This is a genomic window from Psychrobacter sp. NPDC077938, from assembly GCF_044542635.1.
GTDB lineage: Bacteria > Pseudomonadota > Gammaproteobacteria > Pseudomonadales > Moraxellaceae > Psychrobacter.
Genome location: NZ_JBITUW010000003.1, coordinates 87,742 through 482,193, shown reverse-complemented (window position 1 = coordinate 482,193; position 394,452 = coordinate 87,742). Strand labels below are relative to the sequence as shown.

General features: G+C 42.9%; 296 protein-coding genes, 4 tRNA genes, 1 other RNA gene, 1 pseudogene and 2 riboswitches. Of the genes and pseudogenes, 163 read left to right on the top strand and 139 right to left on the bottom strand.

What is annotated here, in order from left to right; translation table 11 throughout:
* Window positions 1-24: 24 nt before the first annotated feature.
* The gene (locus ACIGBM_RS07965) at window positions 25-8,814 is read left to right on the top strand and encodes a Calx-beta domain-containing protein (protein WP_397477352.1); all 8,790 of its coding nucleotides are present in this window, start codon (window positions 25-27) and stop codon (window positions 8,812-8,814) included.
* Between the two features lie 150 nt (window positions 8,815-8,964).
* On the opposite strand, the gene ACIGBM_RS07960 is transcribed toward ACIGBM_RS07965, so the two are convergent.
* From ACIGBM_RS07960 to ACIGBM_RS07915, 10 genes are all read right to left on the bottom strand, one after another.
* Window positions 8,965-9,591 carry a c-type cytochrome gene (locus tag ACIGBM_RS07960; protein WP_397477365.1) on the bottom strand — a complete coding sequence of 209 codons (627 nt, stop codon included), beginning with the start codon at window positions 9,589-9,591 and terminating at the stop codon, window positions 8,965-8,967.
* A 166-nt stretch (window positions 9,592-9,757) separates the two neighbouring features.
* The gene (locus ACIGBM_RS07955; protein WP_397477351.1) at window positions 9,758-11,359 is read right to left on the bottom strand and encodes a flavin monoamine oxidase family protein; all 1,602 of its coding nucleotides are present in this window, start codon (window positions 11,357-11,359) and stop codon (window positions 9,758-9,760) included.
* Between the two features lie 94 nt (window positions 11,360-11,453).
* Entirely contained in the window at window positions 11,454-12,887 is a 1,434-nt protein-coding gene (locus ACIGBM_RS07950) for a c-type cytochrome (protein ID WP_397477350.1), read from the bottom strand.
* A gap of 73 nt (window positions 12,888-12,960) precedes the next feature.
* Window positions 12,961-13,575 carry a YceI family protein gene (locus ACIGBM_RS07945; RefSeq protein ID WP_397477349.1) on the bottom strand — a complete coding sequence of 205 codons (615 nt, stop codon included), beginning with the start codon at window positions 13,573-13,575 and terminating at the stop codon, window positions 12,961-12,963.
* Between the two features lie 212 nt (window positions 13,576-13,787).
* Window positions 13,788-14,612, bottom strand: coding sequence for a PAP2 family lipid A phosphatase (locus ACIGBM_RS07940; protein WP_397477348.1), 825 nt, complete (start codon window positions 14,610-14,612; stop codon window positions 13,788-13,790).
* A gap of 118 nt (window positions 14,613-14,730) precedes the next feature.
* On the bottom strand, window positions 14,731-15,204 hold the full coding sequence (locus tag ACIGBM_RS07935) for a diacylglycerol kinase (protein ID WP_397477347.1): 474 nt from the start codon (window positions 15,202-15,204) through the stop codon (window positions 14,731-14,733).
* Between the two features lie 148 nt (window positions 15,205-15,352).
* The gene (locus tag ACIGBM_RS07930) at window positions 15,353-16,693 is read right to left on the bottom strand and encodes a sensor histidine kinase (RefSeq protein ID WP_397477346.1); all 1,341 of its coding nucleotides are present in this window, start codon (window positions 16,691-16,693) and stop codon (window positions 15,353-15,355) included.
* A 127-nt stretch (window positions 16,694-16,820) separates the two neighbouring features.
* The gene (locus ACIGBM_RS07925) at window positions 16,821-17,516 is read right to left on the bottom strand and encodes a response regulator transcription factor (RefSeq protein ID WP_397477345.1); all 696 of its coding nucleotides are present in this window, start codon (window positions 17,514-17,516) and stop codon (window positions 16,821-16,823) included.
* A 49-nt stretch (window positions 17,517-17,565) separates the two neighbouring features.
* Window positions 17,566-19,278, bottom strand: coding sequence for a phosphoethanolamine transferase (locus tag ACIGBM_RS07920; protein ID WP_397477344.1), 1,713 nt, complete (start codon window positions 19,276-19,278; stop codon window positions 17,566-17,568).
* 141 nt (window positions 19,279-19,419) lie between these two features.
* Complete coding sequence (locus tag ACIGBM_RS07915) at window positions 19,420-20,109, bottom strand: Crp/Fnr family transcriptional regulator (RefSeq protein ID WP_397477343.1); 690 nt, start codon at window positions 20,107-20,109, stop codon at window positions 19,420-19,422.
* A gap of 85 nt (window positions 20,110-20,194) precedes the next feature.
* On the opposite strand from ACIGBM_RS07915, the gene ACIGBM_RS07910 reads away from it, so the two are divergent.
* Window positions 20,195-20,986 carry a class II aldolase/adducin family protein gene (locus tag ACIGBM_RS07910; RefSeq protein ID WP_397477342.1) on the top strand — a complete coding sequence of 264 codons (792 nt, stop codon included), beginning with the start codon at window positions 20,195-20,197 and terminating at the stop codon, window positions 20,984-20,986.
* A gap of 7 nt (window positions 20,987-20,993) precedes the next feature.
* Window positions 20,994-21,866 carry an alpha/beta fold hydrolase gene (locus ACIGBM_RS07905; RefSeq protein WP_397477341.1) on the top strand — a complete coding sequence of 291 codons (873 nt, stop codon included), beginning with the start codon at window positions 20,994-20,996 and terminating at the stop codon, window positions 21,864-21,866.
* 482 nt (window positions 21,867-22,348) lie between these two features.
* On the opposite strand, the gene ACIGBM_RS07900 is transcribed toward ACIGBM_RS07905, so the two are convergent.
* Both ACIGBM_RS07900 and truC read right to left on the bottom strand, forming a co-directional pair.
* Window positions 22,349-22,720, bottom strand: coding sequence for a hypothetical protein (locus ACIGBM_RS07900; protein WP_198325452.1), 372 nt, complete (start codon window positions 22,718-22,720; stop codon window positions 22,349-22,351).
* A gap of 248 nt (window positions 22,721-22,968) precedes the next feature.
* The gene (truC, locus tag ACIGBM_RS07895) at window positions 22,969-23,742 is read right to left on the bottom strand and encodes a tRNA pseudouridine(65) synthase TruC (protein ID WP_397477340.1); all 774 of its coding nucleotides are present in this window, start codon (window positions 23,740-23,742) and stop codon (window positions 22,969-22,971) included.
* Between the two features lie 308 nt (window positions 23,743-24,050).
* Between truC and ACIGBM_RS07890 the strand changes: the two genes are divergently transcribed.
* Window positions 24,051-24,989 carry a pirin family protein gene (locus ACIGBM_RS07890; protein ID WP_397477339.1) on the top strand — a complete coding sequence of 313 codons (939 nt, stop codon included), beginning with the start codon at window positions 24,051-24,053 and terminating at the stop codon, window positions 24,987-24,989.
* Window positions 24,990-25,218: 229 nt separating this feature from the next.
* On the opposite strand, the gene ACIGBM_RS07885 is transcribed toward ACIGBM_RS07890, so the two are convergent.
* Together ACIGBM_RS07885 and ACIGBM_RS07880 are read right to left on the bottom strand one after the other, a co-directional pair.
* Window positions 25,219-25,497 carry a peptidylprolyl isomerase gene (locus ACIGBM_RS07885; protein ID WP_102078430.1) on the bottom strand — a complete coding sequence of 93 codons (279 nt, stop codon included), beginning with the start codon at window positions 25,495-25,497 and terminating at the stop codon, window positions 25,219-25,221.
* 272 nt (window positions 25,498-25,769) lie between these two features.
* Window positions 25,770-26,405: a TetR family transcriptional regulator C-terminal domain-containing protein gene (locus ACIGBM_RS07880; RefSeq protein ID WP_397477338.1), complete on the bottom strand. Its 636-nt coding sequence runs from the start codon at window positions 26,403-26,405 to the stop codon at window positions 25,770-25,772.
* A gap of 487 nt (window positions 26,406-26,892) precedes the next feature.
* On the opposite strand from ACIGBM_RS07880, the gene rutA reads away from it, so the two are divergent.
* From rutA to ACIGBM_RS07835, 9 genes and pseudogenes are all read left to right on the top strand, one after another.
* Entirely contained in the window at window positions 26,893-27,996 is a 1,104-nt protein-coding gene (gene rutA / locus ACIGBM_RS07875) for a pyrimidine utilization protein A (RefSeq protein WP_057761066.1), read from the top strand.
* A 14-nt stretch (window positions 27,997-28,010) separates the two neighbouring features.
* Window positions 28,011-28,730, top strand: coding sequence for a pyrimidine utilization protein B (gene rutB / locus ACIGBM_RS07870; protein ID WP_397477337.1), 720 nt, complete (start codon window positions 28,011-28,013; stop codon window positions 28,728-28,730).
* Between the two features lie 75 nt (window positions 28,731-28,805).
* Window positions 28,806-29,189: a pyrimidine utilization protein C gene (gene rutC / locus ACIGBM_RS07865; protein WP_397477336.1), complete on the top strand. Its 384-nt coding sequence runs from the start codon at window positions 28,806-28,808 to the stop codon at window positions 29,187-29,189.
* Between the two features lie 132 nt (window positions 29,190-29,321).
* Window positions 29,322-29,903, top strand: coding sequence for an NADH-dependent FMN reductase RutF (rutF, locus tag ACIGBM_RS07860; RefSeq protein WP_191114002.1), 582 nt, complete (start codon window positions 29,322-29,324; stop codon window positions 29,901-29,903).
* A gap of 35 nt (window positions 29,904-29,938) precedes the next feature.
* Entirely contained in the window at window positions 29,939-31,297 is a 1,359-nt protein-coding gene (locus ACIGBM_RS07855; RefSeq protein ID WP_397477335.1) for a solute carrier family 23 protein, read from the top strand.
* Between the two features lie 40 nt (window positions 31,298-31,337).
* Entirely contained in the window at window positions 31,338-32,837 is a 1,500-nt protein-coding gene (locus ACIGBM_RS07850; RefSeq protein ID WP_397477334.1) for a CoA-acylating methylmalonate-semialdehyde dehydrogenase, read from the top strand.
* Window positions 32,838-32,946: 109 nt separating this feature from the next.
* A pseudogene (ribB, locus tag ACIGBM_RS07845) lies at window positions 32,947-33,540 on the top strand (3,4-dihydroxy-2-butanone-4-phosphate synthase); the annotation flags it as partial.
* A 200-nt stretch (window positions 33,541-33,740) separates the two neighbouring features.
* Window positions 33,741-34,517 (top strand): pyrimidine utilization protein D, encoded by a 777-nt coding sequence (gene rutD, locus ACIGBM_RS07840; RefSeq protein ID WP_397477333.1) that lies wholly within the window; start codon window positions 33,741-33,743, stop codon window positions 34,515-34,517.
* An 18-nt stretch (window positions 34,518-34,535) separates the two neighbouring features.
* A complete protein-coding gene (locus tag ACIGBM_RS07835; protein ID WP_341609708.1) occupies window positions 34,536-35,132 on the top strand; it encodes a malonic semialdehyde reductase in 597 nt (198 codons plus the stop codon).
* 322 nt (window positions 35,133-35,454) lie between these two features.
* Here ACIGBM_RS07835 and ACIGBM_RS07830 read toward each other — a convergent pair whose 3' ends face one another.
* Complete coding sequence (locus ACIGBM_RS07830; protein ID WP_057761040.1) at window positions 35,455-35,886, bottom strand: Lrp/AsnC family transcriptional regulator; 432 nt, start codon at window positions 35,884-35,886, stop codon at window positions 35,455-35,457.
* Window positions 35,887-36,054: 168 nt separating this feature from the next.
* Here ACIGBM_RS07830 and ACIGBM_RS07825 point away from each other — a divergent pair, with 168 nt between their 5' ends.
* From ACIGBM_RS07825 to map, 5 genes are all read left to right on the top strand, one after another.
* Complete coding sequence (locus ACIGBM_RS07825; RefSeq protein ID WP_397477332.1) at window positions 36,055-37,149, top strand: ornithine cyclodeaminase; 1,095 nt, start codon at window positions 36,055-36,057, stop codon at window positions 37,147-37,149.
* A 30-nt stretch (window positions 37,150-37,179) separates the two neighbouring features.
* Window positions 37,180-38,196 (top strand): arginase, encoded by a 1,017-nt coding sequence (locus ACIGBM_RS07820; protein ID WP_397477331.1) that lies wholly within the window; start codon window positions 37,180-37,182, stop codon window positions 38,194-38,196.
* A 96-nt stretch (window positions 38,197-38,292) separates the two neighbouring features.
* Entirely contained in the window at window positions 38,293-39,696 is a 1,404-nt protein-coding gene (locus ACIGBM_RS07815; RefSeq protein ID WP_397477330.1) for a YjiH family protein, read from the top strand.
* A gap of 213 nt (window positions 39,697-39,909) precedes the next feature.
* A complete protein-coding gene (locus tag ACIGBM_RS07810; protein ID WP_057761037.1) occupies window positions 39,910-40,116 on the top strand; it encodes a ParD-like family protein in 207 nt (68 codons plus the stop codon).
* The gene (map, locus tag ACIGBM_RS07805) at window positions 40,109-40,882 is read left to right on the top strand and encodes a type I methionyl aminopeptidase (protein WP_397477329.1); all 774 of its coding nucleotides are present in this window, start codon (window positions 40,109-40,111) and stop codon (window positions 40,880-40,882) included. The genes ACIGBM_RS07810 and map overlap by 8 nt, the downstream gene beginning before the upstream one ends.
* 187 nt (window positions 40,883-41,069) lie before the next feature.
* Here map and ACIGBM_RS07800 read toward each other — a convergent pair whose 3' ends face one another.
* Window positions 41,070-42,728, bottom strand: a complete 1,659-nt coding sequence (locus tag ACIGBM_RS07800; protein WP_397477328.1) for an isovaleryl-CoA dehydrogenase — start codon at window positions 42,726-42,728, stop codon at window positions 41,070-41,072.
* A gap of 107 nt (window positions 42,729-42,835) precedes the next feature.
* Between ACIGBM_RS07800 and ACIGBM_RS07795 the strand changes: the two genes are divergently transcribed.
* Window positions 42,836-43,639: a PaaX family transcriptional regulator gene (locus tag ACIGBM_RS07795; RefSeq protein WP_397477327.1), complete on the top strand. Its 804-nt coding sequence runs from the start codon at window positions 42,836-42,838 to the stop codon at window positions 43,637-43,639.
* 127 nt (window positions 43,640-43,766) lie between these two features.
* Here ACIGBM_RS07795 and cadR read toward each other — a convergent pair whose 3' ends face one another.
* Window positions 43,767-44,195 (bottom strand): Cd(II)/Pb(II)-responsive transcriptional regulator, encoded by a 429-nt coding sequence (gene cadR / locus ACIGBM_RS07790; RefSeq protein ID WP_397477326.1) that lies wholly within the window; start codon window positions 44,193-44,195, stop codon window positions 43,767-43,769.
* Window positions 44,196-44,383: 188 nt separating this feature from the next.
* Between cadR and ACIGBM_RS07785 the strand changes: the two genes are divergently transcribed.
* Both ACIGBM_RS07785 and ACIGBM_RS07780 read left to right on the top strand, forming a co-directional pair.
* Window positions 44,384-46,576 (top strand): heavy metal translocating P-type ATPase, encoded by a 2,193-nt coding sequence (locus ACIGBM_RS07785; protein WP_397477325.1) that lies wholly within the window; start codon window positions 44,384-44,386, stop codon window positions 46,574-46,576.
* 224 nt (window positions 46,577-46,800) lie between these two features.
* Window positions 46,801-47,025, top strand: a complete 225-nt coding sequence (locus tag ACIGBM_RS07780; RefSeq protein WP_397477324.1) for a hypothetical protein — start codon at window positions 46,801-46,803, stop codon at window positions 47,023-47,025.
* A gap of 125 nt (window positions 47,026-47,150) precedes the next feature.
* Here the strand turns inward: ACIGBM_RS07780 and ACIGBM_RS07775 are convergent, their stop codons facing one another.
* Window positions 47,151-48,026 (bottom strand): LysR family transcriptional regulator, encoded by an 876-nt coding sequence (locus ACIGBM_RS07775; RefSeq protein ID WP_397477323.1) that lies wholly within the window; start codon window positions 48,024-48,026, stop codon window positions 47,151-47,153.
* A 257-nt stretch (window positions 48,027-48,283) separates the two neighbouring features.
* On the opposite strand from ACIGBM_RS07775, the gene ACIGBM_RS07770 reads away from it, so the two are divergent.
* The 8 genes from ACIGBM_RS07770 (at window position 48,284) to ACIGBM_RS07735 (ending at window position 56,413) form a co-directional block, all read left to right on the top strand.
* Entirely contained in the window at window positions 48,284-49,162 is an 879-nt protein-coding gene (locus ACIGBM_RS07770) for an ABC transporter ATP-binding protein (protein WP_397477322.1), read from the top strand.
* A 56-nt stretch (window positions 49,163-49,218) separates the two neighbouring features.
* Window positions 49,219-50,901, top strand: coding sequence for an iron ABC transporter permease (locus tag ACIGBM_RS07765; protein ID WP_397477321.1), 1,683 nt, complete (start codon window positions 49,219-49,221; stop codon window positions 50,899-50,901).
* Window positions 50,902-50,978: 77 nt separating this feature from the next.
* Window positions 50,979-51,965 carry an ABC transporter substrate-binding protein gene (locus ACIGBM_RS07760; RefSeq protein WP_397477320.1) on the top strand — a complete coding sequence of 329 codons (987 nt, stop codon included), beginning with the start codon at window positions 50,979-50,981 and terminating at the stop codon, window positions 51,963-51,965.
* A 102-nt stretch (window positions 51,966-52,067) separates the two neighbouring features.
* Entirely contained in the window at window positions 52,068-53,210 is a 1,143-nt protein-coding gene (locus ACIGBM_RS07755; RefSeq protein ID WP_397477319.1) for a TIGR03364 family FAD-dependent oxidoreductase, read from the top strand.
* Complete coding sequence (locus ACIGBM_RS07750) at window positions 53,210-53,983, top strand: phosphonatase-like hydrolase (protein WP_397477318.1); 774 nt, start codon at window positions 53,210-53,212, stop codon at window positions 53,981-53,983. The genes ACIGBM_RS07755 and ACIGBM_RS07750 overlap by 1 nt, the downstream gene beginning before the upstream one ends.
* Window positions 53,984-54,340: 357 nt before the next feature.
* Window positions 54,341-54,763: a GNAT family N-acetyltransferase gene (locus ACIGBM_RS07745; protein WP_397477317.1), complete on the top strand. Its 423-nt coding sequence runs from the start codon at window positions 54,341-54,343 to the stop codon at window positions 54,761-54,763.
* Between the two features lie 230 nt (window positions 54,764-54,993).
* Window positions 54,994-55,194, top strand: a complete 201-nt coding sequence (locus ACIGBM_RS07740) for a hypothetical protein (RefSeq protein ID WP_201567315.1) — start codon at window positions 54,994-54,996, stop codon at window positions 55,192-55,194.
* Window positions 55,195-55,942: 748 nt separating this feature from the next.
* Entirely contained in the window at window positions 55,943-56,413 is a 471-nt protein-coding gene (locus tag ACIGBM_RS07735) for a hypothetical protein (protein ID WP_397477316.1), read from the top strand.
* 161 nt (window positions 56,414-56,574) lie between these two features.
* On the opposite strand, the gene ACIGBM_RS07730 is transcribed toward ACIGBM_RS07735, so the two are convergent.
* On the bottom strand, window positions 56,575-57,561 hold the full coding sequence (locus ACIGBM_RS07730; protein ID WP_397477315.1) for a hypothetical protein: 987 nt from the start codon (window positions 57,559-57,561) through the stop codon (window positions 56,575-56,577).
* A gap of 438 nt (window positions 57,562-57,999) precedes the next feature.
* On the opposite strand from ACIGBM_RS07730, the gene ACIGBM_RS07725 reads away from it, so the two are divergent.
* Window positions 58,000-58,617 carry a trimeric intracellular cation channel family protein gene (locus tag ACIGBM_RS07725; RefSeq protein WP_201546011.1) on the top strand — a complete coding sequence of 206 codons (618 nt, stop codon included), beginning with the start codon at window positions 58,000-58,002 and terminating at the stop codon, window positions 58,615-58,617.
* Between the two features lie 181 nt (window positions 58,618-58,798).
* Here the strand turns inward: ACIGBM_RS07725 and ACIGBM_RS07720 are convergent, their stop codons facing one another.
* Window positions 58,799-59,776: a zinc-dependent alcohol dehydrogenase family protein gene (locus ACIGBM_RS07720; protein WP_397477314.1), complete on the bottom strand. Its 978-nt coding sequence runs from the start codon at window positions 59,774-59,776 to the stop codon at window positions 58,799-58,801.
* Between the two features lie 168 nt (window positions 59,777-59,944).
* Between ACIGBM_RS07720 and ACIGBM_RS07715 the strand changes: the two genes are divergently transcribed.
* A complete protein-coding gene (locus ACIGBM_RS07715) occupies window positions 59,945-60,838 on the top strand; it encodes a LysR substrate-binding domain-containing protein (protein ID WP_397477313.1) in 894 nt (297 codons plus the stop codon).
* A 48-nt stretch (window positions 60,839-60,886) separates the two neighbouring features.
* Here the strand turns inward: ACIGBM_RS07715 and ACIGBM_RS07710 are convergent, their stop codons facing one another.
* Window positions 60,887-62,278, bottom strand: a complete 1,392-nt coding sequence (locus ACIGBM_RS07710; protein ID WP_397477364.1) for a GntP family permease — start codon at window positions 62,276-62,278, stop codon at window positions 60,887-60,889.
* Between the two features lie 839 nt (window positions 62,279-63,117).
* Here ACIGBM_RS07710 and ACIGBM_RS07705 point away from each other — a divergent pair.
* On the top strand, window positions 63,118-63,345 hold the full coding sequence (locus tag ACIGBM_RS07705; protein ID WP_397477363.1) for a helix-turn-helix domain-containing protein: 228 nt from the start codon (window positions 63,118-63,120) through the stop codon (window positions 63,343-63,345).
* Between the two features lie 228 nt (window positions 63,346-63,573).
* On the opposite strand, the gene ACIGBM_RS07700 is transcribed toward ACIGBM_RS07705, so the two are convergent.
* A tRNA-Val gene (locus tag ACIGBM_RS07700) sits at window positions 63,574-63,650 on the bottom strand.
* Between the two features lie 311 nt (window positions 63,651-63,961).
* Between ACIGBM_RS07700 and ACIGBM_RS07695 the strand changes: the two genes are divergently transcribed.
* Window positions 63,962-64,939 carry a glutathione S-transferase family protein gene (locus ACIGBM_RS07695; protein WP_397477312.1) on the top strand — a complete coding sequence of 326 codons (978 nt, stop codon included), beginning with the start codon at window positions 63,962-63,964 and terminating at the stop codon, window positions 64,937-64,939.
* 88 nt (window positions 64,940-65,027) lie between these two features.
* Here the strand turns inward: ACIGBM_RS07695 and hemB are convergent, their stop codons facing one another.
* The 5 genes from hemB to ACIGBM_RS07670 all read right to left on the bottom strand — a co-directional run bounded on the left by hemB (window position 65,028) and on the right by ACIGBM_RS07670 (window position 74,631).
* Entirely contained in the window at window positions 65,028-66,035 is a 1,008-nt protein-coding gene (hemB, locus tag ACIGBM_RS07690) for a porphobilinogen synthase (protein ID WP_397477311.1), read from the bottom strand.
* A gap of 268 nt (window positions 66,036-66,303) precedes the next feature.
* The gene (locus ACIGBM_RS07685) at window positions 66,304-68,118 is read right to left on the bottom strand and encodes an efflux transporter outer membrane subunit (RefSeq protein WP_397477310.1); all 1,815 of its coding nucleotides are present in this window, start codon (window positions 68,116-68,118) and stop codon (window positions 66,304-66,306) included.
* On the bottom strand, window positions 68,115-71,345 hold the full coding sequence (locus ACIGBM_RS07680) for an efflux RND transporter permease subunit (RefSeq protein WP_397477309.1): 3,231 nt from the start codon (window positions 71,343-71,345) through the stop codon (window positions 68,115-68,117). The genes ACIGBM_RS07685 and ACIGBM_RS07680 overlap by 4 nt, the downstream gene beginning before the upstream one ends.
* Before the next feature lie 34 nt (window positions 71,346-71,379).
* Entirely contained in the window at window positions 71,380-72,780 is a 1,401-nt protein-coding gene (locus tag ACIGBM_RS07675; protein WP_397477308.1) for an efflux RND transporter periplasmic adaptor subunit, read from the bottom strand.
* An 825-nt stretch (window positions 72,781-73,605) separates the two neighbouring features.
* Window positions 73,606-74,631: a polyprenyl synthetase family protein gene (locus ACIGBM_RS07670; RefSeq protein WP_397477307.1), complete on the bottom strand. Its 1,026-nt coding sequence runs from the start codon at window positions 74,629-74,631 to the stop codon at window positions 73,606-73,608.
* Between the two features lie 569 nt (window positions 74,632-75,200).
* On the opposite strand from ACIGBM_RS07670, the gene rplU reads away from it, so the two are divergent.
* From rplU to lolA, 3 genes are all read left to right on the top strand, one after another.
* Window positions 75,201-75,512: a 50S ribosomal protein L21 gene (rplU, locus tag ACIGBM_RS07665; RefSeq protein WP_057761012.1), complete on the top strand. Its 312-nt coding sequence runs from the start codon at window positions 75,201-75,203 to the stop codon at window positions 75,510-75,512.
* A gap of 91 nt (window positions 75,513-75,603) precedes the next feature.
* The gene (gene rpmA / locus ACIGBM_RS07660; RefSeq protein ID WP_021813611.1) at window positions 75,604-75,861 is read left to right on the top strand and encodes a 50S ribosomal protein L27; all 258 of its coding nucleotides are present in this window, start codon (window positions 75,604-75,606) and stop codon (window positions 75,859-75,861) included.
* 411 nt (window positions 75,862-76,272) lie between these two features.
* The gene (gene lolA, locus ACIGBM_RS07655) at window positions 76,273-76,959 is read left to right on the top strand and encodes an outer membrane lipoprotein chaperone LolA (protein ID WP_057761010.1); all 687 of its coding nucleotides are present in this window, start codon (window positions 76,273-76,275) and stop codon (window positions 76,957-76,959) included.
* 120 nt (window positions 76,960-77,079) lie between these two features.
* Here the strand turns inward: lolA and scpB are convergent, their stop codons facing one another.
* The 8 genes from scpB to mrdA all read right to left on the bottom strand — a co-directional run bounded on the left by scpB (window position 77,080) and on the right by mrdA (window position 85,175).
* Window positions 77,080-77,640 carry an SMC-Scp complex subunit ScpB gene (scpB, locus tag ACIGBM_RS07650; protein ID WP_397477306.1) on the bottom strand — a complete coding sequence of 187 codons (561 nt, stop codon included), beginning with the start codon at window positions 77,638-77,640 and terminating at the stop codon, window positions 77,080-77,082.
* Window positions 77,641-77,764: 124 nt separating this feature from the next.
* On the bottom strand, window positions 77,765-78,586 hold the full coding sequence (locus ACIGBM_RS07645; RefSeq protein ID WP_397477362.1) for a segregation and condensation protein A: 822 nt from the start codon (window positions 78,584-78,586) through the stop codon (window positions 77,765-77,767).
* 180 nt (window positions 78,587-78,766) lie between these two features.
* A complete protein-coding gene (trpS, locus tag ACIGBM_RS07640) occupies window positions 78,767-79,852 on the bottom strand; it encodes a tryptophan--tRNA ligase (protein WP_296211446.1) in 1,086 nt (361 codons plus the stop codon).
* 108 nt (window positions 79,853-79,960) lie between these two features.
* Window positions 79,961-81,049 (bottom strand): lipid A biosynthesis acyltransferase, encoded by a 1,089-nt coding sequence (locus ACIGBM_RS07635; RefSeq protein WP_397477361.1) that lies wholly within the window; start codon window positions 81,047-81,049, stop codon window positions 79,961-79,963.
* Window positions 81,050-81,382: 333 nt separating this feature from the next.
* Window positions 81,383-81,769, bottom strand: coding sequence for a 30S ribosomal protein S9 (gene rpsI, locus ACIGBM_RS07630; protein ID WP_021813618.1), 387 nt, complete (start codon window positions 81,767-81,769; stop codon window positions 81,383-81,385).
* Window positions 81,770-81,779: 10 nt separating this feature from the next.
* A complete protein-coding gene (rplM, locus tag ACIGBM_RS07625) occupies window positions 81,780-82,208 on the bottom strand; it encodes a 50S ribosomal protein L13 (protein ID WP_057761004.1) in 429 nt (142 codons plus the stop codon).
* A gap of 210 nt (window positions 82,209-82,418) precedes the next feature.
* Window positions 82,419-83,105 carry a 16S rRNA (guanine(966)-N(2))-methyltransferase RsmD gene (rsmD, locus tag ACIGBM_RS07620; RefSeq protein WP_397477305.1) on the bottom strand — a complete coding sequence of 229 codons (687 nt, stop codon included), beginning with the start codon at window positions 83,103-83,105 and terminating at the stop codon, window positions 82,419-82,421.
* An 84-nt stretch (window positions 83,106-83,189) separates the two neighbouring features.
* A complete protein-coding gene (gene mrdA, locus ACIGBM_RS07615) occupies window positions 83,190-85,175 on the bottom strand; it encodes a penicillin-binding protein 2 (RefSeq protein WP_191113959.1) in 1,986 nt (661 codons plus the stop codon).
* A 493-nt stretch (window positions 85,176-85,668) separates the two neighbouring features.
* Here mrdA and ACIGBM_RS07610 point away from each other — a divergent pair, with 493 nt between their 5' ends.
* The 6 genes from ACIGBM_RS07610 to adk all read left to right on the top strand — a co-directional run bounded on the left by ACIGBM_RS07610 (window position 85,669) and on the right by adk (window position 92,813).
* Window positions 85,669-87,003, top strand: a complete 1,335-nt coding sequence (locus ACIGBM_RS07610; protein WP_397477304.1) for a hypothetical protein — start codon at window positions 85,669-85,671, stop codon at window positions 87,001-87,003.
* Window positions 87,004-87,283: 280 nt separating this feature from the next.
* A complete protein-coding gene (locus tag ACIGBM_RS07605) occupies window positions 87,284-89,314 on the top strand; it encodes a heme lyase CcmF/NrfE family subunit (protein ID WP_397477303.1) in 2,031 nt (676 codons plus the stop codon).
* Between the two features lies 1 nt (window position 89,315).
* Entirely contained in the window at window positions 89,316-89,993 is a 678-nt protein-coding gene (locus tag ACIGBM_RS07600) for a DsbE family thiol:disulfide interchange protein (RefSeq protein WP_397477302.1), read from the top strand.
* Window positions 89,990-90,547: a cytochrome c-type biogenesis protein gene (locus tag ACIGBM_RS07595; protein ID WP_397477301.1), complete on the top strand. Its 558-nt coding sequence runs from the start codon at window positions 89,990-89,992 to the stop codon at window positions 90,545-90,547. The genes ACIGBM_RS07600 and ACIGBM_RS07595 overlap by 4 nt, the downstream gene beginning before the upstream one ends.
* Window positions 90,544-91,824 carry a c-type cytochrome biogenesis protein CcmI gene (gene ccmI, locus ACIGBM_RS07590; RefSeq protein WP_397477300.1) on the top strand — a complete coding sequence of 427 codons (1,281 nt, stop codon included), beginning with the start codon at window positions 90,544-90,546 and terminating at the stop codon, window positions 91,822-91,824. Before ACIGBM_RS07595 ends, ccmI begins: the two co-directional genes overlap by 4 nt.
* Window positions 91,825-92,159: 335 nt before the next feature.
* The gene (gene adk / locus ACIGBM_RS07585; RefSeq protein WP_180952604.1) at window positions 92,160-92,813 is read left to right on the top strand and encodes an adenylate kinase; all 654 of its coding nucleotides are present in this window, start codon (window positions 92,160-92,162) and stop codon (window positions 92,811-92,813) included.
* 192 nt (window positions 92,814-93,005) lie between these two features.
* On the opposite strand, the gene secB is transcribed toward adk, so the two are convergent.
* From secB to rsgA, 4 genes are all read right to left on the bottom strand, one after another.
* Window positions 93,006-93,458: a protein-export chaperone SecB gene (secB, locus tag ACIGBM_RS07580; protein WP_057760989.1), complete on the bottom strand. Its 453-nt coding sequence runs from the start codon at window positions 93,456-93,458 to the stop codon at window positions 93,006-93,008.
* Between the two features lie 192 nt (window positions 93,459-93,650).
* On the bottom strand, window positions 93,651-93,914 hold the full coding sequence (gene grxC, locus ACIGBM_RS07575; RefSeq protein ID WP_021813631.1) for a glutaredoxin 3: 264 nt from the start codon (window positions 93,912-93,914) through the stop codon (window positions 93,651-93,653).
* Window positions 93,915-94,273: 359 nt separating this feature from the next.
* Window positions 94,274-94,729, bottom strand: coding sequence for a rhodanese-like domain-containing protein (locus ACIGBM_RS07570; RefSeq protein ID WP_201567342.1), 456 nt, complete (start codon window positions 94,727-94,729; stop codon window positions 94,274-94,276).
* Window positions 94,730-94,950: 221 nt separating this feature from the next.
* Window positions 94,951-96,054 (bottom strand): ribosome small subunit-dependent GTPase A, encoded by a 1,104-nt coding sequence (gene rsgA / locus ACIGBM_RS07565; RefSeq protein WP_057760985.1) that lies wholly within the window; start codon window positions 96,052-96,054, stop codon window positions 94,951-94,953.
* Window positions 96,055-96,284: 230 nt separating this feature from the next.
* Here rsgA and orn point away from each other — a divergent pair, with 230 nt between their 5' ends.
* A complete protein-coding gene (gene orn / locus ACIGBM_RS07560) occupies window positions 96,285-96,872 on the top strand; it encodes an oligoribonuclease (protein WP_057760984.1) in 588 nt (195 codons plus the stop codon).
* A 118-nt stretch (window positions 96,873-96,990) separates the two neighbouring features.
* Here the strand turns inward: orn and ACIGBM_RS07555 are convergent, their stop codons facing one another.
* Together ACIGBM_RS07555 and ACIGBM_RS07550 are read right to left on the bottom strand one after the other, a co-directional pair.
* Complete coding sequence (locus ACIGBM_RS07555) at window positions 96,991-97,875, bottom strand: UDP-2,3-diacylglucosamine diphosphatase (protein WP_397477299.1); 885 nt, start codon at window positions 97,873-97,875, stop codon at window positions 96,991-96,993.
* 123 nt (window positions 97,876-97,998) lie between these two features.
* Entirely contained in the window at window positions 97,999-98,514 is a 516-nt protein-coding gene (locus ACIGBM_RS07550) for a peptidylprolyl isomerase (protein WP_057760980.1), read from the bottom strand.
* Between the two features lie 293 nt (window positions 98,515-98,807).
* Here ACIGBM_RS07550 and ACIGBM_RS07545 point away from each other — a divergent pair, with 293 nt between their 5' ends.
* The 5 genes from ACIGBM_RS07545 (at window position 98,808) to ACIGBM_RS07525 (ending at window position 104,499) form a co-directional block, all read left to right on the top strand.
* Entirely contained in the window at window positions 98,808-100,547 is a 1,740-nt protein-coding gene (locus ACIGBM_RS07545; RefSeq protein WP_397477298.1) for a glutamine--tRNA ligase/YqeY domain fusion protein, read from the top strand.
* Window positions 100,548-100,723: 176 nt separating this feature from the next.
* Window positions 100,724-101,467 carry a phospholipase D family protein gene (locus tag ACIGBM_RS07540; RefSeq protein WP_397477297.1) on the top strand — a complete coding sequence of 248 codons (744 nt, stop codon included), beginning with the start codon at window positions 100,724-100,726 and terminating at the stop codon, window positions 101,465-101,467.
* A 246-nt stretch (window positions 101,468-101,713) separates the two neighbouring features.
* Window positions 101,714-102,352: a peroxiredoxin gene (locus tag ACIGBM_RS07535; RefSeq protein WP_057760978.1), complete on the top strand. Its 639-nt coding sequence runs from the start codon at window positions 101,714-101,716 to the stop codon at window positions 102,350-102,352.
* A 219-nt stretch (window positions 102,353-102,571) separates the two neighbouring features.
* Window positions 102,572-103,234, top strand: a complete 663-nt coding sequence (locus ACIGBM_RS07530) for a glutathione S-transferase family protein (protein WP_101206376.1) — start codon at window positions 102,572-102,574, stop codon at window positions 103,232-103,234.
* A gap of 314 nt (window positions 103,235-103,548) precedes the next feature.
* Entirely contained in the window at window positions 103,549-104,499 is a 951-nt protein-coding gene (locus ACIGBM_RS07525) for an META domain-containing protein (protein ID WP_397477296.1), read from the top strand.
* Between the two features lie 145 nt (window positions 104,500-104,644).
* On the opposite strand, the gene ruvC is transcribed toward ACIGBM_RS07525, so the two are convergent.
* Window positions 104,645-105,229: a crossover junction endodeoxyribonuclease RuvC gene (ruvC, locus tag ACIGBM_RS07520; RefSeq protein ID WP_057760973.1), complete on the bottom strand. Its 585-nt coding sequence runs from the start codon at window positions 105,227-105,229 to the stop codon at window positions 104,645-104,647.
* A gap of 259 nt (window positions 105,230-105,488) precedes the next feature.
* On the opposite strand from ruvC, the gene ACIGBM_RS07515 reads away from it, so the two are divergent.
* A complete protein-coding gene (locus ACIGBM_RS07515) occupies window positions 105,489-106,121 on the top strand; it encodes an FxsA family protein (RefSeq protein WP_057760971.1) in 633 nt (210 codons plus the stop codon).
* A 106-nt stretch (window positions 106,122-106,227) separates the two neighbouring features.
* On the opposite strand, the gene ssrS is transcribed toward ACIGBM_RS07515, so the two are convergent.
* Window positions 106,228-106,423: non-coding RNA, 6S RNA (gene ssrS / locus ACIGBM_RS07510), on the bottom strand.
* A gap of 247 nt (window positions 106,424-106,670) precedes the next feature.
* Here ssrS and gpmI point away from each other — a divergent pair.
* Both gpmI and ACIGBM_RS07500 read left to right on the top strand, forming a co-directional pair.
* On the top strand, window positions 106,671-108,329 hold the full coding sequence (gene gpmI / locus ACIGBM_RS07505; RefSeq protein WP_397477295.1) for a 2,3-bisphosphoglycerate-independent phosphoglycerate mutase: 1,659 nt from the start codon (window positions 106,671-106,673) through the stop codon (window positions 108,327-108,329).
* 234 nt (window positions 108,330-108,563) lie between these two features.
* The gene (locus tag ACIGBM_RS07500; RefSeq protein ID WP_397477294.1) at window positions 108,564-110,033 is read left to right on the top strand and encodes a S41 family peptidase; all 1,470 of its coding nucleotides are present in this window, start codon (window positions 108,564-108,566) and stop codon (window positions 110,031-110,033) included.
* 81 nt (window positions 110,034-110,114) lie between these two features.
* On the opposite strand, the gene ACIGBM_RS07495 is transcribed toward ACIGBM_RS07500, so the two are convergent.
* From ACIGBM_RS07495 to ACIGBM_RS07485, 3 genes are all read right to left on the bottom strand, one after another.
* Window positions 110,115-111,830, bottom strand: a complete 1,716-nt coding sequence (locus ACIGBM_RS07495; RefSeq protein ID WP_397477293.1) for a sigma 54-interacting transcriptional regulator — start codon at window positions 111,828-111,830, stop codon at window positions 110,115-110,117.
* 78 nt (window positions 111,831-111,908) lie between these two features.
* Window positions 111,909-113,666, bottom strand: a complete 1,758-nt coding sequence (locus ACIGBM_RS07490) for an ATP-binding protein (protein ID WP_341609673.1) — start codon at window positions 113,664-113,666, stop codon at window positions 111,909-111,911.
* Between the two features lie 33 nt (window positions 113,667-113,699).
* A complete protein-coding gene (locus tag ACIGBM_RS07485; protein ID WP_101206382.1) occupies window positions 113,700-114,335 on the bottom strand; it encodes a response regulator in 636 nt (211 codons plus the stop codon).
* Between the two features lie 393 nt (window positions 114,336-114,728).
* Between ACIGBM_RS07485 and ACIGBM_RS07480 the strand changes: the two genes are divergently transcribed.
* Window positions 114,729-115,811: a serine hydrolase gene (locus ACIGBM_RS07480; protein ID WP_057760963.1), complete on the top strand. Its 1,083-nt coding sequence runs from the start codon at window positions 114,729-114,731 to the stop codon at window positions 115,809-115,811.
* A gap of 87 nt (window positions 115,812-115,898) precedes the next feature.
* Window positions 115,899-116,567 carry a thiamine phosphate synthase gene (locus ACIGBM_RS07475; RefSeq protein ID WP_397477292.1) on the top strand — a complete coding sequence of 223 codons (669 nt, stop codon included), beginning with the start codon at window positions 115,899-115,901 and terminating at the stop codon, window positions 116,565-116,567.
* Window positions 116,568-116,632: 65 nt separating this feature from the next.
* Here the strand turns inward: ACIGBM_RS07475 and ACIGBM_RS07470 are convergent, their stop codons facing one another.
* Complete coding sequence (locus tag ACIGBM_RS07470; RefSeq protein ID WP_341609671.1) at window positions 116,633-116,962, bottom strand: TraR/DksA C4-type zinc finger protein; 330 nt, start codon at window positions 116,960-116,962, stop codon at window positions 116,633-116,635.
* A gap of 505 nt (window positions 116,963-117,467) precedes the next feature.
* Between ACIGBM_RS07470 and ACIGBM_RS07465 the strand changes: the two genes are divergently transcribed.
* The 5 genes from ACIGBM_RS07465 to ruvB all read left to right on the top strand — a co-directional run bounded on the left by ACIGBM_RS07465 (window position 117,468) and on the right by ruvB (window position 122,635).
* Entirely contained in the window at window positions 117,468-118,682 is a 1,215-nt protein-coding gene (locus ACIGBM_RS07465) for a phosphoglycerate kinase (RefSeq protein ID WP_397477291.1), read from the top strand.
* Window positions 118,683-118,939: 257 nt separating this feature from the next.
* Window positions 118,940-119,326: a hypothetical protein gene (locus ACIGBM_RS07460; RefSeq protein ID WP_201567361.1), complete on the top strand. Its 387-nt coding sequence runs from the start codon at window positions 118,940-118,942 to the stop codon at window positions 119,324-119,326.
* 413 nt (window positions 119,327-119,739) lie between these two features.
* A complete protein-coding gene (fba, locus tag ACIGBM_RS07455) occupies window positions 119,740-120,777 on the top strand; it encodes a class II fructose-bisphosphate aldolase (RefSeq protein WP_397477290.1) in 1,038 nt (345 codons plus the stop codon).
* A gap of 78 nt (window positions 120,778-120,855) precedes the next feature.
* Window positions 120,856-121,476 (top strand): Holliday junction branch migration protein RuvA, encoded by a 621-nt coding sequence (ruvA, locus tag ACIGBM_RS07450; RefSeq protein WP_102090462.1) that lies wholly within the window; start codon window positions 120,856-120,858, stop codon window positions 121,474-121,476.
* 175 nt (window positions 121,477-121,651) lie between these two features.
* Complete coding sequence (gene ruvB, locus ACIGBM_RS07445) at window positions 121,652-122,635, top strand: Holliday junction branch migration DNA helicase RuvB (protein ID WP_057760949.1); 984 nt, start codon at window positions 121,652-121,654, stop codon at window positions 122,633-122,635.
* A 118-nt stretch (window positions 122,636-122,753) separates the two neighbouring features.
* Here ruvB and ACIGBM_RS07440 read toward each other — a convergent pair whose 3' ends face one another.
* From ACIGBM_RS07440 to ACIGBM_RS07425, 4 genes are all read right to left on the bottom strand, one after another.
* A complete protein-coding gene (locus tag ACIGBM_RS07440; protein WP_397477289.1) occupies window positions 122,754-124,415 on the bottom strand; it encodes an ABC1 kinase family protein in 1,662 nt (553 codons plus the stop codon).
* A 102-nt stretch (window positions 124,416-124,517) separates the two neighbouring features.
* Window positions 124,518-125,222: an SCP2 domain-containing protein gene (locus ACIGBM_RS07435; protein WP_397477288.1), complete on the bottom strand. Its 705-nt coding sequence runs from the start codon at window positions 125,220-125,222 to the stop codon at window positions 124,518-124,520.
* A 118-nt stretch (window positions 125,223-125,340) separates the two neighbouring features.
* The gene (gene ubiE / locus ACIGBM_RS07430) at window positions 125,341-126,444 is read right to left on the bottom strand and encodes a bifunctional demethylmenaquinone methyltransferase/2-methoxy-6-polyprenyl-1,4-benzoquinol methylase UbiE (protein WP_397477287.1); all 1,104 of its coding nucleotides are present in this window, start codon (window positions 126,442-126,444) and stop codon (window positions 125,341-125,343) included.
* Between the two features lie 87 nt (window positions 126,445-126,531).
* Complete coding sequence (locus tag ACIGBM_RS07425; RefSeq protein ID WP_201567368.1) at window positions 126,532-127,245, bottom strand: FFLEELY motif protein; 714 nt, start codon at window positions 127,243-127,245, stop codon at window positions 126,532-126,534.
* Window positions 127,246-127,579: 334 nt separating this feature from the next.
* Between ACIGBM_RS07425 and ACIGBM_RS07420 the strand changes: the two genes are divergently transcribed.
* Both ACIGBM_RS07420 and ACIGBM_RS07415 read left to right on the top strand, forming a co-directional pair.
* Window positions 127,580-129,283 carry an ATPase gene (locus tag ACIGBM_RS07420; RefSeq protein WP_397477286.1) on the top strand — a complete coding sequence of 568 codons (1,704 nt, stop codon included), beginning with the start codon at window positions 127,580-127,582 and terminating at the stop codon, window positions 129,281-129,283.
* Window positions 129,284-129,855: 572 nt separating this feature from the next.
* Window positions 129,856-131,463: an inorganic phosphate transporter gene (locus ACIGBM_RS07415; RefSeq protein ID WP_102090468.1), complete on the top strand. Its 1,608-nt coding sequence runs from the start codon at window positions 129,856-129,858 to the stop codon at window positions 131,461-131,463.
* Between the two features lie 116 nt (window positions 131,464-131,579).
* Here the strand turns inward: ACIGBM_RS07415 and ACIGBM_RS07410 are convergent, their stop codons facing one another.
* The gene (locus ACIGBM_RS07410; RefSeq protein ID WP_397477285.1) at window positions 131,580-133,232 is read right to left on the bottom strand and encodes an aminotransferase class I/II-fold pyridoxal phosphate-dependent enzyme; all 1,653 of its coding nucleotides are present in this window, start codon (window positions 133,230-133,232) and stop codon (window positions 131,580-131,582) included.
* A gap of 443 nt (window positions 133,233-133,675) precedes the next feature.
* Here ACIGBM_RS07410 and msrB point away from each other — a divergent pair, with 443 nt between their 5' ends.
* The 4 genes from msrB to ACIGBM_RS07390 all read left to right on the top strand — a co-directional run bounded on the left by msrB (window position 133,676) and on the right by ACIGBM_RS07390 (window position 135,138).
* On the top strand, window positions 133,676-134,101 hold the full coding sequence (gene msrB, locus ACIGBM_RS07405; RefSeq protein WP_057760931.1) for a peptide-methionine (R)-S-oxide reductase MsrB: 426 nt from the start codon (window positions 133,676-133,678) through the stop codon (window positions 134,099-134,101).
* Between the two features lie 137 nt (window positions 134,102-134,238).
* Window positions 134,239-134,724, top strand: a complete 486-nt coding sequence (locus tag ACIGBM_RS07400) for a glutathione peroxidase (protein ID WP_238050728.1) — start codon at window positions 134,239-134,241, stop codon at window positions 134,722-134,724.
* A 224-nt stretch (window positions 134,725-134,948) separates the two neighbouring features.
* Window positions 134,949-135,024, top strand: a tRNA-Val gene (locus ACIGBM_RS07395).
* A 37-nt stretch (window positions 135,025-135,061) separates the two neighbouring features.
* Window positions 135,062-135,138 (top strand) — tRNA-Asp (locus tag ACIGBM_RS07390).
* A gap of 384 nt (window positions 135,139-135,522) precedes the next feature.
* Here ACIGBM_RS07390 and ACIGBM_RS07385 read toward each other — a convergent pair.
* Entirely contained in the window at window positions 135,523-136,872 is a 1,350-nt protein-coding gene (locus ACIGBM_RS07385; RefSeq protein WP_397477284.1) for a rhodanese-like domain-containing protein, read from the bottom strand.
* Between the two features lie 356 nt (window positions 136,873-137,228).
* Between ACIGBM_RS07385 and ACIGBM_RS07380 the strand changes: the two genes are divergently transcribed.
* The 4 genes from ACIGBM_RS07380 to ACIGBM_RS07365 all read left to right on the top strand — a co-directional run bounded on the left by ACIGBM_RS07380 (window position 137,229) and on the right by ACIGBM_RS07365 (window position 140,204).
* Window positions 137,229-137,591 (top strand): helix-turn-helix transcriptional regulator, encoded by a 363-nt coding sequence (locus tag ACIGBM_RS07380; RefSeq protein ID WP_201579761.1) that lies wholly within the window; start codon window positions 137,229-137,231, stop codon window positions 137,589-137,591.
* 44 nt (window positions 137,592-137,635) lie between these two features.
* Window positions 137,636-138,043, top strand: a complete 408-nt coding sequence (gene arsC, locus ACIGBM_RS07375; RefSeq protein WP_397477283.1) for an arsenate reductase (glutaredoxin) — start codon at window positions 137,636-137,638, stop codon at window positions 138,041-138,043.
* Window positions 138,030-138,803 carry an arsenical resistance protein ArsH gene (arsH, locus tag ACIGBM_RS07370; RefSeq protein WP_397477282.1) on the top strand — a complete coding sequence of 258 codons (774 nt, stop codon included), beginning with the start codon at window positions 138,030-138,032 and terminating at the stop codon, window positions 138,801-138,803. Before arsC ends, arsH begins: the two co-directional genes overlap by 14 nt.
* A gap of 84 nt (window positions 138,804-138,887) precedes the next feature.
* A complete protein-coding gene (locus tag ACIGBM_RS07365; protein ID WP_397477281.1) occupies window positions 138,888-140,204 on the top strand; it encodes an arsenic transporter in 1,317 nt (438 codons plus the stop codon).
* 563 nt (window positions 140,205-140,767) lie between these two features.
* Here the strand turns inward: ACIGBM_RS07365 and ACIGBM_RS07360 are convergent.
* Both ACIGBM_RS07360 and ACIGBM_RS07355 read right to left on the bottom strand, forming a co-directional pair.
* A tRNA-Asn gene (locus tag ACIGBM_RS07360) sits at window positions 140,768-140,843 on the bottom strand.
* Between the two features lie 256 nt (window positions 140,844-141,099).
* Window positions 141,100-142,302, bottom strand: a complete 1,203-nt coding sequence (locus tag ACIGBM_RS07355) for a pyridoxal phosphate-dependent aminotransferase (protein WP_397477280.1) — start codon at window positions 142,300-142,302, stop codon at window positions 141,100-141,102.
* Window positions 142,303-142,853: 551 nt separating this feature from the next.
* Here ACIGBM_RS07355 and ACIGBM_RS07350 point away from each other — a divergent pair.
* The 4 genes from ACIGBM_RS07350 (at window position 142,854) to ACIGBM_RS07335 (ending at window position 148,022) form a co-directional block, all read left to right on the top strand.
* Window positions 142,854-143,591, top strand: a complete 738-nt coding sequence (locus ACIGBM_RS07350) for an SDR family NAD(P)-dependent oxidoreductase (RefSeq protein WP_397477279.1) — start codon at window positions 142,854-142,856, stop codon at window positions 143,589-143,591.
* A 62-nt stretch (window positions 143,592-143,653) separates the two neighbouring features.
* Complete coding sequence (locus tag ACIGBM_RS07345; protein ID WP_397477278.1) at window positions 143,654-145,390, top strand: NAD(P)/FAD-dependent oxidoreductase; 1,737 nt, start codon at window positions 143,654-143,656, stop codon at window positions 145,388-145,390.
* Window positions 145,391-145,474: 84 nt separating this feature from the next.
* Window positions 145,475-146,452: a DUF1365 domain-containing protein gene (locus ACIGBM_RS07340; RefSeq protein ID WP_397477277.1), complete on the top strand. Its 978-nt coding sequence runs from the start codon at window positions 145,475-145,477 to the stop codon at window positions 146,450-146,452.
* Window positions 146,453-146,567: 115 nt separating this feature from the next.
* Complete coding sequence (locus ACIGBM_RS07335; protein WP_397477276.1) at window positions 146,568-148,022, top strand: class I SAM-dependent methyltransferase; 1,455 nt, start codon at window positions 146,568-146,570, stop codon at window positions 148,020-148,022.
* 86 nt (window positions 148,023-148,108) lie between these two features.
* On the opposite strand, the gene ACIGBM_RS07330 is transcribed toward ACIGBM_RS07335, so the two are convergent.
* Window positions 148,109-149,281, bottom strand: coding sequence for an MFS transporter (locus ACIGBM_RS07330; RefSeq protein ID WP_397477275.1), 1,173 nt, complete (start codon window positions 149,279-149,281; stop codon window positions 148,109-148,111).
* A 108-nt stretch (window positions 149,282-149,389) separates the two neighbouring features.
* Between ACIGBM_RS07330 and ACIGBM_RS07325 the strand changes: the two genes are divergently transcribed.
* The 4 genes from ACIGBM_RS07325 to ACIGBM_RS07310 all read left to right on the top strand — a co-directional run bounded on the left by ACIGBM_RS07325 (window position 149,390) and on the right by ACIGBM_RS07310 (window position 152,730).
* A complete protein-coding gene (locus tag ACIGBM_RS07325; protein ID WP_165597855.1) occupies window positions 149,390-150,292 on the top strand; it encodes a LysR family transcriptional regulator in 903 nt (300 codons plus the stop codon).
* A 39-nt stretch (window positions 150,293-150,331) separates the two neighbouring features.
* Window positions 150,332-150,742 (top strand): DUF2177 family protein, encoded by a 411-nt coding sequence (locus ACIGBM_RS07320; RefSeq protein ID WP_379544770.1) that lies wholly within the window; start codon window positions 150,332-150,334, stop codon window positions 150,740-150,742.
* 151 nt (window positions 150,743-150,893) lie between these two features.
* Window positions 150,894-151,454, top strand: a complete 561-nt coding sequence (locus tag ACIGBM_RS07315; RefSeq protein ID WP_379544768.1) for an acyl-CoA thioesterase — start codon at window positions 150,894-150,896, stop codon at window positions 151,452-151,454.
* Window positions 151,455-151,641: 187 nt separating this feature from the next.
* Window positions 151,642-152,730: a cation diffusion facilitator family transporter gene (locus ACIGBM_RS07310; protein WP_397477274.1), complete on the top strand. Its 1,089-nt coding sequence runs from the start codon at window positions 151,642-151,644 to the stop codon at window positions 152,728-152,730.
* 158 nt (window positions 152,731-152,888) lie between these two features.
* Here the strand turns inward: ACIGBM_RS07310 and dps are convergent, their stop codons facing one another.
* Window positions 152,889-153,371, bottom strand: coding sequence for a DNA starvation/stationary phase protection protein Dps (dps, locus tag ACIGBM_RS07305; RefSeq protein WP_394123779.1), 483 nt, complete (start codon window positions 153,369-153,371; stop codon window positions 152,889-152,891).
* A 482-nt stretch (window positions 153,372-153,853) separates the two neighbouring features.
* Here dps and uvrB point away from each other — a divergent pair, with 482 nt between their 5' ends.
* The 3 genes from uvrB (at window position 153,854) to ACIGBM_RS07290 (ending at window position 158,008) form a co-directional block, all read left to right on the top strand.
* Window positions 153,854-155,965: an excinuclease ABC subunit UvrB gene (uvrB, locus tag ACIGBM_RS07300; RefSeq protein ID WP_101206411.1), complete on the top strand. Its 2,112-nt coding sequence runs from the start codon at window positions 153,854-153,856 to the stop codon at window positions 155,963-155,965.
* Between the two features lie 312 nt (window positions 155,966-156,277).
* On the top strand, window positions 156,278-157,330 hold the full coding sequence (locus ACIGBM_RS07295) for a pyridoxal phosphate-dependent aminotransferase (protein WP_397477273.1): 1,053 nt from the start codon (window positions 156,278-156,280) through the stop codon (window positions 157,328-157,330).
* Between the two features lie 300 nt (window positions 157,331-157,630).
* Window positions 157,631-158,008 carry a hypothetical protein gene (locus ACIGBM_RS07290; RefSeq protein ID WP_101206413.1) on the top strand — a complete coding sequence of 126 codons (378 nt, stop codon included), beginning with the start codon at window positions 157,631-157,633 and terminating at the stop codon, window positions 158,006-158,008.
* Window positions 158,009-158,106: 98 nt separating this feature from the next.
* Here ACIGBM_RS07290 and ACIGBM_RS07285 read toward each other — a convergent pair whose 3' ends face one another.
* A complete protein-coding gene (locus ACIGBM_RS07285; RefSeq protein ID WP_201567403.1) occupies window positions 158,107-158,496 on the bottom strand; it encodes a hypothetical protein in 390 nt (129 codons plus the stop codon).
* A 184-nt stretch (window positions 158,497-158,680) separates the two neighbouring features.
* Window positions 158,681-159,196 (bottom strand): hypothetical protein, encoded by a 516-nt coding sequence (locus ACIGBM_RS07280; protein ID WP_057760892.1) that lies wholly within the window; start codon window positions 159,194-159,196, stop codon window positions 158,681-158,683.
* Window positions 159,197-159,513: 317 nt separating this feature from the next.
* Between ACIGBM_RS07280 and recJ the strand changes: the two genes are divergently transcribed.
* Window positions 159,514-161,352, top strand: a complete 1,839-nt coding sequence (gene recJ / locus ACIGBM_RS07275; protein ID WP_397477272.1) for a single-stranded-DNA-specific exonuclease RecJ — start codon at window positions 159,514-159,516, stop codon at window positions 161,350-161,352.
* A gap of 82 nt (window positions 161,353-161,434) precedes the next feature.
* Here recJ and ACIGBM_RS07270 read toward each other — a convergent pair whose 3' ends face one another.
* From ACIGBM_RS07270 to ACIGBM_RS07245, 6 genes are all read right to left on the bottom strand, one after another.
* Window positions 161,435-162,100, bottom strand: a complete 666-nt coding sequence (locus ACIGBM_RS07270) for a trimeric intracellular cation channel family protein (protein ID WP_057760888.1) — start codon at window positions 162,098-162,100, stop codon at window positions 161,435-161,437.
* A gap of 71 nt (window positions 162,101-162,171) precedes the next feature.
* The gene (locus ACIGBM_RS07265; protein WP_290175471.1) at window positions 162,172-162,807 is read right to left on the bottom strand and encodes a trimeric intracellular cation channel family protein; all 636 of its coding nucleotides are present in this window, start codon (window positions 162,805-162,807) and stop codon (window positions 162,172-162,174) included.
* A gap of 100 nt (window positions 162,808-162,907) precedes the next feature.
* Window positions 162,908-164,065: a multidrug resistance efflux transporter family protein gene (locus ACIGBM_RS07260; RefSeq protein WP_397477271.1), complete on the bottom strand. Its 1,158-nt coding sequence runs from the start codon at window positions 164,063-164,065 to the stop codon at window positions 162,908-162,910.
* A 61-nt stretch (window positions 164,066-164,126) separates the two neighbouring features.
* Window positions 164,127-164,858, bottom strand: coding sequence for a 7-carboxy-7-deazaguanine synthase QueE (gene queE, locus ACIGBM_RS07255; protein WP_397477270.1), 732 nt, complete (start codon window positions 164,856-164,858; stop codon window positions 164,127-164,129).
* A 225-nt stretch (window positions 164,859-165,083) separates the two neighbouring features.
* The gene (dapD, locus tag ACIGBM_RS07250) at window positions 165,084-165,905 is read right to left on the bottom strand and encodes a 2,3,4,5-tetrahydropyridine-2,6-dicarboxylate N-succinyltransferase (RefSeq protein WP_057760881.1); all 822 of its coding nucleotides are present in this window, start codon (window positions 165,903-165,905) and stop codon (window positions 165,084-165,086) included.
* Between the two features lie 224 nt (window positions 165,906-166,129).
* Window positions 166,130-167,086 carry an alpha/beta fold hydrolase gene (locus ACIGBM_RS07245; RefSeq protein ID WP_394123772.1) on the bottom strand — a complete coding sequence of 319 codons (957 nt, stop codon included), beginning with the start codon at window positions 167,084-167,086 and terminating at the stop codon, window positions 166,130-166,132.
* Window positions 167,087-167,437: 351 nt separating this feature from the next.
* Here ACIGBM_RS07245 and ACIGBM_RS07240 point away from each other — a divergent pair, with 351 nt between their 5' ends.
* The 6 genes from ACIGBM_RS07240 to ACIGBM_RS07215 all read left to right on the top strand — a co-directional run bounded on the left by ACIGBM_RS07240 (window position 167,438) and on the right by ACIGBM_RS07215 (window position 173,597).
* Window positions 167,438-168,637, top strand: a complete 1,200-nt coding sequence (locus ACIGBM_RS07240) for an FAD-dependent oxidoreductase (protein WP_397477269.1) — start codon at window positions 167,438-167,440, stop codon at window positions 168,635-168,637.
* Window positions 168,638-168,868: 231 nt separating this feature from the next.
* Window positions 168,869-169,861, top strand: coding sequence for an arsenosugar biosynthesis radical SAM (seleno)protein ArsS (gene arsS, locus ACIGBM_RS07235; RefSeq protein WP_296211548.1), 993 nt, complete (start codon window positions 168,869-168,871; stop codon window positions 169,859-169,861).
* A 92-nt stretch (window positions 169,862-169,953) separates the two neighbouring features.
* The gene (locus ACIGBM_RS07230) at window positions 169,954-170,775 is read left to right on the top strand and encodes a DUF547 domain-containing protein (RefSeq protein ID WP_397477268.1); all 822 of its coding nucleotides are present in this window, start codon (window positions 169,954-169,956) and stop codon (window positions 170,773-170,775) included.
* 45 nt (window positions 170,776-170,820) lie between these two features.
* Window positions 170,821-171,528, top strand: coding sequence for a TIGR04283 family arsenosugar biosynthesis glycosyltransferase (locus ACIGBM_RS07225; RefSeq protein ID WP_397477267.1), 708 nt, complete (start codon window positions 170,821-170,823; stop codon window positions 171,526-171,528).
* 82 nt (window positions 171,529-171,610) lie between these two features.
* Window positions 171,611-172,273: a TIGR04282 family arsenosugar biosynthesis glycosyltransferase gene (locus ACIGBM_RS07220; RefSeq protein ID WP_397477266.1), complete on the top strand. Its 663-nt coding sequence runs from the start codon at window positions 171,611-171,613 to the stop codon at window positions 172,271-172,273.
* A 280-nt stretch (window positions 172,274-172,553) separates the two neighbouring features.
* On the top strand, window positions 172,554-173,597 hold the full coding sequence (locus tag ACIGBM_RS07215; RefSeq protein ID WP_394123766.1) for a methyltransferase domain-containing protein: 1,044 nt from the start codon (window positions 172,554-172,556) through the stop codon (window positions 173,595-173,597).
* A 158-nt stretch (window positions 173,598-173,755) separates the two neighbouring features.
* On the opposite strand, the gene mtnP is transcribed toward ACIGBM_RS07215, so the two are convergent.
* Window positions 173,756-174,649: an S-methyl-5'-thioadenosine phosphorylase gene (gene mtnP / locus ACIGBM_RS07210; protein WP_394123765.1), complete on the bottom strand. Its 894-nt coding sequence runs from the start codon at window positions 174,647-174,649 to the stop codon at window positions 173,756-173,758.
* A 466-nt stretch (window positions 174,650-175,115) separates the two neighbouring features.
* Between mtnP and ACIGBM_RS07205 the strand changes: the two genes are divergently transcribed.
* From ACIGBM_RS07205 to ACIGBM_RS07195, 3 genes are read left to right on the top strand one after another with little or no spacing between them, the layout of a single operon-like run.
* Window positions 175,116-176,135, top strand: a complete 1,020-nt coding sequence (locus tag ACIGBM_RS07205; protein WP_397477265.1) for a TAXI family TRAP transporter solute-binding subunit — start codon at window positions 175,116-175,118, stop codon at window positions 176,133-176,135.
* Window positions 176,113-176,676, top strand: a complete 564-nt coding sequence (locus ACIGBM_RS07200; protein ID WP_397477264.1) for a DUF1850 domain-containing protein — start codon at window positions 176,113-176,115, stop codon at window positions 176,674-176,676. The genes ACIGBM_RS07205 and ACIGBM_RS07200 overlap by 23 nt, the downstream gene beginning before the upstream one ends.
* A gap of 10 nt (window positions 176,677-176,686) precedes the next feature.
* Window positions 176,687-178,690: a TRAP transporter permease gene (locus ACIGBM_RS07195; protein ID WP_238050775.1), complete on the top strand. Its 2,004-nt coding sequence runs from the start codon at window positions 176,687-176,689 to the stop codon at window positions 178,688-178,690.
* A 144-nt stretch (window positions 178,691-178,834) separates the two neighbouring features.
* Here ACIGBM_RS07195 and lipA read toward each other — a convergent pair whose 3' ends face one another.
* Window positions 178,835-179,878: a lipoyl synthase gene (lipA, locus tag ACIGBM_RS07190; RefSeq protein WP_057760861.1), complete on the bottom strand. Its 1,044-nt coding sequence runs from the start codon at window positions 179,876-179,878 to the stop codon at window positions 178,835-178,837.
* Window positions 179,879-180,026: 148 nt separating this feature from the next.
* Window positions 180,027-180,437 (bottom strand): carboxymuconolactone decarboxylase family protein, encoded by a 411-nt coding sequence (locus ACIGBM_RS07185; RefSeq protein WP_397477263.1) that lies wholly within the window; start codon window positions 180,435-180,437, stop codon window positions 180,027-180,029.
* Between the two features lie 420 nt (window positions 180,438-180,857).
* Between ACIGBM_RS07185 and acnB the strand changes: the two genes are divergently transcribed.
* The 3 genes from acnB to ACIGBM_RS07170 all read left to right on the top strand — a co-directional run bounded on the left by acnB (window position 180,858) and on the right by ACIGBM_RS07170 (window position 184,773).
* Window positions 180,858-183,461, top strand: coding sequence for a bifunctional aconitate hydratase 2/2-methylisocitrate dehydratase (gene acnB, locus ACIGBM_RS07180; protein ID WP_057760857.1), 2,604 nt, complete (start codon window positions 180,858-180,860; stop codon window positions 183,459-183,461).
* A 219-nt stretch (window positions 183,462-183,680) separates the two neighbouring features.
* The gene (locus ACIGBM_RS07175) at window positions 183,681-184,124 is read left to right on the top strand and encodes a DUF805 domain-containing protein (RefSeq protein ID WP_397477262.1); all 444 of its coding nucleotides are present in this window, start codon (window positions 183,681-183,683) and stop codon (window positions 184,122-184,124) included.
* 208 nt (window positions 184,125-184,332) lie between these two features.
* Window positions 184,333-184,773, top strand: coding sequence for a PACE efflux transporter (locus tag ACIGBM_RS07170; protein WP_160020982.1), 441 nt, complete (start codon window positions 184,333-184,335; stop codon window positions 184,771-184,773).
* A 70-nt stretch (window positions 184,774-184,843) separates the two neighbouring features.
* Here the strand turns inward: ACIGBM_RS07170 and ACIGBM_RS07165 are convergent, their stop codons facing one another.
* Entirely contained in the window at window positions 184,844-185,641 is a 798-nt protein-coding gene (locus tag ACIGBM_RS07165; protein ID WP_102092885.1) for an enoyl-CoA hydratase/isomerase family protein, read from the bottom strand.
* A 339-nt stretch (window positions 185,642-185,980) separates the two neighbouring features.
* On the opposite strand from ACIGBM_RS07165, the gene ACIGBM_RS07160 reads away from it, so the two are divergent.
* A complete protein-coding gene (locus tag ACIGBM_RS07160) occupies window positions 185,981-186,793 on the top strand; it encodes an alpha/beta fold hydrolase (protein WP_397477261.1) in 813 nt (270 codons plus the stop codon).
* A gap of 154 nt (window positions 186,794-186,947) precedes the next feature.
* Here the strand turns inward: ACIGBM_RS07160 and ACIGBM_RS07155 are convergent, their stop codons facing one another.
* The 5 genes from ACIGBM_RS07155 to ACIGBM_RS07135 form a co-directional block, all read right to left on the bottom strand.
* Window positions 186,948-188,012 (bottom strand): HpcH/HpaI aldolase/citrate lyase family protein, encoded by a 1,065-nt coding sequence (locus ACIGBM_RS07155; protein ID WP_224737724.1) that lies wholly within the window; start codon window positions 188,010-188,012, stop codon window positions 186,948-186,950.
* Window positions 188,013-188,077: 65 nt separating this feature from the next.
* Window positions 188,078-189,259, bottom strand: coding sequence for a cysteine protease StiP domain-containing protein (locus ACIGBM_RS07150; protein WP_397477260.1), 1,182 nt, complete (start codon window positions 189,257-189,259; stop codon window positions 188,078-188,080).
* Between the two features lie 65 nt (window positions 189,260-189,324).
* A complete protein-coding gene (locus ACIGBM_RS07145) occupies window positions 189,325-190,155 on the bottom strand; it encodes an HAD hydrolase family protein (protein WP_397477259.1) in 831 nt (276 codons plus the stop codon).
* A gap of 42 nt (window positions 190,156-190,197) precedes the next feature.
* Window positions 190,198-191,514 (bottom strand): phosphoribosyltransferase domain-containing protein, encoded by a 1,317-nt coding sequence (locus ACIGBM_RS07140; RefSeq protein ID WP_397477258.1) that lies wholly within the window; start codon window positions 191,512-191,514, stop codon window positions 190,198-190,200.
* A gap of 43 nt (window positions 191,515-191,557) precedes the next feature.
* The gene (locus ACIGBM_RS07135) at window positions 191,558-192,784 is read right to left on the bottom strand and encodes a serine protease (protein ID WP_397477257.1); all 1,227 of its coding nucleotides are present in this window, start codon (window positions 192,782-192,784) and stop codon (window positions 191,558-191,560) included.
* Window positions 192,785-193,513: 729 nt separating this feature from the next.
* Between ACIGBM_RS07135 and ACIGBM_RS07130 the strand changes: the two genes are divergently transcribed.
* Window positions 193,514-194,221, top strand: coding sequence for a hypothetical protein (locus ACIGBM_RS07130; RefSeq protein ID WP_394123756.1), 708 nt, complete (start codon window positions 193,514-193,516; stop codon window positions 194,219-194,221).
* 124 nt (window positions 194,222-194,345) lie between these two features.
* Window positions 194,346-195,086, top strand: coding sequence for an MHYT domain-containing protein (locus ACIGBM_RS07125; RefSeq protein WP_379544726.1), 741 nt, complete (start codon window positions 194,346-194,348; stop codon window positions 195,084-195,086).
* 128 nt (window positions 195,087-195,214) lie between these two features.
* On the opposite strand, the gene ACIGBM_RS07120 is transcribed toward ACIGBM_RS07125, so the two are convergent.
* On the bottom strand, window positions 195,215-196,366 hold the full coding sequence (locus ACIGBM_RS07120) for an ATP-grasp domain-containing protein (RefSeq protein ID WP_397477256.1): 1,152 nt from the start codon (window positions 196,364-196,366) through the stop codon (window positions 195,215-195,217).
* A gap of 288 nt (window positions 196,367-196,654) precedes the next feature.
* On the opposite strand from ACIGBM_RS07120, the gene ACIGBM_RS07115 reads away from it, so the two are divergent.
* The gene (locus tag ACIGBM_RS07115; protein WP_397477255.1) at window positions 196,655-197,929 is read left to right on the top strand and encodes a TerD family protein; all 1,275 of its coding nucleotides are present in this window, start codon (window positions 196,655-196,657) and stop codon (window positions 197,927-197,929) included.
* A 117-nt stretch (window positions 197,930-198,046) separates the two neighbouring features.
* On the opposite strand, the gene ACIGBM_RS07110 is transcribed toward ACIGBM_RS07115, so the two are convergent.
* The 12 genes from ACIGBM_RS07110 to queC all read right to left on the bottom strand — a co-directional run bounded on the left by ACIGBM_RS07110 (window position 198,047) and on the right by queC (window position 211,595).
* Complete coding sequence (locus ACIGBM_RS07110) at window positions 198,047-198,655, bottom strand: TerD family protein (protein WP_397477254.1); 609 nt, start codon at window positions 198,653-198,655, stop codon at window positions 198,047-198,049.
* Window positions 198,656-198,731: 76 nt separating this feature from the next.
* Complete coding sequence (locus ACIGBM_RS07105; RefSeq protein ID WP_057760834.1) at window positions 198,732-199,484, bottom strand: TIGR00266 family protein; 753 nt, start codon at window positions 199,482-199,484, stop codon at window positions 198,732-198,734.
* Window positions 199,485-199,680: 196 nt separating this feature from the next.
* Window positions 199,681-200,256 carry a TerD family protein gene (locus ACIGBM_RS07100; protein WP_057760832.1) on the bottom strand — a complete coding sequence of 192 codons (576 nt, stop codon included), beginning with the start codon at window positions 200,254-200,256 and terminating at the stop codon, window positions 199,681-199,683.
* Window positions 200,257-200,710: 454 nt separating this feature from the next.
* The gene (locus tag ACIGBM_RS07095; protein ID WP_397477253.1) at window positions 200,711-201,631 is read right to left on the bottom strand and encodes a glutaminase; all 921 of its coding nucleotides are present in this window, start codon (window positions 201,629-201,631) and stop codon (window positions 200,711-200,713) included.
* 262 nt (window positions 201,632-201,893) lie between these two features.
* Window positions 201,894-202,961, bottom strand: a complete 1,068-nt coding sequence (locus ACIGBM_RS07090) for a DUF475 domain-containing protein (protein ID WP_057760827.1) — start codon at window positions 202,959-202,961, stop codon at window positions 201,894-201,896.
* Between the two features lie 227 nt (window positions 202,962-203,188).
* Window positions 203,189-203,764, bottom strand: coding sequence for a TerD family protein (locus ACIGBM_RS07085; RefSeq protein ID WP_057760825.1), 576 nt, complete (start codon window positions 203,762-203,764; stop codon window positions 203,189-203,191).
* Between the two features lie 279 nt (window positions 203,765-204,043).
* Window positions 204,044-206,350 carry a bifunctional 23S rRNA (guanine(2069)-N(7))-methyltransferase RlmK/23S rRNA (guanine(2445)-N(2))-methyltransferase RlmL gene (gene rlmKL, locus ACIGBM_RS07080; RefSeq protein ID WP_397477252.1) on the bottom strand — a complete coding sequence of 769 codons (2,307 nt, stop codon included), beginning with the start codon at window positions 206,348-206,350 and terminating at the stop codon, window positions 204,044-204,046.
* Between the two features lie 150 nt (window positions 206,351-206,500).
* The gene (locus tag ACIGBM_RS07075; protein ID WP_397477251.1) at window positions 206,501-207,685 is read right to left on the bottom strand and encodes a mechanosensitive ion channel family protein; all 1,185 of its coding nucleotides are present in this window, start codon (window positions 207,683-207,685) and stop codon (window positions 206,501-206,503) included.
* Window positions 207,686-207,845: 160 nt separating this feature from the next.
* The gene (locus tag ACIGBM_RS07070; protein WP_397477250.1) at window positions 207,846-209,336 is read right to left on the bottom strand and encodes a dihydrolipoyl dehydrogenase; all 1,491 of its coding nucleotides are present in this window, start codon (window positions 209,334-209,336) and stop codon (window positions 207,846-207,848) included.
* A gap of 135 nt (window positions 209,337-209,471) precedes the next feature.
* Entirely contained in the window at window positions 209,472-209,969 is a 498-nt protein-coding gene (locus ACIGBM_RS07065) for a peroxiredoxin (RefSeq protein ID WP_160020998.1), read from the bottom strand.
* Between the two features lie 175 nt (window positions 209,970-210,144).
* A complete protein-coding gene (locus ACIGBM_RS07060) occupies window positions 210,145-210,474 on the bottom strand; it encodes a hypothetical protein (RefSeq protein WP_057760815.1) in 330 nt (109 codons plus the stop codon).
* A gap of 344 nt (window positions 210,475-210,818) precedes the next feature.
* Window positions 210,819-211,595 carry a 7-cyano-7-deazaguanine synthase QueC gene (queC, locus tag ACIGBM_RS07055; protein ID WP_394123749.1) on the bottom strand — a complete coding sequence of 259 codons (777 nt, stop codon included), beginning with the start codon at window positions 211,593-211,595 and terminating at the stop codon, window positions 210,819-210,821.
* A gap of 350 nt (window positions 211,596-211,945) precedes the next feature.
* Here queC and ttcA point away from each other — a divergent pair, with 350 nt between their 5' ends.
* The gene (gene ttcA / locus ACIGBM_RS07050; RefSeq protein WP_397477360.1) at window positions 211,946-213,052 is read left to right on the top strand and encodes a tRNA 2-thiocytidine(32) synthetase TtcA; all 1,107 of its coding nucleotides are present in this window, start codon (window positions 211,946-211,948) and stop codon (window positions 213,050-213,052) included.
* Window positions 213,053-213,178: 126 nt separating this feature from the next.
* Here the strand turns inward: ttcA and ACIGBM_RS07045 are convergent, their stop codons facing one another.
* From ACIGBM_RS07045 to ccoN, 6 genes are all read right to left on the bottom strand, one after another.
* Window positions 213,179-213,760, bottom strand: coding sequence for a FixH family protein (locus ACIGBM_RS07045; RefSeq protein ID WP_397477249.1), 582 nt, complete (start codon window positions 213,758-213,760; stop codon window positions 213,179-213,181).
* Window positions 213,761-213,974: 214 nt separating this feature from the next.
* Window positions 213,975-215,384, bottom strand: a complete 1,410-nt coding sequence (gene ccoG, locus ACIGBM_RS07040) for a cytochrome c oxidase accessory protein CcoG (protein ID WP_397477248.1) — start codon at window positions 215,382-215,384, stop codon at window positions 213,975-213,977.
* 517 nt (window positions 215,385-215,901) lie between these two features.
* Window positions 215,902-217,047 (bottom strand): c-type cytochrome, encoded by a 1,146-nt coding sequence (locus tag ACIGBM_RS07035; RefSeq protein ID WP_397477359.1) that lies wholly within the window; start codon window positions 217,045-217,047, stop codon window positions 215,902-215,904.
* A complete protein-coding gene (locus tag ACIGBM_RS07030) occupies window positions 217,047-217,226 on the bottom strand; it encodes a CcoQ/FixQ family Cbb3-type cytochrome c oxidase assembly chaperone (RefSeq protein WP_057760804.1) in 180 nt (59 codons plus the stop codon). The genes ACIGBM_RS07035 and ACIGBM_RS07030 overlap by 1 nt, the downstream gene beginning before the upstream one ends.
* Entirely contained in the window at window positions 217,226-217,864 is a 639-nt protein-coding gene (ccoO, locus tag ACIGBM_RS07025) for a cytochrome-c oxidase, cbb3-type subunit II (RefSeq protein WP_057760802.1), read from the bottom strand. Before ccoO ends, ACIGBM_RS07030 begins: the two co-directional genes overlap by 1 nt.
* Window positions 217,865-217,873: 9 nt before the next feature.
* Window positions 217,874-219,355, bottom strand: a complete 1,482-nt coding sequence (gene ccoN, locus ACIGBM_RS07020; RefSeq protein ID WP_201567458.1) for a cytochrome-c oxidase, cbb3-type subunit I — start codon at window positions 219,353-219,355, stop codon at window positions 217,874-217,876.
* Between the two features lie 865 nt (window positions 219,356-220,220).
* Here ccoN and ACIGBM_RS07015 point away from each other — a divergent pair.
* The gene (locus ACIGBM_RS07015; RefSeq protein WP_057760797.1) at window positions 220,221-220,610 is read left to right on the top strand and encodes an SCP2 sterol-binding domain-containing protein; all 390 of its coding nucleotides are present in this window, start codon (window positions 220,221-220,223) and stop codon (window positions 220,608-220,610) included.
* Window positions 220,611-220,756: 146 nt separating this feature from the next.
* On the opposite strand, the gene ACIGBM_RS07010 is transcribed toward ACIGBM_RS07015, so the two are convergent.
* Entirely contained in the window at window positions 220,757-221,731 is a 975-nt protein-coding gene (locus tag ACIGBM_RS07010) for a hypothetical protein (protein ID WP_397477247.1), read from the bottom strand.
* Between the two features lie 444 nt (window positions 221,732-222,175).
* On the opposite strand from ACIGBM_RS07010, the gene ACIGBM_RS07005 reads away from it, so the two are divergent.
* The 3 genes from ACIGBM_RS07005 to ACIGBM_RS06995 all read left to right on the top strand — a co-directional run bounded on the left by ACIGBM_RS07005 (window position 222,176) and on the right by ACIGBM_RS06995 (window position 224,633).
* On the top strand, window positions 222,176-223,411 hold the full coding sequence (locus tag ACIGBM_RS07005) for a lipoprotein-releasing ABC transporter permease subunit (protein ID WP_102092330.1): 1,236 nt from the start codon (window positions 222,176-222,178) through the stop codon (window positions 223,409-223,411).
* 57 nt (window positions 223,412-223,468) lie between these two features.
* Window positions 223,469-224,149, top strand: a complete 681-nt coding sequence (lolD, locus tag ACIGBM_RS07000) for a lipoprotein-releasing ABC transporter ATP-binding protein LolD (protein WP_057760792.1) — start codon at window positions 223,469-223,471, stop codon at window positions 224,147-224,149.
* 178 nt (window positions 224,150-224,327) lie between these two features.
* The gene (locus ACIGBM_RS06995; protein ID WP_057760791.1) at window positions 224,328-224,633 is read left to right on the top strand and encodes a hypothetical protein; all 306 of its coding nucleotides are present in this window, start codon (window positions 224,328-224,330) and stop codon (window positions 224,631-224,633) included.
* Window positions 224,634-224,696: 63 nt separating this feature from the next.
* Here the strand turns inward: ACIGBM_RS06995 and ACIGBM_RS06990 are convergent, their stop codons facing one another.
* Window positions 224,697-225,272 (bottom strand): DUF2062 domain-containing protein, encoded by a 576-nt coding sequence (locus ACIGBM_RS06990; RefSeq protein WP_224737720.1) that lies wholly within the window; start codon window positions 225,270-225,272, stop codon window positions 224,697-224,699.
* 245 nt (window positions 225,273-225,517) lie between these two features.
* Here ACIGBM_RS06990 and ACIGBM_RS06985 point away from each other — a divergent pair, with 245 nt between their 5' ends.
* The 4 genes from ACIGBM_RS06985 to ACIGBM_RS06970 all read left to right on the top strand — a co-directional run bounded on the left by ACIGBM_RS06985 (window position 225,518) and on the right by ACIGBM_RS06970 (window position 231,789).
* Window positions 225,518-228,424 carry a ComEC/Rec2 family competence protein gene (locus tag ACIGBM_RS06985; RefSeq protein ID WP_397477246.1) on the top strand — a complete coding sequence of 969 codons (2,907 nt, stop codon included), beginning with the start codon at window positions 225,518-225,520 and terminating at the stop codon, window positions 228,422-228,424.
* 284 nt (window positions 228,425-228,708) lie between these two features.
* Window positions 228,709-229,761 (top strand): signal peptide peptidase SppA, encoded by a 1,053-nt coding sequence (gene sppA, locus ACIGBM_RS06980; RefSeq protein ID WP_290175450.1) that lies wholly within the window; start codon window positions 228,709-228,711, stop codon window positions 229,759-229,761.
* A 280-nt stretch (window positions 229,762-230,041) separates the two neighbouring features.
* On the top strand, window positions 230,042-230,932 hold the full coding sequence (locus ACIGBM_RS06975) for an alpha/beta fold hydrolase (RefSeq protein ID WP_397477245.1): 891 nt from the start codon (window positions 230,042-230,044) through the stop codon (window positions 230,930-230,932).
* A 68-nt stretch (window positions 230,933-231,000) separates the two neighbouring features.
* Complete coding sequence (locus tag ACIGBM_RS06970) at window positions 231,001-231,789, top strand: lysostaphin resistance A-like protein (RefSeq protein WP_397477244.1); 789 nt, start codon at window positions 231,001-231,003, stop codon at window positions 231,787-231,789.
* Between the two features lie 68 nt (window positions 231,790-231,857).
* On the opposite strand, the gene dusA is transcribed toward ACIGBM_RS06970, so the two are convergent.
* From dusA to ACIGBM_RS06955, 3 genes are all read right to left on the bottom strand, one after another.
* Window positions 231,858-232,841, bottom strand: a complete 984-nt coding sequence (dusA, locus tag ACIGBM_RS06965; RefSeq protein WP_397477243.1) for a tRNA dihydrouridine(20/20a) synthase DusA — start codon at window positions 232,839-232,841, stop codon at window positions 231,858-231,860.
* 131 nt (window positions 232,842-232,972) lie between these two features.
* Window positions 232,973-234,277, bottom strand: a complete 1,305-nt coding sequence (locus ACIGBM_RS06960) for an MFS transporter (protein WP_397477242.1) — start codon at window positions 234,275-234,277, stop codon at window positions 232,973-232,975.
* Between the two features lie 230 nt (window positions 234,278-234,507).
* A complete protein-coding gene (locus ACIGBM_RS06955; RefSeq protein WP_397477241.1) occupies window positions 234,508-236,142 on the bottom strand; it encodes a phospholipase D family protein in 1,635 nt (544 codons plus the stop codon).
* Window positions 236,143-236,588: 446 nt separating this feature from the next.
* Here ACIGBM_RS06955 and ACIGBM_RS06950 point away from each other — a divergent pair, with 446 nt between their 5' ends.
* The 4 genes from ACIGBM_RS06950 (at window position 236,589) to ACIGBM_RS06935 (ending at window position 240,460) form a co-directional block, all read left to right on the top strand.
* The gene (locus ACIGBM_RS06950; RefSeq protein WP_397477240.1) at window positions 236,589-237,863 is read left to right on the top strand and encodes an O-succinylhomoserine sulfhydrylase; all 1,275 of its coding nucleotides are present in this window, start codon (window positions 236,589-236,591) and stop codon (window positions 237,861-237,863) included.
* Between the two features lie 80 nt (window positions 237,864-237,943).
* Window positions 237,944-238,273, top strand: coding sequence for a YbaB/EbfC family nucleoid-associated protein (locus ACIGBM_RS06945; RefSeq protein WP_045445429.1), 330 nt, complete (start codon window positions 237,944-237,946; stop codon window positions 238,271-238,273).
* Between the two features lie 117 nt (window positions 238,274-238,390).
* Window positions 238,391-238,984, top strand: a complete 594-nt coding sequence (gene recR, locus ACIGBM_RS06940) for a recombination mediator RecR (RefSeq protein ID WP_057760773.1) — start codon at window positions 238,391-238,393, stop codon at window positions 238,982-238,984.
* Window positions 238,985-239,119: 135 nt separating this feature from the next.
* Complete coding sequence (locus ACIGBM_RS06935; RefSeq protein ID WP_397477239.1) at window positions 239,120-240,460, top strand: ribonuclease D; 1,341 nt, start codon at window positions 239,120-239,122, stop codon at window positions 240,458-240,460.
* A gap of 65 nt (window positions 240,461-240,525) precedes the next feature.
* Here ACIGBM_RS06935 and ACIGBM_RS06930 read toward each other — a convergent pair whose 3' ends face one another.
* The 5 genes from ACIGBM_RS06930 to gcvT all read right to left on the bottom strand — a co-directional run bounded on the left by ACIGBM_RS06930 (window position 240,526) and on the right by gcvT (window position 247,178).
* Window positions 240,526-241,215 carry an esterase/lipase family protein gene (locus ACIGBM_RS06930; protein WP_397477238.1) on the bottom strand — a complete coding sequence of 230 codons (690 nt, stop codon included), beginning with the start codon at window positions 241,213-241,215 and terminating at the stop codon, window positions 240,526-240,528.
* Window positions 241,216-241,424: 209 nt separating this feature from the next.
* The gene (gcvP, locus tag ACIGBM_RS06925; protein WP_341609571.1) at window positions 241,425-244,322 is read right to left on the bottom strand and encodes an aminomethyl-transferring glycine dehydrogenase; all 2,898 of its coding nucleotides are present in this window, start codon (window positions 244,320-244,322) and stop codon (window positions 241,425-241,427) included.
* A 64-nt stretch (window positions 244,323-244,386) separates the two neighbouring features.
* Window positions 244,387-245,145 (bottom strand): nitroreductase family protein, encoded by a 759-nt coding sequence (locus tag ACIGBM_RS06920; RefSeq protein WP_156410707.1) that lies wholly within the window; start codon window positions 245,143-245,145, stop codon window positions 244,387-244,389.
* A gap of 353 nt (window positions 245,146-245,498) precedes the next feature.
* Complete coding sequence (gene gcvH / locus ACIGBM_RS06915) at window positions 245,499-245,879, bottom strand: glycine cleavage system protein GcvH (RefSeq protein ID WP_057760766.1); 381 nt, start codon at window positions 245,877-245,879, stop codon at window positions 245,499-245,501.
* Between the two features lie 117 nt (window positions 245,880-245,996).
* Window positions 245,997-247,178 (bottom strand): glycine cleavage system aminomethyltransferase GcvT, encoded by a 1,182-nt coding sequence (gene gcvT / locus ACIGBM_RS06910; protein WP_397477237.1) that lies wholly within the window; start codon window positions 247,176-247,178, stop codon window positions 245,997-245,999.
* A gap of 168 nt (window positions 247,179-247,346) precedes the next feature.
* Window positions 247,347-247,495, bottom strand: a riboswitch (glycine riboswitch).
* A gap of 69 nt (window positions 247,496-247,564) precedes the next feature.
* Window positions 247,565-247,704, bottom strand: a riboswitch (glycine riboswitch).
* A 249-nt stretch (window positions 247,705-247,953) separates the two neighbouring features.
* Here gcvT and ACIGBM_RS06905 point away from each other — a divergent pair.
* The 5 genes from ACIGBM_RS06905 (at window position 247,954) to ACIGBM_RS06885 (ending at window position 253,169) form a co-directional block, all read left to right on the top strand.
* Window positions 247,954-248,274, top strand: a complete 321-nt coding sequence (locus tag ACIGBM_RS06905) for a YcgL domain-containing protein (RefSeq protein ID WP_057760762.1) — start codon at window positions 247,954-247,956, stop codon at window positions 248,272-248,274.
* 261 nt (window positions 248,275-248,535) lie between these two features.
* Window positions 248,536-249,132: a hypothetical protein gene (locus ACIGBM_RS06900; protein WP_201579572.1), complete on the top strand. Its 597-nt coding sequence runs from the start codon at window positions 248,536-248,538 to the stop codon at window positions 249,130-249,132.
* Window positions 249,133-249,431: 299 nt separating this feature from the next.
* On the top strand, window positions 249,432-250,295 hold the full coding sequence (locus ACIGBM_RS06895; protein ID WP_101205695.1) for a MoxR family ATPase: 864 nt from the start codon (window positions 249,432-249,434) through the stop codon (window positions 250,293-250,295).
* 128 nt (window positions 250,296-250,423) lie between these two features.
* Window positions 250,424-251,647 (top strand): VWA domain-containing protein, encoded by a 1,224-nt coding sequence (locus ACIGBM_RS06890; protein WP_397477236.1) that lies wholly within the window; start codon window positions 250,424-250,426, stop codon window positions 251,645-251,647.
* 304 nt (window positions 251,648-251,951) lie between these two features.
* Complete coding sequence (locus tag ACIGBM_RS06885) at window positions 251,952-253,169, top strand: globin domain-containing protein (protein ID WP_397477235.1); 1,218 nt, start codon at window positions 251,952-251,954, stop codon at window positions 253,167-253,169.
* A 215-nt stretch (window positions 253,170-253,384) separates the two neighbouring features.
* Here ACIGBM_RS06885 and ACIGBM_RS06880 read toward each other — a convergent pair whose 3' ends face one another.
* The 3 genes from ACIGBM_RS06880 to ACIGBM_RS06870 form a co-directional block, all read right to left on the bottom strand.
* Window positions 253,385-254,197, bottom strand: a complete 813-nt coding sequence (locus ACIGBM_RS06880; protein WP_397477234.1) for a phosphodiester glycosidase family protein — start codon at window positions 254,195-254,197, stop codon at window positions 253,385-253,387.
* Window positions 254,198-254,302: 105 nt separating this feature from the next.
* The gene (locus ACIGBM_RS06875; protein WP_397477233.1) at window positions 254,303-256,117 is read right to left on the bottom strand and encodes an FMN-binding glutamate synthase family protein; all 1,815 of its coding nucleotides are present in this window, start codon (window positions 256,115-256,117) and stop codon (window positions 254,303-254,305) included.
* A gap of 163 nt (window positions 256,118-256,280) precedes the next feature.
* The gene (locus ACIGBM_RS06870; RefSeq protein ID WP_397477232.1) at window positions 256,281-257,108 is read right to left on the bottom strand and encodes an IclR family transcriptional regulator; all 828 of its coding nucleotides are present in this window, start codon (window positions 257,106-257,108) and stop codon (window positions 256,281-256,283) included.
* 176 nt (window positions 257,109-257,284) lie between these two features.
* Between ACIGBM_RS06870 and ACIGBM_RS06865 the strand changes: the two genes are divergently transcribed.
* The 3 genes from ACIGBM_RS06865 to ACIGBM_RS06855 all read left to right on the top strand — a co-directional run bounded on the left by ACIGBM_RS06865 (window position 257,285) and on the right by ACIGBM_RS06855 (window position 261,091).
* The gene (locus tag ACIGBM_RS06865; RefSeq protein ID WP_191113865.1) at window positions 257,285-258,469 is read left to right on the top strand and encodes an acyl-CoA dehydrogenase; all 1,185 of its coding nucleotides are present in this window, start codon (window positions 257,285-257,287) and stop codon (window positions 258,467-258,469) included.
* 204 nt (window positions 258,470-258,673) lie between these two features.
* Window positions 258,674-259,882 (top strand): CaiB/BaiF CoA transferase family protein, encoded by a 1,209-nt coding sequence (locus ACIGBM_RS06860; protein WP_397477358.1) that lies wholly within the window; start codon window positions 258,674-258,676, stop codon window positions 259,880-259,882.
* Window positions 259,883-260,029: 147 nt separating this feature from the next.
* Window positions 260,030-261,091 (top strand): histone deacetylase family protein, encoded by a 1,062-nt coding sequence (locus tag ACIGBM_RS06855; RefSeq protein ID WP_397477231.1) that lies wholly within the window; start codon window positions 260,030-260,032, stop codon window positions 261,089-261,091.
* Between the two features lie 140 nt (window positions 261,092-261,231).
* On the opposite strand, the gene ACIGBM_RS06850 is transcribed toward ACIGBM_RS06855, so the two are convergent.
* Window positions 261,232-261,993: an IclR family transcriptional regulator gene (locus tag ACIGBM_RS06850; RefSeq protein ID WP_397477230.1), complete on the bottom strand. Its 762-nt coding sequence runs from the start codon at window positions 261,991-261,993 to the stop codon at window positions 261,232-261,234.
* 220 nt (window positions 261,994-262,213) lie between these two features.
* Here ACIGBM_RS06850 and ACIGBM_RS06845 point away from each other — a divergent pair, with 220 nt between their 5' ends.
* The 4 genes from ACIGBM_RS06845 (at window position 262,214) to ACIGBM_RS06830 (ending at window position 266,905) form a co-directional block, all read left to right on the top strand.
* On the top strand, window positions 262,214-263,677 hold the full coding sequence (locus ACIGBM_RS06845; protein ID WP_397477229.1) for an NAD-dependent succinate-semialdehyde dehydrogenase: 1,464 nt from the start codon (window positions 262,214-262,216) through the stop codon (window positions 263,675-263,677).
* A gap of 201 nt (window positions 263,678-263,878) precedes the next feature.
* Window positions 263,879-265,138 (top strand): 4-aminobutyrate--2-oxoglutarate transaminase, encoded by a 1,260-nt coding sequence (gene gabT, locus ACIGBM_RS06840; protein ID WP_397477228.1) that lies wholly within the window; start codon window positions 263,879-263,881, stop codon window positions 265,136-265,138.
* 87 nt (window positions 265,139-265,225) lie between these two features.
* Window positions 265,226-265,402 (top strand): hypothetical protein, encoded by a 177-nt coding sequence (locus tag ACIGBM_RS06835; RefSeq protein WP_397477227.1) that lies wholly within the window; start codon window positions 265,226-265,228, stop codon window positions 265,400-265,402.
* 60 nt (window positions 265,403-265,462) lie between these two features.
* Window positions 265,463-266,905: an APC family permease gene (locus ACIGBM_RS06830; protein WP_101205684.1), complete on the top strand. Its 1,443-nt coding sequence runs from the start codon at window positions 265,463-265,465 to the stop codon at window positions 266,903-266,905.
* Between the two features lie 79 nt (window positions 266,906-266,984).
* Here the strand turns inward: ACIGBM_RS06830 and ACIGBM_RS06825 are convergent, their stop codons facing one another.
* From ACIGBM_RS06825 to ACIGBM_RS06800, 6 genes are all read right to left on the bottom strand, one after another.
* Window positions 266,985-268,358: an NAD-dependent succinate-semialdehyde dehydrogenase gene (locus tag ACIGBM_RS06825; protein WP_397477226.1), complete on the bottom strand. Its 1,374-nt coding sequence runs from the start codon at window positions 268,356-268,358 to the stop codon at window positions 266,985-266,987.
* Window positions 268,359-268,455: 97 nt separating this feature from the next.
* Entirely contained in the window at window positions 268,456-269,571 is a 1,116-nt protein-coding gene (gene aguA, locus ACIGBM_RS06820) for an agmatine deiminase (RefSeq protein WP_397477225.1), read from the bottom strand.
* A gap of 68 nt (window positions 269,572-269,639) precedes the next feature.
* Window positions 269,640-270,512 carry an N-carbamoylputrescine amidase gene (aguB, locus tag ACIGBM_RS06815; protein WP_397477357.1) on the bottom strand — a complete coding sequence of 291 codons (873 nt, stop codon included), beginning with the start codon at window positions 270,510-270,512 and terminating at the stop codon, window positions 269,640-269,642.
* A 132-nt stretch (window positions 270,513-270,644) separates the two neighbouring features.
* Window positions 270,645-272,138 (bottom strand): Na+/H+ antiporter NhaC family protein, encoded by a 1,494-nt coding sequence (locus ACIGBM_RS06810; RefSeq protein ID WP_101205679.1) that lies wholly within the window; start codon window positions 272,136-272,138, stop codon window positions 270,645-270,647.
* Between the two features lie 198 nt (window positions 272,139-272,336).
* Window positions 272,337-273,713, bottom strand: a complete 1,377-nt coding sequence (locus ACIGBM_RS06805) for an NAD(P)/FAD-dependent oxidoreductase (RefSeq protein ID WP_397477224.1) — start codon at window positions 273,711-273,713, stop codon at window positions 272,337-272,339.
* A gap of 1 nt (window position 273,714) precedes the next feature.
* Window positions 273,715-275,058, bottom strand: coding sequence for a glutamine synthetase family protein (locus ACIGBM_RS06800; protein ID WP_238052363.1), 1,344 nt, complete (start codon window positions 275,056-275,058; stop codon window positions 273,715-273,717).
* A 466-nt stretch (window positions 275,059-275,524) separates the two neighbouring features.
* Here ACIGBM_RS06800 and ACIGBM_RS06795 point away from each other — a divergent pair, with 466 nt between their 5' ends.
* Window positions 275,525-276,265, top strand: coding sequence for a gamma-glutamyl-gamma-aminobutyrate hydrolase family protein (locus ACIGBM_RS06795; RefSeq protein WP_397477223.1), 741 nt, complete (start codon window positions 275,525-275,527; stop codon window positions 276,263-276,265).
* Complete coding sequence (locus ACIGBM_RS06790) at window positions 276,240-276,974, top strand: cupin domain-containing protein (RefSeq protein WP_290177656.1); 735 nt, start codon at window positions 276,240-276,242, stop codon at window positions 276,972-276,974. The genes ACIGBM_RS06795 and ACIGBM_RS06790 overlap by 26 nt, the downstream gene beginning before the upstream one ends.
* A gap of 122 nt (window positions 276,975-277,096) precedes the next feature.
* On the opposite strand, the gene ACIGBM_RS06785 is transcribed toward ACIGBM_RS06790, so the two are convergent.
* The 8 genes from ACIGBM_RS06785 to carA form a co-directional block, all read right to left on the bottom strand.
* Window positions 277,097-278,437 carry a glycosyltransferase family 4 protein gene (locus ACIGBM_RS06785; RefSeq protein WP_397477222.1) on the bottom strand — a complete coding sequence of 447 codons (1,341 nt, stop codon included), beginning with the start codon at window positions 278,435-278,437 and terminating at the stop codon, window positions 277,097-277,099.
* Between the two features lie 150 nt (window positions 278,438-278,587).
* Window positions 278,588-279,460 carry a TIGR03915 family putative DNA repair protein gene (locus ACIGBM_RS06780; RefSeq protein ID WP_397477221.1) on the bottom strand — a complete coding sequence of 291 codons (873 nt, stop codon included), beginning with the start codon at window positions 279,458-279,460 and terminating at the stop codon, window positions 278,588-278,590.
* A gap of 75 nt (window positions 279,461-279,535) precedes the next feature.
* Window positions 279,536-280,804 carry a putative DNA modification/repair radical SAM protein gene (locus tag ACIGBM_RS06775; protein ID WP_397477220.1) on the bottom strand — a complete coding sequence of 423 codons (1,269 nt, stop codon included), beginning with the start codon at window positions 280,802-280,804 and terminating at the stop codon, window positions 279,536-279,538.
* 141 nt (window positions 280,805-280,945) lie between these two features.
* Window positions 280,946-281,410, bottom strand: a complete 465-nt coding sequence (locus ACIGBM_RS06770) for a hypothetical protein (protein WP_397477219.1) — start codon at window positions 281,408-281,410, stop codon at window positions 280,946-280,948.
* 322 nt (window positions 281,411-281,732) lie between these two features.
* On the bottom strand, window positions 281,733-282,626 hold the full coding sequence (locus ACIGBM_RS06765) for a hypothetical protein (RefSeq protein WP_397477218.1): 894 nt from the start codon (window positions 282,624-282,626) through the stop codon (window positions 281,733-281,735).
* A 471-nt stretch (window positions 282,627-283,097) separates the two neighbouring features.
* Window positions 283,098-283,574: a transcription elongation factor GreA gene (gene greA / locus ACIGBM_RS06760; protein WP_057760725.1), complete on the bottom strand. Its 477-nt coding sequence runs from the start codon at window positions 283,572-283,574 to the stop codon at window positions 283,098-283,100.
* 330 nt (window positions 283,575-283,904) lie between these two features.
* Window positions 283,905-287,168 carry a carbamoyl-phosphate synthase large subunit gene (carB, locus tag ACIGBM_RS06755; protein ID WP_102091162.1) on the bottom strand — a complete coding sequence of 1,088 codons (3,264 nt, stop codon included), beginning with the start codon at window positions 287,166-287,168 and terminating at the stop codon, window positions 283,905-283,907.
* Between the two features lie 153 nt (window positions 287,169-287,321).
* A complete protein-coding gene (gene carA, locus ACIGBM_RS06750) occupies window positions 287,322-288,563 on the bottom strand; it encodes a glutamine-hydrolyzing carbamoyl-phosphate synthase small subunit (RefSeq protein ID WP_397477217.1) in 1,242 nt (413 codons plus the stop codon).
* 503 nt (window positions 288,564-289,066) lie between these two features.
* Here carA and ACIGBM_RS06745 point away from each other — a divergent pair.
* The 4 genes from ACIGBM_RS06745 (at window position 289,067) to ACIGBM_RS06730 (ending at window position 292,028) form a co-directional block, all read left to right on the top strand.
* Complete coding sequence (locus ACIGBM_RS06745) at window positions 289,067-289,603, top strand: gamma carbonic anhydrase family protein (protein WP_397477216.1); 537 nt, start codon at window positions 289,067-289,069, stop codon at window positions 289,601-289,603.
* A 157-nt stretch (window positions 289,604-289,760) separates the two neighbouring features.
* On the top strand, window positions 289,761-290,462 hold the full coding sequence (locus ACIGBM_RS06740; RefSeq protein ID WP_397477215.1) for an HAD family hydrolase: 702 nt from the start codon (window positions 289,761-289,763) through the stop codon (window positions 290,460-290,462).
* Window positions 290,463-290,586: 124 nt separating this feature from the next.
* Window positions 290,587-291,682 (top strand): peptide chain release factor 2 gene (gene prfB, locus ACIGBM_RS06735; RefSeq protein ID WP_397477214.1). Its coding sequence is split into 2 segments (ribosomal slippage): window positions 290,587-290,658 and window positions 290,660-291,682, totalling 1,095 coding nucleotides; the frame shifts between segments, so codons are not numbered across the junction.
* A 61-nt stretch (window positions 291,683-291,743) separates the two neighbouring features.
* Window positions 291,744-292,028 (top strand): pyrimidine/purine nucleoside phosphorylase, encoded by a 285-nt coding sequence (locus tag ACIGBM_RS06730; protein ID WP_397477213.1) that lies wholly within the window; start codon window positions 291,744-291,746, stop codon window positions 292,026-292,028.
* Between the two features lie 83 nt (window positions 292,029-292,111).
* Here the strand turns inward: ACIGBM_RS06730 and ACIGBM_RS06725 are convergent, their stop codons facing one another.
* On the bottom strand, window positions 292,112-292,564 hold the full coding sequence (locus tag ACIGBM_RS06725; protein ID WP_397477212.1) for a GNAT family N-acetyltransferase: 453 nt from the start codon (window positions 292,562-292,564) through the stop codon (window positions 292,112-292,114).
* A 180-nt stretch (window positions 292,565-292,744) separates the two neighbouring features.
* On the opposite strand from ACIGBM_RS06725, the gene ACIGBM_RS06720 reads away from it, so the two are divergent.
* The 9 genes from ACIGBM_RS06720 (at window position 292,745) to ACIGBM_RS06680 (ending at window position 307,481) form a co-directional block, all read left to right on the top strand.
* Window positions 292,745-293,875, top strand: a complete 1,131-nt coding sequence (locus tag ACIGBM_RS06720) for a DNA topoisomerase IB (RefSeq protein WP_397477211.1) — start codon at window positions 292,745-292,747, stop codon at window positions 293,873-293,875.
* A 324-nt stretch (window positions 293,876-294,199) separates the two neighbouring features.
* On the top strand, window positions 294,200-295,918 hold the full coding sequence (locus ACIGBM_RS06715) for an AMP-binding protein (protein ID WP_397477210.1): 1,719 nt from the start codon (window positions 294,200-294,202) through the stop codon (window positions 295,916-295,918).
* Between the two features lie 72 nt (window positions 295,919-295,990).
* A complete protein-coding gene (locus ACIGBM_RS06710; RefSeq protein ID WP_397477209.1) occupies window positions 295,991-296,782 on the top strand; it encodes an SDR family NAD(P)-dependent oxidoreductase in 792 nt (263 codons plus the stop codon).
* Between the two features lie 111 nt (window positions 296,783-296,893).
* Complete coding sequence (locus tag ACIGBM_RS06705; protein ID WP_397477208.1) at window positions 296,894-297,475, top strand: murein L,D-transpeptidase family protein; 582 nt, start codon at window positions 296,894-296,896, stop codon at window positions 297,473-297,475.
* Window positions 297,476-297,785: 310 nt separating this feature from the next.
* Complete coding sequence (gene clpB, locus ACIGBM_RS06700; protein ID WP_397477207.1) at window positions 297,786-300,383, top strand: ATP-dependent chaperone ClpB; 2,598 nt, start codon at window positions 297,786-297,788, stop codon at window positions 300,381-300,383.
* 207 nt (window positions 300,384-300,590) lie between these two features.
* Entirely contained in the window at window positions 300,591-301,868 is a 1,278-nt protein-coding gene (locus ACIGBM_RS06695; RefSeq protein ID WP_397477206.1) for a PQQ-dependent sugar dehydrogenase, read from the top strand.
* A gap of 178 nt (window positions 301,869-302,046) precedes the next feature.
* The gene (locus ACIGBM_RS06690; protein WP_191113839.1) at window positions 302,047-303,690 is read left to right on the top strand and encodes a BCCT family transporter; all 1,644 of its coding nucleotides are present in this window, start codon (window positions 302,047-302,049) and stop codon (window positions 303,688-303,690) included.
* A 243-nt stretch (window positions 303,691-303,933) separates the two neighbouring features.
* Window positions 303,934-305,586: a BCCT family transporter gene (locus ACIGBM_RS06685; RefSeq protein ID WP_397477205.1), complete on the top strand. Its 1,653-nt coding sequence runs from the start codon at window positions 303,934-303,936 to the stop codon at window positions 305,584-305,586.
* Between the two features lie 242 nt (window positions 305,587-305,828).
* Complete coding sequence (locus ACIGBM_RS06680) at window positions 305,829-307,481, top strand: BCCT family transporter (protein ID WP_057760694.1); 1,653 nt, start codon at window positions 305,829-305,831, stop codon at window positions 307,479-307,481.
* Between the two features lie 128 nt (window positions 307,482-307,609).
* Here ACIGBM_RS06680 and ACIGBM_RS06675 read toward each other — a convergent pair whose 3' ends face one another.
* From ACIGBM_RS06675 to dnaQ, 8 genes are all read right to left on the bottom strand, one after another.
* The gene (locus ACIGBM_RS06675; protein ID WP_397477204.1) at window positions 307,610-307,858 is read right to left on the bottom strand and encodes a hypothetical protein; all 249 of its coding nucleotides are present in this window, start codon (window positions 307,856-307,858) and stop codon (window positions 307,610-307,612) included.
* A gap of 341 nt (window positions 307,859-308,199) precedes the next feature.
* Window positions 308,200-308,556 (bottom strand): DUF3144 domain-containing protein, encoded by a 357-nt coding sequence (locus tag ACIGBM_RS06670; RefSeq protein ID WP_102078350.1) that lies wholly within the window; start codon window positions 308,554-308,556, stop codon window positions 308,200-308,202.
* Window positions 308,557-308,632: 76 nt separating this feature from the next.
* The gene (metK, locus tag ACIGBM_RS06665) at window positions 308,633-309,799 is read right to left on the bottom strand and encodes a methionine adenosyltransferase (protein WP_057760687.1); all 1,167 of its coding nucleotides are present in this window, start codon (window positions 309,797-309,799) and stop codon (window positions 308,633-308,635) included.
* 489 nt (window positions 309,800-310,288) lie between these two features.
* Window positions 310,289-310,984, bottom strand: a complete 696-nt coding sequence (gene nth, locus ACIGBM_RS06660) for an endonuclease III (RefSeq protein ID WP_397477203.1) — start codon at window positions 310,982-310,984, stop codon at window positions 310,289-310,291.
* Window positions 310,985-311,104: 120 nt separating this feature from the next.
* Window positions 311,105-311,950 (bottom strand): RnfABCDGE type electron transport complex subunit B, encoded by an 846-nt coding sequence (locus ACIGBM_RS06655; RefSeq protein ID WP_397477202.1) that lies wholly within the window; start codon window positions 311,948-311,950, stop codon window positions 311,105-311,107.
* A gap of 257 nt (window positions 311,951-312,207) precedes the next feature.
* Window positions 312,208-313,152 carry an NAD(+) diphosphatase gene (gene nudC, locus ACIGBM_RS06650; protein WP_397477201.1) on the bottom strand — a complete coding sequence of 315 codons (945 nt, stop codon included), beginning with the start codon at window positions 313,150-313,152 and terminating at the stop codon, window positions 312,208-312,210.
* Window positions 313,153-313,419: 267 nt separating this feature from the next.
* Window positions 313,420-315,102: a hypothetical protein gene (locus ACIGBM_RS06645; protein WP_397477200.1), complete on the bottom strand. Its 1,683-nt coding sequence runs from the start codon at window positions 315,100-315,102 to the stop codon at window positions 313,420-313,422.
* A 147-nt stretch (window positions 315,103-315,249) separates the two neighbouring features.
* Window positions 315,250-316,884 (bottom strand): DNA polymerase III subunit epsilon, encoded by a 1,635-nt coding sequence (dnaQ, locus tag ACIGBM_RS06640; RefSeq protein ID WP_397477199.1) that lies wholly within the window; start codon window positions 316,882-316,884, stop codon window positions 315,250-315,252.
* Window positions 316,885-317,233: 349 nt separating this feature from the next.
* Between dnaQ and ACIGBM_RS06635 the strand changes: the two genes are divergently transcribed.
* Together ACIGBM_RS06635 and ACIGBM_RS06630 are read left to right on the top strand one after the other, a co-directional pair.
* A complete protein-coding gene (locus tag ACIGBM_RS06635; RefSeq protein WP_397477198.1) occupies window positions 317,234-317,779 on the top strand; it encodes a hypothetical protein in 546 nt (181 codons plus the stop codon).
* Window positions 317,780-317,895: 116 nt separating this feature from the next.
* Entirely contained in the window at window positions 317,896-318,201 is a 306-nt protein-coding gene (locus ACIGBM_RS06630) for a hypothetical protein (RefSeq protein ID WP_102078823.1), read from the top strand.
* 109 nt (window positions 318,202-318,310) lie between these two features.
* Here ACIGBM_RS06630 and ACIGBM_RS06625 read toward each other — a convergent pair whose 3' ends face one another.
* The gene (locus ACIGBM_RS06625; protein WP_165597862.1) at window positions 318,311-318,790 is read right to left on the bottom strand and encodes a YkvA family protein; all 480 of its coding nucleotides are present in this window, start codon (window positions 318,788-318,790) and stop codon (window positions 318,311-318,313) included.
* Between the two features lie 203 nt (window positions 318,791-318,993).
* Here ACIGBM_RS06625 and ACIGBM_RS06620 point away from each other — a divergent pair, with 203 nt between their 5' ends.
* On the top strand, window positions 318,994-320,271 hold the full coding sequence (locus ACIGBM_RS06620; RefSeq protein WP_397477197.1) for an LD-carboxypeptidase: 1,278 nt from the start codon (window positions 318,994-318,996) through the stop codon (window positions 320,269-320,271).
* 19 nt (window positions 320,272-320,290) lie between these two features.
* On the opposite strand, the gene ACIGBM_RS06615 is transcribed toward ACIGBM_RS06620, so the two are convergent.
* On the bottom strand, window positions 320,291-321,313 hold the full coding sequence (locus ACIGBM_RS06615) for a GlxA family transcriptional regulator (protein ID WP_397477196.1): 1,023 nt from the start codon (window positions 321,311-321,313) through the stop codon (window positions 320,291-320,293).
* A gap of 183 nt (window positions 321,314-321,496) precedes the next feature.
* Between ACIGBM_RS06615 and ACIGBM_RS06610 the strand changes: the two genes are divergently transcribed.
* The 6 genes from ACIGBM_RS06610 to arfB all read left to right on the top strand — a co-directional run bounded on the left by ACIGBM_RS06610 (window position 321,497) and on the right by arfB (window position 327,886).
* Entirely contained in the window at window positions 321,497-323,302 is a 1,806-nt protein-coding gene (locus ACIGBM_RS06610) for an acyl-CoA dehydrogenase (protein ID WP_397477195.1), read from the top strand.
* Between the two features lie 22 nt (window positions 323,303-323,324).
* Window positions 323,325-324,332 carry an NADP-dependent oxidoreductase gene (locus ACIGBM_RS06605; protein WP_397477194.1) on the top strand — a complete coding sequence of 336 codons (1,008 nt, stop codon included), beginning with the start codon at window positions 323,325-323,327 and terminating at the stop codon, window positions 324,330-324,332.
* Window positions 324,333-324,335: 3 nt separating this feature from the next.
* Window positions 324,336-325,118: an SDR family NAD(P)-dependent oxidoreductase gene (locus ACIGBM_RS06600; RefSeq protein ID WP_397477193.1), complete on the top strand. Its 783-nt coding sequence runs from the start codon at window positions 324,336-324,338 to the stop codon at window positions 325,116-325,118.
* A 171-nt stretch (window positions 325,119-325,289) separates the two neighbouring features.
* Window positions 325,290-326,054: an SDR family oxidoreductase gene (locus ACIGBM_RS06595; protein ID WP_397477192.1), complete on the top strand. Its 765-nt coding sequence runs from the start codon at window positions 325,290-325,292 to the stop codon at window positions 326,052-326,054.
* Between the two features lie 218 nt (window positions 326,055-326,272).
* Window positions 326,273-327,115, top strand: a complete 843-nt coding sequence (locus ACIGBM_RS06590; protein ID WP_397477191.1) for an HpcH/HpaI aldolase/citrate lyase family protein — start codon at window positions 326,273-326,275, stop codon at window positions 327,113-327,115.
* A 357-nt stretch (window positions 327,116-327,472) separates the two neighbouring features.
* Complete coding sequence (arfB, locus tag ACIGBM_RS06585) at window positions 327,473-327,886, top strand: alternative ribosome rescue aminoacyl-tRNA hydrolase ArfB (RefSeq protein ID WP_397477190.1); 414 nt, start codon at window positions 327,473-327,475, stop codon at window positions 327,884-327,886.
* Window positions 327,887-328,038: 152 nt separating this feature from the next.
* On the opposite strand, the gene ACIGBM_RS06580 is transcribed toward arfB, so the two are convergent.
* From ACIGBM_RS06580 to ACIGBM_RS06570, 3 genes are all read right to left on the bottom strand, one after another.
* Complete coding sequence (locus ACIGBM_RS06580) at window positions 328,039-329,892, bottom strand: autotransporter domain-containing protein (protein WP_397477189.1); 1,854 nt, start codon at window positions 329,890-329,892, stop codon at window positions 328,039-328,041.
* Between the two features lie 413 nt (window positions 329,893-330,305).
* Window positions 330,306-331,583, bottom strand: coding sequence for an MFS transporter (locus tag ACIGBM_RS06575; RefSeq protein WP_397477188.1), 1,278 nt, complete (start codon window positions 331,581-331,583; stop codon window positions 330,306-330,308).
* A 347-nt stretch (window positions 331,584-331,930) separates the two neighbouring features.
* Window positions 331,931-333,130 (bottom strand): sugar transporter, encoded by a 1,200-nt coding sequence (locus tag ACIGBM_RS06570; protein WP_397477187.1) that lies wholly within the window; start codon window positions 333,128-333,130, stop codon window positions 331,931-331,933.
* Window positions 333,131-333,869: 739 nt separating this feature from the next.
* On the opposite strand from ACIGBM_RS06570, the gene ACIGBM_RS06565 reads away from it, so the two are divergent.
* The 5 genes from ACIGBM_RS06565 to ACIGBM_RS06545 all read left to right on the top strand — a co-directional run bounded on the left by ACIGBM_RS06565 (window position 333,870) and on the right by ACIGBM_RS06545 (window position 338,260).
* Entirely contained in the window at window positions 333,870-334,784 is a 915-nt protein-coding gene (locus tag ACIGBM_RS06565; protein ID WP_397477186.1) for a hypothetical protein, read from the top strand.
* Window positions 334,785-334,841: 57 nt separating this feature from the next.
* Window positions 334,842-335,426, top strand: a complete 585-nt coding sequence (locus ACIGBM_RS06560; protein WP_397477185.1) for an alpha/beta hydrolase — start codon at window positions 334,842-334,844, stop codon at window positions 335,424-335,426.
* Between the two features lie 97 nt (window positions 335,427-335,523).
* On the top strand, window positions 335,524-336,156 hold the full coding sequence (locus ACIGBM_RS06555; RefSeq protein WP_397477184.1) for a TetR/AcrR family transcriptional regulator: 633 nt from the start codon (window positions 335,524-335,526) through the stop codon (window positions 336,154-336,156).
* Between the two features lie 81 nt (window positions 336,157-336,237).
* Entirely contained in the window at window positions 336,238-337,221 is a 984-nt protein-coding gene (locus ACIGBM_RS06550; protein WP_397477183.1) for an MDR family oxidoreductase, read from the top strand.
* Between the two features lie 403 nt (window positions 337,222-337,624).
* Window positions 337,625-338,260: a hypothetical protein gene (locus tag ACIGBM_RS06545; protein ID WP_397477182.1), complete on the top strand. Its 636-nt coding sequence runs from the start codon at window positions 337,625-337,627 to the stop codon at window positions 338,258-338,260.
* 171 nt (window positions 338,261-338,431) lie between these two features.
* Here the strand turns inward: ACIGBM_RS06545 and ACIGBM_RS06540 are convergent, their stop codons facing one another.
* On the bottom strand, window positions 338,432-339,070 hold the full coding sequence (locus ACIGBM_RS06540; protein WP_397477181.1) for a TetR/AcrR family transcriptional regulator: 639 nt from the start codon (window positions 339,068-339,070) through the stop codon (window positions 338,432-338,434).
* A gap of 378 nt (window positions 339,071-339,448) precedes the next feature.
* On the opposite strand from ACIGBM_RS06540, the gene ACIGBM_RS06535 reads away from it, so the two are divergent.
* The 7 genes from ACIGBM_RS06535 to ACIGBM_RS06505 all read left to right on the top strand — a co-directional run bounded on the left by ACIGBM_RS06535 (window position 339,449) and on the right by ACIGBM_RS06505 (window position 348,116).
* Entirely contained in the window at window positions 339,449-340,600 is a 1,152-nt protein-coding gene (locus ACIGBM_RS06535; RefSeq protein WP_397477180.1) for an acyl-CoA dehydrogenase family protein, read from the top strand.
* 61 nt (window positions 340,601-340,661) lie between these two features.
* Entirely contained in the window at window positions 340,662-341,870 is a 1,209-nt protein-coding gene (locus ACIGBM_RS06530; RefSeq protein WP_397477179.1) for an acetyl-CoA C-acetyltransferase, read from the top strand.
* Window positions 341,871-341,942: 72 nt separating this feature from the next.
* Complete coding sequence (locus ACIGBM_RS06525; RefSeq protein WP_397477178.1) at window positions 341,943-344,132, top strand: 3-hydroxyacyl-CoA dehydrogenase NAD-binding domain-containing protein; 2,190 nt, start codon at window positions 341,943-341,945, stop codon at window positions 344,130-344,132.
* Entirely contained in the window at window positions 344,125-345,318 is a 1,194-nt protein-coding gene (locus ACIGBM_RS06520) for a CaiB/BaiF CoA transferase family protein (protein ID WP_397477177.1), read from the top strand. Before ACIGBM_RS06525 ends, ACIGBM_RS06520 begins: the two co-directional genes overlap by 8 nt.
* Window positions 345,319-345,534: 216 nt before the next feature.
* Window positions 345,535-346,239: a hypothetical protein gene (locus ACIGBM_RS06515; RefSeq protein WP_397477176.1), complete on the top strand. Its 705-nt coding sequence runs from the start codon at window positions 345,535-345,537 to the stop codon at window positions 346,237-346,239.
* 347 nt (window positions 346,240-346,586) lie between these two features.
* Window positions 346,587-347,591, top strand: coding sequence for a 23S rRNA pseudouridine(2604) synthase RluF (gene rluF, locus ACIGBM_RS06510; protein ID WP_397477175.1), 1,005 nt, complete (start codon window positions 346,587-346,589; stop codon window positions 347,589-347,591).
* A gap of 81 nt (window positions 347,592-347,672) precedes the next feature.
* Window positions 347,673-348,116 carry an SRPBCC family protein gene (locus ACIGBM_RS06505; RefSeq protein ID WP_191113811.1) on the top strand — a complete coding sequence of 148 codons (444 nt, stop codon included), beginning with the start codon at window positions 347,673-347,675 and terminating at the stop codon, window positions 348,114-348,116.
* Window positions 348,117-348,185: 69 nt separating this feature from the next.
* Here the strand turns inward: ACIGBM_RS06505 and ACIGBM_RS06500 are convergent, their stop codons facing one another.
* The 3 genes from ACIGBM_RS06500 to pqqA form a co-directional block, all read right to left on the bottom strand.
* Window positions 348,186-348,503, bottom strand: a complete 318-nt coding sequence (locus ACIGBM_RS06500) for a DUF1244 domain-containing protein (RefSeq protein ID WP_397477174.1) — start codon at window positions 348,501-348,503, stop codon at window positions 348,186-348,188.
* Window positions 348,504-348,871: 368 nt separating this feature from the next.
* The gene (locus tag ACIGBM_RS06495) at window positions 348,872-349,102 is read right to left on the bottom strand and encodes a hypothetical protein (RefSeq protein WP_397477356.1); all 231 of its coding nucleotides are present in this window, start codon (window positions 349,100-349,102) and stop codon (window positions 348,872-348,874) included.
* Window positions 349,103-349,323: 221 nt separating this feature from the next.
* Window positions 349,324-349,398 carry a pyrroloquinoline quinone precursor peptide PqqA gene (gene pqqA, locus ACIGBM_RS06490; protein WP_082894360.1) on the bottom strand — a complete coding sequence of 25 codons (75 nt, stop codon included), beginning with the start codon at window positions 349,396-349,398 and terminating at the stop codon, window positions 349,324-349,326.
* 453 nt (window positions 349,399-349,851) lie between these two features.
* Here pqqA and ACIGBM_RS06485 point away from each other — a divergent pair, with 453 nt between their 5' ends.
* The 6 genes from ACIGBM_RS06485 to ACIGBM_RS06460 all read left to right on the top strand — a co-directional run.
* On the top strand, window positions 349,852-350,280 hold the full coding sequence (locus ACIGBM_RS06485; RefSeq protein WP_191113809.1) for a DUF2231 domain-containing protein: 429 nt from the start codon (window positions 349,852-349,854) through the stop codon (window positions 350,278-350,280).
* Complete coding sequence (locus ACIGBM_RS06480) at window positions 350,277-351,572, top strand: PQQ-dependent sugar dehydrogenase (RefSeq protein WP_397477173.1); 1,296 nt, start codon at window positions 350,277-350,279, stop codon at window positions 351,570-351,572. The genes ACIGBM_RS06485 and ACIGBM_RS06480 overlap by 4 nt, the downstream gene beginning before the upstream one ends.
* A gap of 684 nt (window positions 351,573-352,256) precedes the next feature.
* Window positions 352,257-352,775 (top strand): hypothetical protein, encoded by a 519-nt coding sequence (locus ACIGBM_RS06475; RefSeq protein WP_397477172.1) that lies wholly within the window; start codon window positions 352,257-352,259, stop codon window positions 352,773-352,775.
* A 1-nt stretch (window position 352,776) separates the two neighbouring features.
* Window positions 352,777-354,999, top strand: a complete 2,223-nt coding sequence (locus ACIGBM_RS06470; protein WP_397477171.1) for a hypothetical protein — start codon at window positions 352,777-352,779, stop codon at window positions 354,997-354,999.
* Window positions 355,000-355,205: 206 nt separating this feature from the next.
* Window positions 355,206-358,136, top strand: a complete 2,931-nt coding sequence (locus tag ACIGBM_RS06465) for a site-specific integrase (RefSeq protein WP_397477170.1) — start codon at window positions 355,206-355,208, stop codon at window positions 358,134-358,136.
* A 695-nt stretch (window positions 358,137-358,831) separates the two neighbouring features.
* Window positions 358,832-394,452 (top strand): tandem-95 repeat protein (locus ACIGBM_RS06460; RefSeq protein WP_397477169.1); only part of this gene is annotated, 35,621 nt, incomplete at its 3' end.

Below are 394,452 nucleotides of genomic sequence, written 5' to 3'. Positions count from 1 at the left end.
GAAGCGGCGGACATTGACAGCATCTTGCTGACCAATGCTGATGGCAGCACCCAAACCATTAGTGTGGCGGATGCGATTGCAGGGGTCACCGTGTCCATTCCAGCAGGCACCTTGCTTGCTGACATGCCAAGCTTTAGCATCACCCCAACGCAAGATGCGATATACGAGATATCAGAAACCATTGGCATGAGCCTATCGAGCCCAGTCAATGCCGCTCTTGGCACCGCCACGGCGAGCGCTGAGATCTTAGATGAAGACGGTGGCGCCATTGACGCCCCCGTGGTCAGCATTGCGGCAACCGACGCGCAAGCGATTGAAGGGGTAGACAACACCCTCATCTTTAGCGTGACTCAGACCAACCTTAGCAACCTTGATACTACTGTTAACGTCACCTTAGGGGCGGCCAACACCGTCGAAGCTGCTGACATTGCTAGCATCAGCTATACCAATGCCACAGGGGTGGTGGTCAGCTTAACCACCGCCACTCAGATTCAAGACTTCTTAGCCAACGGCGCGAGCGTCACCATCCCAGCTGGAGAAACGGCTGCGCCAGTGATTACTGTGACCATCGCCGACGATGTGGTGTATGAGCAATCAGAAGATCTTGTGCTTGAGATTGGCATACCGACAAGCAGCCCAACGGCCGCCACGGTTGGCACAGGCAGTACCACCGGCGTCATCCTAGATGAAGACCAACGCGTCAACACCAACAACCCGAATAACCCAGATGATGTTACTGATGAAGTCGATGGTGACAAACCCGTGGTTGGTATTACTGCCACTGATGCTCAAGCGGTTGAGGGGGTAGACAATACCTTAGTCTTTACTGTGGCTCAGAATAACCTCAGTAATTTTGATACCACCGTCAAGGTTAGTTTAGGCAGTAGTACACTAGTCGCTGCTGACATTGCCAGCATCAGCTATACCGATGCCACTGGTGCAGTGATCACGCTGAACAATACTGCCGATATTCAAAACTTTCTCACGAATGGCGATAGTGTCAAGATACCAGCAGGTAGCACGAGCGCCCCTGCTATTACAGTCACTGTGATTAATGACAATATTTATGAGCAATCAGAAAACATCGTACTTACGATCAGCAATGCGTCCAATGCCACTTTTGGCAGTAATGCCAGTGCCACAGGCACCGTGTTTGATGAAGATAACGGGAACCCCAATGACGGCAGCACCACTGATGGTGATAAGCCAGTGGTCAGCATCACAGGTACAGAAAACCTAAGTGAAACAGCCGCCAATGGGTCGGCAAATACGGCTACTTATACGGTCAGTTTAAGTAATCCAAGCGCCCTTGATACTAGTGTGGTCGTCAGTATTGCTGCAGGCTCTGCAACTGGTAATGGCACAGATTACATCGCTCCTGTTACCCAAGAGGTCACTATTCCAGCTGGCCAAACATCAGTCAACATTACAGTGCCATTAATTGATGACACAAATTTTGAAGGCCCTGAGAACTTTACTGTCAGCATTTCGAGTATTGCACCAGTATCGACAGGTAACGTAACTATTGATCCTGTAAACAATACTGTAAACACTACGATCTATGATGATGGTACGACTGATGGTACGACTCCAGGCGGGGTGAACGACAACATCGTGCCAGTAGCAGTAGCAGACACATTAAGCTTAATCGAAAATGTGAGCGTTGGTTCAAATTCTGGTAACGTATTAACCAATGATAATTTGGGCAACACACCGACTCAAAGCTTCACTTGGGGTACAGAGTTTGCAAGCTACGGTAGTATCACTAAAAACCCAGACGGTACTTACAACTACGCGCTCAGCAACGGCAATACGGACGTACAAGCACTGGCAATAGGTGAGACGTTGACGGAGACGTTTACCTATAGCTTTAGAGACCAAGATGGTGAGTTAGCAAACTCAACGCTGACTATCACCATTACCGGTACCAATGACCAACCAAAAATCACCAATGGTGCCAGTACAAACGGTGTCATAGACAGTAGACAAATAACAGAGCAAACAGATACCTCTGTTATTACGCAAACAGGTACCATCAACTTTACTGACGTTGATACGAGCAATGAGTTAACACTCATTTATCTAACAAATCAAAACATCTTTACCTTTGGTTCGAATACTGCATTGACGTCATTAACAACAGACCAACAAGCGGCACTAGAAAATATATTTAGCGTAAATCAACCATCAACGTCTACTAATGAGGCGAGTTGGAATATTAATGCTTCCTCTACTGCGCTTGACTTTATCCCGCCTGGCGAGACGGTAACGATTCGCTATGCTGTACAGGTCAATGATAATGAAGGGATCACGACTGCCGCTAATGGCAATCAACTCAGTGCCAGTGCAATTCGTTATATCCAAGTTACGATCACAGGTACAAACGACGGCATTGCTCTAGTTAATGATAGTGAGACAATGCTCGAAGACGGCACCCTAACTGGCAATATCTTTACCAATGATAATGATGATCCTGATATTGGAGAGATGCTGACGATAGAGAGTTATGAGGTTAATGGCACGGTAGTACCTGTAACGGCAGGTACAAATACCGCAATGCCTGTGACTATAGATGGAAATATAGTGGGGCAGATAACTATGAATAGTGACGGCAGCTACGTCTTTACGCCAACTGCCAATTATAGTGGCACTGTCCCTACCATTACGGCTAATGTGTCAAACGGCTTGCCAGTCGGTAATCCTAACCGATCATCGGCTTCTGAGACGCTTGATATTACTGTGACGCCAGTCTCAGATGCGCCTACTTTATCAGCCGTATCAGTGACAACGAACGAAGATACCGCTGTGTTATTAGGGCTAAAAGCACCTATCATTAACGATGCCAATGATCTCACGGCAAATACAGATGACAGCCCTGAGCGTATTGGCTTGATTACCCTAACTAGCATACCTAGAGGTGTGACGTTAGATTATGGTGGTAGCAGTATTACGACAACCACTGCCAATCAGACGATTACGATTTTATTGAGTGATGGCCCTACTGTTGTTAATCCACTAGGGCAAGATGCGTCGACTATCACTATGACAAGGGCTGAATTTGAAGCGATCGAACTAACACCACCTGAAGATAGTGCCACCAATATCACTATTGGCATGGCAGTGACAGAGTATGAGGTCGATAGCACAGGTGCTATCGTTTCAGGGGTGGCAGGCGCTGCGGGTAGCACAACGATAAAGGTTGACGTGCAAGCAGTGACCGACAGCAGTAGCAATAATGCTGCTGGCGATGATGTCAGTACCTTTGGCTATACTACAGTGGCAGGTGATACAGGAGTTGTGTCTGGTAGTACTTATACCGTGAGTGCCCAAGAAGGCGACTCTATTGTCTTGCCAATTACCACTGCATTTGGTGATTTGGTAGGTAGTGGCAATAATCGTGAGACTTACGGGTTTGTTATTAGTGGCTTACAGCCAGATGCGGTCATATCATTTACTCCTGCGGGCAGTAACACCGTCACTGAGTACACTGCTAACAGTAGCGGTGAAGTATTGATCGGTGTAAATGCCATTTCACCTACATCGACTACACTGGCTGTGAGTAGCGGCTCAGAACCTAAGATCAGTATTAAATCAGCCATATATAATTCACTCGATATGAAGAATATCGAGGTATCTCTATACACCCAAGACCATGATACTGACTCGACCCCAAGAAACAAAACGGTTGAACTGATCAGTACGGTGACAGTAGATATGACTGTGACGCCTGTCGCGGGACAAGTGACTGCGAACGATGTTGCAACTATTGAAGACACGGCTATCACGCTAGATGAATTCAACTTCCAAGTGCTAGATAATCAGTCGAGTGGTAGCCTTACTCAAGAAGTCATCACTGCGATTCGGTTTGCCTTGCCAGTAGGTTGGACTTATAGCGACGGTACCACTACGAAAGTAGGTGATGGCACTCCTACGTCTATTATTACTATTACAGACACTTCCAACTTAAGTGGTTTATCGCTCACGCCACTTGCGCAATCTTCAACAGATACTGACATTGTTTTTGAAGTAACTAGTGTAGATTTGGATGATGACGGAGGTTTAGGTGCTGTTTCGATTAGTACAACAACAGAATTGACCCAGACGGTCACGATTACACCAGTCGCTGAAAAGGTTGGTGACGGTGTTATTTCAGATACTGATGGCGATGGCACTCTTGATTTAACCATCAATCCAGACCATGCATACACGAATGCTGCACAAGAAGAAATTGCCTTTAGCCTTGGTGTTGATGGTGCATTTAGATTACTCACTGGTTGGGCCAACCAAGATGATACGGTCGACTTTGGACAAGAAAGCCATACGAATAATCCTCAGGATTCTGAGCAGACTTATGCTCACCTAACGTTTGGTTATAAAAATGCTAGCGGCTTTGAGGCAGTTGAAGGCGCGGTCTTCACTTATAGTGACGGTACTAGCACTATTACTTTAACTGATAGTGGTACTGGTGTTGATATTCCAGCTGCCTATCTTAATAGTGTGACTGTTATCTCGCCAGAAGATTATAGTGACTTCAACCTTGCTAGTGGTACCGAGACCGCGGTCAAAGTAGAAGCCAAAACTATAGATTATGATGAAGATACAGGCATGGATGTCGAGGCCATCAGTGGTGAAAGCTATTTGACATTTAAAGTAGCAGGTGTGGCTGATAATGTCTCACTAGGCGTTGACCCATCTTACGGTAATGAAGATCAAGCACTCGCGGGTGGCAATATGCGTGACGGGTCATCGACTGCTGTAGTTAATCCGACGAATGGTATTGCGCTGCAAATTCGCCCAAGCTCGCGTGATGATGATGGCTCTGAGATTTATAACGTAACCATCACAGATATTCCAGTAGGCGCGCAGCTATATGTTGTTAATGCATCAGGTGTTTCAACGTTGGTACCTACTAACACAGTTACTGACACCGCTACTGGTAAAGTCACCGAGACAGCCATTATTAATAACTATACCAATGACGTGACTAGCCTTTATTTTGTTCCTGCTGAAAACTACAGTGGTACAGTCAATCTGAAAGTGTCTGCAGTGAGTGAAGAAAGTGATGGTGATATCAGTGCATCTAGCGCCATACTCAATTTACCTGTTGCCGTTATTGGCAAGGCAGATCTTATATTGAATGATACGCTAGCCACTGAAACCGCTACAGTAACAGCTACTGATGGTCAAGAAACCACTAAGGATTACACCTACGTAGGTGCTGAAGATGCTGGTAATATTGCGTTATCAGAGTTCTTCTCTGATTCGGCCAATATTGCTGCTTACGACAGCAATGTACCCACTGCCGAACAAGTCACTTATAAAGTGACCGGTTTGCCAACAGGGTTTGATATTACAGGTGCCGTATTTTTAGGTGGTAGCGGCCTCACACGCAGTTGGTCTGTATCTTTAGATGCACTAAAAAATGGTACAGCGGAACTGGTAACGCCTAGCAACTTCGCTGGTGAAGTCGATTTTACTATCACTGGTACAACCACTGAAACCGTCTCTGGTAATAGTGCCACGCATAATACTCAAAATGTGTCGGTGCTAATAACACCAGATGCGACTGACAGTGTAGTGGCTAACCCACAAGTGCTAGCGACAGAGGATGTTTGGACGACTGTCAATTTCCTTTCTGTTTACACTAGTACAGACACGACAGCACTGGTAAATATTGCGACTGGTTATGAGGCATTAGAAACCATAATTCTAAAAGCTGATGACTTAATCAGCAGGGAAGTCGCATTGCGTGTTGATAATATTGAAGTTACGCTAGTGGCAGGTGAGACATATATCTATACACCAGATCAGCGCATTGAGATTATGTACGATGATGACAAGCGTCATAGTGATGATGATGTCAGCATACCCTTTGATTACACGTATACCGACACGGCTACATTAACAGATGGTTCAACCATCACCACAACATCACCAGTCATTACTGGCAAATCAGTAGATGTTACTTTCCAAGCTGTCACTGACCAACCGACTCTAACATTGACGGCTATAACATTGCCAGGGGACACGGCTCCTAATAGCACTATCGACAATAGTGGCTCAAATGATACAGCCTCGGTCACAGTTTCATTAACCTCACCCGATCAAGATGGCTCAGAAAGCTTTACCCGTCTAGAAATCAGCAACGTGCCGGCCGGTATTCGAGTAGAAGGCGGTATATTGGCTGGTAATACTTGGTATGTCGATGTACCAGATACGGCGATAACAGGTGCGGCACCAGCACCAGAGTATGAGTTGGTATTCATCAGAGATACCAACATAGTCAACATACGTCCAGATATCTATGACATTACGGTGGTTGGTTTTAACCAAGATATTAACGGGCAGGGTATTGACGGTAATGAAGCACGTGATAGCCAAATCTTTAAACTTACGCTAGCAAGAAACGGTACTGGTGGTATAGACCCTGTAGATCCAGACTTGATCAATACGCTGACAGTCACCTCGGTACCTCAGCCAGAAGATGCCGCTATTGTATTGTCTACTTTAATCAATGCGACGCTAAACTCTGAAGCTGAAAGTACAGTGAGTGCTTATAGTTTCACATTGACCGACTTACCAGACGACACGGTATTGACCAGTAGCAATCCAGACGTGCAGGTGCAGAAGATTGCAGGCCAATGGATTATCAGTGTAGAGGCGAGCGCTAACTTAACGCCTAATGAAGCACTAGCAGCAATAACACTGACGCCGCCTACTGATTTTAGCACCAATGAAGTCGGTCAAGAGCTTGTCTTCGATGTTGGGTTTACAGCCTTGAATGATGAAGGCTTAGACGATAATCTCAAAATTGATGATGTTAAAGTTGAAATCAAACCTGTCACCGATGCTTTTGATAACGATGGTCAGACTTCAATCGTGTCAACCGATGAAGACGCGCCGATCGCGATTAATATCAATTTAACCAATACTGCGGATGGCGATTATGTGTCGCTAGTTGATGGTAAGTTGTATATTAAGATCGATGAAACAGGATTAACGACAGGATTAGGCACTGCTGGCGTATTAACATATAACGGTATAACGTTGACACCAGATAATAACGGTGAGTATATAGTTGATCTAAACAATGGTGCAGGAGACTTAGTTAATCCTCCTGATAGCGTTATCGTTCAATATACCCCTGCTGAGAATGCTGATGGTAGTGCTACCATTACTGTAAATGCTGATCACAAAGAAGTGACCAATGTTTCCGGAACGGATGATGGTAATATCATCACGTATCAGCACAGCTATGATGTTAGCGTTGCTGCGCAGCCAGATGCGCTTAGTATCGCTGGGGTCGGTAATAATGATGGAGATAATGACCCTTTAACAGTGACTGCTACAGGTAATGAAGATACCCTAATAGCCATACCTTATGAGATTAGTTTAAGTGATATTCAAGGTGACAGCGATGGCAGTGGAGGTGTTGTGGAGGATAGCGCCGCTGCTATCAGCCTAGATAACGTACCTAATGGTTACTTGGTGTATTATGCCAATGCGTCAGGAAATCTAGTTTTAGCCAGTAATAATGGTGTGTCACCAACTAACGCTGATAATAATTCATGGTCAATCGATGCGAGTAAACTGCAAGCTGGCACGGATAATATCTTTATTTCGGCGCCAGAAAATGAAAGCGGTGTCGTTACGGGTATTGAAATGAGTGTGATTAGTGATAGTGGCCTAGTGAGTACTCCGCTTAGCGTTACGCTTGATGTGACGCCAGTTGCTGATGCTATCGAGTTCAGTCCTAGCTCTGTGATTGGCTCTCAAGGCAAGTGGACATCACTTAACTTAAACGCGGCTATGGTCGATATTGATGGTAGTGAAACGGTCAATGTGATACTGACGGGCACCAACCTATATGGTGATGTGCTCGATGTAAAAACTAAAAGTGGCACTGCTATAAACAATGTTACGTTTGATGCGGCTACTAGCACTTATACCATTATAGGCGTCACACCATCGCAACTGAACGATTTGCTTGTCAAATCAGCCGCACCGTATACGGGTACGTTACAGATTAGCTTGCAAACGGTTGAATCGGCAAACGGTAATAATCTGACCATAGCTGCAAAAGACCTTCCTGTTAATATTGCCCCAACGTTGATTTTCAACGGCACGACTGAAGATGATGTTTTAATTTCAGTCAATCAAACAGCCGCTGTTAAATACTCTGGTGGTGATGGGAATGATACCTTTATCGGTGGCAGCGGCAAAGATACCCTCAATGGCGATGCGGGAGATGATGTTTTAACTGGCAATGCCAGTAACGATACCATTAACGGTGGTACGGGCGATGACATACTTAGCGGTGGATCAGGCAATGATATACTTAGTGGTGGAGCCGATGACGACACGATAGATGGTGGTGCTGGTGCCGATACGTTAAATGGTGGAACGGGTAATGACACGATAATATTTGATGCTGCTGACTTAGTTATCAATGGTGGTGACGGTATTGATACGTTACTCATTAATGAAGAAAATACCACAATTAACTTTGGCACTTTCGATTCATCTAAGTTTGAAAGTATTGAGGTTATCGATATGACGGGTAATGGTGCTCAGTCACTTACCAATCTGTCGACCAGTAATGTGCTTGATATCATCAATGATACGGTCATGACCGATAAGGACCTAATTATCAATGGTGACAGTGATGATAGCGTGAGTCTTACTGCGACAGGTTGGGCAAATAGCGGTACTACCACTCAAGACGGTATCAACTATAATGTGTATAGCTTCTCTGATACCAATGGTAACCATGATCTGTTGATTCAGACTGATGTGAATACTACTATCCTATAGGTTTATTCACCTAGTACAGATTTTGATTTTTCATAAAACGCCACTGGATTCAATCCAGTGGCGTTTTTTTGCATTCACATTATGGCTTTTTCTAGATGTATTTTGGTATGTAAAGTTATATTGACTCTATTAATAGCGATTCTTGTAAACTCACTCACTAGGATCTGACCCTGGTGGAAAATCATGGCGTAGCTGTGCGACATTGGCAGGAGTCACTATATCTGTGAAGCTATTTAGATCGCTATGCACGTATTGTGTGACGGCTGCTATTTGCTCATCGCTCATCATGCGGTGGAATGATGGCATGCCGCGTAGACCATTAATAACGACACTAATAATATAGTATTTCGATTGCATCTTGCTGTTGTCAGCTAGTGGCGGATAATAGCCTGCGCCGTATGCACCCTCACCTTTTTGCATATGACAACCTGCACAAGAGTCATCGTAGAGCTTTTTGCCATTGGTGGTAAAGAACCCCGTCTTGCCTTGTGTGCTGCCTTCAAATTTAGTGAGCCACTGCTGCATGCTGGCATCTTCACTCATCTTTGGTATTGAGCGTATATCGACTATATTGGTAGTAGGTTCAGCCAATTCTGCTTTGGACATATATACGCCGCCCCATGCGCCCTGATTGCGACTGGCCTGATGGTCGAAATTGTTGTCAAACACCATGGGAGCTGTTTGCTGGCTAGCAATAGTAGCTGCGTTTTTGGTTCTATTCTGACTACAGCCTGACAACGTTATTAACGCTATCGACCCACCAACCATGAGCGTCATTATTGCTTTGCTCGATCTGAGCGAGCTAGATGATTTCATTGGGTTTGCTGTCACTACGTTCATAATTGTTCCTAATGTGCTTAGTCTCATTGTTATCCTCCTTGCTTCAACGCCAGACTGATTATCCAACAGCTTATCATCTAAAATTTCGTTATTTAAATACGTGCTACCCAAGCTTTTTGGCCTTTTGATGTAAGCGTTTGGCGGCATCCATACCAGATAGTATCGCGCCTTCTTGCCAAGCAGGAATATGTGAGCAGTGCTCACCTGCCAGTACGATACGGTGATCAATCTCGCAAAGCGTATCGTAGTACTGCTCACGACTAGATTCACTCCAGATACCGTAGCAGCCAAGCGACCAAGGGATACGATGCCATGCGACGGACGTGCCAGCGCGAAATTCCTTAGTATATTGCGGATGAATCCGTTTGCCATAGGCGAGCGCGGCATTGATACGTTCTTTGGGTGTCAACGAGTTAAATTTGTACGAGGCTTCCCCAAATCCATATGCGCCAAGCAGTACGCCTGCGCCTGTGGTAAACAGGTCTTGTGACGGGTAAGAGATTTGCGAGATGGGCATATCGGTATAAGTGATGCCGCCATATATCCATTCATCTTCTTCCCAAAACCGTCGTTTGAACTCCAAGCCCACTTTGTAAGAGCTATCATAAGGAACGGCTGCCATCGCTTGTTTCATTGGTGCGGAGACATTGATATCAATCTGCGTCAAGATGGATAAGGGGATGGTGCAAATACACCAATCTGCGCGCACTGTCTTGGTAGCACCGTCAGGGCTATTGCTATCGACATAGTCAACGGTGACACCAGTTTCGTCTTGATTGATTTTAGTGACTTTGGCGTTGAAGGTAATCATCTCGCGACACTCGCGCGTGAAAGCATCACCGATTTTTCCCATGCCGCCGACGGGTTGAAACATCGCTGGTTGATGGACATGAACGGTATAGTTGGTATAAATATCTGACCACATGCCTGAGTCTAATAATTTGTCCATCGGTATGGGGGTTGATGGCTTGGCATCTGGCATCAGACCACCACCGGGGTATACGCTATAGCCACGATGCTTACCAGTCTCATGGCTTTTGACATAGCGATAGTTAGTATCAAGGACGCCCCAGCCTTTTAAGCCTTCGAGTAATTTTTCTTTGTCCTCTTTATTCACCGTGCTATCGAGACTGCCTTTATTGACGGCTTTGGACAATAACTCTGACACATAACCGCGAATATCGCTTTGTACTTCGCCCAAGCGCTGCGGCGCACCATCGAAGTGATTGGTACGATGCAGATAAGCGCGATCATTGGTCTGTATAAAGGGCTGCAATGCCACGCCAAATTTTTTGCAATAATGAAAGACCGCGTAATGATGTATTGGCAATCGCCATGGCCCACCATTGAAGTAATTGCCTTTTTCGAAGTCGCAAGTGACCTCAGCACCGCCAAGCTCAGTATATTTGTCACCACTATTAAGTGTCCAACTACGGCCGCCGCCACGATTTTGGTACTCTAGCACGGTGACTTTATAACCCGCTTTACGTAGCTCATAGGCGGCAGTCAGGCCACCCAATCCTGCGCCCAAAACCACGATACTTGCGCCAGCTGGTGCGCCCTTAAGATTCATTTCTTCTTTAAAGCTCGACTCAGATGCAAACCCCAACGTGGTCATCGCTTGATACATTGCAGTCGCGCCTGCAGTCTTGCCTATCATGGAGAGCAGTTGCCGACGCGTAGGGGATTGGAGCAGATCATTCATAGGATTATCCTTACCGTGCTGGTCTTTGCCATATGATAAAAGGCGAAGATTAGGGCACATTTCTTATAGTTGGTTTTAATGCCAATTCTTAGGGCTAGTTTTTCTCTTTTATAACACGCGTGACATCCGCTGCGCTGACATCGCTGTTTGGTAAACCACCAAATTTAACTCGTACGTAGTTAGTAATATTAGCAATCTGCGCAGGACTTAAATCTTCTGAAAAACTGGGCATTTTGGGCGCTGTGTTAAAGGCACCTTTTGCGCCAAATGCAATGACGCCAATGAGTGCATCAGGTTCTACGCGGCGAATGCTACTGAGGCCAACGATGGAGGCATAGCGGGCATCGGGCTGTGCGTAACCATCGACCCCATGACAACTGGCGCAATGTGTCAGATATAAGTCTTTTGGCGAATGGCTGTCCAAGTTATTATTGCTGCCGCTATTGTTGGCACTGCTGACAGTATTCATTTTAGCCTGCGCCAGATAGTCTTTTTGCTCAAGTAAGTTATAAGTAATGGAGTTGCTGACTGGCTGCGGCAGGCGAGACACATTGACAGGTATCAAGTAGTCATCGGTCTTAATGGCTGGAACGACTTTTAAATAGTCAGCCATCGCTATCAGGTCTTCGTCGGTTAGATAACGCGTACTATGCGCCACGGCTTCTGCCATCGGGCCGCCCGCATAAGCGCGCTTATCAAGCGTTCCTGTACGCAGATAAGTCACGATGTCCATTTCGCTCCAACGGCCAATCCCTGTGTCGTTGTCAGGGGTGATATTTGGTGCAAACCATTTGCCGAGCGGTGCACCGGATAAGTAGCGGTCTTTATCAAGGCCTTGGGTTAAGTTGCGCGGGGTGTGACAGGTACCGCAGTGCTCTAAGTTATTGACCAAATATTCACCGCGCTGCTGAGTTTTCGTCAGCCCTGAGCGGTTTTCGGTAGAGGGCACATTGATGACATTCCATGCCAGCATCAAGCTACGAATATTTAACGGGAAAGGCAAATGAGTGGTTTTTTCAGGTGGTTTGTCTACGATAGGAACGGTCTGAAAGTACGCGAACAAGGCGCTGATATCCTCATCTGTCATGCCATGATAAGACGGGTAAGGCATCGCAGGATAAAGCTGATGATTGGGTGCACGACCTTTTCGCAAAGCCTTTTTAAAATCCGCTTCGGTATAGTTGCCGATGCCATAGCGTGTTGATGGTGTAATATTGGTCGAGTAAATATTGCCAATGGGCGTCTCAATCGGTATACCGCCACTATAGTCCTCACGATGGCAAGCCATACAGTCAGAGGTACGCGCCACGTAAGCGCCGCGATTGGCAAGTGCACTATTAGCAGGGCTGACATTTGGTAGGGTTATTCTACTGGGCAAAGTGTCTATTGGCAGGCTGACCGTGCCTGCTATCACGACGGTAGACACTAAGCTGAATCCCAATGTCAGTGTTATTATCGAAGAAAATGACAATGCTGGCACGACGGCAGAAAGTGGCTTCACAATGTCCTTATAATACCGATGAATCATGTCTAATTCCTTTTTAAGCTTTCTGCAAATCACTACCCGTATCTATTAAGACAGTGGTGAAACATTAAAAACACTATAGTCTGGCGGCTTCGACCTTGATACTTAAGTCAAGGTTTTTGGTCAGTCCAAACCAAGCGAATTTATTGATATTCCATTTTGTACGATTAATCGTAGCAGTGAACTCACCTCCGCAAACATCCTTTCTGATGCTCGTGTTTAGATAACAATCAAACTTAGTCGCGGTTAGGCTAATTGGGTGTGTCTCGCCATGCAGGGTCAGTTGTCCATCTACCCGAGTAACCTGCGGGCTTTTTTTATCTTGATTAAAATGCCATTTTGTCGATTCAAAATATGCTGAAGGAAATCTCTGCACATCAAAAAATTCAGGCCCCGTTAGACTATTATTAAAAGAAGGGTTGCCCGTATTTAAGGAGTTTATCGGTATGATCAATGAGATGTCGCCTGATCTTCGGTTTGGATCGTATTGCAATTGACCTTTGATATTATAAAAGCCACCAGTCGTGGATGAACTTTTAAAGCGTTCGATAGCAAATCGAATATGAGTGCTGGCAGGATTAATAGCGTAACTGGCGGCTTGACTGCTATTTGCAGCGCCTACGAATAATAATGGAATGGTCAGAAAAGAATAGATATGCGATGATTTTGGCCTAGTAAACAACAAGCGCATAGCTACATTCCTTTACCGACTATTGATATAGAGGAGCTTATTCACAAGCGCTATCCGTGCGTTTGCTTAACAATAAGCCAGTGACTGTTTATTGTTTATTGTTTATTGTTTATACAGGGTTTTTTAAATACTTAGTAGTGCTATTTTAGTAAAGAGTTAACGAACGACTCTGTCATGCCCGAACGTTAATCCCAAGTACTTAGATGCTAACTTTAAGTGTTAGAGTGCTCAATGTTAGACAAGCTCAGACCAGTATGTCCTTTATCATCGTTGGTGCTGTATGCTTTATTTTTAATCGATTGTTTAAAAAATAAAGCTGCGAGCGCACAGGCTATGGTTAATGACAGCAGCATTGAGACCAATGTATGACTAAAGAAGTGATCGCCAAACAGCATTTTATACAGTCCCATTGTCCAGCCCAAAACGGTTACTGATATGACTATCTGATAGCGGTATTTTCTTAGTGTCGGTAAAAAAGCCAGTCCATATAAAGAAAATCCTGCGCTGGCATGAGCTGCTGGAAAGCATCTGGCAGGCGTTGCTGCTACGATGTTTTGCCAAAGATTGAGGTAGGGCAAATCCCCATTAAAAATAACCAAGTCATTTGGGCAACTAACATGGGTGACGCCTTTGAGCGTGGCAATAGTAGCAGGTACAATCGCCAATATAATCAGTAGGTAGCCAATCTCACGCATAGGTAAAGGAAGCATAAATTTATCAAGCTTATTATGACTGGGCTTACTGAGATTTAGCTTATTACGGTTTAAGGTAGTAGCATTAAGCCTTGATTGTCTATATTTGATGATTAAAACCGCTATGAGGTAGACAGCCAATAGAATCAATAATACTTTGGGTAAATCGTAAAAGATAAATGCATAAGGCTGCGCGCCTTTTTCAAGTAGCCAGTGACCATTGTTATAAAAAAGCTCACTGATGCGTACATCTAATTGGCTATGCTCAAAAACCAATGTAGCAATGATGGTCACGCATAGTAATTTTAGCCAGTCCCAAGTCATTGCGTTGTTTTCTAAAGTCATAAATACACCTGATAACGTATATGAGATGTTGATAGATTTCAGCGTGAACCTTGATGTCTTATCTGAAATTGATCTAGCCATTCGTAGTACTCAAGTATGAGTTGGTGCTCGCCATGCTTTAATAAAGTAGAGCAGACAATGCCATTACCCATAAAACCATTAACAAACATAAAGACAAAAACTGTGCTGCAGAGCCGACATCTTTTGCGATTTTTGCGAGCGGGTGTTTGGCGGTTGAAGTATGGTCAACGCAGGCTTCGATACCTGTGTTGATTAGCTCAACAATCAAAGATAAAAAAGAAGCGACGACCAGCATCATTTTTATACCAAGCGCAAAAGGCATAACGATGACAGCAGCTAGCAGTATAAGATTGAGCCACAAAACTTGTCTAAAAGCCGCTTCCAATTTATATGCGGCTTTAAAGCCATCTATAGAGTAACTAGTGGCTTTTATAATGCGAAGGATTCCCGTTTTACCTTTGGCATGACCTGCAAAGCTATCAGCTGCGAGTGCATTATCATGCGTCGTCTGATTGATAGAAATATGCTCGGCTGATGGGTCTAAAAGGTTGGTATGAGTAATTTGCTTCATAGGGCACTCTTAATGGTCTATTAAAATTAAGATAGCCTGAGTATAAGAGGACAGAGATTAAGAAAGCGTTAAGAGATCAAAAACAAGTGAGATAAATGACGATAATCGCCACATATAAAGAAACGTGGTGGTTATTTATAATAAAGGGTTATTTATAATAAATACTAAAGGTGCTACCACCTGAGCGATTGGCTTGATGAGTGAGCTGCCAGCCCATATGCGACATGATACGCTGGACGATACTGAGTCCTAGACCTGAGCCTTCAACCTTATGTTTTGTATCATGCTCTGACAACAGAATTGTTTGCTCGTCTTTATACTGAGACTCTAATCGCTCAAACCGTTCATAGAGTAGAGGCATCATCGCCTCAGGAATACCTAAGCCAGTATCAGTCACCGTAATTTTTTCGTCATCGATAGTAATGGCTACTTCGCCATCATCGGTATATTGAAACGCATTTTTTATGAGATTGCCTAGTGCCATTTTTAGGAGTTCGGGGCGTACGTAAGCGCTGTATTCCTGCTCGGCAATTATCTGACAAGTAACAGATTTATACCGCAGTAAGTATTTTAGGCGCTGCATTTCTGCTAAAGCGATATTGTTGATAGAGGTTTGCGGTGCGTCTAACTTTTCAGGCGCGCGCGATAGTAGAAGCAGGGCAGTGATAATCTCAGAAGTTTCCTTGGCAGTAGTGCTAATGCGATTGGTAAACTCATTTAAGTGGCTGTCAGGGTCTAGTTGCGAGGCCAATACTTCAGAAGCCCCCATGATAATAGTCAGTGGCGTGCGTAACTCGTGGCTGACATCACCAGTAAACAGTTGCTCGCGCTTGAGGTATTGCTCTAACTTGTGGTTTTTCTCATCGATGGCCCGTGCCAAGACACCAACCTCAGATGGCAAGTGTGTCAAATCGCTTAAGTTGTGATGGTCAGTCTCGACGGCTCGTTTCAAATCTAATAAAGGCTTGATGATTTGTTTGGAAGACAACTGAGAGAAGATAGCGGCGATAAGTAAGCTTAAAATCACGGCTACTTTTAGCGTATCTGCAAATATGTCTTCTAGGTGCTCAAATATCGCCAAGACTGGATAATTTCCCATCACCATTTCGGTGTTTTCTAGGTAAGTCAAAATATAAGCTTGACCGTCTTGGGTGTAGGCGAAAAGATGTAGGTTGGCATGACCTGCTCCAGAGGCTTTATTAACAGTGACAGAGGTCTCTTGCACCGTGTTATTGGCTATCGCTTGTAAACTAGCAGGTGCTTTGTCATAGCGATAAATCTTGATACCTGGGTCAGCGACATAAATAGGCTGCTCACCATGCTTTTCTTGGCTAAGCTCTAGCTGCTGCAATAGGCGAGCCTTGACCAAATCTTGCTCTATTCGGCTCTCTGCGTATAAGAAAATACTGACAAAAGCCGCGCACAGTAATAACGCGAATATGAAGTAAGACAGTCTGAACTTATTGGCTATTGAGTCTATATTGAGCATGGTATGGGACAACCTAATAGAAGAAGGCGATATATAACAGGGCTATATATAATAGAGCGAGAAATACGGTACGGTCAGTCGATTAGTAAATTGGATAATTTTTATTCAATCCATACTGTAATGATAACTACGCGCTCGCTGATTTATTAGGGTCAACAATTTGGTAGCCCACGCCAGGTACTGTGACTATCATGGATGTGTCAAATGGCTTATCAACCTGTGCGCGCACGCTATGCATATGGGTGCGCAGTGCATCACTACTGGGTATGTCTAGCCCCCACACTTTTTCTTCAATCTCAGTTTTACTGACGACTCTAGGCGCTGCACTCATTAGGATGTGCAATATTTTAAAGCCAGTGGGAGTAAGCTTCAGTGATTGTCCCTCACGCATAATAGTATGCTCACTATTGTTTAAGGACAACGCTCCGACGGCAATACTGTGGGCAAAATGATCGTCTTCATGGCGACGTATGAGCGCTTTGATACGACATTCCAACTCAACCAACGAAAACGGCTTGACCAAATAATCATCAGCGCCGCTATCAAAACCAGCGACTTTATCCAAGATTGTATCGCGAGCCGTGAGCATTAGCACGGGCGTTTTATCATGCAACTCTTCTCTGAGCTTTTTGCACAGCTGCGTGCCATCCATACCTGGTAGCATTACATCTAGCAGGATTACATCATAGCGATTGTTTGAGGCAAGTGTTAGCCCGCTATAGCCGTTATGCGCGTTGTCCAATTCAAACCCTTTTGGCTCAAAGAAAGCATAAATATTGGCCACGATATCGGGGTTGTCTTCAATAACGAGTATCTTGTACATGGTGTTAACCTAGAGAATAGTGGTGACCTAAAACAATATAGAAACGGATTTAGTTATTTACTTTAAAAAAGGTTGGCGCACCTTTAACTTCATCGGTCGTAATACCAAAAAAGTTAAGCAACGTCGGGGTAATAAAATCATGCGACACTGGCTGATTGATCATACTAGAAAGACTCTCAGTATCGATACTATTGCTATTGGGCGACCAAACTATCGTAGGCACGTGTTTTTGGGTATCTGGTGCGAACTTATAGGGCAAGCCGTGAAGATAGATATTATTTTCACCCAAACTCTCCCCATGATCACTAATATATACCATTACCACATCATAATCTTGCTCATAAGGCTTTAGCTTATCAATCACATTGTTCAAAAAGTAATCGGTATAGCGAATCGCATTATCATAGCCATTTATCACAGACTGAGCATCACATTTAGACAGCTCATTGGTCATACAGACAGGGTTATAAGTTTCAAATGCTTTGGGATAGCGCTGATAATAGGCGGGGCCATGATTGCCCATTTGATGCAGCAGAATAAGCGTGTCTTTCGGCATCTCTTTCTGTGAGCTGCCTGACTTTACAAGTGCATCAAACCCATCAAGCATACCGATATCTCGGCATTCGACATCACAGTTGGGGTTTGTGTCAGCTATTTTGTAGTCTTCAAAAGTAACGCGATCAGCCACGCCTTTTGAGCTAGAGTTATTGTCGCGCCAAATGACATTGACCCCTTGCTTGCTGAGCGTATCTAGTACGTTTTCATTATACTTAGCGGTATCGATATCGTAGTCTGTTCGATTTGCATAGCTGAACATGCAAGGTACGGAGTAGGCCGTAGAGGTTCCGCAGGAGACGGCATCTTTAAAGCTATAAAGGTCTGACTGCTTTGAGAGCAGCGGTGTGGTGTTGCGTGTATAACCGTTCAAGCCGAAGTGATCTGCGCGAGCCGTTTCCCCAACAACAAACACCATTAGTTTTGGTTTGCCGCTGCCACTCACACTATTAGCAGGTGCCACGCGTTTCGCATCTGTCGCATGCAGCGTCAAAGTATCAGGACGGCGTAGCTCATCGACATAGTTTTCACCAAGTTTGATCGTAGAGTAAATAGGCGTGATTGGGTTGGCATAAGAACGGACTTGTTTATGCTGACGGAAGAAACTGGCGTATTGATCACCAAATGGCAAAATACAAACGACGATTAGCGCTATCGACAGTATCAAGGTGACTGTTTTTTGTAGAATACTGCGTTGCCAAGTAAAGCGTTTTAAACGAATTTTGCTAATGATAAATGCTGGCAACACGCCCAGTAGCAGCACACGAATGACCATGCTGGGGGCAAACAATCCCATCGCCTCTGCTTGATCGGTCTCCAGACTGTTAATCAACATGTTGGTATCAAATATTGTCCCATAAGCATCGGTAAAATACCCACAGATGGCAGCGATAATCAGTAACGTAGCTAGTACGGGTTTGGCAATGGGGCGATAGCACAGCAGCTGTAATACTAGCCACATCAGTCCAAATAACAAACCTGTGATGGAGAGTATAAAGCCCATATTTGTGCTAAATGGATAGACAGCCAGCACCTGCTCAAAGAACCCAATATTTGCAGTCGCTACCAAATATAAAGCCACGATAATAATAAGATAACTGAGACTTATCTCACGATCATAGAGCGTACTAAGGTAGCTGGTTTTTGCGTTGGCATTGGACGCGTTGATTTTTAGCACATTGGTCTTGATGACTTGAGGTATGGACATACAGATACTTCTCAACAGATGGGAGGAAACGTCATTCCTTACCATAGCAAGTGGTCTGTTAAGAAGATGTTAAGGCGGTTGATGCTAACTCTAATAAGTTAGATGATGAGGTGTTTTCTGAGATAATTTTATACATTCAAATTAGGAAGAGTTCATCATGGCCATTAACTGGGGCTTGTCCTTTATAGTGATAAAACCATAGTGCATATCGATAAGGTACTGCTTTTGCCATGATTGAATGATTTTATTGATGGTTTGTCTGGTAGTGCCAAGCATAAAGCCCAGCTCTTCTTGCGATAAGCGTAGCTCTATTTTGATGTCGTCTCCTATTTGCTTACCATAAGTGTCGATCAGTCCAATCAGCATGCTAGCCAGTCGCGCCGAGGTATTAAGTGAGGTAGCATCATCAATCCAGTCAAATGCTCGGCGGATTCGCTCGCAGGTTATAAGCGCGAGGTGCTTGTATAAAATCGGATGCAACTGCGCTGTCTGAATGACTAGATTTCTTGGGATTGAGATGAGCGTTACTTTATTAATCGTCCACGCATCATGGGTGCGAGGATTGTCATCTATGATAGATATCTCACCAAACCACTCACCACTAGATAGATGTGCCAGAGTCATAGCATGGCCACTAGCGCTCACATTACAGACTCTAATAGTACCCGACACGACAAAGTGTAGCGCCGCATCATCGTTGTCACCGATGGCATGAATCATTTGACCTTTTTGGTATACCTTTAACACCGCATCGCCTGCCAATAGCGGCTGCACAATGGCTGGCAATTGACTAAACCATGGGTCGTTATTTAAATAATCATTGATATTCATAAGTGTAATGTTTTTGACAGATTTGGTTTTATGAAATGGTGTAAAGTAATCATTCAGGATATCTAACACAGTAAAGGAATACACCATGCAAACAACTATGCAAACTGCGACATCAACCGATTCAATCTCGAGTGTACACCATAATATGAGCGAACAAGAGTGGCAGATGCGCGTAAATCTTGCCGCCTGTTATCGAATGATTGCTTCTTATGGCTGGGACGATTTGGTATTCACTCATATCTCTGCGCGCGTACCAGGTACTGAGGATGAGTTTTTAATCAATCCGTATGGCATGTTATTTGAAGAGATTACCGCTTCTAGTCTGGTTAAGGTCAACAAATCAGGCGAGAAAGTAGCACCATCAGAGTTCGACGTGAATCCAGCTGGATTTATCATTCACAGTGCTGTGCATGAAGCTCGTGATGATGCGCACTGCGTCATTCATCTGCACACAAATGATGGCGTTGCTGTCTCAGCGCAAGAAAAAGGCTTACTGCCTATCTCGCAACAATCATTATTTCCACTCTCTAACTTGGCATACCACGACTACGAAGGTGTCGCATTAAACCCTGAAGAAAAGGTTCGTTTGGTTGCTGATTTAGGCGATGCTCACTTCATGATTTTGCGTAACCATGGTCTGCTCACTTGTGCCGATACGGTTGCCAACGCGTTTTTGTACATGTATATCATGCAAAGAGCTTGTGAGATTCAGATAAAAGCGCAGAGTGGGGGCGGTGCATTGACGCCGATACCAGCACAAATCTTGGCAGGTATCCAAGCTGCGTCAGAGCAAGTGACTCGGGGCTCGAATGGCGATATCGCATGGCCTGCATTGTTGAGGAAATTGCGCCGCACTGACCCATCATTTGAGGAGTAAGTCGCTAATGATAACTCTTGATGAGTGGCAACGGCAGGGGCAGTATGAATCCATTCAGGGGCATCAAATCTTTACTCGATATGCAGGGGATAAAAGTGCACCTGTATTGCTATTGATTCATGGTTATCCTAGTGCCAGTTGGGACTGGGAGGGCATGTGGGATGCGCTAACCGAGCATTATTATGTCATCACCCTCGATATGCTGGGGTTTGGGTTATCAGATAAACCCAAAAACGCGCGCTATCTAATCAGTGAGCAGGCGGGTATTTATCAAGCGGTTTTGCAAAAACTGGGCGTCAGTGATTATCATATATTAGCGCATGACTATGGTGATACAGTGGCTCAGGAGTTGCTAGCCAGACAAGTCGAAGGGAGTGCTGAGCGACACATTGCTAGCGTATGCTTTTTAAACGGTGGTCTGTTCCCTGAGACGCACAAACCTATATTGGTACAGAAACTACTGCTATCGCCATTGGGCCCTTTGGTATCGAAGCTGATTAATAAGCAGAAATTTGCGGGCAGTCTACAGCGGATATTTGGCCCCGACACGCGGCCCACAGTAGAGGTGATAGATACGCTATGGCAGCTGTTAAATCATAATGATGGGTTGGGTGTGATGCATAAGCTGATTAACTATATGCCCCAACGTCAGCAGTACCGCGAGCGATGGGTAGGTGCGATTATCGACAGTACTGTACCGGTTAAATTGATCGCAGGTGCTAAAGATCCTATCTCAGGTCAGCATATGATTGATCGTTATCGTCAGCTGATACCCAATGCTGATATAACCAATATGCCTATGTTAGGTCATTATCCGCAAGTAGAAGATGCCGCGGCAATTACAGCGGCCTATTTACAATTTAGACGCAGTATTCTATAAATATAGTTCAATCCAACAAACGCAGAGCATCACATGGTGCTCTGCGTTTGTTATTCTCTTATCATCCTTTAACTCTCAAAAAATGCATCATTCTAAATGAGACTAATATCCGTAAGCGTAGTCACAAAGCTGTGCAAAAGGTTTTTGATAAAATGATCACTAACAAATGGCTAATTATCATTAAATGGCCTATATACATGGTGCTACAAGATACTGATGACTTGATAAAAAGGTATTTTGAAAAGTTTGAGGTTTTGGAGCGTAGTCTAAGAGACTATCTTTTAAGTTTATTATGAGAATATAAAGTAATCGAGTAAAGTCTAACAGATATAACTATTCTTAAAAGCTGTTATAAGTGGTTCCATTATAGCGGTCTGTTTTAGATGGTCTGTTTTAGATGGTCTGTTAATAGGCTTTAAGAGTGAAATAACTGGTTTCGTTGGGGTATACCTTTTGAGAGAAAATAATTTATTTGTAAAAATTTATACTTGATACCCATTTATTATAGCTCGATCATTTAATAGGCTATAGACTTTTTCAAATAGCTCATCAGCTTTCTCATGACCATCATGATAGTCATGCCAAAAATTTCCATGGAACTCGATTGGTTGTAATCGATAATAGCCCTTAAAACCACTATTCAATTCATACCACTCCCAGTTTTGAGGTATTTGAGAGTCAATCACATCAAAGAGCGCTAAGCTGAAAACACAAGGTGTTCCATCATCATTTCTTCGGATAGTAATTAAAGGTTGTTTTTCATCTGGTCTTATACTAATAGAAATAACGATATAGTTCTTTCCCAGCGTTAAAGAGCTATTATTATCATCCAACTTTGTGTATTTAACGATCATGGTGTGATAGTTCCTTTAATTTTATAGTGATTAAAGTATTCTCGAATACTAGCAGCTCGATGCCTGTATAGCGCACCGATCATAGATAGAGTATGTATGGTAAGTACACCATAAAGTACACTGTGGCTATCTCAGTAATTCAAAACCTCGATATCATTAGCCTACAGTCAAAGATTCAAGCCCTCACTAGGGAACCGAACCTTTAGCAGCCGTATTTTGGCTTTTTTCACTGACTATTTTAGATAAGTTTAGGCTTTAGCGCTGTCTACCCAAGAGAACTCTTCTAAGATACTCATCCATTGATCGTCTAATCCTGCTGTTAGTACTAGTGGCTCACCAGTGACGGGGTGGCTGAGCGCCAAAGTCTGTGCATGTAGCAACATACGCGTGCAATCATAGTGAGTACGAAAAAACCGTGTATGACGTATATCGCCGTGACTGGTATCACCCACGATATGATGGAATACATGTCTCATATGCCGACGCAGCTGATGTTTGCGTCCAGTTTCAGGCGTTAAGCGAACCAGACTATAGCGGCTAGTGGCATGCTTTTTTGATACTGCAAATGGCAGCTCAATTTGTGCCAAACTTTGCCAGTGGGTGACCGCTTCTTGAGCAGGTTTATCTAAGTTGGCAAATTTATCGGCAATGGCATCAGGTTTAAAGCTTAACGCATAATCAACAGTACCTTGCTCAGACATAAAGCCGCGCACCACTGCCAAATATTGCTTGGTCACTTTGCGTTCAGTAAACGCTTCGGTAAGGCTGCGTGCCACGGCTGAGCTCTTGGCAAATAACAACACACCTGATGTAGGTTTGTCTAACCTATGTACTGGAAACACATGGCAGCCTACCGCATCACGAGTAAGCTGCATGGCAAAGCGTGTCTCACCTTTGTCCAGCCAACTGCGATGCACCAACAGACCAGCTTCTTTATTAATCGCTACTATATACTCATCTTCATAGATAATTTCTATTTGATCAGCAGTATTGCCTTCGATATCCATGTTTTCATTGCTCATATTTTAGATGCGTCAATTATATATTCTTTTTATTGTACCTGTAGTGGCATAATAAATTTAGATAGTGATGCAGAGAAAATACGCGGTATACAAAGGAACGATGATAAAAATTAACCATATCGGCTAAAAAATACCCGCAACGGCGTTTATATCTTTACCGTTAGCAGAAGCGTTAATATAAATAGTAAAACGCTAAATGATAAGACGTCAGCTGCCGATGTATTGAGCATGGAAGTACCAACAACCATTTAATACTTTTCTACGCTCATTATTTGTAATATATGGAGTATCAAGAAAGGAGTAGGTTTATGAGTATTCAAACGTTTGAGCCAAAGCTGGCTGATGTCGGCGGTATTCCAATCGCACGTTTATTACCCAATAAAGGCAAAAAACCGATCGGTGCGTGGTGCTTTTTAGATCATGCAGGTCCTGCTGATTTTGGTGAAGATGATGCAGGGATGCAAGTGGGTCGCCATCCGCATACTAATTTGCAGACTTTCAGCTGGATGCTAAATGGTGAAGTGCTGCATAAAGACAGTTTAGGTAATGAACAGGTTATTACCAAAAACCAAGTCAATGTCATGACCGCAGGTACAGGTCTGCACCAAGGTATCAGTCATACAGAGCAAAGTGTCTTTCCAGATACGGGCGGTTCAGAAAATGCTGCCCGTGGTATCAGTATGGTGCAGCTATGGATTGCGCTTCCCACCGATCAGAAAATCGAACGCAGTTTTCATCATTATCCTGAGCTACCGACATGGAGCGAGGGCAACGTACAGATGATACTGACGACAGGTAGTTATACCAATACATCAGGTAAGACCTTTGAAGCACCTACCATTCAGTATTCAAAACTGGTTGGTATAGATGTGTATTTCAAGCAAGATGGCGAAGCGACATTGAATTTAGAGCCAAGCTTTGAGTACGGTATCTTGGTTTCAGAAGGAGAGGTAGAGTCCGAAGGCAAGGTTTGTCGGCAAGATCAGTTATTCCGTTTTCATGATAGCGATGTTGCTAATAACAAAAGTATCAAACTGGCTGCCAAAAAAGGCACACGTATCATGTTTATCGGTGGCGAACCGCTGAATAACCAAGTACTAATGTGGTGGAACTTCGTTGCTGATAACAAAGCTGAGATTGAGCAATCTATTATTGATTGGAATAATGGTCATGAGCGTTTCGGTAATGTTGACTCTGATATGAAGCGCTTGCCTGCACCTGAACTACCGAAAGGTTTTAAAGGCTGATTACAATTTGTCTCGCCACCTCACTATTTAACCTTAACTCGTAGAAAGCTGCTTAGGTAAAATACTGCTTAAATAAAATAAGGGTAGTTTGACGTAAGGATTAGAAAGGGATAGGTCGACCAAAAATCAAATTCTGATTCACACATAATTATCACGATGATAAATCATATATGAATCAGGACAATATTTGAGATATAGCTCAGTTGGCTTACAATCAAAGCGCCAATGCTTAAGTTCTATAAAGGACTTTTACGACATGCCAGCCAAATTTGGTCTTTACTAAATGCGGGGTAAATAGTTCGCCGGTAAAGCAAACCTTATCGAATGGCCCTACCATATCACCTTTGCCAAACTCACCTAAGCTGCCACCTTTTTTACCTGATGGGCAGGTTGAGTATCGCTTGGCCAGTACATCAAACTTAGCACCTTTTTTAAGCTTGGCAATAATGTCCTCAGCTTGTTCTTTATGTTTTACTAAAATGTGCAATGCGCTAGCGGTACGAGCCATAATGTAACCCTTTCATAAAATATCAATTATCGGGACATTATATCACTACTTACCTTAGTTGCTAACCTCACTTGTAGGTGCTGAGTTCTCCCAAGTCATCCTTATACAATCGTGACTATAGGGGTTGGAGAAAAGAAGTTTTAGCCATGCAGTGTTTTATTTAAACTACAGTCTTTATTTAAACTACAGCCCTTAAATGACGGACATAAAAAAAGCCTCAATCTTTAGATTGGGGCTTTTCGAATTGGGGAACTTACTTTACTCATATCAAATCACGGAATCAAACTATCTACCAGAAGTTGAATGCTAGTGTTTAATGCCTCATTAGCGAACTTTTTATTTCTCAAGCTATGGTTACACACCGCTTCAGTTTGAATAGAAAAGTCAGAATAGTGCTGAGTCACCGCCCAAATATGAAAAATCAAATGGATAGCAGACACGGACTTAATTTTGTTATCTGCAATCCAGCCATCAATCACTGCCACCTTTTCACGAACCAAAGATTTCAAAGGGCCTTTTAATACGGCCATCAAATGAGGTGCCCCTTGTATAATCTCTAACGCATATAGTCTCGATGCTGCAGGCGATTTTTTTGAGATTTTATATTTTTCTTCAATATAGGTCTTAAGGGCAACCCTTGGATCTTGGTTGGCGTTAATCTCACTCAAAGGCGATAGCCACTTACTCAGCACCTTTTCTAAAACAGCAACATACAGAACTTCTTTACTTTGAAAGTAATAAAATATATTCGATTTAGATATGTCAGCTTCTTCGGCAATTTGCTCCATGCGCGCGCCATTCAATCCCTCTTGGGAAAATACGATCAATGCAGCATTGATGATATGTTCTTTCTTTTTTAATATCTTTGCACTCGTCTCTGTCTCTTCTTTTAGTGCGTATTCTTTCACTATATTTTCCCTCATCGTAAAGCCATATGAACCTAATTTTAAATGATAGTTGATTCAATTTAAAAAAGGGTCGAAGTAACCAAAGGCAGATGATACTGGTTGATCAAAACGGGTATGCCAACTACTCCAACAGCGAGCAATACCATAACGGTTTACAGGTTTACCGACTAAAGCAACCTGCTGTTGACCAGTCTTTTCTGCTGCTTATTCCACCTTATCTTCATCCAAACCACTATCAAAATGTACTTATAAACAATTTATACATTTGTGCACTATTTTATAACACTTTGCACCAATTTATAACAGCCCGCACTATTTCTCTGCATTTTTTTAGACCATATGGTTCAATAATTTTTGTATGAAAAACATATAAGTCATTGATAAATAAATATTAATTAATTTGGCATAAATTATGCTACATAAAAAACATGAAATAATCTTTATTTCTTTTATCGCTCTTTTCTTCCTCAAACGTATAGGTGAAATCATGGAAATAGGTATTTTTTGTCCGATTGGTAATAACGGCTGGTTAATTTCAAAAAACGCGCCGCAATACAAGCCAACATTTGAGCTAAATAAACAGATTGTGCAACGTGCTGAGCACTATGGTTTTGATTTTGCGCTCTCGATGATCAAGCTGCGCGGCTTTGGCGGGGAGACGGAGTTTTGGGATTACAACCTCGAGAGCTTTACCTTGATGGCGGGATTGGCCGCAGTCACGTCCAAGATAAAAATCTATGCCACATCGGCAACGTTGGTCATGCCACCTGCGATCGTAGCGAGAATGGCATCAACGCTTGATAGCATCTCAAACGGGCGTTTTGGATTGAATGTCGTGACTGGCTGGCAAGAAGCAGAATATGGACAGATGGGAATGTGGCCAGGCGATGATTATTTTGGCAAGCGCTATGACTACCTATCTGAATATGTACAAATTTTAAGAGATCTTTGGGCAACAGGCCAATCTGATTTGAAGGGTGAGTTCTTTCAGATGAATGATTGTCAGGTGAAGCCTATTCCAAAAGCGGATATGAAGATTATCTGTGCGGGCCAATCAGATACAGGCTTGGCGTTCTCTGCAAAATACGCTGATTACAACTTTGTCTTCGGTAAAGGTCTGAACACGCCAACTGCCTATGCCGGTATCAATGATCGCTTAAAGGTACACACGGATAAGACGGGTCGTAACGTTCCGACCTATGTCCTCTTTATGGTCATTGCAGATGAGACCGATGAAAAAGCCCAAGCAAAGTGGCAATCATACAATGATGGTGCGGATTTCGAAGCCATTGATTGGTTGCAGTCGCAAGGCGGTAAGGACAAAACATCAGGCAAAGATACCAACGTTCGCCATATGGCCTCAAGCGTTTCACCAGTCAATATCAATATGGGTACGCTTGTCGGCTCTTTTGAAAATGTCGCCAGTATGTTAGACGAAGTCGCTGAAGTACAAGGTACGGATGGCGTTCTACTGACCTTTGATGATTTCGTGCAAGGCGTGGAAGATTTTGGTAGCAGAATTCAACCGCTGATGCAGAGCCGCATCAATGTTGATACACCAGTTGCCAGCCAAGCTGTCAGCGAAGCCTAATAAAAGGAGCAAATATGAATTCGGTTAATACAATTTGTGCAGACTTTACCAAGGAATCCTCTCCTGTTTTAGAGTCGTTGCCTGAACCTATCAAGTTAGATCCATCCCAGACGGCATTGATCGTCGTGGACATGCAAAACGCGTATGCCAGCCAAGGTGGTTATCTAGATTTGGCTGGGTTTGATGTCACAGCGACCAAACCTGTCATCGATAAAATCAAGCAAGCCGTGGCTATTGCCCATCAATCTGGCATACAAGTCATCTACTTTAGAAATGGCTGGGACAACAAATATGTGGAGGCTGGTGGTAGTGGATCGCCTAATTATCACAAATCAAATGCCCTAAAAACCATGCGTAAGAATCCTGAAATTGAGGGAACGCTATTAGCAAAAGGCGGCTGGGATTACGAGTTGGTCGACGAGCTTAGCCCTGCGCCTCAAGACATCGTTATAGATAAACCTCGATATAGCGGCTTTGCTAACACTAACTTCGATAGTGTATTGCGATCACGGGGCATACGTAATCTATTGCTCACAGGTATCGCGACCAACGTCTGTGTTGAATCTACGCTTCGAGATGGGTTCTTCCTTGAGTATTTTGGCGTGTTATTAGATGACGCTTGTTATCAGGCAGGACCAGTAGAGGCTCATGAGGCCACACTTTATAACGTAAAAACCTTTTTTGGTTGGGTATCTGATGTTGCCAGCATGCAGCAGTGTTTTTCAGATAGCTAACGTTTTACTTAGCCAGTTTTTAGCAACCTAAACCACGATTTTCATACTTAATCCAACCGCAATAGGAATGTAGATATGTCTAAACAAGTGATTATCCCTGAAGGTACCAGCAAACCGTTAGCCCCTTATGTACCCGCTACCAAGGCCGACAACATCGTTTATGTCTCGGGCACCTTGCCCTTTGATGAAAACAACGATGTCGTACATGTGGGTGATGCCGCTGCTCAAACTCGCCATGTGTTAACAACGATTCAAAACGTTATTCAAACTGCTGGTGGCGATATGGATGATGTGACCTTTAATTCAATCTTTGTAAAAGATTGGGCAGATTATGACACGGTCAATCAAGTCTATGCAGAATTTTTTCCCAATGAAAAGCCAGCAAGATTTTGTATCCAATGCGGATTGGTTAAACCAGATGCTTTGGTCGAAATCGCGTCCATAGCGCACATTGGATAAAAACCTGTTTAAAAATAACTGCAGTTAGTGAATTTAAAGTTACCTGACATCGAACCCCCTAGCATTGGACTGTAGTAGGGCGCTTTAGTTGACTACACATGTGGCGGAATATTGTTTAAAAGGAAATGACAGATGAATACAGTAATTAAAGAAAGCCAAGTAACGCAATCCTCATTAATGAAACATAAGTCTAAAGAATCATTCACCTCTACGGCAGGAAACTTAACCGACATGCAGCAGTCTTTTAGAGATGCGATGAGCAAGTTGGCTGCTGCCGTGAACATTATTACCACTGAGGGTCCAGCAGGGCGAGCAGGATTTACAGCCTCAGCGGTGTGCAGTGTCACTGACGAACCGCCAACCCTATTAGTGTGTCTAAACCGAAGCGCTTCTGTGTACAAGTTTTTTAAAGAAAATATGGTGCTATGCGTCAACACACTTGGTCTTGAACATAAAGATTTAAGCGGTGTGTTCGGTGGTAAAAAGGCGCTGGAAGAAAGATTTGAGCAAGGCAACTGGTCCACGCTGTCAACCGGATCGCCTGTATTAGAGGACGCCAGCATCTCTTTTGATTGCAAAATCAAACTCATCAGCTCGGTGGGGACCCACGATATTCTTATTTGTGAAGTATTGGATATCAAACACAAGCCTGATTGTGAAAGTCTCATCTATTTCAATCGAGACTACCATCAATTGAGTAAGTGCAAAAACTAAGTATCACACCTCTACTTTTTTTAAGGATATTCAAAATGGATAAATGGTTTGTGAAATGGCGTCCCTACACCGGGAACCTAGAAACGACACCGGTAGGTATCAATGAATACTTACCAATGGGTAAAAGTGTGGTATTAGGCGCACAGCACTCATTTGCAATGTTCGGTGCGACAATCTTAGCTCCCTTACTGATGGGCTTTGATCCTAGCTTAACCATGCTGATTACTGGTATAGGTACGATACTTTTCTTTCTGATTACTGGTGGTCACGTACCAAGTTATTTGGGTTCTAGCTTCGCATTTATCGGTGCGGTCGCAGCAGTAACAGGGTATAGCGGCACTGGTATCAATCCAAATATTGGTATTGCGCTGGGAGGTACCGTTGTCTGCGGGGTTTTATACGCATTGATGGGTCTGCTGGTGATGAAAACAGGGACAGAGTGGATTGAGAACTTGATGCCACCTGTGGTCACTGGGTCCATTGTCATGATTATTGGGTTGAACTTAGCGCCTGTCACCATACAAAGCGTCATCGGCAGTAGCTTTGACTCTTGGATGGCATTGGTCACCGTATTATGTATTTGTTCAGTCGCCGTATTTACCAAAGGCATGGTCAGACGCCTGTTACTGTTAATCGGGCTAGTCGCCGCATATTTTATTTATTTCCTATTAACGAATGTCTTGGGCATGGGCACGCCTATTGATTTTAGTCCAATTGCAAATGCTGCTTGGTTCGGTATTCCAACCCTTTATTCTCCTGTCTTTGAGACCAGTGCCATATTAGTCATTGCACCCGTCTTTATCATCTTGATCGCTGAAAACCTTGGGCATTTCAAAGCAGTAGAAGCCATGACTGGCAAAAGTATCTCACCTTATATGGGTAGAGCATTCTTCGCTGACGGCCTTTGTACCACGCTTTCAGCCTCGGTAGGCGGTACTGGTATGACGACTTATGCAGAAAACATCGGCGTGATGGCCGCGACCAAAATTTACTCTACCGTCGTTTTTGTCATAGCAGGTGTCTTTGCAATCTTATTGGGTTTATCCCCTAAGTTTGGCACGTTGGTCAGTACTATTCCTGTACCTATTTTGACTGGTGCCTCAATCGTTGTCTTCGGTTTAATTACCATCGCTGGTGCACGCATTTGGATGAATGCAAAAATTGATTTCAGTAAGAATGGCAATATGTTGGTAGCCGCCGTCCCAGTAATCTTAGGTACTGGCAACTATTCACTAAACATTGCAGGCTTTGATTTAGGCGGTATCGGTACTGCTACTTTTTTAGCCATTCTTATGAACCTCGTTTTCAATTTTAAAAACAAACAAAAAGAGGTGAGCGTGACCACTGAGAGAGAAATCGCTACATCAGAGCCGCTCTTAAAACTCAATCCATAAATTTAAATCCCTACTTGATATTACCTTAAGGAATCGTGTCATGAATACAGAACCACGCAGCGTACAACAATTGATCAATGGCGAATTTACCGAGTCAACTACCACAGAATGGATTGATATCACCAATCCAGCCACGCAAGAAGTTATCGCTAAGGTACCACAGTCAACACCTGCGGAAATCGAACAAGCCATAAAAACGGCATCTGAGGCCTTTCAGAGTTGGCGTATCACACCAATCAGCAAAAGAGCGCGTGTGTTTCTAAAGTATCAACAATTGATACGTGAAAATATGGATGAGCTGGCAGCGCTACTGACTGAAGAACAAGGTAAGACACTGGCAGATGCTAGAGGTGATGTATTTAGAGGTCTTGAGGTCGTAGAACACGCATCAGGTATCGGCAACTTGCAACAAGGGGGCTACATTGAAAATGTCGCCAGTAGTGTTGATATGTATACCGTTCAGCAGCCAATAGGTGTCTGTGCAGGTATCACCCCCTTTAATTTCCCTGCCATGATTCCTCTATGGATGTTTCCAATGGCCATCGCTACAGGCAACACATTCATCCTAAAACCTTCTGAGCAAAACCCAATCGTTACCATGAGATTGGTCGAGTTGGCGCTTGAAGCAGGTATACCAAAAGGGGTATTGAATGTGGTTCATGGTGGTAAAGACACGGTGGATGCACTGTGCGATCACCCTGACATAAAAGCGATATCTTTTGTAGGTTCAACAGCAGTGGGCAAGCATGTGTATGACCGTGCAGGTCAGGCTGGAAAACGTGTGCAATGTATGATGGGTGCGAAAAACCATGCCGTTATCATGCCTGATGCCAATAAAGAACAAAGTCTGAATCAGTTAGCAGGCGCAGCATTTGGTGCAGCAGGTCAGCGATGCATGGCACTGTCTGTCGTGGTATTGGTTGGAGAGTCTAAACAGTGGGTTGATGAAATTGTAGAAAAATCAGCACAGCTAGTAGTGTCTGCTGGCAAGGATGACAAAGACTTAGGTCCGCTAATATCTAAGCAAGCCAAAGCCCGTGTCGAGCGCTTAATCCAAGCGGGAATTGATGAAGGGGCGCATCTAAGACTAGATGGTCGTGGTTGTCAGGTAGCAGGTTATGAAGAGGGTAACTTTGTTGGTCCGACCATTTTAGACAATGTAACCACTGATATGAGCTGCTATACCGAAGAAATTTTTGGCCCTGTCCTATGCATTATGTATGCCGACACGCTTGAGGAAGCCATTAAGATTATCAATACCAATCCAAATGGTAATGGCACTGCAATTTTCACCCAGTCTGGCGCCCATGCACACAAGTTCCAACAAGATATCGATGTTGGACAAGTCGGTATCAATTTACCAATTCCAGTACCGCTACCGATGTTTTCGTTTACAGGGTCTAGAGCCAGTAAGCTCGGTGATTTGGGTCCTTATGGTAAGCAAGCGGTGCAGTTTTATACGCAGACCAAAACCGTGATATCACGCTGGTTTGATGAAGATGCTAGTGAAGGCGTAAATACCACTATCTCTATGAAGTAGCTGCACGGCCATATCAAACGTAGGACGTTATGTAGAGCGCGTGATTAATTGACAACAGGCTCTACATAACAACATACAAAAGCAAATATAAATGCAAATGGTGGATTTTATGAATATCAATACAATACCAGAAATCATTGAAGATATTAAAGCAGGCAAGATGGTCATAATCATGGATGATGAGGATAGAGAAAACGAAGGTGACCTCATTATGGCAGCCACTTCAGCCAAACCTGATGATATCAATTTTATGATTACCCATGCCAGAGGTTTAGTTTGTTTGACCTTGACCTCCGAGCGTTGCAAAAAATTAAAACTACCTCTCATGTGCAAAGACAACCAAGCACCTTACAGTACTAATTTCACCGTTTCCATTGATGCAGCAAAAGGCGTAAGTACCGGAATATCAACGGCAGACAGAGCTCAGACTATCAGAACTGCCGTGTCTCAAGACGTCACCTTTGATGACGTCGTAACCCCAGGTCATATTTTTCCATTAGTGGCTAAAGAAGGCGGTGTTTTAGAGCGGGCTGGGCATACCGAAGCAGGTTGCGATTTAACGAAGCTGGCTGGCTTGGAGCCTGCTGCAGTTATTGTAGAGATTATCAATCAAGATGGTGAAATGGCTCGTAGAAATGATCTGATGAAATTTGCTGATACTCATAACCTAAAGGTCGGCACCATAGACGCGTTAATTAAATATATTGAATCTCAAGAGGCTGTTGAAAGTAAGGGTGAAAGAGAAGTCGAAAATTTCGAAGAAACCGTAGCGTATGAATATGATGAAAGCGATGAGCGTACCGTTGAATTGATTTAGTAAATTCAATTTAACTTAACTTGATTTTATAAGCTATTAGATACTTTTACCGCAATTTGAATTTTACTGAAATTGGATGAAACCCTATGTTAGTTAAAAAATATCCTTGTAAGAACGACACGTCAGAAACGGTCGTATTTAGTTCAGGTTTAGGCGGGCATGCTGATTTTTGGTTACCTCAAATTGAGTGTTTTACCGAGCATTACAATGTGATTTGCTATGAACAAGAGGGGGTATCACCTGATAGTGACTTCTTACCTGATAACTATTCCATGCAAGATTTAGCGGATCAATTAATCGAAATTTTAAAACAAGAAGGGCTGTCTAATTGTCATTTTGTCGGTCACGCACTTGGCGGATTTATCGGTATGGAAGTCGCTTATAAAGCGCCAGAATTGTTAGATAAATTGGTCATCTTAAATGGTTGGGAAAGCCTCGATCCTCACACTATTAAATGTTTTCGTATGCGAACCAGTTTGCTACAAGATACAGGGGTAGAGGCATTTGTACGTGCGCAAGCGATATTTTTATACCCTCCGATATGGATCTCAGACAACATAGATATACTCACACAAAAAGAAGATAAAGCAATTGCTAACTTTGCTCCCGTTAAAAACGTCTTAACGAGACTAAAAGCCTTGCAGGCTTATCAACCCTTAATAAATGCTAAGCATATCAAAAACAAAACGTTGGTTTTAAGCAATCTTGATGATGTGTTGGTGCCATGGCAACGTGGTCTGGCTTTAGCCGATAATATGCAAAATGCTCAATTTGAGTTAATGCTGACGGGTGGACATGGCAGTACAATCACAGAGACCTGCTCAACCAATAGCAAAATCCTTCAATTCTTATCCAAAAATTAATATAAATTAGGACGTACTATGACTGATTCCCTATCGTTATCCTCAGAAGGTCTAGATCAGCTGTTTGGCAAGGCCAGATCCTTTAACGCTTGGCAAAAAAAAGACGTGCCAGATGCACTACTTGAAGAGATCTATCACTTAGTTAAAATGGCGCCTACCTCGGCCAATTGTTCACCGGCGCGGTTTGTATTTCTCAAATCTGATGACGCTAAAGCGGAATTAGAGCCAGCATTGTCATCAGGTAATATCGAAAAAACAATGACAGCACCTGTCACAGTGATTGTTGCTTATGATGAAGAGTTTTATGAGCAACTTCCCAAATTATTCCCACATACGGATGCCCGATCATGGTTTAACTCTAGCCCTGAACTCATAACAGAAACGGCGTTTAGAAACAGTTCTATGCAAGCAGCTTATCTGATTTTGGCTTGTAGAGCCTTGGGTTTAGACACGGGCCCAATGTCTGGATTCAATAATGAACTGGTAGATAAAACCTTTCTTAAAGATAGCAAATGGACTTCAAATCTACTGATTAATATAGGTTATGGTCAAGAAGATCAATTGTACAGCCGTCTGCCAAGATTAGATTTTGATGAGGCTTGTCAGATTTTATAAAAACAAGCGATTCATCCATGTGAAAGGGTAGCTGCTTTCGACTGGGTTATTAAGTGAACCATAATGATGCCTAATAACTATTTTTGATTACAGCGCTCTGAAACTTAGGGTCTTCCACTACAGCTCTTTTATTGCAGGCATAAAAACAGCCCCAACCTTGAGATTGGGGCTTTCTACATTTGGGAAGTATAAGCAGACTCAGTGCTGATGGTAAATGTGACTATTTTAATGAATCAACAACATTGATATCACTAGATCACAGTCCAAATAGGGCGTTGCATTCTTAGACTGTACTGAACATATTTCTTTGGATAAGGTCACACTACAAACTCGAAAGCAAAACACTTGTTTCACTATTCAAAATACCATCAATTTCTCTGACTTGACGCAGCACTTCATCAAATTCCCTCAAGCTTGTGGTATGTATCTCTCCTACCAAGTCCCATGCACCATTGGTTGTATGTAGCTTAATCAATTGAGGGATACCCCGTAGTTTCCTAATCACTTGTGAAGTAGATTTTCCTGTTACTTCAATCATCATCATCGCTTTAACTGTTTCTTTATCTAGTGCCTCATGCACTCGAATCGTAAATCCTAAAATAGCACCGTTGTGAATCAGTCTATCCAATCTGTTTTGGACAGTGGCACGAGAGACTTTGAGTTTTTTAGCAAGGTTGGAGATGGTTGCTCGACCATCTTGTCGAAGTTCAGATATCAGTTCGCTATCTAAAGAGTCATAAGTGTAATACGCCATAAAAATGCTTCCTTCATTAGATTTTGACATTATGCTAAGTAGCACCTAACAATGTGTCAAAAAAATGTCCATATTTGGTAAATTATTAACATTTTAACTGACAATTATAATTGGTAGCATATTAATTGTCGGTTAAACAAATAATATTCAAGGAATGGAGTAAAACTAATGTCTAAATTTATCGTATCACAGAAGCAGGGTGTGCCATTTGTTAGCGTACAGGCGATGGCTGAAATCATTAGTAATTATGGTATAGAACAGACCATAAAAGAATTGGTAGATGCTTTAGAACAAGATTTTTCTCGTTGGGATAGTTTTGAAAAATCCAGTCGTTTTGCTTCTCATTCCAAAGACGGTGTCATAGAGTTGATGCCTGTCAGCGATGGTGAAATGTTTGCGTGCAAATATGTCAATGGCCATCCGATCAACACCAAGCGCGATTTGCAGACGGTAGCCGCTTTTGGCTTATTGTCTGATGTCGATACAGGCTATCCGATTTTATTAACAGAAATGTGTATTTTAACGGCCTTACGCACGGCAGCGACTTCAGCACTGGTTGCCAAACATTGTGCGCCTAAAAACGCCCAGACTTTAGCGCTCATCGGTAATGGTGCTCAGGGTGAGTTCCAAGCAATGGGTATGAAGGCAGTCGTAGGTATCTCAAAAGTGCGTTTATATGATGTCGACCCAGCCGCATCTGAAAAAGTAGCGCATAACCTTGCCGATTCAGGTCTAGAGATTACTATTTGCAAAACGGTAGAAGAGGCGGTTGAAGGTGCAGATATCATCACTACCTGTACCGCAGATAAGAAAAACGCCATCATTCTTCGTGATGATATGGTCAAAAAAGGCGTTTATATCAACGCCATTGGCGGTGACTGTCCTGGTAAAACCGAGCTAGATGCCAACATTTTGTTAAGAGCCGATCATGTCATTGTAGAGTTTGAACCACAAACCCGTATTGAAGGCGATATTCAACAGCTCTCTCAAGATTTCCCTGTGACAGAGTTTCACCGCATCGTCAACGGTGAAAAAGAAGTACGCACCAACGAAAATAACTTGGTTGTATTTGATGGTGTTGGTTTTGCCTCAGAAGACTTTACGGCTTTGGTATTTTTGCGTGATTTGATTAAAAAACAGGATGCATATGAGCTGCTTGACTTGATTCCTCAGCAACAAGACCCTAAAAACCTCTATTCTGTCGTAAAAGCTCATAGCAAAGATCGTAGCCTGGAGACGGATGAAGCGATGGCCGCATCATAAGTAATTTGAATATAGAAAAATAGGAGTTCAATGCTAGATGTGGACTCAAATGATGAAAAAATTGTTTTATTTAATAGAGACAAAATAATGAATGATTTAATGAAAAACGTGCGAATAGTAGAAGTTTATTCAGACGTCGCAGGGCATAAAAAAGGCGCGTCACTAGGAATCGATGCATTGCGCGCGTCATCAAAAGAGATGAATGCAGACTACTATGAAAAATTGCAACTTGATAGTATAAAAAATGAATACATACATGAAGAAGAGTCGCCATTTAAGCATGCAAAATACGCTGATGTAATTGAACCTGTTATTTCTAAATTGGCTCATAAAATCAAAGATATAAGAAATGAGAATCAATTTCCGATTGTTATTGCAGGTGATCATTCTAGCTGTGCAGGCACCATGCACGGTCTAAAAATGGCACATCCTGATGCTGAAATCGGCGTGGTTTATATAGACGCACACGCCGATTTTCACTCACCATATACTAGCGGATCAGGAAATATGCATGGCATGCCTTTGGCGATGGCTTGTGCCATTGATAATTTGGAATGTCAGCGTAACGAGCTTTCTGAAAAAGAAAAAGAGTATTGGGAAAAGTTGAAGTTTATGGCATCGAACGAGCCATCAATTAAGCCAGAAAATGTGGTGTTTTGTGCGGTTAGAGATTATCAAGAAGAAGAGATGGATCTAATCAGAAGACATAAAATCCCTTTATACAGCGTGGCTGAGATAACCCAAAAAGGCATCAGTTCTACCGTAGAGGAAATCTTCAAAAAACTAGAATATTGCGACCATATTTATGTCTCGTTTGATGTTGATAGTGTCGACCCTTTATATGTGCCAGGCACCGGTACACCTGCAATGAATGGCCTGTCATACGAGCAAGCGATGCAACTTAACATAGAGTTAATTAAGAACAAGAAAGTATGCTGCTGGGAAATGGCAGAGATAAATCCTTTGTATAACAACTCAAAAGATGACTCGACCAGAATATTTAAGATCTTAGAAAAAGTGACCCACACACTTTTGAGCAATTACTAGGATTAAATATTCAAAATGAGTAACAGAATCTAACCTAAAGGGGTTTGTTAAAACCTTCTTTAGGTTGGTTAAAAAGGGACTGCGAGTAAAAATAATATGGACATTATTAAAGCCAGCGCTGCAAGTCGAGATGTTAGCGGTATCAATATCAGACAATTTTTGAAGTTCTTTATCCCATCTATCATAGGTTTGATGCTTTTCGTATTTCCAATTCCTTATGTTGACGGTAAGTTTGTCACCTATGCAGAAGGATTTACCATTCCTATATCTGTATTGAAGGATTATATACAGGGTTATATCGGTGATCTTTTGCCGTTATTGGTTGTCACCTCAATCATGATTACCTTGTGTTGCACCTTATATACTAAAATCATGAAACCTGCATTTATTCTGAAGAATGCGTTTCTAAATAATTTATTAAACGTTACAACGCCTTGGCTGATTATTAGGATGCTTGGTGCGTTCTTTGTTGTCGTGACCTATTTTAAATTTGGGTTTGAGGCAATATATTCAGACAATATTGGCGGTTTAATATTATATGAGTTAATGCCAATACTTTTTATCGTCTTTTTCTTGGCTGGATTGCTGCTACCGTTATTGCTTGATTTTGGCTTATTAGAATTTTTTGGGGTTCTACTAAGCAAAGTGATGAGACCTTTGTTTGGCTTACCAGGTAGGTCATCTGTAGATTGTTTAACGTCATGGTTGGGCGATGGCACTATCGGTGTGTTATTAACCGATAAACAATTGGAAGGTGGGTTCTATACCAAAAAAGAAGCGGCAATTATCGCTACAAGCTTTTCAGCAGTGTCGATTACATTCTGTTTGGTTGTCATCTCTCAGGTTAAGCTTGAGAGCTACTTTATCAATATGATTGGGGTCGTTGCTTTATGCGGGATTGTTTGTGCGCTAATAGTCCCAAGATTATTACCTTTATCTAGAATTGAAGATACTTATACTATCGAAAACAGTGATAGAGATCATGAAACCATTCCCGAAGGGAAAACGTTATTCACCCACAGTCTACATAAAGCCGTTCAAAAAGCAGATAAGAGTCCAAGTTTTCTTACTTTCTTAAAAGATGGTCTAAAAAATATTTTGGATATGTGGATTGGAATATTGCCTGTCGTTATGGCAATCGGCACGATGGGTTTAATCGTTGCAGAAGAAACACCTATATTTGATTATTTAGGTATGCCTTTTATTCCATTCTTAGAGTTATTGAACATACCTTTTGCCGCAGAAATGTCAAAAACGATCATGGTAGGTTTTGCCGATATGTTCTTGCCGGCTATTATCGGTTCTTCAATAGAGTCAGAGTTAACGCGATTTGTCATCGCTTGCTTGTCAGTGTCTCAATTGATCTATATGTCAGAAGTCGGCGGATTGATTTTAGGGACAAAAATTCCAGTAAGCTTTTTTCAATTATTAGTCATTTTTCTCTTGAGAACCATTATCTCATTACCAATCATTGCGGTATGTGCTCATATGATTTTTTAAATAGAACTCACTAAAAGTCGGCTACACCACATCTGAACAATAAAATCAGCAAAAAACCACCTTAATAGGTGGTTTTTTGCTATCAGTATCAAGCATAGTTGAATTCACATAATTTCGATATAAGGAAACCGAGTTCAAGCGATATATTATTTCTTGCAACCATACAAAAATAGATATACGATTCATATACGTTTCGTATATTAAGGTGTTTTTATGGGAATTGTGAAAATTGATGATGAACTGCATGAAGATATTCGTAAAGCAAGTGCCGTCATGGTGCGCTCCATCAACGCTCAAGCTGAATATTGGATGAAGATAGGCATGCTCGCTGAAGCCAACCCAAATATGTCTTACAACCAGATTATCAATGAGCAAATGAGACAAGCTGATGTCAATGTAAGGAACCTTATAGATGGATAAGGTCATACTTAAAAATGCAGCGGAATTGGAAATCATGCGCGAGTCTGGGCGACTTCTAGCCTCTGTCTTTGATTATCTCGATGAGCAAATTACAGTCGGTACTTCTACGATGGACATCAATAACCTTGCTGAGCACTATATTGTCAATCAGTTAGGTGCACGTCCAGCCAGTAAAGGTCAGTATGGTTATCAGTATGCATTAAACACTTCAGTGAATAACGTGGTCTGTCATGGCATTCCTTCAGATCAGCAAATACTTAAATCAGGTGATATTGTGAATGTGGATATTACCCTAGAACAAGGTGGTTTTATCGCTGATTCTAGCAAAATGTATTTGATAGGTGAGGTGGCACCACTTGCAAAACGCTTGGTTGATCAGACCTATGAAGCCATGTGGGAAGGAATACGAGTGGTGAAACCTGGAGCAACGCTAGGTGATGTTGGTCATGCCATCCAAAGTTACGCTGAGCAGCAGGGCTATTCTGTAGTGCGAGAGTATTGCGGCCACGGTATTGGACGCGAAATGCATGAGGGACCGCAAGTGCTACATTACGGACATCAAGGAAAAGGTCTAGTCCTAAAAGAAGGTATGACATTTACCATTGAACCGATGGTCAATCAAGGTAAAGCCAAAGTTAAGGTCAAAAAAGATGGCTGGACCGTAATCACCAATGATAAAAAGCTATCTGCGCAATGGGAGCATACAATTGCGGTTACTTCTGACGGCTATGAAGTTCTTACTCTGCGAAACGATGAAATACTTTAAGCGATTTAACATTTGAACGGCTATTTGGTAAGGCGTTTCTATAATTCAGAAGCGCCTTTTTTTAGGATTTTATGTGACCGTTATTTAGCCAGTTATGTCTGAGAAGAAAGTGACTGATATCAAATGCAAAAGCCTCTGCTACGACACCAATCAGTAGCAGGCGACTATTTAACACATATAAAGATACTTATAGAGCTGCTTTGGTCGCGCCAGCCGCCCGTTCAATTAATAAATCCACGGGAGCATCAGGACTTAGTGTACCAAAGGCTAGCCCATGCTCATTCCCAATCCTAGAACGACAGAACGCCTGAGCGATCTCCGTATGTTCAGTCTGTAGTAGTATCGAAGCCTGTAGCATCAGTGCTAGGCGCTCAATCACATAGCGACTACGGAACTCTAAGGTTTGCGTATCCTCAAATCGCTCTATCAGCAGGTGTAATTCTGCATCATAATCAGCATTTTTTCCTGCTGCCTGCTGCAGTTCCTTAAATAAAGCTCGCTGAGTTTCTGGTTCTTTTTTTAAGGCACGCAGCACATCTAGACACTGCACGTTGCCACTGCCTTCCCAGATTGAGTTTAGCGGCGCTTGCCTGTACAGACGCGGCATAATAGTCTCTTCGACATAGCCATTACCGCCCAAACACTCTTGTGCCTCATTGATAAGAACGGGAGCGCGTTTGCATATCCAGTATTTCCCAATTGCTGTCGCGATACGAGCGAGAGCCGCTTCATGAGGGTCTGTTTTTATCCTATCAACAGCGCGTGCAATACGCATTGTTAGGGCCAAAGCCGCTTCTGACTCTAAGGCTAAGTCTGCCAGCACATTACGCATAATAGGTTGGTTGACTAATAATTTACCAAATGCTTCGCGTTGACTGGTGTGATGAATCGCTTGAACGATCGCTTGACGCATTTGAGCTGAGGAGCCAATCATACAATCAAGTCGGGTTAGGGCGACCATCTCAATAATGGTAGGAATACCGCGACCTTCAGTGCCTACTAGCTCACCGAATGCGCCTTGAAACTCCACCTCTGAGGAGGCGTTTGCCCAATCTCCTAATTTGTCTTTTAAGCGTTGAACTTGTACGGCATTGCGTGTCCCATCAGGCCGAAAGCGTGGTACTAAAAAACAACTAGGTCCACTGTCAGATTGGGCCAAGACGAGATGAGCATCACACATTGGCGCTGAGAAAAACCATTTATGCCCAATGATTTCATAAGAGCCATCTTCTTGTCGTATGGCCCTAGTTGTATTGCGACGTAAGTCGGATCCACCTTGTTTTTCTGTCATGCCCATGCCCATCGTACAGCCTAGCTTTTCTTCCATGGGCAAGCTGCGCGGATCATAGTGTTCAGATAATAGCTTGGGCAGCCATTTTTCAGCCAGCACTGGCGAATGACGTAGGGCAAGGATAGCGGCATAGCTCATAGACATGGGACAACCAAAGCCAGCCTCAGGCTGTGAGCCCAGATACATAACTGCCGCCCGAGCCACGTGAGCACTATCACGCTCTTCATTGCGCCAAGCAAAATTGCTCATGCCGTATTCCATTCCTGCACGCATCAGATCATGGTAAGCCGGATGAAACTCTACTTCATCTATACGCCGACCATAGCTATCAAAGTTGCGCAATTTAGGCTTGTTTTCATTAGCTAAGAATCCGCTGCTGATCAGCTCTCCACCAGTCAGTGCGCCAAACTCTTTTAAGTGACTTGCTGCCCAAGCAGCACCCTCTCGTGCGACCGCTTCTTTGAGCGCTGTATCTGTTTCCCATGCATTATAATTGGCTAAGGCAAAAGGTTGATTCTGCACCTCATGGGTCTTAAATTGATTTACAATTGACATGATGATTGTCTTCCCTGATTTTGAATGTCATTTACTAAGTTACAGTAGTTCAGTAACTTACACGATCAGTATTACATATAAAAAATAATTTCGTCAATAGGTGTAATATGAACAAACCAACGCCTCGTTTATTGCTTTTACGCTTACTTATGGTGGCAGAGGCAAATACCCTTAGTGCTTCCGAAGCGGTGCTGGCAGGCTCTATCTTTGGTATGACAGAAAATAGTATACGTGTGACGTTGGCTCGTTTGATCCAAGCGGATCTTGCTGAGTCGATTGGTCCTGCCACCTACAAACTCGGACCGAAAGCTCAAAAATTGGGCGCCGATGTGGCCTTATGGCAAACAGCAGATAAAAGAACGATAAAATCCGATGGTTCATGGATAGCGGTAGCGACCGGTGGATTACCTCGCAGTGATCGTAAAGCGCTACGTGCTCGTGATCGCGCTTTGTCATTATTGGGGTTTCGTGAACTTGATAAGGGGCTTTATCTGCGTCCCAATAATTTATTAGGCGGTATTGATGTCGTCCGTCAGCGTCTATTGGACTTGGGATTAGAAGAGGAAGCCGCGGTTTTTAAAGCCAATGATTTTGATGAGGTTAGGCAGAAAAAAGCACGAGCACTTTGGTCAGACATGCATCTTGAAAAGCATTACAAAGAGAAGTCGCAGCAGCTCACCGACTGGTTACATGGTTTGGACGACTTACCGTCCCATGTGGCGCTGCGAGAAATATTCATGCTTGGAGATGCAGGTATCCGCAGTGTTGTTTTTGACCCTCTGCTTCCTGCTCCCTTAGTAGATGAGGAAGCAAGGCAAAAGTATTTTGAGACGGTACGGCATATTAATGATGAGGGTAGGCGTTTATGGTTCGCATTTTTTGAAGAGGCTAAATCGTTAGAATCCGTTTAACCAAGTCATTAGAATATGCTTAAAGAGAATCAAGTGAAATGGTGGCATAGTAATTATCAGACAGCAGAGGCGCTATCTATAGCGATGAACAAGCATTAATTATTTGCACCTATTCAGATAATATTTACTATGAGCCATATGGCGAATTTTCATGACAAGAATGATCAGCAAGCGCATTTAATATGCCACATGACTTCGCTGGTGCGCTACCAACGCATTTCTGCCGCAAAACACTTAAGTGTTTTTTTAACTGCTTTAGCTCTTCTATACGTGTTTCTACAGCACGGATATGTTCATCCAATAAGGTATCGACATCAGCGCAATCTCTGCTAGGCTTTTCCCAGTACTTAAGTAAAGTCCGTACTTCATCCAATGTCATATCGAGTGTACGACAGTGCAGAACGAACTGTAGACGCTCGATATGACTTTCGCGATATAAGCGATAATTCCCTTCACTACGCGCAGGCTCTGGTAATAACTTTTCTTTTTCATAATAGCGAATGGTCTCTACTGTAGCGCCTGTACGCTTAGCAAGCTCTCCGATCTTTATTAGCATAGTTACCTCACAGTTCTCTTGAAGTTATTTCAAAGTCATTTCAAAATTGAAAACATTAAAGTAACTATAAGGTTTAACCCTAAGGAAATCAAGTTTATACAATTGCATATAAACGGCCTTGACTCTGAAGCCACTAGAGGGTTCACAATAGCGTTATCAAATGAGTTCTTATAATGAGGCAGTTTATTATGCAATATCGTATTGAAGGTATGGACTGTGCCAGTTGCGTCAGAAAAATCGAAACTGCATTAGCACGTATGCCCGGTGTTTCTGACATACAGCTTAATTTTGCGACTGAAAAGTTAGAGCTATCGCTTGCCCCTGATTCAGATACTCAGTGCAGCGATATTGAAAAGACCATCAAGCGTCTGGGTTTTGGTATATCTGCCACTACTGATCAAGCAATCGCAGCAGACAGCATTAGTGATAATCTATTAGATACACAGCAACAGCGTTGGTGGCAAACCAGAAAAGGTAAGCAAGTGGTTGGTCTCGGCGTCTTGATGAGCGTCGCCTACGCGTTGGCACTAGTTTTTCCTGATTATGGCATGTGGGCATTTGCTATTGCCGTCATTGTGGGTGTTTTCCCCTTTGCCCGAAAGTCTATGTCCCTAGCAATGACAGGCACCCCGTTTTCGATTGAAATGTTGATGTCTATCGCGGCAATTGGAGCTCTTATCATTGGTGAAGCTGAAGAGGCAGCGGCGGTTGTCTTTTTGTTCTCCGTCGGTGAATTGTTAGAAGGTGTGGCGGCTGATCGTGCCCGTGCTGGCATCAGAGCATTGGCATCATTGGTTCCAAAGACTGCGATTTTACTTGATGCACAAGGCGGACAATGTGACGTTTCGGCAGCTTCGTTGCAGGTCGATGATCTGGTATTGGTACGTCCTGGCGATAAAGTATCTGCTGATGGTGTCATTGTTCAAGGTAGCTCTAGTCTTGATGACTCACCTGTTACTGGCGAATCAATTCCCGTTGCCAAGGCGATAGGTGATACGGTATTTGCAGGATCAATCAATATGGAAGGAGCGCTGCAAGTCCGCGTACAAAAGACCGCGGCCGACAACACCATTGCGCGCATTATTACTCTAGTAGAGCAAGCGCAAGCCTCTAAAGCCCCTACTGCCCGCTTTATTGAAAAATTCAGTCGTTATTATACCCCAGCGGTGATGGCGATTGCCGCACTGGTTATTATTGTTCCACCGCTAACGATGGGAGGTGAATGGTCGACTTGGCTATATCGTGGTTTTGCACTATTGCTAATCGCCTGTCCTTGCGCGCTTGTACTATCTACTCCAGCTGCCATCGCGTCAGGGTTAGCTGTCGGTACACGCCACGGCTTACTTATCAAAGGGGGCAGCGCTTTAGAAACCATGGGTCACGTAAATGTCGTGGCTTTTGATAAGACAGGTACGTTGACTGAAGGTAAGCCACAGGTGACCGATGTGATAGCCTTTACACAGAAGCAATCAGTACAAGAGTATCCAGAATCTGAAGGTCAAAATGAAATACTAGCGCTGTTTGCCAGTGTCGAGTCTGCTTCTAGTCATCCACTGGCAAAAGCGATCATTGATCATGCCAAAGCCGCTAATATCTCTATACCGATAGCTTCAAATGCCTATGCTACTGCGGGAAAAGCAGTACATGCAACGGTAACTGGGCGTCCTCTAGCCATTGGATCACCAGTCTATGCAACTGAGAAAAGCTTGCTATCAATTGACCAAAAGGCAGACATTGAAGCACTACAAAACGAGGGTAAGACGGTCTCAGTTTTGTTCGATGAGCAGAGCTGCGAAGTGCTTGGGTTGGTTGCGCTACGAGACGAATTGCGAGAGGATGCTCAGGCAGGAGTGGCACAGCTCAAAGCGATGGGTGTGCGCTCTGTGATGCTTACAGGTGACAACCGTCTGACCGCTCAGGCACTTGCTAGTCATTTAGAGATAGAATGGGAAGCTGAACTCTTACCTGAAGACAAACTACGTTTGCTCAATGAGATGAAAGATAATAGCAAGATAGCGATGATTGGTGATGGTATTAACGATGCGCCAGCATTAGCAACAGCAGACGTAGGTATTGCTATGGGTGGCGGTACGGATGTCGCCATCGAGACAGCCGATATCGCGTTATTAAAAAGTCGCGTCACGGACGTCGCTCATCTCATTGCCTTATCGCGCGCAACCATGTCCAACATTCATCAAAATGTGATTTTTGCTCTAGGACTAAAGGCTGTGTTTCTAATCACTACTTTACTAGGTATTACCGGACTATGGATTGCTGTGATAGCGGACACTGGTGCAACGGTACTAGTGACTCTCAATGCTTTACGCTTGCTAAGGTTCAAAGGAGCTCAACCACTAACAACTTTGTCCAAAGCAAAGTAAGTATGAAGTTCTTGTTAAAATGGCGGTTTGATTCTCTATTCTAATGACTAAGAGTGGCATCATTAAGATTTTGGTTTAAAAGGTTTTGAGAACTGTAAGATTAAAAAACCAACTATTGATAATATAATAGCAATCTCATAGCGACCATACGCCACCGATAATACTGCAATAATTTTCGAATAAAAATAAATTATTATTGCTAACTCTCATCTAACGGAGCTTTTATGACGTCTAAATTATTTATTAGTGGCTCAATTATGCTAGCCCTCGCTACGCTTTCTGGACTGATGGAAAGCTTGTTTTACGGTGGCATTGGTTCTGATGGCGTGCTTCAAGAAAGCTTGTTTTTACCTCTGACTTTTATTTTTTTAGCCTTAGCAATAATCCTTTATTGCTTATCACTAATCATACAGGTAAAAACAAGAGTGATAGGTACTCAAATGAAATAAACACTTACTCCACAACCACATTCACTGTTCCCAAGAGAGCAATTATAATAAATGTATTTGATGCAAAAAACCTAATTCGCAAGATGCGTGTATATTAAAACACTAAAATACTCTTTTGACACAGTCTAACCAGAGGTATCTAAAGAGTTCATCAAAGCAGTCACCACTAAATTGTTTACATTTTTGAGTGAAAAGACCACCTCATCATAGTCTGAAGGTAGCTCTGCAATGGGTACCTTCACAAAACCACCTTTTCTGATCGCGCTTTCGCTCCATGCAAATCCCACACCTAAGTTTTGGTAAACCGCATCGTAAACACTTTCTTGGGTGTTTACGATATACGTAGGGGTTATCTCTAAATTAATTTTTGCTAGTGCCTCATTTATAAGTTTTTGAGTGGTGGAGCCGTGCGTGCGGAATATAATGGTTTCGGTCGCTAATTCAGTTAAGCTTATAGATTCTCTTGATGCAAAAGGATGGTTCGGTGAGCACAAAGCAACAAGCCTTTGGGTCGCACATTTCTTAAATTGAAACTTATCACCTTTGGGAACATTTGCAAGAATACCAACATCTACCTGACCGTTAACCACTCTACTAAACGTTTCATGGAAATTACCAAAATAGATTTCAGTCTGTAGCTTGGGATAGCGCTTACTAAACTGTTTAATAATTTCAGTGCCCGGCAGCGGGCTGCATAGACCTACCTTCAATATAGCTGATTCAAAAACTTTACTTCTTTGAATCAGCTGATCTAGTTCGTCTTCAACTGCTTGCACTTTACTCGCTAATGTTCCAAGCTCTAAGCAGTAATCTGTTGGCACAAAGTGCCTGCCACGCTGCATAAATAGCTTAAACCCAAGATTGTTTTCAAGCGTAGATAATGCTTGGCTAATGGCAGATTGAGACACACCCAAACGTTTAGCCGCCTGCGTGTAATTACCTTCCTCAAGCACAGAGTTTAAGATGTTTAGCTGATTATAGGTGTAAGGTTTCTTCGTCATATGACCCCCGTCTTTCATATAGGCTTCAGTTGCAGAGATTGTCAGGCTTATCTCCGGGAAGTACGAGAAGTTATACACGATAAATAAGACTGAATGATTAAATGTATAAGCTAACCTTATATTTGACGCCAAACTGTCATATTCATCTTCTATATTAGTTACGTGTAAACGATTAAAGCATTGAACAATTTACCTAAATGTATTTGCTTGAGCTATCACTCACTGCTAATACCAAAATATAAGTTTGGGCTTGAATTATGTTAGAACTAAGAAATGTGACTAAGAAGTATGATGGCAAAGTTATTTTTGAGGATATCTCCCTAAAAGTGAATAAGGGTGAGATTGTTTCAATATTGGGCCCATCTGGCTGTGGGAAAACCACGTTGCTACATATTATTTTAGGTCTAACCGATATTAGTTCTGGTCGACTTGCCTATGATAAGGAAGACATCACACGTGTGCCTATGAAGTACAGAGGTTTCAATATTGTATTCCAAGACTATGCGTTGTTTCCTAACTTGAATGTAAAGCAGAATATTGAATATGGGCTACGTAACAGACCTAACGTCAGCACACAAGCGGAGGTTGATGAGCTAATTGACCTTTTGGAGATTAAGCCGCATTTGAACAAGCGAATCAGCCAGCTCTCTGGTGGGCAGAAGCAGCGTGTTGCATTAGCACGTACTTTAGTGATGAAGCCTAAAATTTTATTATTAGATGAGCCTTTATCTGCTTTAGATGGAGTTATTAAAGAGACGATTAAGGCACGTATTCGCGAGATTGCAGAGCGTTATGAGTTAACTACTTTGATTGTGACACATGATCCTGAAGAAGCAATGACACTCTCTGATCGCATTTTGTTGTTATCAGACGGCAAAGTAGCTCAATATGCTAAACCATCAGAAATCATCAAAAACCCTGCCAATGATTTTGTTAAGAGCTTTATCTTAAATCAGCTAAATATCAAACGCCGTAATATCTTGAGCCTATTTGAAGCGGACAATGCGCCAGCTGATCCATTAGAAAAATACACTCAAATGAGACCTGCACTAAACAGTAGCTCAGTCACTGAAGATATCAATTCCATAATCCAGCGCACAGCTACTAAATCAATTAAAGACACCTCCAAAGGTTAATCGCACTAGGCCAACGCTGGTCTCTCAAAACTTACTTATTTCGCGCGTAGGTCATTATGAAACTTAATAACTCACCGCTAATGAAAGCTTCGTGGCTTTTCATTGTTGTGCTATTTCTCGTCTTTATGTTTGTGCCTTTGGGTAAAATGTTGGTGCTGTCATTTAATGTGGCTGATGGATTAGGTCTAAGCCATTACGTCGATATCATCAGCAGTAATGACTTCAGACAAGTGATGTTAAATAGTTTTTTTGTCGCCATTGTTAGTGCGATGAGTGCCACCTTTTTGGCATTTATCCTTGCCTATACGGTGCACTGGACTAACTTGCCAAAGGGTTTTAAACAAACCATTAAGCTTGCATCACTGTTCCCTATGCTATTGCCAACAGTGACTTATGGATTTGCCATTATTTACACCTTTGGTAAGCAAGGTCTACTCACTAAGATAATTGGATTTCAGTTGTTTGAAGACATATATGGTTTCTATGGTATGTGGCTTGGCTACACCATCTATACCTTGCCAATAGCCTTTTTACTGCTTAACAATACCTTTCAGTATTTGGATAAGAAGTTCGTAATCGTATCAGAACTGATGGGCGATTCACGCTTACGCCAGATAGATATGACGGTCATTCGTCCCTTAATTGGTACTTTTGCAGCCGCTATCATTCAATGCTTCTTTTTGGCCTTTACTGACTTTGGTATTCCAGCCTCTATTGGTGGTCAGTACAAGGTTATCGCCACTGAGCTTTATACCCAAATACTGGGTGCATCTCCCTCGTTTGAAAAGGGCTCTGTGGTTGCTTTGTTTATGCTAATACCCTCTGTTTTGAGCATTCTACTGCTTTGGTATGTGGCTCGATTTAATGTCAGGTATGACTCAGTAGAGCATTTTGACTTGCCCACTTCTAAAGTCAAAGACAGGATTCTGGGTGTGTTGTCCAGCGGCATTTTAATTTCACTGCTATTTGTATTTGCTGTGATCTTCATCATTCCATGGATTAAGACATGGCCTTACGAGATGGCGTTTAGTACAGACGCATTTACTAAGGTGATCGAGTCCTCGAACCTAATGCGAGTTTATAAAAACTCACTTATTGTCGCGACCTTAACGGCTGTTTTTGGCACCATTATTACCTATGTTTCCGCATTAGTATACGAGCGCTCAGGGTTATTCAAAATAGGAAAGCTGACGATCGAAAGCTCAGCTTTAGTGACCAATACAGTGCCAGGTATGGTTATTGGTATTGCTTATCTGATGGTTTTCTCAGGCTCATCTATATCTAACACCATCTTTATTATTGTGATTAGTAATATCATTCATTACTTCTCAACACCTTATCTCATGAGTAAAAACGCACTATCAAAAATGAACTTAGGTTGGGAGACCACAGCTTCTTTACTTGGAGACTCATGGCTACAGTCTTTACGCCGAATTGTTGTACCCAACTCAATATTTACACTTATCGAAGTGGCATCGTACTTCTTTATCAGTGCGATGGTCAGCATCAGTGCTGTGATATTCATTTCAGGTGCAAAGACGATGGTGCTTACTACAAAAATTGTTGAACTACAGCACTTTGCCCGCTTTGATGAGATCTTTATCTTGTCGCTGATGGTGCTACTCACAAATATCACGGCATTAATATTCTTCGCAGTGGCGCGATATCTTTATACCAGAAGCATCAACGGCACAACAAAAATAAAAGTGAAAAAAACCACAGTGACGACGGTCGCTTAGATATTTCAACACAGTTTAGGCATTGATGCTACGAAAACCAATTGAACCGTTAACCACTCAAATAATTAGGAACAACAATGAACTTATTCAAAACGATAGTAATGGGATTAACTTGTGGAGTTTTAGTAGCAGGTTGTGGGTCGCAAAGCTCGGACGATACAGCTGGCGAGGAGGTGATTATTTATAGTAATGCTGATGAAGAGGCAGTCGAGGTTATTCAAGAGGTGCTTGATGAGGCAGACTTTGAAGGTCAATACATATTTCAATCATTCGGAACAGGTGAGCTTGGGGGGCGACTATTGGCAGAAGGAAAAAATATTGAAGCTGATATGGTGACAATGAGCTCGTTTTATATCGAAAGTGCTCAAGCAAAGCACCCAATGTTTAAAGCGTTAGCATTTACAGCAAACCCACAGATTGCGACGCCTAATTACTATGCACCGATTCTCAGCTTTACGGGTGCTATCTTACTCAATACCAAAGAGATGGAAGCCAATAATCTTCCAGTACCTACCAGTGCCAAAGACTTAGCGAATCCTATTTATAAAAATCAAATTTCTATGGTTGATCCAAATGGTTCATCAACTGGTTGGTTGTTTGTACAAGACATTGCTGCTGAATATGGCACCGATACTGAAGGTCAACAAATCATGAATGCTATTCGTGAAAATGCAGGACCTAATTTAGAGCTATCTGGCTCTGGTCCTCTTAAAAAGGTAATGGCAGGTGAGGTGCCTATCGGTTTCGGTCTACGTCATCAGGCAGTCGCTAATAAAGCAAAAGGTTTACCAATTGATTTCGTTGATCCTAGTGAAGGTAATTACACATTGACTGAATCGGTTGCTGTTATTGATAAAGGAAAGAAAACCAATCCTAAAGCAATGAAAATGGCTGAGTTAATTGTCACTAAAGCTCGCCCACGTTTATTAGAAATTTATCCAAATATTGTGTATGACGGTGAGACAGTAGCTGCTGAAAATCAGATTGATAACTCTAAGACCTATCCAGAGCCATTAACTGCCGAGCTGTTAGATAAGCACCGTGCTTTTTTCCACGGTGAGTAATTTTAGTTGAATCAAAATAATGACCATTCAGGCTTAGCTATATTAGTTCATAGGTTAAGCAAGTAGAGGGCTAATTAATAAAGATATATGGGAAGAGCAGGTATGACAATGAGCAAAATACTTTCTGATAAAACATACGATGTCGTTGTCGTAGGTGGGGGTATCGTTGGGCTGGCAAGCGCCTACGCCGCCGTTAAAAAGGGGCTGAGTGTTGCGGTTGTAGAACGCCAATCTCAGAACAAAGATGCTTCTGTTCGTAATTTTGGATTTGTGACCGTTAGTGGTCAGCGTCGAGGTGAGCATTGGCAACGCGCCATGCACTCTCGTAATGTTTGGGCCGAGATTGCGCCAAAAGCAGGTATTCAGATAGAGCATATCGGTCTGCATATGTTAATGCAGCGACCTGAAGCGGTAGATGTTGCACAAGCTTTTTTAAAGACAGAAATGGGTGAGGGGTGCCGACTACTGACACAGTCTGAAATTAATGAAGCCGCGCCTTATCTGAACAAGGGAGAAGGGGTGTTATATAGCCCGCATGAGCTTAGAGTAGAATCTAATACTGCAATCGCTAAGCTGACTCATTGGTTACAAGAGACGCAGAGTGTGGATTTTTACAACCATACTACGGTGACTTCAGTGGAATTACCAAAAGTGCATACCAGTCGTGGGGTCCTTAACGCTGAGCACTGTGTGGTCTGCCCCGGAGCGGACTTTACTGGCTTATATCCAGACGTGTTCGCTAAGACCAAAGCTAAAATGTGCACGCTAAATATGATGCGAGTCATGCCCAAAAAAGCATTTAGATTAAATGCCGCTGTCATGTCAGATTTAAGCTTTGCCCGTTATGATGGATTTGCTCAGTTACCTGAAGCTACGGTACTAAAAAGCTTACTTGACGATATTCAAAGTGCAGAGCGTCAAGCAGGTGTCCACCTAATTGTGGTTCAGTCTGAAGATGGATCACTAATCATCGGCGATAGTCATGATTATAGTGATAGAGAGCTGCCGTTTAGAGACACCCGAATTGATGATCTAATCATTAATGAATTTAAGCAGGTGATGGATATTGGTGAGATGGATATTACTCAGCACTGGTTGGGTGTATATCCAAGTGCAGATGATGTGGTATTTAAGGCATCACCTGAAAAAGGTGTGGTGGTCGGTGCAGTCATCAGTGGTACAGGGGCATCAACAGGTTTCGCATTTGGCGAAGAGTTAATTGAATTGGTATTGGAATCAAAGTAATGAATACAGCAAATAATAATATAATAAGCAGCAGCTCACATAGTGATAGTTTAAACAGTATTCAAAACAAATTTTTTGATATTAAGCTCTGTGTATTTGATATGGCTGGCACAACAGTAGATGAAAGTAACCTGGTCTATAAGACCGTATGTAATGCTATCAATGAAGTATTGAAGAGCACTGGCAAATCAGATAAGCAAGTGAGTCTTGAGTTATGTTTAGAATATGGTGCAGGTAAAGAGAAACGCAATGCCATCCGTGATATTTTGAATATGATAGATTTATCTAATGCTGATATTGAATCATTAACGGATACGGCGTTTGCAGCCTTTAAAGTCAATCTTGCAACTGCTTATAGCAAGCACACCTTGTCTGAGTTTGAAGGCATCTCAGAGTTGTTCGAGCAGTTGAAGGCGAGCGGTCGTCATGTCGTATTGAATACAGGATATGATGCTAAGACTGCTAATAGAATTTTGACTATCTTAGGTTGGTCTGTGGGGAATCAAGTAGATGCATTAATAACAGCCGATGATGTAGATAATGGCCGTCCAGGTCCTGATATGATTACACTTGCGATGAAACAGTTTAATATTGATAACTCACAGCAGGTGTTAAAAGCAGGGGATAGTGGTATCGATATTGAAGAAGGTAGGAATGCAGGATGTGGGCTAGTTTTAGGTGTGCTATCTGGTGCACAAAATGAGCAGCAGCTGTTAAGATACTCACCTGATGCAGTTTTAGACAAGCTGATTGAATTAAAAGAGCTTATTTAGCTTAAAGCTAGGTCTAAGCTTCAAAATATACAACAAAATAGTAAAGCCATAAAAGTAATGACTTTTATGGCTTTTTTAATTTGGATAAAATATCTCAGATTCTGTGTAATTGACGTTTAAGTTAAAGGCTTACTGATACAGTCATCAAACATAAAGCGATCTAAAACAGACGTCCAGTCACGGATCGACGCTTGCTAGGCTGCTAAGTACATGACCTTAGATACAGCCTGACATCCATTATACGATTCGATGAATAAGCTTGAGTCTTTGATAATCTCAAAACTATTTAGAGACCTCAGACGAGATATTTTTTGCTACGCTGTGGTATTACCCTAATATTTAACTATGGAGTACCCCATGTTTTTTATACGGAAAGCAGACCAGAACGATGCAGCAGATATTGCTCATATACACTTTGAAAGTTGGAATGCTACGTATTCGAACCTTTTACCCGAAACGTATAGAAACAAAGAAAATAACTTATCTCAAAAAATGGAGATGTGGGGAAAAATATTACCTAGCTCTGGTGTGAACACATGGGTAGCATATGATACTGAGAATACCACTGTAGGGTTTATTTCTTACTTTAAGAAAGATCATGAGTGTGAAATAACCACTCTATATCTTTTACCTCAATATCAGAATTTAGGTATAGGTACTAAGTTAATTAATGCAGCTTTAATTGATGCTTTTCAGCGTAATATCTGCTCTAGTCTATCGTTATGGGTTTTACAAACCAATCTATCTGCGATTAGTTTCTATAAAAAATTTGGTTTTTAGTCTGAGAGCCAATGTCATGAAGAGCTATACGAGGGCACCAAAATAACAGATGTCAGAATGATAAAATTACTCTAATATCTGTTATTTTAAGCATACCTTTTCCTATACTGTCTCAAACTATCTTGGGACGGTTTAGTGATAGAGTACCCCGGCTCTGGCACTGAAACCAAATACATTAAGTAAAGTTTATAGCTACCTATTATTAATAAAAATCATAAAAAGAGCTTGATATGCCAACCTTTATAGTTATAGACAATGGAATTATTAACCTATCGGAAATTAAAAAGATAACTGCGGATAAAAAGCGACTTACAATCACATTTCATTTAGGATTTTGGAATGGTAATGCGTTTAAAAGATGTACTGATAGCCAGCATTTTGAAGAAGTTTTTGAAAGTATAGTAACTAAGTTAGAAGCTGAACAGATTTGAGTCCGCTACTTAGAACGCCCAGTTTTAAGTAGCAAGCCTTTCATCATATTAGTAATCTATAACAGTTTTGTTATGGCTTACTAATATAATTCAGTTAACCAAATATGCTATAGGTTATGACAGCAATAAGCAAAAGAGACGAAATATCATCACCCAGTATTATTAATTTATGCCAAGTTTTACCCTTGTTGTTATTATGAGTAATAGAACTACTGTTGTAATGACTTATGAAATCATCATCACTTATAGAGTACCTTTTTTTCGATAAAGATAGTTTTTGATCTAGATCTATAGGTATGAGAACTTGTTTCAAAGCTCCTAAAAATAACCCTAGCCACATTAATATATTCTGTATATCTCTATCTATAAGGGAGTGTATAAAAAAACCAAAACTTAGGATTAAAGCCACAATAAAAAACTTGCGGTAACTTCCCGTTGGGTAATCTAGGACAAATTTCCGCATCAAAAATCCTAATAAATGAACGTATGTTTATTTAAAAGATTGAATATTAATGTTGGTGATAACCATTGTCAACAAAGATATTTATAGCATACTGAAGATACGGTTCCCTAGTGAGGACTTGAAAATTGGGCTGTAGGCTAATGATATCGGTACATTTAGTTATTTAGGCAGTTGCAGTGTACTTCGTTGTGTACATACAGTGAGCTTTTGGATCATTATTTTTATTTACCATAAGCGCTGTTATGCTAAACGGTTTTGACTAAATTACTCTGAGACGAAGATCATATGAAACAAGAAGAAATTAGAGAAAAAATGATCATTCTTATTGATAAGTTATTATCAAATACTTTAAGTGAGCAAGAATATGACAAAGTTTTGAATGAAATCAGTCGAATTTCTCCATATCAATATTGGAGTGATTTAATTTTCTGGACTAACGACTACGTTGATGAGATTGATGGAAGTCTTAAGTTAAAGCACGACAAGTTTTTTGATGAGGTATTTAACGGTTTTAAATTAAATGAAGAACAGAAAAAACAGAAAACCAAAGGACTGTTGGCACATTTAATAACAAATGATTTTTCAGGTTTGCCGATACAGTCTAGCATCGCTGTAAGCTCTGAAATTGATAGACTATCTCCTGATAAGAATTGGTGGGCAATCCTATATTCGAATACAGGTGTTTTGAATCCAGAGTTTTTGGATAGAGAAGGTGATTTTAATTATGAACTGTTTGTTGAAAAGCTATTTGATTAGCATGAGTTTATGATTTGAAAGCATAGTTTCCATGTAGGGTATCGAATCAGCGAAAGCACCCAATTGTTAGCCAGAGGTATACCTATAAAAGACTACCTCCAGGTTAAAACTACAAGAAATCTTGATCTGCTCGAATGTAGTGAGACTTCATAGTAAAGTACTTAGAATTCGCTGACTTCATTAACTACAAATTGACGAGAAGCTTCCCCATCCTTCATATCATACTGGATTTGGCGGATTTTACCTTGGGGGTTAGCATTGCTATCGTCTTCTAAATAGAGTGGAAAATGTCTAACCAACACATTCTCAACCAAGGCAAATTCATCATGACCCATATAACCTTGTTTGAGTGCATCAGTCAGCTCTGGATAAGAGACTTGACTCCACGACAGCCCTTTATTGCTCGAATAAGCAATCACATCACCATATGAACCGCTACCCACACTTTGAGTGAATACTAGAATTTCAGGATATCCATCGCCATTTATATCACCCACATCGGCACTAACAACAGGATCGCTAATTGGTCGCTCGATAATGTCTTCGCCCATTGGCTGAATCTGCAAGATATAGCCACCATTACCGTCAGAGGTACTGGTCACTTGAGTAGAAAAATCACCATAGTTGAGTGAGGTAGCGTATTGCGAGTTATCCACTTGTCGAGTATCCAGCGTATCGCTTAACTTTTGATATACGCCACCAAGCGTTGCACCGCCGCTACAATAAAAAGCTGTTTTTTGTAGATAGGCTTCTTCACCTTCAATGGATAAGCTATTGTCATTAAAGCGCAAATAAACGGGGTTATTATCTACCCAAAACTGATACCGTCCATCATGAGCTTTATGAAGTACGGTGTCTAATGTACAAGTAGGTTTCTTTTTGTCTATGCGAGAACGAATAGACACACTAATAGCATCTTGACCAGCATCACGTACGCTGATCGCAAACCAGTCATAACCCTCGTTACGCTTTGTATAGCCATCTGTGACGTAATCGCCCGTTATATTGTTAGTATACTTATCGGTTGAGGTTGTCGTCGGTAGGTCGTTATGTAAAACCGTTGTTGTCTCAAGGCCCTGTGTATTAGTGTTCTGGCACGCAGTCAGACTTAATAACAGCATGCTGGGCAGTAACGTTTTTCTCATCATAATTTTTATTCCTTCAGAAGATCGTTATATGGGCCATTCATAATAAATTCATTACAGCCCACATCATTTAGCAATTTAAAAAACTATTATCCATTCTTGGCGTGGAATATTGGTTTTTACTCATTTTTCTTAATGGGATTCAAGTCAGGGCACTAGGCTAGTGGAGTTCAAAGCCTGTGACCATGTGTATTCAGTAATTTTTTTACTTGTTTATGAAAATTTGATGCTTATGCATAAGCCGCGATTTATGCTTGGGAAAAGCAGTACTTTTGCATATAAAGTAACAATAATGTTGCACTATTTTTGCTTTCTCGTTGCTAGAGTAAATCAGTGCTCGATGCTTTCAAAATGATTCAAATTATCATTCGTAATACACTAACTTTATCTTTACAATCCCCCTTTATTTACATTATCGGATAGATTTAAGGTGAGTATTCCATGCTTTTGAGTATAGTTTACATTATTGGTATTACAGCAGAGGCAATGACGGGGGCACTAAGCGCGGGACGACAGAATATGGATTGGTTTGGGGTTATGCTTATCGCGAGTGTAACAGCGATAGGCGGTGGTAGTGTAAGAGATATCCTACTTGGTAACTACCCTTTAACTTGGGTAGAACATCCTAAATATTTATTAATCGTTTGTGTGGCTGGTCTTATAACGACTTGGTTGGCTAAATGGGTTGTTAAATTTAATGGCGTTTTCATACGTTTGGATGCTTTAGGACTAGCGGCCTTTAGTATCATTGGTTGTCAAGTAGGGCTTAACATGGGACTCCATTACGGTGTTTGTATAGTTGCGGCCATTGCAACAGGTGTATTTGGTGGATTGCTTCGTGATTTAATATGTCGCCAAACCCCATTGGTTTTACATCATGAGTTATACGCTTCAGTTTCTTTAATCATTGCTTGTTTATATTTAATACTTCAGTATTTTGCTGTTAGTAGTAATATCAGTGTCATTATTAGTTTAATTGCTGGTTACTTAATCCGTATGGTAGCGGTTAGAGCAAAGTGGCGATTACCCATATTTCATTTGTTAGAAACTTCCAAATAAAATAGTAACCCTATCGTTATAAGAATTTCTACGAGCGAGCTGTGTTATTTTAGAGAGTCGTTACTACCTGTGAACATCTCATTTTTAACACAGCTATTTGACGCAGCTATTTAATATAGTCTGGCTGCAATTTATCTCATTTTTATCGTCATGTTCAAAATGAGGACACGCCCTAATACTACTATAGAGTGAGCGTAATTTTACCCACTGCTTTACCTGATTCAAGGTGATCATGCGCCCGCGCTACCTCCCAAATAGAGTAGTTACTATCATCTATGATAGGCGTGATTTTGCCACTATCAACCAGCTCTGCAATCATTGTCAGGATACGACCGTGCGATTCATGGTTGATGCCATGAAATAATGGAATAAGCACCAAAACACCATGAAATGATAAGGCTTTGAGAGCAACTTGCAATGGATCTGCAATCGGTAAAATAGTGGCGACATGGCCATTGAATCTAACGGCTTGAAACGATTTTTGAATATTATCACCAGCCACCGTATCGAAAACTTTGTCAAAACCCACGCCGTCAGTATACGTCGCCACATAGTCATCAACCTCCGCTGTTGTATAATCCACTAGATGATCCGCGCCTAGTGATTGAGCTAATGCACTATTAGCAGGAGAATAGGTAGCGGTGACTGTCGCGCCAAGTACTTTTGCTAGCTGAACGGCAATATGACCAACGCCCCCTGTTGCACCATGAATCAAGACATTATCGCCTTCTTTGACATTCATTTTTTGTACGAGTGCCTCATAAGAAGTGAGTGCGACCAACGGCAGGGCTGCGGCTTGCTTCATGCTGAGTGTTTTAGGCTTTTTAGCCATTAAACGCACATCGACCAACATGAATTCAGCAAGTGCACCATCAATACCGTAGAGGCCACCAGCCATACCATAAACTTCGTCACCAACACTAAATTCAGTGACGTCGGCACCTATCTCGCTCACAATACCAGCTACATCACCGTGTAGTATCTCTGGCAAATTCTCCGACCAAGGCAGCTCGACTGAGCGCAGCATGGTATCAATAGGATTCACACTAGTGGCTTTCACTTCCACAACCATGTGACCTAGTGTTGCCGTTGGTTTTGGTTTTTCTGCCAATTGAAAAACTGCAGTTGTACCGATTTCTTTAATGATCACCGCTTTCATGTTATTACCCTTTACTGGTGTAAATGTCTTATTGTTTGTTTCAGGAGAATCAGTTTAGACGTTGCTAATCCAGCAAGCCATTACCCAGCAAACAAATTACTTTTGCTTTTTGAGCAAGCCATGGTTACAGTTAAATGGAATACCTATCAACTTAATAAAGGAGTGGCAATGAGCTCAATAAATCGATTGGCATACTTCAATAGTGTTGTCGAAACTGGTAGCATTTCAGAAGCCAGCCGCATCTTTGATGTACAGCCGTCTTCCATTTCACGGCAGTTAGCAATGCTTGAAAAGGAGCTGGGGGTACGTCTACTCAATAAAACGACCAGAAACACCAGTTTGACTGAAGCGGGGCACAAATATTACGAATACTCTCAGCGAATTGTGTCAGAGTTTGATAATGCCAAAAGAGCCGTTAATGATTTACAAATAACGCCACAGGGTAAGCTGAAAATCAGCATGACAGTCGGTTTTGGTGAAAGTATGGTATTACCATTGATACCGAAATTTATGTCGTTATATCCAGATATTGATATAAAAATTGAGTTAACAGAGCGGGTTGTAGATCTTATAGAAGAAAATATTGACGTGGCTATTCGAAGTGGACGCTTATCTGATTCGACCATGATTGCCCGACGCTTGGTATTTAATGATTTTCTACTGTGTGCAAGCCCCCAATATTTAAAAAATAATGGCACGCCTCGTAGGATTGATGATCTAGCTAATCACCAATGTATCCGATATGGTTATAACGGTTGGAAAGAGTGGTTTTTGATTGCAGAGGATAGTGAAAAGTTGATGATTAATAGTCAGGTTTCAGTGAACTCCGTGAATGGTCAGAAGCAGCTGGTATTACATCATACAGGTCTGACGCTAATACCACTGTGGGCTGTTAAAGATGAATTGGCGAAAGGGTCATTGGTTCAAGTCATGCCAGATCATATTTTTAGTCCCTATGAAGAACTTAGTGCTACTTACGCTATTTATTTAAAGCGAGATATGGTCTCACCAAAAACGCGCGTTTTTTTAGATTTTCTGGTAGAGCACATGATAGCGATTTGAGTTTGGGTCTACAGCTTGGTCGCACAGATTTTTATAGTCGATGACTACCTAAAAAGACCCAAATACGGTACCGAGTATGATGACTAGAGTGAGAGCAATTAAAGGAATGACCACAGCAGTAGCAAATATATCTTTATAGGACTCTCTATGAGTCAAACCACAAATGGTTAGCATTGTTATTATTGCCCCGTTATGTGGTAATGAGTCCAAGCCACCTGAAGCCAAAGAAGCTATACGATGCATCAGTTCGGGGTCAATGTTATATTGTTCTGCCAATTGCATATAGCTTGCGCCCATAATTTCTAACGCTATACCCAAACCACCTGAAGCTGATCCTGTAATACCTGCTAAAACGTTAATCATGATTGCTTCTGATATGAGAGGGTTTCCAGGTGAAATTCCCATGAGAGACTGTTTGATAATCGCGAAACCTGCCAGAGTTGCAATCACGGAACCATAACCTACTTCTGAAGCTGTGTTAAAAATAGGAAGTAAAGATCCGGTAGCGCCTTTGTTTAAACTTTCTGCCACACTATCTATTCTTTTGAAACTCGAAGCAATCACAAATATACAAGCTAAAAACAACGATAAAATAATGGCCCATATACCAATAACTGAGCTCAAGGCTACGCTACCAAACTTTTCGTCAGCTAAGTAACTGTTGTTCCATAACGGTATTATGATTTTTGAAAAAGCATAGTTGCCTATTATCACAATGAGAATAGGCGATAATGCGAGCCAAAAATTGGGTATGTCAATACCTGAGTGATGCTCTTTTTCATTTAACGTATGATTTCCATAACCTTCATTATTTGCACTTGCAATACGCGTTTGGCGATTCATCCACAACATACCTCCGCCTAGCATGACTATCGAGGCAATAATGCCTAAACCAGGAGCTGCAAATGCATCAGTCTCAAAATAAGGCATCGGTATAACATTATGAATGGCAGGTGAACCTGGCAATGCCGTCATGGTCAAGGTTAGAGCGCCAATACAGATGGCTCCAGGTATCAGTCTTTTAGGTATGTTCGTCTGCTTAAATAAGGCGGCAGCAATGGGATATATTGCGAAAGTAACGACAAAGGCTGATACACCTCCATAAGTCAAGATTGAACAGGCTAATACTACGGCTAACAAAGCATGTTTGTCTCCCAGTTTATCCACGATGTTGCGTGCGATGCTATAGGCGTAACCAGAATCTTCCATTAACTTGCCAAAGATAGCACCTAAGATAAATAGTGGGAAATATTTCACAGCAAAGCTTCCAAGACCCTGCATAAATACTTCAGTATAAATCCCCATGGTTTGACTGCTATCACCACTTAAAACAACAGCTAAGATTGCGAGTAAGGGCGCTAAGACTAATACGCTGACACCTCTATAGGCAAAATATATTAAGAGTGATAAAGACAGAAAAATAGCAAAAATGCTCATAATTTTAATTTCCTTCCATGGAAAAATACGCTGTAAAATTATACTTTGTGAATAAGATAATGCTTCTGATAAACAGAATTTAGTCTGGTTATTATGTGATAAAAATTTCTAGGATCTTCTTCGTAGTTGCTATTTAGACGGGAACATGTCGTAGTGAGTAACGAATGGATGAAAATATCTTATGCCATAGCGTAAAGGATCACTGATATCTAACCATTTCGTAGATAGAGCATTAGGGTTAATGCCCAGCCGATATATATGACTCGAATTCTTCTCGATATTAAACGTACTCATAGCATAAAACACACACCACTAGGGCTTTATAGCGCAAGTTGATACTATTTTATTGTTACCTGAAAAGGTTTGGCTTATAAGATTGAACTGACGGAATGGTTGTTCATAATCGCTATCCTTAGCATGAATGAAATGTGACTAATACAACTGCTATAACAATGTGATATGCAAACACTGAAAGGTTAGCCACTATTTACATACAGTTATAAATAAAATGATACATTATGTATCGAGTTAAAATCTAACAGAGATGTAAACAAATATCAACTATTTAACCTTAACAGTCATTAGATAGTCTCAGTGGTTTACTCTGAAAAATAAGACAGTATTATACTGAAACGATCGTAGAGACAAATTTGATAAACTGATGATGCGGTGATGAGTGTGCTATGACTAAGAACAAGCAAAGCGATAGCTTGGTATTTCCAGTGCCGCTACTTTGATAAATTCTAATAATTAAAAGCCCATCATTTTAAGATATCGACTATATACCCTGCTATCATTACACCACTATAACAACCAGCAATTTTCCAGCGCGTTAAGGAATAATCAATGCCCGACAGTCCTGCTATTTGTTAGCTGAAAGAAGGCTAAAAGTAGCGGATGCCGTACGAGCAACAGGGGTAAGCAAGACGACATTGCACAAAATATATAACGATCAATCATCTAGAATTGATTTCGACACTATAGATAAGCTTTGTGAATATTTAGAAGTAGAGGTAGGAGATATTTTTCAATATGTAAAAGAGGATAAAGAGAAAAGTACTGAGAAATAGGTTCTAGCTTAGAATTTGAAGTAGAGGTCAAAAAGAGGGTTTTAATTTTAATGGTTTTTGAGGGTTGGTCACGTTTTGGTCACCATTTGGTCACCGTCACTTTTTAAATGATTTAAATCTGCTTGCATCATCATGACTATGATTCGATGTAAGCAAGTATTTTCCGCTACAGCCCATATTCCACAGACAAAAAAAAGCCCCAATCTTAAGATTGGGGCTTTTCGAATCTGGTAGGCGTAATCGGATTCGAACCAACGACCTCTACCATGTCAAGGTAGCGCTCTAACCAACTGAGCTATACGCCTATTTAGGTTGAGCATTTTAGCAAGTTTCCCAGACTTTGCAAGTCTTTTTTAGCATAAACCTCTTTTATTATCATAATATCTGCTATTCAGGCTTATATTAGTTATCTGGATATATTTTTATGTATATTTACTAAACATTAAATTTAAAAGGTTTAGTTTTTATTGTTAATAAATGGGGCAATGCTAATGATTAAACCTTTATAACTGGTATGATATCTCTCTAAACAACGTAATCGTCATGATAATGATGGCTTTAAGTCAGTCATGCTGACTAAGCGTTAAACAAATATTAAAAACAGTTGGAGAATAACATGGGTCTCTTGGTAGACGGGCAGTGGCAAGACAAGTGGTATGAGACAAAAGAGAGTGGCGGCCGCTTTCAGCGTGAAGATGCTGGTTTTAGAAACTGGGTAACGGTAGATGGTAGCGCAGGGCCTACAGGTATTGAGGGCTTTAAAGCCGAATCTGACCGCTATCATTTATACGTGTCGCTAGCCTGTCCTTGGGCACACCGTACCCTTATCTATCGCAAGCTTAAAGGCTTAGAAGACATCATTCCGCTATCTGTAGTACATCCGTATATGGGTGAATATGGTTGGACGTTTGCAGAAGGTGCAGGCGTCGTTGCTGACCCAGTTATCAATGCAGACTATGCCTATGAGCTGTATACCAAGGCCAAGCCAGACTATACAGGCCGTGTCACCGTACCTATCTTGTGGGATAAAAAAACAAACACAATCGTGAGTAATGAATCATCTGAAATCATTCGCATGTTTAACTCTGCCTTTGATGAGGTTGGTGCGCTAGCAGGTAATTTTGTGCCAGCAGAGTTATTACGAGAAATCGATGATATCAATACCTTTGTCTATTCAACTATCAACAATGGCGTGTATAAGACAGGGTTCTCTACCACACAAGAGGCTTACGAAGAGGCCGTGATTGAGCTATTTGCGGCATTAGATACACTTGAAACGCGCTTAGCACATCAGCGTTATCTAACAGGTAGCACCATAACTGAGGCCGATTGGCGACTATTTACGACGTTGGTTCGTTTTGATGCTGTCTACGTTGGGCATTTTAAATGCAATCTGCATCGTATCGTTGACTATCCAAACCTTTGGGGCTATCTGCGTGATTTATATCAGGTACCTGGCATTAAAGAGACAGTAAATATGAATCATATCAAGCAGCATTATTACACCAGTCATGCCAATATCAATCCCACGCGTATTGTCCCTGCTGGCCCAGTGCTTGATTTTACTGAGCCCCATGACCGTGCACGTCTATAGTTTTATTTATCAAAAAATATTCAAAAAAAGCCCCAGCTACTAATAGGTAGCTGGGGCTTTTACAATATAAAAGGTAGTACAGCTACTATTAGGCATTGTTTAGCTGGCGGGCCGCTTCTAGAGCAAAGTAGGTCAAGATGCCATCAGCGCCAGCACGGCGGAAGCCAATCAGCGACTCTAAGATCACTGCATCACTTAACCAGCCGTTCTGAATGGCTGCCATATGCATGGCATATTCACCTGAGACTTGATACGCAAAGGTGGGTACGCCAAAGGTGTCTTTGACTTCACGAATCAAATCAAGATAAGGCTGACCTGGTTTGATCATGACCATATCCGCGCCTTCATTGATATCCATAGCCACTTCATGTAGCGCCTCAGCACGATTGCCAAAGTCCATCTGATACTGTTTCTTATGGCCACCTTTTAGGTTGCTAGCACTACCAACGGCATCGCGGAATGGGCCGTAGTAAGCAGATGCATATTTGGCTGAGTAAGCCATGATAGCTGTATTCACAAAACCTTCTACTTCAAACGCGTCACGCATGGCCTTGATACGGCCGTCCATCATGTCACTAGGAGAGATGATATCTGCACCGGCGCGCGCATGTACCAGCGCTTGCTTGACCAGTACTTCGATAGTTGCATCATTGATGACGTAACCGCTGTCATCAAGTAGACCATCTTGACCATGTGAGGTATAAGGGTCTAGCGCTACATCAGTCATGACGACCATTTCTGGCACAGCGTCTTTGACCGCTTTTATCGTACGTGCAGTCAGGGCGTTTTCGTCATAAGCGGCGCTGCCGTCTGGTGTTTTCAAAGCGTTATCGATCACAGGGAAAAGGTCGATGGTCGTGACACCCTCTGCTAATAACTCTTTGGCATAGTTGATTAGTAAATCAATCGATAAGCGTTCAACACCCGGCATACTAGCGATGGTTTCGCGCTGGTTTTCGCCTTCTAATACAAAGACAGGGGCAATAAAGTGTTTAGGGTGCAGCTCTACTTCACGAATCATTGAACGTACATTGTCGTTGTAGCGCAGACGACGTAAGCGAGTGGCAGGGTATTGACGGTTAAAGGTATAGCTCATAATAATTCCTTACGATTGTTTTAATAGTTATCATGTTACATAGTTAAAATAATATCGCTATAAGCAATATTTTATAGAATCAGCTTATCAAAATCTTTGCTTTATAAGTGGCTATAAATAAAGAGAGCTTGTATAAAGTGAGCCTACTATAACCAAAAGACGTCAATAAAAGCAAAAAGCCCCACCACGTTAAGTCGGTAGGGCTGATAGTACTTATCGACTGTCAATATGATGATAGAGCTGCGTCATCAGATTAAGGCTGGGTCATTTAAGGCTCAACAATCTGGGTCACAGGAACTTGCTCAACACTATTGTTATTGAAGCGAGTCTCTTCAGTGACCACGCCGACAGCGGCATCCTTCTTACCATCGTCATTCACATCGACGATAGCAGTCGGTTTGAAAGTAGTCGTTTCTACCGCTTGCGACTGCTTAATGGCGACAGCTTCTTGCGGCGTAGTCACACGCGCTGAACCAGCTGCTTTGATAGCATTTGTCGCTTTGGTTTTTGCACTAGTAGCAGTTCCAGTGACAATCTGTGCCAAGTTAGTGTGCTGCGGTACAGGAATGACGGTTGGTACATCAAGGTTCGCACCGCCACCAAGCGCTTGGTACAGCTCAATCTGGCTAACGATTTTCTGTAGCTCTAAATCTAGGATACCTTGCTGAGTAGAGAACAGTGAACGCTGCGCATCAAGTACGTCCAGATAGTTCGAGATACCTGCTTTAAAGCGCGCATCCGCTATCTGATATGTCTGCTCAAAATTATCTTGCAGACGATACTGCGCCTCTAACTGCTCACCAAGTGTTGCACGCGTGGCAAGTACATCTGACACTTCGCGGAATGCCGTTTGAATAGAGCTCTCATAACTAGCAAGCGTTTGCTCACGTTCGATTTGAGCCACATCATAGTTGGCATCTAAACGGCCTGCATCAAAGATAGGGACGCTAATGCTAGGTCCAAACGACCAGCCAACGGCACCATTTTTGAACAAGTCATTTAAGCTGCCGCTACTGACGCCCACACTACTGGTCAAGCTAATAGATGGGAAGTAAGAGGCACGGGCAACTTCGATATTCGCACCAGCCGCTTTTAGGTTGTATTCTGCCTGTAATACATCAGGGCGATAGCGCAGTAATTCACTTGGTAGACCGGCATTGAATATCTGCTGGCTAGTGATATTGCTGACGGCAGGTGTTGGGATAAGTTCGTTTGGAATAGCGCCACCAACCAAGTATTGCAATGCATTGCGTGATTGAAGAACGCTGGTCTGGGCACGTAATACAGCAAGCTTGGCATTCTCTAATGAGGCAGAAGACTGTAGTGAAGGTAGCTTAGGATCAATACCTGCTTCAAAACGTTTATCCGCGATAAATAACGAACGCTCACGACTCTCAACTGTAGCTTCAGCCAGTTTCAATTGCGCTAGGCTATAACTTAGGTTGGCGTAGCTTTGCGCAATATTACTAATCAAGCTGATTTGGGTCGCATCTTTGGCTGCTGTAGTCGCCAAGAAATTCTGCAATGCTTGATCTTTTAAGCTTGAGATTTTACCCCAAAAGTCGAGCTCATAATTGGCAAGACCCAAGTTGACACTGTAGCTACTACTCGCATTTCGATCAGTACGATTCTGTGCTGAGCGAGTATAACCAGCACTGCCGTTGATAGCGGGCAAGTCATTAATATCGGTAATCTGATATTGGGCCCGTGCTTTTTCAATGGCTAGGCGCGCACTCTCAAAGTCTTTGTTGTTTTCAAGACCGAGAGCAATCAGACCTTTTAGGCGCTCATCGCTATAAAAATTCTGCCAGCGTTGACTGGCAATGCTTGCTTGGTCAGCACTACTGACAGTCTCTTTATCAAATGCACCGTAAGATTGCTGCATAGGAATATTTGGCTCTGCTAGCACAGGACGCATATCCGCTTTTGGAATGGTGTTACAAGCGGCCATGCTGATTGCCAATGCAGTCAGCCCTAACAGACGGCCACTGTTTTTGCGCAAACGAGATAGTGCTGGCTGCGCATCAATAGCTGTAATAGCTACCGATGACGAGTTAGTGATAGATGTTTTTTGAGCACTCATTGTGTATTGTCTCCAAGACTTGCAGGCTGATAACTCTCAGAAGGTGTTGGGTTATGCGAGTTAGGCGTACCATTGCCACCATCTTTATCATTGGGTGTGTTGTTCTCATATTTATGCGGGAACGCACTACGCACCCAGATATAGAACATTGGGATAAAGAAGATACCTAAGAGGGTTGCTGTGATTACCCCACCAACAACACTAGTACCAATAGCATTTTGACTGCCTGAACCTGGCCCATTCGCCAAGAATAATGGCACAACACCCAGACCAAAGGCAAGTGAGGTCATGATAATCGGACGCAAACGCTGGCGTGCTGCGGTCATGACGGCCTCTCTGAGACTGTAACCTTCCTCTTGGTGTTCTTTCGCAAATTCAATAATCAAAATGGCGTTTTTGGCGGATAGACCAACGACAGTCAGTAGACCAACTTGCAAGTAGATATCATTGGCAAAACCACGTAGCCAGGTAAATATCACTGCACCCAATACCCCAAGTGGAATCACTAGTAGCACAGAGAAAGGAATCGACCAGCTCTCATACAAAGCTGCCAAACATAAGAAGACAACTAGGATTGAAAGCGCATAGAGCATTGGCGCTTGGGCACCTGATTTTTGCTCTTCCAATGACATGCCTGTCCACTCATAACTGATACCTTCAGGTAACTTGTCTATCATCGCTTCCATTGAGCTCATTGCTTCACCAGTACTTAGACCGGGTGCGGCGCTACCTTGGATGTTCATGGACGGTAGGCTGTTGTAACGAGTAAGACGCGGTGAGCCTGACTGCCACTCACTACTAGAGAAGGCATCGAACGAAATCATATCGTTCATGTCATTTCGTACATACCATTTGCCAATATCATCAGGGTTGGTACGGCTGCTGGCTTCACCTTGTACATAGACACGTTTGATACGGCCACGATCGATGAAGTCGTTAACGTAGCTTGAGCCCCACGCTGTTGAGATAACACTGTTGATATTGCTTAGTGACAGGCCATAAGCCGCCGCTTGTTCTTGATTGATATTTATTTTAAGTTGTGGCGAGTCTTCTTGACCGTTAGGACGTACGCCAGCCACTTGATCGTTCTGTGCAGCCATACCTAAGAGCATATTTCGAGCTTCAAGTAGCCCGTCATGTCCGAGGTTGCCACTGTCCTGAATCATTAAGTCAAAACCACTGGCGTTACCAAGCTCGGTAATCGCTGGTGGTACGATGGCAAATACTTGTGCTTCGTTTAGCTGAGTAAAGAAATACCCCATCGCTCGACCAGCGACAGCTTGAGCGGTGTTTTCATCGCCCGAGCGTTCTTCCCAGTCTGATAAGCGCACAAACGCCAGACCCATATTCTGACCTTGACCTGCAAAACTAAAGCCTGCAATGGTAAAGACCGAAGCGATATTATCGGTTTCTTGGGTATCGTAATAGTTTCTGACTTTATCCAATACGTCTTGTGTCTCATCTAACGTAGAGCCAGCCGGAAGCTGAACCAAGGTAAACATAATGCCTTGATCTTCTTCTGGTAAAAACGAGCCTGGAATACGTAAGAATACGACCGCCATGATACCGATGATGGCTGCATAGCCAATCATGTATAACCATTTAAAACGAATGCTTTTGCCGACAAAGTTTTCGTACGAACGGCTAAGTTTAAAGAAGCCGCGGTTGAACCAACCAAAGAAGCCTTTTTGCTTTTCGGTACTACCTTTTTCATGACTTTTGCCACGTTTTAGCAAGGTCACACATAGGGCAGGGGTGAACACAAGCGCGACCATGGCAGAGAGCACCATGCTGGTAATCAGTGTGATAGAGAACTGACGATAAATCACACCTGTTGAGCCACCAAAGAAGGCCATCGGTACGAATACTGCGGACAAAATAAGCGCAATACCAATAACGATTTTACTGATTTCGCCCATCGACTGGGTAGTTGCATCTTTGATAGAGATGTGAGGATCTTCTTCTAGTATTCGCTCGACGTTCTCTACGACGACGATCGCATCATCGACTAGTAGACCGATGGACAATACCATGGCAAACATGGTCAACACGTTGATACTAAAGCCTGCAACGTATAGCACTGCAAAGGTACCTAGTAGAACGACAGGTACTGCAAGCGTCGGAATAATGGTTGCGCGCCAGTTCTGCAAGAAAATGAACATGACGATAAATACTAAGACAATGGCTTCGATAAGCGTATGCACGACTTGCTCGATAGAAAGCTTCACGAATGGCGTTGTGTCATAAGGAACAACTGATGCTAGACCTGTTGGGAAGTTTTGCTCCAGCTCTGCCATACGCGTAGCAACAGCTTCGCGAGTTTCAAGCGCGTTAGCACCGCCCGCAAGTGAAATACCTAGACCGGCAGCTTCTTGTCCATTATATAAAGACAAAATACTATAGTTTTCACTACCGATTTCAACATCTGCTACATCACCCAAACGTACTTGTGCACCAGAAGTATCCGTTTTCAGCAGAATGTTTTTGAACTCTTCAGGCGTTTGTAGATAGCTTTGAACAGTAACAGTGGCGTTGATAACCTGTTTGTCTGTGTCGGCAGGTGCTTGCCCCAATTGACCAGCAGATACCTGAGCATTCTGTGCTCGTATCGCATTGACGACATCTGAAGGTATCATGTTGTAGCTACGTAGGCGTGATGGGTCTAACCAAACGCGCATCGCATAAGTAGAACCAAAGACCTGAACGTCACCCACACCTTCGACACGACTGATCGAATCGAGGACATTAGAGTTAATATAATCGGCAATATCAGCCCGATCCATATTGCCGTCTTCAGAGATAAACGCCTGTACCATCATAAAACTGCTAGATGATTTGTTGACGTTGACACCTTGACGCTGCACTGATTCAGGTAGCGAGCTCATCGCGGCTTGTAGTTTGTTCTGTACCTGTACCTGCGCAGTATCAGAGTCGGTACCGTTTTCAAAGGTTAGCGTCACAGACGCACTACCATTCGACGAGCTTGACGATGACATATACATCAGACCGTCTAGGCCTTTCATACGCTGCTCAATGATCTGTACTACTGAGTTTTCTACGGTTTGCGCATTGGCACCAGGATAGCTTGCACTGACTGAAATCGTTGGTGGTGCGATACGTGGATATTGTTCAATCGGTAGATTAAGAACGGATATCACCCCGATGAGCATGACCAAAACAGCCAGCACCCATGCAAAAATAGGGCGATTAATAAAAAAACGTGACATAGTATATCCCTAAGTCTTCCTGTCTTGAATGGAATTAGTTGGCAGCGGCTTCTGTTGGTTTTTTGGTAGAAGTCTCATCGCCAGCTGGCTTTTTATCCATCGTTTTTGCGGCTTGCTGCGGCGTTTTGGTATTAGGCGCACTTTGTGCAGCTGGTGCTGGATTTGCGCTTTCTAATGGTTTGGCGACCACTTCTTGATCAGGCTTGACCTTAGCACCGCCAATCACAACCACTTTGTCACCTGCTTTCAAGCCTTCAGTGACGACCCATTGTCCATCGTAAGTACCATTAATGGTGACCGGACGTACTTGAATTTTATTATTTTCGTCAACGATATAGACTTGCGTCTCACTCTTCGGCGTACGGGTGACCGCACTTTGTGGGACAAGAGCTGCGTTGGTAATAACGCTCTGTGTCAAACGTGCCGTGACATACATACCTGGTAGCAGGATGTTATTGCTGTTTGGGAAAATAGCACGCAAGGTGACAGCGCCTGTTGACTCATCAACTTTGGCTTCAGACAGTGCAAGCTTACCGCGTACTGGGTAAACAGAACCATCTTCTAGTACCAATTCAACTGAGTTCATACCTGGCTGAGCAGTACCATCTGCGATCTGCTGACGAAGCTTTAGCAATTCAGAAGAAGACTGGCTGATATCAACGTAGATAGGGTCTAAGCGTGAAATAGTTACCAATGGATCTGCTTGACCAGCACTGACCAGAGTACCAGCAGTGACGCTAGAGCGATCAGTACGACCGGTAAGCGGTGCGCGTACGATTGTACGGTTTAGATCTAAGGTACTGGCTTCTAAACCTGCTTTTGCGGTCTGAATGCCTGCTTTTGCACTCTCAATACCTGCTTGAGTTTGACCGACAGCGGCGGCGGCACTTTGTACAGCTGCTTGTGCCGTACGTACGGCTGTTTGTGCTTGATCGTACTGCTGCTTTGAGATGGCATCAATACTGACCAGACCTTGCAGACGTTGTAAGTCATTTTGCGCTTGTGCTAATGACGCTTGACGACTGACTAGCTCAGCTTTTGCATTGGCATTGTTTGCCACAGCAGTTTGATAGTTAGCCTGTGATTGCTGTACGGCAGCTTGGCCACTCGTTACAGATGAGGCATAGTTATCGGTGTTGATGCGATACAGTGGCTGACCTTTTTTGACGTTGCTTCCTTCACGGAATAGTACTTCGTCAATCACACCGTTGACCTGTGGGCGGACGTCAGCAGTTTGATAAGCTGCAGTACGACCAGAAAAAGTTTGTACTTGAGGGACGGTATCGAGAGTGACTGTCTGAACGTTGACAACCGCGGGCGGCATTTGCTGCTGTGCGGCTTGCGCACCAGCGGCGTCCTCGTTGTTGTCACAGCCAACCAGTACAGCTCCAGATAGTACAGATGCTATTACAAGCGCAAGATAAGAGTGCTTCATCAATGTCCTCGGCAATATATAAATAGTGACAGTATAAAAATCGATCAATAAGTTTGGCGTACTGAATATAAGGGTCTTGCTAATGCTAAATAACTTGCTAATGCTAAATGAAAAGAATAAATAGCCTAAGCTAGCATTATTTATTCCAGTTTCAGATTGTTCCATTAGAGAAATATGACTAATAGAAAGTCTGACATCGATATGGATTAAGTATCGAAAGAATTATTTAGCATTAACTGTTTAAGCAAACCACAGAATGGATTAATAAATTTAATGAGTCATTATAAACTATTGGGGTAACCCCACAGTCAAGTAGTTTGCGATACAAGCTGGACCGAAAAGCGGTAATATTACAGTTTACGAATTAATAGATTACCGTCATAGTAAGCGTCGTCTCTATTAACAGCTAATAGAACCATGCACAACCTAGTATCAAAATATATTGTAAACTTTTGTTATAAATCTAAAACCCTATAGTAACTAAGGTTTTTAAACGATAGAAAATCGACTTTGTCAACAAAATGACAATTTTAGCAACCCCTAATTACAGTCATAAAAAATAACTATCGCTATGTCCCTAACAAGTGGCATCAAACTTTAACCGACTGTCAAAAAGCCTTATACAATTATAGTACTGCAAGGATGTATGAAACTTAAAGAAAGGTAACGATTTGGCTGACATGCTAGTTTTTAAGAGGGTAGTTTTTAATTTATGGGCTTTTATTTATCAATTGCTAAAGAAATTCGCTAAAAAGCTTTGCTAAAAAATTCTGTCAAAAAAAGAGTCGTCTTAATTAGTGAATAATATAGACGACTCAGCGTTAATTATAGTAATCGGGCGCTAGCGAGTTCAGTCAATTGATATAAGCCTGTACGATAACGGTTGTCAGGTAGCGTACTCAGTGCATCTTGTGCCAGTTTGGTTTCTTCCAACGCGCGCTGCTTACAATAAGCCAATGAGCCAGAACTACGTACCAACTCAATCAGTTGCTCAGCGTTTGGTGTCTTACCTGTCTGAACGGCGATACGTAACTGCTCATAACCTTCAATGTCGCTGTCTTTGAGTAGCTCGAGTGCTTTGATGGTTGGTAGGGTAGGTTTGCCTTCGGCAAGGTCGTCGCCTAGGTTTTTGCCCATCACTTCACTGTCGCCACTGTAGTCGAGCACATCATCGATAATTTGAAACGCATTACCAAAATGCTGTCCAAAATCGCCCAATGCCGTCATATATTCTGTCTTGTCTTGCAAGATAGCAGCGCCTTGGGTCGCCATCATGAAAAGGCGTGATGTTTTGCCATCGATAATGCGTAAGTAATCTTCCTCTGTCGCAGCAGGGTTGTGCTGATGCTGTAGCTGTAACACTTCGCCTTCAGCAATGTCACAAGTCCCATCAGAGAATACTTGCAACAACGGCAAGCTTTGAAAGCCAACCAAAAGGTTGAACGCACGAGCAATCAGATAGTCACCGACCAATACGGCAGTGGCATTGTCCCACGTCGCATTTGCTGTCGGCTTTCCTCGGCGTTGCCCTGACTCATCGATGACATCGTCATGAACTAGGGTCGCGGTATGTAGCATTTCCGTGATAGCAGCTAGATGCATGGCCTTTTCTGAAGGATTGTCATCAAACATACGTGCGCAGAGCAAGGTAATCAGCGGGCGCATACGTTTGCCACCAGCATTGATCACGTGTTGCGAGACACTCATAACGAGTTGTACTTTTGAGTTCAAACTGCCAAACACTTGCTTGTCCATTACCTCAAAGTCATTGGCTACAATACTTTGAATATCAGCATAGCTAGGCGTCGATTGAGAGGCAGGCACGGTATTATTTAAAGAGGTACTAGTCATAATAAATAGTCATATTAATAAGAGTAAAGAGAGTTGGTATAACCTTGACTTTATCTATCTATAGGTAAGGTATTATTTCGCTTATGATAGCATAGCTATCTGCTTAAATTGTTGGTTAAAGTATATAGCACAAGTAGGTCAAGCGTATGATATATAGGGCTTACTATGCCTATTGAATAGAATAAAAACTGTAAGAAATATCTTATGTTTTACAGATATATCTTCTAGCGCATTTTAAGCTTATTGGTCACATAAATGATTCATAAAAGGCTGTAAGTAACTGATTGCATAAGTTATAATGGCCGCTGTTGGGCTTAATCTATCACTTATCATTACTATTTCTCATGTTTATATTCGTATGGTCGTTTATCGACTTTCTTTGATGAGCAGCCGTTATAGCCAAATGAGAGATGGTCATTAGTGTAACCACCTTGCAAAAACAAGAGGCGCGGCTTGCTTTTATGAGCAAAAAGCCGTAAAATCTTGCCTTTAATTTTTCCCTGTCGTGTTCGTCGTAAAAGCGTTGGTATAACATCAGCCACGGCACACGGGTTAAACGGAGTCATACAATGTACGCAGTAATCAAAACTGGTGGTAAACAGCACCGTGTAGTCGTCGATGAATTGCTTAAAGTTGAACTACTAAAAGCAGAAAAAGGCGAAACAATCAAATTTGAAGACGTGTTGATGGTTGTTGACGGCGATAACGTCAAAATCGGTCAGCCTGTTGTTGACGGCGCTAGCGTAGAAGTTGAAGTTGTTGAGCATGGTCGCGGCGAAAAAATCCGTATCATCAAGCACAACCGTCGTAAGCATTATCACAAAGAACAAGGTCACCGCCAATGGTACACCTTGTTAAAAATCAAAGCGATTAATGCCTAATTATCCATTTAGCAATTATTGCTAAATAGCGCACTAAATGCTTAAGAGTTATCGCATCAGCGATAAGTCAAATTAACAAGGAGATTTTCTCATGGCACATAAAAAAGCTGCCGGTTCGAGCCGTAACGGTCGTGATTCAAACCCAAAAATGCTAGGCGTAAAAATCTTTGGTGGCCAAGCTATCACAGCTGGTAACATCATCGTTCGCCAACGTGGTACAGAATTCCACGCAGGCGAAGGCGTTGGCATGGGTCGTGACCATACTTTATTTGCACTGAATGACGGTGTTGTAAAGTTTGCGACCAAAGGTAAATTTAACCGTCGTTATGTTACGGTTGAAAACGCATAATTATCTATTTAGGTCGTTTTATTCTTTGGATAGAATGATCAGATAATTAAAAAAGCCCTTACTGCCTTATGGTAGTAGGGGCTTTTTACGTTTGTAGGGTGATATAAATCAATAATAATTCTTTTGAGCGATATTTTTAAGGCCACTATTGGCATAATTACTATGGCTAACAATTATAAATGCAAACTTTTACCGTGTAACTGCATTGGTTACAAGCGTGTATGGCAGCCGTAGTAAAGATTGCAAATCATGACTAGGCGCGTAATAAAAAAACTGGCACACTGTTGCCATTGCTGATGGTTACCAGTTTTAGCTTGGTAAAATCAGTATTTATAGAAAACAAAAATTTCAATAGAACATTTTATTTTTAGCAACAACTTTAAAGCGATTATGCTTTTTTAGAGAGGATTTATGATGAACTTATCTACGAAAAAATCAACCAAACAAAAAATGATGAGTGGCGCTTTAGCAGGTGTATTAATGACATCGCTAGGTATCGCAGCGCCAATGATGGCATTGACTCAAACGGCTACAGCAGCTCCTGCTGACAACCTAACAGCTGCTAAACGTCTGAACAAATTGCTGACTAATACCAAGAGTATGACGGCTAATTTCAGTCAAACGACTAAAGGCGCGAGTAGTGGTACGTTTAAAGGCTCTATGAGTGTCCAACGTCCAAATAACTTCCGCTGGGAAACCAAGTCACCATCAGAGCAACTGATCGTTGCCAATGGTAATTCTATGTGGGTTTATGACAAGGATTTAGAGCAAGCGACTAAGCAAAACGTCGACAGCCAAGTAGGTAATACACCAGCTTTGCTACTATCAGGTGATCCAAGCAAAATTGATCAAAACTTCAAAATCACTCAGCCATATGACAACAAAAACTACTATGTACTCTATCCTAAGTCAGACAGCGCAAGTTTTAAAAGTCTTTCAATAAGCTTTAGTGGTGGCAAACCTGTTATGATGGTATTGAATGATACTTTGGGTCAAACAACCTCTATTAAATTTAGCGGTATCAAGATGAACCCAAGTATTGGTAGCAGTCAGTTTAAATTTACACCACCAAAGGGTGTTGACGTTATCAATCAGTAATTAATCGATATATTGTTAGGTTTGGATGTCAATTCAAAATCAGCAACGTAATAAAAAGGACAGACCCTATGCGGTCTGTCCTTTTTTATGTGAGTAACTATAGTTTGTTCAGCAGAAATTTTAAGACATGGCTCGTATGGTTTCCATATCTGGCATAGGCGGTAGTTCATCTAGATGGCTTAATCCAAACGCATCTAAAAATTGCGCAGTAGTATGCAGCAATGCAGGACGACCTAGAGTATCTTTAAAACCTTTCTCCACAATCCATCCTTTATCAAACAACTGACGCAGTATATTGCTCGATAATGTCACTCCGCGCACATGCTCGATATCACTGCGTGTCACAGGTTGCTTATATGCAATGACACTTAGGGTTTCAAGTAAAGCTTGGCTAAGGCGTTCCTGACGTTGGGGAAAAGTACGCTGAATTAGACTGCTATAGTCATCAGATATCTGTAAGCGATAACCGCTGGCTGTCTCATGTAGCCTAAGCACACCTGTACCTAAGCGTTGTTGCAGCACCTCTAGGGTTTGATTTAATTCTTTAGTAGATAATGACAAATGTTTCTTTAACGCGTGAGCGGTCAGCGGTGCTTCTGATGCATGCAACAGTACTTCAATACATTTACTCAACTCTTCCAAAGAATCATGCTGTGCCTCAACCGATGGAGATGTAGTCATAGTTATTGGTTCTTGGGTCTCGTCATGTTGCTTTGGGTCTTCAATATCTACCATCTAAAGTATGCTCTTATTTCAATATTGTGATTTTAATAGAGAGTAGTCTAAGAGACAGTCTTAGAGCCTACTAGGCTAACCACTGTAATGTGAGATTTGTGGATTCATTATTCATATTATTCTGATCAGAATTATTGGAAACAGAGTTGACGATACCGCTATCTGTCTCAATATTGACCACACCAACTAACTGCCGCTTTATAAGCTCAAGTACGGCGACGAAACTTACGACCACGCCTATTTTACCTTGTGCCTTATCCAGTAGCTCATAAAAGGAGCGCGCCCCATCTGTACTTAATTGTCTGCTAATACTGGCAATACGATCGGCAAGGGGTACTGCATCAACTTTGATCGTATGCATTTGATAGTCAGGCTGTAACTGCATTTTAAATAAGCTATCAATCAGCAAGTTAGGTGAGTAGCTTGGCAGTTCCGCATTCATAACGTCTTGACCAGGCATACTAACCATGGCCAAAAACACATCGCGCTCTAGACGTACTAGATTGTCTAGGCGCTGACTGACCACTTTGATTTGCGCGTACTCTTCGAGGCGTTCGATAAGTTCTGCTTTTGGATCACGCTCGTCGGTTGGAGTATCAGGGACAGGCAATAGCAGTTCGGTTTTGATAGCGATGAGCGTTGATGCCATTAACAGATAATCACCTGCTAATTCAAAGTGCTCGGTATCCAATTCACCGATATAAGCTAAGTACTGTTCAGTGATAGGCAGAATAGGCATTTGGGTCAAATCGACGTTGTTCTTTTTGACCAAATACAATAGAAAATCCAATGGACCAGCAAACTGCTCTAACCAAATAGCAAAGGCTTGCGGCGGTACATATAGATCTTCTGGCAAATGCTGTACAGGCGTCTGATAGATACGTAGCGACATATCATGGTTGACTGATTTATCATGATCGCTCTGATTGTCTGTAAGTTCGGAGGTTGAATCAGCCATAGCAGATAAGGCGGCATTAGACAAAGCCGCCTGTCTGGTGTTTGGTTCAGTTTGCACGTTTAGCACCCGCTTTGATCATAAATTGCGTCAGTGAAACGACTATTCCAGCAACGATTATTTAAGCTTAGCAAGCGGACGGATGCCGATAGCACGGCGAGCTTTGTCTAGTTGCTTACGACTATGACGACGGGCTTTATTCGCACCCATCTGCAAGATTTCTTCCAGCTCTTTTGGATTGGCCATCAGCTCTTCGTAACGTGCACGGAATGGCGCGATTTCATCATTAATCTTGTCAAACAGGGCTTGCTTAGCGTCGCCCCAACCAATACCAGCGGCATAACGCGCACGCATAGCAGCAATCTCTTCAGTGGTAGCAAATGCTTTATAAATCTCAAAGATAGCTGAATCATCAGGATCTTTTGGCTCATCAGGTAGCTGTGAGTTAGTCACAATTTTCATGATGGCTTTATGCATCTGTTTTTCAGGACTAACCTGTGGATTTGGCTCACCGAATAGGGGGATAGTATTGCTATAGCTCTTACTCATCTTGCGGCCATCAAGCCCAGTAAGCAGCGGTATATCGTTATCAACGACTGCTGACGGTAGCGTGAAAAGCGACTTATAACGATGATTAAAAGTACCTGCGATATCACGCGCCATCTCGATATGCTGCACTTGGTCACGCCCAACAGGTACATGGGTCGCATTAAACATCAAGATATCAGCCGCCATTAGTACTGGATAACCAAACAGCCCCATGGTGACACCTTGATCAGGATCGACATCGGCTTTTTCTGTATTGATATCAACGGCTGCTTTATAGGCATGGGCGCGGTTCATCAAACCTTTGGCACATGAGCAGTTCAAAATCCAAGCAAGTTCTGGAATTTCAGGCACGTCTGACTGACGGTAGAACGTCACACGCTCAGGGTCTAGACCACAAGCAATCCACGTAGCGGCAATGGCTCTCGTCGATTCATGAATGATAGCAGGGTCATAACAACCAATGATGCCATGGTAGTCTGCCAAAAAGAAAAACGCTTCATGATCACTGTTTTGAATAGACTCAATAGCTGGACGAATCGCACCAACATAGTTACCTAAATGCGGAATACCAGTCGGTTTGATACCAGTCAGGATGCGCTTGGCTTCAGTTGAAGTATCAGAAGTTTGATTGTCAGGAGTACTGTTATTGCTCATGGAAAATCCGTTATTTTGTTTATTAAATTATTATCAGTGCATAGCTAAAATGCAAAATATTAGCCGCAAAGTATAGCAAACTTCACCAGTATTTTTGGGAATAAAGGCTTACTTATAGATATCGGTACGACCGTTTGGCCCATGTTTGAAGCGGCGATGAAACCACATCCACTGAGTGGGATCAATACGAATGAGTCCTTCTAAAACTTCATTAACCCGAGTAGCATCAGCGACTTCATCTTTACTTGGATAATTGTCTAATTCTGGCGTAATTGTTAAATGATAATGGGGACGTTTACCACGCGGCAAGTTGTCAGGTGTCTGCCGATAAGTATGCAGTGCCATAACAGCTGGTGGCTTTTCTTTGCTACCCAGTTTTGCCATGCGACGCGATGCAGTAATCGTCGCAGCAGGTACACCGAAGAATGGCGCCATGACACCTTGCTTGAGACCATAGTCTTGGTCAGGAGAATACCAAATGACGTGTCCTGCTTTGATAGAGGTAACTAAGCTTCGCATATCACGACTAGAGATTTGCTTACCAAATATATTGGTACGACCATTATAAATAAACCAGTCTAATAAAGGATTGTTTTGCGTACGATACATACAGTCTACAGGGAAAAACTGCGCACATAATAGGCCACCCAAATCTAGCATCGTATAATGTGCACCGAGCAGGATAACTGGCCGCTGCTCATTTTGCGCATTAACAATATGCTGTAAACCAGAAATGGATACAGTTCTAGTAAATATATTTGGCCTGAACCAAGCGCATAACGTTTCAAACACACCAATGCCTTGATTGACAAATACTTGCTTGGCCATTAATTCACGTTCAGCTTCGGGCTTTTCTGGAAATGCCAACTTCAGGTTAATTAACGTATCGAGTCTACGTGAACCAGCAGCTTTATAAATCAACATACCAAGCTTACGACCTAGCCAAAACTGCCAACGTAACGGCAGATATATCATCGGTAGCATTATTAAGAATAATAACCAAATGCCCCAATTCTTAGGTGATAAAAACTGCCACTGAAATGGCTTGTTATCTGCTTGCGCTGTACGCTTATGATTTTGGGTAATTGTCGGTGTGCCAGCCAGTATCGCAGGCGACTTAGCCGACTGTTTCATGCTAGGCGGCACGCTGCTATTGGCAGATGGCTTGCTAGGGTCGAATTGTTCTGGCGCTTTCATAATATCCTTCTGCGGCACGGTTTGAGGCATCATGGCTAATAATAAAAAGTTACTGATATGATGGGGTAGCGTTTAATGCTTTGCAAGTTAGAATTTCTACAGACGCTCTACTTTGTAGTGTCGAAACAAGGTGCTCATTTTGATTATCACCGTAAAACAAAGCTAGCTTAATGAAGACAATCAGATAGTTAACGCGCTATCAGTAGACATAAAAAAAACCTTATAAGCTGTGACCAGCTTATAAGGTTTTGCAAAACCAGACTCTTATTTAACTTTGCTACTGAAGCTCTGAGAAAAAGACAACAGCAGCAAAAATATAAGAGAGAGTTTTGATTAACGTTTTGAGAACTGTGGACGTTTACGTGCTTTACGTAGACCCAGTTTCTTACGTTCAACTTGACGTGAATCACGAGTAACAAAACCAGCTGCTTTTAGGGCAGGCTTCAAAGTTTCGTCAGCTTCGATTAATGCGCGTGTGATGCCGTGGCGGATTGCGCCAGCTTGACCACTAATACCACCGCCTGCAACAGTTACATATAAGTCATATGCGTTAGCAGAGTCTAGTAGTTCTAATGGCTGACGTACAACCATGCGTGAAGTTTCACGGCTGAAGTATTCGTCAAGTGGCTTACCGTTAACAACGATACTACCAGTACCTTTTGATAAAAATACACGAGCAGTAGACGTCTTGCGGCGACCAGTTCCGTAATTGCGTTCCATAAGTATATCCTTAGATGTCTAGTTCTTTAGGTTGCTGTGCAGTATGTGGATGATCAGTACCCGCATAAAGTTTCAGCTTCTTAATCATCGCATAGCCAAGAGGGCCCTTTGGAAGCATACCCTTAACTGCTTTGTGTAGAACATCTTCAGGCTTATGTGCAAGCAACTTATTGAAGTTGGTTTCTTTAATACCACCTGGGTAGCCACTGTGACGATAGTACTTTTTGTCTTGTGCTTTTTTACCCGTTACCGTGATTTTGTCAGCATTGATGACAACAATAAAGTCACCAGTATCAACGTGCGGAGTAAAAGAAGGCTTGTGCTTGCCACGTAAGCGAGTTGCGATTTGAGTGGCTAAGCGACCAAGGGTTTTGCCGTCAGCATCTACGACATACCAGTCATGGGTCACTTCAGCTGGTTTTGCACTAAGTGTTTTCATGATAAAACCTTAAAATTAGAATTCGTTGAGAGTTTAGCTGGGAACGGGGCTCTCAAAAAACAGACTGCACATTATAAGCAGTAGCGCCTACGCTTGCAAGCTGCATTGGGGTTTATTTTCGCCTTATATACATTAAACTGCAGCGTCGGCCAGTTTTTAGCGGTTCTAAACATTTGTAAAATACGTTAACGGCTTTCATTAACCCGACAATTATGACGATGATAGACGATAAAGTCCAGCGACAACTTGTCCGACTTTGGTTTGTTTCAAGCATTCAAAAGCGATTGGTTGCTGAGTAACGCTTGATTGGAGGTCTAAATTCTCATTTAGCGACGCTTCCAATTGCTTAAGCTGTGCTGACAAATCTTTATCAGCTTCTAAATAAATCAGTGTTTCAGTATTGATTAAAGCGTTGGTAATAAGCGCAGTCAAAATAGGCTGCCATAAATCCTGAGCATAAGGCGGATCGATAAATACAATGTCAAAAGGGCGCGCAGTCAGCTGCTCTTGACGCAATACTTGCTCAGCAGTGCCAGTGATGATTTGATAAGCAGCAGCCTCAAGGCGTAATTGCTCAGCGCTCTGACGTAGCATGTTACTTTGTGCTGGATTGATTTCGATAAATGTTGTGTGGGCCGCACCGCGAGATAGTGCTTCAAATCCTAGTACGCCACTGCCAGCGCAGCTATCGAGTACATGGGCATCATGAATGTCAGCGAGTAGCCAGTTAAATAAAGTCTCCCGTAAGCGATCTGGGGTCGGGCGCAGGCCATCTGCATCGATAAAACTTACAATACGGCGTTTAAACTGACCACCAATGATGCGCACATCACCCGCTGCGGCACTTTTCGCTTTACGGTTATTCTTTGGTGCGCGTCCATTTGAGGCTTTTTTCATTATCGTGTCTCGCTTACCAATTCTTTGCTAGGTTTTACTTTACTAGGTTTTGCTTTTTATACTATTAACTACTCAAACGTCTAGTTACTCAGATGTCGCTGCTGCCGCTTCGGCTTCCGCGGCTTCTTTCTCTTCCAATGCTTTTGCTTCTTTATCACGAATGGCATCACGCATCGCTTTTTCAAAAGCCTTTTGGCGTTTAATAACTTTTAGTTCATCAGCAGAAGGTGGCAGCACAGGATCTGTTTTACGTTGTAATACCCAGTAATCAAATAGAGCACGGCCGATAGGTGCGGCAACAGCACTACCACCGCCGCCATTTTCGACCAATACTGCGAGGGCAATCTGCGGGTCTTCTACTGGCGCAAAACCATTAAACCAAGCGTGATCCCAGTGGCGCTTATCGATTGCCGACTTATCGTAGCGTTTGCCCTGCGCAATAGATTTCACCTGTGCAGTACCTGTTTTACCAGCGATACGATAGCGCGGGGTATAGATACCGCGTCCTGTACCGTTTTCTACCACGCTTTCCATCGCATCATGCATACGCAACCAGTCAGACGGCTTACCGTTATAGTCAATTTTACCATCTGGCTTAGTGATGATTTTGACGTCCGCGGCACCGTCACTGCTTTTTAATAGATGCGGGGTGATATGCTGACCTTTACTGGCTGTCATGGCTGTAGCGTTGGCAATCTGTAGCGGCGTTGCCAAGAAATATCCTTGTCCAATACTGACCGAGATCGTTTCGCCCGGTAGCCAGTCTTTATCGTAAGTGTCTTTTTTCCATTTTGGCGATGGCATGATGCCTGATTTTTCGTTAGGTAAATCAATACCAGTATCCTCACCAAAACCAAAGCGTACCATCCAATCGTGCAGACGCTGAATACCCATTTCATAAGCCAACTTATAATAATAAGTATCGACCGACATTGCGATGGATTTTTTCAGATCTACCGTGCCATGACCGCCACGTTTCCAGTCGCGGAATCGATGCGTGTCTCCAGGTAAGCTAAAATAACCAGGGTCATAGATAGTGCTGTTCCAATCGCGTAGACCATAATGAATACCGCCTAGACCCTCGAATGGCTTAATAGTAGAGCCAGGTGGGTACGTACCTTGTAGTGCACGGTTATACAGTGGCTGATCCAAATCTTCACGCAGATCGTCGTAGTCTTTGAAAGAAATACCCGATATAAAAGGATTAGGGTCGTAGCTTGGATTACTAACAAACGCTAAGACGTCTCCGTTTTTTGGATCTATCGCGACGATTGCACCGCGGCGTCCATCAAGTTGCTGCTGGGCGATGGTTTGCAAACCATAATCCAAGCTCAACGTAATATCGTTACCCGCTATCGGCGGCTTGGTATCCAGCTGGCGTAAGATATTACCATGTGCGTCTGTTTCTACCGATTGATAACCCGGTTGCCCGAGCAAAATATCTTCGTAGTAATCTTCGATACCGATTTTACCAATCAAGTCAGTACCAGCGTAACGGTCTTTATCAATACGCTTTGACTCTTTGTCATTGATACGTCCGACATAGCCGATGACATGGGCAAACAGCTCATCATAAGGATAAGAGCGCGTAAGTTTGCTTTGGATAGAGACCCCACGGAAGAATGGCTTACGTTCACTAAACTGAGCCAACTGTGCTTCTGTTAAATCAATCTTAATCGTCACAGGATCGTTTTTATTTTTACTTAGACGCGCCAAGATGTCAGTGATATCTGTATCGGTTAAATCAAAAATCGGCGCAAGCAGATGCAACGTACGTTCAGGATTTTCAACCTCATCAGGACTGAGCATCGCTGTAAATACTGGCTGGTTGTCTGCCAGTATTACCCCGTTACGATCATAGATATACCCACGACTAGGCGGCGCAGATATCAGTTTAATACGGTTGTTATCGGCTTGCGTTGTGTACTGATCATGAGCGTAGACTTGCAAATACCCATAACGTGTTATCAAACCGCCCAAACCAATCAATATTATAATCCCAAAGATGATAATACGATTGGTAAAGGTACTATTGACCTGTTCGGTATTGGGAGTTATCGGTTTATTCATAGAAGATCAGAGCCCAAACGGTCAGTGAGTCAATAAAAGAAAAATAAGAGGGCAGGTTGGTTAACCAAAGTGCGGTGAGTCTAAAAGATAATGCAAATGGTTTCAATCACATAGAAGGGTATGGTGTGAAATCGTTATGCAGTCATTTATACGCAGGTAGTCTTTGTTATTGCACTACAAATTATAACAGAACAAATGAGCAGGCGCAGTACTCAGTCATATATTTTGTCTTGATTATCTACTGACCAAGAACTGGCTTATATTTAGGTTTTTGTTGGTTAACAGACGATATCAACCATGTCATCTTTAGTCACAACTTGCCGCTGGTCTACATGTGCTAATAAATGGCAAGTATGCTAAAATCAGGCGATTTATTTTATAGTAGTTATTATGGGCGGAGCGTCTTTTGAAACGTTCTCATTTTGCTAAAGTCTCGTTATCAGTAGCGATAATATTAGCAACGACAATCAACCTGTCAAGGACTAGATAAGTCATGGACGTAAATTCATTATGGCAGACGATAGCTGAACACCCAGAGTTTTTTGCCATGCTGACCATCCCACCAGTGACGGCATTCGTCACTTGGGTACATGTGTGGATGGCGCTCAAGATGCTGTTCTATCCGGTCAAGTTTTGGGGTATTCGTATTCCTAACTTCCCATTTTTTGGGCTGCCAGGTATTGGTTGGCAAGGTATCGTGCCGCGCAAAGCGGGCAAGATATCAGGGGTTATCGTTGACCAGACGCTCTCAAAACTCGGTTCGCTTGATGAGTTTTTTAAGGCGATGGAGCCTGAGCAAATGGCGATGTTTGTCACTGATACGGTGGACAAAAACCTTGAGCCATTGATTGATGAGATTATGCTGGATCACTCGCCAGCATTGTGGGGCAATCTGCCTTACGCCCTAAAGCGCCGTGTCTATGCGCAAGCCCACAAAGAGCTACCCAGTATTATGCAGTCGCTGGTGACAGATTTGACTTATCATGTCGAAGACTTGGTCGATATGCGCAAAATGATTGTCAATACCATGGAAAACGATCGTCGCTTGATGGTCAATATGTTTCTAAAGGTTGGGCAAAAAGAGATCGATTTTATCTGGCACATCAGTGCATTGATTGGTCTGGTATTTGGTATTATCCAGATGTTTATATTTTTGGTGGTGCCGCAGCATTGGACCGTACCGTTCTTTGCCGCGATTTGGGGTTTTCTCACCAATTGGATTGCCATTTGGATGGTGTTTAATCCAGTAGAGCCGCACTTTATCCCTTATTTGAAGCTGTTTACGGTGCAGAGTCGCTTTCCATTTATCAAACCTGTCATACCGCATATCGCAAAGTATCGTTTGCAAGGCGGCTTTATGAAGCGCCAAGAGGAAGTTTCTGAGGTTTTTGCTGAGATTGTGGTGAAGGATTTGGTCACTTTAGAAAACATCATGAATGAGATGATGTATGGTGATCGCTCAGCACAAACGCGTGATTTGATGAAATCGCATCTATATACGGTGCTAGAGTCACCAGTGATTAGCACGACATTACGTGTGGGATTGGGTCGCCGTGATTATGGACAACTCAAAAATACCATTATCGATAAGTCTATTGTCGCAACGATGGTACCACTACGAGATCCTGAGCTAAACGAAAGCCGAGCCAGTAAGATATTTGGTCTGTTTCGCGATAGAATACGTGCGCTCACGCCAAATGAGTTTCAGAACCTGTTGCGTCCAGCTTTCCGTGAGGATGAGATGACGTTGATTGTTTTGGGCGGTTTGACTGGTTTTCTAGCAGGTTGGTTGCATTTAGTGTTAGTATTTTTCCCCTCGATGCAATAATGCATCAATAAGTATTTTTAATTAGTCATGAACGGCTATATTGAATAAGCTTTGAATAACTAAAAAATGTAAAATTAACGACAGATAAGCAATTTGTATCAATCATTCATATTGGTACGTCACAATGATAGTAGCGGGTTTTATGTGCTTCTACAGCAATTGAAACCTCAGTTTTTAACCGTAAACTATGACCGCATAAAGGACTATTAGCGTTTGCCAGTGGCTAGCAATGCCATCGGTGAACCCTTAATTGTATCCAAGGTAAACAAGGTTAGACCGTATGTTAATCACAGAATTGGGTTATTTTGCCTTGCTGGCCGCTTTTATATTGGCGATTTTGCAGGTGGTACTACCAACCATTGGCGTCATGCGTGACCACGTCGCTTGGCAGCGTTTGGCGCCAAGTCTAGCATGGGCGCAATTTGCGGCAATGATTACCTCATTTGCAGCGCTGATGGCAGGCTTTTATTACAACGATTTTAGTCTCGTCTATGTCACTCAGCATTCCAATACATTGCTGCCTTGGTATTACAAGCTGTCGGCGACATGGGGCGGGCATGAAGGCTCACTGCTGCTTTGGATGACCATCATGGCCACTTGGTGTGCGCTGGTCTCTTACTTTAGTCGTGGGTTGCCGTTGTCTATGCGTGCGCGAGTGCTGGTGATATTGGCAGGCGTGCAGATGATGATGCTGGCGATGCTTATCTTTACCTCATCGCCATTTGATCGCACATTACCCAATCTACCTGTTGATGGCGCGGATCTAAACCCTGTATTACAAGATTTTGGTCTGATCATTCACCCGCCGATGCTTTATATGGGCTATGTGGGCATGGTTGTGCCATTTGCGTTTTGTATGGCAGCACTGTGGGAAGGGCGTTTGGATGCGGTATGGACACGTTGGTCGCGTCCATGGGCATTGGCTGCTTGGGGTTTCTTAACAGTCGGTATCGCGCTTGGCTCATGGTGGGCTTATTATGAGCTTGGCTGGGGCGGTTGGTGGTTCTGGGATCCAGTAGAGAACGCCTCATTGATGCCATGGTTGGCAGGGACGGCGCTACTACATTCACTTGCTGTCACCGAAAAACGCGGTGTATTTAAAGCATGGACGATTATGCTCGCAATCTTTGCTTTTGCGCTTAGCTTGCTTGGTACGTTCTTAGTACGTTCAGGTGTCATCACCTCAGTGCATTCGTTTGCCGCTGATCCGACGCGTGGTCTAGTGATTCTAGTCATCCTCGGTATCATCGTCGGCGGTGGTCTATTGATGTTTGCTATACGTGGCTGGCGTTTGACGGTCGAGAGTCAGTATCGACTTATCTCACGTGAATCATTTTTGGTAATTAATAACGTTATTATTCTAATTTCAACCTTAGTGGTACTACTTGGTACGCTATATCCTATTATTGCTGATGCCTTTAACTTAGGTCAGGTATCTGTTGGCCCTCCATACTTCAACGCCCTGTTTGTGCCGTTGACATGGCTGCTACTGGTGGCGATGGGTATGGGCTCTAATATCCGCTGGAAACAAGACAGCCGCCCGTTATTGGGTGCTGGTATGGTTATCGCGGTGAGCAGTTTGGTATTGGCCGCCATTATTACCTATTTCACCAGTCCATCAGCGATGCTAAATATCGGTGTCACATTGGCTGTGAGCTTTTGGGTGTTGTTATGGATGGTTGTCGATTTCAAAGACAAAACAAAAAATGCACCAAGTCGCTTAAACGGTTTACGCCAGTTGCGTTTGAGTTATTGGGGTCAGCAGACCGCTCATATTGGTGTCATCATTGCAGTTATCGGTGTGGCATTTACCAGTACGTTGAGCATCGAGCGTGATGTGGCATTAGGGCCCAACGACAGTGTCAATGTGCAAGGCTATGACTTTACGGTAAAAGGTTTTAGTGAAGTAAAAGGCAGTAACTTTGACGCCACCCAAGCAGAAGTAACAGTCAGTAAAGACGGTCAAGAAGTGACCACGTTATATCCTGAAAAGCGTAACTACATTATCAGTATGATGCCGATGACAGAAGCTGCGATTGATGCCAATTTGATGCGCGATGTCTACGTAGCACTTGGTGAGCCGATTGCTGAAGATAGCAATGAATGGGCTTTCCGTATCTATGTCAAACCGCTTATCCGCTGGATATGGTTGGGTGCACTTATCATGGCGTTCGGTGCATTGCTCAGTATGCTAGACAATCGTTACCGTATCAAAAAAACCAAAACACCTGCGCAAATCGCGGCCAAAAAATCAGGCTTTGCGACGGTTGCAGATTTGGATACGTCAGCTACAAAGATAGGGGAGCGTTAATATGACTACCTCAAACAATGAACCTGATAAAAAAGCTCAGCAAGAATCTGTCAACGAGATCAAAACACCAAGCAGCAATAAAGTAAAAACTAAGAAAAAACTTAAAATTGGGTTTTTGATTCCGTTGGTTATCTTTATTGGTTTGGTCGCTATGCTCTATATGCGTTTGGGCAAACCGACTGATATCGTGACCAATACGGCGCTTGAGCGTCCAGTACCTGCCTTTGAGCTGCCATTGTTATCAGATACCAGTCGTATTATGACCAATGACAACCTGCCAGATAAGCCATTCCTCATGAATATCTGGGGCTCTTGGTGTCCAACTTGTATTATTGAGCATCCTTTTTTGATGAAGTTAGAAGAGCGCGGTGTTAACTTGGTGGGCGTAAACTACAAAGATGATATTGGGGATGCGTTAGGGTACCTGAATCGCGGTGGCGACCCGTTCTCTATGTCTATTCAGGACTTATCAGGACAGTTCGCTCTAGATTTGGGTCTGACTGGTGCGCCTGAGACTTTCATCGTCGATGGGGATGGGATTATTCGTCAGCATATCATCGGTGAGATCAATGAGAGCAATTGGCAAAGTCGTATTACGCCTTGCTTAATGGTACTCAATGACGCTAGTAACAATGGTGTCAGTCCAGATCCGAGCCAAGTTGCGGAGGCGTGCAAATGATAGCCTACCAAATAAGAAATGTGACCATAAAATTAGCAAGCTTGTTTATCGCTTGTCTATTGAGCATAGCAAGCTTTGCTGCCATTGATGTCTACGATTTTGACTCTGTGCAACAAGAAGCACAATACCGTGGTCTCATCGAAGAGCTGCGTTGTCCAAAATGTCAAAACCAAAACTTGGCAGGGTCTGATGCACCAATTGCGCAAGACTTAAAGCAAAAAACCTATGATTTGATAAAAGATGGGCGTAGTGATGGCGAGATTCGAGCCTATATGCAAGAGCGTTATGGCGACTTTATCAGTTATAAGCCACCAGTACGCCCTTCAACATGGATTTTATGGTTTTTCCCACCATTATTATTGATTGTTTTATTGGTCGGTTGGTTTTGGCAAAGTAAACGCCGTCAGCTTGTCGCCAGCGGCGAGAGTGGTGTAGCAGTAGACAACCATGTCAAAGCGTTGTCTGCCGCTGAAAAAGCAGAACTTGATCGCTTATTGTCACGAGCCAATAACGATGACAAAGACGACACTACAAGCCTTGGGGGCAAAAAATGACCATATTTTCTACTGTTGGCTTATTTATTGCGCTAAGTTTACTTGTCGCTTTGTTGTTGGGCATTATCACCATTAAGCCGTGGTTAAGAGCACCGCGTTCGCATAGTAAGCCTGTGGACAATCAACTGCTGGATATCAACGTTGCTGTGTTTCGTGAGCGACTAGCAGAGCTGAAAACAGATAAAGACAGTGGTATCATTGATGACCATCACTATCAAAACCAAAAGCTTGAGCTTGAACGTCAGCTTTTGGACGCTCAGCGTGAAGTGTCACCGATGATCACGCCAGGTATCAAAAGCCGATTGATTATTATGGTTTGGGTGCCTGTATTGACCGCCATGGCATATCTGATGGTCGGTGATCGCACACCTGTCTTTGAGCTGTGGGCTGCTGAGGACAAAGTCGGTCAAGTGGCGGACGATCTATTAACAGGTAGAATCGATCAGCCACCTGCTTGGGCAATTGAGGATGGTAATCAGCTGATCAGTGCTATGCAGACTAACGTCTATCGTCATGCCAGTGACTACAATCGCTGGATGCGCCTATCAGAGCTATTCTTGTCATTAGAGGCGACTGATTCGGCGTTAGAGGCTTTGTCGCGCGCTTATCGTCTATCACCTGATAACGAAGAAATTGCGACCACTTATGCGCAGATCAGTTTCTTTGCTAATAAAGGTCAGTTAGATGCCAATAGCCGCCGAGTGTTAGAAAACATATTAGCCACAAACCCAGAGCATGAAGGCGCACAAATGCTTATGGCGATGGGTGAGGCTCGTGCTAGTAATTTTGATCAAGCGCAAGGCTGGATTAAACGTCTGCGTGACAGTATCGCGGCCAAACCAGGCGATCATACGCAAGCGCTATCAAGTCTAGATGAGCTTAGTGCTAATGTAATCATGCAGCAGCAGCAGGCTTCTGAAGGCGTCGAGGTGACAGTCAAAATAAATGCTAGTCTGTTACCATTGGTAAAAGCTGACGATACGCTATTCGTAGCGATACGTGACGTAAAAGGTGGTCCACCATTTGCGGCTAAGCGTCTACCAATTAGCAATATCAAACAAGGCGAAGCAGTTATTAGCCTAAGTGATCTTGATGCTATGATGCCTGAGCGTACCCTAGGATCGGCTCGTTCTGATAAAGTGCAGTTAGCGGTCATCGCTCGTATCAGTCATAGTGGCAATGCTACCGCAGAGTCAGGCGACCTCTCGGGCAATCCCGTGGTTATCAGCGCAGAACAAAATCAGGTCAACGTGGAAATCAATCAACAAGTGCCATAGTCATAGTAGTCATATAAATACCGGACGCTAATGGTATTTATCATATAGACGCTGTTGCTCAGTACGGACGCGAGCAGCAGTGTTATGATTACTCTAATTTGAAAGAGATATGAAGTGAACCCAAATATATAAATGGGCATTCCAAACGCAGTCAATGCTGCTACTTTTTATCTTGAATTGACCATGTATGAACAGATAAGTCATGCCAACTTATCACATCAATAATGAAAATACTTGAGCTTTGCAGGGCCACAAGGTAAGGTAGCTTTGCAAACAACTAATCCCAGAGTTTTATTAATCCCAAAATCCTATCTATTAAGGAGAGTCGTGTAATGATGCGTATTATTTTACTAGGACCACCAGGCGCCGGTAAAGGTACCCAAGCCCAGTTTATTTCTAAAGAATATGATATTCCACAGATCTCAACTGGCGACATGCTACGTGCAGCAATTAAAGAAGGTAGCGAGCTTGGCAAAAAAGCCAAAGATATCATGAATGCTGGTGGTTTGGTTTCTGATGACCTTATTATCAACCTAGTGAAAGAGCGTATCGCTAAGCCTGATTGTGTGAATGGTTGTATCCTAGATGGCTTCCCGCGCACTATTCCTCAAGCGCAAGCACTTGCAGACGCTGATGTTGCTATCGACCATGTTATCGAAATCAGTGTACCTGATGATGAAATCGTGAGCCGTTTGTCTGGCCGTCGTCAGCATCCAGGTTCAGGCCGCGTTTATCATGTCGATCACAATCCACCAAAGGTTGAAGGCATCGATGACGTCACTGGTGAAGCGCTTATCCAGCGTGAAGATGATCAAGAAGCGACTATTCGTGACCGTCTATCTACTTATCATGAGCAAACGTCAGCATTGGTTGGTTTTTACCAAGACAAAGCTAAAGAAGGCGATGATGCGCCTAACTATGACAAGTTTGATGGTACGCAAGGTATTGATGACGTTAAGCAGCAAATCCTATCTGCACTAAAAGGTTAATTATCGATGTTAGCTAATTGATTTAGCCAGTCGATGTAGTCGTTGAAGACCCTGTCTAATAGCAGGGTTTTTTTATAGCTGATGATTTTATGCCTCATAAAACATACCCACAAAAAAACCGCTTACTCATTATAAGTAAACGGCCTTTTATCAAATATACGACTGGTAGAGCTCATATATTTTAATTAATGCTTATGCGTTACCTTGAGCATCAACTTGTGCTTGCTGTTGGCTCTGTGCATATGCTTGATCAAAGTTCACAGGTGCTAGTAGCAATTGTGGGAAGCTACCACGCGTCACGATGTCGCTGATGACTTCACGAGCATATGGGAACAACACGTTAGGGCAGTATGCGCCCAAAATTTGACCGATTTGATCTTCCGGAATATCTTTTAGTAAGAAGATACCTGCTTGATGCACTTCAGCGATAAATGCTGCTTCTTCCGCATTTTTGGCAGTAACGCTCACAGTTAGGATGATTTGATAATGATCGTCATCTAGTTTTTCAGCGTTGCTAGACAAATTGATATCAAGCTCTGGGTTCCATTCTTTGGTGAATACGCTAGCGCCTGGGACTTCAAGTGACATGTCTTTTACGTAGATGCGTTCTAGTGCCAATTGTGGTTGTGCTTGTTCTTCAGCCATGGTAAATCCTCTAAAATTAAATCAAATGATTGGGCAAATCGTCATTTTAATAAACGTTCATTGTAATATAAATCGAGACTATTTTTTGGTATTGTCTCGATATTTTTTATTGTTACTTCTTACTGCTCTATTAAAACCAGCCACTGCCTATCTTTACATAAATAAAGACAGACAGTAAAGAAAGGTAGCAGATTAACCTGCCAATAGCTCGTCAAGCTTGCCTTGTTGGTTCATTTGGTTAAGCTCATCAAAACCACCGACAAAGGTTTCACCAACAAAGATTTGCGGCACAGTGCGGTAGTTATTGGTTTTTTTCATCAACGCTTGACGCTCTTCGCTGCTCATATCGTGCATGCCGATTTCTTCATAATCAACGCCTTTGGTTTTTAGTAGTTGTTTGGCGTTTGAGCAGTATGGGCAGATAGGGGTAGTGTAAACTTTTACAGATACAGTCATGGTAAATCCTTATTTATAAATTTATGGGATAACAAACGTATTATAGAGAGCATGATAAATTATCATAGTCTAAGCGTTGGTATAGTCTGTTATCAATGAGTAAAGCAAAAATGCATTCGGTGATGCTCATTACTAAAGTGGGGATGGGCATAACAAATTCAAGCCGTTTTGGCTCAAAACGTATTTTAGTGCTATAAAACATGATAAATAGAACATAAAAAATAAACCACAAAAAAAGACACCTGATAAAAAGGTGTCTTCTTTATAGCGTTGGTAGCGCTGATAACGTCAGTCAGGTCACACAAACATCAGCTAAGAGATGCGTATAAACGCTTCACTTAAGTGCTTATACACATCTATTACTTGCTTAGACTTGGTTTTGTTTTACCTTTAGCCTTTGCTTTGGCGTCTTTTACACCAACCAACGGCATGCCAGCGCCTTGCCAGCCGCCAATACCGCCATCTAAGCGATAGACACTATCTTTACCAATCATCTGAATCGCAGCGCCTGCTTGGACGCCCATGTCGCAGATGATAATCACTGGCTGCTCAATCGCGCGAATCTCTTCTAAGCGGTCTTTGAGGTCAGTGAATGGTATGTTACGGCTGCCTTGAATATAGCCTGATTCAAACTTCTTCTTAGCGCGAATATCGATAAGCTGCGCGTTTTGAGAATTGACCATCATGCCAAGCGTGTTAGGCGATATTTTTCTACCGCTACGTTTGTTTTCAATCGTAAAAAACAGTATAGCAAGTACGGCTAATATACCAAATAAAAACGGGTGGTTGCCCACAAATTCCAGCGCACGATCCAAACCATACCTCCAAAAAAATAAGTGTTCTATTAAGCTGAGAAGACAGCCCAATGATATCGAACAAGGCGCTATTATACCGATAAGGCCATCTATAGTAAACGGGCGATGACACGCGCAGTAATTAGGCCGTTATTGCACCTATCTATGGATCTTCTCAGCCTAATAAAAATATCTACTCACAAGACCGCGTTTAATTAAAGCGGTCACTAACAAGCCAAATATTAATAAGGCTTCGTATCTGCCTCTTCTCGTAGCGTGACGAGGTTTTCAACGCGGCGCTGCAATACTTCACCATCAGCTACGGCTTGCCATAGTGCACAGCCTTTGCTGTTGTGAGTATGGCGACAGTCACGGAATTGGCAACCGCCGGCCAATGGTGCTAGCTCAACGAAGCCCGAAATAATATCATCAGGGGTGAGGTGCCAAATGCCATATTCACGAATCCCTGGTGTATCGACGATACCGCCTTGGGTGAGGTCTTCTGGGTTAAATGGGAGGAGTCGGCTGGTCGTCGTGGTGTGCTGCCCGAGCTTAGAGTTTTGTGAGATGATATTGACGCTCTGACCAGAGTCAGGCAGTAGGGCATTGATTAAACTGCTTTTGCCGACGCCAGATTGACCCGCGAAGATGACCAGCTTTTTATCTATATAGCGTTTTAGTTCATCAAGGCCTTCTTGCTCATCACTCTCGGCGATATTTTCAGGGCAATCGACCGAAGTCAGAACGCTCTCATAACCAAGCGCGGCATACTGCGCCAATAACTCATTGGTATCCACGCCGTTCTCTTCTGCCAATAAGTCGGCTTTGTTGAGTACCAATAGTGGTTTGACACCTGCATGATGGCATACCACAAGATAGCGATCGATCAGCGTTGGCGCAGCGGCAGGCAATGGCGCAAAAACAATCGCCAAAATATCGACGTTGGCGGCAACAGGTTTGAGCTTATGATAGCGGTCAGGACGAGAAACCAGCGATGTACGCGGTTTGACCGCTTCGATACGACCAAAGCCAGTATTAGAGTCAGCATTCCAGCGTACTTGATCGCCAGCAGCTAGCATCGGTAGATTGGTACGCACATGACAGCGCCAGATATCATTCAATTCAAGCGTTTGCCAAAACGGCTCAGGATCATCAGGTGCAATCTCTGGCTGCTCAGGTATGACAGCTGGCAGGCTAGTGACTTGTACTTCTAGTTGCTTACCGTAATGCGCCATGACCACGCCATCCATCAAACTGTCATCAATACTATCTTGATTGGACAGTTGCTGCTTGTCGATGCGACGAATCTGTTGTTTAGTCAGTTTGCGTTGCCGGATTAATGCCATGGGTTTTTGACCTATTATAAAAATATTGCTAAGTGTAGCGTGAAAATTTGCTAACATACAGCCTAAAGCGTCTGCGGCAGACAGTGGTTTTGTAATATTTTAGCTGCTTTCTAGATTTTTTGAATCAATCAGTGCATTGCAATGCTGCCTGAATATGAGTATTCAACCGTAATACGTTTTTTGAATTATCTTTAAAACTGTCCCAAAATTTAATGACCATAGGATATTGTATGACTACCGGTGACCATCCCAATAAGATTAAAATCAAAAATCAAGGCAAAAAAGGGCTGGTGTGGATTGATTTAGAAATGACCGGACTTGATACCTTAAACGATGAGATTATCGAGATTGCTACTGTCGTTACTGACGAAGATTTGAATGTACTTGCTGAAGGGCCTGTGTTTGCTATCAAGGTATCAGATCAAGTCTTAAATAAAATGGATGACTGGAATACCAAGCAGCATGGTCAATCAGGATTGGTCGATCGTGTACGTCGTAGTACGGTGACATTGGCAGAAGCCGAAGCGGAGACCATCAAGTTCCTGAATAAATGGGTTGATAGTGGTAAGTCGCCAATGTGTGGTAACTCTATTTGCCAAGATCGTCGATTTATGGCGCGCCAAATGCCAGAACTTGAGCGGTTCTTTCATTATCGCAATCTTGACGTATCATCAATTAAAGAGCTTTGTTTCCGCTGGCGTCCTGATATCTTAAAGAACTTCGAAAAAGGGGGCAGTCATTTAGCCTTAGACGATATTCGTGACTCTATCCGTGAGCTAAAGCACTATCGTCAACATTTCTTTAAGCTAATACCTTAAAAAACTGGCAAGAGATAAGCTATTTAAAAGTGTAGTAAAAGAATTGTAGTAAAAATAAAAAGGGTCTGTTGATATTTCAACAGACCCTTTTGTTTTCTAGATAGGTTCAACGATCAAGTCAAACAAGCATTGTAAACTCAAACAATCCAAACTCAGCAGCATTACTGCTTAAATCGTTACTACTAAAATCGTCATTTGAATGCTGGTCATCTGTCACTGCGCCAATCACGGCGCTAACTTTCGGCTGGCGAGTGTCTTTATCTAATAATCGCCAGTCGCCAAGCACGTAGCGCTTTTTATTAGCAGTCGCCTGATGAATGTCTGGACGATGAGTATGTCCGTGTAATAATGCATCGCTAGTAGTAATGGCTTGACGTACGGCTTTATCATTCACATCCATGATATGCGCAGCTTTGTTCGCATTGTTCTGCTGGCTTCGTTGACGCATGTTGTCTGCGATGGCTAAGCGTTTTTCTAATGACTTATTGAGCAGATACCACTGAGTTAAACGATTGCGCATAATTTTGCGAAAGAACTGATATTTTTTATCATCAGTACAGAGTGCGTCACCGTGCTCTAAGCGATAATTCTGCTGACCAATAGGCAAAGTATACGGCTCGTTGATTAGCTCACCGCCGAACAGATTACAAAACGGCTGACCCAATAAAAAATCACGGTTACCGTGCATGACCAATATCTCACAGCCATTGATACGTAGCTGTTTTAGCTTTGCAATCAATGGGGTGAGCCAATGCGCTATCTGCTCGTCTTCTGACCTTTTCTCTTTTAATAGGGACAAGTAGGTATCATCACCTAGCCACACCTCAAACCAATCACCCAATATAAAGAGGCGTTTGAGCGCTGGTAGGGCAAGACAGTCATCTAATAGCGCCAAAAAAGCCTGCACTAAGGCAGGCTCCTGAGGCGATAAATGCAAATCGCTAATCAATACTTGCCGCACTTGATGAGGGCGGGTCGTGATTAAGTGATTAAAACTTTGCATTTATCTTGGTCCTCGTGACTTATCTTATGGCGAGCATGATTTAATAAACTCTACTAGAAAATGCTCGCTCATTCACAGCTATCGCTAAGTAACTATTACTGAGTAGCTGCTATTGAATGACTATTACTGAGTAATGATGGTTGCTGAGTTGATAACAACTGGCTCTTTTGGCACATCAGCATGCATACCGAAACGACCAGTTGGTACGCTGCGCATTTTTTCGATAACGTCCATACCGCTTGTTACTTTACCAAATACGGTGTAACCCCAACCTTGCATGTTTTTGCCAGAGTGGTTTAGGAAGTCGTTGTCTTTTACGTTGATGAAGAACTGGCTAGTTGCTGAATGCGGATCTTGGGTACGCGCCATTGCGATAGTACCTTTGTCATTTTTTAGACCATTGTCCGCTTCGTTTTCGATAGGCGCATTGGTTGGTTTTTCATTCATCTCAGCGTCCATTCCGCCGCCTTGAATCATGAAACCATCAATGATGCGATGGAAAATTGTACCGTCATACTGACCAGATTTTACGTAGTTTAAAAAGTTTTCTACGGTTTTTGGTGCTTTTTCTTCGTTGAGTTCGATAACGATCGCACCCATATTAGTTTCAAGTTCTACTACTGGTGGCATGTCTACCATGAGATATTCCTTTTTGATTGCAGCGCCTTAAATAGCACTATTGTGAGTGGTGGTTAAAAAGTTACGGGTAGTCTAACGGCTTTTTTATCCCGTGTCATGTATCAGGCTGTTAATGCGTTTGCGAAACCTGATAGAATAACGCAACTTTACCCATTTTTGATAAATTTTGATAATGCGGTCGCACTATCTAAGTTTTAATATTCTCGCTTTATTTTAACACTTTAGTTTAAACGTTTCGTGATGCGTGATGGCACGCACCATGAACTGACAATTTGCGTTAGGAGCAATGCCCGATGAGTGATCACTCAAGCAACAATGCACAAAAAGACGAAGCAAAAAACGATTTTATTCGTAATATCATTCGTGACGATGTCAATGCGCAAAAATATCAGCAAATTGTAACGCGCTTTCCGCCTGAGCCAAATGGCTACCTGCATTTAGGCCACGTAAAATCTATCTGCTTAAACTTTGGTGTGGCTAAAGAATTCGGCGGTGTGTGCAATCTGCGTTTTGATGACACCAACCCAACCGCTGAAAAGCAAGATTACATCGACAATATTAAGAACGATGTACAGTGGTTAGGTTTTGAGTGGGCAGGCGAGGCGCATCATGCCTCAGGTTATTTTGATCAGTTGCATGCATGGGCAATCCAATTGATTGAGCAAGGCGACGCTTATGTTGATTTGCAAACCCCTGAGCAAATCAAAGAAAACCGTGGTTCATTCAATGAAGCGGGAACACCTTCACCATATCGTGATGCCAGTGTTGAAGAAAACCTAGCGCTTTTTAATGATATGAAAGACGGTAAATACGCTGAAGGAAAGGCTATTTTGCGTGCCAAGATTGATATGGCTAGCCCAAATATGAACCTGCGTGATCCTGTTATCTATCGCGTGATGCATCAAGCGCATCATCAGACTGGTGATAAATGGTGCATCTATCCAATGTATGACTTTGCTCATCCACTCTCGGATGCGTTAGAAGGGATTACCCATTCATTATGTACGCTTGAGTTTGAAGATCACCGTCCGTTCTATGATTGGGTTATTGCAAAAATCGGCTTTGACGTGCCGCCGCATCAGTACGAGTTTAGCCGCTTAAACGTTGATCATACATTGACCAGTAAGCGTAAGCTGAAGCAACTGGTAGATGAAGGTATCGTCAGTGGTTGGGATGATCCCCGTATGCCGACCGTTGCTGGCATGCGTCGCCGTGGTTATACGCCAGAGGGCTTACGCGATTTTTGTGAGCGTGTGGGTGTGACCAAAGCGGATAGTGTGGTTGATTTCCGTTTGCTAGAGTTTAGCGTTCGTCAATCGTTAGAGACGACTACTGGTCGCGGTATGGCGGTACTAAAGCCATTGAAAGTGACGATCACTAACTTTAGCGAAGCGGTCAGCAGCTGGGAGACGCAAAAAGCCGATAGCGTTAATGCACGTTTTGACGATGCGACTCAGACGCTTTGGTTGACTCAGCCGAACCATCCTAACGTGGATATGGGTGAGCGTGAGATTCCATTTACCGAGACGCTATACATTGATCAAGGTGATTATGAAATTGAACCGCCAGCAGGCTACAAGCGTCTCTCTCCAGAAAAGCCAGAGATTCGTCTGCGTAACACCTATGTGTTAGCCGTCACTGAGCATATCACTGATGAAAATGGTAATGTCGTTGAGCTAAAAGCGACGATTGATCCTGCTACTTTGGGCAATAACCCTGAAGGGCGTAAGGTCAAAGGCGTGATTCATTGGGTATCAGCCAGTCAAGGTGTGCCAGCGACAGTACGTATGTATGAGCAGTTATTCAGTGCTGAGGACCCAAGTGGCGTCGCTGATGTTCATCAAGCGCTAAACCCGAACTCGCTCACTGAGCTAAATGCAGTGGTTGAGCCATCTTTGGTCAATGCAGATGCTGGCACGCGCTTCCAGTTTGAGCGTGAAGGTTACTTCATCTCTGACAGCGAAGATCACAGCACTGATAAGCCAGTATTTAACCAAATCGTTAGCTTACGTGATAGCTATAAGCCAGCTTAATTTATGTTGGCTTAGTATTTAAAAGTATCCTTATCCAAATGAATATTTTGAAATAATACTGAACAATAGTAGTTTGCAAGTTAGCCTATTTCTAGTACGCTAGGGATGGGCTTTTTTATGTGCAGTTATTATGTGCAGTTACAAAGTTGAGCATAGTAAGATTTGAGGAAATAAGAATGGCAAAGTTTCTAAACAGCAGTGGTACAACGTATCATTTAGAAGAGTTGATTAAAAACGCTTCTGACAGGTTGATTATTATTAGCCCATATTTGAAGCTTAATGAACGTATCAAAGAATTATTGGAAGACCGCAACCGCCTCAAGATCGACATTCGCATTGTTTATGGTAAGAATGACTTACATCCTGAAGAAATAAACTGGCTCAAAAACCTGACCTTTATTCGTACTAGCTTTTGCAAAAACTTACATGCGAAATGCTACCTGAATGAAAATGAATGCATTATTACCAGTTTAAATCTTTATGAGTTTAGCCAAGTTAATAACAATGAGATGGGTGTACTGATTTATCGTAATGATGATGCCAAACTTTATGCCGATACCTATGAGGAAGCGCAGCGCATCATTCGTATCAGTGATGAAGTGAGAATGTCTCTTGAAAAAGTGACCGAAACTGAAAGTAAGTCTGAGCCTAGTACCAAAACAACAAACTCTACTACCAACGTAAACGGTAACTCTACGACAGAAATCACACCTAATTACTCTAAACTGACCACCGCCAAGCTTGCTAAAGAGTTGGGCTTTAAAACGCAAGAGTTGAATGAAAAGCTACTTGCAGCGGGTTATCTAGAAGCGCAAGATGGTGAGCTAGTATTGACTGATGCTGGACGTGCAGCTGGTGGTACCAGTAAAAAGGGTAAGTTTGGCGAGTTTTGCTTATGGGATGCAGGTATGGTGGTTTGATTATTTATCAAAGATGCTTGTCCATAAAATTCATTAAAAAATTTGTCCATCATCTTAGAGATAAATGGAATAACCGCATTACAATCCGTCACAAGACATTCATAACCAGTTTGTTAAGATAAAGTCAGTTTTTACGGATGTGCTTTATGTTATATTTGATAGCTGAGCACGTCGATGATGATAATAATAGAACGCGAGGCCGACGTGTCGATATAAGCGTTCATTCACATAGCTAAGGAATCAAGCATGGCACATTTACGTTTAGGTGATACCGCACCAAATTTTGACGCTACAACCACAGAAGGTGACATCAATTTTCACGAGTGGGCAGGTGATCATTGGGTTGTTTTCTTCTCGCATCCAGCAGATTTTACACCAGTATGTACCACTGAGCTTGGTCGCGCCGCTGCATTAAATGGCGAGTTCCAAAAGCGCAATGTAAAGCCGATTTGTATTTCTGTTGATAGTCTAGAAGATCACAAAGCGTGGGCGAGCGATATCGGTGAGACTCAAGGCACAGATATGAACTTCCCAATCATCGCTGATCCTAATAAAGAAGTCGCTGAGCTATATGACATGATGCATCCTAATGCCGACAGCACTCATACGGTACGTAGCGTCTTTATCATTGATCCAAGCAAAAAAGTTCGTCTAACGCTGACATATCCTGCTAGCTGTGGCCGTAACTTTGATGAAATTATCCGCGTAATCGACGCACTACAGTTGTCGGATGAGTATAATATTGCGACACCTGTAGACTGGAAAGATGGTGATGACGTAATCATTCCGCCAAGCGTGAAAAACGAAGATATCGCTGCAAAATATCCAAAAGGTCACAAAGAGATTAAGCCGTATCTACGTACCACACCTGCACCAAACAAATAATTAGACTGATGTATAAATGTGATTAAATAAAGCCCCATGACTCAAGGTTATGGGGCTTTTATTATTTCTACTTTATGATTAATAACACTTTGCCATGATGGCCAGATTAGGCTATAACTGTGGTATAGCGTATCAATATTTGTGTTTATTAGTACAACAACCATAATAAAGCGTATCAGCGTCAAATCGCTGTCCAACCATTCTTACAAGGAGTTTGCTATGAAAAAACTATATATTACCCGTACAGCGCCCAATCCGCGTAAAGCGCTTATCTTATTGGCTTCAAAAGGTATCGATGTCGATGACATGGATGATGTCGATGTGATCGATATTGATTTTGCGGCAAATGAGCAAATGTCAGAAGCTTTTACACAAATGAATCCAATGCAGACCGTACCTGTTTTGACCTTAGATGATGGTACAGTACTGAATGATTCTCAGGCAGTTTGTGAGTATCTGGATCGTGTTTATGGTGAGCGTTCGGTCATGGGTAATGATGTGGTACAGCGTGCGCAAGTTTGTTCTATGCGCCGTGTTGCAGAGTTTGAAGTGATGTATAACTTGATGCTCGCGTTTCAGCACAGCCATCCATCTAAGGCGCAACGTGTTGAGCAAGTGCCAGAGTTCGTCGCACCATCAATTGCTCGTGCGGTTAAAGCCATGGCATATTTTGAGACGATATTAGAAGGTCGTGAATATCTAGTAGGTGAACAATTAAGTTTTGCGGATATCGTGCTATATCTTAGCTTAGATTTTGGTAAAGTATTAAAAATTAATCCTAATGAGCAAGGCGAAAACCTAGCTCGTTTTTATCAAAAGATGAATGAACGCTTCAGTATTAAGAATATGGCTAAAGCCAAACCTGCAAGTGTGAATGACTAAAAGGTTCTAGAAAAATAGTTTAAATCATAAAATTTATCTATTAACCTATTTGGTAAATTGATCGCTATAAAGCAAAACAGCTAACCTCAATCGTTAGCTGTTTTTTTATGAAACATAATAAAAATCAACATTTCGTTACATAGGTTAATAGTGCCAAGGTTATAGTGGTTAATCTAGCTTAATTATATCAATTATGTTTTTAAATTGTTCACTAAAGAAGAATACTTTTAAATTATGACTTCTTTTGAATAGGTTTTTTAAAATATAGATGGTACGCGAGATAAGTTGTACAAGCTTACTAAGAGGTATGTAATATGGTAGGTAGCCGAAATAAGCCAACGTTAAAATTACTGCTATTACCCAGTATGATGGCAGTTAGTCTGATGCTAAGTGCGTGTCAAAAAGAAGCGGCGTCTAGCGAAAATGATACATCGCAGGGTGCTGAAGCTGGCGAGATGACAGACTCAGCCGTAAGTGAAAGTCTAGTATCTAGTATGAGCCCTACATCAGACGAATCTGAACCTGTTGAATTAACCGCTCAAGACAAGCTGACGACCACCTTATCTCATCATCGCTGGACGTTAGTAAATGCAGTCGACGCCAATGAACAACCTATGGCTGAATTTGCGAATATCAACAGTCAGGTAACGCTTGCATTCAACCAATATCAAGGGCAAGACACGCTAAGCTATAGCGTAGGCTGTAATACGATTAGTGCTGGCTATCAGTTAAAAGGGCATACCTTAACTACTGAAGAGGGTATGAGTACAAAGATGTCTTGTGGCGAGCTAGATATGGCAGAAAACACCTTGAATACGTTGATGCAGGGCAGTAGTGAGTTCAAAATTGATCAAGGCGATAATCCAGTATTAACACAGTTTACCGACGATGATGTAACTCTGGTTTGGAATGGTAGGCTTACTGCACAAGCGAAATATAACAGTAAGGGTGAAACAGTATTTTGGGCAGTAAACTCCGAAACAGTACCTTGCGAAGCAGGTAACTCTGAGCAGTGTCTACAAGTTAAGCCTATTACTTATAATGATCAGGGCATTAAAACTCACGAAGGACAATGGCGAGTATTCGTTGGTGAAATCGATGGCTATCAGCATGATAGCAAACACGAAGAGGTGTTACGCTTACAACGCTATCCGCTAAACATCGATGAATTATCAGAGACCAGTGAACCAACTAAAGATGATACTGCTGATGAAAAGTATGCTTATATATTAGATGCTGTGATTGAAAGTTCAGTTGTAGAGTAGATTACTGTATTTTGAGCTTTGAAATGCTCATAGTTATAAAAAAACACGCGCCTAGTAACGCGTGTTTTTTATGGGATGTCTACTTTGTTGTTTATCTATTTTGACGATTGTTTGCTCTAACGCCTAGCTATTTTGACGCTGATCTTTAACGCAAGTTACCTAAATCTTCTTCTGTTAAACGCCAACGTCCTTTCTTCTTAGAAGCACCGCGACCACGCATGGCGCTATTCAATATCAGTTTGTTCATTGAATGGCTTGAGTGAGCATGACAGATGGCGCAGGCAAGTCCATCTGCAGCATCTTGTTGCGGTACGACTTCTAACGCTAATATTCGGCACACCATCTCCTGTACTTGCTCTTTGGCCGCCGCTCCATAGCCACAGACGGCTTGTTTGATCTGCCGAGCCGTATATTCTGACACTTCTAAATCTAAAGCCACCATCGCTGCAATCGCTGCACCTCGTGCTTGCCCAAGCTTAAGTGCAGAATCAGGGTTTTCTGCCATAAATACTTGCTCAATCGCTGTATAGATAGGCTCGTCTGCGTATTTTAAATGATGCTGTGTGATACGGGTTAGTCCATTAAAGATACGCTTGAGGCGTTCAGGCATCTCTTTGGTATCTGTACGAATCGTCCCTGCATCGATATAAGTCAGCTTGTCACCTGTCTGCTGTACTATTCCGTAACCGGTCATGCGTGACCCTGGATCAATGCCTATAATAATTGCCATAATATTCCGTCTTGCTTACCTGTCATTTTATATTCAATCCTATATAACTCGGATACGATGTCAGACTCGCTTAGCCTACTATTCGTAGTACTGTCGCTCACTTTACTTGTATCCAAATTATATCGTACCGACTATATGGCTTAAAAATTAGCCTTAAGTTTGATAGTATAGCAACCAATCCCCATATACATCATATGTTAGCCATTTTAATTTTCATGGCGCTCAATTTATTGGTTTTTATTTTATAGGACGACACTTTATGGGTCAGATAGTTGGTATAGCCATCGTTTGGTTTATTATCGAGATGCTACTGTGGTATTTGCTTGCTCAATTTATGAGCGGCTGGTGGGTGTTTATGTGGTTTATTATCGCTGCAGTTATCGGTATCTCTTTGATGCGCAAAGGTATGGCTGCTCTTAATCCAATGGCACAGCAAATGAAAGCTGGTGGCATGATGAACCCTGCGATGCGTCCGCCAGAGACCACGATGATTAAGAGTATCGCGATGGCAGCTGCTGGTATTTTACTGCTTATTCCTGGGGTACTTAGTGATTTGATGGCGCTGTTAGTGGTATTGCCACCTGTGCAGAAAAAGCTAAAAGACTTGGCCAATAATTACGTCATGAATAACCAGCAAAAAATGATGGAAATGATGGCGAAGCAGATGGGTGGTCAAATGGGCGGCGGTCAAAATCCATTTGGAGGTGCTGGTGGTATGGGCGGTCAAAACCCGTTCGGTGGTGCAGGTGGTATGAATGGCCAGAATCCGTTTGGTCAACAGCAGCAAAACCCATTTGGTGATGTGTTTAAACAGCATACTACGGTTGATGGTACTGCCAAAAACATCCCTAAAGATGTAAAAAAGATTACTAAATCTGCTAATGACGAATAACTATTTAGTTAAATCATAAGCATAAAAAAAGCCCCTCTCATCAATGACGAAAGGGGCTTTTTAGTGGTAGTGAATAAATTATAAGAAATATACTTACTAACCGAATGAAACAACCGAAGTGCCGCTGTAAGATGGTGACCCATGAACCGTGAAGTTCAGGGCGGATGCGTCATCATCTCTGCAGGTTTCCTGATACACCGCAAGCGGTGCAGGCATACACAATGAGACAATAGGTACCACATCCTGGTAAAGCATTATCGGCTCAGGGAATAAACATCTACTAGCCAACACTTCAGAATAGTTTTATCTTAACCAATGAAAAGAGTGATTGCAAGTCTGAATTACAGATTGATACGTAGCTTGGTTAGTTGGCCGCATTTATATTATCTTGTATAGAAAAATCATCGCAAGATAACCCTATAAAATTATTCATAAACTCACGAAAAATGCTCAGTTTTTCAGCTATTTCAAGATGTGTGTTAATATAGAGGGCTTTATATTCCCTTACACAGCATTATAGGCGTTCATTCACTCGAGGAGCGGTAATATATGACCAGTACCCAACAAGCATCAGACTCTATTGATAATAATAAAACACAGCTTAGCAATAACCAAGACGGTGCACAGAATAAAAAAATACCGCATGTCTTGATGATATTGGACGGCTTTGGTCATCGTGAAGAAGATAAAGATAACGCCATCGCTGCAGCCAATATGCCAAATTTAGATAAGATTTATCAGCGATATCCTCATGGGCTTATTTCTGCTTCAGGGGAAGATGTTGGTTTGCCAGATGGTCAGTTTGGTAATTCAGAAGTCGGTCACATGAATTTAGGGGCAGGGCGTGTTCTTTATCAGGACTCAACTCGTATCTCAAGTGAGCTTGCCAATCGTGAATTCTATAAAAACGAAGCATTGGTCAATGCGGTAAAAGCGGCTAATGAGCGTGGCGGTAACGTCCATATTATGGGCTTGCTCTCTGATGGCGGCGTCCATTCACATCAAGACCATATCGAAGGTATGTGTCATTCAGCATTGGTCCATGGTGCCAAGAATGTCTTTATTCATTGTTTCTTAGATGGCCGTGATACCCCGCCTAAATCTGCTGATAAGTACATCAATCGTCTGCGCGACTATATCAATAAGTTGAATGCTCATTACGAAGGTGGCCGCGTACAGATTGCAAGTATCATCGGTCGCTACTATGCAATGGATCGCGACAATCGTTGGGATAGAGTGCAAAAAGCTTATGAGTTGATTACTGAAGGTAAAGCTGATCGTCTATCGACACGGGCAGATGGCGCTGTTCAAGCTGCTTATAAAGCGCGTGAGACCGATGAGTTTGTCAGTCCAACGACCGTGATTGGACGTGATGAAGTGCCATATACTGTCAATGATAACGACGCACTTATTTTTATGAATTTCCGTGCTGACCGTGCTCGTGAGCTTGCCCAAGCATTTGTTCTGCCAGATCATGAGTTTTCTGGATTTGCACGTCAAAAGCAGCCAAAACTGGCGGCATTTGTGATGCTAACTAAGTATTCAGATGTCCTAGCTGACAATCCAAAAACCAGCATTGCTTACTACCCAACATCTTTGGCCAATACATTGGGAGAGTACTTGCAGGATCAAGGAAAAACTCAACTACGTATTGCTGAAACTGAAAAATATGCGCATGTGACGTTTTTCTTTAGTGGCGGCCGCGAAGAAGAGTATCAGGGTGAGACCCGCATTTTAGTGCCATCTCCAGACGTTGCAACTTATGATTTACAGCCTGAGATGAGCGCGCCTGAAGTCACTGATAAATTAGTAGAAGCGATTGAGTCTGGTAAGTATGATGTATTGGTGGTCAATTATGCCAATGGTGATATGGTTGGACACACAGGTATATTTGATGCAGCGGTAAAAGCGGTAGAGGCTTTGGATGTATGCGTTGGCCGTATCGAGTCAGCAGTGCGAGCAGCTGGTGGTGATATGCTTATCACAGCCGATCATGGTAACTGTGAGCAGATGCAAGACTATGAAAGCGGACAAGTACATACACAGCATACGACAGAGCATGTGCCATTGATTTATGTGGGCGAGCAAAAGCTGAAAGTGCGCCGCGGCGGCAAACTTAGTGATGTGGCGCCGACTATTTTATCATTGATGAATGTTGACGCCCCTGCTGAGATGACAGGTGAGAGCTTATTGGTTCCAGCAGTCTAAGCCAGTCGAGCTAAACCACAGTACTTGAATGACTGTGGTTTATACTGACTTGACAGCTGTACCAGAAGATATCAAAAAGGAAAGGATAAGCTATTATCCTTTCCTTTTTTTGTGATACATTTTACTTAATTTACTTGCAATACTATGCTAGTTCGAAATATGCGTTTGGTGCTATCTTATAAGTCGCTATATAACGATAAATTCGTATTCTCTATTATTCAAATGAGTTCTTTTATGCAGCCTATTTCTTTTGCACGTTCTTTTTTATCCAAAGGGTTAAGTAAATCAGTAGGGAAAGCATCAGTCGCGTCCACGGTTTTGCAGCCTGCAATTTTAATAGGTGTGCTTGGTTGTGCGATTAGCGTAAATGCACAAGCAGCAGTGGGAGCTTCTACAAATAATGATAATCCTACAAATGGCCTACAGCTCATCAGTCTAAATGCAGATGAGATAGCTGATGAAAACGACGCTGATAATTTATCGAATATTGCTGATATGTTAGATGTCGCCGATGAGCCAGATGATTCGATAGATAGTGTGCCAGATGAAAGCGCGCTAACGGATGATGCCGATGATATTGATACGGAGATTCCAGCAGAAGTTGCACAAGTATCGCTAAATGCTATCTCTCCTGAGACGCTAAAGACGTTTGTGGCTGTGGTGGATTTAGTACGTCGTCAATACGTTGATGCGGTCAATGATGAAGAGTTATTTAGCAATGCGATGAGCGGTATGCTGACCAAGCTTGACAGCCATGCTGAGTTTTTGGACGCAGAAGCTTATGAGAATCTACGTGCTTTTACTGAAGGTGACGTTGGTGATATTGGTATTAAAGTTAATTACCAGCCAGAGGCGGGGTATTGGGTCGTGACAGAGGTTATCGATGATTCACCTGCAGACAAAAAAGGCATCGCAGTTGGTGATTATTTGCATCAGGTTGATGAGTTTAAGCTAGACGAAGGGCGACAGGTCAATGATGTTGAGCAACTCTTAACGGGTATTGCCGGTACGCAGGTAGATATTATTACTTCCAAAGCTGGCCGCCGTAAGCACACAACGACGTTGCAGCGTAATAATAGTCATCCGCAGATTATCGAGACCAAACTGGTTGATGGTATTGCCATTGTTAAATTACCGGCGTTTCAAAACAACAGCCGTGAAAAATTACTAGAAGGTTTAATTAACCTAAACGCTCCTATATCAGGCATTTTACTAGATATGCGTGATAATCCAGGTGGCGTACTGACATCGGCAGTGAGTGTTGCCAGTTTATTTATGGATGATACCGATGTGGTGCAGGTGCAAGCACGTCAAAATAAATCACGGGTACTATCGACCCAAGGTGATGCGATACTTAAACCTTTGCCATTAGTAGTATTGCAAAACCGCTATTCAGCATCAGCGGCAGAGGTGCTTGCCAGTAGTTTACAAGCACAAAAACGCGCTACTATTATCGGTGAAGTTAGCTATGGTAAGGGCTCAGTACAATCGGTCATACCGTTAAACGATGAGCAAGCCGTCAAATTAACGGTGGCCAACTATATGACGGCAGCAGGCAAACAAATAGACGAGATCGGTGTAGAACCTGATGTGACTTTATCAGGCAGCGAGAACACGTGGGAACAGCAAGCATTAGAATTAGTAAAGGCGCGCGCACTTGATTCTGGCATTCGCTTTGTTAGAAAAAATGCTACGAAAGAATAGATTTTCGTAGCAATTAATTAACCGCGCATTACCTAACTTCTCTCACGGTTAAAAATATTTGAAGATGCCGCTTAAAAGAAGCTAGTCAGACGCATCTTCAGAAATTTCGAGCTTTTTCATACGGTAGCGTAAAGAACGAAAGGTGGTTCCTAATAATTCAGCTGCTTGGGTTTTGTTCCAGCCAGTTTGTTTGAGTGCTGTGATAATCAGCTGCTTTTCTTGTTCCTGCAAATAATGCTCTAACCCTTGAGGCGGTAGTTGACCGTCGAACAATTCTTGTAAACCTGATATGTCTTGAGCGGTTTTTTGTTGTACGTTGGAGTCAAGAAGCGACTCCTTATCATAAGTACTTGCTACATTGGTTGACGAACTGTCATTACTAGCTGACGAATGCTGTACCATTGAGGGGTAGTGGTTGGTGTTAGTACGATAGGGATGTAAATTGGTCTGTCTTTGCTCAACCTGCGTCGTTGTATTGTTACTAGATTGAATGACTTGCTCGCCGTTCTTTGTTGATTGGCCTGTAGATTGAACGTCTATATGATTTTCTACGTTACGGTCAGGTAGCTCAGAGCTATCGATAGCTGAGCTATGATTTTGCTCTTGTATATTTGCAAGCTCAGGTTCAATGTCAGGAAGACCTAAATGACTAACGTCAATGTAGGAGGTTTCAGCTAACGTAACTGCACGTTCCAACAAGTTGCGCAGTTCACGGACATTACCCGCAAAATCGTGGCATTGTAAGCGTTCGCAGGCTTCCATCGTCAATGAGGGCGGTGACTCTAATTGCCAGTCATCAGCAATCATAGCCAAAAAGTGGTCTGCCAATACAGGGATGTCATCACGGCGTGCATTAAGCGTTGGAAGCTTTAGCTCAATGACATTGATGCGATAATACAAATCTTGTCGAAATGCACCATCTTGTACCAATTGGTTCAGGTCTTTGTGAGTGGCAGACAAAATGCGGATGTCTACTGGAACTTCTTTTGTATCACCAATTGCCCTTACTGTTTTTTCTTGAATGGCACGTAACAATTTAACCTGCATGGCTAAAGGTAAATCTGCTACTTCATCTAAAAACAATGTGCCGCCATTAGCTTGCTGAAACAATCCTTGTTTATCAGCGACAGCCCCTGTAAAGCTGCCTTTTTTATGACCAAAAAACTCCGACTCCATTAACTCCGATGGTATCGCACCGCAGTTCACTGGTACAAAGCTGCCGTCACGCCGTGGACTTAAATCATGGATCAATCTGGCGACCACTTCTTTACCTGTGCCAGAAGCGCCCGATAAAAACACAGGTGCCTGTGAGCGTGCTAGCTTTAAAATAGTGTTTTTAAGGGGATGCATGACAGCAGAATTACCAATCAATCTACTATCTAACATTTTTTGTTCAGGAGAGCATTCCGGTGCGGCCTGTACTTCGTTATCTTGATGAATAACTTTTAGGGCATTCTCTACCAGTTGGCGTAAACGTGGTAGTTCTAGCGGTTTATTGACAAAATCAAAGGCACCAAGTTTTAATGCTTCAATAGCTAAATCCATGCTGCCATGAGCCGTAATCACCGCTATTGGAATATTAGAGCTATTGCTAATTTCTTTTACCAGCTCAAGTCCCGAGCCATCTGGCAGTTTTAAATCCGTCAGACAAAAATCGTAGTCATTGTCTTGCCAAAATGTTCTTGCTTGCGACAATGTATAAGCCACATCACTTTTGATACCCATTTTAGTCAGGGTAATTTGCATCAATCGACATAAATCTACTTCATCATCGACGACTAGCGCGGTTGTTGTCATACATCATCTCATCGTATTTTATGGCTATAAAATCAATAGCTGGGTCTAAATGGGTGTAATAGCTTTTAAAGGGCAAATTTAGGTAAGATTTTCTTCGATAGTTTGAAATTTATTATCAGATTTAATAGAAGGTACAATTAACCGAAAACATGTTTTCTCATGTTCAGGAATGTAGAGTAAACGCGCTTGATTGGCTTCACAAAATGCTTGTGATAAATAGAGCCCCAGTCCTGTACCAGCTTTATCTGTTGTAAAAAACGGATCAAACAAAAGTTCTAAATTTCCAGCACTAACACCATTACCATTATCTAATATATCGATTATAACATCGTTGTCTGCGCAGTAAATGTCGATTTCCACATAAGCGTGGGGATGAGCATAGCTGCTATAACGCAAGCCATTGTTGATTAGGTTGATTAATATCTGCTCTAACTGATGAGTATCAAATGATATGATGGGTTTGGTTTTGATTCGTAGAAAAATGTCGTGTCCTTGAAAGTAATTCTCCAAAAACGATGGCATCCATTCAGCCAATTCGAGCACCTGCTGGGTAGCCGTCTGCTGACGAGACAGCTTTAAAATATCCTCAATGATACGGTTTACACGTTTTGTCTGTGAAAATATCATCTCATAAAGCTCATGGTTGCCGGTTATGGCAGTATTCGATTCACTTGTTGATGCACTGTCATCTTCCATTTGTTCTGCAACATCCTCCATTAATAGCTGACTGGCTTGCGATATCGCTGCTAATGGGTTTCTGATTTCATGGGCAATACTGGCAGTTAATTGCCCTAAAGAAGCCAGTTTCAACTGTTGAGCACTGGCTTGCTCACGGCGTAAGTCTTCTAATATGACAAGTTTGCTATCGTCTTTTAGTGGAATAATCTGTACGCGTAATTTGCCAAATATTGAGGCATTTGCCACAGCTGGCACATCGTAGGTAAAAGCGCGTGACTGCCCAGATGCTACCGACAAACAGGCATTAAACAACTGTGAATGCTGTTCATTGAGTTGCTGCTCAAAATTAGAGAGAAGTGCTTTGCTATGAGTCTCTTTCACATCTTCAAGGGTATTCTGTGCTGTGACAGGCGTGACAAGTGATAGACTCAGCAACTGATGTGCGGCAAGATTTGCTAAGACAACATGTTGCTTATCGATAACGATAACACCATTCACCATCTGCGTGATAACCTCTTGATTAATCACGTTGAGTCGCTCAACTTCCTTAGCATGGTTTGCCGCGACCTTTTCAAGCTGTACCAATCGCTGAGAGATAGACCAACTCAAACCGCCCACTGCTAAGAAGCTCGCTGACATCAGTAGCGCATCGCCTAGATTAGCTAAACTCATGCTATTAGCAATAGCGTAAAAAAATTGCTGATAAATAACGAGAATGATGGCAAGTAAAGTAATAACCAATGCTTGCGAGCCATGTAGTAGCATAAAGCTGGCCGCGACGACCACCATGTATAGCATGGTTAACTGCAAATCAGGGTTACCTGTCGTGTAGAGCAGCAGACTTAATATAATAACGTCTAAGGCCAGTCCGAATGCCAGTTGGCGGCGCATATGTTTTCTAACAACATAAAATAGCCCAAGCAATATCAAGCTTAACAGGACGTAGAAGCTTAGAGTCGTTTGTTGCAAAAAACTCGGTAAAGACGCGCTATCACCAGTACGAGCAGAGATGTATAGCATGAGCATAGAAAACAGGCTGACGACGAAACGATAACTGCTATAGATTAGCCCTAATTTACGTAATTGCGGCAAAGGAAGCGTATCGTCATGATGAACATAACGAGTAATGGCAGAGCTAAGATTGGTAGCAGGGTTCATAAACTGGCCGTAATAAAATAAACGCTAAATGGTTTATGGTTGAATCAGACCATGACGAATGGCCAAATGAGTTAATTTAACATCACTATCAACCCCAACTTTTTCATAAATACGGTAGCGATACGTATTAATGGTCTTGACACTAACAAACAATTGATCAGCTATTTGCTGAGGGCTTTGACAATTAACAACCATCATGGCTACCTGTTTTTCTCTGTCACTTAATAAGTCGAAAGGTGAGTTGGCATTATCAGATAATAGAACATCTGCTAACTGTTCAGCGACATCTTGACTGAAGTAGCGACCTCCCTGATAAATCTTTTTGACCGCACGTATCATTTCATCAAGCGGCGTGCCTTTGGTAATGTAACCATTAACACCTGCTTTAATCAGCATTGAAGGATAGGGCTGTGCAGACATACTACTGACCGCCAAAATCTTGATACCCATGTCGAGTTGTATCAGACGTTTGGTTGCTTCAAGCCCGCCAATATTCGGCATATTGACGTCTAGCAAAATCACATCAGGATGTAATTGTTTGGCCTGTTTGATAGCCATGTCACCGCTGTCTGCTTCACCTACTACTTCAATATCGGGGCTGTCTGACAACATACGGCTAATACCCATCCGTACCAAATCATGATCATCTACCACTAATACTTTAATCATAACCATACTCTTTATTGATTGTCAGAATAAACGCTTTATTAGATTCTAATACTATAAAAAACAAATATATTTCAACCATTATTGTTATCTTTGTATATTCAAAATACCGCTGATTAATATAACAAAATACGAGTAATCATAACATTCGAAGTTAAATTATATTGCTGCAGTGTGAATTGATGTTTCTATAATATAAATTGGTTGTAGCAAAGTTTGAATGAAGCCAAAAAAAACTACTAAATCAGTTTGATAGATTAAACTTAAATGTAAACCATGATACACTAAAAATACAAAAGCTCTATGTGAGTACTTACAAACACATCTATAAACGCTACGTACGTTTTTGGCGTCAGACAATATGTAACTGGCGTAATAGCGACAGCAGGAGGCATAATGAAGCAACTACCATTAACCAAACAGCAATTGATCGCTGCTATGATTTCATTGAGTTTGGGCAGTGTTGCACAAGCCGCACTTACAATTAATGGTAGCACTGACACTGCCTCTAGTGCACGCCTGAGTTGGGGCGGCGCTGATAGCTTGTCTGAAGCCCGCAACATTATGTACAAGTCTAATGGCTCTGCTATTAAGAAAGTCGATAATGGCTACGGCACTACCAACATCACGAATACTAATAGTTTTGCTAGTAGTAATAACACCAATAGTGCTCGCTATAACACTACCTACCGCGGGGCGTTTGGTAGTAGCGATATGATTCCGATTAGCACGGATTCACGTAGCGTTGCGGTGATCGATGCTGAAACTGGCGAATCTATCTACGAAAAAGATGCTGATATCGCGCGCCCCATGGCCAGTATTACTAAGGTTATGACGGCTATGGTCGTGTTGGATGCCGGTCTTGATATGCGTGAAGAAATCACGCTTGATCCAGAAGATTTCGTTGGTCCTAAGCGTGCAAGCTCGCGTTTGAAATCAGGTGATCGTTTAAACCGTGCTGAGATGCTATTAATGGCGTTGATGAAGTCTGAAAATCCAGCAGCGAAGAGTTTAGCGCGTAATTACCCAGGTGGCTATGATGCCTTTATGCGTGCGATGAATCGTAAAGCGCAAGACTTGGGCATGAATACGGCATTTTTTGGTGATCCAACTGGACTTGATAAGCGTAACGTAGCTTCTTCAAAAGATTTGGTCAAGATGGTACGTGCTGCTGGTAACTATGATGTGATTCGTCGTTTTTCTACTACTAAGAGCTATGACTTTTTTGTCTCAAACTACTCAAGTGGTAACCGTACCTATAAAGCCAGTAATACCAGCACGTTGGTCCGTGACGGCAGCTATCCAATCGGTATCTCTAAGACAGGATTTATCAATGAAGCCGGACGTTGTGTTGTAATGGAAACTCGGGTCAATAACCGTCCTGCGATTATCGTTATCTTAGGGGCAAACAGCTCAGCAACACGTTGGGGCGATGCTAAAAATATCTTAAATAGTTTGGCTACACGCCGTACAGTATAAGCTATCAGTTCTAAATGTATAAAAAAGCTGTTATATCATATAACAGCTTTTTTATTGTGTTGAATTTAAGAATTAAGGATACACGCTATGGGTCATTCACCATTCTCTTCTCCTACACCTAAGCTATATCTATTGACCAACGACGATGAGTTTGAGCTGTTATATCAAAAGCTACAGGCAGCCTTATCGACAGGATTGATTGCGCTATTACAAATTCGTCGTAAGCAAGTTCTTAGTCTACCTGATGGGGCTTTAAAGCTTTTTGATGAGGCGCAAAGAATCGTTGAGTTAGCTAAAACATATAGCGTGCCAGTTGTTATTAATGATGACGTGAAGTTGGCCGAAAAGCTTGGGGTTGGCGTACACCTTGGTCAAACAGACGGCAGTATCGGTGATGCTCTACAGTCTCTATCACCGCATCAAATCATCGGTCGCACCTGCCATGGTGATGTAGCGCTGATTAAAGAAGCAAAAAATGACGGCGCAAGTTATGCTGCGATGGGTGCTGTATTTACTTCTACAACTAAGCCAAATGCTAATATTATTTCACGTCAGCAGCTTGTGGAAGGGTGTCAACAAGGCATACCAATCTGTGTGATAGGGGGGTTAACCGCAGAGAATGTCTCAGAGTTAGTAGATTTGCCCATTGCGCTTGTGGCAGTAGTTGGGGATATTATGGACTTGCCAGTAGCAGACATAGCGCAGCGTTGTCATGAATGGCAGCAGGCATTTTCTAGATGGAAAATACCTACTTGAAGCACGCTTCTTAGAGAGGTTTTAAAGTAGCAATACTCTTACAATAGAGTATTAATATGACAGCGCTACTCAGCGTGTTCCATACATAAGGTGGCATAGGGTAGCGCTTCTAAGCGCTGCTCTTCGATCTGTTCACCGCAGACTTCGCACTCGCCATAAGTACCATTTTCAATTCGACTCAATGCATTTTCGACATAGATTAAGCTTTGACGTGCCTCGCTCATCAAATTTTTGCGCATGTCGTTTTGACGATAGGATATGGCCTGATCTTCCCAATGTTCATTGAGATCATCTTGCGGATTCTGAATATGATCTTCTATCTTATCAATTCGAGATTCGTACTCATCTTTTAATTTTAATAGGTTTTGTTTAGCAGTGTCTAAGTTGATGCTCATTATTTTCTCCTAATGGATTATTTTTATTGTCAATGTTTCTATCATAAAGAGCTTGACTGCTGAGTACCACCACGAAATGTTACGGTTTATTGACTATGCTTGAAGCTAGCAACTGCAATTGTTACCGCTGAATAGTAGTCTGAGAATTTAGACTAAATATTTTAAACGTGCTGAAATTTGTGTCAGGTTGCTTGTGAGACTGTGGTAGAAACCTGGTAGAATACACCGCCGCTGAATTCTGCTTATTTGATCGACTCATCAGAGTGAGTCTGATAAGTGTAAGAGCCAAGCGTTAAAAAACATTAAAAAGCAATAAAGCTGATAGTGACTATATAGCTTGGCTATAAGATAGCGTGTTTATAAGACAGGCGAGCGAGAGTGCTACGAATAGTAGTTCGAGCGAACTTAGCACTGAATCTGATTTATATGGAGCTGACTATAATAGTCATATCAGTAACGACGGTAATCGCAAATTAACAGATAGATTGATGCATAGGAGCAGGTGATGAATTTTTTGCGTATGAGTGAGTTGAACTTAACGGATAAAGTGGTTTTGATTCGAGAAGATTTAAATGTGCCTATTAAAGACGGTAAGGTCACGAGCGATGCGCGCTTGCAAGCCAGCCTTCCTACCATCAAAATGGCGCTCGAAAAAGGCGCTGCGGTAATTGTTTGCTCACATTTAGGCCGCCCAACAGAAGGCAATCCTAAAACTGTATACTCATTGGCACCAGTTGCTGACTATTTGACGGACAAATTAAGCTCGCAACTATCGACACCTGTACGTCTTAATAGTGATTATCTTACCCAAGGTGCCAATGTAAAATCTGGCGAAGTGGTTCTATTAGAAAATGTACGCTTCAATGACGGTGAAAAGAAAAACGATGCCACGCTAGCGAAAAAGTACGCTGATTTGTGCGATGTGTTTGTAATGGATGCTTTTGGTACAGCGCACCGTGCACAGGCATCAACAGAGGGTGTTACGCAAGCGATGCGTCAAGCAGATAAAACTGTGTGTGCAGGGCCATTGTTAGCTGCTGAGCTTGATGCTTTGAGCCTAGCACTTGAAACACCAGCACAGCCAATGCTTGCTATCGTTGGTGGGTCAAAAGTGTCTACCAAGTTAGAAGTGCTACACAGCTTGGCTGAAGTTTGCACGCAAATTATCGTTGGTGGTGGTATTGCCAATACTTTCTTAGCAGCACAAGGTCACGGTGTTGGCGCCTCATTGTACGAAGCAGATTTGCTTGATACTGCACGTGACATTATGACCAAGACTGAAATTTTGCTACCTGAGTACGTCGTAGTCGCTGATAAAAATGACATCGATTTCGCTGACTTTACTGGCTCATTGCAAAAAGCCACTGCAACGATCAAATCAGTTGATGCGATCGGTGACAATGACATGATATTGGACATCGCACCAGAAAGCGCAAAACAGCTTGCCAATGCCATTATCAATGCAAAAACCATCTTGTGGAATGGTCCAGTGGGTGTATTTGAGGTCGATGCTTTCGGGCAAGGCACACAGATATTAGCTACTGCTGTAAGAGACAGCGATGGTTTCTCTATTGCGGGCGGCGGTGATACGTTAGCGGCTATCGATAAATATCAAGTTGCTGATGGTGTGAGCTATATGTCAACAGGTGGCGGTGCGTTTTTAGAGTTTGTTGAAGGTAAAGTACTTCCGGCAGTCGCTGCTCTGCAAATAGATGCCTAACTAATTAACGATACTCTGTAGCTTAGTAACATTAGACGTACAACTAACTTTAAATAACTAAGGTAGTCTGTAAAAATAATATTTTGGCTGTTGATTTACTTGTTTTTATTAGCATCAGTAGATGCAATAGCCATCGATTATTATTAAGCAGTAATTATTTATTTATATACTGAAAATTATTATTGCATGTCTGATTCGCACTCTATAAAATAGCGCGACCATGTATTTTGACATGCATTATTTACGAGAGGTTTATTATGTTAAAACGTCATTTATTACTTGCTAGCGTACTTGCTGGTACCTTCGCAATCACTGCATGTAGCCAACAAACAGAAGAAAACACTGAAGCTGCTGTTGAATCTGCTGGCGATGATGCTGCTGCAAACGCTGATGCTGCTGCCGCTGAAACAGACGCTGCTGCTGCTGAAGCTGAAGCTGCTGCTCAAGACGCTGGTACTGAAGTTGCCGAAGGCGCTGACACTGCTGGTGCAGCTGCGACAGACGCTCTAGAAAACACTGGCGATGCTATTGCTGAAAGCACTAACACAGCGGTTGAAAATACTGCTGAAGCTGTTGCTGATGGCGCTAACGCTGTTGCTGATGGCGCAAATGATGTTGCAGTTGATGCAGAGCAACAGTACTAAGCTACGCGATAACTAAGCACTATAATGACTGATTTGCTGGTATGCTATTGATTAATAGATACTCATCGGTAAATAATTTCTAAAAAGAGTCATTGCTTTATAAGCCTCAAAATACTAGAAAAGCCTTGGTGATTGCCAAGGCTTTTTGCGTTATATGTCATTGTGGCAGTTTATAAAGTGACAGTTTATAAAAGTTAAATTGATATTAAGAGACGGTATAGACTGACAAATAGTCGGTCAACCGCTACGAAGACAGAACAATTTTTGCTATAATCACCGCGTGGTAATCATATCCAATATCATTCAGACTTTCACTAGCCTATATACGGTCAGTATGGTCGAATATACAGTGAAATGATTGCTATTAAGCTGTTTTTTAAAATACTATTCAAAATCCAATCAGAGAGCGTCTTATGGCCCTAATATCCTTACGTCAACTTCTAGATCATGCCGCTGAACACAGCTATGGTGTTCCTGCCTTTAACGTCAATAACTTAGAGCAAATGCGTGCAATCATGATGGCTGCGGATGCTTGTGATTCACCTGTTATTGTCCAAGCCAGTGCAGGCGCACGTAACTATGCAGGGTCAGCATTTTTGCGTCATTTGATTATCGCTGCGATCGAAGAATGGCCACATATTCCAGTGGTAATGCATCAAGATCACGGTATGTCACCAGCTATTTGCCAACGCTCAATCCAATTAGGTTTCTCATCAGTGATGATGGACGGCTCACTTGGTGAAGATGGCAAAACGCCAATGGATTATGACTACAATGCTAGCGTCACGCGCGAAGTTGTTAAGATGGCTCATGCTTGCGGCGTCTCTGTAGAGGGCGAAATCGGTTGCCTAGGTAGTCTTGAAACTGGTATGGCTGGCGAAGAAGATGGCTCTGGCGCTGAAGGTGTGCTAGATCATGAGCAACTATTGACCAGTGCTGATGAAGCTGAGCAGTTTGTAAAAGATACCAATGTCGATGCGTTAGCGATTGCTATCGGTACTAGCCATGGTGCCTATAAGTTCACACGTCCACCGACAGGCGATATCTTATCTATTGAGCGTGTAAAAGAGATTCATGCCCGTATTCCTAATACCCACCTTGTCATGCACGGTTCTTCATCAGTGCCACAAGAATGGCTAAAAGTTATTAATGAAAATGGCGGTGATATCGGCGAAACTTATGGCGTGCCAGTTGAACAAATTGTTGAAGCGATCAAACATGGTGTGCGTAAAGTAAATATCGATACGGATTTACGTCTGGCATCAACTGGTGCTATCCGCGAATTCCTTGCGAAAAATCCAAGTGAATTTGATCCACGCAAGTACTTCAAAGCGTCTATGGTAGCGATGTCAGATATCTGTACCAATCGTTTTGAAGCGTTCGGCTCTGCAGGTCAAGCACATAAAATTCGTCCAATCAGTCTTGAAGGTATGGTAAATTTTTACCAATAAGACTGTGTTGTAGAACGTAGTTGTTAATCATGAAGTAGCAGCTGATTTTATAATATTTTACATAAGAGGTCGTAAATAATGATTGGATTGATTACCGGACAGGTGCAGTACTTGATGGCACCGACTGCTTGTATCATGACGACCTCTGGTGTGGGTTATGATATCGAACTGCCATTGCCTTCATTTTGCCAGTTACAGCTTAACGAACAAGCCAGCATTTGGACACATTTCCATGTTCGCGAAGATGCACAGTTGCTCTACGGCTTCATCGATCGAAAAGAACGCGATGTCTTTCGCCAATTAATTAAAATTAACGGGGTTGGTGCAAAAATGGCCTTGGCTATGCTGTCTGCAATGTCAGCAGCTGAGTTAAAAATGCATGTTGAGCAAGAGTCGGAGATGGCATTAACTCGTATCCCAGGTATCGGTAAAAAGACAGCGCAACGTTTATTGATTGAGCTAAAAGACAAGTTAAAGAATATCGACGTTGATAGTGGCTCGTTTGAATTGACACCTCAGGAAACTACGATTTCTCACGAAGGCAGTATCATCGCTGAAGTGGAAGGCGCGTTGATTAGCTTGGGCTACAAAGAAAAAGAAGCTCAGCTGGCGATTAAAGCTGCTAAGAGTAAAGGAGATACTTTTGCTGATACTCAAGGTCTGTTAAAAGCTACTTTACAGCAACTATCTGGCTTTTAATTCATATTAACTAGCCGTCTATCGATGACAACCACATAATGTATTAAATTAATAAGCGACATTAAATGTCGCTTATTTTCGTTTTAGTACTCGCTTAATGAGGTTTTGCATGACTTATGCGCAGCGTTTGGTTATGCTATTTGTTAACTAATTTTTTAATATAATGATAAATTCTATGACGCAAGATCGTTTAATTAATCCGCTAGAAGGTGCAAGTGACGCTCCTGATGCCAATATCCGACCAGCATTATTGGCCGAGTATATTGGTCAGCCGGTGGTACGTGAGCAGATGGAGGTGTTCATCGGTGCTGCTCGTGGCCGTGACGAAGCGCTAGATCACACACTTATATTTGGTCCACCGGGTCTGGGCAAGACGACCCTCGCCAATATTATCGCTCGTGAAATGGGTGGTAATTTGCGTTCTACTTCAGGGCCTGTACTTGAACGCCCAGGAGATTTGGCGGCCATGCTGACCAATCTAGAAGCGGGTGACGTACTGTTTATTGATGAAATTCACCGTCTGAGCTCGGTTATTGAAGAGATACTTTATCCAGCGATGGAGGATTTCCAATTAGATATTATGATTGGTGAAGGGCCTGCTGCGCGTTCTATCAAGCTTGATTTGCCACCGTTTACCTTGGTAGCAGCAACGACTAGGGCAGGGCTACTGACGTCACCATTGCGTGACCGTTTTGGTATTGTACAGCGCCTTGAATTTTATAATATCGCTGATCTAACGACGATTGTCAGTCGCGCAGCACGTCTAATGCGTGTACCAATGAGTGAAGATGGCGCTGTAGAGATTGCGCGCCGTGCACGTGGTACACCAAGGATTGCTAACCGCCTATTACGCCGTGTGCGTGACTATGCCGAGGTAAGAGGCGACGGTAGTATTAATGGCGCGATTGCAGGTAGCGCGCTAGATATGTTGGCAGTGGATAGACGCGGTCTTGATCATTTAGACAGACGCTATATCGAAATATTGCACGAGCGCTTCGATGGTGGTCCTGCTGGTGTTGAAGCAGTGGCAGCAGCGATGGCTGAAGACCGTGGTACTCTTGAGGACGTGATTGAGCCATATCTGATTCAACAAGGTTATGTGCTGCGTACTGCTCGAGGCCGCGTACTAACACAGATGGCAATAGATCAAATGCTATAGTAATCAGTATTCAACAAAAAAATGCGTCTACTTTTAATGGGAAGTAGGCGCATTTTTTGTTTAAGTCTAAAATTGTGAAAAATTTTCTGAAATGATTGATTAAAAATAAATCTGATTTCTAAGCTAAAATTCGCCAAACAACTACCAAGACAGCCAGTATATAAAATATAGGTGATAGCCAGCCGATAACTTGCGTAGCGATAGCGATAAAAATAGCAAACCCTGCCAGTGCCAACCAGTCACGACGACGGTCGTTTAGCATATCAGCGCGAATCTGCTGTATTTCACGTAATTGACTGTCCTGACGAGAGCCCTGTGAGGCAAGGCTTTGTAGTCCTTGATCTAATAGTTTAGGAATATCGGTAGTAGACAAGAGCATTTCAGGCAGTTGTTGGCGCAGTTGCTGTAGATTACGCATAGGATCTAACTGCTCTTTAATCCAACTGCTTAGAATTGGCTTGGCAAGTGACCAAATGTCCAGATCAGGATATAAATCACGACCGAGTCCTTCCACATGGACCAAGGTTTTTAGCAGAAGCATCAGCTGCGGTGGGATACTCATATGGTGTCTACGCGCAATGTCCAAAATCTGCATCAGTACGCCAGCAAAGTCGATATCATCGATTGACTTCTGTAGCATAGGACCGACGGTACGTTTCATATCACGCATCAGGGCGTGCTTATCAGCATTTGGCGGTATCCAACCTGCACGGCTCACAATATCAACCACAGCGGTAAAGTTATTGTTCATTACGGCAAGTAACATCCGCGCCACGATGAGCTGATCGTCTTTTGATAAAGTGCCCATGATGGCGCAATCAAGCCCGATATAACGTGGCTCATGACCTAAATCAACTGCTGCCATACCTGCATGTAAGGTTTGCACAGGTGGTGTCTCTACAAACACATTGCCTGGATGCATATCAGCATGAAAGAAATTATCACGGAAGACTTGGGTAAAAAATATCGTTAGGCCTTTTTCTGCAAGCGCTGCACGGTCATAACCTAATTGATCAAATATCTCAACTTGTGAGATAGGGACGCCTTGGATACGCTCCATGACCATCACGTTTTTTGCAGCGTCATAGACTTCAGGCACATACATCAGTGCTGAACCCAAGAAGTTGTTGCGCATTTGAGTAGTATTGTCAGCCTCAAGCGTCAAATCAAGCTCGTTGAGCATGACTTGCCGATAGTCTTCGACAATATCAATAATATGAATGGCACGTGCCGCTTCAATACGAGCAGATGCCCAACTTGCCAATTCCCGCAGTAGTTCAAAGTCAGAAACAATCACAGTGCGAATATCAGGGCGAACCACTTTTACCACGACTTCACGCCCATCATGTAAGGCAGCCGTATGTACTTGGGCGATAGAAGCGGCCGCTAACGGTTTGATATCGAATCGTGCGAACAAGGTTTCGATAGATTGGCCAAGACCATGCTTAGGATGCTGAATTTGAGCGACAGCGATATCAGCGTCAAAAGGCTTAACTTTGTCCTGCAACTGAATCAACTGAGCGATAATCTCAGGCGGCATCAAGTCGCGACGCGTTGAGAGTAACTGGCCCAGTTTCAAAAACAGCGTACCCATGTCCTCAAGCGCATACTTAATCGCATTTGGTTGGTGCTTCTTGCCCCATGCTGCTGGATGCATGCGAATTAATCGCGCCAAAGGTTGCAGCTGCGGTGCTTCTTCGATAGAAAAATGGGTATCAAGGCGATACATTGCGGCGATACGCCAAAGCTCAAGTAGACGAGCGCGGTGCGATAATAGCATGAGGTTAGGTACTCTAAACAAAGAAAAAAATGGGGTAGGCGCTGTGCTTAATCATAAATAGTGCCATCGGTAATAGCGTTCATTTATGATTGATGCAATCGGCTATTGATGAAACGAGTTATTAAGAAACTGCGCTTGCTCTTCTTTGATAGCAGCAAGTTTGGCTTCTTCCCGTTCGACGTCAGCACGTAATTTTAACAGTTGCTGTTTTAGATCATTTACTTCAGCCACCTCGATAGGATCAGGTGTGCTATTGCCAGCCACTTCATTGGCCCAATCACTAACGTCATCAAAAGCACGTTTGGCACTATGACGCCAGCTACCTTTCAGCTGAGAGATAAGAAGATGTAATTGGCTAGCCATTGGTTTACCAATAAATGGTTCAAGCTGTCCAGCCACGTCAGGATCAAATCCTGCAACCAGTTGCTTGAGCTGCATTAGCACTTTGTAATCGCCAGCGATTGGCAGGTTACCTTCCGCACCGCGCATTAGATTGAGTAGTTGAGCGGCATTATCTACAGTGATAGTACAGTCTGGACGACTATGACCAAAACGTGCGCGCTCCATGCTGGCTTTTTGGCGCTCATTCATTTGGCCACTTGGCTCAAATATGCTCTCTGTCGTGACTGGCTCAAATCGCAAACGCTCATGAGTGAACAGGATGTCTAAATGAATCTTAGGCATTCCCATATTAAGACGTAACACCTTACCTGCAAGCGGCGCTAAACCTGCTTTGGTAATCTCATCACTAGCAATGGCAATGTTAATTAGCTTTTCGGCACCAGCTAATAGAAGGACAGTCAGCATAAGGCTCTCGCATCGTTAAGTGAGCGCCTTCGCATTAGCTGCATCAGCGCATCGTGTGTTCGTGTTAGGTTCAATATGGTCTGTTAAACGTAATAGTCTTGCCAATCGTACTTTATCGTTACGCTTTAAAGCCGCGATGGACAGCCACGATACCAGCAGTCAGGTTATGATAATCACAGTTCTCAAACCCAGCTTGTTGCATCATCTGCTTAAGTGTCTGTTGATCAGGATGCATACGAATTGACTCAGCCAAGTACTGATAACTTTCAGCATCATTAGCAATCAGTTTACCCATCACTGGCAATGCAGTAAATGAATACAAATCATAGGCTTTAGATAGTGGCTCAAATACTGGCTTTGAGAATTCCAAAATCAATAGACGACCACCTGGCTTTAGGACGCGATACATAGACTTTAGCGCGGCATCTTTGTCTGTGACGTTACGCAAACCAAAGCTAATGGTCACCAAATCAAAGCTTTCGTCATCAAATGGTGCTAATGTCTCAGCGTTTGCTAATACAAAGTCAACGTTATTACAACCAGCATTGATTAGGCGCTCACGGCCCACTTCTAACATCGCAGCATTGATATCAGATAGTACCACGTGGCCATTTCTACCGACTTCACGGCTAAATACTTTGGCCAGATCACCCGTGCCACCCGCGATATCAAGGACATGCTGACCAGCACGCACGCCCGATAGACTAATCGCATAGCGCTTCCATAGACGATGAATACCGAATGACATCAAGTCATTCATGATGTCGTATTTTTTGGCAACAGAAGTGAATACGTCAGCCACACGTGCTTGTTTTTCTGCTTTATTGACGGTCTTATAACCAAAATGCGTCTGCTCGTTGCCGTCTGTTTCAGGCGTGTGCGGATTATTGATATCATCACGCTGATTGAATAGCGTTTGTTTTATGGTTTGCTCTGAAGGGTTTGTGCGAGTCGTTTGATCGTTGTTTGGCATAGTAGTTTGTTGGCCTTGCGGCGTTCCAGTTGGTAGATCTTGAACTTTAGTAAAGTCGCTATTGTCGTCATTAGCAACGCTATTATTCTTGCTCGGCACGACATTGGTTGTTTGGTTGCGTAATATCTGCGCGCTAATCTGTTGATTATGAGCAATACTGTCTTTTACCAATTTGTCTTGCAAATGACCATTGGTCGTTGTGGCTTGATTAGAAGGAGCGCTGCTATCTTTTGAAATATCAGTCATCATGTTGTCCTAGAATTTATTTTTATGATTGTCTTTATCGGAAGAAATCGTTAAATAGTAAGCGTCAATTGGCTATTTAGTATATTGAGCTTATGATACACCAAACGCTACTGGCTTACTGCCATTATCCGTATCATGCACCTGATCAATAATGGACAGTTCACGCTTGCAGAACGGCTCGATAAAATCACTAACACTGCTCAAAGGTTTCATGGCCTTAAAGCCTGTATCAATAAAATCATAAAGCGGCTGGTAACCATGACGATAGGCTGTGCTTTTTGCTAGTGCAAAGGCTTTTTTGAGCATAAACGAATTTAGATGTTTGTCCGTGCGATAGCAGACGTCTTTTAGATTGGCAATCTGAACTCGGCGCTCGTCTTCTTCATCGACAGTACGATAGGCGGCTAGCATGTTTTCTTCATTCACTGGCAAATCTTGAGCGAGCAACCACTGGGCTAAATGCAGATCTAGCTCAATGGCAAAAATCGCTGCTTGGATACCCATGCTACCAGCCTCTAGAGCTGACTCTTTGGCAAGACGTTCTAGCTTTTTTGCTTTTGGCAGAATACGTGCTAACTGCTCTGCCAATAACTTGAATTCTTCGCCGCCATATAGTTGGGTGAGGAAGTAATCTGCCATTAGCTGGTTTTTGGGTTGTTCAAATAGCTCACGATGCGTCTGCTGGAGACGAGCTTGTTGCCATGATTGTACTTCTTTGAGCTTAGCATTTAATTCATCATCTTGGTGATGAGGCATCGCCCAAAATCGTGTCAAATGCTGTTGTAAATCAGCTAAAGCGGTCATGGCAGTAGATCCTGTAGAAGTAAAGGGTAATCAAATTTGAGTATGGTTGTTTTAAGTTATGGTTGTTTTAAGTATTGTGGTTCAGAGTTATAAGGTTTTCAACAACTGTTCTATCCTATACCCAAAATTGTGTTCACCTTAAAAGAAAATAATTAAGAATACAAATACCAATCTGTTACACAGCAATATTATTTACTCGATTGGCGCAGTGCTATGATTAAATGAGATAAAAATAAGCAATGAGGTAGAAATATGGAAAGTTGTCCTATTAATAGCTATTCCATAAGTCACTCAATGGTAAAACAGTCCAATAACAATAATAGCGAGTGTAATCATGTCTCAAAAAAATGATACTACTGAACCAAAAGCACCACAAGCGGTAAGTACACAATTTAGTGAGCAAGTTGTGGAGCAGCGTCTAAAGCCCAATCCTTTAAGTCAGTTTTCACTGGATGAGGATTCGCTTAGATTGGCATTGGTGACGGCTCAGTATGCTTTAAAAGCCACTCGCCAGCAAACGCCGCCGACCATCAATAAACCAACAGGTCTGTTAGTACTAGTTAATGGGATGGAGCAGGCGGGTAAAGGTACCGCCGTTAAGCAGTTAAGGCAATGGGTGGATCCAAGGCTGCTTAAAGTTGAGGCTACCATTGGTCATTCGCCATTGAACTATCAACCCATTTGGCAAGCGCATACTAGCGCAATGCCGCGCCATGGTGATGTCATGGTGTATTTCGGCAACTGGTATGCTGATCTATTATATAACGTCATGCGACTAGCGACATCAGATAGTGAGAACCTTGAAGCATTATCAAATGATAAAGGTCAGACAGATAAAAATTCGCTTCCTATCGCTCAGTGGCAAGACTATCTACAGCAGCAGTTAGACACGCTAAAGGCATTTGAAAACGACCTCATTGCCAATCAAACCAAATTATTAAAATGTTGGTTCCATGTTGATATTGAAACGTTACACAGTCGCTTAAAGGATGATGAAGCAGATCCGCAGTTTTTGTATCAAATTGACTGGAATAATAAGCAAGTCATTGAGAAGTTTAATGAGGTGGCTGCGACCTTGCTGCGTCAACAGGATGATTGGGTCATCATTGATGGTGACGATAAATTAGAGGCCGCTGATAACTTTTGTCACTTGGTGCTACACGCTATGCAAACCGCGCTGGCAAGTAGTCAGGTAGATAGCAATGATAATGACAACGACAATGACAAGGAAACGTCAGAAAACCGTTCCCAGTCCGAGACACTAAAACTTAACTCAAATACTAAACAAAAACAGTTTGAGCCTGTGTCGATACCTAAGCAGCTGACGTCTATTAAAGATAAAAAAATCAGTAAGTCCGACTATCGTGAGGCGTTGGCGGAGAAGCAAGCGCGGCTTGCTGAGTTGCTACGTGCCCGTCAAGGTCGGCATGTGGTGTTTGCCTTTGAAGGGATGGACGCTGCTGGCAAGGGCGGCGCAATCAAAAGGTTGGTTGCCCCGCTAGATCCTCGCGAGTATCAAATCTATAATATTGGCGCACCGATGTTATATGAGACTCAGCATCCTTACTTGTGGCGATTCTGGACGAGATTGCCTGATGAGCAAACGAATCGTATTAGCCGTATCGCTATTTTCGATCGTACTTGGTATGGGCGTGTGCTGGTTGAGCGCATCGAAGGATTTGCATCTCCTAATGAATGGCAACGAGCATATGATGAAATCAATCGTTTCGAGGCAGATTTGGCAGCAGCAGGAACGTTGGTTATCAAATATTGGTTAGCGATTGACAAAAAAGAGCAGCTTAAACGGTTTGAAGATCGTCAAGAAACACCGCATAAGCAATTTAAACTGACAGATGATGACTGGCGTAACCGTGATAAATGGTCAGACTACGTGCAATCTGCAGCAGATATGCTGGCACGTACAGATACAACGACGGCGCCATGGTGTGTTGTTGCGACCAACGAAAAGCGTCAGGCGCGTTTAGATGTGTTAGATCATGCTATTGAGCAGTTGTCGGCAATCACCAAAAGCAAGTAGTTGTTAAAGATGCCCGAAGTTTAAGGACTGTCATAGATTTATATAGTTGTATTTTCCACGTATTTCCTAAGTAGGATGGCTCGAAACATATTCGAGCCATCCTGTCTTTTACAGAGTGTGGTCTTGTCCGTATATACTCGCAGTTACAAATCTCGCAATATCATCATGCATTATGTGCTCATATTTAATATAATAGATCGCAAAACAGCTTCTGCTAAATAATAATTTTAATTTAGCAAACAACGTATTTTGGTTATTTAGTATAGATAACTTAATAATTACGACAAAAATTGTTACAATAGCTGTTAGTAGTACCACAAATATCGCTAAGAAATATATAAGCCGCAAGATGCTGTAATCAGACGATTTGGCAATATCACTTGCGGCTTTGTGACATGTTGAGAGATGTGTTTTTCCTTGCCGTTATAATAATCGGTTTAAGACTTTCTAACCGCATGTTGTATATTTTATATATGCTACTTCATTAGATGCTGCGACAAGCACTGTGAGTAGCAGCGCAATATTATCAACCTCATATAATTTTAATCAGCTTACGCAGGACGTACTAACGTATGGGTATTAGCAGCAGTTCTACAGAGTCAGTCAAGCCAGTTGGCTCTATGAGAATAAATCTATTTTTTGCCATTTTACTGATTGCGATGACTTCCTACTTTTTGTGGTGGGGTTTAGATTACACCATGCGTCAGCAAACGACGCTATTCATCGTGGCGACTGCTTTTGGTGTCTTTATGGCATTCAATATCGGTGGTAACGATGTCGCCAACTCCTTTGGTACTTCGGTGGGTGCAGGGACGTTGACTATCCCGCAAGCATTGGGTATTGCCGCTATATTTGAAGTATCGGGGGCAGTCCTTGCAGGCGGGGAGGTGACTGATACGATTCGAAGCGGCATTGTCGATCTAGATGGTCTATCAGTGACGCCCAATCAGTTCATTTATGTCATGCTCTCCGCATTGGTTGCAGCAGCATTTTGGCTGTTATTTGCAACCAAAAAAGGTCTGCCTGTTTCGACCACTCACTCCATTATTGGCGGTGTGATTGGTAGCTCCATCGTTTTAGGTATCACGTTAGGTGGTACGGACATGGCGCTATCAACGGTAGACTGGGGAACGGTTGGAACTATCGCTATTTCTTGGGTGCTGTCACCGCTACTAGGTGGCGTGTTGTCTTATCTTTTATATGGACAAATCAAGAAAAACATCATTGAATATAATGATAAAACCGAAGCCTATATTGCGACGCTAAAAGGCAATAAAAAAGTCTTAAAGCAAAACCATAAAGAGTTTTTGGATGGTTTGACAGAGTCTGAGCAATTGGCCTATACGTCAGCGATGCTACGTGATCAGGAAATCTATAAAGATGACGATTGTGTCGTTGAAGACCTAGAAACTGATTACTACAAAAAGCTTTATGATATTGAGAATGAGCGCAGTAGCCTTGATACTCTAAAAGCACTTAAGCAATGGGTACCTATCATTGCTGCCGCAGGTGGTGCGGTGATGACTTCTCTAGTCGTCTTTAAAGGTCTAAAAAATGTTAATAGCGGCCTGACCACACTGCAGGGCTTCTTGATTATGGGTATGATAGCGGCGCTAGTATGGTTAGCGACCTATATCTATACCAAGAGTATTCGCGGTAAGCACAAAGAAGATTTGACCAAAGCGACGTTCATTATGTTTAGCTGGATGCAGGTCTTTACCGCGTCAGCTTTTGCCTTTAGTCATGGTTCAAACGATATCGCCAATGCGGTTGGTCCTTTTGCCGCCATTATGGATGTGATTCGTACTAATAGTATCGCTACTGAAGCTGCCGTGCCACCTGCTGTCATGCTGACTTTTGGTGTGGCACTAATCGTTGGTCTTTGGTTCATTGGTAAAGAAGTAATTCAAACCGTTGGTACCAATCTAGCGAAAATGCATCCAGCTTCAGGCTTCTCAGCTGAGTTAGCTGCTGCTGCTGTTGTAATGGGCGCATCGACTATGGGTCTGCCTGTATCAAGTACTCACACGCTAGTAGGTGCGGTACTGGGTATCGGTATCGTCAACAGAGATACTAACTGGAAGCTTATGAAGCCGATTGGTTTGGCTTGGATTGTGACGCTACCTGCAGCGGCTACTATGTCTGCCATCAGTTATCTTGTATTGAGCAACATTTTTTAATGCGCTGTTTTCATCAGTGAATTATCATAATTGAGTTTTAATAACTAAGTTCAACGCAATAAAAAACGCTTATCAGCATCATGCCGATAAGCGTTTTTTTAATGATATATGACGATTTACTCGGTACCAAATTGCTTACGTTTTTTGGCAAAAAATCTGTCCAATCTATCCATCGCATTTTCTAGGTCAAGTAAATTAGGTAAGAACACCAGACGGAAATGGTCGGGTCTATCCCAGTTAAACCCAGTACCTTGAACCATCAATACGTTTTCTTCAACGAGCAAGTCCATCATAAAATCCATATCATCGGTGATAGGGTAAACCTCTGGATCCATTTTTGGGAAACAGTAAAATGCGCCTTGAGGCATGGTACAAGAAATACCTTTGATAGCATTAAGACGTGAGACTGCCATTTCACGTTGCTTATATAGGCGACCCTTTTCAGAGGTTAGGTCTTGCATGCTCTGATGCCCACCCATCGCGGTTTGAATAGCATATTGTCCTTGCACGTTAGAGCAAAGGCGCATAGATGCGAGCATATCTAAGCCTTCAATAAAGTCAGCTGCGTGCTGTTTGCGGCCTGATACCATCATCCAACCTGAGCGAAATCCTGCAATACGATGCGATTTCGACAAACCATTGTAAGAGAGTACTAGCACGTCGTCAGTTAAGGTGCTCATCGGCGTATGTACATTATCATCATAGAGAATACGATCGTAAATCTCATCGGCCATGATGATCAAATCATGCTCTTTAGCGACTTCAATAATTTGCTTTAATAACTCATCACTATAAAGTGAACCTGTCGGGTTATTTGGGTTAATAACCACGATACCTTTCGTTTTGCTCGTAATTTTAGACTTGATGTCTTCAATATCAGGGTGCCAGTTATCTTCTTCATTGCAGCGATAGTGCACAGCAGTACCGCCAGCGAGGTTGGCCGCGGCAGTCCAAAGCGGGTAGTCTGGCATCGGAATCAGGACTTCATCGCCATCATTCATCAACGCCTGCATGGTCATGACAATAAGCTCAGAAACCCCATTGCCCAAATATACATCACGTACGTCAACTGCCGATAACAACCCTTTAGACTGGTAATATTGCAAAATGGCTTTACGTGCTGAGAAAATCCCCTGCGAGTCTGAATAGCCAGTTGCCTCAGATAGATTCATAGCGACATCACGCAAAATCTCATGCGGGGCTTCTAAACCAAAAGGCGCGGGGTTGCCTACGTTTAGTTTTAATATGCGTTTGCCTTCTGCTTCCATCTTATTGGCAGTCTGCAATAGAGGACCACGAATGTCATAGCAAACGTTTTGTAATTTATCAGATTTTTTTATGGTGTTCATAGCATGACCGTTTTTCGGATTGGTTGTCGAATTGGTTTTTGAGTCTTTACCAGCAGTAGAAGTTGTCGTCGATTGAGCGACAGTCGCTTTAATATCTGACCGGGTGTGGGAAATCGTATCTATCTCTTGATATTCACTGCGCTCTATAGATGATGTCGATTCGTCTGCATCAATAGCCTCATTGTTGAGGTCGCCGCGCAACAGGTATCCTTCACTACAGCCCAAAATACGTGCAAGTGTAGGCAGCTTGGATGAGACAATACCGTTGGTACCGCGCTCCCAGTTTGAGATAGCGCCACGACTCACTTTTGCACCAGCGGCTGTCATGGCTTGAGCTAGCTGCTCAGCAGTAAATCCTTTGTCACGGCGCAACTGTACCAGTCGTTCCGCTTGCGTACTTTTGCTACTGTCGTTAGACATTGTTGTTTGAGCCTTTATTAATCAGTAATTATTCAGAGTAGAAATATATTAAACATTTTAGTTAAATACTAATGCAAGATATTATTGCATTGATAGTTAATTTGCAAATGATTTTACAATCAGTTTATTAGTATTTGCAAGTATATCTTGCAATTGATATTTAGCTTATATTCATATGGCTCTAAATCTCTTATATAGACTATAAAATGTATAGATATTAAAGTTACATCTTTACCCATCATTATCTAAAATTAGTTTGCTATATTTAACTCAGTTAATCTTTTCTATCATGCTGTCTATCTCACAATACAAAGAGTACTTTTCTTATATATACCTTGAATAGTGTGTCGATAACCAACAGATAGAGCACGTCGTTTTCATAATGATATGGCGATAAAATAGTTACCGAGATTAGATAATAAATACTCGAATAAGGATAAATTATGCAAGACAACCAACTAAGCAAAGAAGAGATCAGCCAGTTGACTGAAGCTGACTGGAAAGAGCGTTTAACCGCTGATGAGTATCATATTATGCGTGAGAAGGGCACTGAGCGTCCATTTACAGGTGTATATAATGATGCGACCGATGATGGCGTTTACCGTTGTAAAGGCTGCGGTGCAAGCTTATTTGACTCAAGCAATAAATTTGATGCGAGCTGTGGTTGGCCAAGCTTTGATCAAGGTATCGATAACAGCGCGATTGAAGAACACGTCGATAACTCGCTAGGCATGACTCGTACCGAAGTCACTTGTAGCAACTGTGGCGCCCATTTGGGCCATGTATTCCCTGATGGTCCTACTGAGACAACAGGCATGCGCTATTGCATCAACTCAGTATCTATCGATTTAGATAAGTCTGAGAAGTAAGTAGCTTAGGTAGTATTAGAAACGTGAAAGGGAAGTGCACGGTGCTTCCTTTTCAATAGTTTTATTATGTGTATGATAGAAAAAGAAGTAGTGCATAAATACCCAAAACAATAAAACTCTCAATTTAAGGATAAATGATGAGTACAATTTATGATTTTACGGCTGAGCGCATGGATGGTAGCTCGCAAGCGTTTTCAGATTATCAAGATAAAGTATTATTAATCGTCAATACTGCAAGCAAATGTGGATTTACACCACAGTTTGAAGGCTTAGAGTCGCTATATCAACAGTATAAAGATCAAGGACTGGTGGTCGTCGGTTTTCCTTGTAATCAATTTGGTAGCCAAGACCCAGGTAGCAATGACGAAATTGGTGCGTTTTGCCAAAAGAACTATGGTGTCAGCTTTCCTATGATGGCAAAGACTGATGTTAATGGCGCAGATGCTCATCCTATTTATGAATGGCTCAAAGAACAAAAGGGTGGTGTGCTGACAGATGGTATCAAGTGGAATTTCACCAAGTTTCTAGTCGATAGTAAAGGTCAGGTGATTGACCGTTATGCACCAACGACCAAGCCAGAAGCCATCAAAAATGACATAGAGCAAGCATTAGCCAATAAATAAGCATTAAACCTAAAAAACATTGGTTTTGTATGAAAATATAAAATCAATAAAAACAAATGCTTGCTAGATATTCTAATAAAAATCGAAAAAATATCTAAAAAAGTGGTAAATACTATTTGACACCCAACAGTAAATCTATATAATACACTCCCACAGCAACGGAGCTTAGTGACAAACTTAAGAGCTCAGTTGATGTTGAATAAATTGCATAGCAATTGTTCGAAGGGTGATTAGCTCAGTTGGTAGAGCGTCTGCCTTACACGCAGAATGTCGGCGGTTCGAATCCGTCATCACCCACCACTTCTTAGCAAGTGGCTAAACAAGCTAAGAGACCTAAGCAGCGGTAGTTCAGTTGGTTAGAATACCGGCCTGTCACGCCGGGGGTCGCGGGTTCGAGTCCCGTCCGCTGCGCCATATTTAAAACGAATTTAAACCTTTGGGTTTAAGCAAGTTTCGCCTCAAGCATTAGATTGTTTGAGGTTTTTTTGTGTCTGTTTTTTATGTATCTATGTTTTATGAGTGATAAGTCAGATAAGGAAATACAGTAAGAGTCAAAATCTAGAATTAGAATCTAGATCTATGACTTATATCTATTTGAACCATATCACTTAGAGGTCAGCTAAAACGACGACCCTTCTTTTACTCAGTATAAGACTGATATAAAAGAAGGGTCGTCGTATTTATTTTAGGTATAGCATGTCTTAGTTACAGCACTTTAAAATGCCTTTACTTAAAACTCATTGCTTAAAACTTGAGCCGCGTTTTAGCTCATTGTAGATTTTAGTTAAGGGTAAAGAGTTACTCATGCGTTGCTTGCCATGCGCCCATCGACCCTAGATAGATATCAATGTTCTCAAAACCTCGACTAGCGAGCCATCCTGCTGCTATTGTTGCACGAGCACCACTAGCACACATCAAGGTATAGTGGTGACTTTGGTCAAGTTCATGCCAACGCTTGTTTAGGTGACCAACATAGATATGCTGTGAGCCTTCAATCGCATTGGTATTCCTCTCATCAATATCGCGTACATCGAGCAATGTCCAGTTCTGAGCACTATTAAGGCGACTCTCTACCTCGGTTGTATCGATCATAGGGGTTTGCTGCATCTGCTCACCTTTAGCAGCGGCAGGGACGACACCCACATAGCCACCTATAACATTATCAAAAGCAATACGTACCAGATGCTCCATCGCAGTCGCAAGTTCTTCTTCATCAGAGGCAATCAGTGCCAAGCTTTGTCCTTCCTCGATAAACCATCCAGCAAACGCAGGTAGCATGTTGACAGGTAAGCTCATAGAACCGGGCAGGTGTCCTGACGCATACGCCATTGGTTCACGAATATCGATGAGATGATCAGCATCGCAGTCATGCAGCTGTTTGAGCGAAAGGTTACGCGGACGCATAACGACTGGAGGCGCTTCACCACCTTCCATATTAAGGCGCTCCATCAATCTGAAGTAGGGTGGTTGATAATGGTTTTCGCTCGTCTTGAAATCAATAAATGCCTCACGATCAGTAATCTGTAAACGTGGGTTGTTGATCCTTTCGTGACCGACTGTAGAAAACTCTCGCTCCGCCATGCCTGAACCACAGACGGAGCCTGCACCATGAGCTGGATAAATAATCGCCTGATCACCGAGCGCTAGAATGTCTTGTAACGAATCATAAAGTAGACCTGCAACTTCTCTACGACGCTCAGGATAGAAGTCAGTACGACCGACATCACCTACAAAGAGCGCATCCCCAGTAAAAACTCCAACCGCCTTATCTGGGTACGCCGTGTCAAACAGCGCATAAGTAAGGTGATCATCGGTATGACCAGGCGTTTCTAGGACGCGAATTTCCAATTGGCCAATTGGAAAACAATCACCATTACGTGCGGTCTCAGCGTAGACAACAGGTTGTTCTGGATTAGGGCCATGTAAAACTGTTGCTCCCGTCATTGCGGCCAAGATAGGTGCGCCAGAAACCAAATCCTCATTACGATGTGTCTCAAAAATATGAGTAATCTCAAGCCCTGCTGCGCGCGCTTTTTCTACATATATTGCGCAGTCACGACGTGGGTCAATTACCGCTGCTTGACCACCAGAGCCTACCAAATAGGATAAGTGCGAAAGTCCAGGTGTCTTAATTTTCTCTAGTAGCATGGTCATTTCCTTATTGTTGTTTTAATCATAAGAGTTATTTTAATCAGGTTTATTGGCAGTACAGAGCGAGAGCTACCAGCCAAATTTAGTTTTACTGTTGCATAAACTCGTATTAAATCTAGCATGAACTTATAAGTGTCATCAATATACAATAACATATATTAAACTTGTTATTTACATAAGGTCAAATGTAGAGGGTTTTAGGTTGAGAAGGTTAAGTGATCGTTATTTTCACTATTTAATTAATCGCTTTTACTTTTTGATATATATAGTTTAATCACACAGATATATCTCTTCTAGAATAAAAATATCTCTAAAACGTTGAATTATTTTAATATGTCTGTATTATTGGACATATGGAAATAACTAATGCTATCGCAAGCTTTGCTGCGCTCTCTCAAGATACTCGTCTAAAGGCTTTTAAGCTGCTAGTCAGCCACGAGCCTGAAGGCCTACCTGCGGGCGAAATAGCCCGTCAGCTCTCTGTTCCTCATAACACAATGTCAGCTCACCTATCGGTGCTGGCACGGGCAGGGTGGGTAGTTTCACAGCGTCATAGCCGACAGATTATCTATCGTGCTTCGCTATCACATATGGATAACGTCATTCAGTTCCTGTTGCAAGATTGCTGTGCGGGACATCCAGAACTGTGTGCGTCACTCATGGATAGCCTGAGTGGCTGCAGAGTAAATGAGTCTGCTGAGCAAGGTAACGATTAAACCAATTATCAATTCAATAAATACATAAAATAGGCGTAAACACTATGAAGCCATTAATCTTTCATAATCCTAAATGCGGTACATCTCGTAACACACTTGCCATTATTAAAGCGTCAGGTGAAGAGCCAGAAGTGGTGGAATACCTGAAAAATACACCAACGCGCGACCGTTTAGTGGAGCTGTTGGCACAAATGCAGATTTCGCCTAGAGAGCTGTTAAGAAGTAAAGAAACTATCAATGATGAGCTTGGTCTGGATAATCCTGAGTTGTCTGACGACCAAATTATCGATGCCATGATTGCGCATCCTATTTTAATCAATCGTCCTATCGTAGTGACGGATAAAGGCGCTGCTCTATGCCGTCCTTCTGAACGTGTGTTTGAATTGCTAGCCAATCCAGTAAGTAGCTTTACAAAAGAAGACGGCGAGGTTGTTACTCATGACAAATACTGAGGTTGACCAAGTATTAGAAGCCGAATCTACTGTTTCGCCAGAATCTGGCCTCGACGATTTGCCCAATATTGATATAGATAATCTTCAGCCTATCGATATTGAGTCTTTGGTTGCGCCAAATGACTCAGGTCATCCGCCAAAAATACTAGTGCTATACGGTTCTGTCCGTGCGCGCTCGTTTTCTAGATTGGCCGCTGAAGAGTCTAGCCGGTTGCTACGTTGGTATGGTTGTGAAGTAAAAATGTTTGATCCATCTGGCTTACCATTGCCTGACGATGTAGACTCAGACCATCCCAAAGTACAAGAATTGCGAGAGCTGGCACAGTGGTCAGAAGGCATGCTGTGGGTGAGTCCAGAGCGTCACGGCAGTATCACCAGTATCATGAAAGCGCAAATCGACTGGATACCGCTTTCACTAGGTGGCGTGCGTCCAACTCAAGGTAAGACACTAGCGCTGATGCAAGTCAGCGGCGGTAGTCAGAGCTTTAATACGGTTAATCAGATGCGTATTCTCGGGCGCTGGATGCGGATGATCACTATCCCCAATCAATCTTCGATACCCAAAGCGTTCTTAGAGTTCAACGACGACAATCGCATGGATATGTCTCCGTTATATCTGCGTCTTGTCGATGTCTGTGAAGAGCTAGTGAAGTTCACTTGGCTCACACGCGGACGTTCAGATTATCTGACTGATCGTTATTCAGAACGCGTTGAGAGTGCTGAAGAACTATCGAGCCGCGTCAATCAAAAATCGATCTAACTACTTAATCGATCTAACCCCCTAATCAATCTAATTCCCTATATTAAATCGGCTGAATAAAATCAGCTTAAGTAAGGTTGTACAATGCTTGCATTTGCTATTTTTGTGGTCACTTTAGTCTTAGTTATTTGGCAACCTAAAGAATTGGGCATCGGCTGGAGCGCCATGGGTGGTGCTTTAGTCGCGTTAGCGCTTGGCGTCGTACAGTTATCAGATGTGGGTATCGTCTGGGATATTGTCTGGGATGCGACCTTTACTTTTGTGGCGCTGATCATCATCTCGCTTATTTTAGATCGAGCAGGGTTTTTTGGCTGGGCTGCATTACATGTGGCACGCCTTGGCAATGGGCAAGGGCGCTTATTATTTCCGATGATTGTCGTGCTCGGCGCTTTTATTTCTGCATTTTTTGCCAATGATGGTGCAGCGCTACTACTGACTCCGATTGTCATCGCTATCTTGCTACGTCTGAAATTTTCGCCACCATCAGCGTTAGCGTTTATAATAGCGACTGGTTTTATTGCTGATACGGCAAGCCTGCCATTGGTTACCTCAAATCTAGTCAATATCGTCAGTGCCAATTATTTCGATATTGGCTTTGGTCGTTATGCCGCGGTGATGGTACCAGTCAACATAGTGTCTGTCTTAGCGACGCTACTGGTGTTGTGGGTTGTCTATGCGCGTCATATTCCAAAAACCTACTCGACTAGCGAGCTAAGCGCTCCAGAATCTGCCATTACCGATCCATTGGTATTCCGAGCTGCTTTTCCACTATTAGGCTTACTACTGGTCGCCTACTTTGCAACAGAGCCGTTGGGGCTACCTATTTCACTGGTCACTGGTATCGCTGCTGTTGCACTGATGGCAATCGCTGGTCGTATATGGCAAGGCGGTCGCGGTGCGGTGGTCTCTGTGAGCGATGTAGTACGTAAAGCGCCTTGGCAAATCGTACTATTTTCAATCGGTATGTACTTGGTGGTATATGGTTTGGGTAATGCAGGACTTACTGCCTATGGGGCGCAAGTACTCAACTGGTTGGGACAACAAGGCGCAGTGATTGCTACCGTTGGAACTGGGTTCTTGTCCGCTATAGTCGCCTCTGTGATGAATAATATGCCAGCAACCCTAGTCGGCGCGCTTGCGATTGATCAAGCACAAGTGCCTGCTGCAACACGAGAGCTAATGATTTATGCCAATGTCATCGGTAACGATTTGGGCCCTAAGTTTACGCCGATTGGTAGTCTGGCTACTTTACTATGGCTACATGTATTGGCAGAGAAGGATTACAAAATCAGCTGGGGGCAGTACATAAAGATTGGTCTACTGATCACGCCGCCTGTGTTGTTAGTGACATTGTTAGCGTTGGTATTCTGGTTGCCAATGCTAACAATGTTGCCAAGCTAAGCTAGCCAATAGAGAACTTGCTACAGTAATGTTTTATCGTGACCATGATATTTACTTTTGAATATCATGGTCATAATCAAGTATGAGACAAAGTAGTGATTAGCGCTTATCAAATTGGCAAAATAGATAAACAATATGAGGGTCTGTTGAACATTCAAATATTAGGACTGCTGATCGCGAAAATCGCATCAAACTAGGCGTAAACCGACGATAATGTCGAGACCTTAACTAGGCTTGCAACAACGTTTGAGGTGATTTTAGCATCAGCCTTGAGAACGGATCGAGTAAAGCACTGCTTTGCCCGTTTGCAAGACGAGAGCTGTGCTCGAGTGGAGGACAGGGCTATTCTTTACCAATATATGGCGAAATTGTCTAACCTAGAACGACTAGGCGTCAAAAATTTCACTGCGTATTGCCTAAAAAATAGTCACTGCCAGTACCACATTTGAATGTTCAACAGACCCTAAATGATACGCATAAAAAAACCCTCATCAAATTGATGAGGGTTTTGGCAAATGCCATAATTGAATCAAAGTTGACTCAAGAAATTTACTACTAAAATGTGGCTCTCCAACCTGGGCTCGAACCAGGGACACACGGATTAACAGTCCGTTGCTCTACCAACTGAGCTATTGGAGAATAGGCTGTAAGTGTTTAATCGCTTACAACGAGCCTTAGAAGTCTCTAACGAGTTCTTGCTAAGTGGGGCGTATTCTAGCAAAGTTAAAAAATACGTCAAGCCTTTTTTTGCATAATTAATAAAAATTGTCATTTTAATGATGAGATAGCGTGTTTTTATTTGTTATGCCTAAGACTCTCGCAAAAAAAGATGCCCTATATAGTGTATAGGGCGTCTTTTTTATGAACAAGGATAAGACTCGTTGCTCTTTATGATTTATTCAGCAACGTCTAAGTCAGACACTGCTTTTTCGATACGCGATAGGGCGTCTTTCAATGTTGCCTCATCAGTAGCGTACGAGATACGCATATAGCCGCCAAGACCGAATGCATCGCCAGGTACGACTGCCACGCCAACTTTGTCCAATAACCATGCTGAGAATTCAGTACATGACGACAGGCCAGCCGCTTTGATGAGCGGTACGATATTTGGATACACATAGAATGCGCCATCAGGACGCAAGCAAGTAATGCCTTTAATAGCATTTAAACCATCTACGACTAGGTCACAGCGCTTCTCAAAAGCAGCTACCATCGGCTCTAGTACGCTCTGATCACCACTGATAGCAACTTCCGCTGCCACTTGGCTGATTGACGTCGGGCATGAGGTAGATTGTGACTGTACCTTTTTCATCGCGCCGATTAGCTTAGCAGGGCCACCTGCATAGCCGATACGCCAGCCTGTCATCGCATACGCTTTAGACACACCGTTCAAGATAATGGCACGATCTTTTAGCTCAGGTGCCGCGTTTAAGATATTGTAGAACTTATCACCTGTCCAGCGGATGTGCTCGTACATATCGTCTGAAGCTACATAGACTTGTGGATGCTTTTTCAATACTTCAGCGATGGCCTTTAGCTCATCTAATGTGTAAATCATACCTGTTGGGTTAGATGGGCTGTTTAATACTAACAATTTAGTCTTGTCAGTGATGGCTTCTTCTAACTGCTCAGGGGTGATTTTGAAGTCTTGCTCAGCTGGGCATTTGACGATGACTGGCACGCCTTCTGCGATGATAACCATGTCAGGATAGCTGACCCAGTATGGTGCTGGGATGATAACTTCGTCGCCAGGATTGATAAACGCTTGGGCAAGGTTAAAGAACGACTGTTTACCACCGACCGATACTAGGATTTCGTTTGGCTCATAGCTGATGTCGTTGTCGCGCTTGAATTTCTCGATGATGGCTGTTTTTAGCTCTGGCGTACCATCGACAGCCGTATATTTAGTAAAGCCATCATTGATTGCATCGATTGCTGCTTTTTTGATGTGTTCAGGGGTATCAAAATCAGGTTCACCAGCGCCCAAACCGATAATATCTTTACCAGCTGCTTTTAGCTCTTTGGCTTTATTGGTAATCGCTAGCGTAGGTGATGGTTGGATGTTGTTAACGCGGTCAGACAGTTGCAACTCGCTCATGAGAGATCCTTTTTTATATGAGGGTGGGGTTGGTGAAAATCTGATATTAATTATATAACGTTTTCATTGCTATCAGGACAAGATGTCATGCAGTTTGAAAAAAGATAATGTCATCTTACCGTAATACGGCGGTCATTCGATTATAGATAATGGTGATGATGCTTCGGCAAACGACGCGATTGCTAATTTTTGCATTGTAGCATGCTGATATTGAGCTGTCTTATGACCCTAGTAACAGAATATTGTGTTATCGCTTGTAATAGCAGTATCCTTGTGAAGGTAGTAAACAACACGCTGAGATTAAGCTTGAGCCCAGACGATTGCGAAGACACAACAATAAACCTGTAGCCGACCACTATAATTATTTAGATTTGTTAAATAAAATGGCTTATAGCTTAATTAAATGCGACCAATGATAGCTGCGAAGAATAACAATAATAGCTAGCTGTTATCAAAAATCTAAATTTTCATTAAGCAATCAGTTTAAGAGCATTAATTCCATATTATGAAAATACTTAAAAAGATAAGAATACTCAAAAAGGATATTTACGATGACAGATTCTCCTGAAAAATTACATATTCTCATTACTGGGGCGACGTCAGGCATTGGTAAGCAGTTGGCAAAAGACTATCTGCTAGCAGATCATCATGTATATGCAGTTGGCCGTGACGACGAAGCGTTAGCTGAACTTCAGGCGTTAGGCGCAGAAACGATTGATTTAGACCTCATGGATCGAGAAAAGGTCATCGAAGCTTTTGAAAAAATCGACAATGTTGATTTAGCAATTTGTGGTGCTGGCATGTGCGAGTACTTAGATATGCCGAACTTTGATAGCAGTGTCTTTATGAAAGTCATGTCGGTCAATATGGGTACGTTGTCCCATGCGATCGAAGGAGTGCTGCCAAAGCTAATCGCTTCAAAAGGTCGCTTGGTCGGTATCGGTTCAGCGTCTGCTTATGTGCCTTTTGCGCGCGCTGAAGCCTATGGTAGCTCAAAAGCTGCTATCCATTATCTAATTAAGACTCTACAGATTAGCCTTGCTCCGCATGATGTGTCAGTTAGCTTAGTTGTACCTGGTTTTGTTGAGACACCGATGACCAAACAGAATGACTTTCCGATGCCATTTATCCAGACGCCAGCGCAGGCAAGTCAAGCCATACGTGACGGTATCGAAAGCGGGCATGAGGTGATTGAATTCCCAAAGAAATTAACTATGCCATTAAAAGCCTTAGGTACGTTGCCTGATTTGGTTTGGCAGCAAGTTAGTGAAAAACTTAATAAAAAATAATCTACTATCAGTAGAACTCTCAGCCATCATATCGACAGAAAAATACAGAAGGGAATGCTTTTATGCCGTTTACTCGTTTCAAGCGTGCAAGTAACCAAAAAAATGCTACCGATACTGCAACAGATTCTGACTATCAGACTACCCAAAAACGTATTGCTATCATCGGCTCAGGTGTATCAGGACTGACATGCGCCCATTATTTAGGTACGCAACATGATGTGACGGTATTTGAAGCCAATGATTATATCGGCGGGCATGTAAACACGATTGACGTGGCACTACAAGACGGTAAAAAAGCAAAGAGTAGCAATGTAGAGAGTAGTGCGATAGATACAGGATTTATTGTTTTCAATGAGCGCACATACCCGAACTTCTTTCGTTTGCTTCATGAGTTGCAGGTGCCGTTTCAGGCAACGGACATGAGCTTTTCTGTCAAAAATACTGCACGTCATTTTGAATACAATGGTCATACGCTAAACACTTTACTGTCACAACGTAAAAATGTACTCAATCCAAAATTCTGGCAGTTTATCAAAGATATTTTGCAGTTTAATAAGCATATCAAACAGCTACGCCAAGATTATGATAGCGCGCGTGCTCAAGGACAAGAGGTTAGTAGCTTTGCAGAACAAACGCTTGGCGGTTATTTGACGCAAAAGAAATACGGTCAGCTATTTACCGATAACTATTTACTACCAATGGTCTCGGCTATTTGGTCAACCAGCCTAGATGAAGTACAAGAATTTCCTTTGGTGTTTTTTGCACAGTTCTTTGACAACCACGGGTTGCTTGATGTGGTCAATCGTCCGCAGTGGTTTACGATAAAAGGCGGCTCAAAGCAGTACGTCAATAAACTGATTCCACGCTTTATCAAAGCGGGTGGCAAGATACGGGTCAATAGTCCAGTACAGTCTGTAGTTCGTGATGGTGAGCAAGTGATTTTGACGGTGAAGAATGCTTTGACAGTGCAGGATAAAGGTAACGCTGACAATCGTAGCGAAAATCTTGTATTCGATGAAGTGATCTTTGCTTGTCATGCAGATACTGCGCTAAAGATTCTAAAGGATGCGAGCACCGATGAATCTGAAGTATTAGGTCATTTTCGCTTTACCAAAAATACGGCTGTACTGCACACCGATACCAGTGTTTTACCTAAGAAACCACTGGCATGGGCAAGCTGGAATTACTTAATAGATGAAACAGTTTCAGGCAGTGTTAAGGATGAGCAAGCGGCTGGAAACGCACAGATACCTGCAAAGCCAGTGCTAACTTATCATATGAATATCTTGCAACGCTTGACCAAAAAACACAATTATTTGGTCACATTAAATCCAGCTGTAGACAACAAAAGCGTCGATGATAAGCAGATAATTAAGAGCATTGATTACAGTCATCCAGTATTCGATCTTGCGATGATTGAGGCGCAGACTAAATGGTCGAGTATCTCGGGTAACGGTTCGCACACGCATTTCTGCGGAGCTTATTGGTTTAATGGCTTTCATGAGGACGGCGTGCGAAGTGGATTACGCGTCTGTCAGGCGCTTGGTCTTGATATTGATATAAAAGACGAGGTTGATCCAGCTCATTTACCTAACGCTGATAGCGCGCATACTCCGTTTCGTTATAAAGATTTGCCTATAAAAGCGGATACCAAACTACGTAGGTTGAATAAGCGCGAAGTAACCATAGCGACGACCAATCAGGAGCTGGTCGAGTATGCTAATCATTTGCAGAGTTCAACTGCTGATACGAGCCAATATAAGAAACGTGGCTTATTCGGACGCCGTAAAACCAAATAGTATGACGATTAATGCCGTTATGTATTCTAAGTACTTTAAAAGATTCGCCATACGAAAAGCACACCGTTACCCAAGAGACTATTTATGACCATGTCCGCCCAAGATACCACTGCATTGCCGCATCAGCTGTTTGAGGGCACGACATGGCACAGTCGGCTGCTACCTAGTGTGAATAAATTCGTTTACCCTTATCGCTATTGGGGCGTCAATATTAGCGCACTGGCGAAAGGGAAGGAACTTCCTGAAATTAGTACGGCAGCATTTGATGATAGTAAGTTTTTAGAAAAACTCCCATTACGTAAAGTATTACCGAAAAAGCTACTAGTAAAAGGTCTGCTTCTATTTTCAACAAAGAAAAAGGCGCTACAACGATTCTGTCCTAATGATTATCTACAGCATACTGACCTACAGAGTAATAATAGCCTAAGCAATGACAAAAGTCTTGATAACCATATACAGTCTATTCAAGCACTAGAAAAACGCCTAATTCAAGCATTTGAAAAATATGCAGGGAGCGCGCCTGAAGGCGATATGTTGGGATTACTTGTCTGCCGTAATGTGGGCATGTACTTTAGCCCAGTTAACTTTTACTTGGGGTTTGATGCACAGCAGACGCCAACTCATCTGCTGGCTGAAGTGTCTAATACGCCATGGGACAAGCGCCATTACTATGGGTTTTTGTTAGAAGGAGAGGATACTGAGTTCTGTCATGACAAGGACTTTCACGTATCACCTTTTAACCCTATCGATCAGCTGTACCGCTGGCAGGTTACGGTAAAACGTATAAAGACAGACGAGCAACTTAATACTGGCCTACAAGTGCGTATCGCTATCAACATTAGCGATGAGCGCGGTGAAGTGCTAAAAACTGGTATAAAGATATCAGGGGTGCTAATGACAGAAGATGCTGTTCGTCATAGCTTGCGAAAAAACCCATTGATGAATATAACGTCCTTAACCCGTATTTATTGGCACGCGTTTAAGCTCTATGCGATTAAAAAGGTGCCATATATCAACTACGATGAAAAATTGGCCGACAGTCAACAGAAAGATAATGGTTAAAAAGACTTCTTATAGTTCCAGCAATTTTTAAATATCAACAATCCAAAAATCTCATCAATGTAATACTAAAAATGAACCACTAAAAATAAAGCATTTAAACAAGGATAAATACACGATGCCAGCACGACCGACCGATCGAGCACCAGTCACAAAACTAGAAAAATTAACCGCTCGTTTGAGCAAAGTGGTTAATGAAAGCGCGGTACTACAGCCAGTCAGCAATAGTGTGAATCACTTAGCTAGAAAGCTTATCTTTCGTGCGTTACAGCACGTTCAGTTTGGTAGCCTCACGCTGATTGAAACATTTGACGAGCAGGAACCTAAGACAAGTAGCTTTGGCAAAGTAGCTACTAATGAAGCTGGTAGCTCGGCGGTTGGTCGCCATTCGTTACATGTGACGCTACAGATTCATGATAGTGCTGTTTATCGCCAGCTATTACTTGGCGGCTCTATCGCGCTAGCAGACAGTTATATCGATGGTGAGTGGGATACGGATGATCTAACAGGTTTGATTCGTTTGGCGGCTCGTAACTTAGCCGTACTCAATAAACTAGAAAATCGTTTTGCAGGTATTAGTAAAGCATTTGAAAAAGCGAAGCATCAGCTACGTAGCAATGACAAATCTGGCTCCAAATCCAATATCCTAGCGCATTATGATTTGGGAAATGACATGTATGAGCGGTTTTTGGACGATACGATGATGTATTCATCGGCAGTATATCCTACGCCTGACGTGACGCTCAGCAATGCTCAGCAGCACAAACTGTCGCTCATATGCCAACGTTTACAGCTCAGCGCTGATGATAATGTGATCGAAATTGGTACAGGGTGGGGCGGTTTTGCTATCTTTGCGGCCAAGCATTACGGCTGCCATGTGACCACCACGACTATCTCTGATGCCCAGTATGATGAAGCGAAGCGACGAGTCGAGGCAGCAGGTCTGTCTGACAAAATCACATTGCTCAAACAAGATTACCGCGAGCTGACAGGTCAATATGACAAATTAGTCAGTATTGAGATGATTGAAGCGGTGGGGCATGAGTACTTGCCGACTTTCTTTGCTAAATGTAATAGCTTACTTAAGCCGACAGGTCTTATGGTATTGCAGGCCATCACTTTTAATGACCAAAATTATCAAGACTATATCGACTCGGTTGATTTTATCCAAACGCATATTTTTCCAGGTGGTTGTCTGCTCTCAAACCAAGAACTGACGACACAATTTACTGAACAGACCGATATGGTCGTCAAGCAATTGCATGATTATGGCTTTGATTATGCGTACACGCTGCGTGACTGGCGTGCTGCGTTTATGGCGCAGCGTGCAGAGATTCAAGCGCTTGGCTATGACGATGCTTTTATCCGCCTATGGGAGTTTTACTTTTGCTATTGCGAAGGTGGGTTTTTGGAGCGCACGATCGGTGTGGTACAAGTTACTGCGGTGAAGCCTAACAATATCGACACGCTGCATTTTTCTGATTTGCCATCTGCCGTCTTAAATCATAAAACAGTTTTGAACGATGAAACAGCTTTTAGTGAAGAAGATAGGACAGACACCGCGTCAGTATAAGTCTGATGATGTAGATATGGTTTGTTCATAATCTTCATAAGGTTTCATACTGTATTTGCAGTTTGAGACCTATGTATTTAAAAGTTCTACGATGCTTGTAGGGCACGCTTATCACGCAGACCTGAATAGCGTGTGACCGCTAATGCCATTAAAGAGATAACAGCGCCGATCCAAGCTGTGTCTTGCAATGACATATTTTCAACTACGCTACCACCGATGATTGAGCCTAGTGCAATACCGATATTGAATGCAGCAATGTTCAATCCAGAAGCGACATCGACAGCGTTCGGCGTATATTTTTCAGCTTGCTTGACTACGTAGATTTGTAGGCCTGGTACATTACCAAAGGCGAAAGCACCCCATACCAAAATAGTCAGCACAGCAGCAATCTTGGATTGCATAGTAAAGGTGAGCAGTAAAAGAATGACACTTAGGGCGCTAAATATAATGCTAAGCGCACTAATAGGGCCGCGTTTATCTGCAAGTTTTCCGCCCCAAATATTACCGACAGCAACGGATACGCCATATACGAGCATGATAAGACCAATGGCTGATGGCGCAAATTTAGTCTGCTGCTCTAAGATAGGTGCTAGGTAGGTAAATGCCGTAAACGTACCGCCATAGCCGAGAATAGTCATGAGATAAACCAGCAGTAGTTGTGGTTTTACAATGACTTGTAATTGCTCTTTGAACGTTGCAGGGATAGATTTTTTTAAGTTTTTTGGTACCAATATGGCGCTACCAATTAAAGCGATTAAACCCAGTACTGAGACGACTAGAAACGTAGCGCGCCAACCGAAATGCTGTCCAATCCATGTGCCAAGGGGTACGCCAGTGACGAGCGCCACGGTAAGTCCGGTAAACATAATGGCAATCGCGCTGGCTTCTTTTTCTTTACTGACAAGGCTAGTAGCAATCATGGAACCAATAGAGAAAAACACACCATGTGCCAGACCGGTCAAGATACGGGCAAGTATTAAGGTTTCATAACTGGGTGCTTGCCAAGCCAGCAAGTTACCCATGACAAACAGACCCATTAGGCTCATCAGTACTATTTTACGATTCCAGCGGCCAGTGAGTGCGGTAAGTATAGGGGCACCGATGGCAACACCGACAGCATATAGACTGACGAGTAACCCTGCTGAAGGTAAGCTCACGCCCAGATCAGCGGCAATAGTTGGTACCAATCCAACGATGACAAATTCGGTTGTCCCAATTGCAAATGCGCTTAGAGTAAGCGCCCATAAAGCGAGTGGCATAACGACATCCTAATAATTAAATGATGCGCATAGTTTGACCGATTTATAGTTTGCAAAAAACAGCACAAATGACAAAATACCTTTGTCAATTTTGTAAAGGTAATCGTGATGATGGGACATGCTAAAACAGAAGACATAGAGATATTTTTGACGGTAGTGGACACGGGCAGCTTTACTGGCGCTGCCAACTTATTGAATCAGCAGGTTGCCAAAGTATCTCGTGCGGTGTCCAGACTCGAAGATACGCTGCAATGCACGCTGCTAAATAGAACGACACGGCGCTTGGAGCTGACGGAGGAAGGGCATGTCTTTATAAGATATGCGCGTGAGAGTTTAAATACGTTATATACCGGTGAAGAAGCGATTAAGCTGTTAAAACAAGCGCCGAGTGGGCATTTACGGATTGACGCCGCGAGCCCGTTTGTCTTTCATCAACTGACGCCTTTGGTTGGTGATTTTGTGGCGCAATATCCACACATTACTCTCGACCTTACCTCGCATGACAATATTATTGACTTGCTTGAGCACAAGACGGATTTGGCTATCAGAATTGGCGATTTAAAAGACTCAAATTTGCATGCGCGTCTATTGGGTAAAAGTAAGCTGCGGCTAGTAGCCAGTCCTGAATACTTACACCAGCATAATGAAGTGACTCATATTGATAATTTGAATGTTGATGATTTAAGCACTCATAAATTAATTGGCTTTAACGATGCGTCAAAACTAAATAGTTGGCCACTAAAAACTCCAGTTAAACTGAATTTTCATATGACTGGCAGTAGTGGCGAGACCTTACGTCAGCTATGTTTGAATCATCAGGGTATCGCTTTACTGTCACATTTTATGATTGGTGAAGATTTGGAGTCTGGACGATTGGTTGAGGTGTTGCCTGAGGCGATAGTCAGACCAAACAACCGTGAAGCCATACAAGCGGTATATTACAAAAACAGTGCCGTATCTTCGCGTATTCTGGCATTTTTAGACTTTATCCAACCACGACTGACATTATAACTTTCATACGTTTTTATTCATTTTATAAGAGGTAATATCATGGGTTACGTTTTTATTTATCTCGCTGCTGTGGTTATCTTTTTGGGTGTCGATGCTGTTTGGCTGACGACCATGAAAGGGGCTTTTTATGAGTCACGTATCGGGCATCTATTGGCTGATGAGCCAAACATGATGGCAGCTGGCGTGTTCTATATGTTTTATATATTGGCGCTTTGTATTTTGGTTCTATATCCACAAATCAAAGCAGGCGCATCCGTTGGTCATATCTTCTTACTCGGCGGGCTGATTGGCTTGATGGCTTATGGAACATACGACTTTACCAATTTAGCATTATATAAAGGGTTTACCTTAGATACTGCGTTAGTAGACTTTGCTTGGGGTGGGATTTTGACGGGTTCAGTTAGCGCCATCGTCGCTTGGCTCGCTTATCGCTTCCATTGGTTAAGCTAGCGATTATATCTTGGCCTATATAACGCTGTCTGAATAGTCCCAATTTACACAATTTAGACTGTCTAATGACAGAGGTCTGTTTGTGCTATATGGCGACCTGCTGTATAAATGGTAGACATAATAAATAAGTGTTAACCCATTAAGGAATATTATGCCGCAATACAATACCAGCTCCACTGCTAAAAAAGCCCCGTTAAACCACGAGCTATACATGTCAGTACTTATGACGCCTGATATGGCGAATTTCATTGGCAATGTGCATGGTGGGGATTTGCTCAAGATGCTTGATCAGGTCGCTTATGCTTGTGCCAGTCGCTATAGTGGTAACTATGTGGTGACACTGTCTGTCGATCAGGTAATGTTCCGTGAGCCGATATATGTGGGCGAGTTGGTTACTTTTGCAGCCAGTGTCAATTATGTTGGTAATACCTCAATGGAAGTAGGTATCCGCGTCGAAGCAGAAGATGTGCGTGGTCGTACTGTTCGTCATACTAACAGCTGTTACTTTACGATGGTGGCTATCGATGACAATGGTAAACCGACATCCGCACCACCACTCGATATCAAAAACAAGATGCAGCAATGTCGAGCTGATGCAGCAAAAGAACGAAAAAAGCTGCGTATGGAAAGCTCGCATCGTCCTAGTTGCGACTTCGAAGAAATTAATAAGCAGTTTGGCGAGAACGAAGAGTATAACGAGATAGAAAAATAGTCCGAGTTATTTAAAGCTATCTAAAATTGTATAAAGTTATCTATTTTTATTGAATTAATAATTCATACAACGACTCACTAAAAAGACACTGATATTGTAGAGCGCTTATTTTAAGCTGATATATATTTCAAGCCATTTATCTACGGCAAAAATTCTACTATCAATAGCTTATTTCAGTGAGTCTAGCATGAGTCTAAAGCCATCTATTGCTAATCCCCAGCGCCATCTACCAGCCTCTCCTAAAGCGCAAACACCTCGCGCGCGTGGGGCAGGTACTCCTAAAATTCTAAATGACCCTGAACTAAAACATACCCTTAATCAAAGCCCTGAAACTAATGATAAGCATTCAGGCTCACTGATCACTGTGTTGATTGCGGTCGGGGCCAATCTCGTTATTGCGATTGCAAAAACAGTTGCCGCCTTTATGACAGGCTCAGCCTCTATGATTGCGGAAGCAGCTCATTCATGGGCGGATGCGGGCAATGGTACTTTGCTCATCGTCGCAGAAAAAAAATCCATCAAACCTGCTGATAAAAGCCATCCGTTAGGCTACGGCAAAGAGTCTTATGTTTGGTCGATGATTGCTGCTTTTGGTGTGTTTACGGCAGGTTCGATTGTCTCTATCTATACGGGTATCAAAGAATGGAACGCTACTGAGTCTGAGACTAACTATACGATTGGCTTTATCGTATTGGCAGTGGCGTTTGTGCTCGAAGGGATCTCGTTGGTTCAGGCATACAGACAAAGTAAAAAACATGGTGAAGCACTCGATATCAGTGCACTTGGCTATGTTGTAGATACTTCTAACCCAACGTTGCGCGGTGTGTTCTTTGAAGATTTAGCAGCAGTCATCGGTTTGGTGATTGCCGCTGCTGCTATGGGGATGCACGCTTATACGGGTGAACCATATTGGGATGCGTTAGGGTCTATCATTGTTGGTCTACTACTAGGTGTCGTCGCCATATTCTTGATCAGTCGTAATCGAGATTTCTTAGTCGGGCATAGAGTCACTGACCGTATGCACGAATACGTTTTGAGCGAACTGCTAAATCATCCAGATATCGATAGTGTGTCCTATCTACACCTAGAATGGGTCGGCCCAAAAAAGATATTTATGGTGGCGGCAGTAGATATCGCAGGGAATCAAAAAGAAGAACATATCGCTCAGAAGTTTGAAGAGATTGAAAATTTATTCAGAGGTAACCCAGTCTTTCAAGAGGCTATCTTGACGCTGTCAGAACCTAACGCTGAACTGCTAAGTTTAGAAAGTATTTAATCTGGGGGTTTGATGGATTGAATGTGTAATATGTGGGTTTTATCGAATGCTTTTAAGTATTCTTTTTAAATTAACAAAACGCCAAACACAAAAAAGCCGTCAATCATGACGGCTTTTTTATAACTCTAGTACTTAATAACTAGTCAAATTAAATGCTATTAGTTCTTTGGAGCGTTTGCGCCGATGAACCATGCATCTTTATCGATGATACGGCTAGCTTCTGTAAATAAGTCAGCGGTGTCTTCATCACCTGCGTCGCCAGCAGTAGCAATCGCTTCGCGCAATGTCTCTGCGACTTTTTTATAACGGCTAGTTAGCTCACGAACATGCTGATCTACTTCAGTGATGTCGGTTGGATAATCATCTAGGATAGACTCTTTGACTACGCGACTTGCCAAACCGTTTGGTTGGCCGCCTAGGATCACTATACGCTCTGCGATAGTATCTGATACTTCAAGGATACGATCTGATGTCTCATCTAGTAATTGATGCACACCGATAAAGCCAGTGCCTTGTAGATTCCAATGGCACTGTTTGCCATCTAAGGTTAAGTCGATAACATTTGCTAGGTTAGCGTTTAGCAAATCAATCATTTTTTTCGCAGTTTCGTCTGAAATACCACTTGCGTAACGTTCTCTCATATTTTACTCCGTCATTTATTTAAAATTATTATATTGAATGAAAGTTCAATGTATTTTTATTGGTCTTCTATTCGATGACAATCAAGTTAAAGCTAATGATACGAATTGCTATAAAGCTATTTATTCACTAGTACTGATCACTAGTACTTGAAAGTCATCAACTTGTTAATTCAAGAACGATAATAGCAGCTTAACTCAGTGTTGGAACCCTTGAGTGTTATGCTTTGTTAGGTGGTCGTGTAACGAGTTTGTTAACCATGAAAAGCTTTGTAAATTTATCAAATACTGTGTGCGTTTTTTATAACGATGTGAGTTTTATCCGCTAATATTAAGCCTTAACTTTTAATAAATAGTACATTTATATACTCATATTTTGGGCAACGAGAGAGCGTTTCGACTATAGGATAAGACTCCTTATTCTCCTTTAAAAACCGCTGCTCAGACCCCATATTGTTATAAACCTTAAGAAGAAGAAAGCCATTATGAGAATGCCTGAACCGCGCTCATCGCGTCAGTTAAATCAATTGGCCACTCAGCTCCAAGGCGAAGCTGAAATTAGTGGTGTTAATGCGTCAGGGACGCAAATATCAAGTCGTGCCTTTGAGATGGTTACTGACTTTGAGCCAGCAGGCGACCAGCCGCAAGCCATCAAAAAGCTAGTTAACGGTATCAATTCGGACATGGACGAGCAGTTGCTATTGGGTGTGACTGGTTCTGGTAAGACCTATACCATGGCAAAAGTTATTGCTGAAACTCAACGTCCGACCATTATTATGGCGCATAATAAAACGCTAGCCGCTCAGCTATATGGCGAGTTCAAATCGTTTTTTCCTAATAATGCTGTTGAATATTTCGTCAGCTATTATGATTACTATCAGCCAGAAGCGTATGTCGCAGCTAGTGATACCTTTATCGAAAAAGACAGCGCCATCAATGATCATATTGATCAGATGCGCCTGTCAGCCACGCGTGCCTTGTTAGAGCGTCGTGATGCGATTATCGTCGCTTCGGTATCATGCATTTATGGTTTGGGTGATCCAGAAAGTTATCTAAAAATGCTACTGCATGTCGTCGTAGGCGATAACATCGACCGTACGGCAACCATCAAGCGTTTGGTGGAGATGCAGTACACACGTAACGAGCTAGATTTTGGCCGTGGTACGTATCGCTTGCGTGGAGAGCTGTTAGATATCTATCCTGCTGAGTCTGAGCAGCTAGCCGTACGTGTGCATTTATTCGACAACGAAGTCGAAAAGATTACGTGGTTTGATCCTTTAACGGGTAAGACGGTGCGCAGCGTGCCACGTATTACCATTTATCCAAAGTCGCACTATGTGACGCCGCGTAATAAACTAGAAGCCGCCAGCCATACGATTCGTGCTGAGTTAGAGCCGCGTTTGGAATACTTCCGTGACAACAACAAACTGATTGAAGCACAGCGTCTCAAAGAGCGTACTCAATATGACTTGGAGATGATTCAGCAGCTTGGTTACTGTAACGGTATCGAAAACTACTCGCAGCATCTCTCTGGTCGTCCATCAGGGGAAGCGCCGCCGACTTTGTTTGATTATATTCCAGAAGATGCCTTACTGTTCCTTGATGAGTCGCATGTGACGGTTTCGCAGATTGGCGCGATGTATAAAGGCGATAGATCGCGTAAAGAAAACTTGGTCAATTATGGTTTTAGATTACCCAGTGCGATGAATAATCGCCCGATGAAGTTTGAAGAGTGGGAGCGCATCAAGCCCAAAACCATTTATGTCAGTGCTACGCCAGCATTGTATGAGCTTGAGCACAGCGAGCAAGTTGTTGAGCAGGTTGTTCGTCCGACAGGTCTGATTGACCCTGAGATTGAGATACGTCCAGTATTGACGCAAGTTGATGATGTGTTATCAGAGATTACCAAACGCCGCGAAAAGGATGAGCGTGTGTTGATTACCACGTTGACTAAGCGTATGTCGGAAGATCTGACCAGTTACCTTAAAGAGTACGATGTAAAGGTCGCTTATCTACATTCGGACATCGATACTGTTGAGCGTATGCAGATTATCCATGAGCTCCGTACTGGCGTGCATGATGTGTTGGTCGGTATCAACTTATTACGTGAAGGCTTGGATATGCCTGAGGTATCACTGGTAGCGATATTCGATGCTGATAAAGAGGGCTTCTTACGTTCTGAGCGTTCACTTATTCAGACCATTGGTCGTGCAGCACGTCACTTGAATGGTAAAGCCATTCTCTATGCTGATCGCATTACGCCAAGTATGCAAAAGGCGATAGATGAGACGGATCGCCGCCGTGATAAGCAGATTGCCTTTAACCTTGAACATAACATCACGCCAAAAGGTGCTCGTCGTAGTATCACGGACAAGATTGATACGGGCGAAAGCTTGGATGCCAATGACAATCAAGCTATCCCAGTTAAGAGTAACCTGCCAGATGTCGACATCAATATCTTGCGTAGCCCTGATCTGCTTGCCAAAGAAATCAAACGTTTAGAGAAGCAAATGCAGCAAATGTCGCGTGATTTAAAGTTTGAAGAAGCAGCAAAAACGCGTGACAAAGTGCTTGAGTTAAAAGCACATTTAATCTGATAGATTGGGTTAAATATTGAGGTTAAAAAAGAGGCTAAACAATAGCGAAGGTGAGGTGCTTGTTGAGTACCTCACTTTTTTATGGTTTATTCAATATCGGAACGTACAGAACGCTTGTAATACACCGCATTGCCACTTACCATATCCGCATAAATCTCACCATCCATATAATATTTCAAAAATTTAAGTCACATGCTAACAAGCCGAGCACGTGTAATGCTCTATTCGGGCTAGGCTTGTCGTTCTCATAGATCAAATTATCAACACAGACTAAATTTTTGGAATGGACACAATCTAGGCGTATTATTCACTGTGCTTACCAACAACTTAATAGAATTAAACTCGAACGAAAACTCACTCGGCATGTCAGATTCGGCCAAAAAAGCCGTTATCAACTCTCTAGACATCGGTTTTCGTTATCCTGATGACCAACGTGCGGCGCTGATTACCAAAGTCGCTGAGATAAACGGTGTGACAGAGAGTCAAATCTCACTGGGCAGTGGCTCTAGTGAAAACATTCGTACTGTCGTCCAAATGCTACAAAATCAAGCTTTGGTAGAAGGCAAAAAGTTCCAAGTTATCGTGCCGCATCCAACCTTTGCCTATGCTGAATTATATGCGACATCCATCGATGTGCCTGTGGTAAAAGTACTACTGATGACTGAAAACTACGCCTTTGACTTGCAAAGCATGCAAAAAGTGGCTGATGGCTTTGATGGTATTAGCTTGTTTTATCTGTGCAATCCAAACAACCCAACGTCGACTATTACTGACACAGTAAAGCTCAAAGAATGGGTAGGAAATGCACCAAGTAACCATTACTTTTTACTCGATGAAGCTTATTCAGAGTATGTGACTGATCCAAGTTTTGAGAGTGGTGTCGCATGGATACGAGAGGAGTACTCAGAAAATATCGTTGTGGTGCGTACTTTCTCAAAACTATGTGCACTCGCTGGCATGCGTGTCGGCTATGCAGTTGCTAGCCCGCAAACGATTGCTAGATTAGAAGCATTTATCTCGATTGATAATACCAATTTGTCAGGTGCTGTAGCTGCGTTAGCGACGCTTGATGATGAAGATTTTCTAGCATTGAGCTTACGTACGGCCAATCAATCGCGTCAACTGGTTGAGCAAACATTAGATGAGCTTGGCTTACGCTATTTGCCATCACAGGCCAGTTTTATATTTCATGAGATAAAAGGTGATGTGCAAACCTATATCGATAGAATGCGCGAACATGGTATTGCGGTCGGGCGTGAGTTTGCGCCTATCACTGGCTTTAACCGATTAACACTTGGCAGACCTGATGAGATGGCAGTATTTGTAGGGGTGCTTAAATCGTTTCGTGAGAAGGGCTGGGTTTAATTAAGTCAGTTAATGCAGTTCGATAATATAAAAGAGAAGTTACTGATTAGCAGCTTCCTTTTTTGTTGTGTTTATTTTTCTGGTTCTGTTTTATTGGGTCTATATCACAGCCAAAATGAATCGCACATTTTTACCAACATCAAACGCAGTTTTACATATCGCACCTTAAATAATCTAACACTATCTTATAGGATAACTGAGTAAAGCATGACCCGTTAATCACACAGATGAATACTGGATAACAATCACAGTGCTCGGCATGCTCACGTATCTTATAATTATAAAGTTAGGGATGTACCTATGTTCGATATCAAATCATTTTTTAAACGAGAAGTAGAAAAAAAGCTTATCAATGTAGATGACTATATTTTTATGCCAGAACGCGTAGAGATGGAAATTGAAGGTGGACTATTAAATTGTGTGTTGAATAGTGATGGTCGCGTAGATATTTTTTATAGTAAAGACGGTGTCACTGAAGTAGGTTCAGCGTCTCGCAAGCATCCATTTACAGCATTTGAAAAAGAGCTATATCATGGTATTTATGATGATGTGATTAATGATTTAATTAAGGAAGTAGATAAAATTATTGATAGTACTTCGAAGTATTTCCGTCGTAGCCAGTCGTTACCTTTTACGGCTTCTATAACGTCCCAAGCATCTGACACAAATAAATTTTAGGCTAATTAATTGAACCAATCTATTAGCAATAAAAAGGGTGCGTTATGTATAACGCACCCTTTTTATTATTTTTTACTCTAATGAATAACTTAATTGTCCTATTGAACAAAGCTTGTATAGCAGCTCTGTAGAGATTTGGCGACGACTTGTGCGACTAACTGAGTACGGTACTGAGAGTCAATCGCGGCATTGCCCAGCTCAACAATCGTCACTTGCTGCGGTGCTTGCTCACTGACACAGCCACAAACATTGGTTTTAACAGATTCTTGCTGTGCTTCTGTCATGGCGACGCTTGCAACACGCCACGCGTTTTGTTTTTCAATTTGGCTACGGCATTGGTTATCAATCGCAGCTCTAAAAACATTCATGCCGATCTCATTTGCTGTACCGATTGCTGTACCTGTACCGTTGTTTGTAGCACCTGTTGTGGTACATCCCGCCAAGGCAAAAGTCGCTAGCATCATCGTTGAAGCCAAGATTTTTTTCATAAGTTAGTCCTTTAAGGTGTCTGTCATAAATAAAGCTGTATATTATCAGTAAAACCTAGCAATGACATCATTAACCACAAGCGCATTTTATTTTAGAACTCTATAACCTATTTGTATAAACCACAAAAAAGCCAGCTAAGTAATCACTTAACTGGCTTGATATAGGCTAAGCTATTTGGCTTATTTATACGTTTTTGCCGTGTTCTTTTTGCTGAATATCTTTTGCCAATTTATAGCATTCATTGATATGGTCATTGGCAATTTTCTTAAAAATCGTATAACCCATCGTTGCAGCAACTAGTTGACCACCAAGTGGAATAAACTTGGTCACTTGTTTGGCAGCGATACGACCACCGAAACCTTGAATGGTTTTTTTGACGATACCACGTGTTGCCATGAGACCAGCGAAATCTACAGTACGATCTTTTACTGCGCTCCAATGCACTTCGCGTGATTCCAAGTTAATGGCTGATTGACGGTCTTCAATGAGACCAAAACGCTCACTAATCTCTGGAATCAACTGCGTCAACATCCCCGCATCAACTGCCACATCAAAAAATGGTACTGGCACAACTGCTACACCAGCAGAAACTCTAGCGCGTCTTTTTACCATTCCCTGACATTCTTTTTTAACTTTATCAAGGTCTAGGTTAGGGTCGATAGTATTTGGAAGTTTTTCAGCAAGTGGCGTGGTTTTCATAAAGTGTCCTTATAAATAATTAAAATATAAATGATAAAAAGTTCAATAGATAACAAATCCTTCAGTTGCTTACTATTTTATGGATTTATGCGTGGCTTACAATCATTGCTTTGTAGCAAAATGAATGAAATTACTCACACTGTGCACCTTTTTTGTAAGTGGTTAAATGAAGGTGATTTACATGAGCTATAAAAATGATAGTCTCAATTACTGCTAGTTTACAGGCATTATTCATCAGGTTGCACAATGCCTAATGATATACAGAGGTAGTATAAATTGTCATTGTGAGCCTCTACTAAAGCCAGTAGAATACCCTCATGCTAAATTTAACCCCCCGTTATACCAGCACTCGCATCGACGAGTTGCCCGCCGCGCTGCAACTATTTGCCGCTCAATCATTCACGCTTGCCCGTCTGTATGCAGGGCGAGGTATCACTGCGCCTGATGAGCTGGAGACTAGCCTATCAGGTCTATTGCCTGCTGAGGCATTGCACGGTGTCACAGAAGCCGTGCGCTTATTAGATGTGGCCATTGATGAGCGTCAGCGTATCTTGATCGTTGGTGACTTTGACTGTGATGGTGCCACCAGTACAGCCTTAATGATGCGCGCGCTCACAAAGATGGGTGCGGTCGTTGATTTCCTAGTACCAGATCGTTTTAAGTACGGTTATGGCCTGACGCCAGAGATTGTCGAGTTAGGTATTGAGACTTTTCAGCCAAATATGATAGTGACGGTTGATAATGGCATCTCAAGTCATGAAGGGGTGGCACGCGCCCAAGCTGATGGTATCACGGTGATTATCACTGACCATCATCTCACCACCAAAGAGACGCCACCTGCCGAAGCGGTAGTCAATCCCAATCAGCTAGGTTGTGACTTTGCTAGTAAAGCACTGGTCGGAGTTGGAGTCGCGTTTTATGTGCTCGGACGATTAGCAAAGCTGCGCCGCGAAGCTGGCAAGTCTACGGTACAGGTTAGCCAATATTTGGATTTGGTCGCACTTGGGACGATTGCAGATGTTGGGGTACTGGATAAAAACAACCGCATCTTGGTACATCACGGATTATCAGCTATTCGTCAAGGCCGCTGCTGTATGGGGATATTGGCATTGCTTGAGCAAGCGGGCCGTGATCCTAAGCAGCTTCATGCTCAGGATTTCGGTTTTGTATTAGGCCCACGTATCAATGCTGCTGGGCGTATGGATAATATGCGCATCGGTATCGAGTGCTTATTGACTGAAGACTGGAGTACCGCGCAACGTTTGGCACAAGAGCTTGAACAGTTGAACCGTACGCGTCGTCATGTAGAGGGCGAGATGCGTGCGCAAGCTGATAGTATCGTACAAGCACTGGCTCGTGAAGATAATAGCGACGATAGTGTGAGTGGTGAAGGCGATGATAATGCCAGTAACGATGACACAATTACTCAAGCTGTTTCTACTGCTAAAGCAAACAATACAGGTGCGCGTAGTATTATTCTATACCAAGATGACTGGCATCAAGGAGTCATTGGCATTGTCGCTGGTCGCTTAAAAGAAAGCCATTATTTACCCAGTATCGTTTTTGCGCCAGCAGACACTGAACAAACAGATGAAAATAGCGCCATTAAAGGCTCTGCACGTTCTATCGCTGGCGTACATATTCGTGATGCGATTGAGCAAGTTGCTGAGCGTTATCCAGACTTAATCAGTCATTTCGGCGGGCATGCGATGGCCGCAGGTTTAACCCTCAAGCGCCGCAACTTTGAGGCATTTGTCACAGCTTTTAATGAAGTAATGGCTCAGATGGATGATGAGGTATTTGCAGAGCAAAAATTCACCGATGGACCTTTGCAAGCGAGTGACTTTAGCTTATGGTTTGCCGAGCATTTAGCCGATGCCAGTATCTGGGGTCATGGATTTGCGCCACCGATATTTGACGGTGTATTTGAAGTATTGAGCTTCAAGATTTTAAAAGATAAACATCTTAAGTTATCGCTGCGCTATCCAGATGTTCAATATCCGATAGAGGCAATTTGCTTTAACTTCGATAATGAAGCGTGGGATTACCGTGCTAAGCAAGTCCATTTACTATTTCAGCTAGACATCAATGAATGGAATGGCAAGCAAAGCTTACAGCTGATGGTTAAAGATTTGGCTGTGGTAGAGCAAGGTTAAAGCGACAATGTCAAACCGATAATACTAGACGCGCTCAAATATGGGTGCGTTGGTATTTTTGAAATGAAGACACGCCCTAGTATCAGTATTTCCACTCTAGTGTGGGGAACTGCCAATCGTAACGAATAGCCAGCATACGCAAAGTAAAAATCGTACTCATCGTAGAGATGTCAGCTACCCAATCTGTCACACCTAAGTTCTTTAGAGCAAAGTACAGCACACCACCTGTCAACGCTGCGGTGATGTAAATCTCTTGCTGTAGTACCAATGGAATCTCATTGCAAATCATATCGCGAATGATGCCACCAACCACGATGGTAATCACACCTAATAATAGCGCTACAGGCACATTGGCACCCATACTATCAGCGACTTTGATCCCGATCAGCGTAAATGCTGACAGACCAATGGTGTCAGATAGTTTGAGGAACTTATCCACTCGTCTTGAATTTGGATGAAAAAATATCTGCATCGCTAGTGATGAAATCGTAATAAGGGTCAGGTAGCTCATATCTACCATCCAAAATAACGGATGGCGATCGAGAATGACATCACGTACTGTGCCGCCACCGATAGCAGTGACGATAGACACGAGCAGACAGCCGAAGACGTCGAAGTTTTTGTGCTTGGCAAGTATCGTTCCTGAGACACTACAGGCGATGATGCCAATCATATCAAAGAAATATATCAAAGAGCGCGGGTCAAAAGTAGTGATCAGTACGGTAGGGTCCAATACGATAGCCAACATGGGCAGTTCTCACTATTTTCAATTATTGTCAGTCAAACAAAGGCTATCTACGCAGAGTCTTGCTCAATCAATCAGTCCACGAGTCGAATAGAAGGCAGATGCCAGTCGAATCTGAGCGCGAGCATACGAACTGCAAAGATGACAAACAGCATAATAAATTCGTTGAGACTGGCACCGACTCCGAAATACTGTAAGCATAAATAGGTCACAGACCCTGCGATACTGGCAGTAATATAAATCTCACGCTGTAGTACCAGCGGAATCTCATTACAGATGATATCACGTAGCAAACCACCGATAATGGCAGTCCAGACACCCATCATGATAGCAATCAGGGGAGACATATCTAGGGTTAAGGCCACCTTAAAACCAATGACACTGAAGGCAGCCAGTCCAATGGCATCAAAGAGCTTTAACGCATTATCAATCTTATGATAAAGGTGAAAGAAAATTTGTAAAATAAGAGAGGTCACCGTGATAACGATCACGTAATTAAGGTCAGTCATCCAAAATAAAGGATGGCGGTCGAGAGCCATATCACGTAAAGTACCACCGCCGATAGCATTGACCATCGCTACCAAGATACACCCAGCAATATCGAAGCCTTTATGCTGCGCAAGCAAAGTCCCTGCAATCGCGCAGGCAACAATGCCAACCATATCCAATAAATATAATAGAATATCAGGAAAAATCAAAGCATTACCCATGGTTATAGTGCCAAATCGAGATCATCAAAGTGATAGGTGTTTTTTAGGTGGCTATTCAATGCATAAATTTGACGAAAGAGGTGTAGTGTTACAGTGCCATTTAGCCATCTTTTGCAAATAATATCAGTCCTACAATAATCAGCCCTATACCGACCAGTCCCATCGTCGAAGGTATGGCGTTATCTAATAATAATATACCCCCAATCAAAGCAAAGATAACCTCACTGGCTTGGGTTGAGTCAACGCCTGCAACCTCGCTTGAAGTAACAGCTTGCTCGCGCGCATACAAAAATATAGTGGTCGCTGCCACGCCTGCCAATAGAGCAACGAGCAACGTATTGATTATTTGTGAGGGGTGGGGCTGGTCAGGGCGCACTATAATGCCCAAAAACAGCCAAAATGGCAAACACCCAAGAGTCATTAGCCACACTTTGTTAAAGGCATTTTGCAGTAGCGTGGTTTCGATAGAAGGAATACGAGCAATTAGATTTTGTAGGGATGAGGTTGCCGCAGTGTTGTTACTTTGAAGTACGCTATCGAGGTCGGTAGCATCATATGTCGTAGCTGGCAAATCATAAGCTTCGGATATGAGCGGTTCACTCTGCTCGTTAATATCAATACCAATACTGATGCTAGCTCGTTGAGCGTTCAACTCTGCTGCCTTCTGTAATTCAGTATTGCGCGCGCGGGCATTATGAGAAGCCTGCCAAACCAGCTGGTTACCAATTGGGTAACTAAAAGCAGCGATAAGCGCAGGTAGCGCACCGTAGAGTAGCATTTCAGACATGGGGACGGTGTCGGTTATAGCAGCAGCATGCAGACCTTCGCTGATATTGACGAGCGCCACACCGATAAAGACAATGACAGCGTATACGATGAATTTTTTATCAAAACGTTGACCAAATGCCAATAGCACAAGCAAACTGGCGACGACGGTAAACATAAAGGTAGCCGCTACCACCCATCCTGCAACATGATCTGCGGCATAGCAAATACCAGTATAAAACAGTCCAAATCCGATACTGCCAGTAATGCACCAAAAGCCCCAATGCTGAAGAAAAATTTTCATTAATGCTTTAACACGACCAAAGCCATGTTGTATCGTAATAATGGCGGTGATAATCAATAGCATAAAGACATAGCGTAGACTCGCTGACCAAAACCAATGTCCACCTGCGCTACTCATAAGCTCATTTAAAATAAATGTTGAGCTAAAAAACGCACCTGCTAACAAGCCCAATAAAATGAGTTTGATCATACCGCTACCTTATCCATGGCACTCAACGTATTCACACTTTTTGTTTGTTACTTGCTGATAGTTACTTGCCTTTGGCATCTGCCCAAATGATTTTATGTAATTGCAGCTGAAAGCGAACTGGCAAGGCATCAGCCAACATCCATTCTGCTAGCTCGCGCGCCAATACAGGTACTTCAGGGCTGAGCTGTTCATCGACATCATCTGCGACATTAAACATCGGAGAGAACCATATCGTGCCGACCAGTTCGTTTAGCTTATACTCGGTCAATTTAGCTTTTGCCCAGTCGTAATCTGTACGATTCATAATGACAAACTTGATCTGGTCGTGCTGAGTGAGATAGTCGAGATTTGACCATAGGTTTTTATCGACTTCGCCTGAGCTTGGCGTTTTGAGATCCATTACCTTACTGACTGCTGCTGGCACGTTTTCTACCGTCAGCGCGCCTGCGGTTTCAAGGGATATCTCATAACCATCGCTCAGCAAACGTTTCATCAATTCAATGGCATTTGGCTGTGCTAATGGTTCACCGCCTGTCAGACAGATGCGCTTGCACGGATAACCTTTGATGGTTTCTATGATGGTTTCTAATGATTGACGTTCGCCGCCAGTAAAAGCATATTCGGTATCACAATAGACGCAGCGCAGCGGACAGCCTGTTAGACGCACAAATATCGTCGGCAAGCCTGAAGTGATCGCCTCACCTTGTAAGGAATAAAAAATCTCAGTCAGACGCAACCCTGCTTCAGGGTCAGTGACAGGGATAGCGGCGGTGCGTAAGGATGATTCACTCATAATATTTCAAATACAGTTAAAGGTCGATAAGGCGATGAAGCGCTTATCAATCATAATAAAAAGGCAGGGGATGGTACGAATTATTTTGTGTTTGTATAAAGACAAAATAAAAGAGGATTATAACGTAACGCGTTATATTAAGCTGCAAAAAAGATGCTGGAGTCATCCTCCAGCATCTTCATATAAAACAATATTATTCAATAAACAACGGTACTTGCCAAATATTTAGGCTAGGCGTAATAGCTCATTTACTGATGTTTTTGCACGAGTTTGCGCGTCAACTTTTTTCACGATGATAGCAGCGTACAGGCTGTGCGTGCCATCTTCTGACGGTAAGCTACCTGGTACGACAACAGAACCTGCTGGTACACGGCCACGATGAATCTCGCCAGTCTCGCGATCATAGATGCGCGTTGATTGACCGATGTAGACACCCATAGAGATGACAGCGCCTTCTTCAACGATAACACCTTCAACGATTTCAGAGCGTGCACCGATGAAGCAGTTGTCTTCAATGATAGTAGGGTTTGCTTGCAATGGCTCTAATACACCGCCGATGCCAACGCCGCCTGACAGATGCACGTTTTTACCGATTTGAGCACATGAACCAACAGTCGCCCATGTATCAACCATTGCACCTTGATCGACATATGCACCGATGTTGACGTATGACGGCATCAATACTGCGCCTGCTGCGATGAATGAACCTCTACGAGCAACAGCTGGTGGTACAACGCGTACGCCTGCTTCTTTAAACTGTGCTTCGGTCCAGTTAGCAAATTTAGTCGGTACTTTGTCATAGAACTGTACGTGTTCGCCAGCGGCTTGGACGTAGTTATCGTTTAAACGGAAAGACAATAGTACGGCTTTTTTGGCCCACTGATTGACAACCCATTCACCATCTTTCTTTTCTGCTACGCGCAGGCTACCGTTATCTAGTTGCTCAAGTACTTGATTGATAGCATCGCGCACGTCTTGTGGCATATTAGCTGGGCTGTATTCATTGCGATTTTCAAATGCTTGTTCGATGGTTTGTTGTAATGACATAAAGGTTCCTAAAATGAATGAAAGGGAGGGTGATCTTAATGTTATGGTTAAAGACTTATATGACCCGGCCTAAAGAAAATTCAAGGTATGGCTTGGTCCAAAAACTTGCTTGCCGTATTGTCGCTAATTTGACCGCTTTTAGCAAACACGTTGAGGGTCTTATTATGACAGTATTGAATGAGTCGTTTTCAGGTACTCCCTCAAAACAACTCATTTATCATGATTTAATCGTCTGTCGTGTTGGTCTCTATCCACTCTAAAATATCTTGATACACAGTCTGTTTATCCTTTTCGTGCAGCACTTCATGGCGCATATTAGGATACAGCTGAATATCGACATGACTGAAATGACGCTTATCCAGACGCGTGACAACCCTACGTATACCGCGACCCATTTCACCAATCGGATCATCTTCACCGCTGATAAATAGCATTGGGAAGTTTTTGGCAATAGTGGTAGCCCAATTTTTATTCAGTCCAGTATCCATGAGCGTAAACAATGTCATAAAGCCATTATTGGTAAAGTCAAAACCAGTCTTAGGATCGGCTTCATAGGCTTCAATGTTTGCGGTATTTTCACTGAGCCACGCAAACTGTGAGGACGAATTACGATCAGATAGTTGGCTGTTAAGGACTTTGTTCATCACCTTGGCAAAAACTGTATTCGGTTGTCTTGGGGCGACTCTGGCGAGTAGCTTGTTAATAGGTAATAGAACCTTGGCCAGTGGGTTAGCGTCTGCGGAACCCATTAGGATGGCGCCTGTAAAATTATGCGCATGATGTTTCAGTACATTGCGCACGATAAACGACCCCATTGAGTGACCCATCACAAAATGCGGGACGTCTGGATGACGGTCTTTTAGGCTATCGGCCATCACAATCACGTCTTTCAAAAGCGACTGTACCGGATGCTCCTCACCAAAAAACCCAAGATCGGCTTCAGTCTTGATAGTCTGTCCATGACCCAAATGATCATAAGTGGCCACAGCGATACCATTATCTGCTAAAAACTGTGCAAAATCGTTATAGCGACCGCTGTGCTCTGCCATGCCATGCACAATCAGTAAAGTCGCGCTAATCTCGACGTCTTTGCTACTTGGTTCAAAAAAGTCATGATGCAAGTAGTGAATATTGTCAGAAGACAAAATGTGATCGTTACTGGTATCGATGTTGGTACTCATGTAATGTTCCTTGATTACTTATAATTTTCATTAACGGTTTTGACGATGTTTCTCAAATAATGGGTCAAGCAGCGCAATTTATCATGCGGCTCTTATAATGTTCTATTGTACTGGGCGTTGGTAAATAATTTCACCTTATTTTATTGTTTTTATCGCTATTTTTAAAATAAGAGCAAGCCCTAGCGCAGTAAGTGCTTTTGACGCTACATAAGCCATTTACGCTCTTACTGTTCGCCTGCAACAGATTTGTCTTATTTATATGATACTTTTAAATGAGTTTTTAAAGTCATTTATATCAATCAACATTCCATCAAACACTAACAGCAACCAATCGGCTTGATAGAATCATCTATGACAAAATTTTCACCGAAAAAGACACTACTATTGGCAGGGGCAGGTCATGCTCACATTGGCATGTTACGCCGATTTAGCGCAGCGCGTTTAAAGAATACCGATACGACCGATGCAGACATTCACTTAATTAGTGAGCAACCGCAAACGATATATTCTGGCATGTTACCGGGTTGGATGGCAGGGCATTATCAGCTGCATGATATCAGTATCGATATCAAATCGCTTTGTGTACGAGCAGGCGTGCGCTTTATTCAGCAATCGCTTGTAAAAGTAAACGCAGCGTCAAACAAGGTGGTTACGACTAGCGATGAACAAACGGATTTTGACTACGACGTCTTGTCTCTAAATACGGGCGCAGATACAGACATGCGTTGGCTATACAATCACGAGGATCACAGAAGCGACAGTGACGATACAGATGTTGATGTTGGCGCTGTTAATGCCCATGCTGATACTGACGTGATTGCCATACGACCGTTATCAACATTTATCACCCAATGGCAGCGGATTTTGAAGGATGCCCAGTCATCTGAAAAGTACCAATTGGCTATTATTGGGGCAGGCGCTGCGGCCATAGAGTTGGTCATGGCCGCTCAAGTTGCACTACGGAACATCAATCGTCACCATCAAGTGATATTGATATGCGGTGAAAATCTCTTGTCAGGGTTTAATTCGGGCTTTCGACAGCGGGTTATCAAGCAGCTAGATCGACATGGCATTACGATAATTCGAGAACGAGCGACCGATTATCGTGATGGAGAATTATTGACCACGCATAAATCATTGCCCATCAATGCGGTCATCGCTGCGACTGGCGTCATAGGGTCGGCATGGACGGCTTCTACGGATTTGAAAACCGAAGGCGATGGGTTTGTCGCGGTAAACAATAAGCAGCAAAGTGTCTCTCATTCCAATGTCTTTGCCGTTGGCGATGCGGCGACACGAGTCGATAAGTACGTGGCGCACTCAGGGGTTCACTCCGTACATGGCGGTGCTGTCGAAGCCGATAACTTATTGGCCTATTTGAAAGATAGTGTAATGAAGAGCTATCAGCCAAAGTCACGCACGCTATATCTGCTGTCTTGCGGTGATAAATACGCCATTGGTAGTTGGGGTAATGTAAACCTACAAGGTCGCTGGGTATGGCATCTCAAGAAGTATATCGATAAGCGTTTTATCGAGGCTAATAAGAACTAACGAAGGTTAATGCTCATTTGGAATAAACCATAAAATCCATATGATTAGTTGTCAATGTTTATTGATAATCAGGTATGATTGATTAGAAAAAACGTAAAATGAGAAAGTGGGTTTTACGTTGCAAGTTTAAAAAATAAACAGTAAAAGCAATGCGCTACCTTTGTTTTCTAATCTTTAATATCACGTTGCTATCCTTTTTTAGTTGTACTGCTAACAGGATTTTAGACCACCATGAAATCAACTATCGAGTTACTTGAGCATACTGATTTTCCAGCGATAAAACGACGTCAATTGACGATATTGCAAGTCAATATGGGCTATTTATGCAATATGTCTTGCGTACATTGTCATGTGGCTGCCAGCCCTTATCGTACCGAGATGATGTCGCGTGAATTGGTCGAGTTGATACCAGAAGTATTGCAAGCACAAAATATCGATACGCTTGATTTGACGGGCGGTGCGCCTGAGATGCACGAGGATTTTAAGTATTTGGTCAAGGCCGCTCGGGCATTAGGCGTCAAAGTGATAGACCGCTGTAACCTGACCATTCTTATGGAAGAGGGTTATGAGGATATGGCGCAGTTTTTAGCAGAAAACCAAGTGGAAGTGGTGGCTTCTTTGCCTTGTTATTCCCTAGAAAATGTAGATAAACAGCGCGGTAAAGGTGCGTTTGATGACAGTATATTAGGATTGCAGAAGCTCAATCAGTTGGGGTACGGCAAGCCTGATTCAAATTTAACATTAAACTTGGTCTACAACCCACAAGGTGCGACGCTGCCGCCCAATCAACAGCAGCTTGAAGCAGATTACAAGCGTGAGTTAAAAGCGCACTTTAATATTGAGTTTAATCATTTATTTGCCCTAACAAATATGCCGATTCAGCGTTTTGGGGCGGTGCTATTGGCAAAAAACCAGTTCCACCCGTATATGGATTTGCTCAAAGCTAATTATATGGCTGCTAATTTAGCCGAGGTCATGTGCCGTTCGACCATTAGTGTCAATTGGTTGGGTGAGCTATTTGATTGTGATTTCAATCAGCAGTTAGAGATACCTGTCCCCAACAAGTCACGGCAATACCTAAGTGATTTGTTAACGCAAAACCCGTCTGGTGATGATATTGCCATTGCTGACCACTGCTATGGTTGTACAGCAGGACAGGGCAGTAGCTGTGGCGGCGCGTTAGAAGAAGAGGCAGTAGAGCCAGCGCTAGTAGACACGCCTTAGTAGTTCTAATATAAGTACGTTCAATATAAGTACTTTTGGCATAGATAAAAAAACATAAATAAAAAACAATCAGTGTAAACGGAGTAAGCCTTATGTCAGTATTTAACTTTTCAGCGAAGACATTTTTCGCACAACCAGTGATTGCCACGACTATTTTATTAGCAAGTGTGGCCGCTCATGCTGACTTCAACCATCAGAGCTGGGATAGCTTATTAAATAAGCATGTAACTATGACCAACGGTGGCAAAGCTTCAGTGGTCAACTATGCTGGCATGAAAGCAGATCAAAGTAAGCTGACAAGCTATCTGGAAGCGACAGGCAAGGTATCTCAATCAGAGTTCAATCGTTGGAGTAAAAACGAGCAGTTGGCATTTTTAATCAACGTTTATAACGCTGGTACGGTTGATTTGGTATTGACGAAATATCCAAACGTTAAATCTATCAAAGATATCGGCGGACTGTTTGGGTCACCATGGAAGCAAGAGTTTGTTTCGCTACTCGGTAAGACGCGCTCACTTGATGATATCGAGCACAACCTCATTCGTGGCTCTAAACGCTACAACGATCCTCGCATTCACTTTGCGGTCAATTGTGCCAGTATCGGTTGCCCTGCATTGCAAGATGATGCCTTTACCGGTAAGCGTTTAGACAGTCAGTTAGAGCAGGCAACGTCTAAGTTTTTAGCAGACAGTAGCCGCAACAGTCTCAAAGGCGATACGCTAAGAGTGTCACCAATTTTTAAATGGTATAAAGAAGATTTTGCAACCAACTGGCGTGGTACAAAAGATTTGGCAGGGTTTCTAGGTCGTTATAGCTCGTCACTAGGATTGAGTAAAGCTCAGACAGCGGATCTCAAACAAGGCAAGATAAAAATCAGTTATACCGACTACAACTGGAATTTGAATAAAAAATAAGCCAGTTTTTAATCTTACTAGTTGATTAACGTGACGGTATATTCATTGAACCTATCAATTATTGTTCCATTATTAAATGAAGCGAACAACTTGCCTAAGCTTATTGCTCATATTGTCCGTCTCGATCCAGCACCGCAGCAAGTGATATTGGTCGATGGTGGTTCAGTGGATGATTCGGTTGCTATCGCCAACAATGTGCTCGAAAGTATAGAGGCTACTCAATCAATCACTGATTGGCATATTATCGAATCTACGGTAGGGCGTGCACAGCAAATGAATGCGGGCGCTATGTTAGCAACAGGTGATGTGTTGCTATTTTTACATGCCGATACCGAGCTGCCAATTGATGCGACAGGTAACATTCGACAAGCAATAGCTCAGTATGACTGGGGACGATTCGATGTGCGCTTAGACAGCTGTGAGCCATTGTTAAAAATCGTCGGGTTCATGATAAATCAGCGCTCACGCTTAATGAGTATCGCCACTGGCGATCAAGCAATTTTTATCAAAAAATCCATATTCGAGCAGATTGGTGGCTATCCTGATCAGCCATTGATGGAAGATATCGAACTGTGTAAGCGGCTCAAGCGAATTGCTCGACCAGCTTGTCTAAAAAGTAAAGTCACGACTTCAGCGCGGCGTTGGCAGCAGCATGGCACGTGGCGGACGATTTTTTTGATGTGGCATTTGCGCTTTGATTATTGGCGCAGAGTATCGCCTGACGTTTTAAATCAACGCTACTATAAGCAGTGAGATTGTTTATTTTATAAACATGGTAGGTAAGAGCGAAAACAAACTCGTACTGATGCATTTGACCAATTGAGAGACAGTTATAGTGACAGATGATTCATCTGCAAGACAGCAAGATACCTGTATCCTTCTTTTTGCAAAATATCCAGCGCGCAATAAGGCAAAAACCCGCTTACAGCCAGCACTGGGTATAGATGGCGCTGCACGTATGGCAAGGCAACTATTACTGCATAGTATTGATCAGGCCGTTGATACGGAGTTTTCCGTTGAGTTATGTGTGAGTCCAGCACCAACAGATCCATGCTGGCAGGCGCTTGATTTGCCCAACTCGTTGCGCTGGTCTGCTCAGGCCGATGGTGATTTGGGTTTGCGTATGTTGATAGCCAGTCAGCAAGCATTGCAACGTTTTAAAAAGGTTGTGTTAATTGGTACGGACTGTCCTAGTCTTACGTCAGGATGTATTCAGACAGCGGTACAGCAGCTAAATCAACAGGATGTGGTCATGATTCCAGCGACTGATGGTGGTTATGTACTGTTAGGATTTAGAGAGGTTGATGCAAGCTTGTTTTCGGACATTGTTTGGAGTACGGCTAGTGTGGCCACTGTGACCAAGCAGCATGTGGCGGATTTGGGTTGGACATTGGCATTGTTAACACCGTTACATGACATTGATGAGCCTGAAGATCTAGTACATTTGCCGTCAGGCTGGTTAGATTCTCACGTCAATATTAAGGTCGATAATAGCTGATAACGCTTCATTGAAAAATGGATTAATAAACTCACCAACGTAGTTGTATATTCTAAGATGATTTACTAGGGCGTGTCCTCAATTCAATCGATAGTTATCTAAATGGGTTAAAAATGGCTAAATCTTGCCAAACGGCGTCAAATAGCTGACTAATATCTCGATATTATCTGCGCTATTTTTCTTGTTTGACTGCAATTTATCTCATTTTTATCACCATTTTTAAAATGAGGACACGCCCTAATACTTTTAACTGGATGGTACATTCAATAAGGATATTGTTATGCATGACGTCGTACAAAATTACTATGGCAAAGAGTTACAGAGTACCGATGATTTAAAGACTTCGGCTTGTTGTGATATCAGCAATATGCCTGAGTGGCTCAAGCCCTTACTCGCAAATATTCACGATGAGGTATTGAATCGTTATTACGGCTGTGGTCTGGTATGTCCAGCACTGCTTGAGGGCTGCCGAATTTTAGACTTGGGCAGTGGTTCAGGCCGAGATGTTTACGCATTGGCGCAACTGGTTGGTGAGAGTGGGCACGTAGTCGGTGTTGATATGACCGATGAGCAGCTAGCCGTTGCCAAACAGCATCAAGCCTATCATGTCGATAAGTTTGGCTATGATAATGTGACATTTTTACATGGCTATATCGAGAAACTAGATGAACTAGACCTTGAGGCTAATAGCTTTGATATTATCGTCTCAAACTGCGTTATCAATTTATCACCAGATAAAGCTGCAGTTATGGCCAGTGTGCAGCGTTTGCTGAAACCTGGTGGGGAGTTTTATTTTTCTGACGTCTATGCTGATCGCCGTATCCCGAAACACTTAATTGATGACCCAGTCTTATATGGCGAATGTTTGAGCGGTGCATTGTATTGGAAGGATTTTAACCGTTTGTCACGAGATGCAGGTTTCTTAGACATACGTCTGGTTGAAGATCGCCCACTTGAGATTACAGATCCTGCTTTAGCAGCCAAAATTGGTGATATTCAGTTTTTCTCTGCGACTTACCGCTTATTTAAAATCGACTCGCTTGAGGATGCTTGCGAAGATCACGGACAAGCGGTGATATATAAAGGAACTATCGAGCAGTCACCGCATCGGTTTGATTTAGATAAACATCATGCTATCGAAGCTGGTCGGGTATTTCCAGTATGTGGCAATACGTTTCGCATGCTGCAAGAATCGCGCTTTGCGCCGCACTTTGAGTTTATCGGGGATGACAGTCGTCACTACGGTATTTTTGCGGGCTGCGGTGAGCTAATGCCGTTTAATCAACCTATGATGCTGGCAACTGGCTTGGGCGGTTGTTGCTAATACCAAAGTGATGTATTTAGCATAAATTCAAATATACATGCTAAATTATGAAAAAGGCCATTATTTTAGATGATGGCCTTTTTTTGACTTGATTGAAGTCAGATTAAGACTAAACCGATTGAAAGTATTTAGTTCAAAATGGAAAAGACGCATCAAGATTACGCTAACAAGGCGGCCAGTCTAATCTTGGTATGCTCGTCCATCGCATCTATAGGTGTGACCAATGCTTGTGCAAGAGCATTGTGAGCAATTGAGTCAGGTAGTTCGGCAGAAATTAAAGCAACAGCTTCCTGTATCACTTTTTGAGCATTATTCGCATTTTTCATGAGGTTTTCTATCGCATAGTCGGCACTGACGGCTTCTTCCGTCGGATGCCAGCAGTCGAAGTCTGTCACCAGAGCTAACGTGGCATAAGAAATACTGGCTTCACGTGCCAATTTGGCTTCTGGCATATTGGTCATGCCAATAATATCTGCCTGCATCTGACGATACCACTCTGACTCTGCCCGAGTTGAGAACTGAGGGCCTTCGATACAGATATAAGTTGCTTTAGAATGACTGCTACCTTCTGCAATATTTGCTTGGTCATAAGCGCGCGTCAAGATGTCTGCTAGGGCAGGGCATAGTGGGTCTGCCATCGACACATGGGCGACGGCACCTTCGCCAAAGAAAGTACTCACTCGCTGCTTAGTCATATCAATCATTTGATCTGGAATGACCATATCTAGTGGCTTAAGATGCGCTTGCAATGAGCCAACAGCTGATACGGATACGATATAGCGTACCCCAAGCGTTTTTAGTGCATAAATATTGGCACGATAGGGCACTTCAGACGGGGTCAGTCTGTGGCCCTGACCATGCCGTGTTAGAAATGCGACTGTCACTCCCTCAAGCTCACCTAAGACAATATCATCAGATGGACTGCCATAAGGCGTCTGTATCGTCACACTGCGTTTGTTGGTCAGCGATGACATTTGGTAGAGACCGCTGCCACCGATGATAGCAATATCAGCAGATAACGTTGCCAGTACTTCCGTGTGGGGTATTGTCATAAGGACTATCCGAATGGGTTAATAAAAGAGAGACACAGACTAGTGCCATGTAACATCCTGAACCAAAAATAGCTCAGATAAAATATAGCAGAACTTTTGCCCTTATAGTTATAAATCGAGAGTCCTCATTAATTTGCTGTATCTAAAGATTCCTAAGAAATAATACATCATGGCGATATTTGTCAGATATCGATAAAGGTTTACAATAGCGACAATTTTTGTTTTAATATTTATTAAATGGAACTTTGTTTCGCATAGCAAAACATACGTATATATTAGCTCAATTAATGAATGGCCTATATTTTCTCTAATAGCTTTAAATATAAGGTATTGAAAGAAAAAGAGAAAGTAAGCTAAGGTTTATTTATTGGCAGAATTACTATATTATTACTCGTCTGTAACGTATTTATGTATAAATACGGATATTCTTAAACGTACAAAACCGATTACTTCAAGGATGAATTCAATGCTTAATTCTTTAAAATCCCCATTACTTTTGTCAGCTATGTTGAGTGCTGCGTTAGGTCTAACCGCATGCTCATCTCCAAGCTCAGAGGGCAGTGATACTGCATCTGCAGATAGCGCGGCAACAGATACTGCAGCAGATAAGCTTGATACTAAGTTTTTGACCATCGCTACTGGCGGTGCGTCTGGCCCTTACAACATCATTGGTACTTCATTGTCTGAAGTCTATGTCAAAACTTTTGGCGTAAACTCAAAAACTCAAACCACTGGCGCATCAGTTGAAAACGTCAATCTATTGACCCAAGGCAAGGTCGACATGGTCTTGGCACTAAGTGACGTAGTGACGGATGCTGTCGAAGGTAAAAACAACTTTGAGCAGCCAATCACTAACATTCAACAGATTGCTGTTTTGTACCCTAATGTCGTACAAATCGTGACTTCGAAAAAATCTGGTATCAAAAACATTGGAGATTTACGAGGCAAGCGCATTGCGGTAGGCGATCAAGGTTCTGGCACAGAAGTGAATGCTCGTACTTTACTTGAAGGGTTTGGTATCACGTATGATGATGTCACCGTTGATTATCTAGGCTTTGCTGAAGCTGCTGATGGTATGAAAGCAGGTAAGATCGAAGCGGCATTCTTTAGTAGTGGCCTACCAAACTCATCTTTGATGGAGTTAGAGCAAGGTTTAGATTTACAGATTGTCACTATCAACCAGGACAAGCTAAAAGAAATCATCGCGACCAAGCCTTACTTCAAAACCTTTGAGATTCCTGCTGGCACTTATGGCAACGAAACAGCCGTACCAACTGCAGCAATCATGAATGCACTATTGGTTAGCTCTGACCTATCTGAAGCGGATGGTTATAAACTAACCAAAGCATTGTTTGATAATTTAGATGGTCTAAAAACAGCTCACCAAGCGGCCAATGATATCAGTCTAGAAACCGCTCGTGATGGCATGGTAGCCCCAATCCATCCTGGAGCTAAAAAGTACTATGACGAACAATCAGCCAAGTAATTCATTATGGTTATCAACTGGCGCGGCATTTATTGCAGCGCTGGTTTTTTTTACGCTATGGTTAGGCTCTACGCTTCAGTCTGTCGTTGAAGTGCGAGTCGCAGGCGTAGACGGTGCTGATGATAAGGTTTGTTATTTCACTGAGCCTGATTTTCAGCTACGTTGGATACATTCTGTAGAAAAACAGTGGTGGGAAGAGCAGTATCAACGTATAGACGGCAGCAGTACAGCAGGTGCGGAGCTATTACTGACCACGACCTATTTTGAAGCGTTCGGTGCAGGGACACCCTCCACCGAAATGCTCGCTCCTATACAAAAGCCTGGCTATCTGGGTTATCAAATCAACGAAAAACTGCCTCGCCTTAATTGGGTCGTATCTAGACTAACCAAAGGTGAAATGGATTATGGTGGTCATCGTGTCTTGATTCACCAGTGGGTGCCAGACTATTCTGAAGTGGTGATCATGCCTAAGACGTATGATTTAATTGATAGATTTAAAAAGGACTTTTGTCATGAACTCCCAAGTGACGGATCAAGGTAGTGTGACTACCATGCCAGATGCTCAAGTTGATAACGATGCTGAGGCGGATGCGGTCAACCGAGCAGTATTGGAAAAATATGACCGAGAGTCAATCACGCGTCATATCACTCAAGGACCAGTAAAATATTTTATCGCTGGCATTTGTATACTCTATTCACTGTTTCATTTATATATCACTTTTAATCCAATGCCAGCACTGTTGCAGCGCTCTGTGCACGTGGGCGTTGGTTTTGCATTGATATTCCTAATTTTTCCAGCCAGTAAAAAAAGCAGTCGCAAACGAGTGGCATGGTATGACTGGATTTGGTTTGCCCTGTCTCTATCCGGTATGGGCTATCTCATCTATGAATATCAAGATATCGTGACCTCGCGTGGCGGTATGGCCAATCAGGTCGATGTGATATTTTCTTTGATTACGGTAGTCTGCGTGTTAGAAGGCAGTCGCCGTATTACTGGTTGGATTTTGCCAATCTTGGCCGGCATATTTTTGGCCTATCCATTTGTTAGTCATTTAGACTTTATGCCTGACAGGCTTTTGACTCGCCCTTATGATATGGGTGATATTTTTGGTCAATTATTCTTAAAAACAGAAGGTCTATACTCTGTCGCGATTGGGGCATCGGTAACGTTCATTTTCTTATTCATTCTGTTTGGTGCGTTCTTAGCACGTTCGGGAATGGGGCAGTTGTTCAATGATTTAGCATTGGCCATCGCTGGTCATAAGAAGGGCGGACCTGCAAAAGTAGCAGTCATCTCTAGTGGTTTTATGGGTAGTATCAATGGCTCAGCTTTATCAAATGTGGTTAGTACGGGTGCCTTTACCATTCCGTTGATGAAAAAAGTCGGCTATCACAAAGATTTCGCAGGTGCAGTTGAGGCCAGTGCTTCGGTTGGTGGGCAGATCTTGCCTCCGATTATGGGTGCCAGTGCCTTTATTATGGCTGAGACAACAGGCTTGCCGTATAGTACGATTGCCTTAGCAGCATTATTGCCAGCGATATTGTACTATTTAGGCGTCATTGCGCAGGTGCATTTCCGTGCTGGACGTCGCGATCTAAAAGGTATTGCCAAAGAAAATTTACCAGCGGTCAAAGAAGTGCTAAAAGCCCGCGGTCACATGTTATTGCCGATTGTCTTCTTGATTTTCTTATTAATCAGAAACGTACCTGTAGGATATGCAGCAGCTTATACCATTGGTTTCACTGTTGTGATCAGTATGTTGCGTGCTGAGACTCGTATGAGCTTCTCTGATATTTTGGGTGCACTAGAAGATGGCGCGCGTCAGTCGCTCGCGGTCATGGCTGCTTGTGCGGTCGTTGGTATTATCATTGGGGTGGTGAGTCTGACCAGTTTTGGTACGGTGATGACATCATCTATCGTTACATTAGGCGCAGGATCACTATTCTTTACGCTTATCTTAACGATGTTGGCATCAATGGTTTTAGGCATGGGATTACCATCTATTCCTGCCTATATCATTACGGCGACCATGGCTGCACCAGCATTAGCCGGTTTCGATATTCCAATCTTGTCAGCGCACATGTTTGTTTTCTATTTTGGTATCTTTGCCAATATTACACCGCCTGTGTGTCTTGCAGCCTTTGCGGGTGCAGGTATATCCGGTGGAGATCCGATGAAAACAGGGTTCTTGTCCCTCAAGCTTGCTCTCGCAGGATTCATCGTGCCATTTATGTTTATCTATAATCCAACGATGTTGATGATAGATCCAACCGGTTTAGCAGTTACGGCAAAAGATTTCCCGCTGCCACCTATTGTAGATATCATTACAGTGGTAGTGACTTCGGTAACGGGTGTCATTGCGCTGAGCTCAGCACTTGAAGGCTACTTCAGAGGCGGTATGAATACGGTAACTCGTGTCATCTTAGCTATTGGTGCTTTACTATTGATTTATCCTGAGATTACGACTGGTATTGCAGGTGGTATTATTGTCCTTGGTATTGCTGCATTCAATATAAAAACAGCTGGAAAGCCAACGCCAACTTTAACCGTGTAAAGCGTTAGGTTTAATCATTCTTAAATCTAACAAAGCTCAAAAAAAGGGTGAATAACAAATTTGTTATTCACCCTTTTTAATATTCTTAAGAAATGTTTTAGCGACTGCTGTTCGCAACTACTTTCACATCACTTTATTGCTAAATTAGCAGCCAAGTTTACCTTCAGCTTCTAATGCTTTTTTGCTACGGATAGGTGCTGGGCAGTCTTCGCCGTAGTACTGACGATCTGCAAAGTAGCTTGAGCGTACCATTGGACCTGCCCAAATGCTAAAGAAGCCAATCTTTTTGCCGTAGTCCATATAGCGTTGGAACTCGTCTGGATGGACATAACGATCGACAGGCGCGTGGTTTTTACTAGGCTGTAGATACTGACCGATAGTAATCATATCTACATCATGAGCTTTTAAGTCATCGAGTAGGGCATAGATCTCTTCTTCGGTCTCACCAAGGCCAACCATAAAGCCGCACTTGGTGGCGATATCAGGACGACGCTCTTTATAAATCTTAAGCAAATCTAGTGAATGCTGATAGTCAGAACCTGGACGGAAGGCTTTGTATAGACGTGGCACGGTTTCGATGTTGTGGTTAAACACATCTGGTGCAGTCTCTGTCAATAAATCCAACGCAATATCCATACGACCACGGAAATCGGGCACTAATATTTCAATCAAGCAATTTGGGCTAAGCGCTCTTGACTCGTTTAGCACCTCTACAAAATGTCCCGCACCGCCGTCTTTCAGATCATCGCGATCGACAGAGGTGATTACGGCATACTTAAGCTGTAAACCTTGAATGGTCTCAGCAGTATGACGCGGCTCATCCTTGTCTAGCTCATTAGGACGACCATGACCTACATCACAGAACGGGCAGCGACGCGTACAGATATCACCCATGATCATAAAGGTGGCTGTACCATCAGCGAAGCACTGTGGCAGGTTAGGGCAGGCCGCTTCTTCACAAACGGTATAAAGCTTTTGCTCACGTAAGGTTGCTTTGATACGAGCAACTTCAGCAGGCGAGGACATTTTTACCCGAATCCAATCAGGCTTTTTCTTTGCCTCGACAGTCGGGATCACTTTAATTGGGATACGGGCAACTTTGTCATAGCCACGCAGCTTTTCGCCTTGGATGGCTTTTTTTGGTTTGGCCTTAGCAGCAGGTACATGTGTTTGTACGGCAGTTGTCATAATGGAGTTATCTCTTAACCCTTTATATTATAAGGGTTTATGGAATTATCAGAATGTTTTATGAGTGCAGATATTATAGCAGAAATTTGGTCGTCAATTTTTAAACAATATTGTTAAGATTACTATGATTGCTCGGACGACCATAGTTTTAAATATCTATATCAATTTCTAACTCATTCAGTATATCTATGGCGGCGCGAAACGCTTCTTGAGTAGCAGGTGCACCGCAGTACGGCAAGCTATGCATGAGCACTTCTCTAATCTCGGCGACACTAGCCCCGTTGTTAATGGCACCGCGTATATGACCTTTCAACTCGTTTGGGCTTTTTTGGGCAATTAAAAAGGCAATAGTGATTAATGAGCGATACTTACGCGGTAATACTGAGTCGTCTTGCCAAGTGCTGCCCCAAGCGTGTTCAATAATCCAGTCTTGCAACGGTTGGGTAAATCCTGTGGCAGCATCAAGCGAGCGTTTTACATGCTGCTCACCCATGACCTCAGTGCGTACCTTGAGACCATTGTCATAGTTAGGATTGTTGTCCGTACTGCTATCAGTCATATCGTCGTCCTTAATGTTTTTACCAAAATGTCTTTACCAAATCGACTGTTAATCAATCGGCTGCTAATATATCGATATTGCTACATTTTTTTAAGCGAGACTTTATCGAAGTTGTTTCTTACAAAAGCGTATATCAGTCATATGGTGTCTGCTCAGTCATAAAGCAAGTACTTATTGATAAGCGTAATCAGGCAAATGCCAGTTATAATGAGCGCTACAATCATATTATTGATGGCACTATTTTTATAATAAATGTTCAATATGGCCTTACTATGCGCCTTTTCAGGGCTGAGCCATTAACATTTAAAGCGTTTTAAGCTATGATTGCACGGATAATTATTTCATATAGTATATAGACGCAGGCAGTCATGCTGACTACCCACGTAATGTGCTACACCCCAACTGACGAGGACGACTATTGTGTTAGAAGCTTATCGTAAACATGTCGAAGAACGTGCTGAGCTAGGAACTGTACCCCTACCACTAAATGAAAAACAAGTAGTAGAGTTGGTTGAATTATTAAAGAACCCGCCTGCAGGCGAAGATGCGTTCTTGATGAACCTATTAGAAAACCGTATCCCTGCTGGTGTTGACCAAGCAGCATACGTTAAAGCGGCATTTTTGGCTGCTATCTTAAAGGGTGAAACATCATCACCACTTATCAGCAAGCAAAAAGCCGTTGAAATTCTAGGCACTATGCAAGGTGGCTACAACGTTCAGCCACTAGTTGCTGCACTAGATGATAGCGAAGTTGCACAAGACGCTGCTGAAGCATTAAAGAAAACTTTGCTAGTATTTGACGCGTTCAATGACGTGACTGAAAAAGCTGAAGCTGGCAACACTATTGCTAAAGAAGTGATTCAGTCTTGGGCTGACGCAGAATGGTTCTTGAACCGTGCTGAAGTACCAAAGAAAACCACTTACACGACGTTCAAAGTAACTGGCGAGACCAATACGGATGACTTGTCACCTGCGCAAGACGCATGGAGCCGTCCTGATATCCCATTGCATTCACTAGCCATGCACAAAAACTCTCGCGACGGCATCAATGCTGACGAAGAGGGCGTTGTTGGCCCAATGAAGCAAATCGAAGCACTGAAAGAAAAAGGCCATCCGCTAGCCTATGTTGGTGATGTGGTTGGTACTGGTTCTAGCCGTAAGTCTGCAACCAACTCAGTACTTTGGTTGATGGGTGAAGATATCCCTAATGTGCCAAACAAACGTGGTGGCGGTTTAGTACTTGGTAACAATATCGCTCCTATCTTCTTCAACACGATGGAAGATTCTGGCGCATTGCCAATCGAAAAAGTGGCAGTTGATAACCTAAACATGGGCGATGTATTTGACATCTATCCGTACGAAGGCAAAATCACTAAGCATGACTCTGATGAAGTACTATCAACGTTCTCACTAAATTCACCAACATTGCTTGATGAAGTTCGTGCTGGCGGCCGTATTCCATTAATCGTTGGTCGTGGTTTGACTAACCGTGCTCGTGAATACATGGGCCTTGGTCATTCAGACATCTTTGCTAAGCCAGAAGAGCCAGCTGATACTGGTAAAGGCTTTACGCTTGCACAGAAAATGGTTGGTAAGGCTTGTGGCCTGACAGGCGTACGTCCAGGTATGTACTGTGAGCCTAAGATGACGACTGTCGGCTCTCAGGATACCACTGGTCCAATGACACGTGATGAGCTAAAAGACTTGGCATGTTTGGGTTTCCAAGCAGACCTAGTGATGCAGTCATTCTGTCATACTGCTGCTTATCCAAAGCCAGTTGACGTTGAGACTCAGCACACACTACCTGACTTTATCATGAACCGTGGCGGCGTAAGCTTACGTCCAGGTGATGGTATCATTCACTCATGGTTGAACCGTATGCTACTTCCAGATACCGTTGGTACTGGTGGTGACTCGCACACTCGTTTCCCAATGGGTATCTCGTTCCCAGCGGGTTCTGGCCTAGTTGCTTTCGCAGCTGCAACTGGTGTAATGCCACTTGATATGCCTGAATCTGTTCGTGTTCGTTTTGTTGGTGAGCGTCAAGCTGGTATCACTCTACGTGACCTAGTACATGCTATCCCTTATCAAGCGATCAAAGAAGGTTACTTGACGGTTGATAAGAAAGGTAAAATCAACGAGTTCAACGGCCGTATTCTTGAAATCGAAGGCCTAGAAGATTTGACCGCTGAGCAAGCATTTGAATTATCTGATGCCTCAGCTGAGCGTAGTGCTGCTGGTTGTACCATCACTTTGTCTGAAGCGTCAGTGACTGAGTACCTAAACTCAAACATCACGCTGCTTAAGTGGATGATTTCAGAAGGCTATGGCGATGCACGTACGATCAGCCGCCGTGTTGAGCAAATGCAAGAGTGGTTGGCTAACCCAAGCCTCATGCGTGCTGACGATGATGCTGAATACGCGATCGACATCACTATCGATATGAGCGAAATCAAAGAGCCGATCCTTTGCTGCCCGAACGATCCAGATGATGCAAAAACGCTAGCAGACGTGGCTGGTGATACGATTGATGAAGTATTCATTGGTTCATGTATGACTAACATCGGTCACTTCCGTGCCGCTGGTAAATTGCTACAAGACGTACCAGCAGGTAGCTTGAAGACTCGTCTATGGATTGCACCACCTACTAAGATGGATGCACGCCAGTTGATGGAAGAGGGTTACTACAACATCTATGCACAAGCTGGCGCTCGTACTGAAATGCCAGGTTGTTCACTATGTATGGGTAACCAAGCACGTATCGCACCGAAATCTACTGCCGTATCGACCTCAACTCGTAACTTCCCGAACCGTCTAGGTCAAGGCGCTAACGTATACCTCGCTTCTGCAGAGCTTGCAGCAGTCGCAGCGGTACTTGGTAAATTGCCGACTAACGATGAGTATCAGCAGTATGCTGGTATGCTAAACAGTATGGGTGATGAAGTCTATCAATACATGAACTTCGACCGTATGGAAGACTATACTGAAGAAGCAGATAAGATTAACGTTGCTCAGTTGACCTAATCTTGAGTATACAAGCTTTTAAAATTAGAAGCTTTATACTAAAAACTTTATACGTAAGACAAAAAACCCCCGTATCGTCATGATGCGGGGGTTTTTATTGATGACTCTAAGAAAACTAGTATTCATTTACAAACTTTTATTGAGTATCTATAATCAAAGCTAATTGTTGATAATTTTCACTGAAGATTTCTACTTTTTACGACTGAGATAAAAAGCCCTATGGAAAATAATATTAAGCGTGATAAAGCGACTCCGCCGCCACTGCCCAGATCTACGATGGCTAACAATCATAGCTCTGAAGCAAATTACGGCATCATTGACTGGTTTAAAAAGGGCATGAGAAATTACACGAATTTTTCTGGTCGTGCTCGCCGTAAGGAGTATTGGTATTTTTTTCTAGTACAAATGGGAGTGATGATCGTTGCAATGCTGATAGACGCAATAATATTTAGCTCAGAGACAGGTTTATTTTACATAGTAGCGGCACTTGGTTTATTTCTGCCTGGTCTTGCCGTGACTATCCGTCGCTTACATGATACTAGCCGCTCAGGATGGTGGTTTTTGATAGGGATAGTGCCACTGATAGGCTCTATTATATTGCTAGTATTTCTAGCGAGTGATACCAAGCCTGAAACCAATAAATGGGGTCTACCGGCAAAATAGTCCGGTTAAAACAGGCGATAATCGTTAATAAAACTGCTGACACCTGTTTACAAATATCCTCACTGATTTTTGAGTTTGGTTTCTGTATAATATAGGGGCAGGCGGAAACCGTGGCTCTGCACTTCCTTTATCTTTTCTAACTCGGGACGGACCGATACTTTGATATGCACCTTGCTGTTTAAATACAGGTGCTTTGGAGTCTTGGTTGATGACCTTATCACCGCTCAAACGTCGCTTAATTTATGTGACCGCTTTCGAAATTATCGCGATTATCTTATCTACTCTTATATTGATGAAACTCAGTCACAGTGATGCATCAGAATCCTTACCAATCGCCGTAATGATGTCGGTAGCAGCCGTCGTTTGGAACTTCATATATAATACCGCTTTTGAAGCGTGGGAACGCCGCAGACGTATTGTACGTCGCACGTTATGGATACGCAGTGTTCATGCTTTTGGTTTTGAAGGTGGGCTGGTGTTGATCTGCTTGCCACTTTATATGATTTGGTATGATGTTGGTCTAGTAAAAGCCTTTATGATGGAAGTGGCGCTACTGCTGTTTTTCTTAGTTTATACGTTTACGTTTACTCTGATTTTTGACAAGATATTTACTTTACCTCATCATTCTAAACCCGCGACCGCTTCTTAATTAAAGGTATTGACAAAAAAAGGGCTACCATATTGGCAGCCCTTTTTTGATAGCATCGTTGTTTATCTTGTTACTTACCTTGATATACAGGCTTACGCTTTTCGATAAAGGCGCTAACCCCTTCGATAAAGTCATCGGTTTTTGCCATCACTGTCTGCTGCTCTACTTCCGTATCTAACGCCGCGCTCAAACCAGCGAAGGCGTGTACGTTGAAGCTCTCTTTCATAGCGGCCAACGCTTTGCCTGGTAATTGGCTCAATCGTAGCGCCAATGCTTGTACGGTGGCTTCTAGCTCGTCAATACTTACCACGTTGTTTACCAGATTTAAGCGCGCCATATCTTCGGCTTTCAGTTTATCACCTAGCATTACAAGTTCAGTGGCTTTTGCTGCACCAACCAATTGGTTTAATAAGTAAATACCACCTGCATCTGGAACTAGGCCAATATTAACGAACGCTTGTACAAACTTCGCATTGTCTGCGGCAATGCGGAAGTCACAAGTCAGCGCCAAGTTCATGCCAGCACCAGCCACGGCACCTTCTAATTTGGCAATAATCGGCTTATGAATATGACGTAGCTTTAAGCTGACTTCGCCTGCACCTTCTACCATGCCTCTTAATTTGTTTGAAACAATATCCTTGTCTAATCCTTCAGACAACATCTCTTTAATATCGCCGCCGCTTGAGAAGTTACCACCAGCCCCTTGCAAAATAATTACACGTACTTGATCATCTGCAGCCGCTTTATCTAGCGCTATCAAGACTTGGTTTTTTAAAGGTGTGCCAAAAGCGTTTAAGCTTTTTGGATCGTTAAAGGTAATGGTAGCAATGTGCTCTGCAACTTGATAATCGACGAGAGACTGTGACATTTGAGATTTCCTTATTTTAAATGACTGTTTTAATATTCTGTATCAATGACAATACTTTGAGATAAAGGTAAAAATGGTTCAATGCTGATTACTATAGCAGCTTGCTATGATTATAAAAGCGTGTTTTGTGGGCGCTTAAGACACATCTACATACTGGTAAACTTTACTATTCTATCGTAAAAGCTGATGGTAGCTAATGAGACAAAACGACTGGCTCGTAAAAAGGCTATGACCTAAGGGGTTAATGGATTATGCTAATATGCTAGGTTGAGCGTAAAAGAGTCGTAAAAGACACAAGGGTACGCTCGAACTTTTCATTGATCAAACAAGGATGTGGTTATGCCGACTATCACTGTAAATAACGCTGATATTTATTACGAAGACAGCGCACCGAACGACACACAAAAGCCTGTTATTGTATTTGCTCACGGTCTACTGTGGAGCTCACAGATGTATGACAAGCAAGTGGAGCATTTTCAAACAGACTATCGTTGTATTGCTTTTGATTTTCGCGGGCAAGGTCAGTCGCAGGTTACTAAGTCTGGCTATGATATGGAGACGTTGACTGAAGATACGCTGGGCTTACTTGCAGCGCTTGGTATAGATAAATGTCACTTTGTTGGGCTATCTATGGGCGGGTTCGTGGCTCAACGTATCGCGCTTAAACGCCCTGAGTTGCTATTGTCATTAACGCTGTTAGAAACCTCTGCTGACCCTGAAGATCCAAAAAACATCCCTCAGTATCGCAAGCTGGTCAAAGCCATTCGTTGGTTAGGTATGAAGCGTGTGAGTAATAAGGTGATGCCAATTATGTTTGGTAGTACGTTTTTGGCAGACAAGCTGCGCAAATCTGACCGTAAGCAGTGGCTAACGATGCTACAAAGCAATCGCAAGGGCGGCGTAGTCAAAGCAACAATGGGCGTTATTGAGCGTACAGGTACTTATGAGCAGTTGGGTGAAATTACAACGCCAACACTGATTGTGGTTGGGGATGAAGATGCCGCCACGCCTTATGCCAAATCTGAACGCATGCATTTTGCTATCGCTGGGTCTAAGCTTGCTATTATCGAAGGTGCGGGTCATACATCGACAGTAGAAGAGCCTGATCAAGTGAACCGAGTACTTCGTCAGTTTTTGGAAAGTTGTGCTTAATGTAGATACTGTTCGAGAGCTTTAAAGCCTTATATCTATACAGAACCCTAAGCAAATATCTATATAAAAAAGCCGCTACCTATTATTTGATGGCGGCTTTTTGTATGGTGTAAGTTGTTAAATAGCAGACAGTTATCTGTATTAGCGATGACAGCTACATTCGTGAGCTGTATTGGCTATGTCCGTCATCAATGGTTCCAAAGGCTTCTGCACGATTGACAATCTCAGTCGCCCAAGCACGGTGCGTCGCAGGCTCTAGCATCGTATTATTGTACTTAAATACCGCTTTGGCCTCAGAGTGAAGGATCGCTTGTGCTTCATCCAATGTACTCAATGGCACGCAATAAGCTTGCTGTACTAGGGCGATTTGGCTTGGATGAATGACAGTTTTGCCCACCATCCCTAAGCTGACATCTCGGTTTAGCTCTTGCATGAACAGTGTTGGCTGATCTAAATACTCAAATACTGGCGCGGTAAGATAAAAACCATGCGGTACAAAACAGCCAAGCATTTGATAAGCCAACGTACCGATAGGCGAGTCGTAGACAATACTGTTTTTTGGGCGACGTAAGCGCAATGCTGCGAACAAGTCATTGCCACCGATACGCAATGCAAAAACTGGCTGGCTAAATGCTTCTTTAAAAGCGATGGCAAGCTCCTGATTGTGATGCGGATTGAATAGCGCTGCGGTTTCGAGCGTCGGCATAAGTAGTTGATCTACTTTTAGGTTCTGACAAGCCATGCGCCAGTTAGATAGGCTATACATATCGACTTTTGGCATGACGAAACCATCGATAAGATCGATATGGGTATAATCAGCCAGTTGCTGTAGCATCATCGGGCTACGTGGACGTATAAAGACCAGTGGACGTGTCGGGTGCTGGGCATGAATCGTCGCTGATTTAGATGGCGCATTGATGCTATTCACATGCTCTGCCCACGTATCCAGCAGTGTGCGCAAACGCTCAAGCGCCAACTCTACATCCTGCTGACTGACCGCATCCTCTAGACAGATAATAATACTATTAATCGTCGGTAATTTATCCCGCTTGATGACTTGCCAAATATCTTGGCGAGTCGCAGGCATGTACAAGCTAGCACCGAGCTGATATGGATGGTGCGTGTGTGGTTTGACCATCGCATGACGCTCAGTGATCAGATGCGCATAAGATTGGGTATCATTGTAAAGGTCTGACTCGGTTTTTAGCATATCTGACATAATTGGCATCATAAGTAGAGGATATAAGAGAACGAAAAAGAAAGTATTTAATACTGGTAAATGTATTAAGTGTTTTGGGAGCGCTGCTTGATAAGCGTGATGGCTTGATAAGGCAGTATTTTATCACCTAATACACTGATAGTGATGTTTCGTTGCGCACATAAATGGCGTAGCAGTACGGTATCAGGGTGCTCAGCGGTGGCGAGCAATATACGCTCTGGATCACGGCGTAATATGGCACGTGTTGCCTCAGCAATAGTCGGCTTAATACGGTTACGATTGACAATATAATAATCTGCTGCCAACGTCTCTATCAGCGCAGCCGTCTGGTAGCGTGGCTGCTGGTAAGTCGGTAGACGCGCTGGAGTAGTAGCCAATGATCGTCTCGTTGCATCTATATGCTCGATAAATGCCAAGCTGTGATCTACCTCAATTAAATCATCATAAAAAACACTGCGATGTAGGCCTGATGACGGCTCTGTATACAGGCTACGTGAAATTAATCCTGATACGGTGCTATTTAACAAACCCGACGGGATTAACCAATCTTCTTCACTTGCCGTCAGCCAAGCAACGCCAGCAGGATCGGCAAGGGTCAGTAGCGGAATGACATTAGCGCCTTGATGAAAAATGTTGGCAAAATTAACATGAGTAGAATCGCTAAACGTCTCTAGACTACGAGCCAACTCTTGATAAATAGCACCTTTACCTGTCCAGCCATCGACGAATACAATCGGACTGTTTGGATAAGCTTCCAGTAGCATTTGCAGGGCCACTGGGTCAAGACCACGATCCCGAATGATACTGATGCCATAATGTACACTTGGCAAGCGATAGCTACTGTCTGTATCCGATAGCGCACGCTGCAATAATACCCCGATCGGTAGACCAGCTCGCACCAAACTGACCAAAACCAGTGGATACTCATCACTCACATTCTGCTGAAAAACATGATGTAGCGTATGAGACAAATGAGCGATATCAGTCGCTGTCCTTGTTGACCCTTGCTCTAATGCCTGTATGTATAGCTGCTCATGCATTGCAGTAGGTGCTTGCTCTAAAGTCAGCATGTCAGAGTAATGGCGCTGTCCGCTTTGGATAAGCGCTTCTTTTTGACTGACGGGCACATCAGCAACCGCGTCCTTATTCACCATATCGAGTAGGACAGTGACATCGCTTGCAAGATAGCTGCCTGAGCCATAGTTTTGCAGAGTAGCTCTTTTTATCTGTATATTAGGTAAAGTCATAGTATGAATAATAGCACTCGTGATGATAACAGTGGATTTGTGTGGCTGTTGTTTAAACTAATGGTTTAGCCTGACGATTTAGACTGGTATTGCTCATGCAATTGGCCATGATTGGGCATACCGTACCAGTCCAATAACTGTAAGAAAGGCAGGTCAGCTAGGCTATCACCAAAGCCAAAACTGGGACGCTGATGGTCTAAATGATGCTCTAATAAAAACTGTACCGCGTGACGCTTATGAACCGCATGAGGCAATATCGCTAAGTTATTAGCATTCACATGTACATAGAAATCTTGATCAAAATCACGTATCAGAGTGGGCAGTTTCTCAGCTAAATCTACGAGCGCTTGATGGTCTTTCTGTGCATGTTTGATAGCCAGATAAATGGTTAGCTCTTCATCCGTAGAACCATTGTTAAAGCTATCGATATGCGGTGTAAATACTAGATGACTTTGCTCGCTTTGACTATGACTGGCAAACAATTGACTTAACTGGTTAAGCTTATCTTGCAATGGCGCAAGCTTACTATACATATGCTGCTGCCAACTGCTCAGCAGCGCTCCGTCAGACATTAAAATAATCGCTCCATGGGCCAATACTTGCCAACTATTAAAGGGTAGTTTAACGCGTTTTATTTCACTACGATCCCGCGCCGTCACTACAATTAATTCAGTACTAGCAAGTAGCCAGTTAAAAAAAGTTGCTTGGCGCTGACTCATAAAACTCAGTGGCTCGTCTTGTTTATTGACCGTCGCACAAACCAAAGTTTCAGGTTCAGTGGTGGGTAAATCCCAAGCGTCAATTTTACGTTGGGTTTGGAATAACGTGTCATCCAAATCCATCAAGGCATAAGGCTTGATGATATCTGGGTTGGCTTTAAAAAATGAGGTAGTCATGGCGTCGTCCGTAAATAATAGGTTTGAAAGTTAGAGAGCAGTTTAATGACTAGGGCTCACCACCAGTACATTATCCAAACCTCGCCACATAGCATCCACACTGTCAGCTGATGTTTCTATACACAACACTATCAAATCCCAATCACTAGGCTCAACGTTATAAGCAAAATTGGTCATACCAAGCCCATAATTATCGCTGAAGCTCAGCATTGTGGTAATCGCTCCACCAAGCGCAATTGGTGAGCGGGTTAATGCGCTAAAATTAACCATGGACGCTGTATCGTCGTTGAGCTTGTCGGACTCTGTTTCAAGCCATTCAGCCAATAAAAATGGCAACCAAACAAACTCATTGCTACCCAATACTAAGATTCTTTTTGGTAGCTGAGTAACATCAAAATTTTCTTGGCTATTGAAGCGCGTAAATGCAGTCTGAAAACTTGAAAGATAGTTAGCAAAACCCTCTGTACTGTCTAGCGTTGGAAAACGCCCCCAGTTGCCCGTATCACCGAGCGCCTGACTACCAGCGGCAGTAGTATCAACCGATGGCATCGTGATGGGTTCAGGATTGGGGGCATCTTTCCATTGCCATGCACCAGACAGTAAATGATGACGATGAAACTCAATACTAGCCAGACGATCCGCCATACGTGCAGGCTTAGAATCTGACTGTGGATTAGGTGTTTCTTGATCTAATGACCAGTCGACCAATGTTGTTAGATGCACTTGCTCTAACTGGCTCAGTCCTGCTTCACGCAGCGCAGTGACGACATTAACACAGGTATTGCCCGTTGAGGCTTCATCATCGACCATAATCAGTGTTTTACTAGCCAGTAGCTGCGCTTGAGTAACGCTATCTTTGCTTTGATAAATCAAATGCTGGCTGGCATGACTGTGGTCTTCACAAAACGTCGTTAGCAAGGAGTCGGTACCATTTGGATCACTACTTTCATCGTGCTGTGCATGACGCGTAGAGTTCAATAGCAGAGCTTGAGGATAGCGCGTTTGTAGCGCTTGATGGACACCAGCAGATAGACCAACAGCGGTCTCTGCCATACCGATGACTAGCACTGGCTCAGGCAAGTGATTAGGCACTAAATCAGCCAAGTCAGTAAATGCCTCTCGCATGATGCTTGGCGCAACGGGAATATGACGACCTAGCACTTTTGAGACAAACAAAAACGCCCGTTTTGGATTAATACGCTGTGCAAATCCTAGCAAATCTTCTAATTGATAACGGTCGCGTTGTTCTACGCCATTTTTATTGGTGGCTGATTTATTAGTGGCTGAGTTGGTTTGATAAGTCAGATCTAGCGTACCACGGGGTAGGGTGATGGTCGTACTGTGTTGCTCATTTAACATTCATATTCCTTGGTGCTTTTATTTGTATGTCATCGTAGATTTCTTAACCCTGACAGCCAACCAGCCATAAGGCACTGCGACTTTGCTTGCTTAGCTGAGGTGTTGTAAGAGGCGTAGCACTGGTCAAATCAGTCGTGTGCTCCAAACTGATGCCAGCGCTCGCCAGTAGGGCAGATAATAACTGAAATTTCACCGCATAGTTCATGTTTTGTGCATGTTCATGAACCAGACTGGATGTGACCATACCGACGACCTCTCCAGTCGGCAATAATAAAGGACTACCACTAGAACCGGGCTGAATGGGTGCGGTGAATTGTATATGACGGATATCGTTATTTAAGCCTGTCAATCCTGAGATACAGCCTTGGGTGACTTGCAGTTGGCTACTCAGTCCTGACAACGGAAACCCCAGTGTGGTAATGGTCTCACCCAATATATCAACACATTGCTGCGCCAATGGGAGGTAGCTAGGTAAAGGATCGCTAACTCTAATAATAGCTGAATCGCTTCCGATATCGCTAAGTACAACTTGTGCCTCGCGATCAGGCTGACCTTGCTGACGTACGCCAACCATCGCTGCTGACTCAATCACATGATAGCAGGTCAGCAGATGATAGGGATCAATAGCAAACGCTGTTCCTGTCCAAGTCTCGCCTGCTTGTACTTGACGAGGAGGGCGAGCTTCGTTGTTTGGTTGAGTACGCTGCTGCTGTTGAGCTTCTTGAATAAGCCTATGTGTGCTAGGTGGACGAACATCCAGACTAACCTGTACATGATGCTCAAGGCTTGCTAAGCCTTGGGTTGATGCCTCGCCAAGCGCTCGACATTTAAACTGTTCATTACGCTGATATATTTCTAATATAATCGCCGCTTTGACATGTCGATCGTTTGTTGTGAAGTTATAGCGAATATCTCCATTATTGAGCGTGAGACTTACGTCGTTCAACTCTACCGCTGGCAAGTTTAGGCTTGGATCATGATAAACATAAGCAATCAGTTGTAAGAAACTAACATTATTTTTATCAAATAACTGGGGTAAATCTAACTGCCATGTACTTGGATTATCCTTGTTATCGAGCTGAGCCCAGTCTTTAGACTCATGTAAATAAGCAGGACTACAAACTGCTTTACGATTGGCATCTAATGGCAACCACAATAGTCCAAGCTGCTGTCCAAACTCTAATGGTTTAGTAGTAGAAAATGCGATCGAACATTTGGTGTTTTCGATAACCGTATTGGCTCCTAGCACTAATTCGACTTGCTTCGACATCACATTTCCTTAGTTTATTTGCGCGATTATAATTATTTTTATTGTTTAATGATTTTATCTTTGCGACTAAAGTCTGGCCACATAAAGGGTTTTGACTTTATTTTGAACCTATCATTCTACCAAGAGAAAACAGTAATAGATGTTTTAATAAATAGTTAAGGTTAATTGCATAGTAGAAATATCAAAATAGATAGATACAAATAGTTGTCAAGATTTTTTAAATAATACATTATTTTTATAGAACAACGATATGGTTCTATAGTCTAGCCATTTGTCGGCTAATGTAACCATTTATCGGACAATACCTTATAGTGTATTGCTACAAAACAAAATTCCAGTAATAATACAATCAAAATCTATTGCTATTTAGTAACTTCACTGTGAGTAAGTGTTATCATAAGAATTTAAGAATAGTAGTTTATTTAAACATATTTATCTCAATCTTGTTTTCAAGCTCATTACTGCTTTAAGATTAATGAATTTCTAGTTGTTAAAACGTTTATATGCTTAATAGCTATAAAATTGAAGTTTCATCTACTGAATATATTTCATTTCTTATAATATAAAAGATATACAAAAACTATTGTGTGGTTGATGTCTGAATATTTTTTATATTGTGAGAAAGTCAGTTGGCCGGATCTTTAAAACGTTATTCATATTTGTTAATTACTTTATGTAGAGAGCTTGATAGAAGAAAGCGTAGCAGTATTTTAAGAAAAGGAGTGCTCTATGAAATTCTCTTGTGCATTAGAAACGTCTTCTGAACGTATTCGTTTGGTCAATGTTATTTCGCCGCTTATCAAAGCAGGTTATCAGCTAGTCTCCCAAAGACAGGAGGCTTCAGAGAATGGTGGTAATATCATTCACGTGATCGCAAGAAGTCTGGGGTCTAAAACGCAGGAAGATTTAATCGATGACTTATCTTCGATCGAAGGATGTACGCTTTTTAATCTAGAAATAGATGACGAGGGTGGCTCGTCAGCTGCCCCTGCAAAAAAGACATTGGATGAGAAGAGCGTTCTATCAGCCATAGGTGCGTACTACCCTAAAATAGCAGATATTGTCGGTCAGTATGAAGATAGTTTGCCTAGTGATCAACGCACGACTGCATTGCACGAGTTGGGCCGTAAGGTTGGCGGCGGTATTTACCAACGTGATTATTCACTTGGTAGTCCGTTAAAGATGCCTACTACGATTACTCGCGAACTTGTGCCAGCACTAAAGGGACTTTCTAAAGTTAAAGCAAAGAACAATGTAATTTATTTAATCAAATGTCCGTTTTGTAAATCGTCAGACCATAATCACTCAGGATGCCATTTTATTGTAGGTTATATAGAAGGCTTTTTAGCAAGCAATCCTGCTGTCGATATGGTTCAGGTTAAAGAAACCAATTGTGGTGCGGGCAGTACCAACATTTGCGAATTTACCATTGGGTAAAAATATTATGCATAGATAATCTAATGTCTGTGTAAAACAAATACTAATGAGCGAATGACGCACTGTGTTGTGATTGAAGTAACGTTATTTGGCTCAGTTTTTATGATAGATAAAAGGCAAAAAAATGATTGAAGTTGAATATAACTTACTTTTGGTGTTGGTCTCATACGCCATTGCAGTGTTTGGTTCTTATGTCGGCCTAAACTTAGCTATTCGAGTTCCTTCTGCCAAGCCAGGAACAGATTTATATTTTTGGGTTGCGCTATCTTCGATTGCAATCGGGGGTGCGATTTGGTCTATGCACTATATCGGTATGATGGCAGTTGATATGAAAATGCCTGTTACCTATGATCTAGGGTTAACGATTGTCTCAATGCTACTTGCGATTTGTTTCGTTGCTGTTGGTGTCCTTATCGTAGGTCGCGGTGATTCAAGCATTGGTAAACTGATCGGCGGTGGCGTGCTTACTGGACTTGGTGTGGCAGCTATGCATTATACAGGTATGGCCTCTATGCAAATGGACGCTACCATGTCATACAATATACCGTTATTAATGGTATCAATTGTGATTGCTATTGCAGCCGCTATCGCTGCACTATGGTTGGCATTTAATTTGCGTGGTTCATTACAGCGTTTTGGTAGTGCATTTATCATGGGTCTTGCTGTTTGTGGTATGCATTACACTGGTATAGCCGCGATGGAAATGACAATGACTGATCATGTGATGCCGATGGACTATACACATGCAGGTGCAATTTCTTCATCTATTATGATTTTCATCGGTTCAGCCGTTGTATTGAGCTTGTTATGGTTCATTGCTTCTAAAAACGCACCTAAGCAAACAACACTAGCGTTTGGTGAATAATTCAAAGCGTTCGTTTTCAATACACCTTAGAAACGAAGCCAAAAAAAGGTTTTTAGATTAATATCTAAAAACCTTTTTTCGTGTTTGTTCAAATCATTTACTAATCATATGCATGCTTAGCGGGCTATTTATTCATCATCCTTTTTAATTTTAACACTCATCATAATAGAACGTACTTGGCATGGTTCAATATGCTGAATATTGGTCTCTAAGTTAGGTTTCTCTGACAAGCCTAACCAATAAGAAAATCCAACTTGCGTCAAGTCGATCCCACTATGAGAGGTGTACCCAATACCACCTGATGGGCGGCTATTAATCTCAAGAACACGGTGCTGACCGCTATCGTCAGCTTTGGTCTGTACACTGACGATACCGTCACAGCCAAAAGCCTTAATTAGTGGGATTACGACATCCATGACAGACTGCTCATAACCAACGTGTTGTATTTTTCCGGTTTTATGACGAGTGACAGCAGCTAGGACTTCACCATATTCACAGACCACATCGATAGAATACTCTTGTCCAGATAGGTAAGGCATGAGTAGCATTGGAATAGGTCGCTCGTGTACCATTTGGCTATTGGTATAGGCATTCACAAATTGGGCTGTATTTATTTTTTTCTCTTCAGTGAAATACAAGTGCTCAAAGCTATCGTATTGCTCGTCATATGCTTTACCCGTGTCTAGTCGCCAAAACCCTTGGGCGAAAATACCGACGACAGGTTTCACACATAGAGTTTGGTCGCCATGCTCAGCTAATAAAGCCTCAAGCTCAGTAGTATTATCAAATCGCCATGCGTCTGCCACTGGAATGTTATGAGTGTGACAATGCTGCATAAAAGCAAATTTATCATCGATTGATTCTAGTGCCGCCACGCTGGTTGCGCCCGTCAATAAGCGAATACCAACAGCGTCAAATTTCTCACGATGCACTTCATAATCGATACCATTGCGTCCAGTCAGTAGTACTTTTACGTTATGCTTTTGAGCTTGTTCTAATACGAACTGCCAGCGTGGTATAGCAGTTTCGCCAGTCATGTGGTTATCAGTATCTACGATCGAGTCAGATGGCTCGCGATAAATCATATCGGCGAATTCGAAAATCTCAGGTCTATCATGACGGTGTGAGGCAATAACTTGAAAAGGGTTGTTTGAAGGACTGCTTGATCTGCTCTTTAGATTTTTTAAGCTATCTAACATATCACGCTGGCTAGATTGGCCTTCAGCTAACCACGCTGCTACTGGTATTGAAGGGTTACTATTGTCAGCAAGATTATTCATAATTCTCTCAGCGTTATCATTAGGTGTAGGGGAATGGGCAAGTCAATATTGCTACTGCAAATCTAGTAGTAATATTAGCAAAGGTATACGGTTTAATAGGAAGTATTATATACAAATGATATGCGTTATAAACGCCTCTGATAAAATAGTCATAGGGATTTGTAAGGATAACTTTATCGCTTATATCGCGATTGTCTGGTTCAAAAAATTCATAATATCCATGCTACTATATGATGACAGTCAGCATGACAATGACAACAGCATAATAAATAATCTAAAGGATGTATGATGAGTCAAAACCAACCTCAAAAACTAATTGCAGGTGCTAATGCGCCACTACCAACTGACAATATTAGCATTCGCATTTTAAGCCAAAACGCCATTGATTGTGCTGCTTACCGCCTGACTACTGATGGTAAAGTACGCGGTGATGGTGACATGATATTTTATGGTCAGACACGTAGTGATGATGGTAGCGTTAGCTTTCGCGGTCATGACAGTGATGGGTTTTTTGATGTTAATTTGCCTGCACAGCCTGCAAGTATTGAGAAAATTGCCCTAGCGTTCTCTAGTGCGCAAACACTATCGCAAGTTGGCGATGTGGACATTCAAGTATTACAGGGCAGTCAAGTGCTGATGACCTGTCAGCTGAGTAGCGCAGGCCGTAACGAAAAAGCCATTATATTGGCTGAATGCTATCGCAGACAAGGACACTGGAAATTTCGTTTTATCGCCCAAGGATTTGAGGGAGGGTTAAAACCTTTATCTGAGCATTTCGGTGTGGAAATCGCTGATGAGGCACCTGCCCAAAATCATAATCCTGCACCAAACCAACCTCAACCTATCAATACGCAGCGCCCAATCAATACGCAAAAAGCAGGCAACACGTCTCAAGCTAACAACCCGCCACCGATTCCTGCTAACCCTTCGATTAACCTAAGTAAAATAACATTAACAAAAAACCAATCTAGCATTAATCTTAAAAAACGTGATGACTTTGGCAAAATATCAGTCAATTTAGACTGGAACCAACGCCCTCAAAGTGATAAAGCAGCGCCCAAGAAAGGCATACTGGGAGATCTGTTTAAGCAGCATCAATCAAGCGGTATCGATTTAGATGTGGGTGCTATGATTCATCTAAAAAATGGTGAAAAAACCCTTATTCAAGCATTGGGCAATCGCTTTGGTAGCTTGCAATCAGCGCCTTATGTTTGCCTACGTGCGGATGATAGAACGGGGCAGGTAAGTGGCGGTGAATGGCTGGATATCAATGGTCAGCAATGGTCGCAGATTGAAGAGGTATTCATCTTTGCATTTATCTACGAAGGCGCACCTAACTGGGAAAAAACCGATGGGGTCGTGACTATCCATGTGCCAGAGCAATCACCGATTGAGACACGTTTGACCGAAGGTGCTGGTAACTTACCGATGTGTGCCATTGCCCGTTTGGTCAATCAGCAAGGCAGTATCAATGTTGAGCGTATCAACCAATATTTCAAAGGTCATCAAGAAATGGACAAAGCGTTTAACTGGGGCTTTAGCTGGAAGCGTGGACGTAAATAGTATTCTTAATTATAAGTAATAAACATAAAAGAGCGGCCCATCTATTGATGGGCCGCTCTTTTTTGAAATAGACTATTTAACTAGATTGGTAATAATCCAGTTAAAGTCTAAAGTCAATTACGCATGCGGTGTGATAGCAGGCATTAAGTCGTGGAAGGTGCGGCCAGAAGCTGTCTCGCCAATCGCATGCATTTTCCATTCATTGTTATGACGATAAACCTTTGCCATTACCATCGCTGTATGTCCACCTTGTGCAGACAAATTATAACGTGCTACTTCGCTATTGTTATTGGCATTAACGATACGGCAGAACGCATTTTCTACTGTCTCAAATGTTTGACCAGTAAAGCTATTAACCGTGAATACCAATGAGACCACATTGGCAGGTACTCTTGAGAGATCGACATTGATAACTTCATCATCACCATCGCCGTCGCCAGTACGGTTATCGCCAGTATGCACGATACTGCCGTCTTTCGATTTTAGCTGACTGAACCAAATGGCATCGACCGCTTGCTTGTTAGTATCGAACATGATGCATGAAGCATCTAAATCGATAGAGTCGCCGCCAGAACCGCCGCCGAATAATTTTCCTAAGAAGCCACCTTTTTTATCTTGTGGCCCTTGAGCGACATCCCAGCCTAGACCCAATTTAACTTGAGTCAGCTCGCCGCCAGCTTCTTTGCTTAGGGAGATTTTTTGACCTTTTTGAAGACTAACTGCCATGTGAGTATCCTTATAATAATTGTGAGTAAAACCGTTTAAAAATAATGCTAAAGAGTATTATAAATTGCGAAAGGTGCTATAAGATATTGTCTAAAAATCCGCCACCGCCGCCACGTCCGCCTGAGCTACTACCTAGGACGCTTTGTATCCAACCTTGATAACTGTCGCGATTGCGCGAGCAAATAATGACTTTGCCACTTCCTGAGAAGTTCAGAACCATACCCTCGCCACTGGTGACGGAATTGATGATATTGCTCATGATGCCTTTTTTCTTACTGGTAGAAACGGACAGTTTGTATTCAAGATTTGAGTCCCAGCAGACCACATGACCGTTATCAATGATGACATCTTTGTCTGGTGTGACATCAATCTCGAACAACGAGCCAAAACCAGATACCACGACTTGGCCTTGGCCTTGGGTCTGCATCACCATAAAGCCGCCTGTATCACCGAATACTGCACCGCCTAAGTTGCGCTGAATATTGGCTCTGATATCGACGCCAGTTTGGGCCGCGACAAATGCACCATCACTCAATGTATACTGCTGTTTGCCAACTTCTATGATTTGCATATCACCATCGAGCGTGGGCGCAAGCAGACAGTCGCCTTCACCATTAACCGCCTCAATCTGCTGTTGAAACAACGATTCATCGTTTGCAAAGCGGCGCATCAGTGACTGCATCAGCCCACCTTGTAGCTTACCTTTCAGCTCAAGATTGGACTCCATCATCACCATCGCGTTGGCTTCACAATAAATTGAATCGCCTTTTTTGAGATTACAATGCAAAAAAGGTTCAATAGTACCGATTAAACTGAATGTTGCGGCCATGGCTTGCAAATCCTTATTCTAATATCTTTGTTAAATGCTCTTAATATGTACGTATGCTTTATAGCTTTTAATGATAAGCCAATTAAATTTAAAGCCATCAAATGCGTTAAAGGGGCACACTTGATGGCTCATTGGATCATAACCAGACGTCTGATTATGATAATTGGCTTGCTAAAGGTTTACGTTGGTTTTAACGTTAAACATTTACGCCATAAGAGGCTGCTAATGGTCCAAGACCACCGCTGAAGCCTTGACCGACCGCACGGAATTTCCAATCACCGCTGTGACGATACAATTCACCGAAAATCATCGCTGTTTCAGTGCTGCCGTCTTCTGATAAGTCGTAACGAGCGATTTCAGATTCGCCATTGTCGTTTACAACGCGGATATAAGCATCACCAACTTGACCGAAGTTTTGGTTACGTGCTTGGCCTTCATAGATGATGGCACAGATAGCTACTTTGTTGACGTCAGCTGGGATGCTAGCAAGATTGATTTTGATTTTCTCATCATCGCCATCGCCTTCGCCAGTACGGTTATCACCAGTATGCTCAACAGCGCCGTTGTCTGATTTTAGGTTATTGAAAAAGATAAAATCTTGGTCGTTACGGACTTTGCCTGCTTCGTTAATCAAGAAACCGATTGCATCTAAGTCAAACTCTTGGCCGTCAGTGGCACGTGGATCCCAGCCTAGACCGACTGTAATGTTAGTTAAACCTGGCGCTTCTTTTGATAAGTTTACGTTGCCGCCTTTTGTTAAGCTAATAGCCATACAAATATCCTTTGGATTAATAGTTAAGTGGATTGAGTGATAAAAAATAAACTAAAAGTTGTGCAGTGACTGATATCTCAGAGCAAATAATAAAAACTTACCTGTACGCTATGCCCTGCATATCATTACGTTTTACTATACTAAGCGTTTGCTCACTAAGCAAGGCGTATTTTGTGCGCTTACTATATGCTTACTAAGGGACATAATACTTCTGTATCTTTGATAATTTCTAATCAACTTAGCAATAGTCGTTAAGATATTGTTATGAAAAGTAATGTTTCATACAAAAGGGATTTAGCACAAAGGTAGCTTAGATAAAACACTCGCTTTAAAAAGCACCGACTGACTATATGGGCTTAGAACAAACTAACTCATGGCTTAGGTATGCTTCGCAGCTAGTATGAGAGCATGGCATTATATAAAAAGCCTATTTAGATAAATATACATGTATCTCTTATTCTGCAAAAACCGACCAGCCAGTTTTTTGTACGAAGCGCTCTAGTGCTTTTAGTCCAAGCTTAGAGTTACCTACATGATCGAGCCCTGGTGACCAGACAGCGATAGAACCTTTACCAGGTGCTATCGTCAAAATACCGCCACCAACACCACTTTTGCCTGGTAAGCCCACACGGTAAGCAAATTCGCCAGAACCATCATAATGACCACACATCATCATCAATGAGTTAATACGGCGTGCTCGTTTTTCATTGATTACACGTACACCTGAGTGCTTATCAACTCCGTTAGACACTAAATAAAGACCGGCACTGGCCAACTGTTGGCAGTTCATTGCAATTGAGCACTGATGAAAATACGTACCTAATACATTATCCACATCGTGTCTTAAACGACCAAAGGATTTCATAAAGTGCGCCAGAGAGGCATTTCGGTCCTTGTGCGCCATCTCAGAAGCCGCTACTTTATGATCAAAGCGAATTGACTCATCATCTGCAATGAGGTGAACAAACTGCAGGATTTCACCCAGTGTCTCTTTCGGTTCATGTCCCATCATGATAGCGTCGACAACTGCGATTGCCCCAGCATTAATAAAAGGGTTGCGCGGTCGGCCAGACTCGTGCTCGAGCATCACAATTGAATTAAAGGGATCGCCAGATGGTTCACGCCCGACATGTGTCCAAAGTGTATCGCCTAGCTTGCCAAGACCAATGGTTAAGGTAAATATTTTAGAGATACTTTGGATGGAAAACAGAGTGCTTGCATCACCTGCTGCATACATATGCCCATCAGGAGTCGCTACGGCTATACCGAACTGATTAGGATCAATATGAGCCAATTGCGGGATATAATCTGCGACTTTGCCGCGGTCAGCTTCTCTTGCCATCTCTGCGGCAATATCATCAAGAATTTTTTGCATATCGTTTATAGGGTCTTATTTCGACAAGTTATTTAAGGACGAGGATTTTAACTGAAGATAGGGTAATAGTAACAGGGCAAACGTAATTTTAACCATTGATTGTCTCAATTATGGGTTATTCCGATATTTTGGGGCTTCTACAAGACCTGACAGTATGGCGAAATAATGTGAAAAAAAACAGGCCATACCTGATGATATGACCTGCTTAGATGTATAACTAGATACAGACTACACTGAATACAGACTACATTGAAAACATGCCCTAGTTCAGGCTTGCTTTCTCAGCTTTACGATGCTGAAGTGACGCTAGCAGCGCCCAACCAATAAAGGCAATACCAATCAGACCAGTGATAATCTCTGGTACATGGAACTTCACTGACAATAGCATAATCAGTGCCAATGCGCCGATTGCATAATGTGCGCCATGCTCAAGATAGATGAACTCGTCAAGCGTGCCTTTGTCTACCAAGAAGATAGTCATAGAACGTACAAACATCGCACCAATCGCAAGACCTAACATGATAACAATCACGTCATTGGTAATTGCAAATGCGCCAATCACGCCATCGAAACTGAATGAGGCATCTAGGACTTCTAAGTATAAGAAACCAATGATACCGCCCTTCATAATGGCACTGGTCGCCGCAGCACCCGAACCATTTTCTTCGTTTTCTAAGTCTTCTTCAAGGTCACCCTCAAGCATACCTGATACAACCTGTACGCCAAGATAAACCAAGATACCCCAAACACCTGCGATTAGGACAGCGCTTGACTGCTCTGCATTAGCCCACGATACCGCAATCATCAAGACGATAAGCGCTACAAATACGCTCATGGCATCGACTTTACCTAGCTTGGCTAAACGGCTCTCAAGCCAGTCAAACCAATGTACTTCTTTGTCATCAAAAATAAAGTTCAAGAATACCAATAGTAAGAAAATACCACCAAATGCTGAGATTTCTGCATGGTGTGCCATTAGTCTTGCTGAGTACTCTTCAGGGCTATATAAAGCCAAGTTGATAACTTCCATCATACCAAGGTCAGCAGTAACCGCGACGATGACAATAGGGAAGACCAATCGCATACCGAATACGGCGATTAGGATACCAACGGTTAAAAATATCTTTTTCCAAAATTCGTCCCAGCCCTTAAGGACTGAAGCATTGACCACCGCATTATCAAAAGATAATGAAATCTCCATGACGGCCAAGATAGCGGTAATAGAAAGAGTGGCTATCATGCCACCCATACCGCCATGTGAATATCCCCACCATGCTGCTATTGCCAAAGCAATTGCGGTAAAGATAAAGTCTAAATAAAAATGTCTCATGACACATCCTGTATGGTTGCGTAAAGCTAAGGTCTACCTAGTATAGGCATGAACCGCAAAAAAGCGGTTATTACTAACCACTTTTTATGCATAATTTTAAACGAAACGTAAAGCATTACTAGTCATTTGGTCATTAAAAATTGTGACTATTTGCAACGATGGCGGTTTGCTATTTTGGACGTGATGACAGTGACTAATAACTGACTAAATACCAGTGAATAATGGTTTTAGATATCGACACCGTATTGCTGACACATCGCTTGCAAGCCGCCTGAATAGCCTTGACCAACAGCACGGAATTTCCATTCACCGTTGTGACGATATACTTCGCCAAACACCATCGCTGTCTCAACAGAGTAGTCTTCTGCTAGATCAAAACGTACCACTTCAGTGCCAGTCTCTTCGTTAACGACACGGATAAAGGCGTTGGCGACCTGACCAAAGTTCTGGCTACGCGCTGCAGCGTCATGAATAGTCACTGTCACGACTACTTTATCTACATCAGCAGGTACTTGAGTGAGGTTGACTTTGATAACTTCGTCATCACCGTCGCCTTCGCCAGTACGGTTGTCACCAGTATGCTCGACAGCGCCATTGTCAGACTTCAGCTGATTATAAAAGATAAAGTCGTGATCGCCGCGCACTTTACCTGCGCCATTTAGCAAAAACACGCTAGCATCAAGATCAAACTCAGCACCAGAAGTGGCGCGCTCATCCCAACCAAGACCGATAAGTAGCTTGGTTAAATTTGGGTCGGTTTTCGTTAGCGATAAATTACCGCCTTTATTAAGTGATAAAGCCATGGTGTTATCCTTTTTATTAGACGTTAGTGGTTTTATAAGGTCATCGAAAAAAGGCGATGCTTACGCAATAACTGCGCAAATCCATCGCCTAGTAACGCTCTATCATAGCAACAAAAAATGGCCCAATCAAAGTTGATTGGGCCATTGTTATATTTCATATACATTCGGCAAAAAACAGAAGTTTCAGGTACTTATATTGCCCTTATAAATCTATAGTTTTATTTATCAAAATCCTGTTTACGGACTTTAGATTCTAAACTGTAAATCGAAAACTTCGAGTTACAGACTTTGACGATGACGAATCTCAAAGCTTTGATGAATCGGCTTTTTAATATTGAAATCAAAGCCAATGGTTTTTTGCGTGATATCAATGATGTCATAACGCTGAGTCAACTGCTCATCTAACTCAAAACGCGTAAAGTTGTTAGAGAAGTACAAGACGCCATCAGAGGTGAGGCGGTTCATGGCACGATTAATCAGTGCAGCATGGTCACGTTGCACATCAAAAGTACCTTGGAATTTCTTAGAGTTTGAGAAAGTCGGTGGATCAATAAAGATAACATCGAACTGCTCGGTATTGTCTTTAATCCACTCAAAGATATCGGCAGCAACGAACTGGTATTTATTGCGGCTAACGTCCAAACCGTTCAAGACAAAGTTTTGTTTGCCCCAATCTAGATAGTTCTGTGACAAATCAACGCTAGTGACTTTTTTCGCACCAGCAAGCGCTGCATGCACACTTGCGGTACAAGTATAAGCGAACAAGTTAAGTACGGCTTTACCGCGGCTGTTGTCCTTGATACGAGCACGCATATTACGGTGATCGATAAACAGACCAGTATCTAAGTAATCTGTAAAGTTGACATACAGATAGGCACCATCTTCGCGCGCAACATGAAACTTGCCACGTTTTTCTGTGGTGTTCTGCTTACTGTACTGATCGTTACCAGACTGACGGGCACGCGTTTTGATAAAGATCTGTTCACGGTTAATATCAAAGACTTCACGGATACCCATTAATGCCAAGTTAAAGCGTTTCTTTGCAGTCTCAGGTGGGATGGTCTTTGGTGGTGCATATTCTTGCACATGCGCATAATCACCGTACAAGTCGATCGCGACTTTGAAATCAGGTAAATCAGCATCGTAAACACGAACGTTGCTTACATTGTCTTTTTTGGCCAGTTTCTTGAGCTTAGCAAGGTTTTTTTGTAGACGGTTAATGAAGTCTTGACCCTCTTCTACTTCAATCTCGCGTTTCTCAAAACGACTAACAAGATTGCCCGTTTGCCCAGCGATAAGCGTTCCGTAGCGGAAATAGACGGTGATAGCACCATTATGACAGCGTAAGGTTTTTGGTTCTTTAATCGGTAGAATATCTACTTGTTCAACATGAGAGGCCAATATGCCAAGCATCGGGTCAATGCCACTACCGGCAAAGCTGTCTTGCAATATCAGCCCAATCGCTTGATACAACGGCTTAATCATTTCTTCATCGCCTAAACGCTCACCATACGGTGGGTTGGTAATGACCAAAGGATTGCTCAATCGACCATCATTGACTAATGGCTTGAGCACGTTGCTGAGTTGGTCAAGCGCACGATGTTCGATATCGAGTAATGGTAAAAGGTCTTGTAAACCTGCGGCAATTAAGTTTTTTTCTGTGGCAAGAATCGCACCACTATCAGCATCAAAGCCCAACATAAGCGGCAATGTATCAGGCTGCTCATTGGCGATCTCTAATGCTTCGCGGAAACGTGTTTGAGCATCATCGATCATCTCTTGCCATAGCGTCTCGTCATGATGCTGCCACTGGTAAAAGCCAAATTGATTGGCAGCTTTGTCGATACCCACGGCATAGTCGCAATGCATCAATAACGCTTCGATAAGGAACGTTCCAGAGCCGCACATTGGGTCAATTAACGCATTATAGAAAGGTGCGTTGCCAGCTTCGTTTTTCTTGTGCCAACCAGCACTATAGAGTAGGGCGGCTGCCAAGTTTTCTTTTAGTGGTGCTTCTGTCATGGCCACACGGTAACCACGGCGATGCAAACTGGTACCGGATAAATCTAAATACAACTCAGCTTGCTTGTCATTAATGGTGGCAAAAACAGAGAAGTCTGGATTTTTGCTATCGACGTTAGGACGGCTGTCGTAAACTTCGTTAAAGGTATCGGCAATCGCATCTTTGATACGTAGCATCGCAAACTGCTGACTGACAGCGACACGCTTATCGACAGACAGACGAATAGCAAAGGTTTGCTCTAGGCTAAACTGCTCAGTCCAATTGACGGATTTTGCCAAGCCGTATAGCTGCTCCGCAACGTCGTATTCTGCATTGATATTTTTACGTTTAATCAGCATCAATACCCGCGAGGCCACGCGTGACCATAGGCAGATGGTATATAGCTCACGTAAACCACCCGTTACGGCTAGACGGCCGGTACTTTTGATTTCGCTGTCAATGCCAAAACTGGTTAGCTCAGTCTGCAGTGGTGCCTCAAGCCCATCGGCACAGGTAATAATAAGATCAAGCGACAACTCTGGTGAAGCTGCTGTTAGAGATGCGGGCGCGGTTTGTTCGGTCATACGGGTACCTGTGGGCTAAATTGACAAAAAAGCAAATAATAAGATAATCGGTGTAACCGGCAATTTTACCATAATTCACAGTAGGATGGTTCAAAGTAGCCGTGTTTAAGATTTTAAGATGTGATAGCTAAATACGTGACAATAAATTCTCTACTCACCCTTTGTCAGTGATAATTCCTCTGGGACGATTTGAGTAGTGGTTGCAAAGGGCTTGGTTGCAATAGGGTAGTCAACATCCTTTGGCATCAGCAATCGCATATGCGGATAGGGCGTAGAGATATTAGCCGCATCAAATGCAATTTTAATCTCTTCTTGTAGCACTTCTTTGATTTTGGGTATGCGGGCAACGGCTGCTGGTTTGACCCAAAAGCGTACGATAAAGAACACCCCATACTCGCCAATTTCTGCCACGGTCGCTGAAGTTTCAGGACGATTAAGCACCGCATCGGTATCGCTGAGTACTTGCAAAATTTCCTTGCGAGCTGTTTCTATATCATCTTCAAACGCGATACGTACGCGAATATCAAAACGTATAAAGTTCTTGGAAGTCAGGTTGATGACTTCTGATGAGGCAACGTTAGAGTTTGGGATAATGACAGTGATGTTGTCTCGAGTGAGGATGTGAGTAGTGCGCAACGCGATAAGTACCACACGCCCTTCATTGTCATTGATATGAATCCAATCACCGACTTGAAAAGACTGCTCAAGCAGAATAGTGATCCCAGCGATAAAATTGGCAAGGGTAGACTGAGCGGCGAAACCTACTGCCAAACCAACAATACCTAAACCCGCCACTAACGATACGATGTCAAAGCCAAATTGAGCCATGACGCTGGCAAGCCCGAGTACCAATAGTAGTACAGATAAAATATTTTTGAGTAGCTGCTCTATGGAAGCATTGAGACCATAGTGCTGTAGGACTCTGTGAATGATTTGTCCTGATGATGCCCAAAGTACGTAATAGATACCTGCCCAAGTGCTTGCCTTTGCGGTGGCTTTGATGGTTTCTGGTTCAAAGTTTATCTGACTCATAATCGCTATCAGACTGGCGACAATCCAGACATAGCGCAAAACTGAACGGACAATCTTGGTGCGGCGCTCATTTAATCGAATTTTGGCACGGCTTTGTCTAAGGATATAATTGGCCAACCAATAAAAAAATCCCAATACCGCAAGCAGTATTAGGATTTTGATGCCAGTGCTCGCCAGTTCTACTGCCTGAGAGGACCAATTAAGTGACTCTTCATCGATAGAGCCGCCGAGAGCAAGATATAGGCTAGTATGTAAGTCGCGAACGATCTCTTGAAAAAAGTCGGTAACACTAGCGATTGGCATTTTTTCGTCCATGCAGGATGTGTTTGTACAAAAAATTATAAATGAATATATATTTATAAATTACCTCAAGTCGTCAAAGCAATCAAATAAAGTAATGGTTAAGACTAGCTACTATTAATTTAAAGGCATTGCTGACTTGAGGACTTAGTCAAAGGGCCTGTTAAGAGTTATCCTTTTGGGTATCTAGAGATTGGAAAGGTATCTCCATTTTGTACTGCACATCACGTAACGCCGTACGTAGTCCCTCTAGTATCGTCGGATGATAAAAAGGGGTGTCGAGCATATCTTTAATACTCAAATCATTGGTAATCGCTGTAGCAAGTATATGACCGATATATTCAGCATCAGGACCGACCATACTAGCGCCTAAAATTCTGTCTGTCTTTTTACAGCCATAGATATGTAGTAAGCCGCAGTTGACACCCATTACACGGCTACGTCCTTGATTATCAAAGCTCACACTACCGATAACAAATTCTAGTTCTGAATCTTTTTGAATTTCTGGTAGCGACATACCAACATTGACGATTTGCGGTGAGCAAAATACGATAGAGAAAGGAGTCGCAGGTGGGCGAATATAGGCCGCTTCTGTGTTCTCGCAGACCATACTGCCTGCACTATAGCCCTCATCGCTAGCCACATGCAGTAACGGAATATTAGCATTGGCATCTCCAACGATATAGACGTTTAAGTCGCCAATTTGGCCTGTTTTTTTACTCAAGTTTTTTGGACGGTTCTTATCGTCTAGCTCGACACCTAAGTTTTCGACACCTAGCTGCTTAATATTGTTGCGACGACCAGTAGCAACTAATACGTACTCGCCTTGCCATTGCTGAGACTCACCAGCGCTGTCTTCATATTTGATAAACGCACTTGTATTACCTCCATCTGCTGTTGTACCTACATTGGTAATTTCGCTGCCTAAATGCATGGTTAGTTCATGACTTAAGCAATCCATGGCTTTATTATTAATATCATCGTCTTTTAGACCAGCCACTTGTTTGGCACGGTTTAGCAGCGTGACTTCCACACCTAAGCGTGTAAATGCTTGCGCAAGTTCTAGACCAATAGCACCAGCACCGACGACAGCCATAGTCTTCGGCAAATCTTCAAGCTCAAAGACACTATCAGAAGTGAGCATGGTATCACCAAGCTTGTCCGCCCATCCATCAGGAATAAACGGCGAGCTACCGGTGGCGACAATAATTTGATCAGCAGCAATCAGCTCATCATTGACCTCGATTAGCCCTTGTTCATTGATAAGAGCACGACCGTCGATTTTCTTATGATCAGGCCAGCTGTCTACTTGTTTTTTAATATAGCTGGCAAAATGACTGCGTTCGTCACGTACACGTTCCATGACTCGTTTGCCATCGATTTGCGCGGTCGAATGGATACCAAATTCAGCAGAATGGTTGGCATCATGTGCGCGATCCGCCGCTGCAATTAACAGCTTACTAGGCATACAGCCGACCGCAATACAGGTTGTGGTCCAAAATCCTTCATTAATAATAACTACGTCATCTTTGATTTTACTCGCTTGGCGAAAAGCATTTTGACCTGCGGTACCCGCGCCAATAATAGCGACAGATACTTTGCGCGTAACTTCTTTCGACGTATCGTCGGTGGTCGTACCAGATTGTTTATTCATATTATTCTCTAATAGGGGCAAGGTTATATTCAGTAATAGACTGAATTATTAGCTTATATTTTTTATTTGGTTTTTATGATCAATACTGATTTAACTATAACGTCAATAATACTGACTTAATTACAGAACCAATAATTACGGCGCCAATATAGTCAGTAAGCGGCTGGTGTAGTCTTTGGCACGTAGGTTACGCTGGGCATGAGTCAGTTCACTGTTTTTATTGAATACAAATGCCGAACGTACAAGGCCTAGCGTAACTTTGCCGTACATATTTTTTTCTTTGATAACATCAAAATACTGGCATAGCTTTTCATCAGCGTCACTGATGAGTGGAATCTGTAAGTCATATTTGTCGATAAACTTTTCATGAGATTCAACACTATCACGAGAGACGCCGATGATATCATAGCCCAATTCATCGAAGTCATGAAGGTGCGAGGTAAACTCTGTTGCCTGTGTGGTGCAGCCTGGTGTGTTGTCTTTGGGATAAAAATAAAGGATAAGGCCTTTATCGGTATTGGCGACCATTTCTTTTAAATTGATTTCATCATGGATAAAGTTACCAGCAAGCTTGCGTACTATGGTTACTGGAAAATCAGGTAGGTGAATGGTTTCTGTTGTTGGCTTAGCCATTATAAAATCCTTATTAGTTTTAGTTATGTGTATCGGCTTAATGATGGTTCTATTTATAGTGTTCTTATTATAGGCAGATTAGTAGAAATAAATAATCAGTTTTACACTTTGCCCATTCATTGGCAACAAAAAAGACTGGCAATAGCCAGTCTTTTGTATATCAAACGATTAGAGGTTACGCAGGTTTTTGCGGCTTCTTCAAATCTAAACCAACGGTGCACTGTTGCAAATCTTTTTGCATCGCTTTCACATATGGCAGATTAGAAGGGTCTTTCTTATCTTGTGCGTAGCTTTCGATTTCCCACATTTGACCGATAGTCATGTTGCTGCGCACACCAATAGTACAGTTACATAGTTTAGTTGCGTTGCTTTTGTCAGCGACTTTGTATTTGACTGCGCCATTGACACATGAATTGATATTATCTTGCTTAATGTCAGCAGCGTTGGCTTGTGGCATGGCAAACAGGGCCGCTAAGGCTAGGGGTAGTACTGGCAACAACTTCATAAATTTCCTCTTACGGGTAGCGTCAATTTTTTATCTTTTGCTCAATGCAAAGTCAACTCATCAATATATGAGTGACCGATATCGTCAGTTACATCTTTCGATAAATATAATCGTTCATACGATAGCAAGTATGTCGATTAGAATACAAGAACGACGTGCTGTGTTAATGCAAGCGAATGTTGCGCGAATGTTGATGGGTATCATCATTTCACGCAGCGTTTAGCGTTAATACATAGTTAGCTTTATATGATTTGGGTACAAGATAGGCGAGTAAACGTAATACAAGTAGTAGACTAAGCGCGCCTGATACCGTACCCAACTTATATAGGACTGACTAAAATTAATTAAGACTGATAATGAGTAGGGTCGGTTACGCCAGCTTGGGCAAAGCCTTGACGACGTAATGCGCAACTATCACAAACACCGCAAGCAAGACCATTGGCATCTGCACGATAACAAGAAATTGTCTGTCCGTAATCAACACCTAATGACAGACCAAGCTCAATAGTTTGGGCTTTTGATAATTGCTGCAATGGCGTTTGAATCGATAAGCGATGACCAGTAACACCCGCTTTTGTCGCGAGATTGGCCATATGTTCAAAGGCAGCTATATACTCTGGGCGACAGTCAGGGTAGCCCGAGTAATCAACTGAGCTGACACCGATGACGATATGGTTGGCATCAGCGACTTCGGCGACTGCTAACGCGTATGATAAGAAGATAGTGTTGCGCGCAGGCACATAGGTATTTGGGATAGCATCGTTATCGATTTCATCGCGCTTTTTGCTAGGGAATTTGTCCGAATCACCGTCTGGCACGATCATACTGTGATCTGTTAGCGATGAACCACCCAGTTGTGCGATATCAATATCAATGATTCTATGATTGACGCCTGCTGTCTCAGCGATAGTTTTTGCGGCGACAAGTTCACTATTATGACGTTGACCATAGTTAAAGCTGACAGCTGTCACTGATGCATAGCGTGCTTTTGCCCAATATAAGCAAGTCACCGAATCGAGACCGCCTGATAAAAGGACAACCGCATTTTGGCTTTTGGTAAGAGCAGCTAAGTCAGCATCTAATGCTTGATCGGAGGTGTTTTGCAAAGTAACGTTAGTCATAGTGATATCTATTATTGGTTTACGAAAACGGCTATTTTAGCAAAAATACGCCTACTACAGAACCACGAAGCGACCAATCACCCGTCACTAAGCTGCCAAAGCAAATTTAAACAGCATCGTAATAAAATAAAGTCGGTATTACTGTCATCTTTTCAATCTGTTAGCAATATTTGTTATAATCGCAGCTTTTAAAGCATCCGTCACGCGACCTCAGTGACAATGCTTTAAAAGCCTTATTGCAAATCGCTTTATAGTAAAATCACCCTTATAAAGATATTGAGTAACTTATGACCGCAGCAACCTTATTTACGCCAAATATTCCTTCTCAAGCTAATGATGTATCTGATGCAATGAGCTTTGATAGTCAGGCTTTGGAGACCGATACTGATAGTAGAGAGTACGATGACGTCTCTGAAGATGGCAATGATGAGGGCATGATTGACGCGCAGTTTGCAGATGCGCAAGCACCTACTGAATCAGCGTACTTTCGTAAACTACAAAAGAAGCTGCGTCGCCAAGTCTCTTGGGCAATCCGCGATTTTAATATGATCGAAGATGGCGATGTGGTGATGGTCTGTGTTTCGGGTGGTAAAGACAGCTATACCTTACTCGATATTTTATTGCTGCTAAAACGCATTGCACCGATTCATTTTGATATCGTCGCGGTCAATCTCGACCAAAAGCAGCCAGGCTATCCAGAAGATATTTTACCTGCGTATCTAAACGAGCAGGGCATCGCCCACTATATTTTAGAAAAAGATACTTATAGTATTGTCAAAAGCGTAGTGCCAGAAGGCAAGACTTACTGCTCTGCGTGCTCTCGTCTGCGCCGCGGTTCACTATATGGCTTTGCCAAACAAATTGGCGCGACTAAGATTGCCCTTGGCCATCATCGTGACGATATGCTGGCGACCTTCTTTTTGAATTTATTCCATGGTGGTGCGCTCAAATCCATGCCGCCCAAGCTACTGAGTGATGACAAGCAAAATATGCTGATTCGCCCATTGGCTTATGTCGAAGAGAAAGACATCATTGAATATGCCACATTAAAGGAATTTCCAATCATTCCTTGTAATCTATGTGGCAGCCAGACCAATCTACAACGCGCCATCATCAACGATATGCTCCGTGAATGGGATGACGCTCACCCGCAGCGTCTGGCTTCTATCTTTAAGGCAATGCAAAACGTAGCGCCATCACAGTTAGCTGATCGTGAATTGTTTGATTTTGAAACACTCAGTCTTGATCGTGATAATGATGAGCGTTTATTTGAAGGCGACAATATTCAAGCTGGGCAGACGGATAGTTTGGCTGAGATTGGTTTACCTGTATCGCCAAGGACGCAAACGTTCAATCCTAAGTTTGCTAGTGACAAGCCTTATTCGACAGAGACGGATAAAGCCGCGCAAAACGAGCGTAAAGCACAGAAAATTCCAACGATTAATCCTGTGATTTAGTAATTGAAAAATTAGTACGATATTAAATAGTACCTATTAATTAGTAGAATACTAAATAGCTCAAAAAAAACCAGCCGATCTCTGACGAATGGCTGGTTTTTTTATGTCTAGATGCTACTAACAATATTAACTTTTAGCGAAAACTGGTAGTGGGTCAAAACTGACCTTTGAACGAGGCAGTTTCGCGACATCTTGCATACGCCAATCATCTTTACCATTGTTGCTAACCTGTAAGTAGTACTTGGCTTTCACAGGATCGATATCGACTTGGGCGCTGTATTTATTGCCCTCAACATGCTTAAGGACAACATCGCGGTCTTTTTTGATATCCGTTGCATGAGAAATAGAAAGTTCCAACGTATCAGGATAGGTAAGTGGTGTGCCGTTTAGCAGCTTGCCTGACTGGACGCTTTGCTCGGGATAGTTGAGATAAAACACAATATCACCATTTTCTGCAAACTGCATTTGTCCATGCAAGTCTAAGTCATACGTGAGCTTATCACGAGACACATCGTGATAGAGCGTTTTGCCATCCATATACCAGTCGTCACGTACCACGCTATCACGGATCTGATAAGAGTAATAAACAAACCAAATACAAGCGATCACGACCGCAGCAGGCATGCCAATCACAAAGATAACGACCATGTAATTTTTATACCATGGCTGCTTATCTTGATGTTTAAAGTTCGGTGCTGGAGTAGACATAAAATACCTATGCATCAGATACGCATTCAATAGATAGCTGTTCATTAGACATCTACAAATAGTATCAACGGATAATTTGGCGGCTAAGCGCTACCAGTTTAATGGTAAAACATTTATTCGATAGTCTTTAGCTAGAATAGTTATTTAACTACTTGCACTAACTACAGACGACCGAATGACATACATGAAATTAAATAATGGGTATATTAATTGTTTACTGACCTTGGGTCGTAAAGATATTTTGCTTACTTACCTTGTACTTGCCGTTTTCGCTGCTCACATTTAGCGTGACAGGCGTTTGGCCAAACTCTATCACATCAGGATCGCCATAAATACTGACTGGCATATCAAAGCTTTCGCCAGCTTCTAATGGTACATCATTAAAGCGTAGCTCTAAGCTCAGCCCTTTTTGCGGTGCAAGCGTTATCGTATAGGTATGAGCATCCTGTGTCTTATTGGTTAGCTTGACGATATAGCTGTTTTCGATCATGCCTTGATTGTTGATAGACGATAACTGATTGCGGTCACGGCGGATATCAATTTCCAAGGGCACGCGATCGGTTAACGCATATATAACGCCGCCACATAGTACGGCTAATAATGTCAAATAAGCAAATAGTCGTGGGCGCAGTACGCGGCTGGGCTCTTTTTCTGCTAGCTGACGTTCGGTCGTATAACGAATCAGGCCACGCGGATAGCCGACCTTGTCCATCACTTCGTTACAGGCATCGATACAAGCTGCACACTGGATACAGGCAACTTGTAAACCATCACGAATATCGATACCAGTAGGGCAGACCTGTACACACATCGTACATTCAATGCAATCGCCTAAATGCTCTGGGTTTGTACCTTTTTTACGGGCACCGCGCGGCTCACCACGCTCATAATCATAGGATACGATCAATGTGTCTTTATCAAACATCACACTCTGAAAGCGGCCATAAGGACAAATCTGTACACACATCTGCTCACGCATGTAGCCTGCATTGGCATAAGTAGCAAAGGTAAAGATAAACATTGAGACCCATACCCACGTTGGCCAGTCAGGGAATGGAATTACTCCTATTGACTGCCAGCTGTGATATAGAGAATCTGTCCCCGCCACATAACTGACAAAGGTCGCTGCGGTAATCACAGAAAGCAAAAACCAAATTGAATAAACAACCGAACGCTTGAATACTTTGGTCGCGCTCATCGGTGCTTTATCAAACTTGATACGCTTATTACGATCGCCAATCACCCACTTTTCAACATACTGGTATAGATGCGTCCATATCGTTTGAGGACAAGCATAACCACACCAAACGCGCCCTGCATATACCGTCACCATAAACAGCGTAAACGCGGCAATAATGGCAAATGCAGCAATAAAATAGAAATCTTGCGTCAAAAATGTCATGCCAAAAATATAGTAATGCTGTGATGGCACATCAAACCATATCGCTTGTCTATCATTATAGCGCAGCCATGGCAAAAGTAAAAAAGCCGCCAAAAGGGCATACATCGTGATGACACGAATATTTTGATAAAAACCTGTGACAAACCTCGGATGCACACGATGCTTGGTTGCATCAAGATCGACTTGTTGTACAGGAATTTTATTGGGTTGTTGTGCTGACATAAACGTGCCTCTTTAAAAAAAGAATCAGTCTGCTGGCATGATGAACAAACACCTCTAGCGTCGAGGTATATGAGTGTATGATGTTATCAATGTCAGTAAATAGCGGATAAAAAATTCGATAAAAAACTTTCTAATCTGCTTACCAAATGATCGATTGTAAATGTAGTCGGTTCAACATAATTTTGATACAAGCAAAGGTACTACAAGTAGTAGGCTAAACAAGCCTGTATCTGATTTATATGAAATTGACTATCGTGTTATGTGATTGAGTCAGAGCGATATAAAGTCATGACCAATAGACTATTTTAAAAAATAGCTATTCTAACATTCTCCCTGCTAATAATGGGGTGATAATCATAAAAAGCAACGAATATATGAGAACGTTTTCTAGTATTTATAGCCGTTCATCATTGTCATTTCTACATGAAAATCACTACCGCTATACGCAAAAGGGAGAACTGCAATAACAGTTCTCCCTTCATTAAATCTCGTCCATATTCAGTACAATAACAACGTATTAGTTAGCAGTTGCTTCTTCAGTTGCTACAGGCTGAGTAACAGCAGTAACTGGTGCTGCTTCAGGTGATTTGCCTGTTTTATCTGATAGTGAGTAGATATAAGCAGCAAGTAGCATGATACGCTCATTACCTAGCTTAGTTTCCCACTGAGGCATAACGCCAGCACGGCCATAACGTAATGTATTACGTACAGTCTCACGCTCACCGCCATATAACCAGATATTGTCAGTCAAGTTCGGTGCACCTGCTGAAATCATACCTTTACCGCTTTCAGAGTGACAAAGTGCACACTGTTGCTTAAAGATCGCTTCGCCTTGATTAACCAAAGTTTGATCAAGTTCACCGTTACTCTTACTACCGTTGTTTGGAGATAGTGACAATACATATTCAGAAGCTGCACGTACACCGTCTTCGCCGATCTGATCACGCCAAGCAGGCATACCGCCGATACGACCATTGTGTAGCGTGGTCAGAATGTTGCTAGCTTCGCCGCCATATAACCAATCATTATCTGTTAAGTTAGGGTAGCCTGTCGCACCTTTGGCGTTAGAGCCGTGACATACAGAACAGTTCTGTAAGAACAAGCGGCTACCAACTTTTAAAGCATTTGGATTTTCAGACAGTTTTTCGACATAAGGAGCAAGTTCTGCAACTTTTTCGTCAATTTTAGTCTGTAGATCTGCTGGTGGGTTTTCGCTACGACGCATGGTCGCTTGTAACTCGTTTAGCGTACCAAGTGTCGCAGTCGCACCTGCAGCATCTGCTTTTACCAAAATGCTTTTTTCAAAGTTATCGGTAAATACTTTGTTGTTACTTTCAAGCTCACTGAACAACTCGTTTTTAGAGGTCCACGGTACAGTCTCACCGTCAACTTCTACGGTGGCGATACCTTTCCAATGTGCTGGGAACATAGCTGGAAAGAATACCCAGTACGCCACACCCCAAACGATTGAACCAAAAAATATCACCAACCACCATTTAGGAAGTGCTTTGTCGTATTCTCGGATACCATCGTATTCATGACCAGTGGTACCGTCTTCCTCAACGTCTGGTTTGTATTTTAGTACAAACAGCAGAACGCCAAGAATAAAAAGCCAGCAACCGAAACTGATTAGCGTGATCCAAGAACTCCAAAAAAATGTCATCATTTATCCTTATTGCGCTGCTCTTCAGACAGAGATTTTATATCCTCGTCATCAAGCGCAAGTTGTGCATCTTCTTCGAAGCGTTTTTTGTTTTTTGGCGAATACGCCCACCATGCAACGCCTACGAAGGCAATAAAGGCAGAAACGGTCGCAATTGTTTGTAATTCACCAATACCCATTAGCGCTGTCCTTCCATTGCGGTACCTAACTGCTGTAGATAGGCGACCAAAGCGTCAAGCTCAGTAGCGCCAAGCACTGCATCTGGAGCGCCTTCAATGTCTTCTTCAGTATAAGGAACACCGAAGCGATCGCGGAATAGACGCATTTTAGCTTGAATGTTTTCGCCATCTACTTCGTTAGTAGCCAACCAAGGGAAACCTGGCATAACTGACTCAGGCACTAGCGAACGTGGATTGATCAAATGTTGCTTTTGCCAATCTTCAGAATAACGGCCACCAACACGTGCTAAATCTGGTCCAGTACGTTTCGATCCCCATAAGAATGGATGATCCCACGTCGACTCAGCGGCACGTGAATATGGTCCATAACGTTCAACTTCTGCACGTAGTGGGCGAACCATTTGAGTATGACAAACGTGACATCCTTCACGGATATAAATATCACGACCTTCAAATTCAAGCGCTGTCCAAGGCTCCATAGCGGGAAGGGGAGCGTTCACCCCACCTTCTTCAGGACCCTTGTTGTCATAGATCAATGGCACGATTTCAACTAGCGTTGCAAAACTAATAGCAATCACGATACCAATGACTAACAAGCCTGTATTTTTTTCAATAATTTCATGCGGTGTACCAGCCATGATCGCTCCTTATACGTTAGCTGTCGAAGGTTTTTCGACACTAGGTTCATGATCCGTTGGATCAGCGACATCTACAGGCTTACCTTCTGGCATTTTGAGTGTTTTATAGCAGTTATAAGCCATTACAAACATACCCGATACATATAAGAAGCCACCAAATGCACGGCCAATATATGGGAAATGCGAGAATTCAACAGTATCAACGAAGCTATATACCAAAGTACCGTCTGGGTTAGTAGCAAGCCACATCATGCCTTGGCCAATACCTGAGATCCACATAGACACGATATAGAAGATCGTTCCTGCAGTCGCTAGCCAGAAATGCGTGGTGATTAAGCTGATAGAGTACATCTTCGGTTTGTTATAAATACGTGGTAGCAGTACGTATAGCGAACCAATAGTAATCATACCAACCCAGCCAAGTGCGCCTGAGTGTACGTGACCAACTGTCCAGTCAGTGTTATGCGATAGCGCATTCACTGTTTTGATAGACATCATTGGGCCTTCGAACGTCGACATCGCGTAGAACGACAATGCAACAATCATAAAGCGAATGATCGGATCGGTACGCAGCTTATCCCAACTACCTGATAGCGTTAGTACACCGTTAATCATACCACCCCAAGATGGTGCGAATAGGATGATTGAGAAGACCATAGCAAGAGACTGCGTCCAATCAGGAAGCGCTGAATAATGCAAATGGTGACCACCAGCCCACATATATGAAGCAATCAATGCCCAAAAGTGAACGATAGACAAACGATAAGAATAGATAGGACGGCCAATCTGTACAGGAACGAAATAATACATCATTCCAAGGAAGGCTGCCGTTAAGTAAAAACCTACCGCGTTATGCCCGTACCACCACTGCACCATCGCATCAGTTGCACCGCCAAATAGCGAGTAAGATTTGAACGCACTAACAGGAATCGCCATGCTGTTTACGATGTGTAGTAGTGCAATCGTAATGATGAAGGCGGCAAAGAACCAGTTAGCCACATAAATATGTGAGGTTTTACGTTTGATGAGTGTACCGAAAAATACGATGGCATAAGAAATCCATACCAAGGCAATTAAGATATCGATAGGCCACTCAAGCTCAGCGTATTCTTTACTTGAAGTCAAACCTAGTGGAAGCGTGATGACGGCAGCAACAATGACTGCCTGCCAACCCCAAAAGGTGAACCAAGCCAAGTACGGCGCAAATAAGCGCGTTTTACAGGTACGCTGAACGATGTAGTAAGACGTTGCGAACAGGGCAGAACCACCGAACGCAAAAATCACCGCATTGGTATGCAGTGGTCTTAAATGACTAAAGGTCAGCCATGGAATGTCAAAGTTGAGTGCTGGCCATGCTAACTGTGAAGCAATGAACACACCAAGACTCATGCCGACGATGCCCCAAACGACAGCCATGATCGTAAAAAATCTTACGACAGTAATTTCATACTCACGGTCAACTGGGGCGACTGCTGTGTTTTGTAAACTCATTGGATGATTCCTTTACAGCCCGAATTATCAACAGAATTAACCAACAATCTATGCTGTCTGCACTATAAATACTCTCAAATTCATATTTATACTGGTGCCAACACATGTTGTTTTTTGACTTACTTAGCGCAATGACATCATTAAATATCGATTCAGGCCCTTGCTGTCTATCAGTTAATACTAATAAATAGAAATAGGCACTTCATGCACCTTACTCAAGGTCAATCGATAATAGGATTGTTAATAGATCATCAAGGTAAATAAGAAGACGCGCCGTTTTGAGCATCAAACATCTCATAAGGCTAAATATGTATCTTAATTATTACGAAAAAATCTGTACTAATGAAGATAGATACCCATATCTATAGGGCTATTAAAACGCATTGACCATAGATGTATGCTAGCGGCGGCTGACAAAAAACACGATTATGTAATGTTTGGTTAAAACTCCCGACTCTGTTTAAGGGTATTGTAACGCAATCCTAATTAAATATCATCAGAACTATGCGCCAAAATACAAACTCTTTGGTATAAATGTTAGCGAGCAACTTATTATTGCTGTGCTACTCCTCTATTTTATACACAATTTTGTCACTATTCTAGATGCTCATTTTGATTGAATAGGGGAAGCGCTCGCTAGATATAAGCGTAGGCTTGGAAAGAAGTTTTGTAACAATAACATTGCTGAGCCGATAAATAGGTTTTACTTCTTATCAAGTCGCCCTTTATAATGAGGCTGAACGTCATTAATGGCTATGTATTGCATAGGTCTATTGATAGCAATCATTTTAATAATTCTAATAGTTAGGCCAATATTGCCTCAAGGGTATTGGTCTGACAGAATATCAATTAAGGATAATATAATATGGCAGTTTTTTTGACAGATGAATGGTTTGAGCAAGTAGAAAAAATGGGCAACGAAGCAGGTGAGTTAAACTTACCGCCAGTACTTGCCAATATGGTCGTCAACCTAAAAGTGGCTGAAGCTGATAAAACTATCGAAGCCAATTTTGCAAATGGTTTGCTGCATCGCGGCTTAAACGATAATGCAACGACGACGCTGCTATTAGATCGCGATATCCTACAGTCTATCATCACTGATTTTGATACCAATCAAATCATGGGTGCATTTATGAGCGGTAAAATCCGCGTCGAAGGCGATATGTCACAGCTAATGGCAGTACAGACTGCACGTCCAAGTGCAGAGCAAAAAGAGCTATATACTCGCATCAAATCAATGACTACGATGGCTTAATCGTCTATTTATACGATTTTTACGCCATGTTTTTGCGTTGTAAGTCAGTAAGACATAAAAAAGCCCCTAATTCATATTAGGGGCTTTTTTATTGGGTAATCAAATAATTAATAGCATAAAAAGCCGTAGAAAGCTTCTCAAACAGACTAGCTAGCTTTTGATTGCTGCGTCGCATTTGATTGGTTTTCTTTGTATATTGCTGCTTGTAGCCATACGTTTGCTTGGACGTAGTCATGTACTTTGATGCTATTAGTTTCAGCAGTATTGAGCGCACCGATACGCACTACAAAAGGATCTGCATCTTGCTCACGTAGCGTCACCACATCAAACAATATGATAGATTTACCATTAAATACGGTTTCTTGCTTGCCAAGTACTTGACCCTGACACCAAGCTTCATCTTCTTGTCCTAGCGTATCGCCAAACAAGTAAGCACACATATGGCCTAAGTTGATCTCGACAGGTGCCATTTGTTCTTTGGTTTCAGGCTTCCATTCACTGATTTGCTCTTGCAGGTCATCAGGGATTTTTCCGTCATTTGCAGCCACGATGTCGTTAAAGGCACGGTGATAACGGATAGACTCTTGGTCTTCGACCATGATGACTTCGTTTTGCTCGCTTAGCTTAATTTCGTGCGCCCAAGCACTAAAGTTCACATAGTAAGAGGTGTCGCGTTGATATAAATGGCGGTTGGTAGTATAGAGCTGATCAAACGCATAAATAATGCTGCCATCAGCAGTACGTAAGCGCAACACTGCATCGTGCGAGTTGTCATTGGCGATGACACGCTCAATTTTGCAGTTCAATCCGTAAGGACTATCGACACAAGGATAGGCGTTGATAAAGCATTCTGGCTTACCATCTTTCATCGCGAGCACTTGATTAATATGACATGGCTGATCTTCTGATAGAAGCAGGCAACTGTCTTTTGCACTGACGTTATTGTTCAGGCCTTTAGGCATCGCGGCGACTTCGATCATTTTTTGTAGCCATTCAGGCACATCATGACTCATATCATCGGTCAGAATACGCCAGTGATCGGCGTGACCTGCAGACTGCTCATCGGTCAATATGATCTTGGTAGGAGATTGAATGTTTTTGTATTGATAATTTATGGTCATGAAAATACTCAAAATTAAGTCAGCGTGAGGTTTGTATCTAATACTATATTTGCTTGTGTACCATCCAACCTTTTAAATGATTGGTTTATGATGGTCAGCGATATTATCAGTAAATAGCGAGTAAACCTCAATGAGGGGTTAATGACAATTGTCTTTAGCATATAATATATAGGTATTGGTACAGCTAATAGCAAGCCCCCTATAAAAAATAATAACAAAACCCAGTTTTTTGGTAAAAAATACTCTCAGTTGTTGCTAATGACTGGCACATATCAGCTAGTTTGTGTCAAACTAGCTCCCTTTTGACAGCTGTTATTGGCTCGTCTGACACCCTGTTTTTGTGTTTGATTTATATGTGAGTAGTAGCAACTGTATGATGCATTTACTACTGCTCGTTATGCAACCTATATAAAGTCGCACGTAGATAAGATAAAGAGTTTGAATATGTTTCGTCCTTTAGCGTTATTTATCGGCTTACGATATACCCGAGCAGAACGTAGTAATGGCTTTATCTCCTTTATATCACTCATCTCGATGATTGGTCTGACGCTTGGGGTTGCCGTATTGATTACGGTGCTATCAGTGATGAACGGCTTTGACCGTGAACTGAAAACCCGTATTCTGGGAATGGTACCGCAGGCTACTGTGGTCTCATCAGAAATTATTGGCGACTGGGAACAGCTAGCTGATCAGATCAAGGAAGACCCAGAAGTGGCAGCTGTGGCACCATTCATTCAACTGCAAGGGATGCTGACATCAAATGGTCAGGTCGCAGGTATCATGGTGACAGGCGTCGAGCCTGAATACGAAAAAAACGTCTCCATCATCAATGAGCACATGATTGAAGGTAGTATTGATACCCTGAAAAGTGGTGACTTCAGTATTGTGTTGGGCGAGGAGATGGTGCAGTCTTTGGGTCTGCAAATAGGGGATAAAGTGACGCTAGTATTGCCAGAAGCGTCACCATCACCAGCAGGCGTGATACCGCGGTTTAAGCGTTTTACTCTGACAGGTATCTTTACGATCAGCCCAGAAGTAGACAGTCTCATGGCGTTTATCCCGATGGGAGATGCGGCAAAATTACTGCGTTTGCCAGAAGGCGCGCAGGGCGTACGCATGAAGCTTAACGATATCTTTACTGCGCCGATAGCTGCGGAAAAAGCGGCTGCTATCGCACCTGAAAAGCTATATCCAAATGACTGGACACAGACGCATGGCAATCTGTTTGGGGCAATTCAAATGGAAAAAGCCATGGTCGGCCTATTGCTATTTTTGATTATCTTAGTTGCCGCTTTTAATATTGTCTCAAGTCTGGTCATGCTAGTGACCGATAAAAAAGCAGATATCGCAATCTTAAAAACCTTTGGTGCGTCTCCTCGCTTGATTACGCAAGTCTTTATGGTTCAAGGTGTGGTCATCGGTGTCATCGGTACTATCGCTGGTACGATACTGGGTGTGATATTTGCGCTTACGGTCAGCGATATTTTAGGCTTTATTAACCAAGCCTTCGGCCTGAACCTATTTGATGCGTATTTTGTCAATTACTTGCCATCGCAGCTGCGTTTGTTAGATGTGGTATTAATCACAGGTGCATCGTTTGTATTGAGCTTTTTGGCAACGATTTATCCAGCGCGCCGAGCGGCTAAGATTCAGCCTGCTCAAACGCTACGCTATGAGTAATCGCAAACGCCTAAACATCGAAATAAATACCGAAATAAATAAAATAAAGGAAGCGCTATGTCTGCCATTTTAGAGGCGACCAATATCAATAAGATATATGATGAAGGCGCGGTCAGTACACAAGTATTGACTGGTCTTGATCTGACTGTTCATGCGGGTGAGCGCATCGCTATCGTTGGAACCAGTGGTTCAGGTAAAAGTACGTTGCTACATTTGCTTGGTGGTCTAGATACGCCAACCAGTGGTGAGGTTTGGTTGCATGGTCAGCTATTAAATAGCATGAATGAAACTGAGCGTGGAGCTATGCGTAACAAGCATTTGGGTTTTATTTATCAGTTTCACCACCTGTTGGCAGAGTTTACAGCAATCGAAAACGTAGCTATGCCATTGCTCATGCGTCCAGAAGTATCAACGACTGATGCTCGTAAGCAGGCGGTTGAGATTTTGGAAAATGTCGGTCTTGAGCATCGTTTGATGCATAGACCAGGTGAGCTATCAGGTGGCGAGCGCCAACGTGTAGCGATTGCACGCGCGCTAGTGACTAAGCCATCGCTTATTTTGGCAGATGAGCCAACAGGTAACTTGGATTATGACAATGCGCAGAGCGTATTTGGCCTGTTGTCAGAATTACAAAGCACCATGCAAACGGCGCTACTTATGGTAACGCATGATCGCAATTTAGCTGCTCTTGCTGACCGTCAGTTGTTGCTACGCAATGGGCATTGGGAACAGTATTAATAATTTTTTATATTAGGTCGAAAAACTGACCGAAACGCCATCTATTGGCGTTTGTTATGGATGTGGTGGCTGCCATATTGAAGAGTTATTGTTGTATTATTAAGAAAGTATATCATAGAAACTAGCGATTAAGCGGTTGTGAGCCAGCCGCCTTATCTATTTTATAAGGATGCGTAAAATGCGTGAAGATGATAATCCAATTGCGGCTTTTGGCAGTGCTGAAGAGGGTGATGAGCCGTTAAAGCCTTACATCGATCCAACTTTGTTTGAAACGCTTGATAGACAGGCGCAAACGGAGCTACTAACACCTGTATTTGATGCCATTACTTTAGCTGGGGTTGATTACGACCTAAAAGTTCAAGACAGCGCGACAGGTAAGCGTTATACGCTCTGCAAAAATGATGAAGTCATTGAGATCGTACCGATGGATAGCAATTTCACTGACAAAGTTTTGAATGCTATAGAGAACAGTAAAGAAGAATGAGCTTTGCTAGCTTAGTTTAGCTAGGGCGTAAGCGTTATAGCCGTGTAATAAAGATAAATTGCCTTATGACTTGTCAGATTCGTCAGAAGGTTTTTGCTGACGTTTCTGCCAGCTCGCCACGGTCTTATAACGCCAAATGGCCTTAAATGCCAAACCGCAAATAAGACTGGTGACCACAGCTAAAATCGTTAGACCGATACAAAATGCAGCAAGCGATACGGTACCGCGATAAGTAATGAACGGATTGGCACCGTTTGATAATGCCCATAAGCTAAAATCCGCAATCATTCTACCGATGAATCGCAAGCTAATCACAGGTGCATCAATGATCTTTGCACCGATATAATATCCAGCATAAAATATTGGCAAGCTAGTGACTGGATTGGTAATCCATGTCAAACCAAGCGCCATAGGGACATTGGCACGAAAAATAAGCGAGCCAATAAGTGCCAGTAACATCTGTCCTGGCAGCGGAAAAAATGCACTTAGTACACCGATATAGACGGCCTTATTTAGGCTGTGTCGATTGAAATGCCATAACCTTGGATCAGCTAAGTGCGGTGCAAACAGCTTTAAAGTGCGACTTTCTAAGATTTTCTCTGGTGTAGGAAGTAGGTCTTTTAGACGTTTTTGGGGCACAGGATCGCCTTTAATCATTAACTACAGTCTACTCAATGGTATTGAGAAGCTGGTATAAAGTAATATATGGTGAGTAGGATAAAGGTTAGAACACACAGAATGGTGGTGTCAGATAGTTACCACCTAATACGTTGCCTCAGTATAGGGTAATATAAATATAAATGCTATTGCATCACGTGCCATTTGCTATAGTAAGTCACCATATTTGGCCGAATAATATTTAAGTCATCAAGCAAGGAGTGCTGGTGTACTGGTTGATTGGTAGCCTCATAATTATAGTTATGATGGGCGTATTGGCAGTCGCAGATAATGTGATATTGCCAACTGACTTGTCTTTGCTAGATATGATTGATCCATCCAATCTGTCTTTGGCGCTGACTATATTTGCCACGATTCTGCTGGCATCTGCTCAATTCAACATACCCTCGATAGACAGCCACAGCGCTGATAACAACACCTCTAACAACGCATCTCGTCATACTAAACTTCCTTTCCGAATTATTAGATACTTAGTCTTAGCTTTGTTAGCGACTGTGTTAGTGATAGGCAGCGCACTACAAGCTTTGGTTACTCATCAACAAGCAGAAACCACTGAAATAATTGCTCCTATACGAGTACAAGCATTCGTGCGTATCGAAGGGCTGAGCGACAGTGTTTATGATGCCGCGACAGACAGCGGGTATCGCCAAGTAGCGGTGATAACGAACATCACTCCGTTAGTCGCTAAGCTAACGCCCCAAGAGTTAGCAACTAAAACATCCGACTACTTAGATGCAAATAAAAATAGCCTAAGCACTAATTCCAATGAAGTTCATATCAGAGTCAGCGAACACCGAATCTTACTTAACGCCTATCCAAAAAAGTCTGCAAATGATAGCCAGTTTGCAGCCTTAAACGATTTGCAGCCCGGTGATGAGATATTCATGAGCCTAGCACTGGCGCCGTTGGCTACTTCTGAACAAGCAGTCAATAACCCTACTGGCTTTGACAGTTATCGCTGGTTACGAGGTCGGCATATTGATGGCGTTGCAAATATTTTGGCCGTTAGCCCTACATTGGTAAATAGTAGCGAAATTAGCAATGAAATCAGCGCTGAAAAATATTCGAAGCAGTCGCTAGACTCTGATTCATATTTTCAGCGCTTTCGTACTCGTATTGATCAAGGGCGTTGGCGATTACGACAGCATTTCTATCAAGACTGGTCAGCACAAACGACAGCAGAGCAACAAGTAAAAGCCGTGACATTAAGTCTGCTCACGGGTGATCGTAGCTTGATTAATCGTGATACTAAGGACTTATATCAACTGGCAGGTATCTCACATCTGCTCGCTATTTCAGGCACGCACGTACTGTTTTTAGCTATTGTATTGGCAGGCATAGTTGTACTGCTGTTTGATCGTAATTATTCAGCGATTTATCGTCGCATTCCGCGCTGGCAAGTGCGCTGGTGGGTAATGATTGGCGCCGCTTTTATTTATGCGCTATTTACGGGTTTTGACGTGCCTGCTGCTCGTACGGCTTGGATGTTATTAGCGATTGGATTTGTCAGATTAACATTGCTCCCTATCAGTACGATGCGTGTGCTATTGGCATTGGCTATATTGATGGCTTGGCGTGACCCTTACGTATTATGGCAGGCGGGATACTGGCTATCTTTTATTGCAGTGGCGTTATTACTCAAGTATGACGATAAATCGTATGAGCATCAGACTACTGCTACAACGAGTTTATACGATGATAAGCCGTGTGCTCATATCAATAGCGCGCTATCTAGCCGTGTTTGGCAAATGGTTAAGCGTGTATTTAAATTACAGTTTTGGCTGTTTCTTACTTTATTACCCGTTACGTTGCTTTTATTCGGTAAGGTGTCGTTATGGGGTCTTTTTATCAACTTATTTGCCATTGGGCTATTCGGTTGGGTGATTGTACCGCTCAATTTATTAGCCGGACTGTGTTACCTACTGGTGCCGAGTATTGCTGATATTCTTTGGGTAATTATTAGTACGATAGTTGGTCATCTACATGATTTAATGAGTTGGCTGACGTCATTGCCAGCGCTATCGGATGCGTGGCTCTATACACCAGTTAATATCGCGATACTATCGATGGCTTTGCTAAGTGCATTGCCTTGGCTGTTGCCACGAGGGTTACTTAGCCGTTGGTTGACGTTGCCACCATTAACGTTGCTGATGATGACGGTGTATGCTAATCAGCAGTCATTCGTCACGATGCCGACCCTATATATTTTGCCGACAGGTGATTCGTATATAACGGCGGCATTGCTACAATATCCTACCGTCAATGAAAACAGTACCAATTGGTTGTTCTTAGCTGATCATAGACCAACCTCTACACGAACGATGCCAAGTAGCCTGACAGCAGACAATTTATCTGAAAATTTAAAGCAGCAACTGGGTAGTTTATCTGTCGATAAGTTAGAGAGTATTGTCGTACAGAGTAGCAGTGACGCCCTGACTGATACGTTAATTCCTGACGATAAGAATACTGCTAATACCAAAAATTCTGAACTACTACCGATGACCGTTGCGCAATTAAATAGTCGTTTATCCATTAGCCAATATTGGCAAGCAGGGCGCTCTGATCGTTGGTCTGAATTTCAGCAAGCCTATAAAATAATTAGGCAATCTGAAAATACGCCTACTATCAGTGCCCAACGTTGTGAGCAAGGTAAAACATGGCGGTCGGCCAACGATGAGTTGTCAGTACAGGCCATCACTGGTTGGACCAAGATAGGTGACACTAGCGTTTGGGATTGTACGATTGCTCTTGATACTAACTTGCCTATACGAGTTCTGAGATACAATGCGGCAGATCCACTCAATTCGTTACCTGCCAATTCGCCTGTTAGCCCTCAAGCGCAAATAATCACCAATCAGTTAACTGGCAAACAGTCAGAGTCTTTCCAGTCGCGTTTGATTTTAAATGCTGATACTCATCAACGCGTTTGGCAAATGTGGTCATTACTATGTTCAGCTGAATCGAATAATGATGACATGCTATTCGAAAATACACGTTGGCTTGGTCATAGTGCTTCGCAGATTACAGGCGATGTCATAGGCCGTCAGGGAATCGATGAAGTTATAACCTATGATAATAACCCTTTAGAAGCGGCATTATCGCTAAACAACTAAATCGCTAAGCAATATTGATAGCATTCCCAATGTCAAGACTACTAATCTTCAAAAGTAAGGCTTATATTATCAGCGTTACAATATAGTGATATTTCACAGTTATACTATTGAACCATTATCAAAATACCACCATACTTAGCAGCCTATTAATACAGGTCACTGACTATTAACACAGGTCACAGATACTGTGAGACAGTATCAGTCAGGTATACACTACCGCTTTAACTGTATTTCTCGACAACCTCATTTTATTGTTTTAGATTGTTTCTAACTTAGGAAGTTATATGCCCAACTGGCCACCAGACCCTAACAAACGTCCTGATAACTCGGCAAATCAGCCAACGCAACCGCAGCAACCAAGCCCGCCAAGTGGACAAGAATGGAAGGTGCTGGAAAACACGTTATTAGCGAGTGTGGTTGAGCAGCGCCGCGCTCGTCGCTGGAGTATCTTTTTTAAACTACTGACCTTTGGTTATATCTTATTGATATTTTTGACCCTTGGTCGTGGTTGCAGCAGTGCGCCAACAGGTATGGACGCAGTCGATACTAGCGACCCACATTTGGCAGTGGTTGAGCTGCAAGGCGTCATCAGTAATGACGATGTGGCCAATGCGTATGATGTTAACGAAGCCTTGAGAGACGCTTTTGCAAACAGTAACTCAAAAGCAGTGGCCTTAGATATCAATTCACCTGGCGGTTCACCGGTACAGTCTGACGAGATTTGGCAGACCATGATGGACTTACGCCAAGAGTACCCAGACAAAAAGCTTTACGCGGTGATTGGTGATATCGGTGCTTCAGGTGCTTATTATATTGCATCTGCCGCAGATGAGATTTATGTTAATCCATCAAGTTTGGTCGGCTCTATCGGTGTCATTATGCCAAGCTATAACGTCAAAGGTTTGATGGATAAAGTTGGCGTAGAAGATCGTACGATTACCGCTGGTGAGTATAAAGATATCTTAAGCTTATCTCGTCCGTTGACTGATTATGAAGAAAATCATGTCGAAAAAGTACTGGCAAACACGCATAAGCATTTCATCAACGCTGTCAAAGAAGGACGCGGCGACCGTCTGAAGAATCCTGAGCAAAACAAACTGTTCTCAGGGCTATTCTGGACAGGTGAGCAGTCTATTGAGCTAGGCTTAGCAGACAAAACAGGTAGTATCACAAGTCTAAGTAAGCAACTAGATCTAGATACGATCATCAGCTATAGCCCAACTGATCCGTTCCAAATGTTTATGGACCGTTTTGCAGTGAAGTTAGGTGCAGGTATTGGCTCTAGCGTTAGTCTTGATGTATTGCCACAAGAAAGCAACACTGGGCAGATGCGTTAAGCGTTTTATGTTTTAGATATAATGTGTATGATTGTTAAGGCTGAGCATATAATTGTGCTCAGCCTTAATTGTATGTAATACCAAATAAAAAACCTTGGCCCAAGTGATAGCCTGATTAAATTAGCTATACAACTATAACCATCAAACACAGTCGTCAAACTTGCCATATAAACATGGTTAGTTTTGAAGGGATTAGTTTTGATGCTGTTGGTTTTAATAAGGGTACAAGGTTCAATTATTAAAATAATATATAACATAAACGATCCCACGAGAGTCTGTCATGAGTGATGAAATAAATTTACAGTCCTTTGCTAAACTGCCTGTCTCTAAAATAACCAATAAACCTGTGCTGCATTTTGCTCATGCTAATGGAATGCCAAGCGCGGTATATGAGCCGTTTTTTGAAGGTTTATCAGAATTTTTTACGATTGAATATATTGCGATGTTGGGTGATACGCCCGATTATCCAGTGGATGACCATTGGCGTAGTCTGACGCAGCAAATCATTGATAGCGTAACAAGTGCTTGCGAAAAGCATGGCGTAGCGCAGGTGGTAGGAGTAGGGCATTCGCTTGGGGCTATGTGTACGTTGCAGGCCACGTATCGTCAGCCTGAATTGTTTGCACAAGCAGTGCTTATGGACCCGCCTTGGATTTATGGCAAAGTCAGCTTGTTGTGGCATTTGGCAAAGACAGCAGACAGATTACCGCTCATGAATAACCGTCTGATGGACAAACTGTCACCAGCTGGCGTGTCTAAGCATCGCCGTGATGTGTGGGATAGCCGGGATGAAGCATATGAGAAAATGCGACATAAAGGGTTTTTTAAGAATTTTGATGAGCGTAGCTTTCAAGGATATATCGATCACGGCTTACATGAGCGAGCGGATGGCAAAGTGACGTTGGCTATCCCTAAAGCCAGCGAAGTCGCTGTGTTCCGTACCAATCCATCTTGGTATTGGCTGGCACCGAATCGTGGCCCCAAAGTGCCTGTGACTTTAATCATTGGTCAAGACAGTATTTTTTTGAAACGTCGCTTTCCGCAGCAGATAAAATCGCGCTTGGGCATCCCTTATGAAACTCATGAAGGAGGGCATATGTTCCCACTTGAGCATCCAGAGTCTGTCTCAACGCTAGTGTTAGGATTGATCAAGCAGCAATTGTCCAAATAAACGCAACATATCATCAATCATGTTTGTAATAGATATGAGCTGCCAGAGTATTTTTAAGTGATATTTTTATGCCAAAAAACCTAATTGCGCTATCTAGTACAACTGTCTCACCTAAGTCTCTGCCGCTATTTTCGCGCGTGGGTACATTCGTGCTAACAGTAGGAATGGTGCTTGCGTTTTTTATCAGTCAGTTGGTAGGTGTTTATATCGCTGGCAAGTTGGTATTACCTAACGATGAAAAGACATCGATAGGGCGTATATTCTATTTTGGTAGTAATGACGGAACGGTTGTAAGCCTGTCTATACTTATCGGCTGTATATTGCTAGTGGCCATTAGCGTGCTTATCATTCGTTTAAAAGGTGGCAGTCTGCGTCAATACCTAGCCTTAAAGCCGTTCTCACCGTCGGTGGGTATAGGAATGTTGGGGCTACTACTGATATTTATGATTGCCAGTCAGGCGCTGACGTATGTACTCGATATGACGCCGTTGGTGTTTGTTGATCCACTCTATCAGTCTGTCATTTCGGTTTGGCTGTTGGTCTTTGCCATGGTGGTCGTCGCACCAATTTATGAAGAAGTTATTTTTCGTGGTATATTGTGGTCAGCCATCGCAGAACAGTTCACAGCACCATCATATTCAGCGAATCATGGGGCGATTGTCGCCAGCATTGTGACAAGTTTGATATTTGCTGTGATCCACGTACAGTATGGTATCTATGAAATCAGTACCATCGTAGTGTTGGCATTGATATTTTGCTATGCACGGATTAAGTCAGGCTCGCTATTACTGACAATCGTACTACACATTGCTAATAATGGTGCAGCGATGTGGCAGTATATTGCGCAAGCGTCGTAGATAAAATGCTGACCACAACGATGGCTGGCATGTAAATTCTATCGAGCCAGTCAGATATCAAAATTTGGCTATGCATCAGGATTTAATAGTAGCACTTCATCGGCAGCTCGCTTGATATCATCAATCGTAAGCTGAGGTTTGCCGCTCAAGGCTTGACGCCATTTACGCGCGCCCATCAAACCTTGGAAAAGTCCTAAATAATGCCGTGTCATCGTTGGCAGCGCTTCGCCTTTTGCAATTTGTTCTTTGAGATATGGATATAGCTGCTCTAAAATCTCCGAGCGCTTAGGTATTGTCTCAGGAGTTGCCTCATCCCATAAGCTATTGGCCTCTGCTAATAGATACGGATTGTGATAAAACGCCCGACCAATCATCACGCCATCGATATGCTGTAAATGCGTTTTAATGTCCTCAATTGTATCGATACCGCCATTGATTTCGATATCTAGCTCAGGAAAGTCCTGTTTTAGACGGTACACATCATCGTAACGCAGCGGTGGTATCTCGCGGTTTTGCTTAGGGCTGAGCCCTTGCAACCATGCTGTACGCGCATGTACGATAAATCGAGTACAACCTGCCGCTGCAACTGTCTGTACAAAGTCCACCATAAACTCATAACTATCAAAGTCATCGATGCCAATACGATGTTTGACCGTCACAGGAATATCGACTGCGGCTTGCATATGCTTGACCAAATCAGCGACGGTCTGAGGTTCTGCCATCAAACAGGCACCTATCTTATTGTGCTGTACGCGATCTGAGGGACAACCGACGTTGATATTGACTTCATCATAGCCATACTGCTGAGCAAACTCTGCGCATTGCGTCATCTCACGGATGTCTGCACCGCCCAGCTGTAATACAAGAGGATGCTCAAGCGTATCAAAGCGCAAATGCCGTGCTCGATTGCCATGAATCAATGCACCAGTACTGATCATCTCGGTATAAAGATAAGTATGCCGATTAAACAGTCGTGCAAAATAACGATAATCTGTCGTAGTCCAGTCGATCATTGGCGCAACTGAGAGGCGTTTGTTGGTCATATCAACCATGGTGATTAAGCCTTAATATTTGTGTCTTAAATAAATGGAGAAGGTGCAATGGATGAGATATACCATTGCACCTTATTTTCAAGATTTTCTAGAGCTTCAAGCGTTATGCGAAGCGGCGATTGACTGTTTACTTATACAATAACGTGGTCAATCTTTTTCAATTCGGGCAAATTATAAAAATAAAGCCCCATGATAATACCGATAAAGCCAATAAAGGCAATGTACAGTGCTGGTGAAAAGCTGACTAGAGTCGTGGCGTATCCAAGACCAAAAGGTATCAGTACACCCACGATACCCTGTGTGACATTGTTGCAAAAAGCAACGCCGGTGAGACGTACATTGGTCGGAAACAGCTCTATAAGGATAGCAGGGACCATACCAATCACGCCAGCACAGAAGCCCAAAATCGCATACATGATTAATATATAATCACCGCCCGCCTGTAAATGGTAAAAGAACGCCAACATTTGAGCAATCAGTAAAATTGAACCGATTGCCAACACTTTACCAAAATTCTCGTGATTAGAAATCATCCCGTAGAATATACAGCCAAAAATTATAAATATGATGCCCAAGCTATGGGAGAACCCGAACAAATCACTGTCTAACGAAAAGTTTATCTCTATCAAGTCCGGTAATAGCAAAACGATAACAGTAGAAATGCTAGAGATTACTAGTGTCAGTACCATACCGATAAAAATGGAATGTTTGCAGTGTTTGAAGAGTAACGTCAGCGGCTTGCCTGCATTTTTGCCTGTCTTCGGTTTTACGAGTGCTAAAAAGAAAGGCGTCTCTCCAACCAATCGCCACACCAATAACGGCAAAGCACTTAGTACAGCGGCCACTAAAAATGGCAAGCGCCATCCGTACTCGGTTAACTCGGCTGTAGTCATAAAGCTAGAGAGCCACATGAAAAATGCATTTGAGAATAAAACGCCCACAAAGAAGCTGGCAGTCACGTAGCTACAAGCTACTGATAAATACTGTCTGGGCACATGCTCTGCCACAAATACCCAAGATAAGGGAACATAAAGTCCGTATGCCATACCCTGTATAATTCTTAATAAAATAAATAAAGCAGGCGCAAAGATGCCCCACTGTGCATAAGTGGGCAAAAATGCCATCGCTAGGAGACTACATGCGGTGACTATGATACTTAGCAATAAAACGGGCTTTCTACCTTTTATATCACCATAACGACCGATGAGAACACCTCCGATTGGACGTGCTAAATAACCGATAACAAAAAGCCCCATTCCTTGCAGTTTAGCAACTCTAGGGTCAGCATTAGCAGGAAAAATCGCCGCTGAAACAATATCTGAGATATACAAGTAAATCAAAAAATCAAAAAATATCACAGCGCTGATGAAGCTAATGAACATCACTATGTTTTTGTCTTTAGTAGACATTAGGGCGTATTGAGAACGAGACGGCATAATAGATCACATATCCACAGAGTAAAGTGGTCATTAAGACGATCATCGTTTGGATAACCGGCCATGGTAAAAACGGCAAATCAAGATATATAAAAGATGATTTGCCGAAACAATAAGTTGGGTGTTTAAAATAAAAGTTTTTGAATAGTACTTTGTTTACTTGATACAACTGAGTCGCAGAACTAAATGTTCTAATGGTTTAGAGCTGTCGAAATTAATAAGCTATATATTTACAACAGCCAGTCAATGGGCAACCAAGACATAATGGTTAGCCAAACATGGTCACCCATGTCCACTCGTGGCTCTGAGTCATAGACTACTTTTTTGCCTTTCTCCATGGTGTGCCATTGCAGATTGCCATTTTCTAGCAGCTTGACCTCATACGCTTGATTTAACAGATCGTCGCTCAAAGCACCATGCAGCTGCCTTGCTAGCTCGTCATCATTAATAATCACGCCCATTTCGGTATTGATATTGGCAGAGCGTGGGTCAACGTTGTATGAACCGATAAAGACTTGATAATCATCTACTGCAAACGTTTTTGCGTGCAAACTGGTCGAAGATTGGCTACGTGCTCGCCACAGTTTATTGTCACGTTTTTCTTCAGCAGCGGTCGATTTAAGCTCATATATTTTGACGCCTGAACGAAGCAGGCGAGGTCGCCACTGGCTATAACCAGAATGCACGGCAGTCACATCGGTCGCATCAAATGAGTTGGTTAATATCTTAATATCGACACCAGCTTCAGCCAGTTTAACCAACGTATCGACGCCATCTTTGGTCGGTACAAAATAAGAAGAAATAATCGTCAATTTCTTGGTTGGGCTACCAAGCAAGTTACGCAACTGATGAACCAAGTTGGTATCGGCAGGAACTGTTTTACTTAGTTTGCCGACATCATCACTCAAGAATTGCATATCGGTCCAACGGAAAGGCACACGCTTGTTGATCAAGTCACTATCAATCGTAGAGTCTTTGATCGCAGCTTTATAAACCGTCAAGCTGCTGCCTTCGTTGTTTTCTTCATCCAGACCGAGCTTATCTAAGGCCTTTAAAAAATCAGGCGTAACGTCATCATCAAATTTTGCTAAGGTCTCGATATCAAATGATAAAGGCGATGACCAATAGTCATAAAAGCTGTTATCAATATCTGCAACGACTTTACCAATCAGTAAGACATCCAAATCTGCAAATTGGCTGCTTTGGTCATTGCTAAGGTATTCGTTGCCGATGTTACGCCCGCCGATGATAGTAATTTGCTTATCAAAGGTCATGCTCTTATTGTGCATGCGGCGATTGATACGCGGCAAACCAGTTACATAGTTCAACGTTGGAAACTTACGATGCATCAAAGGGTTGATGATACGCACCGCAATATTGGGGTGACTAGCAAAGCGTAACAAATGCTGGTCGAACTTGGCACTATTATTAAAATCATCTAACAATAAGCGCACAATCACACCGCGCTCAGCTGCGTCCCATAAGTCTTTTAACAGAAGCTGACCAGCCTGATCGTTATGCCAAATATAATACTGCGCATCAATATTGCGCGTGGCCATATCTGTCAAGATGCTACGTGCCGCAAAAGCATTGGCTCCGGTCACGATTGGATGATAGCCAGACAAGTCAGGATGAATATCGTTTTGCGCACTAATAGCCGAGACCAAATCCGTGCTGCTAGTTTTAATCGTCTCACCTTGCGTCGTTTGCTCGTCTGAATATAGCGCCTCTACACGCGCTGATAGTGCTTGGCTTTCCGGTAAATGTGGCTGCTTCGGCAAACTCTGGCAAGCACTAAGCCCTAAAGTCAGTCCTAGGGTTAGACTCAACGATAAGCTGCTTGGTTCTATACTGAACATCGACATAACGAATTTACCTTAATGAGCCTAAATGTACTGATAAATAATGATTCTGAGTGCTTAAATCACTCTTTTTAGATGTATTACCAGACTGTTGTTGTATTACGCGTGGCAAAATCTAAATCGTCGCTAAGCTTAGCAGCTGTTGCGATATCTGCCTATTATAAATACGTTATTTTTGTTAGATTTAGCGCACGAAATCATTGTTTTTTAAGTAGTGTTTAACTATATATGTGGCAGATTTTAAGTAGTAGAATTGATACATCTTTGGTATTCGAAAATAATATTTAATGGCCATTTGAAACCAGCTGTGCGGAATAAGTCGACATGATATGATAACGCTGATGAATTCGGTCGATAATCAGAAGAATAAGCAGTCATTTTATTTCAATTAAAAGACCAACCAATAAAATACTAATCAATAAAATACCAACCAAAGTAACGGAACGTTTATGAGTCAGTCGCAAAACCATGATGAGAGCAGTTTGAACAAGTTAGATTCAAACTGGCGCAACGATGCCTTAGATTTAGGGCTTGATTATGGCATGCAGACCATCGCAGTGCGGGCAGGTCAACACCGTACAGACGAAGGCGAGCATTCAGAGCCTATTTTTACCACCAGCTCTTACGTTTATCGTTCAGCCGCTGATGCTGCTGCTCATTTTGACGGTACAAAAACAGGCAATGTCTACTCTCGTCATACCAATCCAAGCGTACGTACTTTTGAGCGTCGTTTAGCCGCACTAGAGAATGGTGAACGCGCGGTTGCAACTGCCTCTGGTATGGGCGCTATTTTGACCATGTGCTTGGCATACCTAAAAGCGGGCGACCATTTGCTAGCGGCCAACCAGTTATTCGGCTCATCTATCGGTCTGTTTAATAATTATATGGCCAAGTTTGGTGTTGAAGTCAGCTACGTTGATTGCTTCGACAATGAAGCATGGGCCAATGCCGTTCAACCAAATACCAAGGTGATTTATTGCGAAAGCCCAAGTAATCCATTGGCGCAGATTTGTGATATCGGTTATCTGAGTCAGCTATGTAAGGCCAATGACATATTACTCGTCGTTGACAACTGCTTTGCGACACCAGCATTGCAGCGCCCATTAGATTTGGGTGCGGATGTGGTGATTCACTCTGCGACCAAATATTTGGATGGTCAGGGTCGCGTATTAGGCGGTGCGTTGGTCGGCAGTGATGAGCTGATGCAAGAAGCATTTACCGTGGTGCGCTCTGGCGGTATCAGCATGAGTCCGTTCAATGCTTGGGTATTTACCAAGGGGCTTGAGACGCTCAAATTGCGTATGCAAGCGCATTGCCAAAATGCCAATCAAGTAGCAGAATTTTTAGTCAATCATCCTAATGTCAGTACCGTACACTTTTCAGGCTTGAGTGACCATTCTGCGCACGAGCTTGCTACACGTCAGCATCATATGAAAAATGGTTACGGTGCTATCATGGGCTTCGAAGTCAAGGCATCTGATAGCCGTGATACAAAGGAAGCGGCGTGGCATGTGATTGATTCAACCCAAATGGTCTCTATCACCAATAACTTGGGCGATGCCAAAACTACGATTACTCATCCTGCAACCACCACGCATTTCCGTCTAACTGCCGAGGCACGTGCCGAAGCTGGCGTTAAAGACGGTCTGATTCGTCTATCGGTAGGTCTGGAAGATGTAGAAGATATTATTAAAGACTTGGCACGTGGTTTAGACAGTTTGTAAAGATAGCGGTATAATGCCGTCAGTATTTTATTTTAAACTTTAAAGTATCCCATTTATTATTATAAGACAAAGAGGCAACTATGAACATTCAAGCATTGATGCAACAAGCACAAACGATGCAAAAGAAAGTAGAAGCAAACGTTGAAAACGCTAAAAAAGAACTTGCTAACAAAGAAGTACAAGCAGAAGCGGGCAGTGGCCTAGTTAAAGTAACGATGACTGGTCGTCATGTGGTTAAGCGTTTGACTATTGATCCAAGTCTGTTAGAAGATGAGCCAGATATGATTGAAGATCTTATCGCTGCTGCTATCAATGATGCGGTTCGTCAAGCAGATGCACTGTATGAAGAAACGATGGCTGGCGCGACTTCAGGTATGGGTCTGCCACCAGGTATGCAAGGCATGTTTTAAGCATTAAATACTTCATACTGAAGACAAAAATGGGGTTGTTATCGATACGATACGACCCCATTTTTATAGCTACGATTTATAAATTCAGTTAGATAAAGTCAACTAAAGGAAGCTACTTTGCTTACAGCCAAATTTGATCAGCTGGTCAAACAGCTGCGTATATTGCCAGGCGTCGGTCAAAAAAGTGCCCAACGAATGGCGCTACATCTGCTCAGTAAAAAACGCCCACAAGGTATGGCACTCGCCCAAGCACTAGATGAAGCCATGCGTGATATTGTTGAATGTCAGCGTTGCCATAGCTTTAGTGATGAGGCTGTATGTCCGCTATGCCAAGACGTTAGACGTGATGACAGTCTGCTATGCGTGGTCGAGACAGCAGCAGATGTGATGGCGATTGAGCAGACAGCTGGTTACCGTGGTCGTTATTTCGTGTTGGGCGGGCATCTATCGCCAATTGATGGTGTCAGCGCCGATGACTTAAATATTGATCAGCTCGTATGGCGAGTGAAGCAAGAGCCTGTCGAAGAGCTAATACTTGCAACAGGTACGACTGTCGAAGGTCAGACTACGGCGCACTTTATCAGTGAGGCAGTCAGTCGTCATGTCAATAAAGTGACGCGCTTAGCTCAAGGTGTACCGATGGGCGGCGAGCTTGAGTATTTGGATAGTATGACGCTTGGTCAAGCCATGCAAAATCGTTCTTTTTTATAATGTTTTGATTGCTTCAAAGTCTTACCCAATTCATTTCTTGGAATTGCTATAATTACTTTATTATTGTTTATCTTTTAATTTTATTAAGGCGCGGTTTAGCGTTTTATTTTCTCCTATTAATGCAGGTATCTGCCCGTGTCTAACAACGTTTCAAACGCCTCAGCTCAATCAAATGCTTCTGATATCAATGATGGCTCATTACAAGAAGCCGCTAATACTGAGCCAATGTCAGCAGCCACGTCATCTGAGTCAGTGTCTAATACTCCAGATGCTGAGGTGCTAGATATTGATGCACTATTGGATATTGCTGATGACGTTGCTATTACATGGGTACGTAAGCAAAGCGATTTAGATGAGGTTATTGATGCCTTAGCGACTTGCGGACGCGTGGCCTTAGATACTGAGTTTATCAAGCGTGACACTTATTACCCGCGCTTGGCACTGGTGCAATTAAATACTGGCAATCATGTTTATCTACTGGATGCACCCCAGTTGCAACTGGCTGAGCTGTGGGAGGCGCTACGCAAAGTAGATGTGGCTATCTGGCATGCCTGCGGCGAAGATTTGGGCATTTTTTATCTGTTGTCTGGCTGCCCACCGTTGACCAATATCTTTGATACGCAAATTGCGTTGTCTTATCTAACGGGCCAATTGCAAATGGGGTATCAGCAGGCATTGGCTGATCAGCTAGATATGCATATTGATAAAGAACATAGTCAGTCTGATTGGCTCCAGCGTCCGTTGACAGATGAACAAGAGCAATATGCTATCGATGATGTGCGTTATTTGCCAGCGCTATATCTCAGTATCGAGCATGCGCTTAAGGCGCAAGGTTTATACGATTATGTTTGGGCTGACTGTCAGCTTTATGCCAGTGATTTGCATGACACGCAGCACGTCGAAGATGAAGCGATGTATCTAACGATGGCAGATTATCGCTATAACTCGCAGCAAATGGCGATACTCAAAGGAGTGGCTACATGGCGAGAAGAGCTGGCACGTGCGACCAATCAACCGCGTACCTTTGTGATAAAAAAACAAGCAGTTCGTGAAATTGTCACTGAAAAACCAAACAGTATGCGCGAGCTGGCACATAAAACGACCATGCACCGTAGTATGCTGCGACTATATGGCGAAGAGCTGCTGAAAGTAATCAGAGATGCCAAGAGTCTACCCCCTACAGAGCATCCAGACTGTCTGGTGCCACCATATCGCTCAAAAAACAAAGTATTATCAAAAGCAGTACAGCAAGCGATTGATGAGCATGCGCGAGAGATCGGTATACCTGCCAGCGTATTGATGCGTAAAAAATGGCTAGGGCAGTTGTATGAAGTGGTTGCTCTTGATAAAGATGTGAGCGAACTGCCGCAAGGGCTAAAAGGTTGGCGTAACGACTGGGTCATCAAAACTTTAATTCCAGTCATCAAAAAGCATAAAACCGAACTGCAGCAAGGCATGGGTATTCGTGTTCAATAACTAAGCATTCAATAAGGCAATACCCGATAAGATAGAGAGCTTACATTAAAGCGTTTATGTCATTCTTAGCGTTTAAATCGTCCATGCTCTAAAAAGTATCGAGTCTGCTCGGCGACCTCTGGATTCACTAGCATGCCAGTGTGCGACACTGGCATGGTTATATGATCAGCTGCACCCTCTATTTTTGTTTCTTCTATATAGACTGTCCCGTCATGTGCAAGCTGCTCGTTAAGGGGTGGCTTGTCAGATTTGCGCAGTTTGCGATTATGATATTGCAAAAAAAGCTGACCTAGACCATAAGGACGGTTGCCAGCGATGATACCTAACGTCACGTGTTTAGGTAATGGTGCGACTGTACCGTCGAGGGCGTCGACATACGAGCGACCTACGACAGCAGGAGTCAATCGCCAAATATAATCTGCACAAACACTACCTATATGCGGTGTTCCTAGCGTCACGCAACGTCCAATTTTCCATTTTGGATACTGAGTAACAAAATCACGAATGATCAAACCACCCAAACTATGCCCGACCAAATCTATAGGATGATCTGGGTAATGGTTTGTTTCTAGCCAGCTATTTAGGCGAGCGCTATTGGTTTTGATACCATCACGCATACTACGGTAACCATACTGATGGGTATCAAATCCTGCTATTTGCAGGCGTTTGGCTAATGGTCGCATGATCCATGGGATTTGATGTAGCCCGTGAATTAGAATAACGCGAGTTTTTTGTTTAGGCGCTTTATGTTGCATAGCAGTGTCCAAATGATTGCGTAAGAAATTTAATATAAATAGCTTATTGTTGATATAAGCTTTTATTACACTGAGTTCTTATCGTTTATTTTATTGATAATATTACCTGCTAATATAATAGATAAAAAGTCAGCAAAATAAAAACCTCCAAGTCAGCTGCTGACTTGGAGGTTTTTTGACAATAAATGAGCTGTTATCAAAAATGATAATTACATATAGTTTTCGATACTTGGGCAAGAGCACATTAGGTTCTTATCACCATACGCATCATCGACACGCGCGACACTTGGCCAGAACTTGTTTGCACGGATGTATGGTAGTGGGAATGCAGCAGTCTCACGGCTGTAAGGATGCGTCCACTCTTCACTAGTAATCATAGCTGCGGTATGCGGTGCATTGACTAATGGGTTGTCTTCTAGCGTCCAGTTATCTTCACCAGCTTTGGCTTTCATGGCTTCAGCTTTGATAGATTTTAGCGCACTGATAAAGCGATCCAACTCTTCTTTTGACTCAGACTCTGTTGGCTCAATCATAAGCGTGCCAGCGACTGGGAAGCTCATCGTTGGTGAATGGAAACCATAATCCATCAGGCGCTTAGCGATATCGCTTTCCGTGATGCCAGTTTCTTCTTTTAACGGACGAATATCGATGATACATTCGTGAGCTACGCGGCCGTTTTTGCCAGCATATAGGACAGGGTAGTGACCTTTTAATTCAGCTGCCACATAGTTGGCGTTTAGTAATGCCAACTCCGTTGCTTTTAATAAGCCATCACGGCCCATCATAGCAATATACATCCATGAGATAGGTAAGATGCTCGCTGAACCATAAGGTGCTGCTGATACTGCTGAGCAGTCCTTTTGTGCATTATGTACAGGGCTCAAGGTATGGTTGGCCATAAACGTTGCCAAATGCGCTTTCATACCGATAGGGCCCATGCCTGGACCGCCGCCGCCATGCGGAATACAGAAGGTTTTGTGCAGGTTCATGTGCAATACATCAGCACCAACGTCTGCAGGTTGCATCATGCCTACCTGAGCATTCATGTTCGCGCCATCCATATAGACCTGCCCACCATGCTTGTGAGTCAAATCACAGATATGACGGATGCCTTCTTCGAATACACCATGCGTCGATGGATAAGTGATCATTAGCGCACCTAGGCGATCGCTATATTCTTCACATTTGGCCGTTAGGTCATCGATATCAACGTTGCCGTTTTCATCAGTTTTGACCACGACCACTTGCATACCCATCATCATAGCGGTAGCAGGGTTGGTACCGTGCGCTGACATCGGAATCAGGCAAACATCGCGATTGGTTTCGCCCAATGACTCATGATAACGGCGAATCGCTAACAGACCAGCATATTCACCAGAGGCGCCAGAGTTTGGCTGCATAGAGACATCATCAAAACCAGTAATGGCTTTTAATTGATCTTGCAAGCTATCGATCATCGCGATATAGCCGGTGACTTGGTCGCGCGGTGCAAAGGGATGCACATTGGCAAACTCAGGCCAAGTAATCGGTAGCATCTCACTGGTGGCGTTTAGCTTCATGGTACAGCTACCCAGTGAAATCATGCTGCGGTTCATCGCTAGATCTTTGTCTTCAAGCGACTTTAGGTAGCGTAGCATTTCATGCTCGGTGTGATGCGAGTTAAATACTGGATGAGTCAAGATCTCATCCGTACGCAGGTGTGCGCTGTCAAGTGAGACGCGAGCTGTTTCAGGTAGATCGTGTGACTTGTTGACGAATAGCTGAGTCAAGGTGTTGAAATCTTGCTGATCGCTGGTTTCACTAAAGGCAACGCTCAATTTGGTGTCGCTTAGACGCCATAAGTTATAGCCAACGTTGTCTGCATTTTTAAAGATTTGAGTAGCAAGCTTCTCTGAACCACAATCAACCACGACTGTATCGAAGAATTGATCATGTACCACGCTCAAGCTGCTGTCGTTAGATTCTGTGATAGCATCAGCAAACGCAGTGGCAAACGCATGAATACGAGTGGCAATACGTTTTACGCCGCCTGGACCATGATATACCGCGTACATACCAGCGAGGTTGGCCAGCAATACTTGCGACGTACAGATGTTTGAGTTGGCTTTTTCACGGCGGATATGCTGCTCACGCGTTTGTAGAGCCATACGCAGAGCTGTATTGCCTTGTGCGTCTTTTGATACGCCGATGATACGACCAGGTGCTGAGCGTTTGGCTTTGTCAGAGAACGCAAAGTAAGCGGCATGTGGGCCACCAAAGCCCATTGGAATACCGAAACGCTGCGTGCTACCTAGCGCTACGTCAGCACCCATGTCAGCTGGTGATTTCAATAGTACCAAGCTCATGATGTCGCTGACGACACTGACGTACGTTTTGTTTTCTTTTACTGCACTGATGACATCTGTTAAGTCTTTAACGTCGCCTTCAGCACCAACATACTGGAATAGCGCACCGAAATAGTCGCCTGATTTAGCCGTTTCAAAATCACCAACAACGACTTCCCAACCGAAGTATTTCGCACGAGTATTAATAACATCTAGCGTTTGTGGATAGACGCGCTCATCGACGAAATACTGCGTTGATTTACTTTTGCTCACACGCTTTGACATCGCCATCGCTTCTGCCGCTGCTGTTGCTTCATCAAGCAATGACGCACCAGCCAGCTCAAGACCAGTCAAATCGATACATACTTGTTGGAAGTTCAGCAATGCTTCTAAACGACCTTGAGCGATTTCCGCTTGGTAAGGCGTATAAGCGGTATACCAACCTGGATTTTCAAGTACGTTGCGCTGAATGACCGCCGGCATACGAACAGGAGAATAGCCTTGACCGATATAGCTTTTGTTAACAGTGATGTCATCTGCCATCGTGCGTAGTTTGGCAAGTGCAGCGTGCTCACTCATCGCCACTGGCAAATCCAATTCTTTGTGCAAACGTACTGGCTCAGGCACAGTGTCATTGATAAAGCTTTGCATATCTTTATAACCAACAGCGCTGAGTAGGTCAGCTTGCTTGGTCTCATTTGAACCTAAGTGGCGATAGACAAATTCAGCTTCGTTGAACAATCCTTGAAAGGTATCAAACGATGGGTTTTGAGAGATAGTCATGACAATCCTTGGTTAAGGGAGTAATAAACAAAATAGCAATTAAGGGAATAATATGAGCGGTACGTTATACGTAATGCACAAACTGTTTTTGATCAAAACGGAACTGGGTGTTGTAAACGCCATTGTCAGCACGTTCACCTGCGCCAATCATCATAATGATATGCTGATCGTCGCCTAGGCCTAGTAATCGCTTCATAGCAGGCTCATCAAAGCCGCCCATGGCACAGCTATCAAACCCATGAGCACGTAGTGCTAGCATGAGGTTTTCGGCGGCAAGTGCGGTGTTATTGGTTGCCCAGTTTTTGGTGTCTTCAAACGTATAGTAAGGCGATTTAATTGGGCCTTTTACGCGTCTGACCACTTGCGTAGCACCCCATTTCGCAGCCGAAACCACGTTGGCTGGGCCGCGCAAAAAGTCCATCGTGACGACTTTGTTGTAGTAGTCTTTCACTTTCTTAGGTACTGGCTGATCAGGGTATTCGCGCAATACTTGCTTAGCGTGATCGTGCCAAACGTCAGTACGAGCAACGATGGCAATCAAACGAGCTGATGTTTTTGCGGCGTTTTGATTCATGCAGTTTTTGACGGCGCGTTTGCGATTGTCAGCATCATCGATAACATAAAATTCCCACGGCTGTAGGTTGCTAGAGTTTGGCGCTAGCATGGCCAAACGCAGACAGTCTGCCAATACATCGTCAGGGATAGGTGTGTCAGTAAAACGACGCACGGAACGGCGTGACTCTACGATATCGCGAAAGGCTTGTAGCTGCGGCGTATGATCTGGCGTGGCAATGGGGTCTTTATTATCGGTGTTGGCATTCATATTAGGATCCATGCTGAAAATTGGGTTATCAGTTTGCGTCGTTATTGATAGCACGTATTCATTGGGATTCGAATAGGTGATCAATACGAGTCAATGAGATAACGCTTGGTAGCAATAACATCGGACGATAATGATTGTTGGAGATCTACATATAAAGCTGCTTTCAAATAACAAGCATGGTCAATGAGCCAATACTTTTAATGAGAAAGGTTGTTCAAACAGTTTAAATAGAGAGTATAGATACCAGCTGTTGCCAGTATCTATGATGTTTAGTCAAGGCTAGTGCTTCGTACGAGCTAATATCTTACAAGTACTAATGTCTTGTGAGAGCATGCTTAGCTTACGTGCTTAGCTTATAAGTCGCTTTCGTACTCGTCAGCAGTCATTAGTGCTTCGTAATCAGCGATGTTGTCAGGCTTCATTCTGAAGAACCAACCTTCGCCGTATGGGTCAGAGTTGATGATTTCAGGATCATCTTCTAGTGCTTCGTTGATAGCGATCACTTCACCTGAAATAGGGGCATAAACGTCAGAAGCGGCTTTTACTGATTCAACAACTGAGATTTCGTCATCAACAGCGATGATATCGCCCACATCTGGTAGCTCAACGAATACCACATCACCCAATAGATCTTGAGCATGGTCAGTGATACCAACAGTGATCGTACCGTCGTCTTCTAGGCGTAGCCACTCGTGACTCGCAATATATTTTAGCTCTGCTGGGATGTTGCTCATGGTCTCTCTCCTAAGTGATAGAGGTTAATTAACAAAAATAATGGAGGCTAGGCGTGTCGTCATTTTTATACTCGTGTGCAAAATGACAACGCGCTCTAATGATAGAATTTATAAGACCTAAGAGTCAAACTGTTGCTTGCCGTTACGGACAAAAGGTAGCTTCAATACGCGTACATCGACGAACTTACCTTTGCCGCGTAGATCGACTTGTACACTGTCATCTTCTGATAAGCTGGCAGGCACACGGGCAATCGCGATTGAATTTTTTAGGCTAGGGGAGAATGTGCCGCTGGTGATAATGCCAGTTTGCTCATTATCAGTGCCTTGATTGATAGTCACTGTCATGCCTTCACGCAATACGCCACGCGTGGTCAATAGCAGACCCACTTGCTTCATAGCGGTGTTGTCTTCTTTTGACTGCTTACGTTTGCTGACCAATGCTTCACGGCCGACAAAGGCGCGGTCGTCTTTGAGCGCTAGCGTCCAGCCCATGTTGCATTCATAAGGGCTAACATTCTCATCCATGTCATGACCATAAAGGTTCATGCCTGCTTCCATACGCAAAGTATCACGCGCGCCAAGACCAGCAGGTTTGATACCATTTGCTTTTAGCTGCTCAAAGAAAGCAGGGGCATCATCAGCATGCATAATGACCTCGACGCCATCTTCACCAGTATAACCAGTACGAGCCACAAACCAATCAGTGCCTTCGATATCGGTCAAGTCAGCACCAACGAAAGGTTTTAGTGCTGCTAAGGTATCTGCCCAACTTGGTTTGGCTTGAGCCAGTTTTGCAATAGCATTTGGACCTTGGACGGCGAGCATAGCAAGCTCAGGACGCTCGGTAATCACAATATCGAAACCTTCAGCGACTTTATTAAACTGTGCTAAGTCTTTATCACGAGTGGCTGCGTTAGAGACGATACGGTACTCAGTTTCTTCTGCATTCATCAGGTAGACGATCAAATCATCGATGACGCCGCCTTGCTCATTGAGCATACCAGAGTACAGCGCTTTACCAGCGGTAGTGAGTTTGTTGACATCGTTTGCGAGCAGCTTTTGTAGCCAAGCTTTGGTGTCAGCGCCTTTGATATCAGTCACAACCATATGTGAGACATCAAACATACCTGCATCTGTGCGTACTGCTTCGTGCTCTTCGATTTGTGAACCGTAATGAATGGGTAATTCCCAACCAGAAAAATCGACCAGTTTGCCCTCACTATCAATATGAGACTGGTAAAAAGGGGTGCGCTGAGGAGCTTGGTTGCTGTTAGAGTCTTGAGAATGGGTATCAGTCATAACAAATCCTTATGTGTACATCAGTCGTACTCGGCAGAGTAAGGAGTGATGCGCAACGTAAAAGTAGCGAGAAGCAATATTGCAAGGCGCAAATATCACATCAAAGGGTGACACAGAAAGCAAAGATGAAGACGTAAGCCAAACAGACGCTATACGTCAGTTTAAGCTAAAGCCCTATCTGTCCTGTGACCTGAGATTTTCAACACGAATCATCATTCTTGGGCAGTTATATGAGCCCTATCATCGATGATAGCGTATTTTCTCCCCTTCGGTGGGTAAGACGTCGTCCGTGCTTACCACTCTCCAGATTTGTTATGCCTTATGTTTGATAAAAAAGTAGTGCGCTATGAGCGTCATACTACTAAACACTATCAAACAACAGTGACATGCGTTTTTCAGTCCTTTTACCTGAGCGATTGGCAGGGTGGATGCGCCTTCGGTGGTTATCTAACAATTGCGATAGTTGTATAACCAATAGGGTTTAATACAAAAACGATGCTGATAAACTCTCTCCTGAAAAACGCTTTTATTATGAAAGGTTCAAAGCGCTTTTACAAGTCATCAAAGCCATTAAAATAAATAAATTTGGCAAAAATAATGTTTTGATAGGGAAGTCTGTCAAATAGGTTATGTTTTACAATGATATTTTTATCTCTCATATCAGCGTTTTATCTGTGTGTTTTGACAAAAATTACGATAGCAAAACGCAAAGCGACTACTGGTATTTGCCTGAAATATGCTAACCTACGCCCATAGTTTCTGATAGGTGGTTTTTATGCATTGCGATATTTATAAATTTCCCAAACACGACGACATGTATATCTACATTGCGCGTCCTGATTATCCTGATGATACTGATGAAATCAAAGACTGGCTTGGTGTATTACCAAAAGATTTCCGTGCAGGTTTAGGCCGTAGTAAGTTCGTCATGCATTTGGACTTATCAACTAAAGATAAGCTCGCTCGTGTCGATAAAGAAGAAGTACTGGCAAAATTACAGTCTCAAGGCTACTTTGTGCAGTTGCCGCCGCAAGACGTGATGCGCCGCCAAGCAGAGCTGCGTGCTCGTGAATCGCAGGACAGCATCTACAATTAATAAATTTGTCAGCAAGTAAGTGTGGTAGGACATATCAGTACGCTACCTTGAAAACAGCGTTGATAAAAACCTACGACACATTTGCTCACATGCATTTGAGTAGAGAGTCGTGATAAACTGACACCCTACGCAATGCATATATAAGCCTACATAATGCACAAGTTTGTTATGTAGTTGGCCTCATTCTGGTTCTACAGAACGCACATATACCGCTAGACACAGATTGTGTCACCAGCGATAAACGCAGGTAAATAAACACGCATGGACTGGTTAAAAAATATCTTACATAGCTTACCGCTAGAGTCTATCAGTGACATTCTCGGTGAGATTGCCATTTGGTGGGGCCAAATGGTAAAGGATGTCCCGCCCGCTGATTTGCCGATGTATGCTTATCTGGGCGGTGCTGTTTTGGTACTAGTGCTATGGATACTCGTTGCTCGTGTACTGCCAAAACCATTGGGCGGTATGAGCTGGATGGTTCTGTTTGCAGTATTATTAGCACCAGGTACTGCACTTGGCGATCCTAGCGAGCTTGCACCAGCCAGCATTAGCGTCGTCTATGCTGTGATGATGAAAGATTACGCAGGCGCGGTTGCCAATATGCTGCCGATATTAGTGATACTGGTCGCAGGGTTGTTTGTTGGTTTTGTATGGCAGCTGATACGCAGCGCATTTGCATCAAGTTTGGACAAAGCCCGTAGCCGCAGCGCAGAAGATACGCAGGCAACGTTACAAATGACCACAGGCAGTTATTTGCCAGAAGGCGCTACCGTAACTGAACAGCCTGACACTAACGTGAGCTTAAAAAAAGACAGTACGTTGGCTAAAAAAACAGATAGCGATACGTCTGATAAGTGATAAAAATAAGCTAGGCATTAAGATAGTACTATTGTTTTAGAATTTATTTGATACCCGAATAAAAAGACACCGCTGCGTGTCTTTTTTTGTGCCAGATTGTTTACTAGGCATATAAATAATTGCTCACTATACACTGAACATAACAATTGTTAATAAATGCGAACGCATGAGTATTTTGGCAATGCATCAGGCTGTGCTAATCTAATTTATTCTTTACTAATTTATTCGTTATTAGTCATTCATGTTTTAGACCTATCTATTTATAACAACTTATCTATAACAACAATCGAGATCTGATTATGACCACAGCTGACAATACTAAGAAAAACTTTACTGGTACCAGTAGTTATATTGCTACCGATGATTTGCAACTGGCCGTAAATGCCGCTATGACCTTACAAAAGCCATTGCTGATCAAAGGCGAGCCTGGCACAGGTAAGACATTGCTTGCTGAAGAAGTTGCTGAGAGTTTGGGCATGCCACTGATTACTTGGCACGTCAAATCGACGACTAAGGCTGAGCAAGGACTGTACGAATACGATGCAGTATCACGCCTGCGGGATTCACAGTTGGGTGATGATAAGGTCTATGACATTGCCAACTATATTAAGCCAGGTAAGCTGTGGGATGCTTTTACCAGTACAGAGCGTAGCGTACTACTGATTGATGAGATTGATAAAGCCGATATTGAGTTCCCAAATGACTTGCTACATGAGCTTGATAAAATGTCTTTTTATGTTTATGAGACTGGCGAAACTATTACAGCGGCGCAGCGTCCAGTAGTTATTATTACCTCAAACAATGAAAAAGAGCTACCAGATGCGTTTTTACGTCGTTGCTTTTTCCATTATATCGACTTCCCAGAAGAAGAAACCATGCGCCAAATTATCGAAGTGCATTTTCCAGATATTCAAGAAAAACTGGTCAATGATGCATTGGATATCTTCTATAAACTGCGTGGTATTCAAGGTCTTAAAAAGCCGCCATCAACGTCTGAATTGGTCGATTGGTTAACCTTGTTACTTGCTGATGATATGGCTCAGGATGAGCTAGAAGAAAATTTGCGCGGCGAAAAGTCTATCCCGCCACTATACGGTGCGTTGCTCAAAAATGAAGCAGATGTGAGTCTATTACAGCGTTTTGCCAATATGATGCGTCGCTAATGTTTGCAGCTTGCGTTGACTTTAATATCTTGTGTCCGACATCGGATGTCTACTATGAAGGTCAATGCAAACGCTCAATCTGTAACTGTACCAATTAATGATATCAGCCAATAAGTGATACGACTCTTATGTTTATCAAACTATTCTATACTTTGCGTACTTATGGCGTGCCAGTCAGTACGCGCGAGCTGCTCGATCTCAATGCCGCGTTAGATAAAGGGCTGATGATGCAATCGCATCCTGAAGATCCAGCACTGACTACTTTTGCTAGCCGCGAAGATATGTATCGGCTGATTCGACTGTGCATGGTCAAAGATGAGCGCCATTTTGATAAGTTCGATCGGGCCATGGCGGATTATTTTGAAGGTGTTGATAGTCTCGATATGGATGAGCTATTAGCCAAGCTGACGGACGTGCCCAAAGAGTGGCTAGATCTAAAGCTCGATCCAAAGAATCTAACGGAAGAGCAAAGACGCCTACTAAAAAAGTACGGCTCGCTTGAAGAGCTGATGAAGGTGTTAGAAGAACGGTTAAAAGAGCAAAAAGAACGTCATCAAGGTGGCAGTAAATGGGTAGGAACGGGCGGCACTTCGCCATTTGGCGCTTATGGCGACCATCCAGAAGGGGTGCGCGTCGGCGGTGAATCTCGCAAGCGGAGCGCCGCAAAAGTCTGGGAGCAACGCAAATATCGCAATCTCGATGACGATAATCAGCTGGGTACACGCCAAATTCAGATGGCGCTACGCAATCTGCGTCAGTTTGCGCGCACAGGTAGCGCTGATGAGCTTGATATTCATGAGACGATTAAGCGTACGGCAAAAAAAGGTGTGCTCGATATACATATGCAAGCGGAACGCCGTAACCGCGTCAAAGTGCTGATGTTGTTTGATGTGGGTGGCAGTATGGATATCCATGTCGAAGCGCTCGAAAAACTATTTTCTGCGGCAAAAAATGAATTTAAAACCTTAGAGTTCTTTTATTTTCATAACTGTTTGTATGACTATGTGTGGAAGGACAACAATCGTCGCCATAGTGCACCGATGCCAACGTTTGAGCTGCTCAATAAATATGGCCGTGAGTATCGTGTTATCTTCGTCGGTGATGCATCGATGTCACCTTATGAGTTGATGACAGTCGGTGGTAGCGTAGAGTATATGAATAATGAAGCGGGCATCGTTTGGTTAAAGCGTGTACTGGAGCATTTTGATAAAGTAACTTGGCTCAATCCTGAAAACCCGTCATATTGGCAATATACGCAGACCATCGTTGAGATCAAAAAGCTGTTTGAAAATAAAATGTATCCGATGACGCTACATGGTGTTGAAGAAATGACTCAATATATGGCACGATAATTTTAATATTCAGCCTAATTGATAAAGCCTATTAGCAAAGCTTGAATGCTTATAACAACAGCCGTTATGACAACATAGCGGCTGTTTTTTCGTCGATGCGAATAAGCTCGATATTGATTATATATTGGTATGCCTAGTAAAGTGTGTTAACATTCATTTAAAATGAATGTTATAAGTATTTCTGAATTGATCTGCTAAAAATTTTGATGACCACTGTAAAAAGGTCTGCTCATTATTGCCAGTTTAGACGGATTATTTTTAACATCTCAGTTTATCAATGTAGTTAATGACTAAGAGAAACAACATGGCCTCACCAAATACGTTAGAAATCGTCACCGCAACTGTTCCTGTACTTGAAGAGCATGGCGTTGCGATTACCACTGTGTTTTATAAAAATATGTTTAACGAGCATCCTGAACTGTTAGATATTTTTAATGAGACCAATCAAAAATTGGGAAGACAGCAAACGGCGCTAGCAATGACAGTATTGGCCGCTGCCAAGCACTTGGACAAGTTGGCTATGTTATTGCCACAGGTTACCCAGATTAGCCATAAGCATAGAGCCTTACAGATATTGCCTGAGCATTATCCTATCGTCGGCAAACATCTAATTGGGGCGATAAAAGAAGTATTGGGTGAGGCGGCTACCGATGACATTATTGACGCTTGGACAGAAGCTTATGATGAGATCGCTTCGGTATTTATTCAGATTGAACATGGTATGTATGAAGAAGCAATGTGGCAGGGGTTTGCACCGTTTAAGGTAATTAAAAAGGAAGCAGTCGCTACAGATATCGCAGCCTTTACCGTGGTACCAGTCGATAAGAGTGAGAACAATGAAGGCAGTGATTTAGCAAACGCTCAAGATATTGATTTGAGCAAGTTGACCTTGACCGCTGGTCAATATATTACGGTGAAAACAGATCCAAAAGACAGCGACCATATAGCCTTGCGCCATTATTCTTTATACTCTGCTAGTACCGATGCAGGGATTCAGTTTGCGGTTCGACGTGACAACCGTAATGAACATCATGGGTTGGTTTCTAACTATATGCATGACCGACTAGAAGTAGGTGATACGGTTCTATTATCAGCGCCAGCTGGTGACTTTGCGCTCAATCAAGATTTGGTACAGCAAAATGATATTCCGTTAGTATTGATGAGTGCAGGAGTCGGGGTGACGCCTGTACTGTCTATGCTAGAGGCGCAAGTATTAGCCAATCCTAAACGACCTATTATTTGGGTTTATGCATGTCAAAATATCGCCCATCATGCTTTTTCTGATCAGGTAGAGGCATTGCTTGCTAAGGCTGAGAACGTAGAAAAGCATATATTTTACTTTGAGTCTGGGAAGATATTAGATGAGAAATGGCTTGCTACTTTGCCTAAGCCTGCCGATATCTATGTGTGCGGCTCGATGCCGTTTATGGAGAGCATGATTGACGGGTTAGTAGCATTAGATCATGGTGTCGATAGTGTCCACTACGAACCGTTTGGTCCTAAGATGAGCTTGGGTGGCTAGTTTTTAACATATAGTCGGTGAACTACTAAACCGCTACGGCGTTATCCTTCTTAGATGTACTGTTTGTACAATCTGCAGTCGGCTGCCTTGTACTCATTTTAGAGTTCTTTGACTATAATATTCAAAATAAACGTTTATAAAAAAGCACTTAGCATGAAATAATCACGCTAAGTGCTTTTTTAATCTTAGTTGAAAAAAAAGAGTATTAGGGCGCATTACTCTTTATTTTTAACCAATCCAATCATCACGCCCATCTCTTTTTTATCCTGCTTGTCGATACTAGGCGCATACAACGCTGAGGCAATACCACCGTCTAAAAACAGCGCGTTTGAACAACCCAGCTCATCCTTAAATAGTTCTGCAAACTGATAAAAGGTCACAGGTTCATCGCTATTAACGAGCTGTATACTGCCATCACGGCAAACGGCTGCACCATTGCGCAGTTTGATTGAGCTGCTATCAGGGTTGAACTGTGGGTGTATCTCGTCATTGATGACCAGCATAGGACCCGATTGCGTCGCATACCAAGGCTGCACACCACCATTGTTTAGCTGCTCATTTAACGCATTACTTTCGGTGATTTGCACGTTGCCAGCTTTGTCCCACCACATAACCCCATTAGGTAGTAGATGAAAATTACCGCCACCTTCTTTTGTATTTAGCGATTTGAGTTCTTTGCCTTCGATGACGGTATAGCCAATCGGCGCATAGTTTTCATTGTACATGCCTGCATTCATCGCAAAGTTGAGACTCTCATTGTTCGGTAATGTGGCCAATAACGTATCAAAGGTTAGCAGAGGCTTATTGTTATCAGAGGATTGCCAAAACAGTTGTAATGAATAACGCTCGCTCGCTAACGCGGTAGCATCCACACGGCAAACACTATAAGTAAAAGGCGTGTCTTCAGTCTGACATGACCAGCTATCGGTGTCGCTGCTAGCTGCGTCAGGATTTGTCTGCTGGCAGGCACTAAGGCCTAGCGCAAGCACTATCGTTGATAGGGATAAGGTAAAAATAGAACTTGGCATCAATCACGCATCTTTTCATGTACAAATTATTTAAGTTTGGTTGCTATCTACTGCTTAATTACACCTTCATTACTACTTTTCAAGTACAACGATTTAGGCGCTGATTCAGTCGCTAGTAGGCGGGAAGTCACGGATTGTGTTATTCACATTACCAATTAATCGTCCACCATCGGTGAGATTGGTCAAATGCTCAGAATTATACCCAGCGCTTTGTTCGGTTGGCGCGCCAGTTTCTTTGCCCTTATCGCGTGAGTCTTTGTTATAAGCAATGAGCGCATCGTTGTTGGCTAAAAAGCTATCAGGGTTTGCCATGACCCACATCTGGTTGAATACGTCGGCACGGGCACTATGATCGAGCAACGCGCCTTTATCAGCAAAGTAGAAGAATTTGGATAGCAGCTTAATCTGCCCATCGTCTAAGCGGCGTGCGATATGGTACGGCTGTAATTGGCTAGGATACTGTAAGCCGACCGCGCCTACGATACTGGCAAGCGATTTTAGCGTGTTTTTGTGGAAACTTGCAACACGCTCAGCCTTACTAGGGACGTCGAGCGCCTTTTGACGATAAGGGTCTTGGGTTGCCACACCCGTCGGGCAAGTGTTGGTATGACAAGAGCGCGACTGAATGCAGCCAACCGCAAACATAAAGCCACGTGCTGAGTTACACCAATCGGCACCTAGCGCAATCATGCGCGCAATATCAAAGCCTGATACGATTTTTCCACTGACGCCAAGCTTAATTTTGTCACGGATGCCTGCACCAACTAAGGTATTATGTACGAGCAAAAACCCTTCAACCATTGGCATGCCGACATTGTCCATAAACTCGACGGGCGCTGCACCTGTGCCGCCTTCTGCACCATCGATAACGATAAAATCAGGATAATTGTCCGTCTCGATCATGGCTTTGACAATCGCCATAAACTGCCAAGGCTGACCCACACACAGCTTAAAGCCAACAGGCTTACCGCCCGATAAATCACGTAGCTGCTGCCAAAAAGCGACAAGCTCGCGCGGTGTACTAAATGCAGTGTGCGAGGAGGGCGAGATGCAGTCTTGACCCGTAGGCACTTGACGAGTATCTGCAATCTCTTGGGTGATTTTGCTCGATGGTAACACGCCACCTTTACCAGGTTTGGCACCTTGTGACAGCTTAATCTCGATCATTTTAACTTGCGGATCGACGGCTTTTTCGGCAAAAGACTGTGGATCAAAGTTACCTTCAGAATCACGGCAACCAAAATAACCCGTGCCCAACTCCCAAATCAAATCGCCACCAAACTTACGATGATGAGGACTGATAGCACCTTCGCCCGTATCATGAGTAAACCCGCCTATTTTTGCACCCTGATTGAGTGCCATGATAGCGTTCGCTGATAAACTACCAAAGCTCATCGCTGAGATGTTAAATACCGACATATCGTGTGGCTGCTGGCAATGCTCGCCGCCCACTGTGATACGAAAGTCTTTGTTTTCTAGTGGTGCACTGATAGCGGATTGCAAAAACCACTCTTTACCATGAGTATATAAATTATCTAGCGTACCAAAGGCGTTGGTATCACTGACGTTCTTAGCACGTTGATAGACTAGTGCACGCTGCTGGCGTGAAAACGGTACTTGTTCTTTATCGTCCTCAAGCAAGTACTGGCGTATCTCAGGACGGAAATCTTCCAACACATAGCGAATATGTCCAGCGACAGGGTAGTTGCTCAATATCGCGTGCTTGGACTGAATCAAATCATAAATACCAAGTGCCACAGCCAAACCACCGATCACAATCAGCCACCAACTTACCAATAATAGACCCGCTAATAGAATCAAAATTGCTGCGCCAAACGTACTATAGCGAAGTAGTAATCCGATAAAATACGGCGAGCTAGTTTTGGGTTCAGGGTTTAGATTGGTACGAGATTCAGGCATAGCGAGGCTCAATAGTAATGATTGATATAAATAAGATGCTTACATTTGTCGCGTACATCATACACGCATGACGTCATTACGTCGGTATCAATGGGTAACAGGGTTGCAGACGATGTATTAATGAATCCAGCCTAAACCTTGATTTTATTCGTTTTAATATGCTCTATGTACCACTACCAATCCGCTCCGCCAATGCCTGCAACTTAGGCACTATCATTGCCGCATAGTCGTCCGCTTTCCAGTTGGCACTTGGCACACTGGCATTTAGCGAATAAGTATATTGTCCTGTTGCGACATCATATACCCCAACCGCGACTGCCAGTATGTCAGTAGAAAACTCCCCATCAGACATGGTATAGCCGTATTTTTCATAATGCTCTGCCGCGCTGGCTAGGGCGGTTTGCACATCGTTATATTCTTCAACAGATAAATTTTCTTGTAGATTACTAATGATGACCGCTTGTCTCGCTTGTGTACTTGCCGCATAAAAAGCACGTCCAATAGCAGTGCGTGCGACAGGTACAGCGGAGCCAACTTGTAAGTTGACTGATAGGCGAGCAGGACTACGGCAGCAGGCGTGATAGCGCATCTCTCCTTCGACTTCGGTCGCTAAATTCACTGATACTTCATTCTCACTGGCGAACTGCCGTAATAGTGGCTCAGCTGCTGCCACCATATCGTGGCGACTCCACGCGGTCGCACTGAGACGTACAGCACTACTGCCCAATTGATAATGGCCATAATCATTCGTTCGTAAAAATCCAAGCGTGGTCAAAGTATGGATAAGACGGGTAATGGTTGCTTTTGGTAGTTCGGTCATTTGACATAGCTGTTGATGGGTGAGCCGCTCATGGTGCTCAAAAGCTGCCAGTATAATCAGTCCTCTTCCCAGTGCCGTCACAAACTGTCGGTCATTCTCTTCCTTATTTTGACTCATCGTTGCATGCATGCGTTCGAGTAGCGGAGTAGCTGTTGATAAGGGTTTCGTCATTTTATACTCATCTTTTTTTGATAAAGGTTTACAGCGCGGCGAAAGTTTGGTTAAATGGTTTTAAATTATGAAACTAAGTTTCGCACAGCGGAATTATTAAGTCAATAACCTATTATCTAAACCTATCTATTAATCACAATTCGTCAGTCAGGATGACTGATACCAAGGAGATTCACATGGCAACATCTACTAGCCCACGTTTTGATTGGGAAGATCCTTTCTTATTACGTGACCAGCTCACTGAAGAAGAGCGCATGGTCACCGATAGCGCCCGTCAGTTTTTTCAAAAAGAGCTGATGCCTGGCATTATTGAGGCCAATCGTAACGAGAATTTTGACCGTAATATCATGCGTCAAATGGGTGAAATGGGTCTGCTTGGTGTCACGATTGAAGGTTATGGCTGTGCTGGCTTATCGAGTGTTGCTTACGGTCTGATTGCCAAGGAAGTGGAAGCCGTTGATTCGGGCTACCGTTCAGCGATGAGCGTGCAGTCAAGCTTGGTTATGCATCCTATTTGGGCGTATGGCACAGAAGAGCAAAGAGAGCGTTATTTGCCTAAGCTTGCTTCGGGTGAGTATGTGGGTTGCTTTGGTTTGACTGAACCAGACTCAGGATCTGACCCTTCATCGATGTCGACGCGTGCACGCGCTGTAGATGGCGGTTATGAGTTGACGGGTAATAAAATGTGGATCACCAACAGTCCTATCGCTGACGTGTTTGTCGTGTGGGCAAAAGATGATGCTGGCGAGATTCGAGGTTTTGTTTTAGACAAAGGTATGAAAGGCTTATCAGCACCGAAAATCGAAGGCAAGTTCTCACTACGTGCGTCAGTCACGGGTGAGATTGTTATGGACAAAGTATTCGTTCCTGAGGCCAATGCTTTCCCAGATATCCGTGGTCTAAAAGGGCCATTTGGCTGCTTAAATAAAGCTCGTTATGGTATCGCTTGGGGCTCGATGGGTGCGGCTGAATTCTGCTGGAAAGCCGCCCGTCAATACACGCTTGATCGTAAGCAGTTTGGTCGTCCGCTAGCGGCAACGCAGCTGGTGCAGTTGAAGCTGGCTAATATGCAGACTGAAATCACGTTAGGTCTACAAGCGGCGCTACGCGTGGGTCGTTTGATGGATGAAGACAATGCAGCGCCTGAAATGATCTCACTCATTAAACGTAATAACTGCGGTAAGGCACTGGATATCGCACGTATCGCTCGTGATATGCATGGCGGTAACGGTATCTCTGATGAGTTCCACATCATCCGTCACGTGATGAACTTAGAGGCTGTTAACACCTATGAAGGGACACATGATATTCATGCGCTTATCCTAGGCCGTGCACAGACAGGCATTCAAGCGTTCTTTTAAGCGCTTTTAGCTAATAGTTTTTGGTACAACTGTATTTTATGACGTACGTTACTGCTTGGCTTTTTATCAAAAGAGCATTAACAGTAGCGTACGTTTTTCAGTTGTTCTTCATGATTCAGCGGTTAAATAGCTAAATCATAAAGCACAATTTTATGATTAAAAGTCAAAAAATACGCGACAGAGTAAGGGAATCTCATGACAGATATGATTGATATGGCTAATATGCCAAAGGGCGCATTGCATGGTATCAAGGTGCTTGATTTATCGAGAGTGCTGGCTGGCCCTTCTTGTACGCAAGTGTTAGCTGATCTTGGTGCCGAAGTCATCAAGGTTGAGCGTCCGCATATCGGTGATGAAACGCGTCATTGGGCACCGCCAACATTCAGCGACGATACTTCCGCTTATTACGCTACTATTAACCGCAATAAAAAATCGCTGACAGTTGATATCACTACGCCGACAGGGCAAACCATTATTAAGCAGCTAATCGCTGACAGTGATATCTTGGTTGAGAACTTTAAAGTTGGTGGTCTGAAAAAATACGGCTTAGATTATGACAGTCTAAAGCAAGACAATCCGCGGCTGATTTATGCGTCATTGACAGGGTTTGGGCAAACTGGTCCCGATGCCAAACGCCCCGGCTATGATTATATTATCCAAGGATTATCAGGACTGATGAGTATCACGGGTCCAAGCGATGGCGAGCCGCATAAAGTTGGCGTGGCAGTGGTTGATTTGTTTGCAGGGTTGCAGCTGACCATTGGTATTCAGGCGGCACTACTGGCGCGTCAAAATACGGGTGTTGGTCAACATGTCGATGTAGCGTTGCTCGACAGTGCGCTCGCCATGCTGGCTAATGTCGGTATGAATCATTTGGCATCCGATAAGATACCGCCAAGATTGGGCAACCAGCATCCCAATATCGTGCCGTATCAAGTATTTGCGGGCGAGGGCGAGCAGCATTTTATTTTAGCCTGTGGTAACGACAGTCAGTTTGCCAAACTGTGTGAGGTGCTCGCAGTTGATTGGCATATCGATGAGCGCTTTGCGACCAATCCACAACGCGTTGCCAATCGCGAATTGCTGTGTGGTGAGCTGACTAAGCATTTTGCCAAGCAATCACGCACTTATTGGCTAGAAGTGCTAGATCAGGCAGGTATTCCATGCGGCGCGATTCATAATGTCGCTGAAGCCTTGGCCATGCCGCAAGCGGAAGCAAGAGAGATGATCGTTAATTTTACCGAGCAAGGCAGTCCAGTCAGAGCACTTGGCAATCCTATCAAGTTATCCGCATCGCCAGTCACGTATCGTACCCCGCCACCGCAGTTGAGTGAGCATACTGATAGCACGCTTTCTGAATTGGGCTATGATAGTGAGATGATCGCTAAGCTAAAAGCCGATGGAATTGTTTAGAGTAGCGTCGGCAGCCGTATATTTACAATGAGAAATGATAAAAATAACAGCTAGAAAATGGAACTTCTTAAATAAAGCAACGTTAAGTAAAGCAGTATCACAACAAATAATGCAAAACCAAGTAGTGTCAAACAAGGAATGTTGAGCATGAAAATATACAGCCATGAAAATTTAAGCCTGCATAGACCGCTGCCATATTTTTCTTATGGAAAGATGCATGAGCCGTTAGAAATACCAGAACGTATAGTCGAGTTTTCGAAAGCGCCAGCGGCTTTAGGCTTAGAAGTGACTACTGCCACCGATATCGGCATCGCACCAATATTAGCGGTCCATGACTTCGGTTATGTTGAGTTTCTTAAGCATGGCTATGATGAATGGATGGCAGTAGGGGAAGACTTGGGTGCGCAGGTGCAAACAGGAATTTTTGTACCGTATGATAATCCTGGTATTGGCATCATGGCAAAAGCAGCTAAGTATCAAGCAGATGATAGTGCGCCCATCAGCGAGCATTCTTGGACCTCTATCTATTGGTCGGTACAGACCGCACTCAATGCAGCCGAAGCACTGCTAAATGATACGGCAACAGACGCTGAGCGTGCTGACAGTCATATACAGCTTTGCTTTTCACGGCCGCCTGGTCATCATGCTCGCAAAAGCGCCGCGGGCGGATTTTGCTATCTTAATAATGCTGCCATCATCGCCGAACATTTACGCCAGAAATACAAAAAAATTGCCATTATCGATACGGACATGCACCACGGACAAGGTATCCAAGAAATATTTTACGACCGTAAAGACGTGCTCTATACCTCGGTACATGGTGATCCTGTTAACTTTTATCCAGCAGTGACAGGACACGCGTTTGAAAAAGGTGTAGGCGAGGGCGAAGGCTACAATATCAATTTCCCAATGCCACATGGTACTGATGAAGCAGGGTTCTTTGACTATGTTGATAAATCTATTGAGACGGTGACGTTATTTGATCCTGACGTTATCGTTCATGTATTGGGGTTTGATGTTTATGAAAACGACCCAGAAGCAAGATGTGCTGTTAGTACCGAAGGCTTTAAGATATTGGCACAAAAAATGAAAGCGCTAAACAAGCCATTGATCGTCTTAGTCGAGGGTGGCTATTATATTCAAAAGCTCAATGATAATCTGCAAGCATTTTTATCTGGGCTTATCGCTGAAGACAGCAATAATAGTTGAAGTTATAAGCAACTAAAGTAATATAAGTGATCCAGCTAGTTGAATGCTCAGTAGTATCAGTCAAATTAAAAACAATCAAATAGGTCACAGAGTTTACCGTCACACTCTGCGACCTATTCTCTACAAACTTCTATCATTTATCAATTCGTAGTAAAGCCTAAATGCTGCTCAATTTGCTCGGCCAATTCAATCAATACCGCACTGACCTCAGCCCGTTTAGACTCATACTCTCCTTGCAAAAAACTCACTGCCATACCAGCGACCGCATTGCCTGACGCATTACGAATATAAGTCCCTAAGCAGTACATCCCATCGCGCAATTGTCCATCATCGAGCGATACTCGGCTTTCTTGTATCGCCGCAAGCTCAGTTGCCAAATCGGCAAAATTCTTTACCCCATGCTGGGTCATCGGCATCGGAAACGTATCTTTATACAATGATTTGATGCTGTCCATCGACAACGTCGATAGCATGGCTTTACCTGTCGCAGAAAAGACGGCAGGTACGCGAACGCCTGCTCGAAAAGTAAAGCCAAGCGGTGCAGGCGACTCATGACAAGCCAAAAATACCACTTCGCCCAAATCAAGCTTTGACAAGGTAACCGTGTGCTGAAGAAGTACCGGATACTGCACAATCAAATCTTTAAACAACTGCACTACGCCTTGCTGCTGTTCGTACTTACCTGCCCAATACATCAAATATGAACCCAAATAAAAACGGCTTTCAGGGTCTTTGTAAATGACGTGCTTGGTCAATAGACTCTGCAAAATATTGTGAGTGGAGCTACGCGGTAGCCCAAGCTCTTTTGCGATATGAGCCGCTGTCAGAGGCTGTGAGCTATCAGTAATCAAGTCCAAAATCTGAAACGTTTTGTCTAGCGCAGGCACGGCAGTCGAGCTCATAAATAACCTATAAAGTGAAATAAAAGAAAGAAGTACAAGATAATTTTTAAAATAATGAGATTAAGGGTTGCAAATCGCGTCATATCGTTCTTATAATGACGTCTCGTATATAGAATATGTGTTCAGTATATTGAACAAATAATGAATTATCAATAATTATTTACGACTTACCATTGTATCCATTCTTATAAATACATCCTATATGACAAGGAGCGTCAACATGTCACACGCGCTGCAGTTATCAAATCCAGATTTACTCAAACAATCTTGCTTTATCAAAGACGGCTGGCATGCTGCTAGTGATGAAGCTGTGCTTGATGTCAACAATCCTTTTAGTGGCGAGCTCATTGGTACTGTACCAAGTCTGACCACAGAAGATGTCAACGAAGCCGTTGCTTACGCTCATGACGTCCAAGCAGACTGGGCAGCAAAAACAGCCAAAGAACGTGCAGAGTTATTGCAAAAGTGGGCTGATCTGATCGATGCCAATAAAGAAGATTTGGCCATCATTATGACCGCTGAACAAGGTAAGCCACTAACTGAGTCACGTGGTGAAGTGGGTTATGCCAACAGCTTTATCCGTTGGTTTGCCGAAGAGGGCAAACGCGTCTATGGTGATGTGATTCCTGCTAATAGCACACAGCTACGTCATGTCGTTCTCAAGCAGCCGGTTGGTGTTTGTGCCGCTATCACGCCTTGGAACTTCCCAGCTGCGATGATCACGCGCAAAGTTGCTCCTGCACTAGCAGCAGGCTGTACGATTATTGTCAAACCTGCTACTGAGACACCATACTCCGCATTGGCACTTGGCGTATTGGCAGAGCAAGCAGGTATTCCAGCTGGCGTTATTCAAGTCGTCACTGGTAAGTCTTCTGTCATCGGCGACATCCTAACGGGTGATGCACGCATTCATAAACTGTCATTCACAGGCTCTACAGAAGTAGGCCGTACGCTGATGGCACAATGCGCGCCGACTATTAAGAAGCTATCGTTAGAGTTAGGTGGCAATGCGCCATTTATCGTCTTTGATGATGCCGATCTAGAGAAAGCCGCTGCTGGTTTAATCGCTTCTAAATATCGTAATGCTGGTCAGACCTGTGTCTGCGCCAACCGAGTATACGTTCAAGACAGCATTAAAGATAAATTCTTAGATGTCTTTGTCAAAAAAGTCGCTGAATTAAAAGTAGGCAACGGCTTAGAAGAAGGCGTAGATATCGGTCCTCTTATCAACAAAAAAGCGTTAGATAAAGTTCAAGCCTTGCTAAAAGACGCGCTAGATAAAGGCGCAAAACTGGTCACTGGTGGTAGTGTCAATGATGCTTCAGAACTGACTTATAACCCAACGGTTATCACAGATATTAGTAGTGATATGGACATCGCTTCTGAAGAGATCTTTGGACCGATTGCGACCATATTTACCTTCAAAGACGAAGCAGAAGTGATTCGTGCTGCCAACGATACCATTTATGGCTTGGCCGCTTACTTCTATAGTAGCGACTATGCACGTTCATGGCGCGTTACCGAAGGGTTAGAGTACGGCATCATCGGTCACAACACGGGTTTAATTTCTACAGAAGTTGCCCCATTTGGCGGCGTGAAGCAGTCTGGGTTTGGCCGTGAAGGCTCAAAATACGGTATCGAAGACTATATCACGACCAAATACTGGTGCTCTGATATCACCTAATAGCCATAACCTAATGAGTTGGCTTAATGGTTAGCACAGTAACAATTAGCAACGCATCAACTAGCAAAAGTTTTTAGATATCTATGATGTTTTGGGTCAAACAAGCACCATTTGATATCTACTGAGTACAAAGACAAACATCAAATAAACCGCCAATCTCTAGATGGCACTTATGTTACGAACAAAGAAAAGGACATTCCCATGACTACCAATCAATCATTGCTTGAGCGCCGCAAAGCTGTTTTACCAACAGGACTTGGGGTTGCCTTTCCTATCTTTGCAGAAAAAGCAAAGAACTCAGAAATCTGGGATATCGAAGGCAAGCGTTATATCGACTTTGTCGGTGGTATCTCAGTATTGAACACGGGTCATAGCCATCCAAAAATCACCCAACGTGTGCATGAGCAGCTAGACAAGTTTACGCACACTGCGGCGCAAATGATTAACTACGAATGCTATGTGGATTTGGCTGAAAAGCTATGCGAAAAAGCGCCCATCAGCGGCGATACTAAAGCGTTCTTTTTGACCACTGGCGCAGAAGCCGTTGAAAACTGCATCAAGATTGCTCGTGCTAAAACCCGTCGTCCAGGCGTGATTTCTTTTGTTGGTGGCTGGCATGGTCGTACCATGATGTGTATGAGCCTGACAGGCAAAGTACTACCATACAAAAAGAACTTTGGCCCGATGCCAGGACCTGTGTTCCATGCGTTGTTCCCTGCAGAAGAGTTGAACGTAACAGAGGCGCAAGCACTACACAGCCTTGACATGATTTTCCAAGCAGATATCGATCCTAGTGAAGTGGCAGCAATGATCATCGAGCCAGTCCAAGGCGAGGGTGGTTTCCATCAGGTGACGCCTTCATTTGCCAAAGCATTGCGCGAGATTTGTGATGAGCATGGCATCGTGCTTATTTTTGACGAAGTACAGTGTGGTTTCGCCAGAACCGGTACCTTGTTTGCAGGTGAGCAGCTAGGTGTTGAGCCGGATTTGATGACAACTGCCAAGAGCTTGGCTGGCGGCTATCCTATATCAGCAGTAGTTGGTCGTGCTGACATCATGGATGCGCCGCAAGTAGGCGGCTTAGGTGGTACTTATTCTGGCAACCCACTGGCTTGTGTTGCGGCACTTGCTGTTATGGAAGTTATCGAAGAAGAAAGCTTACTTGAGCGTAGTGTGGTGATTGGTGATACCATCGCCGCGTTCTTAAAAGGCTTGAACCTAAGCAGTATCGGTCATATCCGTCATAAGGGCGCTATGCTAGCGTTTGAATTGATTGATAGCGAAGGCAAGCCTGATGCCGCAGCAGCTGCCAATCTAAAAGCAAAATCATTTGAGCAAGGCTTGTTACTAGCGTCTTGTGGTATGTATGGCAATGCCATTCGTGTGATGGTGCCATTGACGGTTGAAGATGAAGTGCTACAAGAAGGCCTTGATATCATCAAAGGTATTCTAACGGCATAAGCAATACTGAGTGTCATTTACTTTAGCGATGGAGCGCTTTTAACCAAGTACAGCTAATTCAAGTACCGATATTGGTTAAAAGATTGTATGAAAGATAACGGCAAGGTTGCCTTTATGACGCTCGCTTTGAGTGAGTTTTTTAACGGCGCCTTGCAAGTCAAGACGCCGTTTTTGTATTTGCTGTTTGAATACTATACCGACGGCAAATACACGTTTTTCGGCGACGCGACAGACACAACAAACATGATGGGTATGATCCCATGAAACAAAAATAGTGTAGCTGTAACAGGCTCACACGGATGAAACACAGACAAGGAGTAGGTTATGTCTGAATTAAAAAAGTCGCTAGGGGTGTTCGATATCATTGCACTGGCATTCGGTGCAATGGTCGGTTGGGGCTGGGTTGTACTGGCAGGTAGTTGGATCATCTCAGCAGGTATATGGGGCGCAATTAGCGCCTTTTTGATAGGCGGTCTGGTAGTTGTTTTGATTGGTGTGACGTATGCTGAACTTGCGGCCTCTATGCCAATTACTGGCGGTGAGCATACTTATACTCACCGAGCACTAGGGGTTAATGTTTCCTTTATTTGCTCATGGAGTATTTTGTTCGGTTACTTCTCAGTCGTCGCGTTCGAAGCCGTGGCACTGCCCACCGTCGTCGAATATATTATTCCCAATTATAGCCAAGGGTATCTTTGGAATGTTGCTGGCTGGGATGTTTACGCCACTTGGGTAGGCGTCGGGATGCTTGGCTCAGTGATTGTTACTTGGCTGAACATACGCGGTATGGAAGTCAGCGCGTGGTTTCAAAAAACAGCAGTCGTTGGTATCTTTCTAGTAGGTATATTACTGTTCGTAGGGGCATTACTGTTCAGCCCTGAGACCTCTAATACCGTACAAGCGCCTAACTTTATTGGCGGTATGGGTGGCATCATGACGGTGATGGTAATGGTACCGTTCTTATTCGTTGGCTTCGATGTCATTCCCCAAGCTGCAGAAGAAATCAATCTATCTCGTCCGAACATTGGTAAGTTTTTGATTGTCTCTATTATTATTGCGGTGCTGTGGTATGTAGCAGTCGCTTGGAGTGTGGGCAAGACTTTACCGCTATTACAAGCGCAAGACTCAACATTGGCAACGGCTGATGCGATGACCAATGCTTGGAATGGTAAATGGGCTGGTACGTTACTGGTTATTGGCGGCGTGCTAGGTATTTTATCGAGCTGGAATGCATTTCTTATCGGTGGTAGTCGTCTGCTATATGCTATGGGCAAAACGCACATGTTGCCGCAGTTTTTATGCAAACTGCATCCGAAATACAATACACCCGTCAATGCGATTTTATTGATTGGTGGTCTCGCGACACTTGCGCCATTATTTGGTCGCAAAATGCTGGTATGGATTGTAGATGCTGGCGGGTTCGGTATCGTTATTGCTTATACTTGTGTGGCTCTTTCATTCCTAGTGCTACGCTACCGTGAGCCTGATATGGTACGTCCGTTTAGAGTACCAGCAGGTAAATTGGTTGGTATTATCACTATTATCTTAAGTCTTGGGATGTTGGCACTATATTTACCAGGTATGCCATCAGCACTTGTCGCTATTGAGTGGTGGATTTTCCTTGGCTGGATCGTACTTGGTGGCGTATTGTACGGTTATGCTACGATGAAGAATCCTGGTAAGAGTAAAGATATTATGGACCATGAACTGCGTGAGCTAAAAACGGCTAACCAGCAGTGGTTAAAAGAAAACCCATATAAAAAGTAGAATTACTTTAATTAGCTTTCATAAAAAAGCCTAACGTCAAACGTTAGGCTTTTTTTCATTCAACTAAGGTTTTAATCTATTAAGACTTATCACGAATCAGCTTATAGTTTAAGAACTCAGTGATGCCAAGGGTGCCAAGCTCACGGCCAAAGCCTGAACGTTTAACACCGCCAAATGGCGTATTGGCCTCAGAACCAGAAGGCGCATTGATAGTGACCATGCCCACTTCTAGTTTGTCAGCAATTTCAGCAGCCAGTGCCGCATCTTGCGTTTGGATAGACGCACCCAAACCGAAAGGCACATCGTTGGCAATCTTGATAGCATGGTCGATATCATTTGCTTTATAGACGACTGCTACAGGACCAAACAGCTCCTCACGATATACATCCATGGATTCAGTCACATCTGTCAGTACCGCAGGCTTAAACCAAGCGCCAGGCTTGTCTTTGTCCATGCCGCCTTCTACCAATACTTTCGCCCCTGCTTGGATAGCGCTGTCTAGCTGCGCTTGCAAGTTGACCGCAGCGGCTTTTGATGACATTGGGCCAATAAACGTATCTTCTTTAAGCGGGTCGGCCAAAGTCATGTTGCTGACCGCATTGGTAAAACCTTCGACGAATTTATCATAGACGGATTCGATGACGATCAAACGCTTGGCTGCGTTACAGGCTTGTCCAGTATTACCAAAACGACCAGAGATAGCGCCTTGTATCGCTTGCTCGATATCGGCATCGGCTGCGACAATAAAGGCATCTGAACCGCCCAATTCTAAAACGACTTTTTTGAGTGCGCCGCCAGCTTCTTTTGCCACGGCTTGTCCAGCGCGTTCAGAACCTGTTAGCGAGACACCTTGTACGCGTGTGTCATTAATAATGGTCGCTGATTGCTCATTGGTCGCAAAAATATTGTTATAAACACCTTCAGGTACGCCTGCATCTTTAAAGATATCGACGATAACTTCTGCGGTGTTTGGACACTGCGGTGCGTGTTTTAGAATAATCGTGTTACCTGCCATAAAGTTCGGCGCGACAAAACGGGCTACTTGGTAATGGGGATAGTTCCACGGCATGATACCTAGTAGCGCGCCTACAGGGTGTTTTTCTACCGACGCTGATCCTGAGTCTACATCAATGGTGCTTGGCGCTAGTAGCTGCTCAGCGTTGTCTGCATAGTAGCGGTAGATATCAGCCACCAGACCGATCTCGCCTTTTGCTTGGGCAACAGGTTTACCCATTTCGTTGGCAACGATACGTGATAGCTCGTCTTGGCGCTCAAGATAGATATCAGCGATTTTATGCAGTAATGCACTGCGCTCATTTAACGGCACTTTACGCCAGTCTTGATAAGCGGTATCTGCTTGCTCAATGACTTGTTGGATATCTTGTTCAGTGGCAGTAGGGTAAGTGGCTTCTACTTCACCAGTGGCTGGGTTATTAACTTGATAATCGCTCATATTATGTCCTTTATTTTAAAATATTATTGGGTTCAAAATCCATTTGGGTCTATATTTTTATGCGGGTGCTTTTAATTAAAGCTTTTGATTAATGCTTTTAGTTATTGCCTTTGATTGATGGCTTTGGTTGCTGCTGCGTAATACAGTGAATATTACCGCCACCAAAAACAATCTCTCTTGTTCGTACTCCCACTACCTGATGCTGAGGAAAGACTTTTTCAAGCTGCTCGATGGCGAGTGCATCATTTATATCATCATATTGCGGTACGATGACCGCGTCATTACAAATCAAAAAATTGGCATAGGAGGCGATACAAACATCACCCGTTAGGCGAGGTTTGGCATCATCAGACTGTACAATGTCATAATCATCAGGCAAGGTCACTGGCTGCTGGGTACAGCACAGCTTATGGACTTTTAGTCGTCTGCCTTTTGCATCGGTCATATTTGAGAGCTGCTCATAGGCTTTTTGCGTTGCTTCATAAAACGGATTCTCAGGGTCATCCGTGAATAAGCAAACCACTTCACCAGGGCGCGCAAAGCAGGCGATATCATCGATGTGACCTGTAGTCTCATCAGGATCGATACCATCATCGACCCAGAGCACTTTTTGGACATTGAGATAGGCTTTTAGCTTATCCTCGATTTGCTGCTCATTCAGATGTGGATTGCGTCCTAGGCTTAGCAGGCACATACGCGTGGTCAGAACCGTGCCTTCACCATCGACATGAAACGCGCCGCCTTCCATGACAAAGTCATCCGTTCGATAACGCGGAATATCTAGCTGCTCACATAAGCGTTCTGCGAGTTTATCATCGTCATCCCATGGCGAGTAGAGGCCATCATAGTCTCCGCCCCATGCATTGAACGTCCAATCACAAGCGCGTAGCTCCCCTATGTCATTGATTAAAAATGTCGGCACGGTATCACGCGCCCACGCATCGTTGCTAGGCATAGAGATAACGTCGATATCATCAGGTAAGCTATCGCGGCACTGCTGATAATCGTCAGGATTGACCAGTACGCCAACGTCACAAAACTTGTTAATTGCCAATGCAACATCAGCATAAGCCTTCTTGGCAGGGATTGCTTGTTGTCGCCAGTTATCAGCACGGTATGGCCAGACCATCCATACCTTTTGTATTGGCTCAAACTCTGCTGGCATATAAAAGCCATCCTGCTGCGGGGTTGAGTCTGTCAGTAATATAGACATAAAATCACCTTATCGTACACGAGCGACTATAAAAATAGTGAGAGTAAACTAAAGAGATGGAAATCGAATTAACCGTGAGTGAGCAGCGTGCCATACATCGATGGACGACGGTCACGGAACACACCCCATTGCTGACGATCGATAGCCAGTTGATCTAAGTCAAAGGTGGCGCTAATCACTTCGCTAGTATCTGCTGACGCTTCTTTTATGATGTCGCCGCGGCCATCGGTAATGAACGAGCTACCATAAAACTGCATCGTGCTGTCATTGCCATTTTGGCTGATGGTTTCTGTGCCAATGCGGTTGGCTGCAATAACTGGCATCAGGTTGGCGGCGGAATGGCCTTGCATACAGCGCTGCCAATGGCCTTTTGAGTCGATACCGAGTGTTGGCTCATCACCAATGGCAGTCGGGTAAAACAGCAACTCGGCACCCATCAATGCCATGCTACGGGCGCATTCAGGGAACCATTGATCCCAGCAGATACCGACACCAATCTTAGCGTACTTGGTTTGCCAAACCTTAAATCCTGTATCACCAGGGGTAAAGTAAAACTTTTCGGCATAAGGAATACCGTCTGGTATGTGCGTTTTGCGATAAGTGCCTAATATCTCGCCATCGGCATCGATCACAGTGATGCTATTAAAGAATGTATTGCCTGATTTTTCGTAAAAGCTAATCGGCAATACAACTTCTAACTCTTTTGCCAGTTTTTTGAAGTGATTGATAGCTGCATTGTCTTCGACTGAAGTTGCCAGTTTAAAATAATCAAAGTCATGAACTTGGCAGAAGTAGGGCGTCTCAAACAGTTCTTGAAGTAAGATAATATTGGCACCATCGTTGGCCGCTTCTTTGACCAAGTCAGTCGCGGTCGCAATGTTTTGCTGGATGTCCCAGCCGCATGTCATTTGCGTGGTCGCCACAGTAACGTTTCGCATGATCTCAATCCTTTTATTGATAGATAAGTAATACTATATATAGATGATGATTCGTATATGCTAACGAACAATTTCTCATCATTCGTTAGTGTATAGCGACAATAGTTAAGCTTATATTGGTTAAGCTTTATAGGCTTAAGCCATCATATAGCCCAATCCTAAGAAGGTCACGACGGACAGTCCTGCACCTAGCATCGCGTACGGGAACTGGGTAAAGGCATGCTGCATGGGTGAGCAGCCAGCACCTTGCGCGGCAAGTAGTGATGAATCACTAAAGAAACACGCATGACTACCAAATGATGAGGCTGATAATAATGCGCCAATCATAAGGGGTGTGCTCACGCCAAGGGCGAGCGATATTGGGAACACGATAGGCATCGCCAACACGTACAGACCCCAGCTTGATGAAGTGGCAAAGGTCAAGAAGGCCATGACCGCAAAGATAACCGCAGGGAAGATAATAATGGTCATATAAGGCGTGATAGCCTCAATCACATACATGGTCATACCAAGCTCATCGTTGATTGCTTTTAAGAAAAAGCCACCAATAACCGTCGAGAGGGGATAGAGCATGACTTTAAAGCCTTTAAAGATGGCTTCAACTTGTGTCTCAAAGCTCAAGATACCTTGCATCCAGTAGACAACGACAGTCACAAAACAGGTTAGTAATGCCCCGCGTAACAGGTCGATTTCAAAGTAAACAGTTGAAACAATCAATAGAATCATTGGAAAAGCAAAGTTAGCAATATTGGCTTTGAATGACAGCTTGCGTTTGGCTTTGACATTTGAAATCAGTTGCTCTTCGACAAATGCTTCAGGAACAGGGTTACCAGCCTTGGCGCGTTTCTCTGCTTTTTTCATCGGTCCCCAATCGCCCAATATGCCATAAGCAACTAAGAACACAATCAGTAAGGCAAACCAAGCATAGGCCATATAAGGAATAGCGCTGATATAAAGTCCAATGCCTTCGCCATCTGCTGCTACGCCGTTTTCTTCTAGTAGACCTGCAAAGTAAACGGCCCAAGTCGAGATAGGCACGATAATACACATAGGAGCGGCGGTCGAATCGACGATATAGGCGAGCTTTTCACGAGAGACGTTATAGACGTCAGTGAGTTTTTTAACGGAGGTGGAGACGGCCAAGCAGTTCAAGTAATCATCGATAAAGACCACAACGCCCAAAGCAAAAGTGGCCAATAATGACTGACGACGCGACTTGATAATTTTTTGTAGCCATTCACTAAAACCATCGAGGCAGCCACTGATTTCAAGAAGCTGGATTAACCCGCCCATCAGACCACAGACGAGGACAATCCAAATGATGGTCTCGTTGCCCAAGACCATCGACATATTGTCTGCAAAGGGGGAAACCAAATCAAAGGGGTTGAGCATCACAAGGCCAGCGACGCAGCCTGCAATCATAGATTCAAACGGTCGCCTAGAGACAATGGCGGTGACTAATACTAATAATGTGGGTAATAAAGATAAAGCACCCCAAGATTCATCTGGACCACGGCTCATGGATAGCCAAGCAAAGGCCAGATAGATGACGACGGCTACTATTACGGTGAGAAAGACTCGCTTGTTATGATAGTGCCCTTCGACAGCATCATTGAGTTTCATGTTCATACTTGCGCTCCCTGTAGAACCTCATTTTTTAAAACAAACTCTATTCGGTGGTTGATGCTCGACAGCCAGTAGCGAATCAACTTTCTATCGAGCTTCCTATCACAGCAATCCATTACTGTGATAGGTCAAGGCAACAGTAGTTTTTATGATAAAAACGTCGTCTATGTCGACCGCTTTTATGCATGGTTGGTCATGTATTTACATGCCGGTGGTGTCTTTTAGTGCATACCACCACGAACCCATGACCGAGTAAGGAACGCGTAGAGCCCTGCCACCTGGGAACGGAATCCAAGGAATCTGTGCAAAGGTGTCAAATTCTTTGGTTTTGCCATTGATGGCATCAGCCAAGATTTGCCCGAACAGATGAGAGCCTGTTACGCCGTGTCCACTATAGCCATGGGCGAAATATACGCGTTCATGTAGCTTGCCCATTTGCGGTACACGAGAGAAGGACAAGGCAAAGTTACCACTCCACGCGTAGTCGATTTTCACATCGCGCAGCTCTGGGAAAATCTTATTCATATTGGGTCTGATTTTGGCAGTGATATCAGCAGGATCTTGACCGCCATACACCGTACCGCCGCCAAACAACATGCGTTTGTCTGCTGAGAGGCGATAGTAATCAAGAATGTAGCGCACATCTTCGACACAGACATCAGTAGGGAGCAGTTGGTCGGCCAAATCACCCAATGGTTCGGTCGCGATAATCTGCGTCGATACTGGCATCACGCGATCAGTCAGTTTAGGAATAACTTTATTGAGATAAGCGTTACCGCATAGAACGGCTTGCTTACAAGTCACCGTACCAAACTCAGTAATGACTTTGATAGAGTCATCAGCGTATTCAATATCTACGACTAAAGTGTTTTCATAAATCGTGCCGCCATTTTTTTCGATAGCTGCCGCTTCACCCAATGCAAGGTTCAATGGATGGAAATGACCACCTGAATGGTCGATGACGCCGCCCACATAAGCATCTGACTTGATATGCTCTTGAATGCCATTTTTGTCTAGCATTTCTCGGTCGTGCATACCGTGGCTTTCCCACAGTGCATGCGTCTCTTGCAAGTCTTTTAGTTGTCCGTTATTCAATGCTGCAAAGATGTTTTTTTCTTTGAGGTCGCAGCTGATATCGTAGTCACTGACAAAACGACGAATGATTTTGCCACCGCGAGTCACTAATTGACCGACGAAGTCTGCGCTTTGCTGACCATAAGATTTTTTAATTTTCTGCAGGCTAGCATTTAGACCATTGACGATTTGACCGCCGTTACGACCTGATGCACCCCAACCAATCTGTGCGCCTTCAAGCACGACGACCTCATGATCTGTTTCGATAAGATGTAGAGCAGTTGATAAGCCGCTATAACCACCACCGACCACGCAGATTTCTACTTGAATATCGTTTTTAAGCGTTGGTCTGTCAGGCTTAGGGTTGCGACTGGCTGCATAATAGCTATCAGGGTATTGACCCTTATCTGAGTAATGCGGGATATTGCGCGTGTTATTAGAAGGTGGGTTTTGGTTCGCTGTCGTATTGCTACTTTGGTTGCTATTTGGGCTACTATTTGACATATCAAACATCCTGTAAATAGGTAAGGTATTCAAGGTTGGTCACTTGCTGAGCAAAACGTTTGGCCTCTTGCTTTTTGACTGCAATCAATAGCTCAATCATCTCGCTTGGGAATAGTGAGTCAACCACATCGCTGCTCTCAAATTGACGAATGGCTGAGAGCCAGTCTAACGGTAAGGTTTTCAATTCTGCTGCATCATAAGTAATGCTGTTAATCGGCTCAGGTGCTTCAAGCTTGTTTTCGATACCATACAGCATACCCGCCAGTACTGCGCTACAAACTAGATAAGGGTTGGCATCTGCACCAGACACCCGATGTTCGATACGGCGTGCTCTGGTGTCACCGCCAGGGATACGTACAGCTGCGGTGCGGTTTTCATAACCCCATGACACGTTGTTTGGGGCCAATGTACCAGGGGTAAAGCGGCGGTAAGAGTTGACATGCGGTGCAAACAATAAGGTGCAATCTGACATGGTCTTTAGTAGACCAGCAACGGCATGACGCAACATATCTGAGCCTTCATCTGACCCATCATCGAAGACGTTGTTGCCATCTTTATCTAATAAGCTGCAATGCACATGAAAGCCATTGCCAGACTGTAGGCCAAAAGGTTTTGCCATAAAGGTGGCGGTCAGCTTGCGACGAGCTGCCACAGCTTTGACCACTTGTTTAAACAAAATCGCGTCGTCAGCAGCTTTTAATGGATCATCGACGTGTAATAAGTTGATCTCAAACTGACCACAACCATTTTCCGCCAGTGCCGCATCGACAGGGATATCGAGCTTTTCACACTGCGCGTACACTTCGTCTAGGAATTCATCGAATTGTAATAGGTCATTGATACTTAAGATGGATGTCTTGTTTAGTCTTAGGCCGCTCTTGGGACGGATAGGCGGCTTGGGTGTCTCTCCCTCGGTATAGTCAACCAAATAAAACTCTAGCTCGGTTGCCATCACTGGTGTCAGCCCCAGTGCTTTGAACTTTTTACTGATGTAGTCCAAAACGTGGCGGGCATCACCGTAGTAAGGCTCATTGTCTTCGGTATATAGCCAAATAGGTAGTAGCGATGAAGGGGCACTGGTATTGAGAAGCGGATAAGCAGCACGACCAGTTGGACGGGCAATGGCATCGATATCACCATTGCACTGCGAAGACTCGATGACATCAGCGCCCCATATATCGACACCTAAGATTGACAGAGGTAATCGGATTGCACCGTTTTCTGCTTTTTCCATTTGATCAAAAGGGATGCGCTTACCACGAAGTAAGCCATTGATATCTCCTGCGGCAACATAGACGTACTCTGTGCTGTTTGCAGATTTGACCATTCCATTGGTTGTCATCATGTATGTTCTTCCTATGAATTTGTAGAATTACTGGGTTTGTTACTGCTACTACGTTTTGGCTGTGGTGTCTAAATTTTCTGCTAGTGGCATTTATAACGAACACTTAATAAATAAGTATTTGATAAATGACGAGTTGAATATGAGGTGTTTGTACTACGGCTAAATTTTTTATTAATGATATTAATGACTTATAGACTGTGCTCTTAGGCGTTTTTATTCAGTCTAAAAGCTAAACTATGTTTGTTATCATTGCTGCTGACTTTTAATATATGGATGAAAACTATAATTGTCAATTTTTATTTAAAATTATCTTAAAATAACTCAAATGCGCGTTTCTAGTACAAATATCGATATTAATGAAGTTTATAGTTTACATTTTACGAGGCGTTGTGTTAAATTTTAGCTAAATAAGGGATTAGACAACATAGACAGCCTAGGTCTAGTTGTTATAACGAGGGAAAATGAGATGAAAAATTCCAGACCTATTATTGCTATTGTGTCTTGTCATAAGATGGTTGACGGACAGTCAGCACAGGCGGTATATCAAAAATACATCGATGCAGTAAATTTTTATGGTGGGAATCCTATACTGCTGCCAAACACAGCTGCTGACAGCGAAAACTTCGATGCGCTGCTCGAAATAGCAGATGGAATCTTATTGACCGGTAGTTATAGCAATGTCGCCCCAACTCGTTATGGCGCGACACATACCGAAGCCAAACAAGATCTAGGCCGTGATGAGCTGAGCTTCAAATTATTGGCTTATGCAGACGAAAAAAACATTCCGCTGTTTGCAGTTTGCCGAGGCTTGCAAGAGATGAATGTTCATTTTGGTGGCACGCTATATCCTGACTGGCGTGATATTGATGGGTTTTATGAGCAACATTTAGAAGACAATACCCAACCGCTTGAGGTGCAGTATCAGCCCATACATGACGTCATCATTCAATCTCAAGGAAGGCTGGCAGCATTTGGTGAAAAGTGGCACGTCAACTCATTGCACAAACAAGCCATCAATAAGGTAGGTGAGCGTTTATTCGTCGAAGCGTTAGCGCCTGATGGTCTGGTAGAGGCTATCAGCTTGTTACAACATCCATTTATGATTGGTGTACAATGGCATCCTGAGTTAAATTATGCGCAAGATAGCTTGTCCAAATTTCTATTCACGGAATTTATTCACCATGCCAGAGAACCACAAACCGAATAGCACGACTAAAAGTAAGGCAGAAACTGCTGTCACTGATAGTGATAACATTGAAAACGATGTTGATAGTGTCGATGACAAAGATGTAGCTGATGTTGATATTGAAATAGATGATATCGATGATGATGAACTGAATGATTCTGAGGCAGATGAATCGTTGAAGGAAGACATTGGCAAAAAGATTAATCAGCTGCGTCTAGCAAAAGGTTATTCGCAACGTAAATTGGCAAAACTGTCAGGGTTGACGAACACGTCTATCAGCTCAATTGAGCGCAATAAGGTAAGTCCAGCGGTCAATACGTTAAAGGCGATTTTGACAGTATTGGGTTCTGATCTGACTACGTTCTTTAGTGACGAGTGGAAAGAGCCAAAGGCTAGAGTGATTGTAACGCCAAAGGATCTATTAGAGCTTAATGAACCCAATAGCAAAGTGTCACTAAAGCAGGTATATAACTGCAGCAGGACAAGAAACTTGGGGTTCTTGATCGAGACCTATCAGCCAAATAGCTCAACAGAAGAAAAAATCGCTCACGAAGGCGAGGAGATTGGTACGGTCATCGAGGGTAAGATTATTATCCGTATCGAAGACAGTACCTATTTGTTAAATCAAGGTGATAGCTATGTGATTGATACCATTCAGCCGCATACTTTTATTAATCCTACCGATAGCGTCACCCGTATCGTAAGTGCCCATACACCGACGACTTATTAAACCTAAGCTAAATTTCGTTAAGTTTGATATTGCCCAGTAATGATTGAACAAAAAAGGCTACTTCCATTTTAGAAGTAGCCTTTTTTTGATTATAAAATTACGTAACGAATGAAACGCTTAGCTTACGGCTGTTGATTGTCTTCTGCTGTTTCTGTCGTATCTGCCGTATCGACATTATCCGTTGCCTTCGATTTTTCTTTGGTTAGCTTTATTTTTGGATTTTTAGCAACAGGTTCGATGTTTTTCACAGCGACGTTAAGGGCAGGTTTAGACGCTTTTTTTAGACTGCGTTTGATGCGTCGAACTGCGATAGCATCTGCTTCGGCTTGTTCTTCGGCAAGCGCCGCATCATGTAAGCTTTGATAGACTTCAAGCGTCTTTTCAATCATCTCACGCATGGTAAATTTGTTGGTCATTTCAGGACGCGTTACACTCTCTAGCTGATTTCTAACCGCTTTACAAAGCGCATTGGCATTGTACTTTTTTACCAATCCTTGCGGGTAGAGCGGTTGTAAAATCTCGCTAAAGGCAGCTTGATCCCAGCCAATGACTGGCGTACCTAGATGTATAGCCTGTAGGGCATTGATACCGATTGACTCGGGTTCATTGGCAAGTGCCATGACGATATTGGCCGCCGATAGCCATTCTCGCATATCATTACGCTTGCTGCCCACATAGGTAATGCGTTCAGCTAAGCCTAAGCTATTAGTACGTTGGCGAAAATCTTCATGAGCGACATCGCCGTCTTTATAGTCTTCATCCATAATAATGACGTGAATATTGGGGAACTGCTCTTGCAGGTTACCCAAGATATCTATCAGCCACTCTTGCCCGTACTCGTTACCGATGACAGTTGGGAATACGAGCCATTTTTTGTGCTCAAGCTCAGGGTATTCAGCAAAGGTATGACGTAACCAATAAACCGAAGGATTATGACGATAAGGGTAGCGCCGAGTGTCGATACCGCGATAAATACGCGTGATGACTTTAGGATCTACGTCTTCGATGCGCAGTCCTTTTTTTAAGTATTGAGTGACACTATCAGATACGGTGATTATTGTATCAACGTTGAGTAGGGCTTGAGAGTACTTATTAATAGGATAAAAACCATACATGGTCGAGACCAGTTTGGGAAAACGTCTGACGCGCGCACGGCGCAATGCCAAATGCAATATCCATGCAGGGGTACGCGAGTGTACATGGATGACATCGGGTTCGTACTTTTCTATCAAATGCCGCAGTGCAGAGACTTGCAATAGCGATAGCCAAGACTTTTTATTCACGTGTAGCTGATGGTATATATTGCCATCACGTTTGAGACGTCTAACCAAGTCATTGTCTTCATCGGCACTAGAGACAATGATAGAGGTATGCTCATTTTTGACCAATGCCCGCCCAAGATGAAAAATGCCGCGCTCGGATTCATCATGCTTTAGAGACGACAGTAAGCGCATAACTTTCATAATAGCGTTGGTCACCGGTTAGTAATATCAATTTGCTATTGTCAGTTAAAAGCGATTAAAACTCAACCATCAAGATAAAAAGATGAGGTCAGATAGGCGGTTTTTAGACTATATAAGCGTAAGGCATGGATTAATAAACACCAAAAGCCATTAGCGTCGTTTTTGTAAATGCTCAGCATTGGGCAGTACTTGTTTTTCACTCAAGTATTTCCAGTAGCGCTGCGGAAGATATTGCTTATGCAGCTTAGGGTTTTTGCGCTCTTTGATATTGACGTTGGTAAAGTAGCCTTGCCAAAATTTTTGATAGCGCTGCTCATCAGGACTATGGATGCTGGCAGGGTTACGCAGTACCGCATCATCAAGATCAGTGATGGTTTGCAGCTTTGCTGGACGTGATGGTGTGCTATTACTTTTATCATAATAGATGCCATAACCCCGCGTTAGATCATAGATCGCCCAGTGCTGATCCTGATAACGCTGCCGAAAGTGCTCTCCGATTAATGGTAGTACATTAAAATCAGGCTCTACACGTGCAAAATAAATATCATCAGTCGTATGCTCAAAACGTACAAACGCCTCCATACGATGTTTTTCACGGCCGACAGACTTGACCGTTTGCACTAGTTCAAGAACATCTAAATTACCTAGGTCTTGCATGATTTGACGATTGGGATAGTCGATGGCGTATTTGACCACGCGAAACAATGTCGTACCAATATCATTTTTCTCTGATAAAAATCCCCATAAGATATTTCGCATGCCTGAGCGACCCAATAAGGTATTTAATTTGACTAACACGCGCTCGGCTTTATCCTCATCAGTTGCCACGCTAGTCGCCTGAGCGATAAGTGATGGCACATAGCAGTCTTGAGCAGTTAGCTTTAGTGACACATTGTTTTGTAGCCGATAGGAATAGACATAAAACACCGCACTCAGCCAACCTTCAAAGCTAGGCTCATACAGTACAATGCTAGGCGTTAATTGACCGAAAGCGTAAGAGTCATTTTGCATAAGTGCTGACATGTTATATCCTACATTTCTATCATAAATACAGTAGCGTGATAGCAGGTTTTTTAACACGTGCTATCTAGAGCCATTCTAAAATAAAGCCAACTGCCCACTACGCTGATCGTTAAACTTGGTCTGTGTTTGAGCCAATACATACTGACGAAAATTATCGCGCGTTAAATGAGCAAGGTGTTCGTTTTTGCCAGTGGTTGCGATGAAGTATTTAGCACGGTTGACCGCAGCGCCCATCTTTTTTAGATGGTATAGCGTTAATTGATTGAACTTACGTGCTTTGACGATTTTTTTAGCCGTTTTTGTACCGATACCTGGGATACGTACAATCATCTCATAAGTCGCTGTCTGGATATTGACTGGGAAATGCTCGCGATGGCGTATTGCCCAAGCCAGTTTTGGGTCGCAGTCTAAATCTAAAAACGGCGACTCCGGCTCCACAATCTCATGCGCACCAAAACCATAAAAGCGCATTAACCAATCTGCTTGATACAGACGGTTCTCCCGCACCGTCGGCACAGGCGTTCCAATCGCAGGCAAGCGATTATCAGAGAGCATAGGTACATAACCTGAGTAATAGACCCGCTTGAGATCATACGTTTTGTAAAAGTGACTCGACAGCTGAATCACTTGCAAGTCAGTCTCGTTACTCGCACCGACAATCATTTGACTGGTCTGACCTGCTGGCGTGAACTTAGGCGCTTTTTTATGAGTTTTCCGGCTTTCACGAATGGTGATGATTTCTTCTTTTACCGTTTCCATCGGTGCTTTTAATTGGTCATGTGATTTTTCTGGCGCAAGCAAAGCCAATCCTGATTTGGTCGGAATCTCGATATTGACGCTCAAACGATCAGCATACAACCCTGCTTCTAGCAGCAGCTCTTTTGACGCACCTGGGATGGTTTTTAGATGAATATACCCGTTGAAACGCTCACGCGTACGCAAGAGTTTGGCGACTTCGACTAGTCGCTCCATTGTATAGTCGCCACTTTTAAAGATACCAGAGCTGAGAAATAACCCTTCGATATAGTTACGGCGGTAAAACTGCATGGTCAAGTCGACAACTTCTTCGACACTAAACGCAGCACGCGGTGTGTCATTGCTCTTACGCGAGGTGCAATAAGCACAGTCGTAAATGCAGTGATTGGTCAAAAGAATCTTTAGCAGACTGACGCAGCGACCATCTTCGGTATAGCTGTGACAGATACCTGTTGCTGAGGCATCACCTAATCCACCGCCTTGGTTTTTGCGAGTACCAGCGGAGGATGAGCAGGAGACATCATACTTGGCAGCATCAGCCAAAATATTGAGTTTTCCCTGTAATCTTTCATAATTGATGTTTGCCATAAGTCGCGTTTTACCAATTAATTGATGAAAGACTATTTTACCAAAATTATCGCTAAGTCATTGTATTTATAGGTGAAGTTAGAATGATATGCGACAACGGTTGTCGTCACAAAAATCTGGACTTTTGGATATGGTTTGAATTTACATAAAGATTTTTTCAGCTAACAATCCAATGACTAAACCGCCAACGATACCTGCAATACCGAGTAATAAGAGAGGAATGGCTAGTATCGTGAGTATCTGTGCTTGGCTTTTTTGAATCTCAATAGAGTAGTGGTTTAAATCAATATTGGTCAACGGTATAGCGCCTCCTATCATTGCTTGAAATCTTGAGGTACTTGAACCTGGTACTAGCTTTAATTCGTAGTGACCCGCTTCCGCCTTAAAAGTAAAAAGCTCCATTCTTCCAGTATTAAAATTGTTTGAGCGTGGAGACACCATTGAGCGATTAAGCTTGATTTCTTTGTCAGTAGCGGTATTGAGAATATGTGGTTTAAAATAGGTCAGCGGCGTTTTTTTGAACAGAGGGCCTTTGTGCCAGATTGCATAAACGCCTGGTTTTGAGACAGTGAAACTACCTGCATTATCGTTATATGGTAGCGTCAATAATATGATGCCATTAAATGCATTGCTAAACAGTTTTATTGCTTTAAAAACAATAAATATGCCAATAAGAACAAGGATGAATAGAAGTATTCTAATGGACAGGATGCTCATTATTCATCTTTCTTAGTGATATAGAGCTTAATAATAACGTGTTACAGCCAATAAAACTACAAGGCTCATTTTTCAGATTAACAAACGTTTATTTGTATCACAATAAGTTGGCTATTTTTCAAAAAAAGGTGTTGTGGACTAGATAGCTAGTCCACAAGACCTTTCACATATACCGATAGCTGTCAAATAATAATATGCGACAGTTTAATGTTTACTGAACCTTGGCACGTATGACGACAGTTTTGGCCGCATTGGCATCAAAGTTCACCAAGTTCCATTTTAGACCAGAGTAGTTTTCTTGGACAACCACCGTATTGCCAACTTGCTGAATGGTTTGATAGCTGTCTCCGCCAGTGGTAGCAAGCGTCGGCAGAGGACTATTCAACGAAACTAACTGGACGCCACTTGGTAATGAGATCATGGCGTTGATGTCATTAACCGGCTGTGCCGTGGTATTGGTATAAGTGGTGTGATACTCGATCACATCACCAGGGGCAATATGATTGGCAGGAACGGCAACTTCACGTCCATCAGCATTTTTTAGAATTTTCATGACTTTGGTATTTGCATTGACCACGCCAGGCGTACTAAAGGTAGGAGTCAGTTGCAACGTATCCAAAGTTGTCGTCGTGGTCGTTACTTGATTGGTCACTGGCTGCTGCATAATCACTGGCGGGGTGACGTTGGTTGCGACAGGTAGTACTTGCGTCACGCTGCTGGCAGGCGTGGTAATCACATCTACTTTAGTGACTTTATTGGTAATAGAGTTAGTCACCGGTACGCTAGTAACGGTCGTCGTACCTTGGACTACAGGAGACTGACGCACGACGTAGCGTGGTACAGTGGTCACCTGAGTTACCGCGTACGGCATGCCGTCTTGCATGGTGATACCGTTTGGCGTCGCCGTAATCGTAGCAGTTTTGCCATCAGAGTATTGCTCGACCACCGTGGTGCTACCGCTCGCAGATGAGCTAATAGCAATCTCAGGGGCAGCATTGGCAGATGACGCGGCCAACATGATACCTGCTAGCAATGCAGACATAGCTGCATTTTTTGCCATAGTCGTTTTAGTAGTTAATGCTTGAAAACCATCGTTCATAATCATAAAAGACTCCTCAAAAATAATAGTAAGTAATACAACAATAGATAATGCCTAGATAAACAAAACCCCCGCTAAATGACACCAAAAAATATGCCAAATAACGAGGGTAGTAGTGCTGATATTAGCCTATGTATGCGATCAGACCATCATTATTTTTAGTAAGAGCGCAGCAGTGCTAACTTGTATAAAAGCTATTCAATCTTAAATATTTCTTATTGAATAGACTTAGTACTAAAGCTGTTGTGTACTCAAACTCAAATAATTATGCGCCAAAACAAATCATGGATAAAAGCAGCATTGTGTAACCGAAATGGTATAAATGCTATTTATGTGTAGTACGGCTTTCATCTATGGAATTGCATAACTAAGTCGCTAGTCACAATCATTGTCATAAAAACTATTATCTAAAAGTCATTTCTCGAACTGTCTAACTTTGAGAACATCAAATTTATAGATTAGAACGCAGTGTAGCTATTAGTCATATATAACTTTCATGACTTCATATTCAACCACGCCCTTTGGCGTTTCGATGCGCACTTCGTCGCCTTCGAACTTACCAATCAAACCACGAGCGATTGGTGAGTTGACTGAGATTTTACCAGCTTTAAAGTCAGCCTCATCATCGCCAACGATTTTGTATTGTTTCTCTTCTTCGGTGTCCATGTTTTCGATCACGACGCTGACACCAAACACGATACGGCCTTCTTTTGGCAGTGTCGAAGGATCGATGACTTGAGCGCCACCAAGTTTGGCTTCGATATCACGAATACGTGCTTCACAAAAACCTTGTTGCTCACGGGCAGCATGGTATTCAGCATTTTCTTTCAAATCGCCGTGTTCGCGTGCTTCAGCAATCGATGCTGTGATGCGTGGACGGTCGACACTTTTTAGCTGTTTTAATTCGGCTTCTAAAGCCGCGTGTCCTTGCGGAGTCATTGGGTAACGTTGCATGTTTTTTCCTTAAACCAATAACACCACACCACCTCATAATGAGATGGTGTCAGTGTTGTTGCAATGGATATAAAATATAAAAGAGTGATAATTAAGACGATGTAATGAATAAGTTGGCTATCATTTATGAGTGTATCTCACCTCAATTCAAGCATAGGCGCACTTAAGCTTACGTAATAAAAAGCATAGTCGCAATTTAGCCACTATGCTTTTTAGGTCTATCACGGTAAAGGTATCGTTCCTCAAGCATGGTTGGCTATATTTAAAGCAAACAACAATACTTGAGTGAGCTTTTAGGCAAGCCTAACGGTTATGCTTAATCTACTGAAATTATTCAGCCACGTCAATAGACTTTGCTTGCTCATGCAAATCTTGTAACTTATAGACATCAAACGGTAAGTCAATCGCGTAAGATTTGCAGACAGCATCAGCGGCACCTAACGTGGTGACGTAGAATACTTTGCCTTGTAGCGCACTACGGCGAATAGAGAACGAATCCTCTTGTGCTTGCTTACCTTCAGTGGTATTGATGATAAGGTCGATTTTGCCGTTTTTCAAGGCATCAACGATATGCGGGCGACCTTCAGTGACCTTGTTGATTTGCTGACTTTCGATACCAGCGTCGCTCAGTACTTTTTGCGTGCCAGTGGTCGAGACAATCTTAAAGCCAAAGTCTGCAAGCTGACGAGCAATCGGAGCGATTTGGGCTTTGTCGCTGTCACGAACTGAGATAAAGACGGTTTTTGTCTCGCCTTCAGTCGGTAGACCTGGCAGACGCTCATTACTACCGATAATGGCCTTGTAGAATGCTTCGCCAAAGGTTTTGCCCACGCCCATAACTTCGCCCGTTGATTTCATCTCAGGACTCAAGATTGGGTCAACACCTGGGAACTTAGCGAATGGGAATACCGCTTCTTTGACCGCATAGAATGCCGGGACAATCTCAGTGGTAAAGCCTTGATCTTTAAGCGAAGTACCAGCCATACAGCGAGCAGCAACCTGTGCTAGCGAAGTACCGATACACTTAGAAACAAACGGTACTGTACGTGCAGCACGTGGGTTCACTTCTAGGATATATACGGTTTCGCCTTTTACCGCGAACTGTACGTTCATTAGACCGATAACACCTAGCTCTTTTGCCATAGCAACTGTCTGTGCGCGCATCACGTCACATAACTCTTTAGACAGTGAGTATGGTGGCAGTGAGCATGCTGAGTCACCTGAGTGAACGCCAGCCTGTTCGATGTGTTGCATGATACCGCCGATAACGACATCAGTACCATCACATACACAGTCTACGTCGACTTCGATAGCATCATCTAAGAAGCGATCTAGTAGGACAGGCGCTTCGTTCGATGCTTGTACAGCAGTACGTAGGTAATGTCTTAGCTCGTCTTCGTTGTAGACGATTTCCATCGCGCGGCCACCTAATACATAAGATGGACGTACAACCAATGGATAGCCTACGTCTTTTGCTTTCACCAAGCCATCTTCTAAGCTGGTTGCTAGTGCGTTTGATGGCTGTACTAGGTTTAGCTGCTGAATCATATGCTGGAAGCGCTCACGGTCTTCGGCACGGTCGATTGCATCTGGGCTAGTACCGATGATTTTAACGCCTGCTGACTCTAGTGCACGAGCAAGTTTCAATGGTGTTTGACCACCGAACTGTACAATCACGCCATCAGGGTTTTCGATACGAACGATCTCTAGTACGTCCTCTAACGTGATTGGCTCAAAGTATAGACGGTCAGAAGTGTCATAATCGGTTGAAACCGTTTCAGGGTTACAGTTGACCATGATGGTCTCGTAACCATCTTCACGCATGGCAAGCGCTGCATGCACACAGCAGTAATCAAACTCGATACCTTGGCCGATACGGTTAGGACCGCCACCGATAACCATGATTTTCTTTTTGTCTGTTGGGTTGGCTTCACATTCGCTATCGTACGTCGAGTACATATAGGCCGTGCTAGTAGCAAATTCAGCTGCACAGGTATCGACACGCTTATAGACTGGATAGACGTTTAGATCCCAACGCTTTTTGCGTAGTTGCTTTTGTGAGATACCAAGCAATTTAGCCAAACGCAAATCTGATAAGCCTTTACGTTTAAAGCTACGTAGATTTTTCTCGTTTAATCCGCCAAAACCAAGTGATTTTACGGTGGCTTCTGTTTTAACGATGTCTTCTATCTGTACCAAGAACCATGGGTCAATCTTGGTAAAGTTAAACACTTCATCGACACTCATACCGACGCGGAATGCATCAGCAACGTAGTAGATACGCTCAGGTGTTGGAATGGTTAGGCGGTTAATGATTTCGCTACGCGCTTTTTCGGCGCTTACTTTTGATAAGTCAATTTGCTCATCAAAACCATCCGCACCTGTTTCCATACCGCGTAAGGCTTTTTGCATAGACTCTTGGAAGTTACGACCAATCGCCATCACTTCACCGACCGATTTCATCTGAGTCGATAGGATATTGTCTGCTTGTGGGAATTTTTCGAAGTTAAAACGAGGTATCTTAGTCACGACATAATCAAGCGCAGGCTCAAAGCTGGCTGGCGTTTTGCCACCAGTGATGTCATTTTGCAATTCGTCTAGCGTATAACCAATCGCCAGTTTTGCTGCGATTTTGGCAATCGGGAAACCAGTGGCTTTTGAGGCTAGGGCAGACGAGCGTGATACGCGTGGGTTCATCTCGATGACGACCATACGACCGGTATCAGGGTTGATACCGAACTGTACGTTTGAGCCGCCCGTTTCTACACCGATCTCACGCAGTACTGCTAATGACGCATTACGCATGATTTGGTATTCTTTGTCGGTCAAGGTCTGTGCTGGCGCGACGGTGATTGAGTCGCCTGTATGTACGCCCATTGGGTCAAAGTTTTCGATGGCACAGATGATGATGCAGTTGTCGTTTTTGTCACGAACCACTTCCATCTCGTACTCTTTCCAACCAATCAATGATTCATCGATAAGCAATTGATGGTTTGGAGACAAGTCAAATCCGCGCTCACAGATTTCAATGAACTCATCGCGGTTATAGGCGATACCGCCGCCTGAACCACCCATCGTAAATGATGGACGAATGATACACGGATAGCCCATTTTTTCTTGAGTCGCAAAGGCCTCTTCCATGGTTTCAGCCGTTTCAGCGCGAGGGCACTCAAGGCCGATACGCTTCATGGCTTTATCAAACAAGTTGCGGTCTTCTGCCATCTCGATTGAGTCTTTGGTCGCGCCAATTAACTCGCAGTTATACTTGGTCAATACGCCGTGCTTATCTAGCTCTAGCGCACAGTTTAGAGCCGTCTGTCCGCCCATTGTTGGCAAGATTGCATCTGGACGTTCTTTGGCAATGATTTGCTCAACGGTTTGCCAAGTAATCGGCTCGATATAGGTTGCGTCAGCCATGACAGGGTCAGTCATGATGGTCGCAGGGTTTGAGTTGACCAAGATGACGCGGTAGCCTTCTTCTTTTAGTGCTTTACACGCCTGTGCGCCTGAATAGTCAAACTCACATGCTTGGCCGATGACGATAGGGCCTGCGCCAATGATAAGAATGCTTTTTATGTCGGTACGTTTTGGCATAGTTAGAGCTACCTTCGTTTAGGTGATAATTTGAGTAATCTTTATTTTTGATAACGCTTATGGCGTTTTATACTTGCAGTGCTTTATTTAGTGACGCTTGAACCGCTATGGACGATTCAAGCGTTTACTTATTATGTAGTTATAATCAACCGTTTACGCTTGGGCCGTTTTAGCCTGTTCCATCATATCCGCAAACTTATCAAACAATGGCGCGCAGTCATGTGGGCCAGGGCTAGCTTCTGGGTGACCTTGAAAGCTAAAGACTGGCTTATCGGTCAGCTCGATACCTTGGTTAGTACCATCAAACAGTGAGCGATGAGTAGATTTAACGTTGTCAGGTAACGTGTCTTCATCAACCGCAAAGCCATGGTTCTGACTGGTAATCATCACCGTGCCAGTCGCCAAATCTTGTACTGGATGGTTGGCACCATGATGGCCAGTTTTCATCTTGATAGTATTTGCACCGCTAGCCAGACCAATCAGCTGATGGCCTAAGCAGATGCCAAACGTTGGCACGTCAGTTTGCTCAATGATGTGGCGTACCGCATCGATAGCATAATCACAAGCTGCAGGATCACCAGGGCCGTTTGATAAGAAGATGCCATCTGGATTCATCGCTAGCACGTCTGCGATAGGGGTCTGTGCTGGGACAACCGTTACGTGACAACCGCGGTCAACGAGCATGCGTAGGATGTTTGTTTTGCTACCGAAGTCATAAGCGACGACGTTGTATTTAGAATCGATGTGAGTGCCGAGTTGCTTAAAGAAGCCGCCAGTACCGCTATCATGACTACCAGGGATGTCGCGGTTGAGTAGGGTGTCTGACAGATCCCAAGTGCCTGCTGTCCACTCGAAGTTCTCTTTAGTGCAGCATTCTTTTGCCAAGTCCATGCCTTTTAGACCTGCAAAGCCTTTTGCTAACTCAATCGCTTTTTGCTCATCGTCGCTGCTGATAGTCTCGCCGTTTGAGGCAGTCATGATACAGCCGTTCTGTGCACCTTTATCACGTAATAGACGTGTTAGCTGACGCGTATCAATTTCAGCGATAGCCACTGTCTCATTACGCTGTAAATAGTCGCTAAGTGACTCTGAGTTGCGGAAGTTAGAAGTTGCCATGGTGGCATCACGGATGATCAGACCGTCTGCCCATACTTTGTGGCCATTGCCGGATTCTGTGTCCTCGCTATTGGTGCCTGTATTACCGATATGAGGGTAAGTCAAAGTCACCAGCTGGCGGGCATAACTTGGATCGGTTAGGATTTCTTGATACCCTGTCATGGCTGTGTTAAATACCACTTCACCAATACGATGACCTAGGCTGCCGATACTGACACCGCGAAAGATTGTACCGTCTGCTAGTGCCAAAATTGCTTGTATTTCTGCCGATGAATTCAAGGATTGCCTCCGCTGTTATTGGTGAGTGCCATCGTGTTTTGTTGGTCTAAAATTGCTCCGTATCCTTTTATTTACGGCATTTGACTATTGTCATATAAAAGTAAAAAAAGGGCGATACACAAAAATTTTCCACAAAAAAGCGAGAAGACATTATTGATGAAAACTACAAAACCCACTAGATAGTGAATAGGTAACTTGCATCATGTCCGCTCGCTTAGGCACAGATTTTGCGTATTATATACAAAATAGACGGTTATAGCTAGCCGATTTACTGGATTAATAGTCATTTCATGGCTAATAATACGGTCTTTATAAAGATATTGACTCTATAGAAATAGCCTAAGCAAATACAAGCTACCTTTTCTTTTATCAAAATCAACATCCAACGTGTATTAATAGCGCTGGATTTTCACAGTTGGCTTTGCCACAATGGACAGTGCAGCGCTAGACCCAATTTTTATGATCGTTTGTTATAACAATAATGAAGATGACAAGGAGTCGTTATGATTTATCAGTATTTAGACAAAACCCCTGAGTTTGCCGCACCGTTCAACGGTTGGGTAGCAGATTCGGCGCAAGTGATGGGCGATGTGTATTTAGGTCATCAAGCCAATATTTGGTTCGGTGCAGTGATACGCGGTGACAACGATCGTATCCATATCGGTGACTATAGTAATGTGCAAGAAAACAGTGTGATTCACACCGATGCAGGTATCAAAGTCACTATTGGTAAGTACGTGACTATCGGTCATCTGGCTATGCTACATGGCTGTGAAGTCGGTGATAATAGCTTGATTGGTATTGGCGCTGTGATACTCAATAATGTCAAAATCGGCAAAAACTGTCTGATAGGCGCAAAAGCCTTGATTACTGAAGGTCAGGTTATTCCTGATAACTCGCTAGTGATGGGCGCGCCTGCAAAAGTGGTCAAGACGCTGACCGATGAGCAAGCAGCCATGCTAAAAATGTCAGCGCTACATTATGCTGAGCGTTGTCAGAAATTTAAAACAGGCTTAACAGAAATAGCGATGCCTGACTAAGGGTAAGTAAACGAGCTAAGTTTAAATAGATAGACGATAGGGCGCATACTTATTTCATTAATAGACTGTTCAATTAATACGGTCAGCCTTAATGCATAACGTACCCAATTTTATTAAACGATTCATATTTTTTCGCAACCAACGATAAGGTCTCACCATGCAGGCAAATCAAGCACACACACAACAAAAACAACTGGCATTATTTGATTTAGATCATACATTACTTGATGTAGATAGCGATTATCTCTGGGGCGAGTATATCGTAAAGCATGACCTTGTCGATGAGGCGCAGTACCGCACCGCCAACCAGAAATTTTATAATGACTATATAGAAGGTACGCTGGACGCGACAGAGTACAATGAATTCGTCGCGCAGTTTTTAAGCAGTCTGCCGCTTGATAGACTTGATGAACTAAGAGAAGACTATATCAAAAGCGAAATTGAGCCGCATATTCGCCCAAAAGCGATGGAAGCGTTGTGTCAGCATATTGAGCAAGGGCACGATGTGGTGATTATTTCTGCGACCAATGATTTTGTAGTATCGGCCATTGCCAAGCGTTTCGGTATTGAAGCTGCCAATGTATTGGCGACGCCGCTAGAGATCAAAGACAATCGCTATACAGGCAAGCTAACTGATAGACCAAACTTTCAAGCGGGCAAGATATACCATTTGGATAAATGGCTAAATAAACAGCAAGCCTCCGGCATCACGTTTGAAAAAACATACGCGTATTCAGATTCCAAAAATGATATCCCATTGCTTGAGTGGGCAGATGTGGCCGTTTGCGTATCACCTGATGATGCGTTACATGCGCATGCTTTGGCCCATCGCTGGGCAGTAGAAGATTGGTCGATCTAGATTATTTAATCTAATAATAGTAGCAACATTGGCAATAGCGATAATTAGTGAACCGTTTAGCATCAATCTCATTTAAAATAGCGCCACATTCGTTATTTATTTTATTAGAAAAACAGGAACATTTATGGAAATCAATCCGTATCAAGAAAAAATTAAAGACTTATCAGAGCGTGGGCAGGACTTGCGGAGGTATCTTTGACTTCGATGGTAAGCAAGAACGCTTAGAAGAAGTCAATTTGGAGTTAGAAAATCCCGAGCTATGGAACGATCCAGAGCGTGCGACCAAAATTAATAAAGAAAAAAGTCACCTTGATGGTGTCATCGATGTGGTAGTGTCACTTGAGACGACATTAGAAGATGCGTCTGCCATGCTAGAGTTGGCAGTCGAAGCAGAGGATGAGTCACTGCTAGCCGATGTGCAGAGTGAGCTAGATAGCGCTGAGAAACGCGTTGCTGATTTGGAATTCCGCCGGATGTTTAGCGGTGAGATGGATCCAAACAATTGCTACTTGGATATTCAGTCAGGCAGTGGCGGTACTGAAGCGCAAGATTGGGCTGAAATGCTGCTGCGCATGTATACACGCTGGGCAGAAGCTCATGGCTTCAAAGTAGATGTGATTGAAGTGTCATCAGGTAGCGTGGCTGGTATTAAGTCAGCAACCATTGAGATCAAAGGCGATTATGCCTTTGGCTGGTTGCGTACCGAGATTGGCGTCCACCGTTTGGTACGTAAGTCACCATTTGATAGTAATAATGGTCGTCATACGTCGTTTGCTGCGGTGTTTGTGTCGCCTGAAATCGATGACAACGTAGAGATTGATATCAATCCAGCGGATTTGCGTATCGATACCTATCGTTCATCTGGGGCGGGTGGTCAGCACGTAAATACAACAGATTCTGCCGTACGTATTACCCATGAGCCGTCGGGCGTAGTGGTGACCTGTCAGAATGAGCGTAGTCAACATGGTAACAAAGCCACCGCGATGAAGATGCTACGTGCTAAGCTTTATGAGCTTGAAATGCAAAAACGTATGGAATCACAGCAAGCGGTTGAAGACGGTAAGTCTGATGTCGGCTGGGGCAGTCAAATTCGCTCGTATGTGCTTGACGACTCCCGTATCAAGGACTTGCGTACGGGTGTTGAAACCTTTAACACTGGTGCGGTGCTAGATGGTGACCTCGATCAGTTTATCGAGGCGAGTCTAAAAGCAGGACTGTAAAAGGCTGTTTTAAACAAGCAGCCGTTTTAAAATAGTAACCAATATTTAATTAAGGAAAATTATGCCAAGCGTTAATAATTATTTTGATGATAAAGTGACTTCTATTGCTTTTCAAACGGCTACCAAGCCTGCGACTGTCGGCGTCATGGAAATTGGTGAGTATGAGTTTGGCACTAGTGAATTCGAAACCATGAGTGTGGTGAGCGGTGCATTGACTGTTAAGCTGCCAGAGAGTGATGAGTGGCAAACGTTTAACGCTAGCGAGCAGTTTACGGTTGAAGCTAACCAAAAGTTTCAGGTAAAAGTAGACGTCGAAACCGCTTATCTATGTGTATACGGCAAATAACGACTTCTAAGTTATAGCAGTATCAAAACGAAAAACGCCAAGTATTTTATGCTTGGCGTTTTTTATTTCTGAACTATAAAAAACTATAAGTTTTTACGGTACTGCACCATGTCCGTTAAGCTTGCGACTTTGTCATACAGTTGGCGTGCATCAGCATTACTTTCTTGAGTTTTCCAATAAACGTGATTACAGCCTTTTTCATCAGCAAAGTTGTATACCGCTTCAATTAATGCCCGTCCGATACCCTTTCCACGTACAGACTCATTGACATAGAGATCTTGTAGATAACAACATGGCGTACTACTCCAAGTCGTTGGATGTATTACTACATGAGTAAAACCTACCAAAATATCATCCTTCCACGCCCCAATTCCATAGGTAGCGACGTCATTATTTATCAAGTTGCGCCATGTTGTATCAATCGTGCTCATTGGCAAACTGGTCTCATAAAATGTTAGATAGTTTTGCCATAAATTTAACCACGAATCGTAATCGGCTAGAGCTAGCAGTTTTACTTCTACTGATAAATGATTCATTTTATTTTACTAAACTTAAGTCGTAAGTAGTGCTGAATTATGCCTCAAAAGTGCAGCACTTAGAACCCTTATCACTATTGTATTTTACACAGGATTACACTTTGTCTGTGCCAAATAAACAGCAAAAACTACCGTCATTAATTATGCTAAAACCATGAATTCTCAAAGGTATACAGGTTTATGACAAAGGTAAAATTACAGACAAGCCAGCAAACAATGACTAAAGACGTGCGTCATGATTACGAGCATCTCGCACGCCGTGCTAATTTACGTTATGTGAGTGACAATGAACCAGGCTACGAGCGTAGACGTTGGGGTCGCGGCTTTACTTATCGTGATGCAACAGGCAACACGGTCAAAGACAAAGCATTGCGTCAGCGTTTTGATGCATTGGTGATACCGCCTATGTGGTCAGAGGTGTGGATATGCCAAGACGAACGAGGCCATCTGCAATCAACAGGGCGAGACGAAAAATCGCGCAAACAGTATCTGTATCATCCGTCATGGAACAACATCCGTGACCAAGCAAAGTTTGATGCGATGATAGGATTTGCAGAGGCACTGCCCAATCTACGCGCGCAGGTGGAGGCAGATTTGGAAGCAGAGTCGCTGTCACGCACCAATGTGCTTGCTGCCGTTGTTAAATTGCTAGAGACCACTTTGATTCGTATTGGTAATAGCCGCTACGCCAAACAAAATAAAAGCTATGGTCTAAGTACGTTACGTAGTAAGCATGTTAGTGAAACCGACAATGGACTGGCGTTTGATTTCGTCGGAAAAAGTGCAAAAGAGCATCATATTGAGCTGCAAGATGAGCGATTGATTGACATCGTGCAAGCATGTTCTGAACTGCCAGGTTATCAAATATTCAAATACTTAAATGACAACGGTCATAAGCAAGTCGTTGACAGTAGTGATATCAATGACTACTTACGGATGCATACGTGCGGCATGGACTGTGAAAGTAAACTGTACAGCGCAAAGGATTTTCGCACATGGATGGCAAGTGTACTTGCAGCAAGCTACCTATATGATGAGCTACAAACGTCTGCAGGCGCTAGCATACTAGCCAGTGCACCAGAAAGCACTGAGCGACAGCAATTAGTTACTGATATGGTAAAAAGTGTGGCAGCAGAGCTGGGCAACACGCCGACCGTATGCCGTGCCTCTTATATTCATCCCATTGTCATTGAGCGTTTTTTGGCAGGACAGTTTTTTGAAACTTACAAACAAGCGCGCCGCGGTCGAACTAAGAAATACCAAAGCTGTGAAGAGAAAGCGTTATTAGGGTTTTTAAGAGCTGATGTTTAAGTGTGAGGTTTTAGACAATAATATTGAAGTGTTAATTCTTTAATAGGAAATTGAAAATATGTGGCAGTACTTTGGCTATTGATTGTAGGTGTCTTTGCGGATTTATAACGAATTAATGATAATTAGTTATAGATTATCTCTATTTCTATAAAATAAAAATGATACGTTATGTATTGAAATAAACGTAAAAATGCGTTACTAATAGAGCATGATAAATACGAACCTATGAAACGGTCTATAGGATGTGGCCGTTTTGCAATCATAAATACCATTTTACTATTTCACCATTTTACCAGTGACCTGATATTGCTAAAGGATTAGCTTATGAACACCGCCTCTCAAACTCCGACGAATATTGATACAGATACTACCGTCACACCAAAAAACTATACCGATTACTATAATAATTTTGATATGGATACACTGCTGTCAGAAATATTTGGCGAGCATGTGGATGATCGTTTAAATGCTTATATGGCTTGCTGTGGTCGCCATGTACGCGATGGCCGCGCTGACAATGCTGCGTTAGTACACGAAGACACAGCAGGCAACATAACACGCATGAGTTTTGGTGAGCTTGACAAAGCAAGTGCTCAAATCGCTAACTTACTACAGTCGTATGGGGTAAAAGCGGGCGACAAAGTAGCGACTATGCTACCGCGCACGCCCGAGCTGCTAACCGTTGTATTGGCAACATGGCGTATCGGAGCCGTATATCAGCCGCTATTTACTGCTTTTGGTTATGACTCAATCAAATATCGGATGGATAAAGCCGATACCAAAGTCGTTTTTACTAACTTAGAAAATCGCAGCAAGTTTGAAGATTTGGCTGAGCAAACCAAAATGGTATTGGTCGGCAGTATAGAAGATGCTCAGACGTGGGGTGACGATCATTACAGCCAGTCTATGGCAGTGCAGTCGCAAACGATCGAACCAGTGATGCTCGATACGGATGCGCCATTTTTGCAAATGTTTACCTCAGGCACGGTTGGTAAATCAAAAGGCGTCAGCGTTCCGTTAGCCGCATTACCTGCTTTTTACCTATATATGCGTTATGCCATCGATCTACGCGAAGATGATCAATATTGGAACATGGCAGATCCAGGCTGGGCATATGGCTTGTACTATGCCATTACAGGGCCTCTGCTACTGGGCATCGCCACTTATTTTAATGAGGCAGGATTTGACGCGACTAATACCCGTGATTTTATGGTACGTCACAAGATTACCAATTTAGCCTCTTCACCGACGGCATTTCGAATGATGAAATCTAGCGGCGTATTTGATAATAAAGACAACAATGACGTTGACCTTGATACCAATGCCAAGCTGTCTTTGCGCTGCGCCAACTCAGCAGGGGAGACACTGAACACCGAAGTGGTCAACTGGGTCGAGACCTATTTGGCGTGCCAAGTCAAAGACCAATATGGTCAAACAGAAACTGGCATGACTTGCTGTGCACATCATGCACTGGCGCATGACTGTCCAGTTGGCTCGATGGGTATGGCACTACCAGGTCATACGCTAGTCGTACTAGATGATGATATGAATGTACTACCCGATGGTGAGCAAGGGCAGTTAGCAGTCGTGGTCAGTCAGTCACCTGCGTTTTATTTCCGTGGCTATAGCTGGAACGAAAAACAAGCCTTTGTAGATGACTACTATCTGACAGGCGATGTGGTCGAGCGTCATAGTGATGGCAGCTACTGGTTCTCAGGCCGTGATGATGACATTATTATTACCGCAGGTTACCGCGTAGGGCCTACTGATGTCGAAAATACCGTCTTAGAGCATGACGCAGTAGCAGAGTCTGCGGCGGTAGGCGTGCCAGACGAAGTGCGCGGCCATACCATCAAGTCTTATGTGGTGCTAAAAGATGGCATCGAAGGCAGTGAGCAAATCGCCAAAGAAATCCAAGAGCTGGTACGTAAACGCCTATCCACTCATGCCTATCCACGTGAGGTCGAGTTTGTGACAGAACTGCCGAAAACGCCAAGTGGTAAGATACAACGCTTTTTGCTGCGTAGTCTGTCTGCTGCATAAATGAGTTGGTAAAGCGTACATAAATTTAATAGAAAAATATCTAATAAGAAGCAAAAATTTAAAGGAATAATCATGCAAGTTAAAGAAAACAGCTTTTTGGTCACAGGCGGGGCATCAGGTTTGGGTGAGTCAGTGGCTCGCGCGATTGTAGATCAAGGTGGTAACGTCGTTATCGCTGATTTAAATGAATCTGCTGGGCAATCATTGGTCGCTGAATTGGGTGATAGTGCGCGCTTTGTACGCTGTGATATCACTAACGGTGATGAAGTACAATCAGCGGTTGAGATGGCAGAGTCAGCTTTCGGTGGCCTACAAGGTTCAATCAACTGTGCTGGTATCGTAGTGGTACAAAAACTACTAGATCGCGATAACAATCCGGCAGACCTTGAGGCATTTAGCCGTGGGGTCAATATCAATCTGGTTGGTTCATTTAACGTTGCCCGTTTGGTCGCTGCTAGCATTGCCAAGCGCATAACGAATGACAGCAGTGCAGGTGACCATGTAGAGAAGAATGTAGATCAAGGTATTATTATTAATACAGCCTCTATAGCAGCCTTTGACGGACAAGTAGGTCAAGCCAGCTATTCATCGTCTAAAGCAGGTGTGGTTGGTCTAACCTTGCCACTTGCTCGCGAGTTGGCACGCCATGGTATTCGCGTGATGACAATCGCACCAGGTGTCTTTGCCACGCCGATGATGGACAGTATTCCTGAAAAGGCACGTGAGCAGCTAGAAGCAGGTGTGCCATATCCTAAACGTTTAGGCGCTCCCAATGAGTTTGCCAAATTGGTGACTCATATCATCGATAATGCTTACCTAAATGGTGAAGTTATTCGCTTAGATGGTGCGATTCGCATGGTGTAGCAGTCTAGTGAGTGATTCATCACTTTTGCACAAAACGTATCTACAGAATCTGGCATAGTGCTTTGATACATATGATTAATGACAAAAAATTAATTATGGGAATCAGAGTCTATGCCATTTTTTCATAAAAAATCTTACTCATCAAATGAGCAGCGTACACCTTGGTTGCCCGTTATCATTGGTCTTAGTCTTGCTGCCGTTGTCAGCACCAGCGCTATTGCTTATGTCAAAAGCACCTCAAAATCCAGAAACCCCATTCCTCCTTCTACAGTCATTGATAGAGTCTTTGTCGACAAATCAGACCGTATCTTAAAACTGATGAGCGATGGTAAAGTTATTAGGTCGTATCGTATTGCGCTAGGGGACAGTCCATCAGGTCACAAGCAACAAGAAGGCGACCAGCGTACGCCCGTTGGGATTTATACATTAGACTATAAAAATGAGAACTCTATTGCCCATCGCTCTATCCATATTAGCTATCCCAATGATGAGGACAAGGCACGAGCAAAGTCATTGGGGGTCAATCCAGGTGGCGATATCATGATTCATGGGCAAATGAATGGCTTTGGGTCTTTGGCATTGTTTAATCAACGACGTGATTGGACAGATGGTTGTATCGCGGTTACCAATGACGAGATGGATGAAATTATGGCAGCGGTGACACTTGGTATTCCTATCGAAATCGTGGAGTAGAATAGTCGGATTGTTATCTAATTTATACTAAGTAGGTGCATTATTCATTACCTTATTCAATGGAGATTTATTTTTAATTTATCATTGATAAAATGGCATAACTTATCTACTAACTACCTTTAACTGATATTAATAGCTCATTTAAATATTATTAATAATTAATATCATTGTTTTAAGTAAGGTTTTATTTAGCAATCGTCTTGAAATAGATGTATATATACCTTATATAAGTGACAGATAACAGTGGGCACTAGACTAAGATAATCCTTAGAGGTGCTACTGAGAATACCAATTATAAAAGGATATAGACATGAGATTTGAGAAGTTTACTCAAAAACTGCAGTCCGCCATTCAAGAAGCACAGAGCCTAGCGTTAGGTCGCGATCATACAGGTATCGATCCTGTACATTTGCTTGCCGTGTTGCTGCAAGATGAGTCTAATTTATCTATCTGCCAACAAGCAGGTGCTTCTATTCCAGCACTAAAAAATGGCGTGGCCAAAGCTCTAGATAACCAGGCGACCATTTCGGAGCCGACAGGTGACGTTAACCTAAACCCAAACTCGGTCAAAATCTTGAATTTGGCAGATCGTCAGGCTCAAAAAGAAGGCGATGATTTTATCGCAACAGAGTGGGTGATGTTGGCACTCGCTGAGCAAGGCGAAACCAAAAAGATATTTGAAAGTGCTGGCGTAACGGCAAGCAAGTTAAAAGTGGTGATTGAGCAATTGCGCGGTGATGATACGGTGAATAACCAAAACGCAGAAGATCAGCGTGATGCACTCAACAAGTACACGATTAACCTGACTGAACAAGCAGAGCTTGGCAAGCTAGATCCAGTGATTGGCCGTGACGAAGAGATCCGCCGTACTATTCAGGTGCTATCACGCCGTACCAAAAATAACCCTGTGCTCATCGGTGAGCCGGGCGTTGGTAAAACGGCTATCGTCGAAGGCTTGGCACAAAAAATCATCAATGGTGACGTACCAGAAGGACTGCGCTGTAAAGAAGTGCTGTCATTAGATTTAGGTGCGCTCATTGCTGGGGCAAAATTCCGCGGTGAGTTCGAAGAGCGTCTCAAAAGCGTATTGAGCGACTTGGCCAAGCAAGAAGGCAATGTCATCCTATTCATCGATGAGCTGCATACGATGGTTGGTGCGGGTAAATCTGAAGGGGCAATGGATGCGGGTAATATGCTAAAACCTGCATTGGCACGCGGTGAGTTGCATTGTGTTGGGGCGACAACGTTGGATGAATACCGTAAATACATCGAAAAAGACGCAGCACTTGAGCGTCGTTTCCAAAAAGTACTGGTCGATGAGCCAACGGTCGAAGACACCATTGCGATATTACGTGGTCTAAAGGAGCGTTACGAGCTGCATCATGGCGTTGATATTCAAGACAGTGCCATTATCGCTGCTGCGCGTATGAGTCATCGTTACATCACTGACCGTAAGCTACCAGATAAAGCGATTGATTTGATTGATGAAGCGGCCAGTCGTTTGCGCATGGAGATGGATAGTAAGCCTGAATCACTAGGTAAGCTTGATAGCCGTTTGATTCAGCTAAAAATGCAGCGTGAAGTACTCAAAAATGAAGAGGATGCTGGCGCGCAAGCAGAACGAAAAGTGCTTGATGCGCAAATAGCTGAATTGGAAAAAGAGTATGCTGATCTCAATGAAGTGTGGCAAGCAGAGAAAGCACTGGTCAAAGGCAGTCAACAGCTAAAAGACGAGCTAGATAAAGCTCGTATTGCCTATGACAAAGCTAGCCGTGAAGGCGATTATGAGACCATGAGTAAGCTGCAATACGAAACTATTCCGCAGTTAGAACGTCGTATTCATGAGTCTGACTTGGCTGAGCAAAAAGAGCAGACAGGTGAAGGTAGCGGTGTCAAATTGTTACGTAACAAAGTCACTGACAACGAAATTGCAGAAGTCGTTGCGGCCGCGACGGGTATTCCAGTCAGCAAAATGATGCAAGGCGAGCGTGACAAAATGATCGCAATGGAAGAAAAGCTCCATGAGCGTGTCATTGGTCAAAACGAAGCGGTCGAATCGGTGGCCAATGCGGTACGTCGTAGCCGAGCGGGCTTATCTGATCCAAATCGTCCATCTGGTTCGTTTTTATTCTTAGGACCTACTGGTGTTGGTAAGACCGAGCTGACTAAGTCACTAGCAAACTTCTTGTTTGACTCTGAAGATGCAATCGTACGTATCGACATGAGTGAGTATATGGAAAAACACAGTGTCAGCCGTCTAGTGGGTGCTCCTCCAGGGTATGTCGGTTATGAAGAAGGCGGTACGTTGACTGAAGCAGTACGCCGTAAGCCATACAGCGTCATATTGTTCGATGAAGTAGAAAAGGCGCATCCTGATGTGTTCAACATCTTGCTGCAAGTATTGGACGATGGTCGCTTAACCGATTCGCAAGGTCGGGTGGTAGATTTCAAGAACACTGTTATCATCATGACCAGTAACTTGGGTTCGCATAAAATTCAAGAGATGGTTGGCGAAAGCTATGAGGATATCAAAGCGGAAGTAATGGATTCTGTTGGGCAGCATTTCCGTCCAGAGTTCGTCAACCGTATTGACGAAATCGTAGTTTTCCATCCGCTTGGTATGTCGCAGATGGCAGGTATTGCGGATATTCAATTAGATCGATTACGTCAGCGTATCCAAGAGCGTGAGATGGATATTGAGCTGTCAGCCGATGCGATGAATAAATTGGTTGCCGTGGGTTATGACCCTGTTTATGGTGCCCGTCCTTTGAAGCGCGCCATTCAACAAGAGATCGAAAACCCATTGTCATTGAAACTATTGGCAGGTGATTTTGTCGCTGGTGATATTATTAAAGTCGATGTAGGTGCCGATGACAAGCTAACTTTTGATAAGCTTAGAATGAGCTAATCGTATTGGCTTTGACGTCTTTATAACCCAACTGTACGCTTAAAACAAACCCCTTATCTACAATCGTAGGTAAGGGGTCTTTATTTATAAGGCGCGTTTTACGTTACTGTTTTTTTACCATTTCAATATCTCTTAAGTATCAGGACTATGCTATAACTAAATCAATGACTAATAGTACCAGTATCAACTGAATGGAGAAACAGAACGATGACAGCCCATATCGAACGTATAAATATACCTTTAACCTCGCCGCTAATCATTGCAGCATTGCTGTTTAGCACTGCCGCGTGCTCCAACTCTTCAGTAGTAAGTCCTAGCAATAATAAAAGTACCCCAACAGAGTCTAAAGAAGTTTTCAGTTCAGATAACGATGCTCAAACCGCCATACAAACCACTACACAAACAAAGACTAGCAAGCCTGACTTTACGACTAAAGCAATCGCTACCTTTGATGAGCCTTGGGCTATGACAGCGTTACCCACTGCAGATAGCAAAGCGCCAAAATTGCTAGTAACACAAAAAACAGGTGAGCTATTTATCGTAGATACAGCGACGGGTAATAAGACCAAAATCGAAGGCGTTCCTACAGTTGCTTACGGTGGTCAAGGCGGCTTAGGAGACATTATCGTGGCTCCAGATTTTGCGACGTCCAATACCGTTTATCTTAGCTACGCGGAAGCAGGGACAGGAAGTGATAGCAATAAATTTGGCGCTAAAGTTATCAAGGCGACACTCTCAGGATTAGAGACAGCCACACCTACCTTGCAAGATATCACGCCTATCTGGCAACAGTCTCCGAAAGTTACAGGGCAGGGACATTATAGTCATCGCCTGCTGTTCTCTCCTGATGGGCGCTATCTGTATATCAGCTCAGGTGAGCGTCAAGATAAAGACCCAGCACAAGACATGAATGGTAATTTGGGTAAGATAATACGGTTGAGTCCTGACGGTAACACCCCGACAGACAATCCGTTTACTGATAATGAGTTGGCCAAACAGTTTTGGACCATCGGACATCGCAATGTGCTTGGTATGGCATTTGACGATAGTGGACAGCTGTGGGCGCACGAAATGGGACCAAAAGGTGGCGATGAATTTAATATTATTGAGAAGGGTAACAATTATGGCTGGCCAGTGGTATCCAATGGCCGCGATTATTCAGGTTTGGACATTCCTGACCATGATACAAAGCCAGAGTTTGCAGCACCCAAAATTACTTGGACACCTGTCATATCACCATCTGCTATGAGCATCTATGCGGCTGGTACTCATAATGACTTTCCTAGCTGGCAGGGCAATATGCTTATCAGTGGTTTATCGTCTAAAGCGCTTATCGTAGTTGGCATAAGCGAAGACAATACCGCCGCTGAGCGTTATCGCTATGACATGGGTGAGCGTGTACGCAGTGTGCTAGCAATAGACGGGCAAGTGTGGACACTTGAAGATGGTAATAATGCACAATTACTCAGATTATTACCCAAATAACATCTAGATAGCATCGAATTAATGACGTATTTATCTACCTGTATATTTAATTATTTTAATAAAATCGCTCAATCCTTTTAGAGTAAATTAATAGTTTTATCAAGTTTTATTTTGTAATAGATTGATAGTTAAGACCTATTTTGTTAAGGTAACGTTCCTTGAAATTTGAGACTTGCACATGGAAGAAGTAAAAGTAGGCAGATTAGGACCTTTTCCGCGGGTAAGTAAACCTGTGTTTATTACATCGTCACTGCTGATTGTTGGCTTTATTATTTTCGGTGCGTTTTTCACCGAAACAGCAGGGGCTGTTTTTAGTTTTTTACAAAATTTTATTACCGATAAGTTTGGTTGGCTATTCATTATTCTAGTTAATACCGCGCTCGCGCTTTGTATCTACTTGGCAATGAGTCGCTATGGTGACATTCGACTAGGTAACCAAACAGAACGACCGCAGTACAATCTGTTCTCTTGGATTGGCATGCTATTTTCTGCAGGTATTGGTATTGGTCTAGTTTATTGGGGTACAGCAGAGCCGTTGTATCACTTTATGGCACCACCAATGGGCGATGCAGAGACAGTAGAAGCCGCAAAGCAAGCGATGAATATCTCATTTATGCACTGGGGTCTACACGCTTGGGCGATTTATACGATTGTAGCGCTATCTTTAGCGTACTTCCATTTCCGTCGCGGCCTACCATTATCGATTCGATCTACTTTGTATCCTTTACTTGGTAAAAAGATCTATGGTCGTTGGGGACACACGGTCGATATCTTGGCTGTGTTTGGTACGATGTTTGGTGTGGTTACTTCGCTCGGGCTTGGGGTTATGCAGATCAACTCTGGACTCGAAAAGCTGTTTGGTACGCCTAACAGTCTTACCGTACAGTTTGGCTTGATCGCTTTCATCACAGCGCTAGCAGCAGCTTCAGTCTTGATGGGTTTGGATAAAGGTATTAAGCGTTTAAGTGATATCAATATTGGTTTCACTATCGTCTTATTAGCGTTTATGGTCATCTTAGGACCAACGCTATTTATCTTTGATAGTTTTATCGAAAACATCGGCAACTATCTGACTGTGATTGTACCTCTAGGTACATGGGGTGAGTCTTATAGCGGGACAGATTGGCAAAGTAGTTGGACGATATTTTATTGGGCATGGTGGGTTAGTTGGGCACCATTCGTTGGTATCTTTATTGCTCGTATCTCTCGTGGTCGTACTATCCGTGAGTTTACGCTTGGTGTACTACTGATTCCAATGCTTATCTTGTTCTTCTGGTTTACCACCTTTGGCGGCGTTGCTGTTCATATGGAGCTTGCTTCTGCTGTGTCAGGTGTTAGCCCAGGATTGGTTGAAGCAGTACAAGCAGATTCTGGTAGTGCCATCTTTAAGTTGGTTGAGTACTATCCATTGGCAAAACCGATTACGCTACTGATTGTCGTCATGATTATGCTATGGTTTGTGACCTCGTCAGATTCTGCTAGCTTTGTCATCGATATGTTGACTGCTGGTGGCGATACCAACCCACCGAAAATCCAACGCTTATTTTGGGCGACGACAGAAGGCGTTATCGCTGCTATCTTACTAGCGGCTGGTGGACTGTCTGCTCTACAGGCGGCAGCGATCGTAGCAGGACTACCGTTTGCCTTAGTAGTCTTTGTCATGATGTATGCGCTACTGCGTGGTTTGAGTCGCGATCGTCTGATTCTATACAGAGCGCAGCAAGGCTTTATTACGGATGAATCAGCAGACCATAACTCAGCGAATGAGTTCGTTGACGAGCATCTGCTAAAAGGGCCACCTAAGATTGTTAAAGGTGACTAAGAAGTAGATAGCATCAAGACAGCTATTTAAGATTTTGATACAAGAAGCCCCAATTTATTTTTAAATTGGGGCTTCTTTATTGGGTAAAGATATTTAAATTTATTCAGGAAAATTCAGATTGTTGAAATATTATTGCTGCAATGTTACTACGATTTCTATACATTCGGCAGTATTTACATGGTGTTATATTTAGTGATTCGTTCATACCTTGGTATGGTTACGCTCTTTTTTGGGGACACACCTATGGATCATGTAAAAGTTGGCAGGTTAGGCCCTTTTCCGCGAGTAAGTAAACCTGTTTTTTTAACTTCAGCATTACTGATTATTACATTTATTGTTCTTGGCGTTTTTTTTACTGAATCTGCCGGTACGTTGTTCAGTTTTTTACAAGGCTTTATTACCGATAAATTTGGTTGGTTTTTCATTATTCTCGTTAATGTGGCCTTAGGACTTTGTGTTTATTTGTCTATGAGCCGTTATGGCGATATTCGCCTTGGTGCTCAAACTGAGACACCACAGTACAGTCTATTTTCGTGGATCGGCATGCTGTTCTCTGCTGGCATCGGTATTGGACTTGTCTACTGGGGTACAGCAGAGCCCTTATATCACTTTATGGCACCGCCACTCGGTGAAAAGGAAACGATAGAAGCCGCCAAGCAGGCGATGAATATTACCTTCTTACATTGGGGCTTACATGCTTGGGCATTGTATGCAATTGTAGCGCTATCTTTAGCCTATTTCCATTTTCGCCGTGGCTTACCACTATCGATTCGCTCAACCCTTTATCCTATATTGGGTAAAAAGATATATGGCTCGTGGGGTCATGCAGTTGATATCTTAGCCGTATTCGGTACGATGTTTGGTGTGGTGACGTCACTCGGTCTTGGAGTGATGCAAATTAACTCAGGGCTTGAGAAATTATTTGGTATTCCTAATAATCTCACAATACAAATTGCTCTGATTGCCTTTGTTACTGCTTTGGCCGCATGTTCTGTCATGATGGGCTTGGATAAGGGTATCAAGCGTCTAAGCGATGTAAACATCGGCTTAACGGCTATTCTGCTTGGTTTTATGGTCGTCTTAGGGCCGACGCTTTTCATTTTTGATAGCTTCCTAGAAAATATCGGCAACTATCTTTCAGTGGTTGTGCCATTAGGTCTGTGGGGTGAGTCTTATGAAGGTGAGGCAAACTGGCAGTCAGCATGGACGATATTTTATTGGGCGTGGTGGGTAAGTTGGGCACCATTTGTCGGCGTGTTTATTGCTCGTATCAGCCGTGGTCGTACGATTAGAGAGTTCGTACTTGGGGTATTACTTATCCCTATGACCATATTGTTCTTTTGGTTTTCAACTTTCGGCGGTGTTGCTATCCATATGGAGCTGCTCGCTGCTATTGATCCAGCGTTGGTTAGTCCTGGACTGGTCGAGGCGGTACAAACAGATTTTGGTAGTGCCATTTTTAAATTGGTTGAGTACTATCCATTGGCGCAACCCATCACATTCATGATTGTGATTATGATTATATTGTGGTTCGTGACCTCATCAGATTCAGCAAGTTTTGTCATTGATATGCTGACCGCAGGTGGTGATACCAATCCGCCAAAGATTCAACGTTTATTTTGGGCAAGCACTGAAGGCGTCATTGCTGCTGTTTTGTTAGCTGCTGGTGGATTAAGCGCGTTACAAGCAGCCGCTATCGTAGCAGGACTGCCATTTGCTTTGGTTATATTTGCCATGATGTATGCGCTACTGCGTGGCTTGAGTCGCGATCGACTGATACTATATAGAGCGCAGCAGCATTATATTACTGAAGAATCAGCAGATCACAACTCGGCAGATGAATTTGCTGACGAGCATCTGCTAAAAGGGCCACCTAAGATTGTAAAAGGTGACTAAAAGCAGGTGAAATTAAGACTGCTATTTAAGCTTTTAATAGAAGAAGCCCCAATTTATTTTTAAATTGGGGCTTCTTTATTGGGAGAAGATACTTAGATTTATTCAGGATGGATTCGGATTGCTGAAAATTATTACCGAACTGTTACTACCATTTCTATACATTCGGCAGTATTTACAAGGTGTTATATTTGATAATTCGTTCATACCTTGGTATGGTTACGCACTTTTTTGGGGATATACCTATGGATCATGTAAAAGTTGGCCGATTAGGCCCTTTTCCGCGGGTAAGTAAACCTGTATTTTTGACTTCAGCAATCTTGATACTGGCGTTCATTATTTTTGGCGCTTTATTCAACGAACAAGCAGAAGTAGTATTTAACCAAGCAAAAGCATTTGTCTCTTTGCGCTTTGGCTGGTTCTTTATTGTCGTGGTCAATTTAACATTGGTCATGAGTATTTATATGATATTTAGCCGCTACGGCGATATCAGACTCGGTCATCAGAATGAGAGGCCAGAGTACAATATGGTTTCTTGGATTGGCATGTTGTTTTCAGCTGGTATCGGTATTGGGCTGCTTTATTGGGGCACCGCTGAGCCGCTGTATCACTTCATGGCACCACCATTAGGCGAAGCGGAGACAGTTGCCGCTGCCAAGCAAGCAATGAATATCTCGTTCCTACATTATGGTCTACATGTATGGGCGCTATATGGCATGGTTGCGCTATCGCTCGCATATTTTCATTATAGAGTAGGTTTACCACTGGCTATCCGTTCGACACTTTACCCAATATTGGGTAAAAAGATCTACGGTGGTTGGGGACATACGGTAGATACGCTTGCCGTATTTGGTACGATGTTTGGGGTAGTGACCACGTTAGGTCTTGGCGTCTTGCAGATTAACTCAGGCCTTGAGACATTATTTGGTATACCCAATAATATTACGGTGCAGATTATTTTGATTGGCCTTATCACCATGCTAGCAGGGTTATCTCTGTTTATGGGATTGGATAAAGGCATCAAGCGTCTAAGTGATACCAATATATTGTTCACTGTGATATTGCTAAGTTTTGTGATTATCTTTGGGCCTACGCAGTTTATTTTTAATAGCTTTGTAGAAAACATCGGTAATTATTTGCATCAAATCGTGCCATTAGGTCTATGGACAGAGTCTTATAGAGGTGAAGAAAATTGGCAAGCTTCTTGGACGATTTTCTATTGGGCATGGTGGATTAGCTGGTCACCATTCGTTGGGGTATTCGTTGCACGTATCTCTCGTGGCCGTACCATCCGTGAGTTTATATTAGGCGTATTATTAATTCCTATCACGATACTTTTCTTGTGGTTTACCGCTTTTGGTGGTTCTGCGGTAAATATGGAGCTAGTGGCAGCAGCAGACCCTAACATAGTTAGCCCAGGTCTGATCGAAGCGGTCAAAGCCGATACGGGTAGCGCTATCTTTAAATTGATGGAGTCTTATCCATTAACAGGTGCGGTCAACTTACTCATCGTGGTGATGATTGTATTATGGTTTGTTACCTCATCAGATTCAGCCAGTTTTGTCATCGATATGCTGACATCAGGTGGTGATACCAATCCACCAAAGATTCAGCGCTTATTTTGGGCTGGTTCTGAAGGCGTTATCGCCGCTGTATTATTGGCAGCAGGTGGTTTGAGTGCGTTACAAGCGGCATCGATTGTCTCAGGATTTCCTTTTGCTATTGTGATCGTCGTGATGATGTATTCTCTACTGCGCGGTCTCAGTCGAGATCGCTTGATACTGTATCGTAATCAGCAATGGTTTACCACAGAAGAGTCAGCAGAGCATAACTCGGCCAATGAATTCCGTGATGAAGAGTTACTAAAAGGCCCACCAGCACTTGAGAAAGATGCTTAAGCTTTAGAGGTTATTTCTTAGCTACAAAAATACCCAGCTTGTCATAAGCTGGGTATTTTTATGGATGTCCAATATTTTTAATACAGCAGCTTTCAGTACAGCAGATCTCGATATAATCGCTTTATAGATTAATTGCATTCGCCTTTTGTATAACCAATGGCTTCAGGAATATTACAGGCTGAGCAAGCATTGCTAGCCGTTCGGTAGCTAACAATTGATCCAACTTTCGTTTTTACACAGACGGGTTCATATTGTGCCGTACAGATATTATTGGCAGGGTTAGCGGGTGGACATTGAGTAAGAGCATCTTCAAATTGTTGACTGAGATCAGGACTGGATGGGGTAGGTATGTGACCAGATGTGCCTACATCAGACATAGAGCTACAGCCAGTTAAAGCTAGAACTAATATCAATATAAGTGATGATGGTTTGAACGGGGATTGATTAATTGTGGAAAATCGACGAGTAGATATAGTTTGTTTCATAAGAAATGTCCTTATTCATAATATTCGATAGCGTCCTGTTATCGCTGATGGATTTGCCTATTGATGACAAACGCTTAAGCATTTATGGTAGCTTATTTGTCAGTAGCTATCCACTTAAACACTATACAAAAAACCCCAAGCTCAATTGAGTTTGGGGTTTTGTTTTCTGCTATCAAATACTGATTTTATGACAGCATATCTAAATCAAAGACATCTAGACTGACGACATTCGCTTATTCAGCTGGTTTGTCGTCTTGATTGAGCTGTACGTACTTGTCAAAGTTTTGAGCATAATCCGTTAAGTTATCGCTCAGCATTTGGCGATACTGTTTGACATAAAACTCGACGATATCGTCTTTCTCTTTGGCGAAATCATCACCTTTGACGAAGCCGATAGAGGCAACTGACGCGCTATAACGTGCTGCCGCATACAATAAAGAAGCACCTACTTGACCTGAATGTGCTTCAGGGCCTAGCTGGCTGTTGGCGATACCGATGATAGCGTCAGCACGTTGATAGAATGCCTGCATTTCAGGGGTGATTTCGATGTTAGCATCAGCGTTTTGGTCTTGAATATTGTCTTGAGACATAAGCAACTCCTAATAATAAGTGTCAGTAGTTTTTAGTATATAAAAATGATTGGTAAACGTTTTAGAGTAGTGACTCTTATAAACCAGCGTCTGCTTTCAAGATATCAGCTTTGTCTGTTTTTTCCCACGTAAAGGCAGTCTCTGAACCTGGACGACCAAAGTGTCCAAAGGTAGCAGTCTGCTGATACATTGGCTGTAGTAAGTTCAACATACGGGTAATGCCGTAAGGACGTAGGTCAAAGTGAGTACGAATCAAGCGGATGATCTCATCGTTACTGATTTTACTAGTACCAAAGGTATTAACAGAGATAGAGGTCGGCTCAGCGACACCAATCGCGTAGCTGACCTGTACTTCACAGCGCTCAGCAAGACCTGCTGCTACGATGTTTTTGGCCACATAACGTACCGCGTAAGCAGCACTACGATCGACTTTTGAAGGATCTTTACCACTGAACGCACCGCCACCATGACGTGCCATGCCGCCGTAAGTATCAACAATAATTTTACGACCAGTCAAGCCAGCATCACCAACAGGACCACCAATCACAAACTTACCAGTTGGGTTGATATGATAGCGTGTGCCAGCGTGTAGCAAATCAGCTGGTAGTACTTGTTTGATGATAGATTCCATTACGGCTTCTTGTAGATCTGACTGCGAGATGCTTGGATCATGCTGTGTTGATAATACAACAGCATCGATGGCGACAGGGCGATTGCCGTCATACTTCAAGGTTACCTGCGCTTTAGCGTCTGGACGCAACCATGGCAGCTCACCTGCGCGGCGCAGCTCCGACTGACGCTCCATCAAACGATGGGCATACTCGATAGGCGCTGGCATCAATACTTCGGTCTCATTACTGGCATAACCAAACATCAAGCCTTGGTCGCCTGCACCTTGCTCTTCTGGGTCGCTACGATCGACGCCTTGCGCAATTTCAGGAGATTGCTTACCTAGCATGTTGATGACTGCACAAGTCTCGCCATCAAAGCCTAGATCTGAATGGTGATAGCCAATGCCATTTACGGTGTCACGAACCAGACGCTCTAAATCGATATTTGCCGTTGTAGTGATTTCACCTGCAAGTATGACTGCGCCTGTTTTTACTAAGGTTTCGCATGCCACACGTGCGTGCAGATCTTCACGTAAGATAGCGTCAAGGATAGCGTCTGATATTTGGTCAGCCATTTTGTCAGGATGGCCTTCGCTCACAGATTCTGAGGTAAATAAGTTGTATTCACGCATAATGGGATCGCTTAATTGAATCAATAAGGGTAGGAAAAGCAGCACATCTGGGTGCTGCTCTAATTAATTTTGACCACGCATTTACGCGGCAGATAATCGGTATTTCTTAATTTAAAATCGGTTTTGACTAAAATCTTTGCTAATAAATATGACCAAAGGGTAAGCTGACTATCATTTAATCAATATATAAAATGATACTGCCTCGCTCTAATATGGTCTTGGCGGTAACGAGTTGGGTCAGTACTTGCCCTAATAGACAACGCTAATATGCAGATTGCCTTATCAGAAGCAGGGTAATGGCCAAAATCTCTTAACGCAAAATAGGGTTATTCTACCTTGAAACGTTATAAAACTCTAGTGAGCAACACTTGCTCTACTATAAGAAATGCTCAACAAGCAGTTCACTGCAGTCAAAGGTGGTTACTGGATAGCGGTTTAGCTAGCTGAGCAATTAGCTAGCGGTAGCATCTGCTTGAAATGAATAATACGTTACAACTCTAAAAATGCAGCTTTATCTTTGAACATGCATTCTTCATAGACAGGACAGGCGCCGCATTTGGGTGTACGAGCCTGGCAAGTATAGCGGCCGTGTAAGATAAGATAATGATGGGCGTCTACGATGAAGTCTTCTGGGATGCGCTCGACCAGCTTTTTTTCGACGACGAGTACGGTTTTGCCAGTAGCAAGCCCAGTACGATTGCCCACCCGAAAGATATGCGTGTCAACGGCCATGGTCGGCTGGCCAAAGGCCGTATTCAACACGACATTGGCAGTTTTACGGCCCACGCCTGCCAGTGACTCTAAGTCTTTGCGGTTATCAGGAACAGTGCTATCAAATTTCTCAATCAAATCACGGCAAGTTTTGATGACGTTTTTTGCTTTGGCATTGTATAGACCAATGTTTTTGATATAGGATTTGAGATCGTCTTCGCCTAGTGCCAGTATTGCCTCAGGTGTATTTGCCACAGGGTACAATTGCTTGGTAGCAATATTGACACTGATATCAGTCGCTTGTGCGGACAAAATTACCGCGATAAGTAACTCAAAATTACTGTCATAATTGAGTTCGGTGACAGGCTCATCAATAGTCGCTGCCAGCTTTTCAAAGAATGGACGCACGTCACGATTGGGCATTCGTCTAGAGGGCGGCGTGTCAGCTGTTTTATGTTTGACCGTTTTACTCATGGCATTTTGACTATTATTTTTATGAATGATTGTGCCAAATTATATGCTAGCGCTAGCATTCATGTTAATGATTAAAGTATCAATTTATTAACGCATTAGTTGCGTAATCAGCTATTACCGTTATAGCGCTACTTGCAATGACTCAAGCTCGGCTTGTAAGGAATCGAGTTCTGCTTGTTTCTTATCATTTGCACGAACACTCAGTTGCTTTTCTAGTTTTTTGATTTTGGTACGGAGCTTGGCAGCAGCAATAGTGTTTTTTGCTTGTGACTCACTGATGTTTAGAGACTGACTTGCTGCATTATTGAGCTTAGCCTCTACCATACTAACGACAGGTCTACTATTGCTCGTATCGGCAAGCTGTTCTGTGACACGTTTCAAATGAGTGTGGTAGCGTTGTCTCAAATCCTCTTGCTCTGCTATTCGCTCAGGCTCAGATATTTCTCGCTCAATCGTAACTAAGTCGATGCAATCAACAGGGCAGGGCGCGATACATAGCTCACAGCCCGTGCACAAATCTGTAAAAATCGTATGCATATGCTTACCAGTACCAACGATAGCATCGACTGGACAAGCAGGGATGCATTTGGTGCAGCCGATACAGTCATCTTCACGGATAACCGCACGAACCTCGGTCGGACGTTCGGAAGTGGCATCTATTGGCCACTGTGAAGGCACTGCCATAAGCGTAGTGTTAGGAGTATCTAGATTGAGAGTCTGGGCAATCGCATCGGTGACAGGCTGACCACCAGGCACACATTTATTGTACGGCTCGCCATCTAATACAATCGCAGTGGCATATGGTAGGCAACCATCTGGATGCTCACATAGTCCGCATTGCGTCTGTGGCAAACAAGCATCCACACGTGCAATTTTTGCCTGTATGTCAGCGGGCAAGGTATCAATGTGTAATGCATCGAATAAGATGGGTAGATTGACTAAGCGTATATTGGTGCTACTTTGCATTTAATTAAGGACCTTAATACCAGTCGTAAGAATAGGTATTAGTATAAATAGAGATAAAGTGTTGAGAAAGCGGTCTTTGTAAAACAGTATCTATAAGAGCATCTGCTCTGTCAGCGTTTTACTGCTCAGGTTAGCGTGTTACTTATTAAAAAATAAAGTTTAAAGTAAAACGCTTATCACAGGAGCAGCGATTTTAAAGAGATGAGATTGAAAATACAACACTACAGCGTAATGTGGTGTTTATAGATAAGTACTGATTATAAATCTATATTTTGTTCTTTAGCCACTTGGTCAATCAAATCGCGAGCGATACTACCCTTTGGTGGGATTCTGGGTAGGTTTGAGAGATCAAAGAAATCAGCATGTGCTAACTCATCTTCTTGCAAGATAATATCGCCACTAGCATACGATGCACGAAAACCGAGCATCAAGTTAGAGGGGAATGGCCATGGCTGACTACTGACATAGCGGATATCTGATACGCTGATATTGACCTCTTCTGCGACTTCACGTACTACGGCATGCTCCAAACTCTCTCCAACTTCTACAAACCCTGCGATCAAACCATACATTGGCGGCAGATTTTGCTGTCCATGACGATGATGGTGAGCCAGTAAAATTTGCATCTCACCTGTTACTGGATTTGGACGAGTAATAGCAGTAATGACGCATGGTTGTACGCGAGGGTATTGGCGCAATCGACATATTGGACAAACCATGGCACGTTCGCCTTGGCTAGCATGTACGGTGGGACTAGCACAACGACTACAAAACTGCGTATCTGCTTGCCAGCTTAATAGTTGTATTGCTTGGCTAATCTGATCTGACAAGGCGACTGGCAAATGAGTCATCAGTTTTCGATAAGGAACAAAAGTGTTACCACTACTTTCAGCAATAATTGGTAGCGTCACGTTATGAGCAACTGCATAGTCATAAGTCATGGCGCTCGTGGCTTGAGCGGTAAAGCTATGAGCCATATTGGCATTAACCGTATCATCTGCATCATTGCCAGCGCTATTACTGTTGTCTGATAACCAATGATTTGGTGCTAGGCTCTCGTGTAGCGTTACATGATCGACCTGATAAGCTTGCTCGCTTAAGTCATTACTATCGGGCGATAGCTGAGCTTGTAAAGGCCACCAACCATCTGGCATTTGACGGCATAAGATACTGTCATCACTTAATACAAAAGCATGAGCCATATAAAATTCCAAACATTATTAAGTAAGTCTGCATCGAGGTGGACACAGACTGTTTTAGAGTAAAGTATCATTAATTCTATGTAAACCAGATACCCAGATATCCATATATATTGTCAGGCTGGTTCAGCCTAATGACTAGGCTAGTTTAACCTAATGACTGTAGCGCTTTCACATGCCTGACTTGTACCTACATTATCTTGAATTATCTATACGTAAATGAGATGTCATGGCTAAGAGATGATGACCATGACATGATAATAAGAAAAGTTAAGCAGCAAGTAGATGGCTTAAGCTCTGTTGACCAACATCAAGCGCTTGCTTGCTGACAGGGCGATTATTCTCAAAACCATCTAAGTGATGATCAACCGTCATAATAACATCAGCGATGCAGGCTAACGTACTGTCTTCGATACGTCGTCCGCCTTCGATACGCTTTTCAATGTAGTTGGCTAGCTGACTCAGCATGCTAGCAGGTGTGGCCAACTGTAAGAAACGTACCGCGCCTGCTACTTGACGCATCATCCCAGGTATATTTTGGATGTTAAGCATGTCGCGCTCAGGCTCCGCCAAATAATCATTGATGGCTTGCTCGGCACTAGCAATCGCAGTTCGGCTTTCTTGTATCAAGGTATCATTGGCCGTATTAAGCTGATGCAATGAGATATGCGGATTATTCAGTGGTAGATAGATTGCCCCTGGTGTATGCATCTCTGCCATAGCAATGGTGGCGTTCTCTGCATGCATTAGCGCTAGTAGCAAATGATCAAAATCTTCAGGAGAAGGCGCTAGCCAATGGCTCACAGCTTCTGCTGCTTCGCTAAGACTATTGGCTGCGTTGGACAGACCTAATAAACGTAATGCCGAACTCAGTTCAGTCAGCTCTTTAATAATCTGCGCTGTCTGCATGTCAATAGGGTTAATTGAATCGCCACGTGCATAACTATCGACGTGTTCTTTAATGTTATTGATCTGATTTTGAATAATTGTGTTCAACGTATCGGTAAGTTCGCGGTTAGGACCGAATAAAAAGCGCTTCATTTGTTCTAGCTGAGCACCTTCTAAATGATTGCTTGCATACTGTTCACGTAGTTGATGCGCTTGCTCGTTATCACGTTGACAGGCAAAGCTCACTAAATCTGCAAAGCGGGTATCCATGACTGGTAAATAGCTTTGAAATTGCTGCTCTAAATAGATAAGTGTGTGCTTTTGACTTAGGTTTAATGGTAATACTGCTGCGATATCGGTCACGGCAGCAGTCGCCGCTTGCCAAAACAAACTATCAGTATTTGCAGCGATTAATGCACAAGCTGCACTCATAGCATCCAGCTTTTGCTGATCCGCAGAGTCAATTTTGCCATCTTGATTGAGTAGTGCAACCGCAAGGCCACTACGATACGCGTTGGTCAGCAGCTCTGTGTCTAGATTAAGTGCGCTTAGAGATTCAAAGTTTTGTTCAGGATTGGCGATGATGACACTACTGCTACCAAATGCAGAAAAATAGTCTGCTGTAATAGGAGCTTTTTGACTATGCGCATTAAGCTTGTTAATGACAGGTATCAGTAGAGTAGGCTCTACCGATTCAGTCAATAGTACAAACTCGACATAACGATCCAAGGTCATGATGGCTTCTGATAGATCCATGATCAAATCAGTATCGTTATTATCACCATTGTCATACAGTCTCTGTAGACCACCAACAATAGCATCATTCAATGCTTCTGCACCGACCAAAGAAATTAGTTTGAAAATACAAGACAGCTGCTTTAGCACTTCGATAGAGTCCGACAATAAAGGTGCCTGACTACTATCATCGTTGAACTCACTCAAATGAATCTCGGTGTCTTTAAGCGTTGCTATAACCTCATCATGCAATAAATGAAGTGATGGTAGGTTAAAATCAGTAACACTAAGTGTTGGGGCGGTTAACTTCATTTGCGCAGACTGGTCCATAAGTATTTTTCCATAATGTACTGATGAGAATAGCAATGGTGTAAAGTTGATTTAGAAAGTATTAGCTAGTGATGTTTTAACGCTTTCTATCATAATAATCAAGACTAAATTATACAAATGTCGGTTCAATAAAAATTCGAACGACAATTATATGCTAGCTTTTAGGGCAGGATAATCTTCTGCCAAAGCGGCATACCAGCTTTGGTCAGCAGTTTCATCCGCCGTTGATGCCAGCAATAAATTCGCTAAATTGGCGAAACTTGCATGAGCGGTTTGTCCGCCATCGGTATCTGTATCCTCTTCAATGGCAAGCGTGACCTGTCCACCAGTCATCGCCAAATAAACTTCGGCTAAAATCTCTGAGTCAAGTAATGCTCCGTGAAAAGTACGGTCTTGCTTACCAACATCTAGGCGACGCACGAGGGCATCTAGCGTGTTTTTTTGCCCAGGGTATTGCTGCTTGGCCATCGCCAGTGAATCGGTTACTTGCACTCGATTAGCAAAGTCATTCAGACCAACTTTTGCAAACTCCATATTTAAGAAGTTCATATCAAAAGTAGCGTTATGAGCGATAATCTCAGCGCCGTCCATAAAGTCATACAAAGACTGAGCCACTTGATCAAAGGTCGGCTTGTCGGTCAAAAATGCTTCAGAGATACCATGAATACGAATGACTTCGTCATCCATGCCACGCTGCGGATTGATATAAACGTGCAGCTTCTCACCAGTAAACTTACGTCCGACCAGCTCCACAATACCGACCTCGATAATACGATCGCCTTTTAGTGCATCAAGCCCTGTGGTTTCTGTATCCATGATAAGCTGACGATCTGCTTCATGGCGGTGTATCGGCTTTGGTAGTAGCGGCTTAAAATGTGGGTTGGCACGGCTAGTATCCCCATCGAATTTAGGGGCATCAGATTCTACACTTGGCAACATATCATTGTCGACGGTATCATCTAGGTGCGTTTGAATGTCTGGCATAGCTTTGGTACTCGTCGGGTTGTATGTATTGTCTTGATGGTTGCTAGATTCTACAGCAATGTTTTCATTCATCTTAAGAGTGTTAGCTGTACTCTGACTATCTTCCTTTAGCGGCTCAGGTTCTAAGAGATCTTCATTAAACTCATCGTCCATCATATCTAGACCCAATGGATCGAAACTTAGCCAGTCAGCGCTAGACGATTTTTGCAAGGTATCAGTATTAGTATCAATATCAGTCACTATTTGGTCTTTTTTTTTAGTCGTGTCTGCTTCACTGACTATAGATGAATGGCCGCTGTTTGAGGTGACACCTAAGTTTGCCAGCTCGTCTGCTTTTTCATTACCAGCATGTCCAGCGTGACCCTTGACCCAATGCCAGCTAACATCACGCTGTTGGCAGAGTTTATCCAATTGTTGCCATAGGTCTTGATTGGCGACTGGCTTCTTACTGGCAGTTTTCCAGCCCTTTTTCTTCCAACCCTCAATCCATTCAGTAATGCCTTTTTGGACATAACTGGAGTCAGTCCAAATCTCAAGAGTATGCTCATGCGGGCTATGGGTCAGGGCTTGTATCGCACCCATTAGCTCCATACGGTTATTGGTGGTTTCTTTGTCGCCGCCGTACAAATCTTGCGTGCTGCCATCACTAAATATAAGATGTGCGCCCCAGCCGCCAGCGCCAGGATTTCCTTTGCAAGCACCATCAGTATAGGCCACAGTGGTATTTGTTTTAGCAGCCAATGGATCAATCGCGTTGTCTTTATGATTGTTTGGCATTGAATTACGGTTGTCTGACATAAAAGAGTATGGACCTGATAAGTGGTAAGCATAGGGTAGTACTAGAGCATCTCGTTTACGTTATTCGAACGATGATGATGACGTTGTGAGTATAGCAAATCTATCATAAATATGGGCAGTCGTGACGCACAAAGTCAGAAAACCGTTACGGTAACTTATAACATAATAGTAACGTCTTGGTTTTCTGTTAAAATAGCGAAGCTCGCTGAAAGCCACTGGTTTTTGATGTCAGAGCTGCCTTTGCTACAAAGATGCCCAAGCGCATTTTTTGTATCTGCTATTTGATGGTTTTTTGACAATAGTACACTTAATAAAAGTTTTTAATGCATGATTGCAGGATAACCCCATTATGTCTTTACGCTCGAATTTATTTAATAAGAGACTGACGTATCTGATGCTCAGTGTGACTGCTAGCAGCGCGATTTTTCTAAGCGCTTGTAATGATACTAGCCTTCAAGCAGATACCGAAGTTGCGGCAGATCTGTCTGTCTTTGAGGGTTGTTATACGGTGAGTCAAGATGAACCTGCACAGATAAAGGTCAGCCAGCAAGATGACACTTGGGTAATGCAGATGAAAGAGCCCGTCACTGCTAAGCGCGTCTGGGATACTCCAGAGCCGTTAGAAGTGATCGAGAATAGTGACATACCGCAGTTCTTCTCTATCGATCCAGACAATGTCGATGCGGTTATTGGTCGTCCTGATCGAGTACTTGTACTGGCTCATGTCAAACCAGCCTATGCAAATATTGATCCGCTCTTAGACAGTGAGTACTTGTCGTATATTTATCGAGGTGCCAACACGATCTATCGCGTGGAATGTGATGAGGTGAATACTGATATTTTAGCCAATCCACATGCTAATCTTATTATCGATAATGTCGACGACAGTATTTAAATAAGCATTGATGATAGTATTTAGATAAGTATCGACTATAAATACCATTGTTGGTCGATGATATTTGCATAGATAGTATTTTGTTGTAAACAGTCATACCATTAGAGTTAAGCGATATGAATTTTTTCAGTTACGTGGTGCTAGGCGGGTTTTCTTATGCAGCTGGTTGGGCGGTAAGGACGTATGTATTAGACAAACAACCGACGCCTGAGCAGCCTTATAATTTGAAACATCCTGCGATTTTGGCATATTTGGGTGCATTTTTTATTATCATGTTGATCGTCTCGTGGCTGCTTGGTCGCTATGCACTTGGTCATGCTGCGATTGATTTGCCTTTTATTATTGTCAATAGTCTCGTTGCGACCTTCGTTTACTCGTTTGGTCTTAATCCAGAAAAAGCTAATTATGAAGTGCCTGATTGAAATACAGTATTGAATGAATTGTGAATAACAAAAGCCACGACCGAAGTATTAATTCAAGGTCGTGGCTTTTTCGATAGTGCAGTTTTTTAATAGCTGAAAGTACTAATATTTATGAGGCTTTCTTCAGATTAGTACCAGTCTCGTCGCTGTCTTTCTCATCAGTACTAGTCTTGTCGTTATCAGTCTTATCCGTATCATTGTTAGATTCTAACTTATCCTTAGTAGCTGATTGTTCCTGCTTCCATTCTTTGTATTTTTGCAGATCTTTTCTGGCCTGCTTCAAACAAAATTTAAGTACTAGCGCATCATCGATATGGCCGATAAACGGAATAGAGTCAGGAATGAGGTCAATTGGATTTAGCACATAGAGCGCACCGATAACGCCAGCTGAAATTGTCTTAAAAGGAATTTTACGGTAGTCACCTTTATAATAGTCTTTGACAAGACTCATAAATAGCATTAAATCATCACTAAACGGCTCAAGGTAGCCGCTGTCCTCTAACTTTTCTTTCAGCTTATCTTCTTTGCCTAGCAAATATTCTAAATTAGAGTCAAGTGACTTGTTTTTATCGGTTTTTTTATTAAACATAATTATTGCCTTTTGTTTTTTGCGATGAATTTGTATTTACAGTAACAAATCTAATCGACCTATATTGTGTGTCTCAGTAGCGAAAAAGTAAATATCGGTAAAGATTAGGCAACCATCAGTGTCAGAAAAGCGTCTACAATATGCTGCCACAAGGTCTAAAAACACAAGTCATAAAAATAAAAGCGATAAGGTAGCAGTAAGATATGGGGATTAAGCGTCAGGCATGGACAGATGATAAAAATAATCGTGCAACTGAAACAACATCTGGGCTAAACCGTCGGCAGTTTTTATGTCGAATCGGTGTGAGTGCAGGCACAGCGGTATTAGCGAGCCAAGGTATTTCTCAAGCGCTGGCAGCCAGCCCTATCGAGTCTGGTCATAGTACGCAGCTGACCAAGGATGATCTGCCAACTTCGTTGTTGAATGATAGCTCATCATCACAAACGTCACAGGAATCACTGACGCAGACAGGTTGTATCAAGCCTACGATTGAGACGCGACTTTTTGCCAGCTCTAACGTCGGCGGCAGTGATGAGCGTAATCAGTTGGCATTGGATCGGGTGGCTTGTGCTGGGTTTAAAGTAGAGAATCCTGCGATTACCAATCGTCAGTATTTACGCTTTGCAGGAACGGACTCACAGCGTGCTAGTGATTTTCAAAACCTTGCCTCTGGAGCAATAGCCGCGCCAAAGCTGCTGCTAGGTGTGCGCGGTGGTTACGGTGCCATGCGTATATTGCCTACGGTGGACTGGTCGACGCTAGGACGGATTATGAAAGAGCGCGGCACGATACTCGCAGGCTTTAGCGATGTAACAGCTATCCAATGTGCGCTATTGGCAAAAGGGTCAATGAGCTCGCTTGCCGCACCGATGCTCTATAGCGAGTTTGGTAAAACTGCGCCTGATAAAGTCAGCTGTCAGCAGTTTGTTGAAGTGTTAACCAATCCCAATCTAACTATCAGCATACAAGATGCTTCATTAACCAGTCAGCAGCTACCTGCCATACTGACAAAAGGTGAGCCAAAACCATTAACTGGTACGATTTGGGGTGGTAACCTAAGTGTCGTGTCAGCGCTGGCAGGTAGTGAATATTTACCGCGTATCGATGGCGGTATTGTATTTCTAGAAGATGTCGGCGAGCAGGCGTATCGTATTGAGCGCATGTTATATGACTTATATCTCGCAGGCATATTTAAAGGTCAACAAGCGATTGTATTTGGAGCATTGTCTGGTACGGGTGAGGACAGCTATGATAAACGTTATGATGTCGCCACAGTCATTCGCCAACTACATGAACTAACAGGATTGCCGATATATAGTGGTATGCCTTTTGGTCATATCGGCAAAAAATACAGCTTTCCGCTGGGAGCGACTTGCCAGCTGAGTCCTAATGCAAATGGCGGCTATCAGTTGGCATTTACCGATTATCCAACCATCAAGGCTGATGCCATCCAAGTGAAAGGCTTGTGGCAGACTGCTTAAACGCTAAGCACTGTCCTTTTTAAATAGCCAACCGTGAAAACTTATCTTGATACTCTTTAGGCGTTAGCTCTGTCGCACGTTTAAATAGACGCGTGAATGAAGAGATATCATCATAACCTACTTGATCGGCAAGCGACTTTATTGATACATCGCCTAATTCAAGTAAGCGTTTGGCTTGTTCAATTCTAACAGCCTGAATATATTCAATCGGTCGCATCGCCACGCAGGACTGGAAGCGCCTGTTTAAAGTGCGCGGGGTAATGTTTACCATAGCGGCTAAACTGCTGACCTGCAAAGAATGTTGAAAATTCTCTTCGATATATTCTTGGACTTGTTTAATCAAATGGTCCGAATGCGGCTTGTGCAAGGTCACATTGGTATAGCTATTTTGACTGCCTCTTTTGCTATCGATAATTTGAGTTTTTGCCACTTGTGTAGAGATCTCACGTCCGCAGTAACGCTCAATCAATAATAGCCCCAAATCATAAAAGGCGCTGCCACCAGCTGCACAAAATATATTACCTGACTGGTTTGTTGATTCGCTTCTTGAATGGGTCACAAACTGGTTCTCTTGTAAGTCCACCAATGGAAAATCTGCCTTAAACTTATTAGCATAGCCCCAGTGTGTGGTGGCTATCTTGTGATCTAATAATCCTGCCTTTGCCAAAAAAAATGCTCCGCTACAATTGCTTGCTATATCGGCCTTGGTATTTGCAAGCCGTACTAAGTGCGGCAGCAGCTCACTGTTTTGCTTCAACACCTTATCAATAGAATCGCCAATGGTGGGTACGAGCAATAAATCACACTCTGTCACGTCTTGAATATCGCAGTGGGCTTGCATGATTAATCGATTACTGCACCTAATATCACCACCACCTAAGCTTGCAATCTGTACATTAAATCGTGGCTCTACAGACTCATTTGAAAAGCGCTGCCAACTGACCCCCGTGAATGAAAACAAGTCCAATGCGCCAGAGAGCACACTACCGAGCACACCATCGAAGCCAAGAATAATCATTTTAAAAGGTTTGAAATAGGGCATATAAGTCACTCGTTTCCTTTGCTGTGCTTACCAAAATAGCTGTTATTTGGTTGATTTTAACCAGTTAGATACTCTGTTTGTGTCTTATTTGAACATAATTATGTCATAAATGACAATACGGACAAGTATCAAATTAGACTAATATCAATTGATAACCACATTTAATCAGTTAACGAGAATACTATGGCCGCAGATACCCTCCTAAACGATTTTGAATTACCTTTCCAATTGTATGATGTGCTAGGCACAGAATCACTCACCGAGCACGCAAAGTTCTCAGAACATAGCCGCGAGACATTTGATGCTGTGTTAGAGACTGCAAATAAGATTGCGACAGATTTATTTCTACCTCACAACCATATCGCAGATAAGAACGAGCCGCAGTTCGATGGTAAAAAAGTCAGCATGATAAACGATGTGAAAGTCGCTTTTGATGCGTTCCGCGAGTCTGGGTTTATTGCTGGGCGTTATAGTTTTGAAGACGGTGGTATGCAGTTACCTGAGACAGTGATGACAGCTGTGGCAGGATACTTTATGGCAGCCAATCCATCAACGACCGCCTATCCATTTCTGACCACTGCGGCAATCAACGTCATCTCGCATTTTGCTAGTGATGATATCAAAGCAGCCTTTATGCCGCGCATGCTGACAGGTGAATTTACTGGCACCATGGCACTGACCGAGCCACATGCAGGCTCATCACTTGCCGATATTAAGACTATCGCTGTAAAACAAGAAGATGGCTCGTACCGCGTCAAAGGCAGCAAGATTTATATTTCAGCAGGCGACCACGAGCTGTCTGACAATATCGTGCATTTGGTATTGGCCAAAGTGCCAGGTGGTCCAGGCGGTGTTAAAGGTATCTCTTTGTTTGCGGTGCCTAAATATCGCTTGAACGCTGACTTGTCTGTTGGCGAGCGTAACGATGTACATCTGACTGGACTGATTCATAAGCTTGGTTATAGAGGTGCGACTTCTACGGCATTGAGCTTCGGTGACGAAGGAGATTGTCATGGCTATTTGATCGGCGAAGAGCATTTTGGCTTGCGCTATATGTTTAAGATGATGAATGAAGCACGTATCGCTGTCGGTTTTGGCGCTTCTATGATTGGTTATCGTGGCTATCAGTACTCACTTGATTATGCCAAAGACCGTACACAAGGTCGCATTGCGCCAAACAATAAGCCTGAAGATGATGCAACGGCTATTATTCAGCATGGTGATGTAAAGCGCATGCTATTGGCGCAAAAAGCTTACTCTGAAGGCGGCATCTCATTGTGCTTATATGGCTCAAACCTAATTGACCGTATCAATACCTGTGAAGACGAAACGCTAAAAAATGAGCTAACAGAGTTGTTGGATTTGCTAACGCCAGTGCTAAAAGCATGGCCATCTGAGTATGGTCCAAAAGCCAATGATTTGGGTATTCAAGTATTGGGCGGCGCAGGCTATACGCGTGAATATCAAGCTGAGCAGTTTTGGCGTGACAATCGTCTAAATCCTATCCATGAAGGCACAAATGGTGTGCAGGCGCTAGATTTGTCATTCCGCAAGTTATGGCAAAAAGGTGGGTTAGGCATTCAAATCCTAAAACGTGAAATTACACAAGATTTAGAAAGCATTACTACGCCTGAGAGTGCGCAACTTGCAGGCAAGCTGATGCCTTATATGGGTCAGTTGCATGAAGTGCTCGTGCATTTGGGCAAAGTGTTGCAGACAGAAGAAGCGCTGACATTGACTGGTAATGCTCAAGCACTGATGAATATTTTTGCCTCAATTGTACTGAGTTGGATTTGGATTCGCCAAGCCAGTAAAGCCGAGCAGCTACTAAGTACGACGCAAGATGTCGAGCAGCAGAACTTTTATAAAGGCAAGATACAAGCGGCTAAATACTTCATTGATTGGGAACTACCATTAGTTAAACGCGACATCGAATTATTAACCAACACCAACTCGGTTTGCACTGATATGCAAGCGGACTGGTTCTAAGGACAACTCTAAGGAAAGAGACATGACAACGATAAACAAACAATGGCGACTAAAAGCAAGACCAGTAGGCGAGCCAAGCGCTGAAACTTGGGACTATACCGAGACAGAAATACCGACTATCACCGATGGTCAGCTACTGATTAAGGTTGAATATATCTCTATCGATCCGGCGATGCGTGGTTGGTTGAATGATGCCAAATCTTATATCGCGCCAGTACAAATTGGTGAAGTCATGCGCGCCGGTACTGTGGGTGAAGTGATTGAAAGTAAGCATGAGAAATTCGCTGTTGGTGACTATGTCGCAGGTCACGACGGCGTACAGTCATATGCGGTCAGCGATGGTACAGGTCTACATAAAGTTGATCCGAGTCTAGCGCCGCTGTCTTACTACTTGGGTGTACTCGGTATGCCGGGGATGACAGGGTATTTCGGTCTCCTAAAAACGGGTCAGCCAAAAGCAGGCGAAACGGTAGTGGTATCAGGAGCTGCTGGTGCCGTTGGTAGCTTGGTTGGTCAGATTGCCAAAATTAAAGGCTGCCGCGTTGTCGGTATCGCGGGCGGCGCTGAAAAATGCAAGTTCTTGGTCGATGAGCTTGGGTTTGATGCGACGATTGATTACAAAAATGAAGATGTGAAAAAAGCACTAAAGAAAACCTGCCCAGACGGCGTCGATGTGTACTTTGACAACGTAGGCGGTGATATCTTAAATGACGTGCTTACCCAGATTAATCTACATGCGCGTATCGTTATTTGCGGAGCTATCAGCCAATATAACAACACCACAGCAGTAAAAGGCCCATCGAACTATTTATCACTATTGGTCAATCGTGCTCGCATGGAAGGCATCGTGGTGTTCGATAATATCAAAGAATATCCAATCGCAATGAAGGATATCGCTGGCTGGATTCAGTCAGGTGATATGAAAGTAAAAGACCATATCGTTGAAGGTATCGAGACATTCCCTGATACTTTGATGATGCTCTTTAACGGTGAAAATTTTGGCAAACTAGTACTTAAGGTAGAGGGATAGATCATGACACTGAATACAAATGGAATTGCATCAGATGTAGCTGGCAAACGAATTTTGATCACGGGCGGTGCGTCAGGTATCGGCGCAGCCAGTGCGTTGTTGTTGGCTAGTCGCGGCGCAAAAGTCGTCATTGGTGATATGGCAGAAGAAATGGGCGAAGCAGTTGCCAAACAAGGTCAAGATGCTGGCAACAGTATCGTCTTTAAAAAAGTAGACGTGACCAGTGGTGATGAAGTACGCGCATTGTTCGACTTTGCTGTGGAAACACTTGGTGGCCTAGATGTTGTGGTAAACAATGCTGGTATCGACCATAAGCCTTCGCCAATGCATGAGCTGAGTGATGATGACTTCGATCGCAATATTGCAGTGAATTTAAAAGGTGTTTGGCACTGTATGCGTGCTGCGGTCAATTGTATGATACCTAACGGTGGTGGTCATGTGATCAACGTCGCATCTATTGCTGGTCTGCGTTCAGCACCTATGATTTCAGCCTACAGTGCAGCTAAACATGGCGTTATGGGTCTGACCAAATCTGCTGCCCATGAGTATGCTCGTGCCCATATTCGTTTTAACGCGGTATGCCCAAGCTTCATTGATACGCCAATGGTTCGCAATACTATGGCAACGATGGATGAGCGTACGCAGCAAGCAACGATAAAGGCCAGTCCACTGCGCCGCCTAGGAAACGTCAGTGAAATTTCTAGTGCGATTGCGTGGCTTGCCAGCGATGAAAGCAGCTTTATGAATGGTCATGCCTTCACCTTAGATGGTGGTATGCTAGCGTAACCGTGATCGTTGAGCGCTCTTTGTTCAGTTCATTAGTGCTCGATAATCGCTGTTAGTTATGACAGCGATTATCTGCGTTTAGTTATCTGATTTTAGATACACGTTTTAGATACATGAATTTAGTGCTCAAAAATTATTGAAAATATAAAGTTTATAAAAATATAGGGAATAATGATGAAAGATTTATTTGATTTAACTGGTAAGGTCGCTCTAGTAACTGGTGCGAGCCGTGGTATTGGTGAGTCTATTGCTCGTTTATTGGCATCAAGAGGCGCACATGTGATTGTCTCAAGCCGAAAAATCGATGCTTGCCAAGCAGTCGCTGATAGCATCAAAGCTGATGGCCATAATGCCAGTGCTTTTGCTTGCCACGTGGGAGACATGGAGCAAATTGACACAATTTTTGAGCATATCAAAAGTGAATTTGGTCAAATTGATATCTTAGTTAATAACGCAGCAGCCAACCCTTACTATGGCCATATCTTAGATACAGATTTAGCCGCCTTTGATAAAACGGTTGAAGTTAATATCCGTGGTTACTTCTTTATGTCGACGGCAGCTGGCAAGATGATGAAAGAGCAGGGCGGCGGTGTCATCTTGAATACCGCATCGGTCAACGGCTTAGTAGCAGGCGATAAGCAAGGTATCTACTCAATTACCAAAGCGGCAGTCATCAGCATGACCAAAGCATTTGCTAAAGAGTGTGGCCCACTTAATATCCGTGTCAATGCGCTATTGCCAGGTTTGACGGATACTAAGTTTGCCTCTGCATTGACTACTAACGATAAAGTCTTAAAAATGGCACTACACTCGATTCCGCTAGGACGTGTGGCTGAGCCTGACGAAATGGCTGGTACCGTATTGTATCTAGTGTCGGACGCTTCAAGCTATACCACAGGCGCGACTATCGTTGTCGATGGTGGCATGTTGGCTTAATTAGCAAACTACGGCATATAAGTTCAAGAACAACTTACTATGAAGAGCCACATGAGATTTATTTTCATGTGGCTTTTTTGATTTGATTTTTTGATGGAATGTTTAAGTAATCTTGGTTTTGCACTGTCAAACAAATTACTAATTTTAAATGAGCATCAGCTGTATAGTGGCATAATAAATATGCTAATAGCTACTCGGACAATATGATGGAGTCACGCATGAATTCAGTTATCAACAATAAAATAAAAACTATTTCTCAAAATAAAACATGGCTGTTTGTGCCAGCGACTCGCATCGATAGAGTAGCGAAAGCCTTTGCAAGTGGTGCTGGTGCAGTCATTGTCGATTTAGAGGATGCCGTTGCGCCAGAAGATAAAGCGTCCGCACGCGAAGCATTACAGCAATATCACGACAGTGCAGGTTATCAGCCGATTTGGCTACGTATTAATAAAGCAGGTAGTGAAGAATTTTTCAAAGACATAGTGCTCTGTCAGAAGATGTCTCATTTGGCTGGCGTGTTATTGGCCAAAACTGAGCAAGCAGAAGATATTAATAACGTACATCAGCTTACTAATTTACCCGTGATTGCACTGATTGAGAGTGCGATGGGATTGTATCAAATCGATAGTATGGCAAAAGCAGTCGGGTTGGCCGCGTTTAGTTATGGATTTTTAGATCTGTGCAATGATTTGCACGTGCAAGTAGGAACACCTGCTGCAGATATCATCGCCAATCAAATCCGCTATCAACTAATCCTGACGTCAAAAGTGCACCAATTATCGCCACCCATCGATACCATTTATCCTGACTTCAATAACGAAGTTGGACTGAGCGAGCGAGTACAACTATGGTCACAAATGGGGATGTCAGGAATGCTGTGTATTCATCCCAAACAAGTGGCGGTCGTCCAACAAGCATTGCAACTAACAAATGAGACTTTGTTATTCGCACAGCGTGTGATTGAGGAGTACGAGCAGAGCGGGCAGGCAGTATTCAAAATAGATGGCGAGATGGTCGATGCGCCAGTGATTGAGCGCAGTCGTCAACTGTTGGCAAAGTAGCAGACCAATCCGTATTCAGTTAAATATAAGTAGTTGGTTCAATATAATTTGGATACTAGGGCGTGTCCTCAATTCAATCGATAGTCATTTAAATGGGTTAAAAATGGCTAAATCTTGCCAAATGGCGTCAAATAGCTGACTAATATCTCGATATTATCTGCGCTATTTTCCTTGTTTGACTGCGATTTATCTCATTTTTATCCCCATTCTTAAAATGAGGACACGCCCTAGAAAGCCGAGTGAGAGTATTACAAGCAGTATACTAAGCGAGACTGACACCGTACCTAATTTATATGGGATTGACTATATAATGCTTTATCATGAACCATATCTATTCACATTCGATAAAAGCATACTATGATTTTCATTAATAATAATATTAGCCTCAATGATAATGAGGTAGAGATCAGCGCCATACGAGCGCAAGGCGCAGGTGGGCAGAATGTCAACAAGGTATCTTCTGCCATTCACCTGCGTTTTGATATTAACAACTCAAGTCTGAGTGATGAGTACAAGCAGCGACTGCTAAATAGCAAAGATAGCCGAATAACCAATGAAGGCGTGCTGATTATCAAGGCGCAGCAGTTTCGTACGCAAGAGCGCAATAAAATAGATGCGCTTGAGCGTTTGCAAAGTTTTATCACCAAAGCCACTTACGTTAATAAAACCAGAAGGCCGACCAAGCCAAGCAGAAATGCCAAACGTAAACGGGTGGATAAAAAGACACAGCGCGGTAAGACAAAGGCTTTACGCGGCAAAGTAGATTTTTAGAGAGTTTGTGATAGTAGATTTTGTCGTTGAGAGGTTTTACGAGAGGAAAGGTTAGAGAACAAAAACCGTAGTAGGTTATGGAAATTTTTGAATTTAGAATGGTATAGGCGATTAATTATCACCTATACCCTTATTCTAGATTAACGACTTATTTAGAATGCACCATTAAGTCCAACGAATAAGCTGGTTGAGTCATCGTCATTACCTTGTGAATGTGTGACACCAGCGTTGGCGTTCAATAGACCAAAGCTTCTAGATAGGCCAAGTGTCATAGCAACATTATCATCATCAGTTTCGACCATAGGCGTCTCAAAGCTGATATTTGGTAGCGTATTCAAACGTGCGGTTACTGCTTCGCGATTATCACTCAGCTGCTTTTGGTAATGAATATCACCAAATAAGTTGAGGTTGTTCATCAAGCTATGATTGGCTTTGAGACCAAGCTTGCCATATGTCGTAGAGTATTTCTGCTCATCGAACTGCATAGCAATGCCAGACATCTCTTTTTCTTTGAGTCCGTCAATTTTTACGCGGCTCGCTGTTGCACCGATATAAGGCGTGACAGCAATATTGCTCACTTGCATCGGATAGCCTGCCTGCAAGTTGGCATAAAAGCGCTTGCCATCAGCATTTGACTTAAACTGCTGTTGGTTACTGCCTAGTGTCACAGCACGTGTGACATCGACATCCATGTTGCCAAATCCTGCAGCACCATTGATCTGTAAACCACCAAATTTGTTGCTGTGATAGACACCAAAACCAACTTCTCCCAGATCAATATCACTCAAACCTGTGCCAACGTCTGAGTTCTCAAAGTCTTTTTGAGTGATGTTGCCGTATAAGCCTGTCACTGCATTTGCTGAGTTAGGATGAGCAAAATCTACACCAAGCAATACTTGGGTATTATTATCACCATCAAACCCTGCAATTTCTTGATTAGCGACTTCACCAACGGCCCATAGTGTACGAGCAGGTTTTTGCTCACTGCTTTGGATTTGGTTGACGTGTGACTGTAAGCGCTCATTGGTTGCAAGTCCAGTTGTCGTTGCAATATGTGGCAGCACACCGATTAAGCTAGGCGCTGTGACTACAGCGTTTGCATAGTCGGCGATCAGTTGGTGGGTAGCGCCTGTTGGATGTATACCATCAGCGAAGAAGTAGGTTTCGTTGGCATTTGCTTCTACAAGAGTATCAGGCCCACAAGTTAGAGAGCTATTGTTGTCACCGCAAGCTTCATCGGTGACATTAGTGAAACCATACTGAGCAGGCGACGCAATGATCTCTTGAGTTAAGCTAAACATATCTAGCGGTATAATATTAGCGCCAGTATTTGCTGCGGCACTAAGCATGAATTGATTGTATAGACTAGTAGCACCAGTACTTTGCGCCTGTGCTACAGGCCCTTGATCAATAACTCTAGGGGTTAGACCGACATCAGGAATATTAGGTACTAAGATATATTTGGCACCATTGTCTTTTAATGCATTAATCGTTCCGGTTTGGCTAGCTACTGCTCCAAGTATGGTTGCTTGGGCATTAGCAGGATCTTCAGCCGCGGCAAGTAAATCATTTGCACCTGCCCACACGACATAGAGTCCGTTAGGGTCTACTGTGTTATTAGCGAGATAACTATCGACTTGGCTATTGGCAGAAGCAATAGGAATACCACCAGGGAAAAGCGCTTCTTCGCCTGCTCTTGCACCGCCGATAGCGTAGTTGTTACCAATTTGAGGACTACCGAATACAACGGGAACAGCCGTGGTACCTAGCTGCTCAGCGAATGAGGTCGCCCAGGTGTTGTCAGGGTTGGTGGTAAACTGAGCAGGACCTGGTACAACTTGACTAAAATAGCCACCATCGGTCAAGCTATCACCGAAAAAAGTGACACTGTCATAAGCATTTGCGTGAGAAATACCAGCGATAGATAGGCTGACAGCCAGCATGCTTTTAGTAAAGGTTTTAAGAGTAGTATGGCTAATTTTAGAACGTGAAGTATTACGAGGCATAGTGACTTCCTTGTCATCAATGTAATAGTTTGTCAATCGAGTGTAACCACTTTTTAGAAAGCTAGCAATCGTTTTAATTGCGAAATTGCAAGAATATTCCCTTATTTAAGTAAGTTTTTAGAGCATAAAAAAGGGAAGGTAAGTATTAAAAAATCATACTATCTCGCACACATAATATTTTATTTTCTTCTATGTGATTATGCTGTAAGCACCTGATTTTTATTTAGTTATTCTTGTTGAGGAGTATAAGATTTATCTATCGATATTACTTATTTAGCCTAAGCAAATGCTTAATCACAAATAGTACAAACTCAACACTCAACAATAAGGTAATCAGGCCAAATGCGTATGCAGATGTCACTGCTAGCAATAGCAAAGTATAGCTAGCAGTATCAATACTATGGAAACTGAAATTAAGTGTGCTTTTGTGGACGCAATAATAAGGCAAGTCCAAGCGCTACAAAAGCGGCGATACCAGATATCATATAACTGATACTAAAGTCTCCAGTGGCTTCTGCAAGATAGCCTGCTGCCACTGGCCCGAGAGCCTGTCCACCTGAAAAGGCGAAAGTCAGTGCTGCAAGTGCACTTGCCGCCGCTGCAGGACCGAAATAGTCGCCCGCCGAGGCAGCCATAATGACAGGCACACTCCACACCACTAAACCAAACAAGATAATGGACAAATACAGTCCCAAACTCCAATCAGTCAGTCCGACCAACAGATAAGCGATGGCAAGGAAGAAAAAAGCCAGCGCCAGACCAAGGCGTCTGCCAATATGGTCAGAAATCCAGCCAAACAACATGCCTGAGAACATGCTAAGCAGTCCAATCCATGCCCAAACACCACCAGCAGTCGCTTCACTCAGTTGATACGAGCCAACCATACTGGTCACGATGAAGGTAACGTAAACCATATAAGTAGCGCCATAAATAGCAAAGATGACACCTAAATGTACGAGCAGCTTAATATTGCTACGTTCTAGTTTTTTCTTATTTTTAACAGGCAAAGTAGGTGCGCGCCCAAAAGGGTTTTGACTGACATCGTCTGGATGGTTGCGAATCAAAGTAAAGGTAAGCCAAGCTACCGCAATATTAATCAAGGCGAAAATTAGCCAACCTGTCTGCCAAGACAATAGAGTAGAGATAGGTAAGAGTTTGGGTACGACAAATCCCGATAAAATGATGCCAAATCCAGGCCCAGCCATGACCAGTCCTAGAGCAAGCCCGCGGTGCGAAGGAAAAAACCAATGCGACATGACGCTCATCATTGGTAAGACCACGCCGCCGCTACCGATACCTGTCAGTACATAGAGTGCGCAAAGTATTGGAAAACTGGTGGTAAAAGCCATACCGAACATAGAGACAGCAATGAGGAGGAGGCTTGCCGTCGCAGTCGTTCGAGTACCCAATCGAGGTAGGATAAAAGGGCTTAGAAGCACTGCAACCAGATATCCTATCAGGTTGGTGAATCCCAAGATTCCGCTTTGAGTATAATTTAATCCTAAAGAGGATGACATGGATGGCAGTAACATGCCAAATGCGAATCGTCCTAACCCAAGTCCACAGAACATCGCCACAGAGCCTGTCGCGGCAATGATCCAAGCATAATGCAATTTACCCAACCTAAGGGGCGCAGTGTTATCTTGATCTCCTTGATCTGGATTGTCTTGTTGAGTCATTCGATCAGACATCACGAATCTCCAACAAGTTGAAGATTCGCAATATATATCGTCACTAAATTTAGATCGTAGGTAATGACTTCCTTGTGTTGAATAGTCTCCATTTCACTCTCATCCTTTTGTGCTTAATCTCTATCAGTCCTTTATTGAGTACACTTATAGCCTTAAGCATACTTATGTCCAATGAAATTAGTATAACTGCACCTGAACGATCGTTCAATGGATATATAGGCAATCCTCGTTATGATTCATAGGCTAGAGTGTTGTATTCACAAATAACAAAAAATGCCAGCCCATTTATATGGTTGGCATTTTGCTTATTATTTTCTGACTGCTATCTTTTAATATCGACTTATTAGCTAGCCAAGTCGTTTACTCAACCCAGGAAAGCGTTTAATCATAAACAGCATCAAGAGTAACGCCACAACTGCGATAGCCGCACCTGTGTATCCTACGCTAGATAGTGAGATATGCGTCACGGCATAACCACCGAATAGTGCACCCGTACCAATTCCCAAATTAATAATACCTGAAAACATCGACATCAGCATGTCTTGCGCATTGACATCGACCATGATGACTTTAGCCTGCATGGAGATAATCAGTAGCATGAGCGCCGCACCCCAAAGCAAGGCGATAAAGCTGAGCGCCCATACAGAGGTCACTGCTAGCAACAGCGCAAGCATAGACACAAGCATGAGTATGGTCGATATCAGCATCAATCTGGTATTGAACCGATCACCCCAACGACTGAAAATAACACTACCTACAATTCCTGCTGCACCGAATAGTAACAGTACAAAAGTCGCAGCGTTTTCACTGATATTGCCAACTTGGCGCATAAATGGTTCTATATAAGAATAAGCCGTATAGTGCGCTGTAAAGACTAATAAAATAAGCAGGTATAGACAAACCAATAAAGGGTTTTTGAGGAGTTCTGGAATCTTTCTAAAAGATCCTTCAAACATACTAGGTAGCGTTGGTAAGAGTCTCGCTTGTAGAATAAATACAATTAAGGCGATGACGCCAATACCGCCAAATGTAGCCCGCCAGCCAAACCACTGCCCAACTAAGCGTCCTAGTGGCACACCCAGTACCATTGCTAACGAGGTACCAGTCGCCAGTACGCTAAGCGCCATGGCTTTTTTGCCTTCAGGTGCGACACGTATCGCGATGGCGGCTGTGATCGACCAAAATATCGCATGCGATAACGCAATCCCAACTCGGCTAATGAGCAGCACGTCGAAGCTCCACGCAAATACGGATAGCACATGACTGGCAATAAATACGGCAAAAAGCCCCAAGAGTAAACGTTTGCGCTCAAATCGACTGGTCAATAGCATTAGTGGCAATGACATCGCTGCGACAATCCAAGCATAGAGTGTCAGCATCCAGCCAGTCTCTGCCGTCGTAATAGAAAAGTCTTGAGCAATGTCGCTCAACAGCGCCACAGGGACAAATTCTGTGGTGTTCATAATAAAGGCACTAACGCCCATCAAAAATACTTGAAAATACTGAGTTCGGCGAGCGTTTGAGCTGGCCTCAAGGTTATGTGTCATAAAATCCAATACAAATGCAGATACTACGTGTGATAGGTCAAAATGGGGTAAGCTTAATTAGAATACAAGGTTTGCGGGGCAAGATAACAAGCCCAATCCAATCGTGAAAGGTGTTTTTTGATAAGGATTGTTAATTGGACGTTTATTGAGGATACTTGAATAATATGAAACTATCGTTAATCATATTTAATGCGTTGGGATACTTGCTAATGACTAAACTACAATTCATTTAAAAAGAAGCGACACCAGTTGTCGTAGAAGGTTTTTAAACAGCTTTATTTTTATGTGAGCTTATACTATAGTTATTAAGTCAGGCAAAATGACATGAGATAAAAAACAGTTAACCCTCGGGGCGCAATGCTTCACTTCTTAACTGAGTTTTTAAACGCTATCTTAGCGAAGTCTTTCTAGTAGTGTTATTTACGTTTAATCCTAAACTTTTGTGCCTGTACAAACCTAAAAAATTATATTTATTAATAAACGAAAAACTTAGCAGAAAAAAGCTCGTTAACATTGCAAAAATATAAGCAATGTAACAGCGAAAAACTGTGGCTAAAAAGTCTGTCAGAATTAAAAACTACTACCTTACCAAGTCGATTAATTTACTTAACTTTATAGATAATGACGTCATTTAAACAATGGCGAATAGGCTCGGCTGGCTTGAAATCAGCATTCAGAATATAACAACAACGAAAAACTGCAGCTAAACAACCAAAATCAAAATAATAAGGATATAACGATGACCACATTAACGTATCAGTTTGAACAAAAACGGTTAGACAATATGCAATGGTCGGGTGGTTCAAAGCTATCTGGTATAACGGCACTAGCAAATGATGAGAAAGGCCGAGTAAGAAAACAGCCATTGTTTTACCTCGAAACGGTTTCTGTAGACAGTTATGAAGATGATATTTATTTCGTGAATAATACTGATGGGACGATTAGATGGGTAGCACCCTTTAAACCCTATCGAAACATAACTGAAGCACGAGCAAAGTTGGGCGATACCAGTGATGAAAACTTACGTAAAGTGACGTTCTATAGTGATGACATAAATAGCGTATATCAGGATGTACTGCCTAAGCAAGGCGTGCGGATTGGTAGTACTCATATCATGTATGACAGTGATGCGATGATGCAGTGGTTCGTACATGTGCCCTATAAGGGGCCAGATACTCATTATGCGATTTGGCAATTTAATGTAGTGGAAAAGGGCGGGATTCGCGGAAACTATCCATTGCTATGGGATGATTTTAGTAAGCCCTCGCACATGGTGGGTTGTGACTGTTTGTTTGATCAAGCTGATATGCCGATAGAGGTTAGTATTTATGAAGAGCGCTGTGCAATGCTTGACAGGCTTATCGGGTCATTTGGCATATCAAATGCCATATTCATATTGGCGATCAATGATGTGCTTTATCGTTATGGCGTGGGCTGGAGCGCGCCCTATAGTGAGTCGGATATACAAGCACAAGACATTGCGATGAAACTAACAGCACAAAAGCCAGAAAACGCGAAAGCGGTAAAAGCCGTTGTCCAAGCGGTTTATGACTTTTGGTTTAACGAAGGTTTTACAAAAAATATCTCAATGCAGGCTTGTGAGGAGCTTTTAAGCTTGTACCAAGCGCAGATGGCTAGTCAAAAACCAGTTTGATTTATAAAACAAATTATCAAGAATAAACCTAAGTAATAATTAAAAAAGGAGAGCCTTATGATGTTTCCTATCGAAAACAATGAGACGTTTTTATTGTTTTTTCATGGTCTCGATTCAAGCAATGAGACCAGTAAATATACCTGTATCACGCGTGAGCCTAAATACTGTGAAACGGTCAGTTATCGAGAGAATTTTGCAGAAATATTTGAGATTTACGATGCATTGATTCGCGAGAAAATCGCACAGTACCCGCGAGTGGTATTGGCAGGGCATTCGCTTGGTGGTTGGTTTGCCAATCATTTTGCTCGTAAATACAACTTGCGCGCGCTATTGATTGCACCTTGTATCTACCCAAGTGAGGTATTGGCGGACCGTATCCCTGACGTGGCTGATATGAAGCTGTCCTTTCCAACGACCAATACCGAGATGGTGCGGGTTATGGTTGAAGTCGATGATGAAAGCTTAGACGTAGCGGTTGCTAGACGAACCTTGGTAAATTTGCCTGACAGCTGGGAAGTTGATTATTTTGCAGGCGGTCATCATCGTATCGCCCGTAGCAGTGATATCTGGTATCACGTAACTCATCTGTGCGAAGATCCCATCGTTTGGATGGATGAGGCAACGTATCATGGTGAGGATTAATAGTAAGGACAGTCAAAAAACTAGAGCAGCCAATGGATAAATAAACCGCTAAAAATAATTGATTGACATTAAAGACGATCGGTCATAATATCTATGAATGATGATTACTAAGCCAAAAGCCCGTCGAGGGCGTCCACCCAATGTTGAACGAGAGTTTACGGATACCCGTGAAGCTCTTTTGAGATCTGGGATGGAGATGCTGACAGAGCAAGGTTTTGCGACCACTGGTATCGATGCCATACTCAAACGTATTAATGTGCCTAAAGGTTCCTTCTACAATTACTTCAAAAACAAAGAAGCGTTTGGACAGGAAGTATTACGGCAGTACGCGTTGTATTTCGCTCGCAAGCTAGATTATTGTTTTCTGAATGAGCAAGTGTCTGCTATGCAGCGTATTAGTGACTTCGTTGAAGATGCTAAGTCGGGAATGATCAAGCACGAATTTCGACGCGGCTGTTTGGTAGGCAACTTGGGTCAAGAGATTATCGTGTTGCCTGACAGTTTTCGTTGTGAGTTAGAAAACATATTGCTTGATTGGCAGGAGCGTTTAGCGGTTTGCTTGCGTCTGGCAGTACAACAAGGACAAATACCTTCGAATAGTGATTGTGATGAGCTGGCTGCTTTCTTTTGGATTGGTTGGGAAGGTGCGGTTTTGCGTGCTAAGTTGACGCAAGATGTCAGTCCATTAGATACTTTTTTCCGAGGTTTTGCAGCAGGGATACAGAAGTAATTTTTTTTATCTATATTTTTAGACGACCGGTCTAAATTGTTTTTTACTTATTATAGACGATTGGTCTAAATAGGAGCTACTATGTTTAAAGCAATATTAATTGAAAAAAATGACGATGTTTATCAGTCTAGTCTGACTGAGATACAGGACACGCAATTGCCTGAAGGTGATGTCACGGTTCGTGTGGCATATAGCACGCTCAACTACAAAGATGGATTAGCCATTACTGGCCGTAGTCCTGTGGTACGTCAATTTCCAATGGTTCCAGGTATAGATTTAGCGGGCACTGTCGAAACAAGTAGCCATCCTCGCTACAAAGCTGGCGACAAAGTGTTGTTGAATGGATGGAGTGTGGGTGAGAAGTATTGGGGCGGTCTATCACAAAAGGCGCGATTAAACGGTGATTGGCTGATCCCGCTCCCTGAATCGATGACTGAACGTCAGGCGATGGCAATTGGCACAGCAGGATATACCGCAATGCTTTGCTTAATCGCATTAGAGCGTCATGGACTCACACCAGAGAGTGGCGAAGTATTGGTTACGGGTGCTAATGGCGGCGTTGGCAGTTTTGCTATCGCACTTCTAGCAAACCAAGGCTACTCTGTCACCGCCTCTACGGGACGTCTGGAAGAAGCCGAATACTTAAAGAGCCTTGGTGCAACGACGATCATAGACCGTGCTGAATTGAGTAGTCCGGGACGCGCACTTGGTAAGGAGAAATGGGCTGCCGCAATTGATTCTGTTGGTAGTCATACATTGGCCAACGTTTGTGCTAGCACGTATGAAGATGGTTTAGTCGCTACTTGTGGACTGGCTCAAGGCATGGATTTCCCTGCTACTGTTGCGCCTTTTATTTTGCGCGGTGTCAGTTTGCTTGGTATCAATAGCGTGACACGACCTTATGATGAGCGTGTAGAAGCATGGCAGCGCTTGAGCACAAGTTTGGATATAACGCAATTGGATGCAATCACCAGAGAGATTGGCCTAAGCGAAGTCATTCCGACAGCCAGCGAGTTGTTGGATGGCAAGGTTCGTGGTCGAATAGTTGTTGATGTCAATCGTTAAGCGTTAAGCGTTAATTTTTAATACTGCAACCTTAATATTTCGATGTTGAACCTCGTGTTAGCACATGAATAAATGGTGCATCGGAATGTCTAAGATTGAGTGCTCAACGTGAAAAATAATTATTCACAAACGGTCACAAATATCGGTATTTATTTTTTGTCATCTGATGTGCTATCATCGTTGAACGATCTATCGTGGGTTTAACAGTTTTGTTATCGCCGACCATGACAATAGTCTCATGGCGGCGTGACAAACCTTGCAACTTCCAGCACGATATAAAACAACTCTGGTAAAGCGCATGAGCCTGTACTCCGACAACCTCATTTGTGCCTGATTTTTTGCCTATTTGGGCGTATATCATACTTTTTCGTCGGAGTAACAGGAGTCTAAGGTGTTCAATATCATGAGCCACATTGCTAACCCATCTAAATATACCCGTCGTTATCACCCACGCCATTCTCTAGCGCAATATATTATCAATCAAATAGAGTCGCTTGAGCTGCGCCCGCAAGATATCGTCAAGCAAATGGGCTATCCTCTTAAACATACCATACCTGCCTATGACCGCCTGCGCCATGTACTGTCGAGCAAATTCCTTGGGCTTGATGGTAGCTATATGGACAAACACTTTACCGCTGATGAATTTTTGGCAAAACTGTTTGCCGTACTTGAGATACCGTATCAGCCATTCGCAGAAGATATTGCGCAGATTAAATATGATTTAGCAAATTACTCTAATACGCTACCCAGATATAGCTTACGAGCGGAAGTGGATTTTACATTTGCGAGTGCTGATAACTGGATGTCTCGTGGTGCGGCTTCACGTTTTGCGCAAGTACACTTGCCTAGTGGTTTTGCCAAACTAGACGATGCTGCCCGTAAATCAGTGATTCAAGACAGCATCTGCGAGCATTATCAGCAGTATGAGGGCAGTTTGCCATACGACGGTATCATCAAAGGCTATCGACTGACTATTGAACAAAACAACCATGTGGTCGACCATGCAGAGTATGGATTACCAAAATCTAGCAGTATCTAAAAAGTTTTGAGCGTATAAGCAGCACGAGCTGTTAATTACATTGATTGAATAATCACATTGACCGAAAAAAATATAAAATGCCTCACTGTATCGTGGGGCTTTTTGGTTTTTTACGTTATGTTTTCTTGTAAGAGTCAAACACTGCTAAATATCAGTTTTATAAAACTCATTTTAAACTTCAGGTTTAGAGATGGCGCGCCATAAAATCACAAATAGCGCGTCAAACTCTGCATTCAACGGTGTTTCTGTTTGGCGAATGGTATGCATTAAGCCAAGTCGACTGATGAAACCCATAAACACATCGAAGAGTATGTGCAAAGGAACAGTGTCATTGAGCACCCCACGATTTTGCCCATCTTCTAATACGGCCAAAAACGCGCCAATTAGCTCTTTGTTTTCATAGATCGCGATATTACGTATACGCGAGGCCGAGACAGAAGACAGCACCATCACCGCATCTGGATGCGAGTCTACAAAATCAAAGCAGACCCACAACGTCTTACGTAGACGATCTTGTACGCTATCAATCCCTTGCAGATGATCCATAATTCGAGCGGCTAATCTGCCTAGCACAATATCCATAATGGTATAAAACAGCGTTTGCTTGTCTCCGAAATACTTGTAGAGCGTTTGCAAAGAGACGTTGGCAGACTTTGCAATCTGCGCCATCGTCACCTCATTAGCGTCAAATCCTGCAAAGACTTTACGAACGGCCTGTTCAATTTTATCCAAAGTTGCGGGCCGCATATCGGATAGGGGCGCTAGAGATCGAGTTTGCGTGAGGCTATCTGACTGATTAAAGGTTTCCATATTTATCGCTTCTTAAAGTATTGGCTATTTGATACGTCCTACCAGTTAAATAATTTGCTCGATAGTTTAACGTGATCAAATTAATAAGTAATGTAGATTACCATTTTTATTTAATTGATTGCGAAGTGGTTTTTCGTAGCCTAGTATAAGACTCATATATTAATAAATACAAAGAATTTATCGTATATATATAATGGTAATATAAATTACCATAATTTACAAAATGGCTTAGATATAGTCAGTTCAATATAATTTCGATACAAGGAAACCGAGTGCAAGTTATACATTAGTATGCTTAGCGAGGATGACGATGTAGCGGATTTATATAGACTTGACTATATAGTTGTTATTCACTCCACCTTGTCAAGGATAGACATCATGAGTATCGAAAAGTTCACCCCAAACTGGATGACCGAAGAGCATCAGATGGTGCACGACAGCGCCTTAAAAATGTTTCAATCTTGGGATCCTAAAGATGAGCAGTGGCGCAAGAATGGCATGATTGATCGCGCTGCGTGGGAAGAGGCGGGCGAGATGGGGTTCTTGTGTGCAGCGATACCAGCTGAATATGGCGGCGGCGGCGGCGATTTCGGTCACGAAGCGGCGCTCATCTACGCACAGACTGAGGCCAATCAATCGGGATTTGGCGGTATGGTGCATTCAGGCATTGTCGCGCCTTATATTTTAGACCACGGTACTGAAGAACAAAAACAAGCGTGGCTACCCAAAATGGCAACGGGCGAATATATCGGCGCTATCGCCATGACGGAGCCTGGTACTGGCTCCGACCTACAAAACATCAAAACCTATGCGGTAAAAGATGGTGATGACTACATTATCAATGGTTCTAAGACTTTTATCACCAATGGTCAGCACGCTAATCTTATCCTATTAGCATGCAAAACAGACCGTGAAAAAGGCGCACAAGGCGTCTCACTTATCATCGTAGAAACGGATAAAGTAGAAGGGTTTGAGCGTGGACGTAACCTAGATAAGATTGGTTTGACGTCGCAAGATACTTCAGAGTTGTTCTTTAGCAATGTACGTGTGCCGCAAAAGAACTTGTTGGGTACGGTAGAAGGTATGGGTTTTATCCAAATGATGCAGGAGTTGCCGCGTGAGCGTTTAATCATTGCGCTATCTGGGGTTGGCTCGATGAAGCTGGCGATCAATTTAACCTTAGATTACGTAAAAGGGCGCGAAGCCTTTGGTAAACCTATTTGGAAGTTTCAAAATACCCGCTTTAAGATGGCTGAATGCTATGCTGATTATCTTGCTGCCAGTACCATGTGTGATGCGGCAGTAGATGCGATGCTTGAGGGTAAACTATCGGTACCGCATGCCTCATTAATCAAATACTGGGTCACTGAAAAACAGTGCGAAGTCATCGACGAATGCGTGCAGCTGTTTGGTGGATATGGTTATATGACAGAGTATCCTATCGCACGTTTATATGCCGATGCGCGCGTACAAAAAATCTATGGCGGTACCAATGAAATTATGAAAGAGCTGGCTTCACGCTTTATGTAGACGCTTATATTATAAGACTACGATAATTATTGTTTATTTAAAAATAAAAAAAGGATTTTTTATGACTGAGACTGCTTATATTTATGATGCGATCCGCACGCCACGTGGCAAAGGCAAAAAGGACGGTTCGTTGTATCAGGCATCACCGATTTGGCTGACACGCACCTTACTAAAAGAGATGCAACAGCGACAAAACTTGGATACCAGTTTGGTCGATGATGTAGTGCTTGGCTGCGTGACGCCAGTGGGTGAGCAAGGCTCTGATATTGCCCGTATTGCTGCTATCGATGCTGGCTGGGCACAAAGTGTGGCAGGTCTTACCTTATCTCGTTTTTGTGCCTCGGGTCTAGAGTCTATTAATTTAGCTGCGGCCAAAGTCATGTCAGGTATGGAAGACATGGTGGTGGCAGGCGGCGTTGAGTCTATGAGCCGCGTACCGATGGGCTCTGATGGCGGTGCTTGGTACATGGATCCGCGTGTCAATGAAGCGACGCATTTTGTGCCACAAGGAGTGGGTGCAGATACCATCGCAACGCTCAAAGGCTTTAGTCGTAGTGATGTCGATGCCTTTGCCACCGAGTCGCATCGCCGCGCTGCGCAGGCTTGGGAGAAGGGCTATTACGATAAGTCTGTTGTCCCTGTCACCGATATCAATGGCATGATGCTATTGGATAAAGACGAAACCATCCGTCCTAATACCAATGTCGAGACCTTAGCTGGGCTAAAACCTTCCTTTATTATGCCGGGAAAAATGGGCTTTGATAGCGTTATCTTAGACAGATATACCACGATTGAAACCGTCAACCATGTGCATCATGCAGGTAACTCTTCAGGCATTGTTGATGGCGCTGCTATCTGTTTGGTCGGTAGCGCGGCGGCTGGTCAAAAAGCAGGGTTAAAACCACGCGCCAAGATCACAATGGCCTCAGTCATTGGCTCAGAGCCTGCCATTATGCTGACAGGTCCAACGCCAGCTTGCCAAAAAGCCCTTGATAAAGCGGGCATGCAAGCCTCTGATATAGACCTTTGGGAAATTAATGAAGCATTCGCTGCTGTCCCGATGAATACCGCTGATGATTTTGGAATCTCGCTTGATATTGTCAATGTCAATGGTGGTGCGATATCCATGGGTCATCCGCTTGGAGCAACGGGCGCGATGCTAATGACGACTGTCCTTGATGAGTTAGAACGCCGCGACTTACAGACCGCTATGATTACGCTATGTGTGGGCGGTGGTATGGGAATTGCCACTATTATCGAGCGTGTTTAACTTTTCTCTAAAATAGACTGAAAACCAATTAGACTAAAATGCAATATACAAAGAATCATTTAAGGGATAAAAATGATAACAAATAACCAGACAGCAGTTAGCGTAACAGCCATTAATGCACTAGAAAACTTCTCTGCTCAGCGTGATGACGATGGTATCGTCACCGTCACGATTGACCAAAGCAAACGAAAAATGAATGTCATCGGTGATGGCTTTACGGAGTCGTTCGCCACGATAGTTGATAGTTTCATCAATGATGATTCAGCTACAGGCTTGATTCTCACATCGGCTAAAGAAACCTTCGTGGTTGGCGCAGATATCGATCAATTGAACCAGATAAAGACAGCCGAGCAAGCATTTGCAGTTACTGAAGAATTGAAAGGTAGTTTGCGCAAGCTTGAAATGTCAGGTAAACCTGTCGTCGCTGCTATGACAGGAACCGCATTAGGCGGCGGTTTGGAGCTTGCACTTGCCTGTCATTATCGTATTACCATTGACACGCCCAAGACCAAGCTTGGTTTGCCTGAGGTGAAACTGGGCTTGCTACCTGGCGGCGGTGGTACTCAGCGCTTACCTCGATTGGTCGGTATTCAAATGGCACTGGAGCTGATGACTCAAGGTAAAGAATTACGCCCAGCAGCGGCAAAAGACATCGGACTTATTGATGCAATAGCCACTGATCAAGCAGATATGCTGAAGCAAGCTAAAGACTGGATTCAAAATAATCCAAGCGCTCAGCAGCCATGGGATAAGAAAGGCTTTAAAATTCCTGGCGGCGATAGCAAGCATCCAAAGGTAGTTCCTATATTCTCTATCGCCCCAGCCATGGCTAATCAGAAATCACATGGTAACTATCCTGCGATCACCCATATTATGTCTTGTGTGTTTGAAGGATGCCTAGTAGATATCGATACAGGGCTTGAGATCGAGTCGCGTTATTTTGCAGCTTGCGTACTGTCCACTGAATCAAAGAACATGATTAACACGTTATGGACTCAGCTGAATAGCATCAAAAAAGGTCAGTCTCGCCCTCAAGGCTTTGAACGCACAACCACCAAGAAAGTCGGTATTTTGGGCGCTGGCATGATGGGCGCTGGTATTGCTTATGTCACTGCCAAAGCAGGGGTAGACGTCGTGCTATTGGACACAGAGATTGTCAATGCTGAAAAAGGCAAAGCGTATTCTACGAATATTTTAGATAAAGCCATTAGCCGAAAGCGTACTACCGAAGAGAAAAAACAAGCCCTCCTAGAACGCATTACGCCAACAGTTTCTTACGATGATTTGGCAGATTGCGATCTTATTATCGAAGCGGTGTTTGAAAACCGAGAAATCAAAGCAAAGTGTACCCAGCAAAGTGAAGCAGTGATTACAAACACGGCCGTCTATGCATCTAACACCTCAACACTACCAATTACAGGATTGGCAAAAGCCAGCACGCGACCAAACCAGTTTATCGGTCTGCATTTTTTCTCGCCAGTAAACAAGATGCCGCTCGTTGAGATTATCATGGGCGAGCAAACCGACGATGCAACATTGGCCAAAGCTTTCGACTATGTTGTACAAATAGGTAAAACGCCTATCGTCGTCAATGATAGTCATGGCTTTTATACTTCGCGGGTATTTGGCACCTATGTTTCAGAGGGTATTGCGATGCTAGGAGAGGGTGTGCATCCGCGTAGCATCGAAGTCGCCGGACTAAAAACAGGTATGCCGATGCCGCCGCTAGCATTGCAAGATGAAGTGTCGTTGAGCCTCGCATTGCATGTCAGCGAACAGCAGCAGCTTGATATGGCAGTCGAAGGTAAGCCAATCGTAGTGCGGCCTTCTTATGACATACTAAAAACGCTGGTTAATGAGCATGGGCGCGAAGGTAAGAAAAATGGCAAAGGATTCTATGACTATCCAATAGAGGGTGATAAGCATCTATGGCCTGAGCTGGTAAATTTATATCCGCCAAAATCAGAGCAACCCTCGCAGCAAGATTTGGTTGACCGTTTGATGTTTATTCAAGCCAATGAATCTGCTAAATGCTATGAGGAAAATGTTGTGCGCTCAGTTGCCGACACCAATATAGGGTCTATCTTTGGCTGGGGGTTTGCACCGCAGCATGGCGGTACGCTACAGTTTATCAATGCAATTGGTTTGGACGAGTTCATCAAACGTAGTCGTGAGCTCGCGGCAAAATACGGCGAACGTTTTGAGCCAGCTCAAATCTTGTTAGATATGGCAGCCAAAGGCGAGGCCTTCTCCGATGACTGACATGCATGTATCAAATCATGATCAAATGGGAGACTGTCTACAAGGGTTACGAGTGATCGATCTAACTCGTAACTTGCCGGGGCCTTTTGCTACGCGTTTGCTAGCAGATTTGGGCGCGGACGTTCTTAAAATCGAACCCAAACAAGGTGATCCTGCTCGGGTATTTGGTGAGTTATTCGTAGCTCTAAACCACGGTAAGACGACCGAAAAATATGACTTTCATGATCCCAAAGCCATTGAAGCTATAAAAGCACATCTCAAAGAAGCTGATGTGATGCTAGATAGCTTTCGCCCAGGTGTCTTGGCGGAAATGGGGCTAGATGCTAAGACCTTGCATGCCATCAATCCAAAGCTAGTAATAGTGTCAATCACTGGCTATGGTGTAGCAGGCAATTACGTAAAAGAAGGCAATTACGTAAAAGAAGGCAATTACGTAAAAGAAGGCAATTACGTAAAAGAAGGTATTTACTTAGAAGATGCTGACTCAAAAAATGGCTCTCAAGTGAATCATGACTGGGCCAATAAGGCAGGTCATGATATCAATTTTATGGCTATGAGCGGTGTACTAGATCAGCTAAGAACAGCGCAGGGTGAGCAGGCTATGCCCAATATCCAGTTTGCGGATTTGGCAGGTGGTAGTGACACAGCCGTGATAGCATTGTTGGCTGCTGTATTTGCCGCCCAGCGTACGGGCAGGGGACGACACATTGCTATTAGTATGACGCACAGTTTGTACAATCATATGGTCATGCCAAAGGTCACAGGCAAACTGATTAATAGCCTTTCAGGAGATGGCTTAAACGACACTCTACTGCCGCAGCATGATTTTTTAGGCGGTGCATTACCATGCTATCGATTGTACCAAACCGCTGATCAGCGTCATATGGCGGTTGGTTCCTTGGAGCTGAAATTTTGGCAAGGTCTATGTGAGGTATTGGAGCTGCCGTCGCTTAAAGAAATACACTGGCAACTTGGTATCATGCCCAATAGACCCGAGAGTGAAGCCGCGACCAACACAATCGCGGAAAAATTTGCCAGTCAAACGCTTGAGTATTGGCAACTTGTATTTTCAGTAACGGATGTCTGTGTGACCCCTGTGTTGAGTCTACATGAAGCTAGAGCTCACCCTTTATTTGCACATCAAGATGAACATCATGCGACGTCAGGGTGGCAGCAAGTGAATTAATAATTAGTCTGTATTATTCTGACTGCCTGTCTAAACTAGAATGATTGAACTTGTATATTTATAACTGTCTATCTAAAATTGTCTGAATAAGAGACAATACGCCCATAAATCCTAAAGCCTTACGGTATTAAAAAATAGTAGCGCATTCAAAGGCTCTTAGAGATTGAGCAACACAGACATTTAATAAATTTAACTTAAGCAAAAAGGCAGTTCTGAATGACCAAACATAACCCGTATAATTTTTTACCTTTGCAGCCAACAGGTAGAAACGAGACCAATACTGCTAATACTTATGCTCCTGAAGATATGATTAAAATATACGAGCAGCAGTTTCTCATTCAAGTGCCTGAAGAAGAGCTGACAGAGTTTTTGCCAGCGTTGAAAGCATTCTATGATATCGATAACCATACCTTAGACGTCAGTGCCATTATTTTCGATGCAATTGCAGACTCTGCTATCATTTATAATCATAAAATAAAAGTCGGCGACTATCAGATATTAGGTGAGTTGATAGAAGAGGCGATTGAATATGATGAAGACAACAAAAGTGATGAAAGCGCTGAGAGTGAAGAGATTCAAGCCTATACATTAGAGTGCCAACGTACATTTTTTATCAATGATGTAGAAATACCTTATCATTTCAACCTGTTCATTTATGGCGATGGTTATTCTACTTTGACCAAAAAAGAAACTGTACTAGAAAAAATGTACTGGTTTGTCAGAGGTAGATTTGAAGAGGATTTATTAGATGATACTGAAGATAATGACAGCTTAGAATCGATTAATGCGCAACTAGCCAGTTTAGGTATTCGTGAAATGGATCTGACGACTGTAGATGAGATAATCAGCTATGTAGAAGGCAGTATCATTGACGACCCAATGGTAGACAAGCTTAATAAACTGTTAGATGATGCTGAGTAGTGAGTAGTGAGTAGTGAGTAGTGAGTAGTGAGTAGTGAGTAGTGAGTAGTGAGTAGTGAGTAGTGAGTAGTGAGCAAAAGAACAGATTTGAAAATAAAAAACTAGAAAAAAGCCCCACTGCTTGTATGATGAATGGTGAGGCTTTTTAAATTATTAACCTCATAAATAAGTTATTTCGACATCATCCAAAGTTACATGACTTTATACCTTTCTAGGTTTTTACCCATCTCTCATCAAAGAGTTAGTCGATTTCATATATAATGTGAGCTATTTCGTTATTGTTGATCCATTCAATTTAGGCTTTTTTCTTAGTAAAAAATGCTTCTTATCAGGTAAAACGGTGCTTTATGTTCAACGCTTCCTCGACTCGTTTAAATAAATACATCAGCGAAAGTGGTATTTGCTCTAGGCGAGACGCTGACCGCTTCATTGAACAAGGTAATGTATATATCAATGGCAAACGTGCATCGGTCGGTGATCAAGTGGTTGCTGGAGATGCGGTAAAAGTCAACGGGCAGCTTATTGAGCCAAGAGAGCCTGATGATTTTATTTTTATTGCGTTGAATAAGCCAGTAGGCATTGTGAGTACTACAGAAAGCTCTGAGAAAAATAATATTGTCGATTTTGTGCGACATAGTTTACGTATTTTTCCAATCGGTCGTTTAGACAAAGATTCCCAAGGTTTGATCTTTTTGACTAACAATGGTGATTTGGTCAATAAGGTATTACGTGCTGGCAATAATCATGAGAAAGAGTATCTAGTTACAGTAAACAAGCCGTTAACGGATAGTGTTATCGAAGGTTTAGCGGGCGGTGTGCCGATGCTTGGTAAGATGACCAAAAAATGCCCAGTGACTAAAGTAGCGCCTAATGTCTTTAACATAACGCTCGTTCAAGGTTTAAACCGTCAAATTCGCCGTATGTGTGAGCACTTTGGCTACGAAGTCGTCAAGCTTGAACGTACGCGGATTATGAATGTAAGTCTTAAGGGTCTTCCCGTTGGTGACTGGCGAGACTTAACCCCAAAAGAGCTGTCCGTGTTGCTTAAATCTGTAGAAGATTCCTCTTCGCAAGACAATCACTCAAACAAGAAATCTCGCAATACGCCACGAAAAAAACCTCGTGCTGATACTTCATCAAAGTCAAAACCATCTACGAAATCGGCAGGGGCAGCAAAGGGGCGCAACAAATACGCCAAGGATGATGCTAGAAAACCAGCAGGTTCTAAAGGTAGGGATGGACGTCCTACTGGTCGTGGTAAGCCGTCAGGGGGTAATGGTAAGTCTGGAGGCAATGGTAAACCTACTACCAATGGCAGGCGTCCTTCAAAAGGGAGAGGCTCTTCACGGTAATAGTTTTTCACAATGTGACGGCTATATTTATTTCTAAAATGGCAGTAAGCTAAATAACTTTAATCTTAATGAGATCATATTATGTTTAAAATAAAAGTAGAGCGCATTGTCAAAAAACCGATTGATGAGGTATTTGAAGCACTGAGTGACCATGCCAGTTATGGCTCATTTAAAGCGGTGGGAGTGGCTAAATTAGTAGCTGAAGGTAACGAAGAGCGCAATGGCGTTGGGGCTTTACGTAGCATTCAAACGGGACCCGTTAAGTTCTGGGAGCGGATTACAGCATTTGAGCGTCCTACTCATATGCAATACCAAATCGAAAAATCTAAACCTATAAAAATGCAGCATGATAAAGGCATCATTGATTTAAAAGACTTGGGCGATGGCACCACACACGTGACTTGGGTATCTGAGGGTCGATTGATTGTACCATTGCCATTAGTCGGACGCCTATTCGACCGTCAAATGCAGAAACAAGGAACCATAGGGTTTAGTAGCATACTCAAATCTATCGAAAGCCGCTAATCTAGCGGCAATGTTGGATTTTCTGATATCACTCTCTAGAGATGGCTTATTTTATCTGAGCCATCACTGTCAGTTTTGATTCGCTTTATTCTTAGCAGCTTCAATCTCGTTAAAACGCGCTAACTGCTCTGGCGTTGCTTTCTGTTGATATTTCTCTTTCCACTCAGCATAAGGCATCCCATAAACAAGCTCGCGCGCATCCTCGTATTCGATTTCAATACCACGCTCTTCACCAGCCGCTTTATACCATTTAGATAAGCAATTACGACAAAAGTCGGCAAGGTTCATTAGCTCAATATTTTGTACATCTTTGCGCTCGTCTAAATGAGTCAGTAAACGACGAAATGCTGCAGCTTCTAACTCGATGTTTGATTCTAATTTTGCCATAATATTTTCCTAGTTATAATTGAGCCACTTTTAAACCACATGATACTAACGACATAAATATTGCGCAACCTATGTCGTTGATTAGAATGCACTGTAGTGATAGTCAACTCTAATAGTACTATGTATTCTTCTAATATTAATTACGACTTGTCATCAATTAAATCAAAAAATACGAGAAGCCAAATGAATAGAGCTCATAAAACAAAGGGCTAATTTATCATATCAAGTACAAAAAGCGTGATATAGCTTCATCTTTGTAAAGAAATTCTAAATTAATTAGCGTGCTTTATAGAGCTATCGATTGAATTTTTGGCTGAGGTAATTGACATACTTGGCTAATAGGCTTTGCAAACCGTCATTCCAGTGCTTCAACATATTAAGAAAGGGACTCTTGTCGTTAGATTTTGATAGACCATGTTAGTGTGCTGAACAAGAATCGAACAACCTTCACACAGGGTTAATAGCCCCGTCACATGGTCAAGCTGACTGTCTATCAGAACCACATTGATGATGTCAGTATTTTCCAATTGACGTGCTAGCGGTAACGACTTAGATCTGAATATTTGCTGACTAATGTCAACATATAGATTGAATGAAATCCAATCTATATGATTTTATGATATAGCTATTGAAGATTGGGTGCAGGTCTTTTCCTGTATGCTTCCTAGCCGAATATCGTGATAGTTATGGCAATTGCAATTCTGGGTCGGAAAAAGAATATCAGTAAAAGAATCTAAAACATAAGTAAAAATAAATCAGTACATCCATTAAAAAGCCCTAGTGATCTAGGGTTTTTTGATGGATGTAAGTTTAGTAAATTTTAACGGGCTTCGAAATACATAGTAACTTCAAAACCGATACGGATGTCTTGAAAAGCTGGTTTGGTCCACTGCATGAGATTGCTCCTGAATGATGTTACTAGTTGATAGGCAAGATTAATAAAGGGAATACCTCATGCTATTACAACCTGACCCCTGCTGTCAATTTATTAAATATTAACTTGGAATATTTTAGCTATGAAGTTTAGAGGCAACAGTAAAGTTTACTTATGTTTATAAATAACCCCCTAATTGTGAAGTTAGTATTTGGAGGTTGTCGATAGAGTACGCTAATTGTGGACTTCAGGTTCTGTGTTTCAAAAAAGACTGTAGCTAATGCTCATTTAAGAAATAATAACCAGCTTATGTTCATTAAATAACCAAAAAAAGATTGAAGAACTCTCTTGGCTTTGGTATGTTTCAAGCCATGCTTTCATTTCATGTAATTTAAATTCTATCACGCGTAGTTCGGGCCAGTACAATCAGTACGGTCGATCGAATCCTCATTTACTATCAACAAGGAAACTGCCATGACTAGTGCTGTTGCCCGACACTCCGGCACCGCGCTGCACCCGCTGCATGCGTTTTTTTTGGCCGGAATGGTGCCTCTGTTTATCGGGGTCTTACTTAACGATTACGCCTATTGGTCCAGCTACGAGCTTCAATGGAAGAACTTCGCTTCTTGGATGCTTATAGGTGCGCTGGTATTTAATGGTTTGGCCATGCTAGGCTCAATTTTATCTCTAGTTCGCGCTGATAAGCGCATGGGTACACCAATGGCTTATTTTCTGTTGCTACTGGTCACCTTTGTACTAGGTATCCTCAACTCATTTATCCATGCAAAGGATGTCTGGGCCAGTATGCCGACTGGGCTTATTCTATCTGTTATCACTGTCATTCTGGCCTGCATTGCAACCTGGATTGGCCTCACAAGCTGGCGCATTGGAGGTACAAGATGAAATCACTCAATATCTTATCGATATCTTTTTTAGTCGCTGCTCTCTTAAGCGCATGTGGCGAAAATAATGTAAACGATGCAGAACAGTTAGGTGCCAATCCAACCTTGCCCGAATCTCAACGGGGCCTATTACCCACTTTGAAAATCGCTGAGCCAGCAGGTTGGGGAGATAACCGCCCTATAGTGCCGTCAGGTTATGAAATCACAGCTATTGCCACTGACCTTCAGATTCCACGGCAGACGCTAGTCTTACCCAATGGCGACATACTGATTGCTGAGGGCAAGGGCGGTGGTGCACCCAAGCTACGTCCTAAAGACATTATTGCTACTTATTTCAAGGCTAAAGGTACTACATCCGTCAAAGGAGGTAACCGTCTGACTCTTTTGCGCGACAGTAATGACGACGGCACTTACGAGACACGTACTGTATTCGCTGAGAATCTGAATGCGCCTTATGGTCTTGCACTAATCGAAGACCAACTGTACGTTGCCAATCAAGATGCGGTAGTGCAATTCGATTATCAGCCCGGACAGACCACCGCTAGTGGACCGCCACGCAAACTCACCGACCTGCCTAGCATGGTCAATCATCACTGGACCAAGGCGATGACGGCCAGTCCGGATGGGCAATTCCTGTACGTGGGCATTGGTTCCAACAGCAATATTACTGAAAACGGACTGGATGTAGAGGCGGATCGCGCCATGGTCTGGGAGATCGATGCCAAAAGCGGTGCTCACCGACCTTATGCAACCGGTCTGCGCAATCCAACGGCGTTAGCTATCTTGCCTGGCACTAGCCAGTTATGGGCCGTGATCAACGAACGTGATGAGCTCGGTCCACGACTGGTACCTGATTACTTGACCTCAGTTCAAGAGGGTAAGTTTTATGGTTGGCCCTACAGCTATTGGGGACAAAATGTCGATCCGCGGGTCAAGCCAGAGCAACCTGATATGGTAGCCGCCGCGATTGCTCCAGACTACAGCCTTGGGTCGCACAAAGCTCCTTTAGGTATAGCGTTCTCAACGACAACCATGGGCAGCAAGTTCAGCGAAGGCGCATTCATCGGTGAGCATGGCAGCTGGAACCGCTCAGACCCAGCGGGCTACGACGTAGTGTTTGTCCCTTTCAGCAACGGGAAACCAGCTGGGGACCCAGTTAACTTTGTCACTGGATTTCAGGGCGAAAATGGTAAGACCTTTGGTCGACCAGTAGGCGTGACAGTGGATCCAAAAGGGGCACTCATCGTTGCCGATGATCTTTCTAATACCATTTGGCGGGTGACACCAAATTGATAAGCAGCATGTAGCAAACCCCCTACGTGGGTTGCTTTTACCAATGTAGAGTTATCAAATAATAGCTCTCCTATCATTAGCAGAGCGAAATAGACTATAGCCATGCCGGAGGTGTTTTCAGAAAATCGATACATTCATTGCTTTTCTGTATGAAGGTAGGAGTGCATTGATCTGTGTACCTTGTATCCTTCGATTGCGGGTTCTCAGGCATGTATACAATCTTAGACGTTAGGGCTTGAATGGCTGACTATATGAAGGGGTAGTCGTCTTCTACCTCTATAAACAATAGGTGCTTTTTCATTATAGTTTGATTGGGCAATAAGACATAAAAACGCTGTAGCCCCTGAAAATTAGACAAAAAAAATCCTCACTTCCTATTTAAGGAGTGAGGATTTTAGTGCTTTTTCAAGCCATATTTGGAGCGGGAAACCCCAACCTTGGCAAGGACACCGACCAAAGTAACATTAAGTTTTATAAACCTGAAACCTTTTATTTTAAAGGGTTTCGGGTTTTTTTATGCATATAAATATTTATGAATTTTATGAATAATAATGAAATAGATATATTTATGGACACTGCTATCATATGGTAATATGACACCAACCAAAATGTTATAGCGTGCCTGCCCTATCGACGATAATTGGTTTTGTACTGTATATGCGTTTGACATATGGATTAACGATTATGGCTAAAAATAATAAAGTAACTGATAAGTTAGTAGTGCATGAATGCGCTATTAAACCTTATCAAATATTTTGCGAATTAATCGAGACTGAGTTTAGTGAGTTTTCTTCAAACAAAACATTGTTTCTTGAAGTTGTTGATATCAATGACCAGTATTGGTTTTTTGATGGGTTTAGAGAAGTTAGTATGCTGACTTATTCTAATAAGGTTTCTATTAAACGAGTTAATCTATTTAATGCTGAAATAGAAAGACGTGCTTGGTCTTACTTGATAGAAGAGTTGAGAAATTTGAACCCTATCAATCCTAGAATTTTCGAAGCTATAAAAAACAATATGCCCATCTCAATACAACGTACTTTACTAGGGAGGGCACTGACTATTCAGTACGTGTTAAATGAAAAAAACTTAAAGCGTCATCATTATGATTATCAAGTGAGACGTATGCGTAGTCAGTGTACTAGTGAAATACCCTCGTTCTCTGAGTTAATTGATGAGGTGCGCTATGCTGATAGTAAGTAATGTGGAAAAGTTAATACCACCCACTGATGATGTTTATACCGATGACATTAGTAACTTCTTTTTAACTGTCGCCAACTTAGTCTCAAATGACTTTATGAACATCACCATTGAGGTTGAACAATTAGAGTTTTTGACTTCAGTATGTTTAAAAAAAATATATAACTCCTACAAGGGCAAGCTAACTAAGCCCGAAAATCTGACGCGAGCTTTTATTGCTAGTACTTATCACTTACCAGAACTTAATGCTAGTAACCCCAGTAAAGAATGGTTGTGGGTCGCTAAATTGAGCCATTTACTAATCTATTTTGCTCAAAATGACTTACCTAGACGTATTGGTGAGACCACGGTTGAAGCTAGAAAATGGATGAATCAAGCAAGTAGCAATCACGGTATTTGGCAGAATTGCTATACAACATTACAAGCTGATACGTTAAAGACTACTTATGAAAGGTTTGAAGGTTATCGAGTCAAACTAGAAAGCAATAATGCTCTTACTCTCAAGTCATTTATCAAAATTTATAGAACCATCGATTTTGCATTCAACAATAGGGATAGCATAACGCGCACTTCTTTAGGCAGAAAACAGACTAAACAGAGCAAAGTTGATGAGCCAAAAACTGAGTATGTGACGCAAATGGATGTGGATGATGATACAGATGAGCTAGTATCAGTCACAAGTTTTGAGAAAACAAAGAATGGTAATGATATTAATCGTGAGCGATTAGATAACCCAATTCCTGATTTCAATTATATCGAGCAAAAAACTCTAAAAGAGATCGAGAAATTCTCAACAAACCAGATTTATCGAAGAACGCGGGCGAAATTTGCGCATGCAAATAAGAATGAGCGGTTTGTGAGTAGCAATATACGTCAGTTACCACTAACAGCTATTCAAAATATAGCATTTAAATTGTGGCAGTGGTTCGATGACTATAATGACAGTGAAGCTGATAGGGACAAAAAACGAGCTATAGCTTATTTGCTGCTTTCTCTATACACGGGTCATTCAGTCGCTAGATTGGCTAATGATATTAATAATAATTATAAAGAAATCATTGATATTAGTGCGCGTAAAGCAAAGTACGAATTTATCATTAATTTAGATATCACGCCGCTACGCATTAGAACGACAGGAATAGAGTCAGTTATTGCTAACCGATTGACGCAGTTCAAGCTACCAATACCTGAGGCATTGGGCGTCTTTTTAACCTATAAAGGTTATCCGGATTCAGTATTGATTAATGAGGTCATTGCAGATTTACGAGCAACTTTACAGCTGCCAGTTATTAGTTTGGGTAGAATTGAAAAGTCGCTGTACACCATTATCATTTATGAAGTTGGTAGTACTCAACTAGCTACCATCATTACCTCACGTAACAGCAGAAAAAGAGCTGATACTTGGTATAGCTCGCACGATATTAAGAAAGTGAAAGAGGTCTATCACAATGCGATTGAAATTCTTACAGACCGCTGTCACAAAGAGAAGTCCAGCGTCGTTGAATATTTATCCAAAATAGCACTCAGCGATGATGCTATTGGCAGTCAAAACAGCCCTGACTATCCGATAGTCAGTTTATTCATTAACTATCTGTATCAAAAGGTAGTAACCACCACAAATTATAGAGAAAAATTCAATTTTTATAATTTATGGTTATGGCATGTGTCCCTTTTACTAACGTCTATTAGAGCCGTAGAGGGCGCACCAGGTTATCTAAACCAAATAAACCTGCAAACAGGTATCGCTTGGATTTCTGACAAAGAGGAAAGGGTAACTGGTAATAGTCAGCGAAGGGTACCTATTTGCTCATTTTTAACAGAAGGCATTCAAAACTTCTTACGTTACCTGGGAAGCTTTGCTAAGCGTTATGGACGCTTAGATCCTAACTTCAGTATTGAAGTTGATAAAATTCTGGCTTCTGAGCGCCCACTATTAAATTTTATAGATAAAAAAGGGAGCTTTCATCCCTTGCGGCCAGCTATTGTTAGTCAAGAATTGGGTGAGAAATTTCGCTTTAAAATAGACTGGACACGACATGTTGGGCAAAGGTTTTTACATGAATATGGGTTAGATGAAGCAGTGGTCCTAGCGATTTTTGGTCATGAAATGATAGGGCAAGAAGCGTGGAGAAGAAACTCAGCATTGTCTATAGGGCACATATTAGCTGCTAAAAATACTTATCATCAGCTGGCAGTAAAACTTAAGCTACAGCAGGTTATTTTATGACAAAGACACAGCAAGATATCCTATACGGTCATTTAAGACGATCAGCAAAATCGCAAGATCAGCGTAAGCAGGCATTACAGCATACTAAAGAGCTGTGTCAAAACGCGTGGGATGCTTTTGTTGAAGAAAACCAGTACTCAGATGCGATAACAGATGAGAAAATTTACGATTTATACGAATCAATCTACAAAGAGATTGAGAAAAATTTGTCAGCACATCTGCTACCATTTGCATTGTTCGAACGTATGCGTTTTTTTGATAACATTAATGAATCGCGTAAAAAAAGACACCTGCCGTTATTACCAAAGCCAATCATTGCTGTACGTCCACAGCGCCCAAAAAATATCAATGATTTTGATGAGTTTTTATACTTGTCTAAAGCCCAAAATATTGTCACACAAGCGTTTAATACATGGCAGAAAAAAAATACCTTTAGCGTACTTGATTGTGTAAGTTGGTTCTTATTTTCACTAATTAGTTTTGCAGGTTATAACGATGAAAAGGTACTCAAGGTAATATATGAGTATCTCAAAGATAGTAAACCGATATATCAGTTATTTGACGACATGCTTATCATGCCACTCAGGCTATTATCACCTGACTATGGTAACGAGGTTACTCCTATAGAGGGGGGGTTAGATGAGGTGTATCAAACGCGCCTGATAATTATAGATGATATCAGTCGCTTATGGCTACTCAAACTACAACGCCAGCATCAAGCGCAAAACCAGTTTCCTAAATACCATCAAGTGATAAAAAGGTTAGGGGAATTTATTGGAGAGAAATCCACGGTTAAGTCCATCCATAGATCTAGCTACTTACGGCACACTGCAATCTATTGGCAAACGCTACCAGAAGTATATTTAGACGTTCAATTGGTCCAGGTGCTAACAGGTCAGCAAAAACAAACCTCAGTATCAACATTGCAACTACTTAGATATTTTCAAAGCATTAAAACTCCCAAGGTGGTTCTGTCTGATGAGCATGTTAGTAAATTAATGATCAGCCCTAGTATTAGCAACAATGGTAATAACGCACTTGATGCTGTCAAAGTCGAACGGTTTAGGTCTGATGCAGTTAAAGAGATACGCACAATACTTAATAACGCTAAAAAACAGGTTCAACCACAGCTAGTAAGTCTACTAACCCAAAACCTATATCCTAATCAACAACGATTGGTTAGATGGATGTTGGATCTGTGTATTAATGGAAGAAAAATTAATACTTTAAAGCGGTATTTGTCCGAGATCGGGAATGGATTTATTGCGGGGACACGCACTGCTGACTTTTTGCAATGGTCAAAACATGACTATCACTATATATATAACGAAATTATTGCAGAAAAGAACCCAAATAAATTAGGATATACAAAAACAGTTATTTGCTCACTGCATGGTTCTTTAAAAAAGCATACTCAAGCGCCTGAAATTGACATCGTAGGAGGCGGTGATGCACAAATAGTGTCGAGCTACCTAGTTCCTCAGAAAGTTTATCATACTATTCTTGATTGTATCGCTGAGCAACAAGTGCTGAGTGAGTACTATAAACAAGCGCTTAGTATTGTAACAATACTGTTATACCGTACTGGCATGCGTATCAGTGAGATTTTGGGACTACAAGTTACAGATATCGAATATGACAATCAAAGCTTTACTGAATATAACGTTATTGTTCGCCCTAACGCGCATCGAGACTTAAAATCAGATGACGGCACACGGCGAATATATTTATCAGTATTACTTTTGTCAGAAGAGCTAGAAGATTTTAAAAGGTTCTTTCACTTAAAAAAGCGACAGTCTTCTCGTTACTTATTTACTTTAGCGTATCAGTCCTCTGTTATGTCTCGTTATAGTATTGAGCAGCCACTAAAACGTATACTAGAAAATACTGCTTATCACGACATTACTCTGCACAGCTTTCGTCATAATGCGATATCAAATATGGCGCTTATACTTAGATGTAGCCCAATGCTTGTCATGCAGTTCACAGATTATGATGAAGTAAAAATCTATGATATTAAAACTCATTTTTTAGGTAGGGTGCGCAGTGTCTCGACAAATTACTGGGACGCACTAATGGAGTTTGCCGGTCATGCCGATTTATCAACAACCTTTAGCTCATATATCCATACCGCTGATATCATTGCAAGTCATCAATTGCAACAGGCCAAATTGACCCTGCCTTTGGATGTTGTTAATAAGTTGATTGGCACCAGTCGTATGGACTTAAAGCAGCACAATAAATACGCCTTGGAGAGTAGAGATGACGCTGTCAGTCTCAGTAACATTAGACAATATGTGAATCGTAAGATTGAGTGTAAAAGGTTAATGTTTACTGATAAAGTAAAAGCGCCTCAGTCAACTAGCAGCAGCATTGTCGATAAGGATAAAAAGCATTATTCAGCAATGTTTGGTAGATATAGCCGTGAAATGATAGAAAAGCTTCTATGGGACATTGAAGACGGTCAAACGTTAGGAGAGGCCAGTATTTTAAACTTTAGGTACGATGATGCGTTGATGATTTATGAGCGAGCATTGAGCCTGGTCAAAGATACTGAGGGTAACCTAAACTATAAACTGGTCTCTAAAAAACGTAAACAACGCTCTGACCATATTTTACTAGCGCCAACACCGCTGCATTACCATGAAGAGCAAGCCTTAGTGAACTTATGCTTTGATAATCTTGAAAAATTATATGAGGATAAGGAGGGTCGGCGTAAGGTGAAAGAGATGCTTCAAGTATTTTATGAGAAGGTTAATAGCTCTAAAAGTGAAATTCGTTTTACTTTTAAGCAAAAAAAGAATTTTTATAAATACTTAAGTACTATGTGTCAGATACTACCAAGTAAGCATTGGCGCGTTAATATCAGCTGCCTTAAGTCAGAGCTTTATCTCGCTGAGAAGAATAAAAATGTATATCGCTCTGTTGTTGATAAATCAGCTAAGCTCAAAAAAATAGAAGAGTTTGAAAAGGACATGCCTGAATTCGAAGGTGACCTAATTTATTTAGACACTTACAACGGTTATTCATTAGCACTTATTAGTCCGCTACAGAAAAAGGGTAAGGCAAAATTATCTTCTGCTTTGATGAGTTATGTTTTGCATTTTTTGCTCATCGTAGATGGTTTGACTGATTGATAGCTCTCAATTTTATATGTACGGATTTGACGGCAGGAGTCATAGCTCAACGAACCAGAATGGTGCAGGGGTTGAAGTTAGAATTATCAGAACAATAAAAAGTTCTTCTACTGATGCAAAAGCTTATGAGTCTTCTGGCGTCTTGAAATTTTTGGGAGAGGTGTTAGTGATACTGATTGAGTCATATTAGAGGTAGATTTAATTTAATATGATGCAACCAAAAAGCGACTATATATAAGATGTGCTGTGCTTTAAAAATGCTAACTTTTTAGAGCTACAACCCATCTTTGAAACCACAAGAGATGAGTTGAATGAGCTTCGAGGTGGTGAGTTTGATACTAAAAATCGTTTGGTAGTTTGGTATTTAGGACTATAAATTAATATTGTTAGATGAGTTTTTTAGAGATATATAAGCACAAAGGGCTGATTCCTTTTGTGTTTTTTTTATGTTATTAGCAATCTTATCTAAAGATTCTGCTTATCAGATCATTCCTCAGTTTGAGATTAATCTCCAGATCTTGACATTATGCACATAGAGTTGACCTTAGTAACTCTACATTTTGACCGCCTAAGTCAACAAATTTCGTGGAAAAACTGGTCTTGTTGTACAAAAGTTCTTTGAATTAAAGTATAGTCTTACATTAAGTTTCTAATATAATACATTACTGTAACAATTATAAATATAGGTCGATCATATGTCTTCTCATTCAAACAACTATAAAACAAACCTTTGGCAGATTGAACAATTAGAACCTAAGATACTTTTATCGGCGGATTTAATGCCTGGTATTCATGAGATTGAAGGAAGTATTGAACAGCCAGGGGAGAGAGACGTATATGAACTAGTAATAACTGAAACCAGTCGTTTCCTATTTGATGGAAGTTCAGGCGACAATGTTAACTGGTCCCTAAATAACTTAGATAATAACCATTCTTTTACATCTAAAGACATAAATACTAACAAAGATAAGTTTGCAGAATTGAGTGTTGGCAAGTACGAGTTGACTGTTGATGCAAATAGCAGTCAAGTTTCTGATTACAAGTTTAGAATCCTTGGAGAAGAATCTGCTCTATTATTAGAAACAAACGTACCTATTTCGGGAGAGCTGACATCTTCTACTCAAGCACAGCTATATCGTATTCCTGTCACGAAAGGCGATAGTTTGTACTTCCAATCAAATACTGAACTGGATCAAGGGATATGGTCTTTATTTGATGATCAAGGCAATAAAATTGTTTCAGGGTCTTCATTGATTAATGATGTTTCAGGCATAGCAGTCGTAAGAAATGGCAATTATTGGTTATCAGTTGAAAGCAGAACTTCTATAGAAAGTGCAACATATAATTTTACACTTCATCAGCATACTGAAGATGTTTCTTCCATAAAAGTTAATGAAAAAAACCGCCTAACTGTTATTCCAGGCTCAGTACATGAATACGATTTTTCTGTGAATTCTAAGCAGTTAGTTGGTATAGATTTCTTAAACACATTTGACGAAAATAGCGTTGACTGGACAATCATTGATACTTTCAATAACACACAAGTATTAAGTTCTTCCACGCAATATTTTGACATGCTAGATGAAGGGCGCTACAAGCTAAAAATAACAAATAAAGATAGGTTTTCTGGTGCCATAGATTTTAATATCAGAGCGTTGGATGTTTTGACCGCAGGACAAGACGTTCCTCTCACTATATCGTATACGCCTGAAGACTCACTCAAAGCTCAAGTATTTGCTTTCACAGCGAATGAAAGTAAAAAAGTAGTGCTAAGTGTTGATGCTGCGACCTCAAATGTCATAGATTATAGCTATCTTGTTTTGGATACTAACTATCACTTAGTACTTAAAGGGGAACTCACAGGTACTTCAGCTGATATTGATTTAATAGAGGGTGACTATTATGTATGGATTGATAGCAATTCAGAAATAACCACAAACCAAGAAATTAATATTTCTCAGAAAAAGTCTACCATCAATGACTTAGGTGTTTTTATTGGAGAGGGCTTCAACTTAAACCCAGAACTTACCAATGCAGGAGAGCAGCTTAAATATCGCTTTGCAGTAGAAAATCCTGTTGCTCTTACTACTTACGCAACAGAAGGCAGTAGTGCGCTAAGATTTAGCTTGAAAGGTGCAATAGCTGGGACTGTGTTCGAAAGTATAAATTTTGAGGATTTCAGTAATAAACTTAGCCAAATACATTACCTAAAGCCGGATGATTATCAATTGATCGTTGATAACACTAGCCTATCAAATAATACAGTAAATGCTAAGGTTTTCATCCAAACCTTGAAAGCAGCAGTAACTACTACCTTAAAACCGAATGATATTATAGACATAAATAGTATTCAACAGGGAGAAAGCAAGTCATATTCTATCTCATCTACACCATATGATCAGTTCAATCTTGATATTCAGGATTACGTTGCTGAGTCATTTAGGTTCACTGTTATTGATGCTTTTGGTCAAGAAAAACTAATTAGTTACGATTATTTCAGTGAGGAAGAGGCTTTATACAGCAAACTGTCTTTTGACTCAAATCAGGCCCGAGGTCCTTTATACCTTATTGTTGAACGAGTGAACGTGGATGATATTATCAGTACTAAAGCTGATATGATTCTGAACAAGGTGACACTAGGTGCTGACTCTATACTAGCAACGCCTATTGAGATTAATAATGAGCAAACGGTTAGCTTCAGTGATGTGGATTTTAATAATCTCCAGAGCAAATACCAATTTGAGTTAAAAGAAGCTGGATCAATCATCCTTGACACCAATCTTTTTAACAACAATGGCTCTAGAGTCACTCTCTTTGGACCTACAGGTGAAGTGTTCAATGAGTATATTTATAATGAATCTGATTTTGCAACAGACACATTGGCTTTAGCTGACAGTGCACCAAAAGGAGTCTACTACCTAGAGTTTGATGTTGATAGTAGCGTTCAAAATTTCGATTTTACTATCCAGACGTTACCTATATCTACGGCATCTCCTATATCTGCATTGGTACATGAGATATCGCTTGGCGTATTAGAGGTATCTGAGCCAACACAAATATCTCATAATTTTAGTTCTTATGGTGATTCTGCAAAGATAGAGTTCTCAGTTGATAGTCAGGCCCATTGGGTCATAGATATGAGTTCAAGCCTAGATAGGGAATGGATGCTGATTAAAGATGGTCAAGTTATCTATACAGGCGTCGATGGCAAGATTATAGATCTTGTGCCAGGTGAATATAGTATTGTTATAAACGAAATAGAATATACAGTACCTTCACAAAGACCCGGTAATGAGTTTGAAGTATATGCTGTGAGCAGCATTGAAAGTGATAGCGTATTACCTTCAGATAATGACTTAATCCTTGATGGTTTTAGCCTAACATTTTTAAATGAGATCCTTGCTAGTGATGTCCTTGTTGATGAGTCTATAAGTATTGATGTTTCTAAAGACTACTATTTTTTTAAAGCTACGGACGCGCCAATAGGGGTATACGAATATTATTTCGAGGATGTTTCACGTGAGGCAACGACTTGGCCGGACAATGTGATAACTGATGGTACGCAAAATATAAGACTGAGTAACGCTAATGGTTATTTTTACATTAAGTCAGAAGAGAGTATAAAAGATTGGGATAATGCTGTCTTAAATATTGAGCACTTCTTTCCTGAAAATTCAAAAAATCTAAACGAGATTGATCTTACAGAAGACTTAGTTTTAGAAAGCAATCAACCAGTAGTTGCTAGATTTAACCCAGAGCAACAAGGCTTGTTGTTCATTGATTCAGTGAGTAACGATAGAGAATCAAATAGTAACTTATTTGTCCTGTTTGAAGGTTGGGGGGTGAATGAGTCTCCAAGTATGTTGCCGCAAGAACTTAAGAGTTGGACTGATCCTAGGTTTGTCTTTGCCAATCAAGAGTATTCATTACTTCTAGACTACTATAGTTATTCTGAATTGGCAAACACAAACACCGTTCGTTTCCTAAGTTCGGCAGATGCTGAGGCTTTAGCAGTTGGTGAAACTAATAACCTAACCATCCCTGATAGTCAGAATATAGGGCTATATACCTTTGAGGTTACTCAAGATCAAGCAGTCACACTCAATGAGCTTGAAGGTGCAGATGGTTACACCTATCAAATATATGATCAAAATGCACAATTGGTATATGACAATTCCCGATTCAATACTTTTGGTGATGTTTTTCTCACTGAAGCAGGTACATACACCTTATCTTTGCAAAAAAATATAGATGGTGATAGGTTCGTTGAGGCATTTCCAGAAGGTGTGGTTTTAGAGAGTACTTCTGAGCTGAATGAAGTCCCTTCTCAAAACGAGTCTTCTACAAACGCTGTTTTGCCTTTAACATTGGAGATCATCGCCTATCCGCAAAAGAGCTATGATCTAGGCACGCTAGATATCGAAAATACGGGTAATGCACATTCTATTGATATGCAAGCTGAGCAGTTTAGTAAGCTGAGTTTCACTATTGAAGATGATGGATTTTGGCAGATTGATTTGTTAGCGGAGACTGGTTTCGAGTTTGATCTTTTTCAGGGTGGTAGTGAAGATGGGTCTTTAGTATTATCTAGCTACCCTATGTTTAATGGTGGCCCCGTTAGAGGACCTATTGAGGGGCCTATCTATTTAGAAACATGGGAAACATCAACTGATGAAGTACCACAAATTCTCCCTCAGATTGTTGAGGTAGAATCTGAATTTGAAGACAATAAGCAATATTCTGAAGCCGTGTATTTACAAAAAGGGCAATACACTTTAATCATCGATAACCAAAGTGCAGCTACATTGCAGTTTGTAGCTGTGTCAGTAGATACACTAGCAACACCTATTGTAAACAATGAGCCACAAGACATTGTATTGTCTGAAAGTCAAGCTGCACAATGGTTCGTATATGATAACACCAGTAACTTGCCTATAAATTTCAGTTTAAATGCTCAAGACGACACTGGTTTTAACATTACTGTTTACGATCAAAGTGGACGTGTGTGGTTACATGAAGTAGCCGCTGATGATCTCTTTGTGTTAGAAAGACTACCAACTAAGCTATATATTAAAATTGATACTGAAAATGCCTCACCAGCACAAGCTACCTTTGAAATAAAACCAGATACGTCTGTACACGCTGTACAACCTACCATGGTGGTGGTCAACGAGCAAGCCCAATGGACTGCACCTACCAAGGAATATAGCTTTACTCTGTCACAAGCTGACTTTGTCATGATTACCATAGACGAAGGCGGCTACAACCAGCGTGTGACGTTATTAGGAGAGCGTGGTGAAGAGTTATACAGTGGGAACTTATATGATTTCAATCGAAGCTTATGGTTGCCCGCAGGTAACTACAAGCTAGCGTTTAGCTATAGTGCTGGAGAGCCAGCAGTGTTCGAGATAATTGATGGCCGCTCAGCTAGCCAGCTTGCTATAGATGTACCTTTCGCAGCCAATCTAACAAAAGAGCAAGATAGCTTATTGCTTAAAGTAGTATTGGATAGTGAGAAGGACAATTACCTGCATCTATTTGAGGACGCAAGTTATAACAGTACATTCATAGTTTATAACAATCATGGTGACTATGTAACCAGCATCAATGCTCAACAAGCTGCATATTATTCACTCAAAGCACCTTATAGCGGTGAATATTATATCGCGTACAGTAATAATACAAATGCAGCAACATCACTAAATTTTGAAATCGCTCAAAAACCTAGAAGTGTGCTTCAACCTTTGGTATTAGGCACAGAAACATCATCTGAGTTCCTTGGTTTAAACAGTAACAATCAGACATATTACTACAGTTTTGAAATAAGCGAAAATGATAGCACCCGTTTGGTCATTACACCAAACTCAGAACTAGATATTGAACTGTATGATATCTATGGCAATCATATTCGTACATTTAATGATTATGACAAGCAGACTATTCGTTTAGAGTCAGGTCGTTACCAGTTACGTGTCTCTGCAGAGAGAGACTATGCTACACCAACAGCCCTTTCTTTCACTGCTGACTTGATTAGTCCCATTGTGGCAGGTCAGCTGACAGAAGCTGATGCAGAACCTTTGAGTATTGTTTTTGACGATGCTTCTGAGCCAAAGACTATCAAGATGGACTTGGTCGCAGGAGAGCGCTATCAGATCACTTTCAATGGTAGTTTTAACTACTATGATGATGTCAGAACGACCTTACGGTTTAATAACGACACTGTTTCTACTAACACTTTTCGACCTTATTATTCTGAACAGAAATCAATATTGTTTACTGCCAGGCACACTGGTGAGTATTATTTAGAAATAGATACGGAATACAGCTATAGTACAGCCACAGATATTACTCTCAGCAAAGGTGAGATCTCAACTGTAGCTTATGAAATTGGAACCGCTTTTGAAGCTAAAGACTTTATTGCTGCAAATGTTGTTAACCATAGGTTTACTCTTGCTGAGTCGGGTCAATATATATTCTCTAAGTATCAGCAAAGCTATACAGATATTAGACTATTGGATAGTCGCGGCCAAATCGTCGATTTTTCCAGTAATGCTACTCGCATATTAGAAGCTGGTAGCTATACCATACAAGTTAGTAAGACAAGAGATTACTATAAGGATTACGCTTATGGTTTTACGCTCGCCAACACTGCCGATCTTGATGAGTTGACTTTCAATCAAAAGTCTACTGCAGCTAACATCAACTACCGTACGCCGATTATTAAGAAATTCCAAGGCAAACAAGGTCAAACCGTCATTTTTGAGGATTTAGGGTATAGTAATTCACTATTGGTAGTAGATAGTGATGGCAACACTCTAGTCAATACAAGCAGCGACACGGTTAAAGCAGTATTACCCAAAACCACCGAATACTATGTCATCTCTTATGCAAGCTCATCTAGTTATGATCGACTAAGCAATCGCAGTCTCTTCGTACGTGAATACGATACCATTGAGACGACGCTATCAACCAATGAAAAGATCGTTGGGAAAATACAGCAAGGTGGTGATGTACATCGTTATGTCATTAACGTAGATACTGCAAAAAATATTGCTATTAATGCGCTTTCAGGAAGTTATTCTGCGCGTTTGCTTGGCCCTTATGGTGATGTTGAAAGTAGCTGGATTAACTTAGATAGCAGATATATCAATCATTATTACTTGCAACCTGGCCAGTATGTTGTAGAAGTCACTGCATCAGATATGACCACGCCGAACTATGAGTTTGAGATTATTGATGTTGCTGATCAGGCAAAGAGTCTGACTATTAATAATGACAGCTTGACAGGAGAAATTGCAGCCAACGAACGTGAGGCTATATACAAACTAGACGTACAAGCTGGGCAACAATATCAAGTGAATTTGGGTGGTATTTCCAGCAATCAGCTACGTTATAAAATTGTTGATGAGCAAGGAAGAATGTTAGCCTCTGATGCTTACGATTATCAGACGCAAACCTTTACCCCAAGTATATCAGGCGACGCCTATCTTATCGTTAATAAGTTCTATGCACCTACTGATACACCAGTAACGTTTACGGTCAATAAAAATCACGTACTGCGCCAGAGCAAAGCGCTTCAGCTCGATACACTAACTAACGGAGCGTTCAATACTTCGCAGGATCAAGACAGCTATTCATTCCATATGACTGAAGATGGCTATTTGAACCTATCAGATATTACTTCCTCCAATACCAACATCACATTGCACCTCTTAAATCCAAACGGTAGTGAAATACGTACGAAGAATAGTCTTAACGGTATTAATAGTGACATCACTTTTTTAAAGCAAGGCGATTACGTACTTAAGATATCTAGTAATGTTAATGGTGAACATCGCTATAGCTTTACTGCTGCTACCAACACACTCTCAGACATTTTATCTGCTCAAGGTAGTACTTTGGAGTCTGCCATTGATGTACCACTAAAATCTAACCAACCTTATAAGTTAACACGATCATCTACCATAGAAAGCCCGACGTATTACCGTTTTATGTTAGCGGCAGATGATGTCGTCTCTATTGCTGCTGCATCAGCACAAGCTGAATTTGACATAGTAGATAAAGAGGGCACTATCATTGCTAGTGCGACAGAAGGTGGTCTGACCCATCTTGCAATAGCTAATGGAGTTTATTACCTAAAAGTATCAGTAGGGTCAGACTTGAATAGCGATGATACAATTGAGTTAGTGTTCAATCGCCAATCAACTAGTAGTGCAGAAAAGGATGCTGGCGACACGCTAGTAACAGCTACTGAGGTAGTGACTACGCCGCACGAGAGCAGGCAATTTATTTCTGTCATTGGAGATGGTGAACAAGCGAAGAAAGATGTCGATATGTATCGCTTTATGGCTGCGGCCGGTGAAACGCTATATATAAATACTGATAGTAGCTTTAGTGAATGGATAAATTTATTCGATGAAAGTGGTAAGAAGATAACGTCAACTACCAACAGTATTAATTATAAAATTACAACTACAGGTGTCTACTATCTAGGCGTTAGCGGTTATTCTAACCGTAATTACAACCCTCAAATTGTAGATGATGGTAGTGTGGACTCGGGCTCTACAGGTTCTGTGAAGTTAACGATTGAACGTCAGGCTTCAATACAAGTAAACAATCCAGTATCTGGTTTTACGACTGCTGCTTATGAAACGCCAATCAATAACTGGCAAGGTAGTATTAAGCAAAGTGAAGTTAAAACGTTCAGTCTGGATGTGGATAATGATGGTTTATGGTATTTAGATAACTTATCTAATGATTCAATAACTTACAACAATAGTTATCAGCGAGTATTGATTACTGATGATACGGGTAAATTAATCATCACTGATTACGATACGCCTGTGTATATGACTAAAGGGTCTTATCAGCTGACACTATGGCAAAGATCATCAGAATCTTCTACAAATTTTGAATGGAAAAATCTTGATGCTCAAGCTAGTGCTATCAATTTGGCTGAAGCCAATCGTGTATCATCACGACCTAATAATGAAGTAGTCAGCTTTGTGTTTGATGCAGCAGTAGGAGACGAGATTTATTTCAATACGCTAGGCAATAACTCGACGAGTTCCTATGCAAGAGGAGATTGGACCTTATATAACGAACAAGGTCAACAAATCCTATCAGGGAGAGGATATGAAGACTCTTATCCTGTGAAAATCATGTCTGATGGGCATTATTATCTGATCTTTGATAGTCGTAGTTATACCAATGGTGGTAGTTGGGTCGACTTTCAAATAGATAAAGTCCAACCGCCTGTAAATAACGATGTTGAGCTTAATCAGGTTGTTTCGGGCAAGCTAACCCCTGCTATTCAGCAGCATGAATATCAGCTAACCATTACAGATGCAAGCCGTATATATTTTGATGGGATCGACTCAAATAGTAACGTTAATTGGCGACTGGTAGATATTCATACTGGTCAAGATGCTATATCAAATCGTCAGGTATATGAACGTAGCGAGAGCTATCTTGTAGTAAAAGGCGACTATAAACTGATTGTCAAGACAGACTATGAATCTAATCAGGATTATAAATTTAAACTACTACATTTAGAGCCGTCACAGACGCTTGAGTCAGGTCAACTGGTACAAGGTCGCCTCAATAAAGACGGTAGTGCTGAGCAGTTCAAACTGAATGTTGAAGCTGGGCAGCGCATCTATATGGACTTCCAGAATCTTCTCGAACGACAATATGGTTATCATCATGAGGGTTGGACTTATAACTACAACGCACGCATTAGTGTGATTGATCCTTATGGCCGTCATCAGTCAGTTCAAACGTTAGGTGATAATGAGTTTGTAGCGACTGTTGATGGTGACTACACCGTCGTCATTGAGCAATATGGTAATAAGAATATCGACTTGCCCTATCGCTTTATTACGTTCGTCAACGATACTTATCAACCAAGACCTATTGAGCTGGAAACAATATCACGTGAGATGGATCTTGTAGTAGATAATGTGCAAGTGTCTTCAGCAATACCAAATAGTGACATCACTTCTAGTAGTGATGTCCTGATTGGCTGGACAACCACAAACCAAGGCACTAAGCCTACGCTAGGTAACTTCGCCGAGCGTATTATCATTAAAGAAATTGCAACGGGTAATATCATTGCGCAAAAGCTAGTGACTTACGATGAGGTTACGCAAGGATCTATTCTTGCTACCGAGTCTAGACAACGTCAAACGAAGATCCGATTGCCAGAGGGCGCAGCAGGCACAGGTCAGTTTGAAGTCATTGTCGAGACCGATATGACCAACACGCAAGCTGAAACTGGCAGTGATGAAGAAAATAATATCATCAAGGCTACCTTTGAGTCGAAATTGGCTGAGTACCCCAATTTAGTAGTGACCGACATTCAATTAACACCTGCTGATAGTTGGCAGTCTGGCCAGACCATCACAGTGAATTGGGGTACTAGAAATACCGGTACAGTGCCTGCTTTAGGAAACTGGATAGAAAAACTAAGTATTGTCAATACCACCACCAATAAAGTGGTGGCGACCGTCGATGTTGTCGTTAGCGATGCCCTCATTGCACCAGGTGAGGTGCAAAATAGTCAAGCGAGCTTCATATGGCCTGCAGGTATTGATGGTCTCGGTCAGTTTGCCATTAGTGTTATGACAGATGCCTATCTACAAATAGAAGAAGGCGACCAATCAGTTAATAAAGCAGATAATACCTCTCAAATTGTGGTGTCGGCAGGGCCAGATATTGTGATTGGTGACCTAGTCATTGACAATGATGAGTTGCAGGCAGGTGACACGGTGACCTTGGGTTGGTCTGAAACCAACCAAGGAAATATGCCAGTTCCTATTAGCTATCAGGATAGAGTAACACTTTATAAAAAGAATGCAGATGGGTCGGTAGGAGAAAAGATACTAGATACGTCGGTGTCCTTTGATGATAGCGAAAATTTGCTACCTAATGAGAGTAGACAACGTCAGTACAGCTTTAAATTACCTGAAGGACTCAAAGGTAGTGGTGACTTTGTATTATCAGTCACAGCAGATTCCAATTTGTCAGGATACGGACTGATATTCGAAGTTAACTCAGATAGTAGTGGGGAAGACAACAATACCTTAAGCAAAGACTTGTCTGTATCTGAGAAAAAATATGCTGATTTATCTGTGTCTACCGTCACAACCCCCAGTTCCGTCAAGTCTGGTTATGCTGCCCAAGTCAGTTGGACTGTTACAAATAATGGAGAGTCAGATACTCAAGGCAATGGCTGGGTGGATCGGGTTGTTCTGATAAAAAATGGAAGTAATGCGCAGTATGGTACGGTACTAGCGCAAGTAGCCAGAACTGAGCCACTAAAAATAGGTGAGTCCTATACTGTTCAGCAGTCAATTGATATACCTCGTAACCTTGCAGGGCAGTATCACCTTATTGTAATAACAGATGTCAACCAAAGTCAGCTAGAGCCCGAGACTGTTAGCAACAATCAGAAAAATTCTGCAGATTTTGATATCTTACAAACGTATGTAGATTTAATACCTTCAATTGTTTCTCTCCCAGAAGCGGCGAAGGCTGGGCGCGATTTGGAGATATCATGGAGTGTGCTAAATCAGGGCACGATTTCAACCAGTGCTAACTACTGGGTTGATGACATTTACCTCTCTAAAACAGCAGTCCTCAATGGAGATGCGATAAAGATTGCCTCCAAATCTCATACGGGCACCTTAGCTATTGATGCAACTTATGAATCCTCTATGAAGATTCAAGTGCCCAAAAATTTACTGGGTGACTACTACGTTATCATCAAAACAGACGCCTCTGGTAATACCTACGAGCCGAATAAGACAGGGAATAATATAGCAATCTCTACAGGTGCTATATTCGTTGGTGAAGAGCCAGTACCAAACTTAACCGTTAATAATTTATCAATTGATAACAAGGTGCAAGTTGGTCAACCAATTGAAGTTACCTTCGATCTGTCAAACACTGGCACAGATATTATCAATGCCAACACTTACCATAGAATGGTATTTACCAATACCAATGATCCAAGTCAAACCGCTACTATCACATTACCGCTAGACGCAATCGTTTTGATGCCCAATAGCACTACCGCAAAGAATGCTTCAATTAGAGTTCCGCAACTAGTAAATGGTGACTGGACGGTTAGATTAGAAGTTGATTATTCTGGTTATATTGTAGAGTCAGAAGAGAATGACAATACCGCAACCACTACCATGGGTGTCGTGTCACCAGACTTGACTGTAGGTCAAATTAGTACGATAGGTAAACTTCAAGGTGGGGAGCCTATCCAGATAGATTGGGAGACAGTCAATGCAGGTGAAGCTATAGCAGAAAATGTCGTTGACCGTATTTATCTGTCAAAAAACGATAGTATTGATCGTGACGATATTTTATTAAAAGAAACCATTCACAGCTCGATTGCAGCTGGTGATAAAGTCCTTAGTAGTATCAATTACGACATTCCTGTCAGTTTAGAAGGCTCATGGTACTTCATCGTTGTAACCGATGCGACTAACCGTAACACCGAAAATGGTAGTGAGGGTAATAATAGCGCGCAAAAGTTACAACAAATTGCCATAAATGATTATGCTGATCTTGCGGTCACTTCGGTACAAGCGCCAAAGCAGACTATTGCTGCTCCTGCAACCATCCAAGTGGAGTGGACTGTAACCAACCAAGGTATTGGTAGTGGTAAAACGTTAAGCTGGACAGACAGTATCATCTATTCTACCAATGATGTACTAGGTGATAGTGATGATATTATCTTAGCCACTAAAGAGCACCATGGTGAGTTAGCAGTTGGTGAAAGTTATAGCGACAGTATCAGCTATCAGTTTGGTCCTGACTTTACGCGTCATGGGCGTATATTTGTACAAACTGATAGTGCTGGTTCAGTTTGGGAAAATGATTTAGACAATAACAATGTCATGATGAGCAGTGATGCTGTAGATGTCATGCCGACTAAATATGCTGATTTAGTGGTTGATTCAGTGTCGATACCTAGTACTGCAACCAGCGGCAATACCATTGATGTCTCTTGGCAAGTGAGTAATCAAGGAGTTGGTATCACTGATAAAAATCAGTGGACAGATAAGGTATGGCTTTCTGAGAACCCTGATGGTAGTGGCAAAATATGGAATCTAGGATACCTAAGTCACTTGGGCGTCTTGAGTGCTGGTGACACATATAATAGTACGATTCAGGTTGTCCTTCCTAATGGGTTAGAGGGTGACTATACATTACATATTAAGACTGGTGGTGTATTCGAGTTTACTCATGATAAGAACAATACTACATCCGTCTCCATACCAATTAGCTTGTCACCGTCAGCGGATTTGGTTGTTAGCAATATCTCTCTTCCTGCAGAAGCGAAAGAGGGTGATTTAATTGAGCTGTCATGGCAAGTAAAAAACCAAGGCAATGCTATTGCACAAGGGCAATGGGTAGACGAAGTAAGGCTTATATCTACATCAGATGAAACCAACATCATATCACTAGGTCAATATAACTATGTAGAGCCCTTAGAAATTGGAAAAACATATACTCGTCAGGAACAAATTAGACTACCGCAAAAAATGCAAGGGGTTTGGCGGTTAGAGGTTGTTACCAATAAAAATAACAGTATCTACGAGCATGGTGACTTTAGTCAAAATAATAAAAAAGTGTCAGAGGATGCTTTAGCGGTAAGCTTATACGCTCGCCCTGATTTACGCGTTACAGATGCTGTGGTTCCAGAAGAGGTAACAGCAGGTACTAAAACTGCTGTTAAATTTACCGTAAGTAACTTAGGTTCAAAATCGACCAATAAGCAATGGCAAGATGCGGTTTATTTATCATTGGACGGTAAATTAAGTGCTGACGATACTTTGATCGGTCGTATCAGTAACCCGTCTGCATTGGCACCAACAGAAAGCTATACTTCTGAATCGACAGATATTGATATACCCATTCAATATCGCGGTGATGTTTATGTCATTGTAGTTGCTGATGATACTTACAAACTAGATGAGTATCCTAATGAAGTTAATAATCATCTTGTTAAAAAGCTACATGTCAATGCGGTACCTTTTTCTGACTTGGTGACTGAAGAAGTAGTCGCCCCAGATCAAGTTGCACACGGTTCAACGATTGATGTGCGATATAAAGTTAGTAATAAAGGCTCTGCGCCTACGCAAGGAATAGAAGCTAAAACAGATAGTTGGACAGACACAGTTTGGCTAACAAAAGACCCAACACGCCCGCGTTCTGTCCGTGGCGATATTTTACTGGGTAAAGTTACTCATACAGGTAATCTGAAAGTTGGTGAAGATTATTTAGGTGATATTCGTGCGACTATCCCTGAGGGCACTCTATCAGGTACTTGGTATATCACCGTATGGAGTGATACGTACGATGTTATTTTAGAAGATACATTAGCCTCAAACGTCAACCCAAATGACCCAGCGGAGCTGGATAACAATAACTATTCGTCTAGAAAAATAGACGTATTAGGATATACGCCTCCTGACCTAAAGATCATAGAAGTGACCGCTGATCAACAGGTCAAGGCAGGTAGTGAGTTTAGCTTTAGCTATACGGTACAAAATATTGCCGATGCGTTCGAAGAAAAAATGGCTGACCAAATTAATAATTGGGTCGATGAGGTATGGTTATCCGATAGCACAGACTTAACTACTGCTAAAGAAAAGTGGTTACTGGGTAGCTATAAGCAAAGCCGAGGGCTGGGTAATCTAGAGAAGTATACCAACTCACAAACAGTGACATTGGCACCATCAATAGATGCTAAGTATCTTATTGTGAGAACCAATACGTCTGCAGTCTATCAAGACTCAATCCAAGAAGTTACAAAAACAAATAACGAGCTATTGACAGAGACTGATGTCAATAGTCAGCCTTCAGATCTACAAGTCACTAAAATTATCACTCAGCCCGATAATTTTTCAGGTGAGCTGACTGATATATCTTGGACAGTTACCAACCATGGCGCTGACGTTTGGAGTGATAGTAAAGATTGGCAAGATATTGTGGTTATCAGTAAATACCCTGAGATGATACAGGGTGAATATGAGGTCCTAACGACTTATACGCATAAAAATGTCAGTGGTCTAAAAAATGGTCAAAGTTATACAGCCAATGTAAAAGCACAGTTGCCGATAGGCGCTGATGGTCAGTACTATATTTTTGTTATTACCGATGCTAGATTAGCTTACGACAAGGTGAGTGCCCAGTTAGAAAATTTAGTAGGTGATAGAAATGCGGGTGCGCTTTCATTGTATGGGGGTAAAACACATAATCCAAAAGCAATAATGGGGTCAGTATTTGAAGGTGAGCTAAACAATAATAACGTTAAGCGTGCTACGCTTAATATTGAATATCGCGAACCTGATCTCGCTATCGAAAAGATAGAGGTATCGAAGCCTAATCCTAAGGCGGGTGAGGAAATTACGGTTACATGGACGGTAATTAACCAAGGTACACGAGAGACTCGCAGTGGTTTTTGGTTAGATGGTATTTATTTATCCAATGACGATGATCTTGATAAGTCTGACCATCCACTAGTTGATAGAGGCGAAAAAATTGAAAGAGATACGCGAACTAAAATAACTTCAGTCGTCAATAGAGATGCCGATGATAATATATGGTATTTGAAGCCTGGTGAGCGTTATACCAATTCAGCAACCTTTAGACTACCGACCAATATCGGTGGCGATTTTAAGCTCATTGTTAAGGCTGATACTGAATTCTTTAATGAAATTCCTAGAGATACTCAAAGTACAATTAGAAGCGGGCTGCAAACTGTCGATGGTAGCCGAGGTACAAGCTTTGTCCAAGAATTCGATGACGAAGGCAATAATGTTGCCGCCATTGATCTACCGATTACTTTTGTTGCACCACCAGATTTGCAAGTTACCTCTGTCGCCACACCAACCAATGTTATTGCAGGCCAGCAGTTCTCAGTAGATTATCAAGTTATTAATAAAGGCGGCGCTGTACCTGACAATCAATATGGTTGGAATGATCGTATTTATCTCTCCAAAGACCGTTTCTTAGACACGCAAAAAGATACTTATTTAGGCTACGTCAGTCACAAGGGTGGTCTAGATAAAGACGGTATTTATGATGCCAATCTAAGTGTTAAAGCGCCGATAGACTATGATGGGGCCTATTACGTCTTTGTATTAACTGATGCAGGCCATAATGTCGCTGATACAGGTCGTGTCGTTGAGTTTTACAACGAAGGCAATAATGATAGTGCGGCGTTACAGCCTATATTAATTACTATTCCTGATGCGTCAGACTTAGTAGTGACTGATACGACAGTACCGGCGTCAGTAGCAGTTGGTGACGAGATTGAGGTGACTTACTCAGTAGAAAATCAGTCTGATAATCGAGCCTATGGAAGTTGGGCGGATGCCATTTATCTGTCCTCCGATAATGCTTGGGATAAAGATGATATTTTATTGGGTCATGTATACCATGCGAATGGTCTTACTGCTAAAGAAAGCTATACAGCGACCTTAAAAAGTTATGAAAACGCTAAAGGTGATTTGGTAAAAATTACGATGCCACCTGTAAAAGACGGTAATTGGCGAGTAATTGTTCGTCCTGATGCCTACAATGAAGTGTACGAAGGCAGTATTCGTTATACCAGCGATGGACTGGTATTTGCGCCCGGAGAAGCGAACAACTTCAATGCATCGGCAGCCAGTGTTGCGGTGACAGTTCCAGAGATTGAGTTAGGTGTTAAGGAATTGCTGTCACTAAATGGTGATGTTACTAAGTTATATAAAGTAAATGTATCAGATGGCGAGACACTACGAGTTTTACTGAAATCTGATAATGATAAAGCGGTCAATGAGGTCTATGTCCGTTATGGCGACATCCCAAGTGGTTATAACTATGATGCGGCATATACCGATGCAATGTCAGCCAATCAACAAGTTATGATACCCACTTCTAAGGCAGGTGATTACTATATCTTGGTCAAGTCTCGTGCCGTCTCTGGTGAGCAGCCCAAAGTTAGCTTACTAGCAGAAGCAATGCCATTGTCTATTACTGAAGTCACACCGGATCAAGGTGGCCGCGGTACTGATGACCATCGTTGGGTGACAGTAGATATCAAAGGCAGTCAGTTTGCCGCTGGTGCCTTAGTGAAGCTTGTACGACCAGGAGTGTTCGAAGTTGAGCCAGAACGCTGGCAAGTCATTGATGCTACCCATATCCGTGCCATATTTGACTTACGGCAAGTACCTTACGGACTGTATGACATTAAGGTGATCAACACTAATGGCGAAAGCGTCACTGAAGCGTATCGCTATTTGGTTGAGCGCTTCATTGAGCCTGACGTCACTATCGGTATCGGCGGAAGTCGTGATATTGAGCCAGGTGGTAAGAATGACTATAGCGTCTCTTTACAGAGCTTAACCAACGTAGACACACCTTACGTGCGCTTTGATGTTGGGACAAGTGAGATGGGTTATAGTGACAACTTGTTTGAAGGTTTGCCTATACCTTACATCATATTCTCCTCTAATATTGGGGGACAGCCAGATGGTCGATATGTTGATATTGCCAATAACCAACAGTATGGTGAAACCCCAGCTGATGGTAGCATGCGCAAAGATGTACCATGGGCTGTTTTGTACAGTGCTTTAAACACTAATGGTTTGAACCTCGCTCCTGGATATGCTTTTGATGTAGGGGCTGGTGGATTCGTAGGTAGCACCTTCAATATCAAAACGTATCCTGGACTGAACGAATGGCTGGCCTATGACTTTGAAGGCTTTCGCAATCAAATGTATATGATTAGACCAGATTGGAAAGAGCAAGGTCTACTAGATAGTGGTGTTCAAGATCTCGATAAAATAAGCAAAGGCTTAACTGCGAAGTTTTTGAGTCAAGAACCCAAAGAACACATGACCACAGAAGAGAGTTTATCACTACCATTTAGGTTTAATATTTTCGGTAGCGCGACGCCGATTACGCGCGAAGAGTTCATTGCCGATCAAATAAAACATGCTGACAAAATAAGACAAGCGATATTGATTGATATCGAAGCTAGTGAAACTTTACAGTTATTAGCCTCTGACAAAGATCAGTGGGAAAAAAGCTGGCTGGCAGCGCTAGAAGATGCTGGTCTATTGCGTCCCATTGACGACGCCCCACCAATCCGTGAAGACGTTAAAGTGGTTAGTTTAAATGCAACCTTAGCAACAGGGATTTTAGTTGGAAAAGCGGGCGATGAGTTTGTATCTCAAGCCGACTTGGTAAGTTTCTTTGCCAAGGTTCAGCAGTGGTATGGTGATACAGCCAAATGGTCAGGCGACCCTGATGCCAAAGTAATTGATTATGATTATTCTGAGTTTCGAGAAAATCCTGAAGGTGAGGGCGTTTTTGTGCCCGTACCATCATCTCCTGACTTTGAGCAATTTGATTTAGGTGCTAGTACCGATACACATTTCTTAAACTTCAATGTCTATGCGGGTGGTAGAGCAGAGCTTGAATATTTGCGTCATATTGGTATGTTAGACGAGGATTTTAGACCGATTGGGCCGCAAGCATTAAACTTGACCCAGTACTTATCACAAATCTCTGAACAAAATGACCAAAGTGTTTTATCTGTCAAAGGTCCTAAAGCGTTATCGAATGCAGAGGGTGTGAGCTACTTGCCAGCTGATATTGCATTGCCTTTCACCATCAACTTCGACAATCAAACAGAACAAGTCGTTAATGAGATTAGAATTGTCTCTGAACTAGATGCCAGCCTAGACCCTTATCGTATCAGAATAAAAGATATAAAAATTGGTGATATTAATATTCGTGTGCCTGGAGATAAAGCAAGTTTCCAAGGTGATTTTGACTTTACAGCAACCAAGGGGTTCGTGCTGAGGGTTAGTGCAGGCATTGATGCAGAGAGTAGCGTAGCAACATGGCTACTGCAGGCAATCGACCCAGAGACTGGACTGGTTATCACAGATGACGTTAGAAAGCTGTTATCAATCAATGACAAAGGCTATGTGAGTTATACCGTCACTAATAGTGTGGAATCAGAGCACGATGATGACATAACGGCTAGCGCTAGAATATTTTTCAACGATATAGAACCCTTTGATAGTGAATCACTGAGCTATAAGTTAGATAAGCTAGCGCCTATCAGTGTAATCAGGGCAGAAAGTGTTACCGATACCGATTTGCCAACTTATCAAGTGAACTGGCAAGCCACTGATGAAGGTGCTGGTGTTAAGCATGTGACCGTATATGTAGCAAAAGATCGCGGTGATTTTAGAATATGGAAAAAGCAAGCTGTCGGTAGTGAAGGCAGTGCTATATTTACTGGAGAAGTAGGCAGTAGCTATGAATTCTTGACAATGGCGACTGATTTGGCAGGTAATACTGAAACGGCTTCAATCAGTAATGCGGTACTACCTGACGATGGCAGCACAGCAAGCCTGTTAGAGCAGCTAGGGGTTCAACAGCAGCTTGAACAAACCAAACAGATGCCGCAAGCAAAACACGACCGGGCCTACCAAGACAACGCCTTATATGAGGTTGTTAAAAAGGGAATGCCAGGATATGTTCCCAATCAAGCACCAGTAGGCGAAATTAATCAGACCAGTGACTTACAGTCAGTATTGGCACCCTTTGCTTTGAGAGGGTTTGCGTCAGGCTACTCATCTAGTAGTGCCGATATCGGTGCTACTGCAATGGTGCAGTTGGCCGATGGTCAGTTGTTAGTCAGTGCAGGCGAGCTGCGCAACGAAGTATATAGTTTCGATGGCAAGGATGGTGGTTACGATACTTCACCTCTGTTTAGCATTGACAGTCCAATTTTAGATATGGCTGTAGATAAGTTGGGTCAGTTATGGGTAATGACAGGCAATGATCTATGGCTGATTGATGCTAAGACAGGCGATATTATTGAAAACTATAATCTGCCTTCAAATGAGCCATTAACTCATGCTCTAGCTATTGATCCTACGACAGGTAAGATTTATGTAAGTAGTGGTGATGGTGTTGAAGTATTAGACACTACTATAGAAGACAACAAAAAAGCATGGTCACATTTTTCTAATAATAAAGTTAGAGAATTGGCTTTTGGCCCTGATGGCCGTCTATGGGGTGTCACTTGGACAGGCAAAGAGATAACCTCAGCAACGCATGGCACAACAGACATTGTTAGTTTCCCTATGTCTGGTCGCTACAAGGGCCGAGCAGAGATCGAATATACACTTTCAGGTCAAATTGACAATATTGCTTTTGGACAGGCAAACACTGCGCTTGCAGGTTTGCTTATTGCTGGAAGTCAGTTAGAGCAAAGTGCAGAGGTGTCTCACAGTGCCTCGCTATGGATGGTGCATCTAAAAACTCGAGAAATTACTGAAATTGCAAAAGGTGGCACGCGGTCTGAAGCAGTAATGACTACAAATGATGGCAGAATCCTGCTAGCACAGACAAATTTTATTGATGAAATAGCGCCAATCAAAGCGCCAAAGGTTGTACGGTCATCTATCGATGATGGTGCTCTATTGCCACTACCATTAAATCAGATCACGGTTACGTTTGATCAAGGCATGTGGCTAGGACAATCAGGTCAGGATATACAGGACGTTGGTAGTGTTATCAACCCTAATAATTATAGACTAGTGTCTGTAAGCGATGGTAGTAAGCAGTCTTTGCTACCTGAGCAAGTGATGTGGGATGCGGCATCGCAATCAGTCATTTTGACCGTTCCTAATCTTACCCCTGATCAGTGGCGTTTAGAAGTATCGTCTAATGTACTGAGCCGTGCTCAGATTCGGCTGGATGGTGTCTATGTGGTTGGATTTACCGCTGTAAGTGACTTTAGCAATCGGGTCGATATTCAGTTTACAAATACTCGAGCAGATCGACTCACAGGTTCGGTGAGTTATGATGTGAGTATTACCAATACTGGTGTTGATGACATCAAAAATGCACTAATGCTACTGCTAGATCCAGGTCAGTACTTCGCTGATTCTATTAGCGATGCAGACAAACTTGGGGGTGCCCAGCAAGGACTATGGGTGATAGATGCCACCCAAGCACTAGCTGACATGGGTGGTCGACTTTCACAAGGTGAAACTCTAAAAAATATCACAGTTACGATCAGACCTACGTCTGACTTTACGACGACACAAGCAGCAGGTGAGTTGGTTAAAGCTCAGCTGTCTCATCATGTTTATGCCCTACCTTACGACAATTTACCTCCTAGCATAAAAGCAGTTGTGGTAGATGATGCAGACGTAGACACCACTCAACTATCAGATACAGATGAGCTGCTAAGTGCTAAAGCAGGAGTAGCTTGGCAAGCTAGCCTTGCTGGTCTTGATAAGGATGGTCAAGTATTTTCTTGGTCATTGGTAGATGCACCAAAAGGCATGTCTATTACTATGCAAGAGCAGGTAGTAGAAGATGACGATGGTAACTATCAAAACCAAGTTAATTTGCATTGGACACCAACTGCCCTAGATTTGGCAGACACTAGTATTCTAGTGCGCGTTGTTGACAGCCGAGGGGGTGTTGCTTTAAAACGCTTCAATATTAGCGTAGAAGGCGGTAATCATGCCCCCGTGATTGGCCAAGTCCGTAACCTCCGATTGACAGAAGGTCAGTCGTTACAGTTACCAATCAATATAGTGGATGCTGATGGTGATGCTGTTACGGTAGCGTTTAAAAACTTGCCGAATGGCGCACAGTATGATGCCGCTACTCAAACATTAAGCTGGTTACCAAGTTATGATCAAGCTGGGATCTATGACAATATTAGGGTTATTGCCACTGATGGAAAACACACTCAGTATTACGATTTTAATATTGAAGTGGTACAGGGCTACGCCAAACCTAAATTTGAGATGATTGAGACACAGCAACTGCGTGAAGGTGAAGCCTTTGGTATTCAGCTTGCAGGCAGTATGCCAGGTGGGCTCAATCAAGCAGACGGTACGCGTGTAGAGCTTGAGTATTACGCTAGCGTATTACCAGCAGGTGCCAAGTTAGATGGCAAAACAGGATGGCTCAGCTGGACACCTGGTTTTACTCAAGCTGGCTTGACCGAGGTTCCTATTCGTCTGATTGCGACTTATCATCCTACAGATGGCGCGCGCGCCGTCACTACGGTTGCAACACAAACACTTAGCTTAGATGTTGCTAATGCTAACGCTGCACCTATATTTGAGCCTGTACAGTCGTGGCAGATCATTGAGGGACAGCCATTACGTATCAGTACGTTTGCCTTTGATCCTGACAATCCAAACTTCACACCCAAGATCCGTCTGCGTGAGGGCGCAGATGCCATCAGTGAAGATGGTTCTGATATAGCCTCCACAGTCACTTATCAGGTTGAAGGGTTACCAGAAGGTGCGGTCTTCGATGAGGAGACTTTAGAGATTAGTTGGAGACCAAACTACGAACAAGCGGGTACTTACTACATTACTGTAACTGCTACTGATGATGGTGATGGTACTGGCATACCGGCGGTTAGTACGATGACTGTTCCTGTTATTGTAAATAATGCCAATCGAGCACCGATATTCAGTGAGCTTGATAGCATTACCGTACCAAAAGACAGTATTCTTGAAGTACCCGTCAGTGTGCTAGATGTTGAAGGTAATGCGTTGTCCTTGATGTTAAATGGCTTGCCAGATTTTGCAACTTATGAGCAAACAGGTGAGACACTTTTAACAGAAGGTCGCATAGTATCAGGAGTCATTCGTTTTGCGCCTACGACAGGCGATCGTGGTAGCTATACTATTCAGCTCACTGCTCAAGATGATGGCGATGGCGATGCCAATCAAGCAATGATTACCAATACCTCTTTTGTGGTTACTGTGACCAGTCTGACAGAAGCTCCAGTCATTAATATACCCTTACAAGTGGTAGCAGTAGCTGGTCAGCAGCTATCTATCCCTATAGAGGTGACTGATTTAGATCAAGATGCCTTAAGCTTTATGAAAGACAGCCTGCCTGCAGGCGCTAGAATCATTCAAGAAGCGCAATATGGTAAGGCGAGATTGGTATGGACACCGACACCTGCACAAATCGGTAAATATAACTTAACCTTTGCAGTATCTGATAGTGGGTTACCACCTGAGAATGCCGGCTATACCTTACCAGAAGGAACCACGCCGGTACCAAATGTTGCTACAAAAGACATTACCATTATCGTTAAGTCTGAGAACCAGTCTCCAGAAATACTTGACGCTGTCTTAACAGGAGAAGCGCATTTACTAGGCCAAGTTACGGCAAATACCGATACTATCAGCATTGAGGCTCATGAAGGACAAGTCTTTGGCATTGAGCTATTTGCTCGAGATAATGATTTGGATGCAGCTCATTGGAATGTGTCAGGACTGCCCAAAGGCATGACCGTGACAACGCAGCCTATGAGTAATGGGCAAAGCAAACTGCTGCTTTCTTGGTTGCCAGGCAAGTTTGCCGCACAAACAAATGCAGGAGTATATGATCTGGTGGTCACAGCATCAGATGGTACGGCAGTTGCGAGCCAAAAGATATCCATCAAGGTTGCCAATACCAACCAGTCGCCAGTGCTATTGTCTATGCCGATGCAACTGGTCTATGAAGGTCAGACATTAAGTTTTAACCTCTTAGCGCAAGATGGCGATAATGACGCAATCCGTTATAGCCTTGTCTATGATGATAATACCCCTGATGGCGTGCTGTTTAATGCAACCACAGGTTATTTTGAATGGACGCCATCGCTGCAAACGGTTGATAATGCAGTACAAGCTGATGAGGCTTATGAGTTCACCTTTGCAGCGACTGATGGACAAATACGTGTTCTAAAAACGGTACAAGTACGCGTCTTAGATGTCAACAAAACACCGACTATCAATGCCAGTAACCATGCGTTAGTAGTGGGAAGTGAGTTTAGTTTGCCCATCATCCGTGAAGATAGTAATCAAAGCCAAGGCATTAGTATTTATGATGCAGATGGCGAGGCGCAAACAAATAATCTAACGGTCAGCTTTGCAAACTTACCTGAGGGTGCCTCCTACAATCAGCAGGGCGGTTTCATTAAATGGATACCAGGCCCTGGACAAGTGGGCGATTATCAAGTAACCGCGATGGTAAATGATGGACGCAATACGGCCTCCTACATTTTTACCTTGAAAGTGGTGGCTGATAAGACCAGCATCCGTCCTGATATCACAGTTAACCTAACACCAAGCACGCCTATTATGCCAGGGCAATTAGTCACAGCAACGGTACGTGCAGACAGCTATGCTGCGATAGCTGACATCCAAGTACAGATGCGCGGGCAGGCACTGGGTGGTAGTAATCCTGAGGTATGGCAAGACGTCACGCTAGATAACGTTGGTCGTCTCAAACTAAAGCCAAGTATGCATGGCCTTATAGAGATAAAAGTAACGGCTACCGATATTGATGGCTTTAGCCATAATAGTATTAGTCAGGTTCGAGTCAAAGACTCTTCTGATAGTACCGCTCCGGCATTGACGTGGTCTGAGGTGCTAAGTACAGCAAATACTTCTATGCAGCCTATTACTATTAACAACACAACTGCCATCGCTACCATCTTACAAGATGCGCAAATGATGGGGTATACACTTGAAATTGCACCTATGCGTGTCGGTCAAGCCACTCAAGGCTTGAACTGGCTCACATTATCGGAGCAAAATTACCGCGCAGAGAATCTTAACGATGCTATTGAGCTTAAGAAATTAGACCCTGCTCAGTTTGTCAATGGCGTTTATCAGCTGAGACTGACTGCTTGGGATCTGGCAGGTCGCGTGAGCACTAAGCTTGCGAACGTGTTGATCGATAGCCAAGATAAAGTAGCAGCGACTACCCATTCGGATGCTATCTATCAGCTTGGTAATCATACTATTTCTTTACTGCGTAGCTTAGAGAAGACCGATATTCGCCAATCTGGTACTCAAGACTTTGGCAACTGGACGCTACCACTACTAGATACTCATCTTACTCATGATCAAGCAGACAGGGATGCCTTAGGTGCGACCGCGCCTTGGCGGGACGGTGCAAGATTGTGGATGCAACTACCAAATGTCATAGACAATACAGCAGCAGGCTTGGATGCTAGTGTCGTTAGCAACCTACGCTTTACGCTCCAGCTTGACGAGCAGACAAATGGACAGTATCAGCCAGTATTTAACGAGAGTGAAGGTTGGGGTTTACGAGTTGGTACACTCGATAGCCAAAGTAGCGTGACGTTAGCGACGCAAGGCGATCGCTTATACAATGCAGATACTGGGCTGGCATGGATACCTACTAGCTTTGTATTGACTAATACAAAAGGGGACAGCTATCAAGTCAGCCAAACGGGCAGTATCGAGCAAATTCGTTTTGCCGATGGTAGCAAATGGTTAGTGACAGATAGTGGCATTGCACTGGTTGGAGACAGCAGCCATCAATCACGTGTACAGTTCATTCGCGATACTGAAGGTAGAATTGAGCGTGTCGTTGGTATGAATGCACAAGATGATCTAACCAGTATCGTCTACCGTTATGACACGCAAGGTAACCTAATCATTGCTCGTCCATTGATGACAGGTGACGCAGGAGATCGCTATGGCTATACCGATGACGGGCAACTGCTTGGCGCAGATGCTTCAGCCTATCTTGGTGCGGCTATCGACTGGAGTGATGACACGACTAACACTTGGACCGGTGATCTCACCAATGAGGCAGTCGCACTGAGCTATGGTATCCGTGAGTCTGAGCTTACCAGCACACAAAAGGTTGCAGGCGCGACAGGCAGTATTATCATTGCGGTAACTCATACGACAGGTAGTACCATCAGTAGCATTGGTTCAGGAACGCAATTATTAAGTAGCAAAACGGGTGCTAATGGGGTTACTACGTCTTTAATTCGGATAACTCAAGCAGGCTTTAAGCAGTTAGAAGTGACAGGGCAAGGTACTACTAAAGTAAGTATCCAACTTGCTGGTGATATAAACCAAGATGGTAATGTTGACAGTCTCGACTCTGCACGGTGGGATGCCGCTTTTCCAGCAACAAATGCTACAGCAGACTTCAATGGTGATGGTAATATTGATGCCAGTGATCGGCAGATATTGTTTGCCAATTACGGTTTTAAAGCCAATCGCGCGCCCGTGGGTGTGCTTAGTGAAGAGGAACGCCAAGCATTTGATCGTACTCATGTCGATTTGGGTACGCAGGCAAGTCTTAATGATATCGCTCAAGACCTAGAAGGCGATGCTGTTTTCTGGCAAGTGATAGGTGGTACTCATGGGACTGGTAAGCTGCTTGCAGATGGTAATACTTTGGTATTTACACCTGAGACAGGTTATACAGGCAAGGCGACAATAGCACTACAGGCTGATGATGGCTTTAGTACCAGTCAACCGATAGAGCTGACGGTTAATATCAGTGATGCCCGTTTAGTTATGATCAATATTGAGCGTATCAAAGGCCTAGGTATAGGCAGTGGCGATAGGCTACAGCTCACTGGTGACTTTGAAGATGAATCAGGTGTTTACTTACCTGCTGATTATGTACGTTTTGTGTCTAGTGATGACAGTGTGATTTCTGTTGATGTGTTAGGTAATGTGCAGGCAGTGGGCGCAGGGCAAGCGGTGGTTAAGGTCATCGCTCGCGGCATCGAAGGGGTCAATGCCTTTAGTGTGAGCTTAGATGGTTATATCCCAAATAGCTATGACGATATCGAAGTCGATGTCTATCCATTAGCAGTCACACTGCCATTGCAAGGACAAAGGCAGCTAAAAGTAACGGATATCGATGGCAATCGTATTGATGCTGCTGATAAGGGTACAACTTATTATATCAGTGATGACAGTATAGCGACCATTACCGCTGACGGTATGATACATGCGAAGCAGACTGGTACTGCTAAAGTATCCGTCATCAACGATGGTAGACAGTATGATCTGCTACTCAAGATAAAAGAGCCAATCACTGGTACGGCCACCATCACGCAAGGCGATGGTACAGTAGTGCAAGATACCAATGGCAATCAGTTGATGATAGCACCTGGGTCACTTGCTGATGGTACTGAGGTATCTATCAATGAGGTGGCGTTAGATGATGTGGGGATGCCACTTCCTGCTCCAGATGTGATCACCTCGCTGACAGCTTTTGAGATAAATATTGGCGACGATAAATCTGATCTACCATTACAGTTAGCAATTAAAGTACCTAAACAAGCTATCAATGCGGAAACAGGGGAGCTTGAAGAGCTAGTTGCTGGTACTGAAGTCATGTTCTGGAAAAAAGGTACTATCCGTGACGTAGATGGTACTGAGCATGATACTTGGTGGCTAGTAGATAACGGCTTTATTGATGCTGATGGTATGGCTCGGACGGCAAGCCCGCCATATAAAGGCAGTGGTTTTTCTGGTACATATATGATGAGTTATCGTCAAAGTGCCGAGCAATATGAAACAGGCGAAATTGAGGTCCGTGGTGTTGATTACGAATCTTTCATGTGGAATGCTAATGCGTCAATTGCTTTAGCCGTTGGCATGGGTATGTCAGGCGGTGGTCTGGGTGGCGTGATGGCTGGTGTCTCTGCTATAGGCATCTTTGCTTCGATGGCAACGCCAACGACTATTATGTCTTATACAATATCAGGTAGCTATAAGCGTGAAATTGCGAGTTCTGACCTGAGCTTGGCTAATTCTGTTATAGAGTTTCCAGATATCCCAGCTACTGCTGTTTATACACCAGTTATTCAAGGGCTAAAATATGACGTAGAGTCGCGTAAGCTCACTGTCTCTGCCAAAAATATTATTCCTGAAGGGCAATTCGCTTCTAATTTTGATGTGAAAGTTTGGCTTGTTCCACGAGGTAATCAAATAGACAAACCTACAGATAATAAGGTTGACGCGGATCGAGGGCTAATTTGGCAAGGTTTTAAGGTAAGTCCGACTTATGCCTATGAAGGGGCTGTAGAAGATTTGACCATTACATTACCCCAGGGTGTGGCACTATCTATGCATTCGGTCTACATTGAACGCATTGCGAAGAAAAGTGCAGACGGTATAGATGAATTTATTAGCTTACCAGTAGCTAGTAATCCTGTACAAGCTTGGCAGATAGGAACAGAAGATGTAATTGTGACAACTCCTAATTCTATTGAAATATTTAGAGCGGTAATTGAAGATACCGATAAAAAAGACGCTAATGGTGAACTAATAAAAGGACGTACTACCAAATTAATAAAATCTATTAAAGATTATAGAACCAAAGCAAGTGCTGAATCCAAAAAAATCAATATGAGAGGTCTGATGACAGATCAGATAGCATATACAGACGATGGAACTTTGGCGTTCATTATTTCACCGAGTGCAGACGATGAAGATAGTATCTTAGTCATGGATACTCAAACGCTAAGTATTGTTCATGAAATTAGTATAGACAATTTCAGTACTAATTTAACTTCTTTAGAAGTAGACAGTGGTTGGTTGTATATCTCTTCAGGTAGTAGATGGGGTGATAGTTCTGGTCGATTGCTCCGTATAAATATTGATCAATTAGATGTGAATTTTTTATCAGAGTATCAACAAATTGATTTGGGTGTAACACCTGCAGCTGGATTCTTAGATATGGCTATCAATAATGGTAGTTATATGGCAATGACATCACCTGTAGGCGGTCGCTACCACTCAGAAGGAGGGAACGTCTATATATTTGATCTAAATAAGATTGATGATTTGGGTGTATTACAGGACGATGTATTGGTTCTAACTTCGGATAAATTGAATGGAGGAGGCAAATACCCACAATATATACGAGCAGGAGTGGGGAATGGTGAGTTCTTGTTATCAAGTGAAAAAGACATTCGTAAAGGTTTAATTAGCCTTACCGTTAAGACAGACGATAAAGGTAAGCTGTTGAATGAACAACCAACAATACACAATCCTTACTTAAGCCCAAAATATACCTATCTTCAGAATACTTACGGGCAGTATCGTCAAGAAATTCAAAATGCTACAGGTAATGTCATTGTTAATTATGATGGTGTCGAATACGCCATAGTAGGAGATTTCCATTGGTTGAACGACAACCCTCTTTTCAATTGGGATAATAACTATGGTGCTGGCAAACAAATGGGCGGTAAGCTTGGGATCGTCAAAGATCCATTTGGTAAGCAAGGTGAGCCAACCTATATTGGTTCAACCACACCAATGGATTTTGGTTGGTTAGCCGAAGGCATGGTCGATGGACTAGAAATTGGTGCTGATGGTTTACTATACGGTAATGTCTGGACAGATAATCCTACCTATAATAAAGAAACAGGTGAAACATCTGGCTGGAGTATGCATAGAGATTTGTTTGTATGGGACGCTCGCGAACTGATTGCAATGGCAATAGCACATTACAGCAATGGAAAAGGCGATTTAACTAAACCATTCGATTTGCAGATGGTTAAAAATGAGTCTGGTAAATCTAAACTTGTGCAGACCAATCCACCACAACGTATAGAAGGATTACCAAATGCGGCTGAGGATGGAATAGACTACTTTGGTTGGATATATGGTATCGGTAAATACGCTTCATCTACACAACAAATTTATTTAGACAAGTCAGCCAATACGGAATATTACAATCTAGTTACGAGTCCTTATTATGGTATAGGTGAGTCAGATAATATCTATGCTGACATGATGGGTATCTCTGAGCGAGAGATTATCAAAAAAATTCAGGCAGGCGAGTTTGGTGCAGCGGACTTACCTTCTTATTGGGGTAAGAAGCTTGCATATAATGGTTGGAATTTAGTTTCTGTAGGCGTTTTAGAACGCAATGGTCAACGTTATGAAGCGTTAAGTCAGGGACTTATTACAGAAGATGAGTACAATCAAGCGGCATGGATAGATGGTGGTACATCTATACTTGCGGTTCTATCTGGTGTGAGAGCTGGTTTAGCAGCGGAAGCAACATGGGGAGCTGGGCTAAAATCACTCGCTGCTGAAGCAGTGACTTATTCGATTGTAGATACAGCTGGTCAAGCTTTAGTCTATCAAACGGTTAATGGTCAAGGTGCACGACCAGTAGGGGCAGATACTTTCTTCCAAAGCGTCGGTATAGATATGATGATAGGATCAGGGTTACATCTTTTAGGTCGAATAGGCATGGGTGGTAAAACAGTTTGGAAAGCGCCCACTGTAGACAATCCGCTTAATTATAGATATGTCATGCCAACGCCAACACCTAAGATGAAACTATCGGACTTATTCACTAAGTCCGATACGACTAACAGTCATTTGTTTATGTCAAAAATCACTGTAGGCGGTAAAGAAATTGAGTTTCCAAAACTTTATAGCCAAAAAGCTCATCAAGCAGCCACGTGGCTGACTAGTATGAGTCAAGACATGAAAAAATATGCGGACGAGATGGTCAATAGATATCCGAATATTTCGTGGGCAGAAAAAGCAGAGATTTATGTCAGAGTAGAGAACATGTTTGTCAACGCTGCTCGTATGAGTATCGATAGTCCCCGTATGATTCAGTTGGCAGAGATGAACGCACCGCTCAAGGATTTAAAAACACTTGAGCGTGAATATGCGGCGCAAGGTCTCTCAGGCGATGCTTTATACAAAAAAATCTATGACGATAAGTTCAACTTTGGTTGCTTTGTGGCAGGGACACTTATCCATACGGATAAAGGTTTAGTACCAATTCAGGATATTAAAGTGGGCGATAGGGTACTCTCCAAGCCTGAAGATGGTAGTGGTGACATAGAGTATAAGCCTGTGGTCAAGACCTTTGTACATGAAGACAAAGAGATGTGGATCGTGCGTTTAGAGAAAAATATTGAGAAGTTTAATAAAGATCGAGAGATGGTTGATTATCAAACATACAAGTCAGCTAGTCCCATTAGTCATTTTCTAGCGACGCCCAATCACCCTGTTTGGGTCGTTGGTGCCATGGAAAACCCGCAAGAAGATATTGAGTTCTATGATCAGCCTCACTTTAAACGTGTGGACGAACTACAACAGTATGAAATTGCTGTGAATACCGATGGCGTGATGTATACCGTTGAGCGTGTGCAACCTACCTATCAAGTCGCTAATGATAATTTAGAATTCAATCCAAATCATTACTGGTATCAAGAGCACTATCATGAGGATTACTACGATGATTATGTGCAAGATGCCGAAGCGCATATGCTCGACTACAGTGAGGCAGAATATAAGGGTACGGGCTATGTTAAAGACGTCAGCTATTACCAGCAACACGGTTATCTCGACATTGGTATCAAAGACGAAAAAGGTAAAATACTGATAACGAACCACTTAAAGGATAATCAAGGCGCGCCTATCCCTTATAACACAACCGTCTATAACTTTGAGGTGGCAGACAATCATACCTACTTCATTGGTCGCGCAGGACTATGGGTACATAACACCAATTGTGATGGACAGGCGCAAGAACGAGTCACAGGACAAGTTACGTCAGATACCTCTCCAGAATACGACAAGTTAGTGAAAGAAGGTGCTACTCAGCAAGTTGCTACCACTACAGGACCGGGAGCGAATCTATCACCATACAATCCAGATACAACAAAAGCGAACTTTGCAAAGCTAAAGGAAATGGAGTGGCAACTACTTAAAATAGTAGGCTCTAATGGAAGTGCCAAGAATATAAATATAGAAAACTTACAAGAGGCGTTAAGACACTCTGTAGTTGCGGTAAAAGATGGCGCTATTAGAGAAAAAGGGTTTGTTTACAACAGTGGCAGGATAGAGAAAACAGGGAGTCAAAACTGGCAACGCATCCAGCAGTTATTTATGGGCAGCTTTACTGACTTCACGAGTGCCACTAAAAACTTATGGGATAAATCATCAGCTGGCGACATTATTGAGTTTATGCTCGGCGGTATGAATGTCATTAAAGGCTCAGGTGGCGGCGCTTATGCCAAAGCGATAGGGGATGTCCTGCAAACCTTTAAGGTAAGTCAAAACGGTAATATCACTTTCAGTAATATGTTTACGGATATCAAAGCCGAATTTGGTGCGGGCTACGATGCTTTAATAAATCACTTTATTCATTATAAGCAGTACAAAAATGACTTTAGTGAATTAACCAATTTACAAAAGCAAGTTGATGATGAATACGCTAATTTAGCAAAGCTAACTGGTGCAGCAAAAGCAGATAAAGAAGCAGAGATCAAGCTACTAGAAGATGAGCTTAAAGACAAGAGTCAGTATGCATTTGATTATCAACGCACACAAGCAAATGGTGATCCTGATGTTTTGAATGATATATATGTAGCTGAAACAGCCTACCTTGAAAAATACAATGCTGACGCGGTAAGCAAAAAAGCCATTAGAGAGTTGGCGGGTACCGCGTCTCTATTGGAGACTCATAATGGTACCTTTAGCTTCTCGCTTGCACCAAGCTTACGTTGGGTACCAAGTGCTACAGCAATGAATGATCCTATTAGAGTGCATGGCTTTAACGAACAAATGCAGAATCAAGCCAAAGCCATGGCGGAGGCTTTAGCAGAACTTGCCAGTAATAAAAGCTTTATTAAGGATATGACACCTGCACAAAAAGCAGCATTTTTTGAAAATGATGCCAGTTTTGACATACTTAAAGCAGGCGGTAGCACTTGGGATCCTCGTACAACGGGAGACTGGTGGTCATCAAGTATGTATGTATCAATACCAGAGCTTAAGACCTTTACTATCAAAGATAAAGTGACAGGTGAATTGGTAGAAAGCTATCGCTTTGACTCCGCTGGCTTCTATGCGCTTGAAAAATCAGGTGATGGTTACAAAGCAGTACTTAAGAACAAGGAAGACGTCTTAAAAGAACTTGATTCAAATAATTCTTCTCATCAAGGACTTATCAAATCGTTAAACGAATTGGCGAATACAAGAGCGCAAAACCAATTGGTTGATGGTTTACCCAATGAGAGTCATGCCTCGCCGATGGACGCGGCTCAACTAGAGCAGCAACTTGAGTCTATGTATCAAACTGCCAAGCAGTACTGGCTAGACGCAGGCGCGACTCACGAGCAGATGGAGAATATTAGTGTCACGCAGGGCCAACTGGCTAATAACGCACTTGCTACTACCGAAGGTAAGCTAATTACTTTATCTTCAGATGCAGCAGGTTGGGGGTGGTTCATCGACAAAACACCAAATTTGAATGAGGAATTTACATTAGGGAAAAATAGTTATAAAGCCAACGTAGGTAGCGAAGCAGAGAATAAAATTGATTTGCTGACAGTGCTTATTCATGAAATTGGTAATGTACTAGGGGTCAGTCATCGTACGGAAGGTGATGTAATGACTTTACGTCTTGCAGAGGGTGAGCGTCGTTTGCCAAATCAGATGGATAGCCAGTATTTAGCTTGGCTACAAAGTAATTCGACTGCGCAAATAGAAAATGCAGGTACGCACGTACTACAGGCAAAAACATGGCAAGCACCAATGGCCTTAAAGCAGTTAAGCAACAGCGACTTTGCTAATGCTGGCGACAACTGGCTCCTCTCAGGTGACATTCGTTTTAACAATGTTAATCATAGTGCCACGTTAACTGAGTCTGACAAAGTCAACACCAGTTTGCGCCAAGCCTTTAGCCTAAATGCAGACAACCGTCTACTCAGCTTTACTATTGTTGACAGCTTGCTTAATCAAGCGACTAAGCAAGCTGGCGATGCCTTTGAAGCGGCACTATTGAACGCTAAAACAGGCGAGGCAGTAACGAAAATTACTGATTTAACTCGTACCGATAGCTTGCTTAATATTCAAGCTGGTGGCAGAGAACAAGTCGCTATGGGCGTACAAAAAGTCTTAAATGCGGATGGTACTTCTACTTATTACATCGACCTTACCAGCTGGTATCAAGACCAAGTGGCTCATGGCGCTAGCACTGATGTGCTCTTAAGCTTTGATCTACTTGGCTTTGGCGAAGCAGATAGTAGTGTCAGTATCCGTGATATCAAGCTTAGTAACAATCCTATTGCCTCTCATGACCGCTATGAGATGCCAGAAGACGCAGTACTGACGGATAATCTATTTGCCAATGATATATTGCTAGGTAATACGGTTCAGACAGTGTCTATCGTGACCCAGCCGCAATATGGCAGCGTGACACTAGCAGATGATGGTAGCTTTAGCTATACACCAGATGCCAACTACTTCGGTACGGACAGCTTTAGTTATCAATTTACCGATAATGAAGGCAGCGTCAGTAATATCGCGAGCGTTGAGCTAACGATTGATCCTGTTAATGACGCGCCTGTCATTGATATGGACGTACTACAAGGCTTAATCGATGGACAGGATGTTGTTGCTGGTAAGGCAGTTACGTTGTCACTTAGCGTGACAGGAACAGATGTAGAAGGCGATGCGCTCAGTGTCGTGATTACTCAGCAACCTGAAAATGGATCATTAACGCGCCAAGCGAATGGCAGCTATGTATTGCTGTTTGATGAGGACTACGAAGGCGAAGGTAGCTTTAGTTATGCCATCACTGATGGTACAGATATATCAGAGCCAGTGACGGCATCGTTTAATGTATTACCATCTAACAAGCCACCTATTGCCACTGATAGCACTCTGACTTTACTAGAGGATGGCACGGTTGTTATTCCACTGACCACCCTTGGCAGTGATGAAGACGGCGATGTGCTAACTATTAGCATTACCCAGCCGCCAGTACACGGAACCTTAGTACAGCAAACCAATGCCGACGGCGTACTTGAGCTTATCTATACGCCATTGGCTGATTACTTCGGTATGGATAGCTTTAGCTATACCTTAGCCGATGACAAAGTCAGCTCAAATGAGGCGACGGCTACCTTAATCATATCCGCAGTCAACGATGCGCCAGTGACACAGGATGATAGCGCGACGACTGATGAAGATAGAGCAGTGACGATCAGTATTCAAAGCAATGATAACGATATAGATAGTGCGTTATTGACTACTCAGATCGTCACTACCGCTCAGCATGGTGTTATTGCTATTAACGATGATGGTAGTGTCACTTACACACCAAATGACAACTATCATGGTGAAGATAGCTTTAGCTATGTCCTAAACGATGGTGAAGCCATTAGTAACACCGCGACCATTCGTATTACCATCATCCCAGTCAATGATGCACCAGAGCTGACCGGTCAGCAGCTGACCATCGCTGAAGACACAAACCTAGTGATCAACCCACTGCTCACAGCAAGCGACGTGGACGGTGACGCCCTAACGGTCGTGATCACCGCACAGCCAAGTCATGGCAGTATTCGTCAGCAAGCAGACGGCAGCTATGTCTACTGTGCTGATGAGAACTATCATGGTAGCGACAGTATCAGCTACTATGTTACTGATGGCGAATTACAGTCATCTGAACGAGTGATTGAGTTGACGATCACACCAGTGAATGATGCGCCAGTGCTAACAGGTCAGCAGCTGACTATTGCAGAAGATACTGCACTAATCATTAATCCTCTAGCGACAGCTAGTGATATCGATAGTGATAACTTAACCACTGTCATTACCAAGCAGCCCGAACATGGCACCTTAGTTAAACAGGCTGATGGTAGCTACATTTATCGTGCTGATGAGAACTATCATGGCACAGACAGTATCAGCTACTACGTCACTGATGGTGAGCTGCAATCCGCCGAGCGGGTCATTGATCTAACGATTACGCCAGTGAATGACGCACCAGAGCTGACCGGTCAACAGCTCACCATCGCTGAAGACACGGGTCTAGTGATCAACCCACTGCTCACAGCAAGCGACGTGGACGGTGACGCTCTAACAGTCGTCATCACCGCACAGCCAAGTCATGGCAGCCTAAGCGCACAAGCAGATGGCAGCTATATCTACCGTGCTGATGAGAACTATCATGGCACAGACAGTATCCGCTACTACGTCACCGATGGTGAATTACAATCTGCCGAGCGAGTCATTGATCTAACGATTACGCCAGTGAATGACGCACCAGAGCTGACCGGTCAACAGCTGACCATTGCTGAAGACACAAACCTAGTGATCAACCCACTGCTTACAGCAAGCGACGTGGATGGTGACGCCCTAACAGTCGTCATCACCGCACAGCCAAGTCATGGCAGCCTAAGCGCACAAGCAGATGGCAGCTATATCTACCGCGCTGATGAGAACTATCATGGCACAGACAGTATTAGCTACTACGTCACCGATGGTGAATTACAATCTGCCGAGCGGGTCATTGATCTAACGATTACGCCAGTGAATGACGAACCAGAGCTGACCGGTCAACAGCTGACCATTGCTGAAGACACAAACCTAGTGATCAACCCACTGCTTACAGCAAGCGACGTGGATGGTGACGCCCT

Bases quoted from the DNA above. Each gene is read 5' to 3' on its own strand.
- ACIGBM_RS07960 (WP_397477365.1), bottom strand. From the start codon at position 9,591: ATGACGCTCATGGTTGGTGGGTCGATAGCGTTAATAACGTTGTCAGGC.
- ACIGBM_RS07955 (WP_397477351.1), bottom strand. From the start codon at position 11,359: ATGAATGATCTGCTCCAATCCCCTACGCGTCGGCAACTGCTCTCCATG.
- ACIGBM_RS07950 (WP_397477350.1), bottom strand. From the start codon at position 12,887: ATGATTCATCGGTATTATAAGGACATTGTGAAGCCACTTTCTGCCGTC.
- ACIGBM_RS07945 (WP_397477349.1), bottom strand. From the start codon at position 13,575: ATGCGCTTGTTGTTTACTAGGCCAAAATCATCGCATATCTATTCTTTT.
- ACIGBM_RS07940 (WP_397477348.1), bottom strand. From the start codon at position 14,612: ATGACTTTAGAAAACAACGCAATGACTTGGGACTGGCTAAAATTACTA.
- ACIGBM_RS07935 (WP_397477347.1), bottom strand. From the start codon at position 15,204: ATGAAGCAAATTACTCATACCAACCTTTTAGACCCATCAGCCGAGCAT.
- ACIGBM_RS07930 (WP_397477346.1), bottom strand. From the start codon at position 16,693: ATGCTCAATATAGACTCAATAGCCAATAAGTTCAGACTGTCTTACTTC.
- ACIGBM_RS07925 (WP_397477345.1), bottom strand. From the start codon at position 17,516: ATGTACAAGATACTCGTTATTGAAGACAACCCCGATATCGTGGCCAAT.
- ACIGBM_RS07920 (WP_397477344.1), bottom strand. From the start codon at position 19,278: ATGTCCATACCTCAAGTCATCAAGACCAATGTGCTAAAAATCAACGCG.
- ACIGBM_RS07915 (WP_397477343.1), bottom strand. From the start codon at position 20,109: ATGAATATCAATGATTATTTAAATAACGACCCATGGTTTAGTCAATTG.
- ACIGBM_RS07910 (WP_397477342.1), top strand. From the start codon at position 20,195: ATGCAAACAACTATGCAAACTGCGACATCAACCGATTCAATCTCGAGT.
- ACIGBM_RS07905 (WP_397477341.1), top strand. From the start codon at position 20,994: ATGATAACTCTTGATGAGTGGCAACGGCAGGGGCAGTATGAATCCATT.
- ACIGBM_RS07900 (WP_198325452.1), bottom strand. From the start codon at position 22,720: ATGATCGTTAAATACACAAAGTTGGATGATAATAATAGCTCTTTAACG.
- truC (WP_397477340.1), bottom strand. From the start codon at position 23,742: ATGAGCAATGAAAACATGGATATCGAAGGCAATACTGCTGATCAAATA.
- ACIGBM_RS07890 (WP_397477339.1), top strand. From the start codon at position 24,051: ATGAGTATTCAAACGTTTGAGCCAAAGCTGGCTGATGTCGGCGGTATT.
- ACIGBM_RS07885 (WP_102078430.1), bottom strand. From the start codon at position 25,497: ATGGCTCGTACCGCTAGCGCATTGCACATTTTAGTAAAACATAAAGAA.
- rutA (WP_057761066.1), top strand. From the start codon at position 26,893: ATGGAAATAGGTATTTTTTGTCCGATTGGTAATAACGGCTGGTTAATT.
- rutB (WP_397477337.1), top strand. From the start codon at position 28,011: ATGAATTCGGTTAATACAATTTGTGCAGACTTTACCAAGGAATCCTCT.
- rutC (WP_397477336.1), top strand. From the start codon at position 28,806: ATGTCTAAACAAGTGATTATCCCTGAAGGTACCAGCAAACCGTTAGCC.
- rutF (WP_191114002.1), top strand. From the start codon at position 29,322: ATGAATACAGTAATTAAAGAAAGCCAAGTAACGCAATCCTCATTAATG.
- ACIGBM_RS07855 (WP_397477335.1), top strand. From the start codon at position 29,939: ATGGATAAATGGTTTGTGAAATGGCGTCCCTACACCGGGAACCTAGAA.
- ACIGBM_RS07850 (WP_397477334.1), top strand. From the start codon at position 31,338: ATGAATACAGAACCACGCAGCGTACAACAATTGATCAATGGCGAATTT.
- rutD (WP_397477333.1), top strand. From the start codon at position 33,741: ATGTTAGTTAAAAAATATCCTTGTAAGAACGACACGTCAGAAACGGTC.
- ACIGBM_RS07835 (WP_341609708.1), top strand. From the start codon at position 34,536: ATGACTGATTCCCTATCGTTATCCTCAGAAGGTCTAGATCAGCTGTTT.
- ACIGBM_RS07830 (WP_057761040.1), bottom strand. From the start codon at position 35,886: ATGGCGTATTACACTTATGACTCTTTAGATAGCGAACTGATATCTGAA.
- ACIGBM_RS07825 (WP_397477332.1), top strand. From the start codon at position 36,055: ATGTCTAAATTTATCGTATCACAGAAGCAGGGTGTGCCATTTGTTAGC.
- ACIGBM_RS07820 (WP_397477331.1), top strand. From the start codon at position 37,180: ATGCTAGATGTGGACTCAAATGATGAAAAAATTGTTTTATTTAATAGA.
- ACIGBM_RS07815 (WP_397477330.1), top strand. From the start codon at position 38,293: ATGGACATTATTAAAGCCAGCGCTGCAAGTCGAGATGTTAGCGGTATC.
- ACIGBM_RS07810 (WP_057761037.1), top strand. From the start codon at position 39,910: ATGGGAATTGTGAAAATTGATGATGAACTGCATGAAGATATTCGTAAA.
- map (WP_397477329.1), top strand. From the start codon at position 40,109: ATGGATAAGGTCATACTTAAAAATGCAGCGGAATTGGAAATCATGCGC.
- ACIGBM_RS07800 (WP_397477328.1), bottom strand. From the start codon at position 42,728: ATGTCAATTGTAAATCAATTTAAGACCCATGAGGTGCAGAATCAACCT.
- ACIGBM_RS07795 (WP_397477327.1), top strand. From the start codon at position 42,836: ATGAACAAACCAACGCCTCGTTTATTGCTTTTACGCTTACTTATGGTG.
- cadR (WP_397477326.1), bottom strand. From the start codon at position 44,195: ATGCTAATAAAGATCGGAGAGCTTGCTAAGCGTACAGGCGCTACAGTA.
- ACIGBM_RS07785 (WP_397477325.1), top strand. From the start codon at position 44,384: ATGCAATATCGTATTGAAGGTATGGACTGTGCCAGTTGCGTCAGAAAA.
- ACIGBM_RS07780 (WP_397477324.1), top strand. From the start codon at position 46,801: ATGACGTCTAAATTATTTATTAGTGGCTCAATTATGCTAGCCCTCGCT.
- ACIGBM_RS07775 (WP_397477323.1), bottom strand. From the start codon at position 48,026: ATGACGAAGAAACCTTACACCTATAATCAGCTAAACATCTTAAACTCT.
- ACIGBM_RS07770 (WP_397477322.1), top strand. From the start codon at position 48,284: ATGTTAGAACTAAGAAATGTGACTAAGAAGTATGATGGCAAAGTTATT.
- ACIGBM_RS07765 (WP_397477321.1), top strand. From the start codon at position 49,219: ATGAAACTTAATAACTCACCGCTAATGAAAGCTTCGTGGCTTTTCATT.
- ACIGBM_RS07760 (WP_397477320.1), top strand. From the start codon at position 50,979: ATGAACTTATTCAAAACGATAGTAATGGGATTAACTTGTGGAGTTTTA.
- ACIGBM_RS07755 (WP_397477319.1), top strand. From the start codon at position 52,068: ATGACAATGAGCAAAATACTTTCTGATAAAACATACGATGTCGTTGTC.
- ACIGBM_RS07750 (WP_397477318.1), top strand. From the start codon at position 53,210: ATGAATACAGCAAATAATAATATAATAAGCAGCAGCTCACATAGTGAT.
- ACIGBM_RS07745 (WP_397477317.1), top strand. From the start codon at position 54,341: ATGTTTTTTATACGGAAAGCAGACCAGAACGATGCAGCAGATATTGCT.
- ACIGBM_RS07740 (WP_201567315.1), top strand. From the start codon at position 54,994: ATGCCAACCTTTATAGTTATAGACAATGGAATTATTAACCTATCGGAA.
- ACIGBM_RS07735 (WP_397477316.1), top strand. From the start codon at position 55,943: ATGAAACAAGAAGAAATTAGAGAAAAAATGATCATTCTTATTGATAAG.
- ACIGBM_RS07730 (WP_397477315.1), bottom strand. From the start codon at position 57,561: ATGATGAGAAAAACGTTACTGCCCAGCATGCTGTTATTAAGTCTGACT.
- ACIGBM_RS07725 (WP_201546011.1), top strand. From the start codon at position 58,000: ATGCTTTTGAGTATAGTTTACATTATTGGTATTACAGCAGAGGCAATG.
- ACIGBM_RS07720 (WP_397477314.1), bottom strand. From the start codon at position 59,776: ATGAAAGCGGTGATCATTAAAGAAATCGGTACAACTGCAGTTTTTCAA.
- ACIGBM_RS07715 (WP_397477313.1), top strand. From the start codon at position 59,945: ATGAGCTCAATAAATCGATTGGCATACTTCAATAGTGTTGTCGAAACT.
- ACIGBM_RS07695 (WP_397477312.1), top strand. From the start codon at position 63,962: ATGGGTCTCTTGGTAGACGGGCAGTGGCAAGACAAGTGGTATGAGACA.
- hemB (WP_397477311.1), bottom strand. From the start codon at position 66,035: ATGAGCTATACCTTTAACCGTCAATACCCTGCCACTCGCTTACGTCGT.
- ACIGBM_RS07685 (WP_397477310.1), bottom strand. From the start codon at position 68,118: ATGAGTGCTCAAAAAACATCTATCACTAACTCGTCATCGGTAGCTATT.
- ACIGBM_RS07680 (WP_397477309.1), bottom strand. From the start codon at position 71,345: ATGTCACGTTTTTTTATTAATCGCCCTATTTTTGCATGGGTGCTGGCT.
- ACIGBM_RS07675 (WP_397477308.1), bottom strand. From the start codon at position 72,780: ATGAAGCACTCTTATCTTGCGCTTGTAATAGCATCTGTACTATCTGGA.
- ACIGBM_RS07670 (WP_397477307.1), bottom strand. From the start codon at position 74,631: ATGACTAGTACCTCTTTAAATAATACCGTGCCTGCCTCTCAATCGACG.
- rplU (WP_057761012.1), top strand. From the start codon at position 75,201: ATGTACGCAGTAATCAAAACTGGTGGTAAACAGCACCGTGTAGTCGTC.
- rpmA (WP_021813611.1), top strand. From the start codon at position 75,604: ATGGCACATAAAAAAGCTGCCGGTTCGAGCCGTAACGGTCGTGATTCA.
- lolA (WP_057761010.1), top strand. From the start codon at position 76,273: ATGATGAACTTATCTACGAAAAAATCAACCAAACAAAAAATGATGAGT.
- scpB (WP_397477306.1), bottom strand. From the start codon at position 77,640: ATGACTACATCTCCATCGGTTGAGGCACAGCATGATTCTTTGGAAGAG.
- ACIGBM_RS07645 (WP_397477362.1), bottom strand. From the start codon at position 78,586: ATGTCGCTACGTATCTATCAGACGCCTGTACAGCATTTGCCAGAAGAT.
- trpS (WP_296211446.1), bottom strand. From the start codon at position 79,852: ATGAGCAATAACAGTACTCCTGACAATCAAACTTCTGATACTTCAACT.
- ACIGBM_RS07635 (WP_397477361.1), bottom strand. From the start codon at position 81,049: ATGAAAGCGCCAGAACAATTCGACCCTAGCAAGCCATCTGCCAATAGC.
- rpsI (WP_021813618.1), bottom strand. From the start codon at position 81,769: ATGGAACGCAATTACGGAACTGGTCGCCGCAAGACGTCTACTGCTCGT.
- rplM (WP_057761004.1), bottom strand. From the start codon at position 82,208: ATGAAAACACTTAGTGCAAAACCAGCTGAAGTGACCCATGACTGGTAT.
- rsmD (WP_397477305.1), bottom strand. From the start codon at position 83,105: ATGAAAAAAGCCTCAAATGGACGCGCACCAAAGAATAACCGTAAAGCG.
- mrdA (WP_191113959.1), bottom strand. From the start codon at position 85,175: ATGAATAAACCGATAACTCCCAATACCGAACAGGTCAATAGTACCTTT.
- ACIGBM_RS07610 (WP_397477304.1), top strand. From the start codon at position 85,669: ATGGACGTAAATTCATTATGGCAGACGATAGCTGAACACCCAGAGTTT.
- ACIGBM_RS07605 (WP_397477303.1), top strand. From the start codon at position 87,284: ATGTTAATCACAGAATTGGGTTATTTTGCCTTGCTGGCCGCTTTTATA.
- ACIGBM_RS07600 (WP_397477302.1), top strand. From the start codon at position 89,316: ATGACTACCTCAAACAATGAACCTGATAAAAAAGCTCAGCAAGAATCT.
- ACIGBM_RS07595 (WP_397477301.1), top strand. From the start codon at position 89,990: ATGATAGCCTACCAAATAAGAAATGTGACCATAAAATTAGCAAGCTTG.
- ccmI (WP_397477300.1), top strand. From the start codon at position 90,544: ATGACCATATTTTCTACTGTTGGCTTATTTATTGCGCTAAGTTTACTT.
- adk (WP_180952604.1), top strand. From the start codon at position 92,160: ATGCGTATTATTTTACTAGGACCACCAGGCGCCGGTAAAGGTACCCAA.
- secB (WP_057760989.1), bottom strand. From the start codon at position 93,458: ATGGCTGAAGAACAAGCACAACCACAATTGGCACTAGAACGCATCTAC.
- grxC (WP_021813631.1), bottom strand. From the start codon at position 93,914: ATGACTGTATCTGTAAAAGTTTACACTACCCCTATCTGCCCATACTGC.
- rsgA (WP_057760985.1), bottom strand. From the start codon at position 96,054: ATGGCATTAATCCGGCAACGCAAACTGACTAAACAACAGATTCGTCGC.
- orn (WP_057760984.1), top strand. From the start codon at position 96,285: ATGACTACCGGTGACCATCCCAATAAGATTAAAATCAAAAATCAAGGC.
- ACIGBM_RS07555 (WP_397477299.1), bottom strand. From the start codon at position 97,875: ATGCAAAGTTTTAATCACTTAATCACGACCCGCCCTCATCAAGTGCGG.
- ACIGBM_RS07550 (WP_057760980.1), bottom strand. From the start codon at position 98,514: ATGGTAGACATGCCACCAGTAGTAGAACTTGAAACTAATATGGGTGCG.
- ACIGBM_RS07545 (WP_397477298.1), top strand. From the start codon at position 98,808: ATGAGTGATCACTCAAGCAACAATGCACAAAAAGACGAAGCAAAAAAC.
- ACIGBM_RS07540 (WP_397477297.1), top strand. From the start codon at position 100,724: ATGGCAAAGTTTCTAAACAGCAGTGGTACAACGTATCATTTAGAAGAG.
- ACIGBM_RS07535 (WP_057760978.1), top strand. From the start codon at position 101,714: ATGGCACATTTACGTTTAGGTGATACCGCACCAAATTTTGACGCTACA.
- ACIGBM_RS07530 (WP_101206376.1), top strand. From the start codon at position 102,572: ATGAAAAAACTATATATTACCCGTACAGCGCCCAATCCGCGTAAAGCG.
- ACIGBM_RS07525 (WP_397477296.1), top strand. From the start codon at position 103,549: ATGGTAGGTAGCCGAAATAAGCCAACGTTAAAATTACTGCTATTACCC.
- ruvC (WP_057760973.1), bottom strand. From the start codon at position 105,229: ATGGCAATTATTATAGGCATTGATCCAGGGTCACGCATGACCGGTTAC.
- ACIGBM_RS07515 (WP_057760971.1), top strand. From the start codon at position 105,489: ATGGGTCAGATAGTTGGTATAGCCATCGTTTGGTTTATTATCGAGATG.
- gpmI (WP_397477295.1), top strand. From the start codon at position 106,671: ATGACCAGTACCCAACAAGCATCAGACTCTATTGATAATAATAAAACA.
- ACIGBM_RS07500 (WP_397477294.1), top strand. From the start codon at position 108,564: ATGCAGCCTATTTCTTTTGCACGTTCTTTTTTATCCAAAGGGTTAAGT.
- ACIGBM_RS07495 (WP_397477293.1), bottom strand. From the start codon at position 111,830: ATGACAACAACCGCGCTAGTCGTCGATGATGAAGTAGATTTATGTCGA.
- ACIGBM_RS07490 (WP_341609673.1), bottom strand. From the start codon at position 113,666: ATGAACCCTGCTACCAATCTTAGCTCTGCCATTACTCGTTATGTTCAT.
- ACIGBM_RS07485 (WP_101206382.1), bottom strand. From the start codon at position 114,335: ATGATTAAAGTATTAGTGGTAGATGATCATGATTTGGTACGGATGGGT.
- ACIGBM_RS07480 (WP_057760963.1), top strand. From the start codon at position 114,729: ATGAAGCAACTACCATTAACCAAACAGCAATTGATCGCTGCTATGATT.
- ACIGBM_RS07475 (WP_397477292.1), top strand. From the start codon at position 115,899: ATGGGTCATTCACCATTCTCTTCTCCTACACCTAAGCTATATCTATTG.
- ACIGBM_RS07470 (WP_341609671.1), bottom strand. From the start codon at position 116,962: ATGAGCATCAACTTAGACACTGCTAAACAAAACCTATTAAAATTAAAA.
- ACIGBM_RS07465 (WP_397477291.1), top strand. From the start codon at position 117,468: ATGAATTTTTTGCGTATGAGTGAGTTGAACTTAACGGATAAAGTGGTT.
- ACIGBM_RS07460 (WP_201567361.1), top strand. From the start codon at position 118,940: ATGTTAAAACGTCATTTATTACTTGCTAGCGTACTTGCTGGTACCTTC.
- fba (WP_397477290.1), top strand. From the start codon at position 119,740: ATGGCCCTAATATCCTTACGTCAACTTCTAGATCATGCCGCTGAACAC.
- ruvA (WP_102090462.1), top strand. From the start codon at position 120,856: ATGATTGGATTGATTACCGGACAGGTGCAGTACTTGATGGCACCGACT.
- ruvB (WP_057760949.1), top strand. From the start codon at position 121,652: ATGACGCAAGATCGTTTAATTAATCCGCTAGAAGGTGCAAGTGACGCT.
- ACIGBM_RS07440 (WP_397477289.1), bottom strand. From the start codon at position 124,415: ATGCTATTATCGCACCGCGCTCGTCTACTTGAGCTTTGGCGTATCGCC.
- ACIGBM_RS07435 (WP_397477288.1), bottom strand. From the start codon at position 125,222: ATGCTGACTGTCCTTCTATTAGCTGGTGCCGAAAAGCTAATTAACATT.
- ubiE (WP_397477287.1), bottom strand. From the start codon at position 126,444: ATGATGACTGATATTTCAAAAGATAGCAGCGCTCCTTCTAATCAAGCC.
- ACIGBM_RS07425 (WP_201567368.1), bottom strand. From the start codon at position 127,245: ATGACCGCTTTAGCTGATTTACAACAGCATTTGACACGATTTTGGGCG.
- ACIGBM_RS07420 (WP_397477286.1), top strand. From the start codon at position 127,580: ATGTCTCAAAAAAATGATACTACTGAACCAAAAGCACCACAAGCGGTA.
- ACIGBM_RS07415 (WP_102090468.1), top strand. From the start codon at position 129,856: ATGGGTATTAGCAGCAGTTCTACAGAGTCAGTCAAGCCAGTTGGCTCT.
- ACIGBM_RS07410 (WP_397477285.1), bottom strand. From the start codon at position 133,232: ATGTCTAACGACAGTAGCAAAAGTACGCAAGCGGAACGACTGGTACAG.
- msrB (WP_057760931.1), top strand. From the start codon at position 133,676: ATGCAAGACAACCAACTAAGCAAAGAAGAGATCAGCCAGTTGACTGAA.
- ACIGBM_RS07400 (WP_238050728.1), top strand. From the start codon at position 134,239: ATGAGTACAATTTATGATTTTACGGCTGAGCGCATGGATGGTAGCTCG.
- ACIGBM_RS07385 (WP_397477284.1), bottom strand. From the start codon at position 136,872: ATGCTACTAGAGAAAATTAAGACACCTGGACTTTCGCACTTATCCTAT.
- ACIGBM_RS07380 (WP_201579761.1), top strand. From the start codon at position 137,229: ATGGAAATAACTAATGCTATCGCAAGCTTTGCTGCGCTCTCTCAAGAT.
- arsC (WP_397477283.1), top strand. From the start codon at position 137,636: ATGAAGCCATTAATCTTTCATAATCCTAAATGCGGTACATCTCGTAAC.
- arsH (WP_397477282.1), top strand. From the start codon at position 138,030: ATGACAAATACTGAGGTTGACCAAGTATTAGAAGCCGAATCTACTGTT.
- ACIGBM_RS07365 (WP_397477281.1), top strand. From the start codon at position 138,888: ATGCTTGCATTTGCTATTTTTGTGGTCACTTTAGTCTTAGTTATTTGG.
- ACIGBM_RS07355 (WP_397477280.1), bottom strand. From the start codon at position 142,302: ATGAGCGAGTTGCAACTGTCTGACCGCGTTAACAACATCCAACCATCA.
- ACIGBM_RS07350 (WP_397477279.1), top strand. From the start codon at position 142,854: ATGACAGATTCTCCTGAAAAATTACATATTCTCATTACTGGGGCGACG.
- ACIGBM_RS07345 (WP_397477278.1), top strand. From the start codon at position 143,654: ATGCCGTTTACTCGTTTCAAGCGTGCAAGTAACCAAAAAAATGCTACC.
- ACIGBM_RS07340 (WP_397477277.1), top strand. From the start codon at position 145,475: ATGACCATGTCCGCCCAAGATACCACTGCATTGCCGCATCAGCTGTTT.
- ACIGBM_RS07335 (WP_397477276.1), top strand. From the start codon at position 146,568: ATGCCAGCACGACCGACCGATCGAGCACCAGTCACAAAACTAGAAAAA.
- ACIGBM_RS07330 (WP_397477275.1), bottom strand. From the start codon at position 149,281: ATGCCACTCGCTTTATGGGCGCTTACTCTAAGCGCATTTGCAATTGGG.
- ACIGBM_RS07325 (WP_165597855.1), top strand. From the start codon at position 149,390: ATGATGGGACATGCTAAAACAGAAGACATAGAGATATTTTTGACGGTA.
- ACIGBM_RS07320 (WP_379544770.1), top strand. From the start codon at position 150,332: ATGGGTTACGTTTTTATTTATCTCGCTGCTGTGGTTATCTTTTTGGGT.
- ACIGBM_RS07315 (WP_379544768.1), top strand. From the start codon at position 150,894: ATGCCGCAATACAATACCAGCTCCACTGCTAAAAAAGCCCCGTTAAAC.
- ACIGBM_RS07310 (WP_397477274.1), top strand. From the start codon at position 151,642: ATGAGTCTAAAGCCATCTATTGCTAATCCCCAGCGCCATCTACCAGCC.
- dps (WP_394123779.1), bottom strand. From the start codon at position 153,371: ATGAGAGAACGTTACGCAAGTGGTATTTCAGACGAAACTGCGAAAAAA.
- uvrB (WP_101206411.1), top strand. From the start codon at position 153,854: ATGAGAATGCCTGAACCGCGCTCATCGCGTCAGTTAAATCAATTGGCC.
- ACIGBM_RS07290 (WP_101206413.1), top strand. From the start codon at position 157,631: ATGTTCGATATCAAATCATTTTTTAAACGAGAAGTAGAAAAAAAGCTT.
- ACIGBM_RS07285 (WP_201567403.1), bottom strand. From the start codon at position 158,496: ATGAAAAAAATCTTGGCTTCAACGATGATGCTAGCGACTTTTGCCTTG.
- ACIGBM_RS07280 (WP_057760892.1), bottom strand. From the start codon at position 159,196: ATGAAAACCACGCCACTTGCTGAAAAACTTCCAAATACTATCGACCCT.
- recJ (WP_397477272.1), top strand. From the start codon at position 159,514: ATGCTAAATTTAACCCCCCGTTATACCAGCACTCGCATCGACGAGTTG.
- ACIGBM_RS07270 (WP_057760888.1), bottom strand. From the start codon at position 162,100: ATGTTGGCTATCGTATTGGACCCTACCGTACTGATCACTACTTTTGAC.
- ACIGBM_RS07265 (WP_290175471.1), bottom strand. From the start codon at position 162,807: ATGGGTAATGCTTTGATTTTTCCTGATATTCTATTATATTTATTGGAT.
- ACIGBM_RS07260 (WP_397477271.1), bottom strand. From the start codon at position 164,065: ATGATCAAACTCATTTTATTGGGCTTGTTAGCAGGTGCGTTTTTTAGC.
- queE (WP_397477270.1), bottom strand. From the start codon at position 164,858: ATGAGTGAATCATCCTTACGCACCGCCGCTATCCCTGTCACTGACCCT.
- dapD (WP_057760881.1), bottom strand. From the start codon at position 165,905: ATGTCATTACAACAAACCATCGAACAAGCATTTGAAAATCGCAATGAA.
- ACIGBM_RS07245 (WP_394123772.1), bottom strand. From the start codon at position 167,086: ATGAGTACCAACATCGATACCAGTAACGATCACATTTTGTCTTCTGAC.
- ACIGBM_RS07240 (WP_397477269.1), top strand. From the start codon at position 167,438: ATGACAAAATTTTCACCGAAAAAGACACTACTATTGGCAGGGGCAGGT.
- arsS (WP_296211548.1), top strand. From the start codon at position 168,869: ATGAAATCAACTATCGAGTTACTTGAGCATACTGATTTTCCAGCGATA.
- ACIGBM_RS07230 (WP_397477268.1), top strand. From the start codon at position 169,954: ATGTCAGTATTTAACTTTTCAGCGAAGACATTTTTCGCACAACCAGTG.
- ACIGBM_RS07215 (WP_394123766.1), top strand. From the start codon at position 172,554: ATGCATGACGTCGTACAAAATTACTATGGCAAAGAGTTACAGAGTACC.
- mtnP (WP_394123765.1), bottom strand. From the start codon at position 174,649: ATGACAATACCCCACACGGAAGTACTGGCAACGTTATCTGCTGATATT.
- ACIGBM_RS07205 (WP_397477265.1), top strand. From the start codon at position 175,116: ATGCTTAATTCTTTAAAATCCCCATTACTTTTGTCAGCTATGTTGAGT.
- ACIGBM_RS07200 (WP_397477264.1), top strand. From the start codon at position 176,113: ATGACGAACAATCAGCCAAGTAATTCATTATGGTTATCAACTGGCGCG.
- ACIGBM_RS07195 (WP_238050775.1), top strand. From the start codon at position 176,687: ATGCCAGATGCTCAAGTTGATAACGATGCTGAGGCGGATGCGGTCAAC.
- lipA (WP_057760861.1), bottom strand. From the start codon at position 179,878: ATGACAACTGCCGTACAAACACATGTACCTGCTGCTAAGGCCAAACCA.
- ACIGBM_RS07185 (WP_397477263.1), bottom strand. From the start codon at position 180,437: ATGACTGATAGCAGTACGGACAACAATCCTAACTATGACAATGGTCTC.
- ACIGBM_RS07175 (WP_397477262.1), top strand. From the start codon at position 183,681: ATGGAAAATAATATTAAGCGTGATAAAGCGACTCCGCCGCCACTGCCC.
- ACIGBM_RS07170 (WP_160020982.1), top strand. From the start codon at position 184,333: ATGACCTTATCACCGCTCAAACGTCGCTTAATTTATGTGACCGCTTTC.
- ACIGBM_RS07165 (WP_102092885.1), bottom strand. From the start codon at position 185,641: ATGTCACAGTCTCTCGTCGATTATCAAGTTGCAGAGCACATTGCTACC.
- ACIGBM_RS07160 (WP_397477261.1), top strand. From the start codon at position 185,981: ATGCCGACTATCACTGTAAATAACGCTGATATTTATTACGAAGACAGC.
- ACIGBM_RS07155 (WP_224737724.1), bottom strand. From the start codon at position 188,012: ATGTCAGATATGCTAAAAACCGAGTCAGACCTTTACAATGATACCCAA.
- ACIGBM_RS07150 (WP_397477260.1), bottom strand. From the start codon at position 189,259: ATGACTTTACCTAATATACAGATAAAAAGAGCTACTCTGCAAAACTAT.
- ACIGBM_RS07145 (WP_397477259.1), bottom strand. From the start codon at position 190,155: ATGACTACCTCATTTTTTAAAGCCAACCCAGATATCATCAAGCCTTAT.
- ACIGBM_RS07140 (WP_397477258.1), bottom strand. From the start codon at position 191,514: ATGTTAAATGAGCAACACAGTACGACCATCACCCTACCCCGTGGTACG.
- ACIGBM_RS07135 (WP_397477257.1), bottom strand. From the start codon at position 192,784: ATGTCGAAGCAAGTCGAATTAGTGCTAGGAGCCAATACGGTTATCGAA.
- ACIGBM_RS07130 (WP_394123756.1), top strand. From the start codon at position 193,514: ATGAAATTCTCTTGTGCATTAGAAACGTCTTCTGAACGTATTCGTTTG.
- ACIGBM_RS07125 (WP_379544726.1), top strand. From the start codon at position 194,346: ATGATTGAAGTTGAATATAACTTACTTTTGGTGTTGGTCTCATACGCC.
- ACIGBM_RS07120 (WP_397477256.1), bottom strand. From the start codon at position 196,366: ATGAATAATCTTGCTGACAATAGTAACCCTTCAATACCAGTAGCAGCG.
- ACIGBM_RS07115 (WP_397477255.1), top strand. From the start codon at position 196,655: ATGAGTCAAAACCAACCTCAAAAACTAATTGCAGGTGCTAATGCGCCA.
- ACIGBM_RS07110 (WP_397477254.1), bottom strand. From the start codon at position 198,655: ATGGCAGTTAGTCTTCAAAAAGGTCAAAAAATCTCCCTAAGCAAAGAA.
- ACIGBM_RS07105 (WP_057760834.1), bottom strand. From the start codon at position 199,484: ATGGCCGCAACATTCAGTTTAATCGGTACTATTGAACCTTTTTTGCAT.
- ACIGBM_RS07100 (WP_057760832.1), bottom strand. From the start codon at position 200,256: ATGGCTATTAGCTTAACAAAAGGCGGCAACGTAAACTTATCAAAAGAA.
- ACIGBM_RS07095 (WP_397477253.1), bottom strand. From the start codon at position 201,631: ATGCAAAAAATTCTTGATGATATTGCCGCAGAGATGGCAAGAGAAGCT.
- ACIGBM_RS07090 (WP_057760827.1), bottom strand. From the start codon at position 202,961: ATGAGACATTTTTATTTAGACTTTATCTTTACCGCAATTGCTTTGGCA.
- ACIGBM_RS07085 (WP_057760825.1), bottom strand. From the start codon at position 203,764: ATGGCTTTATCACTTAATAAAGGCGGTAATTTATCGCTAACGAAAACC.
- rlmKL (WP_397477252.1), bottom strand. From the start codon at position 206,350: ATGACCGAACAAACCGCGCCCGCATCTCTAACAGCAGCTTCACCAGAG.
- ACIGBM_RS07075 (WP_397477251.1), bottom strand. From the start codon at position 207,685: ATGCCAATCGCTAGTGTTACCGACTTTTTTCAAGAGATCGTTCGCGAC.
- ACIGBM_RS07070 (WP_397477250.1), bottom strand. From the start codon at position 209,336: ATGAATAAACAATCTGGTACGACCACCGACGATACGTCGAAAGAAGTT.
- ACIGBM_RS07065 (WP_160020998.1), bottom strand. From the start codon at position 209,969: ATGGCTAAGCCAACAACAGAAACCATTCACCTACCTGATTTTCCAGTA.
- ACIGBM_RS07060 (WP_057760815.1), bottom strand. From the start codon at position 210,474: ATGAAGTTGTTGCCAGTACTACCCCTAGCCTTAGCGGCCCTGTTTGCC.
- queC (WP_394123749.1), bottom strand. From the start codon at position 211,595: ATGACTAACGTTACTTTGCAAAACACCTCCGATCAAGCATTAGATGCT.
- ttcA (WP_397477360.1), top strand. From the start codon at position 211,946: ATGAGCTTTGATAGTCAGGCTTTGGAGACCGATACTGATAGTAGAGAG.
- ACIGBM_RS07045 (WP_397477249.1), bottom strand. From the start codon at position 213,760: ATGTCTACTCCAGCACCGAACTTTAAACATCAAGATAAGCAGCCATGG.
- ccoG (WP_397477248.1), bottom strand. From the start codon at position 215,384: ATGTCAGCACAACAACCCAATAAAATTCCTGTACAACAAGTCGATCTT.
- ACIGBM_RS07035 (WP_397477359.1), bottom strand. From the start codon at position 217,047: ATGACATTTTTTTGGAGTTCTTGGATCACGCTAATCAGTTTCGGTTGC.
- ACIGBM_RS07030 (WP_057760804.1), bottom strand. From the start codon at position 217,226: ATGGGTATTGGTGAATTACAAACAATTGCGACCGTTTCTGCCTTTATT.
- ccoO (WP_057760802.1), bottom strand. From the start codon at position 217,864: ATGGCTGGTACACCGCATGAAATTATTGAAAAAAATACAGGCTTGTTA.
- ccoN (WP_201567458.1), bottom strand. From the start codon at position 219,355: ATGAGTTTACAAAACACAGCAGTCGCCCCAGTTGACCGTGAGTATGAA.
- ACIGBM_RS07015 (WP_057760797.1), top strand. From the start codon at position 220,221: ATGGCAGTTTTTTTGACAGATGAATGGTTTGAGCAAGTAGAAAAAATG.
- ACIGBM_RS07010 (WP_397477247.1), bottom strand. From the start codon at position 221,731: ATGACCATAAATTATCAATACAAAAACATTCAATCTCCTACCAAGATC.
- ACIGBM_RS07005 (WP_102092330.1), top strand. From the start codon at position 222,176: ATGTTTCGTCCTTTAGCGTTATTTATCGGCTTACGATATACCCGAGCA.
- lolD (WP_057760792.1), top strand. From the start codon at position 223,469: ATGTCTGCCATTTTAGAGGCGACCAATATCAATAAGATATATGATGAA.
- ACIGBM_RS06995 (WP_057760791.1), top strand. From the start codon at position 224,328: ATGCGTGAAGATGATAATCCAATTGCGGCTTTTGGCAGTGCTGAAGAG.
- sppA (WP_290175450.1), top strand. From the start codon at position 228,709: ATGCCCAACTGGCCACCAGACCCTAACAAACGTCCTGATAACTCGGCA.
- ACIGBM_RS06975 (WP_397477245.1), top strand. From the start codon at position 230,042: ATGAGTGATGAAATAAATTTACAGTCCTTTGCTAAACTGCCTGTCTCT.
- ACIGBM_RS06970 (WP_397477244.1), top strand. From the start codon at position 231,001: ATGCCAAAAAACCTAATTGCGCTATCTAGTACAACTGTCTCACCTAAG.
- dusA (WP_397477243.1), bottom strand. From the start codon at position 232,841: ATGGTTGATATGACCAACAAACGCCTCTCAGTTGCGCCAATGATCGAC.
- ACIGBM_RS06960 (WP_397477242.1), bottom strand. From the start codon at position 234,277: ATGCCGTCTCGTTCTCAATACGCCCTAATGTCTACTAAAGACAAAAAC.
- ACIGBM_RS06955 (WP_397477241.1), bottom strand. From the start codon at position 236,142: ATGTCGATGTTCAGTATAGAACCAAGCAGCTTATCGTTGAGTCTAACC.
- ACIGBM_RS06950 (WP_397477240.1), top strand. From the start codon at position 236,589: ATGAGTCAGTCGCAAAACCATGATGAGAGCAGTTTGAACAAGTTAGAT.
- ACIGBM_RS06945 (WP_045445429.1), top strand. From the start codon at position 237,944: ATGAACATTCAAGCATTGATGCAACAAGCACAAACGATGCAAAAGAAA.
- ACIGBM_RS06930 (WP_397477238.1), bottom strand. From the start codon at position 241,215: ATGCAACATAAAGCGCCTAAACAAAAAACTCGCGTTATTCTAATTCAC.
- gcvP (WP_341609571.1), bottom strand. From the start codon at position 244,322: ATGACTATCTCTCAAAACCCATCGTTTGATACCTTTCAAGGATTGTTC.
- ACIGBM_RS06920 (WP_156410707.1), bottom strand. From the start codon at position 245,145: ATGAATGCCAACACCGATAATAAAGACCCCATTGCCACGCCAGATCAT.
- gcvH (WP_057760766.1), bottom strand. From the start codon at position 245,879: ATGAGCAACATCCCAGCAGAGCTAAAATATATTGCGAGTCACGAGTGG.
- gcvT (WP_397477237.1), bottom strand. From the start codon at position 247,178: ATGACTGATACCCATTCTCAAGACTCTAACAGCAACCAAGCTCCTCAG.
- ACIGBM_RS06905 (WP_057760762.1), top strand. From the start codon at position 247,954: ATGCATTGCGATATTTATAAATTTCCCAAACACGACGACATGTATATC.
- ACIGBM_RS06900 (WP_201579572.1), top strand. From the start codon at position 248,536: ATGGACTGGTTAAAAAATATCTTACATAGCTTACCGCTAGAGTCTATC.
- ACIGBM_RS06895 (WP_101205695.1), top strand. From the start codon at position 249,432: ATGACCACAGCTGACAATACTAAGAAAAACTTTACTGGTACCAGTAGT.
- ACIGBM_RS06890 (WP_397477236.1), top strand. From the start codon at position 250,424: ATGTTTATCAAACTATTCTATACTTTGCGTACTTATGGCGTGCCAGTC.
- ACIGBM_RS06885 (WP_397477235.1), top strand. From the start codon at position 251,952: ATGGCCTCACCAAATACGTTAGAAATCGTCACCGCAACTGTTCCTGTA.
- ACIGBM_RS06880 (WP_397477234.1), bottom strand. From the start codon at position 254,197: ATGCCAAGTTCTATTTTTACCTTATCCCTATCAACGATAGTGCTTGCG.
- ACIGBM_RS06875 (WP_397477233.1), bottom strand. From the start codon at position 256,117: ATGCCTGAATCTCGTACCAATCTAAACCCTGAACCCAAAACTAGCTCG.
- ACIGBM_RS06870 (WP_397477232.1), bottom strand. From the start codon at position 257,108: ATGACGAAACCCTTATCAACAGCTACTCCGCTACTCGAACGCATGCAT.
- ACIGBM_RS06865 (WP_191113865.1), top strand. From the start codon at position 257,285: ATGGCAACATCTACTAGCCCACGTTTTGATTGGGAAGATCCTTTCTTA.
- ACIGBM_RS06860 (WP_397477358.1), top strand. From the start codon at position 258,674: ATGATTGATATGGCTAATATGCCAAAGGGCGCATTGCATGGTATCAAG.
- ACIGBM_RS06855 (WP_397477231.1), top strand. From the start codon at position 260,030: ATGAAAATATACAGCCATGAAAATTTAAGCCTGCATAGACCGCTGCCA.
- ACIGBM_RS06850 (WP_397477230.1), bottom strand. From the start codon at position 261,993: ATGAGCTCGACTGCCGTGCCTGCGCTAGACAAAACGTTTCAGATTTTG.
- ACIGBM_RS06845 (WP_397477229.1), top strand. From the start codon at position 262,214: ATGTCACACGCGCTGCAGTTATCAAATCCAGATTTACTCAAACAATCT.
- gabT (WP_397477228.1), top strand. From the start codon at position 263,879: ATGACTACCAATCAATCATTGCTTGAGCGCCGCAAAGCTGTTTTACCA.
- ACIGBM_RS06835 (WP_397477227.1), top strand. From the start codon at position 265,226: ATGAAAGATAACGGCAAGGTTGCCTTTATGACGCTCGCTTTGAGTGAG.
- ACIGBM_RS06830 (WP_101205684.1), top strand. From the start codon at position 265,463: ATGTCTGAATTAAAAAAGTCGCTAGGGGTGTTCGATATCATTGCACTG.
- ACIGBM_RS06825 (WP_397477226.1), bottom strand. From the start codon at position 268,358: ATGAGCGATTATCAAGTTAATAACCCAGCCACTGGTGAAGTAGAAGCC.
- aguA (WP_397477225.1), bottom strand. From the start codon at position 269,571: ATGTCTATATTACTGACAGACTCAACCCCGCAGCAGGATGGCTTTTAT.
- ACIGBM_RS06810 (WP_101205679.1), bottom strand. From the start codon at position 272,138: ATGAACATGAAACTCAATGATGCTGTCGAAGGGCACTATCATAACAAG.
- ACIGBM_RS06805 (WP_397477224.1), bottom strand. From the start codon at position 273,713: ATGTCAAATAGTAGCCCAAATAGCAACCAAAGTAGCAATACGACAGCG.
- ACIGBM_RS06800 (WP_238052363.1), bottom strand. From the start codon at position 275,058: ATGATGACAACCAATGGAATGGTCAAATCTGCAAACAGCACAGAGTAC.
- ACIGBM_RS06795 (WP_397477223.1), top strand. From the start codon at position 275,525: ATGAAAAATTCCAGACCTATTATTGCTATTGTGTCTTGTCATAAGATG.
- ACIGBM_RS06790 (WP_290177656.1), top strand. From the start codon at position 276,240: ATGCCAGAGAACCACAAACCGAATAGCACGACTAAAAGTAAGGCAGAA.
- ACIGBM_RS06785 (WP_397477222.1), bottom strand. From the start codon at position 278,437: ATGAAAGTTATGCGCTTACTGTCGTCTCTAAAGCATGATGAATCCGAG.
- ACIGBM_RS06780 (WP_397477221.1), bottom strand. From the start codon at position 279,460: ATGTCAGCACTTATGCAAAATGACTCTTACGCTTTCGGTCAATTAACG.
- ACIGBM_RS06775 (WP_397477220.1), bottom strand. From the start codon at position 280,804: ATGGCAAACATCAATTATGAAAGATTACAGGGAAAACTCAATATTTTG.
- ACIGBM_RS06765 (WP_397477218.1), bottom strand. From the start codon at position 282,626: ATGATTATGAACGATGGTTTTCAAGCATTAACTACTAAAACGACTATG.
- greA (WP_057760725.1), bottom strand. From the start codon at position 283,574: ATGCAACGTTACCCAATGACTCCGCAAGGACACGCGGCTTTAGAAGCC.
- carB (WP_102091162.1), bottom strand. From the start codon at position 287,168: ATGCCAAAACGTACCGACATAAAAAGCATTCTTATCATTGGCGCAGGC.
- ACIGBM_RS06745 (WP_397477216.1), top strand. From the start codon at position 289,067: ATGATTTATCAGTATTTAGACAAAACCCCTGAGTTTGCCGCACCGTTC.
- ACIGBM_RS06740 (WP_397477215.1), top strand. From the start codon at position 289,761: ATGCAGGCAAATCAAGCACACACACAACAAAAACAACTGGCATTATTT.
- ACIGBM_RS06730 (WP_397477213.1), top strand. From the start codon at position 291,744: ATGCCAAGCGTTAATAATTATTTTGATGATAAAGTGACTTCTATTGCT.
- ACIGBM_RS06725 (WP_397477212.1), bottom strand. From the start codon at position 292,564: ATGAATCATTTATCAGTAGAAGTAAAACTGCTAGCTCTAGCCGATTAC.
- ACIGBM_RS06720 (WP_397477211.1), top strand. From the start codon at position 292,745: ATGACAAAGGTAAAATTACAGACAAGCCAGCAAACAATGACTAAAGAC.
- ACIGBM_RS06715 (WP_397477210.1), top strand. From the start codon at position 294,200: ATGAACACCGCCTCTCAAACTCCGACGAATATTGATACAGATACTACC.
- ACIGBM_RS06710 (WP_397477209.1), top strand. From the start codon at position 295,991: ATGCAAGTTAAAGAAAACAGCTTTTTGGTCACAGGCGGGGCATCAGGT.
- ACIGBM_RS06705 (WP_397477208.1), top strand. From the start codon at position 296,894: ATGCCATTTTTTCATAAAAAATCTTACTCATCAAATGAGCAGCGTACA.
- clpB (WP_397477207.1), top strand. From the start codon at position 297,786: ATGAGATTTGAGAAGTTTACTCAAAAACTGCAGTCCGCCATTCAAGAA.
- ACIGBM_RS06695 (WP_397477206.1), top strand. From the start codon at position 300,591: ATGACAGCCCATATCGAACGTATAAATATACCTTTAACCTCGCCGCTA.
- ACIGBM_RS06690 (WP_191113839.1), top strand. From the start codon at position 302,047: ATGGAAGAAGTAAAAGTAGGCAGATTAGGACCTTTTCCGCGGGTAAGT.
- ACIGBM_RS06685 (WP_397477205.1), top strand. From the start codon at position 303,934: ATGGATCATGTAAAAGTTGGCAGGTTAGGCCCTTTTCCGCGAGTAAGT.
- ACIGBM_RS06680 (WP_057760694.1), top strand. From the start codon at position 305,829: ATGGATCATGTAAAAGTTGGCCGATTAGGCCCTTTTCCGCGGGTAAGT.
- ACIGBM_RS06675 (WP_397477204.1), bottom strand. From the start codon at position 307,858: ATGTCTGATGTAGGCACATCTGGTCACATACCTACCCCATCCAGTCCT.
- ACIGBM_RS06670 (WP_102078350.1), bottom strand. From the start codon at position 308,556: ATGTCTCAAGACAATATTCAAGACCAAAACGCTGATGCTAACATCGAA.
- metK (WP_057760687.1), bottom strand. From the start codon at position 309,799: ATGCGTGAATACAACTTATTTACCTCAGAATCTGTGAGCGAAGGCCAT.
- nth (WP_397477203.1), bottom strand. From the start codon at position 310,984: ATGAGTAAAACGGTCAAACATAAAACAGCTGACACGCCGCCCTCTAGA.
- ACIGBM_RS06655 (WP_397477202.1), bottom strand. From the start codon at position 311,950: ATGCAAAGTAGCACCAATATACGCTTAGTCAATCTACCCATCTTATTC.
- nudC (WP_397477201.1), bottom strand. From the start codon at position 313,152: ATGGCTCATGCTTTTGTATTAAGTGATGACAGTATCTTATGCCGTCAA.
- ACIGBM_RS06645 (WP_397477200.1), bottom strand. From the start codon at position 315,102: ATGGACCAGTCTGCGCAAATGAAGTTAACCGCCCCAACACTTAGTGTT.
- dnaQ (WP_397477199.1), bottom strand. From the start codon at position 316,884: ATGTCAGACAACCGTAATTCAATGCCAAACAATCATAAAGACAACGCG.
- ACIGBM_RS06635 (WP_397477198.1), top strand. From the start codon at position 317,234: ATGTCTTTACGCTCGAATTTATTTAATAAGAGACTGACGTATCTGATG.
- ACIGBM_RS06630 (WP_102078823.1), top strand. From the start codon at position 317,896: ATGAATTTTTTCAGTTACGTGGTGCTAGGCGGGTTTTCTTATGCAGCT.
- ACIGBM_RS06625 (WP_165597862.1), bottom strand. From the start codon at position 318,790: ATGTTTAATAAAAAAACCGATAAAAACAAGTCACTTGACTCTAATTTA.
- ACIGBM_RS06620 (WP_397477197.1), top strand. From the start codon at position 318,994: ATGGGGATTAAGCGTCAGGCATGGACAGATGATAAAAATAATCGTGCA.
- ACIGBM_RS06615 (WP_397477196.1), bottom strand. From the start codon at position 321,313: ATGCCCTATTTCAAACCTTTTAAAATGATTATTCTTGGCTTCGATGGT.
- ACIGBM_RS06610 (WP_397477195.1), top strand. From the start codon at position 321,497: ATGGCCGCAGATACCCTCCTAAACGATTTTGAATTACCTTTCCAATTG.
- ACIGBM_RS06605 (WP_397477194.1), top strand. From the start codon at position 323,325: ATGACAACGATAAACAAACAATGGCGACTAAAAGCAAGACCAGTAGGC.
- ACIGBM_RS06600 (WP_397477193.1), top strand. From the start codon at position 324,336: ATGACACTGAATACAAATGGAATTGCATCAGATGTAGCTGGCAAACGA.
- ACIGBM_RS06595 (WP_397477192.1), top strand. From the start codon at position 325,290: ATGATGAAAGATTTATTTGATTTAACTGGTAAGGTCGCTCTAGTAACT.
- ACIGBM_RS06590 (WP_397477191.1), top strand. From the start codon at position 326,273: ATGAATTCAGTTATCAACAATAAAATAAAAACTATTTCTCAAAATAAA.
- arfB (WP_397477190.1), top strand. From the start codon at position 327,473: ATGATTTTCATTAATAATAATATTAGCCTCAATGATAATGAGGTAGAG.
- ACIGBM_RS06580 (WP_397477189.1), bottom strand. From the start codon at position 329,892: ATGCCTCGTAATACTTCACGTTCTAAAATTAGCCATACTACTCTTAAA.
- ACIGBM_RS06575 (WP_397477188.1), bottom strand. From the start codon at position 331,583: ATGTCTGATCGAATGACTCAACAAGACAATCCAGATCAAGGAGATCAA.
- ACIGBM_RS06570 (WP_397477187.1), bottom strand. From the start codon at position 333,130: ATGACACATAACCTTGAGGCCAGCTCAAACGCTCGCCGAACTCAGTAT.
- ACIGBM_RS06565 (WP_397477186.1), top strand. From the start codon at position 333,870: ATGACCACATTAACGTATCAGTTTGAACAAAAACGGTTAGACAATATG.
- ACIGBM_RS06560 (WP_397477185.1), top strand. From the start codon at position 334,842: ATGATGTTTCCTATCGAAAACAATGAGACGTTTTTATTGTTTTTTCAT.
- ACIGBM_RS06555 (WP_397477184.1), top strand. From the start codon at position 335,524: ATGATGATTACTAAGCCAAAAGCCCGTCGAGGGCGTCCACCCAATGTT.
- ACIGBM_RS06550 (WP_397477183.1), top strand. From the start codon at position 336,238: ATGTTTAAAGCAATATTAATTGAAAAAAATGACGATGTTTATCAGTCT.
- ACIGBM_RS06545 (WP_397477182.1), top strand. From the start codon at position 337,625: ATGAGCCACATTGCTAACCCATCTAAATATACCCGTCGTTATCACCCA.
- ACIGBM_RS06540 (WP_397477181.1), bottom strand. From the start codon at position 339,070: ATGGAAACCTTTAATCAGTCAGATAGCCTCACGCAAACTCGATCTCTA.
- ACIGBM_RS06535 (WP_397477180.1), top strand. From the start codon at position 339,449: ATGAGTATCGAAAAGTTCACCCCAAACTGGATGACCGAAGAGCATCAG.
- ACIGBM_RS06530 (WP_397477179.1), top strand. From the start codon at position 340,662: ATGACTGAGACTGCTTATATTTATGATGCGATCCGCACGCCACGTGGC.
- ACIGBM_RS06525 (WP_397477178.1), top strand. From the start codon at position 341,943: ATGATAACAAATAACCAGACAGCAGTTAGCGTAACAGCCATTAATGCA.
- ACIGBM_RS06520 (WP_397477177.1), top strand. From the start codon at position 344,125: ATGACTGACATGCATGTATCAAATCATGATCAAATGGGAGACTGTCTA.
- ACIGBM_RS06515 (WP_397477176.1), top strand. From the start codon at position 345,535: ATGACCAAACATAACCCGTATAATTTTTTACCTTTGCAGCCAACAGGT.
- rluF (WP_397477175.1), top strand. From the start codon at position 346,587: ATGTTCAACGCTTCCTCGACTCGTTTAAATAAATACATCAGCGAAAGT.
- ACIGBM_RS06505 (WP_191113811.1), top strand. From the start codon at position 347,673: ATGTTTAAAATAAAAGTAGAGCGCATTGTCAAAAAACCGATTGATGAG.
- ACIGBM_RS06500 (WP_397477174.1), bottom strand. From the start codon at position 348,503: ATGGCAAAATTAGAATCAAACATCGAGTTAGAAGCTGCAGCATTTCGT.
- ACIGBM_RS06485 (WP_191113809.1), top strand. From the start codon at position 349,852: ATGACTAGTGCTGTTGCCCGACACTCCGGCACCGCGCTGCACCCGCTG.
- ACIGBM_RS06480 (WP_397477173.1), top strand. From the start codon at position 350,277: ATGAAATCACTCAATATCTTATCGATATCTTTTTTAGTCGCTGCTCTC.
- ACIGBM_RS06475 (WP_397477172.1), top strand. From the start codon at position 352,257: ATGGCTAAAAATAATAAAGTAACTGATAAGTTAGTAGTGCATGAATGC.